Genomic DNA, 450,358 nt, shown 5'->3' with positions numbered 1-450,358 from the left:
AGCTGGTCGGCCGAGTCGAAGACGACAGCCAGATCGTTGGTGTCGTTCAGCAGGTTGCGCTCGAAGGTGTTGGTGAGGGTCGACAGCTGCTGGTTCAGCGCGGTGAGGCGTGCCTTGTGCTCGTCGTCGAGCCCAGCCCCGGCGAGCGTCATCTCCCGATGGTGGCGCTCGACGAGATACCGCTGCTCGTCATCGAGCTCCAGTCGGTCGAGCTGCGCGTGCACCTGCTGCACGCGCCAGTAGAGCGCGGAGTCGAGGGTGATCGCGTCCTGATGCGCGGCCATCAGCGGGGCGAGCTTCTCGTCGATGTCCTGGACCTCGGTCGTCGCATCCGCCGACGTGACGGTGTAGAACGTGTGGGCCACGCGGTCGAGCAGCTCGCCGGACCGTTCGAGGGCTTCGATGGTGTTCTCGAAGGTCGGCATCGAGCGCACCATGGTGATCCGGGATATCTCGGTGAGATGCCGGGCGAACGCCGTCTCGAACGCGGGCAGGTAGTGCTCTGCGCGGATCGTGGCGAAGTCGGGCAGTCCGTAGGGGAGTGCGGACGGCTGGAGCAGAGGGTTCGAGTCGTCGGTCATCCATCGAGCCTAGCCACGACCGGGCCGGTCCGCGGTGCGCGGCGACGGCAGTGACACGAGCGCGCCTCGACGAAGCCCCCTGCCGGAGACGGCGTGCAGGGGGCTTCGTCTGTGCGGAGAGGTCAGTGCGGAGAGGTCCGTGCGGAGAGCTCGGTGCGGTGAGCTCAGTCCTCGAAGGGGCGGGCGACGACATCGCCGGACGGCGTCTGCACGACCTCCCAGCCCGCGTCCAGCTCGGCGATGGCGCGGCCTTCGAGCCACGTCAGCGTCCAGTGTCCGGCGAGCCCGCGGGATTCGACCTCCGCGATCGCGGGACGCAGCGCCGCCGGGACCGACGCGGGGGCCTCGGAGCCCGCCGCCCATCGCGTGCCCAGCTGCATCAGGCGCCCTCGACCGGGGCGAGCTCGATCGCGGTGACCGCGAACGACTCCGCTTCGGCGAACTCGAGCTCCGCGATGCGTCCGACCGCGCGGAGGTCGTCGGCCGCGGCGCGCAGCGCGTCGAGCTTGGCTGCCGGGGCGGCGATCGCCGCACGCGAGACCGGGGTCTTCTGCGATGCCTTCGCCTCGGTCTTCGCGCGGCGGATGCCGATCAGGGCTTCGCTCGCCGCCGACAGCACGGCCGTGTCGCCCTCGATGCCGAGCGGCTCGGGCCAGGACGCGGTGTGCACCGATCCCTCCTCGAACCACGACCACACCTCTTCGGTCGCGAACGACAGGATGGGGGCGAGCAGCCGCAGCAGCGTCGAGAGCGCCAGTCGCAGGGCGAGTGCCGCGGATGCCTGTCCGACATCGTTCTGGTTGTAGGCGCGCTCCTTGACGAGCTCGAGGTAGTCGTCGCAGAAGGTCCAGAAGAACGCTTCGGTGACCTCGAGTGCCTTGGCCTGGTCATAGTTCTCGAACGCCTTCGTCGCCTCGACGATCACGGCATCGAGTGCGGTCAGCATCGAGGCGTCGAGAGCATGCGTGACCTGCGCGCCGTCCGGCACCGGGAACGAGAGCACGAATTTGGCGGCGTTCAGCACCTTGATCGCGAGACGACGGCCGATCTTCACCTGCGTCGGGTTCTGAGGGTCGAACGCGGCGTCCATTCCCAGGCGGCTGGAGGCGGCCCAGTAGCGCACCGCGTCGGATCCGTGGGTCTCGAGGATGTCCGCCGGAGTCACCACGTTGCCCTTGGACTTCGACATCTTCTTGCGGTCGGGGTCGACGATGAAGCCGGAGATGGCGGCGTTGCGCCACGGCGCGCGGCCGTCTTCGAGAGTGGAGCGCAGCATGGTCGAGAACAGCCAGGTGCGGATGATGTCCTGACCCTGCGGGCGCAGGTCGAACGGGGCGGTGAGGTTCCACAGCTCCTCGTCGCGCTGCCATCCGCCCGCGAGCTGCGGGGTGAGAGACGAGGTCGCCCACGTGTCGAGGATGTCGGCTTCGGCCTCGAAGCCCCCGGCCGCTCCCCGCTGATCCTCGGTGTAGCCGGCCGGTACGTCGGTGGTCGGGTCGATGGGCAGGGACGCGTGGTCGGGCGCGAGCACGCGGTCGTAGTCGCGGTCGCCGTTGTCGTCGAGTCCGTACCACAGCGGGATCGGCACGCCGAAGAAGCGCTGTCGGGACACGAGCCAGTCGCCGGTCAGGCCGCCGACCCAGTTCTCGTAGCGCACGCGCATGAAGTCGGGGTGGAAGGCGACGTCCGTGCCGTGGCTGAGGAGCTGATCGCGCAGCTGCGCATCGCGGGCGCCGTTGCGGATGTACCACTGACGGGTCGAGACGATCTCGAGGGGGCGGTCACCCTTCTCGAAGAACTTCACCGCGTGGGTGAACGGCTTGCCGACCGCAGTCATATCGCCGGTCTCCTGCAGCTTCTCGACGATGGCCTTGCGTGCCGAGAACACGGTCTTGCCGGCGAGTTCGGCCGTGTACCAGTCGATGGCCTCGGCGTTCGCGACGATCGACGGCGCGGAGGGCAGGAAGCGTCCGTCGAGTCCGATGGTCGTCATGTTCGGCAGATCGCCGCCGCTGGTGGTGCGCAGCTCGCGCCACCAGATGATGTCGGTCACATCACCGAAGGTGCAGACCATGGCAGCGCCCGTGCCCTTGTCGGGCTGGGCGAGGTGGTGTCCGTGGATCTCGATCTCGGCGCCGAAGAACGGCGTGCGCACCTTCGTGCCGATCAGGTGCTTGTGCGGGCCCTCGGGGTGCGTCACGATCGCGACGCAGGCGGGGAGCAGCTCGGGGCGGGTGGTCTCGATCGTGATCGATCCGGATCCGTCCGCGAAGGGGAAATCGATCGTGTGATACGCGGCCTGCTGCTCGCGGTCTTCGAGTTCCGCCTGGGCGATGGCGGAGCGGAAGTCGATGTCCCACAGGGTCGGCGCGAGCGACTGGTAGGCCTCGCCGCGCTCGAGGTTGCGCAGGAACGCGAGCTGGCTCTGACGGATGGTGTCGTCGGAGATGGTGCGGTAGGTCTGGCTCCAGTCGACCGAGAGGCCCAGCAGACGGAACAGAGCCTCGAACTGCTTCTCGTCCTCGATGGTCAGACGCTCGCACAGTTCGATGAAGTTGCGTCGGCTGATCGGCACCTGGTCGGCGGCACGGCTCGACTTGTTGTCGCCGCCCTCGAACGGCGGCGTGAAGTCGTTCCGATAGGGGAGCGTCGGATCGCAGCGCACGCCGTAATAGTTCTGCACGCGGCGCTCGGTGGGCAGCCCGTTGTCGTCCCAGCCCATCGGGTAGAACACGTTCTTGCCGCGCATGCGCTCGAAGCGCGCTTTGACGTCGGTGTGCGTGTACGAGAACACGTGACCGATGTGCAGGCTGCCGGAGGCCGTCGGCGGAGGGGTGTCGATCGAGTAGACGCCCTCACGGCCGGACTGGGCGGCGCGCAGTCGATCGAACAGATAGGTGCCCTGCTCGGACCACGACTCACCCCACTTCGCTTCGAGACCTTCGAGTACGGGCTTGTCGGGAATCACGGACATGGAAGATCTCCTCGAGCGATGTGTGCGGCACTGTGTGAGCGTGCCTGAGTGTGGGTTGTGCCCCACAGTCTAATCGCCACGATCCTGGCGCGACCCGTCATCGCCGGGGGTCGTGCCTCCCGACCCCCGGGGGTGTGCGCAGGATCTACAATTGCATCGAGTCCAAGAACTGATGCATCCGCGTCGTCTCCCCGCATTCCCTCCCGAGGAACAGCATGCCCCACACTCTTCTGCGCCGCGCGATCCCGCTCGGTGCCGCCCTCGCCGCGAGCGCGCTCCTGCTGAGCGCCTGCGCGGCCCCCGCGTCCGACGCCGACGGCGGTGAGCTCGTGTGGTCGATCGAGGGAGCGAACCTCGCTGCGGGACACATGGATCCGCAGGTGAGCCAGCTCGACGTCTCGGGGATGGTGCAGCGCGCGGTGCTGGACTCCCTGGTCTTCCAGGAGGACGACGGCTCGTTCAGCGCCTGGCTGGCGAAGGACTGGAAGGTCTCGCCCGACAGCACCGAGTACACGTTCACCCTCCGTGACGACGTGACCTTCACCGACGGGGAGCCCTTCGACGCCGAGGCGGTCAAGGCGAACTTCGATCGCATCGTCGACCCCGAGACGGAGTCGGCGCAGGCGGCCAGCATGATGGGGGCGGACTTCTACGAGGGCACCGAAGTCGTCGACGAGCACACCGTGACGGTGCGGTTCAGTCAGCCGTACGCCCCGTTCCTGCAGGCCGCGAGCACCCCGCAGCTCGGGTTCTACTCGCCGGCGGTCCTCGCGGACTCCGCTGACCAGCTGAAGGCCGGTGGCCCCGGCATCACGGTGGGAACCGGCCCGTACGAGCTCACCGAGTACACGCCGGATCAGGAGATCGTCTACACCCGCAACGACGACTACGCCTGGGGACCGCACGGCTCGAAGGCACCCGGCGTCGAGACGCTGCGCGTGGAGATCCAGCCCGAGGCATCGGTGCGCACCGGCGTCATCGAGAGCGGAGAGGCCGACCTCGCCAGCAACATCCCGCCGAACCTCGCGGGCGGACTGGGCGAGGGTATCACGGTGGATTCCGTCGAGTACCCGGGCCTGCCGTACTCGCTGTACCTCAACGAGAAGTACGGCGTGTTCGCCGACGAGAAGGTGCGTCAGGCCTTCGCGCGCGGCATCGACGTCGACGCCGCCGTCGAGGAGATCTTCTTCGGTCAGTTCCCTCGCGCGTGGAGCGTCCTCGGATCCACCACCCCCGGCTACGACGCGGCGCTCGAGGGCGAGCACCCGTTCGACCCCGACGCGGCGGGCGCGCTTCTCGACGAGGCCGGCTGGACCGCGCGCGACGGCGACGGCATCCGTATGAAGGACGGCAAGCGGCTGTCCGTGCGATGGATCGCGTGGACGCCCGTGCCGGACGACCGGGCGGCGCTCGCCAACGCGATCCAGTCCGACCTCAAGAAGATCGGCTTCGAGGTGGTGCGCGAAGAGCTCGATCCCGGTGCGTACAACGAGCAGTACGAGCCGAAGACCTTCGACCTCACCGACTGGGGCTTCTCGGGTGTCGATCCGGACTTCCTGCGTGCGCACCTGCACACGGACGGGTTCCAGAACGCGTCGCAGGTCACCGACCCGAACGTCGATTCCCTGCTCGAACAGGCGGTTGCGTCCAGCGATCAGACGGTCCGTGACGATATCTACACGCAGGTGCAGGAGTGGAACGCGGACTACACGGCGATCGTCCCGCTCTACAGCCCCTCCGCCATCACGGCCGTGGGAGAGCGGATCGACGGCCTAGCGTACGACCTGTACGGGCGCCCCCTGTTCTACGACGTCAGCGTCCGCTGACCGCCGGAACCCCGGGCCCCTGTGACGCTGCGGTATCGTTCGTGAGCGAGCGCGCGCGCAGGGGTGCTCGGGCATCGTCGAGAGGGCGCGAACGGTGAAGACGGCGCTCGTGAGGATCGCGGGACTCGCAGGCACGGTCGTGATCGTGCTGTGGGGTGCCGCCACCCTGGTCTTCCTCGCGTTCCGGGTCATCCCCGGCGACCCGGTGTCGGTGATGCTCGGGCCCCAGGCTCAGGTCAGCGACGCCGTGAAAGACGGCATCCGCGCGGAGCTCGGTCTCGACCGCCCGCCACTGGAGCAGTACCTCTCGTTCATCTCGCAGCTCGCCCGTGGCGACCTCGGCGAGTCCTACCAGCTGCGGATGCCGGTCACGGAGGTGATCGGTCGCCAGCTCGGCTCGACTCTGCAGCTCTCTGCGCTGGCGCTCGTGATCGCCGTGGTGCTCGCGCTCGCCGCGGCACTGCTCGTGCGGGGGCAGGTGGCGCGCGCCGTCGCGGCGGGGATCGAGCTCGTGATCCTGTCGTCGCCGGTGTTCTGGATCGGTCTCCTGCTGCTGAGCGTCTTCGCGTTCGGGCTGGGGTGGTTCCCTGTCTCGGGGGCGCGCAACCCGGCGACCATCGTGCTGCCGGCCGTCACGCTCGCGCTGCCCGTCGCCGCGCTGCTCAGCCAGGTGCTGCGCGACGGACTGGTCCAGGCGGAGCGGATGCCGTTCGCCGACACCGTGCGGGCGCGCGGCGCCGGGGGCTCGTGGTTCACGCTGCGTCACGGGCTCCGACACGGTGCGGCGAACGCGATGACCCTCGCGGCGTACCTGACCGGCTCCGTCCTGGGCGGCGCCGTGCTGGTCGAGACCGTCTTCGCGAGGTCGGGACTCGGCCGTGTCACGCTCGCCGCCATCAGCAATCGCGACCTGCCGGTGATCACGGGCGTCATCCTGTTCAGTGCGATCGTCTTCGTCGTCGTCAACCTCGTGGTCGAGCTGCTGCATCCGCTCCTCGACCCGCGGCTGCGCACCGCACGGGGGAGGGACCGATGACGCGCGCGCAGACGGCACTGGTGTGGGGGGCCTCGGTCGTGCTGCTGGTGATCGCCTTCGCCGCCGTGTTCCCCGGGGTGCTCGCCACGCACGACCCGCTGCAGACGGAGGTGCGGGCCGCCATGCTCCCCCCGAGCCCCGCGCATCTGCTCGGCACCGATCAGAGCGGGCGCGACGTCTACTCACGGCTCGTGTACGGGACGGGTCGCTCGGTGGGCATCGGCCTGCTCGCGACGGGCATCGCGCTGGCGGTGGGGCTGCTCGTCGGCGCGCTCGCCGCGCTCGCTCCCCGCGCCGTCGACGCGGCGCTGATGCGGGTCAACGACGTGCTCATGGCGTTCCCCGAGTTCCTGGTGGCGCTCGTGGTCGTGGCGGTCCTCGGACCGGGACCGGTCAACATCGCCATCGCCGTGACACTCGCGGCCGTGCCCGTGTACATCCGGCTCGCGCGCGTGCAGACGCGCACCCTCCGTCGAGCTGAGCATGTCGAGGCCGCGCGCATCCTCGGGGTTCCGCCTGTCGCAGCGTTCCTCCGGCATGTGATGCCCGGGGTGCTCGGGTCGCTGAGCGTGCTCGCGACGATCGGCATCGGCTCGAGCATCCTCGCCGCCGCCGGACTCAGCTTTCTCGGACTCGGACCGTCGGAGCCCACGCCGGAATGGGGTCTGATGCTCGCGGGCGGGCGGAACGTGCTCGGCCAGGCGTGGTGGATCGCCGTGTTCCCCGGCATCGCCATCACCCTCACGGTGATCTCGGCGACGGTGGTCGGCAGGGTGCTGCGCGCCCGCGCGGACGGGCGTGCCTCGTGACGGCCGCGCTGGAGCTGGAGGGGCTCCGCATCGACTTCGGCGGTGCTCCGGTCGTCGACGGGGTGTCGCTGACTGTGGCCCGTGGTGAGTGCGTCGCGATCGTGGGAGAGTCCGGGGCCGGCAAGACGCTCACCGCCCGCGCCCTGCTCGGCCTCGCGCCAGACGGGGCGACAGTGCAGGCGGACCGGCTCGTCGTCGACGGTACCGATGCCCGCGGACTGGGCGAACACGGGTGGCGCTCGCTCCGAGGGCGCCGCATCGGTCTGGTGTCCCAGGACGCCCTCGTCTCGCTGGATCCGCTGCAGCGCGTGGGTTCCGAGATCGCCGAGCCGCTGCGCATCCACCGGCTCGCCTCCGGGCGGCATGCGCTGCAGTCCCGGGTGCAGGAGCTGCTGCACCGGGTATGGATGCCCGACGGCGAGCGACGAGCGCGGCAGTACCCGCACGAGCTCTCGGGGGGTCTGCGTCAGCGCGCCCTCATCGCCTCGGCGCTCGCCGCCGACCCCGCGGTGCTCGTCGCCGATGAGCCGACCACCGCACTCGATGCCACCGTGCAGGCGCGCATCCTCGACCTGCTCCGGGAGATCGCCGATGCGGGCACCGCCGTGGTGCTGATCAGCCACGATTTCGCCGCCGTGCGACGCATCGCCGACCGCGTGCTCGTGATGCGCGACGGGAGGGTGGTCGAAGAGGGGGCGACGAGCGACGTGCTCGAGGCGCCGCAGCACGATTACACCCGGCAGCTCATCGCGGCGACCATGCATGAGCCGCATCAGAGCCCCGAAGGCGCCGCCGACCCCGTCCTCGTCGCCGTCGAGGTGACGAAGGACTTCGGCGAGATCTCCGCCGTGCGCGGTGCATCGTTCTCCGTGCCGGGTGGACGCACCCTCGGCATCGTGGGGGAGTCCGGCTCCGGCAAGACGACCCTGGCGCGGATGATCGTGGGCATCGAGGCCCCCGATGCGGGATCCCTGCGATGGATCGGCGATCGGCGGGTGCAGCTCGTGCATCAGAATCCGCTCGGTGCCTTCGACCCGCGGTGGACGATCGCACGCTCGCTCCGCGAGGCGCTCGCCGCCGGCGGGGTACCGCGCGCTCAGCGGGCAGCACGGGTGACCGAACTGCTCGCCGAGGTCGGTCTCGATGCGTCTCATGCCGCCCGCCGGCCGATCGCGCTCTCGGGAGGACAGCGTCAGCGTGCGGCGATCGCCCGCGCGCTCGCCGCGGATCCCGACGTGCTGGTGCTCGACGAGCCGGTCTCCGCGCTCGACCCCTCGGTGCGGGAGCGGGTGCTCCGGCTGCTGCGTCGGCTGCAGCGGGAGCGTCGGCTCACGATGATCTTCGTCTCGCACGATCTCGACGTCGTCGGCGCGATGGCCGACGAGGTGCTGGTGATGCAGGACGGCGTGATCGTCGAACAGGGACCGATCGCCGACGTGTTCGCGGCACCGCAGCATCCGTTCACGCGCGAGCTTCTGGAGGCGAGCGGCTCGATCAGTCCTTGACCTGGATGCCGATGCCCGCCGCCAGCAGAGGCGCCAGCTGCTGCACCTGGAACCCGCTCAGCGTGGTGCCGCGCAGACTGTTCGCGTCGAGGAACGCGGCCGCGTCGAGCCCGCGCAGATCCGTGTGGGTCGCCCGCATGCCCCGAGGGTCGACCTCGTCGGAACGGGTGTCGGTGAAGCGCACCCGGGTCAGTTCGGCCTGCGGCATGTCGACGGTGCGGATGTCGCATCGCCCGATCTCGACGTCGGTGGCCTTGGCTCCGCCGAGGTTCAGGTAGTCGATGCGCACATCGCCGAGCAGCAGCTCGTCGATGCGGGCGCTGCTCAGATCGAGGGTGCCGATCCGCCCTCCGCCGATGCGCACCCGACGGATGCTCGCATCGCGCATCCGCAGCGAGGCGATGCGCACGTCGCCGAGGTCGACATCGATCAGGGTGGCGCCGGTCAGATCCACGGAATCGGCATCTGCGGTGATCGCGCACTGCTCGAGCGAGGAGTGGGCGAGATCGACGGTTCCCGTGAGATCGAGACTCGCGGCGAGCAGGTCGGCGCTGCGTCGGGCGGAGGCCGGATCCAGATGCTGCGGGAGGTCGGGCGGGGAGACGCGGGGAGCCGCGGGGGATTCGGGGGAGCGGGCCATGACTCGAGGGTAGAGGGTGGGTGCGACAGCCTGTCGTCTGCACGCAGGCACCACCACGCCGTGGCCGCGCGTACAATGGGTGGACGAGCATGGATCCGGCCATCACCGGGGAGCTCTCGGAAGAACGGTCGTCCCGCGAGGGAGGGCTCAGTAGAACCGAGCGGGGCAGGCCCGTCACAGCCGCAGTGAGAGTGGCTCCGCCGTGAGGCGCGGCACGCGAGGTGGTACCGCGGTTCCCCGGGACGAAAATCCGGACGGATCGTCCTCGCAGCAGCATCCGCCACGACTCCTGCGAGACGACATGACCTACCCGCGTTCCTCTTTCGGACCCGCCGCCGACCAGGCTGCCTCTGTCGCACCGAGCCCCCGGTTCCCCGAGATCGAGCAGGAGGTGCTCGACTTCTGGCAGACCGACCAGACCTTCCGCGCCTCGATCGAGCAGCGCGACGGCGCCGACGAGTGGGTCTTCTACGACGGCCCGCCGTTCGCCAACGGACTGCCGCACTACGGCCACCTGCTCACCGGCTATGCGAAGGACGTGTTCCCGCGCTTCCAGACGATGATCGGCAAGAAGGTCGACCGCGTGTTCGGATGGGACACGCACGGTCTCCCGGCCGAGCTCGAGGCCATGAAGCAGCTCGGGATCACCGAGAAGAGCGAGATCGAGGCCATGGGGATCGACGTCTTCAACGCGAAGGCCCGGGACTCGGTGCTCAAGTACACCCACGAGTGGCAGGACTACGTCACCCGCCAGGCGCGGTGGGTCGACTTCGAGCGCGGGTACAAGACACTCGATCTCGGATACATGGAGAGCGTGCTCTGGGCGTTCAAGACCCTCTTCGACAAGGGCCTCGCCTACGAGGGATACCGGGTGCTGCCGTACTGCTGGCGAGACGAGACGCCGCTCTCCGCGCACGAGCTGCGCATGGATGACGACGTCTACCAGAACCGTCAGGACCCGTCGGTCACCGTCACGTTCCCCCTGACCGGCGCCAAGGCCGAGGCCCTCGGCCTCACGGCCGTGCGTGCGCTCGCCTGGACGACGACCCCGTGGACCCTGCCGACCAACCTCGCGCTCGCCGTGGGACCCGACATCGAGTACGTCGTCCTGCCGGCGGGCCCCCTCGGTGCAGCCGACGTGCACGCACCGGAGGGGAGCACGGATGCCGTGGTCGAGGCCTCCGCGCACCGCTACCTGCTCGCGAAGGAGCTCCTCGGCGGGTATGTGAAGGATCTCGGCTACGAGAATCTCGACGAGGCGCTCGCCGCCGTCCACGCGACCGTTCGCGGCTCCGAGCTGCAGGATGTCACCTACGACCGTCTGTTCGACTACTTCGCGGATGCCGAGGTCCACGGCACCGAGAACGCCTGGCGCATCCTCGTCGACGATTACGTGACGGTCAGCGACGGCACCGGCATCGTCCACCAGGCTCCGGCCTACGGCGAGGATGACCAGCGGGTCGCCGGGGCTGCCGGCATCCCCACCATCCTGTCGCTCGACGACGGCGGGCGGTTCCTCTCCACGGTGACCGACGTCGCCGGTGAGCTCTGGATGGACGCGAACACACCCCTCATCCGTCTGCTGCGCTCGCAGGGACGCCTGCTGCGCGAGCAGAGCTACGTCCACTCGTACCCGCACTGCTGGCGCTGCCGGAACCCCCTGATCTACAAGGCCGTCTCGAGCTGGTTCATCCGCGTCACCGACATCAAGGACGACCTGCTCGCGAACAACGAGCAGATCACCTGGGTGCCCGAGAACGTCAAGCACGGCCAGTTCGGCAAGTGGCTCGAGGGTGCGCGGGACTGGTCGATCAGCCGCAACCGCTACTGGGGCTCGCCGATCCCGGTCTGGAAGAGCGACGACCCCGAGTACCCGCGGGTCGACACCTACGGGTCGCTCGAGGAGATGGAGCGCGACTTCGGCACGCTGCCGCGCAACCCCGAGGGCGAGATCGACCTGCACCGCCCGTACATCGACGACCTCACGCGTCCGAACCCCGACGACCCGACCGGCACGAGCACGATGCGACGCATCGAGGACGTCTTCGACGTGTGGTTCGACTCCGGCTCGATGCCGTACGCGCAAGTGCACTACCCGTTCGAGAACCAGGAGTGGTTCGACGCCCACGCGCCGGCCGACTTCATCGTCGAGTACATCGGTCAGACGCGCGGCTGGTTCTACGTCATGCACGTGCTGTCGACCGCGCTGTTCGACCGCCCGGCGTTCACCGGCGTCAGCTGCCACGGCATCGTGCTGGGCAACGACGGCTACAAGATGTCGAAGTCGCTGCGCAACTACCCGGACGTGTCCGAGGTGCTCGACCGCGACGGCTCGGATGCGATGCGCTGGTTCCTGATGTCCAGCTCGGTGCTGCGCGGGGGCAACCTCGCAGTGACCGAGGAGGGCATCCGCTCGGGCGTGCGCGAGTTCCTGCTGCCGCTGTGGAACTCCTGGTACTTCTTCGCGACGTATGCGAACGCGGCGAAGCCCGGCGGCTACGAGGCGACCTGGCGCACCGACTCCACCGACGTGCTCGACCGCTACATCCTCGCGCGTCTCGGCGATCTGGTGCGCGAGGTGCGCGCCGACCTCGAGGGGCTCGACTCCACCACGGCCTCGGCGCGACTGCGCGACTTCGCCGAAGTGCTCACCAACTGGTACATCCGTCGCTCGCGCGATCGGTTCTGGGACCCCTCGTCGACCTCAGAGACCGCGATCGACAGCTTCGACACGCTGTACACCGTGCTCGAGACGCTGACGCGTGTCGCGGCACCGCTCGTGCCGCTCGTCAGCGAGCGTGTGTGGCAGGGGCTGACCGGCGGGCGCAGTGTGCACCTGCAGGACTGGCCCGACGACACCGAGTTCCCGGCCGCCGACGAGATCCGCGACGCGATGGATGCCGTCCGCGAGCTCTCGCGCGTGGGCAACGCCCTGCGCAAGAAGGAGAAGCTGCGCGTGCGTCTTCCGCTGGCGCGTCTGACCGTCGTGTCGCCGCTCGCCGCGAGCCTCGGCCAGTTCGAGGACATCCTCCGCGAGGAGCTCAACGTCAAGTCGGTCGAGCTTGTGGCGCAGTCGGAGACGACCGCCGTGGACTACGGGATCAGTCATCGGCTCAGCGTCAATGCCCGGGCCGCGGGTCCGCGCCTCGGCAAGAACGTGCAGACCGTGATCAAGGCCGCGAAGGCGGGCGACTGGTCAGAGACCGACGGAGTCGTCACCGCCGGCGGCATCGCGCTCGAGCCGTCGGAGTACGAGCTCGTGCTCGAGACCGCAGGGCGCCCCGAGGGGGAGGCCCTCTCCCTCGTGCCGTCGGGCGGTTTCGTTCTTCTCGACACGCAGACGACGCCCGAGCTCGAGGCCGAGGGCCTCGCGCGCGACGTCATCCGCGCTGTGCAGGAGACCCGCAAGAATGCGGGCTTCGATGTGAGCGACCGGATCGCGCTGCGACTGTGGTTCACCTCCGGCGACGACCTCCTCGCGGTGCGCAGCGCCTTCGAGGCGGCTGATATCGCGGGCGAGACGCTGTCGACCGCCTTCATGCTCGGCGCCAAGGACGAGGTGCTTCTCGAGCAGGGTGAGGTGCCGACCACACCTGAGCACTCAGCGACCGTTGCTCAGGGCACGTATGCGAACCGCGGCGACTTCACGGTCTCGGTCAGCAGGATCGGAGTCAGCGCATGAGCGCACGCGACAGGGCGGATGCCGTCTACGAGACGCTGCTGAGCAGGGCCGGAGAACGGTGGGTGCAGCCCCGCAAGGAGCGCACGGCGCGGATTCTCGCGTACCTGGACGATCCGCAGCGCACCTACCGTGTCGTCCACATCACCGGCACGAACGGCAAGACGTCGACGGCTCGGATGATCGAGAGCCTGCTGCGTGCGCACGGTCTGCGCACCGGACTGTTCACGAGCCCGCACCTCGAGCGGTTCACCGAGCGCATCATGATCGACGGCGAGCCCATCGAGGACGCCGCGGTCGGCGACGCGTGGGAAGAGATCGAGCCGTTCGTCGACATCGTCGACGCCGAACTCGTCGCGGCAGGTGAGGAGCCTCTCACGTTCTTCGAGCTGCTGACGGTACTGGCGTTCGTGGCGGTGGCGGACGCCCCGGTCGACGTGCTCGTGCTCGAGGTGGGCATGGGCGGCGAGTGGGACTCGACGAACACCGCGGACGGAGACGTCGCGGTGTTCGCGCCGATCGACATCGATCACGCGGATCGCCTGGGCGACACGATCGCGGCTATCGCGACGGTCAAGGCGGGGATCATCAAGCAGGGCGCGGCGGTCGTCTCCGCCGAGCAGCCCGCGGAGGCCGCGGAGGTGCTTCGTCGCGTCGCCGCCGAGAAGAACGCCACGATCGCGTTCGAGGGAGAAGAGTTCGGCCTCAGCGATCAGAAGCTCGCCGTCGGCGGACAGCTGATCTCGGTCCGCGGGCTCGCGGGGGAGTACACCGAGGAGTATCTGCCGCAGTACGGAGCGCACCAGGGGCACAACGCCGCCCTCGCCGTCGCCGCCGTCGAGTCGCTGATCGGGGGCGGGACGCAGCGGATCGCCGCCGACATCGTCTCGGAGGGGTTGCAGGGTGCGACGTCGCCCGGCCGACTGCAGCTGCTCGGCATCGCCCCGACCGTCATCGTCGACGCCGCTCACAACCCGCACGGCGCGGCCGCGCTGGCGCAGGCGATGGACGACAGCTTCGACTTCGACGAATGGGGCGTCGTGCTCGGCGTTCTCGCCGACAAGGATGCGGCGGGAATCGTGGCGACGCTCGCGCCGACCGGCGCGCACGTGTTCGCCACCGCGCCGGAGTCGGAGCGCGCGAGCGACGCCGATGTGATCGCGGACCTCGTCGAGGCGACGGGACAGCGAGCGACCGTGCACCCGACGCTGGCGGATGCCGCCGACGCGGCCCGCGGATGGGCATCCTCGTCCGAGCGTCGGGCCGTGGTCATCGCGGGGTCCGTGGTGCTCGCCGGCGAGGCGATCGCCCTCGCCGAGGAGGAGGACTGGAAGTCGGGGTGGCACGCGTGAGTGCGGATCCGACGCCCACCCGTTCGCCGCGTGCGCCCCGTCCGCCTCGAACGCTCGTGCAGAAGCTCGCACCGATCGTGCTCGGATTCGAATCGGTCGTGGTCTTCCTCGCGGGTCTCACGGTCTTCGGTCTGAAGACGCTTCCCGACGGCATCCCCCAGTGGTGGGGCATCGTGGGCGGTGCGGTCGTGGGGCTCGCGTGCATAGCGGTCGCCGGGATGATCACGAAGCCCTGGGCGATCTCGGCCGGATGGATCCTGCAGGCGGTCATAGCAGTGTCTGCGATCCTGGTGCCCGCGATCCTCCTCGTCGTCGTGATTTTCGGCGGCATGTGGGGATATGCGACGATCATGGGGGCTCGATTGGACGCACGCCGTCCGTCCGGGCCCGCGACCGAGACTCAGACAGAGAGTGAATGACATGGCCACCGAAGAAACCCTCGTCCTCGTCAAGCCCGACGGTGTCGCGCGCGGCCTCACCGGAGCGATCCTGGCGCGCATCGAGTCGAAGGGCTACGCCCTCGTCGACATCCGCCTCGTGGAGCCCGACCGCGACCTGCTCGCCGAGCACTACGCCGAGCACGAGGGGAAGCCCTTCTACGAGCCGCTCCTCGAGTTCATGCTCTCGGGTCCGTCCGTCGCGATCCGTCTCGCGGGCAACCGGGTGATCGAGGGATTCCGCTCGCTCGCGGGCACCACCGACCCGACCACCGCCGCACCCGGCACGATCCGCGGCGACTTCGGCCGCGACTGGGGCCTCAAGGTCCAGCAGAACCTCGTGCACGGCTCGGACAGCCCCGAGTCCGCCGCACGCGAACTCGGCATCTGGTTCGACTGACGCACCACCGACGACGAAGCCCGCCGCACGATCTCGTGCGGCGGGCTTCGTCGTCGGTGCGAGCAGAGGATCAGAAGATGAGGCGTGCCATCTCTCCGAGGAAGTCCAGCCCCTGCAGCTGTGCGAGCACGATGACGACGGCGTAGGAGAGGATCGTCGCCAGCGGCACCCAGACCATGAGCTTGTCGGCGCGCTCGCGTGCCTTCTCGCTGCGGGTGAACGATCCGTTGCGTGTCAGGTGGAGCATCGTCGCGAAGAACGTCGGGATCGTGACGGCCCAGGTGATCATGCACCACGGGCACAGCACGAAGAGGTCGTACAGGCTCTGCGCGATCAGCCAGCAGACGAGGCCGAAGGCGAAGGTCACGCCGGCGCCGAAGGTGAGCCAGAACCAGCGCGGGAAGCGCGCGCCCGCGAGGATCGCGACGCCCACGACGAGAGGTGCGATCCATCCCGACAGGCCCATGATCGGGTTGGGGAAGCCGAACACCTCTCCCTGCCACGAGTTGAGGTTCTTGCTGCATTGGATGAACGGGCTGATGTCGCAGGACAGCGCATCGCTCGGATTCTGCAGAAGGGTGAACTTCTCGACGGTGAGCTGGAAGGCGGCGAACCAGCCGATCACACTCGCGATGATCAGCCAGACGGCATAGAAGACGGGGCGGGTGCGCTGCTCGCTCATGTGTGGAGTATCTCAGTGATCGCTATGGATCGGGCGAAAGCGCACCGGAGAAAACGACGCGTGCCCACCTCGATGCCGCGATACCGCGAAGTTGGTGCGATAATGACCTGTGATGCACCGCTCGACCCGGTCGTGGTGGGCATCGACGCAGACTTCGGGGCCGTATGCCCCTCGTGACCAGAGCCATGAGCCGGTCGCACACCGAATGAGTTCGCGGAACCTGCGGGTACCGCATGAGATCTAGCGGAGCACGACGCGTCCGCACGAGGAGCAAGCCAGAGATGGCCGATGACAACAATGACTACGACGCCCCCACCCTCGACCTCGCTGCGGATGCCGACGCACCCGCAGAGGTAGTCGCCGACGCGACGGAGGTCGACGGCACCGCCGACGCTCCCGACAACGCCGAGCAGACGCACGACGCATCCGCGGAGGAGGAGTCCACCGCCGACGAGGTCGAGCCGCCCGCCGACGAGAAGCCCGCGGACGAGAAGCCCGCGGACGAGAAGCCTGCCGACGAGAAGCCGGCCGACAAGCCTGCCGACGAGAAGCCTGCGGACGAGAAGCCTGCGGATGAGAAGCCTGCGGACGAGAAGCCTGCGGATGAGAAGCCTGCGGACGAGAAGCCTGCGGATGAGAAGCCTGCCGACGAGAACCCTGCCGACGAGAAGCCCGCGGACGACAAGCCCGTCACCGCGGTGTCTCTCGGGCTGCTTCCGGAGGTCTTCGTCTCCCAGGTCTCGACGCAGCTGCACTTCTACGCACCCGCGGTCCTGCCGCTGCCCGCGCGTCCTGAGCGCGAGCGCGTCTTCGACCGGATCGCGGACCGCGATCAGGACGAGCCGGGAGCCCGCCGAGGCCGCCGCCGCCGTGGCGGCTCCGACGAGAACGAGCCCCGCGAGCCCCGAGAGCAGCGCGATGAGCCGCGCCAGCCGCGTCAGCGCGTCGTCGAGTACATCACCGAGCCCAAGGCGATCAAGGGCTCCACGCGTCTCGAGGCGAAGAAGCAGCGTCGCCGCGACGGTCGCGACGCGGGGCGTCGTCGCCCGGTCGTCACCGAGGCCGAGTTCCTGGCTCGCCGCGAGTCGGTCGACCGCAAGATGGTCGTGCGTTCGAAGAACGGTCGCACGCAGATCGGCGTGCTCGAAGACGGCGTGCTCGTCGAGCACTACGTGGCCCGCAACCAGGATGCGTCGCTCATCGGCAACGTCTACCTCGGCCGCGTGCAGAACGTGCTGCCCAGCATGGAGGCCGCGTTCGTCGACATCGGTCGCGGCCGCAACGCCGTGCTCTACTCGGGCGAGGTCGACTGGGACGGCGTCGAGACCGGCAACCAGCCCCGCCGCATCGAGCTGGCGCTCAAGGCCGGAGACCGCGTCCTCGTGCAGGTCACGAAGGATCCGGTCGGCCACAAGGGCGCCCGCCTGACCAGCCAGATCTCCCTCCCCGGCCGGTACCTCGTGTACGTGCCGGGTGGATCGATGAACGGGATCAGCCGCAAGCTGCCCGACAACGAGCGCGCGCGCCTCAAGCGCATCCTCAAGGAGGTGCTCCCGGAGTCGTCGGGAGTGATCGTCCGCACCGCCGCCGAGGGCGCGACCGAAGACCAGCTGACCCGCGACGTGCAGCGTCTGACGTCGCAGTGGGAGCACGTGCGCACGCAGGTCGAGAACCAGCAGGCGCCCGCGCTGCTGCATGCCGAGCCCGACCTCCTCGTCAAGATCGTCCGCGACGTCTTCAACGAGGACTTCACGAAGATGCTCATCCAGGGGGAGGAGTCGCAGCGCACGATCCGCGCCTACCTCGAGAGCGTCGCCCCTGACCTGCTGGAGCGCGTCGAGTCCTACGAGGACGAGGCCGACCCCTTCGACGCGTTCCGCATCACCGAGCAGATCGAGAAGGCGCTCGACCGCAAGGTCTGGCTGCCCTCCGGCGGCTCGCTGGTCATCGACCGCACCGAGGCCATGACGGTCGTCGACGTGAACACCGGCAAGTTCGTCGGCTCCGGGGGAAACCTCGAGGAGACCGTCACCAAGAACAACCTCGAGGCCGCGGAGGAGATCGTCCGTCAGCTTCGGCTGCGCGACATCGGCGGCATCATCGTCGTCGACTTCATCGATATGGTGCTCGAATCGAACCGCGACCTCGTGCTGCGCCGTCTGATCGAGTGCCTCAGCCGCGACCGGACCAAGCATCAGGTCGCCGAGGTCACCTCGCTCGGACTCGTGCAGATGACCCGCAAGAAGCTGGGGCTCGGTCTTCTCGAGACCTTCAGCGAGGCGTGCGATGTCTGCGCCGGCCGCGGCGTGATCGTGCACCACGACCCCGTCGTGAAGCACCGGTCGAGCAGCAACGGCAACGGGAACGGCAACGGCAACTCGTCGTCCAACCGCCGCCAGCGCGGAGGGAACGGTCCGTCGCAGAACTCGGCTCCGGCCGCGGTCACGACGCACAGCATCCCTGAGGGTGCGAAGTCGGCCCTCGCGCAGATCGCGGCATCGACGCGGGTTCCGAATGCGGAGGAGCTGCCGGATGCGGTGGCGCCCTCGACCGAGACCACGGAGGCCCCCGCCGCGCAGGAGCGGGCCAAGAAGCCGCGCAAGAAGCGCGGTTCCGACCGCAAGGCCTCGCCGAAGTCGCCGGCTGAAGCGCTGCTCGACTCGGTGCTCGACGCGCTGCCCGAGCCCAAGGCCCCGGGGCAGGGTCGGGGTCGCCGTCGGGTGTCCACGGCAGCTCTGACGGGCACTCCCGTGTCGGTGAACTCCGACTCGTCAGCGCCGGTCGCGGGCGGGGATGCGCAGGCCTGAGGCGATCAGCCGACGCACGAGCTCCTTGCCGTCGACGTGTTCGGCGCCGGCGGCGATGAGCCGGGGGACGAGATCCTCCGGCACGTCGTAGTGGTCGAGATCGAAGGCGCGCGCAGGCACGTCGTGGGTGCGCGCGAAGGCGTGCAGCTCGTCGAGGCTGTCATCGCTGACGAGGTGCGCCCACAGTCTTCCGTGGGCGGGCCAGCGGGGTTCGTCGACGAGAACGGTCACCCGACCAGCCTAGGACCGGACACACCGGAGGGCGCGTTTTGCCACAGTGTCCGGCATCCGGTAAAGTAGTCCCTTGGTGCGTATGCCGCGTCGTCCTGGACGGTCGGAGCGGAGAGTCTTGCATTCGTGCCCGTCGCCCTGCGATGCATGCAAGCAACAGTCTTCCCGTGAGATCTCGGAGCCGCGAGCTCCCCAACGAAACAGGTATGAAGTGGTTTACGCAGTAGTGCGCGCCGGTGGGCGGCAGGAGAAGGTCGAGGTCGGCACGATCGTTCAGCTCGACCGTGTCAAGGCTGCTTCGGGCGAGAAGATCGAGCTGGCCGCCGTGCTGCTCGTCGACGGCGCCACGGTGACCACCGACGCTGACTCGCTGGCGAAGGTCAAGGTCACGGCTGAGGTCATCGGCAACCTCCGCGGCCCGAAGATCATCATCCAGAAGTACAAGAACAAGACCGGCTACAAGAAGCGCCAGGGCCACCGTCAGGAGCTCACGCGCGTCAAGATCACCGGCATCAAGTAAGACCGAGGAGACCAGGACATGGCACATAAAAAGGGCGCAAGCTCCACCCGTAACGGTCGTGACTCCAACGCTCAGCGACTTGGCGTCAAGCGCTTCGGTGGACAGCAGGTTCTCGCCGGCGAGATCATCGTCCGCCAGCGTGGCACGCACTTCCACCCCGGCGTGAACGTCGGCCGTGGTGGCGACGACACGCTGTTCGCTCTTGCCGCAGGCGCGGTGCAGTTCGGTGCGAAGGGCGGCCGCAAGGTCGTCAACATCGTCGCCGCTGCCGAGTGATCACAGCACGACAGTAGACATCCGATTCGGGGCGGGCTTCGGCCCGCCCCGAATCTTTTTTTGAGGAGAGAGACATGGTCAGTTTCGTCGACACCGTGACGCTGCATCTGCGCGCGGGCAAGGGCGGCAACGGCTGTGTCTCGGTGCACCGCGAGAAGTTCAAGCCCCTCGGCGGGCCTGACGGCGGCAACGGCGGTGACGGCGGCGACATCGTGCTCGTGGCCGACACCCAGACCGGAACGCTGCTCTCGTACCACCACTCGCCGCACCGCAGCTCCGGAAACGGCGGCCCCGGAATGGGTGATCATCGCGCCGGATTCCTCGGCGAGACGCTCGAGCTCCCCGTGCCGGTCGGCACCGTGGTGAAGAACCCCGCCGGTGAGGTGCTGATCGACATGATCGTGCCCGGCGAGCGCTTCGTCGTCGCCAAGGGCGGCCATGGCGGCCTCGGCAACGCCGCACTCGCGACCCCCAAGCGCAAGGCGCCCGGTTTCGCCCTTCTGGGCACTCCCGGTGTCGAGGGCGATGTCGTCCTCGAGCTCAAGACCGTGGCCGACGTGGCACTCGTGGGATATCCGTCCGCAGGCAAGTCCAGCCTGATCGGCGCGATCTCCGCGGCACGGCCGAAGATCGCCGACTACCCGTTCACGACGCTGCATCCGAACCTCGGCGTCGTGCAGGCCGGCGACTCGCGCTACACCGTCGCCGACGTGCCCGGGCTCATCGAGGGCGCCAGCGAGGGGCGTGGCCTCGGCCTCGAGTTCCTCCGCCATGTCGAGCGCTGCACCGCCCTGCTGCACGTGCTCGACTGCGCCACGCTCGAGCCGGGACGCGACCCGATCTCCGACCTCGACGTGATCCTCGCCGAGCTCGCGGCATACGAGGTGCCCGAGGGGCAGACCCCTCTGCTGGAGCGCCCGCAGCTCATCGCGCTCAACAAGATCGACGTGCCCGAGGCGCGCGATCTCGCCGAACTCGTGCGACCCGATCTCGAGGCCCGCGGTTTCCGCGTGTTCGACATCTCCACGGTCTCCCACGAGGGTCTGCGTCCGCTGACCTTCGCGCTCGGTGAGATCGTCGACGCGTACCGCGCCGAGCTCGCTGCGACCGAGGTGCCGCGTGAGCGTGTCATCTTGCGCCCCCGGGGCCCCAAGAAGGGCTTCGAGATCCGTGTCGAGGGTGGCACGTATGGCAACGTCTACCGCATCCTCGGCGAGAAGCCGGTGCGGTGGGTGCAGCAGACCGACTTCCAGAACGAGGAGGCCGTGGGATACCTGGCTGACCGCCTCGAGAAGCTGGGCGTCGAAGACGAGCTCTTCCGCCTCGGCGCGGTGCAGGGGTCGACCGTGGTGATCGGCGAGGGCGACAGCATCGTCTTCGACTGGGAGCCCACGATGACCTCCGCGGCCGAGCTCATGAGCGCACCGCGTGGAACCGACCCCCGCCTCGCGCCGAACAGCCGTCGCACCACGTCGGAGCGTCGTGAGACCTACTACGAGCGCATGGATGCCAAGGCCGAGGCCCGTGCCGAGGTCGAGGCGCAGCGGCTCGCGGCCTACCGCGAGGACGGGGAGTGACCGCTCGCTCGCGGGCGGATCTCGCCTCGGCATCACGGATCGTCGTGAAGGTGGGATCCTCCTCGATCAGCGGAGAGTCCTCCTGGCGTATCCCGATCATCGTCGAGGCCCTCGCGGCTGCGCACGCGCGCGGTGCCGAGGTGGTGCTCGTCTCGTCGGGAGCGATCGCGACCGGCATCCCGTTCCTCCGCCTCGATGCGCGTCCGACCGATCTCGCCACGCAGCAGGCGGCGGCCGCCGTCGGGCAGAACATCCTCGTCTACCGGTACCAGGAGTCGTTGCGCCCCTTCGACATCGTGGCGGGCCAGGTGCTCCTGACGACCGGTGACCTCGAGAACCCCACCTCACGCAGCAATGCCCGACGGGCCATGGAGCGGCTGCTCGGACTCCGCATCCTGCCGATCGTGAATGAGAACGACACGGTGGCGACCCAGGAGATCCGCTTCGGCGACAACGATCGTCTCGCGGCGTTCGTGGCGCAGCTCATCGAGGCAGACGCACTCGTGCTGCTCAGTGACATCGAGTCCCTGTACACGAGGCCCCCGTCCGACCCGTCTGCCGTGCCGATCGACGTGGTCGCCCCGGACGCCGACCTCTCCGGTCTCGAGTTCGGTTCGACCGTCGTCAACAGCGTCGGCACCGGGGGAGCGGCGACGAAGGTCTCGGCGGCGCGCCTGGCAGCGGCCTCCGGCATCGGCGTGCTCGTGACCAGTGCCGACCTCGTCGACAAGGCTCTCGCCGGGGCCGAAATAGGAACCTGGTTCGAGCCGGCGCTCTCTTAGACTGGGCGGATGACCGACCAGACCCCGCAGGTGCGCCTCGCGCGTGCCAAGGAGGCGTCCCGCGCCACCGCCGCACTGACGAGCGACGACAAGGCCCGTGCGCTCGAAGCCATCGCGGTCGCCCTCGAGCAGAACGCCGCGACGATCATCGAGGCGAACAGCCGCGACGTCGCCCGCGGCGAGGCCGACGGCATCGGCGACTCGCTCATCGACCGGCTGAGGCTCGACGAGAAGCGCGTGCGTGCGCTCGCGTCGGCGGTGCGAGAGGTCACGGCGCTGCCCGACCCGGTCGGACGCGTGGTCGGCGGGCACCGCATGCCGAACGGGGTGACGCTCGAGCAGGTGCGCGTGCCGTTCGGCGTGGTCGGAGCGATCTACGAGGCCCGGCCGAACGTGACCGTCGACATCGCCGCTCTCGCTCTGCGCTCCGGCAACGCCGTCGTGCTGCGCGGCGGCAGCGCAGCCCGCGACTCGAACACGGTCCTCGTGCAGATCATGCGCGAGGCGCTGCAGAGTGCCGGGGTGACCCCTGAGGCCGTGCAGACGGTCGATGACTTCGGCCGCGACGGTGCGAAGGCGCTGATGAACGGACGCGGCTACATCGATGTGCTGGTCCCTCGCGGCAGCGCAGGTCTCATCGAGACCGTGGTCACCGAGTCGACCGTTCCCGTCATCGAGACCGGTGCGGGCAACGTGCACATCGTGCTCGATGAGAGCGCCCCCGACGACTGGTCGCGCGACATCGTCGTGAACGCGAAGGTGCAGCGGCCCAGCGTCTGCAACGCGGTCGAGACCGTGCTCGTGCTGCGACAGGCCGCGCCGCGCCTGGTGCCCCTCGTCGCGAGCGCGCTGCAGAGCGAGGGCGTGGCGATCCACGGCGACGACATGGTGGCCGGACTCGTCTCGAATGTGATCCCCGCGACAGATGAGGACTGGGCGACCGAGTATCTCAGCCTCGACATCGCCATGAAGGTCGTGGACAGCCTCGACGACGCCCTCGACCACATCCGTCGCTACAGCACGGGCCACACGGAGTCGATCATCACGACCGACACACGCAACGCCGAGCGGTTCCTCGCAGAGGTCGACTCTGCCGTCGTCATGGTGAACACCTCGACCCGCTTCACCGACGGGGGCGAGTTCGGCTTCGGTGCAGAGGTCGGCATCTCGACCCAGAAGCTGCACGCCAGAGGCCCGATGGGACTCTCCGAGCTGACGAGCACGAAATGGCTGGCGCGTGGGTCGGGGCAGACCCGCAGCTGAGGGCTAGACTAGGGGGCGCTGTGGCTCCTGGTGGGCCAAGCCCGCCAGCCACGAAACGGAGTCACGATGAACCTCGTCGCACAGATCGCGATGGCCGCCGCCGAGACCGAGCACCACGGCAACGTCCAGCTCGAGACCCTGATCTTCGGCGTCGTCGCGATCATCGTCTTCGCGTTCCTCGGCTTCGTCACCATGTCGTACAAGAACGTCGCCAACCGCCACTCCGCCAAAGCGGACGCCTGGGCTGCGCGCCACGGCAAGGACGGCCACGAGGCAGGGCACGGCCACTAGGCGCCTATGAACGACACGACCTCGCGTCCGGCGCGCATCGGTGTGATGGGCGGCACTTTCGACCCTATCCATCACGGGCACCTGGTCGCCGCCAGCGAGGTCGCGCACTCCTTCGATCTCGATGAGGTCGTCTTCGTGCCCACCGGACGCCCCTGGCAGAAGGCCGAGGTCACGCCGAGCGAGCACCGCTATCTGATGACGGTCATCGCGACGGCATCCAATCCGCAGTTCACCGTGAGTCGGGTGGACATCGATCGCGAAGGGCCGACCTACACGATCGACACCCTGCGCGACCTCAAGGAACGGCGTCCCGACGCCGAGCTCTTCTTCATCACCGGTGCCGACGCCGTGGCGCAGATTCTCAGTTGGAGGGACCATGATGAACTGTGGGAGTTGGCCCACTTCGTCGCGGTCTCACGCCCAGGACACGTCTTGAGCACAGATGGCCTCCCCAGCGACAACGTCAGCCAACTGGAGGTGCCGGCGCTGTCCATCTCGTCGACGGCCTGCCGTGCGCGGGTCCGAGACGACGAGCCGGTCTGGTATCTCGTTCCCGACGGAGTCGTTCAATACATCGCGAAGCATCATCTGTATCGGAGCAAGGCATGAGTACATCGGATCGGCAGGAGCAGGGTCCGCTGACGCGAAAGCAGCTGCGTGAGATCCGGTTGACGGGTTCCACGCCGGTCATCACCGCGGAGGAGGCTGCAGCGGCCGCCTCAGCCGTGCCCGACGCGACGTCCGCAGCGTCCGAGCGCAGCGACACGAGCGCCGAGAAGCGCGACGCGAGTCCGCAGAAGCACGACGAGAGCACCGAATCGTCGGATGCCGCATCCGCCGCCGCGACGACTCCCACCATCCCCACCTCGCCCGCGGGTGCCGGAGGCCTGACGCGCCGCCAGGTTCGAGAGCTCGAGCGACAGCGTGCCGGCTCCGCGACGTCCGCTGACGCGGACGACGCTGACGCGGACGACGCTGACGCGGACGATTCCGATGCCGCACAGCTTCCCGCCCCCGTGAGCGCCGCGATCGCTCCGTCAGCAGGCGAGCCGGCACAGACCATCGACGTCGTCGACGACGTCCGCGACGAGCCCGTTCTCGCCGCAGACGAGTCCGCCCTGCAGACGCACGACGAGGACCCCGCCGCCTCGGTCGCGGAGCTCGGCCTCGGCGCCGATCACGAGACGGACTCCGCTGAGTCCGCAGATGTCCTCGCCGATGTCGACGACGCGGATGCCGCCGAGATCGCCGCGGAGGAGAATCCCACGGTCAACCCGGCATTCGGGCAGGACCTTCTGACCGACCCGAGTGAGGCCCGCGCGCCGTTCGCCCCGTCGTTCGACGAGCTGCTCACGGTCGGCGACTCGACGGGATCCCAGCACCTCGCTCCGAACACCCTGATCTTCACCCCGTCCGCAGGCGACGGTGATCTCTCCGGACCGGTCGCGTCCACCGGAGAGATCCTGATCACGGGCTCCTACGAGCTGCCCCGGGGCCTCGGCTCGCAGGGACACGCGCACGGCACGACCGATGGCAAGGACATCGACGCCGTGCTCATCGACGGCGAGCTGCCCCCGGCATCCTCGCCCACGCCGATCGCCGCCAGCGCGGCGGTCAGCACCATCAAGCCCGCCGGCGAGGTCATCCGCCCGCCAGCCCCCGAAAAGGGCAACAAGCTCATGCTCATCCTCGCGATCGTGGCGGGTGGTCTTGCGCTCGCGCTGGGCGTTTCCCTGATCGTCGCCTTCACCACGAATGTGTTCTGATGCAGTCACCTGAAACCGCCGAAGAGATGCTCCAGCTCGCGGCAGACGCCGCCGTCTCGAAGGGCGGTGAGGATCTTGTCGCGCTCAACGTGTCGGAGCCTCTTCCGCTCGTCGACATCTTCCTGCTGGTCACCGGAAACAGCGAGCGCAACGTCGCCGCGATCGCCGATGAGATCGAGGACCGCCTCATCGAGGCCGGTCACAAGCGGGTCCGCCGCGAGGGCCGTGCGGAGGCCCGCTGGGTCCTGCTCGACTTCGGCGACCTGATCGTCCACGTCTTCCACCAGGAGGAGCGCGTGTACTACGGTCTCGAGCGTCTGTGGAAGGACTGCCCGGTGGTCCCGTTCGAGCTCTCCGAGTCCGCCGCGGCCGCAGACCGCGACTGACATGCGTGCACACCTGATCACCGGTGCCGGATCGGGGATCGGCGCGGTCGTCGCGCGCCGCCTCCTCGAGCGCGGCGATCAGGTGACCATCCTCGCCCGTGACGCCGGACGCGCCAAGGAGATCACCGCCGGACTGCCCGGGGCCACCGCCCTCGTCGGCGACCTCGCCCAGCCGGGGCGTCTGTCGTGGGCGTTCTCGAAGCAGCCGCTTCCGGAACGCATCGACTCTCTCATCCACGTCGCGGGTGTCGTCGACCTCGGCCCTGTGGCCGACCTGCCGGCGAACCTGTGGGAGCGGCAGCTTGCGGTGAACCTCGTGGGACCTGCAGAACTCACGCGCCTCCTGCTCCCGGTGCTGCGCGTCTCCCGAGCGCGGGTGATCTTCGTCAACTCCGGGGCGGGCCTGCACGCCCATGCCGGGTGGTCGGCGTACGCCGCCTCCAAGCACGGGCTCAGGGCGCTGGCCGACTCCCTGCGAGCTGAGGAGTCGGAGCACGGTGTGCGGGTCACGTCGATCTACCCGGGTCGCACCGCCACCCCGATGCAGGAGCGCGTGCATCAGCAGGAGGGCCGCGAGTACGAACCCGAACGGTTCATCACGGCCGAATCCGTCGCGTCCACGATTCTGACGGCGCTCGACCTTCCGGATGACGCGGCTCTCACGGATCTGACGATCCGCCCTGCGGGCTGATCCGCACTCGACGCCACTTCGAAGCCTGTCAAGGGGGCTGTGCTTGGGCACCTCTCCGACAGATCATCGGAGTGGGGGATGAGTGTTGGAGGGAAACCGCATGACAGGAGATCCAGAGCCCAGATACGTGCTTCATCGTGTCACTCCGTCGGAGTGGGTGATCAATGACCGTCGCTACCCGGTCGATGACCCGCGCAACGTCGTCGGCTGCGTCTATGAATACGCGGACACGGAGGTCGAGGTCGTCTGGCTTCGTGATCTGCCGCTGTCGGCACGGTATGCGAACGCGCAGGAGGTGCTGGAGGAGGTCGCACGGATCCAGGATCCGAGCAGGGCGACGAGGCCGATCCCCATTCCGCATCTGCCACCGCTCTACGCGACCTGAAAGACGCGCTGAGCACAGACTGCGGGGCAGGTCCACCGAGGTGGCCCTGCCCCGCAGTCATGAGTCGGTTCGGTCGCGAAGCGGCTCAGTCGGCGTCCGCCGGCTGCTCCGCCGCGAGTCGGTCTGCCGTGACCCCGTCGACCTGATCCGCGTCGACATCGGTGTCGAGGACCTTCTCGCCGTCGACCTCGCGCTGCGGCACGCCGTCGATGTCGGCGTCGTCGTCGGGTCGCGGGACCAGCGGGGGGATCGGTGTGGACATGGTGACTCCTCTCGTGTGTGTGATGGCGACCATAGAGTGCGCACCGGTCGCGCGGCAGCGGGTTGACGGCGCCGTCGGCGAAGGGTAGCCGGCGTCATACCTCCTGATGTCCCGGTGGCCGACGGGCGTGTGCCGCGCGGCGCACCCAGGGGATCAGCGTGTCGAGGACGAGGAACCCCAGCAGCGTCCAGCCGACCAACGGCAGCCAGAGACCGACGAAGACCGCGATGACTGCGACCATCCCGATCTCCCACCACGGCGCCCCCCGGAGCGCCCGCCCTGGAGGGGTTCCGACGATCCGCGACGGGTTGCGCCCCGGACGCCGTCGCCACCACATCAGGTAGCCGAGCACGACCATGGCGGCGATGGCGAGAGCGACGACGAACAGCACGATCTGGTTGGCGAGTCCGAACATCACCCCCATGTGGATGTTGATGCCCCAGCTCGCGAGCTTGGCTGCGAGCGGGATGTCGGCGAAGTCGACGCGGTCGACCACCTGCATGGTGGTTCCGTCGATCGCGAGAGAGTCGGATTCGGTGGGGAATCCGGTCTTGATCTCACGGACCGTCCAGGCCGCCCCGGGCTCGGCGGGCGGCTTGATCTCCACCTGTCCGGTGTTGACGTTCTGTCGTTGCGCGATCGCGAGGACCGCGTCGAACGTCGCCGGGTTCGCCGATCCGCTGGGGGCGCTGTCCGCGCCGTGATGATGCGCGTGTCCGTCGGCCGCGGCCGTCGTGCCGTCGAGGCTGGTGCTGACCGTGGGGGTTCCCCAGTCGAGGGCAGCCCGCAGGGTGTCGACGTTCGCCCCGGCGTACTGCGACCAGGTGATTCCCGTGGCTGACAGGAACAGTGCTCCCAGAAGCACCCATACGCCGAGCGAGGCGTGCCAGCCGAACAGCCTGCGATACCCGCGATGGGCGGGGTCGGGGCGAAGGAGATCGCGCTTGACCTTGGCCTTGCGCAGCCGGATCCCCCAGAGCGCGATGCCGGCGATGGCGATGATCCCGAGCCAGGAGGCCGCGAGTTCGCTGTACACCCGGCCGGGGTCGCCGAGGTTCAGGGTACGGTGCAGGTTGCTGACCCAGGTGCGCAGGGGAGTGGCGCCGCTGGTGCCGTAGACCACCAGCTCCCCACGGACCTGCGCCGTGCCGGGGTCGACGAACACGGCCAGCGACTCGCTCGGGCCGAGACCGTCCACGGCGTACATGATGCGCGTCGTGTCTCCGGGTTCCGGTGCCGGGCGTACGGCGAACAGTGCCGTCCCTGCACCCACGTGAGCGTTCGCGGCCTCGATCTGCGCGGCGAGCGGCACCGTGGAATCCGGTGCCGGCGCATGCAGCTCGTGGGCGTATACTGCCTGTTCGAGTTGCGGGGTCAGCGCGTAGAGCGCGCCGCTGAGTGCCGCGACGAGGATGAACGGGCCCACCAGGATCCCGGCGTAGAAGTGCAGGCGCAGCAACAGGGCGCCGAGAGGGGAGCCTCCGCGTCGACGAGGCGGCCCGCCGGGATCTCGAGGGGAGACGACGGGGCGTTCACGGACGCTCATGCGCCCACCCCTCCCGTGAGGAGGGTCTCACCGATGAACCCGCCTTCGGCGCATCCCGGTGGCACGGCGAACACGGCCGAGCCGATCGGAACGGTCCACTCGTTGAGTAGATCCAGCTCGTCGAGGCGCTTCTGCATCGGCGTGAACTGGCGCTCGATGTCGGCCTGGAAGCACACGAAGAGCAGACCCGACTCGGAGACCTCGGCACCGCTCGGACGCTCGTCGTAGTTGTAGCCGCGCCGGAAGATCCGCTCGGTCCCGTCGCCGCGAGCGCGACGGATGTGCGCGAACGCGGGGATGACCGGAAAGCCGATCGCGGTCTTCGCCTCGAAGTCCGGCTCGTCGAACTCCTTGGTGCCGGTGAGGGGTGCGCCGTTCGCGAGAGTCCGACCGACCGAGGCATCGCGGCCGCTGCGATCGAGGCGGTCCCACTTGTCGAGGTCCATGCGGATGCGGCGGATGACCATGCCCGTGCCTCCGGAGAGCCAGCCCTCCTCGGTCCACACGATCCGGTCGAAGTCGGCCGTCCCGGGCTCCGGGTTGGTGGTGCCGTCGACCTGGCCGAACAGGTTGCGCATGGTCGTACCCGGACGTTCGGTGCCGTAGGCGCGGCGAAAACCCTGTTGGGTCCAGCGGACGTCGGCGAACCCGCGCGCGTCCTTCAGCAGCATCCGCAGGGCGTGGGCGACGGTCAGCGGATCGTCTCCGGCGATCTGCAGCAGCAGGTCTCCGTCGGAGAATTCGGGCTGCAGCCGATCCACGCGGAAGGCGGGGAGGGGACCGAGCCAGGTCGGCGGGGTGCCACCCGCCCGCGCGACGAATCCGGGACCGAAGCCGAATGTGACGGTGAGGCGCGCAGGAGAGAGCGCGAGCTCGGGTTCGGAGTCCGCGAGCGCGGGCCGTCCCTGTGTGAGGCGCGCGGCGTCGTCCGTGAGGATGCGCATCAGGCGGGTCAGCGCGGTCCGGTCGGTGTCGACGTGCAGATCGAGGGCCACGAAGACTCCGTGCGCCTGGGCGGCGGTGTCCACCCCGGCCTGATGCGCGCCGAAGAACGGCACGGTCTCGGTACCGTTCATCGGGGTGGAGACGGCCGTGCTGTCCGTCGAGGGTCGATTCAGGGCGATGTCCGCTCCTACCGCTGCGACCGCGCCGACACCGGCGACAGCTCCTCCGAGGAGGAACTGCCGCCGAGTCGACCCGGAGCGACGGGAGCGGGCGCCCTCAGTGGGCGCCGCCATCAGTGATCCATGCCCTCTTCGTGCTCGGAGCCGTCTTCGTAGTTCTCGTTCGCGCCCGAGTAGTCCTTCACCGGAGCGCTGAACTCGTAGGTCGAGTCGTCGGAGAAGGTGAGGGTGAACGTCGCCTCGTCGCCGGCGAGCAGCGGCGCGGTGAGATCCATCAGCATGATGTGGTTCCCGCCCGGCTCCAGCGTGAGCTCCGAGCCGGCGGGGATGACGAATCCGCCCTCGATCTCGCGCATGACCATCTCGCCGGACTCGTTCTCGACGGTCTCGTGCAGCTCCATCATGTCGGAGGCGGGGGAGGAGACCGAGACCACGGTCACATCCTCGTCGCCGCTGTTGGAGAGCACGCCGAACGCGGCCGACATGCCGTCATCGGCCGCCTTGACCCAGGCATCGTCGATCATGACGACGTCGCCCGCAGGGGCGCTCTTCGTCTCGGCGGGCGCGCTGCCGGCCGCGCAGCCGGTGAGGGCGAGCAGCGAGACCGTGAGGATCGCGGTCACTCGGGAAAGGGGGGTGGTGTGCATGATGGTGCCTTTCACAGCTCATCTGTCGTGCGAGGACGACGAAGGATTCGATACAGGACGAAGGCGAGCGCGGCCACGGCCGCCCCGCCTGCTCCGACGAGCAGCACCCGGGTGGCGCCGCCCGTCTCGTCGGCGATCTGATCTGCGGCAGGGGTCGAGGGGGTCGCGTCCGGTCCGTCATCCGGCTCGCCGGCTGGCGTCGAGCCGATCGGCATCGGCTCGGCATCGCCGATCGTGAAGGGGATGACGCCCGAGATCGGGTGTCCGTCCTCCGATACGACCTGCCACCGCACCTGGTAGCCGGCCACCGGCATCTCAGGATCCAACGGCGCGGTGACCGTGTTCCCGGCGACCGTGACCGGGCCGGTCACCCAGTCCGTGCCGGACTCGTCGACGACGAGCACGACGGCACCGGTCAGCTCGGAATCCAGCACGAGCAGTTCGCCCGAGAACGTCATCGACACGGTCGAGGGTGCGGACGCGAGCTGTTCCCCGTCGCCGGGGGTGCTCGAGACGAGTTGGTCGTGGGCGGACGCGGGGACGGCCGACGCGAACACCGCGACGGCGGCCAGCGCCAGCCCCACCGCAGATCTGCGGAGAGGGGACATGGGAGGGGGAGACCTTTCGACGGACGTCGATCATCGACGTCGTTCCTGCGTGCAGCGCCGTGAGCGCAGGGGCACACGGCGAGGACGCGCGTCGGGGCCGTTGCGGCCGCGCGCGCGGATCAGATCGCAGGGATCGCCGGAGGGGCGCGGCCTCGAAGGGTCGTGAGGTGAACGGGGGCGGACGCGCGCCGGAGAAGGAACTCTCCGCGAGTGCGGACGAACGCGGGAAGAGCGGGACGGACGAGGGCGGCGTCGAGCCGACGCCGCATCCAACGCACGGCCTGCCCGGACAGCGTGCGCAGAGCGAGGATCAGGCGTTCTCCCCTGTGCAGGGCGAGGACGGTCACCAGGGCGGCGATGCCGTGGCCGATCCACATGCTGCCATCGGCGACGACGGCCTCAGAGATGCCGGGCCCTGCGGGGATCACCACCGGCCCGCCGTGCACGTGGGGCGCAGAGACACCCGACGGGGTGACGGTGCCGAGCACGAACAGCACGTGGAAGAGGAACTGGCTCAGCACGACCGACAGGCTCATGCGGGCCAAGGAGAGACGGCGTCCCGCGAGCAGGACGCAGATCATCACGGAGAGCAGCCAGGGCACGACGATTCCCAGAGGTCCGGGCATAGCCCCGCCGCCGGTGAGGTGACCGGCGAGAGCGGTGAAGATCGCGAGCGACGACGCAGCGAAGCCGCGGACGACGGCGGGCTTCCTGGACTCGGTCACCCGTCAAGTCTGGCACGAGTCGGGAGAGACTCCGAGCAGCCGTGTCGCGACCGGCGGCGGCCGGTCGCGACACGGCTCAGACCTCTTCGGGGCGCTTCTTGCGGAACGGCTTGGCGGGCGTGTTCTCGCCGTCCCACACCGTGATGATGCCCCACGCGACCGCGGCGATCGGCACCGAGAGGACGGCGCCGACGATTCCCCCGAGGATCGTGCCGGTGGTCAGAGCGAGGAGGATGACGAGGGCGTGCAGCTTGAGCGACCGCGCCATCACGACCGGCTGCAGGAAGTTGCCCTCGAGCTGGTTGACCAGCACCACGATGCCGATGACGATGAGCGCAGCCAGTGGGCCGTGTGTGACGAGGGCGACCAGTGCCGCGAGAATGCCGGCCGCCGTCGCTCCCACGAGCGGGATGAAGGCCGTGAGGAACACGATCACGGCGAGCGGGAGCGCGAGCGGGATCTGGAGGATCGCGAGCCCGATCCCGATGCCGAGGGCGTCCGCCGCAGCGACGATCGAGGTCCCGCGGATGTAGCCGCCGAACACGTCGACGGTCTTGTCGCCGATGCGACGGGCACGCTCGTAGCTGGCACCCGTGAACGGGCGAAGCAGGAACTCCCAGATGCGCGGACCGTCTTTGAGGAAGAAGAACAGCACGACGATCATCAGGGCGAGCCCGGTGAAGAAGCTCGCGGTCGCGGAGACGCCGGCGAGCGCCCCGCGTCCGAAGGAGGCGCTGGTGAGGAAGTCACCGGCACCGGCCCACACGTCGTCGAGGTCGATCGACGCGAAATCGAAGGGGAGCGTGTTCAGCCATGACGTGACCTGGGCGATGCCGTCGCTGGCGGAATCGACGAGGTCGTCCCACTGGGAGCGCACGGTGAGCACGATCACCCAGACGACGCCGCCCAGCACCACGATGATGCCGATCAGCGCGATCCAGGTCGCGAGGATGGAGGGGACGCCGCGCCGGCGCATGAAGGCGACCAGCGGATGGATCGCACACGCGAGGATCAGGGCGATGGTCACCGGAATGAAGACCAGCGACAACTGCGTGATGACCAGCACGCCGACCGCGACGAGTGCGAGCACGGCGAGCGTCTGCAGACTCCTCGTCGCTGCGAGGCCGAAACCGCGCGACCAGAGCCCGGGTTCGGGGCGGGGCACCGCGCTGTCGATCATCGTCTCAGCGCGTCGGAAGAGTCCCAGCACCCGTAGCCTCCAGTTGTCGAAGAGCCGTCGAGGAGATCAAGGACGGCCTCGCCTTTCTATCCAGGACGACCGCAGATAGCAAGTCCCTGGCGCAGGGAACAGGACTTGGGGAACGGTTCCGGTAGCGTTCTCAGCGATGGCTGGCGATAACACCGAGATCTGACCCCGAGCGGGCCCGCTTCAGCGTGAGTCATGCCCGAGCAGCCCGAGCCTACGGAGAATCATGAACCCGCTCATTCCGACACTCACTGACGGGCTCGTCATGGCCGCCCTGGTGGCCGGTTTTGCCCTGGCCATCTTCGCGTTCGTGTCGCTCATTCGGACCAGGGGTCTCTCAGCACTCCAGGTCCTCCTGTGGTCTTTCGCAATCCTTGTGGTTCCCTTCTTGGGCCCGGGCGCGTGGTTCCTCGTCGAAGCTCGCGACTCGGAGTCTCGTTCCCGCCGACGCGGGGCCGTTCAGGACTAGCGGTATCAGGGGACGCATCAGGGCAGGGAGACCTGACGGCCCGAGGCTCTGTGCATCTCACGGAGCCGTCTCTGTGGGGCGGGAACTCGCTCCGTAGCCAGCGCGCCAGAGCACCGTGTCGTAGCCGGCCGCAGCGGCCGAGCCCACTGCGTACGCGACCAGGTCGAGCGGGTCGAACCCCACTCCGAGGACCAGCCGAATGGGCCAGAAGGCATCCGCCCAGGTCGTTGGCATTCCCGTCAGCTGGAACAGTTCGATGGCCGCGCAGATGGCGAACGCGACGGCGGCGATGGCCGTGACCTTCGTTCGCGGAAACGCGATCGCGAAGATGAGGTAGATGAGCGCGGCGTACAGCGCGTCGCCAGCCAGACCGCCCCACCACGTCCCGCCGGCCTGCACAAACACGACAAGCCCCGCAACGACGACCAAGAGAACATCCACCAGAAGGCGCGGGCGACGGGAACGAGTGTCGATCGTCCGCGCCTCACCCGAGTTCATCTCCTCACCTTAGGTCAGTAGACGAGGCGTGCCGGAAGCGTCGGCGCCGCTGCGAAACCGTTGAAGAACACAAAAAAACCCGCGATTTCTCGCGGGTTTCGTTGTGGACCTGGGGGGACTCGAACCCCCGACCCCCTGCATGCCATGCAGGTGCGCTACCAGCTGCGCCACAGGCCCAGAACTGCTTCCGAACTGCTCGAAGCAACTTGAACAGAGTACTACACGGATCGCGCGCAGCACCAATCGGGCGGCGCCGCCCGGGCGCGTCATGATGCGGAACACTCCGGGCCTCGCGGGCGTTGACATCACCGTGAGCATCCTGGACAGTCTCGTGATCGGCGCCGGTCAAGCCGGACTCTCGTCATCCTTCCATCTGACCCGTCTGGGGCTCTCGCACGTGGTGCTCGATTCGGACGCCGAGCCGGGCGGTGCATGGCGTCACCGGTGGGATGCGTTGACGATGCGGGACGTGCACGGCGTGGCCGAGCTGCCGGGTGACACACCCCCTCCGCGTGACGGCCAGCGCGCGAACATCGCGGTGCCGGCATACTTCGCCGCCTACGAGCGCGCGCATCGACTCCCCGTCGTTCGGCCGGTGCGGGTGGATCGTGTCGAGGACGACGACGGCATCCTCCGGGTGCGTGCGGGGGAGCGCGAGTGGCGCACACGTACCCTGGTGAACGCGACGGGCACCTGGACGCATCCGTTCATCCCGCACTATCCCTGCATGGAGACCTTCGTCGGGGAGCAGCTGCACACGGTCGACTATCCGGGCCCGCAGCATTTCATCGGCAAGCGGGTGCTGGTGGTCGGCGGCGGCGCGTCGGCCGTGCAGTTCCTCGGGGCGCTTGCCCCGCTCACAGACACGCTCTGGGCGACCCGTCGCGAGCCCGTGTGGCGCGATGACGACTTCACCCCTGAAGCCGGGGCGGCCGCGGTCGCACTCGTCGAGCAGCGGGTGGCGCAGGGCCTTCCCCCGCAGAGCGTGGTCAGCGTGACGGGTCTGATGCTGCGCCCGCAGGAGCGCGAGGCGGAGCGCCTCGGTGCCTACGCCGCGCGTCTGCCGATGTTCCAGAGCATCGAGCCCGATGGCGTGCGGTGGGCTGACGGGTCGTTCGAGCGCGTCGACGTGATCCTGTGGGCGACCGGCTTCCGTCCCGCGATCTCTCATCTCGCACCACTGCATCTGCGCAGTGCGGCCGGCGGCATCCAGCTCGATCGACATGGCCGTGGCACCACCGCGGTGCGGGACCCTCGGATCCAGCTCGTCGGCTACGGCCCCTCGGCGAGCACCATCGGGGCGAACCGCGCGGGCCGCTCGGCGGCGACGGGCGTGCAGCGCGCGTTGGCTGCGGCACCCGTCCGCACCGTGTGAGTCGGCGCGATCTCGCCCGTCCGCACCGTGTGAGTCGATGCTCGGTCGCTACGCTGGTGGCATGATCCGCATCATCCTCCTGGTCATTTGGCTGCTGCTGTCGGTGTGGCTCGTGATCTGGACCGGCGAGGGGCTGTTCGGGGTCGATCAGCGGAACTCGATCCTCCCGTTCTCCGGAGAGGACACGCTGGGTGGGCCGATCATCATCGGAGTCGCCTGGGGATTGCTCCTCACCCTCGGCGGCTCGATGTCGGGCCTCGGTCGCCGCAAGCGTGTCCGCGGTGAGTCGCAGATCGGCGTGGGCAGCATCGTCGAGATCTCCCGCACCGGCCTCACCGTCAACGACGTCCCGCAATACGACCTCTTCATCCGAGTCGCACCGAAGACGGGCGACGACTTCATCGGACAGCTGCGGATGCTGGTCGAGAACACCGACCTCTCATCGCTCCAGGTCGGTCAACCGATCCCCGTGCGGTACAGCGTCACGGATCAGGATGCGGTCGAACTCGCCGACATCACGGACCCGTCGGTGCGTGACGCGCTGCTGCAGTGGAGGATCGATCGCGGCCTCATCGATCCCCGTCAGGTGAAGGCGCGGACGACCGGCATCCAGGTGCCGGCCTCCGTCCTGTCCGTGCGCCCGACAGGGAGGCGCAGAGAGGGGCAGAGCGAGCTCGAGCTGAAGGTGCTCATGGCCCCCGAAGGCGCTTCGACGTGGGAGGCCGACACCACGGTGTTCGCGTACCCCGAGGCGATCTCGCGGTTCCAGGTCGGCTCACCGATCTGGGCCTTCTACCGGCGCGAGGATCCGAAGACCGTGGCCGTGACGATCGAGAAGGAGGCCGGACGATGAACATCCTCGACACACTCATCTGGCTGATCGACTTCCCCGCGTCGCACGGGTACGCGATGGTGTTCATCGCGGGCTTCTCGATCCTCGGACTGTTCGCCATGTCCGCGGGCGGTGCAGCGCCCGGAGCGTCGCTGCGGCGCGTCCGAGAGCGCGAAGGGCTGCTCCACGGCCACATCGCCACGCGTGGGAGGGCGGTGGGCGCTGTGCGCCGCCTCGTGTTCCGGGTGCTCGCCGTCGTCATGCTGGCGAACCTCGTGATCGGCATCCTCAGCCTCACGGGGGTGCCGATCACGCGCGCCTACATCCACGAGCACGGTCAGCCGACGACCGGCACCGTCGACGGCGACTGGGTGACGTTCACGACCCCGAGCGGGGTGGAGTACACGATCGAGAGCAACTTCTTCACCCCGGCCGTGTACCCGGATCGCGATGCCTACCTGCCCTCCGGCGAGCCTGTCGTGGTCCGCTACCTCCCTGGGCACCCGCAGGCCTTCGTCATCGACAGCTCGCAGGGTCCTCGCTGAGCGCACCCCCGAGCCGGTGTCGGCAGAGGCGCGTAGGGTGAAAGCATGTCGCGAATCATCGTCTTCGGCGGCCACGGCCGCATCGCACTCCTGCTCGCCCCTCTTCTCGTCGCCCGCGGCGATGAGGTCACATCCGTGATCCGCAACCCCGATCACGTCGAGGAGGTCGAGCAGACGGGCGCTCGCGCTCTCGTCGCCGACGTCGAGACCCTCGACACCGCGGCGCTCTCCGACATCATCCGCGGGCACGACGCCGTCGTCTGGTCAGCGGGCGCCGGCGGAGGATCCGCAGAGCGCACGTACGCCGTCGACCGCGATGCGGCGATCCGCACCATGGACGCCGCAGGCGAGGCCGATGTCGCGCGCTACGTCATGGTGTCGTGGATCGGCTCGAAGGCCGACCACGGAGTGCCGGAGGACGACGGGTTCTTCGCCTACGCCGACGCGAAGTGGGCGGCGGACGAGCATCTGCGCGGCACCGCCCTCGAGGGCACGATCCTCGGACCGGGCACCCTCACCTTCGATGCGCCGACCGGTCGTATCGTTCTCGATCCCGAGGGGCACGGCGAGGTGTCGCGGGCAGACGTCGCGGCGGTGATCGCCGAGGTCGTCGGCAACCCGTCTACCATCGGCCGCACGATCCGCTTCGGCAACGGCCCGGCCGACGCGGCGCTGCCGATCGCCGACGCGCTCCACGCCTGAGCGCGGTGCCGCGACGGCGGGCCGTGGCCGTCGCCACGGCCGTGATCATGGGACTGTGCCTGTCGGCGTCGGCCCACGGGGCTGTCGTCGGCGAGGGCGTCCCGACGCGCACTCCTCCGAACAACGAGGGTCTGACGGCCGTGGGCCCGAGGTCTGACGCGCCGGCGGACGAGGCGGGGCTGGGGCCGCAGCACCGAGCCGCCGCGCTCGTCGAGCAGATGTCGATCGAAGAGCAGGCCGCGAGCATCGTGATGGGACACATCCCGACCACGGACACAGCCGCTCTGCGGCAGTACATGGCACAGGGGCTCGGCGGCTTCATCCTGATGGGCGCGAACATCCCCGGCGACGGCGCAGCGCTCACGACCATCACCGATGCGCTCACGGTCGATCCCGAGCTGCCGCCTCTCGTCGCCGTCGATCAGGAGGGCGGGATCGTCTCCCGTCTGCCCGGCGACACCTACCCGGCCTCGACGACGCTCAAGACGTCTCCCGCCGCCGAGACGTCGGCGGCCTTCTCTGCGCGCGCCGCACTCGTCGCCGATGCCGGGATCTCGGTCGACTTCGGCACGGTCGCCGATGTCACCGCCGACCCCGGGTCGTTCATCTTCGGACGCGCGCTGGGGACGGACCCGCAGTCAGCGGCTGATCGCGTCGCGGCAGCGACCACGGCGCAGGAGGCGCTCATCGCGTCGACGCTGAAGCATTTTCCCGGACACGGTGCCGCGCCGGGCGACTCGCATCACGCGATCCCCGAGACCGCGAAGACTCTCGAGGAGTGGCGGGAGAGCGATGCGGTCCCCTTCGTCGCGGGGGTGGATGCGGGCGCATCCGTGCTGATGTTCGGGCACCTCGCGTACACGGCGGTCGATCCGGCCCCCGCCTCGCTGTCGCCGCGGTGGCACGAGATCGCTCGCGAGGAGCTCGGCTTCGACGGCGTCATCGTCACCGACGATCTCGGGATGCTGCAATCCTCGGGCATCCCCGAATACGCCGACCCGGTGGCGAACGCCGTCACCGCGGTCTCCGCCGGGACGGACCTGGTCTTGATGATCGCCGGATCCACCGCCGAGACCGCGGGGCAGATCACCGCAGGACTCAGCGCGGCCGTCGACGCGGGCACGCTGCCGGAAGACCGCCTCGCGGAGGCCGCCACGAGGGTGATGACCCTGCGGTTGCAGTCGACCGCGGCGAGCGCCGAGTGGGCGCTGTGCCCCGACTGCGAGCCCGCCGGCTGAGACCGCTCAGAGGTGCGCGGCGACGGGCGTGCCGAGCCAGGCATCGAGCAGGTCGGCACGCAGCCGCGTTCCCCGCTCGGCGAAGCCGCGCTGCTGGCGGACGTACTCGGCCTTGCCCTCGGCGGTCTCGATCGGCACCGGGACGACGTCCCATGCCGACAGGTCGTAGGGCGCGGCCTGCATGTCGAGGAGCCTGATGTCCCTCGCCAGCTCGAAGGCGTCGAGCAGGAGCTCACCCGGCACGAGGGGGCCCAGCTTCAGCGCCCACTTGTACAGATCCATGCCGGCGTGCAGGCATCCGGGCTGCTCGAACAGTGACTGGTCGTCGCGGGTCAGAGGCGAGCGATTGCGGGGCACGGCCTCAGGGGTGAAGAACCGGAAGGCGTCGAAGTGCGTGCAGCGGAGATCATGCGCCTCGACGACGCGATCGGTTCCGGCCTGGCCGAGACGCAGAGCGACGGCGTGCCGGTGCTCGTCTGCGCGGTACACCATCGCCCACTCGTGCAGTCCGAAGCAGCCGAACTGCCCCGGGCGTGAGGCGGTGCGGCGCAGCATCCGCTCGATGAGTCCCGCCAGGTCGGACTTCTCGTGGGCGAAGAGCGCCGCGTCGGGCGTCACACCATCGGGCGTGGATCCCGCGGTGTACCAGCGCCAGGATCGGCGTTCGGGAGCGTCCTCGAGCTCGACGCCGGCGCCCGGATGCCAGCGGCGCAGCTGCGCCGGCTTGTAGCTGTAATAGGTGAAGAGGAAGTCCCAGACCGGATGCTTCTCGCGCCGCGACGCGCGCTCGCGGTGTGCGGCGGTGAGCGCGTCCGCCCGGGCCTGATGCTCGTGCTCGCGCTCCAGCCAGACGTGGCGGGGGAGGGAGGTGCTCATGTCAGCGGAGGATGCCGGCTTCGCCCAGCAGGTCGCGGAGTCCTGCGCCGTCTTCGGCACTGACCCAGGGAGCGACGTCCTCGGAGTGCGGCTCTCGACCTGCTCGACCACCGGCGAGCACGGCCTCGGCCGGCAGCAGTCGGCGGATCGCGACGCCGGCGACCGAGGTGGGGTGCTCCTCCATGAACTCGGAGTAGATCGCCTCGTCGTGCTGACCGTCGTCTCCGATGAGCAGCCACTTCACGTGGGGGAACTCCGTGGCGAGTCGACGGAGGTTGGTGAGCTTGTGCTCGCGGCCGCTGCGGAACCACCGGTCGTGCGTGGGCCCCCAGTCGGTGAGGAGCATGGATCCGGAGGGGAACAGGTGGCGACCGAGGAAGCGTCGCAACGTCGGAGCCACGTTCCAGGCGCCCGTGGAGAGGTAGACCATCGGAGCGCCGGGGTGCTCGCGCAGCACCTGGTCGAGGAGCACCGCCATACCGGGGACGGGGAGGCGTGCGTGCTCGTCGACGACGAACGAGTTCCAGGCCGCGATAAAAGGACGGGGGAGAGCTGTCACCATGACCGTGTCATCGACATCCGACACCACACCGAAGTGCGTGGACGCCGCGACGATGAACGCAGTCGCCTCGACCGGATCCCCGCCCTCCACCGAGAAGGTGAAGTTCTGCCATCCGGGGTCGAGATCCGCGTGGACGACCGAGTCGATCACACCGCCCCGATCCGCGACGACGTCGTGATCGGTGTCCCCGATCCGCACGGTGACCTTCGCGAAACTGACCGGGATGCCGACGAAGCTGCGCCACCCGCGCACACTCGCCAGCTCGCCGTCCTTGGTGCTGCGGGCGGGAGGCACGATGAGCACGCGACCCACGACACGCACCCATCCGGGTCCGCCGTAGCCGGGGAACGGGAGGATGGTCGCGGTACGACCCCGGCGGCGCGCTCGTTTTTCCCGCCATACGTGGAGGCGGTGTTCGAGACGCGCGAACCAGTGGATCCGGGGCGTCGGGGGTGACGAAGCCATTGCTTCAGTCTTTCACGTCGGTCGCCTCGTCCGCGCCCGCCGCATCGGAGATGTCGAGGTGACGGGCTTCGAGACGCGACAGCACCTTCTTGCCGATGAACACCGCGAGGAGGAACAGGGCGATGATCCCCACGAAGATGTACCCCGCGTAGTGCACGCGGTCCGCGAGTTCATCGAAGCTTCCCGCCGCGAGAGACGTGATGCTCACGTACGCGGTCGCCCACAGCAGGCAGGCGGGGGCCGTCCATGCGAGGAAGCGGCGGTAGGAGTAGTGGCTCATGCCCACGGTGAGGGGGACCAGTGAATGCAGCACGGGAAGGAAGCGCGACAGGAATATGGCGATGCCGCCCCGTCGCGCCAGATAGCGTTCGGCGCGCACCCAGTTCTCCTCGCCGACGCGCCGGCCCACCCAGGAGGCGCGGATGTGCGGACCGATCCATCGACCGAGCCAGAAGCCGATGCTCTCGCCGATCAGCGCACCGATCACCACCGCGAGGACCATCGCGACGCCCTGAGGGACCGTGGTGATACCGATGGATGCGACGAGGACCACCGTGTCGCCGGGGAAGATCAGACCGATCAGCACGCTCGTCTCGAGGAGCACGGCGACGCCGGCGATCAGTGTGCGGGCGATCGGATCGATCGACCTCATGAAGTCGATCAACCACGGTACGAGCTCGTCCACTCCTCGAGAGTACGGGAGTCGCCGCGGCCTAGGCTGAGAACGTGCCCGAACGTCTGAGCGCCCGCATCCTCTCCGCCGAGGTCGAGCCCCTCGCACTCTTCCTCGCGCTCGAAGCGCGATGGGCCGACCTGTTCTGGCTCGACGCGGGCGCCGACGCCGTCGAGGGGTGGAGCTTCATCGGAACGGGGGAGCGAGGTGAGTTCCCCGCCGGTGTTCCCCTCGCCGGCGGGCGCGTCACGGACCCCGATCATCCGCCGCTGCGCGGAGGCTGGGTCGGCTGGCAGGACTACGAGACCGGTGCTCGCGCCGCCGGTGCTCCGGTGTCCGGCGAGGCCGACGAGGCCGACGGCGCGTGGCTGCAGGTGACCCGTCTCGTCGCCCTCGACCACAGGACCGGCCGCACCTGGGTCTCCGCGCCCCGGAGTGATCTCGCCGAGTGGGTGGACGAAGTCGCCCGAATCGCGGGCAGCGGATCGCCCGTGTCGCAGGCCGCACCGCTTCCCGACACCTCCACGATCGCCGATGCACGGCACACTCCCGAGGAGTACGCAGTGCTGATCGAGCGCTGCCGCGATCTCATCCGACAGGGCATCGCCTACCAGCTCTGCCTCACGACGCGCTTCACCGTCGAGGGCGCACACGACGCGGCATCCGCGTACCGTCGACTCCGCTCGGCGACCCCCGCGCACCACGGCGGGTTCGTGCGCATCGGGGGGCGGACGCTGCTCAGTGCGAGCCCCGAGCAGTTCCTGCACGCCGAGGGCGGAGTGATCCGCACCCGGCCGATCAAGGGCACCAGGCCGCGCGGTCAGGACGCTGAGTCCGATGCCGCGCTCGCCGCAGAACTCGCCGTCGACGCGAAGGAGCGCGCCGAGAACGTGATGATCGTCGATCTGATGCGCAATGACCTCTCGCGTGTGTGCGTACCAGGGTCGATCCGTGTCGAGGCGCTGTGGCAGGTCGAGACGTACCCGGCCGTGCACCAGCTGGTCAGCACGGTCAGCGGCACGGCCGCCGACGGGGCGACGGTCGGAGATCTCTTCACGGCCGCCTTTCCGGCCGGCAGCATGACGGGGGCGCCGAAGCTGTCGGCGATGACGCGTCTGCACGACCTCGAGGCCGGGCCGCGCGGTGTCTATGCGGGGTGCTTCGGATACATCGGCGACGACGGCGGACTCGACCTGGCGATGGTCATCCGCAGCATCGTCATCGACGGCGATCGCGCCGTGGTCGGAGCCGGCGGCGGGATCACCTGGGGATCCGTCGCCGCCAGGGAGGTCGCGGAGGTGGCGACCAAAGCCCGCGCACCCCTTGCTGCTCTCGGTACGGAAACGCCCGCGGCCTGGGCTTCCGATATCCTGAGCTGATCCCCTTTTCCCATCAGATTGGTCGTGCGTTCGTTGTCTGAGAACCTGTCCACCTCTCCCGTCGACGAGGAGACCTCCTCGGCGCACGCTATCCAGGCCAAGTGGCAGAAGTACTGGGCGGAGAACGAGACGTTCCTCACCGGCGGCGACGACGACACGCGGCCGCGCCGCTACGTGCTGGCGATGTTCCCGTACCCGTCCGGCGACCTGCACATGGGGCACGCCGAGAACTACCTGTACTCCGACATCGTGGCCCGGTTCTGGCGTCACCGCGGGCACAACGTCCTCAACCCCATCGGGTGGGACTCCTTCGGTCTGCCTGCCGAGAACGCGGCGATCCGCCAGGGGGCGGACCCGCGTGAGTGGACGTACCAGAACATCGCCCAGCAGAAGCAGGCGTTCCGGAACTACGGTGTCTCGTTCGACTGGTCCCGCGTGCTGCACACCTCGGATCCCGAGTACTACCGCTGGAACCAGTGGCTGTTCCTGAAGCTGCACGAGCGCGGCCTCGCCTACCGCAAGAAGAGCGCCGTGAACTGGTGCCCGAACGACCAGACCGTGCTGGCGAACGAGCAGGTCGTCGACGGGCGCTGCGATCGCTGCGGTGCGGAGGTCGTGAAGAAGAAGCTGACGCAGTGGTACTTCAAGATCACCGATTACGCCGACCGACTGCTCGACGACCTGAACCAGCTCGAGGGGTTCTGGCCGCACAAGGTGCTGCAGATGCAGCGCAACTGGATCGGGCGCTCCATCGGCGCTGACGTCGACTTCCGCATCGAGGGACGCGACGAGCCCGTCACCGTGTTCTCCACGCGCCCCGACACGCTGCACGGAGCGACGTTCTTCGTGGTCGCCCCCGACTCCGATCTGGCGAGCGAGATCGCGGCCGATGCGCCCGACGAGGTGCGCGCCCGCTTCCAGAAGTACCTCGCCGACGTGCAGAAGACCACCGACGTCGACCGGCAGGCGACCGATCGCCCCAAGACCGGCGTGTTCCTGGAGCGCTACGCCATCAACCCGGTCAACGGCGAGAAGCTGCCGGTCTGGGCGGCCGACTACGTGCTGGCCGACTACGGCCACGGCGCGGTGATGGCCGTGCCTGCTCACGATCAGCGCGACCTCGACTTCGCCCGCGCCTTCGATCTGCCCGTCAAGGTCGTCGTGGACACCACGGCCCCCATCACCGGTGCGATGCCGGTCATCGAGGTCGACGAAGAGGGCGTGCCGATCGACACCGGCGCGGCGCTCGACGAGCAGAACCCGGCATCCACCGGCATCGCCCTCACGGGCGAGGGGCGGATGATCAACTCCGGCGCGCTCAACGGCCTCTCGAAGCGCAACGCGATCGCCCGTGCGATCGAGCAGCTGGAGTCCACCGGCACGGGTCGTGCCGCGAAGAACTACCGTCTGCGCGACTGGCTGATCTCGCGTCAGCGTTTCTGGGGCACGCCCATCCCGATGCTGCACGCCGAGGACGGTCGGATCATCCCGGTTCCCGAAGACCAGCTGCCGGTGAAGCTGCCCAGCGTCGAGGGTCTCGACCTGAAGCCGAAGGGGTCGTCGCCGCTGGGTGCGGCGGAGAGCTGGGTGCGCACGGTCGACGCCGAGAGCGGCGACCCGGTGCTGCGCGATCCCGACACCATGGACACGTTCGTCGACAGCTCGTGGTACTTCCTGCGCTTCCTCTCGCCGAACAGCGAGACCGTGGCGTTCGACCCGAAGCAGGCGGCTCGCTGGTCGCCGGTCGACTCCTACATCGGCGGCGTCGAGCACGCCATCCTGCACCTGCTCTACGCGCGCTTCATCACCAAGGTGCTGTTCGACATGGGCCTGATCGACTTCACAGAGCCGTTCTCGAACCTCATCAACCAGGGCATGGTCCTGCTCGACGGCGCGAAGATGTCGAAGAGCAAGGGCAACCTGGTGCTGTTCGAGGAGGAGCTCGACGCCTATGGCGCCGATGCGCTGCGTGTCGGTCTCGCGTTCGCAGGCCCGGTGGAGGACGACAAGGACTGGGCAGACGTCTCGACCACGGGTGCTCAGAAGTTCCTGGCACGCGCGCTGCGCATCGCCAACGAGGTCGCGAGCCCGGTCGATGTGGTCTTCGCCGGCGGCGACGCCGCCCTGCGACGCGCCACGCACAAGCTGCTCTCCGAAGCCCCGGCGCTCGTCGAGCAGACCAAGTTCAACGTGCTCGTCGCGCGTCTGATGGAGCTCGCGAACATCACCCGCAAGACCATCGACGGTGCGGCAGGCGCGGCCGATCCGGCGGTCCGCGAAGCGGCGGAGACCCTTGCGGTGATGCTCGACCTCATCGCCCCGCACACGGCGGAGGAGATGTGGGAGATCCTCGGGCACGAGCCCTCGGTGGGCCTCGTCGCCTGGCGCTCGGCCGACCCCGCGCTCCTCGTCGAGGACACGGTGACGGCGGTCGTGCAGGTGGGTGGCAAGGTGCGTGCGCAGCTCGAGGTGCCGGCCCGTATCGGCGAGGCGGACCTCGAAGCGCTCGCCCGTGCGGACGAGCGCGTGATCCGCTCGATCGGCGATCGGGAGATCGTCAAGGTCGTCGTGCGCGCGCCCAAGATCGTCAGCATCGTCGTCAAGGGCTGACCAGCCACACGCGTTCTTCCTCAGGGCTCTCGCTCTGCACATCCGGCCGCTCTCCGTGGGTTCCTCACGCAGAGCGGCCGGATGCGTCAGGGGTGACCGCCCGCGCCCCTAGCGTTGCGGAATGCCAGATCCGCCCGCCGCGTCGCCCCGTCCCCGGGTGCTCCGCCTGAGTGTGGGCGCCGCGATCGTCGTCGCGCTCGTCGTGCTCTCCGTCGCGGTGGGGCTCGGGCTGATGCGGGGGCAGGCGCCTCCGACCGAATCGGTGCCGCTGGCGACGGATGCCGCGATCGACGCCGGTTCCTCGGGCGAGCTGTACGTCCATGTGCTCGGCGCCGTGGAGGTTCCCGGACTCTACGTGCTCGATGTCGATTCGCGTCTCGTCGACGCGATCGCCGCGGCAGGAGGAACGACCGACGCCGCCGACCTGGCGGCGGTGAATCTTGCCAGGGTGCTCTCCGACGGGGAGCAGATCGTCGTTCCGGCCATCGGTGCGACGGGGGCTGAGCCGGGCGCGACAGGCCCTGATGACGGTCTCGTCGATCTGAACGCTGCCGATCAGGCCGCGTTGGAGACACTGCCGCGGATCGGCCCCGCGCTGGCCGAACGAATCATCGCCTGGCGGGAGGACAACGGCCGATTCCAGTCCGTCGACGACCTGCTCGCCGTACCCGGCATCGGTGAGAAGCTCCTCGCGGGCATTCGAGACGGGGTGAGGGTGTGATGTGCGAACCGCCGCCGAGCGCTCGGCGACGGGGGCGGCGAGCGCTCGGCGGGCGGCGGGGGCCTAGAGGGTGGATTCCAGGTGCCACACCTTCGCGACGATCTGCCACCCGTGCGGTCCATCGACGAAAGAGAGCTGATCCACGAAGATGCTGTCGATCACCCGCAGTCGCACGTGCACGACTGCTGCGGCATCCGAGAGCCAGTCGATCGAGAGCACCTCCTCCTCGCGCGCCTGGCCGATCGACGCCGGAGATGCCCGGTTCTCGACGACGTGCCGCCAGGCGGGATACGGATCGACCGTCACCACACCCTCATCGACATCGAACAGCGAACTCGCGGGGTGGAACACCTGGTCGAGAAGCGTGACATCGCAGTTGTAGATGCCGCGGAAGTAGACGTCCACGGCGTGATCGAGTTCTTCGGATCGGCGCATTTTCCGATCATGGCATCGGAGCCGGCGGCGCGAGTGCCTGCGGTCGACCTCTGGCAGATTTCGCCGCGATCTTGTCCGTCAGACGTGCGTCGACGCGCCATTCTCAGGTCAGAACGCCGTGAGCCATCGGCAACTCCTGCGTCGAGGCGACAGAGCGGTTGCGGGCGTCTGATGGTCTTTAGCGAGGAAGGCTGCCGGGGCCGTGGATGGTGCCCGTCGCGGGGTCGACCCAGTTGCCGGATCCTGTCATCCGGTGCCAGCGCTTGTGGAATGCGAGATCGGTGTCTTCCGCGTCGATGACGGTCGCACCGCACAGGTCGCAGATGCGCAGGATGACGGTGTCGCCTGTCGTGGTCGTGACAGAGATCGAGCCGGACGGGAATGCGATGCCCATCGTGTTCCTCCTCGGTTCGCAACCCGCCGTGCGGCCGGGTTTCGCGATAGCCACCAGAGTAGGGGATGGGGCACGGCGTCGTCGTCACCCGTCATCGCCCGCCGTGCGTCGGGTTTTGTCCCCCGAACGGCCGATACCGGAGGCCGCGCGGATGCGCGATGATGGCCTTTTCGGACGATTGCGAGCGACAGGTGGGGCGCGATGAGGGGCTCTCTATGACGGCACGTGATCAGCCGGTGGATGATCTGTCCGACTTCGCGGACCTCATGACGCACGAGCAGGAGTTCGCCGGGGATCCGATCGATCCCGGCGTTCGCCGGGGACGCCGCCGGCGAGGGCTCATCGTCACCGCCGTCTGCCTGGTGCTGTTGCTGGCCGTCACCGGCGGTTACGTCGGGTGGGCGCTCACGGCGCCGGTGGGTGCCACCTCGGTGTCGACCCGATTCCCCCCAATTCCCGTCAGTGATCCGGTCGCTCCCGTCACATCGACCGCTGCCGCGTCGGCGATCAGCGTCGCCGGCGCTGACGCCTATCTCGGCGAGACGGCAAGCGGGACCTGGGCGGCGACGGGGACGGGGGAGCCGCTTCCGATCGCGAGCATCACCAAGCTCATCACCGCTCTCGTCATCCTCGAGAAGGTGCCGCTCGCCGATGCGTACGATCCGGGGCCGACCATCACGTTCGACAAGGCCGACCACGACCTCTACGACGCGTACTACGTGCAGGGCGCGACGATCGCCCCCATGCCGACGGGTACGTCGATGTCGCTGCACGACGCCCTGGCCGTCATGCTCGTGCCCTCCGCGAGCAACTACGCCGAGGCGCTGTCATCACGGATCTTCGGATCGCAGGCCGCGTTCCTCGGCGCCACCCGAGACTGGCTCGCGACCCACGGGCTCACCGGGACGACGGTCACGGAACCGACGGGCATCAGTCCGAGCAACACGAGCACTCCTGCCGACCTGCTGTCCATCGCGAAGATCGCCGCGGCACATCCGGTGATCGCGCGGATCGTCGCGAAACCGTCGGTCTCGGTCCCCGGCGGCGGTCAGCTCGTCAACACCAACGCCCTCCTCGGCACCGCCGGAATCACGGGGCTGAAGACGGGGAACCTCGGCGAGGGCAGGCACAACCTGCTCTACACGGCGACCCTGGATGTCGGCGCGGTCGATCCGCTCGAGGTCACCGGCGTCATCCTGGGGGAGTTGTCACGAGCCTCGCTGAACGCCGCCGTGATCGCGGCACTCGACGGCATCCGCTCCGGATTTCACGACGTGTTCGTCGCGGAGGAGGGCCAGGAGGTGGGATCCCTGTCGACCCCCTGGGGGTCGACCGCAACGCTCGTCCTGGGCGAGGGTGCGTCGATCCTCACCTGGTCGGACACGCCCATCGAGATGACGACCGATATCGGTCGCCCCGTCACGTACCGCGACGGAGAGGTCGTGGGCACCATCACCTGGACGGCCGGCCCCAACACCGTCACCGCTCCCGTGGTGATCAAGGGCCGCATCGACCCGCCCACCGAGTGGTGGCGGCTCACACATCCGTTCGAGCTCGGCTCCTCGACGGGTGCGGGGGAGTGAGCTCGCTGCACCAGAGTGGTCGATCGCCGTCGGCGGCAAGGAAGCGCGGCGGCAGGCCTACTGTGCGGGCACACACGCCGAGGTGATCGTCATGCGCACGAACCCGTCGATGCTCGTCGTATCGCGCATGGTCAGGCGTGCGACCGGGCCCGTCTCGCTGTAGCGGATGTCCTCCTGCATTGCTCTGTCCGGCTCATACCCTGCGTCGTCCCAGACGCCGAGGATCTGAGCAACCGACGTCGCGTTGTCATCCGTGCGGAACTCGAGATCGACGTGATGCTGCACGCCTGACCCGTCGACACAGGGAACGAGACTGCGCTCCGCTGTCGACGCGCCGATCGGGGTGCCCGACGCATCGACGGGTGTCCCTGCCGTGGCGGCGAGCGAGTCGTCGGGAAGCTGATCGATCGCCGCGTCCACCGACGTCGGGGTGAGAACCTCGGTCGGCGTCGTCGGCTCCGTGGACCCCGGCCGAGTGTCCAGGCTGGTGGGTGCATACCCGCAGCTCGGCACGCGATCCACGATCACGGGGAGCGAGAGCGTGGCGGTCGGGCCCCCGCCATCCACGCCGTATTCGACGGTCAGGGTGCCGTCCGTCGTCGTGACGGTGTAGTCGCCCTCGGAGAACGGCTCATGGGCGTCGTCCCTCGAGGTGCGGCCCACCGGTGAGGCGATGAACAGACCCTCCTGCGTGAAGACCCCCGCTCCGAGGACGGTGACCACCGCCCCGAGGAGCCCGAGTATCTTGAGCGGCAGCATCCAGGTCGGCGACGAGACGCCCCACAGGCCCATCACCAGAGCGAGTGAGGCGATCAGCATCGACGCGCTGAGGATGATCTGGTCGTCGAGGGGACCGAGGAGCACGGATGCAGCGCCTGCGGAGAGTCGATCGACGGTGATGACCGCGATGACGATCGCCGTTGCGCCTGCCAACATGCCGCCGGCGATCCTGACCTGCCGTCGCTGGGGGTGGTCGGAGATCGGCATCACGTCCGAAGCCTATGGTGACCCCCCGAGCATCTGCCGTGATGCCATCCGCCAGCCGAAGGCGATCGCTTACGGTGGGAGCCATGTGGTGGTCGGAAGACGAATGGGCGGCGCTGGCAGCGGCGGAGCAGTGCGGTATGTGCGCTGACGCGCACCTGCCGGCAAACGATCACAGTGCTCTCATCGCCACCACGGAAACCAGTCATGTGCGGCTCGCTCGCAATCAGCATCACGCCGGATACTGCCTGGTGATCCTTAGAGAACACGTCGTGGACATGTCGGAACTGTCTCCGGCGCAGCTGTCCGCCTTCTGGGCGGACGTGCAGCGCGCGGGGCGCGCCATCGACGAGGTGCTCCGATCGAAGAGGATCGACTATCTCGTCATGGGCCACCGGATGCCACACCTGCACTGTCACCTGCTCCCTCAGCACGCGACCGATGATCCTCTCCGCACTGTGAACATCGCAGACGGCCCGACGTACCTCGCTCCGGATGCGTTCGATACCGCGCTCGCCGCGCTCCAGCGGGCGTGGGCGTCGTCGGGATTCTCGACTGAGCGGTAGCGGCGGCCGAGGCCTGCGGCTGATCCGCGAACACGTCGTCGACGCGTCAGACCTCCCAGCCTGAGCGATAGCCGCGTGCGGAGAGCAGGTCTGAGAGCTCCGCGTGCACCGTCATCGTCTTGGACAACCGGGCGGTCCGATCGATCTTCAGCTGTTGTGACGGCTCCCAATCTCTTTCCGAGATGTAGGCGGTGTAGGGATTGATGACGCATTTGAAGTCGAGCATGAGCGACTGTCCGAGCGCACCCGTCGCCATGTAGCTGTGAGGCAGACCGGCCGCGCACACGAATGTGACCACCTTGTCGAACCAGGCGGCGACTCTGCCGTTCTCGCCCGTCGCCCCCGTCGCTTCGATCAGCGACTTCACTGTCGCCGCCGGTGCCCAGTTGTAGATCGGGAACGCCAACACGATGCCGTCGGCGGAACTGATCACGTCATGGAGCGCCGCAAAGCCGTCGCTGTCGAATATCCGGTCGTTGTCGAAGGCAGGCAGCCCGTAGTCGGCGAGATCGACGACGCTCGACCGGTGCCCCAGTTCACGCAGCATCCCGCTGCTCGCGGCAGCGAGGCTTCTGCTCTTGCTCGTCGGGTCAAGGCTGCATGAGATGACGGGGAGCTGCAGAACGGGCATCCCTCAACCGTAATCGGCACCGGCATCGCACCGTGCTTGGTAGCGTCGATGTCATGTTCGTCGCAGGTCTGGTCGCCGCTGTCCTCGGAATCGTTCTCTTCCATGTCGCTCTGGGCAGGACTCTGCGGGCGAACGCGGCGGATCGGATCCCGATGGGCGGACGCACGAAGACGATCCCGCGTGGGTCGATCGCGATGCGAGCGGCAGGCGCAGGTCTGATCATCCTCGGGGCGGGACTCATGAGTGTCGAGGGTGTGCTCTGGGCTGTGATGGTCGTTCTTGTCGGCCCGGTGGCAGCGATCATCGCGGTGGGCCTGCACAACCAGCGAGTGCGCCGGTCAGAAGGCTGAAGGTGCGCCGCCGATAGGCTCGCGTCAGGGCAGTCGCCGGAAGATCTCGCGGAAGAGATGGGCGCGACTCCGCAGCTGTCGGTACCGGGGACCCTCTGGGATCCGCGGACCGTCCGGGTGTCAGCTCGGCCGGCGGGGAGCGTCCTCAATCTCGTCGTCGACTACTGGTCGACAGAGTTCATTCCATAGAGCCATCGACGTGGAGAAGGTCAACTCCGTCTGTCAGAATGACGTCATGTCCGGCGCACACAAGCTCGCTCCTGTACTCGTCGCACTGGCCGTGACGGCTGCTGCGCTCGCCGGGTGCACGGCCACCCCACCGAGCGCATCTCAGACGCCCACGCCATCCGCTCCCGCGGCCGTCGCAGAGCCGGTGACCGAGGCTTCACCGACGTCGGAATCGACCGAGTCGGAAACCTGCTCCGGCATGTCCGAGGTCATCAGCCGCACCGGCGGTCCGTATTGGGCGCGAGAGGGGACGCTCCGGGACCTGGGGCCACGCGACTTCGCGGCGGGCGAGGTGACAGTCGATGAGGACGGCACCCCGTTGACGTATACGGTCGAGCCCGGCGACGTGGAGGCTGTGATCGCTGAACGGTTCTGCGCGTACCCCACCCTGGGCTCGATGAACCACGTACGCGTGATCCAGCCGGGGCAGGTGCTCTGGCTCACCCCCGACCCCGACAGTCCCTGGATTCCTTACTATGGCCCGAATGACGCGTCTGAGGGGTTCCTGCAGATTCCGTATCAGCAGGCGATCGAGTCCGCGGGCCGGGCGGTCGACGCCGGTGATGTGGATGCCGTGCGGGAGATGTGGAACGGCACCCTCAAAGGCATGTTCCTGGATCAGGAGACCATTGACGCGGTCCAGAAGGCGGTCGACTCCGGCGATCCCGACCAGCTTCGCCAGCTCTTCTCCTGATAGCTGGCTGCGGCGCAGTAGGCCTGCCGAGCGGGTGCTCTTCCAGGGCACGAGTACCTCTCGCCGCTGATCTCCACCTCTGGGCTGATGCGTGTACATCGCAGGACTGACGCCCGGACGCTGAGCTCACGAATATGGTCGAGATCATGCCCTCTCGCACTGTGCGCGCCCGCAGGCTCGCTCCGCTCATCGTCGTCGCTGTGGCCGCCACGGCGCTGATCCTGGTACCGGCCCCGGGCAGCCTCAGCGTCGTGGGCACGAAGTGGCTGAGCTCTTTCGGGCTGTCCATCCCGCGCGCGGACCTTGTCTTCGAAGTCACGCTCGTGCTTCTCGCCCTGGCTGCGGCCTCGGTGATCGGCTGGGTCTGGTGGAAGCATCCGTCGCAGCGGCCGCGTGCCGTGGTCGCATCGATCGGGGTCGTGTTGGCGTACGTGACGAGCGAAGCCCTGAAGGCGTTGTTCGCACAGGCGCGTCCGTGTTCTCGCTGGGTGACAGCGGCGGAGTGCCCGCCGGCGGGGGACTGGTCGCTGCCCTCCAACCACGCCACCCTCGCCTTCGGTGCGGTGGCGGTGGTCGCGGTGCTGCTCGCCAGATCGGCGCTCACGTGGGCGATGGTCGGCGTCGCGGTGCTCGTTGCGGTCGGCCGCGTCGTGGAAGGCGTGCACTACGTCCACGACGTCGCGATCGGCGCACTTCTCGGCATGGCTCTTCCGCTCCTGCTCACGCTCGTGTTCGACGCCTCTCGAAGGCGCCGAAACGGAAGCCCGCGCAGGCGCGACGTCGGATCAGACCGTGGAACGAACACTGCACTCACCGGGAGCAGTGAATGACATTCATCGAAGTCCCCATGCTCCCGATCGTGATCCCGTTCGGAGTCGTGGTCTTCCTCGTGCTGATCTGGGTGCTCCGCTCCCGCGGGCGCGTCACTCTCGCCCGGTCGAGCGTCGCCGCCGTCCTCGCGGTCTACGCGGGCGGAGTGCTCGCCAACACGGTTTTCCCGATCTTCCTCCGCGTCGGGACGGGGTTCTACGATGGGCCGCGTCCGCTGGCGTTGTACCTGGTGCCGTTCGTCGACTACGGGTTCGAGGATGCTCTGATCAACATCGCGGTGTTCGTCCCGCTCGGTGTGCTCGTGCCGCTGCTCGCGGTGCGGCCGAGCTGGTGGAAGGTCGTGGCGATCGTCGCCGGTTCGAGCCTGGCCATCGAGCTGACGCAGATGGCCACGGCACGGCTCGCGCTGGGTGGACACCTCGCGGACATCAACGACTGGATGACCAACATCCTGGGCGGGATGATCGGCTACGGTCTGTTCGTCCTCGTGACGCGCTCGAAGGCGATCGCCGGATTCGTCGAGCAGTTCCGGTGGCCCGCGCGCGAGCGACCCATCAGCCCCGAACCCGAAGCGGCGGCCGCAGTCCAGGCTTGATCTTCGCTGCCGTACTGGTACGTCACGGCCATCGCGACAGCCCCTCGAGACCCTATTCGTGGCGTGCTGTGCGGTTCGATCTACCCAGTTTCCTCTATGGAAACTGGCTGGTACTGTTTCCATCATGGAAACCGGTAGTGGTCGACTCCCAGGGCGCGATGACGCGCAGGCAATGCTCGAAGACGCACGCCTCGCCGAGGCAGAGACGCGGAACCCGCCACTGCCGTGGTGGTTCTTCATCACGCAAGCAGTGCTTCTGGCCGCGATCAGCAGTGCGCAGCTGCTCTCCCTGGGGCCATCGAGAGTGGTCACCATCCTCGGACTTGTGGCTGTGGTGGGTGTCGGTATGCGGATGGTCTTCACCAGGCCGGGTTATGGCGTCGTCTGGCCTGATGGTCAGGCGGTCTTTCCTTACATGATCGCGATGATGATCCTGGTCGGTGTTCCGGCCGTGCTCGCGGTGAGTCTCGGGATCCCGTGGCTGTGGATCATCGCGGGAGTGCTGGCAGGGGTGACGACTCTGGAGATGGGGCGTCGGTACCGCAGGGCATTCGGTCGTGGCTGAGGCGGAATTCGATCCCTTGATCCATGCTCCGCATCGGCTGCGAATCTGTGCGATCGCGTACGCCACGACGCATGTCGAATTCCGTGAGCTTCAGGAGCGACTGGGCATATCGAAGTCCGCCCTCAGTAAGCACATCGCCCAGCTCGTCGAGCATGGCTACCTGCGGGAGGAACACCTGACAAGGGGAGGGCACTCACGCCTGCGTCTGTCGCTCACAGAGCCCGGACGTCGCGCATATCGAGGGCATACAGCCGCATTGAAAGAGATCATCGAGGCGGCCGAGTGACCGGCGGATGCCTCAACTTTGCGTTGATGGCTGCGAAAGCGCCCGCCCACCCGCTGGCGACTGCGGCGAACATCGCGCTGGCAGCCGCCATCTGAGCACCAGACGCATCGGCGGCAGCGAACCCGAACCAGACGATCGCAGCGCCCGCGCCGATGGGAGCCATCACGTTGACCAACCGCAACCACCGAAGGCTTGAAACGTCCATTTCTCCTCTTCCACACATCGACTCGAGTGTTCCGAGTGCACCACACACACCGCGACCACACATCCCCCTGAAGGCGGAGATATCGGAGCACAAAGGTCCCGTGGCGTGCTGGGTCGCCGCAAACGCGGCCACCCATCCGCTTCCAGTTCCGGAGCAGGCCCTCGATATCGGTACCGGCTGTCAATGACTAGTCGCGCAAGGCGATGATGGCGTCAGCTACGGGCACATGCCGTTGGTGCTGATCGTCGGTCCAATACCCGAGGAGGTGTAGCGTCGTGGTCCGGAATAGCAACGCTCTAAGCAACAGTTGGCGCCAGTGCTCGATGCCGAAATCGCGGCCCAGCTTCCGTAGGGGATATCCATGCCAACAGACGGCGTCGACCACGGCGATCGCAGCGCCGAGACCGGGAGGACGCCAATACGGGGCCCAGTCGATGACGACGGGAGGGGGCCCGTCGGCGAACATCACGTTACCTAAGAGGTCTCCGTGGATCACCTGCTCGGGTGCTGCGATCGACCGACACTCGCTCCCGATTCGCGCAAGGAGACTATCGTTCGGTGACGCCACCTCACCCCAAGCCATCCGGTCAGCTCGACTCCACGGATCCGAGGACGCCTCGATAAAGGACGGGCGAGGTTCCACAGTGATGGCCTCTTGAAACGCCAGCCCCGCCCGCACGATGTCATCGACCCGCGTTTCGTCTGATTCACCGGGCACCCACTCCATAGCGTGCCACCCGCCTCGCACCCAACTGCCCTCCTCGTCCATGAGTGGTCGAGGGACACTGAACTCGCTCGATTTCGGCAGCTTAGCCAGTACTCCCGACTTCCAGGCCGTCTCAACCGCATCCCCTGTCGGCCTCAGAACCACATGACCGGCGCGCCAGGTCAGGCCGCGCCCACCGGGCAGCAAGACCGGCGCTCCCACGCCGCCGAATGCGCTGACTATCTGTGGGGACGGGGGACTCGACCGATCCTTTTCCACCATCCCCTCAGTATGGATCTCTGAACGCCTGCCACGCACTCGTCATAACCGTCGAATGGCAAAGGGGCTCGGTCATAGTTGTACGTCAACCCTCGCCGTGCAGACAGCACCTCCGAAGAGACAAGGGAGAGAGTAGCTGCCGTGGGTGGAGTAAGAGATCTTGAATTCGGAGAACTCCGGTCCCCACATGAACTGATGCACGGGCATTAGGTCGTGACGCCGCTTCTTCGCAGAGTCCGGACTACTCGTCGAAGCGGGCACCGGCGGGGCGAGCGCTCAGCAGGGTGAAGACGAGGAGCACGAGGGCGCCGATAAGCGGGACGAGGACGATGAAGAACCACGCGCCACTGCGATCAGCGTCATGAAGCCGCCGCCAGGTCAGGGCGAGTGCGGGGATGAGGATTCCCGTTGCATAGATCAGAAATACAACGCCGACCGGGCTCGCCAATGCGAAGGCGCCGCCGGAGGCGAACGGTGAGAATACGTCGATGGGGCGAGACGTCCACTGTGGGTCGGTCAGTGACCCGACGAGATTGAAGGCCAGGGCCACGAGCACGTTCGCCAACACCCACCACCAGTACTCGCTCCGGCTGGCCCGTCCGCTGAAAGTCGCGTACTTGCGGAAGAAGCGTGAGACGGCTTGTGGGAACGAGGCTCCGTAGAGAGGCTCGCCGAGGGTGATCTGTGTCGTCGTCATACCAGGAACCTATCGATGGTCGACGACCACCGTGGGAACGCGTGCTCGTGCGGCTACTCTTACTGCGCCCCACTGTCAACGACTATGTGCTCGGGTGGCATCGGGATGATGCTGGAGGTCAGACCGCCGACGAGTGGAGCAGACCATGACGAATCCCGATGCACTCGCGAACAGCCAGGAGTCGCTGCCCGAGAAGCTGGGCGAGGACCGGCACGAATCTGGTCCGGCGAACGTCGCCACACCGGCGGAATCGGATGCACGTGCGCGCATCCTCGAACACCTCGAGGCGCGCGAGGGCGAGGGCGACGGCGAATTGCTGTACGTCGGCGACACCCCCGCAGGTGGCGGCGGCGCGGACTCCGGTGGCGGTGCGACCGTGCGTGTCGACCCTTTGTCCGCGGCATCCGTCCCCAACGAATCAGCGCACCACGGCACTCCGGGCATCGGCACCCGCCGCTCGCGACGCGGCCGTGATTGACACGACCCCGCGCTCGCGCGCGGCCGAGCGACGAATCGACAGAACGTCGTCGCCCGCCGTGACGTCAGAGGTCGATTGGTCCGGGTGAGGGAACCACTGTCGGCAATCCGCCGTCGAGGATTCGCTCAACCATGCCGATAGCGCGGTCGGTGAGGCCGTCATCGGGATAGAAGTCCTCGTAGTGCTCCTCGACCTCCGCCAGCGTGGTGAGGCTGCACAGGGCGAGCAGTTGGCGGATGTCGTCCACGTCGCGCCCCGGGCGATTGGCGCGGAGCTTCATGGCGAGGAGCGCCTCCTTCGAGGCGACTTGGACGACAACGCTGTCGCGGTCGTAGATCGTCTCCCACTCGACGGGTCGCCGCCCGAACGTGGGCACCGAGTCTGCGTTCTCCACCGCGAAGTTGAACCAGCCGGCGCTCCATCCTCGTCGATCCGCCACACGCTCGGCTGCGGCGAGGACGGCGTCATCGCTTCCGGGGTGAATGTGAAGAGAATCGAGGTCTCCAGTGGCGCGCCGGTCGAAGTACCTAAGGACGAGCGCGGCACCGCCGACGAGGCGTATGCCCGCGACTTCACCGGCCGTGTGGAGCTCACCGACGAGGTCACGGAGGCCGGAGATGATGTCGTCGCGATCGAGCGAGTCGCCCATCAGACGCTCGCCAGAGTGTCTCGCCAGACAAGGACGCCACGCTCGAGGAACTCGGCGGGGACATCCGCGGGTGCCGGGATCGGGTCCGCAGGATCGACGTCCAGGGTTCGAGGCTCCCGGAGCTGTCTGTTCGGAGCGTCAACCCATGCGGGAGAGGGGAGTCCCTCCTCGCTGAGGCGAAGATCCACGAGTGCTGCAAGGGCCGCATCCCACACGCGGTCACCAGTCGGCTCCGGCTCGGCGAGGCCGAGGATCCCGCGTACAAGGCCGTGTTCGGAGTCGAGGTTGTCACTCAACTGGATGAGCTCGCGAAGAGCACCGTACTTGTCGCCCGCACGCAGGTACCTACGGATCGCTGCGGCGATGGTCGCCGCGTCGTCCCGCCGCGTAGGCGCGGAATACAGTCGGTGGCCGGTGCCGCTGAGAAAACGCTCGATGGTGCTGAACTCGGCCTCGCGACCGCTTTCGAATCGCGAGACTCGGCCCTGGTCGACGTTAGTTCGTTGGGCGAGATCCTTCTGTGTGAGGCCGCGGCTCTTTCGAGCGGCGCGCAAGAGAACTGATGCGTTCGTCATGTCGCCTCCTCTCAGAAATGTTTTCAGAGCCATATTCTATCGGGTTTTGAGGCCAAGCGGGACCGACGCAGTGGCGCGGCATCCTGAGGGGTCTGGCGATCCGAGGGACGCCCAGGCTTATGGCCCCGCGCTTGCGCATCGCGTCGCCTGCTCGATCAGCTCCTCGATCGCCACTTCTCCCTCGACGTAGGACTGGACTCGCTCCAGGACGGCAGAATCCGGCTCCAGCCCAGCAAGGGGCGAGCTCGTCATCGTGTCTGCGGCGAGATCCTGCCGCCGGATGAACTCGAGTGTCTCTTCGGTCGTGAAGGTCTTGCGTCCACGCTCCGCGAGAGCCTCGATCCGAAGCTCCTCCATGCCCCCTCGGATCTCCTGGAGACGTGCGAGACGCGCGTGCTCTTCTGGGTCCGTCACGGTGTCTCCGTTCAGGTGCTCAGGTCGTCGCATTATCAGGAGTCGATGGCGCCGACGTCGCGCAAGCCGGCGAAGCGCTCGACGCCTCTGCCGCCCATGCCGCGGTTGACTGCGAACTTCGGCGGAAACTGCTGCAGGAGAAGATCTTCCTCGGCGAAGTACTGCGTGGTCATCATGGCGAAGATGCGCGTGGTGTCGAGGGCGCGGAAACTATCGATCGACAGCACCGATGTCTCCACGCTGCGGGCGAGAAGTCGGTCAAACTGCTTCTGACCGGTCCAGTGCTGGCGGATGCGCTTGGCGTTTTTCGGTTGGCTCCGAACGCACCTCGAGTGACGCCGTCCTCTGTCTCTGCACACGCCGCCGGCGTCGTCTTGTTCTCCACGCCCGTCGTGACCGTGCTCCACGGCAGTCGAACGCGACCAATACGGTGTCCTGATGCGAGGATCCGCGAAGAGCGCGAGCAACCTAGGGATGTTCGCTGTGATCCGTGACGGGGTGCTCGTGTGAGGCGGGATCTGCGTCTGCTGCCGATCGCAGGAGCGGTGTGGGTGGTCGCGCTGGTGTGCGTGTTCGTGCCTGCGGCGGCGATGTGGTGTGCGCTCGCGGGGGTGGGCGGAGCGGTCGTCGTGTGCGGGGTCGTGTTGCGTCGTGCCGATCGCGCGGCATCCCGTGCCGCTCTCGCCCTGGTCGTGCTGGCCGGCATGGGCGCTGTATCGATCGCTGCGTCGTTGGCGGTGGCGGGGAGGGAGAGCGCGGCGTTGTGGGACGGTCGTGTGGTCGAGGCGACGGGGGAGGTGACGTCGTCGACGTCGGTGGGTCGTGACGGGCGGTTGTGGATGGAGGTGCAGCTCACGGGCATCGGGTCGCCGGGGCGGATCGAGGGCGTGTCGGCTCCGGTGCGGATCGGCATCGACCCGGCCGACGGCTTTGATCTCGGCGCCACAGTCAGGGTGAAGGGAGAGGCGGTAGCGACGGACCCGGGGGAGAGGTCGGCTCTCGTGGTGTTCGCGAGCACGGCGGCTGTCGAGGTCCCGGCGTCGGGGGTGTTCGCGGTCGCGGCCGAGGTGCGCAGCGCGTTCATCGAGCGGTCGCTGCGGATGCCGGCGCCCGGCGCGGGTCTGCTCCCCGGTCTCGCGGTGGGAGACACCCGGGCGGTGTCGACCGACCTCAACGATGACATGCGCACGAGCGGACTCAGCCACCTCACAGCGGTGTCGGGGGCGAACTGCGCGATCGTGGTCGGTGCGGCGTTCTGGTTCTCGGCGCTGTGCGGAGCCGGACGCAGGACTCGTGTGCTCGTCGCCGCCGTGGTGCTCTCGGGTTTCGTCATCCTCGTGACCCCCGAGCCGAGCGTGATCCGCGCCGCGGTGATGGCGGGTGTGGCGATGCTGTCCGTGTTGTTCGGGCGGCCGAGTGCGGGCGCCGGACTCCTTGCGCTCAGTGCTGTCGCGATCCTCGTGGCCGATCCGTGGCTGGCGTCGACCCCGGGGTTCGCGCTGTCCGTCGCCGCATCCGGCGCACTCATCCTGCTCTCTCCGTCGCTGACGCGTGGACTCGCGCGATGGATGCCGCAGCCGCTGGCCCTCGCCATCGCGGTGCCGACAGCCGCGCAGCTGGTGTGCGGTCCGATCATCGCGCTGTTCGCGGAGCAGCAGTCGCTCATCGGTCTGGTGGCCAACCTGCTCGCTGCTCCTGCCGCTCCTCTCGCGACGATCATCGGGCTGCTCGCCTGCCTCACGGTTCCCGTACCCGCGCTGGCCGACGTACTCGCAGCATCCGCCTGGCTTCCCGCTGCATGGATCGCTCAGACCGCGACGATCACTGCCGACCTTCCCCTCGCCCAAGTGGCGGTGGTGCCCGGCATCATCAGCGCTGTCATCGTCGCGGCGCTGAGTTCCGCGGTGGGCATCATGCTCGCCGGTGGGTTCCGCCGCCTGCCGTTCGTCCGCATCGTCGCAGGCGGGGTGCTCGCCTGCACGCTTGCGCTGGGCGCGGCGAGCGTCGTGCTGGACGTACCCCTCGCCCGCATGACCGCGCCCGATGACTGGGCGATCGCGGCGTGCGATGTGGGCCAGGGAGATGCGCTGCTCGTGCGTTCCTCGGGACGTGTCCTCGTGATCGACACGGGCCCCGAACCCGAGCCGCTGGCCTCGTGTCTGCGCGGTCTGGGCATCGACCGCGTCGATCTCCTGGTGCTCACGCACTTCGACCTCGACCATGTCGGTGGGGTCGAAGCGGTGCAGGGCAGGGTCTCTGTGGTGCTGCACGGTCCGCCGGACACCCGCGGTGACGAGCGGATCCTCGAGCGCCTCGCCGACGGGGGAGCGACGGTGACGTCGGCCGCCGCGGGTGCGCGCGGTTCGCTCGGCGACGCATCGTGGAGCGTGCTGTGGCCCCCGCGTCGTTCGATGGCTGTCTCTGCCGGCAATGATGCGAGCGTGGTGATCGAGGTCGACGGCGGCGGAGTGCCCCGGTCGCTGTTCCTCGGGGATCTCTCGGCGGAGGCCCAGCGGATGCTGCTGCGCGCCGCACACCTGCGGGGACCCTACCCGGTGGTCAAGGTGGCCCATCACGGCAGCGCCGATCAGGACTTCTCGCTGTACGAGGGGCTTCACCCGACGGTCGCACTATTCAGCGTGGGCGCCGACAACGACTACGGTCACCCTCGGGCCGAGACTCTCGACGCGCTCGAGACGGACGGCGCACGCGTTCTGCGGACCGATGAGCAGGGCAGGCTCCTCATCGGCGAACTCGAGGGTCAGCTGCAGGTGTGGACGCAGAAGCAGCCGCCCTGACCGAGGGCGACGTCGGAGACCCCCGGTAGTCTGGGAGCATGGCTGCCTCTCGTCCTCCCGCCCGCGGCGGCGCCAAGGCGACCAAGATCGCTCAGGTCTCGTGGCGCGATCCGCGGCCGGCCCCCGTCGTGCTGGTGTTCGGTCCCGAAGAGGTGTGCGCCGAGCGGGCGATCGCGGGAGTGCGCGACTATCTCCGCACCGAAGACCCCGCACTCGAAGTGAGCGATGTTCGGGCCGACGACTACGCGCCGGGCACGCTGCTGTCGCTCACCTCGCCGTCTCTGTTCGGCGAGCCTCGTCTGGTGCGTGTCTCCGGTGTGGAGAAGTGCTCCGATGCCTTCCTCCAGGAGGCCGTGTCGTATCTCGAACACCCCCAGGAGGGGGCCACGGTCATCCTCCGCCACACCGGCGCCAGCGTCAGGGGCAAGAAGCTGCTCGATGCGCTCCGCGCGGGCACCGGAGAGGGCATCGAGATCCCGTGCCCGGCGATCAAGCGCGACGGAGATCGTGTCGACTTCGCAGCGGGGGAGTTCGCGGCGGCGAAGAAGCGCATCGCGCCCCCGGCTCTGCGCGCTCTCGTCTCGGCTTTCGCCGATGATCTCACCGAGCTCGCCGCGGCGTGTCAGCAGCTGATCGGCGATGTCGAGGGCGACATCACCGAAGAGGTCGTCACCAAGTACTACGGCGGACGCGTCGAGGTGTCGGCGTTCGTCGTCGCCGACACCGCGATCGCGGGGCGCTACGGTGAGGCTCTCGTCGCTCTTCGTCACGCGCTCGCATCCGGTGCCGATCCGGTGCCGATGGTCGCCGCCTTCGCCATGAAGCTGCGCACCATGGCCCGTGTCGCCGGCAACCGTGAGCCCAGCCGCCAGCTCGCGCAGCGGCTGGGAATGAAGGACTGGCAGGTGGATCGCGCGCGGCGCGATCTCGCCGGATGGAATGAGCGCTCTCTCGGCATGGCGATCCAGGCGACGGCTCGTGCCGACGCCGAGGTCAAGGGTGCTGCGCGTGACCCTATCTTCGCGCTCGAGCGGATGCTCACGGTCATCGCCACCCGCCAGCCGTTCGGGGAGTGAGCCGCGCCTCTGTCGGCCCTCGCACTGAGCAGAGCCGAGCAGAGCAGAGCATACCCGTCCCGATCCGTGCGTCCTGCCGAGCACGCGAAAGAGCCCGCCCCGCGAACGGGACGGGCTCTTGTCACACCCTCAAGCGAGGTGGATCTGCTCAGAGAGCGGAAACCTGCTTGGCGATGGAGGACTTGCGGTTCGCAGCCTGGTTCTGGTGGATGACACCCTTGCTGACGGCCTTGTCGAGCTTGCGGGCGGCAGCCTTCAGGGCAGCCTCGGCTGCGGCCTTGTCGCCGGAGACGACAGCAGCGCGCGTCGCGCGGATGTGCGTCTTCAGCTCGCTCTTCACGGCCTTGTTGCGCTCGTGAGCCTTGTCGTTGGTCTTGTTGCGCTTGATCTGCGACTTGATGTTTGCCACGTGTGGACGCTTTCTGTACGGAGTTGTTAGGAGATGCCGGCAGAAGAAGAGGGCTTCCACACGGCGGTCGTGAGGGAAGAACCCACACGCAAGCCAAGAACCAACTCTACCAGCAATCGGGCGCATCGCCCGACACCGCCTGCGGGAGGATCTGCCGGTGTCGATCCGGAACGTCCCATCGCGCGCGGCCGGGGTCTGGGTGCATGATCATCATGACCGGACACTTTGATCCCGACCCCTGCCGAGGAACCTCATGCGCCCTCCCCACCGTCACTGCGGACATCGATGAGCGCGGCGCGCGGAATCGGGGCGCGGTGGATGACCGTGTTCACCCTGGCGTGGCTGGCGATCTGGACGGTGCAGCTGACACCGGTACAGCTTCTGCTCCCGCTGCAGCTCAACACCTCTGATGAGGACTGGATCCCCGGAGTCATCTCCTCGGGCTTCGTGCTCGGCATCGGCGGGCTGGCGGGGATCGTGGCCGGCCCCGTCGCGGGCACGCTCTCGGACCGCACCCGCCGCGGACGCCATCGTCGACGCCCGTGGGCTCTGGGCGGGGTGCTGTGCACCTCCGCGTTCCTGATCGTCACGGGGTTCAGCGAGGGGGCTTGGGCCGTCGGTGGCGCCTGGGTCGGCGTCTCCATCGGTGTGGCTGTGTCGTCCGCCGCGTTCACCGCGTTGATCGCCGATCAGCTGCCCTCGACGCAGCGCGGCGCGGCATCCGCTGCCGTCGGATCGAGTCAGGCGGTCGGAATCGTGCTCGGCGTCGGCCTCGTCGTGCTGCTGGGCCTCGGCATCCGCGAGGGATATCTGCTGCTCGCCGCCGTGATCGCCCTGGTCGGGTCGGCGGCGGCGCTGCTCCTGCCCGACCCGCCGGCCCCCGCCGAACCGGCCTCCGTGCGACCCACCACCGAATGGGCCGCCGCCGAGCCCGTGGCTGCCCGGGGCGACCGGCGGCTGCTCGCCTCGCTGCGGGATCGGGACTTCGCCTGGATGCTGGCTGGCCGGCTCGTGACGAACATCGGCAACGCGCTCGGCACCGCCCTGTTCCTCTTCTTCCTCCTGCACGGGCTGCATCAGGAGACGACCGTCGCTCAGGACAACCTTCTGCTCCTGATCGTCGTCTACACGCTGTTCGTGGTTCTCGCGGCGGTGGGTACCGGCATCCTGTCGGACCGCACCGGCGACCGACGCACCCTGACCGTCGCGGCCACGCTCGTGCAGGCGGCCTCAGGTGTGGTGATCGCCGTGGTGCCGACATTCGAGGCGACGATGGTGGCCGCCGCTCTCATGGGGCTCGGCTACGGCGCGTTCTCGACCGTCGGACTCGCGTTCGCCGCTGATCTGCTCCCGGACGAGAAGGACCATGCGCGCGATCTCGGGATCGTCTCCGTGACGGCTGCGCTCGGACAGCTCATCGGTCCGGTGCTGGGGGCGGGCCTCGTCGCACTGGTCGGCGGCTTCTGGCTCGTATTCGTCGCCGCCGCCGTGCTGTCGCTCGTGGGTGGTGCACTCACCGCCCTGGCCCGGCAGACCGCCCGGCATCCTCTGCCGCCGGCCTAGCATCCCTCTCGATGGTCGCGATGCCCAGACGCAGCACGGCGTTGAAGATCTGCGGCCGCATCGCGGTGACCAGGTGAGTGGTGCGGGGGACGACGATGAGCTCGGCATGCGGCGCGAGACGGCGGAACAGCGCCTCATTGACCCGCAGCTGATCCCACTGTCCGTTGACGAACCACAGCGGCACGTCGATCCTGGACACCGCGGTCGCGAGATCGAGAGCGGCGAGGGTGCGCAGCGCCGTGTCCTGAGTGTCGAGGGCGTAGCCGCCCGCAGCGAAGTCGGAGCGCGTCTCCTCGGGGATGGTCGCCTCGAGGATGCGCGCGGTGATCCACATGCCCCGGTCGGGCAGTCTGTCGACGGCGCGGGCGATCGCGCGGTAGGCCGCCAGCCCGGCGCCGCGGGGGAGTGACGTGCACGACGCGGCGATCAGCCCCGCCACGCGGGGAGCATCGGCACCTCCGACGTAGGCCAGGCAGAGCAGACCGCCCATCGAATGACCCACCAGGAGCACGGGCCCGCGGGTCGCGGCATCGCGGACCGCGACATCGATCGTGTGCAGTGCTTCATGGAGGGTGAAGTCCTCGGCCATCCGCGAGCCGTGCCCGGGCAGGTCCACCGCGACGGCGGGGATGCCCTGCTCGCGGAGAAAGGCGAGCTGCGAGCGCCACATGGTCGCGGACGTGCGGATGCCGTGCACGAGGACGATCTGGACGCTCACGCGTTCAGCATAGAGAAAGCGGGGCCGGTGGATGACCACCGACCCCGCTTCGTAGAGAGGAGTTACTTCTCCCAGCCGACGTTCTCGACCGGAGACACTCCGAAGAGGTCCAGTCCGACGTAGGGCTCGGGGGTCAGGTTGGCGAGGCCGTCCTTGACCGTGAAGATCGAGGGACCGTTGTAGAGCGGGATGACGCCCCAGGTCTCCTTGATGATGTCCGGCTCGAGCTTCATCGTCGCGGCGGTCCAGTCCTCGGCCGTCGTCTGCGACTCGACCTGGTCCTTGATCTTCTCGTCGATCTCGGCGGTGCCGGTTCCGGACAGGTTCAGGCTGCTGTCGGAGCAGTAGAGCTGGCAGAAGTACAGCGGTCCGAACGGGTCGGAGTCGGTGAACCGCAGCGAGAATCCGTCCCAGTTCTTCGTGCTGAAGTCGGTCGAGAAGTCCGCGGGTGCGCGCTTCTCGATCTGCAGGTCGATGCCGATGGCCTTCTCCTGCTGCTGCAGCGCCTTGGCGAGGGCCTCGATCGTCGGGTCATCGCTGTGAACCGGGTAGACGATCTCGAGCTTGACGCCATCCTTCTCGCGGATGCCGTCTGAGCCCTCGGTCCAGCCGGCGTCGTCCAGCAGCTTCTTGGCGGCGTCTACGTCGAACTTCAGGCCGGCCTCGGAGAACGAGTCCTTGTATCCGTCCTGGAAGTCGTACATGTTCAGCGAGCCGGCGGGAGCTTCCTCGTAGTCGAGGCCGTTCCACGCGATCTGCTTCTGCTGGTCGACGTCGATCGCCATGAAGAACGCCTGGCGTACGGCGATGTCCTTCAGCTGCGGCTTCTCGGCGTCCAGGATGATGATCGTCTTCGCGGTCTGCTGCGAACGGTAGGTCGTGACGTCCTTCATGTCGGCGACCTGTGCCAGGCGATCCTTCGTGTTGGTGCCGACCATGTCGATCTCGCCGTTCTTGAAGGCGTTGATCGAGGCGGAGGCGTCGAGGCCCGTGAAGGTCACCTTGTCGAGCAGCGGTGCGTTGCCCCACCACTTCTCGTTCGGTTCGAAGGTGACGGTCTGGCCGTTGATGTCGAAGTCGGTCAGCTTGTACGGACCGGCGCCCCACTCGGGGTGCGCGTTCTCGATGTACGCGGTGTTGAAGACCTCCGGCGAATTGACCGCCGGGTTCAGGATGCCGTTGAGGAACGGCATGCTCGGCCAGGCGAACTCGCCCTTGAACGTCACGATGACGTCCTTGTCGGTCTCGCCGGGCTCGACCGACTCGATCTCCTTGTAGCCGTCCGTCGCGCTGGCTTCGTAGGCCTCGTCCTCGCCGCTGTTCGCCTTCCAGGTGGCTGCGAACGCGGTGTAGTCGATCGGCGTGCCGTCGTTCCAGACAGCCTTCTCGTTGACCTTCATCGTGATGACGGTCTTGCCGTCCTTCTCGCTGATGTCCCAGTCGTCGAGGTACGCCGGGTTCGCCGAGACTTCGCCCTCGGGCGACATCAGGAACACCTGCGGGTTGTACCACTGGGCGAGGCGCGTCGTGTCAGCGCTGCCGTTGCCGTTGAACGGGTTCATCTGCGGAGTGATCTCGTTGATGCCGAAGTGGACCTCGCCTCCTTCCTTCAGGTTCTCGCGGGGCTGCGGGTTGTAATCCGCAGACTTGGTCTCCTGGGGCTCGTTGCCGCCATCGGTTCCGCTCGTGCCGCCTGCTGCACATCCGCTGATCGCGAGTGCCAGGGCGCCGCTGAGAGCGATAACGCCCATCAGCTTCGTGGTGCCTTTCATGGTGCTCCTTTCGCCTTTCGGCGTAGTCATAGATGGGAGATTAGTTCGCTTTCGCCCGAAAGGCTCGGGTGCACGAGTGAATATCCCGTAACCGTTATCGGACAGTGACCGGGGCAGCTCAGGAGACGAGCGGTCGGGTCGACATCGTCTCCGCATCGAAGACAACACGCTGACGACTGCGCTCGATGTCGGGGTCCGGGACGGGGATCGCCGACAGCAGCGCTTGCGTGTAGGGGTGCTGGGGGTTGTCGAACACGTCGTCGACATCGCCGTGCTCGACGAACTCGCCGAGGTACATGACAGCGACGCGGTCGGCGATGTGACGGACCACCGAGAGGTCGTGTGCGACGAACAGGTACGACAGGCCGAGCTTGACCTTCAGCTCATCGAGGAGGTTGATGACGCCGGCCTGGATGGAGACGTCGAGCGCGGATACCGGCTCGTCGAGGACGACGATCTTCGGATTCGTCGAGAGTGCGCGGGCGATGCCGATGCGCTGTCGCTGTCCGCCGGAGAACGCTCCGGGGAACCGGTCGAGGTGCGCGGGGTTCAGCCCCACGAGGTCCATCAGCTCCTGGACTCGACGGTGAGCGTCTTCTCGCTTGACACCGATGGCGATCATCGGCTCGGCGATGATCGCGCTCACGGTCATACGCGGGTCGAGGGCGCCCATCGGGTCCTGGAAGACGATCTGGATATCGCGCCTCAGCGCTCGCTCCTGCTTGCCGCTCGTGATCGATCCGACGCTGGTGCCTGCCACGATGATGTCGCCGTCGTCCTGCTTGGCGAAGTCCATGATCTGCAGCAGCGTCGTGGTCTTGCCCGACCCGGACTCACCGACGATGGCCATCGTCTCGCCCTCGCGAACATCGAAGGTGAGGCCCTTGACTGCGTGCACCTCGCCGACCTTGCGCTTGAAGATGGCGCCCTTCATCAGCGAGAAGGTCTTGTTGAGATTGCGGACCTCGAGGGTCACCGGTCGCTGCTCGCGCGGAGTGCGCGTCAGGTCGCTCTCGGGGATCACCGGAATGGGGAACACCGGCAGACCGCCGATCAGACCGCCGTCCTCGATCTCGTTCGCACGGATGCATGCGGCGCTGTGCGCGGCATCCGTTCCGGTGGTGACGGGCAGCAGCTCGGGCTCCCGCGTGCGGCACGCGTCCATGACGATGGGGCACCGGTCGGCGAACGGACAGGCGTCCGGCAGATCGATGAGCAACGGCGGGTTGCCCTTGATCGGGACGAGGGGCTGCTTCTCGGCCTTGTCGACGCGGGGGATCGCGCCGAGGAGTCCGATCGAGTACGGCATCCGGGTGCGGTGGAACAGCTCCCGCGCCTCGGCGTGCTCGACGGGTTTGCCGGCGTACATCACGATGACGTCGTCGGCGGTGCGCGCGACCACACCCATGTCGTGGGTGATCATGATCACCGCGGCACCCGTCTCGCCCTGCGCCTTCTCGATCAGATCGAGGATCTGCGCCTGGATCGTGACGTCGAGAGCGGTCGTCGGCTCGTCGCAGATGATCAGCTTCGGGTTGTTCGCCATCGCGATCGCGATCACGACGCGCTGACGCATACCGCCCGAGAATTCGTGCGGGAAGGACTTCATCCGCTTCTCCGGCTCGGGAATCCCGACCAGGGTGAGCAGCTCGACGGATCGATCCCAGGACTCGCGCTTCGAGAGGTTGCGGTGCACCGTGAGCGCCTCGATCAGCTGGTCGCCGATCGTGAACACCGGGGTGAGCGAGGTGAGCGGATCCTGGAACACCATCGTCATGCCGTTGCCGCGGATCATCGACATCTGCTTGTCGCTCTTGCCGAGCAGCTCCTGGCCGTCGAAGACGATCGAGCCGGTGACCTTCGCGTTGTCGTCGAGCAGGCCCATGATCGCCAGGGACGTGACCGACTTGCCCGATCCGGACTCGCCCACGATGCCGAGCGTCTTGCCCGCCTCGAGGTCGAAGGAGACGCCGCGCACGGCGTCGACGCGACCCGCTTCGGAGGGGAAGCTGACGCTCAGGTCTCGGACGGAAAGGACTGTGGTTGCAGAGTAGGTGCTCATGCGCGGCCTCCTGCCGCAGAGGTGGGATCGAGCGCGTCGCGCAGGCCATCAGCCACGAGCGCCATCGAGACGGTGAGCATGACGAGGGCGATGGCGGGGAAGTAGAACAGCCACGGCGCGCTGGTGATGCTGTTGGCGCCGCTGCCGATGAGCGAGCCGAGTGACACGTCGGGGATCTTGACGCCGAAGCCGATGAACGACAGTCCGGTCTCGGTCATGACGGCCGCCACGACTCCGAGGGTGAAGTTGATGACGAGCAGCGAACCGATGTTCGGGATGAGGTGTCGCATGACGATCCTCATTCCGCGCACACCCATGTACCGGGCGGCCTCCACGTACTCCCTCTCACGAAGGGAGAGCGCCATGGTCCAGATGACCCTGGCCTGGAAGAACCAGCCGATGAAGATGAGCGCGAGCGCGATGACCCGCCAGTCGCCGCCGGCGGTGTTCGACACCAGCGCGAGGATCAGGAAGGTCGGGATCACCATGAGGAAGTGGATGAGGAGCAGGGTCCAACGCTCGACGCGCCCACCGAAGTAGGCCGCGGCCGTGCCGACGATGGCCGAGAGGACTGTCGTGCCGACCGACACCGTGACGGCGATCATGAGCGAGCGCTGCAGCCCGATCGATGCCTGAGCGAACAGGTCGTTGCCGGCCGGAGTCGTGCCGAACCAGTGCTCGGCCGACGGCGGGGTGCCGAGGTTCAGGAAGTCGAGGTAGATGTGGTCGTACTTGGCGACCAGAGGCCCGATGATCGAGAAGAGCACGAGGGCGATGAAGACGAACACTCCGAAGACCGCTGGCCTGTTCCGCATGAAGCGGCGGTAGTAGAGGTTGAAGGTCGACATCCGTTTGCGCTGGACAGCGGCCGGCACCTGAGGCTCATCCGGGTGCAGCGTGGGGTCGATCATTTCCGTGGTCATGTCAGCTCACTCTCACTCGCGGATCGAGGGCGACGACGGCGATGTCCGCGAGGATCGCGCCGATGGCGGTGAGCACGGCACCGAAGGCCGCGACGGCGACCACACCATGCACGTCGTTCTTGCTGATCGTGTCGATGAAGTACTTGCCCATGCCGTTCCAACCGAAGATCGACTCCGTGAGGATCGCGCCGGTGAAGACGGTGGGGATCGTGAAGGCGAGCTGTGTGGCCACCGGGATGAGCGAGGGACGGAGTGCGTGCTTGCGGATCGCCTGCTGCTTGGTCAGACCCTTCGCGCGTGCGGTGCGCACATAGTCGGCCTTGATGTTGTCCAGCAGGAGCGAGCGCTGCAGCAGGTGGTAGTTCGCGTAGCCCGTGAAGACGAGCGCGATGGTCGGCAGCGTCAGATGCTGCAGCTTGTCGAGGAGGTAGGGGAAGAAGCCCTCGACTCCCTTGCTGCCTGCGCCCGTCACGTAGAAGACGCGCACACCCACCCACTCGTTGAAGGCGATGGCGAGGAGCACGATGCCGAGCGCCGCGACGACGATCGGGATGTTCATCGTGACGATGGACGTGGCCTGACCGATGCGGTCACCGAGCTTGTACTGGCGCGAGGCGGTGTAGACGCCGAGTCCGATACCGAGCACGGCTCCGAGGATGGTGGCGCCGATCACGAGCTCTGCGGACACCCACATGCGGTAGGCGATCTGGTCGTTCACCGACTGACCGACGGGGCTCTGGCCCCAGTCCCAGCGGAAGAGGATGCCGCTGAACCAGGTCCACCATCGCTCGACCAGCGGGACGGTGTCGCTCAGATTGAACGGCTCCAGCATCCGGGTGATCTCGTCGGGGCTGAGCGGGGGGCGTCGTCCGACGTAATTGCTCCGGGGATCCAGAAAGCTCCACGCCAGGAAGTAGGTGACGTTGGTCGCAATCACGATCATGAGCAACCAGCCGACCGCTCGACGCAACAGATACTTGATCAAGGTGATGATTCTTTCTCTTGTTCAGACGCGCTCGGGATCTGCCGACGCAACGCTGAGTCGAAGAGACAGTCAATCACCATCTGCCGATCTGCGCGACGCGACGCCTTCACCTTGTCTGTGACGGAGTCCTATCGCTCACGGGATCCGGTGTCACGGATGGCCCCCGGGCAACCTCGGAAGACTAACACCGGATCCGATGAATCGGGCATTAGCCTCGCCTCACCGTAGAATCGACGGGACATGTCCCCACGCGCTCTCACTCCGCTTCAGCCTGCCGCCACGCCCGCGAAGCAGATCCGCAACTTCTGCATCATCGCCCACATCGACCACGGCAAGTCGACCCTCGCCGACCGCATGCTCCAGATCACCGGCGTGGTCTCGGATCGCGACATGCGCGCCCAGTACCTGGACCGCATGGACATCGAGCGCGAGCGCGGCATCACCATCAAGAGCCAGGCCGTGCGGATGCCGTGGGCTCTTCGTGACGCTCAGGGACCGGAGGAGGTGTTCGCCCTCAACATGATCGACACCCCCGGCCATGTGGACTTCACCTATGAGGTGTCGCGTTCTCTCGCCGCCTGCGAGGGCGCGATCCTGCTCGTCGACGCGGCACAGGGCATCGAGGCCCAGACGCTGGCGAACCTGTACCTGGCGCTCGAGAACGATCTGCACATCATCCCGGTGCTGAACAAGATCGACCTGCCTGCGGCCGATCCGGACAAGTACGCCAAGGAGCTCGCGTCCCTCATCGGAGGCAAGCCCGAAGACGTCCTGCGCGTGTCCGGCAAGACCGGTGTGGGCGTCGAGGAGCTCCTCGACCGTCTCGTGCGGGACATCCCGGCCCCGGTCGGCGACGCCGACGCCCCGGCGCGCGCGATGATCTTCGACTCCGTGTACGACGCGTACCGCGGCGTCGTCACCTACGTCCGCATGATCGACGGCGGCCTCTCTCCGCGCGAGCGCATCCAGATGATGTCCACGGGCGCGACTCACGAGGCGCTCGAGGTCGGCGTGTCGAGCCCGGAGCCCGTGCCCACGAAGGGGCTCGGCGTCGGCGAGGTCGGCTATCTCATCACCGGTGTGAAGGATGTGCGCCTCTCGAAGGTCGGAGACACGATCACGACGGCGCGCAAGCCCGCGACCGATGCGCTCCCCGGCTACACCGATCCCAAGCCGATGGTGTTCTCGGGCGTCTACCCGATCGACGGCAGCGACTACGCCGACCTTCGCGAGGCGCTCGACAAGCTCAAGCTGTCCGATGCGTCCCTGCAGTACGAGCCGGAGACGTCCGTGGCCCTCGGATTCGGCTTCCGCTGCGGATTCCTCGGCCTGCTGCACCTCGAGATCATCACCGAGCGCCTGGAGCGCGAGTTCGGTCTCGACCTCATCACCACGGCGCCCAGCGTGATCTACGAAGTGCTCACCTCGGACACGGGTGAGACCGTGACGGTCACGAATCCGAGCGAGTACCCCGACGGGCGCATCGGCTCGGTCTCCGAGCCGATGGTGAAGACCGCCATCCTGCTTCCGAAGGACTACGTCGGAACCGTCATGGAGCTGTGCCAGACACGCCGCGGTGCGCTGCTGGGCATGGAGTACTTCTCCGAGGAGCGGGTCGAGCTGCGCTACATGATGCCGCTCGGAGAGATCGTCTTCGACTTCTTCGACCAGCTGAAGTCCAAGACCCAGGGCTACGCCTCGCTCGACTACGAGCCCGCCGGACAGCAGGAAGCGGACCTCGTGAAGGTCGACATCCTGCTGCAGGGCGACAAGGTCGATGCGTTCAGCTCGATCGTCCACCGTGACAAGGCCTATGCCTACGGCACGCTCATGACGGAGCGACTGCGCAAGCTCATCCCTCGCCAGAACTTCGAGGTGCCGATCCAGGCCGCCATCGGTGCTAGGATCATCGCCCGCGAGACGATCAGGGCGCTGCGCAAGGACGTGCTCGCCAAGTGCTACGGCGGTGACATCAGCCGCAAGCGGAAGCTCCTCGAGAAGCAGAAGGAGGGCAAGAAGCGCATGAAGATGGTCGGCCGCGTCGAGGTCCCCCAGGAGGCGTTCATCGCGGCGCTCTCCGGCGACGTCGAGGGCAAGGACAAGAAGTAGTGGGCTCGCGCGTCGGGCGGTGCTCGGCGCGTGAGGGTGATCGTCCAGGCAACGACAAGTAGGCTGGTTCTCATGCGGCGCGGGACTTTCCGAGACGACACGGTGGACTATGCGGCCGTGGGTGCGACCCACGCGCCCGATCTGATGCAGTACCCGCCGGAGCGCAGCCTCCCGGCGGAGAACTCGTGGCGGATCGGGAGCGGCTTCGAGCGGTTCCAGTCCGCGGGCGAGTCGCTTCTCACGTGGACCGCGCAGCGGGCATCCGGACTGAAAGTCGACGATGTGCGGCCGGCACCGGGTCCGGCGTACGCCGGCGTGAGCTTCGACGCGGAGGGCACCCCGATCGCGCCGAGCAAGAACGACGTCGAACAGCGCTTCGATGCCGAGGGCACGCCGTTCGCCGGCCCGGGCATGACCCTGAAGCTGCACGGGCGGGTCGCGGGCATGCGCGCGGATGCCGAGCTGCGCGTCATCTCGGTCACCGAGGAGAAGCGCCGCATCGGCTTCGTGCTGGGCACGGTCGGCGGTTCCGTCGTGCGCGGTGAGGAGTCCTTCGACATCGACTGGCGCGAGGACAACGACGAGGTCTGGTTCTCGGTGCGCGCCTTCGATGCGCCGAACTCCCTGCTCTACCGCCTCGTGCCTCCGCTGGTGAAGCGTCGCCGCCGAGAGCTCTTCTCCCGCTACCTGCGGGCCATCTCGCCGCTCTACGCGACTCCGGTCTGATGGCCGTGCGTCACTGATGGCCGGTCCTCTGCCGCTCGGAGACCCGGCCCCGACCGACGGGCACCTGCCGTCGGATCTCTCCGTCGACCCCGCAGTGCCCTTCTCGGCATACCTGCACGTGCCGTTCTGCCGTGTCCGGTGCGGCTACTGCGACTTCAACACGTACACGTCGAGCGAGCTCCGCGGAGCGAAGCAGGAGGACTACGCCACGACGCTGATCGGCGAGATCGACCTCGCACGACGGGTGCTCGCCGATGCCGGTGCCCTCCGTGCGATGGACACGGTCTTCTTCGGTGGCGGCACGCCCACGCTGCTCCCCGCCGGCGACCTCGCGCGGATGCTCGATGCGGCGACGGACGCCTTCGGGCTGGTCGACGGCGCCGAGGTCACCGTCGAGGCGAATCCCGACACGGTGACACCGCAGGTCGCGCGCACGCTGGCGGATGCAGGGGTCACGCGCCTCTCCATCGGCATGCAGTCGGCCGTGCCGCACGTGCTGGCGGCGCTGGACCGGACGCACCACCCCGACAACGTCACGACGGCCGTCGCCGCGGCGAAGGAGGCGGGGCTCGCGGTGAGCGTCGACCTCATCTACGGCGCTCCGGGGGAGACTCTCGGCGACTGGGAGGCCTCGCTCGATGCGGCCCTCGCGCTGGACTCGGATCACATCTCGGCCTACGCGCTGATCATCGAGGACGGCACCAAGCTCGCCCGTCAGATCCGCCGCGGCGAGGTGCCCGCCCCCGACGACGACCTGCAGGCCGACATGTACGAGCTGGCCGACGCCCGTCTCGCCGCCGCCGGTTTCGACTGGTACGAGGTGAGCAACTGGTCGCGCTCCGAGCAGCAGCGGTCCCGGCACAACCTCGCCTACTGGCGGGGCAACGACTGGTGGGGTTTCGGGCCCGGTGCGCACAGCCACGTCGCTGGTCTGCGCTGGTGGAACGTCAAGCATCCCGCCGCCTACGCCCAGCGGCTCGCCGCCGCCGAGTCGCCCGCCGCGGGCACGGAGCGGCCGGACGAGGCGTCGCGCACGCTGGAGCGGGTGCTGCTGCTGAGTCGCATCCGTGAGGGGATCGCCGTCGCAGACCTGCCGGCCGAGAGGCGTGCGCGCGTCGCCGGGCTGATCGCCGACGGTCTCGTCGACCCCGGTGCGGCGATGCACGGAAGGGTGCAGCTCACCCTCCGCGGACGCCTGCTCGCCGACGCGGTCGTGCGCGAGCTCACGGACTGATCCTGCCGGGGACCGCTAGGGCAGCATGTCGAGGGCGTCCGTCCGGCGCTGCGTGACGGTGGAGCTCTCGGTGTCGAACAGGCGAGTGGTCCTCTCCGTGCCGAACTCCGGCCACCCGGGGTCGCCGGTCTTGATGAACGAGATCCATGCTCTGTGCATCTCTTCAGCGAGTCTCTGCGGGGCATCCTGTCCGGCGAGCCGCTGCGCCTCGGGGTCGCCGAGGCGATCGAACACGAAGCCGAGCTCCAGGGCGTGTGCCGCACGCAGGTCGCGGACTCGGCTCTGCCATGCGAACTCGTAGACGAACGTGGGCGCGTGACGCGAAAGCGCCAGTCGGGTCAGCGGCGCACGGAGCATGATGTCGGTGGCGAGCTGGCCGAAGATCTCGCCGGTGGAGGCGCCGGGGAAGGCCGATCGATAGGCCGCGACCGCTTTTCGCGGGATCCGCAGAGCGAGTCGTGCGAGCAGGAGCTTCGCCTCGCTGATTCCCGCCAGCGCAGCCGGAGGGAACCAGAGTCGGTATTCATCGGTGTTGCTGCCGATGAGCAGCGGGAGGTCCGTGTCGGCGAGCACCTCGTGGGGCGAGCGAGGCAGCGACTCGGCGTCCACGGCGAACTGGAATCCGGGCGCCCCACCCAGAGGAGAGGAGCCGGAGGACTGCTGCCGTCGCGCATGGAGCAGCTTCGCGGGAGATGCTCCGAGGAAGCTCGCGCGGTCGGCCCTGATACCGAGCCGCTTCGCCAGCTGCGCCGTGACACGCCCGGCCTTCTTCGGGGTCTGCGCCTCGAGTGGTCCGGACTCGATGATCGCCCGAGCGATCAGCTCTCGCGACGAGGCGACGGCGAGCAGACCGGCGACGATGGCGCCGCCGGCGGATTCGCCCATGACGGTGATCTGCGAGGGATCGCCGCCGAACGACGCGATCTCCTCGTGCACCCAGGCGAGTCCCGCGGCGGCGTCCTGGAGTCCCAGGTTGCGGGGAGCCCCCGTGAGCACCGAGAAGCCCTCGGATCCCAGGCGGTAGTTGATCGAGGCGAACACGATGCCCGCCCGAGCGAACCCGGATCCGTCGTACAGGGGGAGTGCGGCGGTGCCTCGCTCGAGTGCGCCTCCATGGATCCAGAGCACGACCGGTGCACCGTCCGCATCGTCCGGAGCCCAGATGTTGACCGAGAGGATCTCGTCTCCGGGGATCTCGACCGAACCGAGCAGATCGCCGATGGCGCCGGGGTACGGATGCTGAGGGGAGGTCGGTCCGAAACTCACGGCGTCGCGGACGCCCTGCCACGCGGGAGTCGACCGAGGAGCCCTGAAGCGGTTCGGCCCGAACGGGGCGGCGGCGTACGGGATTCCGAGGTATCGGTGCACCCCGTCGACAGCCTCGCCGCGCACGATTCCGGCGGACACGGTGACCTGCGGCGCGACACTCATACCCGTCATCGTAGGGCGATCAGCGCGGCGCCCGCCTCGGCGGGTAGAATTGGCACTCGAAGTCAGTGAGTGCCAGAGGGAGGGAGTTGCGATGGTCAGTGAAAGAGGCCTCCAGGTTCTCCGGGCGATCGTGCAGGACTACGTCGAGACGCACGAACCGGTCGGCAGCCGTTCGATCGTCGACCGCCACTCTTTCGGAGTGTCGGCGGCGACGATCCGCAACGACATGGCGCTGCTCGAAGATGAAGAGCTGATCACCGCGCCGCACACCTCGTCGGGGCGTGTGCCCACCGACAAGGGATACCGCGTCTTCGTCGATCATCTCGCCCAGCTGCGTCCGCTGACCGTCGCTCAGCGCACGGCGATCGAGTCCTTCCTCACGGCTCCAGCCGATCTCGACGACCTCATGGTGCGCACCGTCCGCGTGCTCACGCAGCTCACCGGACAGGTCGCTCTCGCGCAGTACCCGTCGTTCGCTCGCGCACGACTGACGCACATCGAGCTCGTGGCGCTGGCACCCAATCGTCTGCTCATCGTGCTGGTCACCGACGCCGGGGGAGTGTCGCAGCGCATGGCTCCGCTGCCGGTCGACGTCGACGAGACCGACATGGCGCTGCTGCGCGCGCGGCTGTCGGCCCTGATCACGCAGCGCGCGGTGAGCGATGCCGCCGATCGGCTGCAGGCCCTGCTCGCCGCGGACGAGCATTCCGACGACCTTGCTCTTCGCGCCCTCGCGGCCATCATCATCGAAGAGCTCGGCGAGTTCCGGCAGGAACGACTGGTCATGGCGGGGGCCGCCACTCTGGCCCGGCGCGAGCAGGACTTCCGCGGCAGCATCCACCCGCTTCTCGAGGCCATCGAGGAGCAGGTGACCCTGCTGCGGCTGATGAGCGAGATGGAAGCCGATTCCCACGGTCTCGCGGCCAGCATCGGCACCGAGAACGCCTCGTTCGGGCTCGGCGAGGCGTCGATCGTCGCGAGCAATTACGCGGCGCCCAGCGGCATGGCGCGGGTCGGTGTGATGGGCCCGACGCGCATGGACTATCCGAGCAATCTGGCGGCAGCGCGGGCCGTGGCCCGCTATCTGTCGCGGATGCTCGACGAAGACGAGGCGTCCCGCTGACGCGGGCGCTCACAGAACGACACACCTGGAAGGGCCAACGTGGCAGACCACTATGAGGTATTGGGCGTCTCCCGCGACGCCTCCACCGACGAGATCAAGAAGGCATACCGACGCCTCGCCCGTCAGCTTCACCCCGACGTGAACCCCGGTGACGATGCGGCCGAGAAGTTCAAGCTCGTCACGCATGCCTACGACGTGCTGAGCGACGACGACTCCCGACGTCGTTATGACATGGGCGGCGGCGACGGGGCGGCGGGGAACTTCGGCGGCTTCGGCGGTTTCGGCGACATCTTCGAGACGTTCTTCGGTGCCGGTCAGGGCGGAGGGCGCGCAGCGCGTCCCCGGTCACGACGCGAGCGCGGACAGGATGCGCTGGTGCGCGTCACCCTCGACCTGGGCGATGTGGTCTTCGGCGCCCACCGCGACATCGAGGTCGACACGGCCGTGCTGTGCGAGACCTGCAACGGATCGTGCTGCCAGGAGGGCACCTCGCCTGTCACCTGCGACATCTGCGGCGGATCCGGCCACGTGCAGCGACAGGTGCGCAGCCTGCTCGGCAACGTCGTCACCTCCCAGCCCTGCGGTACCTGCGAGGGCTACGGCACGACCATCCCGTACCCCTGCGGCACGTGCGGCGGACAGGGACGTGTGCGCTCCCGCCGCACCGTCTCGCTGGACATCCCCGCAGGTGTGGAGACCGGACTGCGTCTGCAGCTGCCCGGCTCCGGAGAGGTCGGCAAGGCGGGCGGCCCGCACGGCGACCTGTACGTCGAGGTCACGGTCAACCCGCACCCGTCCTTCAGCCGCGACGGCGATGACCTGCTCGCGACCCTCGAGGTGTCGATGCCCGATGCCGTGCTCGGCACCGAGACGACGATCCAGGGACTCGACGGAGAGGTCGAACTCGAGATCCGATCCGGCGTGCAGTCCGGCGACGTGCTGACGATCAAGGGGCGTGGCATCACGCCCCTGCGCGGCACGCAGCGCGGTGACCTGCGGGTGGGCGTTCAGGTGGTCACGCCCACGAAGCTCGATTCGGCGCAGCGCGCGCTGATCGAGGACTTCGCCAAGAAGACGAAGGCTCCCGGGCCCCAGCTGGCGCAGTTCCAGCAGGGCCTGTTCTCGAAGCTCCGCGACCGCTTCCGTTCGCACTGATCGGGAGGGCACCGATGGCACTGCACTTCCTGCTCGCCTCCGCGTCGGATGCGGCCGTCGGCGACGTCGTGACGCTGACGGGAGGCGAGGCCAAGCACGCCGCGGTCGTCCGCCGGCTCCGCGTCGGCGAGGCCGCGACGATCGGTGACGGCGCGGGAGTCTGGCTGACCGGCGTGGCAGAACAGGTGTCGCCGTCGGCTGTCGACGTGCGGGTGTCCGCCCGCTCCGAAGAGCCCGCGCCGCGGCCCCGCATCGTTCTGGTGCAGGCGCTGGCGAAGGGCGACCGCGACGAGCTCGCCGTGCAGGCGGCGTGCGAACTCGGCGTCGACGAGATCGTTCCATGGCAGGCGGCTCGCAGCGTCTCGCGGTGGGACGGACCGAAGGCGGTGAAGGGACGCGAACGGTGGGCGACCATCGTCCGCGAGGCGGCGAAGCAGGCGCACCGCTCATGGGTTCCTGAGGTCGCGGCTCCCGTGACGACGGCCGAACTCGCCGTTCGCGCGTCGACGCAGCGGGTGCTTCTGCTCGATCCCGGTGCGCCGACGCGCCTGTCGGACATCGAGCCCGACGACCGTGATCTCGTGCTGGTGGTCGGTCCCGAAGGCGGTATCGGCGACGACGAGCTCGCTCGACTCTCCGATGCCGGAGCGGAGCGGATGCTGCTGGGGCGGACGGTTCTGCGCACCTCGACCGCCGGTCCGGCCGCGATCGCGGTGCTCTCGGTCGCACTCGGCCGCTGGTGACGCGGTCATAGCCGGACGAGAGTGTGAACAGAAGAATGTGAACGCGAGAGGGTGCGCATCCGATGGATGCGCACCCTCGTTCGTGTGCCCGTCTACGCGGTGGGTCAGGGGACGAGCGGCTTGAGCTCTGCCCAGTCCGCCTGCGTCCTGGCGTGACCGGCGATGACGCCGAGCAGTCCTAGACGCGCACGACGAACCTGAGGATCGTCGTCGAGCACCCGCACCTCGCCGAAGAAGCGGTCGATGTGCGGTGCGAGGTCCCTCAGAGCGGTCAGGAAAGCGTCGATGCCTGCGGAACCCGACAGGGCGTCGTCGAAACGACGAACCGCCGCGGCGAACGCCGCGTCTTCGGCGGAGCCGCCCTCGGCGATCTCCCCGGCGACGTCGGCCGGCGTGATGTTCACGACACGCAGCAGGGCCTCGAACTCCGCGGTGAAGTTCTCGGAGCCGAGCCAGGATTCGATCGTCTCGATGGCATGATCCGCTGCACTCGGGCTGTCGACGAGAGGCAGGGCGGCGCGCACGACGGCGATCTCGTGCCCCTCTGACGTCAGCTGCTGCGAGTACCGCTTGCCCAGCACGTCGAGGACGGCCGCGCGAACGGCATCCGATACCTCGAGCCCCTGCACGGCGAGACCGGAGGCCGCGTGCGAGATGCCTTCGGTGATCGAGATGCCCAGCTCGGGCCGGCTGCGCAGCACGGCGATGATGCCGCCGGCGATCCGGCGGATGCCGAACGGATCGGAGCTGCCTGTCGAGCTGATGCCGACGGTCGTCAGACCGGTGAGCAGGTCGAAGCGATCGGCGAGCGAGAGCACGGCACCGGGCACGGTCTCGGGAAGAGCGGCGCCCGAGAAGCGCGGTCGCTCCATCTCCTCGATGGCGGTGCTGGTGGCCTCGTCGTAGCCCGCGCGCGCGGCGTACTCCTTCGCCATGGTGCCGGCGAGGCCGGAGAACTCGATGACGAGCTGCGAGGCGAGGTCGAACTTCGCGACGGCACCCGCCGAGCGGACGACCGTGGCGGTCTGCGCGTCGAGGTCGGCGATCTCGGCGAACTCCGAGGCGAGCGCCTCGATGCGGCGCGAGCGGTCGAGGAAGGATCCCAGTCGGTCCTCGACGAGGAGCTTGTCGAGCATCAACCGGAACTGCTCGGGGGTCTTCTCGAGGTCGGCGCGCCAGAAGAACTTCGCATCCTCGAACCGGGCACGCAGGACGTTCTCGTTGCCGCCGCGGACCACGGCTTCGTCGAACGGACCGTTGGCGACGATGATGAACGAGTTGCTCAGCGCCCCGTCGACCCAGATCGGCAGATAGCGCTGGTGCTTCTTCATCACCGTCGTGAGCACCGACGACGGCACCTCGAGGTACTCGGCGCTGAAGGATCCCAGCAGCGGGCCCGGCGCTTCGACCAGGTCGGTGATCTCGTCGATCAGGCCGGCGTCGCCCTCGATGTCGATGGTGCCGCCCACGGATGCGGCCAGCTTCTCGGCGGCGTCGACGATGAGCCCTCGGCGCGCGTCGCGGTCGAGGATGATGTGCTCTTCGCTCAGGATGCTGTCGAAGTCCTGCAGCGACACGACCTCGCGAACGGGCGGCTCACTGGTGCGGAGCACGCGGGTGGTGCGCGCGGACGTCACCTGCGAGACGGCGAGCGGGATCTCGACGGTTCCCCAGAGAGCGAGGAGCCAGCGGATCGGGCGGGCGTAGCTGAGCTCGGGGTCGGACCAGCGGATGTTCTTGTCTGCGCGCAGACCGCCCACGACCTGCTCGAACACCGTCGACAGGACCTCGGTCACGGGGCGCCCGGGGAGAGTGCGGGTGACGGCGACGTGGCGCACGCCGTTGACGTCGACCTCGACGATCTCCTCGACGGCGGCGCCGTTCTTGCGAAGGAATCCGTTCAGCGCGTTCGTCGGAGCGCCGGCCTCATCGAAGGCGGCGGTCCAGCGAGGACCGCGCGCGACGTGCTCGAGTTCGGACTCGACGGCGGGCACACCCCAGATCCGCACCACGACGCGACGGGGCGTGCTGTCGACGCGGAAGTCGTCGAAGGCCAGACGTGTGCTCGCGAAGGCCGTCGTGAGCAGCTCGCGGACGGTGACGGTGATCGCGGGGACCTCCGATGCGGGCAGCTCTTCGAGGCCGATCTCGAACAGCACATCCGCAGGGGCCGCATCGGGCGACACGGTGGGCGCGTCGGCGCGGGAGAGGGCCTCGGGAGCCTCAGCGACACCGAGCGGGTGATCGAGCTCGTCGCGGATCTCGACCCACAGACGGGCACAGTCGCGGACCAGGTTGCGCATCAGCGAGAAGGCCTTGGTGCGCTCGGTCGTGCTCACGGCACCGCGTGCGTCGAGGATGTTGAACGCGTGGCTGCACTTGAGGGCGAAGCTGTACGCGGGCACGGGCAGGCGGTTCTCGACCAGCCTGCGTGCCTCGAGGGCATAGGCGTCGAAGAGCGCGCGAGAGGTCTCGATGTCGGCGTCGTCGAGGTAGTACCGGCTCATCTCGTACTCGGACTGGCCGAAGATCTCGCCGTAGGAGACGCCGTCGGAGTACTCGATGTCCTTGAAGTGATCGACGCCCTGGAGCGCCATCAGGATGCGCTCGAGTCCGTAGGTGATCTCCACCGGGATCGGGCTGAGGTTGAGGCCGCCGAGCTGCTGGAAGTAGGTGAACTGGGTGATCTCCATGCCGTCGAGCCAGACCTCCCAGCCCAGCCCCCAGGCGCCGAGCGCGGGGGAGGCCCAGTTGTCTTCGACGAAGCGGACGTCGTGGGCGTGCAGGTCGACGCCGATCGCTTCGAGGCTCTTGAGGTAGAGCTCCTGAGGGTTGCCCGGTTCGGGCTTCAGGATGACCTGGAACTGGTGGTGCGTCTGCAGACGGTTGGGGTTCAGTCCGTAGCGCGAATCGTCGGGGCGCACGCTGGGCTCGACGTATGCGACCTTCCACGGCTCGGGACCGAGCACGCGGAGCGCGGTCGAGGGGTTCGCGGTTCCGGCTCCGACCTCTGCGTTCAGAGGCTGCATCACCATGCAGCCGACGCCTGCCCAGTACTCCTGGAGCTTCAAGATCGCATCCTGCATGGAGAGCGCGTGCTTCGTCACCTGTACCTCGGTTTCTCGTACACCCCGACATCGGCCGCTGCGGCCTCGCTGCTCGACGGACGGGGCGCGTCGATGACGCCGAGCGATGGGTGTCTGCCCATCTTAGCCGTCGAGCCCGAGCGCTCCACGCGGCACGGCGCTGATCGCCATGCCCGGATTCCGCGCGTCGCGCGTGGTCGGCGGGCGCCCGTCCGGGCAGGGCCGACACGCCACCGCCGCAGGGGGAACCACTAAACTGGGGGCATGTCAGCACCCTCTCTCTTCACCCGCATCCTCAACGGTGAGATCCCCGGTGAGATCGTCGCCGAGGACGAGCGGCTCTTCGTCCTGCGCGACATCAACCCGCAGGCGGCGCTGCACCTGCTGGTCGTCCCGAAGCGCGAGTACGCCGACGTCGTCGAGCTCGCGGCCGACGACCCCGCCCTGCTCGCCGAGATGGTCGCGATGGCCGGTCGGCTCGCGCAGGAGCATGCCGACGGCGACTTCCGACTCCTCTTCAATGTGGGAGAGAACTCAGGACAGACCGTGCCGCACGTGCACGCCCACGTCCTCGCCGGAGACCTTCGGGAGACGAACCTCGTTGGCCGCTGACATCACTCACGACCCGGCCGACGTCCCGTCGGCGCGGGAGACCATCGCGGTGGACGGTGTGGCCATGGTGCGGCTGCTCGGTCCGCAGGACCGCCTGCTGCGGATGCTCGAGAAGGAGCATCCCGATGTGCAGGTTCTCGTGCGCGGCAATGAGATCACGCTCTCGGGCACGGCCGACGCCGTGGCGAAGGCGAAGAATCTCGTGGAGGAGCTTTTGACCATGACCAAGGCAGGCCATGACCTCGCGCCCAGCGACGTCTCGAGCTCGGCACGGATGCTGCGCGCCGAAGACGGTCCGCGACCGAGCGAGGTGCTCGGCGAGGCGATCCTCTCGACGAGGGGAAAGGTCATCCGCCCCAAGACCGTCGGACAGAAGGAATACGTCGACGCGATCGAGGAGAACACGATCGTGTTCGGCATCGGTCCGGCCGGTACGGGCAAGACCTACCTGGCGATGGCGAAGGCCGTGCAGGCGCTGCAGCGCAAGGAGGTCACCCGGATCATCCTGACGCGTCCCGCCGTCGAGGCGGGGGAGCGGCTCGGCTTCCTGCCCGGAACGCTGACCGACAAGATCGATCCGTACCTGCGTCCGCTCTACGATGCCCTGAACGAGATGATGGACCCCGAGATCGTCCCGCGCCTGATGGCGACCGGAACCATCGAGGTCGCACCGCTCGCCTACATGCGCGGGCGCACACTCAACGACTCCTTCGTGGTGCTCGACGAGGCGCAGAACACCACGCCTGAGCAGATGAAGATGTTCCTCACACGTCTGGGCTTCGGCTCGAAGATGGTCGTGACCGGTGACATCACCCAGGTCGACCTGCCCCAGGGATCGTCGGGACTCCGCCTCGTGACGCGCGTGCTCGACGGCATCGACGACATCCACTTCGCCCGCCTCACGAGCGACGACGTCGTGCGTCATTCGCTCGTGGGTCGGATCGTCGACGCGTACAGCGAGTACGACGAGCAGCGCACCGCCCAGCGCTTCGAGCGCGAGCAAGCCGCCGAGTTCGCCAACCGCGCCGAGCGCAGGGGCGCTCAGCGCCCCGGACCCCGAGACCGGAAGCCGAGACGAGGCCTCTCCTGATGAATCGAGCTTTCTGATGAATCGAGAACAGTCATGATCGAGATCAACAACGAGTCGGCCATCGACGTCGACGAGACCGTGCTGCAGCGGCTGACGGACTTCAACCTCGCCCAGCTGCACGTGAGCCCCGACGCCGAGGTGGCGATCGTCCTCGTCGATGAGGCCGCCATGGAGGCGCTCCACGTCCAGTGGATGGATGAGCCGGGCCCTACCGATGTGCTCAGCTTCCCGATGGACGAGCTGCGCCCCGGCACCGAGGATCGCCCGACGGCGCCCGGGCTGCTCGGCGACATCGTGCTGTGCCCCCAGGTCGCCGAGACGCAGGCGCAGGCCGCGGGCCATGCTCTGATGGACGAGCTGATCCTGCTGACCACGCACGGGCTGCTGCACCTGCTCGGATTCGATCATGCCGAACCCGATGACGAGCGCGAGATGTTCGGACTGCAGAAGGAGCTGATCCAGGGCTTCGCGGCGTCCGAACGTCGCCGATGACCGCCGCCTTCCTGCTCGCCGCGGCCGTCCTGCTGGTCGCGTTCGGCGGTCTGATGGCCGCGATCGACGCGGCGTTCGGCGTCACCTCCCGGTCGGACATCGAGGAGATGGGCGCTGAGGGACGCAACGCCCCTCAGCTCACGCGCATCGCGGCTGACCCCGACGCGCACGTCAACTCCGTCGCGTTCATCCGCGTGCTGACCGAGACGGCGGCCGCCGTGCTCGTCACGGTCGCCTTCAGCATCCTGTTCGACAACATCTGGTGGGCGATGCTCGCCGCGGCGGTGCTGATGACCGGCATCAGCTTCGTGCTGGTCGGGGCGAGCCCCCGATCGTTCGGTCGACACCACGCCGAGGGGATGCTGCGCGCCAACGCCCCGGTGGTCCGCGCTCTGCGCATCATTCTCGGCCCGCTCGCTCAGGGGCTCGTCGTCCTCGGCAACAGGGTCACCCCCGGACGTGGCCGCAGCTCGTTCACCTCGGAGGAGCAGCTGCTGAGCATGGTCGACGAGGCCGCGTCCAACGACCTGATCGAGGCCGACGACCGCGACCTCATCCACTCGGTGTTCGACTTCACCGACCAGTTCGTGCGCGCCGTGATGGTGCCCCGGACCGAGATGGTGACCGTCGACGCGACCGCCACGACCAGCGAGGCGATGACGCTGTTCCTGCAGCGCGGCGTCTCGCGCATGCCGGTCGTCGACGACGACGCCGATGACGTGGTGGGTGTGCTCTACCTCAAGGATCTGGTGCAGTTCGCCTTCCGCGACGAGAACGCATGGCGGGCGGCATCGATCCGGCCGATCTCCCGCCCGGCGACCTTCGTCCCCGAGTCGATGCGCGCCGAGACGCTGCTGCAGCAGATGAAGCGCGACGCGGTGCACGTGTGCCTCGTGATCGACGAGCACGGCGGAATCTCGGGTCTGGTCACCCTCGAGGACCTCATCGAGGAACTCGTCGGCGAGATCTCCGACGAGTACGATCAGGTGTCGGCCGAAGTCGTCGAGCTGGGCGACGGACGGTACCGGGTCAGCGCCCGGCTGTCGCTGGAGGATGTCGGAGACCTCTTCGGTCTCGAGCTCGAGGACGAGGATGTGGACTCGATCGGCGGCCTGCTCGGCAAGACGCTGGGCCAGGTTCCGCAACCGGGATCCACGGTGACCGTCGAAGGATTGACCCTCACGGGCGGCGCCTCGCGAGGGCGTGGCCGTGGCATCGCGACGGTGTTCGTGGAACGCTCGGCATACGATGCGGCAGATGCCGCAGAAGAGAGAGACGCACACGATGACTGAGCAGACGCGAAGCGGGTTCGTGACCTTCGTGGGGCGACCCAACGTGGGCAAGTCCACTCTCACGAACGCGCTGGTGGGCGAGAAGATCGCGATCACGAGCGAGAAGCCCCAGACGACCCGACGCGCGATCCGCGGGATCGTGAACCGCCCGGACGGGCAGCTCGTCATCGTCGACACCCCCGGCATCCACAAGCCGCGCACCCTTCTGGGCGAGCGTCTGAACGATCTCGTCGAGCAGGTGCTCGGCGACGTCGACGTGATCGGATTCTGCGTGCCCGCGACCGAGAAGGTCGGCCCCGGCGACCGCCGCATCGCGGCATCGCTCGACGGATACCGCCGCGCCAAGAAGATCGCGATCGTCACGAAGACCGATGCGGCAGGCCGCGATGACATCACCGAGCGTCTGCTGGAGGTCGATGCTCTCCGCGGGGACTGGGATGCAGTCATCCCGATCTCCGCTCTCACGAACGATCAGCTCGAGGTGCTCGCCGACGAGGTGCTCTCGCTGATGCCGGTCGGCCCCGCGCTCTACGAGGAGGGTGTCACGACCGACGAGTCGGAAGAGGATCGCATCGCCGAGATGATCCGCGAGGCGGCGCTCGACGGTGTACGCGACGAGCTGCCGCACTCCATCGCCGTCGTGATCGACGACATCGCCCCGCGCGAGGGCACGGATCTGACCGATGTGCACGCATCGATCGTCGTCGAGCGCGACAGTCAGAAGGCGATCATCATCGGCCACAAGGGCAAGAGGCTGGCCGACGTCGGCCGTCGTGCCCGCGCCGGCATCGAGGACCTCCTCGGCACCCGGGTGTTCCTGGGCCTGCACGTCAAGGTCGCCAAGGAATGGCAGCGCGACCCGAAGCAGCTCGGACGGCTGGGCTTCTGATGGCGATGCACTGGGTCGCCTCATCGTGGAGTGCGCCCGAGGAGTGGGACTTCGTCGAGTACGAGGTACCCCGACCCGGTGTCGGAGAGGTCACCATCGAGGTCCACGCCGCGGGTGTGAATCCCGCGGATGCCAAACACGTCGCCGGCCCTCGGCCGGGAGTCGAGCTGCCGGTGGCGATCGGCTACGAGGTGTCGGGCGTGATCAGCGCGATCGGTCCCGACACGACGATCGGATCCGGACCGGCCGAGATCGGCGACGAGGTGATCGCCTTCCGCGTGAGCGGCGGGTACGCCACGGCACTCACCATCCCCGCCGAGAAGGCGTTCGCGAAACCGACTCCCCTCAGCCACCCCGAGGCCGCGAACCTGCTGCTCGCGGGCACCACGGCGGCCGAGATGCTCGCGGTCACGGGAGCGGCCCCCGGCGAGACCGTGCTGCTGCACGGGGCATCGGGCGCCGTCGGCGTCAGCGTGCTGCAGCAGGCGGCGCTGCGGGGCATCCGGGTCATCGGCACGGCCGGCACGAGTCGATTCGATGTCGTGCGGCACTTCGGCGGCACGCCCGTCGCCTACGGACCGGGACTCGCGGATCGGGTGCGCGCTGCCTCCGAGGGTGCAGCTGTCGCCGCAGCCCTCGACGCGGTCGGCACCGCCGAGGCCGTCGACGTGTCCCTCGAACTCGTCGCCGACCGTGCGCGCATCGTCACGATCGCCGCCATGGGGAGGGCCGAGGCGGACGGCATCCTCGCGATCGCCGGGTCGATGCCTGCGAGTGCGCGGTTCCGCGACGACATCCGCGGCGAGCTGGTGAGGCTGGCGCAGAACGGTGAACTCGTCGTACCGCTCGCCCGCACCTTCCCTCTCGACGAGGCACCCGCGGCGCTCGCCCTGCTCACCGAGGGGCACCCCGGCGGCAAGCTCGCCCTGATCCCGGCGCGCTAGTCGATCTCGCGCAGCGCCGAGGTGACGAGCACGACGTCGTCGCCGTAGGCGTCGTCGACGGCATCCTGCAGGGATCCGTCGTCCCAGACGACCTGGACCCAGACGTACCCCCGCTCCGTCCAGACGCTGAGTGCGTCGGTCCCGAGCGTGGTCGAGAGCTCGTCCTGCACCCGGGCGAGGTCGGCAGCGGACGTCGTCCCCTCGACGCCGTTGGCCGGATCGACAGGGGCCACCGAGTCGTAGAGCGCCAGCATGATGGGCGGGTCGGTGATCGTGTAGCGATGACCGTCATACGTGCCGTAGGCCGCGTACATGCCCCAGGTGGCGTCACCACTGGTGTCGTTGCCGTCGATTCCGTCCCACGTCCACCCGTCCACCGGAACGCCCGAGCATTGCGGCGGGTACGACTCGGCGACCGCGCCGAGGCACAGTTCCACGTCTCCCGCGGCGTCGAGCACCATGCCGGTGCCGATCACACGTCCCTCCGGGGGTGTCACATCGCCTGCGACCCAGGCGGGCGGTCCGGAGCTGGTCGGAGCCGGAGACGACCCGGGCGCGGCGGAACAGGCGGCGAGGCCGATGATGCCCGAGAGGACTGCTGCGGCGAGAAGCATGCGTCTGCGCGATGTGCTCATACCTGTCAGTGTCGTCGCCGGCCGCATCGTCTCGCGGGCGCTCCGGAGAATCACGGCGATCCTGCTAGCATGGCCGCATGCCTTTCGGCGGTCTGCTTCTTCTTAGCTGCCGCGACGAGTCCTGAAGCTAGGGCCTTCCTCGTCGCGGCGCTTGTGTTGGCCCGTTCACATACCCGACGAAGAGAAGAAGCCCCATCATGCAGAACACTCAGCGCCCGTCCGCGATGCCGATCCACAAGTACCGGCCGTACAACGAGCAGATCACCGTCGACCTGGCGGACCGCACCTGGCCCGACGCCCGTATCACTGAGGCCCCGCGCTGGTGCGCCGTCGATCTCCGCGACGGCAACCAGGCCCTCATCGACCCGATGTCGCCCGAGCGCAAGCGCGTCATGTTCGAGCTGCTCGTCAGCATGGGCTACAAGGAGATCGAGGTCGGCTTCCCCTCGGCGAGCCAGACCGACTTCGACTTCGTGCGTCAGCTCATCGAAGAGAACCTGATCCCCGACGACGTCACGATCCAGGTGCTGACCCAGGCCCGCGAGCACCTGATCGCCCGCACCTACGAGTCGATCGCCGGCGCGAAGCAGGCGATCGTGCACCTGTACAACTCCACGAGCGTGCTGCAGCGCGAGGTCGTGTTCCGCACCGACAAGCAGGGCATCATCGACATCGCCCTCGAAGGTGCACGCCTGTGCCGCGAGTTCGAGAAGACCATCCCCGACACGAAGGTGTACTACGAGTATTCGCCCGAGAGCTACACGGGCACCGAGCTCGAGTTCGCCGTCGACATCTGCAACCAGGTGATCGAGGTCTTCGAGCCGACTCCCGACCGCAAGGTCATCATCAACCTCCCCGCCACGGTCGAGATGGCGTCTCCCAACGTCTACGCCGACTCGATCGAGTGGATGAGCCGTCACCTCGCGCACCGTGAGAACGTCATCCTCTCGCTGCACCCGCACAACGACCGCGGCACCGCGATCGCGGCCGCGGAGCTCGGCTACATGGCGGGCGCCGACCGCATCGAGGGATGCCTGTTCGGAAACGGGGAGCGCACCGGCAACGTCGACATCGTCGCATTGGGCATCAACCTGTTCACGCAGGGCATCGACCCGCAGATCGACTTCAGCGACATCGACCAGGTCAAGCGCACGGTCGAGTACTGCAACCAGCTGCCCGTGCCGGAGCGCAGCCCCTGGGCCGGTGACCTCGTCTTCACCGCTTTCAGCGGATCGCACCAGGACGCGATCAAGAAGGGCTTCGAGGCCATGGCGGCGCGCGCCGACGCCGAGGGCGTGACGGTCGACGACATCGAGTGGGCAGTGCCCTACCTGCCGGTCGACCCGAAGGATCTCGGACGTTCGTACGAGGCCGTCATCCGCGTCAACTCCCAGTCCGGCAAGGGCGGGGTCGCCTACCTGCTGAAGGCCGACCACGCGATCGACCTGCCCCGCAAGCTGCAGATCGAGTTCTCGGGCGTGGTCCAGACGAAGACCGACGCCGAGGGTGGCGAGGTGACGAGCGAGCAGATCTGGTCGATCTTCAACGACGAGTACCTGCCTGCCGCCGACGAGTCCGCCAAATGGGGACGCTTCGAGCTGCTCGCGACGCAGACGCGCAGCGACATGTCGGGCGACGTCGTGCTCGATGTGACGCTGCGCGATGACGACCAGCAGGTCGCCGTCGCCGGCAACGGCAACGGACCCATCGCGGCGTTCATCGAGGTGCTTCGCGGCCAGGGCTTCGACATCACGCTCTACGACTACGTCGAGCACGCTCTCAGCGCCGGTGGCGACGCACAGGCCGCGGCCTACGTCGAGCTGCAGGTCGGCGACCAGCGTCTGTGGGGCGTCGGCATCGACGGCGACATCTCGACCGCGTCGCTGAAGGCGATCGTGTCGGGCGTGAACCGTTCGATCCGCACGCGTCAGCAGGAGCTCGCGGCCGTCTGACCGGTGCGCCCTTCGTCTCGCTCCGCTCGCTCAGGGTGCGGCATTGTGCCCCGCTCCCTGAGCGAGGAGCGGAGCGACGAGACGAAGGGCGCTGCGCGGTCCCGCTCCCTGAGCGAGCGGAGCGCGGTCCCGCTCCCTGAGCGAGGAGCGACGAGACGAAGGGCGTTGTGCGGTCCCGCTCCCTGAGCGAGGAGCGGAGCGACGAGACGAAGGGCGCTGCGCGGTCCCGCTCCCTGAGCGAGCGGAGCGCGGTCCCGCTCCCTGAGCGAGGAGCGGAGCGACGAGACGAAGGGCGCCTACAGGTCGATGCTGGGCTTGATGATCGGGATCACGCCGGTCTCGGCCGCGACCTTGCGGCGGTAGATGCGGCGCTGCTCGGGGAGTGAGACGTCGAAGCTCACGGCCAGGATGCGGATCACCGCGGTCACGACGATCCCCAGGATCGCCGCGAGTGGAATCGGCACCCCGAAGGCGTTCGAGACGACGATGAACGTGCAGCCGGCGCCGGCGGCCACGGCGTAGAGCGAGCCGACGTGCATGATCGCCGTCGGGAGGCCCATGAGCATGTCGCGCAGCACGCTGCCGCCGACCGCCGCGCACACCCCGATGAACACGGCGGGCACGGGCGGGATGCCGAAGGCGATGGCCTTGCTCGTGCCGAACGCCCCGAACATGCCGATGACGACGGCATCGAGCACGACGATCACCCGGTTGAGGCGCGTGAAGAGCCCTGCCAGCAGCATCCCCAGCAGTGCGGCGCCCGTGGCGGTGATCAGATACCAGTTGTTCTGCAGCGTCGCAGGAGTCTGCCCGAGCAGGATGTCGCGGATGAGTCCGCCGCCCATGCCGATCATGATCCCGATGATGGCGACGCCCAGCCAGTCGAGGCGCCGCTGGCCCTGGAATCCCGAGGCGAAGAGCGCGCCCTGTACACCTCCGAGTCCGACGCCGAGCAGGTCCGCCCAGAGCGGAATGATGAAGAGCGGTTCGGTCACCCCTCCATTCTCCCGCACGGAGGATAATCGAAAGGTGCCCACCTACCGAGACGAAGCGGTGATCCTGCGCACCCACAAACTGGGTGAGGCCGATCGCATCGTCACGATGCTCTCGCGGCGGCACGGCAAGATCCGGGCCGTGGCCAAGGGGGTGCGTCGTACCTCGTCGAAGTTCGGCTCGCGTCTCGAGCCGTTCATGGTCGCCGACGTGCAGCTCTATCAGGGGCGCACGCTCGACATCGTGCAGCAGGCCGAGTCTCTCGGGTCGTACGGATCGGACATCGCGGCCCACTACGACCGGTTCACGTCGGCGAACGCGATGGTCGAGACCGCCGATCGACTGAGCGACTCCGAGGCCACCCCCGAGCAGTACCTGCTGCTGGTGGGCGGCTTGCGGGCGCTGTCGCGCGGAGAGCATTCGCCGCGCAGCATCCTGGATTCCTACCTGCTGCGGGTCATGGCGCTGTCGGGCTGGGCGCCGTCGCTCGGCGACTGCGCGCGGTGCGCGGCGCCCGGTCCGCACCAGCACTTCGTCGGTCAGCTGGGCGGAGCGGTATGCCCGAACTGCGCACCGGCGGGCAGCCCGAAGGTGGCCGAGCGGACGCTGTCACTGCTGCGCTCCCTGATGGCCGGGGAGTGGGACGTGATCGATGCCGCGCCGCACGTCGACAACGCGGCCGCATCCGGTCTCGTCGCCGCCTACGCCCAGTGGCATCTGGAGCGCGGCATCCGCTCGCTCGCGCACCTCGTCGCCGACCACCCCCGAGAAGGAGCACGGTGAGTCCCAAACCGTACACGCACAAGGATGCCGTGGCATACCGCCCGCTGGACTGGACAGGCGTGCAGCCGCCCGCCTTCCGTGCGGTCCCCGAGCATGTGGCGATCGTCATGGACGGGAACGGACGCTGGGCGAATCGCCGCGGACTCAGCCGTGTCGAAGGGCACAAGGCGGGAGAGGAGGTGCTGCTCGACGTCGTCGCCGGCGCCATCCAAGCCGGTGTGAAGCACCTCTCGGTGTACGCGTTCTCGACCGAGAACTGGGCGCGCTCTCCCGAGGAGGTGCGCTTCCTCATGGGGTACAACCGCGACGTGCTCCATCGCCGTCGCGACCAGCTCAACGAGTGGGGCGTGCGCGTGCGTTGGGCCGGCCGCAAGCCGCGGCTGTGGGGCAGCGTCATCAAGGAGCTGCAGTACGCCGAGCAGCTCACCCGTGACAATGACGTGCTCACGCTCACGATGTGCGTGAACTACGGGGGACGTGTCGAGCTCGTCGACGCGATGCGGTCGATCGCCGCGGATGTCGCTGCCGGTCGGGTCAAGCCGAACGCGATCAGCGAGAAGATGATCCGTCGCAACCTCTATGTTCCGGACATGCCCGACGTCGATCTCTTCCTGCGGAGTTCGGGGGAGCAGCGCACCTCGAACTTCCTGCTGTGGCAGGCCGCCTACGCCGAGATGGTGTTCCTCGACACGCTCTGGCCGGACTTCTCGCGCGAGGAGCTGTGGCGTGCGATCGAGATCTACCTGTCGCGCGACCGGCGCTTCGGCGGGGCGATCGACACTCCCTCCGCATCCTGAGCTCGCTTCGTCTCGGCGCTGCGCTCCTCGCTCAGGGGCCGCGCCGCGAGACGAAGGGCAGCCTGAGCGCGCAGCCACCGCTCGGTCTCGCGGGGGTGCCTCAGCCTCACGATCGTGAGGTGAGGGAAGCGCTCCCGTTTCAGCGGCATCTGGGTCGCCCAGAACCGGCGGGTCTTGGTCTGCCAGGCCAGGATGCTCCGTGCAGGGTCACGGGTCGAGAGCACCTGCCAGACAGGCTTCTCGACGTTGCCGTTGTAAATCTCGGTGCGCAGCAGGCTTCGGCTCAGCGTGCGACGCAGCAAGCGCGCGCGAACGATCGGCCAGGGGTAGTCGAGCCAGACCACCAGTTGCGCGCGCGGCGTGAGGATCTCGTCGGTGCCCTTGCTCGTGTACTGCCATTCGGTGACCCAGCGGTCTTCTGCGGCGAAGGCCCGCACATCGTCGATGAACGTCGGACGCGGCGTCCAGTTCTCCCCGTGATACAGGGCGTCCATCTCATGGAGATCGATGCTCCAGAGCGTCGAGAGTCGGGCCGCGAGCGTGGTCTTTCCCGACCCCGTGACACCGGCGATCAGCACTCGATCGGGGCGGAGCGGAAGCGGGTCGTCGGCGGACAGCATCCGAGACCTCATGATGCCGGCGCCCGCTCGACATGGCTCAGCCAGGCCTCGAGAGCGCGAGGATGATCGAGGCGAACCACATCCAGATGCGGATGCGTCGCTTCGATGCGAGGCATGCGCTCTGACCATTTGGTGCGCGTGTTCTTCTGCCACCGCAGGATGTCGTTCTCGCCGGTCCATCCATCGCGTTCCCACAGCGCCGGTTCGACGTTGCCGTTCCAGAGCGGCGTGCGGAGCAGCCGCCGCCTCAGCGTGCGGGCCAGCAGGCGTCTCCGCGCGATGCGGTACGGATAGTCGAGCCAGATCACGATCTGTGCCCGCGGGGCGAGGATCTCGTCGGTGCCCTTGCTCGTGTACTGCCATTCGGTGACCCAGCGGTCTTCTGCGGCGAAGGCGCGCACATCGTCGATGAACGTCGGACGCGGCGTCCAGTTCTCCCCGTGGAACAGAGCGTCGATCTCGACGTGGCGCAGATCCCACAACCGGGCCACGCGTCGAGCGAGCGTCGTCTTTCCCGACCCGGTGACACCGGCGATCAGCACGCGCTCGGGGCGGAGCGGAAGCGGGTCGTCAGCGGACAGCATCCGAGAATCCTATCCGCGGCCTGTGCCCTTCGTCTCGCTGCGCTCGCTCAGGGTGCGGGGGAGGTCGTCCCCTGAGCGAGGAGCCCAGCGACGAGACGAAGGGCGTCAATCTGCGCCCTTCGTCTCGCTCCGCTCGCTCAGGGTGCGGGGGAGGTGCGCTCACTCAGGGGGCGGGGGAGGTCGTCCCCTGAGCGAAGAGCGCAGCGATGAGACGAAGGGCGTCATGTCCGCGCCCTTCGTCTCGCTGCGCTCGCTCAGGGTGCGGGGGAGGTGCGCTCGCTCAGGGTGCGGGGGAGGTGCGCTCGCTCAGGGTGCGGGGAGGTCGTCCCCTGAGCGAGGAGCGCAGCGACGAGACGAAGGGCGTCAATCTGCGCTCGCCCCGTCGCGGTGGCGTCGGCTCCACCCTGAAAGCTCGTCGTAGCGCCCCTCGATGAGGAGGCGCTTCTTGGCTCGTGTCCACCCGTGTATTCGCCGCTCCCACCCATAGGCATCGTCGATACGCGCGAACTCCGAACTCCACACGAGCTCGACAGGGCGACGGCGGCGCGTGTAGTCGCACCCCTCGCCGAACTGATGCTCTGCGAGACGCCGTTCGAGGTCGAGCGTGCTCCCGGTGTAGAAGCTCCCATCGCGGCACTGGAGGATGTAGACGAACGGCATTCGAGGACGTTAGCGAGTTTCCGGCATCGGGGGGAGTCCTCTCCACAGGCTCGACAGGGCGTGTGATGCGCCCTTCCTCTCGCTTCGCTCGCTCAGGGGGCGGGGTGCGCTCAGGGGGCGGGGCGGGGCGCCCTTCGTCTCGCTTCGCTCGCTCAGGGGGCGGGGTGCGCTCAGGGGGCGGGGCGGGGCGCCCTTCGTCTCGCTTCGCTCGCTCAGGGGGCGGGGTGCGCTCAGGCGGCGCGGCGGGCGTGACGGAATAGTGGAGACGAGGATGCGGTTGGATGTGAGTGTGACTGAAGCCATCTCGATCGACATCTGGTCCGACATCGCCTGCCCCTGGTGCTACATCGGCAAGCGCAACCTCGAGAAGGGACTGGAAGCCGTCGCCGGAGATGACGACGCTCCGCAGGTGAACATCACCTTCCACTCGTTCGAGCTCTCGCCCGACACCCCCGTCGACTTCGACGGCGACGAGGTCGACTTCCTCGCAGGTCACAAGGGCATGCCGCGCGATCAGGTCCAGCAGATGCTCGCGAACGTGACAGGAGTCGCTGAGAAGGCGGGTCTGCAGTACCGGTTCGATCTGCTCCAGCACACCAACACCGTCAAGGCGCACGAACTGCTGCACTTCGCCAAGGCCGAGGGCGTTCAGCACGAGATGGAGGAGCGCCTGATGTCGGCCTACTTCACCGAGGGCAAGCATGTCGGCCGTATCGACGACCTGGTCGAGCTCGCCGTCGAGGTCGGGCTCAACCCCGACGACACCCGTGAGGCCCTTGTGTCGGGCCGTCACCTCTCGGATGTCCGCCAGGACCAGGCGCAGGCACAGGCCTATGGAATCCAGGGCGTCCCGTTCTTCGTGATCGACGGCCAGTACGGCATCAGCGGAGCCCAGCCGCCGGCCGCTTTCGAGAACGTGCTGCGTGACCTCTGGGCCAAGCGCGGCGAGACCGAGCCGGAGGCCACGGCCGTCTAACGGTCAGGCCTCGTCTAACGGTCGGGCCCCGTCGCAGGTCGAGGTGGCCCGAGGCGCGGTCAGTGCGTCGAGCCAGGTCTGCTGGTTCGTGCCGACGTAGTCGACGACCGCAGCCCAGTGGGAGCCGTGGCCATCCGCGAACATGGATGACCACGGCTCGCGGCCGTGCGAATGCGCGGTGGTCAGCAGCTCGAGCATCGCCGCGGCGCGTCGGTGCATCATCAGGGGCAGTCGTGTCCTGAACTCGGCAGAGGCGCCGTAGCCGTCGACGAATGCGCGGAGGCCGTCAGCGGCATCCTCCGGCGCGGCTTCGAGGACCGAGAGCGTGAAGGTCTGAGCCGCGTAGGCGAGGTCCCACAGCCGTGTGCTCGGTGCCGCGGCATCCCAATCGATGAAGACCCATCGGTCTCCGATGACGAGATTCCACGGCGCGAGATCGTTGTGGCACACGATCTGAGAGTCCGGAGCAGTGATGGCGCTATCCCAGCGCGCGCCAGAGGGAGGGGTGAAGGTCTCGCTCGCGTCGTGTATGGCCCGAACCATCGCGCCGACGCGATGCAACCCGTCCGCGCTCAGCGGACCGGTGTCGATCGCGAGCGACCCGCGGACGAACTCGATGCGCTGGCGTCCGCGCTCGTCTCTCCCGAGAGGGGCCGGAACCTCGACACCTCGTTGGCGCAGATGCGACATGAAGGCATGGACGCTCGGCGTGGAAGAGGTCCACTGCTTGCGGACGGTGTCGCCGACGCGCGTGACGATGCCGCTCGCATTGCCGCCGGGCAGTGTGTGCTCGTCATCCATGCGCAGACTCCATCCAGCCGCAAGCAGCGCCCGGAGGTCTAGCGGGTCAGCGCGGCTTCGATCGCGCCGACGATCTCGGGGTCGTTCGGCTTCTGCTTCGGGCGGAACCGCACCACCTCTCCGTCGGGGAGCACGAGGAACTTCTCGAAGTTCCACTCGACGCGGCCGGCCTTGCCACCGGCATCCGGCGTCTCTTTGAGCGTCTTGTAGAGCTCGGTGGCGTTCTTGCCGTTGACCTTCACCTTGTCGTTGATCGGGAACGTCACGCCGTAGGTGGTGGAGCAGAACTCGAGAATGCTGTCGACCGACCCCGGCTCCTGCCCGAAGAACTGGTTGCACGGGAACCCCACGACGCTGAAGCCGCGATCGCCGTACAGGCGCTGCAGTTCCTCGAGCTGCTCGTACTGCGGGGTCAGGCCGCATTTCGACGCCACGTTGACCACGAGAACCACGTCGGCACCGAGGTCGTCGAGGGTCTTCTCGTTGCCGTCGGCGTCGGTGAAGGGGATGGAGCGGACTGCGGGATCGGTCATATGCACAGCTTAGATCGATGCGCCGAGACCGGCTCCATGTCTGGGAGAATGGAGGGGATATGACTCTCGCCACCGCCTCCGCTCGCACCCTTCGCATCGGTCCGATCGCTCTCGACGTGCCGGTCGTCCTCGCACCCATGGCGGGCATCACCAACACGGCGTTCCGTCGCCTCTGCCGCGAGTACGGCGCGGGCCTCTACGTGAGCGAGATGATCACGTCCCGTGCGCTGGTCGAGCGCAACGAGACGACCATGCGCCTCATCCGCCACCACGAGTCCGAGACCCCGCGCTCCATCCAGCTCTACGGCGTCGATCCGCACACGATCTCCGAGGCCGTGCGCATCATCGTCGCCGAGGATCACGCCGACCACATCGACCTGAACTTCGGCTGCCCTGTGCCCAAGGTCACACGCAAGGGCGGCGGGGCCGCGCTGCCCTGGAAGAGTTCGCTCTTCTCGCAGATCGTCACACAGGCCGTGAAGGCCGCGGGCGACGTGCCGTTGACCATCAAGATGCGCAAGGGCATCGATCCCGACCACCTGACCTTCCTCGACGCCGGCCGGGCGGCGGAGGATGCGGGGGTCTCGGCGATCGCTCTGCACGCCCGCACCGCGAGCGAGTTCTACTCCGGCTTCGCCGATTGGAACGCGATCGGCGAGCTCAAGCAGGCCGTGACCAGCGTCCCTGTTCTCGGCAACGGCGACATCTGGTCTGCCGCTGACGCGGTGCGCATGATGGAGCAGACGGACTGCGACGGCGTGGTCGTCGGACGCGGCTGCCTGGGTCGTCCCTGGCTGTTCGGCGAACTCGCCGAGGCCTTCGGAGCAGAGTCCCACCCCGTCGATGCGACTCTCGGATTCGTGGCGGACGCCTTCCGTCGCCACGCCGAGCTGCTCGTCGAGTTCTTCGAAGACGAGGACCGCGGATGCCGTGATGTCCGCAAGCACGTCGCCTGGTACTTCAAGGGGTACCCGGTCGGCGGCGACATCCGCACCGGCCTCGCGACGGCGTCGAGCCTCGCCGAGATCGACGACCTGCTCGGGCAGCTCGACCACAGCGCTCCCTACCCCGGTGCGGATGCCGAGGGGCAGCGCGGTCGTTCGGGTCGCCCGAAGCGGCCTGCGCTGCCGGACAAGTGGCTGGAGTCGCGGGAGCTCGCGGCGTCGGCATCCGAGATGATGCGAGGGGCGGAGATCGAGAACAGTGGCGGCTGATCCTCAGGCACACACAGCAGGCGGTCGATCGGACGGCTACGACCCCCGTGACGCCGAGCGCTTCTTCGCCGAGACCCATCGCTCTGCGCGCGGCGACTTCGCTCGCGACCGGGCGAGGGTTCTGCACTCCGCGGCGCTGCGCCGTCTCGCCGCGAAGACGCAGGTGCTGAGCCCGGCCAGCACGGCGGACTTCGCTCGCAACCGCCTGACGCACTCGCTCGAGGTCGCGCAGGTCGGCCGTGAACTCGCGACGGAGCTCGGCATCTCGGCCGATGTGGTCGACACGGCGTGCCTCAGCCACGATCTCGGGCATCCTCCGTTCGGACACAACGGCGAGCGGGCGCTCAACGAGTGGGCCGAGCCGATCGGCGGTTTCGAGGGCAATGCGCAGTCCCTCCGCATCCTCACCCGGCTCGAGGCCAAGGCCATCGACGACGACGGGCAGTCCGTCGGGCTCAACCTCACCAGGGCGAGTCTCGATGCGACGTGCAAGTACCCGTGGACTGTCGACCACCCCGTCCCCGATCCCGGCGGTCGCCTCAAGTTCGGTGTGTACCCCGACGACGAGGCGGTATTCCGGTGGATGCGCGAGGGCGCTCCGGGACGGCTGCGCTGCATCGAGGCCGAGGTGATGGATCTCTCGGACGACATCGGATACTCGGTCCACGACTTCGAAGACGCGATCCTCAACGGCTACGTCGATGTCGCCCAGCTCTCGGATCCGCGTGAGCACGACGCGCTGATCGACCGCATCCAGCAGTGGGTGGGGTATGACTTCACCCGCGACGAGCTCGCCGACGCGCTGTACCGACTCGCGTCGCAGCCGATGTGGCTGGGGTCGTTCGATCGGTCCCGTCGCGATCTCGCCCGACTCAAGAACCTCACGAGCGACTTCATCGGCAGGTTCGCCCGCGCGGCGGTGTCGGCCACACGGGAGGCCTACGCGGGACCCGCTCTCGTTCGGTACAACGCGCACGTCGTCGTGCCGAGGGTGATCGACGCCGAGATCGCCGTGCTCAAGGGAATCATGGGGCAGGCGATCGTCACGATCGATGCCCGCAAGGGCGTCTACAAGGAGCAGCGTCGCGTGCTCAAGCGGCTCGCCGATGCGCTCTGGTCGACGGATGCCCTGTGGTCTGCGGGAGCGGATGTGCTCGAGCCGGCCTTCTCGGCCGACTTCATGGCGGCGACGACGGATGCGGAGCGCGCCCGCGTGATCGTCGATCAGATCGCGAGTCTCACCGACCAGAGCGCGATCGACTGGCACAACAGGCTCGTCGGCGAGATCGATCCGGCCGAGGTCGGCATCTGGACGCCGCGGCACGCCCGACCGGGGGCGACCTCGCACGCACCCCGTCGGGTCGTCGTCGAAGAGGTGGGCTGATGCCCCTCATCCGCCAGGCCGACGTCGACGAGGTCAAGGCGCGCACGAACATCGCCGACATCGTCGGAGAGCGTGTCGCGCTCAAGTCGGCGGGAGTGGGGTCACTCAAGGGACTCTGCCCGTTCCACGACGAGAAGAGCCCGAGTTTCCACGTGCGGCCCCAGGTGGGCTACTACCACTGCTTCGGATGCGGCGCATCGGGTGACGTCTACTCGTTCCTCCGCGAGATGGACCACGTCAGCTTCACCGAAGCCGTCGAGCGCCTCGCCGGACGCGTCGGCCTCGCACTGCACTACGAAGACGGCGGATCTGCACCGGAGACGAGCGGACGCAGCCGCCTGTACGCCGCCAACACGGCCGCGGCGGAGTACTTCCGCGGGCAGCTGCTCACCGCGGATGCCGAGGAGGGACGTCGCTTCCTGGGTGAGCGTGGCTTCGACGCCGGAGCGGCCGCGCATTTCGGCGTCGGCTTCGCCCCACGCGGCTGGGACAAGATGCTCAAGGCGCTGACGGCGCAGGGTTTCACCCGCGAGGAGCTGAGCACGGCCGGCCTCGTCTCCACGGGTCAGCGCGGAGTGTACGACCGGTTCCGCGGCCGCCTGGTGTGGCCCATCCGCGACGTGTCAGGGCAGACGATCGGATTCGGCGCTCGCAAGCTGTTCGACGACGACCAGGGGCCGAAGTACCTGAACACCCCCGAGACCCCGATCTACAAGAAGGCGCAGGTGCTGTACGGTCTCGATCTCGCCAAGCGCGACATCGCCCGTGGCGACCCACGTCGGGTCGTGGTGGTCGAGGGCTACACCGATGTGATGGCGTGCCATCTGGCGGGTCTCACCACCGCGATCGCCACCTGTGGAACGGCCTTCGGCACCGATCACATCAAGGTACTGCGGCGGGTCATGGGCGACGACAACGCCTCGGGCGAGGTGGTCTTCACGTTCGACGGTGACGAGGCCGGCCAGAAGGCGGCCCTGAGGGCGTTCACCGAAGACGATCGCTTCAACGCGCAGACGTTCGTGGCCGTCGCACCGGACGGTCTCGATCCCTGCGATCTGCGACTGCAGCGCGGCGATGCCGCCGTGCGCTCTCTCATGGAGACCAAGCAGCCGATGTTCGAGTTCGCCATCGACCGCAAGCTGAGCGGCTTCGATCTCGCCACCGTCGAGGGGCGGGTCGGTGCCCTGCGCGCCGCGGCGCCGATCGTCGCCGAGATCCGCGACCGCCTGCTGCGCCCCGGCTACGAGCGCGTCCTCGCCCGCCGCCTTGGCATGGATCCGACCGAGGTGCACAGCGAGGTCGAGCGGGCGGCTCGCGGGGGAGCGCAGACGTCGCGCCACGAGACCGTCACCCGGCACGACACCGCATCCGAGTCCGGGGCGAGCTCTGCGCTCGCACCGGTGACGCTCGCGAACCTGCCCCGCACCGCCGACGTCGCCGTCGAGCGCGACGCATTGATGGGGGCGTTGCAGTACGGGCACCAGGTCGATCAGGCGTTGCTCGCACGCGCGCTCGGTGCTCCGTTCCGCACGCCGGGTCTCGATGCCGTGCGAGAGGCTGTCGCCGCCGCCCCCGATCGCACCCGATCGGGCTGGGTGACGGATGCCGTGAACTCGGTGCGCGAGCCGTACCGCTCACTCGCGGGGGAGCTGCTGATGACGCCGTTCCCCGCGCGCAACGAAGAGGGTGCTGTCGCGTCGACGACCGACCTCGCCCGTCGTCTGATCATGCGGAGCCTTCAGCAGGAGAAGGAGGAGCTGCTCGGTGCCGTGCAGCGGGTGCCGGCAGACTCCGACGGAGGACGTGCGCTGCGGATGCGTCTGCGGGACATCGACGTCGAGCGTCAGCGGTTCACCGAGTCGTAACGGCCCCGGTCCTGTGCGGCAGTGCAGGATGGAGGAATGGCCTCTCGCCCCGAGTCGACGAACGCGATCGACAGCTCAGACCTCGTGATCGACCGCGTGGGCCACAGCGGTCCCACCCGCGCGATAGACGGAGTCAGCTTCTCGCTCGCGCCCGGTGAGCTCATCTGCGTCGCGGGGCCGACCGGGTCGGGCAAGTCCACGCTCGTGGCCGCACTGGCAGGCTCGACCGATGCCTCCGTCCGGGTCGTCGGAGGGAGCGCGCAGGTCTGCGGCGTCGACATCCGCCGTCCGGGGCGCAAGCATCGGGTGCTCACCTACCGCACGGGCTTCGTGCCCCAGGGGGCCGGTGCGGACCTTCCGCCCCAGCTCACGGTCAACGAGGTGATCGCGGAGCCCATTCTGATGCGCGAGAAGCGCGTGAACGCGAAGGCGCTGTCGATCCGGGTCGCGACGCTGCTCGACGAGCTGCATCTCCCGCTCGGCACGGCATCGAAGTTCCCGTATGAGCTCAGCGCCGGGATGCGCCAGCGGGTCGCGATCGCCCGGTCGTTCGTGCTCGAGCCGCGGGTGCTGATCGCCGACGAGATCCTCGCCAACCTCGACCTCGAGGTCAGGCCGGTGGTGTTCGACGCGATCACACGACGCCGCAAGGAACTGGGCATGGGTGCGCTGCTCGTCACCAACGACGCCGACTTCATCCGCGAGCTGAACGCCGAGACCCTCATGCTCCGCGGCGGGCATGTGGTGGCGCGCGGCGTGGGCAAGGACCTGCTCTGGGCGCCGAACGCCGAGGCGGATTCGGGGCTCTGAGCGGGGTCGTAAGCGACACGCCCGATGTGCGGCCCGTGTCACGAGCATGCTTCGGAGTTTGCTAGGATTGACGAGTTGCCCGCGCAGCGGAGCACATTCCTCGGTAGCTCAATTGGCAGAGCAGCCGGCTGTTAACCGGCAGGTTCTTGGTTCGAGTCCAAGCCGGGGAGCCAATGAGAAGCCCCTCTTCGGAGGGGCTTTTCCCTTTCCACCGGAGCTCTGCCGTCACGGCGGAACAGGGCGGACGACGAAAGAAGGCCCCGTCGATGACGGGGCCTTCTTTCGTCGAGCGGGGATCAGCGCGCGGCGCCCTTGAGGGAGCCGGTGGTCTGGCCTGCCGGGTCGGTGACGACGCACTGCACGACGCGGTCGTTCAGCTGGTCCCAGGTGTCCTGCGTCGGGGTGATCGGGTACACCTCGAGTGCGGAATCGTCGTACGCGACGCCGATGAAGCTCGTGTACGCGTCGCCGATGCACTCCTGCGAGGCGGTGTCGACGTCCTCTTCGGAGAACTCGCCGTCTTTCATCGTGATCTCGTAGTAAACCTCTTCATCGTGCGGCTGGTCGCACGGGACGACATCGGCATCCTCGATCAGACCGGAGGCGCTGGCCATCTTGCAGTCGCCGAGCTTGAGCGCGAAGATGTCGATGTTCGAGCTCTCGGTGACCTGTCCGGTTTCCTCGTCGCGATCCGCGTCGCCGGCACCTCCTCCGAGAATGCCGTTGATTGCGCTGCAGCCGGTCAGAGCGACCGACAGCGCCACCGCAGAACCTGCCAGCGCCAGTGCGCGTCGCGTGCGCATTTTCATCATGATGTCCCCTCCAGAGCGTCGTGGGCGGGCATACCGATATGCCGCCTCCAGAACGCTATCCGTCCGCGAGTCTGTGATGCAACTCGGAGAAGTCTTTGACTGGGCTGAAAGGCGGGTCAGCCTTCGAGATCGTCGACGCCCGGCATCCAGTTGGCGCCCGGCTTGCCCCAGCCGCGCTTCTTGGCGATCTTCTGCACGATCTTCCAGTCGCCGTCCGACAGGCGGTCGATGTAGAGGATGCCGTCGAGGTGATCGAACTCGTGCTGCATGATGCGCGCCCGCCATCCGTCGACGGCGATCTCGACCGGGGCTCCCTCGAGGTCGATCCCCGTCACCCGCACCCGCTCGGAGCGGCGCAGCGGGAATCGCTCGCCGGGGAACGAGAGGCATCCCTCGGACTCGAGCTCGTCATCGGGTTCGCCCGGCTCGAGCGGCACCATCCACAGCTCGGGATTGATGATGACCCCGCGCCAGGGCTGATCGTCGTCATCGACGTAGGAGTACGTGTACAGGCGCAGTGGCACGCCGACCTGTGGGGCGGCGAGCCCGACGCCAGGAGCGATGTCCATGGTCTCGAACATGTCGGCGACGAGGACGCGGATGTCGTCGGTGATCTCGTCGACGGGGGAGGCGGGGGAGTGCAGGACGGGGTCGCCCATGATGCGAATAGGAAGAACAGCCACGCCATAACCCTACTCGGCGCGTATCCCCGGGTAGGGTCTTAGCGTGAGCATCTCCGTATGGATGACTGGGGCGGACGACGTCACAGAGCAGCTGGTTGGCGTCTTTCAGAACCCCAAGCTGCTCCTCGGCATCCCGCTGGCGCTGGCGGGTGCCGTCTTCATGTCGCTCGGTGCGCAGTACCAGCATCGCGGAGTGGAGAAGGTCGAGCGTCTGAGCGGGGCGAACGGCACCAGCGGTCTGAGCGCCGGCCAGATCAGGGCGCTCCTCACCCGTCCGTCGTGGTTGGCGGGCACGGTGATGCTCGCACTGGCCATCGTGTGCCAGCTCGCCGCGCTCTCGCAGGCTCCGCTGATCGTCGTGCAGCCGCTCGGCGCCATCGCGCTCGTGATCACCACGCTGCTGAACGCGCGGATCTCCGGACACTCACCCACCAGGCAGTCGATCACCGCGATCGTGTGCTGTGTGGGCGGGATCTTCCTCTTCGTCTTCTTCGCCGCCATCTTCGCGACCGAGAAGGAGATCGCCGACACCGAGCTCTTCACGATCCTGGCGATCCTGCTCGTCGTCATCATCGTGCTCGGGGCCTGCTGGCTCGTCCTCCGTCGCCGCATGCGCGCGCTCTTCTACGTCATCGGCGCGGGCATCCTCTACGGCTTCGTCGCCACCCTCGCGAAGGCCGTGATCAACCGGATCGAAGCCGGCAACTTCGAGTGGATCACAGTGATCTGCGTGATCGCTCTGATCGCCGCGGCAGCCGTGGGCGCCTACTTCGTGCAGACCGCCTACAGCTCCGGCCCTCCCGACCTCGTGATCGCCGGCCTGACGGTCGTCGATCCGCTCATCGCAGTGCTCATCGGAATGGTCGTGCTGGGGGAGGCTGCCGCCGCTCCGCCGTGGGTCCTGGTGATCTTCGGTGTCGCAGGCGCGATCGCCGTGTGGGGCGTCGTGGGACTCGCCCGCTACCACCCTCAGGTGCTGAGCGACAGTCAGGACCTCGGCATCACCCGGGGCAGCGACGCGAAAGGCCCCGAGGAGAACCCCGAGGCCTGAGCGCGTCAGCGCCGTCGCGTTCGACCGCGTCAGTACGCCGGATCGATGAGGTCCGGCGACACCTCCGAGGCCGCGGCCTCGTCGACGAAGAACACCGTGCGCTTGCGTCCTTTCGCACCCGCTGCGGGCACGTTCGTGTAGCTGGCCCCTGCGAGCGCGAGGCCCAGTGCCGACGCCTTGTCGGCCCCCGTGAGCACCAGCCACACCCGCTTCGAGGCATTGAGCACCGGGCGGGTGAGCGTCACGCGCTCGGGCGGCGGCTTGGGGGAGTCGCGAACGGGGAGTGCGGCAGCATCCGTCACCGTGACCTCGGTGCGGTCGGGGAAGAGCGAGGCGATGTGACCATCGGGACCGACCCCGAGGAAGCAGACCGCGAACGACGGCCAGGGGTGCTCGGAGGTGCCGAACCTCGCGAGCTCGGCGGCGTAGGCCGCAGCCGCCTCGTCGAGGGTCAGGCCCTCTCCGGAAGCCGCCACCTCGTGCACGTTCTCCTCGGGAACGGCGATGTGATCGAGCAGCGCCTCCCGGGACTGGAGGGCGTTGCGATCGGCATCGTCGCGCGCGACGAACCGCTCGTCTCCCCACCAGAAATGCACGAGAGACCAGTCGATCTGCGCCGACCTCGGGTTTCGGAGGGTCGCTCGCAGCACGGCCCCGCCCATCGATCCCCCGGTGAGGGCGACGTGGGCGATCCGACCGTTTCGCGTGCGAGCGCGCAACCGGGTGAGGAATCTGTCGGCCACGCTCGTGGCGAGAGCCTCAGGGGTGGCCTCGACCACGACGCGCTTCTCCGCGGACGTTGTCTGCGTCGACATCATTCTCCTGTCTTGGGCGGGCCCAGCTTCTCCCAGCCCTCGGTGATCACTCGACCGTACAGGACGTCAGGGTCGAGCCTGCGCAGCTCCTCGGCGAGACACTCGCGAAGGGTGCGCCGGGGGAGATGCAGGTCGTGGTCCGGCTGATCCGGCTGGGTGAGGACGGCAGCACCCGGCGTCGGGCGCTCGAGCAGGATGTCGCCCGACTCGCGGTGCAGACGCACACCCTTGATGCCCTCCTGCCAGTGCTCCGGATCCTCGTACGACCAGGTGACCGGGACGTCGAGCGCCATCTGCAGCCACGCCGCGAGCAGAGCTGTCGACGGAGAGGCGGAACCGCCTCGGACCTCAACAGCCGTGACCTCTTCGTACGGGGGCTGGTCGAGCACGGCGGCCAGCTGCTCACGCCAGTACGTCAGACGCGTCCAGGCGAGGTCGGTGTCACCGGGGGCGTGCGTCTCGCCGAGGAGCGCGAGCCGATCGCGGACGTCGGGGGCGGTCGCGGCATCCGTGATGCGTCGCTGCGCGATCCTGCCCAGCGGGGACTCCGAGGGTGCGGCCGGTGCTTCCTCCGGCCACCAGGCGACGACGGGAGCGTCGGGAAGCAGCAGCCCGGTGACCAGGCTCTCCTCGTTGCTCGCCGCGTCACCGTAGGCGTGGAGCACCACGACCTCGCTGGCGCCGGCGTCGCCGCCGACGCGGATCTGCGCGTCGAGGTGTGCGTCGCCGTCACCGGTGGTGACGACGATCACGCGCATGGGGTGCTCGCGCGACGCATCGTTCGCCGCGTCGATGGCCGCCTCGGCCACGCCGTTTCGGGCCGAGATGATGAGCGTGAGCACGCGGCCGAGAGCGACCGCGCCGCCCTCTTCGCGCACCTTGACCAGCTGCTTGGCGACCTGGCTGACGGTCGTGTCGGGAAGATCGATGATCATGGGCGTCTCCACACTCGTCCGTCGCGGGCCAGAAGGTCATCGGCGGATGCCGGACCCCAGGAGCCGGGTGCGTACTGGTCGACCGGACCGCCCTCGGCGGCCCAGAACTCCTCCACGGGGTCGAGGATCTTCCACGAGAGCTCGACCTCCTCGTGTCGCGGGAACAGGGGCGGGTCACCCAGAAGGACGTCGAGGATCAGACGCTCGTACGCCTCGGGGCTCGCCTCGGTGAAGGCGTGTCCGTATCCGAAGTCCATCGTGACGTCGCGCACATTGGTGCCGTTGCCGGGGACCTTGGAGCCGAAACGGATCGTGACGCCCTCGTCGGGCTGCACGCGGATGACGAGGGCGTTCTGCCCCAGCTCCGCCGTGTTCGAGCGTCCGAAGAGGTGCTCGGGCGCCTTCTTGAACACCACGGCGACCTCGGTGACTCGGCGGCCGAGACGCTTGCCCGTGCGCAGGTAGAACGGGACCCCAGACCAGCGACGGGTGTCGATCTCGAGCTTGATGGCCGCGTAGGTCTCGGTGGCCGACTGCGGGTTCATGCCGTCTTCGTCGAGGAATCCGGTGACCTGCTCGCCACCCTGCCATCCGCCGGCGTACTGTCCGCGAGCGGTCGCGAGTGAGAGGTCGTCCGGCACATGCACTGCCGCGAGGACCTTCTCCTTCTCGGCGCGGAGGTGCTCCGCGGACAGGCTGATCGGCTCTTCCATGGCGGTGAGCGCGAGAAGCTGCAGAAGGTGGTTCTGGATGACGTCGCGCGCGGCTCCGACTCCGTCGTAATACCCCGCGCGTCCGCCGACGCCGATGTCCTCGGCCATCGTGATCTGCACGTGGTCGACGTAGTTGCGGTTCCAGATCGGCTCGTAGAGCTCATTGGCGAAGCGGAGCGCCAGGATGTTCTGGACGGTCTCCTTGCCGAGGTAGTGGTCGATGCGGAAGATCGAATCCGGAGAGAACGCGACCTCGAGGGCGGCGTTCAGCTCGCGCGCGGATTCGAGATCATGCCCGAACGGCTTCTCGATGACGACGCGACGCCAGCGCTCGTCGTCATCGTCGTTCGCACCGACGAGACCCGAGTCCTTGAGCTGCTGCGCGACGACGGCGAACGACTTCGGCGGGATCGACAGGTAGAACGCGTGGTTGCCCATCGTGCCGCGTTCGACATCGAGCTGATCGACCGTCTCGCGGAGCTTGCGGAACGAATCGGGGTTGTCGAACTCGCCCGACACGAACCGGATGCCCTGGAGCAGCTGAGCCCACGTCTCTTCCCGGAAGGGGGTGCGCGCGTGCTCCTTGACGGCGTCGTAGACGACCTTCGCGAAGTCCTGGTCTTCCCAGTCGCGACGGGCGAACCCGACGAGGGCGAATCCGGGCGGAAGGAGTCCGCGGTTGGCGAGGTCGTAGACCGCGGGCATGAGCTTCTTGCGTGACAGGTCTCCGGTGACGCCGAAGATCACGAGGGCGCTGGGCCCCGCGATCCGGTTGAGGCGGCGATCATCGGGGTCACGCAGCGGGTTGTGCCCGCGCGAGATGGGAACAGACATCGGTGGGAGGTTCTCCTGGCTGTTACTTCTGAGCTGCTTCGAAGAGGGTGAGGACGTCGGCCGACGGATCGGTGATCGTCAGTGAGACGACCGGACGGCCGTGCTCGGCGAGGACACCGGCGTCGCCGGCGGCCTGAGCCTCGAGGAGCTGACCGAACGTGTACGGGCGCTCCGGGATCTCGAGATCGACATCCGTGCGCTCCAGGATCTGGACGTACACGCCCTGTGCGGGACCGCCCTTGTGATACTGACCGGTGGAGTGCAGGAACCGTGGACCCCAGCCGAACGTGGTCGGGCGACCGGAATCGGCGGCGACGAGTTCGCGGAGCCCCTGCAGCTGCGGCACGTCGAGTCGGTTGACGTAGGCCTGGATCGAGACATAACCGTCATCGGCGAGCCGCGCCCAGAGCGCGTCGAGCACGCCCTCGACCGTCCTTGAGACAGCGAGTGCGGGGTCGGAGACGCGGACCTCGACGCCGTTCTCGACGAACGCGGGCTCGGTCGGCGCGGGACGCGCGTCGAGCAGACCGCGAGCCGCGACCTTGGCCGACTCGACATCGGGCTGGTCGAACGGATTGATGCCGAGCAGGTAACCGGCGATCGCGGTGGCGTACTCCCACACGATGATCTGAGCGCCCAGCGAGCCGCTGACGAGGATCTCTCCCTCGTGCCGCTCGCGAAGGTGGAACTCGTTCGCGTCGTCGACCAGGCGCACGACCTGCAGGTCGGCCGGCTTCGCATCCAGCTCCGGCGACACAGGAAGCAGCACCACGGGCAGGATGCCGGTGCCGTCCTTGCCCGTGGACTCGGCGATCAGCTGTTCGATCCAGTCCGGCAGCCCCTTGATGTGCGTGCCGTCGGTGATCAGGCCGAGCTTGTCGCGTCGGGGAGTCGTCGCGGCGATGGCCGCGGCGAGACGGAGAGCCGGGTTGTCGGCCGAATCGACCGCGACCTCGAGCAACGAGGCCTCGGCCTCGTTCAGCAGCTCGTCGATGTCGGCTCCCGCGAGACCGGCGGGGACCAGCCCGAAGGCGGTGAGCGCCGAGTAGCGTCCTCCGACGTTCGGATCGGCGTTGAAGACGCGGTACCCCGCGTCCCTGGCCGAGTCGTCGAGCGGCGAGCCCGGATCGGTGACGACGACGATCCGGTCGACGGGGTCGATGCCGACGTCGCGGAAGGCCGCCTCGAAGGTGCGGCGCTGCGAATCCGTCTCGACGGTGGAACCGGACTTCGAGGAGACGACGAGGACCGTCGACTCCAGGCCCTCGTCGAGCGCCGCCAGAACCTGCCCGGGCGCGGTCGAATCGAGGATCGTCAGCGGTACCCCGGCGGTCTGAGCGATCACTTCGGGGGCGAGCGACGAGCCGCCCATCCCGGCGAGTACGACCCGCGTCACGCCCTTGGCGTGCAGATCTGCCCGCAGCGCCTCGATCTCGGCCACCAGGGGGCGAGACACCGACACCGCCTCGACCCAGCCGAGCCGGATCGATGCCTCGGACTCTGCGTCAGGACCCCACAGCGCCGAGTCCGCGCCGGTGACGCGCGACGCGATCAGGTCGTGGACCAGCGCGGGAACCGTCTCATCGATCGCGACCCGAGCCGCCCCGGAGGCGTGGATCGCGAAGGTCATCGCTGGGCCTCGAGGGCCTCGGCCACCTGCGTGAGCAGGTCATGCCACGAATCGATGAACTTCGAGACGCCCTCGTCCTCCAGCACCTGGGTGACGTCGGTGAAGTCGATTCCCAGCGCGGCCAGTCCGGCGAAGACCTCGCGAGCCTCCTCGTAGCCGCCGGTGATGGTGTCTCCCGAGACGACGCCGTGGTCGAAGGTCGCTTCGAGCGTCTTCTCGGGCATCGTGTTGACGACGTCCTTCGCGACGAGCTCGGTGACGTAGAGCGTGTCGGGCAGAGCCGGGTCCTTGACGCCGGTCGACGCCCAGAGCGGACGCTGCGCGTTGGCGCCGAGCTTGATGAGGTCCTGAGCGCGCTTCTCCGCGAACTTCTGCTCGAAGAGCTCGTAGGCGAGACGGGCGTTGGCGAGCCCCGCCTTGCTCTTCAGTGCCTCGGCCTCGTCGGTGCCGATCGCGGACAGACGCTTGTCGGTCTCGGTGTCGACACGCGACACGAAGAACGACGCGACCGAGTGGATGCTCGACAGGTCGAAGTCGGCGCTGTGCGCCCGCTCGAGACCGGTGAGGTACGCATCGATGACCTCGGCGTAGCGCTCGAGGCTGAAGATCAGCGTGACGTTGACGCTGATGCCGGATGCGATGGCCTCGGTGATCGCCGGGAGGCCCGCCTTCGTCGCGGGGATCTTGACCAGCAGGTTCGGGCGGTCGACCTTGGCCCACAGCTCCTTGGCGGAAGCGACGGTGCCCTCGGTGTCGTGTGCGAGGTCAGGGGAGACCTCGATGGACACGCGGCCGTCGACGTGACCCGACTTCTCCCACACGGGACGGAAGACATCCAGGGCCGCAGCGACGTCCTGCGTGGTCGCGGCGAAGACGGCCTCTTCGGCGGTCGCGCCGGAGGCGGCGAGCTCGGTGACCTGAGCGTCGTACGACGTGTTGTTCTTGTCGGTGATCGCGTTCGCGAAGATCGTCGGGTTGGTGGTGACGCCGACGACGTTGCGGGTCTCGATCAGCTCGGCCAGGTTGCCGGAGGAGATGCGGGTGCGGGACAGGTCGTCGAGCCAGATGCTGACACCGGCTGCGGCGAGGTCTGCGGTGGGGGTGCTCATGCGTTCTCCTTGATGGTCTCGCGTGCGGCCGCGATGACGGCCTCGGTGGTGATGCCGAACTTCTCGAAAAGTGTCTTGTAATCGGCGGAGGCGCCGAAGTGGTCGATGCCGACCGAACGGCCGCGATCGCCCACGATGCCGCGCCAGCTGAGGACGGAACCCGCCTCGACCGAGACGCGGGCGGTGACGGCCTTCGGCAGGACCGACTCGCGGTACGCCTCGTCCTGCTCGTCGAACCACTCCAGCGAGGGAGCGGAGACGACGCGCACGTTGATGCCTTCGTCGGCCAGTGCCGCGCGGGCGTCGACGGCGAGCTGCACCTCGGATCCGGTCGCGATGATGATCACATCAGGCGTGCCGTTCGGAGCTTCGGCGAGGACATATGCGCCCTTGGCGACACCGTCGGTGGAGGCGAACACGTCACCGGACGCGTCGCTCTGGCCGCGCTCGAACACCGGGATGTTCTGACGGGTCAGGGCGATGCCTGCCGGGCCCTCGTGGCGGCGCAGGATCTCGAGCCAGGCGGCCGAGGTCTCGTTGGCGTCGGCGGGGCGCACCAGGGTGAAGTTCGGGATGGCGCGGAGCGTCGCGATCTGCTCGACCGGCTGGTGGGTCGGGCCGTCCTCGCCCAGGGCGACGGAGTCGTGCGTCCAGACGAAGATGCTGGGGACGTTCATCAGCGCGGCGAGGCGCACCGGGGGACGCATGTAGTCGCTGAAGATGAGGAAGGTGCCGCCGAAGGCCCGCGTCGGACCGTGCAGCACGATGCCGTTCACGATCGCGCCCATGGCGTGCTCGCGGATGCCGAAGTGCAGCACGCGGCCGTAGGGGTCGCCCGACCATTCGTGGGTCGACCACTCGGCCGGGATGAAGGACTTCGCATCCTTGATCGTCGTGAGGTTGGACTCGGCGAGATCGGCCGAACCGCCCCAGAGCTCGGGAAGCTCGGCGGCGAGTGCGTTGATGACCTGGCCAGACGCCGCGCGCGTCGACACGTCCTTGCCGCTCTCGAACACCGGGAGCGCCGAGGCGATGTCCGCGGGAAGCTCCTTCGCCTCGAGGCGGTCGAGGAGCGCCTTGCGCTCGGGGTTCGCGGCGGCCCATGCGTCGAACGAGGTCTGCCAGGCGGCGCGTGCCTCGGCGGCGCGGTCCGCCAGTCCGCGGGTGCGTGCGAGAACGTCGTCGGCGACGACGAAGTGCTCCTCGGGGTCGAACCCGAGAACCTTCTTCGTCGCGGCCAGCTCGTCGCCACCGAGGGCGGAGCCGTGGATCTTGCCCGAGTTCTGCTTTCCGGGCGACGGCCATCCGATGATCGTGCGCAGGATGATGAGCGACGGCTTCGAGGTCTCGCCCTTGGCGGTCTCGATCGCCGCGTTGAGCTCCGCGACGTCCTCGACGTATTCGCCGGTCTTCTTCCAGTCGACGATCTGCACCTGCCAGCCGTACGCCTCGTAGCGCTTGGCCACATCTTCGGTGAAGGCGACGTTCGTGTCGTCCTCGATCGAGATCTGGTTGGAGTCGTAGATGGCGATGAGGTTGCCGAGCTCCTGGTGGCCCGCGAGGGAGGAGGCCTCGCTCGTCACGCCCTCCTGGAGGTCGCCGTCACCCGCGATCACGTACACGAAGTGGTCGAACGGGCTCGTACCCGGCTGCGCCTCGGGGTCGAACAGGCCGCGCTCGTAGCGGGCGGCGTACGCGAATCCGACGGCGGAGGCGAGACCCTGGCCGAGCGGCCCCGTGGTGATCTCGACGCCCTTGGTGTGACCGTACTCGGGGTGTCCGGGGGTGAGCGATCCCCAGGTGCGCAGTGCCTTGAGGTCGTCGAGCTCGAGGCCGAAGCCGCCGAGGTAGAGCTGCACGTACTGGGTGAGCGACGAGTGTCCGACCGAGAGGATGAAGCGGTCACGGCCGAGCCAGTCGGTGTCGGTCGGATCGTGGCGCAGCACGCGCTGATAGAGGAGATACGCGGCGGGAGCCAGGCTCATCGCGGTACCGGGGTGGCCGTTCCCGACCTTCTCGACGGCATCCGCTGCCAGCAGACGCGCGGTGTCCACCGCGCGCCGGTCGATCTCATCCCACTGCAATTCCGACACTGTGAAGCCCTTCTGCAACTGTTCGAGAGCGACCGGAGAGCACCACCGCAGACCGCAACTCTCATGAGGGGTATGTGATGTGCGCCGGTCGCGCGAGTCATTTCAGCATAGCGCCGTGGTGTGACCCGTTACCGCTTCTTACAACGCATCGCCGGCTCAGGAATTCCATGTGCCGACGACCGATCACGGCGAGTCCTGGACTGCGGATCACGATCGCTGGAACACGGTTCCTCAGCACCCGGGCGCGGCCGGATTCTCGCCGCAGGTTCTCGCGACGAGCGCGGTCCGCGCCTCGTGCACCGTGATCTCCTGCGGTTCGCCCTCGCTGCGCAGCTCGCCGATCACGTCGAGCCAGCCGGTGCCGAGGTCGACCTCGGCGGTGTATCGGATGTCGACCTCGGCGCTGTAAGTGCCGCGGTGCGAGTAGACGTGACTCGTGCGTGTCGCGGTGAACTGCGCCTGACGGAGATCCCGCCAGCTCCGGCCGGCCGCCGTGAGCGTCGCGGACGAGCCGTCACCGTACTCGTAGTCGTAGCCCACCGGCGTGAACCGCACGCGTACTGGAGTGCCGAAGAGCTCGCCCGTGCGGGTGTGCACCTGAGCGGCGGACAGGAAGTTGGTCGGCAGGCCGGCGACGCCGACGTTGTCCGGTTCCGCCGCGACGCGGGCGGTCGCGGGCGCGAACCCCGCGAGATCGGAGACGCTCAGAGACGGCATCGCATCGGTACCGGGACGCGGCGGGTGCGCTTCGATCGCGACGCAGTGCGGCAGCAACAGGGCGTCGAAGACGCAGACGAAGGGCGCGGTCGTCTCGCCGGGGTTCTCGTGCCCGGCGTCGGTTCGCTGCGACCGGGGCTCGGCGTCCCGGCCGGGCGTCCGGCGCGTTTCCGTGACGGTGACGATGCTGCCTCCGCCGACGCATCCGTAGGTCGACTGCTCCGCCGCGGTGCACGTCTTGGCGACGACGACCTGGGCTGTGGGCAGCAGGATCGAGCCGGTCATAGCAAGCATCGCGATCACTCCGATGGCGCGCATGATTCGCCCGTCACGACCTCGGACGTATCCAGAAGCGCCGCCGGTGTGCTGGAGGTGAAGGTCAGCTCCACGTATACGTGGTCCGGCCGGTCCGGGGGCACCAGAGAGACTCCATGTGCGTCGGTGAATGTCGTCTGGCTGGTGTCCGTGCACGCTCTGGCCGTAACGGTTTCCTCGGTCGCGGTCAAAGGATCGAACGAGACGACGACGATGTCACCACCGCGGACGTAACCCTCGGCGTGCATCTCCGACAGCTGTCTTCGCTCATCCGCAGAGTAACTCTCCGTGGTGAAGACGAATACCGGTGCAAACGTCTCAGGCTTCGTGAGATCGACGTCGTTGAAGGCGGCGATGTACCCCCGGTACGTCTCTTCTGCGGCGGCGAATGCCTCTTCGTCGCTCGCGAACGTCGTCGTCGTCGCGGCAGGGGAGGGGGCAGGCGGCGCGCAACCCGCGACCGAGAAGACGACGGCGAGCGAGGAACGGGATGAGTGGTCGACGGTGCACCCGCACACGGTACCCAGATCGCGGAGCACGGCGGGGCGGTTCTCCACAGGCTGCGTGCGCGGGAGCCCTGGGCGGCCACGGCGCGCGCGTGCCCTAGAATGGAAAAGCTGTCGTGACGCGTGTGGAGGAGGGGATCGAGATCTCAACGATGTCTGATCAGACCGTTGTGAAGAAGTCCATCGGTCGTACTGTGAAGGCGTACGTCGCCCTCACCAAGCCGCGCGTCCTCGAACTGCTTCTGGTGTCCACCGTTCCGGTGATGTTCCTCGCCCAGGGCGGTCTCCCCGACATGTGGCTCGTGATCGCCACGGTGATCGGCGGCTCCCTGAGCGCCGGGTCCGCCGCGGCGTTCAACATGTACCTCGATCGTGACATCGACGCGCACATGCACCGCACCGAGAACCGTCCTCTCGTGACGGGAGAGATCACTCCGCGCGGAGCGCTGATCTTCTCGTGGACGCTCGCCGTGCTCTCCACCGTGTGGCTGTGGTTCACGACCAACTGGCTCGCGGCGACGCTGTCGGCATCCGCCATCTTCTTCTACGTCGTGATCTACACGATGATCCTCAAGCGCCGCACGGAGCAGAACATCATCTGGGGCGGTATCGCCGGATGCTTCCCCGTGCTCATCGGCTGGGCTGCCGTCACCGGGTCGCTCGACTGGCCCGCGTTCATCCTCTTCGCCCTCATCTTCCTCTGGACGCCGCCGCACTACTGGCCCCTCTCGATGAAGTACAAGGACGACTACGAAGACGTCGACGTGCCCATGCTCGGCGTCACGCGCAATGCTTCGCAGGTCGGACTCCAGGTGATCCTCTACGCCTGGGCGACCGTCGCCTGCTCGCTGCTGCTGATCCCGATCGCCGGCATGGGCCTCGTCTACGGTGTGTCCGCCGCTGTCTTCGGCGGCTGGTTCATCTACGAGTCGCACCGTCTGTACAACCAGGCGGTACGGGGGAACGAGGCGCGGCCGATGCGGGTCTTCCACGCCTCGATCACCTACTTGACGCTGATCTTCGTGGCTGTGGCGGTCGACCCGCTGCTTCCGTTCTGACCTTCGTCGTCGGCATCCGCCTTCTCTACCTGAGTGTCGACGGTCGGCTCCGCGGCATCCGTCGCCACCGTGCTCTCACCCGGCTCGGATGACTCTGCAGTCCAGTCGATCGGCTCGACGACGACCGGCGTCGTGGAAGGGACGAGAGCCTGCACCGCGACGAGTGCGACGGAGATCAGAAGGCCGATGACGCCCGCGCCGAGCAGCGCGGCGCCGACCACGACGAGCGACTGTCCGACGTAGACCTCGATGCCCGTCGCGGTGCCGTCGAGCAGGGTGCTGGTCATCGTGCCCAGCTGTCCGGCGATGATCCACCCGCCGACGCCCGCGGACGCGAGCGAGAGGACGAGGAGGAGCCAGAAGCCGATGCTGCGTGTCAGTGACTTGTTCATGCGGGCCACGTTGCACGACGAACCGGTGTGCTTCTGATGTTCCGGCTATGCATCTACTGTGCCGACCATGACCCGGTTCGCGGATCGGGACCGACTACCCGCCTCAGTCGTCCGCGGTGACCGGCCTCTTCAGGTGCAGCACGACCACCGTGTAGGTCGCGGCCGACAGCGAGGCGAGCACCATGTGGATGCCGACGAGCAGCGGCGGAAGTCCCTCGCGGGCCTGCCAGATGCCGACGCCGACCTGCACGAGGATCGCGATCACCAGCAAGAGCAGCCACCGGCGCGGCGCCAGGCGCAGCACCCAGGCAGAGATCGTCAGCGCGGCGACCAGCGCAGCGAGGATGTAGCCGGGCCAGGCGTGCACGTGCGCGAGGACGGTCGCGTCGAAGCCGTGGCGGAAGACGTCGGCGTCGCCCGAGTGCGGGCCGGAGCCGGTGGTGAGCACTCCGAACACGATGGTGACGGCGAGGGCGAGACCCGTGACGTGGCTCAGGATCGCGAACCACCTCGGCACAGCGCTCACGCGGGGTCCCGGCAAGGCGTACAGCCGCACGAGGAACGCTGCGGTCACGCAGACCAGGAGCAGCGACGACACGTAGTGGAATCCGACGATGAAGGGGTTCAGGCCGGTGAGCACGGTGATGCCGCCCACCAGCGCCTGCGCGACGACGCCGATCAGGACGATCCAGGCGAGGATCACGAGGTCGCGTCTGTCGGTGGTCAGCCTGACCGATCTCACCGTCGCCGCGATCACGATGGCCAGCAGGGCCGCCATCGCGAACGGCGTCGCAGGCAGTGAGAAGAGCGACACGACTGCGAAGACGATTCCGGCCGCGACGATACCCGCGGCGGCGAACAGCAGAGCCGAGAAGACCAGGCGACGACCGCCGACGCGCGCGAGCACGAGCAGCAGCACCGCGAGGGCGATGACGCCGACGACGCCCGTCATGACGCGGTTGCCGAACTCGATGATGCCGTGGATGCCCTGATCGGCATAGATCGGTACGAGGGACTCCGGTGTGCACAGCGGCCATTCCGAGCATCCGAGCCCCGAGCCCGTGAGGCGCACCGCGCCGCCGGTGCCGATGATGATCGTCTGAGCGAGGAAGGACAGCCAGGCGAAGATCCGCAGCGCACGTCCCCAGAGGATCGCGTGCGTCGACGGCGCGCCGGGGGAGTTCGTGGGGGTGGCGATCGAGGGCTGGGGCATAAGTCTCTCCGAACCGCGCCGGACACGGCGAGCGGCCCTGTCTTCAGGCGGAACCTGTAGAATCGGATTGTTGCGATGAGCGCTGACCGCGCTGATGCATCGTCAACAGTTTAGGCGCGATGGATGCGCCGGTGATGAGGGCCCACCAACGGCACCCGCTCCCGCAGACTCGACGGGGATCAGGTGTGTCGGGGCGGATTACACCGTTTGGGACCTGTGAGGAGAGTGTGTGATGTCGGATGTGCTGATCGACCGCCCGGAGCTTGACGGCCTGGGGGTGTATGAATTCGGATGGCACGACGCGGACGCCGCCGGAGCGATCGCCAAGCGTGGCATCTCGGAAGAGGTGGTCCGCGGGATCTCGGCGCTCAAGCACGAACCCGAATGGATGCTGAACACCCGTCTCAAGGGGTACCAGCTCTTCGGACGCAAGCCGATGCCCACCTGGGGCGCCGACCTCAGTGAGATCGACTTCGACAACATCAAGTACTTCGTGCGCTCCACGGAGAAGCAGGCGCAGTCCTGGGAGGACCTGCCTGCCGAGATCCGGGAGACCTACGAGCGTCTCGGCATCCCCGAGGCCGAGCGTCAGCGTCTGGTCGCCGGCGTCGCGGCGCAATACGAGTCCGAGGTCGTCTACCACCAGATCCGTGAGGATCTGGAGGAGCAGGGCGTCATCTTCATGGACACCGACACCGCGCTGCGCGAGCACCCCGAGTTCTTCGAGGAGTACTTCGGATCGGTGATCCCCGCCGGCGACAACAAGTTCGCCGCGCTGAACACGGCCGTCTGGTCGGGCGGATCGTTCGTCTACGTCCCCAAGGGCGTCCACGTCGAGATCCCGCTTCAGGCGTACTTCCGCATCAACACCGAGAACATGGGGCAGTTCGAGCGGACCCTGATCATCGCCGACGAAGACAGCTACGTGCACTACATCGAGGGCTGCACGGCGCCGATCTACAAGTCGGATTCGCTGCACTCGGCGGTCGTCGAGATCATCGTGAAGAAGAACGCCCGCGTTCGCTACACGACGATCCAGAACTGGTCGAATAACGTCTACAACCTCGTCACCAAGCGTGCGGTCGCGCACGAGGGCGCGACGATGGAGTGGGTCGACGGCAACATCGGCTCCAAGGTGACGATGAAGTACCCGTCGATCTACCTGATGGGCGAGCACGCCAAGGGCGAGACGCTCTCGGTCGCCTTCGCCGGACCCGGCCAGCACCAGGATGCGGGCGCCAAGATGATCCACATGGCGCCGTACACGCAGTCGTCGATCGTGTCGAAGTCGATCGCCCGTGGCGGCGGACGTGCCGGATATCGCGGCGAGGTGCGGGTGGACGCGAACGCGCACCACTCCGCCAACACGGTGCGATGCGACGCTCTGCTCGTCGACACCAAGTCGCGATCCGACACCTACCCGGCGATCGACATCCGCGTCGACGACGTGCAGCTCGGTCACGAGGCCACGGTGTCGAAGGTCAGCGAGGAGCAGCTCTTCTATCTGCAGTCCCGCGGCATGCCCGAAGACGAGGCCATGGCGATGATCGTGCGCGGCTTCATCGAGCCGATCGCGCGCGAGCTGCCGATGGAGTACGCGATGGAACTCAACAAGCTCATCGAAATGGGCATGGAAGGATCGGTCGGCTAAATGGCGGCCTCGACGACGGCGCCCAGCGAGGCGCAGCATACGAACGCGCACATCGACCCCGCGGCACAGGTCTCGGATGCCGGGTTCGTGCCCGTGCAGACCCGCTCGGAGCGCCCCCACTCGTTCGACCCGGCGGACTTCGGATCGCCCACGGGTCGTGAGGTGAACTGGAAGCACACTCCGGTGGCCAAGCTCTCCTCCCTGTTCGAGGTGGCGGCGACGGCAGAGGGCGTGAGCTACTTGTTCCGCTCCGGTGACCAGTACGTCGCGGCGCCCCTGCCCGCGGGCACCGCGCCTCGTGGTGAGGTCTTCCTCGCCGAGGACGTCACGGCGGCCGTCGCATGGCAGGGCGCGACCGACGCGCTGCACATCCGGATCCCGCGCGAGGAGGAGGTCGCTGAGCCGATCCTCGTCTCCGTCGAGGGACTGGGCGCCCAGCTGCGCGCCGACGCTCACATCGTGATCGAGGCGCTCGAGCACAGCTCCGCCACGGTGGTGCTGCAGCACACGGGTGCCGCCCAGTACTCGCAGAACGTCGAGATCATCGTGCGCGACGGCGCCGCACTCACCGTCATCAGCCTGCAGCAGTGGCAGGACGAGGCCGTGCACGCGTCCGCACATCAGGCGCGGGTCGACGCGGATGCCACGCTCAAGCACTTCGTGATCAGCTTCGGCGGAGGCGTCGTGCGCGTGAACCCGAGCGTCGAGCTCGCCGGGGCCGGTTCCGAGGGCTATCTCTACGGTCTGTCCTACGCCGACGCCGGCCAGCACCTCGAGAGTCAGGTCTACCTGCACCACAAGGGGCCGCACACCAAGGGCGACGTCCTCTACAAGGGTGCTCTGCAGGGCGAGAGCGCGCACAGCGTCTGGATCGGCGACGTGCTGATCGGCGCCGATGCGACGGGCACCGACTCGTACGAGGCCAACCGCAACCTGGTGCTCACCGAAGGCGCCCGCGCCGACTCGATCCCGAACCTCGAGATCGAGACCGGGGACATCCTCGGTGCTGGTCACGCCAGCGCGACGGGCCGTTTCGACGACGAGCAGCTGTTCTACCTGCAGGCCCGGGGGATCAGCGAGGAGGAAGCGCGCCGCCTCGTGGTGCTCGGCTTCCTCACCGACATCGTGCAGCGCCTCGGCATCCCCGAACTCGAGTCCGAGCTTCTCGCCGCCATCGAGACCGAGCTCTCCGAGGTGAGCGCGTGAGCGCGGAGCGCGTGTGCGGCGTGTCGGAGCTCGAGCAGGACATGCCGATCCGCGTCGAGCCGAGCGGTGTCCCGATCACCGTCATCAAGGACGCGGAAGGCGTGATCCACGCCATCGGCGACACCTGCACCCACGGCGAGATCTCGCTGTCCGAGGGTTTCGTCGAGGGCGACACGGTCGAATGCTGGGCCCACGGCTCGGCGTTCTCCCTGCTCACCGGCAAACCCGGCAACCTCCCCGCTTATGAGCCGGTTCCCGTCTACATCGTCGAGATCGACGGTGACGACGTGCTCATCGACCCGACTGTGACGAAGGAAATCTGATGTCTGTTCTCGAAATCCGCGACCTCCACGTGACGGTCGAGACCGATGCGGGGACGACCCCGATCCTCAACGGAATCACTCTGACCATGAACACCGGTGAGACGCACGCGATCATGGGGCCGAACGGCTCCGGCAAGTCGACGCTCGCGTACACGATCGCCGGTCACCCCAAGTACACCGTGACATCGGGGTCCATCACGTTCGACGGCAAGGACGTCCTCGCGATGTCCGTCGACGAGCGCGCCCGTGCCGGACTGTTCCTCGCCATGCAGTACCCGGTCGAGATCCCCGGCGTCACCGTCACGAACTTCCTCCGCACGGCCAAGACGGCTCTCGACGGTGAGGCTCCCGCGATCCGCGGCTGGACCAAGGACGTCAAGGCGGCCATGGCCAACCTGCGCATGGACCCGAAGTTCGCCCAGCGCAACGTCAACGAGGGCTTCTCGGGCGGCGAGAAGAAGCGCCACGAGATCCTGCAGCTCGAGGTCCTCAAGCCGCAGTTCGCGATCCTCGACGAGACCGACTCCGGCCTCGACGTCGACGCGCTGAAGATCGTCTCCGAGGGCGTCAACCGCGCCAAGGAGTCCACCGGTCTCGGCGTGCTCCTGATCACGCACTACACGCGCATCCTCCGCTACATCCGCCCCGACTTCGTGCACGTGGTCGTCGCCGGCAAGATCGTCGAAGAGGGTGGCCCCGAGCTCGCCGACCGGCTCGAGGACGAGGGATACGACCGTTTCCTCGACCCCGCCGCCCCCATCGAGGCGTAGGCTGAACGGCATGACAGCGACGCTCACCGACGCGAAGTACGACGAGGTCACCGAGGCTCTCAAAGACGTCATGGATCCTGAACTCGGGATCAACGTCGTCGACCTCGGACTCATCTACGATCTCGCGTGGGACGACGAGAACGACGCTCTCGTCATCCACATGACGCTGACCAGCGCCGGCTGCCCACTCACCGACGTGCTCGAGGATCAGACTGCTCAGGCTCTCGAGAGCGTGGTGGATCGCTTCCGCATCAACTGGGTGTGGATGCCGCCGTGGGGTCCCGAGCGGATCAGCGACGACGGCCGCGACATGATGCGCGCACTCGGCTTCGCGATCTGAGGATGCTCGAGGTCAGGGCTCTGCCCTTGGCGGAGCTCCGCGCGCGCACCAGCGAGAAGTGGCGAGAGTATCCCGCCGACGTGCTGCCGCTTTTCGTCGCGGAGACGGACTTCCCGCTCGCCCCGACCATCTCCTCGGCTCTGCGCCGGGCGGTCGACACGGGAGACACCGGGTACGTCGCGTCGCGCACCCCGCTCGCATCGACGTACAGCGAGTTCGCGCTGCGCCGATTCGGCTGGCAGCCGGATCCGGCGCGAATGCGCAGCACCGCTGACGTGAGCATGGGGATCGTCGAGATCCTGAGGCGGGTGACGCAGCCGGGGGAGCGCGTGGTCGTCACGCCCCCTGTCTATCCGCCGTTCTACGACCTCGTCGCCGAGGCGGGCGCGGAGGTGGAACGGGTTCCGCTGCGCGACACCGGTTCATCCTGGGAACTCGATCTCGACGGCATCCGCGTGGCGTTCGAGGGCGGTGCCACCGCCATGCTCCTCTGCAACCCGCACAATCCCACCGGCACCGTGCACGACCGCGACACGCTCACGGCGCTGGCTGAGCTGGCCGAGGAGTTCGGCGTCTCGGTGATCTCGGACGAGATCCACGCGCCTCTCGCGCAGCCAGGTACGGGCTTCACGCCGTTCCTGCACACCGGAGATGCGGCCGCGGCCGTCGGCTATGCGGTCGTGAGCGCCAGCAAGGCGTTCAACCTGGCGGGGCTCAAATGCGCTCTCATGGTGACCGCATCCGACGCCACGACTGCGGTCGTGCGTGGTCTGCCGGTCGAGGTCGAGTGGCGCACGGGCCAGTTCGGTCTGCTCGCCGCCGTCGCGGCCTTCACAGAGGAGAGCGATGCCTGGCTCGACGGGCTGCTGCGCACGCTCGACGCGAATCGGGTGCTGCTCGAAGACCTGCTCGCCGCACGTGTGCCGGCCGCGCGGTACCGCATTCCGGATGCCGGGTACCTCGCCTGGATCGATCTCACCGCGCTCGGATGGGGTGACAACCCAGCGCGGCGCATCCTCAAGGAGGCCAGGGTCGCCCTGCACTTCGGTCCCGCCTTCGGCGAGGAGGGTCGTGGCCACGTGCGGCTGAACTTCGGCACGAGCCCCGAGATCCTCACCGAGGCCGTCGAGCGCATCGCGACGCTCGTGGATCGATGACCGCGGTCACGTCGACCGTCTCGATCTGGGATCGCCAGCGTCGCTGGGTCACGGCCGGCGCGGTCGCCCTGATCTTCTTCGCGGCGATCGAAGCACTCGCTGTGACGACGGTCATGCCGATCGTCAGCGACGCCCTCGACGGCCGTGCGCTGTATGCGGTCGCCTTCGCGGGAACGCTCGCGACCAGCGTCATCGGCATGGTGGCCGCAGGAGCCTGGTCGGATGCGCGAGGGCCGCGCGGTGCGCTGTACGTCGCGGTGACGCTGTTCATCGCCGGACTGGTGCTGTCGGGCCTCGCGAACACGATGGAGCAGTTCCTGATCGGTCGTCTCGTGCAGGGGCTCGGCACGGGCGGCCAGACGGTGGCGCTCTACGTCGTCGTGGCGCGGCTCTACCCGCCGCAGCTGCACGGCAGGATCTTCGCCGCGTTCGCCGCCGCCTGGGTGGTTCCCTCGATGATCGGTCCGTTCCTCGCGGGCGCCGTCGCGGAGTATCTCGACTGGCGCTGGGCGTTCCTCGGGGTCGCCGTGCTCACGGCCGTCGCCTTCCTGACGACCGCGGCGCGGTTGCGAGGCGTCGACCTCGGACACGGGGAGCCTCAGGATGCCCGTTCCCTCGTCATCCGCCTCGGACTGGCGTTCGTGGTGGCGGTGTGCGCGGTCCTCATCGGCATCAGCGCAGAGCTGACCGTGCGGGTCGGCTGGCCGGTGGCCATCGGCGCGCTCGTGGTCATCTCCGTCGCGCTGCTCCCGCTGCTGCCTCGCGGAACGCTCCGCGCCGGGCGAGGACTGCCCAGCGTCGTGCTCATGCGCGGTGTCGTGGCGGGGGCGTTCTTCGCCGCGGAGGCATACATCCCCTACCTGCTCATGGAGCGTTTCGGCTTCACCGCGACATGGGCCGGTATCGCACTGATGCTGGCGGCCCTCGCCTGGGCCGGGGCATCGCAGCTGCAGGGCCGCGTCGGAGAGCGTCTCGGCAACACTCGCATCACGCTCATCAGCCTCTCGCTGCTGCTCACGGCGCTGGTCCTCGTGCTCCTGGCCGCGCTCGGAGCCGCACCGGCACTTCTGGTCGTGGTGGGCTGGGGCTTCGCGGGCGGAGGGATGGGGCTCCTGTACCCGCGGCTGACGGTGCTCATGATCGCCTATTCCGGCGAGGGGGATCAGGGCTTCAACTCGTCGGCGCTGTCCATCTCCGACTCCACGGGCGCAGCGGTGGTGATCGCGCTGGCCGGCCTGGCCGTCGCGAGCCTCGGCGGTCAGGTCGGAGCGTTCGCCGTGGTGTTCGCGTTCTGTCTCGCGCTCGTGCTCGTCGCGTCGCTTCCCGGGCTCAGGCTCGGTCACGCCGTGGAGGACGCGACGCGCTGAGTCCGGCCGGCGCCGTCTCGCCGCTCAGCGCGGTCACCCCGAGATCGAAGACACGGTCGAGACCGGCGGTCACGTCGACGGTGTCTGCGGAGGGAAGCGCGCCGTGACTGTCGGCATGCATGCGCTGCTGCACGAGCGTCGCGTGACCGAGGATGAAATGCAGCAGGGCGACCGATCGCTCCTCGGCGTGCGTCGCACCTCGGCGGTGCAATGATGCCTCGAGCGCGGACTGGGCCGATGACGATCCGAGTTGCAGGGCATAGGTGCTGAGCACCAGCTCTGCACCGTCGCGGTGGCGGAACAGTGCGTCCCGGATGCTGCGCGCCGTCGTCAGCACATCGGCGTCGTCGTGGGGGATGGTCGCCGTGATCCGATCGGCGAGCTCGGCGAGGAGCTCCTGTTTGCTGGAGAAATGCCAGTAGAGAGCGCTCGGCTGCACGTCGAGCTTCGCAGCGATGCGCCGCATCGACAGATCGGACAGCCCCACCTCGTCGAGGAGGGAGAGGGCGGTGCGTGCGACGCCGGCGCGATCGTGACGCGTCGAGTTGTGCTCGGGGCTCATGACCTCACTATAGTGAACACCGTTCAGGTGAACAGTGTTCAGGAAGGATCATGCAGATGACTCGACACCATGGCGAGGCCGGACGGGATCTCGCTCGAATCGCCGTCTTCGCAGCTCTGATCGTCGTGCTCGGCACGGTGACGATTCCGGTGCCCGGCGGCGTGCCGATCACCGCGCAGACTCTGGGGGTGATGTTGGCCGGCGCGGTGCTGGGTCCTCGTCTCGCGCCGCTGTCGGTGCTGCTCGTGCTCGTCCTCGCAGCGGTCGGTCTCCCGGTCCTCGCCGGAGGGCGCGGGGGAGTCGGCGTCTTCGTCGGCCCCACCGCGGGATACCTCCTCGGCTGGGTGGTCGGGGTGATCGTGGTCGGTCTGCTCGTGCACGGCGGACGCCTCACCTGGTGGCGGGTCGCGGCCGGCACGGTGCTCGGCGGAATCCTGGCGGTCTACGCGTGCGGAATCCCCGTGCAGGCGCTCGTACTCGGCACCGATCTCGTTCCAACCGCACTGTCGAGCCTGGTGTTCCTGCCGGGCGACCTGATCAAGGCGGCCTGTGCGACAGTGCTCACGCTCGCGCTGCGCCGCGCCTATCCGCGCGCCTTCGGGGCGCGGGCACCGCTCGCCTCGACGTCGGTCCGTGCGGCCTGAGACGGCCCTCGCCTCCATCGTGCTCGACGACGTGAGCGTCGAGCGCGAAGGGCGGGCCATCCTCAGCGGCATCAGCGTCGAGCTCACTGCGGCGACGACGGCGGTCATCGGCGCCAACGGATCGGGCAAGTCGACGTTCGCTCGACTGCTCAACGGACTCGTGCTCCCCTCGACGGGGACGGTGCGGGTGCACGGCCTGGACAGCAGGCGCGACACCGTCGCACTGCGGCGTCGGGTGGGCTTCGTGTTCACCGACCCGCAGGCGCAGATCCTCATGCCGACCCCCGCCGAGGACCTGGCCCTGTCGCTGCGCGGTCTGCCGCGCGCGGAGGTGGCATCGCGCGTGTCGGCGGCACTGGCCGAGCACGGTCTCTCCGACCACGCGCAGATGGCGGCATCCGACCTCTCCGGCGGGCAGAAGCAGATGCTCGCACTCGCATCGGTGCTCATCACCCAGCCGGGGCTGGTCGTCGCCGACGAGCCGACGACGCTCCTCGACCTGCGCAATGCCCGTAGAGTGGGCGACCTGCTGCTCGCGTGTGCCGCTCAGCTCGTCATCGTGACCCACGACCTGGATCTGGCAGCGCGCTGCGACCGCGCCGTGCTCTTCGAGGATGGCAGGATCCATGCATCCGGTGCACCGGTCGAGGTGATCGGCGCGTACCGAGATCTGTGCGCATGATCCAGGCGTATCGCCACGGCACGAGCGTCGTGCACCGGATGCCGGCCGGCGCGAAGCTCACTGTGCTCGCCGCGCTCGCGCTGACCCTGTCGGCCGTTCCGCACGGCGTGATGAGCATCACCCTTGCGCTGCTCGCGGTCGGGGGTCTGTATCTGCTCGCGCGGCTGCCGATGCGGATCCTCGGCACGGAGATCTGGCGTCTGCGGTGGCTCGTGCTGGTGCTCGGCATGGCGCTGTGGTTCTTCGTGTCCCCCCTGACGGCGTGGATCAACACGGGCAGAGTAGTCACCCTGCTGCTGTCGGCGTCTCTGCTGACGATCACGACGCCCATGGAGCAGCTGGTGGCTGTTCTGCACCGCCTCCTCCTGCCCCTGCGGCGATACGGCGTGAACCCCGATGCGGTGGCGATGACCATGTCGCTCGCTCTCACCATGATCCCCGTGGTCGCCTCGTTCGCGACCGATGTCAGGGACGCGCACCGGGCCAGGGGGATCCGGGTCGATGCGCGAGGGGTGGTGCCTCTGATGGTGCGCACGCTACGCCACGCCGACGATGTGGGTGACGCGCTCGCTGCGCGCGGACTGACCTGAGCTGCGGGCGAGGCGCCCGGCGAACAGCAGCGCTGCCCCCGCGATCGTCGCGGTGAGCACGGAGGTGCCGCCGACCAGCAGCAGCAGGACGCCGCCGAGTCCGAGGGCGGTCGCCGCGCAGACTCGGATGATCGATTGCGTGGGCGATGGAGAGGGGCGCGTCTCCACGCGGGCGAAGACGACGGCGACCAGAGCGGTGAGGACCAGCGCCGATGCGAGCCACAGCGGCCTGCTCGCCCACCACAGCGTGCTGCTCGGTGCGGGGAGTGCGATGCCCGAGGTCGCTGCCCATACGGCGGACAGACCCGCCATGGCGAGCAGCACCGGCATGTGCCACAGATAGATCGTCATGGTGCGGAGGTTGACGAACGAGGAGAAGGCCGCAACGGCCGGACGCCGACTGATTGCCCCGATCCGGTCGCGGAGGAGGGAGACCGCGCTCAGATGCACGATCCCGACGAGCAGCAGGGCCGTGGTCGGCGGGTTGATGTTGGCGATCAGATCGGGGGAGTGGACCCCGCCGACGAACGAGCAGACCAGCGCGATCAGAGCGGCGGCTCCGCCCAGCGCCCTCGTGCGCCCGCTCAGTCGGTCGAGAGTCCCATCAGCGAGGAAGAAGCCGATCTGCTGCAGCGCGAGCCAGACGAAGGCGAGGTTGACGAAGCCCACGCCCTCGAGTCCGGTCTGCGCGCGCACGGTGTCGACGAGCACCGCCGCCAGAGCGAGCGCGCCCAGCGTCGTCTTCGGCATCGACTCGTGGGCACGCGCGAGAGCCGGGAGCAGGGCCTGGCAGAGCAGGAAGACCGCGAGGAACCACAGCGGCTGGCCGTAGCGGAACCCCGCGATGACGATCAGCTCCGCCGGCACGCCGATCGCGCTCAGCACGCCGAGCGCGATCCCCACGGCGCCGATCGTCACCACGGCCGGACGCAGCAGCCGGTGCACCCGCCCTGCGATGAAGGCGGATGCAGACGCGCCGCGGTCGCGCTGACGGCGGTACGCGAGCAGACCGGCGAAGCCGCCGATGATGAAGAACAGCGGCATGACCTGCAGAAGCCAGCTCACCGGGACGATCCATCGGGTGCCGTCGCTCGCGTTGACGAAGACCGGGGCGCCGTCGACGACCGTGACGCCGACCATGATCGCGTGCAGGAGCACGACCCCGACCACGCAGACCGCCCGAAGCAGGTCGATCCCGGTGTCGCGCCCCGCAGAGAGCCGAGACGGGGTGGCGGTGACCCGCGGTGTGTCGACGATGGCCATGGTGTCCTCCTCGGATGGGTGTCCGAGGAGCGTATGAACCGGGTGCCCCGCAGGGGATCACCCTGCGGGGCTGTTCGCACCCCTACCGTGGTGTGACGTCGCCGCAGCTGCTCAGGTCGCGGGTTCGACGAGCCCGGCGTCGTACGCGAGGATCACGGCGTGCACGCGGTCGCGCAGGCCCAGTTTCGCGAGCACCTTGCCCACATGCGTCTTGACCGTCTGCTCGGCGATGAAGAGGTCGGCCGCGATCTCTCCGTTCGAGCGCCCTCGGCCGATGAGCACGAGCACCTCGCGCTCGCGGTCGGTCAAGTCCGCGAGCGCGGTCGCCGCGCGGGGCGTGCGCGGACGTCGTCCCGCGAACTGCTCGATCATCCGTCGAGTGACGCTCGGCGCCAGCAGCGCATCACCGCCCGCGACCACACGCACAGCGTGCACGAGCTCCTCGGGCAGAGCGTCTTTCAGAAGGAAGCCGCTGGCCCCCGCCTCGAGCGCGTCATACACGTAGTCGTCGATGTCGAAGGTCGTCAGCATCAGGATCCGGGGCACATGCGCCGCAGGATACCCCGGGCCCAGGATGCGGCGGGTGGCCTCGATGCCGTCCACCTGCGGCATCCGGACGTCCATCAGGATCACGTCGGGGTCGAGCCTCGCGGCGAGGGTGACGGCCTCGGCGCCGTCGGCGGCCTGTCCTGCGACACGGATGCCGTCGTGGGCATCGAGAAGTGCGGCGAAGCCGGCCCGGACCATGGCCTGATCGTCGGCGATGAGGACGCTGATGGTCACGGGATCTCCTGAGTTCGTTCGAGAGGAGCGGAAGCAGCGGAGGGCGTGAGCAGGATCGGAAGCGTGGCTACGACCTCCCAGCCCCCGTCAGAACGTGGCCCCGCCGAGAAGTCGCCGCCGAGCAGCTCGACGCGCTCGCGCATCCCGCGCAGCCCGTAGCCACCGCCGGTCGGGTTCGCGGGGACGGCCGAGCCTCCGTCGCGGACGCGGATGCGGACGGTGTCGGCGTCGCACTGCACCCGCACGGTCGCCGGTGCACCCGCAGCATGCCGCACGGCGTTGCTCAGAGCTTCCTGCGCGATGCGGAAGACGGCGATCTGGACGGATGCCGGTGCCTCGGTCACCGCTCCGGTGATCTCCAGCCCGATCGTCACGCCCGCGCGGCGCAGGGTGTCGACGAGAGCCGGAATGTCGTCGATGCCCTGCTGCGGCGCGAGTTCGGCGGTCTGATCCTCGGTGCGGAGCACGCCGAGCATGCGTCTCATCTCGGTCAACGAAGCGCGGGCGGTGGCCGCGATGCTGTCGAACTCGGCCGAGGCGGTCTCGCCGATCTCGGGCAGCCGGTAGCGCGCGGTCGAGGCCTGCACCTGGATCACCGACATGCTGTGCGCGATGACGTCGTGCAGCTCGCGGGCGATGCGGGTGCGCTCCTCGACGAGGGAGCGACGGGACTCCTCGAGTGCGGAGTGCTCGCGCTCCCGGATGAGCTCGGCCGACACCCTCATCCGTCCTGCGACGAGGATCGCCACGAGGAAGACGGCTGCGGCGACCGACACCGTGACGATGAGGTCCGCGGTCGCCGTGCCCGCGGTCTCGGGCGTCGCGACGATCTCCGGACGCAGCAGGGGAGCGGTGAGCGAGAGCACTGCGCCGATCGCCAGCGGGAAGGCGCCGGCCCTCGCGCCGTGGACGTAGGTGACGACACCGACGAGGAGCACGAACGCCAGGAGAGCGGGAACCGACCAGGGCCAGGGGGACTCGGTCGCCCTCGCCGGAACCGCCAGGAGCGGCAGGGCGAACGCGGCTGCGCAGAACGTCGCGACCGCCCAGCGCGGGTGCGTGACCGAGAGCAACGGCGCCGCGCACACTGCGGCGGCGAGGATGAACGAGAGCGGGAGGGGAGTGCCGTACAACGCCGTCTGGATCGGCACGAGCACCGCGAAGAGAATGATGCCGGCTGCGGCGACGACGGCCAGCGCGAGGGTGCGCCTGGCGATGCGGGGAGCGCGCACGGTGCGCGGCCGTCGACGTGCCATGACTGTCATCCTGCCAGCTGCGCGACCGGGGCGCGTCGTCGTCGGGAGGCGGCCACCCGATCGATGACGATTCCGAGGGCGAGCGCGATCACGACTCCCACGGCGGCGCTGACCAGCGGCTGCTCCTGCACCCACGAACCCGCGAGGAGCCCGATCGTCAGGCTGAGCGCGCTCCAACTCGTTCCTGCGACCAGGCTCAGCGGCACGAACCGTCGCCAGGGGAAGCGCAGAGCCCCCGCCGACATGTTCACGGCGACGCGCCCGACCGGGATGTAGCGGGCTCCGAGGATCAGCGCTGCGGAGCGCTGCGACAGCGCCCGCTCGGCATGGGTGAAGGTCGCGACGACGCGGGGTCGCCGCATCCACGACCATCTCGTCGTGCCGACCCTGCGGCCGAGGCCGAAGGCGATGTTGTCTCCGACGGCGGCGCCGATGGCAGCGACCAGACCGAGCGGCAGCAGAGCCCAGATGTCGCCCGCGGAGGCGAGCACGGCGGCTGCGGCGACGAGCACGGTCTCGCTCGGCACCGGGGGGAAGAACCCGTCGATGACGGTCACCGCGAACAGCACGGCGTAGAGCCAGGGAGAGGCGACGGTCTGCAGGATGAGCTCGTTGATGACGTCCACCTCAGAAGGTTAGGAACCAGAGGGGCGGCGGGGCATCACCCTGGGGTATCGACCGCATCCCCCCAGGGAGGTAGATGTGCGGAGACGCATCGACGGAACACACAGCGGAGCGATCTATACTGGGAGTTTGGCCGCTCGGCCGATTCCCCCTGACTGAACGGACATCCCGCTGTGCTTGCCGTGCACGAACTCGAGATCCGCGTGGGCGCACGCCTCCTGATGGAGAACGTGTCGTTCCGTGTGAGCGACGGAGACAAGATCGGTCTCGTCGGCCGCAACGGCGCGGGCAAGACGACCCTCACCAAGGTGCTCGCCGGTGACATCCTCCCCTCCGGCGGGAGCGTCACTCGCTCGGGCCAACTCGGCTACCTGCCGCAGGACCCGCGATCGGGCAACCCCGAAGACCTCGCCCGCACCCGCATCCTCGACGCCCGCGGACTCGGCCAGCTCAACCTCGGCATGACGGAGGCGGCGCTCGCCATGGGGTCGGACGATCCTGCGGTGGCCGACAAGGCGATGAAGCGCTACGCGCGCCTCACGGAGGAGTTCGAGGGGCAGGGCGGGTATGCGGCCGAGGCCGAGGCGGCCTCGATCGCCAACAACCTGTCACTGCCCGACCGCATCCTCGACCAGCCGCTGTCGACCCTCTCCGGTGGACAGCGCCGCCGCATCGAGCTGGCACGCATCCTCTTCTCCGACGCCGAGACGATGATCCTCGACGAGCCCACCAACCACCTCGACGCCGACAGCGTCGTATGGCTGCGTGAGTTCCTGAAGAACTACAAGGGTGGGCTGATCGTGATCAGCCACGACGTCGAGTTGGTCGGAGAGACCGTCAACCGGGTGTTCTACCTCGATGCGAACCGTCAGATCATCGACACCTACAACATGAACTGGAAGAACTACCTTCGCCAGCGGGTGGCCGACGAGGAACGGCGCAAGAAGGAGCGCGCGAACGCCGAGAAGAAGGCCACGACGCTGCAGCTGCAGGCGGCCCGCTTCGGCGCCAAGGCATCGAAGGCCGCTGCTGCGCATCAGATGATCGCGCGCGCCGACAAGCTGCTCGCCGGGCTCGATGACGTGCGCCAGGAAGAGCGTGTGGCGAAGCTGCGCTTCCCGAAGCCCGCGCCCTGCGGCAAGACTCCGATGATGGCGACCGGACTCTCGAAGTCCTACGGATCGCTGGAGATCTTCACCGACGTCGACCTCGCGATCGACCGCGGATCCAAGGTCGTGGTGCTCGGACTCAACGGTGCGGGCAAGACCACCCTGCTGCGCATGCTCGCGGGGGTCGACGAGCCCGACACCGGGCAGCTCGAGCCCGGACACGGCCTCAAGGTCGGGTACTACGCACAGGAGCACGAGAATCTCGACGTGAATCGCTCCGTGCTCGAGAACATGGTGTCGGCTGCTCCGCATATCACCGAGATGGAAGCCCGCCGCGTGCTCGGCTCGTTCCTGTTCACCGGCGACGACGTGCTCAAGCCCGCCGGGGTGCTCTCCGGCGGCGAGAAGACACGTCTCTCGCTCGCGACCCTCGTGGTGTCGTCCGCGAACCTGCTGCTGCTCGACGAGCCCACGAACAACCTCGACCCCGCATCGCGCGAGGAGATCCTCGGTGCGCTCGCGCACTACGAGGGAGCGGTCGTACTCGTCTCGCACGACCCGGGCGCCGTGCAGTCGCTCAACCCCGAGCGCGTGCTGATCCTCCCGGACGGCGTGGAAGACCTCTGGAGCCAGGAGTACCAGGACCTCATCGAGCTCGCCTGACCCCGGTTCGGGTGTCATAGGGTCGAACCGTGACGCACGATGATTCCGAACCCGACATCCTCCCTCTGAACGATTGGCTGCGCGGTCGGCACGCTCTCACCGGCGCGGCCCCGGAGTGGGATACGGACGCACTGCCGGATGATCCGACGGTGCTGTTCGGCGAGTGGTTGCGCGCAGCGGATGCGGCAGGCGTGCCCGAGCCGCATACCGTGACCCTCGCCACGGTGGACGGGGCGGGAGTCCCCGATGCGCGCACCCTGATCCTCAAACGTGTCGACGAGCGCGGGTGGGCGATCGCGAGCACCCGGTCGTCGCGCAAGGGCTCACAACTGGGCGATGTCGCCGCGGCGGCGCTGAACTTCTGGTGGCAGCCTCAGGTCCGTGCGGTGCGGGTCCGAGGTCGCGTCGAAGAGGCGAGCGCGGAGGAGAGCGCCGCCGATCTCGCCGCCCGATCTGCGGCCGCACGTGCGGGTGTCGCCGACGGTGACTGGGTTCTCTGGCGGATCGTCCCCGAGCGCATCGAGTTCTGGCAGGGATCCAGGGATCGCCGGCACACGCGCGTGGTGTACGTCCCCGACGGTACCGGCTGGTCCCGCAGCGTCACGATCGACTGAGCCGACCGTTCCATTCGCAGGGGTCAGGCGTTCGCGTCGAGCAGCTCGTCCTCGATGTCGGCATCTCGGTCACGGCGCCGCGGTGTCTTGACCGGGGCAGGGATGCCCTCGACCTCCTCGCGGTGCTTCACGATCTCGGTGCGGATGATGTATCCGATGAAGACGAAGCCCATCAAGGCGAACAGGATCCACTGGATCGCGTACGAGAGATGCGGGCCCGGGTCGTCGGTGGGGGAGTCGAATCCGCCGAGCGTCCCCTCTCCGCTCGGGTCCTCACTCACGATCTGACCGTAGGCGCTGGTGACCACGTCCGGACCCACCATCTCGGCGATCGCAGGGAGGTTGATCGTGGGGACCTGACCCTCGGGAGCGCCGCGACCGGATGCCGGGAGCTGCTCGCCCGGACGCAGGCGCACGATCACCTCGACCTCACCGGTGGGCGGGAGGGGCACCGCATCGGGGGCGTCGCCCTCGCCCGGTGGCACCCATCCTCGGTCGACGATGAACACCCGTCCGTCGGCATCACGGAACGGGACCAGCACCTCGAAGGCGCTCGTACCGCCGTGCGGACGGTTGCGCACCAGCAGCTGCTCGTCGGGCAGGTACTCGCCGTTCAGTACCACCGGGTGCCATACGTCTCCGGGGTCGAGCGCTCCGTCGGTTCCGATGAGGTCGACGAGCGGCACGGGGTCCGCGTCGTAGTTCTTCTCGACGAGGGCGATCTGCTCCGCCCGAGTCACGTTGCGTTCGAACTGCCAGTTCGACAGGAACGCGCAGGCGATCGCGAACCCGATCGCGATCAGCACGTAGACGGTCCAGCGGCCGAGCCGGGTGCTCATGAGGGGACACCATCTCTCACGGTCACGGGGAAGTCCCGATCTGACAGGTAGTCGTGCAGGAACTCGACGTGCTCATCGCACGCGAGCCAGATCTTCTCCCGATCGGCGGAGTGGATGCGAGGGTTGCGCCACACCACCTGCTTCGAGGCCGCGCTCCGGCACCCGGCGCGCGAGCACTGCAGTTCGCTCACTCGTCGTCCCGACGCGTCTCGCGGATCAGGAAGACGCCGGGATCCGACGCCTCGACGATGGGAGCAGGTCTGACGGGCGCTGCCGCCTCGATCTGCTGCACCGGGGACTCCGCGGCGGTCTCGGTGCTGTCGCTTCCCGCATTCGCGAAGACGACGGCGATGTACGGAAGAACCGCTGCGCCGGCGGCGAAGACCCACGTGTACCAGCCGTACGGCTGCACGAACATCATCAGCGCGAAGCAGATGATGCGGATCGTCATCGTGAGCGCATAACGGCGCACGCGATGGTCCGCCTCGGCCTGCGGCGACTGCGGCAGTGAGGTGACAGCCGGGACCTGCGATTTGCTCTTCACGATGAGTCCAGCCTACGCCGGTGCGGGCGCACTGGCGCCCCCGGCAGCGGCTCAGGACGAGAAGATGAAGGGCAGCGTGAAGGCGCCGAAGAAGACGATGCTGATGATCGTCATCACGATGCCGATGACGAGGAAGCCGACCATGATGTACCCCATGATGAGGCCGGCGAAAGCCATGCCCCGTCCGCCGATCGCGGGGTTCTGCCTGGTCTGCTTGAGTGCCATGTGGCCCGTGACCACGGCGACTATGGAGGCGAGCAGCGGCACCACCGCCCAGAAGAGCACGACGCCGGCGATACCGCAGATCAGTGACGTGATCGCGAGACCGCTGGCCGGACGAGCCGCCGGGTACGCGGGAGCGTAGGTCTGGTACCCGGGAGCGGCCGAGCCGTACGGCGGCTGCGGGGGCGCGGGGTAGGCGGGCGCGACGGCATAGGGCTGCGAGGAGGGCATCCCGTACGGCTGCGGCGGGCTGGGAATCGACGGCGCGGCCCCGGGGTATGCCTGCGTCGGCCGGCCCGTCGTGTCCGCCGGGTACGGGGGAGCGGGCGGTGCTGGAGCGAACGGTGCCGGAGCGAACGGCTGCGCGGGAGGCGGGGTCTGCTGCGGATCTCCCGAGGCGGTGGGGATGCTGTTGTCGCTCACGTGGTGCCTTTCGTCAGGCTCAGCGTTCCAGCACGGAGGTCCGCTGTCAAACGTGCCTCCGGGCGGGGGAGAGCATCCTCGATAGAATCGTTCTCGACCAGGCCCGACCCCAGTGGCCAGATCAGGAGTGAAAATGAGTTCTCGCGTCGTCCTCGTCACCGGCGGCAACCGCGGCATCGGCCGAGCGATCGCCGAACGGTTCGTCAGCGAGGGTTTCCGTGTCGCGGTCACGGCTCGCAGCGGCGAGGGGCCCGAGGGCACTCTCACCGTGCGCGCCGACGTCACCGACTCCGCCGCCATCGACGCGGCGTTCAGCGAGGTCGAGAAGCAGCTCGGACCGATCGAGATCGTCGTCGCCAACGCCGGCATCACCAAGGACACGCTGCTGCTGCGCATGAGCGAGGACGACTTCGACAGCGTCGTGGCCACCAACCTCGGCGGCACCTTCCGGGTGGTCAAGCGCGCGTCCAAGGGCATGCTGCGCGCCCGCTTCGGACGCGTCATCCTGATCTCCAGCGTCGTGGGCCTCTACGGCTCCGCCGGACAGGTGAACTATTCGGCATCCAAGAGTGCGCTCGTCGGGTTCGCCCGCTCGCTCACGCGGGAGCTCGGCGGGCGCGGCATCACCGCGAACGTCGTCGCGCCGGGGTTCATCGAGACGGACATGACGGCTGAGCTGCCGGAGGAGACGCAGAAGCAGTACAAGGCGAGCATCCCCGCCGGGCGCTTCGCGACGGCCGACGAGGTGGCCGGCGTCGTGACCTGGCTGGCGGGCGATGACGCCGGCTACATCTCGGGGGCGGTCATCCCGGTCGACGGCGGTCTCGGGATGGGGCACTGATCCTTCGCACGAGACGCTGACATTCAGCGCCGGGCGGCCGCCGCATCGATGAGGGTGGCGAGGCGACCCGGAACCGAGAACTGCGGCCAGTGGCCGGATCCGATCCGCACGACCTCGACGTCGTCGATCGCACGGAACTCGTCGGCGTAGGGCCCCCACTCGGCGAGCTCGGACTCGAGAGTCTGCTGGTCGAAGCCTCCCATCAGCATGGTCACCGGAACACGGTGTCGACCGCCTGAGGGGAGGTCGATCGGATCGGTAGGCACTCGTGCGGGGACGCTGGCGGTGAGGGGCTCGGTGCGGGCACGCGTCGCCTCGTCGAGATCGTCGACGTCTTCGGCGGGGAAGTGGCTCCAGCCCGGGAACGGTATGACGCCGTCGACGACGTCGAACTCACTGATGCCCATGCCGGACGGCGGCGGCACCGTGTCGACGAAGACGACACGCGACACGGCGTCGGGGCGAGCATCGGCGACGCCCCATGCCACGTTGCCCCCGCCGCTGTGACCGACGACCACGACAGGACCGCCCGCCGTGTCGACGACCGCGTCGACCGCCGCGACAGCGGCCTCGACCCAGTCCGAGATGCCGATTCCCGACGACCGCTCGGCGGGTTCACCGACCCCGGGCATCGTGAGCGGATGCACCCTGTGCCCGGCCCGTTCGAGATCGGAGGAGACGTCGCTCCAGCTCGACGCGTCGAGCCAGAGTCCGGGGATGAGGATGATGTCCATGCGGCGACGATAGACCGAGCCGCCGACATCCGCTAGGGAAGCAGCGCGATGACCTCGGACAGGTCCTGCGGACCGATGACGACGCTGGCGGCCTCGCGCACAGCGGGCTTGGCGTTGAAGGCCAGACCCAGGCCCGCCGCGGCCATCATCCGCAGATCGTTCGCACCGTCACCGATCGCGATGGTCGCACGGTGGGGGATCCCCAGCTCGTCCGCCCATTCGCGCAGCGATGCCGCCTTGGCCTCGGCGTCGACGATGGCACCGTCGACGCGACCGGACAGAGCGCCGTCGACGACGTCGAGTCGATTCGCGCGCCATCGATCGACGCCCAGCCCCGGAGCCACGTCGTCGAGGATCTCGTGGAAACCTCCGGAGACCACGCCGACGACGCCGCCCCGTGCGTGCACGGCGGAGGTCAGCTCGCGCACACCCGGCGTCGGCTCGATACGGGCGAGCACCCGCGCGAAGCCCGAGACCGGCACTCCCTCGAGGGCGGCGACCCGAGAGCGCAGACTCGTCGCGAAGTCGATCTCACCGCGCATGGCGGCCTCGGTCGCGGCCTGCACCTCGGCACGGCGCCCCGCTTCGTCGGCGATCAGTTCGATCACCTCGTTGCGGATCAGGGTGGAATCGGCATCGAGGACGACGAGGAAGCGCGCAGAGGTCACGGCTTCGAGCCTAGCGACAGCGACGCCGCCCGGCGGACGGCCACGGAATGCCGTGATCGTCCGCCGGGCGGCGTCGGAGGAGCCTTCGGGCTCAGCGTTCGATGAACAGTCCCTTGCCCACGACCGTGATCCCCGATTCGGTGACCGTGAAGCCCCGAGCGAGGTCTCGCTCGCGATCGACACCGACCGTCGCGCCGTCGGCGAGAACCACGTTCTTGTCGAGGATCGCGCGGTGCACGCGAGAGCCCGCGCCGACGCGCACGCCGTCGAAGACCACCGAGTCGGTGATGGTGGAGCCGCCGCCCGCAAGGGTCCATGGTCCGACCACGCTGCGTTCGAGATGAGTGCCGGACAGCACGGATCCGAGTGAGACGATCGAGTCGATCGCGTTGCCGATGCGACCCACCGAGTCGCGCACGAACTTCGCGGGCGGCGAGTTGACCGCCTGCGAGTGGATCGGCCACTCCATGTTGTAGAGGTTGAAGATGGGCAGCGTCGAGATCAGGTCCATGTGGGCGTCGAAGAACGAGTCGATCGTACCGACGTCGCGCCAGTAGGAGCGGTCTCGCGGCGACGACCCCGGCACGTCGTTCTGCTTCATGTCGTAGTACCCGGCCTCGCCGCGGTCGACGAAGTACGGCACGATGTCGCCACCCATGTCGTGGCCCGAGGTGGGCGACTCCCCGTCGGCCTCGACCGCCGCGATCAGTGCGTCGGCGTCGAAGATGTAGTTGCCCATCGAGGCGAGCACCTCGTGCGGCGAGTCGTCGAGCCCCGTGGCATCGGTGGGCTTCTCGAGGAACTGCTTGATGCGACCCGACTGCGTGTCCGCGTCGATCACGCCGAACTGCGATGCCATCGAGATGGGCTGGCGGATGCCGGCGACAGTGGCCTTCGCGCCGGACTCGATGTGCGCGTCGAGCATCTGGCGGAAGTCCATGCGGTACACGTGGTCGGCGCCGATCACCACGACGATGTCGGGCTTCTCGTCGTTGATCAGGTTCATGCTCTGCAGGATCGCGTCGGCCGAGCCCGAGAACCAGCGCTTGCCCAGGCGCTGCTGCGCGGGCACGGACGCGACGTATGAATCGAGGAGCGCGGACATCCGCCAGGTCTGGGAGATGTGGCGGTCGAGGCTGTGCGACTTGTACTGGGTGAGCACGACGATCTGCCGAAGACCGGAGTTGATGAGGTTCGAGATCGCGAAATCTATCAAGCGGTACTGTCCGCCGAAAGGCACGGCAGGTTTGGCACGGTCACCCGTGAGGGGCATGAGACGCTTACCCTCGCCGCCGGCGAGGATGATGCCGAAGATCTTCTTTGGAGCGGACATGCACCTACCATAGAGGCGAATCGACCCGCCGAACTAGCATCTGGACAAGTGAGTCACTACCGTCTAACCATGCGCGTCGAGATGATCACGAAGGAATACCCGCCGGAGATCTACGGAGGTGCCGGAGTGCACGTCGCGGAGCTCGTCACGGCGCTGCGACAGAGCATCGACGTGCAGGTGCGGGCCTTCGGTTCGCCCCGAGATGAGGCGGGCACGTCCGCCTATCGGACACCCTCCGAGCTCGCCTCCGCGAACGCCGCCCTGCAGACGCTGGGCACGGATCTCGAGATCGTCGCCGCGATCTCCGACGCCGACCTCGTGCACAGTCACACCTGGTACGCGAACTTCGCCGGTCACCTCGCGTCGCAGCTGCACGGGATCCCGCACGTGCTCACCGCCCACAGCCTCGAGCCGCTGCGGCCCTGGAAGGCCGAGCAGCTCGGAGGCGGCTACGCGGTCTCCAGCGGGATCGAGAAGCTGGCGTACGAGAACGCCGCTGCGGTCATCGCGGTGAGCGCGGGCATGCGCGCGGACATCCTGCGCAGCTACCCGTCGGTGGACCCGGCGAAGGTCCGGGTGATCCACAACGGCATCGACGTGGAGCGGTGGCGTCCGGTGCAGAACCCCGCGTTCCTGGAGTCCGTGGGAATCGACCCGTCGCGTCCGTCCGTCGTCTTCGTCGGCAGGATCACACGTCAGAAGGGCCTGCCGTACCTGCTGCAGGCGGCACGACTGCTCCCCCCGGAGGTGCAGCTCGTCCTGTGCGCGGGCGCGCCCGACACCGCCGAGATCATGGCCGAGGTGCAGGCGGGCGTGAAGCTCCTGCAGCAGACCCGCGAGGGAGTGGTCTGGATCGAGCGGATGCTGCCGCGGGACGAGCTCTCGGCCATCCTCACCGCCGCGACCACTTTCGTCTGCCCCTCCGTCTACGAGCCGCTCGGGATCGTCAACCTCGAGGCGATGGCCTGCGGCGCCGCGGTCGTCGGAACCGCGACCGGTGGGATCCCCGAGGTCGTCGCCGACGGCGTGACCGGGCGTCTGGTGCCGATCGAGCAGGTGCAGGACGGCACCGGCACGCCGGTCGACCCCGAGCGCTACGTCGCAGATCTCGCGCGGGTGCTGACAGAGGTGACCTCGGATCCCGAACGTGCACGCGCCTACGGCCAGGCGGGTCGTGAGCGGGCTCGTGACGAGTTCAGCTGGGGAGCGATCGCCGACACCACGCGCGCGCTCTACGCGGAGCTCACCGCCTGAGCCGATAGGCTGGAGGCATGTCGAGCGCCCTGGAATTCACCGACGTCGTCGTGCGCCGCGAGGGGCGCGACATCATCGATCACGTGACCTGGCAGGTCGACGATGATCAGCGGTGGGTGATCCTCGGGCCCAACGGTGCCGGCAAGACCACCCTGCTGCAGCTGGCCGACACGCTGATGCATCCGACCTCCGGAACCGTCACCGTGCTGGGGGAGACCCTGGGTCGGACCGACGTGTTCGAGCTGCGCCCGCGCATCGGCTTCGCCTCCTCGGCGATGGCGAAGCGCGTTCCGCGAGACGAGACGGTTCTGAACACCGTGCTCACGGCGGCCTTCTCGGTGCTCGGGCGGTGGAACGAGGGCTACGAGGACATCGACGAGCGCCGCGCGCTGCGTGTGCTCGCGGACTGGCGCCTCGATCACCTCGCCGAGCGCACGTTCGGAACGCTGAGCGACGGAGAGCAGAAGCGCGTCCAGATCGCCCGCGCGGTGATGACGGATCCCGAGCTGCTGCTGCTCGACGAGCCGACCGCGTCGCTCGACCTCGGTTCGAGGGAGGAGCTGCTGGCCCTGCTGAGCGGGTACGCGTCGTCGCCGACGACTCCGGCCATGCTGATGGTCACCCACCACGTCGAGGAGATCCCCGTCGGGTTCACCCATGTGCTGCTCATGCGCGAGGGGCGCATCGTGGCCGCGGGCCCGATCGCCGAGACGCTCACCGCCGACGCGCTGAGCGAGGCGTTCGGCATGCCGATCGTGCTCAGCAGCGAAGACGGACGCTACGCCGCTCGCGCAGCATCCTGACGAGCATCTGGTAGGATCGATCCTTGGTGCGTTCTGCACCACAGACTTCCCTCGTCCCTGGCACAATCCAGGGCAGCAACTAAGGAATCCCATGAAGACTGACATTCACCCCGTGTACAAGGACGTCGTGTTCCGCGACCTCGGTTCGGGCGAGACGTTCCGCACCCGCTCGACGGTGTCCAGCGACAAGACGATCGAGCTCGACGGCGTCGAGTACCCCGTCATCGACGTCGAGATCTCGTCGGCCTCGCACCCGTTCTACACGGGAAAGCAGCGCATCATGGACTCGGCCGGCCGCGTCGAGAAGTTCAACCAGCGCTTCAAGGGCTTCGGCGGATCGTCCAAGTAACGACATCGCCACCACGAAGGCCCCGGTTCTCGGAACCGGGGCCTTCGTCGTATCCGGCGGCTGCAACCGCGTGGACTCAGAGGTCGATCGTGATGCGGTCGCCGCGGATGTTGTGGGGCGGGTCGCCCGCCACCGGGGCCGGGGCCATGCGCTTCGTCTGACGGTCACGCTCGATGCCGGCGCCATGGGCCGACGGCATCCAGATCGCGTCGAAGGATCCACCCAGTCCGCCGCCGGATCCCTCGTACTTGCGCTCGAGGGGCACCCGCGAATACACGGCCACGATCACGACGACCACTGCGATCACGACCACGAGCACGATCGCCACGGTCAGAAGCATGCCCACCGTCTCAGCCATGCGTCCAGGCTAGAAGACTCTCCTGCCATCGGCATCCGCCCACAGGATGATCCTCAGCGGATGCGCCGGCCGTGGGCGAGATCGATCAGACGGCTGAGCACGGGGCCGGAGCGGAGACCGTTGTGCTCGTGCTCGCTGGTCACCCACAGATCGATTCCCGGGAGCAGACCGGCGGTCTCGAGCGAGAACTCCAACGGGACGTAGACATCGTTGGTGTAGACCGCTGCGGCACCGGTCGCCCCGGAGGCCTCGATCGCCACGCGGTCGTAGAGGCGCGGCCATTCGAACTCGGCGAGCTCGAGCGTCACCTCGCGCCAGGGCCGGAAGGCGGGGACCGTCTCGGTCCACTCGCGCCGGATGTGCTCGCCTGTGAAGAGCGTGACATCCTCGCGGAAGTCATCGGGCTCGACCCGCTCGGCCGACCATCGCGTCGCGTGACCGTCGGCATAGCTGGACTCGTGGAAGGCGAAGTAAAGAGGGTTGCGGCCGTTGTACGGCATCGCGTGCATGAGGTCGTGGCGGAAGGCATTTGATCTGTGGTCGCGCTCGAGCAGTGACCACAGGGTCTGCCACCCCTCGTTCATGCCGAGGGCGGATCCCACCGAACGCAGGCGCGATCGGGACACCACTTCGCCGTCCGGCAGGACGATGTCGCCGGCATCCGCGTGATCCACGAGTCTGCGCATGCGGTCGCGGTGCTCGGGGAACCGGCGGTAGTAGCGCTCGGAGGCGTCGCGCATCTTGCTGTAGCAGAGCGCGTAGACGTCGTCGGGGTGCCGCCCGATCGCGCTCAGGCCGCCCGTGATGAAGACATCGGCCAGCGAGGCGGCGTGGGTCGACAGATATGCGAGCGAGGTGAAGCCGCCGAACGACTGCCCCAGCACGCTCCAGGTGATCGCACCGAGGTGCTCGCGCATCGCCTCGCAGTCGCGCACGATGGCATCGGCGCGCAGGTGGGTCAGATGCTCGGCGACGGCGGCCGAGCCCTCGGCCAGGTCGTCGTCTCCGACAGGCGTCGACAGGCCGGTGCCGCGCTGGTCCAGCATGACCACGCGGTAGTGGGCGAGAGCCTCGTCGAGCCAGGGCGGTGCTGTCGACGAGTGGAACGGTCGGGGTGCCTCGTGTCCTGGCCCGCCCTGGAGGTACACCAGGAAGGGCAGCGAGTCGCCTCCGTCGCGGGTCACGACGCGAGCGAAGATCTCGATCGTGCGGGTGTCGGTCGGGTCGTCCCACACGAGTGGGACGGTGAGGGTGTGCTCTTCGACGGCGAGGTCGAGCAGGCGGTGGACGGTGGTGGTGCTCTTCATGTCACATCACGTTCCCGATGTAGGAGTACTTCACGAAGACCTCCGAGGCGATGTCCGCCTCCTGGAGGACGCCTTGGACGGCACTCATCATGTAGGTGGAATCCCATCCCATGTAGAGGTGATGGGTGTCGTCGAGCTGGTCCCACTGCCCCTTCCACGCGGTCCCCTCGTAGATCGGCCCGCCGTGCGCGACACAGTACGAGACCGCCGCATCGCGGGTGTCCGTCCATGCGCGCCGGAAGACGCGGTTGAACAGGTGCCGGACGTCGTAGACCTCCCAGCGCTCTCCGCGGTACTCGACGTACTCGAACTCCCGCTCCCAGCCCGCGGGCCAGCCTCGGCGCCGCACGGCGTCGAGGATCGGCGTCAGGCCGTCGTCGTCGATCTCGGTGAGTGCGGGCCGCGCCCAGATGCGCAGGAGCTCGGCCGTGAGCCGCACGGTGCGCTGTGAGATCGTCGCCGTTCCCCAGGTCTCGACCGACTGCAGCGCCGCGGTCTCGGGCACGGCGCTGCGCGCGTACGCCGTTGCGCGCTTCACGGTGTACGGCTCGCCGAAGTACCGCTCCGACAGGCCCTGCTCCAGCAGTGTCAGGTTGCCGAGGGTGGGTGCCAGTGCGCGGTGGGCGTTGCGCTCGTCGTCGGAGTAGTCGATCCACTCGCGCGCTCCGTCGCCCGACCAGCTGTCGCTGGGGACGGTGGGAACGATGTGCTCGACGTCGAAACCGTCGGTGTCGTCGACGTCTTCCAGACGGCCGAGGACGTACGCCGGGTGGGGGAGCTCGCTGTACTTGAGCACCGCGCTCACCCGCTCGTCCGACGGGGTGATGCGCGCGAAGGCCCGCTCGAGAGCGTCGGGTCCGTCGCTGCGCGCCCGGCAGAGTCTGGCGATGAGACGCTCGTTGGGCAGGTTGACGAGTGCGCGTCTCAGGTACATCGCCTGGATCCGCTCCAGCGTGCGGATCAGCTCGTCGCGCGGGATGAGCCCCCTGGCATGGTCGCTGTACGCGCTCAGCACGAGCGGGTACGAGGCGCGTCCGAAGGTGTTGACGAATCGCAGCTGCCGTGCGATCTCGGAGTCCTTCTCGAGAGAGGGATCCAGCAGGATGCCGTAGATCTCGGCGTAGTGCCGCCACACCTCGGCATCCGCCTGCAGATGGTCGACGTCGACGCGCGGGAACGACTGTCGGAACGCGCTGTACACCCCGTGCTCGCCGTTCGCGGCGACCTCGCGGCCCGTCGTCATGACGAGGTAGTGCCGCCAGAACGCCGCGATGTTCTCGCCCGCGTGGTGTTCGATGGGGAGCCAGAAGCGCGCCTCCACATCGAGCTGCTCGGTGTGCGTGAGCCCCATCAGGATGTAGTTGTGGATGAGCTCGTGGTCGCGCAGCGGCTCGCCCGTCGAATTGAGGCTCTCGAAGATCTGCTGCGCGTTCGCGCCTGCGCCGAGCGTGATGGACACGTGCTCGAGTCGCTGCAGGCCCTGCCAGATCGCCGCCGCCTCGTCGGCATGCACCTGACTGCGGAAGAACGCGTAGTTGTCGTCGAAGCGTGACTCGCGGTCTGCGTGGTCGCCGCGATCCAGCACCACGGACTCGTAGAGCTCGGCCCAGGCGTCGTGCGGACGCAGCTTCGTCCTGCGGGGATCGTCGGGGCGCACCAGGACGCGGCCCAGTTCTGCGGCGAGCTCGGGCGAGCTGTCGCGCACCGCGTGCTGCAACGCGGCCACGAGCAGCATGATCGTGGTGATCCGCTGCTGGCCGTCGATCAGCACCAGCTCGGTGTCGGCGTCGGAATCGTCGGCGGCCGAGAGGATCGAGCCGATGAAGTGCCGGTGCGACGAGCTCTCGCGGGCGACGGCTCGCACATCGGAGAGGAGCTGCTCGCAGCCGCCGATGTCCCACCGGTACTGCCGCTGATACACCGGGACGACGATGGTCGTGGAGTCCGCTGCGAGCCACTCGATCGTATTGACAGCTGTCGCCTCGACGTTCGTCGCAGTGCTCATGCTGGTGTCTCGTCCTCCCGTAACGCCCGGCGCCGAGGAGTCGCCAGGCGCCCGATTCAGTCTATTCGCTTATTCACGGCGGGCTTCGGCGGCGCTCCAGAGGTGCCCTGTTAGGCTTGCCTTATCAGGGCCTGTTAAAACGTGCTGGCCCCCGATGAGAGGACATGACCTAGATCATGGGATACATCAAGTCACAGGCGCTCGAAGACAAGGGCTTCGTCGTTCTCGACAGCTACGACCAGGAGCTCGACCCCAAGGAGTGGCTCGACATCGAGTACAACGACTGGAAGTCGTCGGGCGACACCCGCTTCGCGCCGCTCGCCAGCGCCAAGGGCGAGATCGAGTGCAACGGCTTCTGGAACCACAAGCCGCCGCGCACCGACAAGGACGGCGTCTGGATCGACTCCCAGACCGCCAAGGCCCCCAACCTGACGCGTCGCGCCCAGGAGCCCGGTGCGAACGTCGGGCGCTGCCGTGTCATCGAGCTGCAGCCCACCCCGTACGGCGAGTGCCTGTACAACCTGCACCAGGATGACAACAACCGTCTGAACCCCGACGGCACCGGATGGGTCGTGCGAGGCTTCTTCAACCTCAGCGACGACAAGGACAGCTTCTTCGTCCTGCGTGAGAACCGCACCGACCCGAGCGTCGAGTACCGCATCGCCCTGCCGGCGGGAGCGCAGCTCATCGTCGACACGCAGCGTCTGTGGCACGCGGCGACCCACGTGGGCACCGAGCCGCGGTACTGCCTCATCACGTCGTGGACCTCGGGCCCCGAGCTCGACGCCTACATCGAGAAGTACCACGGCACCGACGACGTGCCGAACGTCGAGGTCCCGCAGGACGTCCTCGAGGCCGGATACGCCGAGCAGGCTCGTCGTGACGCCGCTCGCGCCGCGTACTACGCGGCTAAGGGTCAGCAGGTCAAGCAGGCCATGAGCGAGGCGTGATCTTCGCCTGAACGTGGACCGACATGGTCCGAGGGCCCCGGTCTCTGTGACCGGGGCCTTCGTCGTCGAATCACACGCTTGTGATTTCGCCTGGTCTGGGCGAGAATAGGCGCATAACCGCATATTCACGCCAGTTCTCGGTGTTTCAGGTCGTTGGGGAAGACGCACCTGATGAAACGGAGAGATCATGGCGACGGCTTACGCACGCGGAGTGGTTTTCGTCCACTCTGCCCCTCGCGCGCTCTGCCCGCACCTGGAATGGGCGGTCGGACGCGCTATCGGTCGCGCTGTGAACTTCGACTGGAGCGATCAGCCGGTGCTCGACGGCGCTCGACGCGCGGAGTTCTACTGGGACGGCCCGGTCGGGACGGGAGCCGCCCTGGCGACGGCGATCCGCGGCTGGGAGCACCTGCGCTTCGAGGTGACCGAGGACCCGACGCCTCGCAGCGACGGCGGCCGGTGGTTGCACACGCCCGATCTCGGCATCCACTATGCGCAGACCGACGCGGCGGGCAACATCGTCATCGGCGAGGACCGCATCCGCTACGCGATGGAGATCGCCGCGGGCAGTGCGACCGAACTGCAGCGTGAGCTCGACATCGCCTTGGGGTCGGCCTGGGATGAGGAGCTCGAGCCGTTCCGTCACGCCAGCGATGACGCGCGCGTCGTCTGGCTGCACAAGGTGGGCTAGAGCCCGGCACAGACCTGGAGCGGGAAGGCACGAGTATCGGATGCCGGTGACATGTCCCGGACGCCGAGAAGGTGAATCCCCGCTCCACATGACGAGGACCCCGCCCCTGATCCAGGGACGGGGTCCTCGTCTGTGCTCAGATGACAGCCGCGCGGGGGGCCTGCTCGTCGACCGTCGCGCCTCCGCTCATCACGTGGGTCCACGCCCGGCCCAGACGCTCCATCGCATCGGTCGTCCGCTCGGGGGAGAGGGTGATGGGGACGCGCAGTCGACGCTCCAGAACTCCGCCGGTGGTGAAGCGCGGACCTGGCGGCACGATCAGCCCGTGCCGCCGGGCCGCGAGCGACAGTTCCGTCGACACGGGTGCGCCGAGATCGAGCCAGGTGGACAGGCCCCCGCTCGTGGGCGGCATGGTGAGCCCGCCGAGCGCGCCGAGACCGGCTGCCACCGCCGCCCTGCCTGCGCGCAGGCGTGACGCGACGTGCGCGGTGAGAGCGGGCATGTCCTGCAGCAGCTCCACGGCGATGCACTGCTCGAGCAGCGCGGTGCCGAGTTCGAACGAAGGGCGGGTGGAGATCAACCGGGCGATGAGCGCACGGTCCGCACGGATCCACCCGATCCTCAGGCCGCCCCAGGCGATCTTCGACATCGATCCCACCGTGATCACCTGCGGGCTGTGGGCGGACATCGGCAGCGGCGCCCATCCTCGATCGATGTCGAGTTCGGCGGTCGTCTCGTCGACGACCACATGCGTCCCCGTGCTCCGCGCGGTGGTCGCGATGCGGGAGCGCTCGGCGTCGCTCATGGTCGCCCCGGTCGGATTGTGGAAGTCGGGGATCAGGTACGCGAGGTGCGGGCGGCTCCGCAGAAGGGTGTCGGTGACGTGTCGCTCGTCCCAGCCGGTGACATCGACCGGAGTCGGGAGCATCCGGTAGCCGTACCGGTGCAGTGCTTCGAGCGCGTGCGGAAAGGTGGGCTGCTCGACCAGGGCGCGTTCGCCACGGCGTCCGATCGTGGCGAGGATCAGGTTGAAGGCGTTGACCGCGCCGGAGGTGATGATGATCTCATCGGGATCGGTCTCGACGCCGCGATCGGTGAACCGGGCGGCGACGGCGTCGCGCAGCTCGGGCAGACCACGCAGCGAGTACCCGCTGGTGCCGCGCAGCGCCGCGAGGCGCGGCAGCGATCTCACAGTGGCGTCGTAGAGTCCAGGCGTCGAGTCCATCGAGGCGATGGAGAGGTCGATCGCCTCGTCGTCATCGGGGTCGGAGAGACGGTGTGCCGTGTGCGGCAGCGCGACCCGCGTGCTCCCGCCATGTCGGCGCACCACGTAGCCGTCGCCCTCGAGCAGCCCGTAGACGCGAGTCGTCGTCGATCGGGATCGGCGCAGCTCGAGGGCCAGAGCCCGCTCGCTCGGCAGCCGTTCGCCCACGGTCAGCCGGCCGTCGAGGATCAGCGCACGGATCTGCTCCGCCAGGGATGTCGCGCTGGCACCGGCGGCGTTCTGCCCACCCAGCTGCTCGACGAGTCGTGAGGCCATATCCCCATGATGCCGCAAAGTGGACTGGTGTTCGCAGGCCACTTTCCGTCGAGTGGTCTGGAGTCCCGAGCGTCGCGCCGGTCCACGATGGAACGATGCAGCCCCGTTCCCTCTTCCTGCCGATCTCCGCGACGAGCAGACGCGACCTCCTCGAGCGCCTCGTGCAGCTCCTGGTCGGTCTCTTCCTCTACGGCGTCGCGCTCGGGCTCATGGTGCACGGGGGCATCGGAGTGGCGCCGTGGGACGTCCTCGCACTGGGCGTCGCCGGACAGACCGGAATCGGCTACGGCACCGTCACGGTGCTCGTGTCGATCCTCGTTCTGGCGCTGTGGATCCCGCTGCGGCAGCGTGTCGGACTCGGCACCCTCCTCAACGCCCTGCTCGTGGGGCCGAGCGCCGATCTCGCGCTCGTGCTGATTCCCGAGCCGCCGTCGGTCTGGATCGGCGCGCCCATGTTCCTTGCCGGTCTCGTGCTCCTCGCGTTCGCGACCGGACTGTACATCGCGGCGGACTTCGGTCCGGGGCCGCGTGACGGGCTCATGACCGGTCTGGTCCGCCGGACGGGGTGGCCGGTCTGGCTCGTGCGCACGCTCATCGAGGGGAGCGTGCTGCTCATCGGGTTCCTGCTCGGCGGTCCGGTGGGCGTCGGCACGGTGCTCTTCGCGTTCGGCGTCGGGCCACTGGTCGGCTGGTTCCTGCCGTGGACGACGCGACTGCGCCAGGCGCGGTCGCGACAGCTCGCCCGAGTGTGACGATGCGCTGAGGCACGAGAGCGGCCCCCGGGAATCCCCGGGGGCCGCTCTCGTGCGTCTGATTCGGTCGCGCCTCGGCGTCAGTCGGCGTTGGAGAAGACGGCGACGGCGTTGTGGCCGCCGAATCCGAACGAGTTGCTGATGGCGTACAGCGTGCCCTCGCCGAGAGGCTGGGCCTCGCCCGACAGTCTGAACGGCACGGCCGGGTCGGGCTCGGTCATGTTGATGGTCGGAGGTGCGACACGATCGCGCAGTGCGAGAAGCGCGAAGATCGCCTCGAGGGCTCCGGTACCGCCGAGCAGGTGGCCGGTCGAGGCCTTCGTCGCCGACACCGGGATCTCGTCGATCCGCTCGCCGAACACCTTGCGAAGAGCGACGTACTCGTTGGGGTCGCCCACCGGGGTCGACGTCGCGTGCGCGTTGATGTGCGCGATCTGATCGGCGGTGATCCCGGCCTCGTCGAGCGCCTGCGTGACGGCGCGCGCCGCGCCGGTGCCTTCAGGGTCGTTGCCGGTGATGTGGTACGCGTCGGCCGTGACGCCGCCGCCGAGCACATACCCGTAGATCTTCGCGCCGCGCGCCTTGGCGTGCTCCTCGGTCTCGAGGATCAGGGCCGCAGCGCCTTCGCCCATGACGAAGCCGTCACGGTCGATCGCGCCGGGCCGCGATGCGGTCGCGGGGTCGTCGTTGCGCCGCGAGAGCGCCTGCGCCGAAGCGAAGGACGCCATCGTGATCGGGTGGATGGCCGATTCGGTGCCCCCGGCGATCACGACATCGGCCAGGCCGTCCTGCAGGTGGTGGAAGGCGTGGATGATCGACTCGGTGCTCGAGGCACAGGCGCTCACCACGGTCTGCGCATAGGCGCGCGCCTGGAACTGCAGCGACAGGTTGCCCGCCGCCGCGTTCGGCATCAGCATCGGGACGGTCAGGGGCATCACCCGACGCGGGCCCTTCTCACGCAGGGTGTCCCAGGCGTCGAGGAGCGTCCAGAGACCGCCGATGCCAGTGGCGAAATCGACGCCGAGTCGCTCGGGGGCGACCTCGGGCTCGCCGGCATCCGCCCAGGCCTCACGGGCCGCGATGAGGGCGAACTGCGACGAGGGGTCGAGCCGCTTCGCCTCGTGGCGGGGCAGGACCTCCTCGGGCCGGACGATCGCCTCAGCGGCGAAGGTGACGGGAAGCTCGTACTGCTGCACCCAGTCGTGCTCGAGGGTGCGGGTTCCGGACTGCCCTGCGAGCAGGTTCGTCCAGTTCTCGGGTGCTGTCCCGCCGATGGCGGACGTGGCGCCGATGCCGGTGACGACGATGCGCTTGGTCATGAGTGGTTCCTTAACGGGCGGGTCGAGCAGGGAGAGGGCAAGGCGGAGGATGCCACACCCCGCGGACGCGGGGGTGGCATCCTGCGTGGACTACTCCTGGCCTGCGACGATGAAGGAGACGGCGTCGCCGACGGTCTTGAGGTTCTTGACCTCGTCGTCGGGGATGGTGACGCCGAACTTCTCCTCGGCGTTGACGACGATCGTCATCATCGAGATCGAGTCGATGTCGAGGTCGTCGGTGAACGACTTCTCGAGGGCGACCTCGGAAGCGTTGATGCCGGTCTCATCGGTGATCAGCTCAGCGAGGCCAGCGAGGACCTCATCGTTGGTGAAAGCCATGTGGTCTTCCTCTTTCTTACGGGTTGTATTCGGAACCGTGGAACAGTCTAGGGACAGTCAGCGTGTTGTCAGGGGAGGACGACGACCTGGGCGGCGAACACGAGGCCCGCGCCGAAGCCGATCTGCAGGGCCAGGCCGCCCGAGAGCTCGGGGTGCTCGGCCATCAGCCGGTGGCTGGCGAGCGGGATCGAGGCGGCCGAGGTGTTGCCCGTCGTCTCGATGTCGCGTGCGATCACCGTGGACTCGGGCAGCTTGAGCTGCTTCGCGAACTCGTCGATGATGCGCATGTTCGCCTGGTGCGGGATGAACGCGGCGATGTCGGACGGCTCGACGCCGGCGCGGTCGAGCGCCTCACGCGCGACCTTCGCCATCTCCCACACCGCCCAGCGGAACACCGTCTGGCCCTCCTGGCGGAGGGTCGGCCACGGCACCTCGCCGTCGCGGAACTCGGTCAGGGTGCCGTTCATCCCCACGGCGTCGGCCTTGGAGCCGTCGGAACCCCACACCGCGGGGGCGATGCCGGGCGTGTCGCTCGGGCCGATCAGCGCGGCACCCGCGCCGTCGCCCAGAAGGAACGAGATGCTGCGATCGGCGGGATCGACGATGTCGGAGAGCTTCTCGGTGCCGATCACGAGCGCATAGCGGGCGGCACCCGACTTGATCAGCGCGTCGGCCTGAGTCACGGCGTACGCGTACCCGGCGCAGGCCGCGTTGATGTCGTACGCCGCGGCGGGGTTGGCGCCCACGCGATCGGCCACGATGGCGGAGACCGAGGGGGACTGCTTCGGGTTGCTGATGGTCGCGACGATGACCAGATCCACCTGGTCTGCGGAGATGCCCGACTTCTCGATGGCCTCGGCGGCCGCAGTGGTGGCGAGATCGATCGCGTCGGTGCCCTTGTCGGCGCGCACACGGGTCACGATGCCGGTGCGCTGGCGGATCCACTCGTCGCTCGAATCGATGGGTCCGATCAGATCGTCGTTGGGGACCGCGTTCTCACCGCGCGCCGCGCCGTACGAGTAGATGCGCGTGTACGCGGGGCCTGAGATCTGGTTCAGCGTGGCGCTCATGCGGCGTCTCCGTTCAGCAGCGCGACGGCCGCATCGAGGTCATCGGGGGTCTTGACGGCGACAGCGGGGATGCCCCGCAGGCCGCGCTTGGCGAGACCGGTGAGCGCACCGGCGGGGGCGAGCTCGATGAGCCCGGTGATGCCCTGATCGGCGAACGAGGCCATGCACAGATCCCAGCGCACGGGCGAGGACACCTGATCGACGAGGTAGTCCAGCGCCTGGGCGCCATCGGTGACGATGGATCCGTCGCGGTTGGTCCACAGCGTGAGGTCGGGATCGGACGGGGTGACCGTCGAGACGGCGTCACGCAGAGCGGCGACGGCTGCGGCCATGTACGAGGTGTGGAATGCGCCCGCCACCTGCAGCGGGATCACCCGGGTGCCCTTCACCGGTTCTGTCGACAGTGCGTCGAGCCCGGCCAGTTCGCCGGCGACGACGAGCTGGCCGCCTCCGTTGTAGTTGGCAGGGGAGAGACCGAGCTCGCTGAGGCGGGTGAGGATCGTCTCCTCGTCGCCGCCGAGCACGGCGCTCATGCCCGTCGGAGTCTGCGCCGCCGCTTCGGCCATGGCGCGGCCGCGGATGCCGACGAGTCGCATGCCGGTCTCGGCATCGATCACCCCGCTGCCGACCAGTGCGGCGATCTCGCCCACGGAATGGCCGGCGATGCCATCGGCTCGGCGGCCGGCACGCGCCGCGAGAGCATCTGCGGCGATGAGGGATGCGGCGACGATGAGCGGCTGCGCGATCCGCGTGTCACGGATCGTGTCGGCATCCGACACCGTGCCGTGCTGCTGGAGGTCGACCTCAGCGGCGGCGGAGTAGGTGGCGAGCTTCTCGGCCACGCCGTCCAGCTCGAGCCAGGGGGAGAGGAAACCGGGGGTCTGCGAGCCCTGTCCTGGGCATACGACGACAATCACATCCCCAGTCTGCCAACGATCCGCCCGAAGTGGTGGATGATCCATCACAAGATTCCGAAGATCCCTTGTGTGTGGCGAACAGCGGAAGGTCGAGTCCGGCCGGATTCAGCGCGGCGTGCGGCGCAGCGGCGGTCGGCGGCGCACGTTCTCGGCAGCACCGATCGAACCGAGGATCAGAGACGTCTGCAGGATCAGCGCCTCGCGGGGCCCTGTGGCATCCCAGCCGATGACCTCGCTGACGCGCTTGAGGCGGTAGCGCACCGTGTTCGGGTGCACGAAGAGCTCGCGCGCCGTGGCCTCGAGCGAACGGCCGTTGTCGAGATAGCTCCACAGGGTCGTGACGAGGTCGGTCGAATGCGCCTGCAGCGGGCGGTAGATGCGCTCGATCAGAGTCTGCTTGGCGAGCGGGTCGCCGGCGAGGGCGCGCTCGGGCAGCAGATCGTCTGCCTCGACGGGACGAGGGGCGCTGCGCCATGCGCGCGCGACGGCGAATCCCGCGAGGGCGGCGCGCGCACTCTGGCTGGCGTCGACGAGGGCGGCCACCGCGGGGCCGAGCACGACGTATCCGGGGCCGAACGACGGCTCGAGTCTCGCCGCGATCTCTTCGAAGCCGAGCTCCTCCTCCTCGCTCTCGGGCGCCTCCTGGCCCTCGATCCGCGCGCGACCGATCACGAGCACGAGCCGGGAGCCCTGAACGCCGATGAGCACGTCGACGGCGAGCTTGCGGGCCGTGCGCCGAACGAGGTCGACATCGAACTGCGGCGGCGTCGTGCCCACGAGCACCGCGACCTCACCGTGTCCGTGCCAGCCGAGCGCGGCGATCCGGCTCGGAAGCTCTTCGTCGGCTTCGCCGGTGAGGATGGAGTCCACCACGAGGGCTTCGAGACGCGCGTCCCAGAGCCCGCGGGCTTCGGCGGCCCTGGCATACACGTCGGCCGCAGCGAACGCGACATCGCGAGAGTAGAGCAGGATCGCCTCGCGCAGATCCGCGCCCTTGCCGGCGACGCGCTCTTCGGTCACCTCGACCGTGACGCGAATGAGCTGCAGCGTCTGCTGCAGGCTCACGCTGCGCAGGAGCTCGCGTGGTGCTGCCGCGAAGATGTCGGCCGCGATCCACGGTGTCGACGTCGGGTCCTCGTACCACTGGATGAACGAGGTGATGCCCGCCTGAGCCACCAGCCCGACCGCAGAGCGGCGGGCCGGTGGCATCACGGCGTACCAGGGGAGGGTGTCCTCGAGTCGCTTGATCGTCACCGAGGCGATGTCGCCGGAGATGCGGCGCAGCCAGGTGAGCGTCGCGGTCTTATCCATACCGCGCGAAGAGGATCCTGTCACTGATGGTCAGCTCTCGCCACCCGCGTTGCCGCTGGTGCCCGCGTTGACGTCGTGCAGGCTGTACTTCTGGATCGCCTGCGCCGCGAGCGAACGATCGACGACGCCGTCTTCGGCGAGCGACTGCAGCGTGCGGACCACGATCGACGGTCCGTCGATCTTGAAGAAGCGTCGGGCCGCGGCGCGCGTGTCCGAGAAGCCGAAGCCGTCTGCGCCCAACGTCGCGAAACGCTGGGGCACCCACGGCCGGATCTGGTCCTGCACGGCATGCATGAAGTCGCTCACCGCGACGACCGGACCCTCGGCGCCCTGCAGCTTCTGCGTGAGGTAGGCCGTGCGCGGCTCTTCCTCGGGGTGCAGGAAGTTGTGCTCGTCGGCGGCGAGGCCGTCGCGGCGCAGCTCGGTCCACGAGGTGACCGACCAGACGTCGGCGATCACGCCCCAGTCGTTCTTCAGCAGCTCCTGCGCCTCGAGGGCCCAGGGGAGTCCGACGCCCGAGGCGAACAGCTGGGCCCGAGGACCCTCGCCCTCGCCGACGGAGATGCGGTGGATGCCGCGCACGATGCCGTCGACGTCGACACCCTCCGGCTCGGCAGGCATGACGATCGGCTCGTTGTAGAGCGTGATGTAGTACATGACGTTCGGGTCTTCGTGCTCGCCGCCGTACATGCGCTCGAGACCGGAGCGCATGATGTGGGCGATCTCGTAGCCGTAGGCGGGGTCGTACGAGACCGTCGCGGGGTTGGTCGACGCCAGCAGGTGCGAGTGACCGTCGGCGTGCTGCAGACCTTCACCCGTGAGAGTCGTGCGGCCCGCTGTGGCCCCCATGATGAACCCGCGGGCCATCTGGTCGCCTGCGGCCCACTGAGCGTCGCCCGTGCGCTGGAATCCGAACATCGAGTAGAAGAGATAGACCGGGATCAGCGGCTCGCCGTGCGTGGCGTACGACGTTCCGGTCGCGGTGAACGCCGCCAGGGCGCCCGCCTCGTTGATGCCGACGTGCATGATCTGGCCCTGCGGGCTCTCCTTGTAGGCCAGGAGCAGCTCACGGTCGACCGAGGTGTAGTGCTGGCCGTTCGGGTTGTAGATCTTGGCCGTCGGGAAGTACGCGTCCATACCGAACGTACGAGCCTCGTCCGGGATGATCGGCACGATGCGGTGGCCGAAGTCCTTCGAGCGGAGCAGATCCTTCAGCAGGCGGACGAACGCCATGGTGGTGGCGATCTCCTGTGTGCCGGAGCCCTTCTTGGGAAGCGCGTACGCCGCGTCGCCCGGCAGCTCGAGACCCACGTGCGTCGAGCGGCGCTCCGGCAGGAAGCCGCCGAGAGCCTGACGGCGCTCGAGCATGTACTGGATCGTCTCGTCCTGCGGCCCGGGGTTGTAGTACGGGGGAAGGTACGGGTTCTCTTCGAGCTGCGCGTCCGTGATCGGGATGTGCATGGCGTCGCGGAACGTCTTGAGGTTGTCCAGCGTCATCTTCTTCATCTGGTGGGTCGCGTTGCGGCCCTCGAACTGCGGACCGAGGCCGTAGCCCTTGACGGTCTTCGCGAGGATGACGGTGGGCTTGCCCTTGTGCTCGGTCGCAGCCTTGAACGCGGCGTAGACCTTGCGGTAGTCGTGACCGCCGCGCTTGAGGTTCCAGATGTCGTCGTCGGAGTAGTCCTTCACGAGGGCGGCGGCGCGCTCGTCGCGGCCGAAGAAGTGCTCGCGCACGTAGGCGCCGGACTCGGCCTTGTAGGTCTGGTAGTCGCCGTCGGGGGTGACGTTCATCAGGTTGAGCAGCGCGCCCTCGGTGTCGCGGGCGAGCAGGTCGTCCCACTCGCGGCCCCAGACGACCTTGATGACGTTCCATCCCGCACCGCGGAAGAACGACTCGAGCTCCTGCACGATCTTGCCGTTTCCGCGCACGGGTCCGTCGAGGCGCTGCAGGTTGCAGTTGACGACGAAGGTGAGGTTGTCGAGTCCCTCGTTGGCGGCCACCTGGAGCTGCCCGCGGCTCTCGACCTCGTCCATCTCGCCGTCGCCGAGGAAGGCCCAGACGTGCGACTGCGACGTGTCTTTGATACCGCGGTTCTCGAGGTACTTGTTCGACATCGCCTGGTAGATGGCGTTGATCGGACCGAGTCCCATCGAGACGGTCGGGAACTGCCAGTAGTCCTGCATCAGACGCGGGTGCGGGTACGAGGGGATGCCGTGCGGCGCGTGCGACTTCTCCTGACGGAATCCGTCGAGCTGGTCTTCGCTCAGGCGTCCTTCGAGGAAGGAGCGGGCGTAGGTGCCGGGGGAGGCGTGCCCCTGGATGAAGATCTGGTCGGCGCCGCCGGCGTTGTCGGCACCCTTGAAGAAGTGGTTGAAGCCGACCTCGTACAGGGCCGCAGACGACGCGTAGGTCGAGATGTGCCCGCCGACGCCGATTCCCGGACGCTGCGCGCGGTGCACCGTGATCGCCGCGTTCCAGCGGATCCACGCACGGTACCGACGCTCGATCTCTTCGTCGCCGGGGAACTCGGGCTCGTTCTCGGGGGCGATGGTGTTGATGTAGTCGGTGGTCGGGACCATCGGCACGCCCAGGTGCAGCTCCTTCGAGCGCTTCAACAGGCTCAGCATGATCTCGCGGCCACGACCGTGGCCCTTCGCGTCGACGAGCTCGTCGAGCGACTGCTGCCACTCACCCGTCTCTTCCGGATCGCTGTCGAGGGAGTCCTGGGAGTAGGGATCCTGGTCGTGCACAGTCACGGGGAGCCTTTCGTCAAGCTGGCAGGTCATGCCAATGAAACGGGAAGCGACGCGGGCAGCCTTGTCGGCTGTGCACAACGCGTGCCGCCCTCAGCCTAGCCCTGTTCCACGACATCGGTGCGCATCGGGTCGTCTGTAGGATGGAGTCACCAGGGCCTTTAGCTCAGCTGGTAGAGCGCCACGTTTACACCGTGGATGTCGTCGGTTCGATCCCGGCAGGGCCCACCGAGAAGTCACAGGGATCTGCTGGGTCCGCCGACCTCACCCATCGGTGTCGCGGGTGCGGAAGACGAGCCAGGATGCGACCGCGAGCAGCAGCGTCCAGGTCGCCATCACGAGTCCACCGGGCAGCGGATCGAGGAGTCCGATTCCTGGATAGCCCGTCAGGAGCTGGATTCCCGCGAGATCCGGGAGGAACCTGACCCAGGGGAGCACTCCCAGCAGGGAGAGGGAGAGCCCGAGCACCACGGGCACGAGTACGACGAGCGCCACGACCGACGTGCGGGCGAGGAGGGTGATCGCTGCGGAGATCACGCCGATCAGCGTGTAGTTCACGGCGACGCCGACCACGTTCCATCCCATTCCCGCAGAGAACTCGCTGATCGAGAGCCCCTGTTCACCGAGTGCCGCGTGTGCGAGGAGCACAGCCGCGCTCGTGGCGAGGATGCCGATGAGCACTGTCGTCGTCGCGATCACGGTGACCTTCGCGGCGATCACGCGGCCCCGCCGGGGCGTGGCGGTCAAGGTGGTTCGGAGCTGTCCATCGGCGTACTCGGATCCGGCGATGAGCGCGGCCAGCAGGATGATCAGCGGTTGCCCGAATCCGGCAGTCTCGAATCCGTGCGACTCGACGGGGAACGAGCGCGCCGCGGCCGTCGCGCCGTCGAACGCGAGACCGGAGGCGAGAGCCAGAGCAGGTGGCACGAGGAGCGCGGCGGCGAGGGTTCCCTGAACACTGCGCAGGGTGAGCGCCTTCGTCCACTCGGCGCGGAGGGAGCGGATCATCGATGCCTCACAGGTCTCGGCGGACGAAGGCGACCGCTGCCGCGGTGAGCAGAACCACTGCCCATGCCGTGTGGATGAGGCCGCCGGCGAGCGGGTCGAGATAGATGCCGGAGGCGGGATCGGAGAAGAGGGCCGCCCCCGCCGCAGTCGGGAGATACTTCGCGCCGCCCCATAAGCCGGCGAGGAAGTCGCCGATGCCGATCACGAGCGGCACGACGAGGATGAGCGGCAGGATGGCCGTGCGTCCGAGCACGCCGATGGCGAACGCGATCAGGGCGGTGAGCGTCCATGCGATCGTGACGCCGCCGAGGTGCGCCCAGATCGCAGGATTCAACGCCCAGGGATCGATGCCCGTGTAGCTCGCCGCGTGGGTGATCACCAGCGTGCCCCACATCGTGAGGAACGCGATCACCGCGACGGTGAGCGCGAGCAGCAGCGCCTTCATCAGGAACACACGCAGTCGTTGCGGGGTGGACAGCAGAGTCGTGCGGATCTGTGTGCCGCCACCGTATTCGCTTCCGGCCCACACCGCGGCGAGGGCGACGACGAGGACGTATCCGATGCCGGCCATCTCGAAACCCTGGTACTCGAGGGGGACCGGTTCGGAGGAGAACAGCCGTGGGTCGTCAGGGGGCACGCCCACGGCGGATGCGGCGTTGGTCCATGCCATCGGCCACGTGCCGAGAATCGCCACGGCCGCGAGCGAGCCGGTGGCGCGAGCGGTGAAGAGCTTCATGGACTCCGAACGCGCGAGAGGAAGCGCGCTTCGCAGGAGACCGCTCATGCCGAGGCCCCTTCCTCGCCCGCGGCCCGGTGCTCCGTGTGCTCGTCTGTGAGTGCGAAGAACGCGTCCTCCACGGTGTCATGGATGCCGGTCACCTCAGCGGCGGTGCCCGCCGCGAGCACCCGGCCCCGTGCGATGACCACGAAGTCGTCGGCTGTGTCCTGCATCTCGCTCATCAGGTGGCTGGAGACGAGCACCGTCCTGCCGTCGTCGGCGAGCGAGCGCAAGAAGCGTCTGATCCACCGGATGCCGTCGGGATCGAGCCCGTTCGTCGGCTCGTCGAGCACCAGCACGTCGGGGTCGCCGAGAAGCGCGGCGGCGATGCCGAGACGTTGTCCCATGCCGAGCGAGAACCTGCCGATCCGCGTCTTCGCCGCATGACTCAGGCCGGTGAGCTCCAGCACCTCGTCCACCCGCCGTGGGGGAATCGCATTCGACTGCGCCACCCACCGCAGATGCGCCCTGGCGGTGCGTCCCTTGTGCGCACCGGGGCCGTCGAGCATCGCACCGACTCTCCACAGCGGACGCTCCAGCGACCGATAGGCGCTCCCGCCGATCAGCGCCGTCCCGCTGGTCGCGCGATCCAGCCCGAGGAGGATGCGCAGCGTCGAGCTCTTTCCTGCGCCGTTGGGACCGAGGAACCCGGTGACGCGCCCCGGGAGGGCGGTGAAGCTCACGTCGTCGACGGCAGTGTGCGAGCCGTGACGTTTGACCAGATGGCTGATGTCGATCATGTCCTCCAGCCCACCGCGTCCGGGCGAGGATGTCAGTCTGCAGGAGTCGACAATCGGAGGCGTGGGGCGCCGATGACATCATCAGGATGCGGGAGTCACCAAGCCGTTCTCGTAGGCGATCACGACGAGCCCCGCACGGTCGCGGGTCTGGAGCTTCGTGAGGATGCGGCTCACGTACGTGCGCACCGTCGTCACGGTGACGAACAGTTCGGCCGCGATCTCCGCATTCGATCTGCCTCGCCCGATGAGCGTGAGCGTCTCGCGTTCCCGCGCTGTGAGGTGCTCGAGGCGACGGTCCTCGCGCAGAGGAGCGAAGCGTCCGATCACGCGCTTCGTCACTTCCGGGGCGAGCAGCGCGTTGCCCTCATGCGCGACGCGGATCGCGCGCAGCACCTCGCCGGGAGGACTGTTCTTCAACAGGAAACCCGACGCGCCGGCACGCAGCGCCTCGTACACGTACTCGTCGAGGTCGAACATCGTGAGCACGATCACCCGCGGTCCGCGCGCGTCCGCGACCATGATGCGGGTGGCTTCCAGCCCCGTCATCCGCGGCATCTGCACGTCCATCAGCACGACATCGGGGCGCAGACGCGCGGTGCTCTCGACCGCGGCCTCACCGTCGGCGGACTCGCCGACGACCTCCATGTCGGTGTCGTCGTCGATCAGCATCCGAAGCGAAGAACGGATCGACGGCTCATCATCGGCTATCAGCACCCTGATCGGCGTCATCCGCGGACTCCCGCCGAGCCTCTTCGCAGGGGCACCGTCGCGGACACCGTGAATCCGGAGGTCGAGGAGGTGAAATCCGCCCTGCCACCCAGCAGCACGGCTCTCTCACGCACACCGGTCAAGCCGTTCCCGGGACTGATCTCGCCCCGTGCGCCCCGGCCGTCATCCGCGACGTCGATCGTCACTGCGTCGGAGGAGACGCGGAGCCCCACAGCCACACAGGACGCCGAGGCATGGCGGACGACGTTCGTCACCGCCTCCTGAACGATCCGGAGCAGTGTCGTCCGCACATCGGCCGGGAGCGCATCGATGTCATCTCCCACGTCGAGGTGCACGGACAGACCGGTTTTCTCAGCCGTACGAGCAATGCCCGCAAGCGCGGAGGAGAGGGGACTCGACAGCACGGCATCCGCTTCGAGGTCCGACCGCTCCCGCCTCAGGAGGGTGCTCAACTCGGACAGCGAGGACCGCGCATCGTTCTCGATACCGCGCAGCGTCTCGCGCAGTCCGTCGGCGTCGAGGGTGGTGACGTGGGCGGCGACACCCGCACGCACGCCGATCGTACCCAGGGAGTGGGACAGCACGTCGTGCACGTCGCGTGCCAGACGAAGTCGCTCCTCCGCGCGCGACCGGGCTGCGGCTTCGCGCCGGACCTCTCGAGTCCGCACGCCCAGTACCCACGCGACGGACAGCACGAGCGCAGTCAGCAGCATGCCCCGAGCGCGACCTTCGGTGTCTTCGACGGAGAAGATCGCGGACGCGACCACCACGACGAACGCACCGGTGAACATCCACCACGGAAACCTGCGTCCTCCGCGCATCTCGGCCAGCCTGAACACCGCGAATCCCGTCAACACGAACGGATCGGCAGTCACTCCGGTCAGCCACGCGAAAGAGGTCGCCGATGCGGTGACGACCACCGCGAGGATCGGCAGTCGCGATGCGACCATCACGCCGCTGACGGCGATCACGCCGCAGGCGATCTGAACCCAGCGTCCACTCGCGGCGTCCGGCGCGACGGTCACCCAGAGTCCCAGGAACACCGCGAGTCCGAAGATCAGGGGCGTCAGCCACCGCGACCGAGTCTCGGGATCGCGATCCTCACTCTCGTTCACCCGCGCGAGCGCGTTCGTCGGTGGTCGCGAACGGTGCACGCCAAGAACACGCCGGCTGCGATCACCATGAAGACCACTGACGCAGGGCTCCACCACAGCGGAAGCCGCTCCGCGAACAGCAGCCCGGCGATCCCGAGAACCAGGGCGACTCCCAGCAGGTGGCGGCTCCATGCAGTCATGCGACCACCCTACCGAGGCGCGCCGCTCGGTCCTCGTCCATGGGCGCGCAGGGAGTCCTCGGCGAGAGGTGTACTGACGGTGCCTCCCTCCTACGCTCGGACCGTCGTACGGTGGAGCGCATGGACAACAGAGCCGAGGTGCGCGAGTTCCTCATGACGCGACGCGCGCGGCTCTCACCCGCCGATGTCGGGATGGTCGCCGGAACGAATCGACGCGTCGCAGGTCTCCGCCGATCCGAGGTCGCGATGCTCGCCGACGTGAGCGTCGACTACTACGCCAAGCTCGAACGCGGGGACATCGCCGGCGCATCGTCCGCCGTGCTCGAGTCACTCGCCCGGGCTCTGCTTCTCGACGAGACGGAGCGGATGCACCTGCTCGACCTCGCCCGCGCGGCCGACGGCATCCCGACGTCGGGCCGCCCTCGACGGCGTGCCACGACGCAGCAGCCCGCCCGCCCGGCGTTGCAGCACACCCTCGACGCGATCACCGGCGGACCCGCGTTCGTCCGCGACCGCCACCAGAACCTCGTCGCCACGAATTCGCTCGGCGCAGCGTTCTACGCACCCGTGATCGGCGCGGGTGGGAGGACACCGAATCTGGCGCGCTTCCAGTTCCTCGACCCCGCATCGCGCGACTTCTACCCCGACTGGGACCTCTTCGCCCGGATGTGCGTCGGCATCATGCGCGTCGAAGCCGGACGGCACCCGCACGACCGCATCCTCCAGGATCTGGTCGGTGAGCTCACCACCCGGAGCGACACGTTCGCCCGGCTCTGGTCGGCGCACGACGTGAGGACGCACGGGACCGGCACGAAGCGCTTCTGCCACCCGGCCGTCGGCGACCTCACCCTCGTGTATGAAGAGCTCACGGTCACCGCCGATGACGGCCTCAGCCTGCTCATCTACACCGCCGAGCCGGGATCACCCTCGGCAGAACGACTCCAGCTGCTCGCGAGTTGGTCGGCCACGGCTCCCGCATCCGTGAGGCCGCCCGAATGACCGCCCCCGATCACGCCGTTCCCTCGACCGTGGAGACCCCCATGACTCTCACCGACCTGCTCGCCGCCCTGAACGCGGGGGAGACCATCACCGGCAATTCGCCGGGACACGCGGTCATGCATGAGACCAGCCAGGAAGCCCTGCGCATCGCCGGTGAGCTGAACAGCGGCTATCACCCGCCCGCCCGTGTCCGAGAGCTCCTCGCAGAGCTGATCGGCGCGCACGTCGACGAGACGGTGACGCTCTTCCCGCCGTTCACGGCCGACTTCGGCAAGAACATCACGCTCGGCAGACGCATCTTCATCAACTCCGGCTGCCGATTCCAAGACCAGGGCGGCATCTCGATCGGCGACGACAGCCTCATCGGCCACAATGCCGTCATCGCCACTCTTCAGCACGGCATGCAGCCCAGCCGGCGAGGCGACCTCATCCCCTCACCCGTCGTCATCGGCAGGAACGTCTGGCTGGGCGCCAACGTCACCGTCCTTCCCGGGGTGAGCATCGGCGACGACTCCGTCATCGGTGCCGGATCCGTCGTCACCAAGGACATCCCGGGCGGCGTCATCGCCGTCGGCTCACCCGCGCGGGTCGTCCGCGCCATCGACGAGCAGTCGTAGCGCACCTCGTAGCGCACCTCGTGCCGCACGGTGACGGCGCACCCGAACGCCGAACGTCGGGTGCGCCGTCACGCGACAGCCTCGCGGCTACTGCTGGATGAAGGCGAGGATGTCGGGGTTGATGACATCCGCATGCGTCGTCAGCATGCCGTGCGGGAATCCCTCGTAGATCTTGAGGGTCGAGTCGCTGAGCAGCTCGTGTTGCTTCAGCGCGGCGTCCTTGTACGGGACGATCTGGTCGTCGTCGCCCTGGAGCACGAGCACGGGCACGGTGATCGCCGTGAGATCGTCGGTCTGATCGGTCTCGGAGAAGGCCTTGATGCCGGCGTAGTGAGCGAGCGCGCTGCCCGTCATCCCCTGACGCCACCAGTTGGCGACGACGGGTTCGGAGAGCTCCACGCCCTCACGGTTGAATCCGTAGAAGGGTCCGGACGCCACCGCCTGGAAGAACTCGGCGCGGTTGGCCGCCAGGCCGTCCCGGAAGCCGTCGAACACCGACAGCGGAAGGCCGTCGGGGTTGCCGTCGGTCTCCAGCATCAGCGGAGGCACGGAAGAGACGAGCACGGCCTTGGCGACGCGTCCCTGCGGCTGCCCGAACTTCGCCACATACCGTGCGACCTGCCCGCCACCCGTCGAGTGCCCGATGTGGATCGCGTCGTGGAGGTCGAGGTGCTCGACCACCGCCGAGGCGTCACTGGCGTAGTGGTCCATGTCGTGACCGGTGCCGATCTGCGACGACCGACCGTGCCCACGGCGGTCGCTGGCCACGACGCGGTAGCCCTTGTCGAGGAAGTACAGCATCTGGGTGTCCCAGTCGTCCGACGAGAGCGGCCAACCGTGGTGGAACATGATGGGCTGCGCGTCGGGGCTGCCCCAGTCCTTGTAGTAGATCTCTGCGCCATCATCCGTGGTCACGAACGCCATGATCAGCCTCCAGGTTTCTGTCGCCCGAACCGCTTCGGACGACTGTCGATCGCCCCACGTCTGCATCGTGGGAGCGCGCCCACGATAACTCGCGGCCCCGAGCCGGCACCTCGACATCTGTCCAGGATGCGTCGCGCAGATGTTCGACATCTGTTCGGGCCCGACCGGCGCTCGCGCGGTAGCGTCTCCACATGTCGAACGCTCGCATCTCGCACGGTGCGGGATTCTGGGTCGTCGCGTGCGCCTTCCTCCTCGTCATGGCTTACGCGACCGTGCCCACACCGCTGTATCCGCTCTACCAGCAGGCCGACGGGTTCCCCGTCTCGGTCATCACGATGATCTTCGCCGCGTTCGCGGTCGGCGTCGTCCTCAGCCTCTTCCTGCTCGGACACGTGAGCGACTGGATGGGGAGGCGGCGGATGCTGGTGATCGCGATCCTCATCGCCGCGCTCAGCGCCGTGCTGTTCCTGCTGTGGCACGACGTGCCGGGTCTTCTCGCAGCGCGGCTGGTGAACGGCGCGAGCGTCGGCATCCTCACCGCCACCGCCACCGCCCATCTGGGAGAGCTGCGTGCGCAGGCGAGGCCCGACGAGCACGTCATCGTGGCGGCGTCCGTCGCCGGTGCGGCGAACCTCGGCGGGCTGGCATTCGGGCCCCTGGTCGGCGGTCTGTTCGCCGAATTCCTGCCTGCGCCGCTGATGCTGCCGCACGCGGTGTTCCTCATCGTGCTGCTCGTGGCGGCGATCGCCGTCGCCTGCGTGCCCGAGACCGTGACGCCCCCTGAGGAGCCGCGACGGTATCGACCCCAGCGCATCGCCGCGCCGCCGCGCTCGCGGTCGGCGTTCGTCGCCGCAGGTTTCGGCGCCTTCGCGGGCTTCGCGCTCTTCGGACTGTTCACATCGCTCGCGCCGACCATCCTCGTCAGCACCTTCGACGAGCACGACCACCTCGTCGCCGGCCTGACCGCATGCTCGGTGTTCGCCGCCGCGGCCACGGGCCAGGTGGTGCTCGCGCGTCTGCCGCTGAGAATGCAGCTGACGATCGCGGCGGTCTGCTGCGCCCTGGGCCTCGTCGCCGTCGCCGTGGGGACTCTGGTGCCGTCGCTCGCGGTCTTCATCGGAGGGGGCATCGTCGCGGGTGTCGGCGTGGGGCTGCTGTTCAAATCGTCGGTGGCCACAGCCGCGGGACTCGCCGAGCCGGGGCGCCGCGGCGAGACTCTCGCTCTGATCTTCCTCATCGCGTACTGCGGGCTCGCTCTGCCGGTGCTCGCGATCGGCGTGATCCTCACCTTCGCCTCCCAGACGACCGTGCTCCTCGTGTTCATCTCGGTCGTCCTCGTCGCGACGGTCTCGGCGGCGACGGTGATGCGCCGCGCTGTCGTCGATCCGGCGCCGCGCGTTGCGCAGTGATCGTCGCACCGATCCGCTCCGACACTGCACTGTGACAGGCCCACCGCCTCCGATCCGAAAAGACCTGCCAAGCTGAACCCAGCGAGAGGCGGATGTCGTGATCGAACCTTCACCCTTCGGACGGCTGCTGCGGTCGTTGCGAGTGGGGCACAACCTGACCCTCGAAGCGCTCGCCGCCCAGTCGGGGGTGAGCGTGCGAACGATCGGCGACCTCGAGCGGGGCGCGAGCGCGTCTCCGCAGCGACGCACCGTCGACGCGCTGGCCGACGGGCTCGGCCTCGATGCCGCGGATCGGCACGCGTTCCTGCGAGCGGCCCGTGCCCGCCCGCGTGCCCCGCTGCCGGTCGAGGGGCCCGGAGCGATATCGCCACACCGTGTGTTCGACTTCTCGGGTCGCGACGCCGAGATCGATGAGGCGCTGGCGGTCCTCTGCGGGCAGGTGCCCGCGGGCACCCAGCGTCCGGCGCTGATCATCAGCGGAGCGCCGGGCATAGGCAAGACGACCGTGGCGATCGAGATCCTCGAGCGCGGACGAGCGTCGACCGGGCTTCCGGTGCTGTTCCTCGGACTCGACGGATACGGCGCCTCGCCCCTCACACCGCTGCAGGTGATGACCGCTCTGCTGCGTCAGCTTCCCGGGGCCGAGCAGAGGCCGCCCGCGGATCTCGCAGACGCCCGGACCCGGTGGCGGTCCGCCGTGGACCACTCCGCGGTCTCGGTGCTGCTCGACAACGTCGCGAACGAAGCCCAGATCCGCCCGATCCTCTCGATCTGCGCCGGCGATGTCGTCGTCGTGACGTCCCGGCGGAGCCTGGCCGGTCTCGAGGGCGTGCAGCGGGTGCGTCTCGGTCCGCTCCGTCGAGCAGAGAGCATCACCTTTCTGCACCGTCTGATTCCGCAGGCTGTCGAAGACGACGAAGCTCTCGACGAGGTGGCGGGTCTCTGCGACGATGTGCCGCTCGCGCTGCGGGTCGTGGGCAACCGCATCGCCAGTCGGCCCGCCTGGACCGTCGCAGACCTGCTCCGACGGCTGCGGACGTCGGAGGATCGACTGCGCCTTCTGGTCGCCGGTGACCTGGCGGTCGAGGCGGCCATCTCGCTCTCCTACGACGAGCTCGACCCGCGGACGGCCGCGCTGTTCCGGTGGATCTCGTTGATCGACGGGAGGACGTTCGGTGCGCACCTCGCCGCGGCGACGGTGCGCTCTTCCGATCTCTCGGAGGTGGAGGCGCGGCTCGACGATCTCACCGATCTCGGGATGCTCGAAGCGGGCGGCGGAGACCGCTACCGTCTGCATGACCTGATGCGCCTGTTCGGGCGGAGCAAGCTGCATGCCTCGGTGGGCGCGGACGAGGTGTCGCGTCGCCGCGACCACATGCGGTCATGGCTGCTCGGCAGTCTCGAACGCGCCGGCGCGTGGTACGAGCCGAACAGGGAACCGACGACGCTCGCTCGCACGGGGCGCGGATTCGCCGATGCCGAGGCCGCGGCGGAATGGATCCGCGCCGAGGCCGAGCACTGGTGGCCGGCCTACACGGAGGCCGCGCAGCTCGGCGAGGACGAGACGGTCTGCGACGTCGCCGATGCGCTGCACTGGTACTCGGACATCTGGATGCCGTGGGGCAACTGGCACCGGTTCTACTCGCTCGCGGCGAGCGCGGCGCGGCGCCTCGGAGATCCCGGCAAAGAGGCCGCACAGCTCGGATATGTCGCCTGGGCCGAGATCGTCGAGGTGGGGGACCGGGAGCAGGCGGTCGTCACCGCGCGTGCCGCGCTGGCCGCAGCGCTGCGCGCCGGGGACTCCGCGCAGGAGGGCTGGGCCCAGTACTACATCGGCTGGGCGAGCATGGGCGTGGATCGCCTCGTCGACGCGGATGCGGCGGCTCTCGCGGCCGCCGAGGCGTTCCGCACCGCGGGAGAGACGACGGGGCTGGAGAATGCCCTGGTGCTGTCGTCCATGGTCAAGGGCAAGCGCGGGCAGTACCTCGAGGCGATCGAGGCCACGGAGGCCACTCTCCGCCGGGTGCGTTCGACCGAGACCGCCGACACCCTCACCAGCATCGTCACCCAGTTCGCGGCATGTCTGGATCTGATCGACGCCTACTGCGCGGTCGGACGGCTGCAGGATGCGATGCGCATCGGAGAGCTGGGCATCGCCATCGCTCGCGAGCTGAAGGACGACACCCGCGTTCTGCTGATGATGCGCCGACACATCCGAGCGCTCATCCAGGCGGGCGAGGGCGAGGCCGCGATCGCTGAGGCGGACGAAGCGCTGCGCCTGCTGGGTCCCGGCAGCAGCGAGGCGTTCATCTTCGCCCGAGTGCGCCGGGAGGTGTCGTTGGTCGGCACGCCGGGGTCGTCTGCAGCGGACTCGTCGCCGGCATGATCGGCACAGCCGGGTGCGTCCTCACAATCGGCCGGTCGATTCCCAGAGACGGATGAGCTTCAGCGCCAGGTGCAGGGTGCTGCGTTTCACGCCGTCATCGAGTGCGTCTTTCACGACCGGGGGCATTCGATCGAGCCGGTAGTAGAGGGTCGTGCGATGGAGGAAGAGGATCTGACACGCGGCGACCACGTTGGCGCCGACGTCGAGATACGTCTCGACCGTCAGGCGCTGACTGTCGTCGGTCTGCGAGTAGAGGAACTGTGCGGCCGGCGAGATGATCCGGAGTGCGCCGGGGTCGGCGGATGCGGTGGCGAGCAGCCGCCATCCACCGAGTTCGCTCGCGTCGACGGACGGGTGGAACTGGGGGAGTGCGGCCGCGAGGGACGCCGCGATCGCCGCCTCGTCCGCCGCGCGGCGCAGGTCTCCGTCGCCGGTCGCCGGGGAGGCCGAGCCGATTCCGAGAATGCGCAACCCGCGTCTGGTCGCCTCGCGCAGCAGCTCGTCGGTGAGGTCGCCGTCGGAGGGCTGTCCGACGAGGACGACCATCCCGGCCTCGAGCGCGATGAAGTGCGCGGGGACCGGACGCAGATGGGCGAGGTGACGACCGAATGCGATGCGTTCGACCTCCGTGACGGCGGCATCGATCAGCACGGCGCGCACGACGGTTCCCGCGTCTCGGTGCACCCACCTCTGCCGCAGCGCACGGGCGTACGCCTCTCGACGCACCGATTCGTCGGCGTCCAGCAGGTGCGTCATGACGGACTCGCGGTCCGCTCGTGAAGATCCCGAGGTGCGCCGACGAGCCATCCGCACGAGTGCCGATGCCGCGTCGACGGCTTCGAACTCGTTCGCCGTGAGAGCTGATCCGTCGCCGAGGTCGATCTCGATGATCGCGACCGCCGTGCCGTCATCGAACACCGGGACCGAGAGCACCTCTGCTCGCGACGCGCCGTCAGACGGCGCGGCCCCGGACTCGGGTATCACGACGCGACGGTTCAGAGAGGATCCGAGCTGCCGCGCGATCTCGCGCTCCGTCGGAGACACGGGGCCGGCTGTGACATCGCTGATCGTCATGGGTTCGCTCCTGTGGGGGGATGGGCTCACCGATCGTTCTGCTCCGGCGATGGTGGGTCGCACCTCGCCGACGTCGAGTACGTCCATGCAACGCCCATCGGCCGGTGCAGTCCAGGAAGAAACCAGGCAGAAAAGGCACCGGCGGTGATCCGACTCCTGTCGGAGGGCAGGACGGGCCGCAGTTCCTAGATTCGTCTCACACGGACGAACGATCGAGGTGGGACATGATCAGAAGCGGCACGGCCGTCGTCGCGGACGATGCCCGTGCCGGGTGGCGCTCCGGGTTCGCGCCGCTGGCCCTTCCCCTCTTCCGTCTGGTGTGGTTGGCGTCGATCGTCAGCAACATCGGGAGCTGGATGCAGACGGTCGGCGCGCAGTGGCTGCTGGTGCAGGACGACAGCTCGCCGTTGCTGGTGGCGCTCGTGCAGACGGCGTCGGCGGCGCCGGTGCTCCTGTTCGCGATCCCCGCCGGAGTCATCGGCGAGTTCCTCAATCGTCGCCTCGTCCTGCTGTGGTCGCAGAGCGTCCAGCTCGCGGTCGTGCTCGGGCTGACCTACCTGACGGCGGTCGGACAGACCACCACGCTGATCCTGTTGGCGTCGACGTTCGTGCTGGGCATCGTCTCCGCCATCCAACTGCCCGCATTCCAGGCGCTGGTGCCCGACATCGTTCCCGCGAAGCTCCTGATCGATGCGGCGAGCCTCTCATCGATCGGCGTGAACATCGCGCGAGCCGTGGGACCGGCGGTCGCCGGGCTCGTGGTCTCGCAGGTCGGAGTCGCGGCCGTGTTCCTGCTCAACGCGCTCTCATTCCTCGTCTTCCTGGGCGTCCTGTTCTTCTGGAAGACGTACCGGCCGCCGGCGATCCGGCCGGAGCCCTTCGGCGATGCGACACGCGCGGGCATCCGCTACGTGCGGCATTCGCGGATCGTGCGCGCCATCCTGCTCCGCCTCGCCGTCTTCCTGATCCCCGCGAACGCGCTGTGGGCGCTGCTGCCGACGATCGCCAAGAACTCCCTGGGGTTCTCCGCGAGCGGCTACGGGCTTCTGCTGGCCGCACTCGGAGCGGGGTCGATCATCGGCGCATTCGTCCTGCCGTGGGCGCGCCGGGTCGGTGCCGTCAACGGTGTCGTCCTCGCCTCGTCGGTGGTCTTCGGCGCGGGTCTCGTCGTCCTCGTGGTGTCGCCCACCCTCTGGATCACCATCCCGGCGCTCGTGGCGACCGGTCTCGCGTGGATCGGGGTGATCGCCACCATCAACGGGACCATTCAGGCCTTCCTTCCCGTATGGGTGCGCACCCGGGGCCTCTCGTTCTATCAGCTGGTGCTTTTCGGGTGCACGGCCGTCGGCTCTGCGGGAGCGGGCATGCTCGCTGCGGTCACGGATCCGGGTCTCGTCGTCGTCGGAGCCGGCGTGCTGTGCGCGCTCGGCGGGTTGTCGCTGCTCGTGCGGCCGCTGCCGGCGACGGCCGGGATGGGGCGCGGGATCGTGGAGGTGCCGGGGATCGACGACCGTCCGCGCCCGGGACACGATGACGACGCGGCGGTGCTGGTCCTCATCCGCTATCGCGTGCGCCCCGAGCAGCGTCAGGAGTTCCTCGCGCTCATACACGGTGTCGAGCAGACGCGTCTGCGCACCGGTGCGAGGGAATGGCACGTGTACGAAGACGTCGACGACACCGGGGCGGTCGTCGAGGCCTACACGGTCGGCTCCTGGCGGGAGCACGTGAGCCAGCACGAGGGGCGCACCACGGAGTTCGACGCCGACGTGATCGCGAAGGCACGAGCCATGAGCGAGACCGCACCCGAGATCACGCACCTGCTGGAGCTTCCGCGGCCTTCTCGTCACCGCCGCGCCACCCCCGCTCACGAGTAGACCGCACGCAACCTGCGAAGAGAGAAGAGAACGCACATGGAACACGATGACCGGTCCGCCTCGCGCTCGGAGTCGCCCAGTCTCGGCGATCCCGACCTTCCGCAGGAGGGGGAGGTGAACATCGCCGACCGCCCGCAGAGCAACACGATGACCGGCCCGCAGAACGAGGTCATCGAGTCGCAGTTCCCGAATCAGATGCACGCACCGGCGACGGACATCAGCACGCAGCCGTTCTTCTGGTCGTCATTCAACATCTCACCCCGCCGGGTGCAGCGCGGCGGATGGGCGCGGGAGCTCACCAAGCAGGACTTCCACATCTCCGACGAGATCGCCGGAGTGAACATGTACCTCGAGCCCGGCGGCATCCGCGAACTGCACTGGCACCAGACCGCCGAATGGGCCGTGATGACCCGCGGCAAGGCGAGGGTCACCACGCTCAGCCGGTCGGGTCTTCCCGCGGTGGAGGATGTGGAGGAGGGCGACCTGTGGTTCTTCCCCGCCGGCACCCCGCACTCCCTGCAGGGTCTCGGCCCCGACGGGGCCGAGTTCGTGCTCGCGTTCGACGACGGCGACCAGTCCGAGTCGAACACGCTGCTGCTGACCGACTGGTTCGCCCACACCCCGCCCGAGGTGCTCGCGAAGAACTTCGGCGTCGCCCAGGAGGTGTTCTCAGACATCCCGCTGCACAACCTCTGGATCTTCCCCGGCGAAGAGCCACCCGCGCTCGAGGTCGACCAGGCCGCCGCGGGCGTGGAATGGGGGATGGAGCCGGTCATCTTCCGGTTGTCGCGGTCGAAGCCGCTGTATGAGAACTCCGGCGGCAGCATCCAGATCGCCGACTCGACGAACTACGCGTACTCGGGCACGGTCGCCGCCGCACTCGTGACGGTGCAGCCGGGGTCGATGCGGGAGCTGCACTGGCACCCGAACGCCGACGAATGGCAGTACTACCTGCGCGGCTCCGCCCGGATGACCGTGTTCAACACCGGCCCGCACGCGAACACGACCGACTTCCGCGCCGGCGACGTGGGCGTCGTGCGCAAGAACCTCGGCCACTACATCGAGAACACCGGTGACGACGTGCTGCAGTTCCTCGAAGTGTTCCGCACCGACAGGTACGAGGAGATCTCGCTCGCGAACTGGCTCGCGCACGTGCCGCCGCAGCTCGTCTCCGCGCACCTGAACATCGACCCCGCCGTGCTCGCCACGTTCCCCCGCGGAGCACAGGGGATCACGCCCCTGCCCTGAGCCGGTGCGGGATCAGCCTCCGTCGTCGGCGAGGTATCGATGGATGAGAGTGACGGCCATGGCTCCTTCGCCCACGGCTGATGCGACCCGCTTGACGGAGTTCGCACGGACGTCGCCGGCGGCGAAGATCCCCGGCGCCGACGTCTCGAGATGGTACGGAGGGCGTGCCAGCGGCCAACGTCGCAGGTCGTCGGGCCCGAGGTCGACGCCGGTCAGCACGTATGAACGACTGTCGAGAATCACATCGGTGGTCACGGCCCAGTCCGTATTGGGGGCGCCGCCGATGCAGACGAAGAGGTGGGTCGCGGGGAGGTGCGTGATCGCGCCGTCCTGATCGAGGACGATCGTGCGCAGGTGGTCGTCGCCGTCGACGGCGACGACTCGGGTGTGGACGAGGATCGTGACGTTCGGCTGCGCGGCGAGTCGGTTGAGCAGGTATGCCGACATCGTCGTCGAGAGCGACGGGCCGCGGACCACGACCGTGACGTGCGCGGCATGAGCGGCGAGGTTCATCGCGGCCTGGCCTGCCGAGTTGGCGCCGCCGACCACGTAGACGTGCTGGCCTATGCACGCTGCTGCTTCGCTGGTGCCCGCGCCGTAGTAGATGCCCGTGCCCTCGAAGCGCTGCTCGCCCTCGAGGCCGAGCCTGCGCCACTGCACGCCCGTCGCGGTCAGCGCCGCGCGGGCACGGATCTCCGAGCCGTCCGCGAGCAGTGCCCGCACGTCATGGTCGCGGAACGTGCGGGCGATCCCGTACCTCATGACGATGAGATCGGCGCCGAAGGCGAGGGCCTGCCGACGAGCGCGGTCGGCGAGCTCCGCCCCCGAGATGCCTCCGGGAAAGCCGAGATAGTTCTCGATGAGGCTGCTGAACCCGGCCTGTCCGCCGACCGCGTCGCGTTCGATCACGGCCACAGCGAGACCCTCGGATGCGGCGTACACGGCTGCCGAGAGTCCCGCAGGCCCCGCGCCGTAGATGATCAGGTCGTACGTCGACTTCGTCGGAGGCTTCACCCACCCCAGCGCCGACGCCACCGCCTCGGGCGTCGGATCCTCGAGGATCGAGCCGTCTGCGAGGACGATGACGGGCAGACGTCTGCCGTTCAGGTCGATGCCCGCTGCGGAGGTCGCTCCTGCGGGAACCATGATCGAGAGGAAGGGCACCTCGCTGCGGGTGAGGTAGTCGCGCAGTGCGAAGTCCTGTCGGCCATCACCGTCGGCGATCAGACGCAGCGGCGGCACGAGATCAGAGTTCTCGGTCATGCGTTCCGGGCGAGCTGCTCCTGCCAGTCCGCAGGCACCCGATCTGCCGGACCGGGTGTCGTCTGCGATGTCGGGTGGCTGCGGGGAGGAGCGAGGAGGGGGCCTTCGAATGCGGTCTCGGTGTCGAAATCCCAGAACCAGTCCTCGCCCGGCTCGAAACTCTGCATCACGCGATGCCCGCTCGCGTGGGCGTGCGCGGTCGCGTGCTTGTGCAGCGAGTCGTCGCAGCACCCGACGTGTCCGCACAAGGCGCATCGGCGCAGATGCAGCCACCACGAGCCGATCTTCTCGCAGTCCAGGCAGCCCGGGCCGGACGGCGGCACGTCCTCCCGGATGAAGTCGCTGACGTCGCTCATGCTGGATCTCCTGTCGTCGGTGTACCGGCGGGATCATGATGTCGGGATTCCGGCCCGTACTCAAGGGTGCCCGTCGGAGTGCGCCCGGTCGTTCGACAGGCGTCGAAGCCGTGCTCGTCGGCATCCCCTACGTTCGAGGATGTGAGCAGCTCTCCGTCTCGTCGAGTCCCGATCGAATCCCAGAAGGTCGACGCGCCCCTGACGACGTGCGCGACCTTCCTCGTGCTGCGGATCGCCGACGGCGCAGCTGCCGCGGCGACTGTCCGCGACGCGATCAGCGGCATCGACGACATCGTGAAGAACGTGGGATTCCGCGACCTCGATGCGATGCTGTCCTGCGCGGTCGGCATCGGATCCACCGCATGGCCACGAGTCACGGCGCGTCGGGCGCCCGCCGAGCTGCACCCCTTCGCGCCGGTGGTGGGTGCCTCGCACACCGCACCCGGCACACCCGGCGATCTGCTCTTCCACATTCGAGCGAATCGTCAGGATCTGGTCTTCGAGTTCGAGAGGCAGCTGCTCGACGTGCTCGGACCGGCCGTGAGCGTGGTCGACGAGACCTCGGGCTTCCGTTACTTCGACGTCCGCGACCTGCTGGGCTTCGTCGACGGCACGGCCAACCCCGTGGGGAACGCCGTCGCCGAATCGACCCTGGTGGGCGCAGAGGACGGCGACAACGTAGGGGGCAGCTACGTCGTCGTGCAGAAGTATCTGCACGACCTCGGTCAGTGGCAGCAGCTGACGACCGAACAGCAGGAGGCGATCATCGGCCGGAAGAAGGCCGACAATGTCGAGCTGGACGATGCTGCCGTCGGGCAGAAGTCCCACAAGACTCTCGCGACCATCGTGGTGGATGGCGTCGAACACGACATCCTGCGCGACAACATGCCCTTCGGAAGCCCGGGCTCGTCGGCATTCGGCACCTACTTCATCGGATACTCGCGCTACCTCTGGGTGATCGAGAAGATGCTCGAGAACATGTTCGTCGGCGATCCGCCCGGCGCCTACGATCGGCTCCTGGACTTCTCCACGGCGACGACCGGAAGCACCTTCTTCGCGCCCTCCGCAGACTTCCTCAGCACTCTCGCCGACGGACCGATGCCCGCGTAGCTCTCCGAGCGGCTCCGCTCTCGCGAGAGTCACCTCCCGTTCCGGCGCGGAGGCGCGTACCGTCGATATATGGGAAGACTCTTCTCCGGAGCCGCTCAGCCGCCGATCCTGATCGAGGATCGTGCGTTGGCTCATCTCAAGATCGTCCTCACGACGAGGCTGCGCCGCAACGAGAGCTTCACCCTGTCGTGGATCCACAAAGACGGAGAGGCGCCCGGTCGGTCGACCATCTGGCTGCATCCGTCCATTCCGCTGCGCTTCGTGTTCGACGAGACGCAATCGCCGTCTCTGAACCGTCGGTGGATCGAGGCTCTCTCGCAGACGCTCAGCAGCACCGGAGGCGTGTGTCTCACTGAGGAGATCATCGACCCGACCGAGGGCGACGAGCCGACAGCGGCCGGCACCGGACCGTGAGATCCCCGTTCACAGGGTGAGTCGTCGGTCGACGATCTGCTGCGCGACATCGTGCAGGCGTGCGCCGGCCGAGCGTGCGTGTCTTCTGAGGACCGTGAAGGCCTCGTCGATGGAGACACCGCGTTGATACGAGAGCGCGCCCTTCGCCTGTTCGATCACTATCCTGCTGTCGAGCGCGTGCTGAAGCTGTGCCGCGAGGTCGGTCTGCTCGCGAAGAGTGCGATGCTGCACCAGGCCGATGGTCGCGAACTCGCTGAGCGCCTGGGCCACGGCCGCATCCTGGTCGGTGAGCACGCCGACCCTGTCGAAGAAGAGGTTCAGCGCACCGAGGCGCTGACCGCGCAGGGCGAGGGGCACGGCGTAGCCGGCGCGGAGGCCGCGTCGTGCCGCGAGGGGTGCGAACTCCGGCCAGCGGTCGGCGCTCGCCCGCAGATCGACCGTCTCCACGACGTGTCCGGAGCGGAAGCTGTCGAGGCAGGGTCCCTGCTCGATGCCGAGCTCCGCCTCCTCCACGTCGCTCGCACGCTCACTGGTCGAACCCAGCACATGAAGTCGTCCTTCACCGTCAGCGAGAACGATCCCTGCGTCGACCGCGGGAGTGAAGCGCGTCGCAGTGTCGACCAGCAGGTCCATGGTGTCGACGACGTCGTAGTCCGGGTCGAGCGCATCGGCCAATCTGCGGAGAACGGCTGTCAGATCGTTCGTCGGGTGCGAGTCGCGTCTCGCCTCGAGCGGCATCCGGTCTCCGATCCTCAGCTGTGCTCGGCGGCCCGCTCCGGGGCCGCGGTCTCGGGTTCGCGAACCAGATACAGGCCCGACGGTGCGTTCGCGGTGAACGCGAGAGCCTCGATCCAGTGACGGTTGAGCTCGGGCACCTTGCCGCCGGCGTACTTGAAGACGAGGTTGCACCCCGGATGGATCCAGACGGAGCTGCGACCTCCGCCGACGCTGGCATCCTCCCTCCAGGTGAAGAGGAACGGCTCGCCGCGTCGCAGCTTCGTCGTCATCACGACCTGCAGATGATGCAGTGCGCGGTCATCGATCTCGACCTTCTGATTCGCCTCGTAGACGAACTTCGCCATGGTCAGACTTCCCTCCTGAATATCCTCCCCTCGATTCACACCTACCGCCGTCGGCATAGCGCCGCAAGCCCCTTGCAGGCGCGCGCGAATGCTCGCCGGCGGACCTCTCTCCGCAGATCGACGGCGACGACGACGCCGCCGCCGGGATCCGTGCTCGTGCGCAGGCGGTCACCCCGGCCGCGACGACGGCGTTCGACTCGGATGAGGTGCCCGAGGCCTTCGACGTCGAGTGCCACTCAGGCCTGGTCTGAGTCCGGTGTCGAGATCGAACTAGTCGTCGGCGGACGCCCACTCCAGGCGGGCGAGAGCACCGACCTCGAGAACGTGCCGCCCGTCGACCCGCAGGCAGGTCAGCAGCGTGCGCCCGCATCCGCGGCAGAGCAGGATGACTCCGGCCGGATCGAGCTCCGCGACCGCGTCGCCGAGCTCGGCCTCCCGATCGCAGTGCGCGCAGGCAGCTCGAGCAGCCGTCATCTCTCTGCCGAAGACCTCGAGCAGGACCCCGCCGGCGGCATTGCCGTCGACCCTCGTGCGATGGCCGGGGTGAGCAGTGTCCATCAGGCACCTCCGAAGCGCTCGGTGCGGATGCGGTCGGGGGAGTGGCCCGCCGCGACGAGCAGATCTGCGACCGCCTCGACGAAGCCGGTCGGACCGCAGACGTAGACCGACGGCTGCAGTGAGACGGGGAGCGTGCTGGCCGCGATGGTCGCCGCATCCACCCTGCCTGCCGGTCGCGGGGAGCCCGCGGGGGCTGTGCGGCTGTACGCCCAGTCCACGGTGAGGGTCGCGTCTGCGAGACCGTCGAGTTCGGCCGAGTAGAAGGCGTCATCTGCCGAGCGCACCGCATACAGCAGGCGCATCGGTGCCGTGGAGGCCGAGCGTGCGTGCTCCCTCGCCATCGCGAGGAGCGGGACGATCCCGGATCCGCCGGCGATGAGCTGCACGGGTTCCGGCTGCTCCGGTGTCCACACGAAATACGCACCGATCGGACCGCGCACCTCCAGCTCGTCGCCGGGGCGCACATCCTCGACCAGGTACGGCGAGACCTCGCCGTCGGGCAGTTCGTCGACCGCCAGCTCGAGCACGTCTCCACCACCGGAGGACGCGAGCGAATACGAACGCACCGCCTGATATCCGTCTTCTGCGGTCAGACGCACATCGACGTGCTGCCCGGCCAGATTGCCCGGCCAGCGGTCGACCTGCAGGGAGAGCACGCGGCCGTGAGGCGTGGCTCGGCGAACCTCCGTGACTCGAGCGCGCAGCCACATCGGCGACGAGGTCACCAGTACCGCTCCTCTTTCCACGGATCGCCGTACATGTTGTAGCCGTTCTGCTCCCAGAATCCGGGCTCGTCCTTCTCGAGCAGGTCGAGGCCGTGCACCCACTTCGCGGACTTCCAGAAGTAGACATGGGGGACGAGCAGGCGTGCGGGCCCTCCGTGCTCGGCCGCGAGCGGCTCGCCGTCGAACTCGACGGCGACCCAGGCACGGCCCCCGGTGAGATCGGCGCGCGGGACGTTGGTGGTGTACCCGCCGTAGGAGAAGACGCGCGTGTAGTCGCCGTCACCGGCATCTGCGAGCAGGTGGTCGAGCGACACTCCGCGCCACCGCGTACCCAGCTTCGACCAGCGGGTGACGCAATGGATGTCGGTGGTGATGTCCTCGAGGGGAAGGTCGTGCAGCTGCGCCCACGACCAGGTGCGGCGGATGCCGTCGAGCCCGACGACGGCGAACTCCCACGCGTCGGTCGAGACGCGAGGCGTGGGTCCCGCCGAGAGCACCGGGAAGTCCTCGGTGAGGTACTGGCCCGGGGGGAGTCGATCATCCGACTCGCGTCGCCGTGCGCCGAAACCCCGGGAGATCACGCCCATCATCGTCCTCCTTCGCCCACGAATCCCGGCGCTCGCCGTGTGGCACCGAGTCTAGGACCGACGGACGCGCCTGTATATCGGCGGGTACGGGCACGGGCTCCTAGGATGGACCGAATGACGGGGTGGACGTGGCAGGCGTGGGTCGGGATCATCGGCGGGGGCCTGATCTTCGCAGCCGTCCTGGTGCCGATACTCGTGGTGCAAGTCCGGCGTTATGGTGCTCTGTCCTTCCGCCGTCTGCTGGGTGCGGCGGGAGTGAGCGTCTACGCGGTCGCCCTCGTGGCGTACACCCTGCTGCCTCTGCCGGAGGTGCGGGCCAACTGCGCAGCGGGCGGTGGGGGCGTGGAGCTGATCCCCGGCCACTCCGTCGGCGACATCCTCAGAGAGACCCAGGGGCTCTCCCTCCTGGGAACCGTGACGAGTCGCGCCACACTGCAGGTGCTGCTCAATGTCGCACTCTTCGTTCCCTTCGGGCTCATCGCCCGGCGGTTCTGGAACTGCGGGCCCGGGGTGTCCATCGTGCTGGGAGCACTGCTCTCGCTCGCGATCGAGTCCACCCAGCTCACGGGTGCATGGGGACTGTACGAGTGCGCCTATCGCGTCGCAGACGTCGACGATCTCATCGCGAACACGACAGGAGCGGCGATCGGCGTGCTCCTCGCTCCGGTGCTGCTGGCCTGGATGCCCAGCGCCCGCAGTCTGAAGGCCACCCGCGCGACGCCGCGACCCGTGACAGTCTGGCGCCGGTGGTTCGCGATGATCCTCGACGCCGTCGCCGTGAACATCGCCGTCACGGTGGTCTCCCTCGTCGTGGTGCTGCCGAAGCTCCTGCTCTCCCGTGGAGAGGGACCGTCGGTGCCGGACGACGCCCTCGAGGCCGCGCTCGTCGGCGCGGGTGCCGTCGTGCTCGTGCTGGTCATCCCGGCGGTCGTGTCCACGGGAGCCTCGATCGGCCAGCGTCTGGTATGGTTGCGCCCCGAGTGGCCGGAAGATCGGCGCCCCCTCGCCCGCAGCCTCGCCCGGGCCGGCGTGGTCGGGCTGCCCTACATCGCGGCGACGACCCTCGGCGGACTGCCGCAGACGGTGCCGCTCGCCCTGCAGACGGTGGTGGGTGTCGTCAGCATCGTCAGCGGGCTCGTGGTCGCGATCGCCGTGATCTCGGTTCCGTTCACCCGCGGTCATCGCGGTCTGTCCGCCGCACTGACCGGAGCGGAGCTGCGCGACTCGCGCGGCTGATCGCGAGAACAGGGGATGACCGGGGCACCTCGTCGTCCTCGTGTCCTCGTGTGCTGGTGTCCTGGTGTCCTGGTGTCCTCGTGTCCTCGTGTCCTCGTGTCCTCCGTGACGTGGCCACGTGGCCGTGTCTCGTGCACCCAGCCGGTCGGGGACGGCCCCCAGCGCCGACCCCGACCGCCCGCCGGCCGCGGATCGCCCCCTGCGCCGACCCCGACCGGACGAGGGAGACTCACTCCGTGCCGGTCATGTCCTGAATGGTTCCCGCCGCCTTCTCGACGACATCGGGCAGTTCCGTCGTGCCGTAGAAGCGGGAGTCGGGGTGGGTGGGAGGGGGCATCGTCGCGGTGGTGGTCGGGCCGTCGTGGTAGGTGAACTCGCCGTGGCCGTCCGGTGTGGGACCGCTCGCCCAGCTCCCCTCCGCAGCGGCCTGGCCGTCGCTGAAGTTCAGGTACTGGTACGAGACGTCGCGGTGCTCCTTCGACAGCGGGAAGTTGCTCGGAACGGGAAGCGTCTCGGCGCCTTCCGCCTTGAGTTCTTCGACCGCCGCGAGCCACTGGTTCTGATGCATGGTGTCTCTCGCGAGCAGGAAGCCCAGGAGGTCGCGCACGCCGTGATCGTCGGTCATGTGATAGAGACGCGCGACCTGCACCCGGCCCTGCACCTCGGCGTTGGCATTGGCGGTGAAGTCCGCGAGCAGATTGCCGCTCGAGGTGATGTACGAGCCCTGCCAGGGGTTGCCGTTGCTGTCGACGGGGCGCGCTCCCGCACCCGCGACGATGCCCTGCTGCACATCAGTGCCCCCGATGATCGCGGCGACCGTCGGATCGTCCTGCACGGCATCCTCGGTGATGCCCAGTGGAGACTTCTCGAGCAGCTGGGCGATCATGATCGCGAGCATCTCGACGTGTCCCATCTCCTCCGCCCCGATGCCGAAGACCAGGTCACGGTACTTGCCGGGGATGTGCATGTTCCATGCCTGGAACTGATACTGCATGGCCACGGTGATCTCGCCGTACTGGCCGCCCAGAACCTCCTGAAGCTTTCGGGCGTAGACGGCATCCGGGGCCTCGGGTGTCGTCGTGTACTGGAGTTCCTGACGATGGAAGAACGTGGCTGCCTTTCTGAGCGGATCGTGATGAGTGGCCCATGAGACCGGCTCTCGTCTCGTGGTGATAAGGGCTTCACAGATGTCGGGGCGGCGAGGATAATCACCGGCCCGGCTCTGGCTCCCGGTCGCCGCCGCAGATTTGTCTTACTTTTTTTACTCATAAACGTGTTCTTCGTGCTAGCTTCACTCGTAAAACAGTTGTTCTAGACACGGAGTCACATTGCTGAGTAGTTCTGCTGTTTCCGCTGATTTCACTCAGCGTGACGACGCACCCGTCTCCGCCGAACGACTGGCACGCGACAACATGCCGCTGGCGACATTCCTGGCCGTCGAGAAGGCGAGATCAGCCACCCATGTCGACCTCGACGACCTGCTCTCCGCGGCACGTCTGGGGCTGGCGCGGGCGGCGATGACCTACGACTCCTCGCGCGGCATACCTTTCGGCGCGTTCGCGAGCAGCCAGATCAACTGGGCGATGCTGTCTGAGATGCGTCGGGCCGACCCCGCCGGTGAGCGCGGGCGCGACAAGATCGAACGTGTGCGGGTGGCCGCAGAGATGATCCTCGCCCGCACCGGGCGGACCGCCACCGTGGCGGAGCTCGCGAAGGAATCGGGCCTCGGCGCCGACGCCGTCGCCGAGATGATGCAGCTCGACGAGATGGTGCGCTCGGCCGTCAGCTTCGACGAACACTTCGACGTCGAGACGGGGCGGCAGGCCGTCGATCTCGCCGACAGCGTGATCCTGCCCGAGCACGCGGTGGAGCAGTCGGAGACGCGCGACATGGTGAACAGGGTCGTCGATGCCCTTCCGGCGGCGATGCAGCACGTCGTGCGCGGCATCTATCTCGAGGACCGCACGGTCAAGGACATCGCCGAGGAGCTCGAGGTCAGTCACGCCTATGTGTCGAAGCTGCGCTCGCGAGGTCTGCTGCTCATGCGCGAGGCGATGGAGGCCTGGGAGGGTGGCACCACGGGCGACCGGTCGACCACGGCGAAGGCCGGATTCTTCGAGACCCTCTTCGGCCCCGCGCGCGCCGAGACCCCCGCATCGGTCGAGGCACGGGCGCGTATCGCGACGCCGGTACGCGCCGGCGCCCTGCTCGCCGCCGTCTGAGCGCGGCGGAAACTTGCTCGACCGCGGTTACCGCGTCGGCCGTCGTCGCGAATGTCGGTTGTGCAGGTCCACGGACGGACCCGCATTCAGCCCCATAACCACGGAGGAACACTCATGGGTCTTCAGATCGCAACCAACGTCGGTGCACTCAACGCGTACCGCAACCTCTCCATCAACCAGAACGACATGTCGAAGTCGCTCGAGAAGCTCTCGAGCGGTCTGCGCATCAACCGTGCAGCCGATGACGCGGCCGGCCTCGCGATCTCCGAGGGCCTGCGCTCGCAGGTCAACGGCCTGAACGTCGCCGCTCGCAACGCACAGGACGGCATCTCGGTCATCCAGACCGCGGAAGGCGCCCTGACCGAGGTCCACTCGATCCTGCAGCGCGTGCGCGACCTCGCGGTCCAGGCGGGCTCGGACTCGAACAACGCCGACTCGCGCATCGCCATCAAGACCGAGATCGACACGCTCGGCGAGGAGCTCACCCGCGTCGCGGCGAGCACGAACTTCAACGGGATCAAGCTGCTCGACAGCGCGGCCACGCTGACGTTCCAGGTCGGCGCGGGCTCGGAGGCCGCCGAGGACCAGATCGCCGTCACGCTGACGGACTTCTCGGGTCTCGGTGCCGCGATCGGCGGGCTGACGGTGGACACCGCCGCCAACGCGCTGACCACGATCGCCGCGATCGACACGCAGATCACGGCCGTCTCGACGGCTCGCGCCGGTCTCGGTGCGGTGCAGAACCGCTTCGAGTCGACCATCAACTCGCTGCAGGTCTCGGCCGAGAACCTCGCCGCCGCGAAGAGCCGCATCGCCGACACCGACATGGCCGCCGAGATGGTCAGGTACACCGCCTCGAACATCCTGCAGCAGGCCGGTACCGCCATGCTCGCGCAGGCGAACCAGTCGGGCCAGGGCGTCCTGCAGCTGCTCCGTTGAGTCGCTGCGCCTGAGGCGCACAGGGCGCCCGGGTGGAGTCACCTCCGCTCGGGCGCCTTCCTGTAGGACACCTTCGACCGCACCGCACGGAAGACGACCGGGATGAAACTCGACGGACTCGTATCAGGGCTCAAGACCGAGGAGCTCATCAAGGCGATGATGGATGTCTCGGCGATCCCGAAGACGCTCATCACGAACAAGATCGCCGACCGCAACTCGATCATCACGAACCTCCAGTCGCTGAACACCACGCTGCAGGAGCTCGTCACCAAAGCGAAGACGGCGGCGTCTGCGACCTCGCTGGCCGCGTTCACCGCCTCGTCGTCGTCCGAGACCGTCACGGTCACCGCCGGTGCCAAGGCCAGCGCCTTCTCGACCGCCGTCGTGGTCGACGCGGTCGCGACCGCGCACTCCCTCGTCACCGCTGCCGCCGGATCCACCGACTGGGGAGGCGCGTTCACCGTCGTCGGATCCGACGGCAAGGCCGTCGAGGTCACCCCGCTGGGCACCGGCGCTCAGGCCCTCGCCAAGGCCATCAACGACTCCCAGGCAGGGGTCAGCGCGACGGTGGTGCCCGCGGGCACGGATGCCGATGGCGCACCGCTCTCGCGCATCCAGCTCACCTCCGCCGAGACGGGTGCGGCCAGTCGCTTCACCGTGCACCGGGGGACTGCGGCCGAGGTTGCGGCAGGCACCTCCACGGACCTCGGAGCCCAGCCCGGTGCGGCGCTGATCACGCAGGGAGCGGATGCCCGCATCCGGTTGTTCGCGGGAACCGCCGCCGAGCAGGTGCTCACCCACACCGGCAACACGATCACCGTGGGCGAGGGGATCGAGGTCACCGTCACCGCGGTGAGCGCCGATCCCGTGACGATCGGCGTGACACGTGACGCGAAGAAGCAGACCACGACCGCCGAGACCTTCATCAAGGAGATCGCGAGCCTGCTGACCCGCATCGACAAGGGATCGACGGCGACGGTCGGCGGCGTCGGCGAGACGACCACCCTCGGTGTCTTCACGGGCGACAGCACCGTACGCAACCTGCGGGGCGCGCTGGCCAACGCCGTGCAGCATCCGGTGGACGGCATCTCTCCCTCGACGATCGGCATCACCGTCAGCGACAAGGGCGTGCTCTCTTTCGACGCCGAGAAGTTCGCGGCGGCCCTCGCCGCGGACGCGGAGGGTACGCAGGAGCTGTTCTCCGGCGTCGCTGCGCGGCTGCAGGGCGTGACAACCCAGTACTCGGACAAGTACGACGGGCTGCTCACCAGCCGCATCACCGGGCAGGAGGACGAGGTCAAGACGCTCAAGACGCAGGTCGAGCGCTGGGACGTCCGTCTCGACCAGCGCCGCGCCACGCTCGAGCGCACCTATGCCCAGCTCGAGGTGCAGCTGTCGAAGCTGCAGTCGCAGTCCTCGTGGCTGACGAGCCAGCTCGCCGGCCTCTCGCCGTCTTCGGACGACTGACCTGTCTTCCCGACCATCACCCACGGAGTTCGCACATCATGGCACTCACCTCGCTCGACCGCGCCAAGCAGCAGTACCTGGAGCAGCAGGTCGCGTCCGCGACACCCGAACGCCTGCTCACCCTGCTGTACGACCGTCTGCTCGTCGACATCGACCGGGCGGCTTCCGCGCAGGATGCCGGGGACTGGAACGCGGCGAACACGCACCTCACACATGCCCAGTCGATCGTCGCAGAGCTGCACGGCTCGCTCACCGACGCCTGGGACGCCGCGGCCGAGCTGCGGAGCGTCTACACGTACCTCACCGGGCGCCTCATCTCTGCGAACATCTCGCGTGATCGCGCCGCGACCCTCGAATGCCGTCAGCTGGTCGCGCCCCTGCGCGAGGCCTGGCACGAGGCGGCCGCGCTGAGCGCCGAGGCCGCTCCGCGGGTCTCGGCTCTGGGCTGACGATGACCGAGGCGTTGACCGCCTGGATGGCGGTGCTCGACAGGTTCGAGCGCGCGCTCGACGCCGCGGACGACACGCTCGACGTGCACTCCCTCGACGCTCCTCCCGGTCCCGTTCCCGACGAGCTCCGACAGCGGGCCGAGGCCGTGCTCGCGCGACAGCAGCTGATGATCGGCGCGCTGACGGCATCGCGCGCGCATGTCGCGCGGGAGATCGCCGCGTTGCGCCGGGTGCCGACGGCCCGTCAGGACCTTCCGGCATACCTCGACATCGAAGGGTGACCGCGAGGGTTACGGCGGAGCATCGGTGTCGCGATAGTCCGCTCCGAGCACGGATCGCTCGACGATTGGCCAAGGATCGGCCTCTCCACCAACATCCGGAGTGCCCCCGTGCTCGAATCCGTCACCTCCTCCGCGCTGATCAGCGCCCTCGACGGGCTGGCGCTGCGCCAACGCTCGATCGCTGAGAACATCGCCAACGTCAACACCCCCGGGTACCGCGCGCAGCGTGTGCAGTTCGAGGACGAGCTGCGCACGGCCGTCGCGAGTGGCTCCGGCTCGGTCGCGGCCACGGTCGATCGATCGCTCGAACCCACCCGGCTGAACGGCAACAACGTCAACCTCGACACCGAGACCCTCTCGAACATCGACACCGTGCTGCGCTTCCAGTTCGCCAGTCAGGCGATCGGCGGCCAAGCGGCGTCGATCAGCAAGGCGATCGGTCAGGCCTCCGCATGACGTTCGATGCGATCGGCATCGCGGGCACCGGGCTGACCGCGCACCGCAAATGGCTCGATGCCCTCAGCGACAACATCGCGAACGTCAACACCGCGACGCCGCCAGGCCAGGAGGGGTTCCGTGAGAAGTACGTCGCCGTGCAGGCGGGTACCCAGAGCCCCGGGGTGTACGTGGCCGGCATCGTCGAATCGGAGGCCGAGGGCGCACTCGTCTACGACCCCGAGCATCCGTACGCGAACGACGACGGCTATGTGCAGTACCCCGACGTCGAGCTCGGGGATCAGATGAGCATGCTGATCCTCGCGCAGCGCGGCTACGAGGCGAACGCCGCGGTCGTGGACCGCGCGAAGACGACCTACGAGGCCGCGCTGCAGATCGGACGCGGCTGATGAGCGGGCCGATCGACGCGGTGGCCGCCGCGGGCGTCGGGCCGCTGTCGGCGCTGAGCTTCGAGACCGGTGCCGACGCGGCCGGTGCGACGGCATCCGCCGGGGCTTTCGCGACGTCTCTCACCGGCGCCGTCGAGAATCTGCAGCAGCTGCAGTCGACCTCCAACGAGCTCGCCGTGCAGGCTGTGACCGGCGACCTGCAGGACATCCACCAGGCGATGATCGCCTCCACCCGCGCTTCGGTGACCCTCGATCTGGTGGTCGCCGTGCGAGATCGCAGCGTCTCGGCGTTCAACGAGATCATGAGGATGCAGGCCTGATGCCCACGATGCTCACGGGCTACTACGACCGCGCGAAGCGGGTCGTCGGCGGCTTCTCACTGGCCCAGCGCACGATCGCCGTCATCGGCATCGCGCTGCTGGTCATGGGCGCCGTCGCGCTCGGGGCCTGGCTGACCCGGCCGCAGATGAGCCCCCTCTTCACCGGACTCAGTGCGGGAGACGCGTCGGCGGTCGTCGAGCAGCTGAAATCGGCCGGCGTCGGATACGAGCTCACCGAGGGCGGGGCGACGATCCTCGTGCCCGACGACCAGGTCTACGCGCAACGTCTCGCAGCCGCATCCGCCGGTCTGCCCGGCGACACGAGTGCGGGGTACACGCTGCTCGACAAGATGGGGGTGACGGCGAGCGAGTTCCAGCAGTCGGTCACCTACAAGCGGGCGATCGAGGGCGAGCTCGCCGGCACGATCGGTGCGATGGAGGGGATCTCGACGGCATCGGTGCAGCTCGCCATCCCCGAGCAGAGCGTCTTCGTCTCGGAGCAGCAGAGCCCCACCGCCTCGGTGTTCGTCGAGACCCGCAGCGGCGCGGCGCTCAGCGACGAGAAGATCGAGGCGATCGTCCATCTCACGAGCGCCTCGATCCCCGGCATGACCCCGGAGGACGTCGCCGTCACGGATCAGGACGGTCGAGTTCTCTCCTCGGTCGGCACCGGCCTCACCGGCAGCTCGTCGAAGCAGGCCACCGAGCACGAGGCGAAGGTCGCGGCCTCGGTGAGCCGGATGCTGGAGACGATCGTCGGCCCGGGCAACGCGACCGTCACCGTCTCGGCCGATGTCGCGAACTCCACCTCCGAGCGCATGGACGAGACCTATTCCGCGCCGGAGGGCGACCTCAGCGCCTCGGAGCAGACGAAGACCGAGACGTACAACGGCGGCCAGGCGGGCGGAACCGGCGTGCTGGGGCCCGACAACATCGCCGTGCCGAACGGGGGAGACGGCGAGGGGGCGTACGAGTTCGAGGAGACATCTCGCAGCAACGCCGTGAACAAGTCGACCGAGAAGACCGTCACTCCCGCCGGAGAGGTGACCAGGCAGACCGTGAGCATCGCTCTCAACCGCGGGGCGGTGACCGGGGTGACCGCGAACCAGATCGAGTCGCTGGTCGCGTCGGCGGCGGGAATCGACGTCGAACGGGGCGACGAGATCGCCGTCGAGTTCGTCGAGTTCACCCAGGCCGGAGCGACGGCGGCGCAGACCGCCCTCGCGGCCGCGGAGGCGGAACGGGAGCAGCAGTTCCAGCAGGAGCTGCTGCGGTCGGCGATCATCGGCGGATCGATCCTGCTCGCGGTCGTGATCCTGATCGTCTATCTCATGGTGCGTCGCCGCATGAAGCGGCGCGTGATGTACACCGACGACGGCCCCATCGAATATTTCGCCACCGTCACCGAGAGCGAAGAGCAGAAGCTCAAGTCCCTCCGGGGGCTCAAAGACGCCGAGGCGATCCCGCTGCCCGCGCCGACCACCCTGCTGCCCGCGGCGTCGGTGGACGTCGATGACGAGCCCGAGCCCGACAAGGTGCTCGTCGAGCGCCGCCGCCGCGAGATCGACGACCTCGCCAAGCGGGAGCCCGACGCGATCGCCAGCGCCCTCGCCGACCTGATGGATGAGGCGACGGTATGAGCCTGCTGACCGAGATGCTCGACGCTCAGGCCGACACCGTGGAGGTGTCGACCGCGTCGCCCCCCGTCGCGTCGGTGCCGGCGCAGCAGATGACCGGGCTGCGCAAGGCGGCCATCGTGCTGATGAACATGGACAGGGAGGCGAGCGCCGAGGTGCTGCGTCACCTGGGCGAGGAGCGCGCCGAGATGCTGGCCGCCGAGCTCACGCAGCTCGGCGGTGTGGATCTCGCATCGACCGCCCGCGCCCTCGGCGAGTTCCGACGCATCGCGACCGGCGGCTCGGTGCCCTCGCGCGGCGGGCAGGAGTTCGCGACCGGCCTGCTGGAGACCGCGTTCGGGCGGGAGAAGGCCGTGGGCATGGTGGGGCGCGTGATGTCGCAGGGCTCCGTGTCGTTCGACTTCCTCAATGCGGCGGACCCTGCCCAGCTCGCGACGATCATCGAGGGCGAGCTGCCGACCACGGTGGCCGTCGTGCTGGCGAATCTCCGGGCCGACCGGGCCGCCGCCGTGCTCGCCGCTCTGCAGGATCCGCTGCGCACCGACGTCGCGCAGGCGATCGCGACGATGGGCACCGCGACGCAGGAGGCGATCTCCATCGTCGCCGATTCGCTGCGCGCGCGCACCGGCGTGTTCGCGATGCGGGACAACCACGAGTCGATCGGCGGCGTGCAGCCGCTCGTCGAGATCATCAACCGCTCGGACACCGCGCTGGAGAAGTCGCTGCTCGCGAGCCTCGAAGGACGCGATCTGGCCCTGGCCGAAGACATCCGCAGCCGCATGGTCACCTTCGCCGACATCGCCAGGCTCGAGGATCGCGACGCGCAGCGCGTGCTCCGCGGCATCGACCTGCGCATGCTCGCTCTCGCGCTCAAGGGCGCGGACGAGCAGATCCTCGACAAGGTCAAGGGCAACATGACCGAGCGCAACCAGGAGAACCTGGCCGAGGAGACACGCGCGCTGGGGCCGGTGCGGATGCGGCAGGTCGACGAGGCCCGCGCCGAGATCGTCCGCGTCATCCGCGAGCTCGAGGCCGCCGAGGAGATCACGATCTCCCGCGAGGACGAGGACGAGCTCATCGAGTGAGTGCGCCCGAGACGGATCGGGCCGCCGTGGTTACGGGAGCCGATGACCGTCGCGATAGTTCCCACAGAGCACGGATTGCTCGACCTTCGGGCCACGGACAGGCCTCGTCTTCTGATCCCGAGGTGTCCATCGTGCTCGACTCCGCCTTCACGCCCCTGGCGGTTCCGCGCGTGGGCGAGACTCCGCTCGACATCCGCGGCGAGGCCGATCGGGCGCGCACCCGCGGGTACGCCGACGGGTTCGCCGAGGGACGTCGCATCGCGCTCGACGCGGCGGAGCACGAGCAGCTCCTGGAGCGGCAGCGCATGCAGGAGCTCCGGGACTCGTACCTGCAGCGGCGCGGATCCGCACTGGCTGCGCTCGACGCCGCGCAGGCGGAGTACCTGCGGCGGGTCGACGAGGTGACTGCGCTCTCGGCCGATCGCGTGGAGGAGCTCGCGGTCGACCTGGCCACGGCGATCCTCGGGGTCGAGCTCTCGGATGCCGCGCGATCCGCCGCGCACGCCCTGCGCCGGGCCGTCGCAGAGATTCCGGTCGATCGGTGGACCGGCGTGACGTTCAGCACCCGTGATCTGCAGACGCTGCAGCACGACGATCCCGCGGCACTGCAGGGCATCCCCGCGACGGCATCCGACACGGTCGATGCCGGCGGAGCGATCGTCCGCATCGAGGACGGCGCGGTCGACACCCGCGTCTCCGGGGCGCTGGCGCGTGCGCGCTCGGCGCTGCGCGGCGACGACGAGCTCGAGGTGATCACGTGAGCGCCACGACCAGATCATGGCGGCGCGCGCTCGATGCCGCGCGGCCGGAGCGTCTCGGCACGGTGACATCGGTGCGGGGGCTCGGAGTCGAGGTCGCCGGTCTCGATGCCGCCGTGGGCGATCGGGTGCGCATCGACGCGGGGTCCGCGCGATCGGTCGATGCCGAGATCGTCGCGATCGACGGCTCGTCGGCCCGGTGCATGCCCCTCGGGAGGGTCGACGGCATCACCGCTCGTGCCCGAGTGCGTCACGGGGGAGCACCCCTGCAGGTGCCGACCGGCCGAGCTCTGCTGGGTCGTGTCCTCGACGGACTCGGTCGGCCCATCGACGGCAAGGGCCCGCTCGGGCCCGGGACGTCGTCCGTCTCGCTCGATCACGACGCCCCCAGCATCATGGATCGGCAGCGCATCGACCGCCAGCTCGGACTCGGCGTCCGGGTGCTCGACACCATGACGCCCGTGGGCACGGGGCAGCGTCTGGGCCTCTTCGCGGGGTCGGGCGTGGGCAAGTCGTCGCTGATGTCGATGGTTGCCCGCGGCTCGACGGCCGACGTCACCGTCATCGCGCTCGTGGGGGAGCGCGGACGCGAGGTGCGCGAGTTCCTCGAAGACGATCTCGGCCCTGACGGACTGGCGCGATCGGTCGTCGTCGTCGCGACATCCGATCAGCCGGCGATGGCGCGCCTGCGGTCGGCGTTCGTCGCGACGCGGATCGCCGAGAGCTTCCGCGACGACGCCCTCGACGTGGTGCTGATGATGGATTCGCTCACCCGCGTCGCCATGGCGCAGCGCGAGATCGGCCTCAGCGCGGGGGAGCCGCCCGCGACCCGGGGCTACCCGCCTTCGACCTTCTCGGTGCTCGCACGGCTGCTGGAGCGCGCCGGCACCGGACCGACCGGCTCGATCACCGGTCTCTACACCGTGCTCGTCGACGGCGACGACCACAACGAGCCGATCGCGGATGCCGCGCGGGGGATCCTCGACGGGCACGTCGTGCTCGATCGCGCCCTCGCGATCCGCGGACATTTCCCCGCGGTCGACGTGCTCGGCTCGATCTCGCGAGTCGTGTCCAAGATCACCTCGCCGACGCAGCGACAGGATGCGGTGACACTGCGGAGTGTGCTCGCGGCCCGCCGCAGCGCCAACGATCTCATCGACATCGGCGCCTATCGGCCGGGTGCGAACCCGCTGGTCGACGCCGCCCTCGCGCACGAGGCGGCGATCTCGGGTTTCCTCACGCAGCGGATGGACGACCTCACCGCGTCCGACGACTCCTGGCGGCAGCTCGCCGCGCTCACCACCGACTTCGGAGGGCTCACCCCATGACCTTCACCCTGTCCGGACTGCTTCGGGTGCGCGGCGCCCAGGCGCGCGTCGCCGCGGAGCACCTCTCGCGCGCGAGCGCGGAGCGCACCGATGCCGAAGACGCCGCGACGGGCGCGGCATCGAGCCTCTCCGACATCAGCGCGCAGATCGACGATCCCCGCGCGCTGATGGCCATGGCCGCGGCGCGGGCGGCGGGTCGCAGCACCCTGAGCGATCTGCAGGCGCTCGTCGAGATGCGCAGGCTCGAGGAGTCGTCGGCGCGATCGGCCCACATCGACGCGCGACGCGAGCTCAAGGGGCTGGAGCGTCTCGAGGACGCACATCGCGCGGAGGCGGCGAGGGCCGACCTCGCAGCGGAGCAGAGCGCCCTCGATGAGATCGCCGTGGCCCGCACCGCCCGGCGCGCAGGGAGCGCCGCGTGAGCGGCCTCGACGCGGCGATCGCCCGCATCGAGGCCATCGAGACCCGGATCGTCTCGCTCGACCCGGCGGCGCGAACCGCGGCCGCGCAGGCGCCGACGGAGACGAGCGCCGCGACCGGAGAGGCGAGTGCGGCGAGGTTCGCGGGTGTGCTCGAGGCGGCATCGGGTGGCGCGGGCACGGCATCGGCTGAGGTCTCCGGCGCGTCATCCGGCACGGTGGCCGGCGCGGCATCGGCTGCGGGCGAGAGCGGGGTCGGAGATCCGACCACGCCGGCCGAGCTCATCGCGGCTCTGCAGACGCTGTTCGCGGCAGGATCCGCTGACGCGGCGTCGCGCGGGGGACCCTCGGCATCCGCACGAACGATCATCGAGATGGCGGGATGAGCGCCGTGAGCCTGCTCGGACCGGTGTCGGCGGCCGCCCCCGACCGGGAGGTCGGAGGTCGCGCCACCGGCGACTCGGCCGTGCTCTTCGCCTCGATGCTCTCCGATCAGGACCTCCGCCTCTGCGAATCGCACTTCCGCCCCCGAGGGGACGATGCGTCGAGCGGGGGAGTCACCGAGACCGAGGCCGAGACCGAGACCGACTCCGCGGATCCGCTGGCGATCGTTGCGGACACGACGGCCGCGCTGATGCTGCAGCAGGCGGCACAGCGAGGTTCCTCGGCCGACGCCGCGACCACGTCCGCCGTCGGCGCCACGGCGACGGGCGACGAGGCGGTGGCAGCGCCGACGCTCCCTGGGACGGATGGCGGCGATCGGTCGGTGTCGCCGACGCCGGCGAATCCGCTCTCGCCGACCGGCCCCGACACGACAGACCCGACGACGGGCGCTGCGGAGACGGCTGGGGCGGCAGCCGCGACCGGCACGGGTACGCCCGCGACGACCGGGAACGCGACGGGGATCGGCACGGCGACCACGATCGGCACTCGCGCGCTCACCGGTGCGGGCGAGGGGGGGAGCCCGCGGGCCGCAGCAGGATCGGACACCGCGGCCATGCCGTCGGGGCCGTCACTCCTCTCGGCGGAGGCGGCGATGCCGCCCGCAGCTCCGGCCGGGGTCGCACCCTCCGTCTCCGTCACGGCTCCCGGCGGCACCGCTGCTGCCGCTGTCTCGACCGCAGTCGACGCCGCTGCCTCCACCGCTGACGCCGCCGTCGATTCGGCGGTTCTCTCCCGCGCTGCGGCGTCGTCCGGCACATCGGGAGCCACGGATGCCGCCCCCGACGTCACCGTCGAGCGCGCTCAGCCCTCCGCCTCGGCGATGCCGACCGCCGCCCCGGCACTCGCTGCCGTGACCCCGACGACACCTGCCGCCGCCCCCGATGCGGCGGCCGCCGCGACACGGGCTGTGGCGGCCCAGGTGTCGCCGGTCGTCGTGAGCATCGCCCAACGCCCCGCGGGCACACACCAGCTGACCCTCACGGTGAACCCCGACAGCCTCGGACCCGTCACCCTCCGCGCGCACATCAGCGCATCGGGTGACGTGCAGGTCGAGCTCAGCGGCGCGACCGAGATCGGACGAGAGGCTCTGCGGAGCATGCTCGTCGACCTGCGGCGGGACCTGGCCGGTGTCATGCCCCACGCCACCCTCAACGTGGGTGTCGGCGCGGGTGCCGAGTCGCCCGCGGACCGCGGAGGCCAGCCGGGAGCCGGGGGAGCGGCCGGCGACCCGAGCGCGAGTGAGCGCGAGGGGCGACCGCGACAGCATCCGGAATCCGACCCCGGTGGGCCCGCGCCCGGATTCATACCGACCATGACCACCGCCGCCGGCGCGGGTCTCGACATCTTCGCCTGAGAGGACCACATGACCGTCGACGCCGTGGGCGCCCCGAGCACCATCCACACCGGCAGCACCACCGATCCCGCCGCACGCAAGCAGGTGCTGGACGGCGAGGTGTTCCTCAAACTGCTCGTCACCCAGCTCACCCATCAGGACCCCTCGAGCCCGATGGACACGAACGAGATGATCTCGCAGACCACCCAGCTCGCCATGATGGAGCAGCTCACGGCCCTCGCCGACAGCGGTGCCGAGGCGTTCGCCCTGAACATGCGACAGGCGGCGAGCGCGCTCATCGGCCAGCAGGCCAGCTACAAGGATGCCGAGGGCGTGACCGTCTCCGGCATCGTCACCAAGGTGTCGTTCGACGGCCCCATCCCGCAGGTGACGATCGGCGACAAGACCGTCGCTCTCGACGCCATCACCGGCGTCACCACCCCGACCACCCCCGCGGCTCCCGCCCCGGCCGCCCTCTGATCTCCATCTCCCACAGGAAGAGAGAACCCCCATGCTCCGCTCGCTCTACTCCGGCATCTCCGGACTCCGCTCGCACCAGACCATGCTCGATGTCACGGGCAACAACATCGCCAACGTCAACACCGCCGGGTTCAAGGGATCCTCGGTGCTGTTCCAGGACTCCCTGTCTCAGCTCGTCGGCAACCCCGGCATCCCCGACGACGAGGTCGGCGGCCGCAACCCGGCCCAGGTCGGACTCGGCGTGCAGGTCGCCGGGGTCCGCACGAACTTCGCGCAGGGCTCCGCGCAGGCGACGGGGCGCGGAGGGGATCTGATGATCTCCGGCGACGGATTCTTCGCGGTGCGTGCCGGAGGGGAGACCCTGTACACCCGCGCCGGCGCCTTCTCGTTCGACCCCACGGGCAAGATGGTCACCGCCGACGGCGCGGTCGTGCAGGGCTGGTCGGCGCAGGACGGCGTCGTGAACACCGGCCAGGCCACAGGCAACATCGTTCTTCCCCTCGATGCGGTGGCACCGGCGCGGGCCACGACGACGGCATCCGTCACCGGCAACCTGCCCTCGACCGCAGCGGTCGGCGACGAACTCGTGCGCGACGTCAAGGTCTATGACGCGCAGGGCACCCCCACGACCCTGAGCCTGACGTTCACGAGGACCGCCACCGGCTGGGATGTCACGGATCCCGCCAGCGGTGCCACGGGTGCGCTCTCGTTCACCGACGGTGTGCAGACCGCCCCCGGTCTCACTCTCGTCGCCGGAGCCGTGACCGTCGACCTCGGTGCCGTCACCGGCTACGCCGATCTGTCGACCGTCGCCGTCTCGGAGCAGAACGGTGCGGCGGCCGGCACGCTGAAGTCGTACAGCATCACCGGCGACGGGTCCATCGTCGGCACCTTCAGCAACGGAGCGACCCAGACTCTCGGCAAGATCGCGATGGCGACCTTCGCCAACCCCGAGGGACTCGAGAAGGCCGGCGGCACGGCCTACCGGGTCTCGGTGAACTCGGGCGGAGCACGGGTGGGGGAGCCGGGAGACGCGGGATTCGGCGATCTGGTCTCGGGCGCTCTCGAGATGAGCAACGTGGACCTGTCGCAGGAGTTCACGAACCTCATCGTCGCGCAGCGCGGGTTCCAGGCGAACGCCCGCATCATCACCACCAGCGACGAGGTGCTGCAGGAGCTCACGCAGCTGAAGCGCTGAGGTCGTGCCACCGCCTCGGGTCCCGGTCCTCGGGTCCCGAGGCGGTGTCCGTGTGCGGTGTCCTTAGGCGGTGTCCGTGTGCAGGATCGACGCACGGATGCCGGACCGGACGGCCGGGATGGTCCTGCAGACGTGCCGTGGTCCTGCAGACGGTGCGGCCGACCGTGGCGTCCGTCGTCCGTAGGCGGTGTCCGTGTGCAGGATCGGCGCACGGATGCCGGACCGGACGGCCGGGATGGTCCTGCAGACGTCCCGTGGTCCTGCAGACGGCACGGCCGACCGCGGCATCACACCGCCGCATCCGGCATCGCAGATACGCACGCCGGTTACCCGGCTCGCGCAGCGTCGCGATAGTCGGGCGGACCTCCCACTCGCCCGACGCCCGGAGCCCCTCGATGATCATCGTCACCCGCCTCGACCGCACGCGGTTCGCGGTGAACCCGGACCTGATCGAGCGCATCCTCTCGTCTCCCGACACGACCCTGCACATGGTCGACGGCAAGGTGCATGTCGTCGTGGAGTCCCTCGACGAGGTCATCGAGCGCATCGTCTCGTACCGGGCGCGCGTCCTCGGAGCGGCGCAGTCCCTGACCGCCGGCCCGCTCGTCGCACAGGATCGGATCTGATCGTGGATCCCGCATTCCTCATCGGCGTCGTCCTCGCCTTCGGCGCGCTGGTCGCGATGATCACGATGGAGGGCGCGAGCTTCGAGGCTCTGCTCATCCCCGCCCCGATGATCCTCGTGCTCGGTTCGACGATCGGCGTCGGCATCGCCAGCCACACCCTGCGCGACACGATCCTCGCGGTGCAGAGCCTCGGACGCATGGTCCGCGGTCCGAAGATGACCCCCGAGGCCGTGATCCCGTTCCTGGTCGGGTATGCCGAGAAGGCACGCGGCGAGGGGCTGCTCGCGCTCGAGCAGGAGCTCGACAGCGCCCCCGATGCCTTCACCCGACAGGCGCTGCAGGCCCTCGCCGACGGCACCGACGCCGAGGATCTGCAGACGGTGATGGATGATGAGATCGCTGCGACCGCGTCGCGCAACCGCGTCGCGTCCAAGTTCTTCGGTTCCCTGGGCGGATACGCGCCGACCATCGGCATCGTCGGCACCGTCGTCTCCCTCACCCACGTGCTCGAGAAGCTCGACGAGCCCGACCACCTCGGGCCCATGATCGCCGCGGCATTCGTCGCGACGCTCTGGGGACTCCTGTCGGCGAACTTCATCTGGAACCCGATCTCCGGCCGCCTCGGCCGGATCGGGGCGGTGGAGCTCGAGCGCATGACCCTCGTCTCCGAGGGCATGCTGGCGATCCAGGCCGGAAGCGCTCCGCACCTGCTGCAGGAGCGGCTCGAGGCGCTCTCGACCGTCAAGCCGAAGACGAAGAAGCAGAAGCGCGAGCAGACACCGGCCGCCGAGGAGGCCCGATGAGCGTGGCCCGGCGGGCACGCGGGCGCGGGCACGACGACGACGCGCACGACGAGCCCGACGAGCGCTGGGCGGTCTCGTACGCCGACATGGTGACGGTGCTGATGTGCCTGTTCATCGTCCTGTTCGCGGTGTCGAACGTCGACAAGACGAAGTTCGAGCTCCTGGCCAACAGCCTGGCGACCGGGTTCGGACAGGAGAGCACCGAGGGGGGAGCGGACACCGCCGAGGGCGTCGTCGTCCCCGAGGAGCTGCAGGACGACGACGGGGTGGTCGACCTCGCGGCCAGGGCCGAGGCCGAATTCGAGTCGCTCGAAGAGCTGCGTGACAGGATGACCGCCTCCCTGGCCACGCAGGGTCTGCAGGACACCGTGCAGTTCGTCATCGATGACCGCGGCCTGCAGGTCGGTCTCGTCGGCGCCGAGACCTTCTTCGCCGACAACAGCACAGCGCTCTCGGCCAAGGCCGACTCCGTGCTCGACGCGATCGGCGACGTCCTCACCACGGTCGACAACCAGGTCAGCGTCGAGGGGCATGCCGACCATCGCGTCTCGGCGCTGCCGTTCCCCACCAACTGGGAGCTGTCGGGCGGTCGGGCGACCCAGGTCGCGCGGTTCCTCGTCGAGCACGAGGGCATCGGGGGGCCGAGGGTGAAGGCGACGGCATACTCCGACACCCGTCCCATCGCGCAGGGAGACAGCCCGCAGGCGCTGGCGAGCAACCGTCGCGTCGACATCGTCGTGGAATCGACCGAGGCCGAGCAGGTGCGGGCGCTGATCCCCGCCATCGCTGCCGCATCGAAGGACTGAGGAGATATGAGCATCACCGCCGAGACGGCCGTCGAGGGCAGGCACAGGGATGCCGTGAGCGCGTCCGCCGTGCACGCGGAACCCGCCGTGCACCACCCCGCGTACGACTTCGGGCGTCCCGCACAGCTCGGGCGCGAGAGCACCCGGCACCTCGAGGCCGCGTTCGAGGCCTTCGCCCGCCTGTGGTCGTCGCAGCTGACCGACAAGATCCGGGTGCGTGCGCACCTCGCGTTCGATCGCGTCGAGCTGATCAGCTACGAGGAGTACTCGGACACCCTGCCGACCACCACGGCGATGGTGGCGGGCTCGTTCGTCGACCGCGACGAGCCCTGCGTGGTGCAGTTCGGTCTCGACGGCGCACTGCTGTGGGTCGTGCAGATGATGGGCGGCCGCAGCACGGCGCTGCCCGAGCCCCGCACCTTCACCCCGATCGAACTCGCGCTGGTGCGCAACCTCATGGAGGGCACCTTCGAGCACCTGCACACGAGCCTGGACGCGCTGCTGCCGGGAGCTCCGCGGTTCAGCGCGGTGCACTACAACCCGCAGTACCTCCAGGTCGTCGCCGCGACGGCCGCGGTCATCGTCGCGCGCTTCACGATGCGGCTGGGCGACTCCGAGACGAGCGCGACGGTCATGCTCCCGGCCTCCGCGGTCGTGGACCGCCTCGCGGCAACGGGCTCGGATGCCGATCCCGCACACTCGGCGGGGCAGACCCTCGAGCAGGTCCGCAGCACGCCGATGGGCATCACGCTGCGCCTGGCGCCGCTCACGATCGGCGCCGGCGAGATCCTCGATCTCGCTCCGGGAGACCTCCTGCGACTGCCGCACCCCGAGACGCGGCCATACGAACTCGTGGCAGGGCAGACGCCGATCGGCCTCGCCACACCGGGCAGCAGGGGCTCCCGCCTCACCTGCATGATCACGAGCACCTCCGAGGAGACCCACTGATGAGCACCTTCCACGCCACCGCCGTCGCCGCCGCGATAGCCGGCAGGCTGCCGTTCGCGTTCCCGGTCATCCCCGCGCCGTCCACCGATCCCGGTGCCTCCGGCGATGCGGTCGTCGTGTCGTTCGCCGGCAGCCCGGGCGCCCGCCTGGCGATCCAGGTGGTCGATCCCTCGCAGCTCGAGGACGGCTCGAAGACCGCGCCGCTCGCCGATCGCCTGCATCCGGTGTTCGAGGCCGCCGTGGCCGTGCTGGGCAGTGGATCGCTGGGCGGGGGCGAGGTGGTCGATGCCGCCGAGGTGTTCACCGATGCGGGCACCCAGGTGTTCGACATGGTCGACGCCGCGGGCAGCGTCGTGGCCAGGGCCGCCGTGCGGATCGACGGGGCGCGGGCCGACGTCGCCCCCGGGCCGCAGCGGCTGAGTCGCATCGCCGGCGTCGAGATGGAGCTGGTCGTCGAGATCGGACGCACGCGGATGCCGGTGCGCGACGTGCTGTCGCTCGAACCCGGTCGCGTCGTCGAGCTCGACCGCGCGGCGGGCTCACCCGCCGACATCATGCTGAACGGCCGGCTGATCGGCCACGGCACCGTGGTGGTCGCCGACGGCGACTTCGCGATCCGCGTGGAGCGCATCCTCGACGGCGCAGAGAGCGTCTGAGCGATGGATGACATCCTCGTCGCGCTGCGTGCGATCGTCGCGCTCGGAGCCGTGCTCGGGCTGCTGCTCTTCCTCAGCCGTCGTCTGCAGAAGTCGCAGGCGAAGGGTGTCAGTCCGCTGTCCGGACTCCTGCCGAAACGCCTGAGCAGGCTCGCGGAGCTGCGGCCGACACGCACCGCGACGCAGCCTCGTGCGCGCCAGGAGAAGATCACGGTCGTCGCGAGATCCGGCATCGGCGCCAGGGCGCAGCTCGTCGTCGCCGAGTTCGGCGGCATCCGCTACGTCCTCGGGGTGACCGAGCACGGGATCAACGTCGTCGACACGCAGGAGGCTCCCCTCGTCGACGAGGAGGAGACCGGAAGCGAACCGGCGGCGCGCGATGCGGACGAGGCAGACGCGGCGCAGAACGACATCGTCGATCGCGCACTGAAGTCCGTCGCCTGACGTCGACCCGCCGCGATGACGACCTCTTCGGTGAGGGGTTACCGGCACGGGCCCGCGTCGCGATAGTCGACAGCGAGCACGGATAGCTCGCCCCCTGGCTACGGATCGGCCACGACACCCACCTTCGGAGTGCCGCCGTGCCCGTATCCGCCGCTGCCGTGCCGCCCGCGCCTCTGCCGCGCCGCGCGCCCCGGCTGTGGCCGATGGTCGCCGTCGCCCTCTGCCTGGTCGTCGTGCTGGTGCTGATCGACGTGACCCGGGCGCATGCGGCCCCTGCGCTGCTCGCGACCGAGACCGGCGACGGCGACGGCGGTGGCGTGACCATCAACGGCATCAACGGGTCGCCGTCCGACAGCATCATGACCCTGCTCGGCATCACGGTGCTCAGCGTCGCCCCCGCCCTGCTGCTGATGATGTCGAGCTTCACGAAGATCTTCGTCGTGCTGGCGCTGACCCGCAACGCGCTCTCGCTGCCCTCGATCCCCCCGAACCAGGTGCTCGCGGGGCTCAGCCTGTTCCTCACCCTGTTCATCATGTGGCCGGTGCTCACCGACATCAACACGGTCGCCGTGAGCCCGTTCACCGACGGGCAGATCGACTTCGGGCGCGCATTCGAACTCGCCCAGGAGCCCCTGCGCGACTGGATGCTGTCGTACACCCGCGAAGAGGACATCGCGCTGATGCACAGGGCCGCGCAGATGGACAATCCGACCGACCCGTCCGGCATCCCGCTGCAGACGCTCGTGCCCGCCTTCATGATCAGCGAGCTGCGTGCCGCCTTCCTCATCGGCTTTATCATCTTCGTGCCGTTCCTGGTGATCGATCTGGTGGTCGCGAGCGCGCTGATGTCGATGGGAATGATGATGCTGCCGCCGGTGATGATCTCGCTGCCGTTCAAGATCCTGCTGTTCCTGCTCATCGACGGCTGGGGCATGGTCATCACCGCCCTCGTGCAGTCGTACAACGGGGGCGGCGGATGAACCCCGAGGCCGTCATCGACATCGGTCAGGCCGCCCTGATCGTGGGGGCGAAGCTGTGTGCGCCGATGCTGATCACCGCGCTGGTGGTCGGCTTCGCGATCTCGCTGCTGCAGTCGATCACCCAGGTGCAGGAGATGACCATCTCGTTCGTGCCGAAGCTCGTCGCCGTCGGCATCGCCCTGCTCGTCAGCGGGCACTGGATGATCGCCGAGATGATCGCGTTCACGAACGAGATGTTCGCGCGCATCCCCACGCTCCTGAACGGGGGATGATGAACATCCCCCTCGACTTCGGGTGGTTGGAGGCCACGTCGCTCGCCTGCGTGCGGATCACCGCGTTCCTGGTGCTCGCCCCGCCGTTCAGCCACGGGACGATCCCGATGCGCATCCGCGCGATGCTCGGGGTGGGGCTCGCCCTCGCCGTCTCGCCCGTCGTGACCGCAGGATACGAACGCCTCGACACCGGAGGTTTCCTGTTCGCGCTCGTAGGGCAGGCGATCACTGGTGCTCTGCTCGGGTTCCTCGTCATGGTGCTCTTCAGCGCGATCCAGGGAGCCGGCCACCTCGTCGACACGTTCGGCGGCTTCCAGATGGCGCAGGCGTTCGATCCGGGCATGGCCATCAACGGGGCGCAGTTCACCCGTCTGTTCCAGATGACCGCGATCATGCTGCTGTTCGCCTCCGACGGATACCAGCTGGTGCTCGGCGGGCTGTTCCGCTCCTTCGACGCCGTGCCGGTGACCGGGATGATCGACCTCAGCGCGCCGGCGGAGGCACTCGTCGGCGCTGCCGGGCAGCTGATGCTCAGCGCCGTGCAGATCGCCGGTCCGCTGCTGATCGTGCTCTTCCTCGCCGACGTGGGACTCGGGCTCGTCAGTCGCGTGGCGCCCGCACTGAACGCGTTCGCGATGGGCTTCCCGATCAAGATCGGCCTCACGCTGCTGCTCGTCGGCTTCGTGTACGCCGCGATGCCCGGTGTCGTCGCCGTGATCGCCGAGGATGCGGCCCGACTGCTGCTGGGGGTGACCCGATGAGCCAGGCCGAGAGCGGGGAGCGCACCGAGAAGGCGACCGATCGTCGCCTCAAGGAGGCGCGCCGGAAGGGGCAGATCGGGCGCAGCCAGGACTTCACCGCCTGGGTCTGCATCGCCGCGGCGGCGGTCATGATGGTCCCGACGATCTCGTCGGGCACGCAGGTGCTGACGGAGCTGTTCCTCGCGGTGGCGCCGGTGGCGACGGATCCGAGCGACGGCGCCGCACTGGACGTGCTCGGCACGGCGCTCTCGTCGCTCGGCGGCATCCTGATGCCGATGCTCGTCGTGGTGCTCCTCGCCACCACGGCGACCGCGGTGGCTCAGGGCGGCATCCACCTGCGTGGTGTCACGATGCGCACCGAGCAGTTCAACATCGTCTCGGGCATCATGCGGGTGTTCGGCAGGCAGGCGCTCTGGGAGGGCGCGAAGGCGCTGCTCAAGACCGTCGCCATCGGACTCGCCCTGTGGATCGTGGTCTCGGGTCTCGTCCCGGTGCTCATGGCGAGCGGCAGTCACAACATCACCTGGCTGCTGGAGCAGGCGGCCGGGGGAGCGGTGGCGCTGCTGCAGGTCGCGGTCGCGGTCGGGATCCTGCTCGCCGCGATCGATGTGGCCGTCGTCATGCGGCGCAACCGCAAGCACACCCATATGACCAAGAACGAGGCGAAGGACGAGCACAAGAAGAGCGAGGGCGACCCGCTCGTGCGGTCGCAGCGCCGATCGCGGCAGCTCGCGATGAGCAGGAACCGGATGATCGCCGCGGTCGGCGAGAGCGATGTCGTGCTCGTGAACCCCACCCATGTCGCAGTGGCACTGCGCTACGAACCCGGCAAGTCGGCACCGAGGGTCGTCGCGAAGGGGGCGGGCATCGTCGCGCAGAAGATCCGCGAACGCGCCGAGGAGGCGGGGGTGCCCATGATCCGTGACATCCCCCTGGCGCGCGCGGTGCACGCAGCCTGCGAGCTCGGCCGGGAGATCCCCGAGGAGCTGTACACCGCGGTGGCGCAGGTGCTCGCCTTCATCGAGCACCTCAAGCGTCGCGGTGCGGCCCGCGGCACGCACACCATGCCCTTCGCCAGCACCCGAGACCGCGGTCTCTGAGTCCCATCCCCGTCGAGAGAGAACGAGAAGCACATGTTCGGTCAGCTGCTGTCCAAGGGTGCCGTGCCCGTCGGTGTGGTGGGCATCATCCTGCTGCTCATCGTGCCGATCCCCACGGCCCTGCTCGATGTGCTGATCGTGTTGAACATCTCGTTCGCGCTGCTGATCCTGCTCACGGCGATGTTCGTGAAGAAGCCGCTGGACTTCTCCGTGTTCCCCAGCCTGCTCCTGGTCGCCACGCTCTTCCGGCTCGGCCTCAACGTCGCCTCGACCCGACTCGTGCTGAGCGAAGCGCACGCCGGTCAGGTCATCCAGGCGTTCGGGCAGATCACGATCAGCGGATCCCTGGTGATCGGCGCCGTGATCTTCCTCATCCTCACGGTCATCCAGTTCGTGGTGGTCACCAAGGGTGCCGAGCGCGTGGCGGAGGTCGGTGCGCGCTTCACGCTCGATGCGATGCCCGGCAAGCAGATGGCGATCGATGCCGACCTGAACGCGGGGCTCATCACCGACGTCGAGGCACGTCGACGCCGCGCGGAGGTCGCCGCCGAAGCAGACTTCTACGGGGCGATGGACGGCGCGTCGAAGTTCGTCAAGGGCGACGCGATCGCCGGCATCGTCATCGTCGTCATCAACTTCGTCGGCGGCATCCTCATCGGCATGGTCCAGCACGGCATGGAGATGGGGGACGCGCTCGAGACCTACAGCATCCTCACCATCGGCGATGGTCTGGTGACTCAGATCCCGGCGCTGCTCATGGCGGTGTCGACCGGCATGATCGTCACGCGCGAGAACGCCGAGACCGAGATGGGTCAGGCGGCGGGGCGACAGCTCATGCAGTCCCGCAACGCGCTGGTGATCACCGGGCTCGCCGCGATCGCCATGGGGTTCATCCCCGGCATGCCGCTGCTGGTCTTCCTCGCGATCGGTGCGGTTCTGCTGTTCGCGGCGTCCCGTGTCAAGGCGAACGAGGATCGCGATGCCGCCCTCGAGGCCGATGCTCTGCAGAAGGAGGCGGTGGAGGCGAACGCGGAGGGCCCCGAGGAGCTGATGGATCGGATGCGTGTGCACGCGCTCGAGATCTCCCTCTCTCCCGACATCGTCGACCTCGCATCCGGGGGAGCGGGCGACCTGCTCACCCGCGTGAAGTCGCTGCGTCGCAAGCTCGCCCTCGACATCGGCATCCTGATGCCGCCGGTGCGCACCCGCGACAACATCGACCTGCCGGCGCAGACCTACGCGATCCTCATCGCCGGTGTCGAGGCCGGGCGAGGATCCGTTCCCCGGGGGCACGTGCTCGCGATCGGCTCCGGGCTCGAGCAGCTGCCGGGAACGGCAGTCGTCGACCCGGTCTTCGGTCTGGAGGGCAAGTGGGTCCCCGCCGAGATGTCGCACGCGGCGGATATGGCCGGTGCGACGGTGATCGACCGAGCGAGCGTCATCATCACCCACCTCTCGGACATCGTGCAGGGGCAGGCGGATCGGCTGCTCTCGCTCGAGGACGTCCGTCAGCTGACCGAGCACCTCAAGCAGTCGAGCCCCGCGACGGTCGAGGAGCTCACCCCGGCGGTGCTCTCGCTCGCCGCTATCCAGCGCGTGCTCGCAGGACTCCTCGCCGAGAGGGTGCCGATCAACGACCTCGCGCGGATCTACGAGGCTCTCGCCCTGCGCGGCAAGGCCTCGACTGACACCGCGGGGCTCATCGACGCGGCTCGCGCGGCGCTCGGGCCGGCGATCGCCGCCCGCTTCGCCGAGGAAGGACGCCTCCGCGTCGTGATGTTCGAGCCGATCCTCGAACAGCAGATGCTGGAGGGGATGAGAGTGGTCGACGGCCAGCCGCAGATCGTGCTGACCCCCGAGACCACCCTGCAGGTGCTCGACAACGTGCGCCGCACCGTCGAGGACCTCGATCCGGCGGGTTCCGAACCGGTGCTGGTGTGCGCGCCGACGCTGCGTCAGGCCGTACGTCGGCTGGTCGTGTCGCAGGTGCGGGGTCTCCCCGTGCTCTCGTACGACGAAGCGGCGTCCGGAGGGCTCGCCACCGATGTCGTCGGCGTGGTGCGCATGACCAGCCCCGCGCTGCCCGCCGGCACTCTCTGATCTGCGGATTCCGCTCATTTACGAGACGAGTGCGATACGTTTGTGGGCAGAGGCGCGACCGTGCCGCAGCCATGGAAGGCAGACGACGCATGCTGGTACTGACGAGACGCGCCAACGAGAGCATCGTCATCGGCGATGACATCACCATCACGATCCTCGCGGTCACCCCGAGCGGCGTCAGGGTCGGCATCGACGCTCCGCGGGACAAGCGCATCAACCGCGCCGAGATCGTCGTCGCGGTGAGCGATGCCAACCGCGAAGCCCTGCAGGCCGCGGCCGACGAGGCGGCGGAGTCCCTGCTGCTCGACGCGCTGGGGCGTCCGGGCACCGGCCGCTGATCACGAGCGACGCCTGGCGTCGACCGTGGCGGCGCACGCGCCCGGCGCCACGGAGTTACTGACGCCCCGCGGTGTCGCGATAGTCGGACGAGCGAGGGGCTTCTCCTTCGCGGAAATCGCGACATGACGAGGTGACCAATCGTGGCCGCTCACGACCTGAGCATGCAACTGATGCGAGAGCGGGACCTGCTGGAGGTGCTGCTGTTCAAGCTCGACGAACAGCAGATGCTGCTCGCGACCGGACGCAACCGCTGGATCCACCATGCGGCGAACGAGATCGAGCGCGTCCTCGCGGCCATGCCGACGGTCGCCCTCTCCCGAGACACGCTGGTCATCTCCGTCGCCGACGAGTGGGGCGTGCCCGAGGCGACGACGCTCCAGGACCTGATCGATGCCGCGCCGACCGATGCCTGGCGCGAGATCCTCTCGGGTCACCTCACGGCCATGGTCACTCTCGCCGACGAGATCGGCGAGATGAAGAAGGTCAACGAGCAGCGGCTGCGCACCGCGATCCGCGTCACCCAGGAGACCATCGCCGGACTCGGTGTCCCGACCGGCGAATACGACCCGCAGGGCGGTGTCGTCCGCGACGGCGATGCCCGACTGCTCGACACCAGGGTGTGAGGCACGATGTCATCGTTCGCCGGACTCCGGCTCGCCCAATCCGCACTCAGCGCCGCCCGAGCGGGAATGACCGTGACCGGTCAGAACATCGCGAACCAGACGACCCCGGGGTACACGCGGCAGCGGGTCGACCAGACGTCGATCGTGGCACCGGGACAGACCGGGTTGTGGCCGTCGGGTCTCGCCGTCGGCGGGGGAGTCGGTGTGACCGGCATCGCGAGGCTCGGAGACGACATCCTCGATGCCAGGGTGCGTGACGCCCTCGCGACCTCGGGGTTCTGGGTGGCGCGCGCCACCGCCGCGAGCCAGGCCGAGGACGTCCTCGCCGAGCCCACCAAGGACGGGCTCGCGGCGAACCTCGACCGTTTCTGGGCCGGATGGTCCGATCTCGCCAACACCCCCGACACCGCGGCGGCGCAGGTCGTGCTCACGAACGCCGGAGTGCTCATCGGGCAGATCGCCGCGGGCTATGGCACGATCTCCGCGCAGTGGCGTGATCTGCGCGGTCAGGTCGACAGTCAGATCGCCGACGTGAACGCCGTGGCGGGTCAGGTCGCCGCGCTCAACGGGCAGATCCGCGAGGCTCTGTCATCCGGACGCAACGCGAACGAGCTGATGGATCAGCGCACGGTGCTCGCGCAGCAGCTGTCCACGGCGGTCGGGGCGACGGGCGTCGTCGAGGCCGACGGCACGCTGACCCTGCGCGTCGACGGCAACGCCCTCGTCTCGGGCGACAGCAGCAGATCGCTGGTGGCATCGGGTCCCCGCGACGTGGCCGACGGCGGACGGGTGGGAATCGCGTGGGCGGATCGACCCGACGTTCCGGTGACGGTCACCGGCGGACTCGTCGGCGGAACGATCAGCGCGCTCGCGCCCGCCGCAGACGGGGGGACGCTGGCGGGCGTCGCCGGTGCCTACAACCGCACCGCGACCGCCCTCGCGTCCGCGGTCAACGACGTCCACCGCACCGGTGTCACGGCGGGCGGTGCACCCGGGGGAGACTTCTTCGCACTGGCGGCCACGGGCCCCGCGGCCCTCGGTCTGCGAGTGGTCCCCGTCGGGCTCGCGGACCTCGCGCTCGCGGCACCGGGTGCGGGGGCGAAGGACACGACGATCGCCGACCGCATCGGCGCTCTGGCCACGTCAGCCACGGGCCCGAGCGCGACCTGGTCGAGCTTCGTCACCGGCTTCGCGGTGAGCGTCGCCGGTGATCTGCAGCGTGCCGACATCGCCGACATGGGAGCTGTCGCCGCGGTCACCGCGCAGCAGTCGAACGCGTCGGTCGACGGCGACGAGGAGACGATCAACCTCCTGACCTACCAGACGGCCTACCAGGCTGCGGCCCGAGTGCTGACAGCTGTCGACGAGGCCCTGGACATCCTGATCAACCGCACCGGCCTCGTCGGCCGCTGACTCTGGGGAGAGTGACATGATCGGTCGCATCACGAGCAGCACCATGACGCAGCAATCGCTGCGCACGCTGCAGACCAACCTCGCCGACCGCGATCGGCTGCAGAATCAGGCCGCCTCGCAGCGCGCCTTCCGGACTCCCAGCGAGGACCCGGCCGCCGCCGCCACGACGCTCGGCGTGCACGGCGATCAATCGCGGGTGGCGCAGTACTCCCGCAATCTGAGCGACGGGATGGCGTGGGTCACCACGGTGGACACGGCCCTCGGCGCGAGCGTCGATCTGCTCAACCGCGCCAGGGATCTCACCGCCCAGGGGGCGAACTCCGGCGCGCTCAGTCCTGCCGCCAGGGAGTCGATCGCGCAGGAGCTCGAATCGATCAGCGCCGAGCTGCTCGCCAAGGCGAACACCACCGTGCTCGGACGCAGCGTCTTCGCGGGCACGAGCGACGCGGGTGCGGCCTTCGACCCTGGCACGTTCACCTTCAACGGCAGTCCGGGAGACGGCGTGCGCAGACGTATCAGCGACAACGAGACGGTGCGTGTCGACGCAGACGGCGCGCAGGCCTTCGGCGAAGCCGCGGACAGCGTGTTCGCGATGCTCGGCGACATCGCCGCGGAGCTGCGCGGCGGGGCGGAGGTCGGAGCCCGCCTGGCGGACATCGACGCACGACTCAGCGGTCTCGTCGCCGCCCGAGGGGCCACGGGTGCGCGGCAGGTGCAGCTCGAGCGTGCCGCGTCGCAGAACCTGTCGACGTCGATCGACCTCGAGGCTCGACGCGCGGAGGTCGAGAACGTCGACAGTCTCGAGGTCCTGGTGCGGTTGCAGTCGGCCGAGCTCGTCTTCCAATCCGCCCTGCAGGTGACCGCCCGGTCGCTGCAGACCAACCTGCTGGAGTTCCTGCGATGAGCGCTGCTGCCACACCCGCCCCTGCCGCTGACGACATCGGCGCTGCCGTCGCGACGACCAGCGCGGTGCAGTTCGTCTCGCCGATGCCCGGCCTCGCCCCGCATACGGCGTTCACCCTCGCGCAGATCGGCGAGAGCAGCGGACTCTACGCGCTCAGGGCCGCCGACGCCGACGTGCGACTGTTCCTGCTCGATCCGCGCACCGGCGCATTCGGCTACGCCCCGCGCATTCCCGCGGACGCCCGGGTGGCGATCGGAGCCGCCGACGACGCCGAGGTCGCTCTCTTCGTGGTCGCGAATCCTTCGGCCGAGGGCATCCGTGTCAACTGGAAGGCGCCCATCCTCATCCACCTCGACACCGGTCTGGCCACTCAGATCATCCTCGACGACCCCGCCTATCCGGTGCGCGCACTGCTCGTCCCCTGACGCCGTCCGTCTCCTTCCCACGAATATTCGCGGATTCACCGCATATACCAAGAAACATCGTCTACGCTCTGAGTGCACAGGCTGGGGTACTGGCAGATCCAGGGGACGGCGCAGAAGAGTGGGGCCTGAGCGTTCCGTGGATGGCTGGTAGGGGTACAGCGCACTTCGTTCGGTGACGAGCGACATTCGATGGGACGGATGAAGAGATGAGCACATCAAGGACGCTCGAGACGAGCAGGGTCAGCAAGCGGGAGTTCGTGCAGCGGTTCGCGCGACGCGGGGGCATCTCGGTGCCGGCCGCGCAGACTGCCTACAACGCGATGATCGACGAGCTTCTCGACCTGGTGGGGCGGGGGAACACCGTGACGCTCACCAACTTCGGCAAGTTCTATCCGCAGACTCACAAGGGTCACCGCGTGCAGTTTGCGAAGGGCGAGGGCGATGCCGAGGTCAATGACTACACGGTTCTGAAGTTCTCGGCGACGCGCGAGGTCAACCGACGTGTCAAGGTGAACGACTAGCCATCGTTATCTGAACGTAAACGAGAATCCCCGGAGGTTTCGGCCTTCGGGGAATTTTCGTGCCCGCGCGGTCGTAGCATGTAGTCAGAATGAAGTCCTGACCTCTGGGGAGTGGTCGCGCTGAGAGCCGTCGGGGAGGGCTCGCACTGACGGTGGAAGAGACGGAACCCCATGACGATGCGTGCGCGTAACCAGCTCGTGATCGATCACCTGCACATCGTCGGAGCGGCGACCGCGCACATCGCCGCCCGCCTCTCGCAGGTCTCGCGGGAAGATCTCGCCTCGGCCGGCGCCTTCGCTCTGGTGCGGGCCGCCGAGAAGTTCGACGCCGGCCTCGGGGTCCCCTTCGGAGCCTTCGCTCGCAATCGGGTCGAATGGGCGCTGAAAGACGAGCTGAGGGCCATGGACTGGGCGCCGCGTGCGGTGCGGGCGCGCGCCAGGGAGACGACCGAGGTGCGCCAGACTCTCGCAGCCGTGCTGGGGCGGATGCCGTCGGTGCCCGAGATCGCCGCGGCGATGGGCGTGACCGCTGATGCCGTCAGGGAGGGGCTCGCCGACGCCGAGCTGATGCTCACCAGCCTCGATGCGCCGAACGCGCCCGAGGTCGTCTGGACCGGCTACCTGCCGGAGGAGCTCGTGATCGCCGCGGAGCGGGATGAGTTCCTGCGGCGCGCGGTCGAGGCGCTGCCCGAGCGCAAACGATGGATCGTGCGGGCGGTCTACTTCGAGGATCGAACCGTCACGGAGATCGCGCAGGAGCTGGGCGTCTCCCATGCCGCCGTCTCCCAGCAGCGGGCGGCCGCGGTGCGGATGCTCAGGGACGCGCTCGAGCGCCACGACGCCGATGTGCCGCCTGTCGCTGCGCCGCAGACCGATGTCGTGGCCGCGTCCCGCCCGTCGTCATCGACCTGCGACGCGTACGTCGACCGGGTCGCCGCGGGAGCCCGACGATTCACCCGTGCCGTCGTCTCGCACGCCGTCAGCGTCTGAGCGTCGCTCGCGTCCGGTCTCCGGAGCGGGTGACGATCAGAATCCGAATCCGTAGGTCGGCTGCCCCACGAGCATCAGCGCGACCGTCGTCGGGTAGACCTCGGGCTGCTCGTCCTCATCGTCGATCAGGTCGAGCTTGTGGATCGGCACGAAGATGCCGCCGTCCGCCTCGAAGATGAGGTCCCGCGGTACGAAGGTGGCGAAGATCGAGCGGTTCGCATTCCGGAGTTCGAACGTGCGCCCGACATCTCCGCGTTCGAAGAGGTTCATCTCGACCTCCTCCGCCCACACCGTGCCGTCGGGGAACCGGGCCTCGATGCGGTAGGTGCTCGGTTCCACCGCCTTGATGTTGAGGTCCTCCACGACCTCGGCGAAGAGAGTGTCCGGCTGATCGAGCTCGAAGGCGATCGCCCGCAGGTGGTCGTAGTTCAACCGGGCGCGTCGCGAGAACAGGGCGACGTTCTCGATCTCGTCGCGGTGGGCCCGCGGCGCCTGGTCGATGAGGTACTGGCGCACCTCGTCGGGACCCGGGTACTCGAACCTCATGTGGTAGTGGAACCGGCCGGGTCGATTGACGATGTAGGTGCTGACATCGGCGATGTCGTTCACCGTGACGCAGTAGAGGCGCTTGACCGAGGAGAGCCCGTCGAACAACGGCAGGAACTGATTCTGACGGTTCATGCCGTCGCCGGATCCGCGACGACCGGCGGGGAACGTCTTCTCGAACTCGTCGAAGATGATGAGGCATTCGTCGAGGCTCTCCAGGAACTCGACGATGCCGTCGTTGTCCTCCGAGACGATCACCACCGGCAGGCAGAGGTCTCTGGCCTCCTCGGCCACCATGCGCAGGAAGAGCGTCTTGCCTATTCCCTTGTCACCCGAGAGCATCACCCCGAGACTGCGGTCGCTGAGCGCGTAGGAGCGGAAGATCTTGTCGACCTTCCTGTCGCGGCCGCCGTAGACCCGCTCGGTGCCGACGGTCAGATCCTCGATCTTGATGAGGCTGAATCCCTCTTTCGAGGTGAAGTGCACCCGGTACGTGCCGAGGGGGAACTCCAGGTGCGTGCGCACGCTGTCGTCGTAGACGCGCACGTGCCCACCCGCCTCGATGTAGGTGCTGGTCACAGTCCTCCTCCTTTGCTCCCCGATGTATATATCGGTTGAGATCCGCCGACCGTAAGGCGATCGGCGGAGCAGTTTCGGCAGTAGCCTGAGCGCATGACGGGCGTGGGGACGCTCGGGTCAGGGGAACTGGGGCATGGGTGGATACGAACAGGGCGAACAGCCCGTCGTAGGAGAGATCATCGTCGTGGTCGAGGCGGCACCGCAGGGGCTGATGCAGTACACGCTCGACCCGGAGGCCCGCACACCGATCTGGCAGGCGGTGATCATCGCGCACGACGACGCCGTGATCGGCGCGGCGACGACACCGGAGCAGACCGCCGATCTGCTGGTGCGCGGCAGCATCGAGTGCATCAGACGGAGCATCCCCAGCCTCATGGTCGACGGGCTGACGATGCGTCCGGAGGTGGGGCCGAATGACAACGCGCAGATCGTCGCGGCGGGTGAGGCCCGCTTCCTCCGCTCCGAGTGGGATGCCGCGGTCGCGCAGACCGACGACCGATCGGCCGACGACGCGCTCGGCGGCCTTCTCGACTGAGCACGCCCCGGCGGAGCCGCACACCGACAGCCCGACACGTTCTGTCAGCGGAGGTACGCGTCGACGAGCAGCGCCCCTCGGATCTCTCGGAGCGCGTCGAGGATCCGATCGACGCCGCGGCTGCCGACGGCCGACATCTGCAGATCGTGCGGCCCGATCGGCTCCAAGGCCCCGGTGCGGATGCGGATGACCTCCCAGCCCGCGGCGCGGAGCGCTCGGTCCTTGCGCTCGTCGGCCTCCTGCCGTCGTCCGACGTGCTCGAGACCGTGGCGCCCCACGGTGTCGTATTCGACGGCGACCCGCAGTTCGGGCAGGAGGATGTCGGGCCAGACCTCGGTGTGCCGGAAGAACGGGCGCGACACCTTCACCGCGTTGACACCGGCGGCGAAGGTGAGACGCTCATGCAGCGCTGCGCGGAGCCTCGCTTCGGATGCCGAGGCCGGGGCGGGGGCGCACACGCTCGCGAACGCCTCGCCGACGGGGAGATCGGGTGTCTTGCCGCACAGCGGCGACGGCGTGCGCGTCCGACGCGGAATCGCACGGGCTTCATCGAGGATCACCGGCTGGGGTCGCGCGAGCGACGAGCACTCCGGGCACCAGGCGGACCGGCGTCGCACCCGCCCCGGCCGCTCGCGCTGCTCGGTGGGGGTCGCGGCGAAGCGATGACCGACCCGGCACTCCCAGCACAGCAGCACATCGGCGGCGAGAGGCACCTGCGAGAGCGCGATGCCATGGTTGAGCTCGGGATGATACTGACGGATCAGTTCAGGGTAGGCGGCCCACCCGGCGCGATAGGTGCCCTTCTCATAGGGCACGTCGAGTCCGCGCGAGAACTGACGTCTCGCCCACCACGTCGGCACGGAATCAGGCACGATCGGAACCTACGCGGGGGCGCGGACATCGCCGAAGCCGAGCCGACATGACAGAATCTCGGGGACGGCCGTCGACGGCAGTCGGACAGGGGAGCTCGCATGGCGCAGCGCATCGTGATCAGCGGAGCATCGGGCCTGATCGGCACGGCACTCGCGTCGTCGCTGAGAGCCGACGGCATCGACGTGACGACGCTGGTGCGGCGAGCGCCCCGGGTGCCCACCGAGGTGCAGTGGGCGCCGGGCGAGCGTGAACTCGATCCCGATGTGCTCGCCGGAGCGGATGCCGTGGTCGCACTGGGCGGCGCCAGCGTCGGGCGGCTTCCCTGGACGCGGGGCTATCGGCGAGAACTCGTCGAATCCCGGCTGACGACGACGCGCACGATCGCGACGGCCGTGCGCACGCTCAGAGACGCGGCACCGGCGTTCGTCTCGGCCTCGGCGGTCGGCTACTACGGTTCTGCACCGGGCGAGACGCTGACCGAGGACTCGCTGCCCGGCGACACCTTCCTCGCTCAGCTCTGCGTGCGCTGGGAGCAGGAGGCGCGTCGGGCGGGGGAGCACACGACGGTGTCGCTGCTGCGCACGGCGCCGATCATTCACCGGCGCGGGGTGCTGAAGCCGCTGATCCAGCTCACTCGGTTCGGACTCGCGGGTCCGATCGGTCCCGGTCGTCAGATCTGGCCCTGGATCTCGCTCGACGACGAGGTCCGCGGCATCCGCCACGTGATCGACGCGGGCCTCGAAGGCCCCGTGAACTTCACCGGACCCACGCGGGCCTCGGCGAACGACATCGGCCGGGCGCTGGCCGAGAAGATGCGCCGGCCGTTCTGGGTGCCCGCCCCTTCCTTCGCTCTGCGGCTGGCGCTGAGCAGGGAGGCCGCCGACTCGCTGCTGCTCTCCGATGCCGACGTGCGACCGACCGCGCTGGAGGGGTCGGGGTTCGAGTTCACGCACCGCACGGCGCGGCAGGCGGTCGACTCCGCGCTCTGAGAGGCGCGACGCATGTTCAGACCTGTCGGACGACGGGCGAGGCAGGGATCCAGCAGGTGACGCGGTCGCGATAGGCGACGAACTCGGCGCCGAAGCGCTGCTCGAGGTCGGCCTCCTCGAGCGGTCGCACGAGGGTGTTCCACAGCAGCGAGCCGACGAGCGAGTACGCCACGACCATCCATGAGCCCAGCAGCATCCCGACGGCGACCCCCTGTGCGATCCCGGCGACGGCCATGGGATTGCGCACGTACCGGTATGGCCCGGTGATCACCAGTCGCCGAGCCATCTGCGACGGCAGCGGCGTTCCCTCGCCGTGGACCGACATCGACACCGCCGACCACACCCCGAGCATCGTGGCCACGACCAGCAGCGCACCGCCTGCGATGTGCACGGCCGGGGGAACGTCGATGCGCAGGCCCCACCGCGCTTCGACCGCCGCCGCGATGACGGGTACGAGAATGAGGAAGGTGCCCCAGAACGCCAGAGTCTGTCGGCCGGTGCGTGCGAGCAGGCCACGGGTGCCGACGCGTTCGGCGGTGCGGAACGCGAAGGGACCGGTCACGATCCACTCGACCGGTGCGCGCCCGCACAGGACGACGATCGCTGCGGCGATGCTGGCGCCGGCGGCGACCGCCATGAGCAGGGCGCCCCAGCCGGCGAGCGTGGTCGCCGTCGCGTAGACGGCCATCCCGACGGCGACCAGCACCGTCCATGGCGTGACCACCCACAGTGCCCAGCGCACACCGGTGGCGGCCAGCGCCGAGCCGACGACGAAGAGCGGGATGTCGAACGCGGCGATGACGGGAGCGGGGAGTGCGCCGAGCGTCGCGTCGCGCACCTCTGCGGACAGCGCCACGGTCACCCACCACAGTGCACCGCACAGCGCCTGGACGGCGAAGTACACCCGTGCCGTGATCGGAGTGATGCGGATCCCAGCGATGACGGGCATGCCCGCCAGTCTACGAACGTGCGGCTCAGGACTCCTCGTGGGTCGCCGGATCGGCGTCGAACAGGCGACCGTCCGCGCGTCCGAGAGTGGTGATCGCCGCGACCTCGTCGGCGGTCAGCGACACCGCGCCCGCCTCGAGGTTCGACTGCTGGTGCGCGAGTGACGAGGCCTTGGGGATCGCCACCGTCTCGCGCGCCACATGCCAGGCCAGCACCGTCTGCGCCGGGGAGATGCCGTGCGCGGCGGCGACCTCGCCGATGATCCGCTCCTGCAGCAGTTCCTTCGCCCGACCCAGCGGGCTCCACGCCTCGGTGAGGATCCCGTGCTCGCGGTGGTACGCCAGCTGCTCGTCCTGAGGGAAGTACGGGTGCACCTCGATCTGATTGACGACCGGCCGCACGCCGGTCTCGCGCTCGATGCGTTCGAGATGCTCCGGCAGGAAGTTCGACACGCCGATCTGGCGCACCGTGCCTCGCTGCTGCGCCTCGACCAGCGCCTCCCAGGCCTGCAGGTATTCGTCCTGGTGCGGGTTCGGCCAGTGGATGAGGTGCAGATCGATCGCGTCGACGCCCAGTCGCGAGCGGCTCTCCTCGATGCTCGTGCGCGCCTTCTCGCGCCGGTGGTGTCTGCCGGGGAGCTTGGTGGTCACGATCAGCTCTGATGTCTCGACGCCCGATGCGCGGACACCGCGCCCGACGGACCCTTCGTTCTCGTAGTTGAAGGCCGAGTCGATCAGGCGGTAGCCCGCTCCGATCGCGCCGGCGACGGCATCCGCTCCGGCGTCGCCGTCGAGCGCGTAGGTGCCGAGCCCGAGGGCCGGGAGGGTGAAGCCGTTGTGTGCGGTGAAGTGCGCGAGTGCCGTCATGCCGTCAGCGTACGCTGGAGCGATGACACCGGCGGAGAGCATGGCGCGCGATGCCCGCATCCCCGATAGTGCCGCCCGATGCCCGTGCGGCTCGGGCGACGTGTTCGGCGGATGCTGCGGGCCTCTGCTCCGCGGCGCCCCGGCACCCACGGCGGAGCGGCTGATGCGTTCGCGGTACACGGCGTTCGCGCTGCACGACACCGAGTACCTGCGAGCCAGCTGGCATCCGTCGACGAGACCGGCCGAGGTCGATCTCGATCCCGACCTCGTCTGGCGTCGTCTGCTGATCGTCGAACGTGTCGGCGGCGGACCCTTCGACCGTGAGGGCGTCGTCGAGTTCGAGGCGTTCTGGCGGGAGGGCGACGAGCGCGGTTCGCTGCGGGAGCGCAGCCGCTTCGTCCGCGACGACTCCCGCTGGCTGTACCTCGACGGCCGGATCGGGTGATGGGCTGCTCCGTCAGCGACTAGATTTGAGAGCGTGAACGCGAGCCCCGAACACCAGCGCATCCTTCTCGACGTCGCCGATCTCGACCGGCGCATCGCGCAGGCGGAGCGCGCGCGGACCAAGCCCTCTCAGGGCGCTCGGATCGGCGAGCTCGTCGCCATCCGCCAGGAGCAGCTGCGTGAGCTGACCGCGCTGACCGGCACCCGCGACGATGTGCGCACGGAGCTCACCCGTCTGGAGTCCGATGTGAAGCTCGTCGAGCAGCGCCGTGCTCGTGATGTCGAGCGTCTCGCCACATCGACCAACCCGAAGGACGCGCAGGCGCTCGAACACGAGATCGCCAGCCTCACCCGTCGTCAGAGCGATCTCGAGGACATCGAGCTCGACCTCATGGGCCGCGTCGAGGAGGCGGATGCGGCTGTCGCCGCGCAGCAGGCGCTGCTCGCCACGACCACGGCGGAGGGCACCGCGCTCACCGCGCAGGCGAAGGCCGACGTGCAGGCGGCGACGGACCTCGCCGCGCAGCTGGCACGTGACCGCGACGCCGTGACCGCAGCGGTGCCCGCTCCGCTTCTCGCGGAGTACACGCGCAGGGCTTCGAACAGCGCGGGGGCGGCGCTGCTCACCCGCGGCACCTGCGAGGGATGCCGCATCCTGCTCCCGGGAACCGACATCAACGACATCCGCAACGCGCCGGACGACCTCGTCGTGTCGTGCCCCGAGTGCGGCTGCATCCTGGTGCGCACCTACGAGACCGGGCTGTGAGCATCACGCCGCGCGCACGTCGACGGTGAGTTCCCGGCCGTCGATCGAACGCCGCATCGCCCTGGTCGCGCTCGGCTCCGAGGGTGGGGCGACGCGCTACGCCGCGGTGGAACTCGACGCCGACGACGCCGAGACAGGCCGCACCGTCTTGACCGGTGCGGAGCTGCCCGACTGGGTCGCACGGCAAGAGCGCGATGCCCGACCGCGATGGATCATCCGCAGCGCGCGCGAGATCTACCCGATCCTCCTGGCGGCCGGCGTGCAGATCGGCCGTTCGCACGACCTGCTGCTGTGCCATGCGATCCTCCGCGACACGGACACGGTGGCCCGGCCTCTGGCGCCGTCTCCGGCCTGGGTGCGCCGAGACCCCGTCGATGAGGCTCCGGCCCTGTTCGACCTCGCCGACGGCGGCGATGTCGACGACCCCGTGACGGATCTGCTGGACCAGTACCGGGAGCAGCGTCGCGTCCTGCGCGCGGGGGCGGACGGTCGGCTGACGCTGCTGGCCTCCGCGGAATCGGCGGGCGGACTGATCGCCGAGGAGATGCGTGTCGCCGGACTGCCGTGGAACGAGGCCGCGCACGACGAGATCCTCACCGAGATCCTCGGCGCACGCCCGGCCGGTGGCGGACTCCCGAGTCGCATGGTCGCGCAGGGGGAGCGCATCCGCTCGATCCTCGGCGATGAGACTCTGAACCTCGAGAGCCAGCCGAAGCTGCTCAGGGCGCTGCACCGGGTGGGAGTGCAGGTCGAGTCCACCGGGCGGTGGGAACTCGCGCAGCACGACCACGCCGTCGTCGAGCCGTTGCTCGCCTACAAGAAGCTCTCACGTCTGCTGAGCGCCAACGGATGGGCATGGCTCGCCGAGTGGGTGCACGAGGGGCGGTTCCGTCCGATTTACATCACCGGCGGCGTCGTCACGGGCCGCTGGGCATCGGCCGGCGGGGGAGCGCTCCAGCTGCCCAGGAACCTGCGTGCGGCGGTGCGGGCGGATGAGGGATGGACGCTGGTCGTCGCCGATGTCGCGCAGCTCGAGCCGCGGATGCTGGCCGCGATGGCCGGCGATCGGGCGATGGCCCGAGCTGCACAGGGGAAAGACCTCTATGCCGGCGTCGTCGACTCGGGGGCGGTGGCGACGCGGGAAGAGGCGAAGTACGCCGTGCTCGGTGCGATGTACGGCGCCACGACGGGGGACAGCGGGCGGCTCGTGCCGAGACTGCGCAAGGTGTACCCGCGGGCGATGGCGCACGTCGACAAGGCGGCGCGGATAGGCGAGGACGGGGGAGTCGTCTCGACCTGGCTCGGACGGTCGTCTCCGCGCCCCTCGACCGAGTGGGAGGGCATGCAGGCGCGAGCGACGGATGCCGATGCCGACCCGGCCGATGTCGCTCTGGCGCGTCGCCGTGCGAGGGACTGGGGCAGGTTCACGCGCAACTTCGTCGTGCAGGGCACGGCCGCCGAGTGGTCTCTCATCTGGCTGGCCGAGATCAGACACCGACTGCAGAACCTCCCGGAGGCGGCGCGGCATGCGCCGGCATCCGGCATGTTCTCCTCCCGCGCGCACCTCGCGTTCTTCCTGCACGACGAAGTGATCCTCCATGTTCCTGCGGAGCAGGCGGAGGCCGCAGCCGAGGCGGTGCGCCAGGCCGCCGACGTCGCCACCCGGCGGATGTTCGGCGGGTTCCCGATCGAGGTGCCGCTCGACCTGCGCATCGCGGAGTCGGCGGAGAAGTAGCGCGGCCTGGTCGTAGACTGGATCTGCGAATGGGTCGACTGGACGGCCGCGTGGCGGGCAACCGCACCGAGGAACGTCCGGGCTCCTCAGGGCAGGACGGTGGGTAACGCCCACCCGGAGCAATCCGCGAGAAAGTGCCACAGAGAGCAGACCGCCCCGCAAGGGGTAAGGGTGAAAGGGTGGTGTAAGAGACCACCGGGGGCCATGGTGACATGGCCCGCCAGGTAAACCTCGTCCGGAGCAAGGTCAGACAGAGGATGTTGACGCGGCTCGCCGAGTCCTCGGGTAGACCGCTAGAGTGCCACGGCAACGTGTCGCCGAGAGAGATGGCCGTCGAAGGGGCGAAGAACCCCGGAACAGAACCCGGCGTACAGGTCGACCCATTCGCATCATCCGGCCCGATTCGACAGCGGAGTGACGGGTCCTCTGCGCGTCCGAAGATGCGAGACGACAGTCCGAAGGTCCGAGACGCCTTCCCTCGGAATGCGATCCGGCCCGGACACTGGGGGGTCCGGGCCGGATCTCTGTAAACGATGTGTCCGACGACGGTCTGGGGAACCGTGCGCTGTGCGATGTCGGAAGGATCGTTCCCGCACCCGAATGGGGGATCGGGTTGCTTACTGGGAACGTTACTAGGTTACCTAACTAAAGGGAAGTCCGAGGTTCTCAGGGCCTCGCGATCTGATCGTGAGGAGCCCGACCCGGCCGTTCCCCGAGTGGCGGATCAGTCGCCGGCGAGCGACGCTGCGCCGATGATGCCGGAATTGTTCCGGTGGATCGCCGGGACGATCGGGGTCTTGAGATCGAGCAGCGGCAGGAAGTCGCCGGCGTTCTTCGAGACGCCGCCGCCGACCACGAACAGGTCGGGGCTGAAGAGGAACTCGATGTGCGAGTAGAAGGCCTGCAGGCGCTCGGCCCACTCCGACCAGCTGAGGCCCTCGCGCTCGCGAGCAGACGTGGCGGCGAAGGTCTCGACCGACTCGTACTCGCGGAAGTTCAGGTGCCCGAGCTCGGTGTTGGGAAGCAGCACGCCGTCGTTCAGGAACGCGGAGCCGATGCCGGTGCCGAGCGTGGTGAGCAGGGTGAAGCCGCGCACGTCACGGGCAGCGCCGTGCCGGGCCTCGGCGACGCCCGCGGCATCCGCATCGTTCACGAAGACGATGTTGCGGCCGAGTCCGTCGCGGAAGAACTTCTCGGCGTCGAAGTCGATCCATTCCTTCGACACGTTGGCGGCGGAGAGGGTCTTGCCGCGCTTGACGATCGCGGGGAACGCCACGCCCAGCGGAAGCGACGCGTCCTTCACGTCGAGGGTCTTCAGCACGGTCTGCACCGCCTGGAGCACATCCTGCGGAGATGCGCCCGCCGGGGTGGGGACCCTCACCCGGTCCGATGCCATGGTGCCGTGCTCGAGGTCGACCAGACCCGCCTTGATTCCCGTGCCGCCGATGTCGACGCCGATCGCTTTTGCCATGGTCGATAGCTTAGCGACCGCCGCCAGCGCCAGTAGGATCGATGACACACGTATGAAGGGGAACGGCCATGTCGAACGGCGATGAGAAGTACTGGTACAACCTGGAGACCCGTCAGGTCGAGTTCGGCATGATCTCGCCGTCCGCCGACCGTGTCGGTCCCTTCGACACCGAGGCTGAGGCGGCGCACGCGCCGGAGAAGCTGCAGGAGCGCTCGCGCGCCTGGGCCGACGAGGAGGCCGCCGAGAACGGCTGGGACTCCGGTACCGGCACGGGCGCCGAGTGACGATGGACAAGCAGAGGGATTTCGTCCTCCGGACGATCGAAGAGCGCGGCGTCAAGTTCGTGCGACTGTGGTTCACCGACGTCATCGGAACGCTGAAGTCGGTCGCGATCGCTCCGGCCGAGGTCGAGGGCGCATTCGCCGAGGGGATCGGGTTCGACGGCTCGGCCATCGAGGGACTGACCCGCAGCTACGAGTCCGACCTGCTCGCCCAGCCCGACCCGACCACCTTCCAGACGCTGCCGTGGCGCGGCGAGATCGACCCGACGGCGCGCATGTTCTGCGACATCACGACGCCCGACGGACGCCCCGCCGTCTCCGACCCGAGACACGTGCTCAAGCGCACGCTCGCGAAGGCGGCAGACGCCGGATTCACCTTCTACACGCACCCCGAGATCGAGTTCTACCTGCTCAAGTCGTCGTCGTTCGGCCCCGAGGGTCCCGTGCCCGTCGACTCCGCCGGCTACTTCGACAACGTGCCCGGCGGCACCGCACACGACTTCCGCCGGCGGTCGGTGCGCATGCTCGAAGACCTCGGCATCTCGGTCGAGTTCAGCCACCACGAGGGTGGGCCAGGGCAGAACGAGATCGACCTGCGGTACGCGGATGCTCTGACGATGGCCGACAACGTGATGACGTTCCGTACGGTCATCAAAGAGGTCGCGATCGAGCAGGGCGTGTACGCCACGTTCATGCCCAAGCCGTTGAGCGGACACCCCGGAAGCGGCATGCACACGCATATGTCGCTGTTCGAGGGCGAGCGCAACGCCTTCTACGAGGAGGGCGCCAAGTACCAGCTGTCGAAGACCGGCCGGCACTTCATCGCCGGACTCCTGCGTCACGCCAACGAGATGGCGGCCGTGACCAACCAGTTCGTCAACTCGTACAAGCGTCTGTGGGGCGGTGACGAAGCGCCCAGCTTCGTCACGTGGGGCCACAACAACCGCTCGGCTCTCGTGCGCGTGCCGATGTACAAGCCCAACAAGGGCGGATCGTCCCGCGTCGAGTACCGCGCCCTCGACTCCGCGGCGAACCCCTATCTCGCGTACGCGCTCATGCTCGCGGCGGGCCTCAAGGGCATCGAGGAGGAGTACGAGCTCCCACCAGAGGCCGAGGACAACGTGTGGTCACTCAGCGACGCCGAGCGTCGCGCTCTGGGATACGCCGCGCTGCCGGCGAGTCTCGACCACGCGCTCGAGTACATGGAGAGCTCCGAGCTGGTCGCCGAGACACTGGGCGAGTCCGTGTTCAACTACGTGCTCCTCAACAAGCGCAAGGAGTGGGAGGCCTACCGCGGCCAGGTCACCCCGCTGGAGCTGAAGAACAACCTCGAGCTGCTCTGAGCGTCGCGCATGGCCCGTTCGGACGACTCCGTCTCCCTGTCCGCGCTGGCACGGCTCGGGTTCGCCGAGCTCAGTGAGGCCGCGGCCAATCTCGCGGAGCTCGCCGGGCTGCTCGGTCTCGAGAGATCGACGCTGCTCGGCGAGGCCGACGGGGCCGATCCCGACTCGGCGGTGGAGGGGATGCTGCGCGTCGCCCGCCGCGATCCGTCGGCCATCGCCGGTCTGTTCGCCGACCCGCGGGCACGGCGACGTCTCTGGCGCGTCTTCGGCGCCTCACAGGGATTCGCCGATTTCTTCCTGCGGCACCCCGGCGAGATCGCGGTGCTCGGCGAGGCGGCCGCCGAGCTTCCGACGGCTCAGCAGCTGCGTGAGCGGATGCTGGACGCCGTCGGCGCGGTCGACGGCTTCGCCGCGTCCGGCGATGACGACGCGGTGGTCATCCTGCGCGTGGCCTACCGCCGCAATCTCGCGGCGATCGCGGCGATCGATCTCACCGTGCACAACCCGGTGCGCATCGTGGGTGATGTCAGCGCCGCCCTCGCCGACATCGCGGGCGCGGCACTCGAGGCGTCGTTGGCGATCGCCCGGCGCCGTCTCGCCGACTCGCTGACCCACGAGCAGGTGGCCGCCACGCAGCTCGCGATCATCGGCATGGGCAAAGCAGGCGCCAGGGAACTGAACTACGTCAGCGATGTCGACGTGATCTTCGTCGGCGGCACCGCCGACGAAGAGGTGGTGTCGGAGGCCAAGGCGATCGACATCGCGACGCGGCTCGCCCGCGAGACCATGCGCGGTCTCAGCGGCATCGAGGTCGAACCGCCGCTCTGGGAGGTCGATGCGGCGCTGCGGCCGGAGGGCAAGCAGGGCGCGCTCGTGCGGTCGCTCGCCTCTCACCTGGCGTACTACGACCGGTGGGCGAAGAGCTGGGAGTTCCAGGCGCTGCTGAAGGCGCGTCCGCTGGCAGGCGATCCCGAGCTCGGCGAGGCGTACGTCGCCGGAGTGCAGCCGAAGATCTTCTCCAGCGCGGCGAGGGAGAACTTCGTCGACAGCGTGCAGCGCATGCGCGAGCGCGTGATGGAGCACATCGACCCCGAAGACGCTCCCTACCAGCTGAAGCTGGGGGCCGGGGGTCTTCGCGACATCGAGTTCACGGTGCAGCTGCTGCAGCTGGTGCATGGCCTCACCGACACGCGGCTGCGCACGAGGGGCACGCTGGAGTCCCTCGATGCACTGGTCGAGGGCGGCTACATCGGACGCGCCGAGGCGGCGTCGTTCGCCGACGACTACTGCATCCTCCGACTGATGGAGCACCGCCTCCAGCTGCGGGAACTGAGCCGCACCCACCTGATGCCGCGTACCCCCGCAGGGCTGCGCGTCCTCGCGCGCAGCACCGGGCTGGGCGAGTCTGGCGAGGCCATCTGGGCGCGATGGGAGGGCGTTCGCCGCGAGGTCCGCGACATCCATACCCGCCTGTTCTACCGGCCGCTGCTCAGTGCGGTCGCCTCGCTGCCCGAAGAGCAGCGCACGCTGTCGACCGCGCAGGCGCACGACCGCCTGATGGCGATCGGCTTCCGTGATCCTGCGGGCGCGCTCCGACACATCGGGGCCCTCACCACCGGTCTCAGCCGCAAGGCGACCATCCAACGTCACCTGATGCCCGTGATGGTGCGCTGGTTCGCCGACGGCAGCGACCCCGACTACGCCCTGATCGCGTTCCGCCGGATCAGCGAGCGACTGGGCGACACTCCCTGGTTCCTGCGAATGCTGCGCGACTCGTCCGGCGCGGCCGAGAGCCTCACGCGACTCCTGTCGTCGTCGCGGTATGTGGGCGAGCTGATGGAGTGGATCCCCGAATCGGTGGCCTGGCTCGACAGCAGCGACCTGCTGCGACCGCGCAGCGGAGCGGCGATCGATGAGGAGGCGCGCGCCATCCAGACGCGCCATCGTGACATCGGCGATGCCCTGCAGGCGGTCCGGGCGCTGCGGCGTCGGGAGCTCCTGCGCACCGCGATGGGCGGGGTGCTCGACGTGCTCTCGATCGAGCAGATCGCCACCTCGCTCACCGAGATCACGGATGCCACGATCCAGGCAGCTCTGCGTGCGGTGCGCCGGGAGTTCGTGACCGCCGAGGACGACGCGCTCGACTTCGCCGTCATCGGCATGGGGAGATTCGGCGGCGCGGAACTCGGATTCGGCTCGGACGCCGACATCCTCTACGTGTACGACGCCAACGGGATCGACCCGCAGCGGGCCCAGGCGCTGGCGACCAGGATCGTCTCGGGCCTGCGCGAGCATCTGACGGATCACCGGGTGCCGCTCGATCTCGACGCCGATCTGCGCCCGGAGGGACGCAACGGTCCGGTGGTGCGCTCGATCGACGCGTACGCCGAGTACTACCGCCGGTGGTCGCTCTCCTGGGAGGCGCAGGCGCTGCTGCGGGCCCGCGGCGTGGCGGGCAGCGTGACGCTGATCGAGAAGTTCACGGCCCTCGCGGACAGCATCCGCTACCCGGCGCAGATCGACCTGCAGGGCACCCGGGAGATCAAGCGCATCAAGGCCAGGGTGGAGGGGGAACGGCTGCCGCAGGGGGTGGATCCCCGGCGGCATCTGAAGCTCGGCCCCGGCACCCTGAGCGATGTCGAGTGGCTCGTGCAGCTGCTGCAGCTGCAGCATGCACACGACGTGCCCGAGCTGCGCACGACGTCGACGCTCGCAGCGCTGGACGCCGCCGTGACCGCCGGGCTCGTACCTGCGGAGTCGGCCGATCTGCTGCGGGAGGCGTGGCTGCTGTCGAGCCGCCTGCGCTCTGCCATCACGCTCTTCACGGGCAAGACCAGCGACGTGCTGCCGACCGGGCCCAGGGAGCTCGATGCGATCGGACGACTGCTGGGCTATCCCGACCGCTCGGCGAGCGTGCTCGACGACGACTATCTCGGCGTGACGCGACGTGCCAGACGGGCGTTCGAGCAGCTGTTCTACGGCTAGCCTGATCTCATGACGATCTCGAAGCTCGGTGTGGTGTGGAACCCTTCGAAGCCCGGCGGCGACAAGCTGCGGGCAGCGGTGGCCGAGGTGTTCGAGAACGACGCCGAAGGCATCCCTGTGCAGTGGTGGGAGACGACTCCCGAAGACCCGGGCCGTGGCATGGCGGCAGAGGCCGCGAGCGAAGGCTGCGACGTGGTGATCGCCGCCGGTGGCGACGGCACGGTGCGCGCGGTCGCCGAGGGCCTCGCGGGCACCGGCGTCGCCCTGGGCATCGTGCCCCGCGGCACCGGAAACCTGCTCGCACGGAATCTCGACGTGCCTCTCAATGACATCCCCGCCGCGCTGCGTCGCGTGCTCGAGGGCGAATCCCGCAAGATCGACATGGGATGGGTGGAGCACCGCGGTGCCGAGCATGCGTTCGTCGTGATGGTCGGGTTCGGCATCGACGCGCAGATGCTCGTCGAGACGGATGACGACCTCAAGAGTCGCGCCGGCTGGTTGGCCTACGTCGAGGCGATGGGTCGCGCGGTCGCCGGCACCGAGATGATCGACATCGAGCTGACGCTCGACGACGCCGAGCCGGAGGGGCTGCGCGGTCACACCATGCTCATCGGCAACTGCGGCATGGTCCAGGGCGGCATCCGCCTGCTGCCCGACGCCCTGATCGACGACGGCCAGCTCGACATGCTGCTGGTGAGCGCCGACGGCCCGCTGCAGTGGCTCGACACCGTGCGCTCCCTGGTGTGGGAGAACGGCGTGCGCCGCCTGTTCGGCGCGGTCGACCAGGCCGTCAGCACCGACTCGACCACCCATGTCGCGGCGCAGCGGATCGCGGTGACCCTCTCGTCGCCTCAGGCGTTCGAGATCGACGGCGAAGAGGTCGGCGAGGTCTCGTCGTTCTCCGTGCGGGTCGACCCCGGCGCGCTCACCGTTCGCTGAGCGTCCCCGGCGGCACGACCTTCTGGTCCTGCGTGGGGAAGACGACCTTCTGCACGATGATGATGACGCTCGCGGCCACGGGGATCGCGACGAGAGCGCCGAGGATGCCGCCGAGTGCTCCTCCTGCGACCGCGGCGATCACCACGAGGGCTCCGGGAACGGCGACGGCCTTGTTCATGATGCGCGGCGACAGGATGTACGCCTCGACCTGCATGTAGACCAGGTAGTAGCCGATCGCGATCAACGCGGTCACCGGGCTCTCGATGAGGCAGACGAGAGAGATGATGATCGAGGCGCTCAGCGTACCCACGAGCGGGATCATCGATCCGATGAAGGCGACGAGAGCGAGCAGCGCAGGGACCGGGGCCCCGATGATGCTCAGCATGATCAGGCTCAGCACGCCGTTGATCAGCGCGAGGCTGGCCTGACCCATCACGTAGCGGCCGACGGCACCGGAGACGTCCTCGAGCAGCCCGTGAAAGGTGTCCCGCTGGTAGGCGGGGACGAAGCGCGTGGCGACGCGTTTGATGCTGCGCAATGACGCCATGAAGTACAGCGTCAGGATCAGCACGATGGTGACCCCGGTGAATCCGCCAGCGATGCCCGCGCCGACGGCGAAGACTCCGCCGCCGATGTCGGCGAGGTTGCCCGGATCCTGCAGGAACGAGAGGATGCCGTTGGCCGCGTCCTCGAAGGTAGATCCGAACCGGCTGTTGAGGTCGGTGAACCAGGCGGCCGACTGGATGTCCTTGACCATCTGGGGGCCGTTGTCGATCAGGTTGGTGATCTGGTCGACGACGATGGGCACGATCGCCAGGATGATCCCGGCGAACGCGAGCACCACCACCGAGACGACGATGGCGACCGCGGCGGGGCGAGGCAGCTTCCTCTCGATGAACGCGACGATGGGGTCGAGCCCGAGGGCCAGGAAGATGGCGACGCCGATGTAGACGAGCACGGTGGCCAGCTGATTGACGATCCCGCCGAGCATCAGGGCGACGAGCACCCCCAACGCACCGAGCAGTCCGTACATGAACGGGTTGATGCGGGCGATCGCGGCGGCGGCGGTCTTCGGCTGCGCCGGGGGAGTCTCGGAGGTGAAGACTCTCTTCGGCTCCGATTTGTCGTGCTTACGGCGCATGGCGGCCCCCATCATGATCGAACAGACCACTCAGTTGACCAGTCGCCCGGGGTGAAAGCAAGCGCGACACGGCCGCGTGACACGCCGGTGGGCAGAGAGCGGGGTCAGCGACTCCTGCGCCGCGCGCGGATGTTGAGCCACTGGGAGAGAGCGAGCAGCGCCATCGCCACGACCGTGAACCAGACGGTCGGTCCCACGACGCCCGCGACGATCAGGATGATGCACGTCAGCGCGAAGAGAGCGGCGAAGACGATCAGGCCGTAGCTGATCCCGATGCGGCGGTCCCTGTCACTCATCCGACCACCATGCCAGGTGTGCACCTCGATGTCGACCGGTGAGCGATCCATCACCGTGGCAGGGTCCATGCTCCGCGTCGACGGCGCGGTCGCACGGGGGTGCACTGAACCCTCGACATATGTCGAGCAGCCGTCTCCTCCGCACCTTCTAGCGTGCGATCAGGGCGCCCATCAGACGGCGCGAGATCGAGGGGATCCTATGTCGACAGAGCCCGTTCCCGTCGGTCACGCGCATCCGCAGACCGACTCGTTCAGCGCGATCGGGAACGTCTTCTACTTCGTCGCCGATCTCGATGCCGCGGTCGAGTGGTACGCGGCGCGACTGCACCGCCGGCCCACGATTCGAGGGGGAGCGCTGGTCGCATTCGAGCTGGGTGGTTCGCGTCTGACGCTGCACGCCGCGGACGAGGTGAACTCGCCGGGGCCGTCCGGGACGGTGCCGTACTGGACCGTACCCGACGTCGACGCGATCGTCGCGGACTGGACCGCCCATGGGGCGCGGGCTCATCGAGGACCGAAGACGGTCTTCACCGGCGAGCGGCTGTGTCAGCTTCTGGATCCGTTCGGCAATCTCTTCGCCGTTCGAGAGGAACCGTCAGACAGGGTGGACGAGCACCGATGACCGCCGCAGCCGATGCGACCGAATCCCGCCCCGTCTCCGCGTGGGCGCCCCTGGCCATTCCCGCGTTCCGGGTGCTGTGGTTCGCACAGCTGGGGAGCAACATCGGCACCTGGATGCAGACCGTCGGCGCGCAGTGGTTCCTCGTCGATGCGGCCGCCGGAGCGACTCTCATCGCCCTCGTGCAGACAGCGAGCCTCGCCCCGGCCGTGCTGTTCTCGCTGCCGGCGGGGGTGCTGGCCGATTCGCTCGACCGCCGAAAGCTGCTGATCTGGGGATCGGCGGCGAGCGCGCTGATCGCCGCCGCACTCACGGTCATCGCGTTCTTCGGTGCTCTCACACCGTGGACGATTCTCGGCTTCACCTTTCTGCTCGGGATCACCTCGACACTGACGTCACCGGCGTGGCAGGCGATCCAGCCTGAACTCGTTCCCCGTCCGCTCATCGGTGCGTCCTCGGCGCTCGGAGGAGTCACGGTGAACGGCGCCCGCGCAGTCGGGCCCGCTCTGGCCGGAGTGGTCCTGTCTCTGTTCGGCGCCCCGGTGGTGTTCGGCATCAACGCGCTCAGCTTCGTCGCCGCAGTCGTTGCGCTGTGGTGGTGGAGGCGTCCACCGCAGCTCGGCCTCGACGACCGCGAACCTTTCGGCGCCGCGCTCCGAGCGGGCGTCCGCTACGTCGCATCCGCCCATCTGGTGCGTCGCATCCTGCTGAGGTCAGCCCTGTTCGCTCTTCCCGCCAGCGCGCTGTGGGCCCTGCTTCCCGTCACCGCCACACGGCTGGGCCTCACCTCGAGCGGATACGGGTTCCTTCTCGGCGCGGTCGGCGCCGGTGCCGTGCTGGGCATCTTCGTCCTGCCCGTCGCCAGAAAGCGATTCTCGGACAACGTGGTGATCGGGGTGAGCGCGCTGCTGTTCGCGGTCGGCACCCTCGCTGCGGCGTTCCTGCCCTTCGTGCCGATGCTGCCGCTGCTCGTCCTCGCCGGCGTCGCCTGGATCGGGACGCTCACGGTGCTCAATGCCGCACTGCAGCTGACCCTTCCCCAGTGGGTGCGATCGCGCGGGGCATCGATCTACATCCTCGTGTTCATGGGGGCGATGGCAGTGGGATCCTTCGGGTGGGGCGCTCTGGCCGGCGCGCTCAGCACGGCGATATCCCTGGCGGCGGCCGCGGCGCTGCTCGTCATCGTGGCAGTGAGTGTCGCGTGGCTTCCTCTTCTGCCTGGCACCAGCACCGTGGACCGCACGGTGTCGATGTCGTGGCCCACGCCCACCCTCGTTCTCGACCCGCAGCCGACCGACGGTCCTGTGCTGGTGCAGATCACCTACACCGTGGATCCCGGCCGCGTCGAGCCGTTCCGCGAGGCCATGCGGCTGGTCGAGGCCTCCCGGCGCCGCACGGGCGGGTATCGGTGGACCCTTCTGCGCAGCGGGGAGGAACAGGATGTGCTGCTCGAGTCGTTCATGGTCCCGTCCTGGGGTGAATACCGGCGTCAGCAGACACAGAGACTGACCGGGCGCGATCGTGAGATCCAGGCCGATGCCCGAGCGCATATCCAGGGCGAGCCCCGCGAACGGCACTACTTTCCCGAGTCCCCACCGTCTCACGGCGTCAGCACGCGCTGAGACGGATCCACCGCACCACGGCTCGGCCGTGTCGGCTCACGCACAGCACAGAGCCCCGGCTTCGACGTGCATCTCTACGGAGATGTCGTCGAAGCCGGGGCTCGGTGGCCTCGGAGCGCGCTCCTCGATGTCTGTGAATCGAGAACGCGCTACCGGGTGTCAGACGCCGAAGTACAGCTCGTACTCGAACGGGTGCGGGCGCTGAGCCATCGGCAGGATCTCGTTCTCGTACTTGTACGAGATCCAGGTCTCGATGAGCTCCTCGGTGAACACGCCGCCCTCGAGGAGGAACTGGTGGTCCTCCTTCAGCGCGTCGAGCGAGTCGAGCAGCGAGTTCGGAACCTGAGGGATGTTCTTCGCCTCCTCGGGAGGAAGCTCGTAGAGGTCCTTGTCGACGGGCTCGTGCGGCTCGATGCGGTTCTTGATGCCGTCGAGGCCGGCCATGAGCTGCGCGGCGAACGCGAGGTACGGGTTGCCCGAGGCATCCGGTGCACGGAACTCGATGCGCTTGGCCTTCGGGTTCGAACCGGTGATCGGGATGCGGATCGCGGCCGAGCGGTTTCCGGCCGAGTAGACCAGGTTGACCGGAGCCTCGAAGCCCTTGACCAGGCGGTGGTAGCTGTTCAGCGTCGGGTTGGTGAAGGCCAGCAGTGCGGGCGCGTGTGCCAGGATGCCGCCGATGTACCAGCGCGCGATGTCGCTGAGCTGGCCGTAGCCGGCCTCGTCGTAGAACAGCGGCTTGCCGTCGTTCCACAGCGACTGGTGCGTGTGCATGCCCGAGCCGTTGTCGCCGTACAGCGGCTTCGGCATGAAGGTGGCGACCTTGCCCCACTCCTCGGCGGTGTTCTTGACGATGTACTTGAACTTCAGGATGTCGTCCGCCGAGTGCACCATGGTGTCGAAGCGGTAGTTGATCTCCTGCTGGCCGGCGGTGCCCACCTCGTGGTGCGAGCGCTCGAGGATGAACCCGGCCTCGATCAGCTTCAGGGTGATGTCGTCGCGCAGGTCAGCGGTCTTGTCGACCGGGCTGACGGGGAAGTAGCCGCCCTTGTACGGGGTCTTGTTGGCGAGGTTTCCGCCCTCCTCCTCGCGACCGGTGTTCCACGCGGCCTCCTCGGAGTCGACCTTGTAGAAGCTCTCGCCGGCGGTGACCGAGTAGCGCACGTCGTCGAAGATGTAGAACTCTGCCTCGGGAGCGAAGAACGCGGTGTCGGCGATGCCGGTCGACGCGAGGTACTTCTCGGCCTTCTTGGCGACCTGACGCGGGTCCTTCGAGTAGATCTCCCCGGTGCGCGGGTTGTAGATGTCGAAGATCATCACGAGCGTGCTCGCCTCGCGGAACGGGTCCATGTAGGCCGTCGTCACGTCGGGGATGAGCTGCATGTCGGACTCGTGGATGCTCGCGAAGCCGCGGATCGACGAGCCGTCGAACAGCTGGCCGTCGACGAAGAAGTCCTCGTCCACGGTCGCAGCGGGGATGTTGAAGTGCTGCTGGACACCAGGAAGATCAGTGAATCGGATGTCAAGGAACTTGACGTCGTTCTCCTTGATGTAGCTCAGCACCTCGGACGAATCTTTGAACATGTACGACTCCTGGATTGCGGATCGATGGCTTCACGGCCATTGTGCACAGTACGTGCGGGGCGTTACTCCACGGTATCCGCTTTGTTTCGAGCGTGTTACGCGCCGGTAGGCTTGTGACGTGACGGACGCTGTGAACACGTATCCCGGAGAACGCCTCGGAATGCCCCGGACGGGTACGGGCAGCATCGCCAGACCGGGCCGGCGGATCGGCGCGCTCCTCATCGACTATCTCGCCGCGACGATCATCGCCACGGGGTTCCTGGGCTATGACCAGTTCGCGCTGCCGAGCGAGGCGGGGCTGACCATGTTCGCTCCGATGGCGGTCTTCGCGGTCCTGCAGATCCTGTTCATCCCGACCGCAGGCGGAAGCCCGGGACACCGCATCCTCGGGATGCGTCTCGTGTGCCTCGACGGCGGCTGGGTGGGGCTGTGGCGTCCGATCGTGCGCACGCTGCTGCTCGTCATCGTGATTCCCGCGGTCGTGTTCGACGCCGACCAGCGCGGACTCCACGACAAGGCGACGGGGCTCGTGCTCATCCGCGCCTGAGCCGGCGCGTCACTCCTTGCCGCGGTTGCGGCGTCGGGCCTCGCGCGGCGCCCGTCCACCGACGAAGGAGCGCGCGGGATCGACGAGGTAACCCCGACGGAGAGCCTCGCGCCCGATGAGCATCCGGAATCCCATCTCGTCACGGTTGCTCAGCGTCACCTCGGCGAGCACTTCGCGGTCGTGCAGGCGGATGAGCATCTCGACGACCAGACGCTCCTGGGCGTGGCCGGAGGAGCTGCGCACCGCGCGTCGGTCGTGCACCGGGGACTCGACGACGACCGCATCCTCCTGGCTGTCCTGCCAGGGCTTGACGCGGAATCGCACCCACGACACGCCGTCGCGCTCGAACTCATGGATCTCGAACGCATGCAAGGACGAGGTCCGCGCACCCGTGTCGATCTTGGCTTTGAGCCAATCGACGCCGAGATCAGGCAGGCTCACCCATTCTCGCCACCCGATAAGGGTGTTTGAATGGTGGGACGACTTGTTCACCCGACCATCCTGGCAGGAATTCCCCGTGAAGATCGCAGTGCTCTCCCGTGCGCCGCAGGCGTACTCCACCCAACGACTGCGAGCCGCGGCTCTTCAGCGTGGTCACACCGTCAAGGTGCTCAACACGCTGCGCTTCGCGATCGACCTCACCGCCGACGAGCCCGACCTGCATTACCGTGGCCGCCAGCTCAGCGATTACGACGCGATCCTCCCGCGCATCGGCAACTCGATCACGTACTTCGGCACGGCCGTGGTGCGCCAGTTCGAGCAGATGGACGTCTACACGCCCAACACGGCCAACGGCATCTCCAGCGCCCGTGACAAGCTCCGGGCGAACCAGATCCTGTCCCGGCACAACATCGCGATGCCGCCCACCGCCTTCGTGCGCAACCGCGCCGACGTGCGCCCCGCGATCGAGCGGGTCGGCGGTGCTCCCGTGGTGATCAAGCTGCTCGAGGGCACCCAGGGAATCGGCGTGATCCTCGCCCCGCAGGTGAAGGTGGCCGAGGCCATCATCGAGACACTGCACTCCACGAAGCAGAACGTGCTCATCCAGAAGTTCATCTCCGAGAGCCGCGGCCGTGACATCCGCGCCCTCGTCGTGGGCGACCGCGTCGTGGCGGCGATGCGACGCTCGGCGGCGGGTGACGAGTTCCGCTCGAATGTGCACCGCGGCGGATCCGTCGAGGCGGTCGAACTCGACCCCGTCTACGAGCGCGCGGCGGTGCGATCGGCGCAGATCATGGGACTCCGCGTGGCTGGCGTCGACATGCTCGAGGGGGAGGACGGGCCGCTGGTGATGGAGGTCAATTCGTCTCCCGGGCTGCAGGGCATCGAGACGGCCACCAAGCTCGACGTCGCCGGTGCGATCATCGACTACATCGCCGGCCAGGTTGCGTTCCCCGAGATCGATGTCCGTCAGCGGCTGACCGTCTCGACGGGCTACGGAGTCGCCGAGCTCATGGTGCACGGGGCCGTGGACCTGGTGGGCAAGACCCTCGGCGAGGCCGGTCTCTGGGAGCGCGACATCACGGTTCTCACCCTGCACCGGGGCGTCTCGGTCATCCCGAACCCCCGTAAGCACGTGGTTCTCGAGGCCGAGGATCGACTGTTCTGCTTCGGCAAGCTCGACGAGATGCGATCGATGGTTCCCGAGCGTCGTCGTCGTCGCGCCAAGGTGCGCCGGCTTCCACGACAGCCGCTGTCGGAGTGAACGACGAAGCGCGGCCGTTCCTCGGATGAGGGCGGCCGCGCTTCGTTCTTCTGCGGTGGTGCGGGATCAGCGCGGGCGCTGCGCCCTGACCTTGGTGGGGTCGATGCCCTTGGGGATCGGCAGCGAGGAGATCGACTGCGACACGGACTCGATGCGGCGGATCACAGCACCCATCGTGGCCTTGTCGATCACCTTCGGAAGCTTCTTGACCGTCTTGGCGAGGTCGGCGATCGCGACGTCGTCGTCGCCGTGGCCGATGTAGATCACCGTCACGGGCACGCCGTGGGCGACCCGAGCGGCCTTGCTGCGCTCATCGTTGACCAGGCGGCTCAGACGTCCGCGCGAGCCCTCTCCGACCACGACGACGCCGCCGCGGCCGACGGCGCGGTAGACCGCATCCTGCGTCTTGGGGTTGATGCCGACGGGAGTCTCCGAGCCCTGCCAGTTGCGGCCGAGGCTGGTGCTGAGCACATGTCCGGTGGCACCGGGCATGCCGTCGATCTTCTGGTACATGGCCGACGTCGACAGGCGCGTCATGAGGAACATCGCGCCGAGGATGCCGAGCATCAGACCCGAGATGCCCCAGAGGATCAGGGTCCACACCTGGAACGGCGGGATCAGGTACCCGACGATGAGTCCGACGAGGACGCCGAGCACGAGCATCGCGATCTGGGCCCAGGGGAGCCAGGGGTAGATCTCCCTCGTGAACTTGAAGAGGGATCTGATCTGGGAGAAGAACCCCGGACGCTTCTCGGGCGCGGACGTGCGGTTTGCCATGCAACAAGGATACCGACTGCGCGGTGCGCGCACGTCGTCGTTCGCGTCGGGCGGATTCGCAGGTCGACACGGCTCCTGCACCGATGGCGAATACGGGGGATTCGATCCCCACTGGCACTGTGGGGTCCTTCTGCGGCCGCGGGTGCGATGGGGTGGGGTCATGGCAGTCAGAGAGTCCCGAATGCGCGATGCGCCCCTCGTGCCCGGTGTGCACCGCGTGATCCGCCGGCTCGATGCCGACGAGGGCCCGTTCGCGGGTCCGCTCGTTGTTCAGGGAGGGTCGGCGGCCGTGCTGGTCGACGCGGCGGAGCTCGGCGGCTGGGCGGGCTGGGCGCATGCGGGGGATGAGCACGTCGCCGCGCCCGTCGATCTCGCGCGCCGGCCGGGCGGGCACGATGTGCTCCTGCCCTGGTGCACGGAGCGTGTCGGCGCGCTGCTCGGGTGTCGGACGCTGGCAGAGATGCCCCTCGCGGCGGGGGAGATGACGACGCTGGTGGCGAGCCTCCTGCGCGGGGTCGCTGAGCTCATCTCCTCCGACGACGGCGACTGCGCGGGCGAGTGGTGGCTCACCGACGACGGGCGTCCGCTCTTCGTGATCGGCAGTGGCGCCGACGTGTGCGCGGCCACAGCCCGCCTCGTGGAGCAGCTTCACCAGGGCTGCGGCGACCGCGCATTGAGCCGATTGCTCGGTCATATCGCCGAGGGGCTGCGGGCTGCCGGTGGCGCGGCCCGGATGTCCACGCGCAGGCTCGAGCGCTGGGAGACCGATCTGCTCGACACCGCGGCGCCGCGCCCTCTGCAGCGGTCGCTGCAGGAACCGGTGCGCGTTCGAGATCTCGACGCGGGACGCAGGGTCGTGCCGGCCCCCGTCTCCCGACGCGATGGGCGGATCGAGGGGACGAGCCGTTCCTCTCCCTCCGTCGTCGTCCGGCGCATCGTCGTCGCGGGCGCGACGAGCGTGGCGGAGATCGCATCCCGAGGGGTCCGGGTGCTCCGAGGTCTCCGGATGCTCCGAGTGCGCCGCCCCGCCGTGATGGCTGAAGGGCGCCGGGCCGCTCACGACGACGGGAAGGTGCCGGGGCGGCCGAATCGATCGCGGACGCGGCACAGGCGCGCGGCGCTGGTGGCCGCCGTCGCCGCCTCCGTCGTGCTGGCCGCAGGGCTCCTGTGGCCGGCCGGGGCGACGCAGGGCCACGACGAGCCCGCAGAGCGTCCGCTGAGCGGGGAGGCGGCAGGTGCGGAAGCGCACGGGCACGAGGCCCCCTCGGGGCCGACGACGCCGGCGGAACCCGCCGACGATGTCGACCGCGCTGACGATACCGACCCCGCAGACCCCGAGGGAACCGCGCGTCCCGACGACTCCGCGGAGTCCGAGGTCGCTCCGTCGACTTCGGACGATCCGGTGCTCGCTGCACCTGCGGTGCTCGCCATGCTCACGACGTGCCTCGCTGCAGGAGATGCCGTATGCGCCGATGCGGTGGCCGAGGGTTCGGCCACCGCATCCTCGACGTTCGGGAAGGCGATCGCCGAGACCGCCGAGGGCGACGAAGACCGACTGACGTTCGCGCCGGTCGACCAGTACGGTGACCTCGCCGTCGTCAGGGTGTCATCACCCGTCCACGATGCGCAGGAGGCTGCGTCCGCGCTGCGCGAATGGATGCTCGTCCTCGTGCGGATCGAAGAGAAATGGCTGGTCCGCGACGCCTACGACGTCGCGGACCAGCCAGGGTGATGCAGTAGTGCGGTCAGGCTCCGAGCTGAGCGGCGAACTGCGCCGACTCGAGGCGTGCCTTGACGGCGCCGAGGAAGCGAGCGGCGTCTGCACCGTCGATGATGCGGTGGTCGTACGACAGCGCGAGGTAGACGTACGAGCGCACGGCGATCGCATCGGCTCCGCCGACCTTGACGAGGCCGGGGCGCTTGACGACCGTGCCGGTGCCGAGGATCGCCGACTGGGGCAGGAACACGACGGGGGTGTCGAACAGCGCGCCGCGCGAACCGGTGTTGGTCAGCGTGAACGTGCCGCCGGCGAGCTCGTCGGGCTTCAGCTTGTTGTCGCGGGTGCGAGCGGCGAGGTCGGCGATCTCGTGGGCGATCTCGGCGATGTTCTTCGACGCCGCGTCACGAAGGACCGGGGTCAGCAGACCGCGCTCGGTGTCGACCGCGATCGACACGTTCTCGGATTCGGGGTAGACGATCTGCTCGCCGTCGACCGTCGCGTTGACGATCGGGAAGGCGCGCAGCGCCTCCGCGGCTGCCAGCGCGAAGAACGGCAGGAACGAGAGCTTGTCACCGGTCTTCTCGAGGAACGATCCCTTGACGCTGTCGCGGTACTCGGCCAGCGCCGTCACATCGACCTCGACGACCGTCGTCAGCTGAGCGGTCTGCTGCATGGACTCCACGGCGCGCTTGGCGAGAACCTTGCGCAGACGCGACATCGGCTGGGTCGTGCCGCGCAGCGGCGAGACCTCGAGCGGTGCGGGTGCTGCCGGAGCAGCAGCGGCAGCGGGCGCCGCACTGGCGCTCTCCGCGGCCTTCAGCACGTCCTCCTTGCGGATGCGTCCACCGACTCCGGTGCCGGTGACGCTCGCGAGGTCGACGCCCTGCTGCGACGCCAGGCGACGCACGAGCGGCGTCACGTAGAGGTTGTCGCTCTCGGTCGGCAGCGACAGCTTCTGCTCGGCAGCGGGCGCCGGGGTCGAGGATCCACCTGCGGCTCCGCCGGTCGCCTGCTCAGGAGCGGCTTCGGCGGGAGCCGCGACAGGTGCCTCGGCGGCGGGACGCTCCGCGGGCTTGTCGACGGGCGTCTCGGAGACGGGAGCCTGCGCGGCCGGGGCCGGGGCCGGGGCAGGAGCCTCGGCGGCGGGGGCCGGAGCCTCTGCCGGTGCAGCTGCGGGGGCCGCACCGGATCCGACGCGGGCGAGGACTGCGCCGACGGCGACGGTCTCGTCTTCGGCGGCGACGATCTCCTGCAGCACGCCGGCGACCGGCGAGGGGATCTCGGTGTCGACCTTGTCGGTGGAGATCTCGAGCAGAGCCTCATCGACCTCGACGCTGTCGCCGATCTGCTTCAGCCAGCGCGTGACGGTGCCCTCGGTGACGCTCTCGCCGAGTTCGGGGAGGACGATGTCGGTGGCGTCGCCGGAGGCGGCGGGAGCCGACGACTCGGCGGGTGCCGCCGGAGCGGGCTCGGCCGGTGCGGCGGGCTCTTCGGCGGCGGGCGCCGGCGCGGCGGGCTCGGGAGCCTGCTCTACGGCCGGTGCGGCCTGCGCGGGGGCGTCGTCCGACGGTGCCGCGGCACTGCCGTCGCCGATGCGCGCGAGAAGCGCTCCGACCTCGACGGTCTCATCTTCGGCGACGAGGATCTCCTCGATCACGCCGGTGACGGGCGACGGGATCTCGGTGTCGACTTTGTCGGTCGAGATCTCGAGCAGGCCTTCGTCCGCCTGAACGGTGTCTCCCACCTGCTTGAGCCAGCGGGTGACCGTACCCTCTGTGACGCTCTCGCCGAGCGGAGGGAGGACGACGGATGTGCTCATGACTGAGTCTCCTTCAAGAAGTTAAATGACGCGTGACTAGCTTAGTGAACTGTTCACCGGTTGGTGTTCAGAGGGCGTGCAGCGGCTTTCCCGCGAGAGCGAGGAAGGCTTCGCCGAGTGCCTCGCTCTGGGTGGGGTGCGCGTGGATGAGGGGGGCGATGTCCTCGGGGTGGGCCTCCCACGCGACGGCGAGCTGGCCCTCGGTGATGAGTTCGCCCACACGATCGCCGAGCAGATGGACGCCGACGACGGGCCCGTCCTTCAGGCGGACGACCTTCACGAGACCGCTGGTTCCGATGATCTCGCTCTTGCCGTTGCCCGCGAGGTTGTACTCGTAGGCGACCACCGCATCCGCTCCATGCTCTGCGACGGCTGCATCCTCGGTGATCCCGACCGAGGCGACCTCGGGGCTCGAGTAGGTCACCTTGGGAATCTGCGAGTCGGGGATGTTGACGGGGGAGAGCCCGGCGATCCGCTCCGCGACCGCGATCCCCTGCTGGAATCCCCGGTGTGCCAGCTGCAGGCCCGGCGTGATGTCGCCCACGGCCCACACCCCGGGGACGCCGGTGCGCAGATCCTGGTCGACGGTGACGAAACCGCGATCGAGGGCGACCCCCGCCTCTTCGAATCCGAGATCGGCGGTGACGGGGCCGCGGCCGACAGCGACGAGCAGGTAGTCGGCGGTGAAGGTCGTGCCGTCTTCGAGCGTGACCGTGACCGACGTGTCGTCCTGCGTCGCGCTCTGGTAGCGCACACCGAGCGAGTACTGGATGCCGCGGCGTCGGAACGCCCGCTCCAGGCCCTTGCTCATCGCGATGTCCTCATTGGGGACGAGATGCGGGAGCGCCTCGATGATCGTGACCTCGGTGTCGAAGGAGCGCCAGACGCTGGCGAACTCGACGCCGATGACACCGCCCCCGAGCACCAGGACGCGCTCGGGGATGACGTCGAGGGAGAGCGCCTGCTCGCTCGTCAGGATGCGTCCACCGATCTCGAGACCTGGCAGGGTGCGGCTGTACGAGCCGGTCGCGAGGATGACGTCGGTGCCGACGTACACATCATCGCCGACACTGACCGACCGGTCCGCGTTGAGGCGTCCGGTGCCGGCGACCGTGGTGATCCCGCGGGCCTTCACGAGGCCCTCGAGCCCCTTGTACTTCTTCGCGACGATCCCTTCGCGGTAGGCGCGCACACCCGCGGGGTCGATGCTCTCGAGGGTCGCGGTGATTCCCACATGGGCGGCATCGCGCACGTGCTCGGCGACCTCCGCGGCGTGCAGCAGGGCTTTGGTGGGGATGCAGCCGCGGTGCAGGCAGGTGCCGCCCACCTTGTCCTTCTCGATGAGCGCGACGGACTTGCCCAGCTCGCTCGCGCGCAGAGCCGCGGCGTAGCCGCCGCTTCCCCCGCCCAGGACGACGATGTCGAAGGTCTGCGTGGTCATGGTCATGCCTCCTTGTGGGATGCTTCGGCGAACGCGATGATCGATCGGACCATCGCCCCGGTCGGGCCCTTGCCGGTGAAGCCGTACGGCGCACCGTTGTGCTCTCCGGATCCCGCGATGTCGAGATGCACCCACGGGATCCGCGGCGCGTCCTTCTCGTCCGAGACCCGGCCGATGAAGCGGCGCAGGAACATTCCTGCATACGACGCCCCGCCCATGCGGTCGCCCATGTTGGCGTTCTGCATGTCGGCGATGGGGGAGTCGAGCATCTCCTCCATGTAGACCGGCAGCGGCATGTGCCAGGCGAGCTCGTCGGCCTTCTCCGCCGCGGACAGGAACTCGGCGACCGCGTCGTCGTCGCCGAACACGCCCGTGTGTCGGTGTCCGAGGGCCATCACGATCGCTCCGGTCAGCGTGGCGACGTCGATGATGAGATCGGGATTCTCACGGCTGGCCGCGACCAGACCGTCGGCGAGCACCAGCCGTCCCTCGGCATCCGTGTTCGGGACCTCGACCGTCGTGCCGTCGAGCATGCGGATGACGTCGCCCGGGCGCAGCGCACGTCCGGACGGCATGTTGTCGGTGATGCACAGCCAGGCGGTCACCCGCACCGGGAGTCCGAGCGCGGCGATCGCACGCACGGCGGCGGCTCCGGTGGCGGCGCCCGCCATGTCGAACTTCATGCCGACCATCGACGCCGCAGGCTTGAGCGAGAGGCCTCCGGTGTCGAACGTGATCCCCTTGCCGACGAGGGCGATGTGGCGCATGGCGTTCTCGGGCGCGTAGTCGAGTCTGACCAGGCGCGGCGGTCGGTCGGATCCCTGGGCGACGCCGAGGATTCCCCCGAAGCCCTCTGCGGCGAGCCGCTCCTCGTCGTAGATCGTCACGGACACGTCGAGGTCCGCGACGCTGTCGGCGGCGCTCTGCGCCAGCTGCGCGGGGCTCTGCCACTCCGCAGGCGTCGAGACGAGGTCCTTGATGAGTGCCACGGCCTCGCCCACGGCGACCGCCCTGTGCAGAGCGGAATCGTCGAGATCCGCGTGCAGGACGACGGCGGAGGCACGGGTCTTGCCCTGCTCGCGGCGGTAGTCGTCGAACCGGTAGCCGCCGAGCACGGCGCCCTCGGCGGCCGCATCGGCGAATGCGTCGAGCTCGGGGGAGAGGGCGACGGCGACGGCGGCGAAGCCGGTCAGGGAGCGCAGCGCGGTCCCCACGGCATCGCGGACGGCGGCGGCGTCGGGCGTGCCTCCCACGCCGACCACGGCGAAGGGGAGCGTGGTGACCTCGGGCGCGTACACGCGGGTGAATGCGGACGGCGAGCCGGTGAAGCCGATCCCCTCGAGCGATTCGGCCAGCCCGGTGTGGGCGGCCAGCGAATCCGTCGAGTCCGAGATGTCGGAGATGACGAGCACTGCGGCGTCTGCAGCGCTTCCGGGAAACTGATCTGAGGTGCGCGAGAGCGCGGGAAGCGTCATACCTCCATCCTAGGGATGGTCGGACGTGGGGACGGCGGGCGGCCTGTTCGCTCTCAGCATGACGGCCGTCACCCGTCGCCGCGATGCGGCTCGTAGCATGGACACATGCCCTTCTCCGGAGAGATCCATGAACGTGTCGCGAACGCGCCGGCAGTGCCGCGCGGGCTGCCCCTTGTGCTGCTCCTGACGGGTTTCACCGACGCGGGCAACGCAGTCTCGGGGCTCATCGAGCACCTCCGCGAGACGACCTCCCCTCGGCCGATCGCGGTCTTCGACAACGACGTGCTGCTGGACTACCGGGCGCGTCGCCCGGTGATCTCTTTCGATCAGGATCACCTCACCGAGTTCCGCCCCGCTCGGCTCGAACTCTCCCTGGCGACCGACGCGCTCGGCCAGAAGTTCCTGCTGCTGGCGGGCTACGAGCCCGACTTCGCCTGGAACGAGTTCGCACGCACGGTGGTGGAGCTGGCCGACGAGTTCGAGGTGTCCGGGCTCAACTGGGTCCATTCGATCGCCATGCCCGTGCCGCACACGCGTCCGATCGGCACCACGGTGAGCGGCAACCGCCGTGAGCTCACGGTGGCCCATTCCGTCTGGCGTCCCCGCACCCAGGTGCCGGCGACGGCGGGTCATCTGCTCGAGTTCCGCTTCGCCGAGCACGGTGAGCGGGTCGTCGGCTTCGTGCTCCTCGTTCCGCACTACCTGGCCGAGACCGAGAACCCGGATGCCGTCATCGCGGCGGCGGAGAAGCTGATGGCCGCGACCGGCCTCGTGCTTCTCCTCGACGTGGTCCAGGACCGTCGCGAGGACTACCTGGCCCGCATCGACGAGCAGGTTCTCGGCAATGACGAGCTGCAGCAGATGGTCCACGGGCTCGAGCGCCGCTACGACGCCTACATGGCCGGTCGCGACCCCGAGGACGGCTCGTACGACGAGGGCGGTTTCAACGAGCGCGACCTCCCCAGCGCGGACGAGCTGGCGGCCGAGCTCGAGCGGTATCTCGCCTCGCGACCGAGCGGTGACGAGGACAAGCCAGGTCGCGGCTGAGGTACCGGTCGAAACTTCGCCCGAATGCACCGGCATGCCCGCACGTGTGCGATACTAGGACTCTGACCCGTTGTCAATCGATCTTTTCGGAGATCTGACTTGACAAGGGTCTTACTAGTGTCCGAAATGCTCCGGGGCCTGTGAGCGGCCCCGTGAAAGGCGAAACGTGACTCCTGCCACGACGAAGAAGACCCGGACGAAGAAGACGGCCGACGCTCCCGAGGTCGACGCTCCCGTCGAGGAGACGGCTGAGAAGCCCGTCCCGAAGACCGCGGCGCAGCGGGCGGCCGCCAAGCGCGCGCCTGCGAAGAAGAAGAAGGCGGATGACATCGTCGAAGACGACGAGGCCCCCGCCGCCGCAGAGCCCGAGGAGGACGACGAGGACGCGAAGCCTGCGTTCACCGAGCCCCTGCCCACCGGCGCGATCGTCATCTCGTCCAACGACGACGAAGACGTACCGGTGTACTCGACGCAGATCACGGGTGCGACCGCTGATCCGGTCAAGGACTACCTGAAGCAGATCGGAAAGGTCGCGCTGCTGAATGCGGCCGAAGAGGTCGAGCTCGCGATGCGGATCGAAGCCGGTCTGTTCGCGGAGGAGAAGCTGTCGACGATGACCGCCGCCGAGAAGGCCGGTCAGTTGGGACTCGACCTGCAGTGGGTGGCCCGCGACGGCCAGCGCGCCAAGAGCCACCTGCTCGGCGCCAACCTGCGTCTCGTCGTCTCACTCGCCAAGCGCTACACCGGTCGCGGCATGCAGTTCCTGGATCTCATCCAGGAGGGCAACCTCGGCCTCATCCGCGCCGTCGAGAAGTTCGACTACACCAAGGGCTTCAAGTTCTCGACCTACGCCACCTGGTGGATCCGTCAGGCGATCACGCGCGCCATGGCCGACCAGGCCCGCACCATCCGCATCCCGGTGCACATGGTCGAGGTCATCAACAAGCTGGCCCGCGTGCAGCGCCAGATGCTGCAGGACCTGGGCCGCGAGCCCACTCCGGAAGAGCTCAGCCGCGAGCTGGACATGACGCCCGAGAAGGTCGTCGAGGTGCAGAAGTACGGTCGCGAGCCGATCTCCCTGCACACGCCCCTCGGTGAAGACGGTGACAGCGAGTTCGGTGACCTCATCGAGGACACCGAGGCCGTCGTCCCTGCCGACGCGGTCGGATTCACGATGCTGCAGCGCCAGCTCGAGCAGCTGCTCGATTCGCTGTCGGAGCGCGAGGCCGGTGTCATCCGGATGCGCTTCGGCCTCGGCGACGGCCAGCCCAAGACGCTCGACCAGATCGGAGACACGTTCGGCGTGACGCGTGAGCGCATCCGTCAGATCGAGTCGAAGACGATGGCGAAGCTGCGCCACCCGAGCCGCTCGCAGTCGCTGCGGGACTACCTCGAGTGATGCAGGCGAACGAGGGCAAAGCGCTCGAGACCCGCGTCGACGGCAAGACTTACGCGCGCATCCCGTTGCGCACCCGGGTCGTCATGCCGAACGACGATCTGGACTCCGTCATCGCGGAGTACGCGAAGGATGCCGTGCAGCCCGGTGACCTGCTGTTCGTGACCGAGAAGATCGTCGCGATCACGCAGGGCCGATCGTACCGTCTCGACGAGATCACTCCGCGTCCGCTCGCCCGCTTCCTCTCCAAGCATGTGGTGCGCACGTCGTACGGCATCGGTCTCGGCATGCCCGAGACCATGGAGATGGCGTTGCGCGAATGCGGCACACTGCGGATCCTGTTCGCTGCAGGAGTCTCGGTCCTCTCGAAGGCGATCGGGCGCACCGGTGATTTCTATCGAATCGCCGGAGACAAGGCCCGCGCGATCGACGGCCCCACCAAGAACACGATCCCGCCGTACAACGAGGCGGTCGTGCTCGGACCCAAGAATCCGCGCGACGTCGCGCTGCGGGTGCAGAAGCTGGTCGGTGGGGCGGTCGATGTCGCCGTGGTCGACATCAACGACATCGGCGGCAACATCCTCGGTTCGACCCTCGACAAGGCCGGCGAGCGTCGTCTCGTGCAGATCCTCGGCGACAACCCGCTCGGCCAGGCGACCCAATCCACCCCTATGGGGATCGTCCGCGAGGTCTGAGCCCCATAAGCGCGATTCAAGAGAAGCCCCGGATGCCGAGCATCCGGGGCTTCTCTCGTCGTGCTCAGAAACCGATCGCGGCCTGATAGCGAGGCTTGTGTCCGGTGCGGATGCCGGTGACGCTGGGCTTGTTCTCGTACACGCCTGCTCCCCAGTTGCCCTCGACGAGCACGGGTCCGTCGGGGGTGACGACGATGTCCCAGCCGACGTACTGGATCTGCGGCACGACCCTGGCGACCTGATCGACGAAGGCGCGCACCTCGTCCATCATCGGCAGCTGGAAGTCGGCGATGGGGAAGCCCGAGTCAGGGTGCGTGACGTGCACGTGGCCGTGGGAGTCGTAACCGGGGCCCATCGAGTGCCCGTTCTCGTCGAGCATCGTGTAGAAGCCGCCGAAGCTCATCTGATCGCTCACCGCACCCCGGCCGAACTTCTGGGCGATGGCGAGGATGTGCGTCTTCTCGCCGTCGAAGAACGCGGTGATGCGCGTGGTGTTCACGGTTCCGGGGCAGACGGCCGCGAGGTCTTCGTGCTGCCGGATGACCTCTTCCACGAGCACCTGCTTCTTGGCGAGCAGCTCCGCGTGGAACGCCGTCCAGTCGGCGACATCGGCGGCGTGGTAGCGGTGCACGCCGGTGCCGGCCTGCCCGTGCGTCTCCTTGACGACGATCGTGCCCTGGCGCTCGGTGAACGTACGCAGCTCGTCGGCGTTGCCCTCGGTGATCAGCATCCACTCGCGCTTGAGGAAGGCATCGAAGCGGGCGTCGAACTCCGCTTTGTCGTGGAAGAGGTGACGGTAGTCCGGGTGGTCGTACTGCTGCGAGATCTGATTCGACACCGGGTGGGTCATGAACGTGTCGCGCTCGGCTTTGGTGAGGATCGCGAAGTCGTAGTCGATGTAGTCCTGGAAGCCGACGTTGTGACGGCCGGCGGACCACAGCATGTCGACCACGACGACGGGCACGGCTTTGCCATGCTGTTCCGAGGCCTCTCTGGCCCTCTCGATCACCGACGCGACATCGATGCGGCGGGCGCGGTCCGCCAGGTAACGGAGGCGGGGCGCGAGGGAAAAACGTGACATGGGTCTCCAAGGTCGGGGTCGGATCCAGTCTACGGCGGGCTCGACTGCCATTCTGGGAGGCCGGAGTTAGGGTGGGAGGGTGTGTGAGAAGACATCCAGCTCCCGTCCGCGCGCGATGATCTCGCGGGCGGCCCTGGCCTCCGCGGCGGGCGAAGCCGTCGCCGCCGGAGGACGTGTCGCGGATCTGCGGCGGGATGCCTGGGGGCACGGAGTCCTGGCCGTCGCGCACGCGGTCACCGCCGCCGGCGCCGCAGCCGTGCGTGTCGATTTCGTCGAAGAAGCGGAGGCGCTGCGGCTGGAGGGGATCGACGCCGTCATCCATGGGGAGGCCGACATCGATCCCTTCCTCCTCTACGGGTTGCCCGACGCCGACGGCGACCTGCGGACGGCCCCCGTCATGCGCCTGACCGGGGCCGTGCTGTCGACGAAGCCGCTTCAGCCCGGCGATGCCGTGTCCTATGGCTACACGCATCGGGCCGAGCGGAACACGACCGTCGCACTCGTCACAGGGGGATACGCCCAGGGGATCGTGCGCAGCCTCGGCAACGCCGCCCACGTCGAGATCAGCGGCGTCGAGCGACCGATCATCGGCCGTGTCGCGATGGACGTCTGCGTGATCGACCTGCAGGACGCGGGGGAGACGGAGCCCGGCGTCGAGGTCACGTACTTCGGCGGACGCGGGCCGTCGGCTCCGGCACTCGCGCGGTGGAGCGCGGTGACCGGCCTGACGGTGGCGGAGCTGATCACGGTCGCCGGAGCTCACGCCGAGCGGGGGTGGGAGTCATGAGCCGTCCGGTCCTCGAGATCAGCACCGCCCGTTTCGCCGCCAACATCCGGGCGGTGCAGGAGCGCATCGCCCCCTCGGCGCTGATGGTCGTGCTGAAGGACGACGCCTACGGTCACGGTCTCGGCTGGGCGGTCGAAGCCGCCAGGGACGCCGGTGTCCAATGGTACGGCTCGTACGACGTCGCCAGCGGCATCGAGGCCCGACGGGTGCTCGGAGACACCGGTCGGATCCTCGCGTGGGTCACCTCAACCGATGCCGAGATCGACGAGGCGCTGCGAGCGCGGGTCGACCTCGGTGTGGGAAGTGCGGAATACCTGCGGCGGATCATCGCCCGTGCGCGTCACCTCGAGCGGCGTGCCAGGGTGCATCTCAAGATCGACACCGGCCTGCACCGCAACGGTCTGCTGCCGTCGGAGTGGGAGAGCGTGCTCGTCGAGGTCCGCGCCGCGGAGTCCGCGGGGGAGCTCGCGCTGGTCGGTATCTGGAGCCACCTGGCAGAGGCCAGTGACGCGGAGGACGACGAGGCGCAGCGACTGTTCCTCGAAGCGGTCCGGGTCGCCGGGCAGACCGGTGCGACGCCCGATGCACTGCATCTGACCGCATCGGCCGCCTCATGGTGGCGGCCGGAGCTGCGCGGATCGGTGTCGCGGATCGGTGCGTTCTGCTACGGGGTCCGCTCGGCGGAGGGGCCGGAGCTCGATGGGATCGAGCCCGTCGCGCGCCTCGGCGCAGACGTCGTGGACATCGTCGACGGCGACGCGGTGATCGGGATCGGTGCCTTCGACGGCATCCCCTCGTCGTTGGCGGGGTGTCGCGTCGGCACCCCCGACGGTCCGCGCGAGCTGCGACGCATCGATGCGACCACATCGGTGGTCGCGGGGTGGACCGGCGCAGCCGTCGGCGATCGGGTGTGGGTGTTCGGCCCGGGGGATCAGGGCGAGGACAGCGCCACCACGCTCGCGGAGCGCATCGACACGGTCGGCGAGGAGATCCTCACCCGGCTGACGTCGCGTGTACGCCGCGTGGTCACGCCGTGAGGCGCGTGCTCATGCCTTAACGAGAGCGGGACCCGTCAGAAGACGGGTCCCGAGGCTGATCGATCCGAGATCAGTCGATCAGACGAGCGGTCTCATCGTGCCAGCTCGTCGCGACGCTGCGAAGCTTCTCTTCGTACTTGCGCCCGTGGTGGGCGCAGAAGAGGAGTTCGGAGCCGTTGACCTCGGCCGCGATGTATGCCTGAGCTCCGCAGGAATCACAGCGATCCATGGCGGTCAGGCGGAACTCGACGGTGGAGGTCTCACGTTCGGTCGTTGTTGCGTTCATCTCGGTGCCTCCTTGAGTGTCGGGTCCCTGCTGGGCGTGTTCAATACAACCACGCTGTCGCTGTGGGCATGCCCGGTTTGCGGCGTGTTTCGCTCAGCGCGTACGCTGCGCACCTCTCTCATCCGGCCCTGAGGAGTGTCGGCGGCTCCGCAGGCCACGCGGAGAATAGACTCGGAGATTGTGACCGCCGAGTATTCCGCCCATCATCTCCAAGTGCTCGAAGGGCTCGAGGCCGTCCGCAAGCGCCCCGGTATGTACATCGGCTCGAACGGATCGCCCGGCCTGATGCACTGCCTCTGGGAGATCATCGACAACGCCGTCGACGAGGCCGTCGCCGGCAACGGGTCGAAGATCGACATCATCCTGCACGACGACGGCAGCGTCGAGGTCCACGACCGCGGTCGCGGCATCCCCGTCGACGTCGAGCCGCGTACCGGACTCACCGGCGTCGAGGTCGTGTTCACGAAGCTGCATGCCGGTGGCAAGTTCGGCGGTGGCTCGTACGCCGCATCCGGCGGTCTCCACGGCGTGGGCGCGTCAGTGGTCAACGCCCTGTCGGAGCGCCTCGACGTCGAAGTGGACCGCGGCGGCAAGACCTACGCGATGTCGTTCCACCGCGGCGAGCCCGGACTCTTCGCCGACGACGGCGAGAAGCGACCCGATGCCGTGTTCACCCCGTTCCGCGACAAGAGCGAACTGCGGGTCATCGGCAAGGCGCCGCGCGGAGCGGCCGGAACCCGGATCCGCTACTGGGCCGACCACCAGATCTTCACGAAGGATGCCGCGTTCCAGCTCAACGAGCTGGTGACGCGCGCGCGGCAGACCGCCTTCCTCGTCCCCGGCCTGGAACTCGTCATCCGCGACGAGCGTGCGGCGAACGGATCCGAGGTCGAAGGCCAGCCGATCGAGACCTCCTACCGGTACGACGGCGGTATCTCGGAGTTCGTGGAGTACCTCGCGAACGACGCTCCTGTCACCGACACCTGGCGCATCCAGGGCGAGGGCACCTTCAAGGAGACCGTTCCGGTGCTGCAGGCCGACGGCCACATGATCGCGACCGAGGTCGAGCGCGTCTGCGCCGTCGACATCGCCATGCGGTGGGGCACGGGCTACGACACGACCACGCGGTCGTTCGTCAACATCATCTCCACGCCCAAGGGCGGCACCCACCAGCAGGGCTTCGAGCAGGAGCTGCTCAAGGTGCTGCGCGCACAGGTCGATCAGAACGCGCGTCGGCTGAAGGTCGGCGCCAACGACAAGCTCGAGAAGGACGACGTCCTGGCCGGCCTCACCGCGGTGCTCACCGTGAACGTCCCCGAGCCGCAGTTCGAGGGGCAGACCAAGGAGATCCTCGGCACACCGGCCGTGCGCCAGATCGTGGCCCAGGTGATCCGCAAGGATCTCGCGGCGCGCTTCAGCTCGACCAGACGCGATGACAAGAGCCAGGCCACCCAGCTGCTCGACAAGGTCGTCGCCGAGATGAAGGCTCGTGTGTCGGCGCGTGCGCACAAAGAGACGCAGCGACGCAAGAACGCACTGGAGTCCTCGACGCTTCCCACCAAGCTCGTGGACTGTCGCACGAACGAGGTCGAGCGCAGCGAGCTCTTCATCGTCGAGGGCGACTCGGCGCTCGGCACGGCCAAGAACGCGCGCAACAGCGAGTTCCAGGCCCTTCTGCCGATCCGCGGCAAGATCCTCAACGTGCAGAAGGCCTCCGTCGGCGACATGCTCTCCAACACCGAGTGCGCGTCGATCATCCAGGTGATCGGTGCGGGGTCGGGGCGGAGCTTCGACATCGACGCCGCCCGCTACGGCAAGGTCATCCTGATGAGCGACGCCGATGTCGACGGCGCGCACATCCGCACGCTGCTGCTGACGCTGTTCTATCGGTACATGCGCCCGCTGATCGAACACGGACGTGTGTTCGCTGCTGTGCCGCCCCTGCATCGCGTGATCGTGATCAACCCGGGGTCGAAGCCCAACGAGACGATCTACACGTACAGCGAGCAGGAGATGCACGCGCTGCTGGCCAAGCTGCGCAAGGCCGGCAAGCGCTGGCACGAGCCGCTGCAGCGGTACAAGGGTCTCGGAGAGATGGATGCCGAGCAGCTCGCCAACACGACGATGGACCGCGGTGGGCGACTGCTGCGCCGGGTGCGCATGGAGGACGCCGAGGCGGCCGGTCGGGTGTTCGAGCTCCTCATGGGCAATGAGGTCGCTCCGCGTCGGGAGTTCATCATCGATTCGTCGGACCGGCTGTCCCGCGAGTCCATCGACGCCTGACCCCGACGCCTGACCCCGACGCTGACCCCGACGTCCGGCCTCAGCGCGCGGCGGTCATCGCGGCACGGTAGACGTCGAGCAGCGCATCGCGATGCGTGTCCTGCGCGACATGAGCCCGGTGTGCAAGAGCAGCGGCGCTCATCGCGGCGATCCGATCCGGAGCATCCTGCAGGCCGCGAAGCGCGTGCGCGAGTCCGGCGGCATCGGGTGTGGGGGTCACCTGTCCTCCGCCGTCGGGCAGCATCTCGGCCAGATCAGGGTCGGTGACGATCACCGGCAGCCCCGAGGCGATGCCTTCGAGGATGACCATCGGCTGGTTGTCGAAGTCGAGAGACGTCGATACCAGCACATGCGCGCGGCGCATGGCATCGAGCACCTGCGACTGGGGCACCGCGCCGTGCACGGTGAGCCGCTCGTCCGGCAGATCGGCGGCGGCCGCCGACACGGCGCGACGTGCGACGCCGTCGCCGATCATCTCGGCGGTGGTCCCCGGCAGACGACGCAGCGCGTCGACGAAGACCTGCGGGCGCTTCTCCGGAGACAACCGTCCGCACCACACGACTCGGAGGGTCTCACCGGCGCGGAGCTCCCGGGGCTCCGGACTGCCGACCGCATGGAGAACACTCGCTTCGAGCCCGTTCGACAGCACGGTGAGGGGAGTCTGCACCCCCTGCGCGACGAGCTTCGCCGCGAAGTGCGCGGACGGCACGACGACATGATCGGCGTGGTTCGCCTGACTGACCATCAGCCGCCACATGCGGCGTGCCATCCGGGTCCCTGCGTAGGGGGCCGTCGGGTCGAGGCGTGCTCGTCCGTGGCTCATCCGGTGCCGGTGCATCGCGGCGAGCAGCATCGTCGTGACCGAGGGGAGTGGGAGCACCGATCGCGTGTAGACGTCGATGCGCCCGTGCATGGTCTGCACCACAGGCAGGCCCAGCGCCCGCGCCGCGTCGAACCCGGCGAGCGCGGCGAACATCTCGGTGTGCACGTGGACCACCTCGACCCTGCGGGCCCGGAGTTCGCGACGCAACGACTCCGCTGCGGCCTGCGGGGGCCAGGTGAACGGGTACCCGTCAGGGGCGAAGCCGCGGGCGGTCGGCAGCCGCACAACGTGCGGGTCGTCGCTCTCCGCGGCCAGCGGCGCGAAGACGAACACCTCGTGCCCTGCCTGCTCCAGGGCCTCGCGATGAGCCTTGATGACCGTCTGCACTCCGCCCAGCGTCGGCAGGTAGTAGTCGGTGACCATGGCTATGCGCACACGACCACAATAGGGCGGCTAGGGTGAGGGGCATGTCCGGAGCCCGTGTGCTGGTGACGGGGGCGAGCGGGTTCCTCGGCGGGCACGTCGTGCCCGATCTGCAGAGGCACGGGTACGAGGTCTTCGCCGCGGGCCGCGACATGTCGGCGCTCGAGCGCGTGGCCGACGAGGCACATCGGGTTCCCGGCGATCTCACGTCACTGCGGCGCCTGACCCTTCCGGTCGATGCTGTCATCCACTGCGCCGCCCTCTCGACGCCGTGGGGTGCGTGGCGGGACTTCCGGTCGACGAACATCGAGGGCACGGGCCACGTCGTCGAGTTCGCCCGTCGCAATGGTGTGCGCCGGATCGTGCACGTCTCCTCGCCGAGCGTGTATGCGGCGCCGCGCGATCGGCTCGCAATCCGCGAGGCGGACGTCGACCGCAGCAACCGTCTGAACGGATACATCCGCTCCAAGATCGCCGCGGAGGACCTCCTGCTCGAGGCGCGGGACGCCGGAACGGTCCCCGAGCTGGTCATCGTGCGGCCGCGGGGACTCATCGGGCTCGGCGACCCGAGCCTCGTGCCCAGACTCCTCGCGGTGCACCGGCGGATCGGCGTGCCGCTCTTCGACGGCGGCGACACCCTCATCGACCTCACCGCGGTCGAGAACGTGGCGTCCGCTCTGCGTCTCGCCCTGCACCGTGGCGATGCCGCCGGGGGCGTCTACAACATCTCCAACGACGATCCCCGACGATTCCGTGACCTGCTCACGACCCTGCTCGGCCTCCTCGGGCAGCAGCCGCGGTTCCGTCCGCTGCCCCGGCCTCTCGCCTGGACCCTGGCGGGTGTTCTGGAGCAGGTCTGCTCCGCTCTGCCCTGGCGTCCGGAACCTCCGCTCACCCGCTACACCCTCACCACGATCGCCTACTCGCAGACCCTCGACATCTCGCGCGCGAAGGCCGACCTCGGATACCGACCCGAGGTGTCCCTCGACGAGGCGCTCACCCGGGTCGCGGCGCACCTGAAGGGACACGCATGACCGGCCGCCTCCGCCACTACGTGTGCGGGAAGACCGTGCACGATGTCGGCGCCATGTTCCACGGGGAGCCTCGCGGACGCCGGGAGTTCCCCTCCGGCGTGTTCCTCTACGACGCTGCGGACGGGCGGCGAGTGCTGTTCGACACCGGATACGCGACAGGCGAGTGGCGCACGGGGTGGCGCGGTGCGGCGTATCGGCGCCTGCTGCCGCCGCAGGTGGACGACGAGGACGATATCGCGATGCAGCTCCGCGGCGACGGTGTGGATCCGGCATCCGTCACGCACGTCGTGCTGTCGCACCTGCATCCCGATCACATCGGCGGCGTCCGCCGCTTTCCGCATGCGACGTTCGTGCTGAGCGCGGGGCACCAGCGGACGCTCGCCGGACCGCGTCTGCGCGACGGGGTTCTGACGGGGCTGCTGCCCGACTGGTTCTCGGGGGTGGAACGGCGCACTCTCGCCGACGACGCGTTCGTCGACGTCGCGGTGCGGGGTACGGTGCTGCGCGGGCACGATCTGCTCGGCGACGGCTCGTATCTCGTCGTGGACCTCCCCGGCCATGCCGACGGGCACCTGGGAGCCCTGATCGAGGGCCGCGTCCTGCTCGCCGGTGACGCGGCATGGGGGACGGACCTCCTCGACGCCTCGGGGCGATTGCGGATGCTCCCGCGCGCGGTCCAGCACGACCCGCAGCGGTACGCGTCCACGGCGAGCAAGCTGCGCGGCCTCGCCGCCGCCGGCATCCACGTCGTCTGCAGCCACGACCCGCTCGGAGCCACGGAGCTGCTGAGCTGATGTCGCGACTGAGGATCCTGCGCGAGTTCGCGGCGGTGCGGTGGCTCCGTCCGCTGCGCACGCGAGCGGCGATCGAACGGCGTCAGCGGCGCCTGTTGCGTGCGCATCTGCGATTCCTGCGTCGCCGGTCCCGGTACTTCGGCGACCTCCTCGCGACGCGACCCTTCGCGGACCTGCCGCTGATGGACAAGAGCGTCATGATGACGCGGTTCGACGACATCAACACGGTCGGTGTCGTCAGGGATGACGCGCTGGCACTCGCGATCGCGAACGAGCGCGCGCGGGAGTTCGATCTCGACCTGGGAACACATTCCGTGGGGCTCTCCAGCGGCACGAGCGGCCACCGCGGCCTGTTCGTGGTGAGTGCGGCCGAGCGTGACGCATGGGTGGGCGCCGTGCTGGCACGCACCTTGCCGCGTCGGGCCCTGCTCGGACACCGCATCGCGCTCTTCCTGCGTGCGGACAACACGCTGTACGAGTCCGTCGGCTCTGCGGCGGTGTCGTTCCGCTATTTCGACGTGTACGCGGACATGGGGGAGAACATCACGGCCCTGCGCTCCTTCGGCCCGACCATCCTGGTGGCTCCGCCTTCCGTGCTCCGGCTGATCGCACGGGCCGCGGATGCCCGGGAGTTCGACGTCGTCCCGCAGAAGGTCTATGCGGTGGCCGAGGTGCTCGAGGTCTTCGATGCGCAGCGGATCACGCGCTCGCTGGGACAGGAGCGTCTGCATCAGCTGTACCAGTGCACCGAGGGGTTCCTCGCGCACACCTGCCCCCATGGGGTCATCCATCTCAACGAAGACGACATCCTGTTCGAACGGGAGTATCTGGACGCCGAGCGCTTCACCCCCATCGTCACGGATCTGCGTCGTCGTGCGCAGCCGATCGTGCGCTACCGCCTCGGAGACGTGCTGCGCGAGCGCACGTCGCCGTGCCCGTGCGGCGCCGCGACGACCGCGATCGAGCGCATCGAGGGGCGAGAGGGCGACACGCTCGTCCTCCGCGGACTCGACGGCCGCGAGGTGCCCGTGTTCGCCGACGTGATCACGCGTGCGCTGCTGTACGCCGACGGGTTCGATGAGTACCGCATCACGCAGATCGGCGAGTCGCGCCTGCAGATCGCGCTGGACACGGTCGAAGATCGGTCCCGGAGGCGCGTGGCGGATGAGGTCGGAGCGCTCGCGGATCGACTCGGATGCGAGCGTCCGGACCTCGAGTTCGTCGAATTCGTGCCCGACGGGTCGGTGAAGCTGCGTCGGGTCGTGCAGGGATGGGGGGAGCGGAGATGGTGAGGAACTGCGAGATCGCGGGGTGGGGGACATCTCTGCCCTCGCGCACGGTGACCTTCGGAGGGGAGACGCGGTACCGCCTCGACGATGACACGTCGCACCTCGACATGCTCGCGGAGGCGTGCGAGCGCGCGCTCGCCCACGCAGGAGTCGCGGCGGATCAGATCGACCTCGTGCTCGGGGCATCCGCGGCCGGCATCCAGCCGATCCCGTGCACGGCGGCACTCGTGCTCGAGAGACTCACGTCGACCGGTCGCGCCGCCGCGTTCGATGTGAACTCCACCTGCACGAGCTTCATCACGGCGCTCGACATCGCTTCGCGCTATCTGGATGCGGGGGACCACGAGACGATCCTCGTCTTCGCGGGAGATGTGGGCAGCCGGTTCCTCAATCCCGAGCAGCGTGAGAGCTTCGAGCTCTTCAGCGACGCCGGCGCTGCCGTGGTGCTGCGCCGTTCCACGGATCCCTCACGGGGAGTGATCGCCAGTGCGCAGCGCACCTGGCCCGCCTACGCGCACGACACGGAGATCAGGGGCGGACTGTCAGGGTCTCCGGCACAGGCGTATGCCGAGCGGGACCCGGCGGACTACCTCTTCGACATGAACGGGCGCCGCGCGCTGCTGGGGATGATGCGCGTGCTGCCGGACTTCTTCGAGTCGTTCCACGAGAGGGCGGGCATCTCGTATGACGATGTCGCGCTGTGGGTGCCCCACCAGGCGTCCGCAGCGCTCGGCCCGATGCTCGACCGTCTCGGGATCCCCGTCGAGCGACGCATCGACGAGGTGCGGCAGTTCGGCAACATGGTCTCGTCGTCGGTGCCGTTCATGCTCACCCGCGCGCTCGACAGCGGGCGGGTGCGTCCAGGTGACACGGTGATCCTCTGCGGCACGGCCGCCGGCCTCACCGCCAACATCCTGGCGCTGCGCCTCTGACGGCGCACGATCGGTCAGACCAGGGTGCGGCCGATGCTGCCGATCACGCCATCGATCGGCTGACCGGACGCATCGCGCCTGGCGCCCGCCTCGGGGAGCTTCCGCACGGCACCGGTGGGGTCGACGGCCTGCGCCGGGGTCGGGCCGACCCAGGCGACCGTGAGACGGTCCTCGCCCTTCAGGAACGAGTGCGCCCGGACACCGCCGGTCGCGCGCCCCTTCGTGGGGTACTCCGTGAACGCCGAGACCTTCGCCCGCCCCGGCTCGGTGCCCGGGAGGATGCTATCGGAACCGGAGACGGTGGCGACCACTGCATCCGCGTCGGGGGCCACGGCCCCGAAGAACAGCACCGTCGAGCCTGCGCCGAGTTTGATCCCTGCCATGCCGCCGGCGGGCGCACCCTGCGGGCGCACCGCGGACGCCGAGAAGCGCAGCAGCTGAGCATCGGTCGTGACGAACACCAGGTCGGCATCGTCTCGCGCCTCGACGGCTCCGACGACGGTGTCACCGGGCTTCATGCCGATCACCTCGAGGTCCGGCCGCACGGGCAGCGTCGAGGGGACGATCCGCTTCACCGTTCCCTGCGCGGTGCCGAGCGCGATCGGGGTGTCGCTGTCGAAGCGGACGAATCCGAGGATCCGCTCTCCCCGCGTCGTGATCCCGAGGTAGTCCCGCAGCGGCGCGCCGGCGGCGAGCTGCACAGAGGACGACGGCACCGACGGCAGGTCGACGGGGGAGAACCGCAGCACTCGCCCCTCGGAGGTCAGCGCGCCGATCTCGGCGCGCACCGTCGTCTCGAACGTGGCGAGGATCGCGTCGTGCTTGCTGCGCCGAGGCGGCAGCGAGAGCTCCTGGCCCTCACCGAGATCCACGCGCACAGCCCGCCCGGTCGTGGACAGGACCAGTACGGTGGGTGCATCTGCGATCTGGAGGTCGACCGCGCCCTTCGTCGCGCGAGGCTTGGCAGGAGCGGCGTTCATCAGCAGCGTGCGGCGAGGGGTGCCGTACGCGTCGGCCGCGGCATCGAGCTCCTTCGCGACCGCGGCGCGCAGCAGCACGTCGCTGGCGAGGAGTTCGCGCAGAGCCGCGATCTCGGCCAGAAGAGCATCGCGCTCGGTCTCGAGCTCGATCCGCGAGAACTTGGTCAGACGGCGCAGGCGCAGCTCGAGGATGTATTCGGCCTGCAGCTCGCTGAGATCGAACACCGAACGCAGCCGGGACCGCGCCTGCTCCGAGTCGTCGGAGGAACGGATGACCTGGATGACCTCGTCGATGTCGAGGATCGCGATGAGCAGTCCCTCCACGAGGTGCAGGCGCTCCTCGCGTCGGGCGAGACGGTAGCGACTGCGCCGGGTGATGACCTCGAGTCGGTGCGCGACGTAGACGCGCAGCATCTCCTTGAGCCCGAGCGTGCGGGGCTGCCCGTCGACGAGCGCGACGTTGTTGATGCTGAAGGAGTCCTCGAGGGGCGTCAACCGATACAGCTGCTCGAGCACGGCCTGCGGGTCGAAACCGGTCTTCACGCCGATCGCGACGCGGAGTCCGTGGTTGCGATCGGTGAGGTCGGTGACATCGCTGATGCCCTGCAGCTTCTTCGCCTGCACCGCATCGCGGATCTTCTCGATCAGCCGCTCGGGGCCGACCATGTACGGCAGCTCGGAGACGACGATCCCGGTGCGCCGCGGTCCGAGCGGTTCCACCGAGACCTTGCCGCGCACCTTGAGAGCGCCGCGGCCGTTCGCGTAGGCGTCCTTCACGCCGTCGAGGCCCATCAGGATGCCGCCGGAAGGGAAGTCCGGGCCAGGCACGAACTCCATCAGCTCCTCGGTGGTGGCATCGGGGTTCTCGAGAAGGTGCGTGGCCGCGGCGACGACCTCGATCAGGTTGTGCGGGGCCATGTTGGTGGCCATGCCGACCGCGATGCCGCTCGCGCCGTTGACGAGCAGGTTCGGGAACGCCGCAGGCAGCACCGAGGGCTGCTGGAACTGCCCGTCGTAGTTCGGCACGAAGTCGACGACATCCTCGTCGAGGTTCTCGGTGAGGGCCATCGCCGGCGAGGCGAGCCGCGCCTCCGTGTATCGGGCGGCGGCGGGACCGTCGTCGAGTGAACCGAAGTTGCCGTGCCCGTCGACGAGCGGCACCCGGAGCGCGAAGTCCTGAGCGAGACGCACCAGTGCGTCGTAGATCGCCGAATCACCATGAGGATGCAGCTTTCCCATGACCTCGCCGACGACGCGGGCGCTCTTGACGTGGCCGCGGTCGGGACGCAGTCCCATCTCGGACATCTGGTAGAGGATCCGTCGCTGCACGGGCTTCAGACCGTCACGCGCATCGGGCAGCGCCCGGGAGTAGATCACCGAGTAGGCGTACTCCAGGAATGAACCCTGCATCTCGGTCTCGAGATCGATGTCCTGGATTCGCTCCGGTGCGAGCTCGGCAGGCGGGTTCTTCGGCATGGCCATCCTGAGTGTGCGAAGGCTGAGTTGTGCAAAGACTGAGCGCGTGGGGGAGCCTGTGTCAGACTGGCTCGGGTGTCCCTCATTCTACCGGCCGAGCCCGCCGCCGCTCGGAGCATCGTCGGGGTGGCGGACGACGTGTTCGACGCCCTTCACGGCGACTCCGCGGTGCTCCCGCGTGCCGATTCGGTCGTCCTGGTCCTCGTCGACGGACTCGGGGCCATCAGTCTGCGCGCTCATGCCGGTCACGCGCGCGCACTCACGGCGGGTATGGCGAAGAAGGACGTGGCGTACTCGGTCTTCCCTTCGACCACCGCGGCGGCGCTCACCAGCATCCTGACGGGTGCATGGCCGGGCGAGCATGGACTGGTCGGATACCGAGTGCGGGATCCCTCGCGGGACGTGCTCGTGAACCAGCTGACCGGGTGGGAATCCGAGGGCCTGGATCCGATGACCTGGCAGGCTGCCCCGACGATCTTCGAGCGAGCGATCGCAGAGGGACGACCGGCGTACGCGGTCGGTGTCGCCGCCTATGCCGAGAGCGGATTCACTCGGGCGACGCTGCGCGGAGCCAGCTTCGTCGCCGCGCAGACACCGGCGGATCGCGTGGCCGCGGCCTACGACCTGGCCGAGCGGAACCCCGGTGCGCTCGTCTACTGCTACCTGCCCGAGGTCGACAAGGCGGGGCATAGATACGGCGTCGACTCCGCCCAGTGGGTCGCGGCGCTCGAGGAGATCGACGGCGCCCTGTCTCTCCGCGTGCCCCCGGGGGTCGGCGTCCTCGTCACCTCGGACCACGGGATGGTCGATGTCCCGGCGCATCGGCAGGTCGTCCTCGAGGCGGAGCACCTCGCTGGCGTCCGTCACGTCGGCGGCGAGCCCAGGATGCTGCATGTCTACACGGATCCCGAGACGGATGCCGCGGCCGTCGCCGCGCAGTGGTCGTCGGATCTGCGGGGACTGGCCGATGTGGGCACCCGAGCGGAGGCGATCGCCGCGGGTCTCTTCGGGCCGCGGGTCACCCCTGCCGCCGCGTCGCGGATGGGCGACCTGCTGATCGTCGCCCGGGGGAGCGGTGCGGTCTACGACGGGACGGCCGCGGATCAGCGCGGTCGCGGCATGGTCGGACAGCACGGCGGTCTCACCCCGGAGGAGAGACAGGTGCCGTTGCTCCGGCTGGGGTCCTTCGCGCGCTGACGCCGCGTCTACTCGTCGGTCCTGGCGCCGAAGACGATCTCATCCCACGACGGCATGGCGTTGCGCCGCTTGCGCCTGCCGCTCGTCTCGTTCGTCGGCTCGGCCGGTGCCGCGGGTTCGTCTTCGCGCTCGTCGGACCGGTCGCTCTCGAACGCATCGAACAGCGCGATCGGGCCGGACTCGTCGTCGTCATCGGGATGCTCGAGCAGGGGAGCGGTCTCGCGTTGACCGCGGCGGCGGCGGAGCGCCTCCAGCAGATCTGCGGTCTCCGGGCTGGTGGTCGCGGATTCGGGTGCTCGCTTCGTCGCGGCGTTCTGCGCGGCGGCGGCGGACCGCTCGGGCAGCGCGACGTCGTCGACCTCGTTCTCGGGCGTGGGCACGAGTCGCGGTCCGAACGCTCCGGAGTCGAATCGGCTGTCGTCCTTGTAGGGCGAAGGCTGACGCTCGGCGTCGACCGCACGCAACCGGGGGATCAGTCCGTCGGGAAGCGAACCCTGGCGGGACAACTGGGTCGCATCGGCGTTGAGCGGTGCGAGCGCGCTGCGGCGGGGGTCGAAGCTCCAGCGCGCGTCGTGGTCGACGTCGTTGGCGCTGAACTCGAGCTTGATGACCCAGCCGTTCTCGCCCTTCCAGCTCGCCCACCGCTCGGCGGAGGCCTCGACCTCGGCGAGCTTGGCGCGGATGGCGGTGCCGAAGGTCGGCTGCGCGTCGGGCTCGACATCGCTGCCGATCAGCACGGGGACGGCGAGTGCCTGACCGATCACGTGCTCGCGCTCGGCGAGCACCGGTCCTTCGAAGCGCACGACGTCGTCGACGGCGATGCCCAGCAGCTCGGCGACCTCGGTCGTGGTGAGTCCTGCGCGGATCTGCGCCTGGATGTCGCGCGGGCTCGCGGCGAGGCGCTGTGCAGACGGCTCGCTCTGGCGCGTGGCGCGACGGAGCTCGCGGTGCAGGACGTCGTCGATGGGCAGCGCGAACCGCTCGCCCGACTCGGTCGCGAGTACGAGCAGGCCTGCCTCCGTGCCGACGATGGTGACGTTTTCCATGCGAATGCCCCTCTGATGGGTGTCCCCTCATGGTGTCACGCAGGGCGGGTCAGGGGCGGGAATACTCTGGGCGTGCCGTGAGTTTGCTCTGTCGCACCCACGAGCATTTGCTTATTCCCTCGTGGTCATGCAAACTATGGCCGCCGATTACCCCCGACGGCGCACCACCCACTCGCATGAAAGTGGAGATTCACCACATGGCAACCGATTACGACGCCCCTCGAAAGAGTGAAGACGACTCCGAGTCGATCGAAGCCCTCAAGGAGCGTGTGCCGGACAAGCTCTCCGGTTCTTCGGGAGACGAGGATGCGGACAACCCGTCCAGCTTCGACCTCCCCGGAGCCGACCTCTCCGATCTCGAGCTCGATGTCGTCGTGCTGCCGCCGCAGCAGGACGAGTTCACCTGCATGAACTGCTTCCTCGTGAAGCACCGTTCGCAGCTCGACCACGAAGGAGCCTCCGGCCCCATCTGCAAGGAGTGCGCCGCCTGAGCGCACCAGAGCGAGAAGAAACGCGCCCCGGACCGTCACGGTCGGGGGCGCGTCGTCTTTTCGGGGATGCCCCGCAGTTTCCCGGGTCGTGCGCGGCCCGGAGGCCGCGGGCTCGCGGAGCGGAGCGCGCTCAGCCCTGCGCGGCGACGATCGCCGCGGCGAGTCGGTCGGGCGTCCTGCTCGAGATCGTCCAGGTGCCGACGGGGTCATCGGGGTCGATGTCGGGCACCACGACCAGACCGTCGATGCCGCCGCGGATCAGGTGCCAGCCGCGTGCAGGAAGCCCCGGGCCGCGAGCCTGGCGGGCGTCCTCGGCCGTCAGAGCGATCGGCATGCCGAGGTGGCGGACCTCGATGTGCGCTCGACCCGCACGCAGCACGTCGCCGTCGACCGCGACGACGGGGGTGACCGCGATCACGGCGATCACCAGCAGCGCCGAGACGGCGGCCCCGGCGACCAGAGCGATCGTGGAGCCGGCGGGCACCGCGATGAGCGCGACCATCGGACCGGCGAGAGCCACCGTCACCAACAGCCACAGGCTGGGGGACAGTCTCTCGCGGTAGCGGGTGCGCGTGTCGGGGTCGATGTTCTGCATTAGCCTCGGGGGGTGACTGATTCCGTTGATGTCCCCATTATCGCCTCTGTGGTGCCGGGATACGCTCACCCCGGCGACGCGGGAGCAGATCTGGTCGCCGCCGAGGCCGTGCGCCTCGCGCCGGGCGAGCGGGCTCTTGTCGCCACCGGCGTGCGGATCGCGCTGCCCGACGGATACGCGGCCTTCGTGGTCCCGCGCAGCGGGCTCGCCGCCAAGCACGGCATCTCGATCGTCAACTCGCCGGGTACCGTCGATGCCGGCTACCGCGGCGAGATCAAGGTGAGCCTGATCAACACCGACATTCACAGCGCGTACGATGTGGCCGTCGGCGATCGCATCGCACAGCTGATCGTGATGCCGGTCACCCGTGCCGTCTTCATCCCGGTCGAGCAGTTGCCCGACAGCATCCGCGGCGATGGCGGCTTCGGTTCGACCGGCTACCAGGCAGACCCCCGTTCCCCCTCGGCAGGACAGACCAATGACTGACAACAACGAGACTCCCTCCGTGCCGGCTGCCCATGATCGGGCGTCGCAGGGGCCGTTCGACGACTCCGAAGCGAATCCGGTACGGCCGTACATCGATCTCGGCGGCATCAAGATCCTTCCCCGCGAGGGGCTCAATCTCCGCCTGGAGGTCGAGGAGCAGTCCAAGCGCATCGTCGCGGTCGGTCTCGACTACGCCGACTCGTCGCTGCAGGTCCAGCCGTTCGCGGCGCCCCGGTCGGGCGGGCTCTGGGATGAGACGCGCCTTCAGCTTCGCGACCAGGTGCGCACGCAGGGCGGCCGGGTCGAGGAGCGCGAGGGTCCGCTCGGCAAGGAGCTCCTCGCCGAGGTCCCCGCGGCGGCGAGCGAGGGATCGGAGCTGCGCCTGGCCCGATTCATCGGCATCGACGGCCCGCGCTGGTTCCTCCGCGGCGTGATCGGCGGCGCTGCCGCCTCCGACCTCGAGGCCGCGGCCAAGGTCGAAGACCTGTTCCGCTCGATCGTGGTCGTCCGCGGTGGAGCGCCCATGCCGCCGCGTGACCTGATCCCGCTGAAGATGCCCGCGACTCCCGGCTCCGCGTGAGCACGCAGGTTCCCGAGCCGGAGCGCGAGCAGACGGCGTCGGACATCGTCGGCGCCGCCCTCGGCGGTGCGGCACGGCGCGCCGGTCTGGATCCGAACGAGAGCAGCGCCACCGGCAAAGTCGTGTGGTCCGCGATGGGCGGTTGGCGCGGCATCCTCGAATCGGTGCTGCCGAGCCTCGCATTCGTCATCCTCTTCACGGTTCGGCCCGAACCGCTCATCCTGCCCCTCGGGGTCTCGGTCGGACTCGCGGCGGTGTTCACGGTCGTCCGTCTCGTGCAGAAGTCGCCGCCGTCCGCTGCGATTGGTGGTCTCGTCGCCGCCGCAGCAGCGGCAGCGCTCGCGCTGCTGACCGGGCGCGGCGAGGACAACTTCGTCCCCGGGCTCATCACGAACGCCGCGTACGGGTCCGCCATGCTCGTCTCCGCACTCGTCGGGTGGTCGCTGATCGGCCTCGCCGTCGGCTTCCTGATGGGGGAGGGCACCGCGTGGCGGAATGACCGCCGCAAGCGCAGGGCATTCCTGTGGCTCGGCATCGCGTGGGCCGCACTGTTCTTCGCGCGGCTCGCCGTCCAGCTCCCGCTGTATCTGGCAGGCGACGTCACCGCGCTCGGCACGCTGAAGCTCGTCATGGGGCTGCCGCTGTTCGCCCCGCTGATCGCAGTGACCTTCCTCGTCGTGCGGGCGCTGTATCCGCGCGCGTCGGATGCCGGAGACACCGTTGCGGCGTGATAGATTTATCTTGACATCAAGATAAATTGCAGGCTTCCGCTCGCGGGTCGAACAGAGCAGACTGGTTAGGTCTGCCTTGCTAGCCGCAGGGGCTCGCTGGCGAGCAATATGGAAGCGTTTGTCGCTCCCATCCGACCAGAAGGAGACGGATCCGTGTCAACGGTGAACAGCTTCGGTGCCAAGAGCACCCTGACAGTCGGCAGCACCGACTACGAGATCTTCCGCATCGACACGGTCCCCGGATTCGAGAAGCTCCCCTTCAGTCTCAAGGTCCTCCTCGAGAACCTGCTTCGCACCGAGGATGGCGCGAACGTGACGAAGGCGCAGATCGAAGCCCTGGGTTCGTGGGATGCCGCGGCAGAGCCCAACACCGAGATCCAGTTCACGCCGGCCCGTGTGGTCATGCAGGACTTCACCGGTGTGCCCTGCATCGTCGACCTCGCCACCATGCGCGAGGCTGTGACGGCGCTCGGCGGCGACGCGAACAAGATCAACCCGCTGTCGCCGGCCGAGATGGTCATCGACCACTCGGTGATCGCCGACCTCTTCGGCTCGGAGAACGCGCTCGAGCGCAACGTCGAGATCGAATACGAGCGCAACGGCGAGCGGTACCAGTTCCTGCGCTGGGGCCAGACGGCCTTCAGCGACTTCAAGGTCGTTCCGCCCGGAACCGGAATCGTCCACCAGGTGAACATCGAGCACCTGGCGAAGGTCATCTACGACCGCGACGTCGACGGCGTGCTGCGCGCCTACCCCGACACCTGTGTCGGCACCGACTCGCACACCACCATGGTGAACGGCCTCGGCGTGCTGGGCTGGGGCGTCGGCGGCATCGAGGCCGAGGCCGCGATGCTCGGTCAGCCCGTGTCCATGCTCATCCCGCGCGTCGTCGGCTTCAAGCTCTCAGGTGAGATCCCCGCGGGCGTCACGGCGACCGACGTGGTCCTCACGATCACCGACCTGCTGCGCAAGCACGGCGTCGTCGGCAAGTTCGTCGAGTTCTACGGTGAGGGAGTCGCTTCCGTGCCGCTCGCCAACCGCGCGACCATCGGAAACATGAGCCCGGAGTTCGGCTCCACCGCGGCGATCTTCCCGATCGACGACGTCACGCTCGATTACCTGCGCCTCACCGGGCGCAGCGACGAAGCCGTCGCGCTGGTCGAGGCCTACGCGAAGACCCAGAAGCTGTGGCACGACGCCTCGCAGGAGCCGGTCTTCAGCGAGTACCTCGAGCTCGACCTCGGTACGGTCGTCCCCTCGATCGCCGGTCCGAAGCGCCCGCAGGACCGCATCCTGCTCTCGGAGGCCAAGTCGCAGTTCGAGCAGGACATCCTGTCCTACGCCTCGGCATCGACCTCGGACGACGTCGTCGACCTCGAGTCGAAGCACTCGTTCCCGGCATCCGACCCCGGCGCCGTGCCCGGTGAGGAGGAGCCGCGCACCACGCGTCCCGTCCACATCAACAGCGGTGCACCCGCGAACGCGTCGACGCCGGTTCCGGTCACCACTCCGTCGGGCGAGCAGTACATCCTCGACAACGGAGCCGTGACGCTCGCGGCCATCACGTCGTGCACCAACACGTCGAACCCGTCGGTCATGATCGCCGCGGGCCTGGTGGCGCGCAAGGCGCTCCAGAAGGGGCTGAAGCAGAAGCCGTGGGTCAAGACGACGCTCGGCCCGGGGTCGAAGGTCGTCACCGACTACTACGAGAAGTCCGGACTCGACAAGGACCTCGAGGGTCTCGGGTTCTACACCGTCGGCTACGGCTGCACGATCTGCATCGGAAACTCCGGCCCGCTGATCGAGGAGGTCTCCGAGGCGATCAACTCGCACGACCTCGCGGTCACCGCGGTCCTCTCCGGAAACCGCAACTTCGAGGGACGTATCAGCCCCGACGTGAAGATGAACTACCTCGCGAGCCCGCCGCTCGTGATCGCCTACGCGCTGGCGGGGTCGATGCACTTCGACTTCGAGAACGACGCGCTCGGCACGGGGACCGATGGGAACGACGTGTTCCTCAAGGACATCTGGCCCACGCCCGACGAGGTCCAGGAGATCGTCGACTCGTCGATCTCGCGCGAGCAGTTCATCAAGCAGTACGCCACCGTGTTCGACGGTGACGAGCGCTGGCGCAGCCTCCCCACCCCGGAAGACGCGATCTTCCAGTGGGACGAGGACTCGACGTACGTCCGCAAGGCCCCGTACTTCGACGGCATGACGATGGAGCTCACCCCGGTGGCCGACATCTCGGGGGCCCGCGTGATGGCGACGCTCGGCGACTCGGTCACCACCGACCACATCTCGCCGGCCGGTAACATCAAGCCCGGCACGCCGGCGGCGCAGTACCTCACCGAGCACGGCGTCGACCGCAAGGACTTCAACTCGTTCGGATCGCGCCGAGGCAACCACGAGGTGATGATCCGCGGCACCTTCGCGAACATCCGCCTCAAGAACGCCATGGTGGCAGCTGTCAACGACGGCCAGGTCGTCGAGGGTGGATACACCCGCGACTTCACCCAGCCGGGCGGCCCGCAGTCCTACATCTATGACGCGAGCATGAACTACCAGGAGCAGGGCACACCTCTCGTCATCTTCGGTGGCAAGGAGTACGGTTCGGGGTCGTCGCGTGACTGGGCGGCCAAGGGCACGAGCCTGCTGGGTGTCAAGGCGGTCATCACCGAGAGCTTCGAGCGCATCCACCGGTCGAACCTGATCGGCATGGGCGTCGTCCCGCTGCAGTTCCCCGCGGGCGAGAGCTGGGAGTCGCTCGGCCTCGACGGCACCGAGATCGTCTCGATCACGGGTCTCGAGGAGCTCAACGAGGGCGTGACCCCCAAGACCGTGAAGGTCACCGCCACCCCGAGTGAGCAGTCGCCCGAGGGCAAGCAGGTCGTGGAGTTCGACGCGGTCGTCCGCATCGACACACCCGGCGAGGCCGACTACTACCGCAACGGCGGCATCCTGCAGTACGTGCTGCGTTCGCTGGTCTGATCCACCCGTCGACAAGGGCCCGGTTCTTCGGAACCGGGCCCTTGTCGCATGCCGTACGCGGTGTCAAGGGGAGCGGTCGCTCCGAGCTTTCACCGATGCCCCGAGGTAGGATCGATCAGGCGTCCGAACCAGGCGGATGCCCTCTACGGTGCCTATGAGGAGGTGCAGATGCCGATTCTTCCGAGCATCTCAGGACCCCGCGATCTGGACGCACTGTCCGAGGATCAGCTGGCCGAACTCGCGGCGGAGATCCGGGTTTTCCTGGTCGAGAACGTCTCCCGCACCGGCGGACACCTCGGCCCGAACCTCGGCGTCGTCGAACTCACGATCGCGCTGCACCGCGTGTTCTCCTCACCCGACGACCCCTTCATCTTCGACACCGGGCACCAGTCGTATGTGCACAAGCTCCTCACCGGGCGCCAGGACTTCTCCAAGCTGCGTCTGCGCGGGGGGCTGGCCGGTTACCCGCAGCGCAGCGAGAGTGCTCACGACGTCGTGGAGTCGTCGCATGCCTCGAGCTCTCTGAGCTGGGCCGACGGGGTTTCCCGAGCCCTCACCGCTACCGGGCGCGCGGACCGTCACGTGGTCGCCGTCCTCGGTGACGGGTCGCTCACCGGCGGGATGACCTGGGAAGCTCTCAACAACATCTCCGACGACAACGACCGCAACCTGGTGATCGTGGTGAACGACAACGGCCGGTCGTATGCCCCGACGATCGGCGGCATGTCACGCTATCTCAACCGCGTGCGCACGGCCGCGGCCTACAAGGAGCTCCACCACAAGTCGGACCGCCTGTTCCGCGCCTTCGGCCCCGTCGGCCGCGCGGTCTTCCGTGGAGTACGGGGAGGAACTCACGGCTTCCTCTCGCGCTTCACGAACAACGAGGCCCTGTATTCCAATCTGGACATCAAGTACCTCGGACCGATCGACGGACACGATCTGTTGGCGCTTCTCGAGACGCTCGAGCTGGCGAAGTCCTACGGGGCACCGGTGATCGTGCACACGATCACCGAGAAGGGCCGCGGCTACCAGCCCGCACGAGACGACGAGGCGGATCAGTTCCACGCCGTCGGCCGCATCGATCCGGTGACCGGGGAGACCCTCTCATCGGGCGGCACGGGATGGACGGAGGTCTTCTCGGACGCTCTGGTCTCGGTGGGCGAGCGCCGTGACGACGTCATCGCCATGACCGCGGCGATGCTGCGCCCGACCGGACTCGCTCCCTTCGCAGAACGCTTCCCCGACCGCGTCTACGACGTGGGCATCGCCGAGCAGCACGCGGTCGCCTCTGCGGCAGGCCTCGCCTTCGGCGGTCTGCATCCGGTGGTCGCGCTGTACGCCACATTCATGGGGCGCGCGTTCGATCAGGTGCTCATGGACGTCGCACTGCACCGTGCGGGCGTCACGTTCGTGCTGGACCGTGCCGGTGTCACAGGTCCTGACGGCCCCAGCCATCACGGCATGTGGGACCTGGCGATGCTGCAGATCGTGCCGCACATCCGCATCGCGGCTCCCCGTGACGGCGAGCGTCTGAGGGAGGCACTCGACGAGGCCGTGCTGGTCGACGACGCTCCGACGGTCATCCGCTTCCCCAAGGGCGACGTCTCGCCGGAGCTCCCTGCCGTCGAGCGACTGCACGACGGCGTCGATGTGCTCTCCAGAGGCGAGTCCGAAGACGTGCTGCTCGTGGCGATCGGCCCGTTCGCGGCTCTCGCCATGGATGTCGCCGAACGGCTTCGCGCGCAGGGCATCGGGGCGACCGTCATAGATCCGCGCTGGGCCATTCCCGTGCAGCCCTCGATCGTGAGCATGGCCGCTCGACACCGTCTCGTCATCACGATCGAAGACGGGATCCGTGTCGGAGGCATCGGCACCCGCGTGCGCCAGGTGCTCCGTGAAGCCGGCATCGACACGGCTGTGGACGAGCTCGGCCTCCCCGACGAGTTCATCGACCACGCCTCGCGGGACCAGATCCTTGCGGATGCGGGCCTCACGGCGGCGAAGATCGCCCAGGACGTCGTCTCTCAGGTACTCGGAACCCGCATCCCCGTCGCACGTCAGACCGACGAGACGGGGACGATCGACCTGCCTCTCCGCGAACGCCGCTGATCGCTCGACATGGCGGCCGTCGGTCACGCAATCGGCGTGCTGTGGAGACCGATGCGCGGTCCCGAACGATGACCGGTCATGTCGCCGTGATCTCGAACCCCGCAGCAGGCAAGGGTCGCGCGGTCAGGATCGCGGCCGAGGCGATCGAGAGTCTGCGCACCAGTGGGGTGGAGGTGCGCGTCTACACCGGTTCCTCCCTCACCGAGTCCAGAGAGCTCGCGGCTCGGGCTTTGGAGGCAGGGCCAGACGTCTTCGTGGTCGTCGGCGGTGATGGCACCCTGTCCGGCCTCCTCGATCTGCTCTGCGATCAGAGCGTGCCCGTGGCCGTCGTGCCCGCCGGGACGGGCAACGATCTCGCTCGGGCACTCCGGCTGCCCCTGCGGTCCGCCGCCGACGCCGCGCTCGTCGCCCAGACGGGGCGCCCTCGGGTGATCGATGTCGGAGAGGTGCGGTGCGGCGCGAGCACCCGGCCGTTCCTCACCGTCGCTGCCCTGGGATTCGATGCGAGGGTCACCGAGCGCACCGACCGCCTGCGCTGGCCGTCGGGCCCGTTGCGCTACTACCTGGCGCTCATCATCGAGCTCGTCCGTCTTCGCCCTGTGCCCTTTCGCATCTCTCTCGACGGCGAGCAGACACGCGACGCGGCGGGGACGCTCGTCGCGGTGGGGAACACCGAGAGCTACGGCGGCGGGATGCCGATCTGCGTCGGCGCGACACCGGATGACGGGATGCTCGACGTCGTCCATGTGCGCACGCTCGGTCGCCTGCGCCTGATCGCGCTCTTTCCCCGACTCCTGAGAGGCCGTCATCTCGGGGTCGCGGAGGTCTCGCATCGTCGTGTGCGTTCGGTCGCGATCTCCGCGCCCGGCTTGACGGTGTATGCCGACGGCGAGCGGGTGGCGACGGAGGAATGCACGATCGGCATCCGTGTCGCGGCTCTCACGATGCTGGTGCCGGCCTCGGCCCAGCTCGACTGACCACTCGGACACCTCGCATCGGGGTCGACGCGCAGAAAGGCCGTAGCGCCGTGCTCGTCGCACGGCGCTACGGCCTCCGGATCTCCGTCAGCGATTCTCGATGCCGCGGATCTGCGGGGTGTGGAACTCTCCGCCGAAGGCGCGTTCCGAGGCACCCTCCCGGTCGAGATACGGCGATGCGCCTCCGTCGATGAACGGCCAGCCGGCGCCCAGGATCAGGCACAGGTCGATGTCCTCGACCTCGGGCACGACGCCGTCATCGAGCATCAGCTTGATCTCGCTGGCGAGGCCGTCCTGCACCCGCCGCAGAATGGTGTCGGCCGATGCCGGCGTCGAGCCGACGGCGGGCTTCAGCAGCTTCTCGGCCTGCTTCGTCCAGCCGGTCACACGACCGCCCTTGTCTTTCTCGATGACGGCATCGAGCTCGGCGAGAGCGTGGAAGTTCTCGTTCGCGTAGAAGCGCTCGGGGAACGCGTCTGCCATCGTGTCCTGCACGTGGGCGGCGACCTTCCAGCCGACGAGGTCGATCAGCTGGAACGGCCCCATCGGCAGTCCGAGAGGCGCGAAGGCCTTCTCGACGTCGATGATCGGCGTGCCTTCATAGACGGCCCGCGCAGCCTCGCCCATGACCTTGGCGAGCAGTCGGTTGACCACGAACCCGGGAGCATCGGCGGTGAGCACCGCGTTCTTGCCCAGATTCTTGGCCACCACGAACGCGGTCGAGAGAGCCGCCTCCGAGGTCGTCGGCGTCTTCACGATCTCGATCAGCGGCATCACCGCGACCGGGTTGAAGAAGTGGAAGCCGACCAGGCGCTCGGGGTGCTGGAGCTTCGCGCCGATCTCCTCGACCGAGAGCGACGAGGTGTTGGTCGCCAGGATCGCGTCCTCGGCGATGATCTTCTCGATCTCGCCGAACACCTGCTGCTTGACGCCGACCTCCTCGAACACGGCCTCGATGACGAAGTCGCAGTCCGCGTACAGGCTCTTGTCGGTCGTGCCCGTGACGAGTGCGCGCAGCTTGTTCGCGGAGTCCGCGTCCAAGCGTCCCTTGCTCTCGAGCGTGCCGATCTGCTCGTGGATGTAAGCGACGCCCTTGTCGACGCGCGCCTGGTCGAGGTCGGTGATCAGCACCGGCACCTGCAGCTTGCGGACGAAGAGCAGCGCGAACTGGCTGGCCATCAGCCCGGCACCGATGATGCCGACCTTCGTGACCTTCTTGGCGAGGGCCTTATCGGGAGCGCCGACCGGACGCTTCGCACGCTTCTGCACGAGGTCGAACGCGTACATGGATGCCGCGAACTGGTCGCCTGTGACGAGATCTGCGAGAGCTTCGTCCTCGCGAGCGAAGCCCTCCGCCTTCGTGCCGCTCCTGGCCTTGTCGAGCAGCTCCAGTGCGGCGTAGGGGGACTTCGGGACGGTACCGATCTTCGACTCGAGCATGCCCCGCGCCATCTTGATGGCGATCGGCCACTTCGTGAGGCGTTCGATCTTGCCGGGCTCGTTCTTGCGCTCGACCTTCTTGCCGCCGAGGACGGCGTCCGCCCAGGCGAGCGAGTTCTCGAGGTAGTTCGCCGCCGGGAAGATCGCGTCGACGATGCCGAGGTCGAACGCCTGCTGCGGCTTCAGCATCCGGTTCTGCTTGAGCGGGTTCGAGATGACGACCTCGAGGGCGTTCTCGATGCCGATCAGGTTCGGCAGCAGGTACGCCCCGCCCCAGCCGGGGATGATGCCGAGGAAGACCTCGGGAAGGGCGATCGCCGCGGAGGACGCGTCGACCGTGCGGTAGTCGGAGTTGAGCGCGATCTCGAGGCCGCCGCCGAGCGCCAGACCGTTCACGAAGGCGAAGGAGGGGACGCCGAGCTCGCCCAGCTTGCCGAGCACCTTGTGCCCGAGCTGCGCGATCAGACGAGCGTCGTCTCGAGAGCCGACCTTGCTGATGTCGGACAGGTCGGCGCCTGCAGCGAGGATGTACTGCTTTCCGGTGATGCCGACGGCCTGGATCTCGCCGGCCGCAGCACGCGCGGTGAGGCCGTCGAGCGTCTCGCCGAGCGCGGTGAGCGTGGCGGGACCCAGCGTGTTCGGACGCGTGTGATCGCGGCCGTTGTCGAGGGTGATCAGAGCCAGCACCTTGCCGGACGCGAGGCGGATGTCGCGCACGGGGGAGTGCGTGATCACCTCGCCGTCGGTGAGTGCCTGGATGGGGGAGAAGTCGACGTTCGCGTACTGTGCGGAGATCGAGTGTGCCATCGGCGCTTACTTCCTCTTCTTGCCGTCGTAGTGCGGGTTCTCCCAGATGACGGAGCCGCCCTGCCCGAGACCGACGCACATGGCCGTCAGGCCGTAGCGCACGTCGGGGCGCTCAGCGAACTGCGCCGCGAGCTGGATCATCAGACGCACGCCGGACGCCGCGAGCGGGTGGCCGAGTGCGATGGCGCCGCCCCACTGGTTGACGCGGGGGTCGTCGTCGGCGATGCCGAAGTGGTCGAGCAGCGAGATGACCTGGATCGCGAAGGCCTCGTTGAGCTCGAACAGCCCGATGTCGGCGATCGTCAGCCCGGCCTTCTTCAGTGCCTTCTCGGTCGAGGGGATCGGACCGATGCCCATGATCTCGGGCTGGACGCCTGCGAACGCGAACGACACCATGCGCATCTTCGGCGCGAGTCCGAATTCCTTGACCGCTCCGCCACCGGCGAGCAGCGACATGGTCGCCCCGTCGGTCAGCGGCGACGAGGTGCCCGCGGTCACGCGGCCGTGCGGGCGGAAGGGCGTCTTGAGAGCGGCGAGATCGGCCATGGTCGTCTGCGGGCGTCGGCCCTCGTCCTCCGTCGCGAGGCCCCAGGCGCCGTCGGCGCTCTTGGTCGCGATCGGGACGAGGTCGGGCTGGATCTTGCCGGCGTCGTAGGCGGCCTGCACCTTGTGCTGGCTGAGCATGCCGAACCTGTCGGAGCGCTCCTTGGTCAGATGCGGGAAGCGATCGAAGATGCGCTCCGCGGTCACACCCATGTTCAGGGCCCCGGGGTCGACCATCTTCTCGGCCACGAAGCGCGGGTTCGGGTCGGCGTTGGCGCCGATCGGGTGGTGTCCCATGTGCTCGACTCCTCCGGCGAGGGCGAAGTCGTACATGCCGACGCCGATCGAGGCACCCATGGTCGTGACGCTGGTCATCGCGCCGGCGCACATGCGCTCGACGGCGAGGCCGGGCACGGTCTGCGGAAGACCGGCCAAGATAGCGACGGAACGGCCGAGCGTGAGGCCCTGGTCACCGGTCTGGCTGGTCGCGGCGATCGCGACGTCGTCGATGCGGTCCGTGGGAACCGCGGCGTTCCGCTCCATCAGGCCGATGGTCGCCTTCACGGCGAGGTCGTCTGCGCGGGTGTTCCAGTACATGCCTTTTTCGCCGGCGCGCCCGAAGGGGGTGCGCACTCCATCGACGAAGAAGACGTCCGAGATCTCGGCCACTCTGCCTCCAAGTTTGTGCGGTGGCCTCAGTCTATGGAGGGCTGGAAACCGGGAGGAATCGGTTGGATCGAACCTACGAAGCGTCCGCGGGCGTCTCGTCCGGGGTTTGCGCCGCCTCTACAAAGGCGTCGGCGATCTTCTGTGCGGTCTGTGCAATCTGCCAGGGGCGGGCGCCAAGCGCTTCGAGCGCTGCTCCGATGTCTTCGGCGGTCGGGCCCGGCACATCCCAGGCGACGCGACGGAGGTGATCGGGGGTCAGCAGGTTCTCGGTGGGCATCCCCATCTCTTCGGCGGTCGCCTCCACCACGGGTCGCGCGGCCTTGAGCCGAGCATCCGCTTCGGGATTCCGGTCGGCCCATGCGCGGGGAGGAGGCAGCGTGTCGCTCGGCACGCGTTCGCGCGGAAGATCCTCCGTCGAGCGGCCGTCGACCATGGCCTGCCACCATCGATCGATCTGCGAGCGACTCGCCCTTCCCTGGAACTCCTTGGTGCCGGCGAGCGCCTGCTTGCTCTGGGGGTTCGCGAGCACGGCGGCGACCAGCGATCGGTCGGGAACGAGGCGCCCGGGCGAGACGTCCTGGTCCTGGGCGAACGACTCGCGAGCCTGCCAGAGGGAGCGTGCGACGGCCAGATTGCGAGCCCCGCGCACCTGATGCAGTCCGCTGAGCCGTCGCCACGGGTCTTCTCTCGGCGGCTTCGGCAGGCGCGTGAGCGTCGCCGCGAACTCCTCGGCGGCGAACTCGGTCTTGCCCTGGTCCTCGAGCTCCGCCTGCAGGATCTCGTACACGTCGATCAGGTGCAGCACGTCCAGTGCCGCATACTCCAGCCACGCGGCAGGCAGCGGTCGCGTCGACCAGTCCGCTGCAGAGTGCTCCTTCTTGAGCGTGATGCCGAGGGCGTTCTCGACCACGGCGGCGAGACCGACGCGCTCGTGGCCGAGCAGTCGCGAGGCGAGTTCGGTGTCGAAGATGGAGTGCGGCACGAGGTCGAGTTCCCGCAGCGAGGGCAGATCCTGGCTGGCGGCATGGAAGACCCACAGCACGTCTCCGATGGCTTGCTGCAGCGGCGAGAAGTCGCCGAGCGCCGGCGGATCGAAGAGGAAGACGCCGGCCTCGCGGCGGTACACCTGCACCAGGTAGGCACGCTGGGAGTAGCGGAATCCGGATGCCCGCTCCACATCGACGGCCACCGGGCCCGAACCTGCTGCCAGGGCGGCGCAGGCCGCGTGGAACTCCGACACGTCGGAGATCACGGAGTATTCAGTCACGTGCTGCCTTTCGAGCGCCGATCACGGCGATGCCCTCGGAACCGGGCGGAAGACCCGCCAGCATCCCGACCAGCTCGACCCAGGCTTCGACGTGGGGGGCGAAGGGGCCATCGGGTGTCCAGGACGCCCTCAATTCTATCTGAGCGCCGTCGCCCTCGACGGAGAGGGTCCCGAAGCCCTTCGACAGCGTCTTGGTCGACGTGCCGGATGCCGAGTGGTAGACCGCGCCACGGGAGTCCAGGGCGTCGACGAGCCACGACCAGGTGACATCGGCGAGGAGCGGGTCGGTGCCGATCTCCGTCTCCAGAGGAGCCTGGGCGAAGATGACGATGCGCCATGCGCCGTCCCAGGCGCTGGGGGTGTCGGGGTCGTGCAGGAGCACGAAGCGGCCGGTGCCGTACGCGGACTCGCCCTCGTCATCAGGGCGGACATCGGCGGCGAGCGCCAGCGCGTGCGGGGCGAGGCCTTGCGGCGTGGGGATCTCTCGGATCGTGATGTCCGCGCGGAACGCGATATCACGCAGTTCGGCCACGGCGTCGTCGAAGATCGTCCCGGCATCGGGGTGTGCGGTCACGGCAACAGGCTAGAGTCAGGAAGCGATGAAGAGTCTCAGGCACGCCGTTGCGCTCCTTGTCCCTGTGCTGCTCGCTCTCGGGGCGGCGATGACCCTGCTCGTGCTGCGCATCGCACGACGGGTGGTGATTCCGGCGAAACGCCCGGCGGATGCGCGGATCCTCGCCGTCGACACCGGTGCGCAGACCATCGAACTGTCCCGTACGCGCGACACCGAGCTGCCGGGGCGCTACGGCCTGTTCACCTCGGGCACCTATGGCTACGTCAAGCTCGGTGCCGTGCTCAGCGTCGGTGCGACAAGTGTGCGACGCAAGCTGCTGACCGAGATCGAGACGGGGGCTCAGGTCGACCGCGATGCGGCGTTCAGCGGCTGGTACTACGCGACGCCGAGTGAGCTGCACCTGCGATGGGAGAACGTGCTGATCGGCTCGCCTGCCGGCCCGTGTCCCGCGTGGTTCTTCCCCGCGGAGTCCTCGACCTGGGTCATCCAGGTGCACGGACGCGGAGTGACCCGTGCGGAGTGCCTGCGGGCGGTGCCGGTGCTCCATGCGGCGGGGTTCCCGAATCTCGTGGTCTCGTATCGCAACGACGGCGAGGCGCCGCGCAGTCGTGCGGGCGCCTACGCCCTCGGTGCGGCCGAATGGCGCGACGTCGATGCTGCGGTGGCCTACGCGCTGCGGCACGGAGCCGAGCGGGTGATCCTGATGGGGTGGTCGATGGGCGGCGCCGTGTCGCTGCAGACCGCGGTCAATTCAGGCCATCGCGACCGCATCGCCGGGCTGATCCTCGAGTCTCCCGTGATCGACTGGCGGACCGTGCTGCGCTTCCAGGCGAGGGAGGCGGGGATGCGTGCACCGCTGCCGGATCTCGCCATGAGCGCACTCTCGGTGCCGCTGACCGCGCGACTCAGCGGCGCGGAGGATGCCATTCCCTTCGACCGGCTCGACATGGTCGCCAGGGCCGATGAACTGGCGGTGCCGATCCTGATCCTGCACAGCGACGACGACGGTTTCGTGCCTGCAGACGCCTCGCACGCGCTGCAACGGGCGAGGCCGGATCTCGTGACGATGCCGAGCTTCTCGGTCGCTCGCCACACGAAGCTGTGGAACTACGACCAGACCGGCTGGAACACCGCGATCACCGGATGGCTGGCCTCGCAGGGCTTCAGCGCTTCTGCCTGACCTGATTCTTGGCGCGCATCAGCATTCCGGTCATGCCGCCGATCCGCAGAGGTGAGACGGCCTTCGTGAGACCGATCGACTGCGGGTAGTCGTCGGGGATCGCCAGCACCTCGTCGGCGGTGAGGCCCGAGATGCCCTGCACCAGGATGCTCGCGAATCCGCGCGTCGTCGGAGCCTCCGGCGGAGCCGTGGCGTGCATCGTGACGATGCCCTCGTCGACCTCGACGTAGATGTAGACGGGCGACTGGCACTCGGCCACGCGCTCGTACATCTCCGGGTGATTCGCGACCTCCTCGGAGACCGCAGGCAGTTCGTCCGAGTACTCCAGCAGGAGCAGCAGGCGGTCGGCCTCGGGTGTCTCGAGGAAGCCGTCGCGGATCTCGGCGAGGGTGGCAGGAACGTCGCTGGTGCTCATCCCCGTCATTCTTCCACGGTCAGAGGGAACCGGGCTCCGAGCCCGTGACGATCGGCACCCGCACCGCGCTGCCCCACTCGGTCCACGAACCGTCATAGTTGCGCACGTTCTCGAAGCCCAGGAGGTGCTTCAGCACGAACCAGGTGTGGCTGGATCGCTCACCGATCCGGCAGTACGCGACGACCTCGTCGCCGTCCACGAGTCCGGCGCCGTCGCGGTAGATGGCATCGAGCTCGGCGCGCGGGCGGAATCCGCCGTCCTCCGCCACGGCCTTGGCCCACGGCACGCTCTGGGCGGTGGGGATGTGGCCGGCCCGCAGTGTGCCCTCTTCGGGGTACGCGGGCGCGGTGGTGCGCTCACCGTTGTACTCCTCGGGAGAGCGGACGTCGATCAGCGGGCTGCCGATGTGGGCGAGCACATCGTCCTTGTACGCGCGGATGGCGGAGTCATCGCGCTGCACGATCGGGTACTCGGTCGGCGTGGGCGTCGGTGCGTCACGGGTGATCTCGCGTCCCTCGGAGATCCAGCGGTCACGGCCGCCGTCGAGCAGGCGGACGTCCTCGTGGCCGAACAGCGAGAAGACCCAGAGCGCGTAGGCGGCCCACCAGTTGTTCTTGTCGCCGTAGATCACGACGGTGTCGTCGCGGGAGATCCCCTTGCGGCTGAGCAGCGTCGCGAAGCCTTCGCCGTCGACGTAGTCGCGCACGACGGGATCGTTGAGCTCGGTGTGCCAGTCGACCTTCACCGCGCCGGGAATGTGCCCCGTCTCGTAGAGCAGGACGTCCTCGTCGGACTCCACCACGACCAGTCCCGGTGTTCCGAGGCGCTCGGCGAGCCACTCGGTGCTCACGAGCCGCCCCGGCTCCGAGTACTCGGCGAACTTGGGTGAGGTGGTGTCGAACTCGATGGCCACAGGGATCTCCTCAGACGGTGAGCGGCGATGGTGCAGGTGGTGACGGCGTAATGTGGAGCCGATACTTCGACGATAGATCCACGCCGTGCGCCCTGCACCCGATTCGTAAGACTTCGACACAGGTGCGCCCCCGATACAGGACTCTGATGACCGACACGCCCAGCCGCACGGGCATCGTGCACCTGACCGACCGCCAGCCGACCGTCTCGGGTCCGGAGATGCTGGCGAGTCTGGTCCCGCCGCCCCAGTTCGACGGCGCGACCTTCGAGAGCTACCGTGCGGATGACGCCTATCCCTCGCAGGAAGAGGCCAAGGAGACGCTGATCCGCTTCGCGGGCCCCGGCGCCCCCATGAAGCGCGGCGGTTTCTTCAGCAGGGCGAAGAAAGAACCCGACGCCAAGCCCGGGGTCTACCTGGACGGCGGCTTCGGTGTCGGCAAGACACACCTGCTCGCGGCGATCTATCACGCCATGCCTGCTCGCCGTAAGTACTTCGGATCGTTCATCGAGTACACGGCGCTCGTGGGCGCCCTCGGATACAAGAACACGGTCGACCTCCTCAAGGGCGCGGATCTTCTCTGCATCGATGAGTTCGAGCTCGATGATCCCGGTGACACGATGGTGATGACCCGTCTCATCGGCGAGCTGGTGCCCACGGGCACGAAGCTCGCGGCGACCTCGAACACTCCGCCGAACGCGCTCGGCGAGGGACGGTTCGCGGCGCAGGACTTCCTGCGCGAGATCCACGCCATGGCGGACAGCTTCCAGACGATCCGCATCGACGGCGTCGACTTCCGTCAGCGCGCTCTCGACGGTCATGCGGTCGTGAGCGACGCCGCCGAGTACGGAAAGGCCGTCGAGACCGGAGCGGCGAGCGGAACCGCATCCGACGACGCCTTCGGCGATGTCATCCGCCACCTCGCTCGAGTGCACCCCTCGCGGTACCTCCGGGTGATCTCCGGTCTCGACCTCGTCGGCCTGCGCGACGTGCAGGTGCTGACGGACCAGTCCGAGGCGCTGCGATTCGTCGCGTTCGTCGACCGGGTGTACGACGCGCAGATCCCGATCGTCGCCACCGGTGTGAGCCTCGACCAGGTGTTCGCCGACGAGATGCTGGGTGGGGGCTACCGCAAGAAGTATCTGCGCGCCATCTCCAGACTCAATGCACTTACACACGCGGATCGCAGTGTCGCGTAACGCGATGTTCACACCCGGGGCGCTCCTGTAACGTCGCCGCAACAAACCTCACGCATTCCGGAAATCGGGCCTCGTCACACTGAAGCTCTCAGTTCCCGAATGTGAGGTTTGACTATGGATGCTCCAGGCAACATCTCCTGGGCGATCACCGCGACCGCCCTCGTACTGCTCATGACGCCCGGCGTCGCCTTCTTCTACGGCGGCCTCGTGAAGGCCAAGAGCGTCGTCAGCATGATGATGATGAGCTTCGGCTCGATCGGCCTCGTCGCAGTGCTCTGGATCCTCTTCGGATTCTCGATGAGCGCTGTCGACAGCCCCACCGCCTTCGCAGGCAACCCCTTCGCCGACATCGGGCTCTCCAGCCTCGCGGCCGGTGAAGGCTCGAACGTCGCTCTGCTCGGCGTCGCCTACGGTGCGACGTTCGCGATCATCACGGTGGCCCTGATCTCGGGTGCCATCGCCGACCGCGCGAAGTTCGGCAGCTGGCTGATCTTCGCCGGCGTCTTCGCCACCGTCGGATACTTCCCCGTCGCCGCCTGGGTCTGGGGTGGCGGATGGATCATGAACCTCGGCACCACGCTCTTCGGTGAGGACAGCGGGATCGGCGTGATCGACTACGCCGGTGGTACCGCGGTGCACATCAACGCGGGAGCTGCGGCCCTCGCCCTCGCCCTCGTCCTCGGCAAGCGCATCGGGTTCCAGAAGGGCATCCTGAAGCCGCACAACGTGCCGCTGACCCTGCTCGGCGCCGCCCTGCTGTGGTTCGGCTGGTTCGGCTTCAACGCCGGTGCGGAGTGGCTCTCGGAGGACATGGGCGGTGTCGGACTCATCGGCATCAACACGCTCGGCGCCACCGCGGCGGCCATCCTCGGCTGGATCCTCATCGAGAAGATCAAGGACGGCAAGCCCACCTCCGTGGGTGCGGCATCGGGTGCGGTCGCCGGACTCGTCGCGATCACCCCGGCGTGCGCGAACCTGACGCCGGGCTGGGCGCTCCTGCTGGGCCTGCTGGCCGGTGTGGTCTGCGCACTGGCGATCGAGCTCAAGTTCCGTCTCGGCTTCGACGACTCGCTCGACGTCGTCGGCATCCACCTCGTCGGTGGGCTCATCGGAACCCTGTACCTCGGCTTCTTCGCCACCGGCACCGGACTGTTCGTCGGCGGCGACGCCCGCCAGCTCGCGGTCCAGGTGATCGCCGCTCTCGGTGTGCTGATCTACTCCTTCGTCGTCGCCTTCATCATCGGCTTCGCGATCGAGAAGACGATCGGCTTCCGCGTCACGAACGAAGACGAGATCGCCGGTGTCGACCAGGTCGTGCACGGCGAGGAGGGCTACGCGCTCGCTGACGCCTGACCTGCCGTTAGGGTGACCGTGTGAGCACACGCAACGGCATCCTGGCACGACTCGCGGAGATCCTCTTCACAGCACTGGGATCTGACCGGGCGTCTCGGACGAACACTCGTCCGAGACGCCCGGTCTCGCGTGTGCGGTCTGCTCCTGAGACACGAGGAACCGGCACCGTGCGGATCGACCCCGCATCGATCGGTGATCTGCTCATCGGCTATGCGCCCCAGCGCGACGGCGCTCCGGATGCCGGCGAGATCATCTGGACCTGGGTGCCCTACGAGGAGAACGACGGCAGAGGCAAGGATCGGCCCCTGCTGGTGATCGGGCGGCAGTCATCCGATCGCGTCTACGCCCTGCGCATGACGAGCAAGCCCCACGACGGTCGGCGCGACTTCCTCTCGATCGGTTCCGGCGCCTGGGACGCCCAGGGAAGAGAATCCTGGGTCGACATCGAGCTGCTCTACAGCGTCCATGAGACGGGGCTGCGGCGCGAAGCCGCGGTGCTCGATCGGTCTCGCTACCGACGCGTCTCCACCGCTCTCACCGGCCGCTACGGGTGGACCGCGGGCTGACCCGCGAGATCGGCGCAGGCACCCGGCTGAGCGCCCATACGGCGGCAGCAGCCACGAGCAACGCGACCAGCAGGGCGGCGACGGTGGTGGAGAGCGACACCACACCGCGCTCGGGGAGCAGGAAGCCGTACGGCACCCATCCGTCTGTGACGCCGCGGCCCAGCACGACGAGGAGCCAGAGCATCGGATAGGGCAGCACCAGCCAGAGCAGACGCCACGGCTGCGGGGGCCGATCGCCCACACGCAGCCAGTCGAGCACCAGCAGCAGCGGGAAGACGGTGTGCAGCACCAGGCTCACCCACGCGGGAGCGCTGCCTGTGCCCGGCACGATGAGGTTGTAGACGAGCGCCACCATGATCATGCAGGCAGTCACCACTGCGCGCGCGGTGGTGAGCCCCGCCGGGACGCGGCGTCGACGGAGTCCGAGCAGGCTGGTGCTCAGCAGGATGAGGCACGCGATCAGGCTCGTCAGATTCGTGAAGTAGCCGAAGAAGTCGAAGAGGCTCGGTCCCTGTCGAGGGATCCCGATGACGTAGGTGAAGACGAGGATGCCGATCACCGCCGCCCCCACGATGCCGCGAAGCGCCGAGACACGGCGGGAGGGGAGTGCCTCTGTGCGCATCGCCCCAGCCTAGGAGCGCAGTGGAGGCAATCCGTTGCGGTGGGCACTGCGAACAACCTGTGAGTCGCACACAGCGGCGAAATCAAGGAGGAATCATGCGCTTCATCCCCACCAAGGTCCACGGCATCCTCGACTACATCGTCGGTGTGGCTCTGATCGCAGCACCGTGGCTGTTCGGCTTCGCGGGCATCGGCGGACCCGCCGTGATCATCCCGATCGTGCTCGGCGTCGGCCTCATCGTCTACAGCCTGTTCACCAAGTACGAGTGGGGCCCCTTCGGCGTCATCCCGATGCCGGTCCACCTCGTCTTCGACATCGTCGCCAGCCTCTTCCTCGCCCTGTCGCCGTGGATCTTCGGCTTCTCGACCGAGGCGCCGAACGTCTGGGTGCCTCACGTCGTCGTCGGCGTCGCCGTGATCCTCGTGGTCCTGTTCTCGCAGCCGCAGCCCGCGAAGGTCAAGGCCGCCCGCGCCTGACGCTCTGCACTCTGAAGCCCCCGCACGGAACCACGGTCCCGTGCGGGGGCTTCAGTTCTGCGATGCGCGGCTCACCCACTGCGCATAGAGCTGCCAGGGGTCGGTCACCGTGCGGAGTCCGGCGATGTGGCTCTCGAGATGCGGCGTGAGGGTGAACCACTCGCCGCCCTCTCGGATGTCCGCGAACTCGCGATGCCGCGCCTGTTCGATCTCGCGTCCTCCGGGTTCGAACGCGAGGAGCTCTTCGTGTCGGATGCTGCCCAGGCGCTGGCGCGGGCGGCGACTCGTGCCGATCTTCACCCGACGCGCGTAGCGGATGTAGTACACGACCTCGATCACCGGACGCGGGAGATCGGGATCGGGGGAGTCGCCATAGCGCCATCCGCACCAGGCGCACATCAGAGCACTGGACACCCGCACCGCGTCGGTGCGTCCGCACAGGGAGCACGGGCTCGGGAGACGGAGGGGCGACACGTCGGGACTCTACCCGCGGCTGCCGACGTCAGACCTCGCCGCGGCGCCGCTTGCGCCCGCGGGGCACCCAGTTCCACCAGGTGAAGTGGTGGTCGCCCTGCTCGACGTCGAACTCCTGCCCGCAGACCGTGCACTCGCAGTCATAGGTCATCGACCAGCCCGGTTCGCTCGTCGACCGGATCACGATGTGGCCGGCGGCCTCCTCCTTGCGCGGGTCGTTCGTGAGGATGCCCGGGTACGCGGCGCACCAGCACTTCCCGTCGCGATACTGCTCGATCTTCGTGAACGCGTGCTCGAGGTGCGCGTTGTTGGAGTAGATCATGCCGCCCAGATCGAGCGCAGTCGTCTGTCTTCTGATCCTGGGCAGGGCAGCGACCAGGGGATCGAGTTCTCCGGGGTCCCGAGAACCGATCGTCTGCCAGAGGGCGTGGATCACACGGCTGCGATCGCCGGAGAGGAAGTCGTCGAGCAGTGTGGTCACCCGGCCAGGCTAACAAGCCCGGAGGGAGACCCCCGACCGACGGAAAAAGCCCCGCACATCGTGGGATGTGCGGGGCCTGTCTGTGGGCGATACCGGACTCGAACCGATGACCTCTTCCGTGTGAAGGAAGCGCGCTACCAACTGCGCCAATCGCCCATACCCGAGGGGTACGTCAACCGATACTACCGGACGCTCGGAGCCGTCGCGCACCACCGCAGCGGACACGCGCGAGATTCGCTCCCGGTTTTGACAGCGGTCGATCATCGGCTAATGTTTCATAAGTGCCCGGGACAACAACCGGGAACAACGCGGATGTAGCGCAGTTGGTAGCGCACAACCTTGCCAAGGTTGGGGTCGCGAGTTCGAGTCTCGTCATCCGCTCAAGTGCAGGGGCCTTCTTCGGAGGGCCTTCCGCACGTGGGGTCAATCCACACGGTGGCGTGGCCGAGCGGCTAGGCACCGGCCTGCAAAGCCGTTTACACGGGTTCGAATCCCGTCGCCACCTCTCACAAACTGAATAGCCCACATGGGCGCGATTGGCGCAGCGGTAGCGCGCTTCCCTGACACGGAAGAGGTCACTGGTTCGATCCCAGTATCGCGCACAGACAAAACCCCCGGTTCACCGGGGGTTTTTCGTATCTACGGGCCATTCCAGGGAGATTCTAGGCATGGCACGCGAGATCGACATCATCACCATCATGTGCATCCTGTCGCGCGTGATCAATGCCTCGGGCGCCACCGTCGTGTCTACGCACCCTCATCCTCGAACTCGGTCGCGAACCTGACCAACACCTCATAGGGGGCGGCGATCTCCGATCGTTCGATAGTTTCGAGATCCATCAGCCCCGCGAGGAGGGTGCCTCGCGAGCTGAGCTTGACAGAGCTCAAGCGCATGTCAAAACCAGGCAAGGACCGTTCTGGATGACGAGGTGGGTAGTACAGCAATCCTCCATCCCCGATCATCGAGTTGAAGCTATCTGTGACTGCCCAGTCGTTCCACGTGGAGCCGTCATTCTTGAGTCCCGCCGCCGGCAGTGGAAACTCCTCCGGCCGAGAGATCAGCGACACCAGACACATCTCAAGCCACGAGATCGATTCAGCCTGCCGGATCACGAGATTCGCCACCTCTGCGCTGAGAGGTGGATCAAACGCGATGTTCGCAAAAACTCGCGCGAGGTGCGGTAACTTCTTCTGCTGATGCTCGGCTTGGGCGGCTCGCAAGACGCCCTCTAGCACTTCGTCAGCGTCCTGGCTTCCTGGGTCGAAGAACCCGTCGTCCCGGAAGGATTCTCCGTCGCGGAGCCTTCTGCTGATCTCTTCGGCGGCAAGGTCGAGTACCGTCGATACACGCGCTTCCTCCCGAGTGCTGAGGGCACGGTTCGCGAAGTCTGTCGCGGCCTGGCCCATCACTTCGCCGAGCATCGCTCCGACAACCGGGTCGCCGGTCGAGGCAGAAACCGCGCCACCAAACGCCGCGCCAATGTACCGAGAGACGGCGGCGGCGAATGCTGTCAACGGTTTCGGACGATCATCCATCCTCGAACATTAGCCAACGAGTGAGCTTCACACGGTCCGTGCCTCGGTCGTCTGATGTCGTTCGTGGCGTTTCACCGTGCCTGGCATTCCAAGGGGGAGGCGCACCGCGCGAACCTCGACGTCTCACCGGGTTGCAGGCTCGACGAGGTGTCTTGCGAAGCCTCGTGTCAGCAACTTCACACAATCGATCTCGATGTACAACCCTCCGACTTTCCGGAGCCCGGCTCAGGAGTTGTAGGGCTCGTGCGTGTCCCGACGTCGGTCTTTGCCCTCATCGATCCACCGTGTGTGCGCCCTCAGGCCGTGGAAGACACCGAAGCGGATCACCAGGTACGCGAGCAGCAATCCGACGAGCAGAAAGATCAGCCAGATCGCGATACCGAGGAGAGATGACAGGGCGAAATGCGCGGGGAAGTTCATGGACCGACCGTATCGCGCTGCCCGCCCCGCGAGAACGCTGCCAGACCGGTGGGGTGACCCGCCTCAGCTCGGGGCGGGCGAGGAACGCTTGACGACGTCGTAGGCCGCGAGCGCCGCCTTGCGCGTCGCCGCGAGATCGACGATCGGCTCGGTCGGAGCATCCGCTGCCCACTCCGAGATGTAAAGACCGTGCGGATCGAACTTCTTGGCCTGGAGGTCGGGGTTGAACACCCGGAAGTACGGCGCCGCATCGGCCCCGGACCCGGCGACCCATTGCCAGTTGAAAGGATTGCTCGCGCCGTCGGCGTCGACGAGAGTGTCCCAGAACCACTCCTCGCCGCGCCGCCAGTCGATCAGCAGGTTCTTGACCAGGAATGACGCGGTGACCATGCGCACGCGGTTGTGCATGAAGCCGGTATGCCACAGTTCGCGCATGCCCGCATCGACCAGCGGGATGCCGGTGGCGCCGCGCTGCCACGCAGCGAGCTGAGCAGGGTCGAGGGGCGGCCAGGGGAACGCGTCGAACTGGCGGCGGAGGTTCACGGTGGCCAGATCGGGGGAGTGGAACACGGTGTGCCACGCGAACTCCCGCCATCCCAGTTCAGAGAGGAACCCTGCGGCACCGTGCGCATCGACGGCCTCGTGCCAGACGGTGAACGGGCTCAGCTCGCCCCAGCGCAGTCGCGGTGAGAGCAGTGAGGTGGCACCGGCGGACGGCTCGTCCCTCGCGCGGTCGTACGTGCCGATGTCGTCGTGGAGGAACGACCTCAGGCGGGCCCGAGCGGCGGGCTCGCCGGGCTCCCACGTGTCGCGCAGGCCGCCCGCCCAGTCCGGTCGGGTCGGCAGGAGATCCCAGTCGTCGAGATCGTCGGAGGCGGGCCCTGGCGACAGCCCGTTCAGGCTTCGCGGCGCGGGCAGCGGTGCGCGGGGTGCGGGGAGGGCGAGGCATGCTCGCCAGAAGGGGGTGAAGACCGAGAAGTGGGTGCCGCTCCCGGTCTTCACCGTCCAGGGCTCGTGCAGCAGGGAACCGGCGAAGGAGGCGATCTCGAGCCCGTCATCACGGAGGGACGTCTTCAGCGCAGCGTCGATGTCGCGCTCGGCTCCGCCGTACCGGCGGTTCCAGAACACCGCGCTCGCCCCGGTGTCCGCCACGGCCTCGCGGACGACGCGCTCGGCGGGCCCACGCCGCAGCGTCAACGTCGCCCCGAGGTCGTGCAGGCGACCGCTCAGCGAGGCGAGCGAATGGTGCAGCCACCAGCGCGCAGCGCCGCCGAACGGCCGGATCCCGGGCGACTCCTCGTCGAGGACGTAGAGCACGACGATCGGCTCGTCACGGTCGATGGCTGCGCGCAGCGCCGGGTTGTCGGCGAGGCGGAGGTCGTCACGGAGCCACACGATCGAGGGGGAGGACATGGCTCCATTCTCGCCCGCGCGACGGAATCGGCGGGCAGGGGTTGCGTGCCGCGCGCCTCAGCGACTACGACGCCACGGGCGAACAGCAGGAACAGGATCGGGAGCAGTCGCCCACAGTGCCCAGAGCACCAGCAGCGGCTGGAAGAACAGTCGGCCGAAGCGTCGCGCCTCGGTATCGAGACCGGGGGTCGAACGGTGGGTGCGCCACTGGTGCACGTTCCCGGGCAGGACGGCGACGAAGAACGCGGCCGTCGCGACGCCGATGCGTCGTCTCTCCTTCGGCAGCGCGAGGAGCCCGACCGCGAGGGCCACCTCGGCGGCGCCGGAGGCGATCACGATCGCGTCCTTGTCGAGGCGGGTGGCCTTCGTGGCCCAGTCCGGGACGACGACCCGGAAACCTCGGGTGCTCACGAAGTGGACGATGCCGATCGCCCCCAGGGCGAGTGCGAGGATCCAACGCGCCAGTGCTCTGATCATCCGCTCACGCTACCCCGGCGCGTCCGAGGGCCCGCTGTTCGCCGGGGCGCGTCGCAGCGGGTCAGTCGACGAGGAGCCGACGATCGGCCTCCCACAGACGGAAATCGTCGGCGATCTCGGGGGCGTGCGTGTGATGAAGATAGTGCTCGCCGTCGAGGGGGATCACGGTTCCGTCGTCGACCTCCGCTGCCTGACTCTCGTGGAGGTCGATCCAGTCCGGATTGCCGGCATTGTCGGCGACCACGAACAGCAGGACGGGGAGCGCGACGGGAAAGCCGGTGCCCGCGGCATCCGCGAAGTTGGTCCTGATGCGGTTCATCTCGTCGAGGTAGGTGGGGGTGAGCGAGTTCCGGTTGCTGAGCAGCGACATCTGTTCGCGCGCGTCGTCGTCGTAGTCGAGCCCGTCGAGACCGTCGCCGGACGCGTGCGCGACCAGGCGGATCAGGCCGAGATTCTTGGCCGCGGCCAGCAGACCGGTGGGGAAGACCGTGTCCATGTTCGGCTGGCCCGGCACGCTGCTGTCGATCCCGACGAATGCCGTCACCTCGTCGGCGTACCGGTTCGCGTATTCGATCGCGTACAGGCCCGCGATCGAGTGCCCCATCACCACGTAGCGGTCGACCTCGAGCACCTGCAGCGCCTCGTGGATCTCGTCCACGATGTTGTCGGTCGTCCTCGCGCGTTCGGTGCCGTCGCTCAGGCCGTAGCCGAACGGCTCCACGACGATGACGCGGTGGTCCTGCGCGAGTTCTGCAACCAGAGGCTCGAAGTCGAGGGCCGGCGAGGCGGTGCCGAAGCCGGGGAGCAGGACGACGTCCTGATCGCCCTCGCCGCTGACGGCCACGTTCATCGACCGTCCCTCGACGCTCACGGTTCGACCGTACGTCTCTATCCGGTCCTTCTCCGTCTCGGTCGACACGGCGTTCACCACGGTGGTGGTCGTCAGTCCGACCGCCAGCAGGGTGCCGACGGACCCGGCGACGATGAGGGCTCTTCTGAGAGACGTGCGCACGATGGCCTTCCCGGCGCGCACGGGGTCGAAGGGGTGGTGCGCGACTGTCCTCCCAGCCTGGAGCAGGAGCTCCACCGGCGCGTCAGCCCGCCGTGGACACCTCGGTACCGCGTTCGCAGTACGCGGAAGTCATCCGCCGGGCGGATCCGCGGCGGGCGCACACACGAAATACTGGATGTATGCCGACCACCCGTGCCCGCCGTGACGGGTTCGGGATGTCCGATCTCCTCGCCGTCGCGCTGATCGTGTTCTTCGCCGTGCTGCCGTTTCCCGACGAGACCTTCCGGGCCGAGGGGATGCTGCTGATCCCTGCCCTCGCTCCGGCTCTGATCATGCCCTTCCGGGGCAGGTGGCCGATCACCGCTCTGGTCGTCAGCCTGGCGTGCGTCGTCGCCGTCGCCGCGTCAGGGTCGATCTCTCCCAGCGCGCTCCTCGCCGTCGCGATCGCCTGCTTCGCGGTGGTCGATCGCCTCGGGCGACGCATCGGGCTGCTCTCCCTCGGCATATCGGTCGCGGTCGCGTTCCTCGCCGACGCCTGGGCGCTCGGCGGTGATCTCCTCGATGCGACGGCGCTGCAGTTCATCCTGATCATCGTCCTGGGTGGCGCCCTGGGGGACACGGCCCGGTCGCGGCGGGAGTTCGTCGCGGCGATGATCGAACGCGCAGAGCGGGCCGAGCGGAGCCGCGACGACGAGGCGCGCAGACGGGTCGCCGAAGACAGGGTGCGGATCGCCCGCGACCTGCACGACGTGGTCGCACATCAGATCGCGGTGATCAGCCTGAACGCAGGCGTCGCCTCCACGTCTCTCGAGACACGGCCCGAGCGTGCACAGGAGGCTCTGGCGACGGTGCGCAACGCCTCACGGACGGTCCTCGCCGACATCGGGGGACTCATGACCCTGCTGCGTGCCGAGCCGGACGCCGATGAGCGCGCGCCCCGCCCGCAGAGCGGGCTGGGAGACCTCGAGACGCTGCTCTCCGGCTTCCGTGCGGCGGGACTTCGCATCGACCTGCGGGATCCTCACCACGGGTTCGCTCTGTCGCCGGCCGGCGATCATGTCGCGTACCTGGTGCTCCACGAGGCGCTCACCAACGCGCACAAGCACGGTCGCGGCGGCACGGCGACCGTCGCCCTGCGTGCCGAGGGCGCAGCGGTGCACCTGACGATCGTGAACCCGGCTGCGGACGACGCGTCGAGTCCTCTCCGGGCAGGACACGGGCTTCGCGGTCTGCAGGAGCGCCTCACCGCGGTCGGAGGCACCATGCACGTCGGCAGCGACGGCGGGGTCTTCTCGCTCGAGGCGTGGATCCCGACCGAGACGGCCCCGACCTCGTGACGATCTCGGTGCTCGTCGTCGACGACCAGCCTCTCGTGCGGCTGGCAGTACGGGACATCCTCGTCGACGGCGGTCTTCTCGTCGTCGGCGAGGCGTCGGACGGACGCGCCGCGGTGCGCGCAGCCATCGAGACTGCGCCCGATGTCGTGCTGATGGACATCAGGATGCCGGAGCTCGACGGGATCGCCGCCACGGCTCTGATCCGTGCGAACACGGACGCGAGCGCGGACGCGTCGCACCGGCCCCGAGTGCTCGTGCTGACGACGTTCGAGGACGACGAGAACGTCGTCGCGGCACTGCGTGCGGGCGCGAGCGGATTCATCGGCAAGGGGGCCGAACCCGACGAGATCGTCCGCGCCGTGCGCACCGTGCACCAAGGCGAGGCACTGCTCTCGTCGTCCGCGACGCGAGCACTGATCGCTCGTGCGGTAGGTCGCGGCGGCGCGCTGCGTTCGGAGCGGTGGGAGGCTGCGCTGGCGCCGCTGACGCCACGGGAGCGCGAGGTTCTCGAGCTCGTCGCCGAGGGGCTCACGAATCAGGACATCGCCGCCCGCCTGACGATCTCGCCGCACACCGCGAAAACCCATGTGAACCGGATCATGACGAAGGTCGCCGCGAGTGACAGGGCACAGCTCGTGATCCTCGCCTACGAGTCAGGGCTCGTGACCGCGGGAGAGTGATTCCGGGACTCGCGGGTCTGCGCCACACTGGGATCCATGACCGTCCTGCGCATCAGCATCCTCTTCGTGCTCGCCGCCGTCGCCGAGATCGGCGGAGCCTGGCTGATCTGGCAGGCGATCAAGGAGAACAGGGGATGGGTGTTCGCGGTGCTCGGGGTCATGGCGCTCGGCGCGTACGGCTTCATCGCGGCCCTGCAGCCCGATGCGAACTTCGGGCGCGTGCTCGCCTCGTACGGGGGTGTGTTCATCGCGGGATCGCTCGCCTGGGGCATCATCGTCGACGGGTTCAAGCCCACCCTCTGGGACTGGGCGGGCTCGGCGATCGCCCTGGTCGGCGCGGCCACCATCATCCTCGCGCCGACAGCCGCGAACACCGCGACCGAGACGGCGTCGTAGCGGTCAGCGGCCCCCAGGCATGCGAGTAGCCTAGATCCAGACCCAGATGGAGTGTGCAGTGCCTGAAAATGCTCAGCCGAAAGACGGCTTCGCCCTGTTCTCTGACCGTTCAGTCGTCGCGATGCGCGTCAACGGAACCCTCAAGGACCTCGCCGCGACAGTGACGGATGCCGACGAGGTGGAGCCGGTCACGATCGACAGCCCCGACGGACTCGACATCCTCCGTCACTCGGCCGCGCACGTGCTCGCGCAGGCGGTGCAGCGGATCAACCCGCAGGCGAACCTCGGGATCGGCCCGCCCATCACCGACGGCTTCTACTACGACTTCGGCGTCGAGACCCCGTTCACGCCCGAGGACATCAAGGCGATCACCAAGGAGATGCAGCGCATCGTCCGTGAGGGGCAGCGTTTCGTGCGCCGCGTCGTCACCGACGACGAGGCGCGCGCGGAGCTCGCCGACGAGCCGTTCAAGCTCGAGCTGATCGGGCTCAAGGGCCCTTCGGCAGGCTCAGGGACCGTGGGAAAGGTCGAGGGTGCATCCGTCGAGGTCGGCGAGGGCGAGCTGACGATCTACGACAACACCACCCGCGACGGCGAGGTCGTCTGGAAGGACCTCTGCCGCGGGCCGCACCTGCCCAACACCCGCATGATCGGCAACGGCTGGGATCTGACCCGCATCGCCGCCGCCTACTGGCGAGGCAGTGAGAAGAACCCGCAGCTGCAGCGCATCTACGGCACGGCATGGCCGTCGAAGGACGAGCTGCGCGAGTACCAGCACCGTCTCGAGGAGGCCGCCAAGCGCGACCACCGTCGCCTCGGCAAGGAACTCGACCTGTTCTCGTTCCCCGAGGAGATCGGCTCGGGTCTCTCGGTCTGGCACCCGCGCGGCGGCGTCGTCCGCGGCGAGATGGAGCAGCACGCGCGCAGGCGCCACATCGAGGGCGGGTACACCTACGTGTACACGCCGCACATCTCGAAGGAAGACCTCTTCCTCACCTCGAATCACCTCGTCACGTACAAGGAGGGCATGTACCCGCCGATCGTCATGGACGAGGAGCGCGACGACGAGGGCAACATCACCAAGCAGGGCCAGGACTACTACCTGAAGCCGATGAACTGCCCGATGCACATCCTGATCTACAAGGAGCGTGCGCGCAGCTACCGCGACCTGCCGCTGCGGTTCGCCGAGAACGGCACCGTCTACCGCAACGAGCTGTCCGGCGCGCTGCACGGGCTCACCCGCGTCCGCGGCTTCACCCAGGACGACTCGCACCTCTTCGTCACGCCGGATCAGCTCGAGGGCGAGGTCGCGAAGGTCCTGGAGTTCATCCTCTCGATGCTGCGCGACTTCGGTCTCACCGACTTCGAGCTCGAGCTGTCGATGAAGGACGATGAGAAGTCGAAGTGGATCGGCTCCGACGAGTTCTGGGACTCCTCGACCGATGCGCTGCGTCGCGTCGCGGTGGCCTCGGGCCTGAAGCTCACCGAGGTGCCCGGCGAGGCCGCGTTCTACGGGCCGAAGATCGACCTCAAGACGCGGGATGCGATCGGCCGCACCTGGCAGCTCTCGACCGTCCAGGTCGACCCGAACCTGCCCGAGCGCTTCGAACTCGAGTACATGGACAAGGACGGACAGAAGAAGCGTCCGATCATGATCCATCGCGCGCTGTTCGGCTCGATCGAGCGCTTCTTCGCGATCCTCCTCGAGCACTACGCCGGCGACTTCCCGGTCTGGCTGTCTCCGGTGCAGGTCGTGGGCATCCCCGTCGCCGACGAGTTCGCCGACTACCTCGGAGAGATCGTCGACACGCTGCGCACTCAGGGCGTCCGTGCCGAGCTCGACGCGTCGGACGACCGGATGCAGAAGAAGATCCGCACGCACACCACCGGCAAGGTGCCGCTGCTGCTGATCGCGGGGGAGAAGGACCGCGAAGCGGGCACCGTCTCGTTCCGCTACCGCGACGGCACCCAGGAGAACGGCGTGCCGATCGCCGACGCCGTCGCGCGCATCCGTGCCGCGATCGACGCGCACACGCTCGTGCAGACAGCAGGGGACCTGGCGTGACCACACCCTCGGGGCCGTGGGAGGACGCCGGAGAGTTCGCCGGCGTCCCCGACGAGTTCCAGCGACTGTGGACCCCGCACCGGATGGCGTACATCCAGGCGGGCCCCGAGCCGTTGCGCGAGGAATGCCCGTTCTGCGAGGCGCCGAAACATCCCGACGCCGAGCGGCTGATCGTCGCCAGAGGCGAGACGGCGTATGTGCTGCTCAACCTCTTCCCGTACAACTCCGGTCATCTGCTCGTGTGCCCCTACCGGCACATCGGCACCTACGACCAGGCGACGCCCGAGGAGGTCGCCGAGATCGGGGCGCTGACCCAGACGGGCATGCGCGTGCTGCGCGAGGTGTCACGCTGCGACGGCTTCAACCTCGGTATGAACCAGGGCGCGGTCGCGGGTGCCGGCGTCGACGGTCACCTGCACCAGCACATCGTGCCGCGGTGGACGTCGGACGCCAACTTCTTCCCGATCATCGCGAAGACGAAGGCGCTGCCGCAGCTGCTCGGCGAGGTGCGTGAGGCCGTCGCGAACGCGTGGCCGACGCCCGGTCGCTGAGTGTCGGCCGCGTTTCGTCTCGCTGCGCTCGCTCAACGAGCGGGTGCGTGCCCGTAGGTCGTCGAGCGAGGTGCGCAGCGACGAGACGAACGCGTGGCGGCACCGTGACGCCGTTCAGCGCACCTGTCGTGCGCTGAACTGCATCCGCGGGCTCGCATAGAACTCCTGCGCCTCGACGAGCTGCAGTTCGCGCGCACCGGACTCGAGGGTCGCGGCGAGCAGGTCGAAGACACTCGACGCCGTGCGCTCGAGCGCCGCCTTCGCGTCGCCGGTCTCGACATAGTGCGCGGTGAAGAGCGCCGCGGTCACGTCTCCTGAGCCGTTGGCCTTCATCGGCAGTCGCGGTGTCTGCACGATCCAGGCTCCGGCCGCATCCGCGACGAGCATCTCGATCGTGCCCTCTTCGCGGTCCGGGCGCTCCACGCTCGTGACGAGAACCGTACGGGGACCCATGGCCATGGCCAGGTCGACCGAGGTGAGCGTCGACTCCAGCGTGTCGGGCTCGGTGCCGGTGAGAAAGCCCAGCTCGAACTGGTTGGGGGTGATGATGTCGGCGACCGGCACGACCTTCTCGCGCAGCAGGATCGGGATGGCCGGTGCGACGAAGCATCCGGACTTCGCGTTCCCCATCACCGGATCGCAGGCGTACACGGCGCCGGGGTTCGCCGCCTTGACCCTGGCGACCGCGTCGATGATGACGTCACCGATCCCCTCGCCGCCCTGGTATCCGCTGAGCACCGCATCGATCTCGCCGAAGACGCCGCGCTCCTCGATGCCGGTGATGACCTCCCGCACGTCGTCGGGGGAGATCAGCGGACCGCGCCAGGCACCGTATCCGGTGTGGTTGGAGAAGGTGACCGTGTAGACCGGCAGCACCTCGACGCCGATGCGCTGCAGCGGGAAGACCGCAGCGGAGTTGCCGACGTGGCCGTACGCGACGGCTGACTGGATGGAGAGGACCTTCATTCCCCGATCCTTTCGTTCAGGGCGGGAGGAGTCCCGCCGCGGTGGGTCATCGGGTGGCCGCGACCAGATCGGCGACCAGTGTCGCCGTATCGTCGTCGGACAGATCGTGCACCGTGAGGCGCAGGTGGTGCGAGGGGTCGGCACGGTCGTCGAGGGCGAAGTCGTCGCCCGTCCGGGCCAACCAGCCACGACGCATGAGCCTCTCGGCGACCAGACGAGCCGGCTTCGGCAGCTCGATCCACAGGCTCAGACCCTCGGTGGGCGCGCAGACGATGCCGTGTGCGCCGAGCCGCGCGGCGAACGCGGCGTTCCGGGAGGCGTAGTGGTCACGGGCCGCCTCGATCTCCGCGACCACGGACCGGTCCGTCAGCTGTGTGAGCGTCAGCCTCTGCAGCAGGTGGCTCACCCAGGTGGTTCCGGGGCTCAGCCGCATGGCGAGGCGCTCGTGCGTGGTCGCATCGGTCGCCGCGACGGCGAGGCACATGTCGGGACCGAGGAACTTCGACACGGAGCGCACGAGTGCGAAGCGACGGTGGTCGGGGCCGATCAGAGTCTCGTAGGGACGCTGCGCGAGCAGGGAGAAATGGTCGTCCTCGATGATCAGGACGTAGGGGTGCTCGGCGAGCACGGCGCGCAGGGCGGCGGCGCGGGCGGGGGTGAGGCTCGCGCCGGTGGGGTTCTGCGCGCGCGGGGTGCAGATGACCGCACGGATGCCGGCATCGAGCGCGGCGCGCAGTCCCTCGACCGTCATCCCCTCCTCATCGACCGGCACCGGGATCGCCCGGTACCCGCCGAGGCGGACGGTGTGGATGCTGGCGAGGAAGCACGGGTCCTCGAGCGCCACCGCGTCGTCGCGCATGAGCGCCTGGGCGAGCAGGCGCTCGACGGCATCGACCGCGCCGCTCGTGACGGTGATGCGGAAGTCGAGCGGATCGAGGTCCTGGGCGATCCAGTCGCGCGCCCATTCGTCGAGCCCCGGGTCGATCACCGGTTCGCCGTAGAGCACGGGACGCCCGGCGACCGTGGCCAGGGCCCGGGACGGATCGGGGATCAGACGCGGATCCGGGTTGCCGGTGCCGACGTCCCGCAGCACGGTGTCGGAGGCGTACCCCTCCTGCGCGACCGACTCATGACCGGTGATGACCGTACCTGCGCGCCCGCGGGAGAGCACGATGCCGGCCTGCGCCAGCTGGCGGTACGCGGCGACGGCGGTGTTGCGGTTTACTCCGAGCGAGGTGGCGAGCTCCCGTACAGGGGGAAGAGGGCTGCCTGCGACGAGCACGCCTCGGTCGCGCAGGTCTCGCACGCTGTCGGCGATGTCCGCTGCGGTCGTTCCGATGATCTGGTCGCTCATTGCTCCTCGTCTCCGATTCTAGGTCGTTCCCGACAGTGCTACTGTTTGGCCTAGATCAAACTAGATATCGTGCGACACATCAGAGAATCTGCATGCCCTGCACGTCGTGCGTCCCCGACAGGAGCCCCCATGACCGAACAGACCACCACCGGATCGTCGCGCGTCAAGCGCGGTCTCGCCGAGATGCTCAAGGGCGGCGTGATCATGGACGTCGTCACCGCTGACCAGGCGAAGATCGCGGAGGACGCCGGGGCGGTGGCCGTGATGGCACTCGAGCGGGTGCCCGCCGACATCCGCGCGCAGGGCGGCGTCTCGCGCATGAGCGACCCCGACATGATCGACAGCATCATCGACGCGGTCTCGATCCCGGTGATGGCGAAGGCCCGCATCGGCCACTTCGTCGAGGCGCAGGTGCTGCAGGAGCTCGGCGTCGACTACATCGACGAGTCCGAGGTCCTCTCGCCGGCCGACTACGTGAACCACATCGACAAGTTCGGCTTCACCGTGCCGTTCGTCTGCGGGGCGACCAACCTCGGCGAGGCGCTCCGCCGCATCAACGAGGGTGCGGCCATGATCCGCTCCAAGGGAGAGGCCGGCACGGGAGACGTCTCGGAGGCGACCAAGCACATCCGCAAGATCCGTTCCGAGATCAACGTGCTGCGTTCCATGACGAAGGACGAGCTGTTCGTCGCCGCGAAGGAGCTGCAGGCACCCTACGAGCTGGTCGCCGAGATCGCGCAGACGGGCGCGCTCCCGGTCGTGCTGTTCGTGGCCGGCGGCGTCGCCACGCCGGCGGATGCCGCGATGATGATGCAGCTCGGTGCCGACGGCGTGTTCGTGGGGTCCGGCATCTTCAAGTCGGGCAACCCGGCCGAGCGTGCGAAGGCGATCGTCAGGGCGACCACGTTCTTCGACGACGCGAAGGTGATCGCAGAGGTGTCACGCGGACTCGGCGAGGCCATGGTCGGCATCAACGTGAGCGATCTGCCTGCGCCGCACCGCCTGTCCGAGCGTGGCTGGTAACCCCCGGGTCGGCGTCCTCGCGCTGCAGGGCGACGTGCGCGAGCATGCCGCTCTGCTCGAGGGGCTCGGCGCCGAGGTCGTGCTCGTGCGCCGACCGGAGGAGCTCGGAACCGTCGCCGGTCTGGTGATACCCGGCGGCGAGTCGAGTGTGATCGACAAGCTCTCGCGGCTGTTCGGCATGCAGCAGCCGATCCGCGCGGCTATCGGGTCCGGGATGCCGATGCTCGGCACGTGCGCGGGGCTGATCCTGCTCGCGGACACCGTGCTCGACGGCATCGACGGCCAGGAGTCGTTCGGGGGCATGGACATCGATGTCCGTCGGAACGCGTTCGGACGTCAGACGGAGTCTTTCGAGACCGACCTCGACGTGCCTGCACTCGGTGCGCCGGCTGTGCACGCGACCTTCATCCGCGCACCGGTGGTCGAGCGGGTCGGCGACGGTGTCGAGGTCCTGGCGTCGCTGACGGACGGCACCGTCGTCGCGGTGCAGCAGGGCAGCCTGCTCGGCACGAGCTTTCACCCCGAGGTCGACGGCGAGACGCGCGTGCACCAGCGGTTCCTCGACCTCGCGGAGACGTTCGCCCGGTCCCGGGCGGCGACGAACGCCTAGGCGTCCCGCACCAGTCGGCGGATCGCAGCCACCGTGCGATCGATGTCGGCGTCGGTCGTCGCCCATGAGGACATCGAGCAGCGCTGCGTCGCTCGACCCCGCCATTCGGCGCCCGTGACCGCCGCCGTGCCCTCGTCGAGGATCGCGCGGCCGAGGGCGCGGGTCGCGTCGTCGTCGTCGAGCCGGAACATGACCTGGGTGTAGTCGACGTCATTGACCACGTGGACCCCGGGGATGGACCGCAGCCCGCGAGCCATCGCCTCGGCGTTCGCGTGCAGCCGATCCATGAGCTGCGCGACACCGGAACGGCCGAGGCTCTTCAACGCGGCCCACGCCGGGACGCCGCGTGCTCGCCTCGAGAGCTCGGGCGTCACGTCCCACGGGTCGAGACCGGTGTACATCAGGTAGTCGCCGCCGGTGCGGAACGCCGCGATCGAGTCGGCCGGGTCGCGCACGATCGCCATGCCGCAGTCGTAGGGCACGTTCAGGGTCTTATGCGCGTCGGTCGCCCACGAGTCCGCATGCTCCATGCCTGCCGTGAGCGATCGAAGCCGCGGTGAGGCGGCAGCCCAGAGCCCGAAGGCTCCGTCGACGTGCACCCAGGCATCGTGCGCTCGAGCGATCGGTATCAGCGCCTCGAAGTCGTCGAAGGCGCCGGTGTGCACCTCTCCTGCCTGCAGGCAGACGATCAGGGGTCCCGTGCCGCTGAGCAGCTGCTGCTCGAGCGCATCCGGGCGCATCCGTCCCTGATCGTCGGAGTCGATCACGATCAGCTCCGCCCGCCCGATCCCGAGAAAGCGTGCCGCGCGATCGACGGAGCTGTGTCGATCCGCGCCGACGACGACGCGCAGCGGCGGTGCCTCCCGGAGTCCACGTTCGGCCACGTCCCACCCTGCTCGGGCCAGCACCGCCTGACGGGCGGACGCGAGACACGTGAAGCTGGCGAGCTGCCCGCCGGTGACGAACCCGACGCTCGCCGAGTCCGGCAGGCCGAAGAGGTCCAGCATCCACCGACCCGCGATCCGCTCCATGGCGACCGTGGCAGGTGCCAGCGCCGAGGAGCCGGAATTCTGGTCCCACGTCGAGACGAGCCAATCGGCGGCGAGGGCGGCGGGATGCGTGCCGCCGATCACGAAGCCGAAGAATCGACCACCCGGGATCGCGACGAGACCCGGGTCGGCGCGGGTCGCGATCTCGTCGACGACCTGCGCCGGATCGGTGCCGTCTGCCGGAAGAGGTCCGCCGAAGACATCCAGCATCTCCTCGAGGCCCGCACGCGGCCACACCGGTCGGTCGTCCAGGTCCTCCAGGAACTCGGTCGCACGGCGGTGTGCGGTGTCGAGGGCACGCGTTCTGTCGTCGAAGCCACTCTGGTCCATGGGTCAGGACTACACCCGCGAGACGCTGTGCGCCAGACGGATCTGAACCGCCGGGCCGCGGGTCGGACCTTCCTCGCGGGTGTGCGTCGGCGGCGGATGCGACGGGTACGGTGGCGGGATGCGAACGCCACAGGGAACGACCGGAGTCAGCGCGAGCGGGGGCACGGTGGAACTGGTGGGCAGACGCGGTGCGGACTGGACTCGTATCGCCACCGCGAGTCGCCCGCTCGCTGAGGCGATCGCCGAGCTCGACACGCCGGACCAGTCCACCGCCCATGCCGATCCCGCCTACGAGCGGTCGGTCGCGTCGAGCAGTCCCTCCGCGCCGCGCTTCGAGGTCGGTCAGCAGATCCTCTGGCGCTACGGGCGGGTGATCGAGACGGCACGGGTCGTGCGCGATGACGACCGCGGACTCGTGGCATGGACGCCCTCGGGGTCGGCGCGTCTCGACGCCGTTCCCTCCGACGGTCGCCGTCCGCGCGAGGTTCCGCTCGAGGAGCGCTTCCTCGTGCCCTGGAGTGCCGTCGAACGCACGTGGACCGGGCCGGGCATCCTGCGAGTCGCGCCGACCGGAATGCCGTGGTCGGTGTGGTTCTTCCGGCGTGAAGACGGCACGCCCGACGGCGTCTACATCAACATCGAGCTTCCGCACCGACGCATCGGGGGCGAGGAGGCGGCCGTGTTCACCCGAGATCTCGTACTGGATCTGTGGATCGACGCCGAGCACCGCGGGGAGGAGGACATCTGGCTCAAGGACGAGGACGAACTCCTCGCCGCGGTCGACCAGGGCCGGTTCTCGCCGCGGCAGGCCGAGGCGGTGCGCATGCTCGCCGACCACGCGGGAGCGGATCTCATCATGGCTGCCGCCTGGCCGCTGGACGAGGGGTGGGAGGAGTGGACGCCCGACGAGCACACCGACCTTCCGCTCGTGCTGCCCGCGACGCCCTCGATGGCCGCCGCGCGTGCACGCTCCGGCGTGCGGAGCTCCCAGGGCTGAGCCGTCAGACGGGGCGTCAGCGGCCGTGCCGGGGGGAGAGCAGCCAGTCGTAGACCTCGGGGTTCTCGTACGTCTCGGTCCAGGAATCGTGGCCGACGCCCGCGTATCGCGTGAACCGCACGTCGGCGCCGACCGACCGCAGTTCGCTCACGATCTGCTCCGTGGCGGAGATCGGTACGACATCGTCGGCGTCTCCGTGGAACGTCCAGACGGGCACGCGTCGGAGAGGCGCAGCGCTCTGCAGCCACATCCCCCCGCAGATCGGTGCGATCGCGGCGAACCTGTCGGGGTAGCGCACCGCCAGGCTCCAGGTCCCATACCCGCCCATGCTGAGTCCGGTCACCGATACACGCGTCGGATCGATCCGATGCGTCGCCACGACCTCGTCGATCAGTCCCGACAGCGTGGAGAGCTCCGCGACCCACTGGCTCGACGCGGAGCACTGCGGCGTCACGAGCACGAAGGGGAATTCGTGACCGGCATCCGCGAGCTTCGGCGGGCCGTGCGTCGCGGCGAGATCGAGTTCGGAGCCGCGTTCTCCGGCGCCGTGCAGGAACAGCACGAGCGGCCAGCGTCTGCCGGGTCGGCGTCGTAGCCCTCCGGCAGGTGGATCAGGTACCGCAGCGTGTCGGCCGGTGTCGGCTCGCCGTCACGCACGTCGGATGAGCGGACGGCGGGGGTGATGTGTCGGGATCTGCGCATATCTCCATCCTGCGCCACTCGCGCAGTTCGTTAGAATAGACGATGCCCTGGGTGCGAGCTTCTGGGCGGATACGACGAGCGGAGACATATGTCCGGGCATTCCAAGTGGGCCACCACGAAGCACAAGAAGGCCATCATCGACTCCAGGCGCGCCAAGTCCTGGGCCAAGCTCATCAAGAACATCGAGGTCGCCGCCAAGCTCGGCGGGGCCGACCTGCAGGGCAACCCGACGCTGTTCGACGCCGTGCAGAAGGCGAAGAAGACGTCTGTCCCCAAGGACAACATCGACCGCGCGGTGAAGCGTGGAGCGGGCATCGGCGGCGAGGCCGTCGAGTACACCTCGATCATGTACGAGGGCTACGGACCCAATGGCGTCGCGCTGATGATCGAGTGTCTGACCGACAACAAGAACCGGGCGGCGGCCGAGGTGCGCACCGCACTCAGCCGCAATGGCGGCACGCTCGCCGACCCCGGCAGCGTCGCCTACAACTTCAGCCGCAAGGGCGTCATCGTGGTCGGCTCGGAGGGAACCACCGAGGATGACGTGATGATGGCGGCTCTCGAGGCCGGCGCCGAGGAGATCGAGCCGCACGCCGAGGGCTTCGAGATCGTCACCGAGGCGACCGACCTCGTCGCGGTCCGCAGCGCTCTGCAGGACGCAGGCATCGACTACGAATCGGCCGACATCGAGTTCGTGCCGAACCTCAAGGTCGAGATCGATGCCGACACCGCGCGCAAGATCTTCCGTCTGATCGATGCCCTGGAAGACAGCGAGGACGTGCAGAACGTCTTCACCAACTTCGACCTCACCGCCGAGGTGCAGTCCGAGCTCGAGAACGACGACGCCTAGGCGCGCCGGGGCGTTGGTGCGCGGAGCGACGAATAGCCTGGGGGAGTGACCTCCTCCTCGCTTCGAGTGCTCGGCATCGACCCCGGTCTGACCCGGTGCGGCGTCGGCGTCGTCGATGTCGATCGCGCGAGACGCGGCACTCTGGTGCATGTCGGGGTGATCCGCTCGGATCCCGATCTGCCGATCGGTGAGCGTCTCGCGCTCGTGGCAGCGGGCATCCGTGAGGTGATCGCCGCGCACAGCCCGGATGCCGTCGCCGTCGAGCGGGTGTTCGCACAGCAGAACACCCACACCGTGATGGGCACCGCGCAGGCCAGCGGTGTCGCACTGCTGCTCGCGGCAGAGGCCGGCCTGCCTGCGGCGACCCACACGCCGAGCGAGGTCAAGGCCGCCGTCACCGGGTACGGCGCCGCCGACAAGCGGCAGGTGCAGGCGATGATCGCCCGGATCCTCCGCCTCGACGCTCCACCGCAGCCGGCCGATGCCGCAGACGCCCTGGCCATCGCCCTCTGCCACGCCTGGCGCCGCGGCGCCGCAGGAGCTCCGGGCCAGGGGGCGCTCACACCGGCCCAGCGGGCATGGGCGGACGCGGAGCGTGTCGCTCGAACATATCTACGACCCGGTGCGTAGGCTGGAGCGATGATCTCCTCGCTGCACGGCGCCGTCCTCCATTCGACCGCCGATCAGGTCATCATCGATGTCGGTGGCGTGGGCTTCTCCGTCGCGGTGCCCGCGGACGTCGCGCACACCGCCACGGTGGGGGAGAGGCTGCTGCTGCACACCAGCCTGATCGTCCGTGAGGATGCGCTCTCCCTCTACGGATTCGCCGATCGCAGCGAGCTCGAGATCTTCGGTCTGCTGATCAGCGTGACCGGTGTGGGGCCGAAGTCGGCACTCGGCGTGCTCTCGCACCTCACCGTCGACCAGATCGCCGATGCGGTCACGGGGGAGGATGACGCGCCCTTCCGGCGCGTCTCGGGGATCGGCCCCAAGACCGCCAAGCTCATCGTGCTGCAGCTCGCCGGCAAGGTGCACCCGGTGAGCGCCGCGTCGACGAAGATCACGAACGCGCCCGTCGACGTCGTCGACCAGGTCGCCGCGGCGCTGGTCGGACTCGGGTGGTCGGAGAAGGTCGCCGCCGAGGCGGCGGCGCAGACCGCGGCCGAGGCGACCGACGCGGAACGCGACTCCGTGGCGCCGCTGCTGCGGCGCACGCTCGCGCTGCTGGGACCGGCCCGTGTCTGACGCCCGCGACGCCTCAGAGCCCTCGGACGACACCGAGCTCGCGATCGAGGGCGCGCTGCGCCCCACCAGTCTCGGTGAGTTCGTCGGCCAGCAGAAGGTACGCGGTCAGCTGCAGCTGCTGCTCGACGCCGCACGCATCCAGAATCGGCCGCCCGACCACATCCTCCTGGCGGGGCCGCCCGGGCTCGGCAAGACGACGCTCGCGATGATCGTCGCGCACGAGAGCGAGCGCCCGCTGCGGCTCTCCAGCGGGCCCGCCATCCAGCACGCCGGCGACCTGGCCGCACTCCTGTCGAGTCTGGTGCCCGGGGAGGTGCTCTTCATCGATGAGATCCATCGCATGGCGCGCTCCGCCGAGGAGATGCTGTACCTCGCGATGGAGGACTTCCGCATCGACATCATGGTGGGCAAGGGTGCAGGAGCGACGAGCATACCGCTGGACCTCGCGCCCTTCACCCTCGTCGGGGCGACCACCCGTTCGGGGCTGCTGCCCAATCCGCTGCGCGATCGCTTCGGTTTCACCGGCCACCTCGAGTTCTACGACGAGCCGGAGCTCGAGCGGGTCATCGGCCGGTCCGCTCTGATGCTCGGCGTCGATCTCCCGAACGATTCGCTCTCGGAGATCGCGCGACGCTCGCGCGGCACACCCCGCATCGCCAACCGCCTGCTGCGGCGCGTGCGCGACTATGCGCTCGTGCACGGCGGTGGGGCGGCGACACTCGAGGGCGTCCGCGCAGCGCTCGAGCTCTACGACGTCGACCCGATCGGGCTCGACAGGCTCGACAGGGCGGTTCTCGAGGCCCTCGTGCGACGCTTCCGCGGCGGCCCGGTCGGACTCAGCACCCTCGCCGTGGCGGTGGGAGAGGAGGCCGAGACGGTCGAGAGCGTCGTCGAGCCGTACCTGGTGCGCATCGGGTTCCTCGGCCGCACGCCGCGGGGTCGTGTGGCCATGGCGGAGGCGTACGCGCATCTCGGCGTGGCGCATCCGGACGGGGCGCTTCGCCTGGATGACCTATAATCGCTGGAGACTTCCCCGATAATCTGCGCGCCCGCTCTCTGGTGCGCGCACCTGAGAAAGGCCCACCCCCGCCATGCCTATGGAAATCCTGCTGTTCGGCCTTCTCGCCGTCCTCGTCGTGTTCATGTTCGTCAACGGCCGCAAGCGCCAGAAGCAGATGAAGGCGGAGCAGGAGGAGAAGGCGACGAAGACCGTTCCCGGCGTCAAGGTGCTCCTCCAGGGCGGTATCTACGGCACGATCGTCGCCTACGACCACGAGGACCTCGACTCGCCTGCTCTCGTCGAGATCGCCCCGGGCACCGTCATCGAGGTGCACAGCCAGGCGATCCTGCGCATCGTCGAGCCGAAGGACGACGTCGTGGTCGTCGATGACATGGACGCTCCCGCCGTGGTCCTCGACGCACCTGCCGTCGACGGCGCAGCCGCGGTCGAGACCCCCGAGGAGACCCGTCGTCGCCTCGAGCGCGACGCCGACGACAAGTAATCTCCGTTCCGCCGCACCACATCGACAGCCCGGCATCCTCGACCGGCATCCAAGAAAGCTGATCACACGTGGCCACTTCTTCCCCGGTCCGTCACGCCTGGCGGGTCCTTCTGGGCCTGCTCCTGGTGACGGGCGTCCTGTTCGGCATCAACGCGCTGGGCGTCTACGTCATGAAGGACGCCAACGGCGATCCGGCGAGTTCCTGGGCTCCTGAGCTCGCCCTCGACCTGCAGGGCGGCACGCAGATCGTCCTGAGCGCCGAGACCGAAGACGGCGCCGCACCGTCGAGCGAGCAGCTCGACCAGGCCGCGGCGATCATCCGCCAGCGCGTCGACGCGTCGGGAGTCGCGGAAGCGGACATCACGACCGAGGGCGGCCGCAACATCGTGGTGCAGATCCCCGGTGTCGCCGACCAGCAGACGCGCGACCGGATCCAGTCGAGCGCGCAGCTCGAGTTCCGCGCAGTGCTGTACACGGGCGCCGCCGCCACCTCGTTCGTGGGGGAGGACGGCACGGAGACTCCGTATCCCTCGCCGGACCCCAACCTCGCGGCCACGCCCACAGCGGAGCCCACCGACGGCAGCGACGTGTCGTGGATCACGCCGAAGCTCCAGGCGGAGTTCCTGGCCTACGACTGCACCGCTCCGGGGAACGACGCCTCGAAGGGCCCGCAGGATCAGCCGCTCATCGCGTGCGACCCCACCGGCACCGAAAAGTACATCCTCGGCCCGACAGAGCTCACCGGCACCGCGATCGACAACGCGGTCGCCGGCCGCGACCCGCAGTCCGGGGCCTGGACCGTGCAGCTGACGATGAACGCCGACGGAGCCGACGCGTTCGGAAAGGTCAGCACCCGTCTGAACCAGAACCGCATCGACGGGCTGACGCCGCGTGACCGGTTCGCCTTCGTCCTCGACGGATCGGTCATCTCGGCCCCGACGATGAACGGCCAGATCCTCGACGGCCGCCCGAGCATCTCGGGAAGCTTCACGCAGGAGACGGCCACGACGCTCGCCGATCAGCTCAAGTTCGGTGCGCTGCCGTTGAGCTTCGCCGTGCAGAGCGACGACACGGTGTCCGCGACACTGGGCACGCAGCAGCTGCAGGTCGGCCTCATCGCGGGTCTGATCGGACTCGCCCTCGTGGCGATCTACTCGCTCATCGTCTATCGCGCCCTCGGTTCCGTGATCATCGCCTCCATCGCGGTGATGGCGGTGCTGACCTACATCGTGATCAGCATCCTGGCGTGGCGCCTCGGCTTCCGGCTCTCGCTGGCCGGCGTCGCGGGTCTGATCGTGTCGATCGGATTCACCGCCGACTCGTTCATCGTCTACTTCGAGCGCATCCGAGACGAGCTCCGCGACGGCAAGTCGATCACGTCGGCGGTGGAGGACGGCTGGGGACGTGCCAAGCGCACCATCTACATCTCCAAGTCGATCAACGTCCTCGCTGCCGTGGTGCTGTACATCCTCGCCGATTCCACGGTGAAGGGCTTCGCGTTCACGCTGGGGCTCACGACCGTCATCGACGTCCTGATCTTCGTGATCTTCACGCACCCGGTGATGCAGCTGCTCGCTCGTACCCGGTTCTTCGGCGGCGGGCACAAGCTGTCCGGACTCGATCCGGAGGCACTGGGCGCCGTGTACCGCGGACGCGCGCAGTTCCGCTCGGTCGACACATCTGCGGGCCGTGCCGCCAAGAACTCCCGGGCCAGGGGCGAGGCCGAGCGTCGGCAGACGATCGCCGAGCGCAAGCGCGCTCAGGCCCTCGCCGGCGACAGACCCACGAACAGTGGAAGTGAGGGGGACGCGTGATGGCTTCCATGAACGAGTTCGGCAACAACCTGTACAGCGGGAAGACCTCGTTCCCGTTCGTCGGGAAGCGGCGCCTGTGGTTCATCATCGCGATCGCCCTCGTGGTCGGCTCGGCGCTCGTGCCGCTGATCCGCCCGATCCAGTTCTCGATCGAGTTCACCGGCGGCTCGCAGTTCACGGTGCAGGCTCCGGACAGCACCGACCAGGACACCGCGGCGGAGGCTGTCCGCTCGGTCGTCCCCGGCGCCGCTGCGAAGGTCGCCATCGTCAGCAGCACCGACGTCCGCGTGCAGACCGACCAGATGAGCTCCGCTGAGACCCAGCAGGTCGCGAACGCCCTCGCCGAGGCGTACAAGGTCGACCCGGCAGAGGTCACGTCGTCGTTCATCGGTCCGGCCTGGGGTGAGAACGTCACCAAGCAGTCCCTGTGGGGGCTCGCGATCTTCCTCGCCCTGACCTTCCTGATCCTCGCGATCTACTTCCGCACCTGGAAGATGTCGGCCGCGGCGATCCTCGGCCTGCTCGATGTGCTCGTCATCACGGTGGGCGTCTACGCCCTCGCGGGTTTCGAGATCTCTCCGGCCGCGGTGATCGGATTCCTCACGATCCTCGCGTACTCGCTCTACGACACGACGGTCGTGTTCGACAAGATCCGAGAGAACACCACGGAGGACGGCGAGAACTCCTCCCGCCTCTTCGGCGAATCCGTCAACCTGGCCGTCAACCAGACGCTCGTCCGCTCCATCAACACCTCGGTCGTCGCGGCGCTGCCCGTCGGAGCGGTGCTCTTCATCGGAGCCTTCTGGCTCGGAGCCGAGTCGCTCACCGACATCTCGCTGTCGATCTTCGTCGGCATCCTGGTGGCGACATACTCGACGCTGTTCGTCGCGGCTCCGCTGTACTCGCTGTTCCGCGAGAACGAGCCGCAGATCACGGCGCGCGACTCCCGGGTCCGTGAATCCCGCGAGAAGGCCGCTGTCGAGGTCTGACCGTTCCCGCCCGGCGGGGCCGCACCCCGCAGGGCACGCGTAAGCTGTTGTGATTCGGAGGTGAGCGGATGGCGGAACCGCAGACGTCGTCGCAGGGATCGAGCCTGAGACGACTGGTTCCCCGCATCTTCTCGCGCGCCCCACGGGTCAACGACCTCGACAACCTGACACGCACCGTCCGGGCGAACCACCCCAAGGGCGATCTGGCCGTCATCGAGCGTGCGTACGCCGTCGCCAAGGAGAAGCACACCGGGCAGCAGCGTCAGAGCGGCGAGCCGTACATCACGCATCCGCTCGCCGTCGCGCAGATCCTCGCCGAGATGGGCCTCGGGCCGCGGGCGATCGCAGCCGCACTGCTGCACGACACGGTGGAGGACACGGGCTACGCCCTCACCGACCTCACCGCCGAGTTCGGTGACGAGGTCGCCATGCTCGTCGACGGCGTCACCAAGCTCGACAAGGTCAAGTACGGCGAGAGCGCGCAGGCCGAGACCGTCCGCAAGATGATCGTGGCGATGTCGAAGGACATCAGGGTGCTGCTCATCAAGCTCGCGGACCGCCTGCACAATGCCCGCACCTGGGGTTTCGTCCCGCCCGAGAAGGCGGCGAAGAAGGCCAAGGAGACGCTCGAGATCTACGCGCCCCTCGCCAACAGGCTCGGCATCCAGGCGATCAAGTCCGAGCTCGAGGACCTCTCGTTCGCCGTCCTGCATCCGAAGATCTACAACGAGATCCACAACCTGATCGCGCAGCGCACCCCGCAGCGCGAGAAGTACCTCGCCCAGGTGGTCGAGGAGATCGACGTGGACCTGCGCGATCTGCGCATCCGCGGCAAGGTCGTGGGCCGCCCGAAGCAGCTGTACTCCGTGTACCAGAAGATGGTGGTGCGCGGGCGTGAGTTCGACGACATCTACGACCTCATCGGCATCCGCGTGCTGGTGGCATCGGTGCGGGACTGCTACGCCGTGCTCGGCGCCATCCACGCCCGATGGACCCCACTGCCCGGCCGGTTCAAGGACTACATCGCGACGCCGAAGTTCAACCTGTACCAGTCGCTGCACACGACCGTGATCGGCCCGTCGGGGCGCACCGTCGAGATCCAGATCCGCACGCACGAGATGCATCAGCAGGCGGAGTACGGTGTCGCCGCGCACTGGATGTACAAGGAGCGGATGAACGGCGGCAAGACCGAGGTCAGGGCCGCCGACAACGACATGGCCTGGCTCGCGCACATCTCGGACTGGCAGGCCGAGACCGCCGACCCCGGCGAGTTCCTCGATTCCCTGCGGTTCGAGATCGGCGCGAAGGAGGTCTACGTCTTCACGCCCAAGGGGCGGGTGATCGGGCTCCCGGCCGGCGCGACACCGGTGGACTTCGCCTACGCCGTGCACACCGAGATCGGTCACCGCACGATGGGCTCGAAGGTCAACGGGCGTCTGGTGCCGTTGGAGTCCGAGCTCAAGAGCGGCGATGTGGTCGAGGTCTTCACCTCGAAGAACCCCGACGCCGGTCCGAGTCAGGACTGGCTCGGCTTCGTCAAGAGCACCCGGGCTCGCAACAAGATCCGCGGGTGGTTCACGAAGGAGCGTCGCGAAGAGGCGATCGAGCAGGGCAAAGAGGCGATCGCGCGGGCGATGCGCCGCCAGAACATGCCTCTGCAGCGTCTGATGAGCCAGGACTCCTTCGCCGAGGTCGCCCATCAGCTGCGGTACGAAGACGTCTCCGCGCTGTACGCGGCCGTCGGCGAGGGTCACGTCTCGACGCAGTCCGTGCTCGAGAAGGTCACCGCGCTCGTCGCCGCGACCGATCCGGTCACCGGGCCCATCGACCTGCCTGGCAGCATGCCGTCGCGGGAGCCGCGCTCCGGCGACTCGGGTGTGCTCGTGCGCGGAGCATCCGACATCCTCGTGAAAGTCGCGAAGTGCTGCACCCCGGTGCCGGGCGATGAGATCGTCGGCTTCGTCACGCGAGGCAGCGGAGTGTCGGTCCACCGCACCGACTGCCCCAACGTCAAAGCGCTCTCGGGCGAGGAGGACCGCTTCGTCGAGGTGTCGTGGGCGCCCACGACGAAGAGCGTCTTCCGCGTGCAGATCCAGGTCGAGGCACTCGACCGCTCCGGGCTGCTGTCGGATGTGACGCGCGTCCTCAGCGAGCATCACGTCAACATCCTCTCGGCGACCGTCAGCACCACGGACGAACGCCTTGCGATCAGCCGCTTCGTGTTCGAGATGGGCGACGCCGTGCACCTGGACCGGATCCTGAACGCCGTGCGCCGCATCGATGCCGTGTACGACGTCTATCGCGTCACCTCGTCGTGAGCGGGAGCCGGTCGAGCGTGCCCCTACCGGCTCTCTTGCCGGGTACGCGTCCCATCGTCTCGAGGGCGGAGATCGCCTCCGGCACGAGGCGCGGATCCGTCTGAGCGAGCAGCAGCACCCACCGGCGCAGGGATTCGTCGCGGTGCACGCTCAACGCGAGGTCGACCATCGTGCGCACGGGCGTCATCACCGTCACGCCGCCGATCACGAGCACATCCGTCGGCTGCAGAGAGGTGTCGTGCAGGGCGATCCGGGCGGTCGACATCGCCCGGATCCGGCGCTGCACCGCCCGCCGCACGTGGTGGCGTGCGGGCGGCGTATCGCCCGCACCGTGGATCCACGCGGCCGTCGGACCTGACGCCGCGGTGTCGGCCGGCACGAGATCCGCGATCGATGCGGCCCTCGTGCTGGAGTCCTCGACCAGGTCTGCCGGAATGTAGCCTTCGCCGAGCTCGACCACGTGACCGTCGAGCCGCGCCGCGCTGAGCTCGGGGATCGTGAGACGGTCGCCGGGCAGATACAGGAACGCGGGATGCATCACGCCAGTCTGGCGCGGTGCATCCCGCGTATCCGCTCGCGCGGACGATCTGTGGAGAGGTCAGCCCCCGAGGGCGTTGAGCCAGGTGCGACGAGCCTCGAGGGCATCCGCCGCGGCCTTGGCCGCCTTCTTGTCTCCGGACTTCTCGGCGGCCGCGAGCTCTGCCTCGAGCTTCTCGATCGCCTCGAGCAGCTGCGAGCTCATGTCGTTCGCTCGCGCCTTGGTCTCGGGGTTGTTCTTCTTCCAGTCGACCTCTTCGCGAGCCTTGAGCGCCTGCTCGATGACGCGAAGGCGGTCGTCGAGCGCACGCTCCTTCTCACGGGGGAAGATGCGTCCGATCTCGTCCCACTGGCGCTGGATGCGAGTGAGCATCGCACGGGCGCTCTTGATGTTGGACTCATCGGCGACGGCCTTGGCCTCTTCGAGGAGAGCCTGACGCGCCTCGATCTTCGGACCCGACGCGGCCTCCTCGGCAGCGCTCTGCTCGGCGCGGGCCGAATACAGCGCGTCGCCGGCGGCCTTGAACCGGGCCCAGAGCGCATCGTCGGCCTTGCGACCGGCGCGACCGGCGGCCTTCCACTCATCGAGGAGGTTGCGGTACGACGCGATGCCGTCGACGCCGCGCGGAGCCAGCGCCTCGGCGCGCTCCACCAGACGTGTCTTGGCATCGCGAGCGGTCTTGTGCGTGTCATCGAGCTCGGAGTAGAACGCGCGCCGCGCCTTGTCGACGGTGCCGCGAGCGTCGCGGAACCGCTTCCAGAGCTGCTGCGAGACGCCCTTCGACAGACGAGGGCCGTTCTGCTGCTGCGCCTGCCAGGCGTCGAAGAGCTCGCCGAGCTCGGCGGTGACCTGCTTCCACTGCACCTTCGAGAGATCGCGGGACGCGATCTCCTCTGCCCGCTCGACCAGAGCGGTGCGCTCGGCGATCGCCTGGTCGACGAGGACCTTCGCCTGAGCCGCCTCCTGAGCGGTGGCCTCGGACAGCGATGCGGTGAGCGCGTTCAGGCGCTCGCGAAGGCCGGCGAGGTCGCCGACGGCTGCGGCATCGGTCGCCTCGGCGAGCACGTGACCGGCCTGCTTGACCAGGTCGCTCGCTGCAGCTCCGCCGGCCTGATGGCGCTGTTCGAGCGCGCGCACCTTGAAGGCGATGTCGTCATACTTGCGCACGAAGTAGGCGAGCGCCTCTTCGGGGGTTCCGTCGGGGTACTGACCGACCACGCGCCAGGCGTCGCCCTCGCGCACCTCGACGGTGCCGTCTTCACTGACGCGGCCCCATTCGGTGCCGTCGCTCGAGGGAGCAGCGGCGGGGGCTGCGGGAGCGGCAGCCGGCGTGGGAACGCGCGGCGGTGCCGGAAGACGCGGCGGACCGGGTACGGGCGGACCCGGTACGGGTGGAGTCGGCTTCGTTGGTTCGGTGGCAGACAAGAGTGCTCTCCTTGCGCGGTCATCCCGCGGGAGGGGGGAAGGGACGGGGTTCAGCCTAGTACGCGCACGGATGCCCTGCCGGGATGCACCGGTCGGCTCACATCGGCGTTATCCAGATGTGAGCAGAACTTTCGCTCGGCGTAACAGCGCCCGGACGCTGCCCGAAACACCGGATGCCTAACGTCGGCTCCACGGACAGAGGAGGGCTCGTGATCGTTCGAGACAGCACAGCGGCGGATGTCGTGGTGGTCGGCGCGGGGATGGTGGCGCACCGATTCGTCGAGAGTCTGCTCCGCTCGGAGGACGACGCGCTCACCGTGACGATCGTCGGAGAGGAAGCCCGCACGCCCTACGACCGGGTGGGCCTCACCTCGTATTTCTCGGGCGCGCGGGCCGAGGACCTGGAGCTGCACACCGGGATCCTCGCAGATCCGCGCATCCGATTCATCGGCGATGATCGGGTCACGGGGATCGATCGGGTCGCGCGCCGCGTGCGCACACGGTCAGGGGCACGGCACTCCTACGGCACGCTCGTCCTGGCGACGGGCTCGTACGCGCTGCGGCCCGCAATCGACGGCGCCGAGCTCCCCGGCTGCTTCGTGTATCGGACGCTCGATGATGTCGAGGCGATCAGCCGGTTCGTCGAGCACCGGCAGGCGCAGCTCGGACGTCAGCTGCGCGGCACGGTGATCGGCGGCGGCCTGCTCGGGCTGGAAGCGGCCGGTGCGCTGCAGGGGCTGCAGGTCGGATGCACGGTGGTGCAGTCATCCGATCGACTCATGTCGGCCCAGCTCGACCTGGCGGGCGGGACGATCCTTCGCCGCCTGATCGAGGCGAAGGGCATCGAGGTGCGGACCGGCACGCGGACCACGCGCCTCGACCCCGATGCATCGGGTGCGGTCGCCGCACTGCAGTTCCAGGACGGCAGCATGCACGAGGCGGACATCGTGATCTTCACCGTCGGCGTGCGCCCGCAGGATTCGCTCGCGCGGCTGGCGCAGCTCGACGTGCATCCGGCCGGGGGCGTGCTGATCGACTCGCGCTGCCGGACCGCCGATGAGCACATCCTCGCGATCGGCGAGGTCGCGAACTACGACGGCCGGTCGGTCGGACTCGTCGCCCCCGGCTACGCGATGGCGGAGGTCGCGGCGACGCGCCTGTTGGGCGCAGACGCGACCTTCCCCGGCTACGACGACTCGGCGAAGCTCAAGCTCTCCGGCGTCGACGTCGCGAGCTTCGGCGACGCGATGGCCGACACGCCGAACGCCCTCGACGTGGTCTACACAGACCCCGTGCGCGGCGTGTACAAGAAGCTCGTGCTCTCCGACGACGCGAAGACGCTGCTCGGCGGCATCCTCGTCGGCGACGCCTCGGCGTACAGCTCGCTGCGTCCGCTGGTGGGCGCGCCGCTCGGTGCGGATCCGGCCGCGTACCTGCTGCCCGAGGGCGGCACAGGAATCCCCGACGACGAGCTGCCGGAATCCGCCGTCATCTGCTCGTGCTCGAATGTGACGGCCGGCCGCATCCGCGAGGCCGTCCACTCCGACGGCTGCGCTGACGTGGCAGCGGTCAAAGCGTGCACGAAGGCCGGAGCCACCTGCGGATCGTGCCTCTTCGCCGTGAAGAAGATCGTCGGACAGGAGTTGACGAAGCTCGGACAGGCGACCTCCGACGCCCTCTGCGAGCACTTCGCGATGTCGCGCAGACAGCTCTTCGACGCGGTGCGAGTATCGGAGATGTCGACGTTCAGCGCCATCATCGGGCGTTTCGGCACCGGCCGCGGCTGCGACATCTGCAAGCCGGCCCTCGCCAGCATCCTCGCGGTGCTGGTCGGCTCGCACGTGCTCGACGGCGAGAACGCCTCGCTGCAGGACACCAACGACCATGTGATGGCCAACATGCAGAAGGACGGCACCTACTCGGTGGTGCCGCGGATGCCCGGTGGCGAGGTCACGCCGGCAGGACTCATCGCGATCGGCAGCATCGCGGAGTCGTACGGCCTGTACACCAAGATCACGGGCGGCCAGCGGATCGACATGTTCGGTGCGCGACTCGAGCAGCTGCCGCAGATCTGGCAGCGGCTGGTCGACGCCGGCTTCGAATCCGGCCAGGCCTACGGCAAGGCCCTCCGCACCGTGAAGTCGTGCGTGGGGTCGACCTGGTGCCGCTACGGCGTGCTCGACGCGGTCGGCATGGCGGTGCGTCTGGAGCTCCGGTACCGGGGGCTGCGCGCCCCGCACAAGCTCAAGGTCGGGGTCTCCGGGTGCGCGCGTGAGTGCGCCGAGGCCCGGTCGAAGGACGTCGGCGTGATCGCGACCGAGAGCGGCTGGAACATGTACGTCGGCGGGAACGGCGGATTCTCCCCGCGGCACGCCGAGCTGCTGGCATCCGATCTCGACGATGAGGGCCTCATCCGCGCGATCGACCGCTTCTTCATGTACTACATCCGCACCGCGGACCGACTGCAGCGGACCGCCGGATGGTGCACCGAGCTCGACGGCGGTCTCGAAGGCCTCCGTGCCGTGATCTTCGACGACAGTCTCGGCATATGCGACGACCTCGACGTGGCCATGGCCGTGCACGTGGATCGCTACGAGGACGAGTGGGCGGCCACCCTGCGCGACCCGGTGAAGCTGCGGCGGTTCGAGTCGTTCGTGAACGCGACCGACACCCCCGATCCCTCGCTCGCCTACGTGCCGGAGCGGGGTCAGGCGCGTCCCGCCACCGCGCAGGAGCGCAGCGACGCTGCGGTGCTCATCGCCGGCACGACGCTGGAGGTGCGACGATGACGCTCACCGGTCCCTCCGCCGGCAGCCGCGTGCGGGTCTGCGCCGTGCAGGATCTCGAGGTGGAGCGTGGACGGGCGGCACTGTTCGGAACGGTCCAGATCGCACTGTTCCTCCTCGCCGACGGATCCGTGCACGCCGTGTCGAATCTCGACCCGTACAGCGGCGCGAACGTGATGTCCCGCGGCATCGTCGGCAGCAGGGGCGAGACGCCGACCCTCGCCTCGCCGATGCACAAGCAGATCTTCGACCTGCGCACCGGGGCCTGCATCGAGACCCAGGGCAGGGAGCCGGCGTCGCTGCGCGTCTGGCAGGTGAGCGTGGTCGACGGTCACGTGGAGTTCGACATCGAGGAGATCCGATGACACTGATGCTGGGCGTCACCCTGGCGGGACGCGACGTGCTGCTGGTCGGCGGAGGCCCTGTGGCTGCGAAGCGGCTCCGACGGTTCCTCGCGGAGGGGGCGAGACCGCGCATCGTCGCGCCGGTGCTGCATGCCGAGAGCGCGCGGCTCGTGGAGCATCACGGTGTCGCCTGGGAGCCGCGGGAGTTCTGTCCGACGGATCTCGACGGGGCCTGGCTCGTGCACACGGCGACCGGGGATCCGCACGTCGACCGCCTGGTCGCCGAGCAGTGCGAATCGCAGCGCGTGCTCTGCATCAACGCCTCGGATGGCGAGCGCGGCTCGGCCAGGCTCACGGCGCAGGCGGAGATCGGCGACGTCACCGTCGGCGTCACCAGCACTGTCGGCGCGGACCCGCGCCGTTCCGTCGCGGTGCGCGATGCCGTCGTCGACCTGGTCGCCGACGGCCGACTGCCGCTGAGGCGCCGCCGCACGGCCCGCAGCGGCAGGGTCGACCTGGTCGGTGGAGGCCCTGGCCCGGCTGATCTCATGACGGTGCGCGCGCGACGCCTGATCGCAGAGGCCGATGTGCTCGTCATCGACCGTCTCGGGCCCGCGGCCGAGATCACGCAGGGGCTCGACCCGGATGTCATGGTGATCGACGTGGGCAAGCGACCCGGTCGTCACCCCGTCCCGCAGGACGAGATCAACCGAATCATCGTCGAGCACGCCGCGGCGGGGCACCGGGTCGTCCGACTGAAGGGCGGCGATCCTTTCGTCTTCGGGCGCGGCGGCGAGGAGATGCTCGCCTGTCTCGCCGCCGGTGTCCCGGTGGATGTGACGCCGGGGATATCGAGCGCCATCGCCGTTCCCCAGTCGGCCGGCATCCCTGTCACGCACCGGGGCACGGCAGCCGCCTTCCATGTCGTGAACGGTCAGGGCGGCTTCGGGCCGGGTACCCTCGAAGCCATGGCTGATGCGACGGTGACGACGGTCGTGCTGATGGGTGTCGCCGCTCTCGGACGACTGGTCGATTCCGCGCTCGCTCACGGCGTGCCGAAGGACCGTCCTGTCGCGTTCGTCGAGAGCGGGCACACCCCGCAGCAGCGCACGACGCGCACGACCCTCGGGCGCGCGGTCGGGGATGCGCGAGCGGTCGGACTCCGCAATCCCGCCGTGATCGTGATCGGTGAAGTCGCGAGCGAACACCTGCTGCTGCCGACCCCTGTCGCGAGCGGGGCTGCTCGGGCGTGACGACCCATGCCCCCCTTCCGCCGGCTCTCGCCGGATGCACCATCGTCGTCGCCGCGGACAGGCGCGGGGGCGACCTCGCCTCGGCGCTCGAGCGCCGAGGCGGGCACGTCTACCGCGCACCTGCGCTGAGCATCATCCCGAACGAGGACGACGAGGACCTCCTCACGCGCACCCGCGACCTGATCGCCGACCCGCCGGACATCGTGATCGTGACGACGGGCGTCGGCTTCCGAGGGTGGATCGACGCCGCGCACGAGAACGATCTGGCGGAGGACCTCGCTGCCGCGTTGTCGGAAGCGCAGTTCGTCGCACGCGGACCCAAGGCGCACGGCGCGATTCAGCAGGCCGGTTTCACCGCCGACTGGGTGGCCGAGTCCGAGACCTCCGCGGAGGTGGGGGAGTACCTCACGGCCGAAGGCGTCGCCGGTCGGCGCATCGCGATTCAGCACCACGGTGCGGGGGCGGATGGCCTCGATGCGCTGCTCGGAGGCCTCGGTGCCGAGGTCGTGAGCATCACGGTGTACCGGTGGGGGCCGCCGCCCGACCCGACGATCGTGCACCGCTCCGTCGTGCAGGCGGGCGCGGGCGAGGTGGACGCGGTGCTCTTCACCTCCGCACCCGGCGCCGCGGAATGGGTCAGGGCCGCGGCTCGCGCGGACACCCTCGACGCGATCCGCCGCCGCGCCGCCGGCGGGCGGCTCCTGCTCGCGGCCGTGGGCCCGATCACCGCGGCACCGCTCCATGACGCCGACCTGCACACCACGATCGCGGCTCGCGGACGTCTCGGCTCTCTGGTCCGATGCGTCGTCGATCACTTCGCCTCGGGCGCGGCGCCTCGGGTGCGTACCACGGCCGGTGTGCTGGAGGTGCGCAGCGGCGGTGTGCTGCTCGACGGTCGCTTCGTACCGCTGTCCCGCGCGGGCACCAGCATCCTGAGTGAACTCTTCGACGCCGCCGGGCGGGTGCTCTCCAGGGAGCAGCTCGGACTCGCGCTGCCGCGTGGGGGCGAGAGCGCTCATGCCGTCGAGATGGCGATCGCACGACTCCGCGAGGCGCTCGGTGGCGCGAGCGTGATCCAGACGATCGTGAAGCGCGGCTATCGACTCACGGTGGAGGATCCGGAATGACGACGCTCATCGCCTGCTCCCACGGCACCGACTCGCCGGAGGGTCGGAGGACCGTCGAGGACCTCGTGGATCTCGTGCGGCAGCGGATGCCGGGCACACGAGTCGTGCAGGCATTCGTCGACGTGCAGGAGCCGACGGTGGTCGACGTGATCGAGCGCGAGCGGCGCCTCGACGACGTCGTGGTGGCGCCCCTGCTGCTCTCCGTCGGCTTTCACACAGCCGTCGACATCGCAGATGCGGTGCGTCCGCACGAGAACGTGCGGCAGGGTGAGCCCCTCGGCACGCATCCGCTGATCGCCGAGGTTCTGGCAGCCCGACTGCGCACGGCGATCGCGGGCACCTGGCTCCCGGGCGACCATGTCGTACTCGCCGCAGCGGGGTCGAGCAATCCCGCCGCGGTCGCCGATGTCGCCGCGGCGGCCGAGCACCTGGCCCGCCTCATCCCGGCCCCGATCACCATCGGGTACGCCTCGGCCATCGAACCCCGGATCGGGGCGGCGGTGGCATCCGCTCGACGCGACGGTGCCGCTCGAGTGATCGCCGCGAGCCACGTGCTCGCTCCCGGGTATTTCGCCGGGCTGGTCCGGAAGTCCGGAGCCGACCTGGTGTCTGCGCCACTCGGCGTCGACGTGCGGATCGCCGAAGTCGTCGTCGACAGGTTCGGCGCCGCCTGACCATGCTTCCGGGTGCGACTCCCGCCCACGCACGAAACGGGGGCGGATGCCGACGCATCCGCCCCCGTTCTGCGACTCAGACCCGCGTCGGCTCGAGCTCGGCAGCGGTCGTCTCCCGGTCGGCCACCGAGGTGCCGGATGTCGACGCAGCGGTGGTGACGAGACGCGCTCGTCGTCGCATCGCACGCGCGTCACGGGCGACGCGAGCCTTCGGGCGCCCGTGGGTGAAGTAGATGGGCAGCCCGACGAAGAGGAGACCGCCGACGAGGTTTCCGACGACCGTCGGCAGCTCGTTCCACACCAGGTAGTCCCACACGGTGAAGTCGGCGCCCATCAGAAGTCCGGACGGGAACAGGAACATGTTCACGATCGAATGCTCGAACCCCATGTAGAAGAACAGCATGATCGGGAGCCACATCGCGACGATCTTGCCGATCGTGCTGTCCGACACCATCGCCAGCACGACGCCCGTCGACACCATCCAGTTGCACAGCACTCCGCGGATGAACAACGTCAGCATGCCTGCCGCACCGTGATCGGCATAGCCGACCGTCCGACCGTGTCCGATCTCGCTGATCGCCTCGCCGACTGCGCTGGGCGCGGTCGAGAAGCCGTATGTGAAGTAGACGGCCATGAGGATCGCCACCAGGAATGCACCGCCGAAGTTGCCGAGGAAGACGAGTCCCCAGTTGCGCATCAACGATCCGAACGTCGCGCCGGGACGGCGGTCGAGCACCGCGAGCGGTCCGAGGGTGAACACCCCGGTCAGCAGGTCGTACCCGAGCAGGTAGAGCATCACGAAGCCCACCGGGAACAGGACGGCGCCGAGGAGCGGCTGACCGGTCTGCGTCGACACCGTCACCGCGAACGCGGCGGCGATCGTGAGCAGAGCCGCGCCCATGAACGCGCGGATGAGCGTATCGCGGGTGGACAGCTGCAGTTTGTATGCACCGGCGTCGACCATGCGGGTGGCGAGCTCGGCGGGCTTGATGTAGGACACATGACCTCCACGGGACGAGAGCGGGATGCTCAGCTGGATCGAGCATGGACGAACGGCGTTTCGCGCGACGACGTGCGACGTTACGTCTGTGGAGCGAACAGCTCACTTCGCGGCGTCAGCGGTGTGAGAACCGCGCGGAGTGGGATCGTTACCGATCTGTGAGGAGAACGTTCGACGCAGGAAACATCGCCCGTCACATTCGAGAAACACCGGCCTCCTATCGTCGCCAGCAGGGATCCATCGAACGGAGCAGCATGTACGACACCATCGTCACTCCTGCCGAGATCGTGGTGGTCGGCGCGGGGATGGTGGCGCACCGTTTCGTCGAGAGTCTGCTCAGCCGTGCGCAGACACCGCTGCATGTGACGGTGATCGGCGACGAGGGACGTCGGCCGTACGACCGCATCGGCCTCCCGCGCATCGCATCCGGAGGCGCGGCGGAGGATCTCGAGCTGGACCGTTCGGTGTTCGAGGACTTCCGAGTGCGGTTCCTGGACGACGATCGCGCTCTGCGGATCGATCGGGCTGCGCGCACGGTGATGACCCGGTCACGCGTCGTCGTGCCCTACGACACCCTGGTGCTCGCCACCGGCTCGTACACACCGATATTCGCGGTCGAGGGCGCGGATCTGCCGGGGTGCTTCTCCGACCGGACGATCGACGACGTCGAGGCGCTCGCGCAGTTCGCGGCAGGCCGACGGCGTTCGCTGGGCCGTCGCCTGCGCGCGGCCGTGGTCGGCCGTGGATCCCACGGCGCAGAGCTCGCCGCCGCGCTGCACGACATCGACGTCGTCTCCACCCTGGTGGAGCACTCGGAATCGCGCATTTCCCATCTGGTCCCCGAGGAGTCCGGTGCGGTCGGTGCTGTGCGATTCGACGACGGGGAGACCGAGGCCGTCGACCTCGTCGTGCTCTCCGTGCACCCGCGACCCCGCGACGAGCTGGCCCGCAATGCGAACCTGCAGGTCGCCGAGCGCGGAGGCGTGGTGATCGACGACCGCTGCACCACCTCCGATCCGCACATCCTCGCGATCGGCGAGGTCGCCCGCTTCGACGGTCGCTGCGTCCCGCGCGTCGCGCCCGGCTACGCGATGGCCGAGGTCGCCGCGAGCCGTATTCTCGGGGGCGACGCCGTCTTCCTCGGCTTCGATCAGCCGTTCTCGGGCAGCAGGACACCGGGTCACGACGACCCCACGGCGGGGGAGGAGAGCACCGCGGTCATCGTGATCGGGGAGCTCGCCGAATCCGGGATGCTGCGGCTCGCATCGAGCCGCATAGCGAAGGGCGTCGGGTGAGCACCGCGCGCACACGGGAGTCCGCGCTGGCCGGCTGCACGATCGTGGTCGCCGCGGATCGGCGTGCCGTCGAGGTCGCGGACGATCTCGAGCGCCGGGGCGCGGTGGTGCATCGAACGCCCGTGCCTCGTCTCGATGACCGGGAGAACAGCGCCGAGCTCCGCAGCATGACCGAGCAGGTGATCTCGGAGCCTCCCGACCTGGTGGTGGTGACGACGGGCTCGGGGTTCCGCGACTGGTTCGAGGCCGCACGCGAACAAGGACGCGCCGCGGCGCTCGAGGCAGCGCTGCGCGAGGCCCGCCTCGTGGCGACGGGGTCGAGAGCGCACGCCGCGATCCTGCGGTCGGGGCTCGTCGCGGAGTGGGTCGCCGAGACGGGCACGTCCGCCGAGGTCGGCGCGCACCTGCGGATCGCGGGGGTGCGCGACCGTCGCGTGGTCGTCCAGCGTCACGACGATCTCGACGACGGCCTCGAAGCGCTGCTGCGGGAGGCGGGCGCCGATGTCCAGGGGCTGATCGTGCGCCGCTGGGGATCGTCGCCGCGAACCGAGGCGATGCGAAGGACGGTGCTGCAGGCGGCGAACGGAGACGCGGATGCCGTGGTGTTCGCCTCCGCTTCCGCCGCAGCGGCGTGGCTCGCGATCGCGGAACTGTCGGACACCCTCGATCGCGTGAGGCGGCGGTCCGAGACGGGGCGGCTGCTGCTGGCCTCCGCGGGTCGGGCGGCCACCGCCCTCCTGCACGACGCCGACCTGCACCCCTCGATCGATCAGGGCGATGCGCACGGATCGCTCGCGAATGCGGTGTTCGCGCACTTCGGCGACGGCGGAGCACCGTCGCTGCTCACGGATGCCGGTCGGGTGCAGGTGCGCAGCGGAGGCGTGCTCGTCGACGACCGTTTCGTCCCCCTGTCACGGTCGTCGGCCGCACTGCTCGACGCCCTCGCCGCCGCGGGCGGCAGGGTGCTCACCCGCACACAGCTCAGCGCCGTGCTGGGCGCCGAGCGCAGCGCCCACGCGGTCGAGGCGGCCGTCGCGCGACTGCGCGTGGCGCTGGGTGGGATCGAACTCATCCACACCGTGGTCAAACGAGGCTACCGGCTCGCGGTCATCGAGGACTGAGCCGTGATCCGCGTCGCCACGCCGTGACGGCCGCGGCGCCCACGGTCAGCGGGCGCGCGTGATCACTCGACGGGAGCGTCCGACGGCGCATCCGACGGCGCATCCGACGGCGCATCCTCGGGGACGAGGGGATCGCCCGGGAGCGGCGACTCGACGGGGGAGACCGAGGGGGAGGGCGAGGGTGTCGGTGGATTCACCTGCGCGTGCACGACCTGGCTGGCGATGGCTCCGGCGATGACCAGCACGCCGACGACGATCGCGACCGCGTTGTCCCTGGTGCGGCGGCGGATGCGGCCGTCGTGCCAGGCCCGGCGGGCCGCGTGGAGGCGTGCGCGCTCCGACTCGGTCCGCGACTGCCGCGTGCTCTTGCCGCGTCCGGCCATTGCGTACTCCCTCGGTCGACGTGCCGTGCACATGGACGTGATGTGCACCGTCGCCTCAGAGCCTACCGGCGCCGCCCCATCGCCATGATCACGTCCGCGGTGTCCCCGGCCCGCGTTAGCCTGGAGAGATGACCTCCGCCGCACTGCTCTCCGGGCAGACGCCCCTCGCCGTGCGCATGCGTCCCGTCTCTCTCGACGAGGTGGCGGGGCAGAAGCACCTGCTGCGGGCGGGGTCACCCATCGTCGCTCTCGCCGATCCCGCCGCGACCTCGCCCGGTGCCGTCTCCATCATCCTGTGGGGCCCTCCCGGCACGGGCAAGACCACGCTGGCTCAGGCGATCGCCCGCTCCTCCGGGCGTCGCTTCGTCGAGCTGTCGGCGATCACGGCCGGGGTCAAGGACGTCCGCGAGGTCATGCAGGAGGCGATCACTCAGCGCGACCTGTACGGCCAGACGACCATCCTGTTCCTCGACGAGATCCACAGGTTCACCAAGGCCCAGCAAGATGCCCTTCTGCCCGGGGTCGAGAACGGCTGGGTACTGCTGATCGCGGCGACCACCGAGAACCCGTCGTTCTCGGTGATCTCGCCGTTGCTCTCGCGGTCGCTGCTGCTGACACTCCAGCCCCTCACCGACGACGACATCGGACTCCTCGTCGACCGCGCGGTGACCGACGCGCGCGGTCTGAACGGTGCGGTGACCCTGGCCGACGACGCGCGTGCCGCGCTCATCCGGCTCGCATCCGGCGATGCACGCCGCGCGCTCACCGGTCTCGAGGCCGCGGCGGCCGTCGCCCTCTCGAACGGCGAAGACGGCGTGGTCCCCGCGGCCACGGCCGACGACGTCGCCCAGGCCGTCGACAAGGCGCTCTTGCGATACGACCGCCAGGGTGACGAGCACTACGACGTCATCAGCGCCTTCATCAAGTCGATCCGCGGCTCCGACCCCGACGCGGCCCTGCACTACCTCGCGCGGATGATCGAGGCGGGGGAGGACCCGCGGTTCATCGCGCGCCGACTGGTGATCTCGGCGTCGGAAGACGTGGGGCTGGCCGATCCGCAGGCGCTCACGATCGCGGTAGCGGCGGCGGATGCGGTCGCGTTCATCGGCATGCCGGAGGGGCGCATCCCGCTCGCGGAGGCGACGGTGTATCTCGCGACCACCGCGAAGTCGAACGCCGCCTACGTCGGCATCGACGCGGCGATCGCCGACATCCGCTCGGGCGGCTTCGGACGGGTGCCGCTGCATCTCCGCGACGCGCACTACCCGGGCGCGCGGCGCCTCGGTCACGGCCGCGGCTACGTGTATCCGCACGACAGCGAGTTCGGCATCCTCCCGCAGCAGTACCTGCCCGACGAGCTGCAGGGCAAGAGGTACTACGAGCCGAAGAACCTGGGCGCCGAGCGCGACATCTCGGCACGTCTCGAGCGCATCCGACGCATCCTCGACGGGCGATGACCTCGATCTGTTAGACTGGATCGGCTCGAAACACAGTTTTCGGGCATCTCCTCGTTCACACCCCACCTTGATGGCGCCCCGGCGTGCGCTCCAAGGCAGAACGCGGGTGATACGTCCGCGAGTCGCGAAAGACGCGACCGCGTCATCGGAAGGATAGCTTCGTGACCACGAAGTCCCAGGACCGTCGCAAGGTGCGTCTCAGCCGCGCACTCGGCATCCCGCTCACCCCGAAGGCCGCCCGCTACCTCGAGAAGCGTCCCTACGCTCCCGGCGAGCACGGTCGCACCAAGCGCAAGGCCGACAGCGACTACGCCGTCCGTCTGCGCGAGAAGCAGCGTCTTCGCGAGCAGTACGGCATCCGCGAGAAGCAGATGCGCAACACGTTCAACGAGGCTCGCCGTCAGGACGGCCTGACCGGTGAGAACCTGGTCGAGCTGCTCGAGATGCGTCTCGACGCCCTCGTCGTGCGTTCGGGCTTCGCCCGCACCACCGCGCAGGCTCGCCAGCTCGTCGTGCACCGTCACATCCTGGTCGACGGCCAGCTCGTCGACCGCCCGTCGTTCCGCGTGAAGCCGGGTCAGCTCATCCACGTCAAGGCCAAGAGCGAGGGCACCGAGCCCTTCCAGGTCGCAGCCGCCGGCGGTCACGCCGAGGTCCTGCCTCCCGTTCCCGGCTACCTCGAGGTCGAGCTCGACAAGCTCCAGGCTCGCCTGGTCCGTCGTCCGAAGCGCGCCGAGGTCCCCGTGACCTGTGAAGTGCAGCTCGTCGTCGAGTACTACGCAGCTCGCTGAGTTCTCTCAGTTCGGCAGAAGGCGTCGGGTCTCACCCGACGCCTTCTGTCGTTTCCGCATACGATGGTTGCACCCGCCTCCGCGGGTCGAGGGCAAGGATGGCGACATGAAGAAAGTGCTGTGGTTCCTGATCGGTGTGATCGGCGGCTTCGTCGCGGCGCACTTCACGAACAAGGACCCGCGAGGTCGCGACATCCTCGCCGAGGTCGACGCTCGATTCAACGAGTTCACCGGGATCATCGGCGAGGCCTACCGCGAAGAGCGGGCGCGCCTCACGGATCCTGCGAGCGACTGACCTCCGCAGCCCCCTCGGGCGCGGCTCCCACGGAGTCGCCCCTCCACCCCCGCACGCAAGGACACCCGGCACAGCTATGAACACTGCGGAGATCGCGCAGCGCTACCTCGACTTCTTCGAGAAGAACGACCACCTCATCGTCCCGTCGGCCTCGCTGGTCAGCGATGACCCGTCGCTGCTCTTCACGGTCGCCGGCATGGTCCCGATGATCCCGTACCTCACCGGGGTGGTTCCGGCGCCGCATCCGCGCATCGCCGATCTGCAGAAGTGCATCCGCACGAACGACATCGAAGAGGTGGGCCGGACGGCTCGCCACGGGACGTTCTTCCAGATGCTGGGCAACTGGTCGTTCGGCGACTACTTCAAAGAGGGCGCGATCCGCTACGCGTGGGAGCTGCTGACGAGCTCGGAGGCCGACGGCGGCTTCGCGTTCGACGAGAAGGACCTGTGGGTCACGGTGTATGAGACCGATGACGAGGCGGAGTCCATCTGGCGCGACGTCATCGGGCTGAAGCCCGAGCGCATCCAGCGCCTCGGACGTGCCGACAACTACTGGAACACGGGACAGCCGGGCCCCGGCGGCCCCGACTCGGAGATCTTCTTCGACCGCGGTCCCGAATACGGCGAGGACGGCGGTCCGGCCGTCGACGACTCGAGGTTCCTGGAGATCTGGAACCTCGTGTTCATGCAGGACTTCATCGAGAACATCCGCGGCAAGACGGAGTTCGACATCGTCGGCGAGCTGCCGATGAAGAACATCGACACCGGCATGGGGCTCGAGCGCGTCGCGTTCCTCAAGCAGGGCGTCGAGAACATGTACGAGACCGATCAGGTGCGTCCGGTCCTCGACCGTGCCGTCGAGCTCTCGGGACGTCGCTACGGAGCCGTGCACGAAGACGACGTGCGATTCCGCGTGGTCGCAGACCACGTGCGGTCGTCGCTCATGCTGCTGTCCGATGGCGTGCGGCCCTCCAACGAGGGACGCGGATACATCCTGCGCCGACTCATGCGCCGCACCGTGCGGTCGATGCGTCTGCTCGGCGTCGACGAGCCGGCCTTCCCCGAGCTCTTCGCCGCGTCGCGTGATGCGATGAAGGCCACCTACCCGGTGCTCGAGAAGGAGTGGGCGACGCTGTCCTCCTCCGCCTTCGCCGAGGAGGAGACGTTCCGTCGCACGCTCGCAGCGGGCTCCACGATCCTCGACCTCGCGCTCGACGAGACCAAGAAGGGTGGCGGGGCGACGCTCAGCGGCCCCGAGGCGTTCCTGCTGCACGACACGTACGGCTTCCCGATCGATCTGACCCTCGAGGTGGCCGAGGAGGCCGGGCTCGACGTCGATCGAGCGGCATTCGACACCCTGATGCAGGAGCAGCGGTCACGCGCCAAGGCCGACGCCCGCAACCGCAAGCGTCAGCTCGCCGACGTCTCGGTCTACCGCGAGCTGCGCGCGCTGGGAGAGACCGGCTTCGACGGCTACTCCGAGCTCGAGGTCGATTCGCGGATCCTCGGGATCCTCATCGACGGCCAGACCGCTCGCACCGCGTCGGAGGGGCAGATCGCCGAGGTCGTGCTCGCCGAGACCACCCTCTACGCCGAGTCCGGCGGCCAGGTCGCCGACAAGGGCGTCATCGTCGGTCCCGGTTATGAGCTCGAGGTGCTCGACGTGCAGCGTCCTGTGCCCGGGCTGATCAGCCACACGGTCGAGGTGACCCGAGGCGTCGTCTCGATCGACGACGCCGCCACGACGATCGTCGATGCGGCGAACCGTCGCGCCGCACGCCAGGCGCACTCCGCGACGCACCTGGTGCACGCGGCGCTGCGCGACACGCTCGGGCCGACCGCGACGCAGTCGGGTTCGCTCAACCGCGCCGGATACATGCGGTTCGACTTCTCGTGGTCGCAGGCGCTGTCGACCGCGACCCGCACCGAGATCGAGGAGATCACCAACAGGGCCGTCAACGACGCCCTCGAGGTCACCACCCGGATCCTCACGCTCGACGAGGCGAAGGAAGCCGGCGCCATGGCGCTGTTCGGCGAGAAGTACGGCGATGTCGTGCGCATGGTCGACATCGGCGGTCCCTGGTCGCGAGAGCTCTGCGCGGGCACGCACGTCAGCACGAGCGCCGAGATCGGCCTCGTCAGCGTCGTCGGCGAATCCTCGGTCGGCGCCTCCAACCGCCGCATCGAGGCTCTGGTCGGGCAGGACGCGTTCCGCGAGCTCGCAGCGGAGCGCGCGCTCGTGTCGCAGCTGACCAGCTCGCTCAAGACGCCGCGCGATCAGCTCGCCGAGCGCATCGCCGATCTCTCCGCGAGCCTGAAGGCCGCAGAGAAGCGCATCGCGCAGTTCGAGTCGAAGGAGCGTGCCGGCCGGGTTCCTGCCATCGCCGACGCCGCCTCCCGTGCGGGTTCGTTCCGGCTGGCCGCGCAGTCGCTCGGCGAGGTCGACTCGGCCGACGATGTGCGCGAGCTGGTACTCGGCGTGCGCGAGCGACTCGGCTCCGAACCTGCCGTCGTCGCCCTGGGTGCCGTGGTGAACGGCCGACCTGTGGTGGTCGTCGCCACGAACGACGCCGCGCGCGCGGCCGGTGCGAAGGCCGGTGCGCTCGCGAAGCGCGCGGCCTCTGTGCTCGGTGGCGGAGGCGGCGGTCGTGACGACGTCGCCCAGGGCGGTGGAACGGATGCCGCAGCTCTGCCTGCGGCGCTGGACGCCGTCGCACAGGAGCTGCAGACAGCGTGAGCGGCTTCCGCCGCGGCGCGCGGCTCGGGATCGATGTCGGGCGCGCCCGTGTCGGGGTCGCACGGTGCGATCCCGACGGGATGCTCGCGGTTCCCGTCGAGACCGTGCGTCGCGACGACGCGGCCATCGAGCGGATCGCCGTCATCGCTCAGGAGTACGAGCCGCTGGAGTTCGTGGTGGGTCTCCCCGTGAACCTCCGGGGCGACGACACGGCATCGACGACGGATTCGCGCGAATTCGCCGCCGCCCTGCAGGCGCGGACCGGGGTGCCGGCGCGCCTGGTCGATGAACGTCTGAGCACCGTCACCGCACACGCCGCGCTGAGATCTTCGGGCAGAACACAGAAGAACTCTCGTAGCATTGTGGATCAGGTCGCCGCTGTGGTCCTGCTGCAGCAGGCGATCGACACGGAGAAGAGCACCGGTAACCCGCCCGGAGTCACGATTCCGCTCGACGAGGAGTCCCCCTGAACATGCCCGAACGCGAGAGTGCTTCCCCCCAGCACGATCCGGACGCCCGGCTGGGCGACCTGTTCGAGAACCTTCCCGACCCGACACCGCAGATCCCGACGGTCGACAACACGCCGCCGCCCCCGGGCTCACGCAGAGCAGCGCGCGAAGCGGCCACGAACGGCGCGACCCTCCCGGCCGACGACTCGTCGGGGGAGTCGCAGGGCGGGCCCTCCGCCGAGGACACCGCCACTCGGGCGTTCCCGATCACGGGCGGTGCCGCAGGGGCGGATGCCGCACCCACCGGTGCCGCGACCGACCCCGACGCCGCGCGTGAGGCATCCGCCGGTGCGGGGACGACCGGCGAGGCGGCCTCCTCGTCCACGGCATCGCGCGGTGACGGCGTGTCCGACCCCGCGGTGGCGGCGGCGTCGACAGCCGTGCCCGGCGCGCGCCTCGAGGACCTGTTCCACGCACCCCCGGAGGATGACGCCGGCAGTCGCCCGCCGAAGAAGAAGCGTCGCAAGGGATGTCTTGTCGCACTGATCATCGTTCTGGCAGTTCTCGGCGGCATCGCCGCCGGGGGCGTCTGGGCATTGAACACGTTCGGCGACAAGATCAGCGACGCCCTCGGCTGGGGCGAACCCGCGGACTGGGAGGCCGGTCAGGCTACCGGCGAGGTGCTGGTCACCATCAAAGAGGGCGACACCGGGGCTCCTGTGTCCACCGCGCTCCACGAGGCCGGTGTCACGCGCACCGATGAGGTCTTCTACGACTACCTCGTCAAGGAGAACGTCGCCGTCACCTTCTACCCCGGCATCTACCGGCTGCAGGAGAAGATGACGGCCGCGGCCGCGCTGGAGGCCATCCAGGATCCCGACAACAAGCTCGAGCATTCGGCGAGCATCGGCGAGGGAGCGACGATCGAGTCCTCCCTGCCCGGCATGGCCGAGTCTCTCGGCATGCCGATCGAGGATCTGCAGGCCGCCGTCGATGCCGACCCTGCGAGCTACGGCGTCAACGCGCCGAGTCTCGAGGGCTGGCTGTTCCCCGCCGTCTACACGTTCGACCCCGACGTGACGGCGACCCAGGTCATCCAGCGCATGGTCGATCGCACCAACGAATCGCTGAACGCGGCGGGTGTCCCCGCCGAGGACGCGGAGCGCATCCTCACCATCGCGTCGATCATCCAGCGCGAGGGCCGGACGGCGGACTTCGCGAAGGTGTCGAGGGTCATCCAGAACCGTCTCGACATCGACATGAAGCTCCAGATGGACTCGACGGCGCAGTACGGTTACGGCTCTCTGCACGAGGGTGTCGTCTCGAGCTCGGCCGAGGCGCTCGAAGACCCGAACGACTGGAACACCTACGTGCACACGGGGCTGCCGGTCACTCCGATCGCGAGCCCCAGCGACGCCGCGATCAAGGCGGCGATGAACCCGGAGGACGGCCCGTGGCTGTACTTCGTCACGATCAACCTCGCGACCGGTGAGACGCAGTTCTCCGAGACGTACGAGGAGCACCTGCAGGGCGTGGCGAAGTGGGAGCAGTGGTGCCAGGAGAACCCCGACGGCGGGTGCTCGGCCGGATGACCCGGCGGCAGCTCGCGGTCTGGGGAGACCCGATCGCGCACTCGCGGTCGCCCCAGCTGCACGCCGCGGCCTATGCGGTGCTCGGTCTCGACTGGGAGTACACGAGACGTCGCGTCGACGAGCACGGATTCTCCGGTGCCCTCGATTCCCTCGACGGATCCTGGCTCGGGCTCTCGCTGACGATGCCGCTCAAGGAGCGGGCCCATGGCGCGGCGCACGTGCCGGATCGGGCAGCCCGGCTGACCGGTGCCGTCAACACCCTGGTGCTGGACGGGACGCGTCGCGGATTCAACACCGACGTCGGCGGGATCGTCGATGCGCTGGGAGAACAGCGACTGCACGGCCTCGACCGCGTGCGCATCCTCGGGGCGGGCGCGACGGCCGCATCGGCGCTGGTTGCGCTCGTCGAGGCCGGTGCGCAGACCGTCGAGGTGCGGGCTCGTCGGCCCGCGCGTGCGGCCGATCTGGTCGCGCTCGGTGAGCGCCTGGAGGTCGTCGTGACCGCGGCCGGCTTCGACGATGCCGCATCTCCGGTCGATCTCACGCTGGCGACCCTGCCCGGCGGCGCCGCGCTCGACGCCGACACGACCGCGAGGCTGGGCGACACCGGGGGTGCGCTCTTCGACGTGGCGTACGCACCGTGGCCCTCCGCGCTCGCGTCCGCATGGACCGGAGGCGCGACGATCTCGGGTGAGGGCATGCTGCTGCACCAGGCCGTGCGTCAGATCCGTCTCTTCCACCACGGTGATCAGCACGTCGCGCTGCCGTCGGAGACGGCGGTCGTCGACGCCATGCGGGCTGCCCTGCGGCGTTAGTGCGACACGCGGCGCGAACCGGGGCGGAACGCGTGGGAGACTGGAGCAATGCTCCGCGTGCTCACGGCCGGCGAATCGCACGGCCCAGAACTCATTGCCGTCATGGAAGGACTGCCCTCGGGCGTCCCCGTCTCCTCCGAGGCGATCCAGGCCGACCTCGCGCGTCGCAAGCTCGGCTACGGTCGCGGCTCGCGGATGAAGTTCGAACAGGACGAGCTGACGCTCTCCGGCGGCGTGCGACACGGGAAGAGCCTCGGCAGCCCGATCGCGCTGCGCATCGGCAACACCGAGTGGCCGAAGTGGATCGAGGTCATGAACCCCGAGCCGGTCGAACTCACCGACAGGTCCCGCGGTCGGGGCGCGCCGCTGACGCGCCCCCGCCCCGGGCATGCCGACCTCGTCGGCATGCAGAAGTACGACTTCGACGAGGCGCGCCCGATCCTCGAGCGGGCGAGTGCGCGCGAGACCGCGGCGCGGGTCGCGCTCGGTGCGATCGCACGCTCGTTCCTCGGTGAGCTCGGCATCAGGCTCGTCAGTCACACGCTCTCGATCGGGCCGGTCCGGGTGCCCGAAGGATCTGCGCTGCCGACGCCCGACGACGTCGACGCACTGGACGCGGATCCGCTGCGCTGCTTCGACGCCGCCACGTCGGCGCTGATGGTCGCAGAGGTCGATGACGCGAAGAAGGACGGCGACACGCTCGGCGGCATCGTCGAGGTGCTCGCCTACGGCCTGCCCCCGGGACTCGGATCGCACGTGCACTGGGACCGCCGTCTCGATGCCCGCCTCGCCCAAGCCCTGATGAGCATCCAGGCGATCAAGGGCGTCGAGGTCGGCGACGGCTTCGAGACCACGCGACGCCGAGGGTCTGCCGCGCACGACGAGCTGTTCGCGACCGCCGACGGCATCTCGCGAGGGTCCGATCGCGCCGGCGGCACCGAGGGCGGGATGTCCACCGGTACCGTGCTGCGTGTGCGCGCGGGCATGAAGCCGATCGCCACGGTGCCGCACGCTCTGCGCACCATCGACGTCGCGTCCGGTGAGGACGCCACGGCGCACCACCAGCGCTCCGACGTCTGTGCGGTGCCCGCGGCCGGCGTCGTGGCCGAGGCCATGGTCGCGGTGGAGCTCGCCAACGCCGTGCTCGAGAAGTTCGGCGGCGACAGCATCCGCGAGACCCGCCGCAACCTCGAGGGGTACCTCGAGGGGATTCCGGCGGAGCTGCGCACGACGCCCGCATCCGAGGCGGCGCTCATCGCCCATGACGAGCGCGGCTGACCCGCTGACGCTGGTGCTGGTCGGCCCGATGGCCGCCGGCAAGACCAGTGTCGGTCGTCGCGTCGCGCGCACTCTGTCGGTGCCCTTCGTCGACACCGACAAGCGCGTCGCGTCGGCGCACGGACCGATCCCGGCGATCTTCGCCGAGCATGGCGAAGACCACTTCCGGGCTCTGGAGCGGGCGGAGGTCGCGGCGGCCCTCGACGCGCCGGCCGGCGGGGTGATCTCGCTCGGCGGCGGCGCGGTCACCGATGCCGGCACGCGAGCCCTGCTCCGTGAGCGGCCCGTCGTGTTCCTCACGGTGACTCCGGAGGCGGTGGCCGCCCGGATCCGCAGCGGGGGTCGACCGCTGCTGGAGGGCGACGACCCCGTCGGGCGCTGGACGCAGATCTTCGAAGAACGACGGAACTGGTACGACGAGGTGGCGTCGGTGACGTTCGACACGTCGCGCCGCCCCATGCATCGCATCGCCGCGGACATCGCGGCCTGGAGGAGAGAACTGAGATGACGACGACGACCATCAGCGTGACGGGCGAGAGCCCGTACGACATCGCGATCGGCCGGGGGATCCTCGACCGCGTCTCCGCGGCCCTGGACCCGGCGGTGCGCAAGGTCCTGGTGGTGCATCCGCCGACTCTGGCGGCCAGGGCCGCGGAGCTGCGCGACCGTCTGCTCGCCGACACCGAGAACGGTCAGCGCGAGGTGCTGCTCGCCGAAGTGCCCGATGCCGAGCAGGGCAAGCGTATCGAGGTCGCGGCCTTCTGCTGGCAGGTGATGGGGCAGGCGGACTTCACCCGCTCGGATGCCGTCGTCGGATACGGCGGCGGCGCGGTCACGGATCTCGCAGGCTTCGTCGCGGCGACATGGTCGCGCGGCGTGCAGCTGGTGCAGGTGCCCACCACGGTGCTGGGACTCGTCGACGCGTCCGTGGGGGGCAAGACGGGCATCAACACCGCCGAGGGCAAGAACCTCGTCGGTGCGTTCTGGGCGCCGCGCGCGGTGATCGGCGATCTCGACGAGCTGGCGAGCCTCAGTCCGAACGAGGCGACCGCAGGGTTCGCCGAGGTGGTGAAGGCGGGGTTCATCTGGGCGCCGGAGATCCTCGACATCATCGAGGCGGACCCGGCGCGCGCCGTCGACACGACCACACCGGAGTTCCGTCGTGCCGTGGAGCTCGCGATCGACATGAAGGCGAAGGTCGTCTCCGACGACTTCCGTGAGGCCGGTCAGCGCGAGATCCTCAACTACGGGCACACGCTCGGCCACGCCATCGAGCACGCCGAGCGCTATCGCTGGCGACATGGCGCGGCGGTCTCGATCGGCATGCTCTACGCCGCGGAGCTGTCGCGTCTCGCCGGGCGTCTCTCGGACTCCGCGGCCGAACGGCATCGTACGATCCTCGATTCGCTCGGTCTGCCCACCGGCTACCGCGCCGGTGCATGGCCGCAGCTGCTGGCGACCATGCAGCGCGACAAGAAGAGCCGTGGCGGCATGCTGCGGTTCATCCTGCTCGACGACATCGCCAAGCCCACCGTGCTGCAGGCCCCCGACGAGTCGCTGCTGTTCGCCGCCTACCAGGAGATCGGCGAATGACCAGGCGGATTCTGCTCGTCAACGGGCCGAATCTCAACCTCCTCGGCAGCCGCGAACCCGAGGTCTACGGCACGGCCACGCTGCAGGACGTCGAGAAGCTGACCGCCGACGCGGCGTCCGCCGAGGGCTTCGAGCTGCGCGCGGTGCAGAGCAACCATGAGGGCGTGCTGATCGATGCAATCCACGCCGCTCGCGAGGACTGTGCGGCGATCGTCATCAACCCCGGCGGTCTCACGCACACCTCGGTGTCGCTGCGCGATGCGCTCACGGGCATCGCCCTGCCGTTCGCCGAGGTGCACATCTCCGACGTGTACGCCCGCGAGGAGTTCCGCCATCATTCCTACCTGCACGACGTGGCCGCGGTGCGTGTGATCGGCGAGGGTGTCGGGGGGTACGCGAGCGCGGTGCGGCAGCTCGCAGCGCTCATCCCGTAGAATCGACTGTCGGCCCACCAGTCCATCCGGATGTGAGCGGCCCCCAGACTCGAGAAACGGAAAGCCCAGCGCATGGCATCTACCGCAGACATCAAGAACGGCGTCGTCCTCAGCATCGATGGGCAGCTCTGGAGCGTCATCGAGTTCCAGCACGTCAAGCCGGGCAAGGGCGGGGCGTTCGTCCGCACCAAGCTGAAGAACGTCGTCTCGGGCAAGGTCGTCGACCGCACCTACAACGCCGGTGCCAAGATCGAGATCGAGAACGTCGATCGCCGCGACTTCACGTACCTGTACACCGATGGAGACGGCTACGTCTTCATGGACCAGAGCGACTTCGACCAGATCACGGTTCCGGCCGCCACGGTCGGCGACGCCAAGAACTTCCTCCTCGAGAACCAGCAGGTCACGATCGCGCTGAACAACGGCAACCCGCTGTACATCGATCTGCCGGCATCCGTGGTGCTCGAGATCACGTACACCGAGCCGGGCCTGCAGGGCGACCGCTCGTCGGCCGGCACCAAGCCCGCCACGCTCGAGACCGGATACGAGATCCAGGTCCCGCTGTTCGTCGAGGCCGGCACCAAGGTCAAGGTCGACACGCGCACCAGCGACTACCTCGGTCGCGAGAAGTAAGGCGTGAGCGCACGCACGAAGGCGCGCAAGCGCGCGCTCGACATCCTCTTCTCCGCCGATGTCCGCGGCGACGAGCTCTCGGTCACCCTGGCCGCCGAGGCCCGACGCGCGGCGAGCGAACCCGCTCGGGAGGCTTCCTGGCTCTACGCCCGCGAGATCGTCGATGGGATCATCGATCACGGTGACGAGATCGATGAGCAGATCACGACGCACAGCCGCGACTGGAAGCTGGAGCGGATGCCCGCCGTCGATCGCGCTCTGCTGCGCATCGGCGTCTGGGAGATCCTCTTCAACGACCAGGTGCCCACAGCGGTCGCGATCGACGAGGCCGTGGAACTGGCCAAGGAGTTCTCGACCGACGATTCCGGCGCGTTCGTGCACGGCGTGCTCGCCCGCGTCTTCCGCGCCGCCTGAGCACCGACGGCCACCCCGGCATCCCCGATGTCGGGGGTCGCGGGAAGGATGGGACAATGTCCGCGCCACACGTCGATCTGCGTGATCTCATGCACATCACGGACGTCGGCGGCTACCAGCGCGGGCTCGCGTACTTCCGGGCCGGCAACGTGCTCGACGTGGTCTGGCACGAGGATCTGCTCGAGCTCGAGGGGCACGTGCGCGGCAGCGATGACGCTCAGTACGTGACCGGGATCGCGTTCGGCTCGTCGAACGGCACCCGGCGGATGCGCACGACGAGGTGCACCTGCCCGGTGCGCACCGGATGCAAGCACGTCGTCGCGACCGTGCTCGCCTCGAACGTGCACGAGTACTCCCAGCAGTCCGCCGCGCTGCAGGTGCCGAACCCGGCACCGGCGACACCGTCGCGTGCGCCGGCTCCCGCCTCGTGGCGGAGTCTGCTGGGCGCCTCGGTCGAGCGGCTGCCGCAGCAGCTGGCGCTGGGGGTCGAGCTGCGCCACCGTGAGTCCCGCGCCGAGAACCACTGGGGGCCGCGGCCCGTGCGCGCGGCCGTGCCGCGGGACCTCGCTCGCCACGAGGGCGAACTGCTCCTGGCGATCCGACCGCTCATGCGCAGCGCGCAGACCGGGTCATGGATCCAGGGCGGCGCGGGGTGGGATGCCGTTCGTCGCGACGCCGCGCAGTTCGGGCGCGAGCAGAACCGCTGGTTCAGCGACCTGCTCAGCATCTCCCGTGACTCGCTCCTCTCCGGGAACGCAGGGGAGTGGCTGGTGCTCGACCAGGTCGAGTCCCCGCTGCTGTGGGGCCAGCTGCGCTCGGGCGCCGAGGTCGGCATCCCGCTGGTGGCGAGTCAGAAGAGCATCTCGGTGCGGATGGCGACATCCGCCGACGTGTCGGCGCGGATCACTCGCGGCGACGACGGGGCGCTGACCGTGGCCGCCGAGGTGCGGGTCGATGACGCCGAGGTCCCGGCGGCGGAGTCGCACCCGATCGGACGAACGGGTCTGTACACGGCTCGACTGGTCGGCGCTCGGATCGAGATCGTGCTCGCCGAGACCGCACTCAGTGAGCAGACCAGGGCACTGCTCGCGACGGCGGCGCCGATCGTCGTGCCCGCGGCCGACGAGCAGGCGTTCCTGAACGATGCGTATCCGCTTCTGGCGCGGCGCAGCGCGGTGCGCACCGCGGGCGACCTCTCCCTTCCCGAGGTGCCGGCGCCGGAGCCTGCGCTGACGCTCACCTACGAACGGGGCGATGTGGTCGACTACTCGTTCGAATGGTCGTACGGGCGCTTCGGCCGCGTGCCCTTCGCCTGGAACGGCGCGGGCGTGCGCGATGCCGAGGCCGAGTCCGGGATCCGCGCGGGCATCGAGAGCGTCTGGCAGGAGTTCCGCACCACCAGCTTCCGCCCCGCCGGATCGCTGCACGACATCGACGCCGCCGCCTTCGTCGCGGAGTGCGTGCCCGCTCTCGAGGCGATCGGCGTCTCGGTCACCTCGAAGGGGACGCGCAAGGAGTACCGCGAGCTGACGGGCGACCCGCAGGTGAAGGTCACGACCGTCGAGACGACCGATTCCGACTGGTTCGATCTCGGCATCCTCGTGACGATCGACGGCAGACGCATCCCCTTCGGCCCGCTGTTCACGGCGCTGAGCCGGGGGCGCAAGAAGCTGCTGCTCTCGGACGGCGGGTACTTCTCGCTCAGCCATCCTGCGCTCGATCGTCTCCGCGACCTGATCGAGGAGGCGGGCGAGCTCGACGAGTGGGAGACGGGTCCGCGCATCAGTCGCTATCAGATCGACCTCTGGGAGGAGTTCGAGGATCTCGCCGACGAGGCCGAGCCGGCGGTGAGCTGGCGCGCCACGGCCGACGGGCTCCGCCAGGCCACGGGCGTGCCCGAGACGGCCGTGCCGGCCGGTCTGGTCGCCGAGCTGCGCCCGTATCAGAAGTCCGGCTTCGACTGGCTCGCCTTCCTCTGGCGTCATCGGCTCGGCGGGATCCTCGCCGACGACATGGGGCTGGGCAAGACCCTCCAGCTGCTGACCTTCATCCAGCACACGCGCGAACAGGGCGAGACGCGGCCGTTCCTGGTGCTCGCCCCGACCTCGGTGCTGGGTACCTGGCGCTCGGAGGCCGCCCGCTTCACTCCGGGGCTGCGCGTCGTCGTCGTCGACAGCACCAGCGGCAAGCGCGCGGGGGTGCTTCGGGCCGCGGCGGCATCCGCCGACCTGGTGGTGAGCTCGTACACGGTCGCTCGGCTCGACGAGGAGGAGTTCCGCTCGATCGGATGGGCCGCGCTCATCCTCGACGAGGCCCAGTTCGTCAAGAATCCGAAGACCAGGCTGCACCGCGCGATCTCGTCGTTCTCGGCCGAGGTGACGTACGCCGTCACCGGCACGCCGATGGAGAACAGCCTCTCGGAGCTCTGGTCGCTGCTCAAGCTCGCCGCGCCCGGCCTGTTCCCGTCGGCGCGCAAGTTCAAGGACCGCTACATCCAGCCGATCGAGAAGGGCAAGGTGCCCGAGAACGCCGAGGGCGGGGAGTACCGCGCCCGCCGCCTCGCCCAGCTGCGCAGACGTGTGCGACCGCTCATGCTGCGCCGCACGAAGGAGCTGGTGGCGCCCGACCTCCCCGCCAAGCAGGAGCAGCTGCTCGAGGTCGAGTTGAGTCCCGATCACCGCGCCCTCTACGACGTCGTGCTGCAGAGGGAACGGCAGAAGGTGCTCGGTCTGCTCGACGACCTCGACCGCCACCGCTTCATCGTCTTCCGCTCCCTCACGCTGCTGCGGATGCTGAGTCTCGCGCCGGCGCTGATCGACGAGGCTCATGCCGAGATCGGCTCGAGCAAGCTCGACACGCTGCTCGAGCGGGTGCGCGAGCTGCAGGCCGAGGGGCACCGGGCGCTGGTGTTCAGCCAGTTCACCTCCTTCCTCGATCTCGCCGCCGCGAGACTCGAGGAGGCGGGCATCCCCTATGCCCACCTCGACGGATCGACCAGGCACCGTGAGCGGGTGATCGACGGATTCAAGGCGGGTCAGCAGCCGGTGTTCCTCATCAGCCTCAAGGCCGGCGGGTTCGGGCTGACCCTGACGGAGGCCGACTACGTCTTCCTGCTCGACCCCTGGTGGAACCCCGCGGCGGAGGAGCAGGCCATCGACCGCACGCACCGGATCGGACAGACGAGCCAGGTGTTCGTCTACCGGATGATCGCGACGGGCACGATCGAGGAGAAGGTGCTCGAACTGCAGCGCCGCAAGGCCCGACTGTTCACCGCGGTGATGGACGACGACGAGCTGTTCGCCCAGTCGCTCACGTCGGACGACATCAAGGGCCTGTTCGACGACAACTGATTTCTCCCGGCCGGGTCACCGCACCCGCCCAGGAGCCCGCCGGTAGAATCGAACGTCGGACTTCAGGAGGAATGCATGCGGATCACGGGACTCGGCCACGCCGGGATGTTCATCGAGACGGTCGGCGGGAACATCATCTGCGACCCGGTCCTCGGCCCCTCGTTCTTCGGCTCCTGGTTCCCCTTCCCCGACAATCGGGGGCTCGACTGGGAGCGGTTCGGCCGCGAGGCGGACTTCCTCTACATCTCGCATCGACACCGCGACCACTTCGATCCTGCGCTGCTCGAGCGCTACATCCGCAAGGACATCGAGGTGCTGCTGCCGGAGTACCCGATCGACGATCTCGAACAGGACATCAGGGCGCTCGGCTACACGAACATCACGCATGCCCCGGCCGGGCAGATCATCGAGCGGGGCGACCTGAAGATCATGATCACCCCGCTGCGAGCCCCGAGCGACGGCCCGATCGGCGACTCGTCGCTCAGCGTCGACGACGGCACGGGCTCGGTGATCAACCAGAACGACTCGCACCCGCTCGACCTGGACACCCTTCTGCACTTCGGAAAGCCCGACGCCTACTTCACCCAGGTCTCGGGCGCCATCTGGTGGCCGATGGTCTACGACCTGCCGCTCGATGCGAAGCAGAACTTCGCGAAGCTCAAGCGCGATGCGCAGAACAAGCGCGCGATGTACTACATCGACAAGGTCGATGCCCCGCACGTGTTCCCGATGGCGGGACCGCCCATGTTCCTTCGCGACGACCTCTTCGACTTCAACGGCCTCGGACGCAACGGAGAGTCGATCTTCACCGACCAGAAGCAGTTCCTCGCGCACATGAAGGAGCTGTCGCCGCAGTACGACGGGCACCTGTTCGTGCCGGGCACGGTGGTCACCGTCGCCGGGGGAGAGGTCGCGACCGAGCAGACGCTGTACACCGACCAGGAGCTCTCGCACATCTTCGACGAGAAGTGGGACTACCTCGAGGAGCAGCGGGCGACCCGTCAGCAGGAGATCCGCGACGAAGAGTCCTCGCGCGCCGAGATCATCCCGCCGGCCGAGATGCTCGAGACGCTCAAGGGCTGGTGGGAGCCTCTGCTGAAGAAGTCGCGCACGATCCGTCTCGGCGTCGGCGGTGTCGTGCGCTTCCGCATCGGCGACCTCGACATGGTCGTCGACTTCCCGCGGGCCAAGGTGCGCGAGTACGCGGGCGAGGAGTGCATCTACTGGTACACGATCCCCGCCGACCTCGTGTCGACGAACATCCGCGATCACGAGATCGACTGGTCGAACTCGATCTTCCTGTCGATGCAGTTCCAGGTCGGACGCAGCGGCAAGTTCAACGAATTCCTCACGACCTTCCTCAAGTGCCTCTCGGTCGACCGCATCGAGTACGTCGAGAACTGGTACCAGGAGCAGACCGACCAGACCGAGGACGCCGAGATCGGCGACTGGGTCGTGCAGCGCCGTTGTCCGCATCTGCGCGCCGACCTGACGAAGACCGGCAAGGTCGACGACGACGGGATCCTCACCTGCAGCATGCACGACTGGAAGTGGGATCTGAAGACCGGTCGCTGCCTGTCGACGAGCGGGCACCCCATCCGCTCGACGAAGATCGACGAGGTCACCGACGCCGTGCTCAGCGAGGCCGGGTGACGGTGGCGCGCACCGCACACCGTGACGGCTCCGGGCGTCGCGCGCGTACGTCGCGGCTGGGTCGGCGGGGCACGCTGCGCGGAGCGCGCTGGATCGTCCGCTCGGACGCCTCCCGACTCGTCTCCATAGCGACCGAGTTCCTGGAGGCCGAGGGGTTCGAGCGTCGTGCCGACGGATTCGCGGACACGCTCGACTCGCAGGGGTCGGAGTGGAGCGCGGCGGCTCTGGAGATCGGTGACGAGGAGGGCTCGCGCCGCGGCATCTGGAGGAGCCTGTTCCTCGACGACCTGCCGATCCCGCTGCCGCGGGCGCTGCACCACGTCATCCCCCCGACGCTGGTGATCGTCGCCTCGCGTCACGTCGCGAAAGGGGTGGCCGAGCTCCTGGTCTTCCCGCACGCCTCGCGCCGCGGTGACTCGGACTACTCCTGGGCTGCGGGCCCTCGCATCGCGAGAGCACTCGAGGGGATCACCGCCGCGGCGGGGGCGGAGGGCGCCATGCTCTCCCATGAGTCCCTTCGATCGCTTCCCGACGACGGGTCGCCGGCGTCGCAGGCGGTCGTCCGCGACGTGCTGGGGTGGCGCTGAGGTCACGCTAGACTGGGGGCATCAAGCAACCTTTAACACCGTCCTGTGAGGCGGAGAAGGGAGCGGCTGATGAGTGCACGCACCGTCTTGCACGAAGCCGATATCTCGCGGGCTCTGACCCGTATCGCGCACGAGATCCTCGAATCCAACCGAGGGGCTGAGAACCTCGTCCTGCTGGGAATTCCGACCCGCGGCGTCACACTCGCCCACCGCCTCGCCGCCGCCATCGGCGAGATCGCGCAGACGACCGTGCCGGTCGGCGCGCTGGATGTGACGCTGTTCCGCGACGATCTCGCATCGCAGCCGACCAGATCGCCCCGTCCGACCGCGATCCCCGCCGGGGGCATCGACGGCAGGACCGTCGTGCTCGTGGACGACGTGCTGTTCTCCGGCCGCAGCATCCGCGCGGCCCTCGATGCGCTGCAGTCGATCGGACGCCCCGCCGCGGTGCGTCTCGCGATCCTCGTCGACCGAGGACACCGCGAGCTGCCGATCCGTCCGGATTTCGTCGGCAAGAACATCCCCTCGTCCCGGCAGGAGCGTGTCAACGTGCGCCTGGCCGAGGACGACGGGACCGAGGAGGTGACGATCGAGGCATGAGACACCTCCTCGACACCCGCACCCTCGACCGCGCGACCGCACTGCGCATCCTCGATGTCGCCGAGGACATGTCGGACACGCAGTCGCGCGAGGTCAAGAAGCTCCCGACGCTGCGCGGCAAGACCGTGGTGAACCTCTTCTTCGAGGACTCCACCCGCACGCGCATCTCGTTCGAGGCCGCCGCCAAGCGCCTCTCGGCCGATGTGATCAACTTCGCGGCCAAGGGCTCGAGCGTCTCCAAGGGCGAGAGCCTGAAGGACACCGCCCAGACCCTGCAGGCGATGGGCGCCGATGCCGTCGTGATCCGCCACCCCGCGTCCGGGGCTCCGCAGACCCTCGCCACCAGCGGTTGGATCTCGGCCGGGGTCGTCAACGCCGGAGACGGCACGCACGAGCATCCGACCCAGGCTCTGCTGGATGCCTTCACGATCCGCAAGCGCCGCTTCGGCGCGCAGAGCCGGGGGCGCGACCTCAGCGGTGTCCGGGTCGTGATCGTCGGCGACGTGCTGCACTCCCGTGTCGCCCGCTCGAACGTGTGGCTGCTCGCCACCCTCGGCGCGCAGGTCACGCTGGTGTCACCTCCCACGCTCGTGCCGCAGAACGTGTCGCTGTGGCCCGCGAAGGTCGTCTACGACCTCGACGAGGCCCTCGCCGAGTCGCCGGATGCGGTCATGATGCTGCGCATCCAGCTGGAGCGGATGAACGCCGCGTATTTCCCGACTGAGCGGGAGTATTCCCGGCGGTGGGGTCTCGACGCACGGCGAGTGGCCGGTCTGCCGGACGGTAGCATTGTGATGCACCCCGGACCCATGAACCGCGGGTTGGAGATCTCCTCGGAAGCCGCCGATTCGCCACGGTCCACCGTGCTCGAACAGGTGACGAACGGGGTGTCCGTCCGGATGGCGGTGCTGTACCTGCTTCTGGCAGGAGAACGAGACGACGAACGAGGGGGAGACCAGTGAACGAGACCCTCGTCATCACCGGCGCACGGCTTCTCGGCGCGGAGAGCGCCGACATCATCGTCGAGAACGGCGTGATCGCCGAGATCGGCACCTCGCTCTCGCGCTCCGGCGCTCGAGTCGTCGACGCTGCGGGGCTCATCGCGCTCCCCGGGCTGGTCGACCTGCACACGCATCTGCGCGAACCCGGATACGAGGCGTCCGAGACGATCCTCACCGGAACCCGCGCCGCCGCCTCCGGCGGCTTCACCGCGGTGTTCGCGATGCCGAACACCTCGCCGGTGGCCGACACGGCGGGCGTCGTCGAGCAGGAACTCGCCCTCGGCGAGGCCGCAGGCTATGCCACAGTCCAGCCGATCGGCGCCGTCACCGTGGGCCAGAAGGGCGAACGGCTCGCCGAGCTGGGCGCCATGGCCACCTCCCGCGCCCGAGTGCGGGTGTTCAGCGACGACGGGTTCTGCGTGTTCGACCCGCTCATCATGCGTCGCGCGCTGGAGTACGTGAAGTCGTTCGGCGGAGTCATCGCGCAGCACGCGCAGGATCCGCGTCTCACCGAGGGCGCCCAGATGAACGAGGGCACCGTATCGGCCGAACTGGGGCTCGCCGGCTGGCCGGCCGTCGCCGAGGAGTCGATCATCGCCCGCGACGTGCTGCTGGCGGAGCATGTCGGCTCGCGTCTGCACGTCTGCCATCTGTCGACCGCCGGATCCGTGGACATCATCCGCTGGGCCAAGAAGCGCGGCATCGACGTCACCGCCGAGGTCACCCCCCACCACCTGCTGCTGACCGACGAGCTGGTGCGCGGCTACGACGCGCGCTATAAGGTCAACCCGCCGCTGCGCCGCGAGGAGGATGTGCTCGCCGTGCGCGAGGGCCTCGCCGACGGCACGATCGACATCGTCGCGACGGACCACGCACCGCACCCCAGCGAGAGCAAGGCGTGCGAGTGGCAGGCGGCGGCGAACGGCATGGTGGGCCTCGAGAGCGCCCTGCGGGTCGTGCACCGGTCGATGGTCGAGACCGGGCTGATCGGCTGGGAGGACGTCGCGCGCGTGATGAGCGCGACCCCCGCCCGCATCGGCCGCCTCTCGGGCCACGGAACCCCCCTCGAGGTCGGCGCCCCGGCGCACATCGCTCTGTATGACGCATCCGTCGCCGGGGTCTTCACCGAGTCCGACCTCCACGGGCGCAGCGTGAACTCGCCGTACCTCGGTCGCGACCTGCCCGGTCGCGTCGAGTACACCGTGCACGGCGGACTGCTGACGGTCGACGGCGGGGCCGTGGTCGAGGAGCTGCGCGCATGATCCCCAGGGATCTCGCCATCGCGATCATGATCGGGCTGGCCGTCTTCGTCCTCGCCGCGATGTTCTTCGCGTGGCGACGACGACTCCGACGAGATTCGGGTCTCGCGGCGCCGCTCGGGGTTCCCGAGCACGCGGAGGTCCTCGACCGGCGCGAGGTGCTCTACGTCTCGACGACCCGGCACGAGCAGCCGCTGGAGAGACTGGCCGTCCGCCCGCTGACCTACCGGGCGCGGGGTGAGGCCGCGATCACCGACCGCGGCCTGGCCCTCTGCCTCGACGGAGCGCCGACGGTCTTCCTCGGTGCCTCGCGCCTCATCGGCGTCGACCGTGCGACCGTCACGATCGATCGCGTGGTCGAGCCCGGCGGCCTGGTGCGCGTCTCGTGGAACGCCGACGACGGCACACCCGTCGATTCCTACCTCCGTCTCACCGACGGGGATCCCCAGAACTTCATCGCAGAACTGCAGCGACTCGTCCCCGCCACGGACGACACCGCCGCCGACGACACAGGAGCAACGTCATGACAGCCCTCCCCGAACCCGCCGTCCTCGTCCTCGAAGACGGGACCCGCCACGTCGGACGCGCGTACGGCGCGCTCGGAACCACGCTCGGCGAGGTCGTCTTCGCCACCGGCATGTCCGGTTACCAGGAGACGCTCACCGACCCCTCGTACGCAGGCCAGATCGTGCTGCAGACGGCGCCTCACATCGGCAACACCGGCATGAACGACGAGGACACCGAGTCCCGGCGCATCTGGGTGGCCGGATACATCGTGCGCGATCCCTCACGGGTGGTGTCGAACTGGCGCGCGAACGCGTCGCTCGACGAGGTGCTCGTGCAGGACGCGATCGTCGGCATCAGCGGCATCGACACCAGGTCGGTCACCCGCCACATCCGCGCCGCGGGTTCGATGCGCGGCGGCATCTTCTCGGGAGACGCGGCGAAGACCGACGCCGAGGAGCAGCTGCGCATCGTGCGCGAAGCACCGCAGATGGCCGGCCGCAATCTCTCGGCGCAGGTCTCGGTCGAGGTCGCGGAGGTGACGCCGGCGGTGGGCGAGAAGGTCGGCAACCTCGCCGTGCTCGACCTCGGCGTCAAGCAGGCGACGATCGACAACCTCGCCGCCCGCGGTTTCGAGGTGCACGTGCTTCCTCAGGACGTCACGATCGACGGCATCCGCGCGATCGACCCCGTCGCGGTGTTCTACTCCAACGGCCCCGGAGATCCCGCGGCCTCGGGCGACCACGTCGAACTGCTGCGTGCGGTGCTCGATGACGGGCTGCCGTTCTTCGGCATCTGCTTCGGCAACCAGCTGCTCGGTCGTGCGCTCGGGCTCGGCACGTACAAGCTGCCGTTCGGGCACCGCGGCATCAACCAGCCCGTGCTCGACAAGTCGACAGGGCGGGTCGAGATCACCGCGCACAACCACGGCTTCGCCGTCGAGGCTCCGTTGGAGGGCTCCTTCGACAGCCCGAACGGCTACGGCAAGGTCGAGGTCAGCCATGTCGGTCTGAACGACCGCGTCGTCGAGGGTCTCCGCGCGCTCGACATCCCCGCGTTCTCCGTGCAGTACCACCCGGAGGCGGCCGCAGGCCCCCACGACGCCAACTACCTCTTCGACCGATTCCGCGACATGGTCGTCGACACCCAGAAGGACGCCAAGTAATGCCCAAGCGCGACGACATCAACTCCGTTCTCGTCATCGGCTCCGGCCCGATCGTCATCGGTCAGGCCTGCGAGTTCGACTACTCCGGCACCCAGGCGTGCCGCGTCCTCCGCGAGGAGGGCGTCAGGGTCATCCTGGTCAACTCCAACCCCGCCACGATCATGACCGATCCGGACTTCGCCGACGCGACCTACATCGAGCCGATCACCTGGCAGGTCATCGAGACCATCATCGCCAAGGAGCGTCCCGACGCGATCCTGCCGACCCTCGGCGGCCAGACCGCCCTGAACGCCGCGATCGAGCTGCACAACCACGGCATCCTCGAGAAGTACGACGTCGAGCTGATCGGTGCGAGCTTCGAGGCGATCAACAAGGGCGAGGACCGCCAGGTCTTCAAGCAGCTGGTGCTGGATGCCGGCGCCGACGTGGCGCGCAGCATCATCGCGCACACGATGGACGACCTGCTCGAGGGCGCCGCCGAGCTGGGTTACCCGCTCGTCGTCCGCCCCTCGTTCACCATGGGCGGTCTCGGCTCCGGCTTCGCCTACGACGAGCAGGACCTCCGTCGCATCGGCGGAGCGGGTCTGCGGGATTCCCCGACCACCGAGGTGCTCCTGGAGGAGTCCATCCTCGGCTGGAAGGAGTACGAGCTCGAGCTCATGCGCGACACCGCCGACAACACGGTCGTCGTCTGCTCGATCGAGAACGTGGATCCCGTGGGCGTGCACACCGGAGACTCGATCACGGTGGCACCGGCGCTCACCCTCACCGACCGCGAGTACCAGAACATGCGCGACATCGGCATCGACATCATCCGCGCGGTGGGCGTGGACACGGGAGGCTGCAACATCCAGTTCGCGGTCGATCCCAGCAACGGGCGCATCATCGTCATCGAGATGAACCCGCGCGTCTCGCGCTCCAGTGCGCTGGCCTCGAAGGCGACCGGATTCCCGATCGCGAAGCTCGCGGCGAAGCTCGCCCTCGGCTACCGGCTCGACGAGATCCCCAACGACATCACGGGTGTGACCCCGGCGAGCTTCGAGCCGACGCTCGACTACGTCGTGGTCAAGGTGCCGCGGTTCGCGTTCGAGAAGTTCCCCGCCGCCGACGCCACGCTCACCACGACCATGAAGTCGGTCGGAGAGGCCATGGCGATCGGACGCAACTACGCGACCGCGCTGCAGAAGGCGCTCCGGTCGCTCGAGAAGCGCGGCTCCAGCTTCCACTGGGGCATCGAGGAGCGCTCGGTCGACGAGCTGCTCGAGATCTCGAAGGTGCCGACCGACGGACGCATCGTCACCCTGCAGCAGGCGCTGCGCAAGGGCGCGACCGTCGAGCAGGCCTTCGAGGCCACGGCGATCGACCCGTGGTTCATCGACCAGATCGTGCTCATCAACGAGGTCGCGGAGATCGTCAGCACGGCCCCGGAGCTCGACGCCGCCACGCTGCGGTACGCCAAGGAGCACGGCTTCTCCGACGCGCAGATCGCGCAGCTGCGCGGCGACGACGAGGCCGAGATCCGCGGCGTGCGTCACGGCTTCGGCATCCGGCCCGTGTACAAGACGGTCGACACCTGCGCAGGCGAGTTTCCGGCTCTCACCCCGTATCACTACTCGAGCTACGACTTCGAGACCGAGGTGGCGCCGTCGGAGCGCACGAAGGTGGTGATCATCGGGTCGGGCCCCAACCGCATCGGTCAGGGCGTCGAGTTCGACTACTCCTGCGTGCACGCGTCGTTCGCTCTGTCGGATGCCGGGTTCGAGACCGTCATGGTCAACTGCAACCCCGAGACCGTCTCGACCGACTACGACACGTCCGACCGTCTCTACTTCGAGCCGCTCACGCTCGAGGACGTGCTCGAGGTGCTGGACGCGGAAGCCGCCAGCGGCACGATCCTCGGCGTCGTCTGCCAGCTCGGCGGTCAGACCCCGCTCGGGCTCGCGAAGGGCATCGAGGCCGCCGGGTACACGGTGCTCGGCACCAGCCCCGCGGCGATCGACATCGCGGAGGAGCGGGAGCTCTTCTCGCAGCTGCTCGATTCGGCGGGCCTCATCGCTCCGCGTCACGGCACCGCCGTCGACGCCGACGGTGCGGTCGCGGTCGCCGAGGAGATCGGCTACCCCGTGCTCGTGCGCCCGAGCTTCGTGCTCGGAGGTCGCGGCATGGAGATCGTCTACGACACCGCGTCGCTGCGCGACTACTTCGTGCGCACCGCCGACGAGGTCGTCATCGAGGAGGGCAAGCCGCTCCTGGTCGACCGCTTCCTCGATGACGCGATCGAGCTCGACGTCGATGCTCTCTACGACGGCACCGATCTGTTCATCGGCGGAGTCATGGAGCACCTCGAAGAGGCGGGCATCCACTCCGGCGACTCCAGCTGCACGCTGCCCCCGGTATCGCTCGGTCGCACCGATGTCGACCGCGTGCGCGAGGCCACGCTGGCGATCGCCGAGGGCGTCGGAGTGCGCGGCCTGCTGAACGTGCAGTTCGCGATCAGCGCCGGGGTGCTCTACGTCATCGAGGCCAATCCGCGCGCGAGCCGCACGGTGCCGTTCGTCTCCAAGGCGCTCGGCATCCCGATGGCCAAGGCCGCGAGCCGTGTGATGGCCGGATCGACCATCGCGGAGCTGCGCGCCGAGGGCATGCTGCCCGAGCAGGACGGTTCGCGGGTGCCGCTCGACGCACCGGTCTCGGTCAAGGAGGCCGTGCTGCCGTTCAAGCGGTTCCGCACCGCCGACGGCAAGACGGTCGACTCGATCCTCGGACCGGAGATGCGCTCGACGGGCGAGGTCATGGGCATCGACCGCGACTTCCCGACCGCGTTCGCCAAGAGCCAGGCCGCCGCGTACGGCGGGATGCCGACCTCCGGAACCGTGTTCATCTCGGTCGCCGACTCCGACAAGCGCGCGGTGATCCTGCCGGCGCACCGCCTGCAGCAGCTCGGGTTCACGATCGTGGCCACCGAGGGCACCGCCGAGATCCTCTCGCGCAACGGCATCGCCGTGACCGTGGTCGAGAAGTACAGCGAGACCCAGGAGTCGGGCGCGACCAACGTCGTCGACCTGATCAACGACGGCTCGATCGACATCGTCGTGAACACGCCCTCGGGCGGCGCGGCACGGGCCGACGGGTACGAGATCAGGGCCGCGGCGGTCGCGGCGGACAAGGCGCTGTTCACCACGATGGCCGTTCTCGGTGCCGCCGTGAGCGGCATGGACGCAGCGCACGAGGGCTTCCAGGTGAAGAGCCTGCAGGAGTACGCCCTCGACCGGAAGGCCGCGGTGTGAGCACCCGCTTCGGCGAACGCATCCGCACGACCCTCGCCGCGCGAGGACCGCTGTGCGTGGGCATCGACCCGCATGCAGCGCTCCTCGCGGCGTGGGGCCTCGCCGACGACGCCTCCGGCACGCGGGAGTTCGGGCTGAGGACCGTCGAGGCGGCGGCCGGCCGCGTCGGTGTCGTCAAGCCGCAGGTGTCGTTCTTCGAGCGCTTCGGCTCGGCGGGCTTCGCCGCGCTCGAGGAGGTGCTGGCCGCCGCACGTGCGGCGGGGCTGGTCGTGATCGCGGACGCGAAGCGCGGCGACATCGGCACCACCATGGACGCGTACGCCCAGGCCTGGCTGACGCCGGGCTCACCTCTCGAAGCGGACGCCCTCACGGTCAATCCGTTCCTCGGGGTCGGTGCCCTCGACGGCGCCTTCTCGCTCGCACAGGAGCACGGGAAGGGCCTGTTCGTGCTCGCCGCGACGAGCAATCCCGAAGCGGAGACGCTGCAGCGCTCGGTCTCGGAGACGGGTCGTGCGGTGTCCGCCGACATCGTCTCGGTCGTCTCCGCCCGCAACGCCGAGCACGCCGGCGCGGGGGAGTGGGGCAGCTTCGGCTTCGTGATCGGAGCCACGGTGGACTGGACGGATGCCGGCATCGCGGCGTTCGCCCCGTTCGCGCCGATCCTCGCTCCGGGCTTCGGCACGCAGGGGGCGACGCCGTCCGATCTGCATCGCCGTTTCGGGAGCATGAGCGGCGCGGTCCTCGCGAGTGAGAGTCGCAGCATCCTCTCGGCCGGGCCGTCGGGCCTCGCCGCAGCCATCGACGCGCGCGTCGCAGAATACAGGGAGGTCGGCCGTGGCTGAGTCTCGTCCGGTTCCCGAGGTCGACCGTGCGGCCGCCGCGCGCAAAGCGGTCGAGCGACGACGCGCCCGTGCATCGCTCAAACGCGACCTGACCACGCGGGTCGTCACGCCGCAGACCGTGCTGCGGCGTGCGACGGCGGATCCGGATTCCGTCGAGGGGTCCCTGCGGATCACCGACTTCCTGCTCGCCCTCCCGGCGATCGGCGCGGGTAAGCGCGATCGCATCCTCGACGAGCTGCACATCTCGTCGGTCAAGCGCCTCGGCGGCCTCGGCGTGCGTCAGCGCGCCGCGCTGACCGCATGGCTGGACACGCGCTTCCCCGTCACCGAGCCCCGGGGCGCGCGCAGTCGGCTGCTCGTGCTCGCCGGCCCCACCGCAGTCGGCAAGGGCACGGTCGCGGCCCACATCCGCGAGCACAACCCCGAGATCCACCTCTCCGTCTCGGCGACGACCAGGGCGCCGCGCCCGGGGGAGATCGACGGCGTGCACTACTACTTCGTGGACGACGCCGAGTTCGATCGGCTGATCGAGCAGGACGAGCTGCTCGAGTACGCCGTGGTGCACAACCGGTCGCGCTACGGCACGCCGCGTGCGCCGATCGACGCCGCTCTGGCCGAGGGCAGGACGGTGCTGCTCGAGATCGACCTGCAGGGCGCGCGCCAGGTCCGCCGTGCCGAACCGGCGGCGACGCTCATCTTCCTGCTGCCGCCGACCTGGGACGAACTCGTGCAGCGACTGGTCGGTCGCGGCACCGAGGGGGCCGAGGAACGGGCGCGTCGACTGCGCACGGCGAAGGTCGAATTGGCCGCGCAGAACGAGTTCGACCACCTCATCGTGAACGAGGACGTCGCCGCTGCCGCCGCCGAGGTCGTAGAATTGTCTCTGAGCTCTGCGCGCTGACACGATTTCGGGGATCCTGCCACATCCGGTCCCTGAGCCCGTCGAAGGATCGCGCGCCTGCTTCACCGTCTTCGCGACGATCCCGTCGCCTGATCAGGAGGTCCCACCATGGCCGGACACCACACCAACGGCATCATCGATCCCCCCATCGACAACCTGCTCGACCGCGTCGACTCGAAGTACGAGCTCGTGATCTACGCCGCCAAGCGCGCGCGCCAGATCAACGACTACTACTCCGACCTCCACGAGGGCAACCTGTTCGACAACGTGGGCCCGCTGGTCGACTCGTCCGTCGAGGACAAGCCGCTCACCATCGCCCTGCACGAGATCAACGAAGACAAGCTGCGCCTCCGTCACGCCGAGTGACGTCCGATGACCGCACCGCCGACCGATGTCGGCGGTGCGGTCCATCATGGGATCACCCCCTCCCGTCTGCCCGATCCGTTCTGGAGCCCCGATGAGCGCGCTGCGTCTGTTCACGTCCGAGTCCGTCACCGAGGGGCACCCCGACAAGATCTGCGACCAGATCTCGGACAGCATCCTCGACGGCCTCCTCGCGAAGGACCCCGGCTCCCGCGTCGCCGTCGAGACCCTCGTCACCACGGGGCTCGTGCACGTCGCGGGTGAGATCCGCACCGAGGCGTACGTCGACATCCCGACGATCGTCCGTCAGGTCGTCAATCGCATCGGCTACACGTCGAGCGACACCGGCTTCGACGGGGATTCGTGCGGTGTGAGCATCTCGGTGGGGGAGCAGTCCACCGACATCGCCCACGGGGTCGACAGCGCTCAGGAGCATCGCGACGGCTCGTCCGTCGATCCGCTCGACGGACTGGGGGCGGGCGACCAGGGCATCATGTTCGGGTTCGCCACCAACGAGACGCCGCAGCTGATGCCGATGGCGGCCTGGACCGCCCACCGCATCGCCGAGCGGCTCGCCGAGGTGCGCCGCTCCGGTGCGCTCGGCTTCCTGCGCCCCGACGGCAAGACGCAGGTCACCCTCGGATACGAGGGCTTCACCCCGAAGACCGTCGACGCGGTGGTGCTCTCGACGCAGCACCACCCCGACATCTCGCAGGACGAGATCAAGGCGCAGGTGCGGGAGCACGTCATCGACCCGATCCTCGCGACGACCGGACTCGATCTCGACGACGTCACCTACTACATCAACCCCGCAGGCCCGTTCGTGACCGGCGGCCCGAAGGGCGACGCGGGTCTCACCGGACGCAAGATCATCATCGACACCTACGGCGGCGCCGCCCGTCACGGCGGCGGGGCGTTCAGCGGCAAGGATCCGTCGAAGGTCGACCGCTCGGGCGCCTACGCCACGCGGTGGGTCGCCAAGAACGCCGTCGCCGCGGGACTCGCCGATCGCCTCGAGGTGCAGGTCGCCTACGCCATCGGCGTCGCCCGACCCGTGGGACTGTACGTCGAGACCTTCGGCACCGGAAAGGTGTCGGACGAGGCCATCACCCGCGCGATCGATGAGGTGTTCGACCTCCGGCCCCAGGCGATCATCGATCAGCTCGACCTGCTGCGCCCGATCTACGCGCAGACAGCGGCATACGGCCACTTCGGTCGCGACCTCCCCGACTTCACGTGGGAGCGCACCGACCGCGCCGAGGAGCTTCGTCGCGCTGCGGGCCTCTGAGGGGCGGCCCGATGGCACCCCCGCGCTCATGACCGAGAGCCGGCGCATCGCCCGCGTTCTCCTGGACTCCCCGCTGCCGCAGCTCGATCGGCTGTTCGACTACGCCCTGCCCACCGAGCTGGGTGAGGTGCCGCTCGGTGTGCGGGTCCGTGTGCCGCTGCGCACCGCGGGTCGCGTGGTCGACGGGTACGTCATCGAGCTCGACACCGAAGACGACGCCGATCGTCCGCTGTCCGAGGCCGACAGCGTCGTGTCGACGGTGCCCGTCCTGCCCTCGCGCCTGTACCGCCTCGCGCGGCGCGCGGCGGACCGCGCGGCGGGTTCCGCCTCCGACGTGCTGCGACTCGTGATCCCCAAGCGCCAGGTGCGCGTCGAGAAGGCCTGGACGGCCGATGCCCCGGTGCCGGTCCCCACAGACGCGCAGCAGGCGGCGGCCGCCCGGGTCATCGACGAGTACGACGGACTCACCGCAGTCCTCGACGAGTCCGGTCGTGCGGCGGTCGAGGCGGTGCCGGTCTCCCGCGAGGGGGTGCAGGGCTGGGCCGCGCTGCTCGCGGCAGCGGCGGTGCACACGCTCGCGGCGGGCCGATCGAGTGTGCTGGTGGTGCCGGACCACCGCGACCTGGATCGCCTGCTCGCGGCGCTCGAGGTGCTCGCTCCGGCCGAAGCGGTGGTGCGGCACGATTCGCGACTGACGAATCCCGATCGCTACCGCTCGTTCCTGCGCACGCTCGAGGACGCGCCGTGCATCGTGGTGGGCAATCGCTCGGCCGTGTACGCGCCGGTGCAGGCAGGTCTCGTCGCGGTCTGGGACGACGGCGATCCGCTGCTCGGCGAACCGCTCGCCCCCTACATCAACGCCCGCGACGCCGCGCTCCTGCGCCAGGAGCAGGAGGATTCCGCGCTGGTGTACGCCGGTCACACGCGCACGACCGATGTGGAGCGGCTCGTCGCGCACGGGTACCTGCACGACGTGCGGGCGACACGCCGTGTGCTCCCGCGCGTCGTGCTCAGCACGCCGCAGGAGATGGACGCCCCCACAGCCCAGCGGATGCCGTCCTCGGCGTTCCTCTCCGCACGCAACGCCGCCGCCGATGGGCCCGTGCTGGTGCAGGTGTCGCGCCCGGGTTTCTCCCCGTCACTGGTGTGCGCCGACTGCCGTGCACCCGCGCGCTGCGCACACTGCGGTGGACCGCTGGGAGCCACCCACCGCGGGGCCGTGCCCGTCTGCGCATGGTGCGGTCGCGGTGCCCGTGCGTGGGCATGCCCGGCCTGCTCCTCGACGAAGCTGCGCCTGGCCTCCTCGGGCAGCGAGCGCACGGCCGACGAGTTGGGCAAGGCCTTCCCCGGAATCCGGGTGATCGTGGCCGACAGCGCGCACCCCGTCGAGCACGTCGCCGACAAGCCGTCCCTCATCGTCGCGACCAGGGGAGCCGAACCTCTCGCAGAGGGCGGATACCGGGCGGTGGTGCTGCTCGACGGACCGCGGATGCTGCAGGCACCGGACCTGCGCATCGGCGAGGCGTGCCTGCGGTGGTGGTCGAACGCCGCCGCCCTGGCCGCCCCCGGCGCTCCGATCCATCTGGTGGGCGTCGACGGCGGCATCGCCCGAGCACTCGCGACCTGGAACCACTCCGGTTTCGCGCGCGCCGAACTCGCCGAGCGCGCTCCGCTGCACATGCCGCCGGCCGCGCGGGTGGCGCTCGTCGAGGGCACGGTCGCCGCGGTGGCCCGCGGGCTGGCTTCTCTGCACGATCTCGCTCTGCCTCCCGATGCCGTGCTCGGTCCGGTGCCGATCGAGTCCGACGACTACCCGCCGCGCGTGCGTGCGCTGGTCCGCTTCGATTACGGCGCCGGACAGCGAGTGGCGTCGACCCTCCGCGCAGCCGTGGTCGCCGAGGCTGTCAGTGCGCGCAGGGGCAAGGGCAAGTCCACTCGGAGCGCGCTCTCGGTTCGCCTCGATATCCTCGACCCAGAGCTCTGAACGCGACACCGCCTCGACCTCACCCGATCTCCACCTGGATCCCTCCGGAGCACCTTCATGCGACTCGTCTTCGCCGGCACACCGTCGGCCGCCGTCCCCACCCTCCACCGGCTCGCCGATGAACACGACATCGTGGCCGTGGTGACCCGGCCCGATGCTCCGTTGGGGCGCAAGCGCGTGCTCACGCCGTCGCCCGTGGCCCAGGCCGCGGCAGAGCTCGGCCTTCCGGTGATCGCTGCCGCGAGGCTCGACGATGCCGTCACCGAGGCGATCGCCGAGCTCGACGCCGAACTCGGCGTCATCGTGGCCTACGGCGGCCTCGTGCGTGAGCCGCTGCTGTCGACGCCGGCGAAAGGCTGGATCAACCTGCACTTCTCGATGCTGCCGAGCTGGCGCGGCGCCGCGCCCGTGCAGCGCGCGCTGATCGCGGGCGATGCCGAGCTCGGAGCCAGTGTCTTCCAGCTCGTCCCTGCCCTCGATGCGGGCGACGTCTTCGCCGCGCGTGTCGTCGACGTCGATGAGCAGGCGACCGCGGATGCCGTGCTCGAGGTGCTGTCCGTCGAGGGCGCCGCGCTCACCGCCGAGGTGGTCGCGGCCATCGCCGACGGGACGGCCGTCGCCGTTCCTCAGCAGGGCGAGCCGACCCTCGCACCGAAGCTCACCCTCGACGACGGTCTGATCGACTGGACCGAGCCGCTGTCCCGCGTGTTCGCCCGCTTCCGCGGCGTGACCCCCGAACCGGGCGCGCACACCACGATCGACGGCCTGCGGCTGAAGATCCTCGAGGCCGCTCCCTCCGCGGGCGTGGATGCGCTCGAGCCCGGACGTATCGCCGCGACGAAGTCCTCGCTGCTGATCGGCACCGCCTCGGACCCGCTCGCGGTCACGCGGGTGCAGCCGGCGGGCAAGGGAGCGATGAAGGCGGTCGACTGGTGGCGCGGACAGCGCGGTGCCGAGGATCTGCGGGTGGGCGCATGAGCGGCCGGCGGGACGACCGGTCGCGACGCGACGCGAGGTCCGACGGCTCCGGCGCAGGCGGCGGCCGCGGCGGCTCCGGTCGCTCCGGGTCCGGTCGGGGCGACGACGCACGCGGCGGTTCGGCGCGGAACGGCTCGACACGGAACGGCTCGACACGGAACGGCTCGTCTCGGGGTGGCTCGTCTCGGGGCGGAGCGGCAGCGCCACAGCGCACGGTCCAGCCCGCGCGACGCGTCGCCTACGACGTGCTGCGGGCCGTGTCCGACTCCGATGCGTACGCCAACCTGATCCTGCCTCCGGCGATCGCCGACGCCGGTCTCACCCCTCAGGACGCCGCGCTGGCCACGGAACTCGCCTACGGCACGCTGCGTCGTCGCGGCACCTACGACGCGATCATCTCCGCGGCCGCGGATCGTCCTGCCGAAGAGATCGACCCCGCCGTGCTCGACGCGCTGCGACTCGCGACGCATCAGCTGCTCGCCACCAGAGTCGCGTCCCATGCCGCGGTGAACGAGTCCGTGAACCTCGTCGCCGCGCACCAGGGCCGCGGCGCGTCCAGCTTCGCGAATGCCGTGCTCCGGCGCATCTCCCGTGAGACGCCGGGGGAGTGGGAGCAGCGCATCGAGGCATCCGCCCGGTCGGACGACGAGAGGCTCGCGCTCCGCACCGCGCATCCGGTCTGGGTCATCAGGGCACTGCGCAGGGCTCTCGCCGCAGAGGGACGGGTCGACGAGCTCGACGAGCTCCTCGACGCCGACAACGCCTCGCCGGAGGTCACGCTGGTCGCGCTTCCCGGACTCGCCGAGCCGGGGGAGCCCCGACGCCCGTACGCTCCGACGGCGTACGCGTCGGCCGGCGGTGACCCGCATCGGGTGATCGCCGCATCCGGAGGCACTGTCCGCGTACAGGACGAGGGCTCCCAGCTCGTCGCCCTCGCGCTGGCCGGCGCCGCACCGATCGTCCCCGGCGAGCGGTGGCTCGACCTCTGCGCGGGCCCTGGCGGCAAGACCGCGCTGCTGGCCGCGATCGCTCGACAGCACGATGTGCGGCTCGAAGCCAACGAGGTCGTTCCCACCCGGGCCCGTCTCGTCCGCAATGCTCTGCGCGCCGTTCCCGGCGAGGTGACCGTGCACGAGGACGACGGCCGCTCGTTCGGGACCACGCACCCCGGCGCCTTCGACCGCATCCTCGTGGATGCTCCGTGCACCGGGCTCGGCGCGCTGCGACGCCGTCCCGAGGCCCGCTGGCGCAAGTCGCCGGCCGACGTCGCCGACCTCGTGCCGCTGCAGGTCGAGCTGCTCCGTTCGGCCCTCGACGCCGTCGCGCCCGGGGGAATCGTCGCCTACGCCACATGCTCGCCCCACCTCGCCGAGACGACCGGCGTGGTGCAGGAGGTGCTCCGCGGGCGCAGCGACGTCACCGAGCTCGACGCCCGCTCCGTGGTCGCCGACGTCGCGGACGCGCCGATCGACCTCGCCGACGACGGCTCCGGCCGCGTGCAGCTCTGGCCGCATCGACATGGCACCGATGCGATGTTCCTTGCGCTGCTGCGTCGTGAGACGGCCGCGCCCCGAGACAATCCGCCCACCGACGAAGGAGACTAGAGACGTGGACCTGCCCCGCGCCCCGCGCATCAACCCCAGCATCCTGGCCGCCGACTTCGTCAACATGCAGCGCGACCTCGCCAGGATCGCGTCGGCGGACTTCGCGCACGTCGACGTGATGGACAACCACTTCGTGCCCAACCTCACGTTCGGCCCGCAGATGGTCGAGCGGATCCAGGCGACGAGCCCCATCCCGCTCGACGTGCATCTGATGATCACCGATCCCGAGCGCTGGGCTCCCGCCTACGCCGAGCTGGGGGCCGCGAGCGTGACCTTCCATCTCGAAGCCGCGGCCGATCCGATCTCGCTCGCGAGGCGGCTGCGGGACATCGGTGCACGGGCGGGCGTCGCCATCAAGCCCGATACGCCCGCGGAGGGGCTGTACAGCGTGCTCGAGGAATTCGACCAGATCCTCGTGATGACCGTGGAGCCGGGTTTCGGCGGCCAGGGATTCATGTCCGAGACGATGCCGAAGCTGCGCGCCCTCGCCGACGAGGCGAAGCGCCGGGGCTCGACCGTCTGGCTGCAGGTCGACGGGGGCATCTCCGACGCGACGATCGAGGAGGCCGCCGCCGCCGGCGCCGACACGTTCGTCGCCGGATCCGCGGTCTATGGGGCGGATGACGTCGAGGCGGCCGTCACCCGGCTCAGGGACCGCGCCAGAGCCGCTAGCCTGGAATCGTGAAGACTTTCGACGAGCTGTTCGCCGAGCTCAGCGTCAAGGCGGAGACCCGACCCGAAGGATCGGGGACGGTCGCGGAGCTCGACGGCGGCGTGCACACGATCGGCAAGAAGATCGTCGAGGAGGCCGCCGAGGTCTGGATGGCCTCCGAGTACGAGTCCGATGACGACGCCGCCGAGGAGATCTCGCAGCTGCTCTACCACGTGCAGGTGATGATGATCGCGAAGGGGCTGAGCCTGCAGGACGTCTACCGACATCTGTGAAGCGCTCCGCTCCATTCGCTTCGATCTGAAGGCATCCCATGCTGCGCATTGCTGTTCCCAACAAGGGCTCTCTCTCCGAGACCGCCGCCGACATGCTCGCGGAGGCCGGCTACACCGGTCGCCGTGATCCCAAGACCCTGCACGTCGTCGACGGCGACAACGACGTCGAGTTCTTCTACCTGCGTCCCAAGGACATCGCGACCTACGTCGGGTCGGGGGCGATCGACGTCGGCATCACCGGCCGCGACCTTCTTCTGGATGCCCGGATGCCGGGTGCCAGGGAGATCGAGGCGCTCGGGTTCGCCGGCTCCACGTTCCGTTTCGCGGCGCCGTCCGGCCGCTACAGCGACGTCTCCGAGCTCGACGGACTGCGCATCGCCACCTCGTACCCCGGGCTCGTCGATGCGTTCCTCGACGAGCGGGGCATCGCGGTCGATCTCGTGCCACTCGACGGCGCCGTCGAATCGGCGGTGCGCCTCGGGGTGGCCGACGCGGTCGCAGACGTCGTCGAGACCGGGACGACGCTCCGGCAGGCGGGCCTCGACGTGTTCGGCCCGGTGATCCTGCAGTCGGAGGCCGTGCTGATCGCCGGCCCGCACGACGCCGAGGGGTCCGAGACCCTGCTGCGTCGCCTGCGCGGAGTGATGGTCGCCCGCCGGTTCGTGATGATCGACTACGACCTGCCCGTCGCTCTGCTCGACGCCGCCGTCGAGGTCGCCGGGGGCATCGAGTCGCCCACGGTCTCGCCGCTGCGCGACCCCGAATGGGTCGCCGTGCGTGTGATGGTGGCGCGCTCGCGGGTCAACCCGGTGATGGACGCGCTCTACGCGCTCGGTGCCCGCGCGATCCTGGTCACGGCGATCCACAACGCGAGGCTCTGATGGCTCTCGCGAGTCGCGTCATCCCGTGTCTGGATGTCGCCGATGGTCGTGTCGTCAAGGGCGTGAACTTCGAGAACCTGCGCGACATGGGAGATCCCGTCGAGCTCGCCCGCCACTATGCGGCGCAGGGCGCCGACGAGATCACCTTCCTCGACGTCACCGCCACGGTCGACGCGCGTGCGACCACGTATGACGTGGTGCAGCGCACGGCGGAGCAGGTGTTCGTGCCGCTGACGGTCGGCGGTGGGGTGCGCAGCGTCGATGACGTGTCACGGCTGCTCGCCGTCGGAGCCGACAAGGTGGGCGTGAACTCGGCGGCGATCGCACGCCCCGAGCTGATCGGCGAGATCGCCGACCGCTTCGGCGCCCAGGTCCTCGTGCTGTCTCTCGATGTCAAACGCGCCGACACGACTCCCTCCGGGTTCGTGGTCACCACGCACGGCGGCCGCACCCGGACGACCCTCGATGCGATCGAGTGGGCGCGCGAGGCCGCGGAGCGCGGCGCGGGCGAACTCCTCGTCAACTCGATAGATGCCGACGGCACCCGCGACGGCTTCGACCTGGAGCTCGTCTCGGTGATGCGCGAAGCGGCATCCGTGCCCATCATCGCGTCGGGCGGCGCCGGCGCCGTGTCCGATTTCGCGCCCGCCATCAAGGCGGGTGCCGATGCGGTTCTCGCGGCGAGCGTGTTCCACACCGGAGCGCTCACCGTCGGCGACGTCAAAGCCGCGCTGCGCGCGGAGGGGGTGCTGGTCCGATGACCGATGTCGAGCAGCGGATCGCGCAGGTCGCGTTCAACGACGATGGACTCGCTCCCGTGATCGTGCAGCAGTGGGACACGGCCGAGGTGCTCATGCTGGCGTGGGTCGACGCCGAGGCTCTGCGCAGGACGCTCACGACGGGACGCGCCGTCTACTGGTCCCGTTCCCGCCGGGAGTACTGGCGCAAGGGCGACACCTCCGGACACATCCAGGTCGTGCACGAGGCGCGCCTGGACTGCGACGGCGATGCGATCCTCCTGCGCGTCGACCAGACCGGCCCCGCGTGCCACACCGGCACGCGCACCTGCTTCGACTCCACCGACCTCCAGGCCGTCGACGGAGGCGCATCCGCATGACCCTCGCCGCACGCGGCCGCGCGATCGCGGTCTCCGGTTTCCTCCTGTCGGGAGCGGTCGGCATCATCTCGTCGACGCAGACCTGGCTCACCGTCGAGCGAGCGGATGCCGCGGAGGCGATCCTCGTCCCCGGTGCGGCCGCGCTCCCGCTGCTCGCGCCCCTGAGCCTCGCCGTGCTCGCGCTCGGCATCGCCCTCTCGATCGTCGGTCCCGTCGTGCGCCTCGTCTTCGGTGTGCTCTCGACCGCGGCCGCCCTGTTCCTGGGTTGGACGACGCTGCAGCTGCTGCTGTCGGAACCGCTCGACGCGGTGGGCGGCACCGTGACCGAGACGACAGGACTCGCGGGAAGCACGGCGATCGCCGATCTGGTCGCCGGGATCGAGCTCTCGTCGTGGCCCGTGGTGACGCTGATCGGCTGGGTCGTTCTGCTCGCGGCGTCGCTGCTGGTGCTCGTGACCTGGCGCCGCTGGAAGTCCGGCGGGCGCCGGTACCGCACCGATGCCGCGCACGTCGAGGCGGCGTCGGGCCCCGTCGACGCGATCGACTCCTGGGACGACCTGTCCCGCGGAACCGACCCCACGCGCTGACCCCGATAGACTGAATGAGATCCTGCACGTCGTCCCCCGGAGGAGACCATGACCAACCCGATCGCTGACCCCGGCCACGGACACTCGCCCGCCGCATGGACAGGCGTGATCATCATGCTCGCCGGCTTCACGATCGGCACCCTGGCGTTCTGCCTCGCCGTGTTCAGCCCGGTGTGGATCCCGATCATCTGGGTCGGCGCCGCGATCGTCCCGCTCGGCGCGCTGGCAGGATGGCTCGTCTCGCGTGCCGGATACGGCGTGAAGGGCCCCAAGTACTCGCCGAAGGCGCACTAATGGTGCTCGCCGACCTCACGGCCGGCGCAGTCGCAGACGCGGAGCGTCGAGCCCTCACCCGGCCGATGTCCGAGGTGGAACGCGACGCTCTCGCGCGCCCTGCCGCCAAGGATGCGCTCGCCTTCCTCGCCCCGGCCGACCGCGTCAAGATCATCGCCGAGGTGAAGCGCGCGAGCCCGTCGCGCGGCGCCCTGGCCGAGATCCCCGACCCCGCGCTGCAGGCGTCGCTCTACGAGACCGGCGGCGCCTCGGCGATCAGCGTCCTCACCGAGGAACGCCGCTTCGGCGGCAGTCTCGCCGATCTCGAGGCCGTGACCGCTCGCGTGACGCTGCCGGTGCTCCGCAAGGACTTCATCGCGAACCGCTATCAGGTCCTCGAGGCCCGTGCGGCCGGTGCCGACCTGGTGCTGCTCATCGTCGCCGGCCTCGACCGGCGGGTGCTGGAGGACCTCTTCGGCTTCGTCACCGAACTCGGCATGACCCCGCTCGTCGAGACCCACTCGGCCGACGAGCTCGAGGTGGCCATCGACCTCGGTGCACCCCTGATCGGCGTCAACGCCCGCGATCTCACCACCCTCGAACTCGACCGCGACCTCTTCGGCCGTCTGGTCGAGCGCATCCCGGATTCCGCGATCAAGATCGCCGAGTCCGCGGTGCTCACCCCCGCTGACGTCACGCACTACCGCTCCGCGGGTGCCGACGTCGTCCTGATCGGAGAAGCGCTCGTCACGGGCGATCCGGTCGCCACTCTCACGAGCTTCCTGGAGGCGTGATGCATCCCACCGAGCGAGCAACGACGGCCGGAGGCAGTCTGCGCGACCAGCACGGACCTCTCTTCGGCGAGTACGGCGGGCGCTACATGCCGGAGTCGCTGATCGCCGCGATCGATGAGCTCTCGGCGGCGTACGCCGACGCGATCGTCGACCCGGCATTCCGCGACGAGCTGGCCTCGCTGCTCAGCTCGTACGCCGGACGCCCGTCACCGCTGACCGAGGTCGCGCGGTTCGCCGAGCACGCGGGCGGCGCCCGTGTCTTCCTCAAGCGCGAAGACCTCAATCACACCGGGTCGCACAAGATCAACAACGTGCTCGGACAGGCGCTGCTGACCCGGCGGCTCGGCAAGACCCGCGTGATCGCCGAGACCGGCGCCGGTCAGCACGGCGTCGCGACGGCGACGGCCGCCGCTCTGTTCGGCCTGGAGTGCACGATCTACATGGGCGAGGTCGACACCGAGCGTCAGGCTCTCAACGTCGCCCGCATGCGGCTGCTCGGCGCAGAGGTCGTGCCGGTCACCTCGGGGTCGCGCACGCTCAAGGATGCGATCAACGACGCCTATCGGGACTGGGTCGCGTCGGTAGAGACCACCAACTACATCTTCGGCACCGCGGCCGGGCCCCATCCGTTCCCCGCGATGGTGCGCGACTTCCAGAAGATCATCGGCGAAGAGGCCCGTCAGCAGCTGCTCGACGAGACCGGGCGACTGCCCGACGCGGTGATCGCCTGCGTCGGCGGCGGCTCGAACGCGATCGGCATGTTCGATGCGTTCCTCGATGACGAGGGCGTGAAGCTCTATGGCGTCGAGGCGGCGGGCGACGGCGTCGACACGCCGCGGCACGCGGCATCGATCGAACGCGGACGTCCGGGAATCCTGCACGGCGCGAAGACCTACGTGCTGCAGGACGACGATGGGCAGACGACCGAGTCGCACTCGATCTCGGCCGGTCTCGACTACCCGGGCGTCGGCCCCGAGCACTCCTGGCTCGCCGACATCGGCCGTGCGGAGTACATCCCCGCCACCGACGACGAGGCGATGCAGGCACTGCGCCTGCTCAGCCGCACCGAGGGGATCATCCCCGCGATCGAGTCCGCGCATGCCCTCGCCGGGGCTCTGCGCCTGGGGCGTGAGATGGGTCCTGACGCGGTGCTGGCGATCTGCCTGTCGGGCCGTGGCGACAAGGACATGGACACGGCCGCCCGCTACTTCGACCTGTACGACGCCGAAGCGCTCGCGCACGACGTCTCCGACGAGAGCGCCGCCGAGCAGGCCGCCTCGAAGGGGGAGCCGGAGCTGTGAGTCGCGTCGAGCAGGCGATCGCCGCCGCGCACGAGGCCGGGCGCAGCGCCTTCGTCGGATACCTTCCGGTCGGGTATCCCGACCTCGAGACCAGCATCCAGGCGGCCATCGCCCTCGCCGAGAACGGCGTCGACATCATCGAACTCGGGCCGCCCTACAGCGATCCGGTGATGGACGGCGCGGTGATCCAGGAGGCGACGACCGCCGCACTCGCCAACGGGTTCAAGATGAAGGACCTGTTCACCGCGGTGCGCGCCATCACCGAGGCGACCGACGTGCCCGTGCTCGTGATGACCTACTGGAACCCCGTCTTCCAGTACGGCGTCGACCGGTACGCCGATGATCTGCTCGCTGCAGGCGGCGCCGGGCTCATCACCCCCGACATCACGCCCGACGTGGCAGGGGAGTGGATCGCCGCCAGCGAGCGCACCGGCCTCGACCGCGTGTTCCTCGCGGCCCCCACCTCCTCCGACGAGCGTCTCGGCCTCGTCGTGAAGTCATCGACCGGGTTCGTGTACACCGTGTCGACCATGGGGATCACGGGCGAGCGCACCGAGCTCGACCGGGCGGCGCGCACACTCGTCGCCCGTCTGCGCGAACACGGTGACCTGCGCGCCTGCGTCGGCATCGGCATCTCGACCGCCGAGCAGATCGCCGGTGTCTCCGAGTACGCCGACGGCGCCATCGTCGGCACCGCGCTCGTCCGCGCACTGCGCGACGGCGGCATCCCCGCCCTCGCTGAAGTCACCCGAAACCTGGCCTCCGGCACGTCGTCGGCACGCCCCGTACACGAGAACTAGAATCGCAATCATGTCCCTCGCGCTCCACAGCACCTTCACCGGCGTGCTCGCCAGCATCCCGAGCCCTCCCGTCTCGTACATCGACCTCGGGCCGCTCCGGATCCACTTCTACGCGCTGTGCATCATCGCGGGCATCATCGCCGCCGTGCTGCTCACCAACCACCGCCTGACGCGGCGTGGCGCCGAGCCGTGGGTCGTCATCGACATCTCCATCCTCGCCGTGCCGATCGCGATCATCGGCGCTCGCATCTTCCACGTGCTCACCCACCCGAACTTCTACTTCGGTGAGGGCAAGAACACCTGGAACCCGTTCGAGCCCGGTTCGGTCTGGGCCATCTGGGAGGGTGGCATCGCCATCTTCGGCGCGCTCATCGGCGGCGCCGTGGGTGCGTATCTGGGATGCCGCTGGACCGGCATCCGCTTCTGGACCTTCGCCGACGCGCTCGCGCCCGGCCTGCTGCTCGCACAGGCGATGGGCCGCTTCGGCAACTGGTTCAACAAGGAGCTCTACGGGCTGCCGACCGATCTGCCGTGGGGTCTGGAGATCCCCTCCGACAACTCGGCGTTCCCGCCCGGGCTGCCCGAGGGCACGCTCTTCCATCCGACGTTCCTCTACGAGGTGCTGTGGAACGGGCTCGGTGTGATCGTGCTGCTCTGGCTGAGCCGCAAGGCCACCTCGCTGCAGTGGGGCCGCCTGTTCGCGATCTACCTGATCTGGTACAGCGCCGGCCGCGTCGTCTGGGAATCGATCCGGATCGATCCGAGCGAGATCATCCTCGGCCTTCGCAGCAACGTCTGGGCGGCGATCGTCGGCATCGTCGTCGGCCTCGCCATCCTCGTCGTCCAGTCGCTCCGTCACCCCGGTCTCGAGCCGTCCGCGTACCAGCCCGGCCGCGGACGGAAGGATCTGGACGCTGATGTAGAATCACAGGACAATCCCTCCGATTACGTGGACGTGAGTGAGCCTCCGTCCGAAGAAGTCGCCGCAGGAGCCAGCGCCACAAGCACCGCTCCCACGGACACGGAAGGCACGCGGTAGCCGACCGGTCCGTGCGGACCCCATCACATCCACCCGGCCAATGACGTCCCCGGGTCATCTGAAGATCTGAGGACGGTACTGGTGTATTTTCAGCCTCCCTACGGCGCCTCCGGCGCTTATCCGCCCAAGCAGGGCATGTACAACCCGGCGTTCGAGAAGGACGCCTGCGGCCTCGCCATGGTCGCCACTCTGCGCGGTGAAGCGGGGCACGACATCATCGCGCTGGCGCTGCAGGCGCTGCGCAACCTCGAGCACCGCGGCGCCATCGGCTCGGATGCCGGCACCGGCGACGGAGCGGGCATCCTGACCCAGATGCCGGATGCCTTCCTGCGCGCGGTCACGGATTTCGAACTCCCGCCGGTCGGCGAGTACGCCGCGGGGCTGGCATTCCTGCCTCGCGACTCGAGCGAGCGCCGTCAGCAGAAGGCGGGGATCGAGAAGATCGCCCGCAGCGAGGGCCTCCGCGTCCTCGGCTGGCGCGAGGTCCCCACGGTCAACGACAATCTCGGCAAGCTCGCCGACGAGGCGCGTCCCGCCTTCGAGCAGCTCTTTGTGAGCGCCGGGGGAACCACCCACTCCGACGCACCGCTCACGGGCATCGCCCTCGATCGGGTCGCGTACCGGCTGCGCAAGCGCGCTGGTCACGAGCTCGGCGCCTACTTCGTCTCGCTCTCGGCCCGCACGCTCGGGTACAAGGGCATGGTCACGACTCTGCAGCTCGAGCCGTTCTACCCTGATCTGCAGGACGAGCGCTTCATTTCGGAGCTCGCCGTGGTGCACTCGCGGTACTCCACGAACACGTTCCCTTCCTGGCCCCTCGCGCAGCCGCTGCGCATGCTCGCGCACAACGGCGAGATCAACACGGTCGGCGGCAACCGCAACTGGATGCGGGCACGCCAGTCCCAGCTCGAGTCCGAGCTGCTCGGCGATGTGGCGCCCCTGCTGCCCATCTGCACCGACGGCGCCAGCGACTCCGCATCGTTCGACGAGGTGCTCGAGCTGCTGACCCTCACCGGCCGCAGCCTGCCGCATGCCATCATGATGATGGTCCCCGAGGCGTACGAGAAGCAGTCGGACATCTCGCCCGAGCTGCGCTCGTTCTACGAGTACCACTCGAATCAGATGGAGCCGTGGGACGGACCTGCGGCGCTGATCTTCACCGACGGCACCGTCGTGGGCGCGACCCTCGACCGGAACGGCCTGCGCCCGGGTCGCTGGACCGAGACCACCGACGGTCTCATCGTCATCGGCTCCGAGACCGGGGTGCTCACGTTCGAGCCGGAGCGCATCAAGCGCCGTGGCCGTCTTCAGCCCGGAAAGATGTTCCTCGTCGACACGGCGCAGCGGCGCATCATCGAAGACGACGAGATCAAGCACGACCTCGCGACCCTGCATCCGTGGCAGGAGTGGCTGGATGCCGGATCCGTCCGGCTGGCCGATCTCCCCGAGCGCGAGCACATCGTGCACCCGCCGGCCTCGATCACCCGCCGTCAGCGCACCTTCGGATACACCGAGGAAGAGGTACGCCTGCTGCTGACCCCGATGGGACAGAACGGCGTCGAGCCGCTCGGCGCGATGGGCTCCGACACCCCGATCGCCGTGCTCAGCAAGCGGCCCCGTCTGCTGTTCGACTACTTCACGCAGCAGTTCGCACAGGTCACGAACCCGCCGCTCGACTCGATCCGCGAAGAGGTCGTCACGAGTCTCAAGCTCGGACTCGGACCCGAGAGCAACCTGCTCAGCTGGGGTCCCGATCACACGCGCACCGTGTCGCTCGACTTCCCGGTGATCGACAACGACGAGCTCGCGAAGATCCGCCATATCGACAAGGCTCTGCCCGACCGTGCCAGCGTCACGATCAAGGGTCTGTACCACTTCGACGTCGGCTCGAACACGCTCGAGAACCGTCTCGTGGAGATGTGCGAAGAGGTCGACGAGGCCATCGCCGGCGGCGCGGAGTTCATCATCCTGTCCGACCGCGACTCCAACAAGGATCTGACCCCGATCCCGTCGCTGCTCATGGTCTCCGCCGTGCACCACCACCTGATCCGCCGTGAGAACCGCATGAAGGTCGGTCTGATCGTCGAGGCCGGGGACGTCCGCGAGGTGCACCACGTCGCGACCCTGATCGGCTACGGCGCGTCCGCCGTGAACCCGTATCTGGCCATGGAGACGGTGGAGCATCTCGTGCGTACCGGCTACATCACCGGGATCAGCCCCGAGAAGGCGGTCCGCAACCTCATCTACGCCCTGGGCAAGGGTGTGCTGAAGATCATGTCGAAGATGGGCATCTCGACGGTCTCCTCCTACGCCGGGGCACAGGTCTTCGAGGCCGTGGGTCTGAGCGAGGAGTTCATCGATCGGTACTTCACGCGCACGGAGTCGAAGCTGGGCGGCATCGGGATCGGCGAGATCTTCCTCGAGAACCAGGCCCGTCACGACTACGCCTACCCCGAAGACGAAGCGGCCCGCGCGCACGAGCGGCTGTGGACCGGAGGAGAGTACCAGTGGCGCCGCGACGGCTCCCCGCACCTGTTCAACCCCGAGACGGTCTTCAAGCTGCAGCACGCCACACGCGAGCGCCGCTACGACATCTTCCGCGACTACACCAGGCTCGTCGACGATCAGGCGGCGGAGCTCAAGACGCTGCGCGGGCTGTTCCGCCTGCGCACCGGAACCCGCAAGCCGGTGCCGCTCGATGAGGTGGAGCAGGTCTCCGCGATCGTCAAGCGCTTCTCGACGGGGGCGATGAGCTACGGCTCGATCTCCAAGGAGGCGCACGAGACCCTCGCGATCGCGATGAACCGGATCGGCGGCAAGTCGAACACCGGTGAGGGCGGAGAGGATGCCGAGCGTCTGCTCGACCCCGAGCGGCGCAGCGCCATCAAGCAGGTCGCGTCGGGGCGCTTCGGTGTCACGAGCCTCTACCTGACCGAAGCCGACGACATCCAGATCAAGCTCGCCCAGGGTGCCAAGCCCGGCGAGGGCGGTCAGCTGCCTCCGCAGAAGGTCTACCCGTGGGTCGCCCGTACACGCGGCGGCACGCCTGGTGTCGGTCTCATCTCGCCGCCGCCGCACCACGACATCTATTCGATCGAAGACCTCAAGCAGCTCATCTTCGACCTGAAGCGGGCGAACCCCGAGGCGCGGATCCACACCAAGCTCGTCAGCCAGTCGGGTATCGGGGCGGTGTCCGCGGGTGTCGCCAAGGCGCTCAGCGACGTCATCCTGGTCTCCGGTCACGACGGCGGCACGGGCGCGAGCCCGATGAACTCGCTCAAGCACGCCGGCACGCCCTGGGAGCTCGGCCTGGCCGAGACACAGCAGACGCTCATGCTCAACGGCATGCGCGACCGCGTGGTGGTGCAGGTCGACGGCCAGCTCAAGACGGGCCGCGACGTCATCATCGGCGCTCTGCTGGGCGCCGAGGAGTTCGGTTTCGCGACCGCGCCCCTCGTGGTGAGCGGCTGCATCATGATGCGCGTCTGCCACCTCGACACCTGCCCGGTGGGTGTCGCGACGCAGAATCCGGCTTTGCGCGAGCGCTTCACGGGAAAGCCCGAGTTCGTCGTGAACTTCATGGAGTTCATCGCCGAGGAGGTGCGCGAGCTCCTCGCCGAGCTCGGGTTCCGCTCGCTCGACGAGATCATCGGACGTGCGGAGCTGATCGAGGCGGATGCCGCTCTGGAGCACTGGAAGGCCGAAGGACTCGACCTCAGCCCTGTGCTCGAGGGGCCGGCGTTCCCTGCGAGCGAGCCTCGCCGCAGCCGCCGCGCTCAGGATCACGAGCTCGAGAAGCATTTCGACGTCCAGCTGATCGACATCGCCGCGCCTGCGCTCCTCAACGGGGAGCCCGTGGTCGTCGAACTGCCCATCGCCAACACCGAGCGCGCGGTCGGCACGATGCTGGGCCACCAGGTCACATCGCGCCACGGCGCGGCCGGTCTGCCGAGGGGCACGATCGACGTCACCCTGAACGGCACCGCGGGTCAGTCCCTCGGGGCGTTCCTGCCGTCGGGCATCGTGCTGCGGCTGGAAGGCGACGCGAACGACTACGTCGGCAAGGGACTGTCCGGAGGCGACATCTCGATCCGTCCGTCTCGAGGGGCGCACATCGCGCCGCACGAGAACGTGATCGCCGGGAACGTGATCGGCTACGGCGCGACGGCGGGGACGATGTTCCTCTCCGGCGTCGTCGGCGAGCGGTTCCTGGTGCGCAACTCCGGTGCGACCGCCGTCGTCGAGGGTGTGGGAGACCACGCGCTCGAGTACATGACGGGCGGCGTGGCCGTGATCCTCGGCTCGACCGGACGCAACCTCGGAGCCGGCATGTCCGGGGGAGTGGCCTACATCCACTCGCTCGACTCCGGCAAGGTCAACGCGCAGTCCCTGGGCAGCGGCGAGCTCCGGCTCGAGCCCCTGGACCGCGCCGACCTCGAGGTGCTGCGCGGTCTCATCGCCGAGCACGTGGAGCGCACGGCGTCGCCGCTCGGCTCCGACATCCTGGCCAGGTTCGAGGAGACCGCCGGCCAGTTCACGAAGGTGCTCCCTCGCGACTACGCGGCTGTGCGCAGCATGCGCGAGGAAGCTGTCGCGGAGGGCATCGACCCTGACGGCGACATCGTCTGGAACCGCATCCTGGAGGTGACCGGTGGCTGATCCCAAAGGTTTTCTGAAGGTCACCGAGCGTGAACTTCCCAAGCGACGGCCGGTGCCGGTGCGCATCATGGACTGGAAAGAGGTCTATGAGCAGGGCGACCAGGCGGTGCTCAAGCGCCAGGCCGGCCGCTGCATGGACTGCGGTGTGCCGTTCTGCCACCAGGGATGCCCGCTGGGCAACCTGATCCCGGAGTGGAACGACCTGACCTGGCGAGGAGAGGGACGCGCGGCGATCGATCGCCTGCACGCCACCAACAACTTCCCGGAGTTCACCGGGCGTCTCTGCCCTGCGCCGTGCGAGAGCTCGTGCGTGCTCGGGATCAACCAGCCCGCGGTGACGATCAAGCAGATCGAGGTCTCGATCATCGACGAGGCCTTCGCCAAGGGGTGGGTGGAGCCGCAGCCTCCCGCGCGCCTCACCGGCAAGACCGTCGCCGTCGTCGGCTCCGGCCCCGCCGGACTCGCCGCGGCGCAGCAGCTCACCCGGGCGGGCCACACCGTCGCCGTGTTCGAGCGTGACGACCGCATCGGCGGACTGCTGCGCTACGGCATCCCCGACTTCAAGATGGAGAAGGGCCAGCTCGAGTCCCGCCTGCGCCAGATGCAGGAAGAGGGGACGCGCTTCCGCGCCGGCGTCGAGATCGGGCGAGACATCTCCTGGTCCGATCTCCGGGCCCGGTACGACGCGATCGTGATCGCCACGGGAGCCACCGTTCCCCGCGACCTCTCGATCCCGGGACGCGACCTCGACGGCGTGCACTTCGCGATGGAGTACCTGGTCGAGTCGAATCACGCGGTGGCCGGCGACAAGGTCCCCGAGCAGATCACCGCCGAGGGCAAGCACGTCATCGTCATCGGCGGCGGCGACACCGGTGCGGACTGCATCGGCACCGCGCACCGTCAGGGCGCACTCAGCGTCACCAACCTGGCGATCGGCGTGCAGCCGGGCACCGAGCGACCCGGGCACCAGCCCTGGCCGATGATGCCCACACTGTTCGAGGTCACCTCCGCGCACGAAGAGGGCGGGGAGCGGGTCTTCCTCGCCTCGACCGTCGAGTTCCTCTCGAACGACGTGGGCGAGCTGCGTGCCCTGCGCGTCGCCGAGACGGAGTACATCGACGGACGCCGCGTGCCCAAGAGCGGCACGGAGCGCGAGATCCCCGCGGACCTCGTGCTCATCGCGATGGGCTTCACCGGCCCCGAGCAGGACGGCTTCACCGAGGAGACGCTGCCCCAGCTGACCGAGCGCGGAGCGTTCCGTCGCGATGACAGCTACGAGTCCACGATTCCCGGCGTGTTCGTCGCCGGTGACGCCGGACGCGGGCAGTCGCTGATCGTCTGGGCGATCGCCGAGGGCCGTGCGGCCGCAGCGAACGTCGACCGGTTCCTCATGGGGAGCACCGTGCTGCCCGAGCCGGTGCGCCCGCACGAGGTCGCCATCGGTCTTCAGCCCGCGTAGGCTGAACGGCGGCACCGTCGCCTGATTTCCATCCCCCACTACCCTGGAGCATTCTGTTGAGACGCGCGAAAATCGTCGCCACCCTGGGCCCCGCCACCTCCACCTATGAGACCGTCCGTGCCCTCATCGACGCCGGAGTGGACGTCGCCCGTCTGAACCTGAGCCACGGTGACTACTCCGTGCACGAGAACAACTACGCCAACGTGCGTCGTGCGGCGGACGACGCCGGTCGTGCGGTCGCGATCCTCGTCGACCTGCAGGGCCCGAAGATCCGCCTCGGCAAGTTCGAAGACGGCCCCTACGAGCTCGCCAAGGGCGACATCTTCAAGATCACCACCGAAGACATCATCGGCAACAAGGAGATCTCGGGGACGACGTTCAAGGGTCTGCCCAACGACGTCAAGCCCGGCGACTTCCTGCTGATCGACGACGGCAAGGTCCGCGTCGAGGTCGTCGAGACCGACGGGGTCACCGTCACCACCCGCGTCATCGTCGCCGGAGCGGTGTCCAACAACAAGGGCATCAACCTGCCCGGTGTCGCCGTCAACGTCCCGGCACTGAGCGAGAAGGACGAGGACGACCTCCGCTGGGGTCTGCGCATCGGCGCCGACCTGATCGCGCTCTCCTTCGTCCGCAATGCGGAGGACGTCACCCGCGTGCACGAGATCATGGCGGAGGAGGGCGTCAAGGTGCCCGTCATCGCCAAGGTCGAGAAGCCGCAGGCCGTCGATGCGCTCGAGGGCATCGTCGATGCCTTCGACGCGATCATGGTCGCCCGAGGCGACCTCGGCGTCGAGCTTCCGCTCGAGGCCGTGCCGATCGTGCAGAAGCGCGCCGTCGAGCTCGCCCGCCGCATGGCCAAGCCGGTCATCGTCGCGACGCAGATGCTCGAGTCGATGATCAACAGCCCGGTGCCGACCCGCGCCGAGACCTCCGACGTCGCGAACGCGGTGCTCGACGGTGCCGACGCCGTGATGCTGTCGGGTGAGACCAGCGTGGGCGACTACCCCGTGGTGGTCGTCGAGACCATGGCGCGCATCATCGAGTCGACCGAGGAGCACGGCCTGGAGCGCATCGCCAAGCTCACCGCGAAGCCGCGCACGCAGGGTGGAGCCATCACGCTCGCCGCACTCGAGGTCGCGGAGTTCGTCGAGGCGAAGTTCCTCTGCGTGTTCACGCAGTCGGGCGATTCCGCTCGTCGTCTGTCGCGGCTGCGCTCGCGGATCCCGATGCTGGCCTTCACTCCGGAGCCCGACATCCGTCGTCGCATGGCGCTCACCTGGGGCATCCGCTCCACTCTCGTGGACATGGTCCAGCACACCGACCTGATGTACCTGCAGGTCGACAACTACCTGCTCTCGAACGGCCTCGCCGCCGAGGGAGACAAGGTCGTCGTCATCTCGGGTTCCCCTCCCGGAATCGTCGGCTCGACCAACGACATCCGCGTGCACAAGGTCGGCGACGCGGTCAACGGCGCGGCTCCGATCTACAAGGAAGCCACGGTCTGATCCGCAGCGTCGGGCGACGGGGGTGGAACGCGAGTTCCGCCCCCGTTGTCGTATCGCCGGGCGGCCCGCATGGTGGCGCTCCGGCGGTATCGTCGAGTGCGCCGCGCGTGCGGCCGGTCCACGGCGGGAGGGGCACATGATCGATCTCGTGCGTCGAGCGCGCTGGTGGATCGCGGACTACGTGTACGCGGCGTACTGGCAGGTGCGGGCGGCGTTCGACCGTCGCGACGCGGGGTCTTTCTCGGGCGGCGGCGGCGTGCCGATCGTCATCCTGCCCGGCGTGTACGAGACCTGGCGGTTCATGCAGCCGCTCATCACCGCCCTGCACGAGCGCGGACATCCGGTCCATGTCGTCGACGCCCTGGAGCGCAATCAGCGCCCGATCCGCGAGGCCGCGGCAGCGGTGACCGCATTCCTCGACGCATCCGGCCTGACCGACGTCATCCTGGTGGCCCACAGCAAGGGCGGACTCGCGGGAAAGCTGGCGATGGCCGGGCCTGCAGGATCCCGGGTGCGGGCGATGGTCGCGGTGGCGACACCCTTCGGCGGCTCGCGCTACGCGCGTCTCCTGCCCGTTCGATCACTGAGGGCGTTCGCCCCGAGGCATCCGTCGATCCTCGGGCTCGCCGCGCGTGGTGATCTCGATGATCGCATCGTGTCGGTGTTCGGTCGTTTCGATCCGCACATCCCCGAAGGCAGTGAGTTGCGGGGTGCGCGCAAGAACGTGCGCCTCGACACCGGAGGGCACTTCCGGGTGCTCGCCGACCCCAGGGTCCTCGCCGAGGTCGCCGCCCTCGCCGAGGGGTAGCGCCCGGCATCCGCAGGTGCGCCGTCGTCCTCGGGACGGCTACGCTGGTGCACGTGCCGTGGTGATCGCCCCGCCGCACGCCGAACATGGATGACCTGACCATCGAACCTGCTGTGGACGACCGCCTGCTCGGCCCGCGTCCGCAGATCGGCGCGCCCCCCGAGGTGATCCTTCCCCCGACTGCGGGTGACGATGTGGTGCTTCCGGCTCTGCGGACGGGCAGCATCGGCATCCGCTACCGGCTCAAGCGACGCTTCCGTACATACGACGCGATCGCCTGCGTTCCCGCCTACCTCGCCCAGACGCGGTCGGATGCGACCGTCCTCGGTCCGGGCGGCGAGCGGATCCACGGCCGAGAGGTGTATGTGCCCGTGCTGGTCGGGGGAGTGGCGGTCGAGGCCACGAACGAGAACCTCGACGCGATCATCAGGGGGAGCATTCCGGACGGCATGATCGTCGCGGATCACCCCGCCGCCGCGGAGCAGGAGTTCGTGCGCTGCATGCGTCCGTCTCTCGACCGGTATCTCCTGATCGACCGGGAGATCTGGATCCGCGCGTCGATGCAGCCGATCTCCTAGGTCGCTTCCGACCTCGATGTGCCGGCGGTGGGACTCGAACCCACACGCCCTTTCGGACAAAGCATTTTGAGTGCTCCGCGTCTGCCATTCCGCCACGCCGGCTCGTGTGTCGCGAGTTCGACTTTAGCGCAGAGCACCCGTGCTCCCGATCGCGCGCCGAGTCATCGGGGACGCCACAGGCGCTCTCCACTAGGATGGATCTGTGACCGAGCAAGAACAGGCAGCCGAGCAGCCCACGTCATCCGCACCCCGACGCGTCGTCGTCGCCGAGGACGAGTCGCTGATCCGTCTCGACATCGTCGAGATCCTCCGCGACAACGGCTTCGACGTCGTCGGTGAGGCCGGCGACGGAGAGACCGCCGTGGCACTGGCCACCGAGCTGCGCCCCGACCTGGTGATCATGGACGTCAAGATGCCGCAGCTCGACGGCATCAGCGCCGCCGAGAAGCTGCACAAGGGCAACATCGCTCCCGTGGTGCTGCTGACCGCCTTCAGCCAGAAGGAGCTCGTGGAGCGCGCCAGCGAGGCCGGCGCCCTGGCCTATGTGGTCAAGCCCTTCACCCCGAACGACCTGCTGCCGGCGATCGAGATCGCTCTCGCCCGCCACGAGCAGATCATCACGCTCGAGGCAGAGGTCGCCGACATGGTCGAGCGCTTCGAGACCCGCAAGCTCGTCGACCGCGCCAAGGGCCTGCTGAACGAGAAGATGGGCCTGTCCGAGCCCGAGGCGTTCCGCTGGATCCAGAAGGCGTCCATGGACCGTCGTCTGACGATGCAGGACGTCGCGAAGGCGATCATCGAGCAGCTGGCTCCGAAGAAGTAGTCCGTGCATCCGCTCGACGCGGAGCACGTCCTGCGTCCGATCCGGCTCGGTGACGGCGCCGCTCTCGCGAGGGCGTATGCCGCGAACAGCGCGCACCTGTCTCCCTGGGAGCCGCTGAGAGAACCGGAGTTCTTCACCGAGCAGTGGCAGGAGACGGACGCCGGGCGGTGCGTGGAGGAGGCGGCGCTGGGCAGGAGTGCGCGGTTCGTCATCGAGTCCTCCGACGGCGAGATCCGGGGACGGATCAACCTGAACAACGTCGTGCGCGGAGCATTCCGGAGCGCCGACCTCGGGTACTGGATCGATGCGTCGCGATTGCGCCGGGGACTCGCATCCCTCGGGGTGTCGCGCGTCGTCGCCCACGCGAGGGACGAACTGCGGTTGCACCGTCTGCAGGCCGCCACACTGCTGCACAACATCGCATCGCAGCGGGTGCTCGGTGAGCTCGGTTTCGAGCCGATCGGGACCGCGCCGCGCTACCTCCGCATCGCGGGGGAGTGGCAGGACCACCGGCTGTTCCAGCTACTGCTGGACGAGCCTGTCAGCTCGCCGCGGGTGCGTCCTTGATCATGTTGGTGATGCGGATCGTCGAGCAGCGCCGACCCTGATCGTCCGTCACCACGATCTCGTGCACCGTGATGCTGCGCCCGAGATGCACCGGGGTGCAGACACCCGTGACGATGCCCGAGGTCGCCGACCGGGTATGGGTCGCGTTGATGTCCACCCCGACCGCGAGCCGTCCGGGGCCCGCATGCAGGTTGGCCGCCATCGACCCCAGCGACTCGCCGAGCACCACGTACGCGCCGCCGTGCATCAGTCCCACGGGCTGCGTATTGCCCTCGACCGGCAGCGTCGCGACGCATCTCTCGGTCGTGAACTCCAGGAACTCCATGCCCATCTTCTGGGCGAGAGCTCCCATGCCGCGGGCTGTGGCCCAGTCGAGTCCTGCACTGGTCGCGGTCTCGCTCACGGATCCTCCTCAGCGGGTGTCTGTCGTCCTCGTTAGGCTGACAGGGTGACGGACTCCGCAAAGCCTACCCTCATGGTCGTCGACGGCCACTCGCTCGCCTACCGTGCGTTCTTCGCCCTCCCGGTCGAGAACTTCACCACCAAAGACAACCAGCACACGAACGCCATCTACGGCTTCCTCTCGATGCTCGTGAACCTGATCAAGGCCGAGCAGCCGACCCACATGGCGATCGCGTTCGACACCTCCCGGCATTCGTTCCGCACCGACCAGTACCCCGAGTACAAGGCGACCCGATCCGAGTCCCCGCAGGAGTTCCGAGGCCAGATCCCGCTGCTGCAGGACTGCCTCGCCGCGATGTCGATCCCGGTGCTCACGAAAGAGGGGGTCGAGGCCGACGACATCCTCGCGACTCTCTCGACGCAGGGAGCCGAGCAGGGGTACGACGTGCTCGTGGTCTCGGGCGACCGCGACACGATCCAGCTCGTCACCGATGACGTGACTCTGCTGTATCCGTCGGTGCAGGGAGTCTCGCAGCTCAAGCGGTACGACCCCACCACGGTGCGCGAGCGCTACGGGGTGGCACCCGAGCAGTATCCCGACATCGCGGCACTGGTCGGCGAGACCAGCGACAATCTCCCGGGTGTCCCCAAGGTGGGAGAGAAGACCGCGGTCAAGTGGCTCACCCAGTTCGGCTCGCTCGACGACCTTCTCGAGCGCTCGGGCGAGATCAAGGGCGTGGTCGGCGGCAACCTGCGCGACCACATCGACGACGTGCGCCGCAATCGCCGGCTCAACCGGCTGCTGCGCGACGTCGAGCTCCCCGTCGCGCCCGACGATCTGGCCGTGGCACCGATCGACGCCCAGGCCGTCCGCGACATCTTCGCGCGCCTCGAGTTCCGCACACTGCTTCCCCGCGTCTTCGAGGCCGTCGGCGCAGGCGAGGTCGCCGATGACCCCGCGGCCGCCGCGGTGGTGCTGCCCGAGCCCTCGCAGGTCACCGCCGCCGAGTTCCTCGAATGGGTCGACGCCCAGGCGGCAGACGTCTCCCTGCGCATTCCGCTGCAGGGTGGGGTGCCCACCAGACTGGGCGCAGCCACCGAGACCGACCTCCGCGAGATCGACTGGAGCGACGAGGTGGCCGACGCGCTGCGTCCATGGCTCGAGTCCGATCGTCCGAAGATCATCCACGACGCCAAGCCGCAGGTGAAGGCGCTCCGTCGTCAGGGCATCCGCCTCGCCGGACTCGCGTACGACACGAGCCTCGCGGGGTGGCTGCTGCGCCCGAGCTTCCCCGACAAGACGCTCGGCGACCTGGTCGAGAGGTACCTGGGAGAGAAGCTGCCCGAGGCCGACCCCTCGCAGCTCGTGCCAGAGACCGAGGGCGCGACTCCGGCTCAGGAGGCCTGGTTCGCGCTGCGTGTGGCGACAGCCCTGCGGGAGGACATCCCGGAGTCGGTCGCCGCGGTCCTCACCGACATCGAGCTGCCCACCCTGCTCACGCTCGCCGACATGGAGGTCGCCGGCGTCGCGGTCTCGCACGAGGTGCTCTCGACATTCTCGGGTGAGCTGGCGACGCGTGCCGACGGGCTGGCGCAGGACGCATTCGGCATCGTCGGCCGCGAGTTCAATCTCGGGTCCCCGAAGCAGCTCCAGGAGGTGCTCTTCGAAGACCTGCAGCTCCCCAAGACGCGCAAGACCAAGACCGGCTACTCGACGGATGCCGCCGTGCTGGCCGACCTCCAGGAATCGCACCCGCATCCGTTCCTCGGTCTGCTGCTGCAGCACCGCGAGGCGACGAAGCTGCGTCAGATCATCGAATCGCTCGACACGGCGATCGGCGACGACCACCGCGTGCACACGACCTATGTGCAGACCGGCAGCCAGACCGGCCGGCTCTCGAGCACCGACCCGAATCTGCAGAACATCCCCGTGCGCACCGAGGAGTCGCGCCGCATCCGCAGCGCATTCCAGGTCGGCGAAGGGTACGAGTCCCTCCTCACTGCCGACTACTCCCAGATCGAGATGCGCATCATGGCGCACCTCTCGGGTGACGAGGGGCTCATCGAAGCGTTCAACAGCGGTGAAGACCTGCACCGCTTCGTCGGTGCGCGTGTCTTCGGCGTCGATCCGTCGGACGTCACGGCAGCGATGCGCACCAAGGTGAAGGCGATGTCCTACGGCCTCGTCTACGGCCTCTCGGCGTTCGGCCTCTCGAAGCAGCTGCGCATCGAGCAGTCCGAGGCGAAGCAGCTGATGATCGAGTACTTCGCGCGTTTCGGCGCCGTGCGCGACTACCTGCGCGCCTCGGTCATCACGGCGAAGGAGGTCGGTTACACCGAGACGATCTTCGGACGTCGTCGCCCGTTCCCCGATCTCGCGAGCCCCAACCGGGTGCTGCGTGAGAATGCCGAGCGCGCCGCCCTCAACGCGCCGATCCAGGGAAGCGCGGCCGACATCATGAAGATCGCGCTGCTGCACATCCACGAAGACCTCCGATCCGAGGCCCTGTCCTCGCGGGCCCTGCTGCAGATCCACGACGAACTCGTGGTCGAAGTGGCGCCGGGGGAGTGGGACGCCACCGAGCGGATCGTGCGGGCTCGCATGGGCGACGCGGCAGACCTGAGGGTTCCGCTCGATGTGCAGGTGGGTCGCGGTCGCGATTGGAACGAGGCCGCACACTGACCGGGTAGCTCACCCTGGCTCTCATCCTCGGGCGCACACAGAACCGATAGGACGCGCGAGCGGTGTTGGCTACTCTGGAGGGATGACCTCTTCTCCCCGCACTCCGTCTGCCATCGACAAAGTCGCCGACGAGTGGGTCGACACCATCGCGGTGCTGGCTCCGACGCTCGGGACATACATCGGACGCGACGATGTCAACGACCGTTTCGGTGACCTGAGCCCGGCGGGCCACGACGAGATCGCTGCGGCGACGCGGACGACGCTCGCCCAGCTGGCGGCGCTCGAGCCTGTCGACGCGATCGACGCGGTCACGAAGGCGGACCTGTCGGCGGAGCTGAGCCTCGACCTCGAACTGCACGACGCCGATTGGCACCTCCGCGACCTCAACGTGATCGCCTCGGCCGCCCAGGACGTCCGGTCCGCCTTCGACCTGATGCCCACGGCCACCGCGGATGACTGGACTGTCATCGCGACCCGCCTCGCCGCTGTTCCGGATGCGCTGCGCGGCTATACCGAGACCCTGCGCGCCGGCATCGCCGCGGGAGTCACACCCGCTCGGCGCCAGGTCGTGGAGGTCGCGACTCAGATCGACCGCTACACGGCCGACGACGGATTCTTCGCCGCGTTCGTCGCCGACGCGGCACCGCAGGAGGGCAACCTTCCTGCATCCCTGGCGCGGCTGCTCGCCGACAACTCCGCCGCAGCCCGCGTGGCGTACGACGAGCTGCGCAGCTTCCTCGCCGAGGAGCTCGCTCCCGCAGCGGGCGAGGTCGATGCCGTCGGACGCGAGCTCTACGCACTGAACTCGCGCCGGTTCCTCGGGGCGACGATCGACCTCGATGAGACCTACGAGTGGGGACGCGAGGAGCTCGCGCGGATGGTCGAGGAGCAGACGGCGATCGCCCACGAGATCCTCCCCGGCGCGTCGGTCGAAGAGGCCGTCGCGCACCTCGAGGCCGACCCTGCGCGCAAGCTCGTCGGCACCGATGCGCTGCAGCGCTGGATGCAGGAGACGAGCGACCGCGCCGTCGCAGAGCTCGGCGCCACGCACTTCGACATCCCCGAGGCGATCCGCACGCTGGAGTGCATGATCGCCCCCACCCAGGAGGGTGGCATCTACTACACCGGTCCGACCGATGACTTCTCGCGCCCGGGTCGCATGTGGTGGTCGGTGCCCGAGGGCGTCACCGAGTTCGACACCTGGCGCGAGCTCACCACGGTCTACCACGAGGGCGTTCCGGGGCACCATCTGCAGATCGCCCAGGCCGTCTACAACCGCACGGAGCTCAACTCCTGGCGTCGTCTGCTCGCCGGCACCTCCGGCCACGCCGAGGGCTGGGCGCTGTACGCCGAACGCCTGATGCAGCAGCTCGGCTACCTCGATGACCCCGCCGATCGACTCGGGATGCTCGACGGCCAGCGCATGCGCGCGGCCAGGGTCGTCCTCGACATCGGCGTGCACCTCGGCAAGCCGCGGCTCGACGGCACCGGCACCTGGGACGCGGATTACGCGCTCGATTTCATGCGCAAGAACGTGAACATGTCCGACCAGTTCGTGCAGTTCGAGGTCAACCGCTACCTCGGATGGCCGGGGCAGGCGCCCTCGTACAAGGTCGGCCAGCGCATCTGGGAGCAGGTGCGCGACGCATACCAGGCGGAACGGGGCTCCGACTTCGACGTCAAGGAGTTCCACAAGCGTGCCCTCGACATGGGCGGCGTGGGGCTCGACACCCTGCGCACGGCGCTTCTCGCAGGCTGAGGGAATGCGAACGCCCCGGACGATGTTCATTCAGCTGAATGGAAAGGGCTGACATGGGCATCGAATTCGGGCTGGACACCTTCGGCGACATCACCAGAGGCGCGGACGGTGAACTGCTCACCGCCGCGCAGACCATCCGCAACGTGGTGGCACAGGCGGAGATGGCCGACAGTGTCGGCGTCGACTTCTTCGGAGTGGGGGAGCACCACCGCACCGAGTTCGCGGTCTCGGCACCCGAGATGGTGCTGGCCAGGATCGCCGGGCGCACGAAGAACATCCGTCTCGGCACCGCGGTCACGGTGCTCTCCTCCGACGACCCGGTGCGCGTCTTCGAGCGCTTCGCCACGCTCGACGCACTGTCGGACGGACGTGCGGAGGTCGTTCTCGGGCGGGGCTCGTTCATCGAGTCGTTCCCGCTCTTCGGGTACGACCTGCGCGACTACGACGCGCTCTTCGAGCAGAAGCTCGAGCTGTTCGTCCAGCTCCTCAAGGAGGAGCCGGTGACCTGGTCCGGCACGATGCGGCCGTCGCTCGACAACGCGAACGTCTTCCCCAAGACGACGAACGGCCTGCGCACGTGGGTCGGGGTGGGCGGCAGCCCCGAATCGGTCGTGCGCGTCGCCCGCCACGGCCTCGGTCTGATGCTCGCCATCATCGGAGGCCCGGCCGGGCGCTTCCGTCAGTTCGTCGATCTCTATCACCGGTCCATCGCGTCGTTCGGAACCCCGGCGCACCCGATCGCCGTGCATTCTCCCGGGCACATCGCCGACACCGACGACGAGGCGTGGGAGGCCGCATACTCGGGCTTCGAGGCGATGAACAACACGATCGGACGCGAGCGGGGCTGGCCTCCGTACAGCAGGGCGAGGTTTCAGAACGACGTCGGGCCCGCGGGTGCGTTGTACGTCGGCTCGCCGGACCGCGTGGCGGCGAAGATCGCCGAGACGATCACGACCCTCGACCTCGGCCGCTTCGACCTGAAGTACGCCACCGGCACGCTGTCGCACGAGGCGATGATGCGCAGCGTGGAGCTGTACGGCTCCGAGGTCATCCCGCGGGTGCGCAGGATCCTCGCCGAGCGCGACTGACACAGCGGCTCGGCAGCGCGAACACGCCTCTACGATGTAGGAATGGCCAACACCGCGCTGCCGAGCCGGGCATCGATCGCCGGGCGTCTCGACGAGCTTCCGTTCACTCGTCGCCATCTGCGACTGCTCACCGGTTCGGGCGTCGGCTGGGCGCTGGACGCGATGGACGTGGGACTCATCTCCTTCATCCTCGCGGCGCTCACCCAGCAGTGGGGGCTGACGAAGACGGATGCCGGGTGGATCGCCTCCGTCGGCTTCATCGGCATGGCGCTCGGGGCCACCCTCGGCGGCCTTCTCGCCGACCGGCTCGGTCGGCGTCAGGTGTTCGCGCTGACGCTGCTCATCTACGGGATCGCAACCGGTGCGAGCGCACTGGTCGGGGGACTGGCGGCGCTGCTCGTGCTGCGCTTCCTCGTGGGACTCGGGCTCGGCGCAGAGCTTCCCGTCGCGTCGACCTACGTCAGCGAATTCGCCCCCGCGCGCATCCGCGGCCGAGTGATCGTGATCCTCGAGGCGTTCTGGGCCCTCGGCTGGACCGCTGCCGCGTTGATCGGGTTCTTCGTGATTCCCGCCTCCGACGACGGATGGCGCTGGGCCTTCGCCCTCGGCGCGATCCCCGCTGTCTACGCCCTGATCGTGCGGTGGGGTCTGCCGGAGTCGCCGCGCTGGCTCGCCTCGCGCGGACGCATCGCCGAGGCGGACCGCATCGTCTCGACGTTCGAGACGGATGCGGGAGTGGTGCCGGAACCCGCGATCCGCCGGGAACCGCCGTCGAGGGCGATCGCCGTCACCACCCGGGCCCGTCTCACGACACTCTGGAACGCGGAGTTCCGGCTGCGCACGCTGAGCCTCTGGGTCGTCTGGCTGTGCGTCAACTTCGCCTACTACGGCGCCTTCATCTGGATCCCCAGCATCCTCGTCGATGCGGGGTTCGATCTCGTGCGGTCGTTCGGGTTCACGCTGATCATCACGCTCGCCCAGCTGCCCGGCTACGCGGTGGCGGCCTGGTTGATCGAGGTCTGGGGTCGGCGGTCGACCCTGTCGATCTTCCTCGTCGGATCCGCGGTGTCGGCGGTGTTCTTCGGCACGTCCACGACGGAGACGGCCATCATCGCCTCGGGGATGGCGCTGTCGTTCTTCAACCTGGGCGCCTGGGGTGCGCTGTATGCGGTGACGCCCGAGATCTACCCGACCTCGCTGCGCGGCACCGGGGCCGGATGGGCCGCAGGCATCGGCCGCATCGCCTCGATCATCGCGCCTCTGGCGGTGCCGGTGCTGCTCGTCGCCGGGGGAGCGCCCGTTCTGTTCGCCGTCTTCGGAGCGTGCTTCGTCGCCGCTGCGGTGGCGGCCTGGGGTCTCGTCGACCGCAGGGGAGAGGCGCTCGACGACCGGTGAGGCGTCCGCGCACCGCTGGCGGGAATAGGCTGTCGGGGTGACAGACGTGCGCTATGTGGCCATCGGAGACTCCTTCACCGAGGGCGTGGGTGATGTGCTCCCGGACGGCAGCGAACGCGGATGGGCGGACCTCGTGGCCCAGGGGTGGGCGGATGCATCCGGTCACCCGATCAGCTACGCGAACCTCGCGATCCGCGGCCGGCTGGCCTGGCCCATCGTCGAGCAGCAGCTCGAACCCGCGCTCGCGCTGCGTCCCACGCATCTGTCGTTCAACGGCGGGGGCAACGACATGCTCCGGCCGCGCACCGATCTCGAGCACATCGCCGATGCGTTCAGCCGCGTGCTGCGTCGGTGCGACGAGGAGGGCGTGACGCTGATCCTGCTGTCCGGGGCGAATCCGAGCGGTCAGCTGCCGATGGGCTCTCTCGTGCAGCGCCGCGGGGATCAGCTCTCCGATGCGGTGCTGAGGCGGGTCGAGGGCCGCGATGACGTCGTGCGCGCGCTGAACTGGCCGGACAGCGAGCTGTCCGACGCGAAGTACTGGTCGGAGGACCGCCTGCACATGAACGCGGCCGGCCATCACCGTGTCGCCGCGCGGGTGCTGCAGGGGCTCGGATTCGAGCCGCCGGCGACGTGGTGGTCGCCGACCTCGCTCGCGGCCGCCGGGCCTGCCGGGATCGCCTACTATCGCCAGTTCGTCGGACCCTGGGTGCGACGCCGTGTCACGCGCACCTCGTCCGGCGACGGGCGCACAGCCAAGTACCCCGACTGGGTCGAGCGGGTGCCCGGCGCGTGACCGACATCGAGATGCGCCGCATCCGTGGCGGCTCGGTGACGCTTCACGATGCCCGCCGCAAAGTGGAGCGCGTGGCGAGCGTCGACGACTTCGAGATCGCGGCCTTCCCGATCACCGAGGAGCAGTTGGCCGAGATCCTGCCGATCCCCTCGCGCCACCCGCGTCGCCCTGCTGTGGAGCTCAGCTGGCTGCGCGCCGTCCACTTCTGCAACGCGGCCTCCGAATGGGAGGGTCTCGATCCGGTATATCGGTTTGACGGCGAGGTGGTCGCGTGGGACGTGACGGCCGACGGCTACCGTCTGCCGACCGAGGCCGAATGGGAGTACGCCTGCCGCGCGGGTTCGACGGGTCCGCACTACGCACCGCTCGCGGACGCCGCGTGGACGAGCGCCGACGGTGTCTCGTCCGCCCAGGACGTCGGCTCACGCCTGCCGAACCTGTACGGCCTGTTCGATACGCTCGGCAATGTGTGGGAGTGGTGCTGGGACCTCCTGGATCCCGCACGCTACGACGACTATCGCGTGTTCCGTGGCGGGGGCTTCGCGGACGACGCCTGGAGCGTGCGGGCATCGGTCCGTCGTGGGGGAGCGCCCCGCACTGCGCAGGACGACGTGGGGCTGCGCGTCGCCAGGGGCGCTTTCGATACGCCGGGCGAAGCTCAGGGGTGGTCGGAGCTCGCGGACCGCGAGCGTGCCGCGTTCGACGGCCCTGTGCCGTTCGGCTGGACTCCGCTGCGTCGCCCCGGCCGCTGATCGATCAGTGCTGCCGGCCTGGCCGCGAGGGCGGCAGGATGACCCTCACCGGTCCATGGGGCGGATGAGATAGCGGCTGGGGCCAGAGGATTCGGCGAATCCGAACTTCTCGTACAGGCCGCTCGCTGTGCTTGCGGCCAGCACGATGCGCTTCACGGTGGACGAGTGCTGCAGATCGTCGATGACGCCCTCGACGATCAGCCGTCCGATGCCCTCGCCGCGCGCCGTCTCGTCGACGAACACATCGCAGAGCCAGGCGAACGTGAAGCCGTCGGTCACGACGCGCGCATAGGCGACCTGCCGACCGTCGGCATCCCGAACCGAGTAGTTGCGCGACGCGTCGATCGCGGCATCCTGCGTCTCGCGGCTGCGTCCTCTCGCCCAGTACGACTCCTCACTGAGCCAGCGGTGCACCAGAGGACGATCGATCGTCGCGGTGTCGGTCGAGAAGGAATAGGGCGAAGGCATGAGCGACATCCTACGAGCGGTCAGCGATGCTTGTCGGGATCCAGACCCATGCGGATGCGTGTCCGCTTGCGTTCGATCACGATGAAGACGACGCCGAGTATCCAGAGCGGGATCGGCATCAGGAAGGCGATGCGGAACGCCTCGAACGAGTACGTCTCGGGGGTTCCGGCGCCCTGGACGTCGAGTGCGAGACCGATCAGCCAGATCGCGATCAGCGCGGCGACGAAGCCCCCGGCGTTCGTCACTCCGGTCGCGGTGCTCAGCCGGTGCGACGGGTTGTGGGTGCGCGCATGGTCGAAGGCGATCATGCTCGCAGGGCCGCCGGTCGCGAGCGCGACGGCGAGCACGTAGAGCAGCCACAGGGGTGCGGGGCCCGGCAGCGCGAGCACGGCGATCCATGCCCCCACCTGCACGCCGACCGCGGGGAGAACGAGTGCGAGCGAGCGCTGGTTCGGCAGCCGCCTCGACAGGTCGCCGATGATCGGGCCGAGCGCCATGCCGGCGACGACGTACACCGAGATGATCCCCGCGGCGTGCGCGGTGTCCAGCCCCTGGGCCGCGGTGAGGAACGGCATCCCCCAGAGCAGGATGAACGCGGTGCCCGCGAACGGCGACGTGAAATGCGACCAGAACGCGAGTCGGGTCCCGGGGTGCGCCCAGGCGGCGCGGATGCCGACACCCGTGTCGATCGACGAGGTGACGACGCGGATCACGCCCGTGTCGGTGTCCACCGAGACGTCGGCCCCGCGCTCCGCCGGATGGTTGCGGATCAGGAGCGCGACGAGAATCGTGAAGAGCACGCCCAGACCGGCGATGCTGCCGAACGTGATCGTCCACGAGGTGGCATGCAGGAGTGCGGCGAGCGGGACGAGCGCGACGAGTTGCCCGGCCTGACCGATGATGCCGGTGAACTGGACCATGAGAGGGCCGCGCTGCGCGGGGAACCAGGTGGCGACGAGTCGCAGCACGGCCGGGAAGATCGCCGCATCTCCCGCACCGAGGAGGATGCGGGCGAAGACCGCGACGCCGATGCTGGGGGAGAGGGCCATAGTGAGCTGACCTGCGGCCATCAGGAGCATGCCGATCGTCATGATGGGGCGGGACCCGAAGCGGTCGAGCAGGATGCCGATGGGGATCTGCATGCCGCCGTACACCGCGAGCTGCACCACGGCGAAGAGCGCGAGGGTCGAGGCATCGGCCTGGAACCGGTCGGCCGCCTCGACGCCGACGGCGCCCAACGAGGTGCGATTGGTGATCGCGAGAACGTAGGCGGCGACGCCCACACCCCAGATGAGCCAGGCCCTCCACCCCGGGTCGGTCACGGGGGAGCGGGGAACCTGTTGCACCCCTCCACGGTACTCCCGCTCGGCGGCGCTCTCGCGCGTTCGGATCCGCGCGACGCGCCCTTCCCGATGTCGGACGCCGGGGCTACCGTGGCCGTATGACTCCTGCACCGGTGCATCACTCCATCGACTACGTCGAGCTCGTCGTGAACGACCTCGAAGCCGCGAAGCGGTTCTACGGAGACACCTTCGGGTGGGTCTTCGTCGATTACGGTCCTGCCTACGCCGGCATCGCCTCCGTGACCGGCGACGGGTCCGAGGTGGGCGGCTTGCTGCTCTCCGATCAGGCCAGGCCGGCCGGAGGACCCCTGGTCCTCCTCTATTCCGATGACCTCGACGCCACACACGCCGCGATCACCGATGCCGGCGGCTCCGTGACGCAGGGCCCGTACGAGTTCCCGGGTGGTCGACGTCTGCACTTCCTCGACCCGAACGGTAACGAGCTGGGAGTCTGGGCCGCGCAGTGAGGGCAGGGGAGAGGCGTGACCTCTCCGCATCTCCGAGAGTGCAGCAGCTCATCAGTGAGCGCATCGCCGTCGTCGAACATTCCGCTCTGTCCGACTCGCACGTTGCGGCGCTGCGCGAGCTGTTCGACGGCGAGTATCGAGCGACGCACGGACAGTGGGATCCTGATCGTCCGTACGGGTATTCCCCGGCGGACGTGCACACGACGATCTTCCGCGGGAATCGGGCGGTCGCGCACGTCGGATTCCAGCGTCGCGTCATCCGGGTCGGCCGGGCCGAGGTCCGAGTGGCGGGGACCGGGGGAGTCCTGGTGCATCCCGACTGGCGATCCGGCGGTGTCGGCCGTCGAGTGATGTCTCGTGCTCAACAGGCGATGCGTGACGACGAGCGGGTCGAGTTCGGCTATCTCGGATGCCGCGACGAGGTCGTCGAGTTCTACGAGCGCACCGGGTGGTCGCGGGTGAACGCGGTGGAGCGTCACGTGTCGATGGCCGACGCGACGAAGACCGTGATGTCTCACCGCGAGCCGATCCTCGTCTTCGCCGCCGTGGCGGACCCCCGCGGGGACGCGCCTTCATGGCCGCTCGGAGACATCGACCTCAGGGGCAGACCCTGGTGACCGACAGGACGCGTCGCGCTTCGTCGTCGCTGCGGCAGGCGACGAGGACGCCCTGGTGGCCGCACGATGCCACGTCCGGCCACCAGGCTGCTCGGGAGAGCACCGGGGTGCCCGGTTCCCGCCGGCGGTCCCTTTCGGGTCACTCGTTCTGAAGCCAGCTCCTGATCGTCCCGGCGACGCGATCGAGGTCGGATTCGAGGAGGAAGTGTCCGCCGTCGATGAGCTCGACCCGAGCGTGCGGAGCGTCGCGGGTGAATGCCGTGGCGCCGGCGGCGGCGAAAATCTCATCGTTGCGCCCCCAGATCGCGAGGACCGGTACCTGTGAGGCGCGAAGCCAGGCATGCACCTCGGGGTAGAGGTCCCGGTTGGTCACATAGTCGCGGAAGAGCGCCAGCTGCACGTCGTCCTGTCCCTCGCGGGCGAGGAGCGCGAGGTCGTGCTCCCAGGCGTCCGGGTCGACCGTCGTCGGGTCCGGGACGCCGTGGGTGTACTGCCACTCGACAGCGTCCCGGCCGAGGGCGGGACGCAGCGCGTCGCGCGTCTCGACGGTCCGTTCGGCGCCGTCGGTCCAGATCGGGTTCCAGAAGTCGGGCACGAAGCCCTCTTCGTACGCGTTGCCGTTCTGGGAGATGACCCCGACGACGACGGCGGGGTCGGCGAGCGCCAGGCGCCACCCGATCGGGGCGCCGTAGTCCTGGACGTAGATCGTGTACTGCGTCACGCCGATGGTCGCGAGGAACCGGCCGGTCACCTGAGCGAGGGCCTCGAAGGTGTACTCGAAGTCGTCGACCGAGGGGGCGGAGGAACGACCGAAGCCGATGTGGTCCGGAGCGATGACGCGGTGACGGTCAGCCAGCACCGGGATGAGGTGTCTGAACATGTGTGAGCTGGTCGGATACCCGTGCAGGAGCAGCAGTACAGGGGCGTCGACAGGGCCGGCCTCTCGATAGAAGACGTCGAGTCCGTCGACGGAGACGGTGCGGTGGTGGACGGTGGCCATAGTTATAACCTCTTAAAGTTGTTTTACTGGTTAGCCAGACGCTAGCATGGATCCATCGCGCCACAGGGAGCGGGAAAGCGGGGGAGACGTGCTGAGCGACGAGGAGCTGCTGCTGGGGGTCGTGAACAGCGCGCCCACGATCGAGGGAAGGCCCACCGATGACCTCGAGGGGGCGGGCGGGCGAGACCTGGCGCGCTCCTGGGGTGGAACGGGATCGGCGAGGGAGCTGGCACACCTGAGGCGCGCGCGTCACGCATTGCAGGCGATGGTCCGTGGAGACGAGGGAGCCGCCGTCGGCGAGCTGACTGACATCCTCGACGGGGCCGTGCGGATACCGCACATGACCCCGAACGGGGTGGCCTGGGACCTTCGTGTTCCCGACGATCGCCGCCTTGCCGTCGAGGCGGTGCTGGCCTGGTCGACGGTGATCACGGAGTTTCCCGATCGCCTGCGTGCATGCGCAAATGAGGAGTGCACCCGTTTCCTGGTCGATCACAGTCGCCCCGGCACTGCGAAGTGGTGCTCCATGGCGGTCTGCGGCAACCGGATGAAGGCGCGCACCCATGCCCGCCGCGCGAAGAGCTGACCGATGCCGCATACGCTCCCTGACACCCAGACGCCGTGTGGGAGTGCCCGCCGCCATCGGCCCAAGGGGGGCGCCGCTTGTTCATACTGACATAATGTGCATTATCGGCGTTAGTCCGTTTCCGGCGAGCGGAGCTGTCGATAGGCTCGACGCGTGAACGGACACAACGTCGACATCGACTGGGAAGCTGCACGCGGGGCTAATCTGCAGAACTGGGATGACCGCGTGCCGCTGCACGAAGCGGCGTACGGTCTGGATGCGTTCGATGACCCGAACCATCTCAGCGACGTCGTGAGCGACGACCTGCCGGTGCTCGATCGTTTCGTACGCGGCGGGTCTTTATCGGGCCTCGAGGTCTGCCATCTACAGTGCCACATCGGCACCGACACGATCTCGCTCGCGCGTGCCGGTGCCCGCGTGACCGGCGTGGACTTCTCCGAGCCCGCGTTGCGCGCGGCGGCCGCACTCGCCGAGCGCACCGGAGTCGCGGCGACGTGGGTCCGGACCGATGTCCTCGAGGCCGGGAGCACAGTGCCGGGCGACTTCGATGTGGTCTACACGAGCATCGGCACGATCTGCTGGCTGCAGGATCTCGATCGCTGGGCGGCGCAGATCGTCGCGCTGCTGCGTCCGGGGGGAACGTTCTTCATTCGCGACGGGCACCCGGCGCTGCTGGCGCTGGACGAGGACGCCCCCGAGCTCACCACCCGATACCCGTACTTCGGCGACGGCCGCGCTCAACAGTGGGACGACGAATCCACATATGCCGGCGACGGCACCGTCGCCCACCCACGGACCTATGAGTGGCCGCACCCACTGTCGGAGGTCCTTGGAGCACTCCTCCGCGCCGGCCTTCGCCTTCTGCACTTCGACGAAGGCCGCACACTCCCCTGGCGGTTCAGCCCGCGGATGGTCGAGGTTCCCCGGGGATACGCCTGGCCTGAGGCCGAACGTGATCTGATCCCCTGCACTTTCACGGTCGTCGCGCGCAAGGACTGACCCCCGACCACAGAGCCCTCACCGCCCGACGTATGCGGCCAGATGCTCGCCGGTCAGCGTGGATCTGGCCGCGACCAGGTCTTCCGGACGGCCTTCGTACACCACTCGCCCGCCGTCGTGACCGGCACCGGGACCGATGTCGATGATCCAGTCGGCGTGGGCCATCACCGCTTGATGGTGCTCGATCACGATCACCGTCTTCCCGGACTCCACGAGGCGGTCGAGCAGTCCGAGGATGTTCTGGACGTCGGCCAGGTGCAACCCGGTGGTCGGCTCGTCGAGAACATAGGTGTCGCCCTTCTCCCCCATCTGGATCGCCAGCTTGATGCGCTGACGCTCCCCTCCCGACAAGGTGGAGAGCGGCTGTCCGAGCGACAGATATCCGAGCCCGACGTCGTCGAGTCGGCTGAGGATCGCCACAGCCGCGGGAATCCTCGCCTCCCCCTCGGAGAAGAAGGCCTTGGCCTCCGACACCGGGAGATCCAGCACTTCGGTGATGTCCTTTCCCGCCAGGGTGTATTCCAGAACAGATGCTTGGAAGCGCTTGCCGCCACAGTCCTCGCACGGCGTCTCGATGGTGTCCATGAATCCGAGTTCGGTGATGATCACCCCTGCTCCCTTGCAGGTCGGGCACGCGCCTTCGGAATTCGCGCTGAACAGTGCGGGCTTCACTCCGTTGGCCTTCGCGAATGCCTTGCGGATCGGTTCGAGCAACCCCGTATAGGTGGCCGGGTTGCTGCGTCGAGACCCCTTGATCGCACTCTGATCGATCGAGACGACGCCGTCACGTTTCGAGACCGAGCCGTGGATCAAGGAGCTCTTTCCCGAGCCCGCCACGCCCGTGACGACCGTGAGGATGCCGGTGGGGATGTCGACGTCGACGTCCTGGAGGTTGTTGGCCGTCGCCCCACGCACCTCGATGGCTCCCCTGGCGTCTCGAACCGATGTCTTGAGCGTCGCGCGATCGTCCAGATGGGTCCCGGTGCGCGTCCCGCTCGACTTGAGCCCCTCGACCGTGCCTTGGAAGCAGATCTCACCACCGGCGCTGCCTGCGCCGGGTCCGAGATCGATCACGTGATCGCCGATCGCGATGGTCTCCGGTTTGTGCTCGACGACGAGCACGGTGTTGCCCTTGTCCCTCAGGCGCAGCAGGAGGGAGTTCATCCGCTCGATGTCGTGCGGATGCAGTCCGATGGTCGGCTCGTCGAAGACGTAGGTGACGTCGGTGAGAGAGGAGCCGAGGTGACGGAGCATCTTGATGCGCTGCGCCTCTCCCCCGGACAGCGTCCCCGAGGGCCGATCCAGACTCAGATACCCGAGCCCGAGCGTGACGAAGGCCTCGAGATTCGCGCGCAGAGCCTCGAGGAGCGGTGCGGCTCCCGGCAGCTCCAGATCCCGCACCCATACGGCGAGATCGGTCACCTGCATCCGACAGGCGTCGGCGATGCTGATGCCCTCGATCTTCGAGGATCGCGCGCCTTCGGTGAGGCGCGTGCCGTCGCACTCGGGGCAGGTGGCGAAGGTCGCGACGCGCTGGACGAACGCACGGATGTGCGGTTGCAGCCCATCGAGGTCCTTCGAGAGCATCGACTTGGTGATCTTCGGGATCAGCCCTTCGTAGGTCATGTTGATGCCCGAGATCTTGACCTTCGTGACCGCGCCGTAGAGCAGCAGGTGCTTCTGCTTGTCGGTGAACTCGGCGATCGGCGTGTCGGGCGGGTAGAACCCCGAACCGGAGAATCCCTTCACCATCCATCCGTCGGCCGTGTAGCCGGGGACCATGATGGCGCCGCCGTCGAGCGACTTCGATTCGTCGATGATCTGTGCGAGGTCGAGGTCGGACACCGCTCCCCTGCCCTCGCACCGCGGACACATGCCGCCGAGGTAGATCGCGTCCTTGACGATCTTCTTCTCTCCGCTCGGCCCCGTCATCACGCCACTGGCCTTCTGCGTCGGGATGTTGAAGGAGAACGCGGTCGGCCCTCCGATGTACGGCCGGCCGAGCTTGCTGAAGAGGATCCGCAGCATCGCGTTCGCATCGGTGACCGTGCCGACCGTCGAGCGCGGGTTCGCGCCGAGCCGTTCCTGGTCGACGATGATGGAGGTCGTGAGCCCCTCGAGCACATCGACGTCGGGCCGAGGAACCGAGGGCATGAACCCCTGCACGAACGCGCTGTAGGTCTCGTCGATCATCCGTCGGGACTCCGCGGCGATGGTGTCGAACACCAGGGAGCTCTTGCCCGACCCGGAGACCCCGGTGAACACGGTGAGGCGGCGTTTCGGGATCTCGACGCTGACGTCTTTGAGATTGTTCTCGCGCGCGCCCTGAACGCGGATCAGGTCGTGGCCGTCTGCGGCATGGGTCATGATCGTCCTCGGGTCGGGTCGGGTCGGGTGCGGTCGGGTCAGCCGGCCTGGTTGATACGGAGAAGGTTGCCTGCCGGATCGCGGAACGCGCAGTCCCGCACACCGTACGGCTGGTCGAGTGGCTCCTGCACCACCTCGGCCCCGTGAGCGACGAGGCGGTCGAACAGGGCATCGAGGTCGTCGCTCGCGAGGGTCAGCGCGCCGTAGCTGCCCTTCGCGATCAGTTCGAGGACGGTCCGTCGTTCGGCCTCGGTGATCCCGGGATCGGTGGCGGGCGGATGCAGCACGATCGACGTCTCGGGCTGCCCCTCCGGGCCGACGGTCAGCCAGCGCAGCCCGTCGTAGCCGACGTCGTTGCGCACCTCGAAGCCGAGGGCGTCGCGGTAGAAGCCGAGGGCCGCCTCGGCATCCGTGTGCGGAAGGAATGCGTAGTGGATGCTGATGTTCATGGGCTCAGGTTAGGTGGGTCTCCGGGCGCGGTGCTTCTTGATTCCTGATCGGTCTGACGACGTGCTTGGCGTGGACGGTCGGGATGCCGTCGAGAGTGGCGGCGCGTTCACGGTACACCCGGGGTGAGACACCGACCAGCTCGGTGAATCTGGTGCTGAATGTCCCCAGCGAAGAGCCGCCGACGGCGATGCAGACCTCGGTGACCGAGAGGTCGCCGAGCCTGAGCAGTGCCATGGCGCGCTCGATCCGACGTGTCATCAGATACGAGTACGGTGATTCGCCGTACGTCTCCTTGAAGCGGCGACTCAGGTGACCCGCCGACATGTGCACGCCTCTCGCCAGCGCCTCGACATCGAGGGGCAGCGCGTACTCGCGATCGATGCGGTCGCGCACCCGACGCATGACGACGAGCTCGCGGAGTCGTGCATCGTCATCGGTGCTCACGAGTAGATACTGTCACGCGATATTCCGGGAGACGACGTCCCGCGTCGTCTCGAGGCACTCGCCCCCCGCGCCGCCCGCGACAGGGATACCCTGTGAGGATCGCGCACAGGCGATTCTCAGAAAGGATCCCACCATGACCGATCCGCTCGCTGCAGGAGCCGGTTCCCTCGTCAAGTCCATCCGCATCGTCCTCGCGGTCTCGGGTGCGATCGCCCTCCTGGCAGGCATCGTGCTGCTGGTATGGCCCGTCAAGTCCGCCGTCATCGTCACCGCCATCTTCGCCTCCTATCTCGTCGTCGCCGGTCTCGTCTACATCGGTCTCGCCGTCTTCTCTCGCATCGAGGGCGGCTGGGCCCGGATCGGCCACATCGTGCTCGGCCTGATCTACATCGTGGCGGGCGTGATCGCCTTCGCGAACCTCGGTGTGGCCGCCGCGACCCTCGCGCTCGTGGTGGTGATCTTCATCGGCATCAGCTGGATCGTCGACGGTGTGGTCGCGCTGTCGCTGCTCGGACAGGACGGCTCGCGTGTCTGGACGCTGCTCTACGCCCTGCTCAGCATCGTCGCCGGAATCGTGGTGCTCTTCTCACCGCTCTACGCCGCAGCCGTGCTGTGGTTGGTGCTGGGGATCTCGCTCGTCGCACTCGGTCTGGTGCAGCTCGTCCGCGCGATCACGCTCGGGAAGGATGCGAAGACCCTCGCGGCTGCCCGGAGCGACGCCGCGAGCTGACCCCTCCCCTGCACGACGAGGGCCCCGTCCGATCCGGACGGGGCCCTCGTCGTGGTCCTCGGTTCACTCGGAGGCGAATGCGCTCACATCTCCGACGAGACGGGTGTTGTCCGACGGCACGGCATCGATCGCGGCACGAGCCACCTCGGCCGCGAACTCCGACACGTTGTACAGCTTGCCGGCCGATTCACGGCGCTCGGCGATCGCCCCGGGGTTGGCCCGCTCCAGCAGCGTCGCGGTGATGGTGCCCTCGATCATGTCCCCGGACACGACGGTGAAGCCCACACCCCTGTCGGCGAGTGCGGGGATGCGCTCGCGCAGGGCGTCCTCGCCCGCGCGCTTCGAGAGGGCGACGGGCTCGTACTCCGGCATCGTGGGCGTCGTGCGGATGAAGTGCGCCTGGTGGCTGGTGACGAACACGACGCGTGCACCGTCGCCCAGCAGCGGAGTCGCCGCGTCGAGAACGCTCAGCTGCGCGTCGCGGTTGAGGGTGAGCGCGTAGTCGGCCGCCATCCCCGACTCCATGCCGCCTGAAGCATTGAGCACCAGCACGTCGAGGCGGCCGAATTCGGCTGTGACCGCATCGAACATCTCGGCGACCGACGACGGGTCCGTGAGATCGGCGCCGACGACGAGCACGCGCCGACCCAGGGCGCGCAGTTCCGTCGCGAGCTTCTGCGCGCGAGGAGCCTTGTTGCGGAAGTTGATCACGACGTCCGCACCGGCCTCCGCCAGATACCGAACGGTGTCGGCGCCGATGCCGCGGGACGAGCCCGTGACGAGCGCGACCTTGCCGTCGAGGGAACCTGCGGGAAGAACGTCGGTCACTATGACTCCTCTTGATGCGTGAAACGCCGCGGTCACGCGGCCTTCCCAGACTATCAAGACCGCCCGCGAGGCCCTCTGTCGGCGTCGCACCGCATGATAGGTTGACGCCAAAGGAGGCCGTATGGACAACTTCGCGACATCCGTCGAGTTCATCGACCAGTGGGCGTGGATCGGCTGGCTGATCCTCATCGCCGTCTTCCTCGTGATCGAGATGCTGACGCTCGACTTCACCTTCCTGATGCTGAGCTTCGGTGCCGCCATCGGACTGGTGACCGACCTCGTCGGTCTGCCGATCTGGGTGCAGGTGATCATCGCCGCCGGAGCGGCAGCGCTGTTCATCCTCCTTCTGCGGCCGCCTCTGCTGAAGCGGCTGCGGCGCGGCGAGGATCCGACGAAATCGAACGTCGACGCCCTGCTCGACCTCCGCGGCTTCGCGCTGCACGACATCACTCAGATCTCCGGGCAGGTCAAGCTCAGCAACGGCGACACGTGGACCGCACGCGCCGCCGGCCCGGTCCCCATTCCGCAGGGCTCCCCGATCGCCGTCATCGCGATCAACGGGGCGACCGCGACCGTCCGCCCCGTCAACGAGTAGGAGTACCCCGTGAACGACGCTTCGTTCATCCCCACCGCGATCCTGTGGGTCTTCGTCATCGCAGTGATCATCTTCGTGCTGGTCACGCTGGCCCGATCGATCCGCATCATCCCGCAGGCCACGGCCGGTGTCGTGGAGCGCCTGGGCCGCTATCACAAGACGCTCATGCCCGGACTCAACATCCTGGTGCCGTTCATCGATCGCCTGCGTCCTCTGATCGACATGCGAGAGCAGGTCGTCTCGTTCCCGCCGCAGCCGGTCATCACCGAGGACAACCTCGTCGTCTCGATCGACACCGTGGTGTATTTCCAGGTGACCGACGCCCGTGCGGCGACATACGAGATCGCCAACTATCTCGGCGCGGTCGAGCAGCTGACGACCACCACCCTCCGAAACGTCGTCGGTGGGCTCAACCTCGAAGAGGCTCTGACCAGCCGAGACAACATCAACGGCCAGCTCCGCGTCGTCCTCGACGAGGCGACCGGCAAGTGGGGCATCCGCGTCGGCCGCGTCGAGCTCAAGGCCATCGACCCGCCGCTGTCCATCCAGGACTCCATGGAGAAGCAGATGCGCGCAGAGCGTGACCGCCGCGCCGCGATCCTCACAGCGGAGGGCACGAAGCAGTCCGCGATCCTCGAAGCAGAGGGTGCACGTCAGGCCGAGATCCTGCGCGCCGAGGGCGACAAGCAGGCCGCGGTCCTGCGTGCTCAGGGCGAGGCGGAGGCCATTCAGAACGTCTTCACGGCGATCCACCAGGGTGAGCCCGACGACAAGCTGCTCGCCTACCAGTACCTGCAGATGCTCCCGAAGATCAGCGAGGGGCAGTCGAACAAGCTCTGGATCATCCCGAGCGAGCTCACCGAGGCGCTCAAGGGCATCGGAAGCGCATTCACGCCCAAGCCCGGCCAGCCGCCGACGAACTACCCCGGCGCGTGACGCACCCGTATCTCGAGAAGGCGCGACACCCCCGAGTCCTCGCTCACCGCGGTCTGATCACCGCGGCGGGTGAGGACTCCGGCGTGTGGGACAACTCCGCGGCCGCCTTCGCCGCGGCGCATGCCGCAGGGGCCGAATACATCGAGACCGACTGCCAGGTCACCTCCGACGGCGATGTCGTGCTCTTCCACGATGCGACCCTGCTGCGACTCGCCGGTGACCCTCGTGCCGTCCAGGACGTGCGGACGCGCGAACTGGCGCGGATACTCGCGGAGCACGGCGGACTGCTCACCGTCGCGGACGCCCTGGACTCCTTCCCCACCACTCGGTTCAACATCGACGTCAAGACCGACGCCGCGGTGGACGCCCTGGGGCCGATCCTCCTGAACCACACGCACCGAGTGCTCGTGACGAGCTTCTCGGATGCGCGTCGTCGAGCCACGGTCGCCGCAGTGCTTCGCGCGGGTGCGGCGCTGCGTCCCGCGACGTCTGCGGGCAGCGGGACAATCGCCGCGGTGCGGTCGCTCTCCGCGCTCCGCCTCTCCCCTTCCCGGGTGCTCCGCGACCTCGATGCGCTGCAGATTCCCGAGCGCCACCGTGGTGTTCGCATCCTCACCCCCGCCCTGTTGCGCGCCGCACGACGTCACGGCGTCGAGGTGCACGTCTGGACCGTGAATGACCGGGCAGACATGCGACGGCTCATCGACGCAGGCGTCGACGGGCTGGTCTCGGATCGTGCAGACGTCGCCCTCGACGTCGTCGGCGACTGAACGCGCCACGCCGGGGTCAGGCGGCGGCGCTGGGACTCCCCTGTGAATCGCGCCGATAACGCGCTCCTGTGGATGAAGCGCACAGGCTGGAGCGTTATACCTGACACGACGAGAGGACCACACAATGGCAGATCGCAGCCTACGCGGCATCCGACTCGGCGCCCAGAGCCTACAGAGCGAAGAGGGCGTCGTCTTCATGGAGCGCCGTGAAACCACCTACATCTGTGACACCTGCGCGCATGTCACGAACCTCATGTTCTCTGCGGACGCGGAGCCCCCGCAGACCTGGGAGTGCCGCGCCTGTGGCGCAGAGGCACGCCTGAACGTCGACGGCAAGGCCGTCACGCTCGATGCCACCGACGAGAAGGCCGCACGCACCCACTGGGACATGCTGCTGGAGCGTCGCAGCAGGGCAGAGCTCGAAGAACTCCTCGAAGAGCGTCTCGCGTTCATCCGCGCCCGCCGCGGTGCCGGAGAAGATCCGACCCGCGAGAAGATCGGCGCCTAGGGGCGCCGGGCGCGCAGCCACCCGAACAGCAGCGCGCCGATCCCGCCCCACAGCAGCACCTGCTGGATCCACGGTCCCAGGACCACACCAGCCGTCAGGCCGGAACGCAGCTCGACATCCTCGAGCAGCGCTCCGGCCTTTCCTGCATCCAGACTCGACACGGTGGAGCCGTCCGGGCGGATCACCTGGCTCGTGCCCACCGTCGAGATGTTGACGACACTGCGCCCCGTCTCGATCGCCCGCATGCGCGCGAAGGCCAGCTGTTGCAGATTCTCATCCGTACCGCGGAAGTCGGCGTTGTTCGTCTGCAGGACGAGCACCTCCGCGCCCTGCGCGAGGTCGTCGTAGATCACGTCGTCGTAGATGACGTCGAAGCAGATCGCGAGGCCCACGGCCACGCCGTCGACGTCGATCACCGGAGAATTGGACCCGGGCGTGTAGTCCCGCTGGATCAGACCGATCAGGTCGGGGGCGAGGGCGTTGTAGAACGGGCGGTCAGGCACATACTCGCCGAAAGGGACCGGGTGGCGTTTGTCGTGGATCTGCTCGGCGGTGCCGTCCTGCTGCCACAGCATCGACGTGTTGTAGTAGAGGCCCGTGCGCTCGGTGGGCGCGTTGGCGAGCAACGGGGCGCCGATCCGAGTCGCGACCAGAGACATCCTCCGTGCGAGCGTGTCCGAGCGGAACGGATCGCGGTCCAGTGAACCCTCCGGCCAGACCAGCAGATCGACATCCTCGCCGTACAGCGGCTCGGTCGCGTCCGTCTGCGCCTGGATGATCGAGTACTGTTCTCGCTGATCGAAGTAACCGCTGGGGCCGTTGCCCTGCACGGCGGCGATGCGCATCGACCCGCTGTCGGCTGTGGGGAAGAGCGGTGTGAGAAGCAGCACGACCACGACGACCACCGGAGCGATCAGAGCCGTCGGACGCCTCCACACCCGCAGGCGCACCATCTCGATGAGCATCGCGACCAGGAACACCATCAGGAAGCTCAGTCCGCTCACACCGACCCATGACGTGACCGGCGCCAGCGGACTCTCTGCCTGGGTCATCCCCAGACGCGCCCAGGGGAAGCCGCCGTAGGGCCAGGTTCCGACGAACAGCTCGCGACCGACCCATAGGGCTGCGACGACCGCGGGGAGCATCAGCAGCCGCACAGCCGGCCTGGAGGACACCCGCGGTATCCAGCGGTAGGCGAGGGCGATCAGGATGAGTGCCGCGGCGGTCAGCATCCCCTCGAGCACGCTCAGCGCACCCCACGGGATCGGACCGAGATAGCGAGAGGTCCATGACACGAGCAGGGCGAAGAAGAGGATGCCGTACACGGCGCCGACCAGCAGCGCTCCCCCGGCCCGTCGACCGATGAGGGAGACGAGAAGCAATGCGGTGGCGGGGAATGCGAACGCCCACACCGCCGCATCCGGGTAGGAGAGATCCATCAGGAGCGCTGCCGCCGCGGACGCCGGAAGAGCCAGGGAAAGGGGCAGCAGAGGGCGCTGTCGCGCGGGGAGATCGCTCATCTATCCAGTTCTCACATCGAGGAATACGCGACGATGCCCCTGCGGACACCATCGAGCGCGGCCCGGGCGGTGCGCGCCAGGGCACCGTCCTCGGCCACGATCGAGAGCTGGTCGAGCAGATCGATGGTCTGCTTCGCCCAGCGCACGAAGTCGCCGGCAGCCATGTCCGCATCGACGAGCACGCGATCGAGCGTCCCGCCACGAGCCCAGGAATGCATGGCCCCGGCGAGTCCGGCGGCGAGCGGCTCGGATCCCGGGAGGTGGTGGTCCTTCTCGAGGTCGTCGAGTTCGGCCCAGAGCGTGGTGGTCTTCTCGTAGGCGGTGCGGAAGGCCCCGCGGGGAAGGTCCCGCTCCCCCGCGTTGGCCTCGTCGCGCCGGGGCTCGTACACGAGGCAGCAGGCCATGGCGGCGAGTGACGGCGCATCGAGCGTGTTCCACAGGCCCTGGCGGAGCGACTCCGCCACGAGCAGGTCGCGCTCCCCGTAGATGCGGCGCATCGTGCGTCCGGCATCCATGAGTGTCGTGACGTCGTCCTGGTCGCGCTGGAGGTAGTCCAGCGTCTCGAGCACCTCGACGACGCGGTCGAAGACCCGCGCGACGGTGCCCGTCCTGGTCTCGATCTGACGACGCGTACGGTCGGTCTGCCGCTTCAGCTTCCAGTAGCGTTCGGCCCAGCGCGCGTGCGCCTCGCGATCGGGGCACCCGTGGCAGCCGTGACGCTGCATCCGGGTGCGCAGGCTCTGGATCTGCTTCATGCGCTTGTCGCGGGACGCCCGCGGCGCGTTCGCATCCTGGCGGTTCTTCTTCTCGAGATCGCTCAGCTCACGGCGGATCGACGCGTAGTCGAGGAAGTCGCCGTGCTCGCAGACCATCGCCGACCGGTATCCCTCAAGGGATTCCTCGGCTTCGCGGACCTGTCGGGCGAGGCCGACCACCGCACGGTCCGCCTGGAACTGCGCGAACGACGACTCCAGGATCTGGCGCGCGCGCACCTTGCCGAACAGGTCGATCAGGTTGACGGCCATGTTGTACGTCGGCCGGAAGCTGGAGTTCAGCGGATACGTGCGGCGTGAGGCGAGCGCCGCGACCGCCTGCGGATCCATGCCCTCGGTCCACTGCACGACAGCGTGACCTTCGACGTCGATGCCGCGTCTGCCGGCGCGCCCGGTGAGCTGGGTGTACTCACCCGAAGTGATGGCGACGCGCGCTTCGCCGTTGAACTTCTCCATCTTCTCGAGGACCACGGTGCGTGCCGGCATGTTGATGCCGAGCGCGAGGGTCTCCGTCGCGAAGACGACCTTCACGAGTTTGCGCTTGAAGAGGTCTTCGACGACCTCCTTGAAGGCGGGGAGCAGGCCGGCATGATGCGAGGCGACACCGCGTTCGAGGTTGTCCAGCCACTCCCAGTATCCGAGGACGCCGAGATCTTCGTCCTGCAGCGACCGGGTGCGCTCTTCGACGATGGCCCGGATCTCGACGCGCTCCTCGGCCGTCGTCAGGCGGACCCCCGATCGACGCACCTGCTGCACGGCCGCATCGCAGCCGACGCGGCTGAAGATGAAGAAGATCGCGGGCAGGAGGTTGGAGCGCTCGAGCAGGCGGATGACGTCGGGACGATCCATCCGCTCGATGCGGCGCACGTTCGCCGCGCGCACGGGACGGCGTCCGCCGCGGGGAGGGCGCTGCGCCTGTCGGCCGGCGTGCCTGTTGCTGCGATACGACTGCGCATCGCGGTTGTTGTCGTAGTTCGACCCGGTGAACGAGCGGATGCGCATCAGTTCCTGATTCACCTGCGCCGTGGCGATGCCCGCGCGGTCGTCGAACAGCGGCAGCAGATCGTCGCGGACGAGGACGTGCTGCTCCAGAGGCACGGGGCGGATCTCGGAGACCACGACCTCGGTGTCGCCGCGCACGGTGTCGAGCCAGTCTCCGAACTCCTCGGCGTTCGAGACGGTGGCGCTCAGGGAGACGAGGCGCACATGCGCCGGGAGGTGGATGATCACCTCCTCCCACACCGCCCCTCGGAACCGGTCGGCGAGGTAGTGGACTTCGTCCATGACGACGTAGCGCAGGTCACGCAGCGCGGCGGAGTCCGCGTAGATCATGTTGCGCAGCACCTCCGTCGTCATCACGACGATGCGCGCGTTGCCGTTGATGTTGGTGTCCCCCGTGAGCAGACCGACGTCGTCGGCGCCGTACACCTCGACGAGCTCGCGGAACTTCTGGTTCGAGAGCGCCTTCATCGGCGTCGTGTAGAACGCCTTGTCGCGCGGCGTCTGCATGGCGAGGTGGATGGCGAACTCGCCGACGATGGTCTTGCCGGCGCCCGTCGGCGCAGCGACGAGAACGCTGCTGCCGTCTTCGAGTGCGTGGCACCCTTCGATCTGGAACGGGTCGAGATCGAACCTCTGCCGGGCGGCGAACGCCACCGTCGCCGGGTGTCCGGCAGCCTGCCGCGCCGCCGCGTATCGCTCCGAGGGAGAGCTCATGCGGTCACGGGCGTGATGCCTGCGGCCTCATCGCGCTTGCGTTTGCGCCGGTCGAACAGCATCGAGATCAGCGTCGCGGCGAAGTACAGCACGATCATGGATCCCATCAGCAGCAGCATCGAGAACACGTCCGCCGGAGGCGTGGTCACCGCGGCGAACACCGTGCAGACCAGGATCGCGACACGCCAGCCCTTGAGGATGTCGCGGCCGGAGACGATGCCGGCGAGGTTCAGCGCGACGAGGAACACGGGGAGGACGAAGGCGATGCCGAGCACCAGCAGGAACTTGAAGACGAAGTCGTAGTAGATGGCGTAGTCGAAGAACTGCGCCATGCCCTTGGGCACGAAGCCGGCCATGATCTCGATCACGTGCGGGAGCACGAAGAACGCGACCGTGCATCCACCGAAGAACAGCGGAACGGCGGCTCCGAGAAAGCCCCAGGTGTACTGGGTCTCCTTCTTCGTGAGGCCGGGCATCACGAAAGCCCAGACCTGCCACAGCCAGACCGGGGCGGAGATCAGGAGGCCGATCGCGAACGCGATGCGCATACGGAGGTCGAAACCGCTCGTCACGGTGGTGAAGTTCAATCCCGTGTACTCTCGGCCCGCCTCAGCGGCGATCGTCCGGATGGGCACGGAGAGCAACTCGATGATCGGCTCGGTCACGATGAAGGCGACGATCATGCCGACCACGAGCGCACCGGCCGCGATGAACAGTCGCTTGCGCAGTTCGACCAGATGCGCGCCGAGAGACATCCGCCTGTCGCGACCGGGGGCCTCCTGGTCGGCGGAATCGAGAGCGGACACGAACTATGCGGATCGAGGAGGCTGACCCGGATCCGTGTCGCGAGCCGTGACCGTGGTGTCTGCGACGGTGGCCGCAGGGGTCGGTGCGACCGGTTCCGCGGCGTCCGTCGCGTCTTCGTTCTTCATCGCCTTCATCTCGCCCTTGAACACCCGGGCGGACTGTCCGAGGCTCTTCGCCAGTGCCGGCAGCTTCGCAGCACCGAAGAGCAGCAGGATGACGGCGAGGATGATCAGCAGATGTGGCCAACCGAAAGCGCCCATGATTCTCCTTCGTCGTTTCCTGCCAGTCTAACCGGCGTTGTCCCCGTCGGGGTGGCGATACAGCGCGAGTCCCGCCTCCGCCCATTCCCGAGCCGCCGCGCGGGCGATCCCCGGTTCCACGACTTCGAGCGCCCCGCCGAACCGCGCGGCGAGTCTCTTGATCCCGCGAGGATCGGCGAGATGGAGCCGCGCGGTGACGATACCGTCGCGGAGCTCGACGTTATCCGCCGTGAGGAAGTCGCCCAGCAGTGGCGCGACCCGCTCGGGCACGCGCACGCGCACCTCGCCTTCGTCGTCGACGGCGGAGAACGCCTCGGGCACGTGCTCCCCCGCGTGCGTGATCGGGATCTCGGTGAGTCGCGCCTCGCTCACACGATCGAGATGGAAGGTGCGCATGGCCTCCCGGGTGTGACACCAGCCCTGCAGGTACCACTGCGCATTCGTGATGATCACCTGCACGGGGTCGACCGTGCGCGTCGTGGGCACGGCATCCGGCGCCTGGTAGGTGAAGGAGACGGCGACCCCCTGCTGAACGCCTCGGGAGACGACCTGACGCACCTCGTCGACCGCACTGGGCGCGACCACCACCTCGGCGGGCGCATCGGCGGCCCCGCGCGAGAGCTTCGAGATGAGACCGGAGACGAGGCCGGAATCCGAGACCGCGGGCACGGCGGCGACCATCTGCAGTCCGGCAAGGAGAGCGGCGGCTTCGCGGGCGGTGAACCGCGGAACGCGTCGGAGGGCGACGTCGTTCGTGATCTCGATGACATCCTCCTCGTCCAGGAGGTCCCAGTTGATGTCGAACATCTCCTGAGGCTGCTGCCAGAAGCCCGAGTCGCCGGGCAGCCCGATCACGGTGAGCTTCTCGACCATCTTGCGCATCTCGGCGGGTGTCACACCGAACTCCTCGGCGGCCTCGGCGAGAGACACCTGGCCGTGCTCGAGCAGGTAGGGGACGAGAGTCAGATAGAGACGGACCCTGTCAGAGGCGAGCAGCGGCTTCGGCTGTGCGCTCATCGCGTCGCTCCGATCTCGGCATTCGTGCCCGCCACGGCACGCAGCCGGTCGACGACGGCCTCCCTGAGGGCCGCAGGCTCGACCACGCGGACCTCGGGACCGTACGACGCGATCTCGTCCGCGAGGATGTGCAGGTCGACGAACGGCACCAGGATCCCCTGCGTCGGGGCGGGTCGAGCTCGGCGGCCGAGACGCAGGGACGCCTCGGTTCCCGGGGTGACCTCGAGCAGGGCGGAATTCTGCGCTGCGACGTCCTGGAGCCCCCGCAGCGCCCGTTCGCCCGCGCCTTCGCGGAGTGCCGCGTCGAAGGTGGTGGTGGTGACCCGCACGTCTCCGACGATGCGGCTGAGCAGGAACATGCGATCCTCCTCGATGTCGACGTCGACGCCGAACACGTGCCAGCGCGCCTCGTAATCGACGAGAGCGAGCGGACGGATGCTGCGCCGGCGCGACGCGTCCTCACCGGGCTTCAGGTAGTCGAACGTCACGACACGGCTCTTCTCGATCGCGTCCTGCAACGGAGCGAACGCGGCGTCCCGGGCGGTGATGCGCGGGGCGAACCCGATGATGGGCTCATCGCCGTCGATGCCGAGCGCCCGGATCTTGCGCACCCCGGCCTTCGCGTCGCCTGACGCCGACTCCGCACTCCACACGCTGCCGGCGAGCTGCAGCACGGCGAGCTCGGCCGGTGTGAACTCGATATCGCCGGGCAGATCGTATTCCGCCTGCGGAATGCGATAGCGCGCCTCGCGAAGATCGTTGGGGTCGGCCTGGTCGCCGATCGTCTCGACGGGGACACCGAGGGTCCGGAGCTCGTCCTTGTCCCGCTCGAACATCTTCTCGAGAGCATCGGCACGCACGCCCGCGTGTGCGCGCTGTCGATACCCCGAGACGTTGTCGAGGATCTGCTGCTTGGTGAGCCCGATCTCCGTGGCCATGAGCGCCACGACGAGGTTCGTGAGGCGCTCCTCCGCAGGGATACGAGCGGCCATCACGCCGCCGGAACGGGGACGATACCGAGGATGTCGACGACGATGGCGGTGGCCGGGTTGCCGTCGGCGGCGGGTGCGACGACCAGCACCTGCGAGCCGACCGTCGCACCGACGAGCTCCTTGGCGGCGAGACCGATATTCGGCTCGGCGCCCCAGGTGCTGGTGGCGACGGTCTTGTCATCCCAGCCCACGGCCATGATGTTCGTCACGATCGTCGAGCCCTTCTCGACCTTCTCGCCGTCACCCTTGATGAGCGTCTGCTTCTGGGCGGATGTCGGCGCGGCGCTGTCGGGGATGATGACGCCCGGCGTGCCGTCGGGTGCGCGGACCACCGTCGGCATGCCGTGGGCGTCGTTGAACTGCGATGCACCCTCGGCGCGGGCCCGGTACACATCGAGGACGTCGATGACGGCGACGACGTTCTCGCCGTCCTTGAGCCCGAAGGCCTCGACATTGTTCGGGCCGAAGTCCTCGGGGGTCAGCGTCGCCACGATGCGGCTGCCGCCGGTCGCGCATTCCAGTGCGTCTTCGAGTCCCGGGGAGCGCTGCGCCCAGTACGAGATGCTGTGCACGCGGCTTGCGTCGCCGTTGTACTCGGACGCGTAGATCTGCGTGCCCTTGTCGCCGCCGTAGAACGAGATGTCGAGCACCATCGGCTGCGACGTCGAGGTGAGCACGCGCCCGTCACCCGTCACCACATCGGCGAACCCTGACTCCTTCGCCTTCACCGGAGCGAATACCTTGACGTCGGGTGCGTCGCCGAGGTCGCCCTCGACCGTGACCGAATCCGCGATCGACGCGGTCGAGGCCGCATCGCGATCGCAGGTCGCGCCGGCGAAGGACGGCGAGGCGGCGCATCCGGAGAGAGCGAGGACGGCGAGGCTGAGTGTGGCCAGAACGGCGGACGTTTTACGCACGCCCTCCACTCTATTCCGTCGGGGGCTCGACGTCGCGCGAACCGGAGGCGAGGCGCGCTCCTTGCGCGGCTTTGGCGGCTTCGCGGGCCCGCTTGCGGAGATTCTTGTCGTTGATCTCACGATCGCCGACGGCCCCCGGGGTCCACTGCTCGACATCGGCATCGCCGTAGCTGCTCTTCGAGGCGCGGCGCTTGACCTGGGGAGCCACGGCTCCGGGAGCCAGACGTCTCGCGGTGATGAGGAAGCCGGTGTGCGCGACCATGCGGTGATCGGGCCGGACCGCGAGGCCCTCGACGTGCCAGCCGCGGACCATCGTCTCCGATGCCTCCGGTTCGGTGAACAACCCCGTGCTGCGGACGTACTCCGCGACGCGCGAGAGCTGTGTCGCCGTCGCGACATAGCAGAGCACGACCCCGCCGGGGGTGAGCGCGTCGGCGACGACATCCATGCACTCCCACGGGGCGAGCATGTCGAGCACCACGCGATCGACCGTGCCGTCGGCGAACTGATCGGGAAGCGCCTCCCCCAGGTCTCCGACCACGACGTCCCAGGTGTCGGGCCGCTCACCGAAGAAGGTCTCGACGTTGCTGCGGGCGACATCCGCGAAGTCCTCGCGGCGCTCGAATGAGACGAGACGTCCGGCGGGTCCGATCGCCCGCAGCAGCGACAGCGACAGCGCCCCTGAGCCCACGCCGGCCTCGACGACGACGGCACCGGGGAAGATGTCCGCCTGCATCACGATCTGCGCGGCATCCTTCGGGTAGACGATGGCCGCGCCGCGAGGCATCGACATCGCGAAGTCCCGCAGCAGCGGACGCAGCGCGAGATAGTCGTGCCCCGAACTGTTCACGACGACAGACCCGTCGGGCAGGCCGATCAGGTCACGGTGGCGCAGGACGCCCTGGTGGGTGTGCAGCTCGCCGTCCTCCCGGAGCGTGACGGTGTTCAATCGGCCCTTCGGGCCGGTCAGCTGCACGCGATCGCCTTCGCGGAAGGGGCCGCTCGGTCGCTGTGGGCCGGTGGGGGTCATCGGGTGGCTCCGGTCATCGAGGATCTGCGGTCGAACAGGTCGACCAGGTCTGCGGCGCTTCTGCCGTCGAGGGTGGGCCAGAGCTCGTGAGCGCCGACGCCCTCCAGGGAGACGATGTGCGGCACGCCGAGGGCGACCGCACCGGAGGCGATGCCCGCGCGCAGGCCCGTCGGCGAGTCCTCGATCACGACGGCGTCGGCGATGTCGATGTCGAGCAGGGCGGCGGCCTGCAGGTAGGGCTCGGGGTGCGGCTTGGGATTGTCGACGTCGTCGCCGGCGACCACGATGTCGAACGCATCGAACTCGATCAGATCGACGACGCTGAGCGCCATCCGGCGCAACGACATCGTGACAAGCCCGGTCGGGATGCCCGCGGATCTGAGATCCTTCAGCAGCTCGCGCGCGCCCGGGCGGAACGGCACGCCCTGGATGCGCAGCGACTCCTGCACCGCATCGGTCAGGAGCGACACGATCGCCTCGGCATCCATGTCGACGCCCGCGTTCTGCAGGATGATCGCGCTGTCGATCAGGCCGTTGCCCACGAGCTGCAGCGCGTCCTCGTGGCTCCACGTGCCGCCGAAGGATTCGACCAGCGAGGTCTCCGCCGCCATCCAGTACGGTTCGGTGTCGACGAGGGTTCCGTCCATGTCCCAGAGGATCGCGCGGGGCTGTCTGCTCACCGAACCATGTTACCCGCGGCTCCGCCCGCTTCCTGCGCGCTCGGACTAGCCTGGAGGGATGACGAATCCGGATTCGCGAAGGGAGCCCACGATGGATGTACTCGGCTCACGCATCGTCATCGTCGCCTTCGACGGGTGGAACGATGCCGGAGAAGCAGCCAGCGGCGCGATCGCCACGCTGCGGGAGTCGACCGACTACGACCTCGTGCACTCCATCGACCCCGAGCTGTACTTCGACTACCAGTACACGCGCCCGTCGACGAAGATGGACGCCGAAGGACACCGCCGACTCACCTGGCCCGAGGCCGGACTCTGGCGGCCTCGCAACCCCGGCCCCGGTCCGGAGTTCTGGGTGCTCACCGGTGTGGAGCCGGCTCGGACCTGGCAGTCCTTCGCAGCGGAGTTCATCGACGTCGCCCTGCGCGACGACATCACGGGATTCGTCACGCTGGGCGCCATGCTGTCGGACGTGCCCCACACCCGGCCCATATCGATCTTCGCATCGAGTCAGAACGAGCAGGTTCGTGAAGTGCACGGTCTTGAGCGCTCGCTGTACGAGGGCCCGGTCGGGATACTCAGCGTCTTCGAGCACTTCGCCGAGAGTGCAGGAATCCCCACAGCGAGCCTGTGGGCGAGTGTGCCGCACTACGTGGCATCGGCCACCCCCTCCCCCAAGGTCACGCTCGCGCTGCTCGACCGCCTCGAGGAACTGACCGGGGTCGACGTGCCGCGCGACCACCTCCGCACCGAGGCCGCCACCTGGGAGGCGTCGATAGATGCAGCAGCCGCCGACGACGAGGACATGACCGAGTACATTCGCCAGCTCGAGCAGACCAGAGACACCTGGGACTCCCCCGATGCCTCCGGTGACGCGATCGCTCAGGCCTTCGAACGCTATCTCAAGCGCCGTGGCGACGGCCCCGGCGACCACAAGCGCTGATCGCCGGGACCGCGTTCACGCTGCGATGACGCCTGTGCCGAGCAGCACCAGGAGCACGGTTCCCAGCAGGATGCGGTAGATCACGAACGGCAGGAAACTGCGCTTCGAGATGTAGTTCATGAAGAATGCGATGACCCCGAGGGCCACGACGAAGGCGATGCCGGTCGCGGCGAGGGTGTCGCCGAACGAGAAGAACGAGGGCTCGTCCCAGCTCTTGAACACCTGATAGAAGCCGCTGCCGAAGACGGCGGGGATCGCGAGCAGGAATGCGTAACGGGCGGCCGCAGCGCGCTCGTAGCCGAGGAACAGCCCCATCGTGATGGTCCCGCCCGAGCGGGAGACGCCCGGGATCAGCGCGAGCGCCTGGGCGACCCCGTAGGCGATGCCGTGCGGGTAGGTCAGCTGGTCGAGCGTGCGGCGCTTGGCGCCGACGTGGTCGGCGATCCCCAGCAGGACTCCGAAGACGATCAGCATGATCGCCACGATCCACAGCGAGCGGAAGACCGTCTCGATCTGGTCCTGGAAGAGCAGGCCGAGAAGCACGATCGGGATGCTGCCGATGATGATCATCCACCCCATCCGCGCGTCGGGATCGCTGCGCGGCACACGCCCGGTGAGCGAGCGGAACCACTGCGCGATGATCCGCACGATGTCTCGCCAGAAGAAGACCACGACGGCCGCCTCTGTGCCGATCTGAGTGATCGCGGTGAAGGCGGCACCGGGGTCCTCGCCCGAGGGCAGGAACGTACCGAGGATGCGCAGATGGGCGCTGGAGGAGATCGGCAGGAACTCGGTGAGTCCCTGCACGATGCCGAGGATGAGCGCTTCGAACAGGTGCATGGAGGAGCTTTCTGGTTCGTGGTGCGCGGGCGACGAGCGGACGCTCAGTACGTGCGCAGCAGATCGGCCAGCACCCGCTGACCGAAGACAAGCGATTCTACGGGCACGCGCTCGTCGACTCCGTGGAACATGCCCGTGAAGTCGAGGTCTGCCGGCAGACGCAGCGGCGCGAAGCCGTATCCCGTGATGTCAAGGTACGCGAGCGCCTTGTTGTCGGTGCCCGCACCGAGCAGGTACGGGATCACCGGCACCCCGGGATCGCTGCGCCCGAGGGCCGCCACCATGGCGTCGACGAGATCGCCGGCGAAGGGCGTCTCCATGCCGATATCGCGGACGACGGTCTGGATCTCGATGTCCTCGCCCACGATCTGCTGGAGCTCGGCGAGGACATCGTCCTCCGTGCCGGGGATCACTCGCACATCGACCAGCGCCTCGGCGGTCTCGGGGATGACGTTGTGCTTGTAGCCCGCCGACAGGACGGTGGGATTGGTCGTGGTGCGGAAGGACGAACGCAGGAAGGCCTCGGCGGGGCCGGCCGCTGCCGCCAGCGCATCGGGGTCGTCGGCCGAGCGGCCGGTGAGATCGCTGAGCCCCGCGAGGAGCGCCTCGGTGGTCGGGGTGAGACGCAGCGGCCACCGGGTGCGGCCGATCGCGGCCACCGCCTCGGCCAGCCGGGTGATGGCGTTGTCGTCGTGCAGACGGCTGCCGTGTCCGGCCCGGCCCTTCGCGACGAGGCGGATCCAGATCATCGCCTTCTCCCCCACCTGCAGCAGGTAGGCCCGCCGGTCATCCACGGTGATCGAATATCCGCCGACCTCGCTGATCGCCTCTGTCGCGCCCGCGAACCACTCGGGACGGTTCTGCACCACGAGCGCGGAACCCTCGACGCCGCCGTTCTCCTCGTCGGCGAAGAAGGCCAGCACCAGGTCGCGCTCGGGCTGTTCGCCCGCGCGCAGGATGTCGGCGACGGCGGTGAGGATCATGGCGTTCATGTTCTTCATATCCACAGCGCCGCGACCCCAGAGCATCCCGTCCTTCACCAGGCCCGCGAACGGGTCGACGCTCCAGTCCTCGGCGATCGCCGGCACCACATCGAGATGCCCGTGCAGCACCAGCGCCGGCTTGCTGCGGTCTCGGCCGACGACGCGGGCCATCACGTTCGTGCGCCGCGGGATCGGCTCGTAGTACTCGACCTCCAGTCCCAGGGACTGCAGGTAGGCGCCGACGTACTCGGCTGCCTCGCGTTCCCCGTTCGCGGTGCCGCCACCGAAGTTCGAGGTGTCGAAGCGGATCAGGTCGCTCGCGAGGCGAACGACCTCGGGCAGGGACGGATCGGTCATGAGCCCAGGCTATCGAAGCACCGTGGCGCGCCCGGGCGTCGGCCTCGGTTTCTGACAGCCTCCGAGCTCGTGCTAATGTAAATCTTCGTTCGGCAACGGACATCCAACACCTGCGCGGGTGGCGGAATGGTAGACGCGCTACGTTGAGGTCGTAGTGCCCGTAAGGGCGTGGGGGTTCAAGTCCCCCTCCGCGCACAGTGAAGAAGAAGGCTCCCGAGAGGGGGCCTTCTTTCGTTTCCCGGTTCTGCGGTGAGCGGTGACTGCGACCCGCACAGGTCGCGACCACCGCCCCGGCATCCGCTGCTCAGACCGCCCCCACCCCGAAGAGCAGGCCGAGCAGGTAGGTGATCGCGGCGGCGCCGAATCCGATCGCGAGCTGGCGGAGCGCACGACGCAGTGGCGGTCCTCCGGACAGGATGCCGACCATGGCGCCGGTCGACAGCAGGGCGATGCCGACGAGGACGAGGGCGACGATCACTGCGGTACCTCCCTGCAGCCCGAAGATCCACGGCAGCACCGGGATGATCGCGCCGGAGGAGAACAGCAGGAAGCTCGAGATCGCGGCCGTCCAATCGCTTCCGACGATGTCGGTGTCGTCGCCGGGGTGCACCCGCACAGGCCCGGTGACGGTGCGACGGACCCCCTCCTGTGCAGCCTGGACGATGCGGCGGGCCCGCGCGAGCGCCTCCGCCTGATCGATGCCCCTCGCACGGTAGACGAGCGCCAGTTCGTTCTCGTCGATGTCGAGGTCTCCGGCGGAGTCCGCCGCGTCGTCATTGGCCTCCGTCGCCGCGAGGAGCTCGCGCTGCGATCGCACCGACACGAACTCCCCCGCACCCATCGACAGTGCTCCAGCGAGAAGACCCGCCACACCGCTGAACAACACGAAACTGGAACTCACCCCCGTCGCGCCGATTCCGAGCACGAGAGCGAGGTTGCTGACGAGACCGTCGTTCGCGCCGAACACCGCCGCGCGGAACGAGCCGGACAGCCGACGCCGCCCCCGCGCCGCCAGCCCGCGAACGACCTCGTAGTGGATCTTCTCGTCTGCGCGCATCGCGGGGGTCGCGTACTGCTCCTCGTCGTAGGGCGAGCGCGCCTCCGCGCTCTGCGCGAGCGCGAGGACGAAGATCGACCCGAAGCGGCCGGCCATCCAGCCGAGGAGCTGCGATCGGACGCCCGCCCGCGGCAGCCGCCTCGGCTCCTCGCCGAGCAGATCGAGCCAGTGCTGCTCATGCCGACGCTCGGCCTCCGCGAGGCTCAGCAGGATCTGCTGCTCCTCTCCGGTGCGGCGCGCAGCCAGCCGTCGATACACATGGCCCTCGGCGCGCTCCTCGACGAGGTAGCGCGCCCATCGGCGGCGGTCGGCGGCGGTCGGTTCCGCGGCAGCGGGTGCTGTCATGGGTGCTCCTGAGATCATCGGGCGCGCGGTCGTGGCGCCCGTTCCACGCTAGCCGCGCGCACCGCGCGGACCCGCGCTGTGAGCGGGATTGCCAGCATTTCGGGGATCCGAACACGACGCGGTCCTCCCCGCGGCGTGCCCCGTCTGCCCGACTCAGGAACGGACGCGCTTGCGGAGCACGTCGATGCGCGACTGGAGCTGCGTCACGGTCGCCTGCGCCACGGCAGGTCCCCCGCAGATGCGGCGCAGCTCCGCATGGACCGCGCCGTGAGGCTCGCCCTTCTGCCGGGCGTACAGCCCGACGAGGCTGTTGAGCAGCTGCCGCTGCTCCTTGAGCGTGCGGTGCAGGGGCGCGGGAAGGGTCGAGGTCTCGGTCGGGGCGGCCGAGGCCTCGCGTGCCTCACGCAGACGGGACTGGCGGGACTGGCGCTGCATCAGCAGCTCGTGCACATGCTCCGGTTCGAGCAGTCCGGGGAATCCGATGAACTCCTCCTCCTCGGGCGTGCCGGGCTCTGCCAGCTGGCCGAACTCCTGACCCTCGAAGACCACGCGATCGAAGTGCGCGACGGAGGAGAGCGCCTGATAGCTGAACTCCTGGGTCAGCGCGTCCGAGGTCTCCTCCTCGCGATTCGCACTCTCCAGCAGCGAGTCGTCGAGCCCGTCGTCGTCCGCGGACTGGCGGTCGAGAGCGTGATCGCGCTGTTTGTCCATCTCGTTCGCGAGCCCCATGAGCACGGGAACCTGCGGCAGGAAGACGCTGGCAGCCTCACCGCGCCGCCGCGCGCGGACGAAGCGGCCGATGGCCTGCGCGAAGAACAGCGGCGTCGACGACGAGGTCGCATAGACGCCGACCGCGAGACGAGGCACGTCGACGCCCTCGGACACCATGCGCACGGCGACCATCCAGCGCTGGTCCCCCGCGCTGAACTTCTCGATCCGCTCGGATGCGGTGGCGTCGTCGGAGAGCACGATCGTCGGCTGCTGTCCGGTGATGCTGTGCAGGATCTTGGCGTACGCACGAGCCACCGTCTGATCGGTGGCGAGCACCAGCCCGCCCGCATCGGGCACATGGTGGCGGATCTCGGTCAGGCGGCGATCCGCGGCCGACAGCACCGCCGGCATCCACTCTCCTTCGGGGTCGAGCGCGGTCCGCCAGGCCTGGGAGGTGACGTCCTTGGTGTTGTCCTGCCCGAGATGGGTCTCGAGCTCGTCTCCGGTGCTGGTGCGCCACCGCATCTTGCCCGCGTACATGTGGAACAGCACCGGTCGCACGACGCCATCGGCCAGGGCGCGGCCGTAGCCGTAGTTGTAGTCGGTGCGGGAGATCCGGGCACCGGATTCGTCGGGGTGGTACTCGACGAAGGGGATCGGGGCGGTGTCGCTGCGGAACGGCGTGCCCGAGAGGAGCAGTCGCCGCGTGGCGGGCCCGTAGGCGTCGCGGATCGCATCGCCCCAGCTCAGAGCGTCGCCGCCGTGGTGCACCTCGTCGAGGACGACGAGGGTCTTGGCGTCTTCGGTGAGATAGCGATGCACCGAGGGCTTCGCCGCCACCTGCGCATAGGTGACGACCGCGCCGTGATAGTGCCGGGCCGGAGCCCAGTGGCTGTTGCGGAAACGCGGGTCGAGTCTGATGTGGACGCGAGCCGCCGCGTCGGCCCATTGCGTCTTCAGGTGCTCGGTGGGTGCCACCACGATGATGCGGTTGACCTCGCCCATGCGCATGAGCTCGACCGCGAGCGTCAGCGCGAAGGTCGTCTTTCCTGCACCGGGCGTCGCGGCCACGAGGAAGTCCCGCTGGTCGTCGTGGAAGTACTGCTCGAGGGCCTCCTGCTGCCAGGCGCGCAGCTTGTTGGCGGTACCCCACGGAGCACGCTGGGGAAAGGACGGAGAGAGCATCGAGTCAACGATAATCGCTCCCGCCGACACTGCGGCGACGGCGCCGCCGAGACGCGTGCCTCCGGATCAGCGGGGCGTGAGCGGAGTAGGCTCGGTCACTGCGCGAGGGCCACCGCCGTCGCCGCCCGTCCATGAAGGAGAGCCGGATGACCGACCAGGAGCCGATGAGCACCTCGCATGTCGACAACCCCTCGCCCCATCCGTGGCGTCGCTTCGTCGCCGTCGGCGACTCGTTCACCGAGGGCATCGGCGACCCGTACCCCGACGTGCCGGGGATGCATCGGGGATGGGCCGATCGGGTCGCCGAGGTGCTGGCCACCGACGTCGACGACTTCGCGTACGCGAACCTCGCGGTGCGCGGCAAGCTGATCGCCCAGATCGTCGCCGACCAGATCGAGCCGGCGATCGCGCTGCATCCCGACCTCATCTCGATCTGCGCCGGCGGCAACGACGTCATCCGCCCCGGTACGGACCCCGACGCGATCGCCCAGCAGCTCGACGACGCCGTCGCGCGTCTGACCTCCACCGGCGCGACGGTGATCGTCTTCACCGGCGTCGACACGGCTTTCAGCCCCGTGCTCCGTCCGTTCCGTGGAAAAGTCGCGATCTACAACGAGAACGTGCGCGCGATCGCCGACCGGCACGACTGCGTCGTCGCAGACCAGTGGGCGCTCAAGGTCGTGCAGGATGCGCGGTTCTTCGACCCCGATCGTCTCCATTTCAACGCGCTCGGCCACCACGAGGTCGCGCGCATGGTGCTGCGTGCGCTCAACGTCCCGAACTCCCTCGAGTCGCTGCAGCCCGAGACCCTGGCCCTTCGCACCTGGCGCGAGGCCAGGTCGGAAGACCTGGGATGGGCGCGTGAGCATCTCGTGCCGTGGGTGCTGCGCCGGCTGCGCCACCAGTCGTCGGGCGACCACATCGTGGCCAAGCGGCCCGACCCCGCGCCGATGTTCCGGCCGGGCACCGACTGACGCTCAGGGTCGACGGCTCAGGGTCGACGGCTCAGGGTCGACGGCTCAGGTCGTCACGGCCCACAGCGCGACCGCGGCTGCGGACGCCACGTTGAGCGAGTCCACTCCCCCGGCCATCGGGATGGTGACGATCGTGTCCGCCGCATCGATCACGGTCCGCGAGAGTCCGTCGCCCTCCGATCCCATGACCAGATCGACGCGCTCGGGACGGTCTGCGACGTAAGCGTCGAGTGTCACCGCGTCCTCACGCAACGCCAGCGCCGCGATGTCGAATCCGGCGGCGTGCAGATCGGCTATCGCGGAATCCCACTCGACGATGCGCGTCCACGGCACCTGGAACACGGTCCCCATGCTCACCCGCACGCTGCGCCGGTACAGCGGGTCGGCGCCGCCCGGCGACACGAGGACCGCGTCGGCTCCGAGGCCCGCTGCCGCCCGGAACGCCGCGCCGACGTTGGGTGGTGTCGGTAGCACCTCTAGAACATACATTTAACTGCCAACCTGGGCTTTTCTGATTTGCCTATCGGGCGATAGGCCAGGACAGGTTAGACATAGGCCTTTCGCACGGAGCATGCCCCTTTCGCGAGCGCTTTTGGCTGCGGATGAGATTCGCTCTTCTGGCGTTTTTCGGCACGGGAAGTGCGCACTATCGTCATTGGCCTGACGATGTTCTTCTCGTTCCACTCGCTCGCAGATTGGCTACGTAGCATGCCCGAGTTACTGGGCACTCCCGTCGGCGAAGTGTCGAGCGTCGTCTCGCATGCCTTCGAGTACGTCGAGATTGCTGAGCATGAAGTCTTCGTCGTAGTGGCTTGTGAACCGGAGCTTGTCCATGCGTTTGAGCACGTCGCGATCTTCCAGTGATTCCAGCCATGCGGCAATATCCTTGGCCCTTGGCGCGCTATCCATGGCGGCAAGCGTCTCGACCAGGTTCTGGCGCACAGATGCAGCCTGCAGACGTTCCTGGTGACGTTGGGCTGCGGAGAACGTTGAACCATCGGACAAGGCTTTGCGCTCGTCGGTGTGGCCGACCGCGATGTCGTATCTCGCAGGCAGCACCGACGAGGGCGGGTCCGCTCCTGTGACTAGTCGCGGGACAGCCTGGGTACGCACCCATGAAGCGAGATCCTCGAGTTCCTTCATCAGCACGGGCCAGCGAGTGGTTCCGGGTCTGTTGATGCCTATGGTCGGAAACAGGGCCACCGGGATGCGCGCGCCACGTGGAGTGCGGGCGATCACATCTCCTACTTGCAGCGGAACTTCGGGAAGCCGTTGCACGTCGGCCAACGACGGTGGCGATTGGTCTTCGCGATGGATCGCGGCCAACCGCACGGAAGTGATCGCCGGCGCACGATGCTTGGAGTGGTTGGTGTGCGAAGCCAGCAACGCCATCGGGTGGTCTTTGGGATCCTTCGTTCGCTGATAGGGCTGCAGTCCTTCGATCCGCCGGAGAAGTTCGCTTCCGCGGTGAAGCGACGGCGGACCGTTCTTCTGACGGCGCTTGATCCATTCTTGGAAATCATCGAAGCTCGTTGCGGCCGGCATCTCGACAAGCCGGGCCGTCTTCTCGTCCAGCACCCCGTCGAGATGCTCGATCTCGCCGAAGATGGTGTGCTCGATCGCGTTGCGCAGGGACACCAGTGCGTCTGCCACGAGCAGTGGTACCTTGCGCGGGATCGGAGCCAGGCCTGTGACTACAGTTTCGCTGTACGTGACTACTGGCACCTCGCGGAGCCGGATGATCCCGTCAGGCTGGCGTTGGTACTCGAAGAGAATGCTGGCCGCCTGCGCAATGGTTTCGTCTGCATGCGCGAGGGTTGCTGCGACGCCGATATGGCGGTCAGGTAGCCACTCATACGAACGGCTCATCGGCACCTCCTTGCTGGTTGGTGTATTGAGCATGCGGGCGTTCGGTACCAGGCAGACACGCTGGGTTGTCAACCACACGGATGAGAATCCGGACTAGTTCGGTTCGTCCTCCGAGAACAGCCCCTCGGGCAGCACGTCTGCATGGTGCTCGTGCAGGTACCGCTTGACGTCGATGAGCGAGGCATCGTGCTGCAAGCCACGCTTGTAGTAGAGCAAGCGTTGGTCCGCGGACTCGAGGATCTCTGACCAGCGACGAACCCAGACCCTGTAGCGCAGCGGGGAGTTCGGGTCGAGCTCGGACTCATCGAGCAGCCCCGACTCACGGCCACGCTGGTTGATGTCGCGCCGCACGTCGTTGTTGTAGTCGTTCACGACGAGCACGAAGTCCCAGACGGTGTGGGTGCCGGCGAACTGCGGATCCTCGACGATGGCGCGCGCATAGCCCTTGATCTGGCTGGCCTCCTTGTACGACGCGACCACCGATGGGGCCTTCAGCTCCACGACCAGATGCCGCTTCGTCTCGTGCTCGGGTGCGGCCAGCGAGAACATCAAGTCCAGGCGGCCCTGGCTGCCGTCGGTCTTCGTGACCTTCGTAATGGGCTCCCCCTCGCGGCCAAGCATGCTGAGGTGCTGCTCGAGCGCTCGGGTGAGACCTATCTCAGAGCTCATCATGTTGAACTGCTCCCCGAATACCCAGCTCTCGCGCTCCAGGATCTTGTGCAGGTGGTCCCGCTCCTTGACCAGTCCTTTGGCTTCGGGGTTGAAGACGATCTCGCGAAGAGCGCTCAGGAAGTCCAGGCGGTCGGTCACGTCGGTAGTCGCCCGGATGAGCCTTGAGAGCGGCGTGCGCTCGAGCAGCCGATCGAGTTCTTCGCTCTCGCCTTCGGTGAGCCCGACGTACTGGTTCAGGAGCGTCTTCACGCCATCGGGGTTCCGCTGAAGCGTGTCCTTGAGGAGACCCAGCGTCAGCTTCTCCTGGCCGCGGGTCTTGGGTATGTGCCGACGAACAGCGGTCGCGACGACATCGAAAGTCGCTCGCTCAACCGCTTCTTCCTCCGAGGCAGGATCGCCTTCGTAGGGGTAGGTCTTGGTCTCTTTCCAGCGTCCGACGAGCTCGCGACGCTGCTCGGCACGGCGAGCCTCGAAGTGGTCCTCGAGCGTGGAGTCCACGACCTGCATCAGGGATCCGAGCAGGGAGGTCTCCTGCTCCATATCGACGAGCAGCACCTCGTTGGCATGCTCCGTCATGTCCTCCCATAGGACGTAGGCGGCGAAGTTGAAGTCGGCGAAGCGCCTGATCGGGGACTCATCAACCGGAACGCCCTTCTCGTCGCAGAGATAGAGCGCCCGGCCCTTCACATCCCGCCACTCGACGACTTTCAGTGCGGCGCGGCGCTCGGCACCGTCGTAGGACCACTTCAGCTCGTGCGTCGTCTCGCGCTCGATGCTCGCGGCGGGGTCGATCCTTACTCCGTCGTACCGGACTTCGATCTTCGGGAAAGTCAGCAGATGCAGAGCGAGGGCAGCAGCGATGCGCGGCCGGGCAGAGTCGCCTTCGAGCCGGCCGAGCGAGTCGCGGCCTTCAGCCCGGAACTCCGTATAGGTCGGTCCCTGGGCATCCACAGGATCGGGGCCGGAGAAGTCGTTGCGATGGTCAATGGTCGACGACACGCGAGTCTTCTTGAACGCGCCCGTGGCATCCTCACCAACGGTCTCCCAAGTGATGCGGGTTCCCAGCGCGAAGGCGCGCAGACGCCCCTGGCCAAGCCTGCCGTGCAGGGGCCGCTTCTCACGCTCGGTAACGCGCGCCCCGAGCTTCCAGGAGTTCCCCACCCACTTGAAGTCCTGCTCGACGCGTTCCGGGCTCATGCCGAGGCCGTCATCGCGAACAGCGACGCCGACGATGCCGTCCGCGACATTGCGGTTGAGAGTGACCGACACCTCGTTGGCGTCAGCATCAAGGCTGTTCCAGATGAGCTCGATGACGGCCCGGACCGGATCAGTCTCACCAGCGAGACGCTGGACCAAGTCGTTTCCAGCGGTGAGGGTGATCCGAGGCATGACCTCAGTGTGCCAGTTGGCGACGACACGAGTCGCGACCGTGGTCGGGAACCACGATATGCAGACGGTGGCCGCGCCAAGGTGGGCTAGCTCCGCAGAGCCTCTTCGAGCTCAGCCTCGGAGTACCCGAAGGCGTATTCCTCGTCCTTCCCGTGGGAAGCCCAGATGTCCGCTGCTTCGTACACGCTCAGGGACTCATCGCTCCGGTCAGTGCCCTCCTCATCGTCGAGCCCGAATCTGCAGTTCTCGCAGTGCATCTCGGAGTAGACGTACCGCTTGGTCAGGGACGTCCCGCAGCACGGACAAAGAGGGGTATCTCCGTGATAGGCGTCGTTCTCTTCCTAGGACTTGCTTCTGAAAACGTCGAACAACCCAATTGATCACTCAAATCGCTTCGGTAGATCGGCCCGCGACGGGGCACTACAGCTGATCAAGGATGTTCGGATAGTGTCTGCACTTACATCGGATCTAGAACCGGTCGATGGACGGACTGATCGACCACACAGAGAGCCCCGACATTCGACCGCACCTCCGCCGTAAAGTCGCGCCCATAGACGGGGACCAGGGCACAGCTGCTTTGAATGCTCGGCCGACCGAGGCAGAGTACTGGAAGGCGTTCTGGGAGCAGGTGGCGATCATGTGGCTCGAACTGCCGCCCGAGATCCAGCGCGAGTACGCAGAGAAGTATCCGAAGGGCTCGAGTCGTCGTCCCACCCCGGTTTTTCCGTCGGTCTCGTAGAGCCGGACACGACAGCGGACCGCGCAGCCGTCGAGGGAGCAGGCGCTGGCATCGCGACCACGGCCCGGCGTCAGGGCTCCGTAGAATTGCCTGTTCATGGAACCGGCAAGAAGGCATTGATCGCATCAGGACATCGACTTGGCGCGGGACGCAGGTGCGCAGCTTCACCAGCAGGAGCGAGTACCACCGGCCGAGGATCTGGCGGAGCCTGGTTCTGGTGCTCCTGGGCGCGCCGCTGTTCGCGCTGGGATGGTACCTGGTGGCGAACGGCTTGCCGGAGATGCCGGTGCGCAAGGCCGAGATCTGGTTCAGCGGAGGGCCGCTGATCCTCGGGGTTGCGGGTCTGGCCTTCGCCGCGTACGGCCTGGTGACTGGGATTCCTGCGGCGTTGCGCACCGGCGACGACGCGATCGACTTGGAGTTCGGCGACACTGGCGTGATAGTCCGCGGAGGCCATGTGATCCCCCGGGCGTCGATCAAGGGGGCTACTGCGGTCCAGTACATCAACAACGCCAAGGCCCGGCTCCTGTTTGACAGAAAGCATCTGAATCGCGGCCTGGTGCTGAGCCTGAGGGAACCGCTGGATGTACCGGGGGTCGTGTCGAAGGACGGCAAGCACACGGTGCGGATCAGGCTGCAGCACTATCCTGCGGCCGAGTACCAGAAGCCCTTCGCGCAGGTCGTCGCCAAGCTCAGGTCCAACGGGATCCAGGTGGTGGAGACCCGCAAGCACAAGCAGACGTGACTTTGCGCGGCGTGCGCTACGAAGGATCCACGCGACGAGGAGAGGCGACGATGATCAGCAGCGTATTTAACAACAGCGCATCCAACTTCGGCAATGCAGCGATGCGGGCGGCCAGCGTTCCTTTGGACGCCCCGGTCGAGGTGAGGCTGGGAGCCGCGGGACCAGGCGAGACCGGCGCGTCTATCGAAGTCACCGGACCCAGCGGATTTCTGAAGCGGATCCCGATCGATGATGCGCGGCTGGCCGAATGCCGGCTGGAGAACGGCGGACCCACGGTGTTGGCGCTGTGCCAGCAGTTCGTCGATGACCTGTCAGCGCTGATCAAGTCGGCCGTACGCGATGCATCGGAGCACGAGTAGAGCTCCACACGCGCCTGGCCGCGGGCAGCGAGCCGAACGGCAGGTAATACACGGAGCCCCAGCGGTTCACCAGGAGTTCGCGTCACCGATCAATAGGATCGAATCGACGACTTCAAGAGAAGTGCCGCTTCGGAAGGGCTGGACCGTGACCGCGACGCAGGAGAATGCAGCCGTGGCGGGCAGCCAGGGCGAGGGCCAGATCGCCCCGCTCATTCTCGGGCTCGCCGCAGTCATCACGGGCCTGATCGGCACGTTCTGGATCGGCATGGCAGGGCTGGTGTGGCGGCCGTGGGAGTTCGGCACGACCTACCACTGGGAAGGCTCCGAGAGCCCGTTGGGCGTGACCGTCGGACTGTTCTTCTTCGCCATCGCAGCGGGGCTGCTGCTCTGGCTTGTAGTGCGGGGCATCTGGACCTGGCGCAAGCGAAGCATTGCCGCGCGGGCCCTTGTCGTGGTGATGCCTCTCGTCGCGATCGCGCTGGTCCTCGCGGGGTGGGCGGTGCTGCTGTCGCCGGGAGCCAGTCAGCCGACATGGGGCCTGTGACTCGCGTCGCCGAAGCTGCGGAACAAGAGCCAGCCTCGACCGGAAGGGACGCGGGTCGGGGTCGTCTCGGCCTGAGCATCACGTTGCTGGTCTGCATTCCTGTGGCGGTCCTGCTGACCTGGCCGCAGGCACTCGCCGCGCAGCGCCTTTTCGGCATCGCACAGCTCATCGCATTCCGCGCCCCGATGGCACTCGCTCTCCTGTTCGCTGCCATCGTCGCTGCAGCGGTGTTCCTGCTGTTCCGACGGCGAGCCCGCCTGGTGGCAAGCATCGCCGCGGGGATCGCGGTCGTCACTCTGGCCGCGAGCGTCGGGAACGCTGGCGTTCTCCTGGTCCGCGGAAGCTCAGCGACGGGTGCAGCAGGACTCCCGGACGGCGATCTGACGGTTCTGGTGTGGAACGCCCAGGGCGGGGCGACCTCCCCTGCAGATGTCGCCGCGCTTGTCCTCGAGGTGCAAGCCGACGTCGTGAGCCTGCCGGAGATGGACGAAGACGCTGCCGCCGAGGTCTCGCGCCTGGTCGCCCTCGAGGGCATGCATCTGACACCAGCAACCACCCGCGCTGTGGCCGGCTCGCTCGAGGAGTCCTGGGTCCCGACGTCGTTGCTCGTCGCTGATGAACTCGGCAGCTACGAGCTCGACGAGGTTGTTGGTTCCACGCCTGGACTTCCCAGCGGCGTTTGGCGTCCGGCTGACGGAAACGGACCCGTGATCGTCGCGGCGCACCCGGCCGCGCCCCTGCCCGAGAGCATGGACGACTGGAGAGCAGGCCTGCAGTGGATCGCCGGGCAATGCAGCAGGCTCGGATCCGACGTCATCGTCGCCGGCGATTTCAACGCCACGGTCGATCATCTGGATCTCGGGCGCTGCCAGGACGCTGCGGTTGAGGCAACTGCAGCCCCTGCTGGTACCTGGCCATCCACCGTTCCTGCATGGCTGGCTTCGCCGATCGACCATGTGCTGGCCGGCGAAGCATGGTCGGTACTCGATGCCCGGGTTGTGGAGCCTTCGGCATCTGGTGGCACCGACCATCGGGCGTTCGTTGCGGTTCTCGAGGCGCGATAGCGCAGTCAACACATGGCGGCAGGGAGTCGTCCGGGTTCACATAGGAGAGTCGTCAGCATGGATTCAACGAAGCCGGTCGCGCTTTGGATAGAACCGGAGCCGGCGACGCGCTCCGAGCAGCTCATCGCGATCTCCACCGTCTGCTTGATCGGCGTCGGGATGGTTCTCGCGGTCTTTCACTTGTTTCTGATGATCACCGGACTCGTGCCGATAAACAACGGCGAATGGGGCTTCGCAGACGTCAGCTACCTGGCGCTGACGGCGCTCCTGTCCGTGCTGGTCCTGGTGCACGCCTCGCTAGGAGAGGACGCGCTTCGACCGCGGACGATGATCGTGCTGTCCAGCGTCATTGGAGGCATCGGAACGCTCATGGCTTTGACCAAAGGCTGGTTGATGCTCATCGGGCTGTTGTACTCGGATGAGTCATGGCGGGAGTCCGCCGTTTTCGCTCTGGTAGTGATGAGCATCGTTCCCTTTGCCCTGCCCTTCGCGAGCGGAGTCATTCTGGCCAGAAACGACTTCGAGCCCGTCAGGTGGCGCGTTCGCGCCGTGTCGATTGCGGTCGGAGCCGCCGCGCTCATCATCATGCTCGCGGCACTGATCCCGCGGTGGGCGCGGCTGGCTGAAAAGGGTGTCTGGTAACAGCTCAAGTAGTGCTGAATCATCACGTGCGGCGAGCACTGGCGGCCCCGTGATCTGAGCTCAAAATCAGGGTTGGGACGTCGGGCGGTGCGACGCACGGTCAGAGGTGGCACCGAGACGGTGAACGGGATCTTCGAGCCAAACGTTCCGATCTGCGAAGATCAACCCGTGAGCCTTACGAGCGAGTTGCGAGACGCGGGTTCGCCAGTACGTGCGTATCTTGACGGGATCTCCCCGCGGCTGAGTGGCACCCGCGGTAACACGCAAGCCGCTTATGCCATGGCCGCGACCTTGGGTCTGCCAGAGCTCTCCGACAGGGATCTTCTCATTCCTGTTCCCCGTGGTGTCGATGCGGCGCGGTCTGGGACAGCATTCGACATCCGCACCCGCCTTGCGTTGGATGGCTTCGACCTACAGGATTCAGCTTCAGCTGCTGGCATTACCGAACTGCCCCGTTTCATCGACGAGATCGAGAATGGGTTGCATCGGGCACGGATACTGACCGAAGCGTTCCAAGTGGCAGAACAGCTGCTGTCCGCGCCTTCGGACGAGGCTGATCTCGACCGCGCATCAATATTGCTCGCTCACTGCGAGCAGTTTTATCGGGCCGGGCCTGAGGCACTGAGCGGTTCTGTAGGCGCATCATGCGACGCCGTAGATGACGGGCTCTCGTTTGCCGCCTCGATCGATCCACTGGCGATCGCGGACATTCGTTCGCTGCTCGTGGCGAACGCATCCCAGATCAACGCCTGGCGCGACCGAATTGCCGACGGCGACCGCTTCGAGCCGAATCCGGGGTTCAGCGGTGCGATGCTGCTGGGCGGAGCTGATGGCGATTGGCTTGTCGGCGACACGCTGATCGACTGCAAGGTATACGCGGAGTTGAGCATTCCCAAGTTGCGCGGGTTTCTGCGGCAGTTGCTCGGGTATGTCATGCTCGATCTCGAAGACGAGTTGGCCGTGCGCAGTGTGGGCATCTGGCTTCCACGGCAAGGGCTCATGCCGATCTGGAGCCTTGAGCGACTGCTCGATGGCGATCCCGATGAGCTGCTGCCGACGTTGCGCGAAGGATTCGTGAACGCGACGAAGCGGAACCAGATCGCCGTTCACGTTCCCGTCTCAGAACGCCGCAAGCTGCAACTGCTGGCAGACAACCGCAACACACCCCATGCGATGCTCCTGGCGCTGGCTCTCGGGGACGACACGGACCTGAGGTTCCGAGTGGGAAGGAATCCCGCGACGCCTGAAGACACGCTGCGAACGCTGGCCGCAGACCGCTACGCGCGCGTACGTGAAGGCGTGGCAATGAACCCCGCGACGCCAAATGAGATACTGTCTGCGTTCGCTCAGGACACGAGCTTGATGGTGCGACGCGCGGCCGCCGCGAACGCAGGCGCATGGCGGCAAGAAGCGACTGGATCGGCTCACAGCATTGAGACGAGCTCGCCAGTCCCCCCTGCAGCAACCGGCACTGTTGCGAACACTCATGACCTGGTGGCGGTCCAGCCAGGGAATCCAGGTGCCTTGGCCCCGCATGCCGTGCAGATTCGCCAGGATCGCGACCCAGCTGATGCGAACCTCGGACTTCTGGAACAGCTGGTCCACCTCTTCATTGGCAACCGCCTTGGCTGGAATGCCGGTCTTCCGCTTCCGCAGGCAAGTCGTGTCTGGGCGGCGATTGCTGACCGGAGGAACGACCTTCCGGGACTGCTGAGGGTTTGGTTGACTCGTCTTGTTTGGGGTATTCAGGCCGCGTGAGCGGCTTGTGTGTTGATTATCTCGAACTCGATGGGTGTGAGCCTTCCGAGTCGTCGTTGCCGGCGTCGGCGGTGGTAGGTCCGCTCGATCCAGGTCACGATCTCGAGGCGGAGCTCTTGTCTCGAGTGCCACCTCTTCTTGTTGAGGACGTTCTTCTGCAGCAGCGCGAAGAACGACTCCATCGCCGCATTATCCGCGCAGGCGCCGACGCGCCCCATCGATCCCGTGATCCCGCTCTGGCGGAGCAGCTCGACGAACTTCCGCGACCGAAACTGGGACCCGCGGTCCGAGTGCAGCGTCGTTCCGAGGGGTTCGCGCAGCGCAACCGCGTTGCGAAGCGCGGCGACTGCCAGCTCCGCCGTCATCCGTGAATCGAGCGAGTAACCGACGATCCGGTTCGAGTGGACGTCTTTGATCGCGCAGAGATACAGCTTCCCCTCGTCCGTCCAGTGCTCGGTGATGTCGGTCAACCACAACTGGTCCGCCCGTGTCGCGGTGAAGTCGCGGAGCACGAGATCGTCGTGGACGGGCGGTCCGGCTTTCCGGTTCAGGCCGCGTTTCTTCGAGAACACCGACCACAGTTTCTGTTCAGAGCACAGCCGCCATACGCGCCGTTCCGATGCTGCCAGCCCGGCCTCGGCTTCGATCTCGTCGGAGATGAATCGATACCCGAACGCCGGGTCATCCCGGTGAAGGTCGACGGCGGCGTTGGTGAGGTGAGCGTTGTCCCAGTCGCGTTGCGACACGGGGTTCGCACGCCACCGGAAGAATGCTTGCTTGCTGAAGCCCAGCACCCGGCAGGTCACCGCGACCGGAATCCGGTCAGCGGCCAGTTCATGGACCAGCGGGAACATCATTTGGGGAGTGAGGCCTGTGACAGATACGCCGCCGCTCGGCGGAGGATCTCGTTCTCCTGCTCGAGTAACCGGATGCGTTTGCGCGCCTCTCGCAGCTCGGCTGCGTCGGCCTGGGTCACACCGGGCTTGATGCCGTCTTCGATGTCGGTGATCTTGAGCCAGCGTTGCAGGCACGACTCCGAGACGCCGAAGTCTTTCGCGATCCGGCTGATCGGGGCGTCGCCCCGACGCGCGACCGCGACGACATCGTTCCGGAACTCCTTGGGGAATGCTTTGGGCACGTTGACCATCCTCCCGTGAGAACCGAAATCCTCACAGCGTTGGAGTCAACCAAACCCTCAGCAGTCCCTGCTAGTTATCGTCCCGTTCACCCTGTTGTTTCGCACCGCTAAGTTAGGCGCGTCTTTCCTCGAAGCGTATCGGCGACCTCGGACATGAGTCCGGAACCCAGCCTGGTGCGTCGGGTGCGGGCTATCTGGTCGCGTAGAACGTCACCGCCGTCGCCGCAGCAACGTTCAGCGAGTCGACCCCACCCATCATGGGAATGGTCACGCGGCGATCGAGTAGGCGGTCAGTTGCTGGTGTGATGCCGTCGCCTTCGGTGCCGAACACCAGAGCGAGCTTCTCGTGATCTTCAGCGACCAGCTCGTCGAGGGTGATCGCTCCCTCCCCCAGCGTCATTCCCGCCACGACGTAGCCGGCGTCTTGCAGCTCGTGGATGCCTGCTGGCCACTCCGGAATCCGCGTCCACGGCACCTGGAACACCGTGCCCATGGAGACGCGCACGGAGCGCCGGTACAGAGGATCCGAGCAAGTTGGCGTCACCAGAACTGCGTCGATGCCGAGCGCTGCAGCGTTTCTCATCGCACTCCCGACATTGGCGTGGTCAGCCAATCCCTCTAGGATGGCGATGCGCGAGCGGGCCCTCCGTGGAGGCCCTGGAACGCGTGTTTTGGAGTCACACACGTTGGTGTGATCGCCGATGTTCTCGAGGATCAGCACCACGGAGGCGCCCTCGATCACCTCGCGCACCGACGGCAGCTCCGGGCGGTGCATCGACGCGATCGTGCCGCGGTGCACGGCGAAGCCGGTCACCGCCTCCGCCACCGCATCGGGGACGACGTACACGGGGACGTCCAGATCGCCCACGATCGCGCGGATGTCCTCCACCCTGCGCTCCTGCACAAGGACGGAGCGCGGACGGTGGCCCGCGGCGACCGCGCGGGCGATGACCTTGGTCGATTCGGCGATGTACAGCCCGCCCGAGGGATCGCTGCGCGTGCGCAACGCCGTGTCGGTCAGTCCGCGGTAGTCGTCGAGGCGTCGATCGTCGGCATCCGTCACAGTCAGCAGTTCCACGACTCCAGTCTGTCACCGACGCCGGATCGCCCCGTCGTCCGCACGCGGCCGCCGGGCATCCGGCGTGCGTGCGCACCGTAGACTCGATCGAGGAGGTCATGTGAGCGTGTCGAACACCGCCGAGTTGTCGGCCACCGTCGCCCGCGCCGCCGAGCTGCTGCGCGGAACGCGCATCGCCCTGCTCACCGGCGCCGGCCTGTCGACCGATTCCGGCATCCCCGCCTACCGGGGCGAAGGTGCCCCTGCGCGCAGCAACCCGATGACGATCCAGACCTACCTCGCCGACGAGCGCGCGCGACGTCGCTACTGGGTGGGCGGACATCTGGGCTGGCGGGCGTTCGCGCGCGCGGAGCCGAACGCGGGACACCGGGCGCTCGCGGAGATGGAATCGTCCGGCGTGGTCTCCGGGGTGATCACCCAGAACGTCGACGGTCTGCACCTGCGGGCGGGCAGCTCGCACGTCATCGAGGTGCACGGGACCATGCGCCGCGTGCTGTGTCTGCGCTGCGGACAGGTCTTCGACCGTCGCGACATCGCGGTGCAGATCGAGGAGCTCAACCCCTGGATCACCGTCCCCGAGAACATCGCACTGGCCCCCGACGGCGATGTGCTGCCCGAGACCACCGACGGCTTCGTGATCCCCGTCTGCACGGTGTGCGAGGGGATGCTGAAGCCGGACGTCGTGTTCTTCGGCGAGTACGTGCCGCTCGATCGCTTCCGGGCCGCGGAGTCCCTGCTGCGCTCGAGCACGGCGCTCATCGTCGCCGGCTCCTCGCTGGTCGTGAACTCCGGCGTGCGGCTCGTGGAGCGCGCGCGGCGTCGCGGCATCCCGCTGATCATCGTCAATCACGAGCCGACCAGAGCCGACGCCTGGGCCCACGTCACCATCGCGGCGGGCACCAGCGACGTGCTCCCCGCCCTCCAGGAGATGCTCCGATGACCCTCATCACCCTCGTCCGACACGGTCAGACCGACTGGAACCTCGGGCGCCGCATCCAGGGATCGACAGACATCCCGCTCAACGAGACGGGCAGGGCCGATGCCTACGCGGCCGCGGAGCGGCTGGCCGACGGGACGCACCACGCGGTGACCTCGAGTCCTCTCGCGCGCGCCCGCGAGACGGCGCAGATCATCGCCGACCGCCTCGGCCTCCCCCTCGGCGACGCCGTCGCGGACGTGCGCGAGCGGGAGTTCGGCGAAGGCGAGGGACTGCTCGTCGAGGAGTATCTCGCGAGATACGGCGACTGGCATGCGGAGGTCCCCGGCGCCGAGACGCTCGACGCGGTCGGCGATCGTGCCCTCGGCGCTCTGCACCGCATCGCGCGCGACTCACGGGGACGCACCGCACCGGTGGCCGAGTCGGTGATCGTCGTCGCGCACGGCGGTGTGATCCGCGCGGTGATCGATCGTGTCTCCGGAGGCACTCTGCCGCGGGACGGAGACGTGCTCGCCAACGGATCGGCTCACCGCTTCGAGGTGTCGCCGCACTCGGTGCGGCTGCTGGATCAGTTCGCGCTGATCTGACCGTGCGCGCCGGTCTGACCTCCTCGGCCGGGTCGACGAGGTTCGAATGGTCTCAGCCCGCGCGAGAGACGACCGACCGCGCGTGTCGGAGCACAGGCTCATCGATCATCCTGCCCTCGAATCGGAACACTCCGCGCTCGACGGCGGCAGCATCCAGCACCGCGCGCGCCCAGGCGAGCGTCGCGTCGTCCGGGCGGTAGGCGGCACGGATGATCGCGACCTGACTCGGGTGGATGCACGCGGTGGCCGTGAAGCCGGACGCGGCGGCATCGTTCGCTTCGCTCTCGAGCCCTGCGGTGTCGTCGATGTCGACGTGGACCGCGTCGATCGCCGCCTTGCCCTGTGCGCCGGACTCGAGGAGCACCCGCGAGCGGGCGTATCGCGCCACGTCCCGATAGCCCCCGTCCGGACGCCGGCTCGACGTGCCGCCGAGCGAGGCGACGAGGTCCTCCGCGCCCCACATCATGGCGACCACCTGCGGATGCGCGGCGATGCGGTGGGCCGCGTGCACGCCACGAGCCGTCTCGCACAGCGCGATCAGCGAGAAGCGCGGGTCGAACGGCGCGAGGCTCTCGGGGCTCTCCGTCTTGGCCACCATGACGGTGCGGAAGTCCGTCTGCGACAGCGTGGCGAGGTCGGACACGAACGCCTCGGTTCCTGGGGCGTTGACACGCACGACGACGCGATCGGGGTCGATGTCGGCGTCGATGAGATTGCCGCGGGCGCCGGCCTTGGCGGCCGGGAGCACCGCGTCTTCGAGGTCGAGGATCACGGCATCCGCCTTGTCGAGCGCACCCCGGAACCGCTCAGGGCGGTCGGCGGGGCAGAACAGGAGGGCGGGGCCGAGCGCGAAGGTCATCTCGTCTGCCCTTCCCCGTCGGGCAGCCGATGCACGAGCACCGTGCGGATCGCCGTCGCGACGACCACGTCGTCCTGATTCCGACCGGTGTGCGCGATGGTCACGATGCCCTGCCCCGGGCGCGATGCCGACTCTCGGCTCTCCACGATCACGCTCTCGGTGTAGAGGGTGTCGCCCGCGAACAGCGGATGCGGGAACGCGATGTCGCCGAGCCCGAGCTGGGCGACGAGCGTCCCCTGGGTGAGCTGGGCGACGGAGGCGCCGACCATGGTCGACAGGGTCCACATCGAGTTCATGAGTCGCTGCCGGAACGGCTCCTGGGTCGCGGCGAACGCCGCATCCAGGTGCAGGGCCTGGGTGTTCATGGTGAGGGTCGCGAAGAGCACGTTGTCCGCCTCCGTCGCGGTGCGGCCGGGTCGGTGCAGATACCGCGCACCCACCTCGAACTCCTCGAGATACAGGCCCCGTTGGACGATGTCGTGCGAGCTCATGCTGACACGCTACCCGGCGAGTCCGAGCGCGCGAGCGATCACCAGCAGCTGCACCTCGGTGGTGCCCTCGCCGATCTCGAGGATCTTCGAGTCGCGGTAGTGACGTGCCACCGGGAACTCGTTCATGAAGCCGTTGCCGCCGAAGATCTGGGTCGCTTCTCTGGCGTTGTCCATCGCCGCCTCGCCGGCGACGAGCTTGGCGATGGCGGCCTGCTCGGCGAACGGCTCACCGGCGTCGCGGAGTCGCGCGGCGTGGTGCCAGGCGAGTCGCGCGGTGTGCACCCGGGCGCGCATCCGGGCGAGGGTGAACTGCGCGTTCTGCCGGGTGCTCAGGGCGCTGCCGAAGATCGTGCGACTCTTCGCGTACTCCACCGACGCCTCCAGACACCCCTCCGCTGCACCGGTCGAGAGTGCGGCGATCGCGATGCGACCTTCATCGAGGATGCTGAGGAAATTGCGGAATCCGCTCCCCTCCGTGCCGAGGAGGTTCGCCGCGGGGACCCTGGCGCCGTCGAACGTGAGCGGATGCGTGTCCGAGGCGTTCCAGCCGACCTTGTCGTACGGTGCCTCGACGGTGAATCCGGGAGTGCCGTTGGGCACGATGATCGTCGATATCCGCTTGCGTCCTCCCTCTGTGCCCGTGACGGCGGTGACCGTGACGAATCTCGTGATCGGGGTGCCGGAGTTCGTGATGAACTGCTTCGATCCGTCGATCACCCACTCCTCCCCCTCCCGTCGCGCGGTGGTCCTGGTCGCACCCGCGTCGCTGCCGGCTTCGGGCTCGGTCAGACCGAAGCCGGCGAGAGCGCGACCGGCGAGCAGATCGGGCAGGAGCTCCTGCTTCTGCTCCTCGCTGCCGAAGCGGAAGACGGGCATCGCGCCGAGGCTGACGCCGGCCTCGAGGGTGATCGCGATCGACTGATCGACCCGACCCAGCGCCTCGATCGCGATGCCGAGCGCCATGTAGTCACCGCCCTGACCCCCGTACTCCTCGGGGAACGGCAGTCCGAAGAGGCCGAGGTCACCCATCTGCGCGACCACGTCCATCGAGAGGGTGTGCGTGCGGTCCGCCTCGTAGGCCTGCGGGGCGACGACGGTGTCGGCGAAATCGCGCACCATCGACGCGAGCTCGCGCTCCTCATCGGTCAGCTGTTCGTTCATCGGTTCTCCTCCGTCGTCACACGGGCGACCGCCTGGTCGCGCCGCACCTGATCACCCACACCCACCAGCAGCCGCACGACACCGTCGTGCGGCGCCGTCACCGGGTGCTCCATCTTCATCGCCTCGATCGAGATCAAGGGGGTGCCTGCTGCGACGGACGCCCCCTCGGTCACGTGCACCGCGACCACGCTGCCCGGCATCGGGGCACGGGCCTCGGGCCCTGCGGATGCCGTGCGCTCGTCGCGTGCGGCGAGTCTGCGCCTCATCCGGTCGCGCCGCGAGATCGGCCGGAGGCGAGCGGTGCGCCCGTCCTCCCCCACCCAGATCGCCCCGTCGTCATCGAGGGCCGCGGCGATGCCGTCCGCGGGTCGTTCCGGGGCCGGGCTGCTCGGGGATCCCCCGTGCGGCGAAGGTGCGTCCAGCACCTCGTCCCGGTCTGTGAGCAGCGACACGGACCGTGGCGCGGCGCGGCTCAGGTCGCGCCATACCGCGCCGGCGTGACGGAAGAGAGCCGCGTCGCGCCCCTGCTCTCCCTCACGCGCGAGCGCGGCCGCGGCCGTGAGCATCGCCGGCGTCGGCTCCTCGGCGGGCAGCGGCAGCAGCGTCTCGATGAGCCCGGTGTCGAGATCCCCGGCGACGACCCGTTCGTCCCGGCACAGACGTCGCAGGAACGCGATGTTCGTGTCGACGCCCAACACGATCGTCGTCCGCAGAGCCTCGTCGAGCCGCTTGAGCGCGGTGGCGCGGTCGGGAGCGACCGCGATGACCTTCGCGATCATCGGATCGTAGAAGCCGGTGACCTCGCTTCCCGTCTGCACGGCGGCATCGACCCGCACGCCGTCCGGCGGCGCGAACAGCAGGATCCGTCCCGTCGAGGGGAGAAAACCGCGCTCGGGCGACTCCGCGTACACCCGGGCCTCCACCGCGTGCCCGCGCACGGCGGGCGGAGGATCGAGCCGTCCACCCGCCGCGACCCGCAGCTGCAGGGCGACGAGGTCCAGTCCCGTCACCTCCTCGGTGACAGGATGCTCGACCTGCAGCCGGGTGTTCATCTCGATGAAGAAGACCTCGTCGGGCCGGTCGGAGTCGATGAGGAACTCCACGGTTCCCGCGCCCACGTACGAGACGCTGCGCGCCGCCTGGACGGCCGCCTCGAGCAGCCGTTCCCTCGTCGGCTCGGGAATGCCGGCCGACGGCGCCTCCTCGATGACCTTCTGATGGCGGCGCTGCAGAGTGCACTCGCGCTCGCCGAGTGCGATCACCGTGCCGTGTACGTCTCCGAAGACCTGCACCTCGATATGACGGGGACGCCGGATGAGCCGTTCCAGGATCAGCGCGTCGTCGCCGAAGGCGGACGCGGCGACGCGTCGCGCGGATGCCAGAGCGGCGCCCAGCGCCGAGGCATCCGCGACGATCTCCATGCCCTTGCCGCCGCCGCCCGCGCTGGGCTTGACGAGCAGGGGGAAGCCGACCGCTTCGGCCTCGTCGGCGATCTCCGCCTCCGAGAGGCCCCGCGCATCGAATCCCGGCACCACCGGCACCCCTGAGCGCACCACGTGGTCGCGGGCCTTGGCCTTGTCGCCCATCACCTGCAGCGCGTGCGTCGACGGCCCGATGAAGACGATGCCGCTCTCTGCGCACGCGTCGGCGAGACCGACGCTCTCGGAGAGGAAGCCGTAGCCGGGGTGGATGGCCTGGGCGCCGGTGCGGCGCGCTGCGCCGACGACGGCGTCGATGTCGAGATACGACTCCGCCGCGGGCGCGGCCCCGATCCGCACCGCCTCGTCGGCCTCGTGCACGTGCGGGGCATCGGCGTCCGCATCGCTGTACACCGCGACGCTGCGGATGCCGAGCCGGCGGAGCGTGCGGATGATCCGCCGGGCGATCTCGCCACGATTGGCGACGAGCACGGTGTCGAACGACGGATCTTCTGTGGTGCTGTGCGTGGTGGTCATCTCGATCACATCCGGAACAGGCCGAAGCGGGGCTCGGGCAGGGGGCTGCGGGCGATGACGTCGAGGGCGAGCCCCAGACGGTCACGGGTCTCGGTCGGGTCGATGATGCCGTCGTCCCAGAGCCGCGCGGTCGCGTAGTACGGCTCGCCCTGGGTCTCGTACGTCTCACGGATCGGCCGCTCGAACGCGGCGCGCTCGTCCTGGTCCCAGGCCTCCCCCTTCGCCGCGAGCTGGTCCTCTTTGACCGTGCCGAGGACGGAGGCGGCCTGCGCACCGCCCATGACGGAGATCCGGCTGGCGGGCCAGGTCCACAGGAACCGCGGAGAGTAGGCGCGGCCGCACATCGAGTAGTTCCCGGCGCCGAAGGAGCCTCCGATGATCACCGTGAGCTTGGGCGCGCGCGTGCTCGCCACGGCGGTGACCATCTTGGCCCCGTCCTTCGCGATCCCGCCGGCCTCTGCGTCGGATCCGACCATGAAACCGGTGATGTTCTGCAGGAACAGCAGCGGGATGCCGCGCTGATCGCACAGTTCGATGAAGTGCGCGCCCTTGAGTGCCGATTCGCTGAAGAGAACGCCGTTGTTGGCGACGATTCCGATCGGGTGTCCGTGCAGACGAGCGAAGCCGGTGATCAACGTCGTGGCGTATTCGGCCTTGAACTCGTGGAACGAGTCGCCGTCGACGAGGCGGTCGATCACCTCGTGCACGTCGTAGGCCGCGTTCACATCGACCGGCACGACGTCGTACAGCGACCCCTCTTCGGCGGGAGCGCGAGTCTCGTGCACCTCCCATGAGGGGCCGGCAGGTGCCGGCAGAGTGGCCACGATGTCCCGGAGGATCTCGAGGGCGTGCTCGTCGTCCTCCGCGAGGTGATCGACGACGCCGCTGCGTCTGGCATGCATCTCGCCCCCGCCGAGTTCTTCGGCCGAGACGATCTCCCCGATCGCGGCCTTCACCAACGGGGGCCCGCCGAGGAAGATGGTGCCCTGATCGCGCACGATCACGGTCTCGTCGCTCATCGCCGGCACGTATGCGCCACCCGCCGTGCATGAACCGAGCACCGCGGCCAGCTGAGGGATGCCCGCAGCCGACATCCGCGCCTGGTTGTAGAAGATGCGGCCGAAGTGCTCCCGATCAGGGAACACCTCATCCTGCTTCGGCAGGAACGCTCCGCCCGAGTCCACCAGATACAGGCACGGCAACAGGTTCTCGAGGGCGATCTCCTGCGCACGCAGGTGCTTCTTGACCGTGAGCGGCAGGTAGGTTCCCCCCTTGACGGTCGCGTCGTTGCACACCACCATCACGTGGCGACCGTGCACGAGCCCGATCCCGGCGATGACACCCGCAGCGGGAGCCTCTCCCCCGTAGAGTCCCTCGGCGGCCAGCGGTGAGATCTCGAGGAACGGGCTGCCCTCGTCGAGCAGCCGGGCGACACGGTCGCGCGGCAGCAGCTTGCCCCGCGCGAGGTGCCTCTGCCTGGACTGCTCGGGACCGCCCCGCGCCGCCGACATAAGTCGCTGGTGCAGCTCCGCCGCGAGCTCCTGCTGGGTTGCCGGCATCGTGACGTCCTCCTCGACCCACGTGGCGCCGGCGACATCGCTCTGGCGCACGTCATGCATTCTCGGTTAGTGTGCACTAACCGATGACATCAGGTTAGCGAGGATTAACTGAGATGACAAGCCCCGTCACCGCGCGCGATCGCGCCAAGGCAGAGCGCTCGGACGCGATCCTCCGCGAGGCCGCCCGGCTGTTCGCCCGGAGCGGGTACAACGGCGTGAGCCTCGAGGACATCGGTGCGGCGGTCGGCGTGTCCGGCCCCGCCGTCTATCGTCATTTCGCGGGCAAGCAGTCCCTCCTCGGTGCCGTGCTGGTGAAGGTCAGCGTCGACCTCGTCGACGGCGGATCGCGCGTTGCGGCGGAAGGCTCGACGCCCGAGGAGCGGATGCGAGCGCTGATCGAGTTCCACGTGGAGTTCGCCCTCGGCCATGCGGATGTGATCCGCGTGCAGGACCGGGATGTGGCGCATCTCGATGCGCGCGACCACGCAGAGGTCCGGCGCCTGCAGCGCGCCTACATCGAGCTGTGGATCGAGACCCTCTCCCCCCTCATCGACGCCGACGCGGATGAGAGGCGACTGCGGGTGCAGGCGTGCTTCGGACTCATCAACTCCACGCCGCACAGCACCAGGGCGGCCGCCAGACAGCGCTCCGCCACCGCGGCCGTGCTGGCCGCGATGGCGGAATCGGCTCTGCGCGCGGTCACCTGAGCAGCATCGCCCGCCCCGGCTGCTCCAAGACGTCAGCGACGTCGCGGAGGAAGCGCGCACCCTCGGCGCCGTCCACCAGGCGGTGATCGAACGACAGACTCAGTGTCATCATCTGTCGCAGTGCGATCTCGCCGCGGTACTCCCAAGGCTGACGCCGGACGGCGCCGACCGCGAGGATGCCGGACTGTCCCGGGGGAAGGATCGGCGTCCCCGCATCCACACCGAAGACTCCGATGTTGGAGATCGAGAAGGTACCGCCGAGGAGTTCGGCGGGCGAGGTCCTGCCCGACCGCGCGGTCGCTGCGAGAGAGCCCAGCGCATCGGCCAGCTCTACGAGGGTGAGCGTCTGCGCGTCGCGGATGTGTGGCACTATCAGTCCGCGCTCGGTCGCCGCGGCGATACCGAGATCGACGTAGTCGTAGCGGACGATCTCGCCGGATCCGGCCTCCCACCGAGCGTTCAGCTCCGGTGCCCGGCCCAGGGCCAGGCAGACGGCCTTGGCGATGACGGCGAGCGGACCGATCCGATGATCTGTGAGTGCACGGTCCTCCTTGAGCGACGCCAGCAGCTCCATGGTCGCGGTGACGTCGACGGTGTGGAAGATCGTGACGTGTGGAGCCGTGAACGCGCTCTCGACCATGGCCGCCGCGGTGTGCTTGCGCACGCCGCGGATGGGAATACGCGTCTCCCGTCGACCGTCGCGCGCGCCAGACGCCGTGGCAGACACCGCGTCGGACACGTCGTCGGGCACGGGGTGGGGCACGACATCGGGCGCGGCACCGTCGATGCGTCGCCCGTAGTCGTCGATGTCGTCTCGGGTGATGACACGATCGCCCACCACCGTGGCGACCAGAGCGAGATCGATCCCCCGGCGCTTCGCGTACGCCCTCACGGGTGGCGTCGATCGAGGCCGCTCGACCGTCGTCTCCACGCTCGCGCGGGGTGACGCATCGTGCGGGGCCGCCTCCAGGACGGCGATGTCTGCGGCTCGCGGCGCCGCCTCGGTGCGACGGGCCCGGCGGGCGGGTCTGCCGGCCGATGAGGGGGCGGCTCCGTATCCGACCAGGTTCGGCTGCGCCTTCTCCTCCCCGCGCGCCTCCTCGGACGGGCTCTGCGGCTTCGAGGCACCGTCGGATCCCGCGACCTCGAATGCGATGAGGGGCGCGCCCACCAGGACGGTCTCGCCTGCCCCGGCGTGCAGCACGGTCACCCGGCCTTCGTACGGCGAGGGCAGCTCGACCACGGCCTTCGCGGTCTCGACCTCGGCCAGCGTCTGATTCAGGGCCACCTCATCGCCCGGCGCGACGAGCCACTGCACCACCTCCGCCTCGGCGAGACCTTCGCCGAGGTCGGGCAGTCGGAACTCCGCGATCATGCGTCCGCTCCTGTCAGGCTGTGCGGGCGGTCCAGCACCCTGTCGACCGCATCCAGCACTCGGTCGAGATCGGGAAGGTGGTATTTCTCGAGCTTCGCCGGCGGATACGGCACGTCGTGTCCCGTGACCCGCAGCGGAGCGGACTCGAGGTACTCGAAGCACCGCTCGGTGATGCTGGCGATGACCTCGGCGGCGACCCCGGCCTCTCGCGAGGCCTCATGCGCGACGACGACGCGACCGGTCTTGCGCACCGACGCCGCGACGGTGCCGTAGTCGACCGGCGACAGGGACCGCAGGTCGATGACCTCGAGCGAGATCCCCTCATCCTCCGCGGCTTCTGCGGCCTGCAGCGCCGTCGTCACCATCGCCCCATAGGTGATGAGCGTGGCATCCGCGCCCGTGCGCACGACGCGGGCGAGACCCATCGGCGCGGCGTCCGCCAGCGGCGCATCGAGATCGACCTGTCCCTTGTGGTGGTAGAGCCGCTTGGGCTCGAAGAAGATCACCGGGTCGTCGGAGGCGATCGCCTGGCGCAGGCTGCGGTAGGCGTCCTCGGGGTTCGACACGGCGATCACCCTGAGCCCTGCGGTGTGCACGAAGTAGGCCTCCGGCGACTCCGAGTGATGCTCGGCGGCACCGATGCCCCCGGCCCAGGGGATGCGGATGGTGATGGGCATCCGGACACGCCCCTGTGTGCGGTAGTGCAGCTTGGCGACCTGCGCCACGATCTGATCGAACGCCGGGTAGACGAAGCCGTCGAACTGGATCTCGACCACGGGACGGTAGCCGCGGAACGCGAGTCCCACAGCCGTTCCGACGATCCCGGATTCGGCCAGCGGGGTGTCGATGACCCGCTTCGCACCGAATTCGTCGAGCAGCCCGTCGGTGATCCGGAAGACCCCGCCGAGCTTGCCGATGTCCTCTCCGAGCAGGACGACCCGGTCGTCGTCGCGCATAGCCTGACGCAGTCCCGCGCCGAGCGCCTTCCCGAGGGTCATCTCCGCAGCGGCCATGGTCACGCCTCGCCTTCGAAGGACGCGAGGTGGGCGGCGTACTCGTCGCGCTGACGGTCGAGTCCCGAATGCGGCTCGGCGTAGACGCCGTCGAACACGGCGAGCGGCGGACGCGTCACCATGCCGAGGCACTCCGCGCGCATCTCGCGCGCGATGTCGTCGGCGGCCTCCTGCGTCGCGGCCACGTGGTCGTCACCGAGTTCGCCGAGTTCGCGCAGGTGCGCTTCCAGACGGGAGATGGGGTCGCGTCGCCGCCACTCGTCGAGCTCCGTCTGCGGGCGATAGCGGGTCGGGTCGTCTGCCGTCGTGTGAGGGCCCATCCGATAGGTCACCGCTTCGATGTATGCGGGCCCCTTGCCGGCGCGCGCGTGTGCCAGCGCCCACCGCATCGCCGCCATGCAGGCGAGCACGTCGTTGCCGTCGACGCGGACGCTCGGGATGCCGAACCCCGGTGCGCGACCCGCGATCGGATACGCGGACTGCACGGACACCGGCTCCGAGATCGCCCAGTGATTGTTCTGGCAGACGAACACCACGGGCGCTCCGTACGACGCCGCGAAGATCATCGCCTCGTTCACATCGCCCTGGCTGGTCGCTCCGTCGCCGAAATACGTCACGGCCACCTCGTCGGCCTCGTCGTGGAGGATGCCGAGTCCGTAGCCCACCGCGTGCAGGGTCTGCGCGCCGATGATGATCTGCAGAGGGGCGACGCGCAGAGCCTCGGGGTCGTGACCCGCGCCTTCCTCCCCACGCCACATGCGCACGTAGTCGCCGGGCTTCGCACCCCGCGCGTAGATCACACCGGTCTCGCGGTAGCTGGGGAACACGTAGTCCCTCGCGGCCAGCGCGCGAGCCGTGCCGATCTGCGTGGCCTCCTGACCCTGACACGGAGCCCACAGCCCCAGCTGGCCCTGCCGCTGCAGCGCGACGCCCTCCGCGTCGATGCGGCGGAGGATGACCATGTCGCGGTGCAGTGCGCGCAGCTGCTCGGCGTCGACGTCGTCGACGAAGGCGTCGAGTCGGGGGTTCGCGACGCGCTGACCGTCCGGCGCGATCATGCGCTCGGTGAGCTCGAGATCCTGCGCGGTGTCGGCGATCGGGGTGACCTGCGGTGACATCGTCGTCCTCCTGGGTTCGTGGCTGTCGGCTCGGGTTCTCCGCACAGCCCCGGCCTCATCGCCGGTTCACTCGAGCGTACGTCCGCTCATCACCTCGCTCAAGCAACTGCGATCGGCTTGAGCATGTTGCCAAATATGGCCTCCGTCGGCCCTGGTATCGTTTGGCACTATGGCTGGACTCGACCGGATAGATCTCGAACTGCTCGCCGCTCTCTCGGATGACCCGAGGGTCACCATCGTCGCCCTCGCCGAAAATCTCGGCCTCTCGCGCAACACCATCCAGGCGCGTATGGCTCGGCTGGAGCAGACGGGGATCTTCCAGTCCTACGAGCGCTCGTTCTCCACCGACGTGCTGGGCTTCCCGCTGCAGGCTTTCGTGAGCATCGGCGTGCGTCAGACCGAGCTCCCTCGCATCATCACCGAGCTCGCGCGGATTCCCGAGGTCGTGCAGGCGCACGGCCTCAGCGGATCGATCGACCTGCTGGCGCGCGTCGCCTGCCGCGACGCGCGGCATCTGTTCGACACCGACGCACGCATCCTGTCCATCGAGGGCGTGGAGCGCACCGAGACCTCACTGGCGATGGGCGAGGTGATCCCGTTCCGGGTCGCCGGTCTCATCGGCCTCGCGCGACGGGAATCCTGAGGAAGCGGCGGACGGCGCCCGCCGCTTCGGCCGGCGTCTCGTAGTGGATCAGGTGTCCGACGTGCGCGATCTCGACGAGGGTCGCCTCGTCGAAGCGGGTGGCCAGCTCACGCTCGACCTCGATCGGGGTGATGTCGTCGCGCTGGGCGGCGATCAGCAGTGTGGGGGTGGCGATCTCCGACGCGAACTCGCTGACGTCGTGCGACACGCTGGTGACGAATGCGTCGCGCAGCACATCGCGGTCGGCGAAGCGTGAGAAGTAGGTGTCGTGCTGGTCGTGGATGAAGCGGCGCAGACCCCGATCCGAGGTCTTCGCCATCGTGACGCTCATCACTCTGACGACCGCCCTGTTGCGCAGCAGCGCGGTGCCCAGCTTCTCCGGAAGCCGCGCTCCCAGGGCGTAGTAAAGCACCGCGAGGCGGGTCATGATCCCCTTCGGCCCCTCCAGGGCCGGAGCGCCGATCGGGTTGACCAGGATCAGCTTCGGCGTCTCCAGGCCGCCCGCCACCGCAGCAGCGGCGACGATGGACCCGAAGGAATGGCCGAGGATCACGGCGCCGGGCGCGACCGCGTCCGAGAACTCGCGCAGCCATCCGACGTACTCGTCGAGATCGTACGTTCGCCCGCTCACCGGAGCGGTCTCGCCGAACCCCGGGAGATCCGGAGCGATCACACGGACCTCGGGGAGATACGCGAGGACGGGTTCGAGACCGTGGTGCTCCCCGCGGAAGCCGTGCACGGCGATGATCGTCGTCGCGGCGTCGGCAGGACCGTACGTCCAGTAGGCCGTCGTGCCCCCGCGCACCTCCACCTCGTGACGTTCGACCGGAAGTCGGCTGAGGCGGTCGGCATAGGGCGAGGGCACGGGCATGCGTCCAGTGTACGGAGGCCGGGAGCGGCATCCCGTGTCCCTCCGCGCGGATGTCGGAGACCGGATCTACGGTGAAAGCATGCCTCAGGTCTCGTCCCTCCCCCATTGGATCACCCGCGTGGGCGTGTTCGATCTGGAGACGACGGGTGTCGACGTCGAGAACGACAGGGTCGTCACCGCGCACGTCGGCCTCCTCGACGCGGACGGGCGCGAGATCGCCGCGAGGGACTGGCTCGCAGACCCCGGGATCCCCATCCCCGACGGCGCCACCGCCGTCCACGGCGTCACCACCGAGCACGCGCGCCGCCTGGGCAGGCCCGTCGCCGAGGTGGTCGCGCAGGTCACGGGAGCCCTGCGGTCGCTGCTGTCGCAGGGCGTTCCCATCGTCGCCTACAACGCGGCGTACGACTTCTCGCTGCTGGCACACGAGGCCCGTCGACACGGGGTGCTTCCGCTCGAGAACCCCGCACCCGTGATCGACCCGCTCGTCATCGACAAGGCGTACGACAGGTACCGACCGGGCAAGCGGACGCTCGAGGTCGTCGCCGCGCTGTACGCGGTGCCCCTCGACGATGCGCATCAGGCGTCGGCGGATGCGGTCGCCGCGGGTCGCGTCGCCCAGGCTCTGGCCCGCCAGTTCGTCCTCCCCGACACGCTCGACGAGTTGCACACACGGCAGATCGGATGGGCGCGCTCCCAGGCCGCGAGCCTCACGGAGTACTTCATCCGGATCGGTCGACTCGATCCTGACGACAGGCTCGACGGCGAGTGGCCCGTGCGGGCACGCCGCGATGCGGAGGAGGTGGATCCGCATGCGCCTGCGCACCGATGACGCCACCCGTGTCGAGAGCACCTGGAAGCAGTACGTCCCGTCAGCCGTGCTCCACGACGTCGATCGTCAGCGCTTCTTCTTCGACTGGCATTCGGCAGATCTGACCGGCGCGAGCGTGGTCCGCTACGACCTCGCTGCGGAGGTGCGCTCGACCGTTCAGCCCGAGAACCAGTTCCTCGTCTGCCGGATCGAGGGCCCTGCCGTGCGCATCCGCTCCGACCGGGCCGACCTCGATGCGAGTCGTCCGTGGATCAGCGACGGCGCCCGAGTCCACTCTCACTGGGAGCGCGGAGCGCGGGTCAGCGCCGTCGTGTTCGAACCCACGTCATTGCAGCGACTCGCCCGCACGATCAGCGGCGACGACACACTCTCTCTGCACGCATCGGACCTCTCGCCCCGGTCGGCCTCGCTGGCGGCGGCCTGGGATCGGATGTTCACCTACCTCGAGCGCAGCCTGGCGGAGCTCGACGATCACGACGAGCTGCTGCGTGCGGAGCTCGATCGTCACGCGGCCGCGGCGACGCTCGCCACGTTCTCGATCGCTGGTGCGCCACGACGTCAGCGATCGGCGCAGACGTCGCCGGCACCCGTCACGGTGCGTCGTGCGCTCGAGTTCATCGCCGAGAACGCGCACCGACCCATCACCGTCGACGACGTGGCGACGGCGGTGCACATCTCGACGAGGGGACTCCAGTACGCCTTCCGCCGTGCGCTCGACACCACGCCGGCCGAACGCCTGCGCCAGGCGCGTCTCGACGGTGCCCACCGCGAGCTGCGGTCGGGGGCTCCGTCGACCGTGTCCGCGGTCGCCCGTCGATGGGGATTCTCGCACCCGTCGCGCTTCGCCACGGCCTATCGGGAGAGCTTCGGAATGCTGCCCTCGCAGACGGTCGCCATGCACGGCCGATGACAGTTCGCGCACGACCTGTTCGCGAACCGCGCGCAGGGAGGCGACGTGCAGGGACACTCGAATCGCGGGCGAATAGATTCTCGATCATGGGTTACCTGTATTACGGCGGATCGGACCCGATCCATATCGACGACCGCCCGCTCGCGCATCTCAAGGTCGTCATCGCGACGAAGCTGCGCCGCAATGAGAGCTTCACCCTCACCTGGCGACACCCCGACGACCAGCCTCAGGGTCGCTCCACGGTGTGGCTGCACCCCTCGATCCCCCTCCGTTTCGTCTTCGACGAGCCGGAGGCCACGTCACTGAGTCGCCGGTGGATCGAGGCACTCGCCCACTCGGCGAACTCGACCGGCGGCGTGATGCTCGTCGACGAGCTGCTCGACCCGCCCGAGGACGCACTGAGCGTCTGACGCACCGGCGTGTGCCGTGACCCTCATCCACTGTCAAGTCCCTCGCCGCGCCGCGGCCACGGTGTCAGACTGTAGGCGATGACAGGACGATCGGTATGACGGGTGCCCGAGGGGATGGCGAGGACGTGTGCCGTTCCGACGCCGCACGGCACGGGACCGTCACAGTCGTACCGCGAGGCGAGCCGGCCGTCTCGGTGGTGATCCCCGTGAAGGACGATGCGGCGCTGCTGACGCGCTGCCTGTCGGCGCTCGTCGCTCAGGATCGACCGGTCGACGAGATCATCGTCGTCGACAACGGCTCCTCCGACGACTCGGCCGATCGCGCCAGAGCCGCGGGGGCGCGTGTCGTGCGCTGCGATGATCCCGGGATCCCGGCTGCGGCGTCCGCCGGCTACGACGCCGCCCGCGGCGATCTCATCCTCCGCCTCGACGCGGACTGCGTGCCGGAGCCCGGATGGGTGCGAGCGGTCGTCGGCGCGTTCGCCGCGGACGCGGACATTGCCGCGTTCACAGGTCGAGCGCGGTTCACCGACGGGCCGGCCGCGCTCCGCACGCCGTTGGAGCTGCTCTACCTCGGTGCGTATCGCGCGCTGCTGGGCCTCACGCTCGGGCATCCGCCGCTGTTCGGCTCCAACCTGGCATTCCGCCGCGAGGCATGGGAGTCCGTGCGCGGCGAAGTGCATCGCGACGACCCCGAGCTGCACGACGACCTCGACCTCGCTTTCCATCTCGGCAGGGGGCACCGCATCGGCATGCTGCCGGAGGGCCGTATGGGGATGTCGATGCGACCGTTCACCGATGGCCGGTTCGGCCGTCGGGTGCACCGGGGGTATCGCAGCGTGGTCGTGCATTGGCCCCACGACTTCCCTCCGCGACGGTGGCGACGTCTTGTCACGGAGAGTCTGCGCCGACGTGCGGCGCGGCGGATGCTCGCATGAGCAGTCCTGCGGCCATGGGGCCCGCGTCGGCTCCGGACCTGCACGTGATGTCCTTCAACATCCGTCGCGCGATGGACGGTCCCCTGGTCCGCCGAGTAGACCGGTGGGGCCGACGCGCCCCGGCCGTCGCGGCGCTGCTCGGAGCGGAGGCGCCGACGATCCTGGGGCTGCAGGAGGTGCGGCCCCGGGCGCTCCGTATCGTCCGAGAGGCGCTGGGCCCGCGGTACCGGTCGCTCGGTCGAGGTCGCGGGAGACACGGCGACGGCGAGGGCACTCCGATCCTCTACGACACCTCGCGGGTGACGCTGAGGTCGTGGACCCAGCAGGCGCTCTCGGACACGCCCAGCAGCCCGGGATCGATCGGCTGGGGCAACCTGATCCCCCGGATCCTCGTGGCCGCGGAGTTCACGGATGTCGCCACCGGCCTGTCTCTGCTGGTCGTGAACACCCACCTCGATCACCTCTCCCGCACCTCGCGTGCGCATTCCGCGCGCGCCGTCGTGGCGCTCGTCGCCCGCAGCACCGCGCCGGCCGTCGTGATGGGTGACCTGAACGCCGGGGACGGGTCGTCGGCCGTGCGGGCTCTGATCGCGGGAGGGCTGGCGGACAGCTGGAGCGAGGCGGAGACGCGACTGACCCCCGAGTGGGGCACGTGCCCGGGGTATCGACCTGCCCGCGCCGGGGGACGCCGCATCGATCGGATCCTCGTCACTCCCGGCATCCGCGTGCGGGAGGCCGCCATGAACGACCGATCGTTCGACGGCATCCGCCCCTCCGATCATCTGCCGGTGCAGAGTCTGCTCACGATCGTGGAGGATGACCGATGACTCTCAGAGACGACTTCCTGCGTCCTCCCCGCACCGCCGCGGAATGGGCGGCGGACGCCCTCCGTGTCATCGGAGTGGTCGCGGTCGGTGTCGCGGCGATCGTGCTCGCGCCGACGGACGTCGGGATCACCGCGCTCGCCCTCCCCGCGCTGATGCTGCCACGGATGCTGGGGTTGCGCGGATGGTTCGATCTGACCACGTGCGTGCTCGTCCTCGCGGCGGCGTGGAGCAACGTGTTCGATCTGTACCGCAGCGTCCCCGGATGGGATCTGCTGGTGCATTTCGCCTGCACCGGCGTGCTCGCGGTCATCGCCGCCGTCGTGCTCACGCGCGCCCGGATCGCGCCGATCACCCGCGGCGACGCGGTGTCGGCTCGTACCCCGCTCGTGCTGCTCCCCCTGACCGCCCTGGCGCTCAGCGCGGTGTGGGAGATGGTCGAATGGCTGGGCCTGACGTATCTGAGCGACGAGATATTCGTGACGTATCAGGACACGATCGGCGACATGGTCTTCGGCGGTCTCGGCGGTCTGGTCGCGGGCCTCGCACTCGTGTTCGCGCCCGTCGAGCGCGCGGCACGAGAGGCGAGCGATGCAGGCATGGTCGCATCAGCAGTCGTGCGGGAGTAGGGCGGGCGGGACTTGAACCCGCGATCGTTGGGTTATGAGCCCACTGCCTTAACCAGCTTGGCCACCGCCCCGCGCAGACCAGCCTAGCGGGCCGGCGGAGTCAGACCGGTGTGGCCTCGATATGCGCGCGCACGTGGCGGAGATAGGCATCGGCGTTGTCGCGGAGTCCCACCCTCTCGTCGTCGGTGAGGGGCCTGCGCACCGTGGCGGGTATCCCCGCGACCAGGGATCCGTCGGGCACCACGGTGCCGCCGAGGACGACGGCACCGCCCGCCACGAGGCACCCTGCGCCGATGACCGCGCCACTGAGCACCACGGCGCCCATGCCGACGAGCGAGCCGTCGCCGATCGTGCAGCCGTGCACGACGGCATTGTGTCCGATCGACACGTCCGCTCCCAGGAGCACGGGATGGTCGGCGTCGACGTGGACCGAGACGTTGTCCTGCAGGTTGCTCCGCGCACCGACGGTGATGGAGGCGGAGTCCGCGCGCAGCACGGCGTTGTACCAGACGCTCGAGCCTGCGGCCAGCGAGACCTGTCCGACGATGCGAGCACCGTCGGCGACGAAGACGTCCTGAGCGATCGAGGGCTCCTTTCCCGGAAGTGCGAGAACGGATGCTCCACGTGCGATGACCATGAGGGGAGACTACCCTCACATCCCAGGAATACCGCGTGTTTCCGGGGCACTAAGCCGAGCCTTCGCTTGCTTGCGGAATGTTTTCAGATGAGTAGCGTTGTCTTCATCAGGTACGAGAAGAGCACTTCAGAGGAGCACAGCATGAGCAAGGTACAGACCGTTCCCACCACCGCCAGCGACCCGACCGTGGCAGCCGCAGCGGCTCAGTTCCTCTCCCCCGTCGTCCTGGGACTGCAGGCACTGACGGTCAACGGCAAGCAGGCCCACTGGCACGTTCGCGGCGCGAACTTCGTCGGCGTGCACGAGCTGCTCGACACGATCGTCGCCCACGCCGGTGACTTCGCCGACACGGCCGCCGAGCGGATCGTCGCGCTGGGGCTCCCGATCGACGCCCGCGTCAGCGCCGTCGCCGCCAAGGCCGGAGCCACCTCGGTTCCTGCAGGCTTCACGCAGTCCGACGAGCTCGTGCGCGCCGTCATCGCCGACATCGACGCGATCCTGGTCGATGTGAAGGCCGCGATCGACGGTCTCGACGAGGTCGACCTCACCAGCCAGGACGTCGCGATCGAGGTCATGCGCGGACTCGAGAAGGACCGCTGGTTCCTCGTGTCGCACATCGCCGCCTGATCACCAGACGACTCGACGAGGGCACCGGGGTCATCCCGGTGCCCTCTCTCGTTCGCGAGCGCCTTCTCTTGTTCGGGAGGCCTCAGACGCCGTGCGTGACTCGTCCGGCCACGAGCGTCGCGATGACCGGCATGGCGCGCAGATCCGCGCCGGATGCCTGCAGCGGGTCGAAGCCGCAGAGGGCGATGTCGGCGGGCTGTCCGGGGCGCAGGGCCGTGCGCACACTGGCCTGAAGGGCCTGGGCGCGGGTGATCCGCTCCTCCGGATGCCACGCGTCGCGCTCGTCGTCGGTGCGGGTGACCGCAGCGGCGATCCCCTGCCAGGGATCCAGCGGAGCGACGGGCGCGTCGGATCCGAACCGGAGTTCGACGCCGGCGTCCCTGAGGGCTCTGAGCGGGTAGCCGACGGAGGTCTGACCCGCCCAGTGCGTGCCGACGAGGTCGCGATCGTCGAGAGCATGCTGCGGCTGCACACTCGCGATCACCCCGAGGCGCCCGAAGCGGGCGAGGTCCGCGTGGCGCACGAGCTGCGCATGTTCGATGGTCCCGGTGGCGCCAGAGAGAGTGAAGGCGTCGAGCGCCGCAGTGACCGCGCGATCCCCGATCGCGTGCACCGCGACGCCGAGGCCGCCGCCGGTCGCGGCCGTGAGCAGTTCGGTGAGCTCGGCGGGCGGGACGGTGAGCACGCCGAAGTTCTGTGGATCCCCGGGATAGGGGTGCGAACACGCCGCGGTGCGGGTGCCCAGCGATCCGTCACTGATGACCTTCAGCGGTCCCACACTGATCAGTCCGCGAGCAGCCTCCGGCGTCTCCGACAGCTCGTGCACCTCACCCGATCGAAGCCCCTCTGCGATCGCCCGCGTCAGGTCGAACGGGTAGATCGCGAACTCCACCCTGTGCGCGGCGAAGCCGGCTGCGACGCGCCGTGACCAGGCCTCGGCGTTCCAGGCCATGTCGAAGTCGACGAGGCCGACCACCCCCCGCGATGCTGCGCGCTCGCCCGCCGCTCCGACGGCGATGTCGGCGCGAAGCGGCTCGACGGCGTTGAGCCGTCGCGAGATCTCGAACGCGTACTGCTCGCGCAGCATCCCGTCGGGGCTCGAGAGCCCCTCGAGCCGCAACGCCGCGGAATTGAGCCAGGTGCTGTGCACATCGGCGTTGATCAGGTACGTCGGCACCGTGCCTGTTGCGCGGTCGAGCAGTGCCAGGTCGGGAGCATCCGGCCACATCGCATCGCGGAAACCGCTGCCGACCTTGCGTCCGTCGGGAAGAGGCGCGGCGGCCGCCATGATCGACGCGGCCTCCGCCGCGGACGATGCCCCGCCGAGAGCGACGCGCTCGGTCGCGAGCGCCCATTGCACCGTGTGCACATGGTTGTCCCACAGCCCGGGGACCGCCCAGGCGCCGTGGCCGTCGAGAATCTCGCCGGCGGGCGGCAGCGCTCCCGCCGGCGCGATGTCGACGATCAGGCCGTCCTCGAGCACGATGTCGACGGGTTCGTCGTCGATCAGATACTCGCTGCCTGGCCCCGCGATGCGGACGTTCGCGACGGTGCCGATCCGAGATCCGATGCCGCTCATCCGGCAGCTCCGAGACGGGCCTGACGTACGCGCCTCATCTCGGCGGCGAGCTCGGGCTGTGCGTAGGGCCCGTCGCCCTCGAGATGTGCGATCACCGTCTCGATCGTCTCCGCGTCCTTGTTCTGACTGAGCTTGTGCTTCGCCACGACCCGTGTCGGTGTGAGCCGGAACCCGACGGTGCCGGCGGCGAGCCGCTCGATGAAAGCGGGATCGTTCGGTCGTTCCCACATGCCGCGCGGCTCCGGCATCCGCCCCTCGAATCGATCGACGAGCCGATCGAGCACGCGGAGGTTCTCCTCAGCGCTCAGGATCTCGGGGACCCCGGCGAGGTGCACGGCGGTGTAGTTCCACGTCGGCACGGCCTGGACCTCGCCGTACCAGCCCGGCGAGATGTAGCCGTGGGGGCCCTGGAACACGACGAGCATCTCCCGCTCCCCGATCGCGTGGATCCGGTCATCGGGACGGCCGACGTGCCCCACGATCGTGAGGTCGTCTCTCCCGTCATCGAGAAGGACCGCGTAGTGCGACGACACGAGGCCCTCGGGGCCGTCGCTCACGATGGTCGCCCAGGGGTTGCGGTCGATGACGCGACGGATCTCCTGAACATCCGCGAGCGTGAAACTGGGATTCTGACGCATCGTCTCAGCCTACGGTCGACGGCTCACGCCTGGCAGCGCGGACACCAGTAGAGCTTCCGCGCGCCGATCTCCTCGAGAGCGATCTCGGTGCCGCAGATCCGGCAGGGCAGGCCCGCCCGGTGGTAGACCCAGTGCCGGTCGTTGCGGTTCGCCATCGCGGCGCGATACTGTGCGGCGGAGAGGTCGTCCATGGTCATCATCTGTCCGGTCTCGACTCCGATCGCCAGCAGGCGCACCCAGTCGTACCAGAGTGCGCGCACCACGTCCTCCGGCACCTCACGCCCCGGGGTGTGCGGGTTCAGACCCTGACGGAAGAGCATCTCGGCGCGGTACACGTTCCCAATTCCGCTGACGACCGCCTGGTCCATCAGGAGCAGCGCGATCGCGGTCGGCTTCCTCCGCACGGCGCGCACGAACCGCTCCTCGTTCTCCACGGGGTCGCCCACGAGCGGATCGGGTCCGAGCTTGGCCACACTCGCGAGCATCTCCTCCGGGGTCTGCAGCACGCACGCCGTCGGTCCGCGCAGATCGGCGGCGGTGATGTCGGTCATCAGCCGCAGACGCACCTGCCCCACGACCGGCGGCGGCCACTCCAGCCCCTCATCGGCAAGGCCCTTGGTCTGCTCCGACATGCGCACGTGCACGCGGGTGCGCCGTGGCGCGCCGATGGATGAGAGCGAGTTCTCGCCCGCGTCATCGAGGATCGCGTCAGCCGACGGCGCGCCATCGCCCTGCTCTTCCTCGACGACGGTGCCCCGCTGGTTCGTCTGCCCCATGCGTCCGTTCGCGGCGGCGATCGTCGGATCGACGATGATGTCGCCCGCGAAATCCCAGGCTCCGTAGAGGCCCAGGTGCACCCGTAGCCAGACATCACCCTCCGTTTCGAGGAACATCTGCTTGCCGACGGCCTGCACGCGCAGCGCCTCACGTCCGTCGAGAACGGCGGCGCCCTCGGCGAAACGCCCCTGCGGGCTCGAGGCGCGCAGCGTCTTTCCGACGAAGTTGCGGTCGAACTGCCGCGCGATCCGATGTACGGAATGCCCCTCCGGCATGTCAGGCCCGGGGGTCCGGCAGCAGCGAGCCGTCGCGCTCGAAGTCCGCGATCTGACCGATCCGGCGAACGTGGCGCTCGTCGTGCGAGAAGGGGGTCGCGATGAACGTGTCGATGAACGAGGTGACTTCGTCGAAGGTATGCTGACGCGCGCCGATCGAGATCACGTTGGCGTCGTTGTGCTCGCGAGCGAGCTCGGCCGTCGAGGTGTTCCAGACCAGAGCGGCACGCACTCCCGCGACCTTGTTCGCCGCGATCTGCTCGCCGTTCCCCGAGCCGCCGAAGACGACCCCGAGGGTCTCGATGCCCGCGGCCTGATCCGCCACCACGGCCTGCGCGGCGCGGATGCAGAATGCGGGGTAGTCGTCGACCGCGTCGTACTCGACCGGGCCGTGGTCCACGACCTCGTGCCCGGCGCCTCGCAGGTGCTCCTGCAGCTGCGTCGAGAAGTCGAGGCCGGCGTGATCGGTGGCGATATGGATGCGCATGGCATCCATCCTAGAAGCGCCGCCGCTCAGCGGATGCTCACGGGGCGACGCCGGAGGCGGCCGGCTTGAACCCCGCGCGCACGTTCTCGCAGCAACCAGGACGACAGACGTCGAATGCCCCGGGCAGAGAGGTCACGTGCGGCCGTTCCTCGTTGGGGCGCCCCTCGAGGCGCTCGACGATCAGATCGACGATGCCGGTGACGAACGACGGCGCGACACCCGGCGTCGGGGTGCGCGTGAAGGCGAGACCCGCCTCGTCGGCGGCCTCGGCCGCCTCGGTGTCGAGGTCCCAGAGCACCTCCATGTGATCGCTCATGAATCCGACCGGGACGACCGCGACGGCCTTGCGTCCGCGGGCGGGGAGTTCGCCGATCACGTCGCACACGTCGGGCTCGAGCCACGGCTGCGATGCGGGGCCGGAGCGGGACTGATACACCAGCTCCCACGACACGTCCGCAGCCTCGGGGATGCTCTCGCGGACCCTGTCCATGACCCACGCGGCGACCGCGAGGTGCTGAGCCGCGTAGGCGCCGCCCTCACCCCAGTCGATGTCGCGGGCACCGGAGCGCTCCGCGTCGGCGGTCGGGATGCTGTGGGTGGAGAACAGGATCTGGATGTCGGCGGGCGCGATGCCCTGACTCATGAACGTCTCGACGGCCTCGCGCACGCCCGTCTCGAAGGACTCCACGAACCCGGGGTGGTCGTAGAACGGACGGATCTTGTCGATCGTCACCGTCTCACCGAGGTTCGTCTCCTCGAGCACACGCGCGAAGTCCTCGCGGTATTGTCGGCAGCTCGAGAAGGAGCTGTAGGCGCTCGTCGCGAAGGCGAGCAGCGTCCGCTTCCCGTCGGCCGCGGCCTCGGTGACGACCTCCTCGAGGTACGGGCTCCAGTTGCGGTTGCCCCAGTACACCGGAAGGTCGATGCCCCGGCGGGCCAGCTCACCCTCGAGCGCCTCCTTCAGGATGCGGTTCTGTCCGTTGATCGGGCTCACGCCGCCGAAGTGGCGGTAGTGGTGCGCGACCTCCTCCAGCCTCTCGTCGGGGATCCCACGGCCACGCGTGACGTTGCGCAGGAACGGGATGACGTCATCCTGGCCCTCCGGTCCGCCGAAGCCGGCGAGGAGGATCCCGTCATACGCGACGGGGGTCGTCATGTAGGGCGCACCCGTGGAGGCGGCAGCAGAGGAAAAGCGGACGGTGTTCGGCTCGATCGCGGTCACCCCTTCATTCTTTCACCTCCGGAGAGCGTGACAGGCCGCCGTGCTGGCGTAGGCTGTCAGGGTTGCCGTGGGCGCCAACTGCGCTGGGTTGCGGCAGCATCCCCTCACCCCTGGGAGTACCGCTGTGCCTGGAGAGAACCTCACCCGCATCGAAGCGCAGGAGCGCCATGACGTCGTCGACACCCAGTCGTACGAGGTCTCGCTCGACCTGACGAAGGGCGCCGAGGTCTTCGGATCCCGCAGCGTCGTGCGCTTCACCGCGACGCCGGAGAGCTTCACCTTCATCGATCTGATCGCCCGCGAAGTGCGCGAGATCTCGCTCAACGGCGAGCAGCTCGACCCCGACGAGGTCTTCGAGGACTCGCGGATCGCCCTCGCCGGCCTGCAGGCCGAGAACGTCCTCGTCGTCGACGCGGACTGCGCCTACACCAACACCGGAGAGGGGCTGCACCGTTTCGTCGACCCCGTCGACGGAGAGGTCTACCTCTACTCCCAGTTCGAGGTTCCCGACTCGCGGCGCGTGTTCGCCGTGTTCGAGCAGCCCGATCTGAAGGCCACGTTCCAGTTCACGGTGACGGCCCCGTCGTCATGGAAGGTCGTCTCCAACTCCCCCACCCCCGAGCCGATCGTGCACGACGACGACTCGGTCGCCACGTGGGGCTTCGAGCCCACTCCCCGCATCTCCTCGTACATCACGGCACTGGTCGCCGGACCGTACGAGTCGACGTTCTCCGAGCTCACCAGCGCCTCGGGTCGCGTGATCCCCCTCGGCGTCTACGGCCGCAAGAGCCTGTGGCAGCACCTCGACGCCGACTACATCTTCGACAAGACGCGCGAAGGCTTCGCGTATTTCGAGTCCAAGTTCGGCGTCCCGTACCCGTTCGCCAAGTACGACCAGCTCTTCGTTCCCGAGTTCAACGCGGGTGCGATGGAGAACGCCGGGGCGGTGACCTTCACCGAGACCTACGTCTTCCGCAGCAAGGTCACGGATGCCGTCAAGGAACGTCGTGTCGTCACGATCCTGCACGAGCTCGCCCACATGTGGTTCGGCGACCTCGTCACGATGAAGTGGTGGAACGACCTCTGGCTCAACGAGTCCTTCGCGGAGTGGGCCTCCACCATCGCCACCGCCGAGGCCACCGAGTGGACCGAGGCGTGGACCACCTTCAACGCGATGGAGAAGACCTGGGCGTACCGCCAGGATCAGCTGCCCTCGACGCACCCGATCACCGCCGTGATCAACGACCTCGAAGACGTGCAGGTCAACTTCGACGGAATCACGTACGCGAAGGGCGGGTCCGTCCTCAAGCAGCTCGCCGCCTGGGTCGGCATCGAGGAGTTCTTCGCCGGGGTCTCGCAGTACTTCCAGAAGCACTCGTGGGGCAACACCGAGCTCAGCGACCTGCTCACCGAGCTCGAGGCCACCAGCGGTCGCGACCTCACGACCTGGTCGAAGAAGTGGCTCGAGACCGCCGGGGTCAACACGCTCGAGCCGCTCATCGCCGATGATGCCGACGGCACCATCACGCGGTTCGCGGTGACGCAGACGGCGCCCGCCGACTACCCCACGATCCGCCCGCACCGTCTGGGCATCGGTTTCTACTCGCTCGACGGCGGCGCTCTCGTGCGCACGCACTACGCGGAGGTCGACGTCGACGGCGACCGCACCGAGGTGCCGGAGCTCCACGGACTCACGCGCCCTGATCTCGTGCTGCTCAACGACAACGACCTCGCCTACGCGAAGATCCGCCTCGACGAGAAGTCTCTGGCCACCGCGATCGCGCATCTCGCCGACATCAGCGATCCTCTCGCACGTTCGCTCGTGTGGGGTGCGGCCTGGGATCAGACCCGGGACGCCGAGACCGCGGCCTCCGACTACATCGATCTGGTGCTGGGCAACATCGGGCGCGAGACCGAGTCGACGACGGTGCGCACCACACTCTCCCAGCTGCGCACCGCTGCCACCCTGTATGTGACCCCCGAGAAGCGTCTGGCTGCACGACAGAAGATCGCCGACGGCATCTGGGCGCTCGCGGAGTCCGCGGAGTCGGGCAGCGACAGCCAGCTCCAGTTCGTCACCGCCTTCGCCGCGTCGCTCGTCACCCCCGAGCATGCCGGCATCATCGGCCGTCTGCGCTCCGGTGAGGAGACGCTCCCCGGGCTCGAGATCGACGCCGACCTCAACTGGCAGCTGCTCGTCGGCCTCGCCACGATCGGCGCCACCGACGCGGCCTCCATCGATGCCGCACTCGCGTCCGACAACACGTCGAAGGGCGGCGAGTTCGCCGCCCAGGCCCGTGCGGCTCTGCCCGATGCGGCATCGAAGGACGCCGCATGGGACTCGCTGGTCGAGCGCGGAGATGCGCCGAACACGATCGTCCGCTCTGCGGCGCTCGGCTTCGTGCACCCGGCGGGTGCCGAGGTGCTGCGTCCGTTCGTGCCGAAGTACTTCGACATGCTGATCCCGATCTGGGAGTCGCGCACGTACCAGATCGCTCAGTACCTCATCGTCGGCCTGTTCCCCACCGCGATCGCCGATGCCGAGCTGCGCGACGCGACGAGGAGCTGGCTGTCGGAGAACCAGGACGCCGCCCCGGCACTTCGCCGCCTCGTGCTCGAGAACCTCGCCGACGTCGAGCGCGCGCTGGCCGCGCAGTCCCGCGACGCCGAGGACTGAGACCCTCTTCCGATCAGGCCTCTGTGCGGTGCATGCAGCCCGCACAGAGGCCTGATCGCTACTCTGGAGGTGATGATGCAGCCATTCCAAGTCACCCCCGAACCCGAACCCGCCGACCTGCCGAAGTGGTGGGTAAACACGCTCGATGTCCTCGGCGTCATCGGCGGCAAGGCCCTCAGCGTCGGCATCATCATCGTGGCGTGCGTGCTCATCGCACTCGTGCTGCGCGTGGTCATCCGCCGGGTGGTGCACCGCATCGTCGACACGGCCAAGACCAAGGCGGACGTCGACGACACGCAGGCACTGGAGCGCTCCCCGCTCGCCGACATGCGTCTGGTGCAGAGGACCCGCACACTCGGCACCATCCTGCAGAACATCGTCAACGTGATGCTCGTGGTGATCGCGCTGGTCCTCGTCGTGAACGAGCTCGACACCAGCCTGCTCGGCTCGCTCACGCTGCTGACGGCCGCGGTCGGCGCCGGTCTCGGCTTCGGTGCGCAGAACATCGTCAAGGACGTGCTGAACGGCATGTTCATCGTCGCTGAGGACCAGATAGGCATCGGCGATGTCGTCGATCTCGGACTCGCCTCGGGCGTCGTCGAGTACGTCAGCGTCCGGATCACCCAGGTGCGCGACGTGAACGGCACACTCTGGTACGTCCGCAACGGCGAGGTGCTGCGCATCGGCAACATGTCTCAGGGATGGGCGCGAGCGATCATCGACCTCGGCGTGCCCGTGGACTCCGACCTCGACCAGGTCGAGAAGCTCATGCTCGACACCGCGCAGGGGCTCGCCAAAGACCCGAAGTGGCGCACCCGCATCGTCGAGAAGCCCGAGCTGTGGGGCCTCGAATCGATCGACGGAGACGCCCTCGTCGTGCGGCTCGTCATCAAGGCGCGCGCGAATGCGAAGGACGACGTGGCGCAGGAGCTGCGCAAGCGTCTTCGCGCGACGATGCGCGAGAACGGGATCGACTTCCCGAGCATGACCACGGTCGTGCCCACCGGGCTCGACGGTGCACGCCGGGTGCGCGGAGCCAATCCACCGAAGACACGTCCCAATGCCGTCACGGGCGTGCCCGTCATACCGGATCGCGGCATCTGGCGACGCAAGAAGACGAATGACGACGGGAGCACCCAGAAGTGACGTTCTACGACGAGGTGGGTGGCCGAGAGACCTTCGCGAAGATCGTCGCGGTCTTCTACCGGGAGGTCGCTCGGGATCCGGTGCTCAAGCCGATGTACCCCGAAGACGACCTCGGCCCCGCGGAAGAGCGCCTGCTGATGTTCCTGGAGCAGTACTGGGGAGGGCCGACCACCTACGGCGAGACCCGAGGTCATCCCCGACTGCGGATGCGACACATGCCGTTCCATGTCGATCCCGATGCGCGCGACAGGTGGCTTCGGCACATGCGGACGGCGGTGGACGAGGCGCAGTTGTCGCCTCTGCACGAATCCACGCTGTGGGACTATCTCGAGCGCGCGGCGTATGCCATGGTGAACACATTCGAGCCGTCCGGCATCGGCACCGCCGCCGAGGGACGTCTTCCGCTCGAGACGAGATCGCGTCAGGAATCAACGGAGAGCACATGACGACCATGCCCCAGTCCGCCGACGTCCTGGTCATCGGATGGGGGCTCGCCGGTCTGGTGGCCGCGAGCGAGGCGCTGGATGCCGGTCGCCGCGTGATCCTGATCGATCAGGAGCCCCGGACGAATCTCGGCGGCCAGGCCTGGTGGTCGTTCGGCGGATTGTTCCTCATCGACTCCCCCGAGCAGCGGCGCATGGGCATCCGCGACTCGCTGGCCCTCGCGACGCAGGACTGGCTCGGCACGGCGGCGTTCGACCGCCCCGAAGACGAATGGCCCCGTCGCTGGGCCGAGGCCTACCTCGAGTTCGCCGCCGGAGAGAAACGCTCCTGGCTGCGGGAGCGGGGCGTGGGTTTCTTCCCCGTGGTGGGCTGGGCGGAGCGCGGCGGCTACGGAGCGCTCGGTCCCGGCAACTCGGTACCGCGGTTCCACATCACCTGGGGCACCGGTCCCGGGATCGTCGCGCCCTTCGCCGCGGCGGTGGAGCAGGGCGAGCGCGAGGGACACCTCACGATCCTCCCCCGCCACCGCGTGACCGAGCTGGTCGTCACCGATGGGGTGGTCACGGGGGCCAGAGGGCAGATCCTCGAATCGACTGCGGCCGCGCGGGGTGTCGAGAGCTCCCGGCGAGCGATCTCCGACTTCGAGATCCGTGCCGAGGCGACGATCGTGGCCTCAGGGGGCATCGGCGGGAACCATGACCTCGTGCGGGCCGCCTGGCCCGAGCGTCTGGGAACGCCACCGGCGCACATGCTGACCGGCGTGCCCGCTTACGTCGACGGTTCGATGCATGCGGTGTCGGAGGCCGCGGGAGCACGGCTCATCAACGGCGACCGCATGTGGCACTACGTCGAGGGGATCACCAACTGGGATCCGGTGTGGCCGTCGCACGGCATCCGCATCCTGCCCGGTCCGTCGTCGCTGTGGCTCGATGCCACCGGCACCCGCCTGCCGGTGCCGCTGTTCCCCGGGTTCGACACGCTCGGCACCCTCGCTCACCTGCGCGCGACCGGCCACGACCATTCCTGGTTCGTGACCTCGCGCCAGATCGTCGAGAAGGAGTTCGCGCTCTCCGGCAGCGAGCAGAATCCCGATCTCACCGGCAAGGATGTGGGCTTGCTCCTGAAGTCCCGGCTCGCGAAGGGACCCACCGGACCCGTGCAGGCGTTCCTCGATGAGGGCGAGGATTTCATCGTCGAGAACGATCTGGAATCGCTGCTCGAGCAGATGGCGACGCATCCGGGAGGCGAACTGCTCGACATCGACCAGGTCCGTCGCGAGGTGGTCGCCCGCGACCTGGAGATCGAGAACGACTTCACGAAAGACGCGCAGATCGGGATGCTGCGCTCGATGCGCGGGTATCGCGGGGATCGACTCATCCGCACAGCGTCTCCGCATCGACTGCAGGACCCCTCAGCCGGGCCGTTGGTCGCCGTCAAGCTGCACGTCATCACCAGGAAGTCGCTCGGCGGCATCACGACCGACCTGGACGGTCGCGCCCTCGGGCTCGACGGCGAACCGATCGTCGGCCTCTTCGCCGCCGGAGAGGCCAGCGGCTTCGGGGGTGGCGGCGTGCACGGCTACCGGGCGCTCGAGGGGACTTTCCTCGGGGGATGCCTGTTCTCGGGCCGTCAGGCGGGTCGCGCGGCTTCGGCCTGAAGTGGGTGACCGCCTCGGTCGGTCACTCCGCTGCGCCCGTTTCGCGAACGGCCGTGAGTCCGGTCGCCACCGGACCGCGGGCGAGCACGTGGCCTCGGCGGAACGCGAGCCTGGTCCAGCGGCCGGAGCGCATGACGGGCACGTCCTCCTCGCCGGAGATGAATCCGAACGCATCGGCCGCGAACGCGACGCCGCGAGGCAGCCCATCGAGATCGTCATCCGGCTCGCCCCAGATCGCGGCGCGGAGCGCGCGGACGGCCTCCTCCCCCGACCCGGGTGTCGCCCCGCGGGCCACGGCGCTGATGCCCCACTGGGCGCGCTGGGCGATGACGGAGGCGGCGAGGCTCGATTCCGCCATCCACCGGCCGCGCGGCGGGGCGATCCCCGCCCAGGCCGGTGAGAGGCCCGTCTCCGGCAGGACGAGCGCGCGATCGTCCTGCTCGTCTGCCGTGAGCGATGCCACGACCACGTCGCACTCGAGTTCGGGGTCGGCCTGCACGATGCGCATGGCGAGAACGGTCGGCGTCTGATCGAACAGTCCATGCGGCGCCAGCGCTGCGCCGGTCAGGGCGAGAACGCCTCCGGCGGCCTGCAGTCGCACCCCCTCGTCGGAGATGCGCGTGGCTCGCCCGATGAAGGTCAGGACGTCCTTCGACGTCTCGGGATCGGCGAGGAGGAGCTGGTGCGGCACACCCTCTAAACTATCAAGGTCAGCGGCGGCAGCAGTCGCGGGAAGGACGCCATGACCCCCGACGCCCACGCGATCAGCACCGTCGCACAGCTCCTGTCGGTTCTCGACCTCGATTCGACGCAGGCCCGCACGACCGAGGACATCTTCACGGGCTCGTCGCACCCGATGCCGTCGGGACGGATCTACGGGGGCCAGGTTCTCGCTCAGAGTCTTCTCGCTGCGGAGCGCACTCTGCCCGAAGACCGCGCGGCGCACTCGATGCACGGGTACTTCCTCCGTCCGGGCGATGCGAGTCAGGGCATCACGATCGCCGTCGACCGGATCCATGATGGTCGTTCGTTCTCCACCCGCCGTTCGCAGG

444 protein-coding genes, 10 tRNA genes, 1 other RNA gene and 2 pseudogenes (2 of these 457 running past the window's edge) are annotated in these 450,358 nt (G+C 68.6%); 280 read left to right on the top strand and 177 right to left on the bottom strand.

The annotated features are described in order from the left end of the window. The 3 genes from DXT68_RS10150 to valS form a co-directional block, all read right to left on the bottom strand. Window positions 1–581: the 5' portion of a M3 family metallopeptidase gene (locus DXT68_RS10150; RefSeq protein ID WP_045253795.1), read on the bottom strand. Its footprint begins 1,468 nt before the window's first position; only the first 581 of its 2,049 coding nucleotides appear in the window; the start codon lies at window positions 579–581; its stop codon lies beyond the left edge, outside the window. Window positions 582–745: 164 nt separating this feature from the next. Next, on the bottom strand, window positions 746–961 hold the full coding sequence (locus tag DXT68_RS10145) for a hypothetical protein (protein ID WP_045253796.1): 216 nt from the start codon (window positions 959–961) through the stop codon (window positions 746–748). Then, window positions 961–3,555 (bottom strand): valine--tRNA ligase, encoded by a 2,595-nt coding sequence (gene valS, locus DXT68_RS10140; protein ID WP_045253797.1) that lies wholly within the window; start codon window positions 3,553–3,555, stop codon window positions 961–963. The genes DXT68_RS10145 and valS overlap by 1 nt, the downstream gene beginning before the upstream one ends. 215 nt (window positions 3,556–3,770) lie before the next feature. On the opposite strand from valS, the gene DXT68_RS10135 reads away from it, so the two are divergent. From DXT68_RS10135 to DXT68_RS10120, 4 genes are all read left to right on the top strand, one after another. Continuing rightward, window positions 3,771–5,381 (top strand): ABC transporter substrate-binding protein, encoded by a 1,611-nt coding sequence (locus tag DXT68_RS10135; RefSeq protein WP_045253798.1) that lies wholly within the window; start codon window positions 3,771–3,773, stop codon window positions 5,379–5,381. A gap of 109 nt (window positions 5,382–5,490) precedes the next feature. Further along, window positions 5,491–6,417: an ABC transporter permease gene (locus DXT68_RS10130; protein WP_230111699.1), complete on the top strand. Its 927-nt coding sequence runs from the start codon at window positions 5,491–5,493 to the stop codon at window positions 6,415–6,417. Further along, entirely contained in the window at window positions 6,414–7,226 is an 813-nt protein-coding gene (locus DXT68_RS17145) for an ABC transporter permease (protein ID WP_045253800.1), read from the top strand. Before DXT68_RS10130 ends, DXT68_RS17145 begins: the two co-directional genes overlap by 4 nt. After that, window positions 7,223–8,731 (top strand): ATP-binding cassette domain-containing protein, encoded by a 1,509-nt coding sequence (locus tag DXT68_RS10120; protein ID WP_045253801.1) that lies wholly within the window; start codon window positions 7,223–7,225, stop codon window positions 8,729–8,731. Before DXT68_RS17145 ends, DXT68_RS10120 begins: the two co-directional genes overlap by 4 nt. Here DXT68_RS10120 and DXT68_RS10115 read toward each other — a convergent pair. Further along, entirely contained in the window at window positions 8,721–9,371 is a 651-nt protein-coding gene (locus DXT68_RS10115; RefSeq protein ID WP_115760489.1) for a pentapeptide repeat-containing protein, read from the bottom strand. The two genes, DXT68_RS10120 and DXT68_RS10115, sit on opposite strands and share 11 nt — an antisense overlap. A gap of 301 nt (window positions 9,372–9,672) precedes the next feature. Between DXT68_RS10115 and ileS the strand changes: the two genes are divergently transcribed. Genes ileS through ndk form a run of 4 tightly spaced genes read left to right on the top strand, consistent with a single transcriptional unit; the run spans window position 9,673 to window position 15,239 of the window. Beyond that, a complete protein-coding gene (gene ileS / locus DXT68_RS10110) occupies window positions 9,673–13,053 on the top strand; it encodes an isoleucine--tRNA ligase (protein ID WP_045254655.1) in 3,381 nt (1,126 codons plus the stop codon). After that, window positions 13,050–14,402, top strand: coding sequence for a bifunctional folylpolyglutamate synthase/dihydrofolate synthase (locus DXT68_RS10105; protein WP_045254654.1), 1,353 nt, complete (start codon window positions 13,050–13,052; stop codon window positions 14,400–14,402). The genes ileS and DXT68_RS10105 overlap by 4 nt, the downstream gene beginning before the upstream one ends. Further along, window positions 14,390–14,821: a DUF4233 domain-containing protein gene (locus DXT68_RS10100; protein WP_045254653.1), complete on the top strand. Its 432-nt coding sequence runs from the start codon at window positions 14,390–14,392 to the stop codon at window positions 14,819–14,821. Before DXT68_RS10105 ends, DXT68_RS10100 begins: the two co-directional genes overlap by 13 nt. A 1-nt stretch (window position 14,822) precedes the next feature. Continuing rightward, window positions 14,823–15,239, top strand: a complete 417-nt coding sequence (gene ndk / locus DXT68_RS10095) for a nucleoside-diphosphate kinase (RefSeq protein WP_045254652.1) — start codon at window positions 14,823–14,825, stop codon at window positions 15,237–15,239. A gap of 70 nt (window positions 15,240–15,309) precedes the next feature. On the opposite strand, the gene DXT68_RS10090 is transcribed toward ndk, so the two are convergent. Further along, window positions 15,310–15,921, bottom strand: a complete 612-nt coding sequence (locus DXT68_RS10090) for a vitamin K epoxide reductase family protein (protein ID WP_045254651.1) — start codon at window positions 15,919–15,921, stop codon at window positions 15,310–15,312. A 281-nt stretch (window positions 15,922–16,202) separates the two neighbouring features. On the opposite strand from DXT68_RS10090, the gene DXT68_RS10085 reads away from it, so the two are divergent. Beyond that, window positions 16,203–18,728: an Rne/Rng family ribonuclease gene (locus DXT68_RS10085; protein ID WP_045254650.1), complete on the top strand. Its 2,526-nt coding sequence runs from the start codon at window positions 16,203–16,205 to the stop codon at window positions 18,726–18,728. Here DXT68_RS10085 and DXT68_RS10080 read toward each other — a convergent pair. Next, a complete protein-coding gene (locus tag DXT68_RS10080; protein ID WP_045254649.1) occupies window positions 18,693–18,959 on the bottom strand; it encodes a DUF4031 domain-containing protein in 267 nt (88 codons plus the stop codon). The genes DXT68_RS10085 and DXT68_RS10080 overlap by 36 nt on opposite strands. Window positions 18,960–19,170: 211 nt before the next feature. Here DXT68_RS10080 and rplU point away from each other — a divergent pair, with 211 nt between their 5' ends. From rplU to DXT68_RS10025, 11 genes are all read left to right on the top strand, one after another. Then, entirely contained in the window at window positions 19,171–19,479 is a 309-nt protein-coding gene (gene rplU / locus DXT68_RS10075) for a 50S ribosomal protein L21 (RefSeq protein ID WP_167541600.1), read from the top strand. Between the two features lie 18 nt (window positions 19,480–19,497). Next, a complete protein-coding gene (rpmA, locus tag DXT68_RS10070; protein ID WP_028501603.1) occupies window positions 19,498–19,755 on the top strand; it encodes a 50S ribosomal protein L27 in 258 nt (85 codons plus the stop codon). Window positions 19,756–19,829: 74 nt separating this feature from the next. Continuing rightward, window positions 19,830–21,332: a GTPase ObgE gene (obgE, locus tag DXT68_RS10065; RefSeq protein WP_045254647.1), complete on the top strand. Its 1,503-nt coding sequence runs from the start codon at window positions 19,830–19,832 to the stop codon at window positions 21,330–21,332. Next, on the top strand, window positions 21,329–22,114 hold the full coding sequence (gene proB, locus DXT68_RS10060) for a glutamate 5-kinase (protein ID WP_045254646.1): 786 nt from the start codon (window positions 21,329–21,331) through the stop codon (window positions 22,112–22,114). The genes obgE and proB overlap by 4 nt, the downstream gene beginning before the upstream one ends. 9 nt (window positions 22,115–22,123) lie before the next feature. Beyond that, the gene (locus DXT68_RS10055) at window positions 22,124–23,377 is read left to right on the top strand and encodes a glutamate-5-semialdehyde dehydrogenase (RefSeq protein ID WP_045254645.1); all 1,254 of its coding nucleotides are present in this window, start codon (window positions 22,124–22,126) and stop codon (window positions 23,375–23,377) included. 66 nt (window positions 23,378–23,443) lie between these two features. Next, complete coding sequence (locus tag DXT68_RS10050) at window positions 23,444–23,668, top strand: hypothetical protein (protein WP_045254644.1); 225 nt, start codon at window positions 23,444–23,446, stop codon at window positions 23,666–23,668. Window positions 23,669–23,674: 6 nt separating this feature from the next. Next, window positions 23,675–24,277 carry a nicotinate-nucleotide adenylyltransferase gene (nadD, locus tag DXT68_RS10045; protein ID WP_045254643.1) on the top strand — a complete coding sequence of 201 codons (603 nt, stop codon included), beginning with the start codon at window positions 23,675–23,677 and terminating at the stop codon, window positions 24,275–24,277. Beyond that, window positions 24,274–25,434 carry a hypothetical protein gene (locus DXT68_RS10040; RefSeq protein ID WP_045254642.1) on the top strand — a complete coding sequence of 387 codons (1,161 nt, stop codon included), beginning with the start codon at window positions 24,274–24,276 and terminating at the stop codon, window positions 25,432–25,434. Before nadD ends, DXT68_RS10040 begins: the two co-directional genes overlap by 4 nt. After that, entirely contained in the window at window positions 25,434–25,820 is a 387-nt protein-coding gene (gene rsfS / locus DXT68_RS10035) for a ribosome silencing factor (RefSeq protein WP_045254641.1), read from the top strand. The genes DXT68_RS10040 and rsfS overlap by 1 nt, the downstream gene beginning before the upstream one ends. Before the next feature lies 1 nt (window position 25,821). Then, entirely contained in the window at window positions 25,822–26,511 is a 690-nt protein-coding gene (locus DXT68_RS10030) for an SDR family oxidoreductase (RefSeq protein ID WP_045254640.1), read from the top strand. Between the two features lie 127 nt (window positions 26,512–26,638). Continuing rightward, a complete protein-coding gene (locus DXT68_RS10025; RefSeq protein ID WP_230109298.1) occupies window positions 26,639–26,896 on the top strand; it encodes a hypothetical protein in 258 nt (85 codons plus the stop codon). Window positions 26,897–26,981: 85 nt separating this feature from the next. Here the strand turns inward: DXT68_RS10025 and DXT68_RS17075 are convergent, their stop codons facing one another. The 7 genes from DXT68_RS17075 to DXT68_RS09995 form a co-directional block, all read right to left on the bottom strand. Then, the gene (locus DXT68_RS17075; RefSeq protein WP_167541599.1) at window positions 26,982–27,158 is read right to left on the bottom strand and encodes a hypothetical protein; all 177 of its coding nucleotides are present in this window, start codon (window positions 27,156–27,158) and stop codon (window positions 26,982–26,984) included. Between the two features lie 94 nt (window positions 27,159–27,252). After that, window positions 27,253–28,704 (bottom strand): PepSY-associated TM helix domain-containing protein, encoded by a 1,452-nt coding sequence (locus DXT68_RS10020; protein WP_045254638.1) that lies wholly within the window; start codon window positions 28,702–28,704, stop codon window positions 27,253–27,255. Continuing rightward, on the bottom strand, window positions 28,701–29,942 hold the full coding sequence (locus DXT68_RS10015) for a Dyp-type peroxidase (RefSeq protein WP_045254637.1): 1,242 nt from the start codon (window positions 29,940–29,942) through the stop codon (window positions 28,701–28,703). Before DXT68_RS10015 ends, DXT68_RS10020 begins: the two co-directional genes overlap by 4 nt. Next, the gene (locus DXT68_RS10010) at window positions 29,942–30,475 is read right to left on the bottom strand and encodes a copper chaperone PCu(A)C (RefSeq protein WP_045254691.1); all 534 of its coding nucleotides are present in this window, start codon (window positions 30,473–30,475) and stop codon (window positions 29,942–29,944) included. The genes DXT68_RS10015 and DXT68_RS10010 overlap by 1 nt, the downstream gene beginning before the upstream one ends. An 11-nt stretch (window positions 30,476–30,486) precedes the next feature. Further along, window positions 30,487–31,083 (bottom strand): copper resistance CopC family protein, encoded by a 597-nt coding sequence (locus DXT68_RS10005; RefSeq protein ID WP_045254636.1) that lies wholly within the window; start codon window positions 31,081–31,083, stop codon window positions 30,487–30,489. 119 nt (window positions 31,084–31,202) lie between these two features. Beyond that, a complete protein-coding gene (locus tag DXT68_RS10000; protein ID WP_045254635.1) occupies window positions 31,203–31,808 on the bottom strand; it encodes a hypothetical protein in 606 nt (201 codons plus the stop codon). 76 nt (window positions 31,809–31,884) lie between these two features. After that, the gene (locus DXT68_RS09995; RefSeq protein ID WP_373372458.1) at window positions 31,885–33,015 is read right to left on the bottom strand and encodes an AI-2E family transporter; all 1,131 of its coding nucleotides are present in this window, start codon (window positions 33,013–33,015) and stop codon (window positions 31,885–31,887) included. Between the two features lie 226 nt (window positions 33,016–33,241). On the opposite strand from DXT68_RS09995, the gene DXT68_RS17410 reads away from it, so the two are divergent. After that, complete coding sequence (locus tag DXT68_RS17410; RefSeq protein WP_052677773.1) at window positions 33,242–33,484, top strand: PLDc N-terminal domain-containing protein; 243 nt, start codon at window positions 33,242–33,244, stop codon at window positions 33,482–33,484. A gap of 57 nt (window positions 33,485–33,541) precedes the next feature. On the opposite strand, the gene DXT68_RS09985 is transcribed toward DXT68_RS17410, so the two are convergent. Then, window positions 33,542–33,982, bottom strand: a complete 441-nt coding sequence (locus tag DXT68_RS09985) for a DUF2809 domain-containing protein (protein ID WP_052677772.1) — start codon at window positions 33,980–33,982, stop codon at window positions 33,542–33,544. Window positions 33,983–34,086: 104 nt separating this feature from the next. Further along, a tRNA-Ala gene (locus DXT68_RS09980) sits at window positions 34,087–34,159 on the bottom strand. Between the two features lie 133 nt (window positions 34,160–34,292). Between DXT68_RS09980 and DXT68_RS09975 the strand changes: the two genes are divergently transcribed. The 5 genes from DXT68_RS09975 (at window position 34,293) to DXT68_RS09955 (ending at window position 38,674) form a co-directional block, all read left to right on the top strand. Continuing rightward, the gene (locus DXT68_RS09975) at window positions 34,293–35,357 is read left to right on the top strand and encodes an NAD(P)-binding domain-containing protein (protein ID WP_045254687.1); all 1,065 of its coding nucleotides are present in this window, start codon (window positions 34,293–34,295) and stop codon (window positions 35,355–35,357) included. Between the two features lie 61 nt (window positions 35,358–35,418). After that, entirely contained in the window at window positions 35,419–36,210 is a 792-nt protein-coding gene (locus DXT68_RS09970) for a hypothetical protein (RefSeq protein ID WP_045254634.1), read from the top strand. Next, window positions 36,207–36,734, top strand: coding sequence for a hypothetical protein (locus DXT68_RS09965; RefSeq protein ID WP_045254633.1), 528 nt, complete (start codon window positions 36,207–36,209; stop codon window positions 36,732–36,734). The genes DXT68_RS09970 and DXT68_RS09965 overlap by 4 nt, the downstream gene beginning before the upstream one ends. A gap of 45 nt (window positions 36,735–36,779) precedes the next feature. Then, window positions 36,780–37,436, top strand: a complete 657-nt coding sequence (locus tag DXT68_RS09960) for an SDR family oxidoreductase (RefSeq protein WP_045254632.1) — start codon at window positions 36,780–36,782, stop codon at window positions 37,434–37,436. A 23-nt stretch (window positions 37,437–37,459) separates the two neighbouring features. After that, entirely contained in the window at window positions 37,460–38,674 is a 1,215-nt protein-coding gene (locus DXT68_RS09955) for a glycoside hydrolase family 3 N-terminal domain-containing protein (protein WP_244268202.1), read from the top strand. 6 nt (window positions 38,675–38,680) lie between these two features. Here DXT68_RS09955 and DXT68_RS09950 read toward each other — a convergent pair whose 3' ends face one another. Genes DXT68_RS09950 through DXT68_RS09940 form a run of 3 tightly spaced genes read right to left on the bottom strand, consistent with a single transcriptional unit; the run spans window position 38,681 to window position 41,262 of the window. Further along, window positions 38,681–39,550, bottom strand: a complete 870-nt coding sequence (locus tag DXT68_RS09950) for a hypothetical protein (protein WP_045254685.1) — start codon at window positions 39,548–39,550, stop codon at window positions 38,681–38,683. A 1-nt stretch (window position 39,551) separates the two neighbouring features. Further along, a complete protein-coding gene (locus DXT68_RS09945; RefSeq protein ID WP_045254631.1) occupies window positions 39,552–40,577 on the bottom strand; it encodes an App1 family protein phosphatidate phosphatase in 1,026 nt (341 codons plus the stop codon). A 4-nt stretch (window positions 40,578–40,581) separates the two neighbouring features. Then, a complete protein-coding gene (locus tag DXT68_RS09940) occupies window positions 40,582–41,262 on the bottom strand; it encodes a DedA family protein (protein ID WP_045254630.1) in 681 nt (226 codons plus the stop codon). A 41-nt stretch (window positions 41,263–41,303) separates the two neighbouring features. On the opposite strand from DXT68_RS09940, the gene DXT68_RS09935 reads away from it, so the two are divergent. The 3 genes from DXT68_RS09935 to DXT68_RS09925 all read left to right on the top strand — a co-directional run bounded on the left by DXT68_RS09935 (window position 41,304) and on the right by DXT68_RS09925 (window position 45,960). Next, window positions 41,304–42,629 (top strand): anthranilate synthase component I family protein, encoded by a 1,326-nt coding sequence (locus tag DXT68_RS09935; protein ID WP_115760488.1) that lies wholly within the window; start codon window positions 41,304–41,306, stop codon window positions 42,627–42,629. A gap of 33 nt (window positions 42,630–42,662) precedes the next feature. Continuing rightward, entirely contained in the window at window positions 42,663–45,239 is a 2,577-nt protein-coding gene (leuS, locus tag DXT68_RS09930; protein ID WP_045254683.1) for a leucine--tRNA ligase, read from the top strand. 121 nt (window positions 45,240–45,360) lie between these two features. Next, window positions 45,361–45,960 carry a ComEA family DNA-binding protein gene (locus DXT68_RS09925; RefSeq protein ID WP_045254629.1) on the top strand — a complete coding sequence of 200 codons (600 nt, stop codon included), beginning with the start codon at window positions 45,361–45,363 and terminating at the stop codon, window positions 45,958–45,960. Between the two features lie 63 nt (window positions 45,961–46,023). On the opposite strand, the gene DXT68_RS09920 is transcribed toward DXT68_RS09925, so the two are convergent. After that, window positions 46,024–46,395 carry a nuclear transport factor 2 family protein gene (locus tag DXT68_RS09920; protein ID WP_045254628.1) on the bottom strand — a complete coding sequence of 124 codons (372 nt, stop codon included), beginning with the start codon at window positions 46,393–46,395 and terminating at the stop codon, window positions 46,024–46,026. 178 nt (window positions 46,396–46,573) lie between these two features. Beyond that, window positions 46,574–46,789, bottom strand: a complete 216-nt coding sequence (locus tag DXT68_RS09915) for a hypothetical protein (protein WP_045254627.1) — start codon at window positions 46,787–46,789, stop codon at window positions 46,574–46,576. Window positions 46,790–47,004: 215 nt separating this feature from the next. Between DXT68_RS09915 and DXT68_RS09910 the strand changes: the two genes are divergently transcribed. Next, window positions 47,005–48,372, top strand: a complete 1,368-nt coding sequence (locus DXT68_RS09910) for a D-alanyl-D-alanine carboxypeptidase family protein (protein ID WP_052677771.1) — start codon at window positions 47,005–47,007, stop codon at window positions 48,370–48,372. A 57-nt stretch (window positions 48,373–48,429) separates the two neighbouring features. Here DXT68_RS09910 and DXT68_RS09905 read toward each other — a convergent pair whose 3' ends face one another. Next, window positions 48,430–49,359, bottom strand: coding sequence for a hypothetical protein (locus tag DXT68_RS09905; protein WP_045254626.1), 930 nt, complete (start codon window positions 49,357–49,359; stop codon window positions 48,430–48,432). A gap of 83 nt (window positions 49,360–49,442) precedes the next feature. On the opposite strand from DXT68_RS09905, the gene DXT68_RS09900 reads away from it, so the two are divergent. Further along, a complete protein-coding gene (locus DXT68_RS09900; protein ID WP_162829117.1) occupies window positions 49,443–49,922 on the top strand; it encodes an HIT family protein in 480 nt (159 codons plus the stop codon). 46 nt (window positions 49,923–49,968) lie between these two features. On the opposite strand, the gene DXT68_RS09895 is transcribed toward DXT68_RS09900, so the two are convergent. Next, complete coding sequence (locus DXT68_RS09895; protein ID WP_052677769.1) at window positions 49,969–50,553, bottom strand: NADPH-dependent FMN reductase; 585 nt, start codon at window positions 50,551–50,553, stop codon at window positions 49,969–49,971. Between the two features lie 53 nt (window positions 50,554–50,606). Between DXT68_RS09895 and DXT68_RS09890 the strand changes: the two genes are divergently transcribed. The 6 genes from DXT68_RS09890 to DXT68_RS09865 all read left to right on the top strand — a co-directional run bounded on the left by DXT68_RS09890 (window position 50,607) and on the right by DXT68_RS09865 (window position 54,102). Then, window positions 50,607–50,903, top strand: coding sequence for a hypothetical protein (locus DXT68_RS09890; protein ID WP_045254625.1), 297 nt, complete (start codon window positions 50,607–50,609; stop codon window positions 50,901–50,903). A gap of 427 nt (window positions 50,904–51,330) precedes the next feature. Continuing rightward, window positions 51,331–51,825 carry a LysM peptidoglycan-binding domain-containing protein gene (locus DXT68_RS09885; RefSeq protein ID WP_045254624.1) on the top strand — a complete coding sequence of 165 codons (495 nt, stop codon included), beginning with the start codon at window positions 51,331–51,333 and terminating at the stop codon, window positions 51,823–51,825. A 146-nt stretch (window positions 51,826–51,971) separates the two neighbouring features. Beyond that, window positions 51,972–52,655, top strand: coding sequence for a phosphatase PAP2 family protein (locus tag DXT68_RS09880; RefSeq protein ID WP_162829116.1), 684 nt, complete (start codon window positions 51,972–51,974; stop codon window positions 52,653–52,655). After that, window positions 52,652–53,251 carry a VanZ family protein gene (locus tag DXT68_RS09875; protein WP_045254623.1) on the top strand — a complete coding sequence of 200 codons (600 nt, stop codon included), beginning with the start codon at window positions 52,652–52,654 and terminating at the stop codon, window positions 53,249–53,251. Before DXT68_RS09880 ends, DXT68_RS09875 begins: the two co-directional genes overlap by 4 nt. A gap of 172 nt (window positions 53,252–53,423) precedes the next feature. Beyond that, a complete protein-coding gene (locus DXT68_RS09870) occupies window positions 53,424–53,816 on the top strand; it encodes a hypothetical protein (RefSeq protein ID WP_045254622.1) in 393 nt (130 codons plus the stop codon). Beyond that, on the top strand, window positions 53,809–54,102 hold the full coding sequence (locus DXT68_RS09865) for a transcriptional regulator (protein ID WP_045254621.1): 294 nt from the start codon (window positions 53,809–53,811) through the stop codon (window positions 54,100–54,102). Before DXT68_RS09870 ends, DXT68_RS09865 begins: the two co-directional genes overlap by 8 nt. A gap of 1,431 nt (window positions 54,103–55,533) precedes the next feature. Here DXT68_RS09865 and DXT68_RS09850 read toward each other — a convergent pair. Then, a complete protein-coding gene (locus tag DXT68_RS09850) occupies window positions 55,534–55,989 on the bottom strand; it encodes a DUF805 domain-containing protein (RefSeq protein WP_045254618.1) in 456 nt (151 codons plus the stop codon). 145 nt (window positions 55,990–56,134) lie between these two features. Between DXT68_RS09850 and DXT68_RS09845 the strand changes: the two genes are divergently transcribed. After that, entirely contained in the window at window positions 56,135–56,467 is a 333-nt protein-coding gene (locus tag DXT68_RS09845; RefSeq protein ID WP_045254617.1) for a hypothetical protein, read from the top strand. Window positions 56,468–56,531: 64 nt separating this feature from the next. Here DXT68_RS09845 and DXT68_RS09840 read toward each other — a convergent pair whose 3' ends face one another. From DXT68_RS09840 to DXT68_RS09825, 4 genes are all read right to left on the bottom strand, one after another. Then, window positions 56,532–57,116 carry a DUF6036 family nucleotidyltransferase gene (locus DXT68_RS09840; protein ID WP_045254616.1) on the bottom strand — a complete coding sequence of 195 codons (585 nt, stop codon included), beginning with the start codon at window positions 57,114–57,116 and terminating at the stop codon, window positions 56,532–56,534. Then, window positions 57,116–57,691 (bottom strand): helix-turn-helix domain-containing protein, encoded by a 576-nt coding sequence (locus DXT68_RS09835; RefSeq protein WP_045254615.1) that lies wholly within the window; start codon window positions 57,689–57,691, stop codon window positions 57,116–57,118. Before DXT68_RS09835 ends, DXT68_RS09840 begins: the two co-directional genes overlap by 1 nt. Window positions 57,692–57,808: 117 nt before the next feature. Further along, window positions 57,809–58,105, bottom strand: a complete 297-nt coding sequence (locus DXT68_RS09830) for a hypothetical protein (RefSeq protein ID WP_156149302.1) — start codon at window positions 58,103–58,105, stop codon at window positions 57,809–57,811. A 35-nt stretch (window positions 58,106–58,140) separates the two neighbouring features. Beyond that, the gene (locus DXT68_RS09825; RefSeq protein WP_045254613.1) at window positions 58,141–58,332 is read right to left on the bottom strand and encodes a hypothetical protein; all 192 of its coding nucleotides are present in this window, start codon (window positions 58,330–58,332) and stop codon (window positions 58,141–58,143) included. A 279-nt stretch (window positions 58,333–58,611) separates the two neighbouring features. Here DXT68_RS09825 and DXT68_RS09820 point away from each other — a divergent pair, with 279 nt between their 5' ends. Beyond that, entirely contained in the window at window positions 58,612–60,903 is a 2,292-nt protein-coding gene (locus DXT68_RS09820) for a ComEC/Rec2 family competence protein (protein ID WP_045254612.1), read from the top strand. Window positions 60,904–60,941: 38 nt separating this feature from the next. Further along, window positions 60,942–61,979, top strand: a complete 1,038-nt coding sequence (holA, locus tag DXT68_RS09815) for a DNA polymerase III subunit delta (protein WP_045254611.1) — start codon at window positions 60,942–60,944, stop codon at window positions 61,977–61,979. 148 nt (window positions 61,980–62,127) lie between these two features. Here the strand turns inward: holA and rpsT are convergent, their stop codons facing one another. Beyond that, a complete protein-coding gene (rpsT, locus tag DXT68_RS09810) occupies window positions 62,128–62,388 on the bottom strand; it encodes a 30S ribosomal protein S20 (protein ID WP_045254610.1) in 261 nt (86 codons plus the stop codon). 318 nt (window positions 62,389–62,706) lie between these two features. On the opposite strand from rpsT, the gene DXT68_RS09805 reads away from it, so the two are divergent. Further along, window positions 62,707–63,951 (top strand): MFS transporter, encoded by a 1,245-nt coding sequence (locus DXT68_RS09805; RefSeq protein WP_082068964.1) that lies wholly within the window; start codon window positions 62,707–62,709, stop codon window positions 63,949–63,951. Here DXT68_RS09805 and DXT68_RS09800 read toward each other — a convergent pair. The 5 genes from DXT68_RS09800 to DXT68_RS09780 all read right to left on the bottom strand — a co-directional run bounded on the left by DXT68_RS09800 (window position 63,902) and on the right by DXT68_RS09780 (window position 70,411). Then, entirely contained in the window at window positions 63,902–64,669 is a 768-nt protein-coding gene (locus DXT68_RS09800) for an alpha/beta fold hydrolase (RefSeq protein WP_045254608.1), read from the bottom strand. The genes DXT68_RS09805 and DXT68_RS09800 overlap by 50 nt on opposite strands. A gap of 62 nt (window positions 64,670–64,731) precedes the next feature. Beyond that, window positions 64,732–66,441: an ABC transporter family substrate-binding protein gene (locus tag DXT68_RS09795; RefSeq protein WP_045254607.1), complete on the bottom strand. Its 1,710-nt coding sequence runs from the start codon at window positions 66,439–66,441 to the stop codon at window positions 64,732–64,734. A gap of 118 nt (window positions 66,442–66,559) precedes the next feature. Next, window positions 66,560–68,503 (bottom strand): ABC transporter ATP-binding protein, encoded by a 1,944-nt coding sequence (locus tag DXT68_RS09790; RefSeq protein WP_045254606.1) that lies wholly within the window; start codon window positions 68,501–68,503, stop codon window positions 66,560–66,562. Further along, on the bottom strand, window positions 68,500–69,426 hold the full coding sequence (locus tag DXT68_RS09785) for an ABC transporter permease (protein ID WP_082068963.1): 927 nt from the start codon (window positions 69,424–69,426) through the stop codon (window positions 68,500–68,502). The genes DXT68_RS09790 and DXT68_RS09785 overlap by 4 nt, the downstream gene beginning before the upstream one ends. Before the next feature lies 1 nt (window position 69,427). Then, window positions 69,428–70,411 carry an ABC transporter permease gene (locus tag DXT68_RS09780; protein WP_045254605.1) on the bottom strand — a complete coding sequence of 328 codons (984 nt, stop codon included), beginning with the start codon at window positions 70,409–70,411 and terminating at the stop codon, window positions 69,428–69,430. A 240-nt stretch (window positions 70,412–70,651) separates the two neighbouring features. Here DXT68_RS09780 and lepA point away from each other — a divergent pair, with 240 nt between their 5' ends. The 3 genes from lepA to hemW all read left to right on the top strand — a co-directional run bounded on the left by lepA (window position 70,652) and on the right by hemW (window position 74,480). Next, window positions 70,652–72,520 carry a translation elongation factor 4 gene (gene lepA, locus DXT68_RS09775; RefSeq protein ID WP_045254604.1) on the top strand — a complete coding sequence of 623 codons (1,869 nt, stop codon included), beginning with the start codon at window positions 70,652–70,654 and terminating at the stop codon, window positions 72,518–72,520. A 72-nt stretch (window positions 72,521–72,592) separates the two neighbouring features. Further along, window positions 72,593–73,246 (top strand): DUF1990 domain-containing protein, encoded by a 654-nt coding sequence (locus DXT68_RS09770; protein WP_045254603.1) that lies wholly within the window; start codon window positions 72,593–72,595, stop codon window positions 73,244–73,246. A gap of 16 nt (window positions 73,247–73,262) precedes the next feature. Next, window positions 73,263–74,480 (top strand): radical SAM family heme chaperone HemW, encoded by a 1,218-nt coding sequence (gene hemW, locus DXT68_RS09765; protein ID WP_045254602.1) that lies wholly within the window; start codon window positions 73,263–73,265, stop codon window positions 74,478–74,480. A 15-nt stretch (window positions 74,481–74,495) separates the two neighbouring features. Here hemW and DXT68_RS09760 read toward each other — a convergent pair whose 3' ends face one another. Continuing rightward, complete coding sequence (locus DXT68_RS09760) at window positions 74,496–75,911, bottom strand: carboxylesterase/lipase family protein (RefSeq protein WP_052677767.1); 1,416 nt, start codon at window positions 75,909–75,911, stop codon at window positions 74,496–74,498. A gap of 91 nt (window positions 75,912–76,002) precedes the next feature. Between DXT68_RS09760 and hrcA the strand changes: the two genes are divergently transcribed. The 3 genes from hrcA to DXT68_RS09745 are packed head-to-tail and all read left to right on the top strand — an operon-like array spanning window position 76,003 to window position 78,932. Then, entirely contained in the window at window positions 76,003–77,034 is a 1,032-nt protein-coding gene (gene hrcA / locus DXT68_RS09755) for a heat-inducible transcriptional repressor HrcA (protein WP_045254600.1), read from the top strand. 39 nt (window positions 77,035–77,073) lie between these two features. After that, complete coding sequence (gene dnaJ, locus DXT68_RS09750; protein ID WP_045254599.1) at window positions 77,074–78,189, top strand: molecular chaperone DnaJ; 1,116 nt, start codon at window positions 77,074–77,076, stop codon at window positions 78,187–78,189. Between the two features lie 14 nt (window positions 78,190–78,203). Continuing rightward, window positions 78,204–78,932, top strand: coding sequence for a 16S rRNA (uracil(1498)-N(3))-methyltransferase (locus DXT68_RS09745; protein ID WP_045254598.1), 729 nt, complete (start codon window positions 78,204–78,206; stop codon window positions 78,930–78,932). 104 nt (window positions 78,933–79,036) lie between these two features. Here DXT68_RS09745 and DXT68_RS09740 read toward each other — a convergent pair whose 3' ends face one another. Beyond that, window positions 79,037–82,039 carry a glycine--tRNA ligase gene (locus DXT68_RS09740; protein WP_208856524.1) on the bottom strand — a complete coding sequence of 1,001 codons (3,003 nt, stop codon included), beginning with the start codon at window positions 82,037–82,039 and terminating at the stop codon, window positions 79,037–79,039. A 243-nt stretch (window positions 82,040–82,282) separates the two neighbouring features. On the opposite strand from DXT68_RS09740, the gene DXT68_RS09735 reads away from it, so the two are divergent. From DXT68_RS09735 to DXT68_RS09710, 6 genes are all read left to right on the top strand, one after another. Continuing rightward, window positions 82,283–82,630: an HIT domain-containing protein gene (locus DXT68_RS09735; RefSeq protein ID WP_045254597.1), complete on the top strand. Its 348-nt coding sequence runs from the start codon at window positions 82,283–82,285 to the stop codon at window positions 82,628–82,630. Window positions 82,631–82,694: 64 nt separating this feature from the next. Then, window positions 82,695–83,720 carry a PhoH family protein gene (locus DXT68_RS09730; protein WP_230111551.1) on the top strand — a complete coding sequence of 342 codons (1,026 nt, stop codon included), beginning with the start codon at window positions 82,695–82,697 and terminating at the stop codon, window positions 83,718–83,720. Between the two features lie 33 nt (window positions 83,721–83,753). Further along, window positions 83,754–84,212: an rRNA maturation RNase YbeY gene (gene ybeY / locus DXT68_RS09725; protein ID WP_045254595.1), complete on the top strand. Its 459-nt coding sequence runs from the start codon at window positions 83,754–83,756 to the stop codon at window positions 84,210–84,212. After that, window positions 84,209–85,504: a hemolysin family protein gene (locus tag DXT68_RS09720; RefSeq protein WP_045254594.1), complete on the top strand. Its 1,296-nt coding sequence runs from the start codon at window positions 84,209–84,211 to the stop codon at window positions 85,502–85,504. The genes ybeY and DXT68_RS09720 overlap by 4 nt, the downstream gene beginning before the upstream one ends. Beyond that, window positions 85,497–86,393 carry a GTPase Era gene (gene era / locus DXT68_RS09715; RefSeq protein WP_045254676.1) on the top strand — a complete coding sequence of 299 codons (897 nt, stop codon included), beginning with the start codon at window positions 85,497–85,499 and terminating at the stop codon, window positions 86,391–86,393. The genes DXT68_RS09720 and era overlap by 8 nt, the downstream gene beginning before the upstream one ends. After that, window positions 86,393–87,337 carry an NADP-dependent oxidoreductase gene (locus DXT68_RS09710; protein ID WP_045254593.1) on the top strand — a complete coding sequence of 315 codons (945 nt, stop codon included), beginning with the start codon at window positions 86,393–86,395 and terminating at the stop codon, window positions 87,335–87,337. The genes era and DXT68_RS09710 overlap by 1 nt, the downstream gene beginning before the upstream one ends. Here the strand turns inward: DXT68_RS09710 and DXT68_RS09705 are convergent. Beyond that, on the bottom strand, window positions 87,334–87,972 hold the full coding sequence (locus tag DXT68_RS09705; protein ID WP_244268201.1) for a hypothetical protein: 639 nt from the start codon (window positions 87,970–87,972) through the stop codon (window positions 87,334–87,336). The genes DXT68_RS09710 and DXT68_RS09705 overlap by 4 nt on opposite strands. Window positions 87,973–88,169: 197 nt before the next feature. On the opposite strand from DXT68_RS09705, the gene leuA reads away from it, so the two are divergent. Beyond that, window positions 88,170–89,924: a 2-isopropylmalate synthase gene (gene leuA, locus DXT68_RS09700; RefSeq protein WP_045254592.1), complete on the top strand. Its 1,755-nt coding sequence runs from the start codon at window positions 88,170–88,172 to the stop codon at window positions 89,922–89,924. 296 nt (window positions 89,925–90,220) lie between these two features. Here leuA and DXT68_RS09695 read toward each other — a convergent pair whose 3' ends face one another. After that, window positions 90,221–90,919 (bottom strand): trimeric intracellular cation channel family protein, encoded by a 699-nt coding sequence (locus DXT68_RS09695; RefSeq protein ID WP_045254591.1) that lies wholly within the window; start codon window positions 90,917–90,919, stop codon window positions 90,221–90,223. A 34-nt stretch (window positions 90,920–90,953) separates the two neighbouring features. Here DXT68_RS09695 and recO point away from each other — a divergent pair, with 34 nt between their 5' ends. After that, window positions 90,954–91,700, top strand: a complete 747-nt coding sequence (gene recO, locus DXT68_RS09690; protein ID WP_045254590.1) for a DNA repair protein RecO — start codon at window positions 90,954–90,956, stop codon at window positions 91,698–91,700. Beyond that, window positions 91,697–92,497 carry an isoprenyl transferase gene (locus DXT68_RS09685; protein WP_045254589.1) on the top strand — a complete coding sequence of 267 codons (801 nt, stop codon included), beginning with the start codon at window positions 91,697–91,699 and terminating at the stop codon, window positions 92,495–92,497. The genes recO and DXT68_RS09685 overlap by 4 nt, the downstream gene beginning before the upstream one ends. Here DXT68_RS09685 and DXT68_RS09680 read toward each other — a convergent pair. The 3 genes from DXT68_RS09680 to DXT68_RS09670 form a co-directional block, all read right to left on the bottom strand. Next, window positions 92,440–93,117 carry a P-loop NTPase family protein gene (locus DXT68_RS09680; protein ID WP_082068962.1) on the bottom strand — a complete coding sequence of 226 codons (678 nt, stop codon included), beginning with the start codon at window positions 93,115–93,117 and terminating at the stop codon, window positions 92,440–92,442. The genes DXT68_RS09685 and DXT68_RS09680 overlap by 58 nt on opposite strands. Window positions 93,118–93,125: 8 nt before the next feature. Then, complete coding sequence (locus DXT68_RS09675; protein ID WP_045254588.1) at window positions 93,126–93,701, bottom strand: P-loop NTPase family protein; 576 nt, start codon at window positions 93,699–93,701, stop codon at window positions 93,126–93,128. A gap of 363 nt (window positions 93,702–94,064) precedes the next feature. Beyond that, entirely contained in the window at window positions 94,065–94,361 is a 297-nt protein-coding gene (locus DXT68_RS09670; protein WP_045254587.1) for a GIY-YIG nuclease family protein, read from the bottom strand. A 289-nt stretch (window positions 94,362–94,650) separates the two neighbouring features. On the opposite strand from DXT68_RS09670, the gene DXT68_RS09665 reads away from it, so the two are divergent. After that, window positions 94,651–95,337 (top strand): DsbA family oxidoreductase, encoded by a 687-nt coding sequence (locus tag DXT68_RS09665; RefSeq protein WP_045254586.1) that lies wholly within the window; start codon window positions 94,651–94,653, stop codon window positions 95,335–95,337. 3 nt (window positions 95,338–95,340) lie between these two features. Here the strand turns inward: DXT68_RS09665 and DXT68_RS09660 are convergent, their stop codons facing one another. Both DXT68_RS09660 and DXT68_RS09655 read right to left on the bottom strand, forming a co-directional pair. Then, a complete protein-coding gene (locus DXT68_RS09660; protein ID WP_045254585.1) occupies window positions 95,341–96,138 on the bottom strand; it encodes a phosphotransferase enzyme family protein in 798 nt (265 codons plus the stop codon). A 38-nt stretch (window positions 96,139–96,176) separates the two neighbouring features. Further along, the gene (locus DXT68_RS09655) at window positions 96,177–96,671 is read right to left on the bottom strand and encodes a glutathione peroxidase (RefSeq protein ID WP_045254584.1); all 495 of its coding nucleotides are present in this window, start codon (window positions 96,669–96,671) and stop codon (window positions 96,177–96,179) included. A gap of 59 nt (window positions 96,672–96,730) precedes the next feature. On the opposite strand from DXT68_RS09655, the gene dusB reads away from it, so the two are divergent. The 5 genes from dusB (at window position 96,731) to DXT68_RS09630 (ending at window position 102,117) form a co-directional block, all read left to right on the top strand. After that, the gene (gene dusB / locus DXT68_RS09650; protein ID WP_045254583.1) at window positions 96,731–97,885 is read left to right on the top strand and encodes a tRNA dihydrouridine synthase DusB; all 1,155 of its coding nucleotides are present in this window, start codon (window positions 96,731–96,733) and stop codon (window positions 97,883–97,885) included. Next, complete coding sequence (locus DXT68_RS09645) at window positions 97,875–99,269, top strand: deoxyguanosinetriphosphate triphosphohydrolase (protein ID WP_045254582.1); 1,395 nt, start codon at window positions 97,875–97,877, stop codon at window positions 99,267–99,269. Before dusB ends, DXT68_RS09645 begins: the two co-directional genes overlap by 11 nt. Then, the gene (gene dnaG / locus DXT68_RS09640; RefSeq protein ID WP_045254581.1) at window positions 99,269–101,134 is read left to right on the top strand and encodes a DNA primase; all 1,866 of its coding nucleotides are present in this window, start codon (window positions 99,269–99,271) and stop codon (window positions 101,132–101,134) included. The genes DXT68_RS09645 and dnaG overlap by 1 nt, the downstream gene beginning before the upstream one ends. A gap of 36 nt (window positions 101,135–101,170) precedes the next feature. Further along, complete coding sequence (locus DXT68_RS09635; RefSeq protein WP_045254580.1) at window positions 101,171–101,944, top strand: ATP-binding cassette domain-containing protein; 774 nt, start codon at window positions 101,171–101,173, stop codon at window positions 101,942–101,944. Window positions 101,945–102,041: 97 nt separating this feature from the next. Continuing rightward, window positions 102,042–102,117 (top strand) — tRNA-Asn (locus DXT68_RS09630). Between the two features lie 123 nt (window positions 102,118–102,240). Here DXT68_RS09630 and DXT68_RS09625 read toward each other — a convergent pair. Both DXT68_RS09625 and def read right to left on the bottom strand, forming a co-directional pair. After that, window positions 102,241–102,747, bottom strand: coding sequence for a septum formation family protein (locus DXT68_RS09625; protein ID WP_244268200.1), 507 nt, complete (start codon window positions 102,745–102,747; stop codon window positions 102,241–102,243). A 125-nt stretch (window positions 102,748–102,872) separates the two neighbouring features. Then, entirely contained in the window at window positions 102,873–103,439 is a 567-nt protein-coding gene (def, locus tag DXT68_RS09620) for a peptide deformylase (protein WP_082068961.1), read from the bottom strand. 61 nt (window positions 103,440–103,500) lie between these two features. Here def and DXT68_RS09615 point away from each other — a divergent pair, with 61 nt between their 5' ends. Next, the gene (locus tag DXT68_RS09615; protein WP_045254577.1) at window positions 103,501–104,490 is read left to right on the top strand and encodes a DMT family transporter; all 990 of its coding nucleotides are present in this window, start codon (window positions 103,501–103,503) and stop codon (window positions 104,488–104,490) included. 29 nt (window positions 104,491–104,519) lie between these two features. On the opposite strand, the gene pgl is transcribed toward DXT68_RS09615, so the two are convergent. From pgl to DXT68_RS09575, 8 genes are all read right to left on the bottom strand, one after another. Beyond that, entirely contained in the window at window positions 104,520–105,305 is a 786-nt protein-coding gene (gene pgl, locus DXT68_RS09610; protein WP_115760486.1) for a 6-phosphogluconolactonase, read from the bottom strand. Further along, window positions 105,305–106,240, bottom strand: a complete 936-nt coding sequence (locus DXT68_RS09605) for a glucose-6-phosphate dehydrogenase assembly protein OpcA (RefSeq protein WP_045254575.1) — start codon at window positions 106,238–106,240, stop codon at window positions 105,305–105,307. The genes pgl and DXT68_RS09605 overlap by 1 nt, the downstream gene beginning before the upstream one ends. After that, window positions 106,237–107,787, bottom strand: a complete 1,551-nt coding sequence (zwf, locus tag DXT68_RS09600; protein WP_045254574.1) for a glucose-6-phosphate dehydrogenase — start codon at window positions 107,785–107,787, stop codon at window positions 106,237–106,239. Before zwf ends, DXT68_RS09605 begins: the two co-directional genes overlap by 4 nt. A gap of 22 nt (window positions 107,788–107,809) precedes the next feature. Beyond that, the gene (locus DXT68_RS09595; protein WP_045254573.1) at window positions 107,810–109,417 is read right to left on the bottom strand and encodes a phosphoglucose isomerase-related protein; all 1,608 of its coding nucleotides are present in this window, start codon (window positions 109,415–109,417) and stop codon (window positions 107,810–107,812) included. Further along, the gene (gene tal, locus DXT68_RS09590) at window positions 109,414–110,526 is read right to left on the bottom strand and encodes a transaldolase (RefSeq protein WP_045254572.1); all 1,113 of its coding nucleotides are present in this window, start codon (window positions 110,524–110,526) and stop codon (window positions 109,414–109,416) included. The genes DXT68_RS09595 and tal overlap by 4 nt, the downstream gene beginning before the upstream one ends. Continuing rightward, window positions 110,523–112,619, bottom strand: coding sequence for a transketolase (gene tkt, locus DXT68_RS09585; protein WP_045254673.1), 2,097 nt, complete (start codon window positions 112,617–112,619; stop codon window positions 110,523–110,525). Before tkt ends, tal begins: the two co-directional genes overlap by 4 nt. A 231-nt stretch (window positions 112,620–112,850) precedes the next feature. Continuing rightward, complete coding sequence (locus DXT68_RS09580) at window positions 112,851–113,654, bottom strand: hypothetical protein (RefSeq protein WP_052677766.1); 804 nt, start codon at window positions 113,652–113,654, stop codon at window positions 112,851–112,853. After that, window positions 113,636–114,190 (bottom strand): hypothetical protein, encoded by a 555-nt coding sequence (locus DXT68_RS09575; protein ID WP_052677765.1) that lies wholly within the window; start codon window positions 114,188–114,190, stop codon window positions 113,636–113,638. The genes DXT68_RS09580 and DXT68_RS09575 overlap by 19 nt, the downstream gene beginning before the upstream one ends. 119 nt (window positions 114,191–114,309) lie before the next feature. On the opposite strand from DXT68_RS09575, the gene DXT68_RS09570 reads away from it, so the two are divergent. After that, window positions 114,310–115,215 carry a heme o synthase gene (locus tag DXT68_RS09570; RefSeq protein ID WP_045254670.1) on the top strand — a complete coding sequence of 302 codons (906 nt, stop codon included), beginning with the start codon at window positions 114,310–114,312 and terminating at the stop codon, window positions 115,213–115,215. Here the strand turns inward: DXT68_RS09570 and DXT68_RS09565 are convergent. Both DXT68_RS09565 and DXT68_RS09560 read right to left on the bottom strand, forming a co-directional pair. Further along, window positions 115,161–115,607, bottom strand: a complete 447-nt coding sequence (locus DXT68_RS09565; RefSeq protein WP_208856523.1) for a hypothetical protein — start codon at window positions 115,605–115,607, stop codon at window positions 115,161–115,163. The two genes, DXT68_RS09570 and DXT68_RS09565, sit on opposite strands and share 55 nt — an antisense overlap. Window positions 115,608–115,710: 103 nt before the next feature. Further along, window positions 115,711–116,820 carry a COX15/CtaA family protein gene (locus DXT68_RS09560; RefSeq protein WP_045254571.1) on the bottom strand — a complete coding sequence of 370 codons (1,110 nt, stop codon included), beginning with the start codon at window positions 116,818–116,820 and terminating at the stop codon, window positions 115,711–115,713. 232 nt (window positions 116,821–117,052) lie between these two features. Here DXT68_RS09560 and sufB point away from each other — a divergent pair, with 232 nt between their 5' ends. From sufB to DXT68_RS09525, 7 genes are read left to right on the top strand one after another with little or no spacing between them, the layout of a single operon-like run. Beyond that, window positions 117,053–118,471 carry a Fe-S cluster assembly protein SufB gene (gene sufB / locus DXT68_RS09555; protein WP_045254570.1) on the top strand — a complete coding sequence of 473 codons (1,419 nt, stop codon included), beginning with the start codon at window positions 117,053–117,055 and terminating at the stop codon, window positions 118,469–118,471. Further along, complete coding sequence (gene sufD / locus DXT68_RS09550; RefSeq protein ID WP_045254569.1) at window positions 118,472–119,677, top strand: Fe-S cluster assembly protein SufD; 1,206 nt, start codon at window positions 118,472–118,474, stop codon at window positions 119,675–119,677. Beyond that, window positions 119,674–120,000, top strand: coding sequence for a non-heme iron oxygenase ferredoxin subunit (locus DXT68_RS09545; protein ID WP_045254568.1), 327 nt, complete (start codon window positions 119,674–119,676; stop codon window positions 119,998–120,000). The genes sufD and DXT68_RS09545 overlap by 4 nt, the downstream gene beginning before the upstream one ends. Next, on the top strand, window positions 120,000–120,770 hold the full coding sequence (sufC, locus tag DXT68_RS09540; protein WP_045254567.1) for a Fe-S cluster assembly ATPase SufC: 771 nt from the start codon (window positions 120,000–120,002) through the stop codon (window positions 120,768–120,770). Before DXT68_RS09545 ends, sufC begins: the two co-directional genes overlap by 1 nt. A gap of 10 nt (window positions 120,771–120,780) precedes the next feature. After that, window positions 120,781–121,110: a metal-sulfur cluster assembly factor gene (locus tag DXT68_RS09535; protein ID WP_045254566.1), complete on the top strand. Its 330-nt coding sequence runs from the start codon at window positions 120,781–120,783 to the stop codon at window positions 121,108–121,110. Between the two features lie 2 nt (window positions 121,111–121,112). Next, on the top strand, window positions 121,113–122,267 hold the full coding sequence (locus DXT68_RS09530) for a MalY/PatB family protein (RefSeq protein WP_045254565.1): 1,155 nt from the start codon (window positions 121,113–121,115) through the stop codon (window positions 122,265–122,267). After that, window positions 122,264–123,634, top strand: coding sequence for an MFS transporter (locus tag DXT68_RS09525; RefSeq protein WP_045254564.1), 1,371 nt, complete (start codon window positions 122,264–122,266; stop codon window positions 123,632–123,634). The genes DXT68_RS09530 and DXT68_RS09525 overlap by 4 nt, the downstream gene beginning before the upstream one ends. Here DXT68_RS09525 and DXT68_RS09520 read toward each other — a convergent pair. Further along, window positions 123,597–124,196, bottom strand: coding sequence for a TetR family transcriptional regulator (locus tag DXT68_RS09520; RefSeq protein ID WP_045254563.1), 600 nt, complete (start codon window positions 124,194–124,196; stop codon window positions 123,597–123,599). The two genes, DXT68_RS09525 and DXT68_RS09520, sit on opposite strands and share 38 nt — an antisense overlap. 56 nt (window positions 124,197–124,252) lie before the next feature. Here DXT68_RS09520 and DXT68_RS09515 point away from each other — a divergent pair, with 56 nt between their 5' ends. Genes DXT68_RS09515 through DXT68_RS09505 form a run of 3 tightly spaced genes read left to right on the top strand, consistent with a single transcriptional unit; the run spans window position 124,253 to window position 126,112 of the window. Beyond that, on the top strand, window positions 124,253–124,840 hold the full coding sequence (locus DXT68_RS09515) for a biotin transporter BioY (RefSeq protein WP_052677774.1): 588 nt from the start codon (window positions 124,253–124,255) through the stop codon (window positions 124,838–124,840). Continuing rightward, a complete protein-coding gene (locus DXT68_RS09510; RefSeq protein ID WP_115760485.1) occupies window positions 124,830–125,522 on the top strand; it encodes an energy-coupling factor ABC transporter ATP-binding protein in 693 nt (230 codons plus the stop codon). Before DXT68_RS09515 ends, DXT68_RS09510 begins: the two co-directional genes overlap by 11 nt. Beyond that, on the top strand, window positions 125,519–126,112 hold the full coding sequence (locus tag DXT68_RS09505) for a CbiQ family ECF transporter T component (RefSeq protein WP_045254667.1): 594 nt from the start codon (window positions 125,519–125,521) through the stop codon (window positions 126,110–126,112). Before DXT68_RS09510 ends, DXT68_RS09505 begins: the two co-directional genes overlap by 4 nt. On the opposite strand, the gene DXT68_RS09500 is transcribed toward DXT68_RS09505, so the two are convergent. The 4 genes from DXT68_RS09500 to DXT68_RS09485 form a co-directional block, all read right to left on the bottom strand. Further along, entirely contained in the window at window positions 126,059–127,375 is a 1,317-nt protein-coding gene (locus tag DXT68_RS09500; RefSeq protein ID WP_082068960.1) for an acyltransferase family protein, read from the bottom strand. The two genes, DXT68_RS09505 and DXT68_RS09500, sit on opposite strands and share 54 nt — an antisense overlap. A gap of 111 nt (window positions 127,376–127,486) precedes the next feature. Further along, window positions 127,487–128,158, bottom strand: a complete 672-nt coding sequence (locus DXT68_RS09495) for a response regulator (protein ID WP_045254561.1) — start codon at window positions 128,156–128,158, stop codon at window positions 127,487–127,489. Further along, complete coding sequence (locus DXT68_RS09490) at window positions 128,155–129,414, bottom strand: sensor histidine kinase (RefSeq protein ID WP_045254560.1); 1,260 nt, start codon at window positions 129,412–129,414, stop codon at window positions 128,155–128,157. Before DXT68_RS09490 ends, DXT68_RS09495 begins: the two co-directional genes overlap by 4 nt. A gap of 5 nt (window positions 129,415–129,419) precedes the next feature. Next, window positions 129,420–130,040 carry a DedA family protein gene (locus DXT68_RS09485; protein ID WP_045254559.1) on the bottom strand — a complete coding sequence of 207 codons (621 nt, stop codon included), beginning with the start codon at window positions 130,038–130,040 and terminating at the stop codon, window positions 129,420–129,422. A 171-nt stretch (window positions 130,041–130,211) separates the two neighbouring features. Between DXT68_RS09485 and DXT68_RS09480 the strand changes: the two genes are divergently transcribed. Both DXT68_RS09480 and DXT68_RS09475 read left to right on the top strand, forming a co-directional pair. Beyond that, a complete protein-coding gene (locus DXT68_RS09480; RefSeq protein ID WP_045254558.1) occupies window positions 130,212–131,810 on the top strand; it encodes an ABC-F family ATP-binding cassette domain-containing protein in 1,599 nt (532 codons plus the stop codon). 29 nt (window positions 131,811–131,839) lie between these two features. Further along, on the top strand, window positions 131,840–132,424 hold the full coding sequence (locus DXT68_RS09475; RefSeq protein ID WP_373372443.1) for a pyridoxamine 5'-phosphate oxidase family protein: 585 nt from the start codon (window positions 131,840–131,842) through the stop codon (window positions 132,422–132,424). 23 nt (window positions 132,425–132,447) lie between these two features. On the opposite strand, the gene DXT68_RS09470 is transcribed toward DXT68_RS09475, so the two are convergent. The 3 genes from DXT68_RS09470 to DXT68_RS09455 form a co-directional block, all read right to left on the bottom strand. Next, window positions 132,448–133,263, bottom strand: a complete 816-nt coding sequence (locus DXT68_RS09470) for an SURF1 family cytochrome oxidase biogenesis protein (protein ID WP_045254557.1) — start codon at window positions 133,261–133,263, stop codon at window positions 132,448–132,450. 187 nt (window positions 133,264–133,450) lie between these two features. After that, window positions 133,451–133,807 (bottom strand): DUF3099 domain-containing protein, encoded by a 357-nt coding sequence (locus DXT68_RS09460; protein ID WP_082068959.1) that lies wholly within the window; start codon window positions 133,805–133,807, stop codon window positions 133,451–133,453. A gap of 51 nt (window positions 133,808–133,858) precedes the next feature. Further along, window positions 133,859–134,452 (bottom strand): DUF4190 domain-containing protein, encoded by a 594-nt coding sequence (locus tag DXT68_RS09455; RefSeq protein WP_052677764.1) that lies wholly within the window; start codon window positions 134,450–134,452, stop codon window positions 133,859–133,861. A 133-nt stretch (window positions 134,453–134,585) separates the two neighbouring features. Between DXT68_RS09455 and DXT68_RS09450 the strand changes: the two genes are divergently transcribed. Beyond that, the gene (locus tag DXT68_RS09450; protein ID WP_045254555.1) at window positions 134,586–135,293 is read left to right on the top strand and encodes a beta-ketoacyl-ACP reductase; all 708 of its coding nucleotides are present in this window, start codon (window positions 134,586–134,588) and stop codon (window positions 135,291–135,293) included. A gap of 23 nt (window positions 135,294–135,316) precedes the next feature. Here the strand turns inward: DXT68_RS09450 and DXT68_RS09445 are convergent, their stop codons facing one another. From DXT68_RS09445 to glgC, 3 genes are read right to left on the bottom strand one after another with little or no spacing between them, the layout of a single operon-like run. Next, the gene (locus DXT68_RS09445; RefSeq protein WP_045254554.1) at window positions 135,317–136,027 is read right to left on the bottom strand and encodes an alpha/beta fold hydrolase; all 711 of its coding nucleotides are present in this window, start codon (window positions 136,025–136,027) and stop codon (window positions 135,317–135,319) included. Window positions 136,028–136,059: 32 nt separating this feature from the next. Beyond that, window positions 136,060–136,752, bottom strand: coding sequence for a phosphoserine phosphatase SerB (serB, locus tag DXT68_RS09440; protein WP_082068968.1), 693 nt, complete (start codon window positions 136,750–136,752; stop codon window positions 136,060–136,062). Between the two features lie 34 nt (window positions 136,753–136,786). Continuing rightward, entirely contained in the window at window positions 136,787–138,028 is a 1,242-nt protein-coding gene (gene glgC / locus DXT68_RS09435; protein ID WP_045254552.1) for a glucose-1-phosphate adenylyltransferase, read from the bottom strand. A 69-nt stretch (window positions 138,029–138,097) separates the two neighbouring features. On the opposite strand from glgC, the gene glgA reads away from it, so the two are divergent. The 3 genes from glgA (at window position 138,098) to DXT68_RS09420 (ending at window position 140,434) form a co-directional block, all read left to right on the top strand. Further along, a complete protein-coding gene (gene glgA, locus DXT68_RS09430; protein WP_045254551.1) occupies window positions 138,098–139,282 on the top strand; it encodes a glycogen synthase in 1,185 nt (394 codons plus the stop codon). 17 nt (window positions 139,283–139,299) lie between these two features. After that, window positions 139,300–140,085 carry an ABC transporter ATP-binding protein gene (locus DXT68_RS09425; protein ID WP_045254550.1) on the top strand — a complete coding sequence of 262 codons (786 nt, stop codon included), beginning with the start codon at window positions 139,300–139,302 and terminating at the stop codon, window positions 140,083–140,085. 91 nt (window positions 140,086–140,176) lie between these two features. Further along, window positions 140,177–140,434: a type B 50S ribosomal protein L31 gene (locus DXT68_RS09420; RefSeq protein ID WP_045254549.1), complete on the top strand. Its 258-nt coding sequence runs from the start codon at window positions 140,177–140,179 to the stop codon at window positions 140,432–140,434. Window positions 140,435–140,510: 76 nt separating this feature from the next. On the opposite strand, the gene DXT68_RS09415 is transcribed toward DXT68_RS09420, so the two are convergent. Genes DXT68_RS09415 through DXT68_RS09405 form a run of 3 tightly spaced genes read right to left on the bottom strand, consistent with a single transcriptional unit; the run spans window position 140,511 to window position 144,104 of the window. Further along, entirely contained in the window at window positions 140,511–140,792 is a 282-nt protein-coding gene (locus DXT68_RS09415) for a hypothetical protein (protein WP_045254548.1), read from the bottom strand. Window positions 140,793–140,845: 53 nt separating this feature from the next. Further along, the gene (locus DXT68_RS09410; protein WP_045254547.1) at window positions 140,846–142,099 is read right to left on the bottom strand and encodes an alpha/beta fold hydrolase; all 1,254 of its coding nucleotides are present in this window, start codon (window positions 142,097–142,099) and stop codon (window positions 140,846–140,848) included. A 1-nt stretch (window position 142,100) separates the two neighbouring features. Further along, window positions 142,101–144,104, bottom strand: coding sequence for a DUF262 domain-containing protein (locus tag DXT68_RS09405; RefSeq protein WP_045254546.1), 2,004 nt, complete (start codon window positions 144,102–144,104; stop codon window positions 142,101–142,103). A gap of 176 nt (window positions 144,105–144,280) precedes the next feature. Here DXT68_RS09405 and DXT68_RS09400 point away from each other — a divergent pair, with 176 nt between their 5' ends. Together DXT68_RS09400 and DXT68_RS09395 are read left to right on the top strand one after the other, a co-directional pair. Beyond that, window positions 144,281–145,054, top strand: a complete 774-nt coding sequence (locus DXT68_RS09400) for a hypothetical protein (protein WP_045254545.1) — start codon at window positions 144,281–144,283, stop codon at window positions 145,052–145,054. 187 nt (window positions 145,055–145,241) lie between these two features. Continuing rightward, window positions 145,242–145,745 (top strand): DUF3145 domain-containing protein, encoded by a 504-nt coding sequence (locus DXT68_RS09395; protein WP_045254544.1) that lies wholly within the window; start codon window positions 145,242–145,244, stop codon window positions 145,743–145,745. A gap of 136 nt (window positions 145,746–145,881) precedes the next feature. On the opposite strand, the gene yczR is transcribed toward DXT68_RS09395, so the two are convergent. Further along, entirely contained in the window at window positions 145,882–147,285 is a 1,404-nt protein-coding gene (yczR, locus tag DXT68_RS09390) for a MocR-like transcription factor YczR (protein ID WP_045254543.1), read from the bottom strand. A gap of 95 nt (window positions 147,286–147,380) precedes the next feature. Here yczR and yczE point away from each other — a divergent pair, with 95 nt between their 5' ends. Continuing rightward, window positions 147,381–148,037 carry a membrane protein YczE gene (yczE, locus tag DXT68_RS09385; protein WP_045254542.1) on the top strand — a complete coding sequence of 219 codons (657 nt, stop codon included), beginning with the start codon at window positions 147,381–147,383 and terminating at the stop codon, window positions 148,035–148,037. A gap of 80 nt (window positions 148,038–148,117) precedes the next feature. Here yczE and DXT68_RS09380 read toward each other — a convergent pair whose 3' ends face one another. From DXT68_RS09380 to aceE, 6 genes are all read right to left on the bottom strand, one after another. Beyond that, complete coding sequence (locus tag DXT68_RS09380) at window positions 148,118–149,356, bottom strand: beta-ketoacyl-[acyl-carrier-protein] synthase family protein (protein WP_045254541.1); 1,239 nt, start codon at window positions 149,354–149,356, stop codon at window positions 148,118–148,120. Window positions 149,357–149,446: 90 nt separating this feature from the next. After that, window positions 149,447–149,695, bottom strand: coding sequence for an acyl carrier protein (locus tag DXT68_RS09375; RefSeq protein ID WP_017830435.1), 249 nt, complete (start codon window positions 149,693–149,695; stop codon window positions 149,447–149,449). A gap of 68 nt (window positions 149,696–149,763) precedes the next feature. After that, window positions 149,764–150,765: a beta-ketoacyl-ACP synthase III gene (locus DXT68_RS09370; RefSeq protein ID WP_045254540.1), complete on the bottom strand. Its 1,002-nt coding sequence runs from the start codon at window positions 150,763–150,765 to the stop codon at window positions 149,764–149,766. After that, the gene (locus DXT68_RS09365) at window positions 150,762–151,682 is read right to left on the bottom strand and encodes an ACP S-malonyltransferase (protein WP_045254539.1); all 921 of its coding nucleotides are present in this window, start codon (window positions 151,680–151,682) and stop codon (window positions 150,762–150,764) included. The genes DXT68_RS09370 and DXT68_RS09365 overlap by 4 nt, the downstream gene beginning before the upstream one ends. Before the next feature lie 105 nt (window positions 151,683–151,787). Beyond that, window positions 151,788–152,993, bottom strand: coding sequence for a PucR family transcriptional regulator (locus tag DXT68_RS09360; protein WP_045254538.1), 1,206 nt, complete (start codon window positions 152,991–152,993; stop codon window positions 151,788–151,790). A gap of 30 nt (window positions 152,994–153,023) precedes the next feature. Beyond that, window positions 153,024–155,750: a pyruvate dehydrogenase (acetyl-transferring), homodimeric type gene (gene aceE, locus DXT68_RS09355; protein ID WP_045254537.1), complete on the bottom strand. Its 2,727-nt coding sequence runs from the start codon at window positions 155,748–155,750 to the stop codon at window positions 153,024–153,026. Between the two features lie 152 nt (window positions 155,751–155,902). Between aceE and DXT68_RS09350 the strand changes: the two genes are divergently transcribed. Further along, window positions 155,903–155,975 (top strand) — tRNA-Val (locus DXT68_RS09350). Between the two features lie 36 nt (window positions 155,976–156,011). On the opposite strand, the gene DXT68_RS09345 is transcribed toward DXT68_RS09350, so the two are convergent. The 6 genes from DXT68_RS09345 to DXT68_RS16940 form a co-directional block, all read right to left on the bottom strand. After that, window positions 156,012–156,755 carry an ABC transporter permease gene (locus DXT68_RS09345; RefSeq protein WP_052677763.1) on the bottom strand — a complete coding sequence of 248 codons (744 nt, stop codon included), beginning with the start codon at window positions 156,753–156,755 and terminating at the stop codon, window positions 156,012–156,014. A 7-nt stretch (window positions 156,756–156,762) separates the two neighbouring features. Next, window positions 156,763–157,539, bottom strand: coding sequence for an ABC transporter permease (locus DXT68_RS09340; protein WP_045254536.1), 777 nt, complete (start codon window positions 157,537–157,539; stop codon window positions 156,763–156,765). Next, window positions 157,536–158,273, bottom strand: a complete 738-nt coding sequence (locus tag DXT68_RS09335) for an ABC transporter ATP-binding protein (RefSeq protein WP_045254535.1) — start codon at window positions 158,271–158,273, stop codon at window positions 157,536–157,538. The genes DXT68_RS09340 and DXT68_RS09335 overlap by 4 nt, the downstream gene beginning before the upstream one ends. Window positions 158,274–158,354: 81 nt before the next feature. Next, entirely contained in the window at window positions 158,355–159,002 is a 648-nt protein-coding gene (locus DXT68_RS09330) for a response regulator transcription factor (RefSeq protein WP_045254534.1), read from the bottom strand. Then, window positions 158,999–160,117, bottom strand: a complete 1,119-nt coding sequence (locus DXT68_RS09325) for a sensor histidine kinase (protein ID WP_045254533.1) — start codon at window positions 160,115–160,117, stop codon at window positions 158,999–159,001. Before DXT68_RS09325 ends, DXT68_RS09330 begins: the two co-directional genes overlap by 4 nt. Beyond that, window positions 160,114–160,296: a hypothetical protein gene (locus tag DXT68_RS16940; protein WP_045254532.1), complete on the bottom strand. Its 183-nt coding sequence runs from the start codon at window positions 160,294–160,296 to the stop codon at window positions 160,114–160,116. Before DXT68_RS16940 ends, DXT68_RS09325 begins: the two co-directional genes overlap by 4 nt. A gap of 120 nt (window positions 160,297–160,416) precedes the next feature. On the opposite strand from DXT68_RS16940, the gene DXT68_RS09320 reads away from it, so the two are divergent. Continuing rightward, window positions 160,417–161,295 (top strand): helix-turn-helix transcriptional regulator, encoded by an 879-nt coding sequence (locus DXT68_RS09320; RefSeq protein ID WP_045254531.1) that lies wholly within the window; start codon window positions 160,417–160,419, stop codon window positions 161,293–161,295. Between the two features lie 41 nt (window positions 161,296–161,336). Next, window positions 161,337–161,912 (top strand): DapH/DapD/GlmU-related protein, encoded by a 576-nt coding sequence (locus DXT68_RS09315; protein ID WP_045254661.1) that lies wholly within the window; start codon window positions 161,337–161,339, stop codon window positions 161,910–161,912. A gap of 87 nt (window positions 161,913–161,999) precedes the next feature. Here DXT68_RS09315 and DXT68_RS09310 read toward each other — a convergent pair whose 3' ends face one another. Further along, window positions 162,000–162,836: an alpha/beta fold hydrolase gene (locus DXT68_RS09310; protein WP_045254530.1), complete on the bottom strand. Its 837-nt coding sequence runs from the start codon at window positions 162,834–162,836 to the stop codon at window positions 162,000–162,002. A 191-nt stretch (window positions 162,837–163,027) separates the two neighbouring features. Here DXT68_RS09310 and DXT68_RS09305 point away from each other — a divergent pair, with 191 nt between their 5' ends. Further along, window positions 163,028–164,245: an MFS transporter gene (locus tag DXT68_RS09305; RefSeq protein WP_045254529.1), complete on the top strand. Its 1,218-nt coding sequence runs from the start codon at window positions 163,028–163,030 to the stop codon at window positions 164,243–164,245. Window positions 164,246–164,342: 97 nt separating this feature from the next. After that, the gene (locus tag DXT68_RS09300) at window positions 164,343–166,631 is read left to right on the top strand and encodes a helix-turn-helix domain-containing protein (protein WP_052677762.1); all 2,289 of its coding nucleotides are present in this window, start codon (window positions 164,343–164,345) and stop codon (window positions 166,629–166,631) included. A 21-nt stretch (window positions 166,632–166,652) separates the two neighbouring features. Here the strand turns inward: DXT68_RS09300 and DXT68_RS09295 are convergent, their stop codons facing one another. After that, on the bottom strand, window positions 166,653–167,705 hold the full coding sequence (locus tag DXT68_RS09295) for a PucR family transcriptional regulator (protein WP_052677761.1): 1,053 nt from the start codon (window positions 167,703–167,705) through the stop codon (window positions 166,653–166,655). Between the two features lie 224 nt (window positions 167,706–167,929). Between DXT68_RS09295 and DXT68_RS09290 the strand changes: the two genes are divergently transcribed. Then, on the top strand, window positions 167,930–169,579 hold the full coding sequence (locus DXT68_RS09290; protein WP_162829115.1) for an MFS transporter: 1,650 nt from the start codon (window positions 167,930–167,932) through the stop codon (window positions 169,577–169,579). A gap of 36 nt (window positions 169,580–169,615) precedes the next feature. Further along, window positions 169,616–170,827 (top strand): cupin domain-containing protein, encoded by a 1,212-nt coding sequence (locus DXT68_RS09285; RefSeq protein ID WP_045254527.1) that lies wholly within the window; start codon window positions 169,616–169,618, stop codon window positions 170,825–170,827. Between the two features lie 12 nt (window positions 170,828–170,839). Here the strand turns inward: DXT68_RS09285 and DXT68_RS09280 are convergent, their stop codons facing one another. Then, window positions 170,840–172,090 carry an NAD(P)/FAD-dependent oxidoreductase gene (locus tag DXT68_RS09280; RefSeq protein ID WP_045254526.1) on the bottom strand — a complete coding sequence of 417 codons (1,251 nt, stop codon included), beginning with the start codon at window positions 172,088–172,090 and terminating at the stop codon, window positions 170,840–170,842. Further along, window positions 172,087–172,446, bottom strand: coding sequence for a UBP-type zinc finger domain-containing protein (locus DXT68_RS09275; RefSeq protein WP_045254525.1), 360 nt, complete (start codon window positions 172,444–172,446; stop codon window positions 172,087–172,089). Before DXT68_RS09275 ends, DXT68_RS09280 begins: the two co-directional genes overlap by 4 nt. Before the next feature lie 141 nt (window positions 172,447–172,587). Here DXT68_RS09275 and DXT68_RS09270 point away from each other — a divergent pair, with 141 nt between their 5' ends. Continuing rightward, entirely contained in the window at window positions 172,588–173,556 is a 969-nt protein-coding gene (locus tag DXT68_RS09270) for a Dyp-type peroxidase (protein ID WP_045254524.1), read from the top strand. A 69-nt stretch (window positions 173,557–173,625) separates the two neighbouring features. Then, complete coding sequence (locus DXT68_RS09265; RefSeq protein WP_045254523.1) at window positions 173,626–173,970, top strand: DUF7882 family protein; 345 nt, start codon at window positions 173,626–173,628, stop codon at window positions 173,968–173,970. Window positions 173,971–173,979: 9 nt separating this feature from the next. On the opposite strand, the gene DXT68_RS09260 is transcribed toward DXT68_RS09265, so the two are convergent. The 5 genes from DXT68_RS09260 to DXT68_RS09240 all read right to left on the bottom strand — a co-directional run bounded on the left by DXT68_RS09260 (window position 173,980) and on the right by DXT68_RS09240 (window position 176,922). Next, a complete protein-coding gene (locus DXT68_RS09260; RefSeq protein WP_045254522.1) occupies window positions 173,980–174,708 on the bottom strand; it encodes a GAF and ANTAR domain-containing protein in 729 nt (242 codons plus the stop codon). Between the two features lie 14 nt (window positions 174,709–174,722). Next, window positions 174,723–175,052, bottom strand: a complete 330-nt coding sequence (locus tag DXT68_RS09255) for a DUF7882 family protein (protein ID WP_045254521.1) — start codon at window positions 175,050–175,052, stop codon at window positions 174,723–174,725. A 270-nt stretch (window positions 175,053–175,322) separates the two neighbouring features. After that, window positions 175,323–175,610: a DUF6510 family protein gene (locus DXT68_RS09250; protein ID WP_052677760.1), complete on the bottom strand. Its 288-nt coding sequence runs from the start codon at window positions 175,608–175,610 to the stop codon at window positions 175,323–175,325. Continuing rightward, a complete protein-coding gene (locus tag DXT68_RS09245; protein ID WP_244268199.1) occupies window positions 175,610–176,335 on the bottom strand; it encodes a ferredoxin reductase in 726 nt (241 codons plus the stop codon). Before DXT68_RS09245 ends, DXT68_RS09250 begins: the two co-directional genes overlap by 1 nt. Continuing rightward, a complete protein-coding gene (locus tag DXT68_RS09240; protein WP_045254520.1) occupies window positions 176,332–176,922 on the bottom strand; it encodes a molybdopterin-dependent oxidoreductase in 591 nt (196 codons plus the stop codon). The genes DXT68_RS09245 and DXT68_RS09240 overlap by 4 nt, the downstream gene beginning before the upstream one ends. Window positions 176,923–177,036: 114 nt before the next feature. Here DXT68_RS09240 and DXT68_RS09235 point away from each other — a divergent pair, with 114 nt between their 5' ends. Further along, window positions 177,037–178,158: a VanZ family protein gene (locus DXT68_RS09235; protein ID WP_052677759.1), complete on the top strand. Its 1,122-nt coding sequence runs from the start codon at window positions 177,037–177,039 to the stop codon at window positions 178,156–178,158. 229 nt (window positions 178,159–178,387) lie between these two features. Here the strand turns inward: DXT68_RS09235 and DXT68_RS09230 are convergent. After that, window positions 178,388–179,266: pseudogene (locus tag DXT68_RS09230) on the bottom strand (manganese catalase); the annotation flags it as partial. 220 nt (window positions 179,267–179,486) lie between these two features. Between DXT68_RS09230 and DXT68_RS09225 the strand changes: the two are divergent. The 35 genes from DXT68_RS09225 to DXT68_RS09055 all read left to right on the top strand — a co-directional run bounded on the left by DXT68_RS09225 (window position 179,487) and on the right by DXT68_RS09055 (window position 208,074). Continuing rightward, window positions 179,487–180,380, top strand: a complete 894-nt coding sequence (locus tag DXT68_RS09225) for a sigma-70 family RNA polymerase sigma factor (protein WP_279625473.1) — start codon at window positions 179,487–179,489, stop codon at window positions 180,378–180,380. Between the two features lie 114 nt (window positions 180,381–180,494). Continuing rightward, the gene (locus DXT68_RS09220) at window positions 180,495–181,319 is read left to right on the top strand and encodes a flagellin N-terminal helical domain-containing protein (RefSeq protein ID WP_045253053.1); all 825 of its coding nucleotides are present in this window, start codon (window positions 180,495–180,497) and stop codon (window positions 181,317–181,319) included. A gap of 102 nt (window positions 181,320–181,421) precedes the next feature. Continuing rightward, window positions 181,422–182,786 carry a flagellar filament capping protein FliD gene (gene fliD / locus DXT68_RS09215; protein ID WP_045253052.1) on the top strand — a complete coding sequence of 455 codons (1,365 nt, stop codon included), beginning with the start codon at window positions 181,422–181,424 and terminating at the stop codon, window positions 182,784–182,786. A gap of 38 nt (window positions 182,787–182,824) precedes the next feature. Next, window positions 182,825–183,235 carry a flagellar export chaperone FliS gene (gene fliS / locus DXT68_RS09210; protein WP_045253051.1) on the top strand — a complete coding sequence of 137 codons (411 nt, stop codon included), beginning with the start codon at window positions 182,825–182,827 and terminating at the stop codon, window positions 183,233–183,235. Between the two features lie 2 nt (window positions 183,236–183,237). Then, window positions 183,238–183,516 (top strand): hypothetical protein, encoded by a 279-nt coding sequence (locus DXT68_RS09205; RefSeq protein ID WP_045253050.1) that lies wholly within the window; start codon window positions 183,238–183,240, stop codon window positions 183,514–183,516. A 108-nt stretch (window positions 183,517–183,624) separates the two neighbouring features. Continuing rightward, on the top strand, window positions 183,625–183,972 hold the full coding sequence (locus DXT68_RS09200) for a flagellar basal body rod protein FlgB (protein ID WP_045253049.1): 348 nt from the start codon (window positions 183,625–183,627) through the stop codon (window positions 183,970–183,972). Further along, window positions 183,969–184,361 (top strand): flagellar basal body rod protein FlgC, encoded by a 393-nt coding sequence (locus tag DXT68_RS09195; protein ID WP_045253048.1) that lies wholly within the window; start codon window positions 183,969–183,971, stop codon window positions 184,359–184,361. Before DXT68_RS09200 ends, DXT68_RS09195 begins: the two co-directional genes overlap by 4 nt. Then, a complete protein-coding gene (fliE, locus tag DXT68_RS09190) occupies window positions 184,361–184,681 on the top strand; it encodes a flagellar hook-basal body complex protein FliE (RefSeq protein WP_052677620.1) in 321 nt (106 codons plus the stop codon). Before DXT68_RS09195 ends, fliE begins: the two co-directional genes overlap by 1 nt. Next, on the top strand, window positions 184,681–186,321 hold the full coding sequence (fliF, locus tag DXT68_RS09185; RefSeq protein ID WP_045253047.1) for a flagellar basal-body MS-ring/collar protein FliF: 1,641 nt from the start codon (window positions 184,681–184,683) through the stop codon (window positions 186,319–186,321). Before fliE ends, fliF begins: the two co-directional genes overlap by 1 nt. After that, entirely contained in the window at window positions 186,318–187,403 is a 1,086-nt protein-coding gene (fliG, locus tag DXT68_RS09180) for a flagellar motor switch protein FliG (RefSeq protein ID WP_244268125.1), read from the top strand. The genes fliF and fliG overlap by 4 nt, the downstream gene beginning before the upstream one ends. 122 nt (window positions 187,404–187,525) lie before the next feature. Further along, on the top strand, window positions 187,526–188,164 hold the full coding sequence (locus tag DXT68_RS09175; protein WP_045253046.1) for a FliH/SctL family protein: 639 nt from the start codon (window positions 187,526–187,528) through the stop codon (window positions 188,162–188,164). After that, window positions 188,161–189,489, top strand: a complete 1,329-nt coding sequence (locus DXT68_RS09170; RefSeq protein WP_045253045.1) for a FliI/YscN family ATPase — start codon at window positions 188,161–188,163, stop codon at window positions 189,487–189,489. The genes DXT68_RS09175 and DXT68_RS09170 overlap by 4 nt, the downstream gene beginning before the upstream one ends. Further along, window positions 189,486–189,911 carry a flagellar FliJ family protein gene (locus DXT68_RS09165; protein ID WP_045253044.1) on the top strand — a complete coding sequence of 142 codons (426 nt, stop codon included), beginning with the start codon at window positions 189,486–189,488 and terminating at the stop codon, window positions 189,909–189,911. Before DXT68_RS09170 ends, DXT68_RS09165 begins: the two co-directional genes overlap by 4 nt. Then, entirely contained in the window at window positions 189,908–190,294 is a 387-nt protein-coding gene (locus tag DXT68_RS09160; RefSeq protein WP_052677619.1) for a hypothetical protein, read from the top strand. The genes DXT68_RS09165 and DXT68_RS09160 overlap by 4 nt, the downstream gene beginning before the upstream one ends. Beyond that, entirely contained in the window at window positions 190,291–191,706 is a 1,416-nt protein-coding gene (locus DXT68_RS09155; protein WP_052677618.1) for a flagellar hook-length control protein FliK, read from the top strand. Before DXT68_RS09160 ends, DXT68_RS09155 begins: the two co-directional genes overlap by 4 nt. 9 nt (window positions 191,707–191,715) lie before the next feature. Beyond that, the gene (locus DXT68_RS09150; RefSeq protein WP_045253041.1) at window positions 191,716–192,165 is read left to right on the top strand and encodes a flagellar hook assembly protein FlgD; all 450 of its coding nucleotides are present in this window, start codon (window positions 191,716–191,718) and stop codon (window positions 192,163–192,165) included. A gap of 31 nt (window positions 192,166–192,196) precedes the next feature. Next, window positions 192,197–193,363: a flagellar hook protein FlgE gene (locus DXT68_RS09145; protein WP_045253040.1), complete on the top strand. Its 1,167-nt coding sequence runs from the start codon at window positions 192,197–192,199 to the stop codon at window positions 193,361–193,363. A 395-nt stretch (window positions 193,364–193,758) separates the two neighbouring features. Continuing rightward, window positions 193,759–193,989, top strand: coding sequence for a flagellar FlbD family protein (locus DXT68_RS09140; protein WP_045253039.1), 231 nt, complete (start codon window positions 193,759–193,761; stop codon window positions 193,987–193,989). 2 nt (window positions 193,990–193,991) lie between these two features. Next, window positions 193,992–194,792, top strand: coding sequence for a motility protein A (locus DXT68_RS09135; RefSeq protein WP_045253038.1), 801 nt, complete (start codon window positions 193,992–193,994; stop codon window positions 194,790–194,792). Beyond that, window positions 194,789–195,598 carry an OmpA/MotB family protein gene (locus DXT68_RS09130; RefSeq protein ID WP_045253037.1) on the top strand — a complete coding sequence of 270 codons (810 nt, stop codon included), beginning with the start codon at window positions 194,789–194,791 and terminating at the stop codon, window positions 195,596–195,598. Before DXT68_RS09135 ends, DXT68_RS09130 begins: the two co-directional genes overlap by 4 nt. Before the next feature lie 6 nt (window positions 195,599–195,604). Further along, entirely contained in the window at window positions 195,605–196,546 is a 942-nt protein-coding gene (locus tag DXT68_RS09125; RefSeq protein ID WP_052677617.1) for a FliM/FliN family flagellar motor switch protein, read from the top strand. A gap of 329 nt (window positions 196,547–196,875) precedes the next feature. Beyond that, window positions 196,876–197,202, top strand: a complete 327-nt coding sequence (locus tag DXT68_RS17405; protein ID WP_373372457.1) for a FliM/FliN family flagellar motor switch protein — start codon at window positions 196,876–196,878, stop codon at window positions 197,200–197,202. A gap of 3 nt (window positions 197,203–197,205) precedes the next feature. Further along, window positions 197,206–197,646, top strand: a complete 441-nt coding sequence (locus DXT68_RS09115) for a flagellar biosynthetic protein FliO (protein ID WP_052677616.1) — start codon at window positions 197,206–197,208, stop codon at window positions 197,644–197,646. 203 nt (window positions 197,647–197,849) lie between these two features. Beyond that, the gene (fliP, locus tag DXT68_RS09110) at window positions 197,850–198,626 is read left to right on the top strand and encodes a flagellar type III secretion system pore protein FliP (protein WP_045253035.1); all 777 of its coding nucleotides are present in this window, start codon (window positions 197,850–197,852) and stop codon (window positions 198,624–198,626) included. Continuing rightward, window positions 198,623–198,898 (top strand): flagellar biosynthesis protein FliQ, encoded by a 276-nt coding sequence (gene fliQ, locus DXT68_RS09105; RefSeq protein WP_045253034.1) that lies wholly within the window; start codon window positions 198,623–198,625, stop codon window positions 198,896–198,898. Before fliP ends, fliQ begins: the two co-directional genes overlap by 4 nt. Next, entirely contained in the window at window positions 198,898–199,659 is a 762-nt protein-coding gene (locus tag DXT68_RS09100) for a flagellar biosynthetic protein FliR (RefSeq protein WP_045253061.1), read from the top strand. The genes fliQ and DXT68_RS09100 overlap by 1 nt, the downstream gene beginning before the upstream one ends. Further along, a complete protein-coding gene (locus DXT68_RS09095; RefSeq protein ID WP_045253033.1) occupies window positions 199,656–200,759 on the top strand; it encodes an EscU/YscU/HrcU family type III secretion system export apparatus switch protein in 1,104 nt (367 codons plus the stop codon). Before DXT68_RS09100 ends, DXT68_RS09095 begins: the two co-directional genes overlap by 4 nt. A gap of 33 nt (window positions 200,760–200,792) precedes the next feature. After that, entirely contained in the window at window positions 200,793–202,859 is a 2,067-nt protein-coding gene (locus tag DXT68_RS09090; RefSeq protein ID WP_045253032.1) for a flagellar biosynthesis protein FlhA, read from the top strand. Between the two features lie 89 nt (window positions 202,860–202,948). Then, entirely contained in the window at window positions 202,949–203,197 is a 249-nt protein-coding gene (csrA, locus tag DXT68_RS09085; RefSeq protein WP_045253031.1) for a carbon storage regulator CsrA, read from the top strand. 162 nt (window positions 203,198–203,359) lie between these two features. Beyond that, window positions 203,360–203,821 carry a flagellar export chaperone FlgN gene (gene flgN / locus DXT68_RS09080; RefSeq protein ID WP_279625474.1) on the top strand — a complete coding sequence of 154 codons (462 nt, stop codon included), beginning with the start codon at window positions 203,360–203,362 and terminating at the stop codon, window positions 203,819–203,821. A gap of 6 nt (window positions 203,822–203,827) precedes the next feature. After that, a complete protein-coding gene (flgK, locus tag DXT68_RS09075) occupies window positions 203,828–205,234 on the top strand; it encodes a flagellar hook-associated protein FlgK (RefSeq protein ID WP_045253029.1) in 1,407 nt (468 codons plus the stop codon). 16 nt (window positions 205,235–205,250) lie between these two features. Next, window positions 205,251–206,138, top strand: coding sequence for a flagellar hook-associated protein FlgL (gene flgL, locus DXT68_RS09070; RefSeq protein ID WP_045253028.1), 888 nt, complete (start codon window positions 205,251–205,253; stop codon window positions 206,136–206,138). Then, window positions 206,135–206,563 carry a flagellar assembly protein FliW gene (locus tag DXT68_RS09065; protein ID WP_052677615.1) on the top strand — a complete coding sequence of 143 codons (429 nt, stop codon included), beginning with the start codon at window positions 206,135–206,137 and terminating at the stop codon, window positions 206,561–206,563. The genes flgL and DXT68_RS09065 overlap by 4 nt, the downstream gene beginning before the upstream one ends. 206 nt (window positions 206,564–206,769) lie before the next feature. Then, window positions 206,770–207,084, top strand: a complete 315-nt coding sequence (locus DXT68_RS09060) for an HU family DNA-binding protein (protein WP_045253027.1) — start codon at window positions 206,770–206,772, stop codon at window positions 207,082–207,084. A 171-nt stretch (window positions 207,085–207,255) separates the two neighbouring features. Beyond that, window positions 207,256–208,074, top strand: coding sequence for a sigma-70 family RNA polymerase sigma factor (locus DXT68_RS09055; RefSeq protein ID WP_045253026.1), 819 nt, complete (start codon window positions 207,256–207,258; stop codon window positions 208,072–208,074). Window positions 208,075–208,110: 36 nt separating this feature from the next. Here the strand turns inward: DXT68_RS09055 and DXT68_RS09050 are convergent, their stop codons facing one another. Then, window positions 208,111–209,199, bottom strand: coding sequence for an AAA family ATPase (locus DXT68_RS09050; RefSeq protein ID WP_052677614.1), 1,089 nt, complete (start codon window positions 209,197–209,199; stop codon window positions 208,111–208,113). A gap of 133 nt (window positions 209,200–209,332) precedes the next feature. Between DXT68_RS09050 and DXT68_RS09045 the strand changes: the two genes are divergently transcribed. Beyond that, window positions 209,333–209,734 carry a hypothetical protein gene (locus tag DXT68_RS09045; protein WP_045253025.1) on the top strand — a complete coding sequence of 134 codons (402 nt, stop codon included), beginning with the start codon at window positions 209,333–209,335 and terminating at the stop codon, window positions 209,732–209,734. Between the two features lie 44 nt (window positions 209,735–209,778). Here the strand turns inward: DXT68_RS09045 and DXT68_RS09040 are convergent, their stop codons facing one another. Beyond that, window positions 209,779–210,606 carry a zinc-ribbon domain-containing protein gene (locus DXT68_RS09040; protein WP_045253024.1) on the bottom strand — a complete coding sequence of 276 codons (828 nt, stop codon included), beginning with the start codon at window positions 210,604–210,606 and terminating at the stop codon, window positions 209,779–209,781. A gap of 99 nt (window positions 210,607–210,705) precedes the next feature. Here DXT68_RS09040 and DXT68_RS09035 point away from each other — a divergent pair, with 99 nt between their 5' ends. After that, window positions 210,706–211,596 (top strand): TIGR01777 family oxidoreductase, encoded by an 891-nt coding sequence (locus tag DXT68_RS09035; RefSeq protein ID WP_045253023.1) that lies wholly within the window; start codon window positions 210,706–210,708, stop codon window positions 211,594–211,596. A gap of 16 nt (window positions 211,597–211,612) precedes the next feature. Here the strand turns inward: DXT68_RS09035 and DXT68_RS09030 are convergent, their stop codons facing one another. Both DXT68_RS09030 and DXT68_RS09025 read right to left on the bottom strand, forming a co-directional pair. After that, on the bottom strand, window positions 211,613–212,545 hold the full coding sequence (locus DXT68_RS09030) for a methyltransferase family protein (protein WP_045253022.1): 933 nt from the start codon (window positions 212,543–212,545) through the stop codon (window positions 211,613–211,615). A gap of 25 nt (window positions 212,546–212,570) precedes the next feature. Then, window positions 212,571–213,410 carry an aldo/keto reductase gene (locus DXT68_RS09025; RefSeq protein ID WP_045253058.1) on the bottom strand — a complete coding sequence of 280 codons (840 nt, stop codon included), beginning with the start codon at window positions 213,408–213,410 and terminating at the stop codon, window positions 212,571–212,573. Window positions 213,411–213,432: 22 nt separating this feature from the next. Here DXT68_RS09025 and DXT68_RS09020 point away from each other — a divergent pair, with 22 nt between their 5' ends. The 4 genes from DXT68_RS09020 to rnpB all read left to right on the top strand — a co-directional run bounded on the left by DXT68_RS09020 (window position 213,433) and on the right by rnpB (window position 216,742). Beyond that, window positions 213,433–213,855 carry a YchJ family protein gene (locus DXT68_RS09020; RefSeq protein WP_082068815.1) on the top strand — a complete coding sequence of 141 codons (423 nt, stop codon included), beginning with the start codon at window positions 213,433–213,435 and terminating at the stop codon, window positions 213,853–213,855. A 33-nt stretch (window positions 213,856–213,888) separates the two neighbouring features. Further along, complete coding sequence (locus DXT68_RS09015; protein ID WP_045253020.1) at window positions 213,889–214,620, top strand: zinc ribbon domain-containing protein; 732 nt, start codon at window positions 213,889–213,891, stop codon at window positions 214,618–214,620. A 25-nt stretch (window positions 214,621–214,645) separates the two neighbouring features. Beyond that, window positions 214,646–216,355 carry a bifunctional 3'-5' exonuclease/DNA polymerase gene (locus DXT68_RS09010; RefSeq protein WP_115760482.1) on the top strand — a complete coding sequence of 570 codons (1,710 nt, stop codon included), beginning with the start codon at window positions 214,646–214,648 and terminating at the stop codon, window positions 216,353–216,355. A 30-nt stretch (window positions 216,356–216,385) separates the two neighbouring features. Continuing rightward, window positions 216,386–216,742: RNase P RNA component class A (gene rnpB / locus DXT68_RS09005), an RNA gene on the top strand. 337 nt (window positions 216,743–217,079) lie between these two features. Here rnpB and ppgK read toward each other — a convergent pair. Beyond that, window positions 217,080–217,826, bottom strand: a complete 747-nt coding sequence (ppgK, locus tag DXT68_RS09000; RefSeq protein WP_045253019.1) for a polyphosphate--glucose phosphotransferase — start codon at window positions 217,824–217,826, stop codon at window positions 217,080–217,082. A gap of 68 nt (window positions 217,827–217,894) precedes the next feature. On the opposite strand from ppgK, the gene DXT68_RS08995 reads away from it, so the two are divergent. From DXT68_RS08995 to DXT68_RS08980, 4 genes are read left to right on the top strand one after another with little or no spacing between them, the layout of a single operon-like run. Beyond that, window positions 217,895–218,110: a hypothetical protein gene (locus DXT68_RS08995; RefSeq protein ID WP_045253018.1), complete on the top strand. Its 216-nt coding sequence runs from the start codon at window positions 217,895–217,897 to the stop codon at window positions 218,108–218,110. A 2-nt stretch (window positions 218,111–218,112) separates the two neighbouring features. Next, window positions 218,113–219,450 carry a type I glutamate--ammonia ligase gene (gene glnA, locus DXT68_RS08990; protein WP_045253017.1) on the top strand — a complete coding sequence of 446 codons (1,338 nt, stop codon included), beginning with the start codon at window positions 218,113–218,115 and terminating at the stop codon, window positions 219,448–219,450. Between the two features lie 9 nt (window positions 219,451–219,459). Continuing rightward, entirely contained in the window at window positions 219,460–222,435 is a 2,976-nt protein-coding gene (locus DXT68_RS08985) for a bifunctional [glutamine synthetase] adenylyltransferase/[glutamine synthetase]-adenylyl-L-tyrosine phosphorylase (RefSeq protein ID WP_045253016.1), read from the top strand. A gap of 9 nt (window positions 222,436–222,444) precedes the next feature. Next, on the top strand, window positions 222,445–223,374 hold the full coding sequence (locus DXT68_RS08980) for a diacylglycerol/lipid kinase family protein (protein WP_045253015.1): 930 nt from the start codon (window positions 222,445–222,447) through the stop codon (window positions 223,372–223,374). On the opposite strand, the gene DXT68_RS08975 is transcribed toward DXT68_RS08980, so the two are convergent. Together DXT68_RS08975 and DXT68_RS08970 are read right to left on the bottom strand one after the other, a co-directional pair. Beyond that, entirely contained in the window at window positions 223,361–224,515 is a 1,155-nt protein-coding gene (locus DXT68_RS08975) for an AI-2E family transporter (protein ID WP_082068814.1), read from the bottom strand. The genes DXT68_RS08980 and DXT68_RS08975 overlap by 14 nt on opposite strands. Window positions 224,516–224,619: 104 nt before the next feature. Continuing rightward, window positions 224,620–224,811 (bottom strand): hypothetical protein, encoded by a 192-nt coding sequence (locus DXT68_RS08970; RefSeq protein ID WP_167541581.1) that lies wholly within the window; start codon window positions 224,809–224,811, stop codon window positions 224,620–224,622. Window positions 224,812–225,010: 199 nt separating this feature from the next. Between DXT68_RS08970 and DXT68_RS08965 the strand changes: the two genes are divergently transcribed. Both DXT68_RS08965 and DXT68_RS08960 read left to right on the top strand, forming a co-directional pair. Further along, window positions 225,011–225,433 carry a VOC family protein gene (locus DXT68_RS08965; RefSeq protein WP_052677613.1) on the top strand — a complete coding sequence of 141 codons (423 nt, stop codon included), beginning with the start codon at window positions 225,011–225,013 and terminating at the stop codon, window positions 225,431–225,433. Then, window positions 225,430–227,052 (top strand): MFS transporter, encoded by a 1,623-nt coding sequence (locus DXT68_RS08960; protein WP_045253013.1) that lies wholly within the window; start codon window positions 225,430–225,432, stop codon window positions 227,050–227,052. Before DXT68_RS08965 ends, DXT68_RS08960 begins: the two co-directional genes overlap by 4 nt. 159 nt (window positions 227,053–227,211) lie before the next feature. On the opposite strand, the gene glnA (DXT68_RS08955) is transcribed toward DXT68_RS08960, so the two are convergent. After that, window positions 227,212–228,636 carry a type I glutamate--ammonia ligase gene (gene glnA, locus DXT68_RS08955; RefSeq protein WP_045253012.1) on the bottom strand — a complete coding sequence of 475 codons (1,425 nt, stop codon included), beginning with the start codon at window positions 228,634–228,636 and terminating at the stop codon, window positions 227,212–227,214. A 160-nt stretch (window positions 228,637–228,796) separates the two neighbouring features. On the opposite strand from glnA (DXT68_RS08955), the gene DXT68_RS08950 reads away from it, so the two are divergent. After that, window positions 228,797–229,183 carry an RDD family protein gene (locus DXT68_RS08950; protein WP_115760557.1) on the top strand — a complete coding sequence of 129 codons (387 nt, stop codon included), beginning with the start codon at window positions 228,797–228,799 and terminating at the stop codon, window positions 229,181–229,183. Between the two features lie 9 nt (window positions 229,184–229,192). Here the strand turns inward: DXT68_RS08950 and DXT68_RS08945 are convergent, their stop codons facing one another. Continuing rightward, on the bottom strand, window positions 229,193–229,675 hold the full coding sequence (locus DXT68_RS08945; protein ID WP_200946588.1) for an ATP-dependent zinc protease family protein: 483 nt from the start codon (window positions 229,673–229,675) through the stop codon (window positions 229,193–229,195). 25 nt (window positions 229,676–229,700) lie between these two features. Here DXT68_RS08945 and DXT68_RS08940 point away from each other — a divergent pair, with 25 nt between their 5' ends. After that, window positions 229,701–230,888, top strand: coding sequence for a RimK family alpha-L-glutamate ligase (locus DXT68_RS08940; RefSeq protein ID WP_045253010.1), 1,188 nt, complete (start codon window positions 229,701–229,703; stop codon window positions 230,886–230,888). Between the two features lie 66 nt (window positions 230,889–230,954). Here DXT68_RS08940 and DXT68_RS08935 read toward each other — a convergent pair whose 3' ends face one another. Beyond that, complete coding sequence (locus tag DXT68_RS08935) at window positions 230,955–231,665, bottom strand: DUF4191 family protein (protein ID WP_045253009.1); 711 nt, start codon at window positions 231,663–231,665, stop codon at window positions 230,955–230,957. 181 nt (window positions 231,666–231,846) lie between these two features. On the opposite strand from DXT68_RS08935, the gene DXT68_RS08930 reads away from it, so the two are divergent. After that, a complete protein-coding gene (locus DXT68_RS08930) occupies window positions 231,847–233,397 on the top strand; it encodes a hypothetical protein (protein WP_052677612.1) in 1,551 nt (516 codons plus the stop codon). A gap of 13 nt (window positions 233,398–233,410) precedes the next feature. Here the strand turns inward: DXT68_RS08930 and sucB are convergent, their stop codons facing one another. The 3 genes from sucB to DXT68_RS08915 all read right to left on the bottom strand — a co-directional run bounded on the left by sucB (window position 233,411) and on the right by DXT68_RS08915 (window position 238,120). After that, window positions 233,411–235,204, bottom strand: a complete 1,794-nt coding sequence (sucB, locus tag DXT68_RS08925) for a 2-oxoglutarate dehydrogenase, E2 component, dihydrolipoamide succinyltransferase (RefSeq protein ID WP_115760480.1) — start codon at window positions 235,202–235,204, stop codon at window positions 233,411–233,413. A 67-nt stretch (window positions 235,205–235,271) separates the two neighbouring features. Further along, window positions 235,272–236,645 carry a dihydrolipoyl dehydrogenase gene (gene lpdA / locus DXT68_RS08920; RefSeq protein ID WP_045255017.1) on the bottom strand — a complete coding sequence of 458 codons (1,374 nt, stop codon included), beginning with the start codon at window positions 236,643–236,645 and terminating at the stop codon, window positions 235,272–235,274. 2 nt (window positions 236,646–236,647) lie between these two features. Next, on the bottom strand, window positions 236,648–238,120 hold the full coding sequence (locus DXT68_RS08915) for a leucyl aminopeptidase (protein ID WP_045255018.1): 1,473 nt from the start codon (window positions 238,118–238,120) through the stop codon (window positions 236,648–236,650). Between the two features lie 105 nt (window positions 238,121–238,225). On the opposite strand from DXT68_RS08915, the gene DXT68_RS08910 reads away from it, so the two are divergent. The 3 genes from DXT68_RS08910 to DXT68_RS08900 all read left to right on the top strand — a co-directional run bounded on the left by DXT68_RS08910 (window position 238,226) and on the right by DXT68_RS08900 (window position 241,258). After that, window positions 238,226–239,167: a proteasome assembly chaperone family protein gene (locus DXT68_RS08910; RefSeq protein WP_045255019.1), complete on the top strand. Its 942-nt coding sequence runs from the start codon at window positions 238,226–238,228 to the stop codon at window positions 239,165–239,167. A 166-nt stretch (window positions 239,168–239,333) separates the two neighbouring features. Further along, window positions 239,334–240,566 (top strand): RNA polymerase sigma factor, encoded by a 1,233-nt coding sequence (locus tag DXT68_RS08905; protein ID WP_045255020.1) that lies wholly within the window; start codon window positions 239,334–239,336, stop codon window positions 240,564–240,566. Beyond that, a complete protein-coding gene (locus tag DXT68_RS08900) occupies window positions 240,566–241,258 on the top strand; it encodes a coenzyme F420-0:L-glutamate ligase (RefSeq protein ID WP_045255021.1) in 693 nt (230 codons plus the stop codon). Before DXT68_RS08905 ends, DXT68_RS08900 begins: the two co-directional genes overlap by 1 nt. Window positions 241,259–241,322: 64 nt before the next feature. On the opposite strand, the gene DXT68_RS08895 is transcribed toward DXT68_RS08900, so the two are convergent. Continuing rightward, window positions 241,323–242,339 (bottom strand): sugar-transfer associated ATP-grasp domain-containing protein, encoded by a 1,017-nt coding sequence (locus DXT68_RS08895; protein ID WP_045255022.1) that lies wholly within the window; start codon window positions 242,337–242,339, stop codon window positions 241,323–241,325. A 79-nt stretch (window positions 242,340–242,418) separates the two neighbouring features. Between DXT68_RS08895 and DXT68_RS08890 the strand changes: the two genes are divergently transcribed. Continuing rightward, window positions 242,419–243,126: an alanine racemase gene (locus tag DXT68_RS08890; protein WP_230108199.1), complete on the top strand. Its 708-nt coding sequence runs from the start codon at window positions 242,419–242,421 to the stop codon at window positions 243,124–243,126. Further along, the gene (locus DXT68_RS08885) at window positions 243,123–244,163 is read left to right on the top strand and encodes an alanine racemase (protein WP_045255024.1); all 1,041 of its coding nucleotides are present in this window, start codon (window positions 243,123–243,125) and stop codon (window positions 244,161–244,163) included. The genes DXT68_RS08890 and DXT68_RS08885 overlap by 4 nt, the downstream gene beginning before the upstream one ends. 70 nt (window positions 244,164–244,233) lie before the next feature. Here the strand turns inward: DXT68_RS08885 and DXT68_RS08880 are convergent, their stop codons facing one another. Beyond that, window positions 244,234–244,449, bottom strand: coding sequence for a DUF7455 domain-containing protein (locus DXT68_RS08880; protein ID WP_045255025.1), 216 nt, complete (start codon window positions 244,447–244,449; stop codon window positions 244,234–244,236). A 180-nt stretch (window positions 244,450–244,629) separates the two neighbouring features. Between DXT68_RS08880 and DXT68_RS08875 the strand changes: the two genes are divergently transcribed. After that, a complete protein-coding gene (locus DXT68_RS08875) occupies window positions 244,630–246,732 on the top strand; it encodes a DNA gyrase/topoisomerase IV subunit B (RefSeq protein ID WP_082069009.1) in 2,103 nt (700 codons plus the stop codon). A 40-nt stretch (window positions 246,733–246,772) separates the two neighbouring features. Here the strand turns inward: DXT68_RS08875 and DXT68_RS08870 are convergent, their stop codons facing one another. Beyond that, window positions 246,773–247,990 (bottom strand): glycosyltransferase, encoded by a 1,218-nt coding sequence (locus DXT68_RS08870; RefSeq protein WP_045255026.1) that lies wholly within the window; start codon window positions 247,988–247,990, stop codon window positions 246,773–246,775. A gap of 32 nt (window positions 247,991–248,022) precedes the next feature. On the opposite strand from DXT68_RS08870, the gene DXT68_RS08865 reads away from it, so the two are divergent. The 4 genes from DXT68_RS08865 to DXT68_RS08850 are packed head-to-tail and all read left to right on the top strand — an operon-like array spanning window position 248,023 to window position 252,027. Then, window positions 248,023–249,012 (top strand): NAD-dependent epimerase/dehydratase family protein, encoded by a 990-nt coding sequence (locus DXT68_RS08865; protein WP_045255027.1) that lies wholly within the window; start codon window positions 248,023–248,025, stop codon window positions 249,010–249,012. Continuing rightward, the gene (locus tag DXT68_RS08860; RefSeq protein ID WP_052677818.1) at window positions 249,009–249,806 is read left to right on the top strand and encodes an MBL fold metallo-hydrolase; all 798 of its coding nucleotides are present in this window, start codon (window positions 249,009–249,011) and stop codon (window positions 249,804–249,806) included. The genes DXT68_RS08865 and DXT68_RS08860 overlap by 4 nt, the downstream gene beginning before the upstream one ends. Further along, window positions 249,806–251,098 carry a F390 synthetase-related protein gene (locus DXT68_RS08855; RefSeq protein WP_045255028.1) on the top strand — a complete coding sequence of 431 codons (1,293 nt, stop codon included), beginning with the start codon at window positions 249,806–249,808 and terminating at the stop codon, window positions 251,096–251,098. Before DXT68_RS08860 ends, DXT68_RS08855 begins: the two co-directional genes overlap by 1 nt. Beyond that, the gene (locus DXT68_RS08850) at window positions 251,092–252,027 is read left to right on the top strand and encodes a 3-oxoacyl-ACP synthase III family protein (protein ID WP_052677819.1); all 936 of its coding nucleotides are present in this window, start codon (window positions 251,092–251,094) and stop codon (window positions 252,025–252,027) included. The genes DXT68_RS08855 and DXT68_RS08850 overlap by 7 nt, the downstream gene beginning before the upstream one ends. A gap of 14 nt (window positions 252,028–252,041) precedes the next feature. On the opposite strand, the gene DXT68_RS08845 is transcribed toward DXT68_RS08850, so the two are convergent. Further along, window positions 252,042–254,483 (bottom strand): DNA gyrase/topoisomerase IV subunit A, encoded by a 2,442-nt coding sequence (locus DXT68_RS08845; protein WP_115760479.1) that lies wholly within the window; start codon window positions 254,481–254,483, stop codon window positions 252,042–252,044. A gap of 75 nt (window positions 254,484–254,558) precedes the next feature. On the opposite strand from DXT68_RS08845, the gene DXT68_RS08840 reads away from it, so the two are divergent. Continuing rightward, window positions 254,559–255,680: an alkaline phosphatase family protein gene (locus tag DXT68_RS08840; protein ID WP_045255031.1), complete on the top strand. Its 1,122-nt coding sequence runs from the start codon at window positions 254,559–254,561 to the stop codon at window positions 255,678–255,680. Window positions 255,681–255,688: 8 nt separating this feature from the next. Here the strand turns inward: DXT68_RS08840 and sepH are convergent, their stop codons facing one another. Beyond that, window positions 255,689–256,726, bottom strand: a complete 1,038-nt coding sequence (gene sepH / locus DXT68_RS08835; RefSeq protein ID WP_045255032.1) for a septation protein SepH — start codon at window positions 256,724–256,726, stop codon at window positions 255,689–255,691. A 197-nt stretch (window positions 256,727–256,923) separates the two neighbouring features. On the opposite strand from sepH, the gene DXT68_RS08830 reads away from it, so the two are divergent. Beyond that, the gene (locus DXT68_RS08830; protein ID WP_045255033.1) at window positions 256,924–257,217 is read left to right on the top strand and encodes a DUF4193 domain-containing protein; all 294 of its coding nucleotides are present in this window, start codon (window positions 256,924–256,926) and stop codon (window positions 257,215–257,217) included. Between the two features lie 130 nt (window positions 257,218–257,347). Here DXT68_RS08830 and DXT68_RS08825 read toward each other — a convergent pair whose 3' ends face one another. Continuing rightward, window positions 257,348–257,812, bottom strand: coding sequence for a DUF3093 domain-containing protein (locus DXT68_RS08825; RefSeq protein ID WP_045255034.1), 465 nt, complete (start codon window positions 257,810–257,812; stop codon window positions 257,348–257,350). A 12-nt stretch (window positions 257,813–257,824) separates the two neighbouring features. On the opposite strand from DXT68_RS08825, the gene dut reads away from it, so the two are divergent. From dut to DXT68_RS08795, 6 genes are all read left to right on the top strand, one after another. Next, the gene (gene dut, locus DXT68_RS08820) at window positions 257,825–258,298 is read left to right on the top strand and encodes a dUTP diphosphatase (RefSeq protein WP_045255035.1); all 474 of its coding nucleotides are present in this window, start codon (window positions 257,825–257,827) and stop codon (window positions 258,296–258,298) included. Next, complete coding sequence (locus tag DXT68_RS08815) at window positions 258,291–258,878, top strand: DUF3710 domain-containing protein (protein ID WP_045255036.1); 588 nt, start codon at window positions 258,291–258,293, stop codon at window positions 258,876–258,878. The genes dut and DXT68_RS08815 overlap by 8 nt, the downstream gene beginning before the upstream one ends. Further along, window positions 258,875–259,609: a DUF3159 domain-containing protein gene (locus tag DXT68_RS08810; protein WP_045255037.1), complete on the top strand. Its 735-nt coding sequence runs from the start codon at window positions 258,875–258,877 to the stop codon at window positions 259,607–259,609. The genes DXT68_RS08815 and DXT68_RS08810 overlap by 4 nt, the downstream gene beginning before the upstream one ends. Window positions 259,610–259,762: 153 nt before the next feature. Then, window positions 259,763–262,600 (top strand): aconitate hydratase, encoded by a 2,838-nt coding sequence (locus DXT68_RS08805; protein ID WP_045255038.1) that lies wholly within the window; start codon window positions 259,763–259,765, stop codon window positions 262,598–262,600. Between the two features lie 168 nt (window positions 262,601–262,768). Next, window positions 262,769–264,709, top strand: a complete 1,941-nt coding sequence (gene dxs, locus DXT68_RS08800) for a 1-deoxy-D-xylulose-5-phosphate synthase (RefSeq protein WP_045255039.1) — start codon at window positions 262,769–262,771, stop codon at window positions 264,707–264,709. Window positions 264,710–264,777: 68 nt separating this feature from the next. Then, complete coding sequence (locus DXT68_RS08795) at window positions 264,778–265,686, top strand: diacylglycerol kinase family protein (RefSeq protein ID WP_045255040.1); 909 nt, start codon at window positions 264,778–264,780, stop codon at window positions 265,684–265,686. Between the two features lie 87 nt (window positions 265,687–265,773). Here the strand turns inward: DXT68_RS08795 and DXT68_RS08790 are convergent, their stop codons facing one another. From DXT68_RS08790 to DXT68_RS08775, 4 genes are all read right to left on the bottom strand, one after another. Next, window positions 265,774–267,933 carry a 3-hydroxyacyl-CoA dehydrogenase NAD-binding domain-containing protein gene (locus tag DXT68_RS08790; RefSeq protein WP_045255041.1) on the bottom strand — a complete coding sequence of 720 codons (2,160 nt, stop codon included), beginning with the start codon at window positions 267,931–267,933 and terminating at the stop codon, window positions 265,774–265,776. 6 nt (window positions 267,934–267,939) lie between these two features. Then, entirely contained in the window at window positions 267,940–269,145 is a 1,206-nt protein-coding gene (locus DXT68_RS08785; RefSeq protein ID WP_045255042.1) for a thiolase family protein, read from the bottom strand. A 73-nt stretch (window positions 269,146–269,218) separates the two neighbouring features. Further along, window positions 269,219–270,412, bottom strand: coding sequence for a ribonuclease D (locus DXT68_RS08780; protein WP_045255043.1), 1,194 nt, complete (start codon window positions 270,410–270,412; stop codon window positions 269,219–269,221). Continuing rightward, entirely contained in the window at window positions 270,405–270,986 is a 582-nt protein-coding gene (locus tag DXT68_RS08775) for a DUF3000 family protein (protein ID WP_045255044.1), read from the bottom strand. The genes DXT68_RS08780 and DXT68_RS08775 overlap by 8 nt, the downstream gene beginning before the upstream one ends. A 25-nt stretch (window positions 270,987–271,011) precedes the next feature. On the opposite strand from DXT68_RS08775, the gene DXT68_RS08770 reads away from it, so the two are divergent. Then, window positions 271,012–272,166, top strand: a complete 1,155-nt coding sequence (locus DXT68_RS08770) for an alpha/beta hydrolase family protein (protein ID WP_045255045.1) — start codon at window positions 271,012–271,014, stop codon at window positions 272,164–272,166. Here DXT68_RS08770 and DXT68_RS08765 read toward each other — a convergent pair. Together DXT68_RS08765 and DXT68_RS08760 are read right to left on the bottom strand one after the other, a co-directional pair. Beyond that, window positions 272,150–272,581, bottom strand: a complete 432-nt coding sequence (locus DXT68_RS08765) for a SufE family protein (protein WP_045255600.1) — start codon at window positions 272,579–272,581, stop codon at window positions 272,150–272,152. The genes DXT68_RS08770 and DXT68_RS08765 overlap by 17 nt on opposite strands. 19 nt (window positions 272,582–272,600) lie before the next feature. Next, window positions 272,601–273,494, bottom strand: coding sequence for a sulfurtransferase (locus DXT68_RS08760; protein WP_045255046.1), 894 nt, complete (start codon window positions 273,492–273,494; stop codon window positions 272,601–272,603). Window positions 273,495–273,640: 146 nt separating this feature from the next. Here DXT68_RS08760 and zapE point away from each other — a divergent pair, with 146 nt between their 5' ends. From zapE to DXT68_RS08745, 3 genes are all read left to right on the top strand, one after another. Then, the gene (gene zapE, locus DXT68_RS08755; RefSeq protein WP_045255047.1) at window positions 273,641–274,690 is read left to right on the top strand and encodes a cell division protein ZapE; all 1,050 of its coding nucleotides are present in this window, start codon (window positions 273,641–273,643) and stop codon (window positions 274,688–274,690) included. A 114-nt stretch (window positions 274,691–274,804) separates the two neighbouring features. Continuing rightward, window positions 274,805–276,043 carry an ammonium transporter gene (locus DXT68_RS08750; protein ID WP_045255048.1) on the top strand — a complete coding sequence of 413 codons (1,239 nt, stop codon included), beginning with the start codon at window positions 274,805–274,807 and terminating at the stop codon, window positions 276,041–276,043. Window positions 276,044–276,063: 20 nt separating this feature from the next. Then, window positions 276,064–276,609, top strand: coding sequence for a type II toxin-antitoxin system PemK/MazF family toxin (locus tag DXT68_RS08745; RefSeq protein ID WP_082069011.1), 546 nt, complete (start codon window positions 276,064–276,066; stop codon window positions 276,607–276,609). Here DXT68_RS08745 and DXT68_RS08740 read toward each other — a convergent pair. After that, complete coding sequence (locus DXT68_RS08740) at window positions 276,578–277,231, bottom strand: Pr6Pr family membrane protein (protein ID WP_045255049.1); 654 nt, start codon at window positions 277,229–277,231, stop codon at window positions 276,578–276,580. The two genes, DXT68_RS08745 and DXT68_RS08740, sit on opposite strands and share 32 nt — an antisense overlap. A gap of 95 nt (window positions 277,232–277,326) precedes the next feature. On the opposite strand from DXT68_RS08740, the gene DXT68_RS08735 reads away from it, so the two are divergent. Further along, on the top strand, window positions 277,327–277,707 hold the full coding sequence (locus DXT68_RS08735) for an SPW repeat domain-containing protein (protein ID WP_045255050.1): 381 nt from the start codon (window positions 277,327–277,329) through the stop codon (window positions 277,705–277,707). A gap of 51 nt (window positions 277,708–277,758) precedes the next feature. Here the strand turns inward: DXT68_RS08735 and DXT68_RS08730 are convergent, their stop codons facing one another. The 3 genes from DXT68_RS08730 to DXT68_RS08720 form a co-directional block, all read right to left on the bottom strand. Beyond that, complete coding sequence (locus tag DXT68_RS08730) at window positions 277,759–278,181, bottom strand: GIY-YIG nuclease family protein (RefSeq protein WP_045255051.1); 423 nt, start codon at window positions 278,179–278,181, stop codon at window positions 277,759–277,761. A 28-nt stretch (window positions 278,182–278,209) separates the two neighbouring features. Continuing rightward, entirely contained in the window at window positions 278,210–278,662 is a 453-nt protein-coding gene (locus DXT68_RS08725; RefSeq protein ID WP_052677820.1) for a hypothetical protein, read from the bottom strand. 83 nt (window positions 278,663–278,745) lie between these two features. Beyond that, window positions 278,746–278,818, bottom strand: a tRNA-Val gene (locus DXT68_RS08720). Window positions 278,819–278,970: 152 nt separating this feature from the next. Between DXT68_RS08720 and DXT68_RS08715 the strand changes: the two genes are divergently transcribed. The 3 genes from DXT68_RS08715 (at window position 278,971) to DXT68_RS08705 (ending at window position 279,264) form a co-directional block, all read left to right on the top strand. Continuing rightward, a tRNA-Gly gene (locus tag DXT68_RS08715) sits at window positions 278,971–279,043 on the top strand. A 53-nt stretch (window positions 279,044–279,096) separates the two neighbouring features. Beyond that, a tRNA-Cys gene (locus DXT68_RS08710) sits at window positions 279,097–279,167 on the top strand. Window positions 279,168–279,192: 25 nt separating this feature from the next. After that, a tRNA-Val gene (locus DXT68_RS08705) sits at window positions 279,193–279,264 on the top strand. Window positions 279,265–279,409: 145 nt separating this feature from the next. Here DXT68_RS08705 and DXT68_RS08700 read toward each other — a convergent pair. The 5 genes from DXT68_RS08700 to DXT68_RS08680 all read right to left on the bottom strand — a co-directional run bounded on the left by DXT68_RS08700 (window position 279,410) and on the right by DXT68_RS08680 (window position 283,520). Further along, window positions 279,410–280,198: a hypothetical protein gene (locus DXT68_RS08700; RefSeq protein ID WP_156149313.1), complete on the bottom strand. Its 789-nt coding sequence runs from the start codon at window positions 280,196–280,198 to the stop codon at window positions 279,410–279,412. A 225-nt stretch (window positions 280,199–280,423) separates the two neighbouring features. Continuing rightward, on the bottom strand, window positions 280,424–280,618 hold the full coding sequence (locus DXT68_RS08695) for a hypothetical protein (protein ID WP_045255053.1): 195 nt from the start codon (window positions 280,616–280,618) through the stop codon (window positions 280,424–280,426). Between the two features lie 63 nt (window positions 280,619–280,681). Further along, window positions 280,682–282,031, bottom strand: coding sequence for a cryptochrome/photolyase family protein (locus DXT68_RS08690; protein ID WP_045255054.1), 1,350 nt, complete (start codon window positions 282,029–282,031; stop codon window positions 280,682–280,684). Window positions 282,032–282,088: 57 nt separating this feature from the next. Then, window positions 282,089–282,508: a DoxX family protein gene (locus DXT68_RS08685; protein ID WP_052677821.1), complete on the bottom strand. Its 420-nt coding sequence runs from the start codon at window positions 282,506–282,508 to the stop codon at window positions 282,089–282,091. 61 nt (window positions 282,509–282,569) lie between these two features. After that, window positions 282,570–283,520: an alpha/beta hydrolase gene (locus DXT68_RS08680; RefSeq protein WP_052677860.1), complete on the bottom strand. Its 951-nt coding sequence runs from the start codon at window positions 283,518–283,520 to the stop codon at window positions 282,570–282,572. Window positions 283,521–283,699: 179 nt separating this feature from the next. Here DXT68_RS08680 and DXT68_RS08675 point away from each other — a divergent pair, with 179 nt between their 5' ends. The 5 genes from DXT68_RS08675 to DXT68_RS08655 all read left to right on the top strand — a co-directional run bounded on the left by DXT68_RS08675 (window position 283,700) and on the right by DXT68_RS08655 (window position 288,549). Then, complete coding sequence (locus DXT68_RS08675; RefSeq protein WP_045255055.1) at window positions 283,700–284,857, top strand: sensor histidine kinase; 1,158 nt, start codon at window positions 283,700–283,702, stop codon at window positions 284,855–284,857. After that, the gene (locus DXT68_RS08670) at window positions 284,824–285,537 is read left to right on the top strand and encodes a response regulator (RefSeq protein WP_230108228.1); all 714 of its coding nucleotides are present in this window, start codon (window positions 284,824–284,826) and stop codon (window positions 285,535–285,537) included. The genes DXT68_RS08675 and DXT68_RS08670 overlap by 34 nt, the downstream gene beginning before the upstream one ends. A 36-nt stretch (window positions 285,538–285,573) precedes the next feature. Then, entirely contained in the window at window positions 285,574–285,933 is a 360-nt protein-coding gene (locus DXT68_RS08665) for a YnfA family protein (RefSeq protein WP_045255056.1), read from the top strand. Between the two features lie 121 nt (window positions 285,934–286,054). After that, the gene (thrS, locus tag DXT68_RS08660; RefSeq protein ID WP_244918559.1) at window positions 286,055–287,998 is read left to right on the top strand and encodes a threonine--tRNA ligase; all 1,944 of its coding nucleotides are present in this window, start codon (window positions 286,055–286,057) and stop codon (window positions 287,996–287,998) included. Beyond that, window positions 287,995–288,549, top strand: coding sequence for an HIT family protein (locus DXT68_RS08655; protein ID WP_045255058.1), 555 nt, complete (start codon window positions 287,995–287,997; stop codon window positions 288,547–288,549). Before thrS ends, DXT68_RS08655 begins: the two co-directional genes overlap by 4 nt. A gap of 114 nt (window positions 288,550–288,663) precedes the next feature. On the opposite strand, the gene pdxY is transcribed toward DXT68_RS08655, so the two are convergent. Continuing rightward, window positions 288,664–289,515: a pyridoxal kinase PdxY gene (gene pdxY, locus DXT68_RS08650; RefSeq protein WP_045255059.1), complete on the bottom strand. Its 852-nt coding sequence runs from the start codon at window positions 289,513–289,515 to the stop codon at window positions 288,664–288,666. A 46-nt stretch (window positions 289,516–289,561) separates the two neighbouring features. Continuing rightward, the gene (locus DXT68_RS08645; RefSeq protein ID WP_045255060.1) at window positions 289,562–290,869 is read right to left on the bottom strand and encodes an aminotransferase class I/II-fold pyridoxal phosphate-dependent enzyme; all 1,308 of its coding nucleotides are present in this window, start codon (window positions 290,867–290,869) and stop codon (window positions 289,562–289,564) included. Window positions 290,870–290,998: 129 nt separating this feature from the next. On the opposite strand from DXT68_RS08645, the gene pdxS reads away from it, so the two are divergent. Beyond that, window positions 290,999–291,892 carry a pyridoxal 5'-phosphate synthase lyase subunit PdxS gene (gene pdxS, locus DXT68_RS08640; protein WP_045255061.1) on the top strand — a complete coding sequence of 298 codons (894 nt, stop codon included), beginning with the start codon at window positions 290,999–291,001 and terminating at the stop codon, window positions 291,890–291,892. Continuing rightward, window positions 291,882–292,502: a pyridoxal 5'-phosphate synthase glutaminase subunit PdxT gene (pdxT, locus tag DXT68_RS08635; RefSeq protein ID WP_082069012.1), complete on the top strand. Its 621-nt coding sequence runs from the start codon at window positions 291,882–291,884 to the stop codon at window positions 292,500–292,502. Before pdxS ends, pdxT begins: the two co-directional genes overlap by 11 nt. Here the strand turns inward: pdxT and DXT68_RS08630 are convergent. Then, entirely contained in the window at window positions 292,499–293,881 is a 1,383-nt protein-coding gene (locus tag DXT68_RS08630; protein WP_045255063.1) for a pyridoxal phosphate-dependent decarboxylase family protein, read from the bottom strand. The genes pdxT and DXT68_RS08630 overlap by 4 nt on opposite strands. 118 nt (window positions 293,882–293,999) lie before the next feature. On the opposite strand from DXT68_RS08630, the gene DXT68_RS08625 reads away from it, so the two are divergent. Next, entirely contained in the window at window positions 294,000–294,878 is an 879-nt protein-coding gene (locus DXT68_RS08625; RefSeq protein ID WP_082069013.1) for a ribonuclease FAU-1 family protein, read from the top strand. Window positions 294,879–294,894: 16 nt separating this feature from the next. Here the strand turns inward: DXT68_RS08625 and DXT68_RS08620 are convergent, their stop codons facing one another. After that, on the bottom strand, window positions 294,895–295,440 hold the full coding sequence (locus tag DXT68_RS08620) for a carboxylesterase family protein (RefSeq protein WP_208856527.1): 546 nt from the start codon (window positions 295,438–295,440) through the stop codon (window positions 294,895–294,897). A 228-nt stretch (window positions 295,441–295,668) separates the two neighbouring features. Between DXT68_RS08620 and DXT68_RS08615 the strand changes: the two genes are divergently transcribed. From DXT68_RS08615 to DXT68_RS08580, 8 genes are all read left to right on the top strand, one after another. Then, window positions 295,669–296,430, top strand: coding sequence for a YebC/PmpR family DNA-binding transcriptional regulator (locus DXT68_RS08615; RefSeq protein WP_045255064.1), 762 nt, complete (start codon window positions 295,669–295,671; stop codon window positions 296,428–296,430). 45 nt (window positions 296,431–296,475) lie between these two features. After that, window positions 296,476–297,060, top strand: coding sequence for a crossover junction endodeoxyribonuclease RuvC (gene ruvC, locus DXT68_RS08610; protein WP_045255065.1), 585 nt, complete (start codon window positions 296,476–296,478; stop codon window positions 297,058–297,060). Window positions 297,061–297,069: 9 nt separating this feature from the next. Then, window positions 297,070–297,675: a Holliday junction branch migration protein RuvA gene (gene ruvA, locus DXT68_RS08605; protein ID WP_045255066.1), complete on the top strand. Its 606-nt coding sequence runs from the start codon at window positions 297,070–297,072 to the stop codon at window positions 297,673–297,675. Continuing rightward, complete coding sequence (gene ruvB / locus DXT68_RS08600; protein ID WP_045255067.1) at window positions 297,668–298,693, top strand: Holliday junction branch migration DNA helicase RuvB; 1,026 nt, start codon at window positions 297,668–297,670, stop codon at window positions 298,691–298,693. Before ruvA ends, ruvB begins: the two co-directional genes overlap by 8 nt. Before the next feature lie 73 nt (window positions 298,694–298,766). After that, complete coding sequence (locus DXT68_RS08595) at window positions 298,767–299,177, top strand: preprotein translocase subunit YajC (protein WP_341853372.1); 411 nt, start codon at window positions 298,767–298,769, stop codon at window positions 299,175–299,177. 68 nt (window positions 299,178–299,245) lie between these two features. Continuing rightward, window positions 299,246–300,991: a protein translocase subunit SecD gene (gene secD, locus DXT68_RS08590; RefSeq protein WP_045255069.1), complete on the top strand. Its 1,746-nt coding sequence runs from the start codon at window positions 299,246–299,248 to the stop codon at window positions 300,989–300,991. Next, window positions 300,991–301,980, top strand: a complete 990-nt coding sequence (gene secF, locus DXT68_RS08585) for a protein translocase subunit SecF (protein WP_045255070.1) — start codon at window positions 300,991–300,993, stop codon at window positions 301,978–301,980. The genes secD and secF overlap by 1 nt, the downstream gene beginning before the upstream one ends. A gap of 68 nt (window positions 301,981–302,048) precedes the next feature. Continuing rightward, window positions 302,049–304,298, top strand: a complete 2,250-nt coding sequence (locus DXT68_RS08580; protein WP_045255071.1) for a RelA/SpoT family protein — start codon at window positions 302,049–302,051, stop codon at window positions 304,296–304,298. Here the strand turns inward: DXT68_RS08580 and DXT68_RS08575 are convergent. Together DXT68_RS08575 and DXT68_RS08570 are read right to left on the bottom strand one after the other, a co-directional pair. Next, window positions 304,285–304,836, bottom strand: coding sequence for a type IV toxin-antitoxin system AbiEi family antitoxin (locus tag DXT68_RS08575; protein WP_045255072.1), 552 nt, complete (start codon window positions 304,834–304,836; stop codon window positions 304,285–304,287). The two genes, DXT68_RS08580 and DXT68_RS08575, sit on opposite strands and share 14 nt — an antisense overlap. 60 nt (window positions 304,837–304,896) lie before the next feature. Then, entirely contained in the window at window positions 304,897–306,261 is a 1,365-nt protein-coding gene (locus DXT68_RS08570; RefSeq protein ID WP_082069014.1) for a DUF349 domain-containing protein, read from the bottom strand. Between the two features lie 209 nt (window positions 306,262–306,470). On the opposite strand from DXT68_RS08570, the gene nirB reads away from it, so the two are divergent. From nirB to DXT68_RS08545, 5 genes are read left to right on the top strand one after another with little or no spacing between them, the layout of a single operon-like run. Beyond that, window positions 306,471–309,050: a nitrite reductase large subunit NirB gene (gene nirB, locus DXT68_RS08565; protein ID WP_279625483.1), complete on the top strand. Its 2,580-nt coding sequence runs from the start codon at window positions 306,471–306,473 to the stop codon at window positions 309,048–309,050. Beyond that, window positions 309,047–309,412 (top strand): nitrite reductase small subunit NirD, encoded by a 366-nt coding sequence (gene nirD, locus DXT68_RS08560; RefSeq protein WP_045255074.1) that lies wholly within the window; start codon window positions 309,047–309,049, stop codon window positions 309,410–309,412. The genes nirB and nirD overlap by 4 nt, the downstream gene beginning before the upstream one ends. Then, entirely contained in the window at window positions 309,409–310,644 is a 1,236-nt protein-coding gene (gene cobA, locus DXT68_RS08555) for a uroporphyrinogen-III C-methyltransferase (RefSeq protein ID WP_045255075.1), read from the top strand. The genes nirD and cobA overlap by 4 nt, the downstream gene beginning before the upstream one ends. Next, complete coding sequence (locus DXT68_RS08550; protein WP_045255076.1) at window positions 310,641–311,771, top strand: uroporphyrinogen-III synthase; 1,131 nt, start codon at window positions 310,641–310,643, stop codon at window positions 311,769–311,771. The genes cobA and DXT68_RS08550 overlap by 4 nt, the downstream gene beginning before the upstream one ends. Then, the gene (locus tag DXT68_RS08545; protein WP_045255077.1) at window positions 311,768–312,445 is read left to right on the top strand and encodes a sirohydrochlorin chelatase; all 678 of its coding nucleotides are present in this window, start codon (window positions 311,768–311,770) and stop codon (window positions 312,443–312,445) included. The genes DXT68_RS08550 and DXT68_RS08545 overlap by 4 nt, the downstream gene beginning before the upstream one ends. Before the next feature lie 76 nt (window positions 312,446–312,521). Here the strand turns inward: DXT68_RS08545 and DXT68_RS08540 are convergent, their stop codons facing one another. Beyond that, on the bottom strand, window positions 312,522–313,445 hold the full coding sequence (locus DXT68_RS08540; RefSeq protein ID WP_082069016.1) for a formate/nitrite transporter family protein: 924 nt from the start codon (window positions 313,443–313,445) through the stop codon (window positions 312,522–312,524). Window positions 313,446–313,699: 254 nt separating this feature from the next. Between DXT68_RS08540 and DXT68_RS08535 the strand changes: the two genes are divergently transcribed. Together DXT68_RS08535 and DXT68_RS08530 are read left to right on the top strand one after the other, a co-directional pair. Then, window positions 313,700–314,740: an NAD(P)/FAD-dependent oxidoreductase gene (locus tag DXT68_RS08535; RefSeq protein WP_052677823.1), complete on the top strand. Its 1,041-nt coding sequence runs from the start codon at window positions 313,700–313,702 to the stop codon at window positions 314,738–314,740. Beyond that, window positions 314,737–315,861 carry a uroporphyrinogen-III synthase gene (locus DXT68_RS08530; RefSeq protein WP_045255078.1) on the top strand — a complete coding sequence of 375 codons (1,125 nt, stop codon included), beginning with the start codon at window positions 314,737–314,739 and terminating at the stop codon, window positions 315,859–315,861. The genes DXT68_RS08535 and DXT68_RS08530 overlap by 4 nt, the downstream gene beginning before the upstream one ends. Window positions 315,862–315,923: 62 nt before the next feature. Here DXT68_RS08530 and DXT68_RS08525 read toward each other — a convergent pair whose 3' ends face one another. Further along, window positions 315,924–316,244 (bottom strand): hypothetical protein, encoded by a 321-nt coding sequence (locus tag DXT68_RS08525; protein ID WP_045255079.1) that lies wholly within the window; start codon window positions 316,242–316,244, stop codon window positions 315,924–315,926. Window positions 316,245–316,372: 128 nt separating this feature from the next. On the opposite strand from DXT68_RS08525, the gene DXT68_RS08520 reads away from it, so the two are divergent. The 45 genes from DXT68_RS08520 (at window position 316,373) to DXT68_RS08300 (ending at window position 366,847) form a co-directional block, all read left to right on the top strand. Then, window positions 316,373–317,701 carry a replication-associated recombination protein A gene (locus tag DXT68_RS08520; RefSeq protein ID WP_082069018.1) on the top strand — a complete coding sequence of 443 codons (1,329 nt, stop codon included), beginning with the start codon at window positions 316,373–316,375 and terminating at the stop codon, window positions 317,699–317,701. A 161-nt stretch (window positions 317,702–317,862) separates the two neighbouring features. Beyond that, window positions 317,863–318,492, top strand: a complete 630-nt coding sequence (rpsD, locus tag DXT68_RS08515) for a 30S ribosomal protein S4 (protein WP_052677824.1) — start codon at window positions 317,863–317,865, stop codon at window positions 318,490–318,492. A 106-nt stretch (window positions 318,493–318,598) separates the two neighbouring features. Next, complete coding sequence (locus tag DXT68_RS08510; protein ID WP_045255080.1) at window positions 318,599–318,787, top strand: hypothetical protein; 189 nt, start codon at window positions 318,599–318,601, stop codon at window positions 318,785–318,787. A gap of 76 nt (window positions 318,788–318,863) precedes the next feature. Continuing rightward, window positions 318,864–321,524 carry an alanine--tRNA ligase gene (alaS, locus tag DXT68_RS08505; RefSeq protein ID WP_115760476.1) on the top strand — a complete coding sequence of 887 codons (2,661 nt, stop codon included), beginning with the start codon at window positions 318,864–318,866 and terminating at the stop codon, window positions 321,522–321,524. Beyond that, on the top strand, window positions 321,521–321,994 hold the full coding sequence (gene ruvX, locus DXT68_RS08500) for a Holliday junction resolvase RuvX (RefSeq protein WP_045255082.1): 474 nt from the start codon (window positions 321,521–321,523) through the stop codon (window positions 321,992–321,994). The genes alaS and ruvX overlap by 4 nt, the downstream gene beginning before the upstream one ends. Before the next feature lie 2 nt (window positions 321,995–321,996). Beyond that, window positions 321,997–323,565 carry an endolytic transglycosylase MltG gene (gene mltG, locus DXT68_RS08495; RefSeq protein WP_045255083.1) on the top strand — a complete coding sequence of 523 codons (1,569 nt, stop codon included), beginning with the start codon at window positions 321,997–321,999 and terminating at the stop codon, window positions 323,563–323,565. Then, window positions 323,526–324,380, top strand: a complete 855-nt coding sequence (locus DXT68_RS08490) for a shikimate dehydrogenase family protein (protein ID WP_341853373.1) — start codon at window positions 323,526–323,528, stop codon at window positions 324,378–324,380. Before mltG ends, DXT68_RS08490 begins: the two co-directional genes overlap by 40 nt. 48 nt (window positions 324,381–324,428) lie before the next feature. Continuing rightward, a complete protein-coding gene (gene aroC / locus DXT68_RS08485) occupies window positions 324,429–325,658 on the top strand; it encodes a chorismate synthase (protein ID WP_045255084.1) in 1,230 nt (409 codons plus the stop codon). Beyond that, complete coding sequence (locus tag DXT68_RS08480; protein WP_045255085.1) at window positions 325,642–326,166, top strand: shikimate kinase; 525 nt, start codon at window positions 325,642–325,644, stop codon at window positions 326,164–326,166. Before aroC ends, DXT68_RS08480 begins: the two co-directional genes overlap by 17 nt. Continuing rightward, entirely contained in the window at window positions 326,163–327,251 is a 1,089-nt protein-coding gene (aroB, locus tag DXT68_RS08475; RefSeq protein WP_045255086.1) for a 3-dehydroquinate synthase, read from the top strand. The genes DXT68_RS08480 and aroB overlap by 4 nt, the downstream gene beginning before the upstream one ends. Further along, the gene (gene aroQ / locus DXT68_RS08470; RefSeq protein WP_045255087.1) at window positions 327,248–327,685 is read left to right on the top strand and encodes a type II 3-dehydroquinate dehydratase; all 438 of its coding nucleotides are present in this window, start codon (window positions 327,248–327,250) and stop codon (window positions 327,683–327,685) included. Before aroB ends, aroQ begins: the two co-directional genes overlap by 4 nt. Before the next feature lie 72 nt (window positions 327,686–327,757). After that, a complete protein-coding gene (efp, locus tag DXT68_RS08465) occupies window positions 327,758–328,318 on the top strand; it encodes an elongation factor P (protein ID WP_045255088.1) in 561 nt (186 codons plus the stop codon). A 3-nt stretch (window positions 328,319–328,321) separates the two neighbouring features. Beyond that, window positions 328,322–328,732, top strand: a complete 411-nt coding sequence (nusB, locus tag DXT68_RS08460; RefSeq protein WP_045255089.1) for a transcription antitermination factor NusB — start codon at window positions 328,322–328,324, stop codon at window positions 328,730–328,732. 56 nt (window positions 328,733–328,788) lie between these two features. Further along, window positions 328,789–332,082, top strand: a complete 3,294-nt coding sequence (locus tag DXT68_RS08455) for a DEAD/DEAH box helicase (RefSeq protein ID WP_244268215.1) — start codon at window positions 328,789–328,791, stop codon at window positions 332,080–332,082. Between the two features lie 75 nt (window positions 332,083–332,157). After that, the gene (locus tag DXT68_RS08450; protein WP_045255090.1) at window positions 332,158–333,735 is read left to right on the top strand and encodes a Rieske 2Fe-2S domain-containing protein; all 1,578 of its coding nucleotides are present in this window, start codon (window positions 332,158–332,160) and stop codon (window positions 333,733–333,735) included. Next, window positions 333,732–334,322, top strand: coding sequence for a hypothetical protein (locus DXT68_RS08445; RefSeq protein WP_045255091.1), 591 nt, complete (start codon window positions 333,732–333,734; stop codon window positions 334,320–334,322). Before DXT68_RS08450 ends, DXT68_RS08445 begins: the two co-directional genes overlap by 4 nt. 69 nt (window positions 334,323–334,391) lie before the next feature. Beyond that, complete coding sequence (gene pyrR, locus DXT68_RS08440) at window positions 334,392–334,922, top strand: bifunctional pyr operon transcriptional regulator/uracil phosphoribosyltransferase PyrR (RefSeq protein ID WP_045255092.1); 531 nt, start codon at window positions 334,392–334,394, stop codon at window positions 334,920–334,922. Continuing rightward, window positions 334,919–335,884, top strand: coding sequence for an aspartate carbamoyltransferase catalytic subunit (locus DXT68_RS08435; protein ID WP_045255093.1), 966 nt, complete (start codon window positions 334,919–334,921; stop codon window positions 335,882–335,884). The genes pyrR and DXT68_RS08435 overlap by 4 nt, the downstream gene beginning before the upstream one ends. Further along, a complete protein-coding gene (locus DXT68_RS08430) occupies window positions 335,881–337,185 on the top strand; it encodes a dihydroorotase (protein WP_045255094.1) in 1,305 nt (434 codons plus the stop codon). Before DXT68_RS08435 ends, DXT68_RS08430 begins: the two co-directional genes overlap by 4 nt. After that, window positions 337,182–337,709, top strand: coding sequence for a PH-like domain-containing protein (locus DXT68_RS08425; RefSeq protein WP_045255095.1), 528 nt, complete (start codon window positions 337,182–337,184; stop codon window positions 337,707–337,709). Before DXT68_RS08430 ends, DXT68_RS08425 begins: the two co-directional genes overlap by 4 nt. Beyond that, window positions 337,706–338,851, top strand: a complete 1,146-nt coding sequence (gene carA, locus DXT68_RS08420; RefSeq protein WP_045255096.1) for a glutamine-hydrolyzing carbamoyl-phosphate synthase small subunit — start codon at window positions 337,706–337,708, stop codon at window positions 338,849–338,851. The genes DXT68_RS08425 and carA overlap by 4 nt, the downstream gene beginning before the upstream one ends. Next, complete coding sequence (gene carB, locus DXT68_RS08415) at window positions 338,851–342,138, top strand: carbamoyl-phosphate synthase large subunit (protein ID WP_045255097.1); 3,288 nt, start codon at window positions 338,851–338,853, stop codon at window positions 342,136–342,138. The genes carA and carB overlap by 1 nt, the downstream gene beginning before the upstream one ends. Continuing rightward, the gene (gene pyrF, locus DXT68_RS08410; protein ID WP_045255098.1) at window positions 342,135–342,980 is read left to right on the top strand and encodes an orotidine-5'-phosphate decarboxylase; all 846 of its coding nucleotides are present in this window, start codon (window positions 342,135–342,137) and stop codon (window positions 342,978–342,980) included. The genes carB and pyrF overlap by 4 nt, the downstream gene beginning before the upstream one ends. Beyond that, entirely contained in the window at window positions 342,973–343,881 is a 909-nt protein-coding gene (gmk, locus tag DXT68_RS08405; protein ID WP_045255099.1) for a guanylate kinase, read from the top strand. Before pyrF ends, gmk begins: the two co-directional genes overlap by 8 nt. A 108-nt stretch (window positions 343,882–343,989) precedes the next feature. Further along, window positions 343,990–344,247, top strand: a complete 258-nt coding sequence (gene rpoZ, locus DXT68_RS08400) for a DNA-directed RNA polymerase subunit omega (RefSeq protein ID WP_042536631.1) — start codon at window positions 343,990–343,992, stop codon at window positions 344,245–344,247. Between the two features lie 91 nt (window positions 344,248–344,338). Further along, window positions 344,339–345,532, top strand: coding sequence for a methionine adenosyltransferase (metK, locus tag DXT68_RS08395; RefSeq protein ID WP_045255100.1), 1,194 nt, complete (start codon window positions 344,339–344,341; stop codon window positions 345,530–345,532). 28 nt (window positions 345,533–345,560) lie between these two features. After that, on the top strand, window positions 345,561–347,516 hold the full coding sequence (locus DXT68_RS08390) for a primosomal protein N' family DNA-binding protein (RefSeq protein ID WP_045255101.1): 1,956 nt from the start codon (window positions 345,561–345,563) through the stop codon (window positions 347,514–347,516). 57 nt (window positions 347,517–347,573) lie between these two features. Then, a complete protein-coding gene (gene fmt, locus DXT68_RS08385) occupies window positions 347,574–348,494 on the top strand; it encodes a methionyl-tRNA formyltransferase (RefSeq protein WP_045255102.1) in 921 nt (306 codons plus the stop codon). Continuing rightward, window positions 348,491–350,098 (top strand): RsmB/NOP family class I SAM-dependent RNA methyltransferase, encoded by a 1,608-nt coding sequence (locus DXT68_RS08380; RefSeq protein WP_082069019.1) that lies wholly within the window; start codon window positions 348,491–348,493, stop codon window positions 350,096–350,098. The genes fmt and DXT68_RS08380 overlap by 4 nt, the downstream gene beginning before the upstream one ends. A 4-nt stretch (window positions 350,099–350,102) precedes the next feature. Beyond that, window positions 350,103–350,783, top strand: coding sequence for a ribulose-phosphate 3-epimerase (rpe, locus tag DXT68_RS08375; RefSeq protein WP_045255103.1), 681 nt, complete (start codon window positions 350,103–350,105; stop codon window positions 350,781–350,783). Further along, window positions 350,780–351,043 (top strand): phosphoribosyl-ATP diphosphatase, encoded by a 264-nt coding sequence (locus tag DXT68_RS08370; RefSeq protein ID WP_045255104.1) that lies wholly within the window; start codon window positions 350,780–350,782, stop codon window positions 351,041–351,043. Before rpe ends, DXT68_RS08370 begins: the two co-directional genes overlap by 4 nt. Before the next feature lie 38 nt (window positions 351,044–351,081). Further along, complete coding sequence (hisG, locus tag DXT68_RS08365) at window positions 351,082–351,924, top strand: ATP phosphoribosyltransferase (RefSeq protein WP_045255105.1); 843 nt, start codon at window positions 351,082–351,084, stop codon at window positions 351,922–351,924. Beyond that, window positions 351,924–352,685: an imidazole glycerol phosphate synthase subunit HisF gene (gene hisF, locus DXT68_RS08360; protein WP_045255106.1), complete on the top strand. Its 762-nt coding sequence runs from the start codon at window positions 351,924–351,926 to the stop codon at window positions 352,683–352,685. The genes hisG and hisF overlap by 1 nt, the downstream gene beginning before the upstream one ends. After that, window positions 352,682–353,041: a phosphoribosyl-AMP cyclohydrolase gene (hisI, locus tag DXT68_RS08355; protein WP_045255107.1), complete on the top strand. Its 360-nt coding sequence runs from the start codon at window positions 352,682–352,684 to the stop codon at window positions 353,039–353,041. The genes hisF and hisI overlap by 4 nt, the downstream gene beginning before the upstream one ends. Beyond that, the gene (locus tag DXT68_RS08350) at window positions 353,038–353,628 is read left to right on the top strand and encodes a Trp biosynthesis-associated membrane protein (RefSeq protein ID WP_045255108.1); all 591 of its coding nucleotides are present in this window, start codon (window positions 353,038–353,040) and stop codon (window positions 353,626–353,628) included. Before hisI ends, DXT68_RS08350 begins: the two co-directional genes overlap by 4 nt. Window positions 353,629–353,676: 48 nt before the next feature. Beyond that, a complete protein-coding gene (locus DXT68_RS08345) occupies window positions 353,677–353,922 on the top strand; it encodes an HGxxPAAW family protein (protein WP_045255109.1) in 246 nt (81 codons plus the stop codon). 2 nt (window positions 353,923–353,924) lie between these two features. Then, window positions 353,925–354,695: an indole-3-glycerol phosphate synthase TrpC gene (gene trpC / locus DXT68_RS08340; protein ID WP_045255615.1), complete on the top strand. Its 771-nt coding sequence runs from the start codon at window positions 353,925–353,927 to the stop codon at window positions 354,693–354,695. Next, window positions 354,695–355,996, top strand: coding sequence for a tryptophan synthase subunit beta (trpB, locus tag DXT68_RS08335; RefSeq protein ID WP_045255110.1), 1,302 nt, complete (start codon window positions 354,695–354,697; stop codon window positions 355,994–355,996). The genes trpC and trpB overlap by 1 nt, the downstream gene beginning before the upstream one ends. Continuing rightward, window positions 355,993–356,796, top strand: a complete 804-nt coding sequence (trpA, locus tag DXT68_RS08330; RefSeq protein ID WP_045255111.1) for a tryptophan synthase subunit alpha — start codon at window positions 355,993–355,995, stop codon at window positions 356,794–356,796. Before trpB ends, trpA begins: the two co-directional genes overlap by 4 nt. 10 nt (window positions 356,797–356,806) lie before the next feature. Beyond that, window positions 356,807–357,835: a prolipoprotein diacylglyceryl transferase gene (gene lgt, locus DXT68_RS08325; RefSeq protein WP_045255112.1), complete on the top strand. Its 1,029-nt coding sequence runs from the start codon at window positions 356,807–356,809 to the stop codon at window positions 357,833–357,835. A gap of 135 nt (window positions 357,836–357,970) precedes the next feature. Continuing rightward, a complete protein-coding gene (gene gltB, locus DXT68_RS08320; protein ID WP_115760475.1) occupies window positions 357,971–362,494 on the top strand; it encodes a glutamate synthase large subunit in 4,524 nt (1,507 codons plus the stop codon). Continuing rightward, window positions 362,487–363,953: a glutamate synthase subunit beta gene (locus DXT68_RS08315; RefSeq protein WP_045255114.1), complete on the top strand. Its 1,467-nt coding sequence runs from the start codon at window positions 362,487–362,489 to the stop codon at window positions 363,951–363,953. The genes gltB and DXT68_RS08315 overlap by 8 nt, the downstream gene beginning before the upstream one ends. Window positions 363,954–364,009: 56 nt before the next feature. Then, a complete protein-coding gene (gene pyk, locus DXT68_RS08310) occupies window positions 364,010–365,461 on the top strand; it encodes a pyruvate kinase (RefSeq protein ID WP_045255115.1) in 1,452 nt (483 codons plus the stop codon). Between the two features lie 136 nt (window positions 365,462–365,597). Then, on the top strand, window positions 365,598–366,269 hold the full coding sequence (locus DXT68_RS08305) for an esterase/lipase family protein (RefSeq protein ID WP_045255116.1): 672 nt from the start codon (window positions 365,598–365,600) through the stop codon (window positions 366,267–366,269). A gap of 86 nt (window positions 366,270–366,355) precedes the next feature. Next, complete coding sequence (locus DXT68_RS08300) at window positions 366,356–366,847, top strand: hypothetical protein (protein ID WP_045255117.1); 492 nt, start codon at window positions 366,356–366,358, stop codon at window positions 366,845–366,847. 19 nt (window positions 366,848–366,866) lie between these two features. Here the strand turns inward: DXT68_RS08300 and DXT68_RS08295 are convergent. Next, window positions 366,867–366,949: transfer RNA gene (locus DXT68_RS08295), tRNA-Leu, on the bottom strand. A gap of 100 nt (window positions 366,950–367,049) precedes the next feature. On the opposite strand from DXT68_RS08295, the gene DXT68_RS08290 reads away from it, so the two are divergent. Both DXT68_RS08290 and DXT68_RS08285 read left to right on the top strand, forming a co-directional pair. Then, window positions 367,050–367,670, top strand: coding sequence for an ANTAR domain-containing response regulator (locus tag DXT68_RS08290; protein ID WP_042536652.1), 621 nt, complete (start codon window positions 367,050–367,052; stop codon window positions 367,668–367,670). A 3-nt stretch (window positions 367,671–367,673) separates the two neighbouring features. Beyond that, window positions 367,674–368,237: a GNAT family N-acetyltransferase gene (locus DXT68_RS08285; RefSeq protein WP_045255118.1), complete on the top strand. Its 564-nt coding sequence runs from the start codon at window positions 367,674–367,676 to the stop codon at window positions 368,235–368,237. Here the strand turns inward: DXT68_RS08285 and DXT68_RS08280 are convergent. After that, window positions 368,212–368,589: a hotdog fold thioesterase gene (locus tag DXT68_RS08280; protein ID WP_045255616.1), complete on the bottom strand. Its 378-nt coding sequence runs from the start codon at window positions 368,587–368,589 to the stop codon at window positions 368,212–368,214. The genes DXT68_RS08285 and DXT68_RS08280 overlap by 26 nt on opposite strands. Window positions 368,590–368,685: 96 nt before the next feature. Between DXT68_RS08280 and polA the strand changes: the two genes are divergently transcribed. The 6 genes from polA to DXT68_RS08250 all read left to right on the top strand — a co-directional run bounded on the left by polA (window position 368,686) and on the right by DXT68_RS08250 (window position 377,112). Next, on the top strand, window positions 368,686–371,322 hold the full coding sequence (gene polA, locus DXT68_RS08275; protein WP_045255119.1) for a DNA polymerase I: 2,637 nt from the start codon (window positions 368,686–368,688) through the stop codon (window positions 371,320–371,322). Between the two features lie 82 nt (window positions 371,323–371,404). After that, window positions 371,405–373,081, top strand: a complete 1,677-nt coding sequence (locus DXT68_RS08270; RefSeq protein ID WP_045255120.1) for a DUF885 domain-containing protein — start codon at window positions 371,405–371,407, stop codon at window positions 373,079–373,081. Window positions 373,082–373,134: 53 nt separating this feature from the next. Then, window positions 373,135–374,169, top strand: coding sequence for an LLM class flavin-dependent oxidoreductase (locus DXT68_RS08265; protein ID WP_045255121.1), 1,035 nt, complete (start codon window positions 373,135–373,137; stop codon window positions 374,167–374,169). A gap of 42 nt (window positions 374,170–374,211) precedes the next feature. Beyond that, window positions 374,212–375,564 (top strand): MFS transporter, encoded by a 1,353-nt coding sequence (locus DXT68_RS08260; RefSeq protein WP_045255122.1) that lies wholly within the window; start codon window positions 374,212–374,214, stop codon window positions 375,562–375,564. 46 nt (window positions 375,565–375,610) lie between these two features. After that, entirely contained in the window at window positions 375,611–376,360 is a 750-nt protein-coding gene (locus DXT68_RS08255; protein ID WP_045255617.1) for an SGNH/GDSL hydrolase family protein, read from the top strand. Next, complete coding sequence (locus tag DXT68_RS08250) at window positions 376,357–377,112, top strand: formylglycine-generating enzyme family protein (RefSeq protein ID WP_174233202.1); 756 nt, start codon at window positions 376,357–376,359, stop codon at window positions 377,110–377,112. The genes DXT68_RS08255 and DXT68_RS08250 overlap by 4 nt, the downstream gene beginning before the upstream one ends. A gap of 45 nt (window positions 377,113–377,157) precedes the next feature. Here DXT68_RS08250 and DXT68_RS08245 read toward each other — a convergent pair whose 3' ends face one another. Beyond that, window positions 377,158–377,580 carry a GNAT family N-acetyltransferase gene (locus DXT68_RS08245; RefSeq protein WP_045255619.1) on the bottom strand — a complete coding sequence of 141 codons (423 nt, stop codon included), beginning with the start codon at window positions 377,578–377,580 and terminating at the stop codon, window positions 377,158–377,160. Between the two features lie 20 nt (window positions 377,581–377,600). Next, window positions 377,601–378,926, bottom strand: a complete 1,326-nt coding sequence (locus tag DXT68_RS08240) for an MFS transporter (protein WP_045255123.1) — start codon at window positions 378,924–378,926, stop codon at window positions 377,601–377,603. Window positions 378,927–379,021: 95 nt separating this feature from the next. Between DXT68_RS08240 and DXT68_RS08235 the strand changes: the two genes are divergently transcribed. Both DXT68_RS08235 and DXT68_RS08230 read left to right on the top strand, forming a co-directional pair. Then, window positions 379,022–379,390 (top strand): VOC family protein, encoded by a 369-nt coding sequence (locus DXT68_RS08235; RefSeq protein WP_045255124.1) that lies wholly within the window; start codon window positions 379,022–379,024, stop codon window positions 379,388–379,390. A 38-nt stretch (window positions 379,391–379,428) separates the two neighbouring features. Beyond that, window positions 379,429–380,007 (top strand): GNAT family N-acetyltransferase, encoded by a 579-nt coding sequence (locus DXT68_RS08230; RefSeq protein ID WP_045255125.1) that lies wholly within the window; start codon window positions 379,429–379,431, stop codon window positions 380,005–380,007. Between the two features lie 139 nt (window positions 380,008–380,146). Here the strand turns inward: DXT68_RS08230 and DXT68_RS08225 are convergent, their stop codons facing one another. Beyond that, complete coding sequence (locus tag DXT68_RS08225) at window positions 380,147–381,007, bottom strand: alpha/beta fold hydrolase (protein ID WP_045255126.1); 861 nt, start codon at window positions 381,005–381,007, stop codon at window positions 380,147–380,149. A gap of 46 nt (window positions 381,008–381,053) precedes the next feature. On the opposite strand from DXT68_RS08225, the gene DXT68_RS08220 reads away from it, so the two are divergent. After that, entirely contained in the window at window positions 381,054–381,593 is a 540-nt protein-coding gene (locus DXT68_RS08220) for a CGNR zinc finger domain-containing protein (RefSeq protein ID WP_052677825.1), read from the top strand. Window positions 381,594–381,746: 153 nt separating this feature from the next. Further along, a complete protein-coding gene (locus DXT68_RS08215; RefSeq protein ID WP_045255128.1) occupies window positions 381,747–382,592 on the top strand; it encodes a class I SAM-dependent methyltransferase in 846 nt (281 codons plus the stop codon). An 18-nt stretch (window positions 382,593–382,610) separates the two neighbouring features. Here the strand turns inward: DXT68_RS08215 and DXT68_RS08210 are convergent, their stop codons facing one another. From DXT68_RS08210 to DXT68_RS08200, 3 genes are read right to left on the bottom strand one after another with little or no spacing between them, the layout of a single operon-like run. Further along, window positions 382,611–384,959 carry an ATP-binding cassette domain-containing protein gene (locus tag DXT68_RS08210; protein ID WP_045255129.1) on the bottom strand — a complete coding sequence of 783 codons (2,349 nt, stop codon included), beginning with the start codon at window positions 384,957–384,959 and terminating at the stop codon, window positions 382,611–382,613. 38 nt (window positions 384,960–384,997) lie between these two features. Then, window positions 384,998–385,408, bottom strand: a complete 411-nt coding sequence (locus DXT68_RS08205; protein ID WP_045255130.1) for a VOC family protein — start codon at window positions 385,406–385,408, stop codon at window positions 384,998–385,000. 4 nt (window positions 385,409–385,412) lie between these two features. After that, entirely contained in the window at window positions 385,413–385,811 is a 399-nt protein-coding gene (locus DXT68_RS08200; RefSeq protein ID WP_045255620.1) for a helix-turn-helix transcriptional regulator, read from the bottom strand. A gap of 175 nt (window positions 385,812–385,986) precedes the next feature. On the opposite strand from DXT68_RS08200, the gene DXT68_RS08195 reads away from it, so the two are divergent. Beyond that, entirely contained in the window at window positions 385,987–386,583 is a 597-nt protein-coding gene (locus DXT68_RS08195) for an HdeD family acid-resistance protein (RefSeq protein ID WP_045255131.1), read from the top strand. A 63-nt stretch (window positions 386,584–386,646) separates the two neighbouring features. On the opposite strand, the gene DXT68_RS08190 is transcribed toward DXT68_RS08195, so the two are convergent. Next, window positions 386,647–387,411, bottom strand: a complete 765-nt coding sequence (locus tag DXT68_RS08190; protein ID WP_045255132.1) for an SDR family oxidoreductase — start codon at window positions 387,409–387,411, stop codon at window positions 386,647–386,649. Between the two features lie 121 nt (window positions 387,412–387,532). Here DXT68_RS08190 and DXT68_RS08185 point away from each other — a divergent pair, with 121 nt between their 5' ends. The 4 genes from DXT68_RS08185 to DXT68_RS08170 all read left to right on the top strand — a co-directional run bounded on the left by DXT68_RS08185 (window position 387,533) and on the right by DXT68_RS08170 (window position 390,220). Then, window positions 387,533–388,006 (top strand): NfeD family protein, encoded by a 474-nt coding sequence (locus tag DXT68_RS08185; protein WP_045255133.1) that lies wholly within the window; start codon window positions 387,533–387,535, stop codon window positions 388,004–388,006. Window positions 388,007–388,015: 9 nt separating this feature from the next. Continuing rightward, window positions 388,016–388,942 (top strand): SPFH domain-containing protein, encoded by a 927-nt coding sequence (locus DXT68_RS08180; protein WP_045255134.1) that lies wholly within the window; start codon window positions 388,016–388,018, stop codon window positions 388,940–388,942. Next, the gene (locus DXT68_RS08175) at window positions 388,939–389,712 is read left to right on the top strand and encodes a glycerophosphodiester phosphodiesterase family protein (protein ID WP_045255135.1); all 774 of its coding nucleotides are present in this window, start codon (window positions 388,939–388,941) and stop codon (window positions 389,710–389,712) included. The genes DXT68_RS08180 and DXT68_RS08175 overlap by 4 nt, the downstream gene beginning before the upstream one ends. A gap of 124 nt (window positions 389,713–389,836) precedes the next feature. Next, complete coding sequence (locus DXT68_RS08170; RefSeq protein ID WP_045255136.1) at window positions 389,837–390,220, top strand: RNA polymerase-binding protein RbpA; 384 nt, start codon at window positions 389,837–389,839, stop codon at window positions 390,218–390,220. On the opposite strand, the gene lnt is transcribed toward DXT68_RS08170, so the two are convergent. Genes lnt through DXT68_RS08125 form a run of 9 tightly spaced genes read right to left on the bottom strand, consistent with a single transcriptional unit; the run spans window position 390,217 to window position 399,932 of the window. After that, window positions 390,217–391,740, bottom strand: a complete 1,524-nt coding sequence (lnt, locus tag DXT68_RS08165) for an apolipoprotein N-acyltransferase (protein ID WP_045255137.1) — start codon at window positions 391,738–391,740, stop codon at window positions 390,217–390,219. The two genes, DXT68_RS08170 and lnt, sit on opposite strands and share 4 nt — an antisense overlap. 11 nt (window positions 391,741–391,751) lie before the next feature. Then, window positions 391,752–394,229: a DEAD/DEAH box helicase gene (locus tag DXT68_RS08160; RefSeq protein ID WP_045255138.1), complete on the bottom strand. Its 2,478-nt coding sequence runs from the start codon at window positions 394,227–394,229 to the stop codon at window positions 391,752–391,754. Beyond that, window positions 394,226–394,984: a twin-arginine translocase subunit TatC gene (tatC, locus tag DXT68_RS08155; protein ID WP_045255621.1), complete on the bottom strand. Its 759-nt coding sequence runs from the start codon at window positions 394,982–394,984 to the stop codon at window positions 394,226–394,228. Before tatC ends, DXT68_RS08160 begins: the two co-directional genes overlap by 4 nt. 54 nt (window positions 394,985–395,038) lie before the next feature. Further along, window positions 395,039–395,296: a Sec-independent protein translocase subunit TatA gene (gene tatA / locus DXT68_RS08150; RefSeq protein ID WP_045255139.1), complete on the bottom strand. Its 258-nt coding sequence runs from the start codon at window positions 395,294–395,296 to the stop codon at window positions 395,039–395,041. A 27-nt stretch (window positions 395,297–395,323) separates the two neighbouring features. Beyond that, window positions 395,324–396,313, bottom strand: coding sequence for a helix-turn-helix transcriptional regulator (locus DXT68_RS08145; RefSeq protein ID WP_045255140.1), 990 nt, complete (start codon window positions 396,311–396,313; stop codon window positions 395,324–395,326). Further along, complete coding sequence (locus DXT68_RS08140; RefSeq protein ID WP_045255141.1) at window positions 396,310–397,305, bottom strand: helix-turn-helix transcriptional regulator; 996 nt, start codon at window positions 397,303–397,305, stop codon at window positions 396,310–396,312. Before DXT68_RS08140 ends, DXT68_RS08145 begins: the two co-directional genes overlap by 4 nt. Continuing rightward, complete coding sequence (locus tag DXT68_RS08135; RefSeq protein WP_045255622.1) at window positions 397,305–398,222, bottom strand: hypothetical protein; 918 nt, start codon at window positions 398,220–398,222, stop codon at window positions 397,305–397,307. The genes DXT68_RS08140 and DXT68_RS08135 overlap by 1 nt, the downstream gene beginning before the upstream one ends. Window positions 398,223–398,232: 10 nt before the next feature. Beyond that, window positions 398,233–399,252: a tRNA (adenine-N1)-methyltransferase gene (locus DXT68_RS08130; protein ID WP_045255142.1), complete on the bottom strand. Its 1,020-nt coding sequence runs from the start codon at window positions 399,250–399,252 to the stop codon at window positions 398,233–398,235. Continuing rightward, complete coding sequence (locus tag DXT68_RS08125) at window positions 399,249–399,932, bottom strand: HAD family hydrolase (RefSeq protein WP_279625484.1); 684 nt, start codon at window positions 399,930–399,932, stop codon at window positions 399,249–399,251. Before DXT68_RS08125 ends, DXT68_RS08130 begins: the two co-directional genes overlap by 4 nt. A 91-nt stretch (window positions 399,933–400,023) precedes the next feature. Here DXT68_RS08125 and DXT68_RS08120 point away from each other — a divergent pair, with 91 nt between their 5' ends. Then, window positions 400,024–400,872, top strand: a complete 849-nt coding sequence (locus tag DXT68_RS08120) for a PAC2 family protein (protein WP_045255143.1) — start codon at window positions 400,024–400,026, stop codon at window positions 400,870–400,872. 15 nt (window positions 400,873–400,887) lie between these two features. On the opposite strand, the gene DXT68_RS08115 is transcribed toward DXT68_RS08120, so the two are convergent. Together DXT68_RS08115 and DXT68_RS08110 are read right to left on the bottom strand one after the other, a co-directional pair. Next, the gene (locus tag DXT68_RS08115) at window positions 400,888–401,712 is read right to left on the bottom strand and encodes an undecaprenyl-diphosphate phosphatase (protein ID WP_045255144.1); all 825 of its coding nucleotides are present in this window, start codon (window positions 401,710–401,712) and stop codon (window positions 400,888–400,890) included. Between the two features lie 44 nt (window positions 401,713–401,756). Beyond that, window positions 401,757–403,052, bottom strand: a complete 1,296-nt coding sequence (locus DXT68_RS08110; RefSeq protein WP_045255145.1) for a M20/M25/M40 family metallo-hydrolase — start codon at window positions 403,050–403,052, stop codon at window positions 401,757–401,759. 112 nt (window positions 403,053–403,164) lie between these two features. Here DXT68_RS08110 and DXT68_RS08105 point away from each other — a divergent pair. Beyond that, window positions 403,165–403,247: transfer RNA gene (locus tag DXT68_RS08105), tRNA-Leu, on the top strand. Window positions 403,248–403,356: 109 nt separating this feature from the next. Here DXT68_RS08105 and DXT68_RS08100 read toward each other — a convergent pair. After that, window positions 403,357–404,454 carry a VIT1/CCC1 transporter family protein gene (locus tag DXT68_RS08100; protein ID WP_045255146.1) on the bottom strand — a complete coding sequence of 366 codons (1,098 nt, stop codon included), beginning with the start codon at window positions 404,452–404,454 and terminating at the stop codon, window positions 403,357–403,359. 153 nt (window positions 404,455–404,607) lie between these two features. Continuing rightward, on the bottom strand, window positions 404,608–406,350 hold the full coding sequence (locus DXT68_RS08095; RefSeq protein WP_115760474.1) for a DEAD/DEAH box helicase: 1,743 nt from the start codon (window positions 406,348–406,350) through the stop codon (window positions 404,608–404,610). Between the two features lie 146 nt (window positions 406,351–406,496). Here DXT68_RS08095 and DXT68_RS08090 point away from each other — a divergent pair, with 146 nt between their 5' ends. After that, entirely contained in the window at window positions 406,497–407,324 is an 828-nt protein-coding gene (locus DXT68_RS08090) for an SGNH/GDSL hydrolase family protein (protein ID WP_045255148.1), read from the top strand. A 45-nt stretch (window positions 407,325–407,369) separates the two neighbouring features. Here the strand turns inward: DXT68_RS08090 and DXT68_RS08085 are convergent. The 3 genes and pseudogenes from DXT68_RS08085 to DXT68_RS08075 form a co-directional block, all read right to left on the bottom strand. Then, a pseudogene (locus DXT68_RS08085) lies at window positions 407,370–407,807 on the bottom strand (TrmH family RNA methyltransferase); the annotation flags it as partial. Between the two features lie 234 nt (window positions 407,808–408,041). Beyond that, the gene (locus DXT68_RS08080; RefSeq protein ID WP_208856528.1) at window positions 408,042–409,226 is read right to left on the bottom strand and encodes a hypothetical protein; all 1,185 of its coding nucleotides are present in this window, start codon (window positions 409,224–409,226) and stop codon (window positions 408,042–408,044) included. Between the two features lie 60 nt (window positions 409,227–409,286). Continuing rightward, window positions 409,287–411,254: an ATP-binding protein gene (locus DXT68_RS08075; protein WP_045255150.1), complete on the bottom strand. Its 1,968-nt coding sequence runs from the start codon at window positions 411,252–411,254 to the stop codon at window positions 409,287–409,289. 481 nt (window positions 411,255–411,735) lie between these two features. On the opposite strand from DXT68_RS08075, the gene DXT68_RS08070 reads away from it, so the two are divergent. The 7 genes from DXT68_RS08070 to DXT68_RS08040 all read left to right on the top strand — a co-directional run bounded on the left by DXT68_RS08070 (window position 411,736) and on the right by DXT68_RS08040 (window position 417,105). Next, window positions 411,736–411,993, top strand: coding sequence for a hypothetical protein (locus DXT68_RS08070; protein WP_045255151.1), 258 nt, complete (start codon window positions 411,736–411,738; stop codon window positions 411,991–411,993). Between the two features lie 217 nt (window positions 411,994–412,210). Next, window positions 412,211–412,738, top strand: coding sequence for a hypothetical protein (locus DXT68_RS08065; protein ID WP_156149314.1), 528 nt, complete (start codon window positions 412,211–412,213; stop codon window positions 412,736–412,738). 50 nt (window positions 412,739–412,788) lie between these two features. After that, window positions 412,789–413,097 (top strand): hypothetical protein, encoded by a 309-nt coding sequence (locus tag DXT68_RS08060; protein WP_045255153.1) that lies wholly within the window; start codon window positions 412,789–412,791, stop codon window positions 413,095–413,097. Window positions 413,098–413,269: 172 nt separating this feature from the next. Continuing rightward, a complete protein-coding gene (locus DXT68_RS08055; protein ID WP_156149315.1) occupies window positions 413,270–413,641 on the top strand; it encodes a hypothetical protein in 372 nt (123 codons plus the stop codon). Continuing rightward, window positions 413,638–414,705: an endonuclease/exonuclease/phosphatase family protein gene (locus DXT68_RS08050; protein WP_162829114.1), complete on the top strand. Its 1,068-nt coding sequence runs from the start codon at window positions 413,638–413,640 to the stop codon at window positions 414,703–414,705. Before DXT68_RS08055 ends, DXT68_RS08050 begins: the two co-directional genes overlap by 4 nt. Window positions 414,706–414,762: 57 nt before the next feature. Continuing rightward, window positions 414,763–415,347, top strand: coding sequence for a hypothetical protein (locus DXT68_RS08045; protein ID WP_045255156.1), 585 nt, complete (start codon window positions 414,763–414,765; stop codon window positions 415,345–415,347). Between the two features lie 279 nt (window positions 415,348–415,626). Then, on the top strand, window positions 415,627–417,105 hold the full coding sequence (locus tag DXT68_RS08040; RefSeq protein WP_052677826.1) for a hypothetical protein: 1,479 nt from the start codon (window positions 415,627–415,629) through the stop codon (window positions 417,103–417,105). Here the strand turns inward: DXT68_RS08040 and DXT68_RS08035 are convergent. Together DXT68_RS08035 and DXT68_RS08030 are read right to left on the bottom strand one after the other, a co-directional pair. Continuing rightward, window positions 417,093–418,243, bottom strand: a protein-coding gene (locus DXT68_RS08035) for an IS3 family transposase (protein ID WP_115760554.1) whose coding sequence is annotated in 2 segments (ribosomal slippage) — window positions 417,093–417,976 and window positions 417,976–418,243 — 1,152 coding nt in all. Because the reading frame shifts where the segments join, the coding sequence is not laid out codon by codon here. The genes DXT68_RS08040 and DXT68_RS08035 overlap by 13 nt on opposite strands. A 190-nt stretch (window positions 418,244–418,433) precedes the next feature. Further along, on the bottom strand, window positions 418,434–419,321 hold the full coding sequence (locus DXT68_RS08030) for a TrmH family RNA methyltransferase (protein WP_045255158.1): 888 nt from the start codon (window positions 419,319–419,321) through the stop codon (window positions 418,434–418,436). Window positions 419,322–419,421: 100 nt separating this feature from the next. On the opposite strand from DXT68_RS08030, the gene DXT68_RS08025 reads away from it, so the two are divergent. Together DXT68_RS08025 and DXT68_RS08020 are read left to right on the top strand one after the other, a co-directional pair. Beyond that, window positions 419,422–420,261 (top strand): Sir2 family NAD-dependent protein deacetylase, encoded by an 840-nt coding sequence (locus tag DXT68_RS08025; protein ID WP_045255159.1) that lies wholly within the window; start codon window positions 419,422–419,424, stop codon window positions 420,259–420,261. Then, window positions 420,258–420,845, top strand: a complete 588-nt coding sequence (locus DXT68_RS08020; protein ID WP_045255160.1) for a histidine phosphatase family protein — start codon at window positions 420,258–420,260, stop codon at window positions 420,843–420,845. Before DXT68_RS08025 ends, DXT68_RS08020 begins: the two co-directional genes overlap by 4 nt. Before the next feature lie 52 nt (window positions 420,846–420,897). On the opposite strand, the gene DXT68_RS08015 is transcribed toward DXT68_RS08020, so the two are convergent. The 5 genes from DXT68_RS08015 to DXT68_RS07995 are packed head-to-tail and all read right to left on the bottom strand — an operon-like array spanning window position 420,898 to window position 426,870. Beyond that, window positions 420,898–421,704 (bottom strand): HpcH/HpaI aldolase/citrate lyase family protein, encoded by an 807-nt coding sequence (locus DXT68_RS08015; RefSeq protein WP_045255161.1) that lies wholly within the window; start codon window positions 421,702–421,704, stop codon window positions 420,898–420,900. Then, window positions 421,701–422,195: a MaoC family dehydratase gene (locus DXT68_RS08010; RefSeq protein WP_045255162.1), complete on the bottom strand. Its 495-nt coding sequence runs from the start codon at window positions 422,193–422,195 to the stop codon at window positions 421,701–421,703. The genes DXT68_RS08015 and DXT68_RS08010 overlap by 4 nt, the downstream gene beginning before the upstream one ends. Before the next feature lie 9 nt (window positions 422,196–422,204). After that, window positions 422,205–423,356, bottom strand: a complete 1,152-nt coding sequence (locus DXT68_RS08005) for an acyl-CoA dehydrogenase family protein (RefSeq protein ID WP_045255163.1) — start codon at window positions 423,354–423,356, stop codon at window positions 422,205–422,207. Further along, window positions 423,353–425,311, bottom strand: a complete 1,959-nt coding sequence (locus tag DXT68_RS08000; protein WP_045255626.1) for an ATP-binding protein — start codon at window positions 425,309–425,311, stop codon at window positions 423,353–423,355. The genes DXT68_RS08005 and DXT68_RS08000 overlap by 4 nt, the downstream gene beginning before the upstream one ends. Before the next feature lie 5 nt (window positions 425,312–425,316). Beyond that, window positions 425,317–426,870 (bottom strand): carboxyl transferase domain-containing protein, encoded by a 1,554-nt coding sequence (locus DXT68_RS07995; RefSeq protein WP_045255627.1) that lies wholly within the window; start codon window positions 426,868–426,870, stop codon window positions 425,317–425,319. A 113-nt stretch (window positions 426,871–426,983) separates the two neighbouring features. Between DXT68_RS07995 and DXT68_RS07990 the strand changes: the two genes are divergently transcribed. Further along, on the top strand, window positions 426,984–427,577 hold the full coding sequence (locus tag DXT68_RS07990) for a TetR/AcrR family transcriptional regulator (RefSeq protein ID WP_045255164.1): 594 nt from the start codon (window positions 426,984–426,986) through the stop codon (window positions 427,575–427,577). Here DXT68_RS07990 and DXT68_RS07985 read toward each other — a convergent pair. The 3 genes from DXT68_RS07985 to pdhA are packed head-to-tail and all read right to left on the bottom strand — an operon-like array spanning window position 427,570 to window position 431,083. Then, entirely contained in the window at window positions 427,570–428,952 is a 1,383-nt protein-coding gene (locus DXT68_RS07985; RefSeq protein ID WP_045255165.1) for a dihydrolipoamide acetyltransferase family protein, read from the bottom strand. The two genes, DXT68_RS07990 and DXT68_RS07985, sit on opposite strands and share 8 nt — an antisense overlap. Next, window positions 428,949–429,965, bottom strand: coding sequence for an alpha-ketoacid dehydrogenase subunit beta (locus tag DXT68_RS07980; protein WP_082069025.1), 1,017 nt, complete (start codon window positions 429,963–429,965; stop codon window positions 428,949–428,951). Before DXT68_RS07980 ends, DXT68_RS07985 begins: the two co-directional genes overlap by 4 nt. Window positions 429,966–429,967: 2 nt before the next feature. Next, window positions 429,968–431,083, bottom strand: a complete 1,116-nt coding sequence (gene pdhA, locus DXT68_RS07975) for a pyruvate dehydrogenase (acetyl-transferring) E1 component subunit alpha (RefSeq protein ID WP_045255166.1) — start codon at window positions 431,081–431,083, stop codon at window positions 429,968–429,970. A 169-nt stretch (window positions 431,084–431,252) separates the two neighbouring features. On the opposite strand from pdhA, the gene DXT68_RS07970 reads away from it, so the two are divergent. Beyond that, on the top strand, window positions 431,253–431,726 hold the full coding sequence (locus DXT68_RS07970) for an Lrp/AsnC family transcriptional regulator (RefSeq protein ID WP_045255167.1): 474 nt from the start codon (window positions 431,253–431,255) through the stop codon (window positions 431,724–431,726). Here the strand turns inward: DXT68_RS07970 and DXT68_RS07965 are convergent. Then, window positions 431,698–432,597, bottom strand: a complete 900-nt coding sequence (locus DXT68_RS07965; RefSeq protein ID WP_045255168.1) for an alpha/beta fold hydrolase — start codon at window positions 432,595–432,597, stop codon at window positions 431,698–431,700. The two genes, DXT68_RS07970 and DXT68_RS07965, sit on opposite strands and share 29 nt — an antisense overlap. Window positions 432,598–432,676: 79 nt before the next feature. Between DXT68_RS07965 and DXT68_RS07960 the strand changes: the two genes are divergently transcribed. The 6 genes from DXT68_RS07960 (at window position 432,677) to DXT68_RS07935 (ending at window position 437,140) form a co-directional block, all read left to right on the top strand. Further along, window positions 432,677–433,429, top strand: a complete 753-nt coding sequence (locus tag DXT68_RS07960; RefSeq protein WP_045255629.1) for an exonuclease domain-containing protein — start codon at window positions 432,677–432,679, stop codon at window positions 433,427–433,429. Next, complete coding sequence (locus tag DXT68_RS07955) at window positions 433,410–434,339, top strand: helix-turn-helix transcriptional regulator (protein WP_045255169.1); 930 nt, start codon at window positions 433,410–433,412, stop codon at window positions 434,337–434,339. Before DXT68_RS07960 ends, DXT68_RS07955 begins: the two co-directional genes overlap by 20 nt. Before the next feature lie 86 nt (window positions 434,340–434,425). Next, window positions 434,426–434,749: a DUF7882 family protein gene (locus DXT68_RS07950; RefSeq protein ID WP_045255170.1), complete on the top strand. Its 324-nt coding sequence runs from the start codon at window positions 434,426–434,428 to the stop codon at window positions 434,747–434,749. 95 nt (window positions 434,750–434,844) lie between these two features. After that, window positions 434,845–435,687, top strand: coding sequence for a glycosyltransferase family 2 protein (locus DXT68_RS07945; RefSeq protein ID WP_082069026.1), 843 nt, complete (start codon window positions 434,845–434,847; stop codon window positions 435,685–435,687). Further along, complete coding sequence (locus DXT68_RS07940) at window positions 435,684–436,514, top strand: endonuclease/exonuclease/phosphatase family protein (RefSeq protein WP_045255171.1); 831 nt, start codon at window positions 435,684–435,686, stop codon at window positions 436,512–436,514. The genes DXT68_RS07945 and DXT68_RS07940 overlap by 4 nt, the downstream gene beginning before the upstream one ends. Further along, window positions 436,511–437,140, top strand: a complete 630-nt coding sequence (locus tag DXT68_RS07935) for a DUF2238 domain-containing protein (protein WP_045255172.1) — start codon at window positions 436,511–436,513, stop codon at window positions 437,138–437,140. Before DXT68_RS07940 ends, DXT68_RS07935 begins: the two co-directional genes overlap by 4 nt. Here DXT68_RS07935 and DXT68_RS07930 read toward each other — a convergent pair. Both DXT68_RS07930 and DXT68_RS07925 read right to left on the bottom strand, forming a co-directional pair. Then, a tRNA-Ile gene (locus tag DXT68_RS07930) sits at window positions 437,138–437,211 on the bottom strand. The two genes, DXT68_RS07935 and DXT68_RS07930, sit on opposite strands and share 3 nt — an antisense overlap. Window positions 437,212–437,240: 29 nt before the next feature. Continuing rightward, complete coding sequence (locus tag DXT68_RS07925) at window positions 437,241–437,777, bottom strand: gamma carbonic anhydrase family protein (RefSeq protein ID WP_045255173.1); 537 nt, start codon at window positions 437,775–437,777, stop codon at window positions 437,241–437,243. A 141-nt stretch (window positions 437,778–437,918) separates the two neighbouring features. Between DXT68_RS07925 and DXT68_RS07920 the strand changes: the two genes are divergently transcribed. Beyond that, the gene (locus DXT68_RS07920) at window positions 437,919–438,404 is read left to right on the top strand and encodes a Dps family protein (protein ID WP_045255174.1); all 486 of its coding nucleotides are present in this window, start codon (window positions 437,919–437,921) and stop codon (window positions 438,402–438,404) included. Between the two features lie 82 nt (window positions 438,405–438,486). Here DXT68_RS07920 and DXT68_RS07915 read toward each other — a convergent pair whose 3' ends face one another. The 5 genes from DXT68_RS07915 to DXT68_RS07895 are packed head-to-tail and all read right to left on the bottom strand — an operon-like array spanning window position 438,487 to window position 443,382. Further along, window positions 438,487–439,983: an amidohydrolase gene (locus DXT68_RS07915; RefSeq protein ID WP_045255175.1), complete on the bottom strand. Its 1,497-nt coding sequence runs from the start codon at window positions 439,981–439,983 to the stop codon at window positions 438,487–438,489. Beyond that, on the bottom strand, window positions 439,980–440,621 hold the full coding sequence (locus DXT68_RS07910) for an FMN-binding negative transcriptional regulator (protein WP_045255176.1): 642 nt from the start codon (window positions 440,619–440,621) through the stop codon (window positions 439,980–439,982). The genes DXT68_RS07915 and DXT68_RS07910 overlap by 4 nt, the downstream gene beginning before the upstream one ends. A gap of 23 nt (window positions 440,622–440,644) precedes the next feature. Beyond that, window positions 440,645–441,673: an Fpg/Nei family DNA glycosylase gene (locus DXT68_RS07905; protein WP_045255177.1), complete on the bottom strand. Its 1,029-nt coding sequence runs from the start codon at window positions 441,671–441,673 to the stop codon at window positions 440,645–440,647. Between the two features lies 1 nt (window position 441,674). Then, window positions 441,675–442,160, bottom strand: a complete 486-nt coding sequence (locus tag DXT68_RS07900) for a ribose-5-phosphate isomerase (RefSeq protein WP_045255178.1) — start codon at window positions 442,158–442,160, stop codon at window positions 441,675–441,677. 37 nt (window positions 442,161–442,197) lie between these two features. After that, entirely contained in the window at window positions 442,198–443,382 is a 1,185-nt protein-coding gene (locus DXT68_RS07895) for a ferrochelatase (protein ID WP_045255179.1), read from the bottom strand. A gap of 124 nt (window positions 443,383–443,506) precedes the next feature. Between DXT68_RS07895 and pepN the strand changes: the two genes are divergently transcribed. From pepN to DXT68_RS07875, 4 genes are all read left to right on the top strand, one after another. Further along, window positions 443,507–446,059, top strand: a complete 2,553-nt coding sequence (pepN, locus tag DXT68_RS07890) for an aminopeptidase N (RefSeq protein WP_045255180.1) — start codon at window positions 443,507–443,509, stop codon at window positions 446,057–446,059. A gap of 72 nt (window positions 446,060–446,131) precedes the next feature. Beyond that, complete coding sequence (locus tag DXT68_RS07885) at window positions 446,132–447,205, top strand: mechanosensitive ion channel family protein (RefSeq protein ID WP_082069027.1); 1,074 nt, start codon at window positions 446,132–446,134, stop codon at window positions 447,203–447,205. After that, window positions 447,202–447,651, top strand: coding sequence for a globin (locus DXT68_RS07880; RefSeq protein ID WP_045255181.1), 450 nt, complete (start codon window positions 447,202–447,204; stop codon window positions 447,649–447,651). The genes DXT68_RS07885 and DXT68_RS07880 overlap by 4 nt, the downstream gene beginning before the upstream one ends. Continuing rightward, complete coding sequence (locus DXT68_RS07875; protein ID WP_174233201.1) at window positions 447,648–449,306, top strand: FAD-binding dehydrogenase; 1,659 nt, start codon at window positions 447,648–447,650, stop codon at window positions 449,304–449,306. The genes DXT68_RS07880 and DXT68_RS07875 overlap by 4 nt, the downstream gene beginning before the upstream one ends. A 22-nt stretch (window positions 449,307–449,328) precedes the next feature. Here DXT68_RS07875 and DXT68_RS07870 read toward each other — a convergent pair whose 3' ends face one another. Beyond that, window positions 449,329–449,997, bottom strand: coding sequence for a DUF8185 domain-containing protein (locus tag DXT68_RS07870; protein WP_045255182.1), 669 nt, complete (start codon window positions 449,995–449,997; stop codon window positions 449,329–449,331). 51 nt (window positions 449,998–450,048) lie between these two features. On the opposite strand from DXT68_RS07870, the gene DXT68_RS07865 reads away from it, so the two are divergent. Beyond that, window positions 450,049–450,358 carry the beginning of an acyl-CoA thioesterase gene (locus DXT68_RS07865; RefSeq protein WP_045255183.1) on the top strand. The gene runs 578 nt beyond the window's last position, so only the first 310 of its 888 coding nucleotides appear in the window; it begins with the start codon at window positions 450,049–450,051; its stop codon lies off the right edge, out of view.

The sequence above is a fragment of the Microbacterium foliorum genome, assembly GCF_003367705.1.
GTDB lineage: Bacteria > Actinomycetota > Actinomycetes > Actinomycetales > Microbacteriaceae > Microbacterium > Microbacterium foliorum.
The sequence above is the reverse complement of the archived record's forward strand: the minus strand, read 5'-3'. Positions and strand labels throughout refer to the sequence as shown.

What these genes read in the sequence shown, in the direction of transcription:
- DXT68_RS09675 (WP_045254588.1), bottom strand. Translation starts at nt 93,701, where the DNA reads ATGCTGTCCGCTGACGACCCGCTTCCGCTCCGCCCCGAGCGCGTGCTG.
- DXT68_RS09165 (WP_045253044.1), top strand. Translation starts at nt 189,486, where the DNA reads ATGACCTTCACCCTGTCCGGACTGCTTCGGGTGCGCGGCGCCCAGGCG.
- DXT68_RS09525 (WP_045254564.1), top strand. Translation starts at nt 122,264, where the DNA reads ATGACCGCGGTCACGTCGACCGTCTCGATCTGGGATCGCCAGCGTCGC.
- DXT68_RS09125 (WP_052677617.1), top strand. Translation starts at nt 195,605, where the DNA reads ATGAGCATCACCGCCGAGACGGCCGTCGAGGGCAGGCACAGGGATGCC.
- DXT68_RS10030 (WP_045254640.1), top strand. Translation starts at nt 25,822, where the DNA reads ATGCGTGCACACCTGATCACCGGTGCCGGATCGGGGATCGGCGCGGTC.
- fliF (WP_045253047.1), top strand. Translation starts at nt 184,681, where the DNA reads ATGCCCACGATGCTCACGGGCTACTACGACCGCGCGAAGCGGGTCGTC.
- DXT68_RS09625 (WP_244268200.1), bottom strand. Translation starts at nt 102,747, where the DNA reads ATGCGCACGCGACGCGCACTGGCGCTGGCAGGTTCTGCGGTGGCGCTG.
- DXT68_RS09100 (WP_045253061.1), top strand. Translation starts at nt 198,898, where the DNA reads ATGAACATCCCCCTCGACTTCGGGTGGTTGGAGGCCACGTCGCTCGCC.
- sufB (WP_045254570.1), top strand. Translation starts at nt 117,053, where the DNA reads ATGTCGGATGTGCTGATCGACCGCCCGGAGCTTGACGGCCTGGGGGTG.
- DXT68_RS08020 (WP_045255160.1), top strand. Translation starts at nt 420,258, where the DNA reads ATGACCCTCATCACCCTCGTCCGACACGGTCAGACCGACTGGAACCTC.
- zapE (WP_045255047.1), top strand. Translation starts at nt 273,641, where the DNA reads ATGACCGACACGCCCAGCCGCACGGGCATCGTGCACCTGACCGACCGC.
- DXT68_RS09395 (WP_045254544.1), top strand. Translation starts at nt 145,242, where the DNA reads ATGGCGACGGCTTACGCACGCGGAGTGGTTTTCGTCCACTCTGCCCCT.
- DXT68_RS09730 (WP_230111551.1), top strand. Translation starts at nt 82,695, where the DNA reads ATGGTGCGGCTGCTCGGTCCGCAGGACCGCCTGCTGCGGATGCTCGAG.
- DXT68_RS09710 (WP_045254593.1), top strand. Translation starts at nt 86,393, where the DNA reads ATGGCGATGCACTGGGTCGCCTCATCGTGGAGTGCGCCCGAGGAGTGG.
- DXT68_RS09580 (WP_052677766.1), bottom strand. Translation starts at nt 113,654, where the DNA reads ATGCGCGCCATCGGAGTGATCGCGATGCTTGCTATGACCGGCTCGATC.
- DXT68_RS09265 (WP_045254523.1), top strand. Translation starts at nt 173,626, where the DNA reads ATGGGAAGACTCTTCTCCGGAGCCGCTCAGCCGCCGATCCTGATCGAG.
- DXT68_RS09335 (WP_045254535.1), bottom strand. Translation starts at nt 158,273, where the DNA reads ATGATCGACATCAGCCATCTGGTCAAACGTCACGGCTCGCACACTGCC.
- DXT68_RS08995 (WP_045253018.1), top strand. Translation starts at nt 217,895, where the DNA reads ATGTCGAACGGCGATGAGAAGTACTGGTACAACCTGGAGACCCGTCAG.
- DXT68_RS09615 (WP_045254577.1), top strand. Translation starts at nt 103,501, where the DNA reads ATGACTGGGGCGGACGACGTCACAGAGCAGCTGGTTGGCGTCTTTCAG.
- lnt (WP_045255137.1), bottom strand. Translation starts at nt 391,740, where the DNA reads ATGAGCGATCTCCCCGCGCGACAGCGCCCTCTGCTGCCCCTTTCCCTG.
- DXT68_RS08120 (WP_045255143.1), top strand. Translation starts at nt 400,024, where the DNA reads ATGGATGTACTCGGCTCACGCATCGTCATCGTCGCCTTCGACGGGTGG.
- pdxS (WP_045255061.1), top strand. Translation starts at nt 290,999, where the DNA reads ATGACCGAACAGACCACCACCGGATCGTCGCGCGTCAAGCGCGGTCTC.
- DXT68_RS08880 (WP_045255025.1), bottom strand. Translation starts at nt 244,449, where the DNA reads ATGAACGCAACAACGACCGAACGTGAGACCTCCACCGTCGAGTTCCGC.
- DXT68_RS09370 (WP_045254540.1), bottom strand. Translation starts at nt 150,765, where the DNA reads ATGAGCGCCACGCTGAACCAGATCTCAGGCCCCGCGTACACGCGCATC.
- nirD (WP_045255074.1), top strand. Translation starts at nt 309,047, where the DNA reads ATGACGCTCACCGGTCCCTCCGCCGGCAGCCGCGTGCGGGTCTGCGCC.
- fmt (WP_045255102.1), top strand. Translation starts at nt 347,574, where the DNA reads ATGCGACTCGTCTTCGCCGGCACACCGTCGGCCGCCGTCCCCACCCTC.
- DXT68_RS09250 (WP_052677760.1), bottom strand. Translation starts at nt 175,610, where the DNA reads ATGGACACTGCTCACCCCGGCCATCGCACGAGGGTCGACGGCAATGCC.
- aroB (WP_045255086.1), top strand. Translation starts at nt 326,163, where the DNA reads ATGACGACGACGACCATCAGCGTGACGGGCGAGAGCCCGTACGACATC.
- ruvA (WP_045255066.1), top strand. Translation starts at nt 297,070, where the DNA reads ATGATCTCCTCGCTGCACGGCGCCGTCCTCCATTCGACCGCCGATCAG.
- mltG (WP_045255083.1), top strand. Translation starts at nt 321,997, where the DNA reads ATGCCCGAACGCGAGAGTGCTTCCCCCCAGCACGATCCGGACGCCCGG.
- aroQ (WP_045255087.1), top strand. Translation starts at nt 327,248, where the DNA reads ATGACCAGGCGGATTCTGCTCGTCAACGGGCCGAATCTCAACCTCCTC.
- DXT68_RS10090 (WP_045254651.1), bottom strand. Translation starts at nt 15,921, where the DNA reads ATGAGCGAGCAGCGCACCCGCCCCGTCTTCTATGCCGTCTGGCTGATC.
- DXT68_RS10010 (WP_045254691.1), bottom strand. Translation starts at nt 30,475, where the DNA reads ATGCACACCACCCCCCTTTCCCGAGTGACCGCGATCCTCACGGTCTCG.
- DXT68_RS17410 (WP_052677773.1), top strand. Translation starts at nt 33,242, where the DNA reads ATGAACCCGCTCATTCCGACACTCACTGACGGGCTCGTCATGGCCGCC.
- DXT68_RS09805 (WP_082068964.1), top strand. Translation starts at nt 62,707, where the DNA reads ATGACCGTGTTCACCCTGGCGTGGCTGGCGATCTGGACGGTGCAGCTG.
- DXT68_RS08185 (WP_045255133.1), top strand. Translation starts at nt 387,533, where the DNA reads ATGGACAACTTCGCGACATCCGTCGAGTTCATCGACCAGTGGGCGTGG.
- DXT68_RS09705 (WP_244268201.1), bottom strand. Translation starts at nt 87,972, where the DNA reads ATGAGCACATCGCGCAGACGCATGCTTCTCGCCGCAGCAGTCCTCTCG.
- fliD (WP_045253052.1), top strand. Translation starts at nt 181,422, where the DNA reads ATGAAACTCGACGGACTCGTATCAGGGCTCAAGACCGAGGAGCTCATC.
- DXT68_RS17075 (WP_167541599.1), bottom strand. Translation starts at nt 27,158, where the DNA reads ATGTCCACACCGATCCCCCCGCTGGTCCCGCGACCCGACGACGACGCC.
- DXT68_RS08825 (WP_045255034.1), bottom strand. Translation starts at nt 257,812, where the DNA reads ATGCAGAACATCGACCCCGACACGCGCACCCGCTACCGCGAGAGACTG.
- yczR (WP_045254543.1), bottom strand. Translation starts at nt 147,285, where the DNA reads ATGGCCTCACGACTCGTCGAGCAGCTGGGTGGGCAGAACGCCGCCGGT.
- DXT68_RS10055 (WP_045254645.1), top strand. Translation starts at nt 22,124, where the DNA reads ATGACCGACCAGACCCCGCAGGTGCGCCTCGCGCGTGCCAAGGAGGCG.
- DXT68_RS08380 (WP_082069019.1), top strand. Translation starts at nt 348,491, where the DNA reads ATGAGCGGCCGGCGGGACGACCGGTCGCGACGCGACGCGAGGTCCGAC.
- DXT68_RS09745 (WP_045254598.1), top strand. Translation starts at nt 78,204, where the DNA reads ATGGCACTGCACTTCCTGCTCGCCTCCGCGTCGGATGCGGCCGTCGGC.
- DXT68_RS09490 (WP_045254560.1), bottom strand. Translation starts at nt 129,414, where the DNA reads ATGGCACGTCGACGGCCGCGCACCGTGCGCGCTCCCCGCATCGCCAGG.
- DXT68_RS09280 (WP_045254526.1), bottom strand. Translation starts at nt 172,090, where the DNA reads ATGACCGAGAACTCTGATCTCGTGCCGCCGCTGCGTCTGATCGCCGAC.
- DXT68_RS08040 (WP_052677826.1), top strand. Translation starts at nt 415,627, where the DNA reads ATGGCCGCGACCTTGGGTCTGCCAGAGCTCTCCGACAGGGATCTTCTC.
- DXT68_RS08915 (WP_045255018.1), bottom strand. Translation starts at nt 238,120, where the DNA reads ATGACGCTTCCCGCGCTCTCGCGCACCTCAGATCAGTTTCCCGGAAGC.
- DXT68_RS09760 (WP_052677767.1), bottom strand. Translation starts at nt 75,911, where the DNA reads ATGAGTGTCGCGCCGCAGGTCACCGTGTCCGCCGGAATCGTGCGCGGC.
- DXT68_RS09340 (WP_045254536.1), bottom strand. Translation starts at nt 157,539, where the DNA reads ATGAGCGGTCTCCTGCGAAGCGCGCTTCCTCTCGCGCGTTCGGAGTCC.
- secF (WP_045255070.1), top strand. Translation starts at nt 300,991, where the DNA reads ATGGCTTCCATGAACGAGTTCGGCAACAACCTGTACAGCGGGAAGACC.
- carA (WP_045255096.1), top strand. Translation starts at nt 337,706, where the DNA reads ATGACAGCCCTCCCCGAACCCGCCGTCCTCGTCCTCGAAGACGGGACC.
- DXT68_RS09850 (WP_045254618.1), bottom strand. Translation starts at nt 55,989, where the DNA reads ATGACGACGACACAGATCACCCTCGGCGAGCCTCTCTACGGAGCCTCG.
- DXT68_RS08595 (WP_341853372.1), top strand. Translation starts at nt 298,767, where the DNA reads ATGCCTATGGAAATCCTGCTGTTCGGCCTTCTCGCCGTCCTCGTCGTG.
- DXT68_RS10050 (WP_045254644.1), top strand. Translation starts at nt 23,444, where the DNA reads ATGAACCTCGTCGCACAGATCGCGATGGCCGCCGCCGAGACCGAGCAC.
- DXT68_RS08625 (WP_082069013.1), top strand. Translation starts at nt 294,000, where the DNA reads ATGCGAACGCCACAGGGAACGACCGGAGTCAGCGCGAGCGGGGGCACG.
- DXT68_RS08170 (WP_045255136.1), top strand. Translation starts at nt 389,837, where the DNA reads ATGGCAGATCGCAGCCTACGCGGCATCCGACTCGGCGCCCAGAGCCTA.
- DXT68_RS08045 (WP_045255156.1), top strand. Translation starts at nt 414,763, where the DNA reads ATGGATTCAACGAAGCCGGTCGCGCTTTGGATAGAACCGGAGCCGGCG.
- DXT68_RS08280 (WP_045255616.1), bottom strand. Translation starts at nt 368,589, where the DNA reads ATGGGAGCTCTCGCCCAGAAGATGGGCATGGAGTTCCTGGAGTTCACG.
- DXT68_RS08080 (WP_208856528.1), bottom strand. Translation starts at nt 409,226, where the DNA reads ATGCTCAATACACCAACCAGCAAGGAGGTGCCGATGAGCCGTTCGTAT.
- cobA (WP_045255075.1), top strand. Translation starts at nt 309,409, where the DNA reads ATGACACTGATGCTGGGCGTCACCCTGGCGGGACGCGACGTGCTGCTG.
- DXT68_RS08860 (WP_052677818.1), top strand. Translation starts at nt 249,009, where the DNA reads ATGACCGGCCGCCTCCGCCACTACGTGTGCGGGAAGACCGTGCACGAT.
- dnaG (WP_045254581.1), top strand. Translation starts at nt 99,269, where the DNA reads ATGCCCCTCATCCGCCAGGCCGACGTCGACGAGGTCAAGGCGCGCACG.
- lepA (WP_045254604.1), top strand. Translation starts at nt 70,652, where the DNA reads ATGTCCCCACGCGCTCTCACTCCGCTTCAGCCTGCCGCCACGCCCGCG.
- carB (WP_045255097.1), top strand. Translation starts at nt 338,851, where the DNA reads ATGCCCAAGCGCGACGACATCAACTCCGTTCTCGTCATCGGCTCCGGC.
- DXT68_RS09795 (WP_045254607.1), bottom strand. Translation starts at nt 66,441, where the DNA reads ATGAAAGGCACCACGAAGCTGATGGGCGTTATCGCTCTCAGCGGCGCC.
- DXT68_RS09895 (WP_052677769.1), bottom strand. Translation starts at nt 50,553, where the DNA reads ATGCCCGTTCTGCAGCTCCCCGTCATCTCATGCAGCCTTGACCCGACG.
- trpB (WP_045255110.1), top strand. Translation starts at nt 354,695, where the DNA reads ATGCATCCCACCGAGCGAGCAACGACGGCCGGAGGCAGTCTGCGCGAC.
- DXT68_RS09155 (WP_052677618.1), top strand. Translation starts at nt 190,291, where the DNA reads ATGAGCGCCGTGAGCCTGCTCGGACCGGTGTCGGCGGCCGCCCCCGAC.
- glnA (WP_045253012.1), bottom strand. Translation starts at nt 228,636, where the DNA reads ATGTTCAAAGATTCGTCCGAGGTGCTGAGCTACATCAAGGAGAACGAC.
- DXT68_RS08070 (WP_045255151.1), top strand. Translation starts at nt 411,736, where the DNA reads ATGGACGGACTGATCGACCACACAGAGAGCCCCGACATTCGACCGCAC.
- DXT68_RS09415 (WP_045254548.1), bottom strand. Translation starts at nt 140,792, where the DNA reads ATGGCTGAGACGGTGGGCATGCTTCTGACCGTGGCGATCGTGCTCGTG.
- DXT68_RS08750 (WP_045255048.1), top strand. Translation starts at nt 274,805, where the DNA reads ATGGATGCTCCAGGCAACATCTCCTGGGCGATCACCGCGACCGCCCTC.
- DXT68_RS08350 (WP_045255108.1), top strand. Translation starts at nt 353,038, where the DNA reads ATGACCCTCGCCGCACGCGGCCGCGCGATCGCGGTCTCCGGTTTCCTC.
- DXT68_RS07910 (WP_045255176.1), bottom strand. Translation starts at nt 440,621, where the DNA reads ATGCGTCAGAATCCCAGTTTCACGCTCGCGGATGTTCAGGAGATCCGT.
- hrcA (WP_045254600.1), top strand. Translation starts at nt 76,003, where the DNA reads ATGGTCAGTGAAAGAGGCCTCCAGGTTCTCCGGGCGATCGTGCAGGAC.
- DXT68_RS08985 (WP_045253016.1), top strand. Translation starts at nt 219,460, where the DNA reads ATGGCCCGTTCGGACGACTCCGTCTCCCTGTCCGCGCTGGCACGGCTC.
- DXT68_RS08930 (WP_052677612.1), top strand. Translation starts at nt 231,847, where the DNA reads ATGCGCGATGCGCCCCTCGTGCCCGGTGTGCACCGCGTGATCCGCCGG.
- DXT68_RS09090 (WP_045253032.1), top strand. Translation starts at nt 200,793, where the DNA reads ATGTTCGGTCAGCTGCTGTCCAAGGGTGCCGTGCCCGTCGGTGTGGTG.
- DXT68_RS09965 (WP_045254633.1), top strand. Translation starts at nt 36,207, where the DNA reads ATGAACATCCTCGACACACTCATCTGGCTGATCGACTTCCCCGCGTCG.
- DXT68_RS09565 (WP_208856523.1), bottom strand. Translation starts at nt 115,607, where the DNA reads ATGAACAAGTCACTGACACGCAGCATCGGCTTCTGGCTCCTCCTCGTC.
- DXT68_RS08765 (WP_045255600.1), bottom strand. Translation starts at nt 272,581, where the DNA reads ATGAGCACCAGCGACGTTCCTGCCACCCTCGCCGAGATCCGCGACGGC.
- sucB (WP_115760480.1), bottom strand. Translation starts at nt 235,204, where the DNA reads ATGAGCACATCCGTCGTCCTCCCTCCGCTCGGCGAGAGCGTCACAGAG.
- DXT68_RS09065 (WP_052677615.1), top strand. Translation starts at nt 206,135, where the DNA reads ATGAGCGCTGCTGCCACACCCGCCCCTGCCGCTGACGACATCGGCGCT.
- DXT68_RS08130 (WP_045255142.1), bottom strand. Translation starts at nt 399,252, where the DNA reads ATGACCCCCACCGGCCCACAGCGACCGAGCGGCCCCTTCCGCGAAGGC.
- zwf (WP_045254574.1), bottom strand. Translation starts at nt 107,787, where the DNA reads ATGTCTGTTCCCATCTCGCGCGGGCACAACCCGCTGCGTGACCCCGAT.
- DXT68_RS09260 (WP_045254522.1), bottom strand. Translation starts at nt 174,708, where the DNA reads ATGCCGCTCGAGGCGAGACGCGACTCGCACCCGACGAACGATCTGACA.
- DXT68_RS08000 (WP_045255626.1), bottom strand. Translation starts at nt 425,311, where the DNA reads ATGACCACCACGCACAGCACCACAGAAGATCCGTCGTTCGACACCGTG.
- DXT68_RS07935 (WP_045255172.1), top strand. Translation starts at nt 436,511, where the DNA reads ATGACTCTCAGAGACGACTTCCTGCGTCCTCCCCGCACCGCCGCGGAA.
- DXT68_RS09735 (WP_045254597.1), top strand. Translation starts at nt 82,283, where the DNA reads ATGTCAGCACCCTCTCTCTTCACCCGCATCCTCAACGGTGAGATCCCC.
- DXT68_RS08195 (WP_045255131.1), top strand. Translation starts at nt 385,987, where the DNA reads ATGACCGATCCGCTCGCTGCAGGAGCCGGTTCCCTCGTCAAGTCCATC.
- DXT68_RS09910 (WP_052677771.1), top strand. Translation starts at nt 47,005, where the DNA reads ATGACGGCACGTGATCAGCCGGTGGATGATCTGTCCGACTTCGCGGAC.
- DXT68_RS07960 (WP_045255629.1), top strand. Translation starts at nt 432,677, where the DNA reads ATGCCTCAGGTCTCGTCCCTCCCCCATTGGATCACCCGCGTGGGCGTG.
- DXT68_RS07875 (WP_174233201.1), top strand. Translation starts at nt 447,648, where the DNA reads ATGACGACCATGCCCCAGTCCGCCGACGTCCTGGTCATCGGATGGGGG.
- lgt (WP_045255112.1), top strand. Translation starts at nt 356,807, where the DNA reads ATGTCCCTCGCGCTCCACAGCACCTTCACCGGCGTGCTCGCCAGCATC.
- DXT68_RS09985 (WP_052677772.1), bottom strand. Translation starts at nt 33,982, where the DNA reads ATGAACTCGGGTGAGGCGCGGACGATCGACACTCGTTCCCGTCGCCCG.
- DXT68_RS08005 (WP_045255163.1), bottom strand. Translation starts at nt 423,356, where the DNA reads ATGAACGAACAGCTGACCGATGAGGAGCGCGAGCTCGCGTCGATGGTG.
- DXT68_RS08700 (WP_156149313.1), bottom strand. Translation starts at nt 280,198, where the DNA reads ATGGATGATCGTCCGAAACCGTTGACAGCATTCGCCGCCGCCGTCTCT.
- DXT68_RS09835 (WP_045254615.1), bottom strand. Translation starts at nt 57,691, where the DNA reads ATGACGAACGCATCAGTTCTCTTGCGCGCCGCTCGAAAGAGCCGCGGC.
- thrS (WP_244918559.1), top strand. Translation starts at nt 286,055, where the DNA reads ATGCGCGTCAACGGAACCCTCAAGGACCTCGCCGCGACAGTGACGGAT.
- DXT68_RS08435 (WP_045255093.1), top strand. Translation starts at nt 334,919, where the DNA reads ATGAGACACCTCCTCGACACCCGCACCCTCGACCGCGCGACCGCACTG.
- DXT68_RS08900 (WP_045255021.1), top strand. Translation starts at nt 240,566, where the DNA reads ATGCAGGCGAACGAGGGCAAAGCGCTCGAGACCCGCGTCGACGGCAAG.
- DXT68_RS07950 (WP_045255170.1), top strand. Translation starts at nt 434,426, where the DNA reads ATGGGTTACCTGTATTACGGCGGATCGGACCCGATCCATATCGACGAC.
- DXT68_RS09285 (WP_045254527.1), top strand. Translation starts at nt 169,616, where the DNA reads ATGGAACACGATGACCGGTCCGCCTCGCGCTCGGAGTCGCCCAGTCTC.
- DXT68_RS08630 (WP_045255063.1), bottom strand. Translation starts at nt 293,881, where the DNA reads ATGGACCAGAGTGGCTTCGACGACAGAACGCGTGCCCTCGACACCGCA.
- rpmA (WP_028501603.1), top strand. Translation starts at nt 19,498, where the DNA reads ATGGCACATAAAAAGGGCGCAAGCTCCACCCGTAACGGTCGTGACTCC.
- sufC (WP_045254567.1), top strand. Translation starts at nt 120,000, where the DNA reads ATGTCTGTTCTCGAAATCCGCGACCTCCACGTGACGGTCGAGACCGAT.
- glgA (WP_045254551.1), top strand. Translation starts at nt 138,098, where the DNA reads ATGCGCGTCGAGATGATCACGAAGGAATACCCGCCGGAGATCTACGGA.
- DXT68_RS09345 (WP_052677763.1), bottom strand. Translation starts at nt 156,755, where the DNA reads ATGATCCGCTCCCTCCGCGCCGAGTGGACGAAGGCGCTCACCCTGCGC.
- DXT68_RS09635 (WP_045254580.1), top strand. Translation starts at nt 101,171, where the DNA reads ATGGCCTCTCGCCCCGAGTCGACGAACGCGATCGACAGCTCAGACCTC.
- ppgK (WP_045253019.1), bottom strand. Translation starts at nt 217,826, where the DNA reads ATGGCAAAAGCGATCGGCGTCGACATCGGCGGCACGGGAATCAAGGCG.
- DXT68_RS07970 (WP_045255167.1), top strand. Translation starts at nt 431,253, where the DNA reads ATGGCTGGACTCGACCGGATAGATCTCGAACTGCTCGCCGCTCTCTCG.
- DXT68_RS09130 (WP_045253037.1), top strand. Translation starts at nt 194,789, where the DNA reads ATGAGCGTGGCCCGGCGGGCACGCGGGCGCGGGCACGACGACGACGCG.
- DXT68_RS08140 (WP_045255141.1), bottom strand. Translation starts at nt 397,305, where the DNA reads ATGGCCGCTCGTATCCCTGCGGAGGAGCGCCTCACGAACCTCGTCGTG.
- DXT68_RS09255 (WP_045254521.1), bottom strand. Translation starts at nt 175,052, where the DNA reads ATGGCGAAGTTCGTCTACGAGGCGAATCAGAAGGTCGAGATCGATGAC.
- yczE (WP_045254542.1), top strand. Translation starts at nt 147,381, where the DNA reads ATGCAGCCCCGTTCCCTCTTCCTGCCGATCTCCGCGACGAGCAGACGC.
- DXT68_RS08160 (WP_045255138.1), bottom strand. Translation starts at nt 394,229, where the DNA reads ATGAGCTCTCCCTCGGAGCGATACGCGGCGGCGCGGCAGGCTGCCGGA.
- lpdA (WP_045255017.1), bottom strand. Translation starts at nt 236,645, where the DNA reads ATGACCACGCAGACCTTCGACATCGTCGTCCTGGGCGGGGGAAGCGGC.
- DXT68_RS08225 (WP_045255126.1), bottom strand. Translation starts at nt 381,007, where the DNA reads ATGGCCACCGTCCACCACCGCACCGTCTCCGTCGACGGACTCGACGTC.
- DXT68_RS09035 (WP_045253023.1), top strand. Translation starts at nt 210,706, where the DNA reads ATGGCGCAGCGCATCGTGATCAGCGGAGCATCGGGCCTGATCGGCACG.
- DXT68_RS09595 (WP_045254573.1), bottom strand. Translation starts at nt 109,417, where the DNA reads ATGACCTTCGCGATCCACGCCTCCGGGGCGGCTCGGGTCGCGATCGAT.
- DXT68_RS08235 (WP_045255124.1), top strand. Translation starts at nt 379,022, where the DNA reads ATGACTCCTGCACCGGTGCATCACTCCATCGACTACGTCGAGCTCGTC.
- DXT68_RS07995 (WP_045255627.1), bottom strand. Translation starts at nt 426,870, where the DNA reads ATGCCGGCAACCCAGCAGGAGCTCGCGGCGGAGCTGCACCAGCGACTT.
- DXT68_RS09310 (WP_045254530.1), bottom strand. Translation starts at nt 162,836, where the DNA reads ATGGCGTTCGTGACCACGGATGATGGCGCAGAGATCTACTACAAGGAC.
- DXT68_RS08305 (WP_045255116.1), top strand. Translation starts at nt 365,598, where the DNA reads ATGATCGATCTCGTGCGTCGAGCGCGCTGGTGGATCGCGGACTACGTG.
- DXT68_RS09360 (WP_045254538.1), bottom strand. Translation starts at nt 152,993, where the DNA reads ATGGATAAGACCGCGACGCTCACCTGGCTGCGCCGCATCTCCGGCGAC.
- DXT68_RS09520 (WP_045254563.1), bottom strand. Translation starts at nt 124,196, where the DNA reads ATGAGCCCCGAGCACAACTCGACGCGTCACGATCGCGCCGGCGTCGCA.
- DXT68_RS08015 (WP_045255161.1), bottom strand. Translation starts at nt 421,704, where the DNA reads ATGACCTTCGCGCTCGGCCCCGCCCTCCTGTTCTGCCCCGCCGACCGC.
- DXT68_RS07920 (WP_045255174.1), top strand. Translation starts at nt 437,919, where the DNA reads ATGAGCAAGGTACAGACCGTTCCCACCACCGCCAGCGACCCGACCGTG.
- leuA (WP_045254592.1), top strand. Translation starts at nt 88,170, where the DNA reads ATGCAGAACACTCAGCGCCCGTCCGCGATGCCGATCCACAAGTACCGG.
- DXT68_RS08965 (WP_052677613.1), top strand. Translation starts at nt 225,011, where the DNA reads ATGTCGACAGAGCCCGTTCCCGTCGGTCACGCGCATCCGCAGACCGAC.
- DXT68_RS09055 (WP_045253026.1), top strand. Translation starts at nt 207,256, where the DNA reads ATGACGATGCGTGCGCGTAACCAGCTCGTGATCGATCACCTGCACATC.
- DXT68_RS17145 (WP_045253800.1), top strand. Translation starts at nt 6,414, where the DNA reads ATGACGCGCGCGCAGACGGCACTGGTGTGGGGGGCCTCGGTCGTGCTG.
- DXT68_RS08645 (WP_045255060.1), bottom strand. Translation starts at nt 290,869, where the DNA reads ATGAGCGACCAGATCATCGGAACGACCGCAGCGGACATCGCCGACAGC.
- DXT68_RS08735 (WP_045255050.1), top strand. Translation starts at nt 277,327, where the DNA reads ATGCGCTTCATCCCCACCAAGGTCCACGGCATCCTCGACTACATCGTC.
- DXT68_RS09145 (WP_045253040.1), top strand. Translation starts at nt 192,197, where the DNA reads ATGCTCCGCTCGCTCTACTCCGGCATCTCCGGACTCCGCTCGCACCAG.
- DXT68_RS07980 (WP_082069025.1), bottom strand. Translation starts at nt 429,965, where the DNA reads ATGGCCGCTGCGGAGATGACCCTCGGGAAGGCGCTCGGCGCGGGACTG.
- glnA (WP_045253017.1), top strand. Translation starts at nt 218,113, where the DNA reads ATGGACAAGCAGAGGGATTTCGTCCTCCGGACGATCGAAGAGCGCGGC.
- DXT68_RS09220 (WP_045253053.1), top strand. Translation starts at nt 180,495, where the DNA reads ATGGGTCTTCAGATCGCAACCAACGTCGGTGCACTCAACGCGTACCGC.
- DXT68_RS08790 (WP_045255041.1), bottom strand. Translation starts at nt 267,933, where the DNA reads ATGGCACACTCGATCTCCGCACAGTACGCGAACGTCGACTTCTCCCCC.
- DXT68_RS08970 (WP_167541581.1), bottom strand. Translation starts at nt 224,811, where the DNA reads ATGAGTGACAGGGACCGCCGCATCGGGATCAGCTACGGCCTGATCGTC.
- DXT68_RS08950 (WP_115760557.1), top strand. Translation starts at nt 228,797, where the DNA reads ATGCCCCGGACGGGTACGGGCAGCATCGCCAGACCGGGCCGGCGGATC.
- DXT68_RS08110 (WP_045255145.1), bottom strand. Translation starts at nt 403,052, where the DNA reads ATGACCGATCCGTCCCTGCCCGAGGTCGTTCGCCTCGCGAGCGACCTG.
- DXT68_RS07990 (WP_045255164.1), top strand. Translation starts at nt 426,984, where the DNA reads ATGACAAGCCCCGTCACCGCGCGCGATCGCGCCAAGGCAGAGCGCTCG.
- fliP (WP_045253035.1), top strand. Translation starts at nt 197,850, where the DNA reads ATGGTCGCCGTCGCCCTCTGCCTGGTCGTCGTGCTGGTGCTGATCGAC.
- DXT68_RS08390 (WP_045255101.1), top strand. Translation starts at nt 345,561, where the DNA reads ATGACCGAGAGCCGGCGCATCGCCCGCGTTCTCCTGGACTCCCCGCTG.
- DXT68_RS09530 (WP_045254565.1), top strand. Translation starts at nt 121,113, where the DNA reads ATGCTCGAGGTCAGGGCTCTGCCCTTGGCGGAGCTCCGCGCGCGCACC.
- DXT68_RS08205 (WP_045255130.1), bottom strand. Translation starts at nt 385,408, where the DNA reads ATGAACATCAGCATCCACTACGCATTCCTTCCGCACACGGATGCCGAG.
- DXT68_RS08695 (WP_045255053.1), bottom strand. Translation starts at nt 280,618, where the DNA reads ATGAACTTCCCCGCGCATTTCGCCCTGTCATCTCTCCTCGGTATCGCG.
- DXT68_RS09305 (WP_045254529.1), top strand. Translation starts at nt 163,028, where the DNA reads ATGTCGAACGCTCGCATCTCGCACGGTGCGGGATTCTGGGTCGTCGCG.
- DXT68_RS09290 (WP_162829115.1), top strand. Translation starts at nt 167,930, where the DNA reads ATGATCAGAAGCGGCACGGCCGTCGTCGCGGACGATGCCCGTGCCGGG.
- DXT68_RS08615 (WP_045255064.1), top strand. Translation starts at nt 295,669, where the DNA reads ATGTCCGGGCATTCCAAGTGGGCCACCACGAAGCACAAGAAGGCCATC.
- DXT68_RS09115 (WP_052677616.1), top strand. Translation starts at nt 197,206, where the DNA reads ATGGATGACATCCTCGTCGCGCTGCGTGCGATCGTCGCGCTCGGAGCC.
- tal (WP_045254572.1), bottom strand. Translation starts at nt 110,526, where the DNA reads ATGAGCACCCCCACCGCAGACCTCGCCGCAGCCGGTGTCAGCATCTGG.
- ybeY (WP_045254595.1), top strand. Translation starts at nt 83,754, where the DNA reads ATGATCGAGATCAACAACGAGTCGGCCATCGACGTCGACGAGACCGTG.
- DXT68_RS09875 (WP_045254623.1), top strand. Translation starts at nt 52,652, where the DNA reads ATGACATTCATCGAAGTCCCCATGCTCCCGATCGTGATCCCGTTCGGA.
- hemW (WP_045254602.1), top strand. Translation starts at nt 73,263, where the DNA reads ATGGCCGGTCCTCTGCCGCTCGGAGACCCGGCCCCGACCGACGGGCAC.
- DXT68_RS09885 (WP_045254624.1), top strand. Translation starts at nt 51,331, where the DNA reads ATGTCCGAGGTCATCAGCCGCACCGGCGGTCCGTATTGGGCGCGAGAG.
- fliG (WP_244268125.1), top strand. Translation starts at nt 186,318, where the DNA reads ATGAGCCTGCTGACCGAGATGCTCGACGCTCAGGCCGACACCGTGGAG.
- DXT68_RS08795 (WP_045255040.1), top strand. Translation starts at nt 264,778, where the DNA reads ATGACCGGTCATGTCGCCGTGATCTCGAACCCCGCAGCAGGCAAGGGT.
- era (WP_045254676.1), top strand. Translation starts at nt 85,497, where the DNA reads ATGACTGAGCAGACGCGAAGCGGGTTCGTGACCTTCGTGGGGCGACCC.
- DXT68_RS09845 (WP_045254617.1), top strand. Translation starts at nt 56,135, where the DNA reads ATGACGAATCCCGATGCACTCGCGAACAGCCAGGAGTCGCTGCCCGAG.
- DXT68_RS09025 (WP_045253058.1), bottom strand. Translation starts at nt 213,410, where the DNA reads ATGACGGCACTCGCGCACTTCACCGCACACAACGGCTTCACCCTCCCG.
- DXT68_RS08960 (WP_045253013.1), top strand. Translation starts at nt 225,430, where the DNA reads ATGACCGCCGCAGCCGATGCGACCGAATCCCGCCCCGTCTCCGCGTGG.
- DXT68_RS09150 (WP_045253041.1), top strand. Translation starts at nt 191,716, where the DNA reads ATGACCGTCGACGCCGTGGGCGCCCCGAGCACCATCCACACCGGCAGC.
- DXT68_RS10145 (WP_045253796.1), bottom strand. Translation starts at nt 961, where the DNA reads ATGCAGCTGGGCACGCGATGGGCGGCGGGCTCCGAGGCCCCCGCGTCG.
- DXT68_RS08980 (WP_045253015.1), top strand. Translation starts at nt 222,445, where the DNA reads ATGACGATCTCGAAGCTCGGTGTGGTGTGGAACCCTTCGAAGCCCGGC.
- DXT68_RS10135 (WP_045253798.1), top strand. Translation starts at nt 3,771, where the DNA reads ATGCCCCACACTCTTCTGCGCCGCGCGATCCCGCTCGGTGCCGCCCTC.
- tatC (WP_045255621.1), bottom strand. Translation starts at nt 394,984, where the DNA reads ATGTCTCTCGGCGCGCATCTGGTCGAACTGCGCAAGCGACTGTTCATC.
- DXT68_RS09560 (WP_045254571.1), bottom strand. Translation starts at nt 116,820, where the DNA reads ATGCCCCAGCCCTCGATCGCCACCCCCACGAACTCCCCCGGCGCGCCG.
- DXT68_RS08685 (WP_052677821.1), bottom strand. Translation starts at nt 282,508, where the DNA reads ATGATCAGAGCACTGGCGCGTTGGATCCTCGCACTCGCCCTGGGGGCG.
- DXT68_RS09425 (WP_045254550.1), top strand. Translation starts at nt 139,300, where the DNA reads ATGTCGAGCGCCCTGGAATTCACCGACGTCGTCGTGCGCCGCGAGGGG.
- efp (WP_045255088.1), top strand. Translation starts at nt 327,758, where the DNA reads ATGGCATCTACCGCAGACATCAAGAACGGCGTCGTCCTCAGCATCGAT.
- DXT68_RS09030 (WP_045253022.1), bottom strand. Translation starts at nt 212,545, where the DNA reads ATGCCCGTCATCGCTGGGATCCGCATCACTCCGATCACGGCACGGGTG.
- alaS (WP_115760476.1), top strand. Translation starts at nt 318,864, where the DNA reads ATGAACACTGCGGAGATCGCGCAGCGCTACCTCGACTTCTTCGAGAAG.
- DXT68_RS08090 (WP_045255148.1), top strand. Translation starts at nt 406,497, where the DNA reads ATGACCGACCAGGAGCCGATGAGCACCTCGCATGTCGACAACCCCTCG.
- DXT68_RS09410 (WP_045254547.1), bottom strand. Translation starts at nt 142,099, where the DNA reads ATGAAGAGCACCACCACCGTCCACCGCCTGCTCGACCTCGCCGTCGAA.
- DXT68_RS09140 (WP_045253039.1), top strand. Translation starts at nt 193,759, where the DNA reads ATGATCATCGTCACCCGCCTCGACCGCACGCGGTTCGCGGTGAACCCG.
- DXT68_RS09330 (WP_045254534.1), bottom strand. Translation starts at nt 159,002, where the DNA reads ATGACGCCGATCAGGGTGCTGATAGCCGATGATGAGCCGTCGATCCGT.
- DXT68_RS08060 (WP_045255153.1), top strand. Translation starts at nt 412,789, where the DNA reads ATGATCAGCAGCGTATTTAACAACAGCGCATCCAACTTCGGCAATGCA.
- hisG (WP_045255105.1), top strand. Translation starts at nt 351,082, where the DNA reads ATGCTGCGCATTGCTGTTCCCAACAAGGGCTCTCTCTCCGAGACCGCC.
- DXT68_RS10085 (WP_045254650.1), top strand. Translation starts at nt 16,203, where the DNA reads ATGGCCGATGACAACAATGACTACGACGCCCCCACCCTCGACCTCGCT.
- DXT68_RS08740 (WP_045255049.1), bottom strand. Translation starts at nt 277,231, where the DNA reads ATGCGCACAGAGGCACTCCCCTCCCGCCGTGTCTCGGCGCTTCGCGGC.
- DXT68_RS09405 (WP_045254546.1), bottom strand. Translation starts at nt 144,104, where the DNA reads ATGAGCACTGCGACGAACGTCGAGGCGACAGCTGTCAATACGATCGAG.
- DXT68_RS08095 (WP_115760474.1), bottom strand. Translation starts at nt 406,350, where the DNA reads ATGCTCTCTCCGTCCTTTCCCCAGCGTGCTCCGTGGGGTACCGCCAAC.
- DXT68_RS09670 (WP_045254587.1), bottom strand. Translation starts at nt 94,361, where the DNA reads ATGCCGTTCGTCTACATCCTCCAGTGCCGCGATGGGAGCTTCTACACC.
- DXT68_RS08010 (WP_045255162.1), bottom strand. Translation starts at nt 422,195, where the DNA reads ATGAGCTCGCACGACATCGTCCAACGGGGCCTGTATCTCGAGGAGTTC.
- DXT68_RS09500 (WP_082068960.1), bottom strand. Translation starts at nt 127,375, where the DNA reads ATGGCCATCGTCGACACACCGCGGGTCACCGCCACCCCGTCTCGGCTC.
- ileS (WP_045254655.1), top strand. Translation starts at nt 9,673, where the DNA reads ATGACCTACCCGCGTTCCTCTTTCGGACCCGCCGCCGACCAGGCTGCC.
- DXT68_RS09905 (WP_045254626.1), bottom strand. Translation starts at nt 49,359, where the DNA reads ATGCCGATCTCCGACCACCCCCAGCGACGGCAGGTCAGGATCGCCGGC.
- DXT68_RS09380 (WP_045254541.1), bottom strand. Translation starts at nt 149,356, where the DNA reads ATGACCAAGCGCATCGTCGTCACCGGCATCGGCGCCACGTCCGCCATC.
- fliE (WP_052677620.1), top strand. Translation starts at nt 184,361, where the DNA reads ATGAGCGGGCCGATCGACGCGGTGGCCGCCGCGGGCGTCGGGCCGCTG.
- pdxY (WP_045255059.1), bottom strand. Translation starts at nt 289,515, where the DNA reads ATGAAGGTCCTCTCCATCCAGTCAGCCGTCGCGTACGGCCACGTCGGC.
- aroC (WP_045255084.1), top strand. Translation starts at nt 324,429, where the DNA reads ATGCTCCGCGTGCTCACGGCCGGCGAATCGCACGGCCCAGAACTCATT.
- gltB (WP_115760475.1), top strand. Translation starts at nt 357,971, where the DNA reads ATGTACAACCCGGCGTTCGAGAAGGACGCCTGCGGCCTCGCCATGGTC.
- sufD (WP_045254569.1), top strand. Translation starts at nt 118,472, where the DNA reads ATGGCGGCCTCGACGACGGCGCCCAGCGAGGCGCAGCATACGAACGCG.
- DXT68_RS08425 (WP_045255095.1), top strand. Translation starts at nt 337,182, where the DNA reads ATGATCCCCAGGGATCTCGCCATCGCGATCATGATCGGGCTGGCCGTC.
- DXT68_RS09235 (WP_052677759.1), top strand. Translation starts at nt 177,037, where the DNA reads ATGACGGGGTGGACGTGGCAGGCGTGGGTCGGGATCATCGGCGGGGGC.
- DXT68_RS08525 (WP_045255079.1), bottom strand. Translation starts at nt 316,244, where the DNA reads ATGGCCGGACGCGGCAAGAGCACGCGGCAGTCGCGGACCGAGTCGGAG.
- DXT68_RS09880 (WP_162829116.1), top strand. Translation starts at nt 51,972, where the DNA reads ATGCCCTCTCGCACTGTGCGCGCCCGCAGGCTCGCTCCGCTCATCGTC.
- DXT68_RS10015 (WP_045254637.1), bottom strand. Translation starts at nt 29,942, where the DNA reads ATGGCGGCGCCCACTGAGGGCGCCCGCTCCCGTCGCTCCGGGTCGACT.
- DXT68_RS09925 (WP_045254629.1), top strand. Translation starts at nt 45,361, where the DNA reads ATGCCAGATCCGCCCGCCGCGTCGCCCCGTCCCCGGGTGCTCCGCCTG.
- hisF (WP_045255106.1), top strand. Translation starts at nt 351,924, where the DNA reads ATGGCTCTCGCGAGTCGCGTCATCCCGTGTCTGGATGTCGCCGATGGT.
- DXT68_RS08855 (WP_045255028.1), top strand. Translation starts at nt 249,806, where the DNA reads ATGTCGCGACTGAGGATCCTGCGCGAGTTCGCGGCGGTGCGGTGGCTC.
- DXT68_RS09205 (WP_045253050.1), top strand. Translation starts at nt 183,238, where the DNA reads ATGACCGAGGCGTTGACCGCCTGGATGGCGGTGCTCGACAGGTTCGAG.
- DXT68_RS07925 (WP_045255173.1), bottom strand. Translation starts at nt 437,777, where the DNA reads ATGGTCATCGCACGTGGAGCATCCGTTCTCGCACTTCCGGGAAAGGAG.
- DXT68_RS09020 (WP_082068815.1), top strand. Translation starts at nt 213,433, where the DNA reads ATGACACCGGCGGAGAGCATGGCGCGCGATGCCCGCATCCCCGATAGT.
- DXT68_RS10105 (WP_045254654.1), top strand. Translation starts at nt 13,050, where the DNA reads ATGAGCGCACGCGACAGGGCGGATGCCGTCTACGAGACGCTGCTGAGC.
- DXT68_RS09470 (WP_045254557.1), bottom strand. Translation starts at nt 133,263, where the DNA reads ATGAGCACCCGGCTCGGCCGCTGGACCGTCTACGTGCTGATCGCGATC.
- DXT68_RS09915 (WP_045254627.1), bottom strand. Translation starts at nt 46,789, where the DNA reads ATGGGCATCGCATTCCCGTCCGGCTCGATCTCTGTCACGACCACGACA.
- rsfS (WP_045254641.1), top strand. Translation starts at nt 25,434, where the DNA reads ATGCAGTCACCTGAAACCGCCGAAGAGATGCTCCAGCTCGCGGCAGAC.
- DXT68_RS08210 (WP_045255129.1), bottom strand. Translation starts at nt 384,959, where the DNA reads ATGACCCATGCCGCAGACGGCCACGACCTGATCCGCGTTCAGGGCGCG.
- DXT68_RS08850 (WP_052677819.1), top strand. Translation starts at nt 251,092, where the DNA reads ATGGTGAGGAACTGCGAGATCGCGGGGTGGGGGACATCTCTGCCCTCG.
- DXT68_RS07985 (WP_045255165.1), bottom strand. Translation starts at nt 428,952, where the DNA reads ATGATCGCGGAGTTCCGACTGCCCGACCTCGGCGAAGGTCTCGCCGAG.
- DXT68_RS08770 (WP_045255045.1), top strand. Translation starts at nt 271,012, where the DNA reads ATGAAGAGTCTCAGGCACGCCGTTGCGCTCCTTGTCCCTGTGCTGCTC.
- DXT68_RS08145 (WP_045255140.1), bottom strand. Translation starts at nt 396,313, where the DNA reads ATGAGCGCACAGCCGAAGCCGCTGCTCGCCTCTGACAGGGTCCGTCTC.
- DXT68_RS09945 (WP_045254631.1), bottom strand. Translation starts at nt 40,577, where the DNA reads ATGGCTTCGTCACCCCCGACGCCCCGGATCCACTGGTTCGCGCGTCTC.
- DXT68_RS08265 (WP_045255121.1), top strand. Translation starts at nt 373,135, where the DNA reads ATGGGCATCGAATTCGGGCTGGACACCTTCGGCGACATCACCAGAGGC.
- DXT68_RS09605 (WP_045254575.1), bottom strand. Translation starts at nt 106,240, where the DNA reads ATGATCATCGATCTTCCCGACACGACCGTCAGCCAGGTCGCCAAGCAG.
- DXT68_RS09400 (WP_045254545.1), top strand. Translation starts at nt 144,281, where the DNA reads ATGGGATACATCAAGTCACAGGCGCTCGAAGACAAGGGCTTCGTCGTT.
- DXT68_RS08345 (WP_045255109.1), top strand. Translation starts at nt 353,677, where the DNA reads ATGACCAACCCGATCGCTGACCCCGGCCACGGACACTCGCCCGCCGCA.
- DXT68_RS07955 (WP_045255169.1), top strand. Translation starts at nt 433,410, where the DNA reads ATGCGCCTGCGCACCGATGACGCCACCCGTGTCGAGAGCACCTGGAAG.
- DXT68_RS08100 (WP_045255146.1), bottom strand. Translation starts at nt 404,454, where the DNA reads ATGACAGCACCCGCTGCCGCGGAACCGACCGCCGCCGACCGCCGCCGA.
- DXT68_RS09195 (WP_045253048.1), top strand. Translation starts at nt 183,969, where the DNA reads ATGACGTTCGATGCGATCGGCATCGCGGGCACCGGGCTGACCGCGCAC.
- flgK (WP_045253029.1), top strand. Translation starts at nt 203,828, where the DNA reads ATGTCATCGTTCGCCGGACTCCGGCTCGCCCAATCCGCACTCAGCGCC.
- flgN (WP_279625474.1), top strand. Translation starts at nt 203,360, where the DNA reads ATGCAACTGATGCGAGAGCGGGACCTGCTGGAGGTGCTGCTGTTCAAG.
- nadD (WP_045254643.1), top strand. Translation starts at nt 23,675, where the DNA reads ATGAACGACACGACCTCGCGTCCGGCGCGCATCGGTGTGATGGGCGGC.
- DXT68_RS08580 (WP_045255071.1), top strand. Translation starts at nt 302,049, where the DNA reads ATGGCGGAACCGCAGACGTCGTCGCAGGGATCGAGCCTGAGACGACTG.
- DXT68_RS07900 (WP_045255178.1), bottom strand. Translation starts at nt 442,160, where the DNA reads ATGCGCATCCATATCGCCACCGATCACGCCGGCCTCGACTTCTCGACG.
- pyrR (WP_045255092.1), top strand. Translation starts at nt 334,392, where the DNA reads ATGAGTGCACGCACCGTCTTGCACGAAGCCGATATCTCGCGGGCTCTG.
- DXT68_RS09900 (WP_162829117.1), top strand. Translation starts at nt 49,443, where the DNA reads ATGTGGTGGTCGGAAGACGAATGGGCGGCGCTGGCAGCGGCGGAGCAG.
- DXT68_RS09375 (WP_017830435.1), bottom strand. Translation starts at nt 149,695, where the DNA reads ATGGCTTTCACCAACGATGAGGTCCTCGCTGGCCTCGCTGAGCTGATC.
- ndk (WP_045254652.1), top strand. Translation starts at nt 14,823, where the DNA reads ATGGCCACCGAAGAAACCCTCGTCCTCGTCAAGCCCGACGGTGTCGCG.
- DXT68_RS08455 (WP_244268215.1), top strand. Translation starts at nt 328,789, where the DNA reads ATGTCCGCGCCACACGTCGATCTGCGTGATCTCATGCACATCACGGAC.
- DXT68_RS09970 (WP_045254634.1), top strand. Translation starts at nt 35,419, where the DNA reads ATGATCCGCATCATCCTCCTGGTCATTTGGCTGCTGCTGTCGGTGTGG.
- glgC (WP_045254552.1), bottom strand. Translation starts at nt 138,028, where the DNA reads ATGTCCGCTCCAAAGAAGATCTTCGGCATCATCCTCGCCGGCGGCGAG.
- DXT68_RS09295 (WP_052677761.1), bottom strand. Translation starts at nt 167,705, where the DNA reads ATGACGATCAGCGATGTCACAGCCGGCCCCGTGTCTCCGACGGAGCGC.
- DXT68_RS08575 (WP_045255072.1), bottom strand. Translation starts at nt 304,836, where the DNA reads ATGCATCCCGCGTTCCTGTATCTGCCCGGCGACCGTCTCACGATCCCC.
- fliS (WP_045253051.1), top strand. Translation starts at nt 182,825, where the DNA reads ATGGCACTCACCTCGCTCGACCGCGCCAAGCAGCAGTACCTGGAGCAG.
- sepH (WP_045255032.1), bottom strand. Translation starts at nt 256,726, where the DNA reads ATGGAAAACGTCACCATCGTCGGCACGGAGGCAGGCCTGCTCGTACTC.
- DXT68_RS08910 (WP_045255019.1), top strand. Translation starts at nt 238,226, where the DNA reads ATGCCCTTCTCCGGAGAGATCCATGAACGTGTCGCGAACGCGCCGGCA.
- DXT68_RS08260 (WP_045255122.1), top strand. Translation starts at nt 374,212, where the DNA reads ATGGCCAACACCGCGCTGCCGAGCCGGGCATCGATCGCCGGGCGTCTC.
- valS (WP_045253797.1), bottom strand. Translation starts at nt 3,555, where the DNA reads ATGTCCGTGATTCCCGACAAGCCCGTACTCGAAGGTCTCGAAGCGAAG.
- DXT68_RS08935 (WP_045253009.1), bottom strand. Translation starts at nt 231,665, where the DNA reads ATGGCAAACCGCACGTCCGCGCCCGAGAAGCGTCCGGGGTTCTTCTCC.
- DXT68_RS09720 (WP_045254594.1), top strand. Translation starts at nt 84,209, where the DNA reads ATGACCGCCGCCTTCCTGCTCGCCGCGGCCGTCCTGCTGGTCGCGTTC.
- DXT68_RS09790 (WP_045254606.1), bottom strand. Translation starts at nt 68,503, where the DNA reads ATGAGCACCTACTCTGCAACCACAGTCCTTTCCGTCCGAGACCTGAGC.
- DXT68_RS08975 (WP_082068814.1), bottom strand. Translation starts at nt 224,515, where the DNA reads ATGCGCCGTAAGCACGACAAATCGGAGCCGAAGAGAGTCTTCACCTCC.
- DXT68_RS10040 (WP_045254642.1), top strand. Translation starts at nt 24,274, where the DNA reads ATGAGTACATCGGATCGGCAGGAGCAGGGTCCGCTGACGCGAAAGCAG.
- DXT68_RS08510 (WP_045255080.1), top strand. Translation starts at nt 318,599, where the DNA reads ATGAAGAAAGTGCTGTGGTTCCTGATCGGTGTGATCGGCGGCTTCGTC.
- DXT68_RS08300 (WP_045255117.1), top strand. Translation starts at nt 366,356, where the DNA reads ATGGATGACCTGACCATCGAACCTGCTGTGGACGACCGCCTGCTCGGC.
- rpoZ (WP_042536631.1), top strand. Translation starts at nt 343,990, where the DNA reads ATGGCCGGACACCACACCAACGGCATCATCGATCCCCCCATCGACAAC.
- DXT68_RS07945 (WP_082069026.1), top strand. Translation starts at nt 434,845, where the DNA reads ATGACGGGTGCCCGAGGGGATGGCGAGGACGTGTGCCGTTCCGACGCC.
- DXT68_RS08535 (WP_052677823.1), top strand. Translation starts at nt 313,700, where the DNA reads ATGTACGACACCATCGTCACTCCTGCCGAGATCGTGGTGGTCGGCGCG.
- DXT68_RS09535 (WP_045254566.1), top strand. Translation starts at nt 120,781, where the DNA reads ATGACAGCGACGCTCACCGACGCGAAGTACGACGAGGTCACCGAGGCT.
- DXT68_RS09870 (WP_045254622.1), top strand. Translation starts at nt 53,424, where the DNA reads ATGCTCGAAGACGCACGCCTCGCCGAGGCAGAGACGCGGAACCCGCCA.
- holA (WP_045254611.1), top strand. Translation starts at nt 60,942, where the DNA reads ATGGCTGCCTCTCGTCCTCCCGCCCGCGGCGGCGCCAAGGCGACCAAG.
- DXT68_RS09920 (WP_045254628.1), bottom strand. Translation starts at nt 46,395, where the DNA reads ATGCGCCGATCCGAAGAACTCGATCACGCCGTGGACGTCTACTTCCGC.
- dxs (WP_045255039.1), top strand. Translation starts at nt 262,769, where the DNA reads ATGCCGATTCTTCCGAGCATCTCAGGACCCCGCGATCTGGACGCACTG.
- tatA (WP_045255139.1), bottom strand. Translation starts at nt 395,296, where the DNA reads ATGGGCGCTTTCGGTTGGCCACATCTGCTGATCATCCTCGCCGTCATC.
- DXT68_RS09660 (WP_045254585.1), bottom strand. Translation starts at nt 96,138, where the DNA reads ATGGATGACGAGCACACACTGCCCGGCGGCAATGCGAGCGGCATCGTC.
- DXT68_RS09420 (WP_045254549.1), top strand. Translation starts at nt 140,177, where the DNA reads ATGAAGACTGACATTCACCCCGTGTACAAGGACGTCGTGTTCCGCGAC.
- DXT68_RS09570 (WP_045254670.1), top strand. Translation starts at nt 114,310, where the DNA reads ATGTCTGATCAGACCGTTGTGAAGAAGTCCATCGGTCGTACTGTGAAG.
- DXT68_RS09445 (WP_045254554.1), bottom strand. Translation starts at nt 136,027, where the DNA reads ATGGACATCATCCTCATCCCCGGACTCTGGCTCGACGCGTCGAGCTGG.
- DXT68_RS08675 (WP_045255055.1), top strand. Translation starts at nt 283,700, where the DNA reads ATGCCGACCACCCGTGCCCGCCGTGACGGGTTCGGGATGTCCGATCTC.
- metK (WP_045255100.1), top strand. Translation starts at nt 344,339, where the DNA reads ATGAGCGCGCTGCGTCTGTTCACGTCCGAGTCCGTCACCGAGGGGCAC.
- DXT68_RS08220 (WP_052677825.1), top strand. Translation starts at nt 381,054, where the DNA reads ATGGATCCATCGCGCCACAGGGAGCGGGAAAGCGGGGGAGACGTGCTG.
- DXT68_RS08845 (WP_115760479.1), bottom strand. Translation starts at nt 254,483, where the DNA reads ATGCCGAAGAACCCGCCTGCCGAGCTCGCACCGGAGCGAATCCAGGAC.
- DXT68_RS08545 (WP_045255077.1), top strand. Translation starts at nt 311,768, where the DNA reads ATGACGACGCTCATCGCCTGCTCCCACGGCACCGACTCGCCGGAGGGT.
- DXT68_RS08450 (WP_045255090.1), top strand. Translation starts at nt 332,158, where the DNA reads ATGCGGATCACGGGACTCGGCCACGCCGGGATGTTCATCGAGACGGTC.
- DXT68_RS08520 (WP_082069018.1), top strand. Translation starts at nt 316,373, where the DNA reads ATGACCTCCGCCGCACTGCTCTCCGGGCAGACGCCCCTCGCCGTGCGC.
- DXT68_RS09680 (WP_082068962.1), bottom strand. Translation starts at nt 93,117, where the DNA reads ATGCTGTCCGCCGACGACCCGCTTCCGCTCCGCCCCGATCGAGTGCTG.
- DXT68_RS09060 (WP_045253027.1), top strand. Translation starts at nt 206,770, where the DNA reads ATGAGCACATCAAGGACGCTCGAGACGAGCAGGGTCAGCAAGCGGGAG.
- DXT68_RS09950 (WP_045254685.1), bottom strand. Translation starts at nt 39,550, where the DNA reads ATGAGCACCTCCCTCCCCCGCCACGTCTGGCTGGAGCGCGAGCACGAG.
- DXT68_RS08895 (WP_045255022.1), bottom strand. Translation starts at nt 242,339, where the DNA reads ATGTCACGTTTTTCCCTCGCGCCCCGCCTCCGTTACCTGGCGGACCGC.
- DXT68_RS08815 (WP_045255036.1), top strand. Translation starts at nt 258,291, where the DNA reads ATGACTGACAACAACGAGACTCCCTCCGTGCCGGCTGCCCATGATCGG.
- DXT68_RS08885 (WP_045255024.1), top strand. Translation starts at nt 243,123, where the DNA reads ATGAGCCGTCCGGTCCTCGAGATCAGCACCGCCCGTTTCGCCGCCAAC.
- DXT68_RS09315 (WP_045254661.1), top strand. Translation starts at nt 161,337, where the DNA reads ATGACTCTCACCGACCTGCTCGCCGCCCTGAACGCGGGGGAGACCATC.
- DXT68_RS09450 (WP_045254555.1), top strand. Translation starts at nt 134,586, where the DNA reads ATGAGTTCTCGCGTCGTCCTCGTCACCGGCGGCAACCGCGGCATCGGC.
- DXT68_RS08245 (WP_045255619.1), bottom strand. Translation starts at nt 377,580, where the DNA reads ATGCCTTCGCCCTATTCCTTCTCGACCGACACCGCGACGATCGATCGT.
- DXT68_RS09655 (WP_045254584.1), bottom strand. Translation starts at nt 96,671, where the DNA reads ATGACCGATCCCGCAGTCCGCTCCATCCCCTTCACCGACGCCGACGGC.
- DXT68_RS08690 (WP_045255054.1), bottom strand. Translation starts at nt 282,031, where the DNA reads ATGTCCTCCCCCTCGATCGTGTGGCTCCGTGACGACCTCCGCCTCGCC.
- DXT68_RS08830 (WP_045255033.1), top strand. Translation starts at nt 256,924, where the DNA reads ATGGCAACCGATTACGACGCCCCTCGAAAGAGTGAAGACGACTCCGAG.
- DXT68_RS17405 (WP_373372457.1), top strand. Translation starts at nt 196,876, where the DNA reads ATGGTCGACGCCGCGGGCAGCGTCGTGGCCAGGGCCGCCGTGCGGATC.
- DXT68_RS07915 (WP_045255175.1), bottom strand. Translation starts at nt 439,983, where the DNA reads ATGAGCGGCATCGGATCTCGGATCGGCACCGTCGCGAACGTCCGCATC.
- DXT68_RS07885 (WP_082069027.1), top strand. Translation starts at nt 446,132, where the DNA reads ATGATGCAGCCATTCCAAGTCACCCCCGAACCCGAACCCGCCGACCTG.
- DXT68_RS08665 (WP_045255056.1), top strand. Translation starts at nt 285,574, where the DNA reads ATGACCGTCCTGCGCATCAGCATCCTCTTCGTGCTCGCCGCCGTCGCC.
- DXT68_RS09320 (WP_045254531.1), top strand. Translation starts at nt 160,417, where the DNA reads ATGGACAACAGAGCCGAGGTGCGCGAGTTCCTCATGACGCGACGCGCG.
- DXT68_RS10115 (WP_115760489.1), bottom strand. Translation starts at nt 9,371, where the DNA reads ATGGCCCGCTCCCCCGAATCCCCCGCGGCTCCCCGCGTCTCCCCGCCC.
- DXT68_RS08865 (WP_045255027.1), top strand. Translation starts at nt 248,023, where the DNA reads ATGTCCGGAGCCCGTGTGCTGGTGACGGGGGCGAGCGGGTTCCTCGGC.
- DXT68_RS07965 (WP_045255168.1), bottom strand. Translation starts at nt 432,597, where the DNA reads ATGCCCGTGCCCTCGCCCTATGCCGACCGCCTCAGCCGACTTCCGGTC.
- dusB (WP_045254583.1), top strand. Translation starts at nt 96,731, where the DNA reads ATGACTCTCGCCACCGCCTCCGCTCGCACCCTTCGCATCGGTCCGATC.
- DXT68_RS16940 (WP_045254532.1), bottom strand. Translation starts at nt 160,296, where the DNA reads ATGACTGCATGGAGCCGCCACCTGCTGGGAGTCGCCCTGGTTCTCGGG.
- csrA (WP_045253031.1), top strand. Translation starts at nt 202,949, where the DNA reads ATGCTGGTACTGACGAGACGCGCCAACGAGAGCATCGTCATCGGCGAT.
- DXT68_RS09045 (WP_045253025.1), top strand. Translation starts at nt 209,333, where the DNA reads ATGGGTGGATACGAACAGGGCGAACAGCCCGTCGTAGGAGAGATCATC.
- DXT68_RS10005 (WP_045254636.1), bottom strand. Translation starts at nt 31,083, where the DNA reads ATGTCCCCTCTCCGCAGATCTGCGGTGGGGCTGGCGCTGGCCGCCGTC.
- DXT68_RS07905 (WP_045255177.1), bottom strand. Translation starts at nt 441,673, where the DNA reads ATGCCGGAGGGGCATTCCGTACATCGGATCGCGCGGCAGTTCGACCGC.
- hisI (WP_045255107.1), top strand. Translation starts at nt 352,682, where the DNA reads ATGACCGATGTCGAGCAGCGGATCGCGCAGGTCGCGTTCAACGACGAT.
- DXT68_RS09890 (WP_045254625.1), top strand. Translation starts at nt 50,607, where the DNA reads ATGTTCGTCGCAGGTCTGGTCGCCGCTGTCCTCGGAATCGTTCTCTTC.
- DXT68_RS08075 (WP_045255150.1), bottom strand. Translation starts at nt 411,254, where the DNA reads ATGCCTCGGATCACCCTCACCGCTGGAAACGACTTGGTCCAGCGTCTC.
- DXT68_RS07940 (WP_045255171.1), top strand. Translation starts at nt 435,684, where the DNA reads ATGAGCAGTCCTGCGGCCATGGGGCCCGCGTCGGCTCCGGACCTGCAC.
- obgE (WP_045254647.1), top strand. Translation starts at nt 19,830, where the DNA reads ATGGTCAGTTTCGTCGACACCGTGACGCTGCATCTGCGCGCGGGCAAG.
- DXT68_RS08270 (WP_045255120.1), top strand. Translation starts at nt 371,405, where the DNA reads ATGACCTCTTCTCCCCGCACTCCGTCTGCCATCGACAAAGTCGCCGAC.
- pdhA (WP_045255166.1), bottom strand. Translation starts at nt 431,083, where the DNA reads ATGTCACCGCAGGTCACCCCGATCGCCGACACCGCGCAGGATCTCGAG.
- DXT68_RS08200 (WP_045255620.1), bottom strand. Translation starts at nt 385,811, where the DNA reads ATGCGTCGGGTGCGCGACCGCATCGATCGCGAGTACGCGCTGCCCCTC.
- DXT68_RS09275 (WP_045254525.1), bottom strand. Translation starts at nt 172,446, where the DNA reads ATGAGCGACGTCAGCGACTTCATCCGGGAGGACGTGCCGCCGTCCGGC.
- DXT68_RS09515 (WP_052677774.1), top strand. Translation starts at nt 124,253, where the DNA reads ATGACTCGACACCATGGCGAGGCCGGACGGGATCTCGCTCGAATCGCC.
- DXT68_RS09960 (WP_045254632.1), top strand. Translation starts at nt 36,780, where the DNA reads ATGTCGCGAATCATCGTCTTCGGCGGCCACGGCCGCATCGCACTCCTG.
- DXT68_RS09095 (WP_045253033.1), top strand. Translation starts at nt 199,656, where the DNA reads ATGAGCCAGGCCGAGAGCGGGGAGCGCACCGAGAAGGCGACCGATCGT.
- flgL (WP_045253028.1), top strand. Translation starts at nt 205,251, where the DNA reads ATGATCGGTCGCATCACGAGCAGCACCATGACGCAGCAATCGCTGCGC.
- DXT68_RS10020 (WP_045254638.1), bottom strand. Translation starts at nt 28,704, where the DNA reads ATGAGCGTCCGTGAACGCCCCGTCGTCTCCCCTCGAGATCCCGGCGGG.
- DXT68_RS09785 (WP_082068963.1), bottom strand. Translation starts at nt 69,426, where the DNA reads ATGACCACGGAAATGATCGACCCCACGCTGCACCCGGATGAGCCTCAG.
- DXT68_RS09505 (WP_045254667.1), top strand. Translation starts at nt 125,519, where the DNA reads ATGATCCAGGCGTATCGCCACGGCACGAGCGTCGTGCACCGGATGCCG.
- DXT68_RS08115 (WP_045255144.1), bottom strand. Translation starts at nt 401,712, where the DNA reads ATGCACCTGTTCGAAGCGCTCATCCTCGGCATCGTGCAGGGACTCACC.
- DXT68_RS09770 (WP_045254603.1), top strand. Translation starts at nt 72,593, where the DNA reads ATGCGGCGCGGGACTTTCCGAGACGACACGGTGGACTATGCGGCCGTG.
- DXT68_RS09240 (WP_045254520.1), bottom strand. Translation starts at nt 176,922, where the DNA reads ATGGGCGTGATCTCCCGGGGTTTCGGCGCACGGCGACGCGAGTCGGAT.
- fliQ (WP_045253034.1), top strand. Translation starts at nt 198,623, where the DNA reads ATGAACCCCGAGGCCGTCATCGACATCGGTCAGGCCGCCCTGATCGTG.
- DXT68_RS09840 (WP_045254616.1), bottom strand. Translation starts at nt 57,116, where the DNA reads ATGGGCGACTCGCTCGATCGCGACGACATCATCTCCGGCCTCCGTGAC.
- pgl (WP_115760486.1), bottom strand. Translation starts at nt 105,305, where the DNA reads ATGTCGACGCAGACAACGTCCGCGGAGAAGCGCGTCGTGGTCGAGGCC.
- DXT68_RS08480 (WP_045255085.1), top strand. Translation starts at nt 325,642, where the DNA reads ATGACGAGCGCGGCTGACCCGCTGACGCTGGTGCTGGTCGGCCCGATG.